415 protein-coding genes, 4 tRNA genes, 1 other RNA gene and 3 pseudogenes (2 of these 423 running past the window's edge) are annotated in these 461,373 nt (G+C 71.0%); 164 read left to right on the plus strand and 259 right to left on the minus strand.

Annotated elements, in window-relative coordinates; genetic code table 11:
- On the minus strand, positions 1-101 hold the 5' portion of the coding sequence (locus O7624_RS10480) for a PPOX class F420-dependent oxidoreductase (protein ID WP_282239854.1). Its footprint begins 364 nt before the window's first position; 101 of the gene's 465 nt are visible here — the first part of the coding sequence; its start codon is at positions 99-101; its stop codon lies off the left edge, out of view.
- Positions 102-120: 19 nt separating this feature from the next.
- Positions 121-750: a DUF6642 family protein gene (locus tag O7624_RS10485; RefSeq protein WP_093402058.1), complete on the minus strand. Its 630-nt coding sequence runs from the start codon at positions 748-750 to the stop codon at positions 121-123.
- Between the two features lie 302 nt (positions 751-1,052).
- Here O7624_RS10485 and O7624_RS10490 point away from each other — a divergent pair, with 302 nt between their 5' ends.
- On the plus strand, positions 1,053-1,841 hold the full coding sequence (locus O7624_RS10490; RefSeq protein WP_093401944.1) for a D-Ala-D-Ala carboxypeptidase family metallohydrolase: 789 nt from the start codon (positions 1,053-1,055) through the stop codon (positions 1,839-1,841).
- Positions 1,842-1,932: 91 nt separating this feature from the next.
- Here the strand turns inward: O7624_RS10490 and O7624_RS10495 are convergent, their stop codons facing one another.
- From O7624_RS10495 to O7624_RS10505, 3 genes are all read right to left on the minus strand, one after another.
- A complete protein-coding gene (locus O7624_RS10495) occupies positions 1,933-2,466 on the minus strand; it encodes a hypothetical protein (protein WP_093401945.1) in 534 nt (177 codons plus the stop codon).
- 92 nt (positions 2,467-2,558) lie between these two features.
- A complete protein-coding gene (locus tag O7624_RS10500; protein WP_282239855.1) occupies positions 2,559-3,260 on the minus strand; it encodes a response regulator transcription factor in 702 nt (233 codons plus the stop codon).
- Positions 3,236-4,480 (minus strand): histidine kinase, encoded by a 1,245-nt coding sequence (locus O7624_RS10505; protein ID WP_282239856.1) that lies wholly within the window; start codon positions 4,478-4,480, stop codon positions 3,236-3,238. Before O7624_RS10505 ends, O7624_RS10500 begins: the two co-directional genes overlap by 25 nt.
- Positions 4,481-4,612: 132 nt before the next feature.
- Between O7624_RS10505 and O7624_RS10510 the strand changes: the two genes are divergently transcribed.
- From O7624_RS10510 to O7624_RS10520, 3 genes are read left to right on the plus strand one after another with little or no spacing between them, the layout of a single operon-like run.
- Positions 4,613-5,542, plus strand: a complete 930-nt coding sequence (locus O7624_RS10510) for an ATP-binding cassette domain-containing protein (RefSeq protein ID WP_282239857.1) — start codon at positions 4,613-4,615, stop codon at positions 5,540-5,542.
- On the plus strand, positions 5,539-6,330 hold the full coding sequence (locus tag O7624_RS10515; protein ID WP_282239858.1) for an ABC transporter permease: 792 nt from the start codon (positions 5,539-5,541) through the stop codon (positions 6,328-6,330). The genes O7624_RS10510 and O7624_RS10515 overlap by 4 nt, the downstream gene beginning before the upstream one ends.
- Positions 6,327-7,028 (plus strand): hypothetical protein, encoded by a 702-nt coding sequence (locus O7624_RS10520; protein WP_282239859.1) that lies wholly within the window; start codon positions 6,327-6,329, stop codon positions 7,026-7,028. Before O7624_RS10515 ends, O7624_RS10520 begins: the two co-directional genes overlap by 4 nt.
- A 53-nt stretch (positions 7,029-7,081) precedes the next feature.
- Here the strand turns inward: O7624_RS10520 and O7624_RS10525 are convergent, their stop codons facing one another.
- Both O7624_RS10525 and O7624_RS10530 read right to left on the minus strand, forming a co-directional pair.
- Positions 7,082-8,554 carry a serine hydrolase domain-containing protein gene (locus tag O7624_RS10525; protein WP_282239860.1) on the minus strand — a complete coding sequence of 491 codons (1,473 nt, stop codon included), beginning with the start codon at positions 8,552-8,554 and terminating at the stop codon, positions 7,082-7,084.
- Between the two features lie 111 nt (positions 8,555-8,665).
- Positions 8,666-9,169, minus strand: a complete 504-nt coding sequence (locus O7624_RS10530; protein ID WP_282239861.1) for a helix-turn-helix domain-containing protein — start codon at positions 9,167-9,169, stop codon at positions 8,666-8,668.
- 100 nt (positions 9,170-9,269) lie between these two features.
- Between O7624_RS10530 and O7624_RS10535 the strand changes: the two genes are divergently transcribed.
- Both O7624_RS10535 and O7624_RS10540 read left to right on the plus strand, forming a co-directional pair.
- Positions 9,270-10,202 (plus strand): AAA family ATPase, encoded by a 933-nt coding sequence (locus O7624_RS10535; protein ID WP_203997659.1) that lies wholly within the window; start codon positions 9,270-9,272, stop codon positions 10,200-10,202.
- A gap of 76 nt (positions 10,203-10,278) precedes the next feature.
- On the plus strand, positions 10,279-10,506 hold the full coding sequence (locus O7624_RS10540) for a Rho termination factor N-terminal domain-containing protein (RefSeq protein WP_282239862.1): 228 nt from the start codon (positions 10,279-10,281) through the stop codon (positions 10,504-10,506).
- Between the two features lie 11 nt (positions 10,507-10,517).
- Here the strand turns inward: O7624_RS10540 and O7624_RS10545 are convergent, their stop codons facing one another.
- Positions 10,518-13,691 (minus strand): NACHT domain-containing protein, encoded by a 3,174-nt coding sequence (locus O7624_RS10545; protein WP_282239863.1) that lies wholly within the window; start codon positions 13,689-13,691, stop codon positions 10,518-10,520.
- Positions 13,692-13,886: 195 nt separating this feature from the next.
- On the opposite strand from O7624_RS10545, the gene O7624_RS10550 reads away from it, so the two are divergent.
- The 3 genes from O7624_RS10550 (at position 13,887) to O7624_RS10560 (ending at position 17,018) form a co-directional block, all read left to right on the plus strand.
- Entirely contained in the window at positions 13,887-14,873 is a 987-nt protein-coding gene (locus tag O7624_RS10550; RefSeq protein WP_282239864.1) for an aldo/keto reductase, read from the plus strand.
- A gap of 274 nt (positions 14,874-15,147) precedes the next feature.
- A complete protein-coding gene (locus O7624_RS10555) occupies positions 15,148-16,164 on the plus strand; it encodes an ATP-binding cassette domain-containing protein (RefSeq protein ID WP_093401955.1) in 1,017 nt (338 codons plus the stop codon).
- On the plus strand, positions 16,161-17,018 hold the full coding sequence (locus O7624_RS10560) for an ABC transporter permease (protein WP_282239865.1): 858 nt from the start codon (positions 16,161-16,163) through the stop codon (positions 17,016-17,018). Before O7624_RS10555 ends, O7624_RS10560 begins: the two co-directional genes overlap by 4 nt.
- Before the next feature lie 96 nt (positions 17,019-17,114).
- Here O7624_RS10560 and O7624_RS10565 read toward each other — a convergent pair whose 3' ends face one another.
- The 6 genes from O7624_RS10565 to O7624_RS10590 form a co-directional block, all read right to left on the minus strand.
- Positions 17,115-20,456, minus strand: coding sequence for an AAA family ATPase (locus O7624_RS10565; RefSeq protein ID WP_282239866.1), 3,342 nt, complete (start codon positions 20,454-20,456; stop codon positions 17,115-17,117).
- 214 nt (positions 20,457-20,670) lie between these two features.
- The gene (locus O7624_RS10570) at positions 20,671-21,078 is read right to left on the minus strand and encodes a hypothetical protein (RefSeq protein WP_282239867.1); all 408 of its coding nucleotides are present in this window, start codon (positions 21,076-21,078) and stop codon (positions 20,671-20,673) included.
- Entirely contained in the window at positions 21,075-21,335 is a 261-nt protein-coding gene (locus O7624_RS10575; RefSeq protein WP_093401959.1) for a hypothetical protein, read from the minus strand. The genes O7624_RS10570 and O7624_RS10575 overlap by 4 nt, the downstream gene beginning before the upstream one ends.
- 19 nt (positions 21,336-21,354) lie before the next feature.
- On the minus strand, positions 21,355-22,017 hold the full coding sequence (locus O7624_RS10580) for a hypothetical protein (RefSeq protein WP_282239868.1): 663 nt from the start codon (positions 22,015-22,017) through the stop codon (positions 21,355-21,357).
- A gap of 145 nt (positions 22,018-22,162) precedes the next feature.
- On the minus strand, positions 22,163-23,587 hold the full coding sequence (locus O7624_RS10585; RefSeq protein WP_282240601.1) for an AAA domain-containing protein: 1,425 nt from the start codon (positions 23,585-23,587) through the stop codon (positions 22,163-22,165).
- A 388-nt stretch (positions 23,588-23,975) separates the two neighbouring features.
- The gene (locus O7624_RS10590; protein ID WP_282239869.1) at positions 23,976-25,598 is read right to left on the minus strand and encodes a DHA2 family efflux MFS transporter permease subunit; all 1,623 of its coding nucleotides are present in this window, start codon (positions 25,596-25,598) and stop codon (positions 23,976-23,978) included.
- Positions 25,599-25,851: 253 nt separating this feature from the next.
- Between O7624_RS10590 and O7624_RS10595 the strand changes: the two genes are divergently transcribed.
- On the plus strand, positions 25,852-26,172 hold the full coding sequence (locus tag O7624_RS10595; RefSeq protein ID WP_282239870.1) for a GYD domain-containing protein: 321 nt from the start codon (positions 25,852-25,854) through the stop codon (positions 26,170-26,172).
- Positions 26,173-26,328: 156 nt separating this feature from the next.
- Here O7624_RS10595 and O7624_RS10600 read toward each other — a convergent pair whose 3' ends face one another.
- Together O7624_RS10600 and O7624_RS10605 are read right to left on the minus strand one after the other, a co-directional pair.
- A complete protein-coding gene (locus tag O7624_RS10600) occupies positions 26,329-28,665 on the minus strand; it encodes an acylase (protein WP_282239871.1) in 2,337 nt (778 codons plus the stop codon).
- A gap of 206 nt (positions 28,666-28,871) precedes the next feature.
- A complete protein-coding gene (locus tag O7624_RS10605; RefSeq protein ID WP_282239872.1) occupies positions 28,872-29,249 on the minus strand; it encodes a DUF4267 domain-containing protein in 378 nt (125 codons plus the stop codon).
- Between the two features lie 95 nt (positions 29,250-29,344).
- On the opposite strand from O7624_RS10605, the gene O7624_RS10610 reads away from it, so the two are divergent.
- Both O7624_RS10610 and O7624_RS10615 read left to right on the plus strand, forming a co-directional pair.
- On the plus strand, positions 29,345-29,932 hold the full coding sequence (locus tag O7624_RS10610; RefSeq protein WP_282239873.1) for a TetR/AcrR family transcriptional regulator: 588 nt from the start codon (positions 29,345-29,347) through the stop codon (positions 29,930-29,932).
- Between the two features lie 63 nt (positions 29,933-29,995).
- Positions 29,996-30,976 (plus strand): cellulose binding domain-containing protein, encoded by a 981-nt coding sequence (locus O7624_RS10615; protein WP_282239874.1) that lies wholly within the window; start codon positions 29,996-29,998, stop codon positions 30,974-30,976.
- Between the two features lie 57 nt (positions 30,977-31,033).
- Here the strand turns inward: O7624_RS10615 and O7624_RS10620 are convergent.
- The 9 genes and pseudogenes from O7624_RS10620 to O7624_RS10660 all read right to left on the minus strand — a co-directional run bounded on the left by O7624_RS10620 (position 31,034) and on the right by O7624_RS10660 (position 36,863).
- Positions 31,034-31,612, minus strand: a pseudogene (locus O7624_RS10620) (nitroreductase family deazaflavin-dependent oxidoreductase).
- A gap of 60 nt (positions 31,613-31,672) precedes the next feature.
- Positions 31,673-32,473 carry a DUF6082 family protein gene (locus tag O7624_RS10625; protein WP_282239875.1) on the minus strand — a complete coding sequence of 267 codons (801 nt, stop codon included), beginning with the start codon at positions 32,471-32,473 and terminating at the stop codon, positions 31,673-31,675.
- A 33-nt stretch (positions 32,474-32,506) separates the two neighbouring features.
- Positions 32,507-33,127 (minus strand): DUF6879 family protein, encoded by a 621-nt coding sequence (locus tag O7624_RS10630; RefSeq protein WP_282239876.1) that lies wholly within the window; start codon positions 33,125-33,127, stop codon positions 32,507-32,509.
- On the minus strand, positions 33,120-33,389 hold the full coding sequence (locus O7624_RS10635; protein ID WP_282239877.1) for a hypothetical protein: 270 nt from the start codon (positions 33,387-33,389) through the stop codon (positions 33,120-33,122). Before O7624_RS10635 ends, O7624_RS10630 begins: the two co-directional genes overlap by 8 nt.
- Before the next feature lie 126 nt (positions 33,390-33,515).
- The gene (locus O7624_RS10640; RefSeq protein ID WP_282239878.1) at positions 33,516-34,829 is read right to left on the minus strand and encodes an FAD-binding oxidoreductase; all 1,314 of its coding nucleotides are present in this window, start codon (positions 34,827-34,829) and stop codon (positions 33,516-33,518) included.
- On the minus strand, positions 34,826-35,110 hold the full coding sequence (locus O7624_RS10645) for a DivIVA domain-containing protein (RefSeq protein WP_282239879.1): 285 nt from the start codon (positions 35,108-35,110) through the stop codon (positions 34,826-34,828). Before O7624_RS10645 ends, O7624_RS10640 begins: the two co-directional genes overlap by 4 nt.
- Entirely contained in the window at positions 35,107-35,361 is a 255-nt protein-coding gene (locus O7624_RS10650; RefSeq protein ID WP_282239880.1) for a hypothetical protein, read from the minus strand. Before O7624_RS10650 ends, O7624_RS10645 begins: the two co-directional genes overlap by 4 nt.
- A gap of 176 nt (positions 35,362-35,537) precedes the next feature.
- Positions 35,538-36,341 carry a hypothetical protein gene (locus tag O7624_RS10655; RefSeq protein WP_282239881.1) on the minus strand — a complete coding sequence of 268 codons (804 nt, stop codon included), beginning with the start codon at positions 36,339-36,341 and terminating at the stop codon, positions 35,538-35,540.
- A 63-nt stretch (positions 36,342-36,404) separates the two neighbouring features.
- Positions 36,405-36,863 carry a hypothetical protein gene (locus O7624_RS10660; RefSeq protein WP_282239882.1) on the minus strand — a complete coding sequence of 153 codons (459 nt, stop codon included), beginning with the start codon at positions 36,861-36,863 and terminating at the stop codon, positions 36,405-36,407.
- 179 nt (positions 36,864-37,042) lie between these two features.
- Between O7624_RS10660 and O7624_RS10665 the strand changes: the two genes are divergently transcribed.
- Both O7624_RS10665 and O7624_RS10670 read left to right on the plus strand, forming a co-directional pair.
- Positions 37,043-38,491 (plus strand): XRE family transcriptional regulator, encoded by a 1,449-nt coding sequence (locus tag O7624_RS10665; RefSeq protein WP_282239883.1) that lies wholly within the window; start codon positions 37,043-37,045, stop codon positions 38,489-38,491.
- Between the two features lie 2 nt (positions 38,492-38,493).
- Positions 38,494-39,429 carry an aminoglycoside phosphotransferase family protein gene (locus O7624_RS10670; protein ID WP_282240602.1) on the plus strand — a complete coding sequence of 312 codons (936 nt, stop codon included), beginning with the start codon at positions 38,494-38,496 and terminating at the stop codon, positions 39,427-39,429.
- 67 nt (positions 39,430-39,496) lie between these two features.
- On the opposite strand, the gene O7624_RS10675 is transcribed toward O7624_RS10670, so the two are convergent.
- From O7624_RS10675 to O7624_RS10690, 4 genes are read right to left on the minus strand one after another with little or no spacing between them, the layout of a single operon-like run.
- Positions 39,497-42,877 carry a Swt1 family HEPN domain-containing protein gene (locus O7624_RS10675; protein ID WP_282239884.1) on the minus strand — a complete coding sequence of 1,127 codons (3,381 nt, stop codon included), beginning with the start codon at positions 42,875-42,877 and terminating at the stop codon, positions 39,497-39,499.
- 1 nt (position 42,878) lies between these two features.
- On the minus strand, positions 42,879-44,561 hold the full coding sequence (locus O7624_RS10680; protein WP_282239885.1) for a DUF262 domain-containing HNH endonuclease family protein: 1,683 nt from the start codon (positions 44,559-44,561) through the stop codon (positions 42,879-42,881).
- Complete coding sequence (locus O7624_RS10685; protein WP_282239886.1) at positions 44,561-47,362, minus strand: DUF1156 domain-containing protein; 2,802 nt, start codon at positions 47,360-47,362, stop codon at positions 44,561-44,563. Before O7624_RS10685 ends, O7624_RS10680 begins: the two co-directional genes overlap by 1 nt.
- Before the next feature lie 23 nt (positions 47,363-47,385).
- On the minus strand, positions 47,386-50,781 hold the full coding sequence (locus O7624_RS10690; protein WP_282239887.1) for a helicase-related protein: 3,396 nt from the start codon (positions 50,779-50,781) through the stop codon (positions 47,386-47,388).
- Positions 50,782-50,950: 169 nt separating this feature from the next.
- Between O7624_RS10690 and O7624_RS10695 the strand changes: the two genes are divergently transcribed.
- Positions 50,951-53,608 (plus strand): DEAD/DEAH box helicase, encoded by a 2,658-nt coding sequence (locus O7624_RS10695; protein ID WP_282239888.1) that lies wholly within the window; start codon positions 50,951-50,953, stop codon positions 53,606-53,608.
- 110 nt (positions 53,609-53,718) lie between these two features.
- Positions 53,719-56,787, plus strand: a complete 3,069-nt coding sequence (locus O7624_RS10700) for a DEAD/DEAH box helicase (protein WP_282239889.1) — start codon at positions 53,719-53,721, stop codon at positions 56,785-56,787.
- 10 nt (positions 56,788-56,797) lie between these two features.
- On the opposite strand, the gene O7624_RS10705 is transcribed toward O7624_RS10700, so the two are convergent.
- From O7624_RS10705 to O7624_RS10715, 3 genes are all read right to left on the minus strand, one after another.
- Positions 56,798-57,583 carry a hypothetical protein gene (locus O7624_RS10705; RefSeq protein ID WP_282239890.1) on the minus strand — a complete coding sequence of 262 codons (786 nt, stop codon included), beginning with the start codon at positions 57,581-57,583 and terminating at the stop codon, positions 56,798-56,800.
- Between the two features lie 14 nt (positions 57,584-57,597).
- Positions 57,598-58,545 (minus strand): hypothetical protein, encoded by a 948-nt coding sequence (locus tag O7624_RS10710; RefSeq protein ID WP_282239891.1) that lies wholly within the window; start codon positions 58,543-58,545, stop codon positions 57,598-57,600.
- A 182-nt stretch (positions 58,546-58,727) separates the two neighbouring features.
- On the minus strand, positions 58,728-59,768 hold the full coding sequence (locus O7624_RS10715; RefSeq protein ID WP_282239892.1) for a DUF5937 family protein: 1,041 nt from the start codon (positions 59,766-59,768) through the stop codon (positions 58,728-58,730).
- A gap of 200 nt (positions 59,769-59,968) precedes the next feature.
- Between O7624_RS10715 and O7624_RS10720 the strand changes: the two genes are divergently transcribed.
- The 6 genes from O7624_RS10720 (at position 59,969) to O7624_RS10745 (ending at position 65,843) form a co-directional block, all read left to right on the plus strand.
- Entirely contained in the window at positions 59,969-60,955 is a 987-nt protein-coding gene (locus O7624_RS10720) for an MBL fold metallo-hydrolase (protein WP_282239893.1), read from the plus strand.
- A 152-nt stretch (positions 60,956-61,107) separates the two neighbouring features.
- Positions 61,108-61,566: a hypothetical protein gene (locus tag O7624_RS10725; RefSeq protein WP_282239894.1), complete on the plus strand. Its 459-nt coding sequence runs from the start codon at positions 61,108-61,110 to the stop codon at positions 61,564-61,566.
- Positions 61,567-61,731: 165 nt separating this feature from the next.
- A complete protein-coding gene (locus tag O7624_RS10730) occupies positions 61,732-63,948 on the plus strand; it encodes a choice-of-anchor J domain-containing protein (RefSeq protein WP_282239895.1) in 2,217 nt (738 codons plus the stop codon).
- Between the two features lie 152 nt (positions 63,949-64,100).
- Positions 64,101-64,454 carry a nitroreductase/quinone reductase family protein gene (locus O7624_RS10735; RefSeq protein WP_282239896.1) on the plus strand — a complete coding sequence of 118 codons (354 nt, stop codon included), beginning with the start codon at positions 64,101-64,103 and terminating at the stop codon, positions 64,452-64,454.
- 29 nt (positions 64,455-64,483) lie between these two features.
- Complete coding sequence (locus O7624_RS10740) at positions 64,484-64,918, plus strand: VOC family protein (protein ID WP_282239897.1); 435 nt, start codon at positions 64,484-64,486, stop codon at positions 64,916-64,918.
- A 154-nt stretch (positions 64,919-65,072) separates the two neighbouring features.
- Positions 65,073-65,843, plus strand: coding sequence for a DivIVA domain-containing protein (locus O7624_RS10745; RefSeq protein WP_282239898.1), 771 nt, complete (start codon positions 65,073-65,075; stop codon positions 65,841-65,843).
- A gap of 19 nt (positions 65,844-65,862) precedes the next feature.
- Here the strand turns inward: O7624_RS10745 and O7624_RS10750 are convergent, their stop codons facing one another.
- On the minus strand, positions 65,863-67,095 hold the full coding sequence (locus tag O7624_RS10750) for a multidrug effflux MFS transporter (protein WP_348774979.1): 1,233 nt from the start codon (positions 67,093-67,095) through the stop codon (positions 65,863-65,865).
- Between the two features lie 106 nt (positions 67,096-67,201).
- On the opposite strand from O7624_RS10750, the gene O7624_RS10755 reads away from it, so the two are divergent.
- Positions 67,202-67,645 (plus strand): winged helix-turn-helix domain-containing protein, encoded by a 444-nt coding sequence (locus O7624_RS10755; protein ID WP_282239899.1) that lies wholly within the window; start codon positions 67,202-67,204, stop codon positions 67,643-67,645.
- On the opposite strand, the gene O7624_RS10760 is transcribed toward O7624_RS10755, so the two are convergent.
- Positions 67,642-68,538, minus strand: a complete 897-nt coding sequence (locus O7624_RS10760) for an NAD(P)-binding domain-containing protein (RefSeq protein WP_282239900.1) — start codon at positions 68,536-68,538, stop codon at positions 67,642-67,644. The two genes, O7624_RS10755 and O7624_RS10760, sit on opposite strands and share 4 nt — an antisense overlap.
- Positions 68,535-69,092, minus strand: coding sequence for an NAD(P)-binding domain-containing protein (locus O7624_RS10765; RefSeq protein ID WP_282239901.1), 558 nt, complete (start codon positions 69,090-69,092; stop codon positions 68,535-68,537). The genes O7624_RS10760 and O7624_RS10765 overlap by 4 nt, the downstream gene beginning before the upstream one ends.
- Before the next feature lie 147 nt (positions 69,093-69,239).
- Here O7624_RS10765 and O7624_RS10770 point away from each other — a divergent pair, with 147 nt between their 5' ends.
- The gene (locus O7624_RS10770) at positions 69,240-69,599 is read left to right on the plus strand and encodes a helix-turn-helix domain-containing protein (protein ID WP_282239902.1); all 360 of its coding nucleotides are present in this window, start codon (positions 69,240-69,242) and stop codon (positions 69,597-69,599) included.
- Positions 69,600-69,755: 156 nt separating this feature from the next.
- Here O7624_RS10770 and O7624_RS10775 read toward each other — a convergent pair whose 3' ends face one another.
- Positions 69,756-70,883: a hypothetical protein gene (locus tag O7624_RS10775; protein WP_282239903.1), complete on the minus strand. Its 1,128-nt coding sequence runs from the start codon at positions 70,881-70,883 to the stop codon at positions 69,756-69,758.
- A gap of 250 nt (positions 70,884-71,133) precedes the next feature.
- Between O7624_RS10775 and O7624_RS10780 the strand changes: the two genes are divergently transcribed.
- Entirely contained in the window at positions 71,134-71,862 is a 729-nt protein-coding gene (locus tag O7624_RS10780) for a sigma-70 family RNA polymerase sigma factor (RefSeq protein ID WP_348774980.1), read from the plus strand.
- A 253-nt stretch (positions 71,863-72,115) separates the two neighbouring features.
- On the plus strand, positions 72,116-72,691 hold the full coding sequence (locus O7624_RS10785) for a hypothetical protein (protein ID WP_282239904.1): 576 nt from the start codon (positions 72,116-72,118) through the stop codon (positions 72,689-72,691).
- 60 nt (positions 72,692-72,751) lie between these two features.
- On the opposite strand, the gene O7624_RS10790 is transcribed toward O7624_RS10785, so the two are convergent.
- The 9 genes from O7624_RS10790 to O7624_RS10830 all read right to left on the minus strand — a co-directional run bounded on the left by O7624_RS10790 (position 72,752) and on the right by O7624_RS10830 (position 83,847).
- Positions 72,752-73,036 carry an antibiotic biosynthesis monooxygenase family protein gene (locus tag O7624_RS10790; protein WP_093401992.1) on the minus strand — a complete coding sequence of 95 codons (285 nt, stop codon included), beginning with the start codon at positions 73,034-73,036 and terminating at the stop codon, positions 72,752-72,754.
- 71 nt (positions 73,037-73,107) lie between these two features.
- Positions 73,108-73,866: a MerR family transcriptional regulator gene (locus O7624_RS10795; protein WP_282239905.1), complete on the minus strand. Its 759-nt coding sequence runs from the start codon at positions 73,864-73,866 to the stop codon at positions 73,108-73,110.
- Between the two features lie 37 nt (positions 73,867-73,903).
- On the minus strand, positions 73,904-76,231 hold the full coding sequence (locus O7624_RS10800; protein ID WP_282239906.1) for an EAL domain-containing protein: 2,328 nt from the start codon (positions 76,229-76,231) through the stop codon (positions 73,904-73,906).
- Between the two features lie 617 nt (positions 76,232-76,848).
- Positions 76,849-78,339, minus strand: a complete 1,491-nt coding sequence (locus O7624_RS10805; protein ID WP_282239907.1) for a hypothetical protein — start codon at positions 78,337-78,339, stop codon at positions 76,849-76,851.
- Entirely contained in the window at positions 78,336-79,478 is a 1,143-nt protein-coding gene (locus tag O7624_RS10810) for a hypothetical protein (protein WP_282239908.1), read from the minus strand. Before O7624_RS10810 ends, O7624_RS10805 begins: the two co-directional genes overlap by 4 nt.
- A 114-nt stretch (positions 79,479-79,592) precedes the next feature.
- Entirely contained in the window at positions 79,593-80,450 is an 858-nt protein-coding gene (locus tag O7624_RS10815; protein ID WP_282239909.1) for an SRPBCC domain-containing protein, read from the minus strand.
- On the minus strand, positions 80,443-81,000 hold the full coding sequence (locus O7624_RS10820) for a helix-turn-helix domain-containing protein (protein ID WP_093401997.1): 558 nt from the start codon (positions 80,998-81,000) through the stop codon (positions 80,443-80,445). Before O7624_RS10820 ends, O7624_RS10815 begins: the two co-directional genes overlap by 8 nt.
- A 104-nt stretch (positions 81,001-81,104) precedes the next feature.
- Complete coding sequence (locus O7624_RS10825) at positions 81,105-82,445, minus strand: class I SAM-dependent methyltransferase (RefSeq protein WP_282239910.1); 1,341 nt, start codon at positions 82,443-82,445, stop codon at positions 81,105-81,107.
- A 22-nt stretch (positions 82,446-82,467) separates the two neighbouring features.
- Positions 82,468-83,847, minus strand: coding sequence for an FAD-binding oxidoreductase (locus O7624_RS10830; RefSeq protein WP_282239911.1), 1,380 nt, complete (start codon positions 83,845-83,847; stop codon positions 82,468-82,470).
- Between the two features lie 124 nt (positions 83,848-83,971).
- Here O7624_RS10830 and O7624_RS10835 point away from each other — a divergent pair, with 124 nt between their 5' ends.
- Positions 83,972-84,673, plus strand: a complete 702-nt coding sequence (locus tag O7624_RS10835; RefSeq protein ID WP_282239912.1) for an RICIN domain-containing protein — start codon at positions 83,972-83,974, stop codon at positions 84,671-84,673.
- A 24-nt stretch (positions 84,674-84,697) separates the two neighbouring features.
- Here the strand turns inward: O7624_RS10835 and O7624_RS10840 are convergent, their stop codons facing one another.
- From O7624_RS10840 to O7624_RS10850, 3 genes are read right to left on the minus strand one after another with little or no spacing between them, the layout of a single operon-like run.
- The gene (locus O7624_RS10840; protein WP_282239913.1) at positions 84,698-85,165 is read right to left on the minus strand and encodes a DinB family protein; all 468 of its coding nucleotides are present in this window, start codon (positions 85,163-85,165) and stop codon (positions 84,698-84,700) included.
- Between the two features lie 10 nt (positions 85,166-85,175).
- Positions 85,176-87,128, minus strand: coding sequence for a VWA domain-containing protein (locus O7624_RS10845; RefSeq protein ID WP_282239914.1), 1,953 nt, complete (start codon positions 87,126-87,128; stop codon positions 85,176-85,178).
- 1 nt (position 87,129) lies between these two features.
- On the minus strand, positions 87,130-88,581 hold the full coding sequence (locus O7624_RS10850; protein ID WP_282239915.1) for a sigma 54-interacting transcriptional regulator: 1,452 nt from the start codon (positions 88,579-88,581) through the stop codon (positions 87,130-87,132).
- A gap of 79 nt (positions 88,582-88,660) precedes the next feature.
- On the opposite strand from O7624_RS10850, the gene O7624_RS10855 reads away from it, so the two are divergent.
- Positions 88,661-89,116 carry a GNAT family N-acetyltransferase gene (locus tag O7624_RS10855; RefSeq protein WP_282239916.1) on the plus strand — a complete coding sequence of 152 codons (456 nt, stop codon included), beginning with the start codon at positions 88,661-88,663 and terminating at the stop codon, positions 89,114-89,116.
- Between the two features lie 51 nt (positions 89,117-89,167).
- On the opposite strand, the gene O7624_RS10860 is transcribed toward O7624_RS10855, so the two are convergent.
- The 3 genes from O7624_RS10860 to O7624_RS10870 all read right to left on the minus strand — a co-directional run bounded on the left by O7624_RS10860 (position 89,168) and on the right by O7624_RS10870 (position 92,428).
- Complete coding sequence (locus tag O7624_RS10860; RefSeq protein WP_282239917.1) at positions 89,168-90,235, minus strand: hypothetical protein; 1,068 nt, start codon at positions 90,233-90,235, stop codon at positions 89,168-89,170.
- 75 nt (positions 90,236-90,310) lie between these two features.
- Positions 90,311-90,973 carry a response regulator transcription factor gene (locus O7624_RS10865; RefSeq protein WP_282240604.1) on the minus strand — a complete coding sequence of 221 codons (663 nt, stop codon included), beginning with the start codon at positions 90,971-90,973 and terminating at the stop codon, positions 90,311-90,313.
- Between the two features lie 486 nt (positions 90,974-91,459).
- Positions 91,460-92,428, minus strand: a complete 969-nt coding sequence (locus O7624_RS10870) for an aldo/keto reductase (RefSeq protein ID WP_282239918.1) — start codon at positions 92,426-92,428, stop codon at positions 91,460-91,462.
- Between the two features lie 71 nt (positions 92,429-92,499).
- Between O7624_RS10870 and mgrA the strand changes: the two genes are divergently transcribed.
- Complete coding sequence (mgrA, locus tag O7624_RS10875) at positions 92,500-93,495, plus strand: L-glyceraldehyde 3-phosphate reductase (protein ID WP_282239919.1); 996 nt, start codon at positions 92,500-92,502, stop codon at positions 93,493-93,495.
- Positions 93,496-93,558: 63 nt separating this feature from the next.
- Positions 93,559-94,560: a 2-hydroxyacid dehydrogenase gene (locus O7624_RS10880; protein WP_282239920.1), complete on the plus strand. Its 1,002-nt coding sequence runs from the start codon at positions 93,559-93,561 to the stop codon at positions 94,558-94,560.
- Between the two features lie 9 nt (positions 94,561-94,569).
- Here O7624_RS10880 and O7624_RS10885 read toward each other — a convergent pair whose 3' ends face one another.
- Positions 94,570-95,484 (minus strand): AraC family transcriptional regulator, encoded by a 915-nt coding sequence (locus O7624_RS10885; RefSeq protein WP_282239921.1) that lies wholly within the window; start codon positions 95,482-95,484, stop codon positions 94,570-94,572.
- Positions 95,485-95,564: 80 nt separating this feature from the next.
- Here O7624_RS10885 and O7624_RS10890 point away from each other — a divergent pair, with 80 nt between their 5' ends.
- Positions 95,565-96,536 (plus strand): SDR family NAD(P)-dependent oxidoreductase, encoded by a 972-nt coding sequence (locus O7624_RS10890; RefSeq protein ID WP_282239922.1) that lies wholly within the window; start codon positions 95,565-95,567, stop codon positions 96,534-96,536.
- Between the two features lie 67 nt (positions 96,537-96,603).
- Here the strand turns inward: O7624_RS10890 and O7624_RS10895 are convergent, their stop codons facing one another.
- The gene (locus O7624_RS10895) at positions 96,604-98,031 is read right to left on the minus strand and encodes an aldehyde dehydrogenase family protein (protein WP_282239923.1); all 1,428 of its coding nucleotides are present in this window, start codon (positions 98,029-98,031) and stop codon (positions 96,604-96,606) included.
- Positions 98,032-98,238: 207 nt separating this feature from the next.
- Between O7624_RS10895 and O7624_RS10900 the strand changes: the two genes are divergently transcribed.
- The 6 genes from O7624_RS10900 (at position 98,239) to O7624_RS10925 (ending at position 109,038) form a co-directional block, all read left to right on the plus strand.
- Positions 98,239-99,075 (plus strand): helix-turn-helix transcriptional regulator, encoded by an 837-nt coding sequence (locus O7624_RS10900; protein WP_282239924.1) that lies wholly within the window; start codon positions 98,239-98,241, stop codon positions 99,073-99,075.
- A gap of 151 nt (positions 99,076-99,226) precedes the next feature.
- The gene (locus O7624_RS10905) at positions 99,227-100,282 is read left to right on the plus strand and encodes a trypsin-like serine protease (protein WP_282239925.1); all 1,056 of its coding nucleotides are present in this window, start codon (positions 99,227-99,229) and stop codon (positions 100,280-100,282) included.
- A 111-nt stretch (positions 100,283-100,393) separates the two neighbouring features.
- Complete coding sequence (locus O7624_RS10910; protein WP_282239926.1) at positions 100,394-100,792, plus strand: carboxypeptidase-like regulatory domain-containing protein; 399 nt, start codon at positions 100,394-100,396, stop codon at positions 100,790-100,792.
- Between the two features lie 230 nt (positions 100,793-101,022).
- Positions 101,023-104,952: a ThuA domain-containing protein gene (locus O7624_RS10915; protein WP_282239927.1), complete on the plus strand. Its 3,930-nt coding sequence runs from the start codon at positions 101,023-101,025 to the stop codon at positions 104,950-104,952.
- A 174-nt stretch (positions 104,953-105,126) separates the two neighbouring features.
- The gene (locus O7624_RS10920; protein WP_282239928.1) at positions 105,127-105,717 is read left to right on the plus strand and encodes a TetR/AcrR family transcriptional regulator; all 591 of its coding nucleotides are present in this window, start codon (positions 105,127-105,129) and stop codon (positions 105,715-105,717) included.
- 162 nt (positions 105,718-105,879) lie between these two features.
- Positions 105,880-109,038 (plus strand): AfsR/SARP family transcriptional regulator, encoded by a 3,159-nt coding sequence (locus O7624_RS10925; RefSeq protein WP_282239929.1) that lies wholly within the window; start codon positions 105,880-105,882, stop codon positions 109,036-109,038.
- A 126-nt stretch (positions 109,039-109,164) separates the two neighbouring features.
- On the opposite strand, the gene O7624_RS10930 is transcribed toward O7624_RS10925, so the two are convergent.
- The 3 genes from O7624_RS10930 to O7624_RS10940 form a co-directional block, all read right to left on the minus strand.
- Positions 109,165-110,397 carry a VCBS repeat-containing protein gene (locus O7624_RS10930; RefSeq protein WP_282239930.1) on the minus strand — a complete coding sequence of 411 codons (1,233 nt, stop codon included), beginning with the start codon at positions 110,395-110,397 and terminating at the stop codon, positions 109,165-109,167.
- A gap of 1,598 nt (positions 110,398-111,995) precedes the next feature.
- Positions 111,996-112,068, minus strand: a tRNA-Ala gene (locus O7624_RS10935).
- Positions 112,069-112,158: 90 nt separating this feature from the next.
- Positions 112,159-112,749: a YqgE/AlgH family protein gene (locus tag O7624_RS10940; RefSeq protein WP_093406609.1), complete on the minus strand. Its 591-nt coding sequence runs from the start codon at positions 112,747-112,749 to the stop codon at positions 112,159-112,161.
- Between the two features lie 280 nt (positions 112,750-113,029).
- On the opposite strand from O7624_RS10940, the gene mdlC reads away from it, so the two are divergent.
- Positions 113,030-114,625: a benzoylformate decarboxylase gene (gene mdlC / locus O7624_RS10945; RefSeq protein ID WP_282239931.1), complete on the plus strand. Its 1,596-nt coding sequence runs from the start codon at positions 113,030-113,032 to the stop codon at positions 114,623-114,625.
- A gap of 68 nt (positions 114,626-114,693) precedes the next feature.
- Here the strand turns inward: mdlC and O7624_RS10950 are convergent, their stop codons facing one another.
- From O7624_RS10950 to pruA, 8 genes are all read right to left on the minus strand, one after another.
- Positions 114,694-115,650 carry a hypothetical protein gene (locus O7624_RS10950; protein WP_282239932.1) on the minus strand — a complete coding sequence of 319 codons (957 nt, stop codon included), beginning with the start codon at positions 115,648-115,650 and terminating at the stop codon, positions 114,694-114,696.
- Between the two features lie 175 nt (positions 115,651-115,825).
- Positions 115,826-116,201, minus strand: a transfer-messenger RNA (tmRNA) gene (gene ssrA / locus O7624_RS10955).
- Positions 116,202-116,306: 105 nt separating this feature from the next.
- Positions 116,307-116,786 (minus strand): SsrA-binding protein SmpB, encoded by a 480-nt coding sequence (gene smpB, locus O7624_RS10960; RefSeq protein ID WP_093406601.1) that lies wholly within the window; start codon positions 116,784-116,786, stop codon positions 116,307-116,309.
- 131 nt (positions 116,787-116,917) lie between these two features.
- The gene (ftsX, locus tag O7624_RS10965; protein WP_093406598.1) at positions 116,918-117,793 is read right to left on the minus strand and encodes a permease-like cell division protein FtsX; all 876 of its coding nucleotides are present in this window, start codon (positions 117,791-117,793) and stop codon (positions 116,918-116,920) included.
- 68 nt (positions 117,794-117,861) lie between these two features.
- A complete protein-coding gene (gene ftsE, locus O7624_RS10970; protein ID WP_093406596.1) occupies positions 117,862-118,542 on the minus strand; it encodes a cell division ATP-binding protein FtsE in 681 nt (226 codons plus the stop codon).
- 118 nt (positions 118,543-118,660) lie between these two features.
- Entirely contained in the window at positions 118,661-119,782 is a 1,122-nt protein-coding gene (prfB, locus tag O7624_RS10975) for a peptide chain release factor 2 (RefSeq protein WP_093406593.1), read from the minus strand.
- Positions 119,783-119,923: 141 nt separating this feature from the next.
- Complete coding sequence (locus tag O7624_RS10980; protein ID WP_093406591.1) at positions 119,924-120,439, minus strand: PadR family transcriptional regulator; 516 nt, start codon at positions 120,437-120,439, stop codon at positions 119,924-119,926.
- Between the two features lie 212 nt (positions 120,440-120,651).
- Entirely contained in the window at positions 120,652-122,280 is a 1,629-nt protein-coding gene (gene pruA / locus O7624_RS10985) for an L-glutamate gamma-semialdehyde dehydrogenase (RefSeq protein WP_282239933.1), read from the minus strand.
- Positions 122,281-122,563: 283 nt separating this feature from the next.
- Between pruA and O7624_RS10990 the strand changes: the two genes are divergently transcribed.
- The gene (locus O7624_RS10990) at positions 122,564-123,601 is read left to right on the plus strand and encodes a hypothetical protein (protein ID WP_282239934.1); all 1,038 of its coding nucleotides are present in this window, start codon (positions 122,564-122,566) and stop codon (positions 123,599-123,601) included.
- A 26-nt stretch (positions 123,602-123,627) separates the two neighbouring features.
- Here O7624_RS10990 and O7624_RS10995 read toward each other — a convergent pair whose 3' ends face one another.
- Positions 123,628-124,146 carry a hypothetical protein gene (locus tag O7624_RS10995; RefSeq protein WP_282239935.1) on the minus strand — a complete coding sequence of 173 codons (519 nt, stop codon included), beginning with the start codon at positions 124,144-124,146 and terminating at the stop codon, positions 123,628-123,630.
- A gap of 212 nt (positions 124,147-124,358) precedes the next feature.
- On the opposite strand from O7624_RS10995, the gene O7624_RS11000 reads away from it, so the two are divergent.
- Both O7624_RS11000 and O7624_RS11005 read left to right on the plus strand, forming a co-directional pair.
- Positions 124,359-124,592 (plus strand): helix-turn-helix domain-containing protein, encoded by a 234-nt coding sequence (locus O7624_RS11000; RefSeq protein WP_210941021.1) that lies wholly within the window; start codon positions 124,359-124,361, stop codon positions 124,590-124,592.
- Between the two features lie 101 nt (positions 124,593-124,693).
- Entirely contained in the window at positions 124,694-125,374 is a 681-nt protein-coding gene (locus O7624_RS11005) for an Rv3235 family protein (RefSeq protein WP_282239936.1), read from the plus strand.
- Between the two features lie 139 nt (positions 125,375-125,513).
- Here the strand turns inward: O7624_RS11005 and secA are convergent, their stop codons facing one another.
- The gene (gene secA, locus O7624_RS11010) at positions 125,514-128,441 is read right to left on the minus strand and encodes a preprotein translocase subunit SecA (RefSeq protein ID WP_282239937.1); all 2,928 of its coding nucleotides are present in this window, start codon (positions 128,439-128,441) and stop codon (positions 125,514-125,516) included.
- 169 nt (positions 128,442-128,610) lie between these two features.
- Between secA and O7624_RS11015 the strand changes: the two genes are divergently transcribed.
- Positions 128,611-129,753: a GNAT family N-acetyltransferase gene (locus O7624_RS11015; RefSeq protein ID WP_282239938.1), complete on the plus strand. Its 1,143-nt coding sequence runs from the start codon at positions 128,611-128,613 to the stop codon at positions 129,751-129,753.
- Entirely contained in the window at positions 129,753-130,880 is a 1,128-nt protein-coding gene (locus O7624_RS11020) for a GNAT family N-acetyltransferase (protein WP_282239939.1), read from the plus strand. The genes O7624_RS11015 and O7624_RS11020 overlap by 1 nt, the downstream gene beginning before the upstream one ends.
- A gap of 73 nt (positions 130,881-130,953) precedes the next feature.
- Here the strand turns inward: O7624_RS11020 and raiA are convergent, their stop codons facing one another.
- The 5 genes from raiA to mtrA all read right to left on the minus strand — a co-directional run bounded on the left by raiA (position 130,954) and on the right by mtrA (position 136,827).
- Positions 130,954-131,604: a ribosome-associated translation inhibitor RaiA gene (gene raiA, locus O7624_RS11025; RefSeq protein ID WP_093406573.1), complete on the minus strand. Its 651-nt coding sequence runs from the start codon at positions 131,602-131,604 to the stop codon at positions 130,954-130,956.
- A 248-nt stretch (positions 131,605-131,852) separates the two neighbouring features.
- Complete coding sequence (locus O7624_RS11030) at positions 131,853-132,515, minus strand: phosphoribosyltransferase family protein (protein WP_282240605.1); 663 nt, start codon at positions 132,513-132,515, stop codon at positions 131,853-131,855.
- Positions 132,516-132,558: 43 nt separating this feature from the next.
- A complete protein-coding gene (locus tag O7624_RS11035; protein WP_282239940.1) occupies positions 132,559-134,358 on the minus strand; it encodes an LpqB family beta-propeller domain-containing protein in 1,800 nt (599 codons plus the stop codon).
- Positions 134,355-136,124, minus strand: coding sequence for an MtrAB system histidine kinase MtrB (mtrB, locus tag O7624_RS11040; RefSeq protein ID WP_282239941.1), 1,770 nt, complete (start codon positions 136,122-136,124; stop codon positions 134,355-134,357). The genes O7624_RS11035 and mtrB overlap by 4 nt, the downstream gene beginning before the upstream one ends.
- Before the next feature lie 13 nt (positions 136,125-136,137).
- Positions 136,138-136,827, minus strand: a complete 690-nt coding sequence (gene mtrA / locus O7624_RS11045; protein ID WP_093406568.1) for an MtrAB system response regulator MtrA — start codon at positions 136,825-136,827, stop codon at positions 136,138-136,140.
- 208 nt (positions 136,828-137,035) lie between these two features.
- Here mtrA and O7624_RS11050 point away from each other — a divergent pair, with 208 nt between their 5' ends.
- Genes O7624_RS11050 through O7624_RS11070 form a run of 5 tightly spaced genes read left to right on the plus strand, consistent with a single transcriptional unit; the run spans position 137,036 to position 142,113 of the window.
- Positions 137,036-137,878 (plus strand): hypothetical protein, encoded by an 843-nt coding sequence (locus tag O7624_RS11050; RefSeq protein WP_282239942.1) that lies wholly within the window; start codon positions 137,036-137,038, stop codon positions 137,876-137,878.
- Positions 137,875-138,447, plus strand: coding sequence for a DUF4129 domain-containing protein (locus O7624_RS11055; protein ID WP_282239943.1), 573 nt, complete (start codon positions 137,875-137,877; stop codon positions 138,445-138,447). Before O7624_RS11050 ends, O7624_RS11055 begins: the two co-directional genes overlap by 4 nt.
- Positions 138,444-139,823 carry a DUF4350 domain-containing protein gene (locus tag O7624_RS11060; RefSeq protein ID WP_282239944.1) on the plus strand — a complete coding sequence of 460 codons (1,380 nt, stop codon included), beginning with the start codon at positions 138,444-138,446 and terminating at the stop codon, positions 139,821-139,823. The genes O7624_RS11055 and O7624_RS11060 overlap by 4 nt, the downstream gene beginning before the upstream one ends.
- The gene (locus O7624_RS11065; RefSeq protein WP_282239945.1) at positions 139,820-140,806 is read left to right on the plus strand and encodes a MoxR family ATPase; all 987 of its coding nucleotides are present in this window, start codon (positions 139,820-139,822) and stop codon (positions 140,804-140,806) included. The genes O7624_RS11060 and O7624_RS11065 overlap by 4 nt, the downstream gene beginning before the upstream one ends.
- Positions 140,803-142,113: a DUF58 domain-containing protein gene (locus tag O7624_RS11070; protein WP_282239946.1), complete on the plus strand. Its 1,311-nt coding sequence runs from the start codon at positions 140,803-140,805 to the stop codon at positions 142,111-142,113. The genes O7624_RS11065 and O7624_RS11070 overlap by 4 nt, the downstream gene beginning before the upstream one ends.
- 37 nt (positions 142,114-142,150) lie before the next feature.
- Here O7624_RS11070 and O7624_RS11075 read toward each other — a convergent pair whose 3' ends face one another.
- The gene (locus O7624_RS11075; protein WP_282239947.1) at positions 142,151-143,134 is read right to left on the minus strand and encodes a stage II sporulation protein M; all 984 of its coding nucleotides are present in this window, start codon (positions 143,132-143,134) and stop codon (positions 142,151-142,153) included.
- A gap of 41 nt (positions 143,135-143,175) precedes the next feature.
- Here O7624_RS11075 and O7624_RS11080 point away from each other — a divergent pair, with 41 nt between their 5' ends.
- Both O7624_RS11080 and O7624_RS11085 read left to right on the plus strand, forming a co-directional pair.
- A complete protein-coding gene (locus O7624_RS11080; protein WP_232511307.1) occupies positions 143,176-144,069 on the plus strand; it encodes an RDD family protein in 894 nt (297 codons plus the stop codon).
- The gene (locus tag O7624_RS11085; protein WP_282239948.1) at positions 144,066-144,218 is read left to right on the plus strand and encodes a hypothetical protein; all 153 of its coding nucleotides are present in this window, start codon (positions 144,066-144,068) and stop codon (positions 144,216-144,218) included. The genes O7624_RS11080 and O7624_RS11085 overlap by 4 nt, the downstream gene beginning before the upstream one ends.
- A 120-nt stretch (positions 144,219-144,338) precedes the next feature.
- Here O7624_RS11085 and ahcY read toward each other — a convergent pair whose 3' ends face one another.
- The 8 genes from ahcY to O7624_RS11125 form a co-directional block, all read right to left on the minus strand.
- Positions 144,339-145,838, minus strand: a complete 1,500-nt coding sequence (gene ahcY, locus O7624_RS11090; RefSeq protein ID WP_282239949.1) for an adenosylhomocysteinase — start codon at positions 145,836-145,838, stop codon at positions 144,339-144,341.
- A gap of 292 nt (positions 145,839-146,130) precedes the next feature.
- Entirely contained in the window at positions 146,131-147,288 is a 1,158-nt protein-coding gene (manA, locus tag O7624_RS11095; RefSeq protein WP_282239950.1) for a mannose-6-phosphate isomerase, class I, read from the minus strand.
- A gap of 3 nt (positions 147,289-147,291) precedes the next feature.
- Positions 147,292-148,245: a cation diffusion facilitator family transporter gene (locus tag O7624_RS11100; RefSeq protein ID WP_282239951.1), complete on the minus strand. Its 954-nt coding sequence runs from the start codon at positions 148,243-148,245 to the stop codon at positions 147,292-147,294.
- Positions 148,242-149,438 carry an SIS domain-containing protein gene (locus O7624_RS11105; protein ID WP_093406547.1) on the minus strand — a complete coding sequence of 399 codons (1,197 nt, stop codon included), beginning with the start codon at positions 149,436-149,438 and terminating at the stop codon, positions 148,242-148,244. The genes O7624_RS11100 and O7624_RS11105 overlap by 4 nt, the downstream gene beginning before the upstream one ends.
- Positions 149,435-149,617, minus strand: a complete 183-nt coding sequence (locus O7624_RS11110) for a Trm112 family protein (protein WP_093406545.1) — start codon at positions 149,615-149,617, stop codon at positions 149,435-149,437. Before O7624_RS11110 ends, O7624_RS11105 begins: the two co-directional genes overlap by 4 nt.
- 62 nt (positions 149,618-149,679) lie before the next feature.
- Positions 149,680-151,059: a phosphomannomutase/phosphoglucomutase gene (locus O7624_RS11115; protein ID WP_282239952.1), complete on the minus strand. Its 1,380-nt coding sequence runs from the start codon at positions 151,057-151,059 to the stop codon at positions 149,680-149,682.
- 69 nt (positions 151,060-151,128) lie between these two features.
- Positions 151,129-152,496 (minus strand): hypothetical protein, encoded by a 1,368-nt coding sequence (locus O7624_RS11120; RefSeq protein ID WP_282239953.1) that lies wholly within the window; start codon positions 152,494-152,496, stop codon positions 151,129-151,131.
- 124 nt (positions 152,497-152,620) lie between these two features.
- Entirely contained in the window at positions 152,621-152,896 is a 276-nt protein-coding gene (locus O7624_RS11125; RefSeq protein ID WP_282239954.1) for a hypothetical protein, read from the minus strand.
- A gap of 145 nt (positions 152,897-153,041) precedes the next feature.
- On the opposite strand from O7624_RS11125, the gene O7624_RS11130 reads away from it, so the two are divergent.
- The gene (locus O7624_RS11130) at positions 153,042-154,241 is read left to right on the plus strand and encodes an SUKH-3 domain-containing protein (RefSeq protein ID WP_282239955.1); all 1,200 of its coding nucleotides are present in this window, start codon (positions 153,042-153,044) and stop codon (positions 154,239-154,241) included.
- A gap of 84 nt (positions 154,242-154,325) precedes the next feature.
- On the opposite strand, the gene O7624_RS11135 is transcribed toward O7624_RS11130, so the two are convergent.
- The 15 genes and pseudogenes from O7624_RS11135 to O7624_RS11205 form a co-directional block, all read right to left on the minus strand.
- Positions 154,326-155,003, minus strand: coding sequence for a hypothetical protein (locus O7624_RS11135; protein WP_282239956.1), 678 nt, complete (start codon positions 155,001-155,003; stop codon positions 154,326-154,328).
- Between the two features lie 120 nt (positions 155,004-155,123).
- Entirely contained in the window at positions 155,124-155,759 is a 636-nt protein-coding gene (locus O7624_RS11140) for a M15 family metallopeptidase (RefSeq protein WP_282239957.1), read from the minus strand.
- Positions 155,756-156,880, minus strand: a complete 1,125-nt coding sequence (locus tag O7624_RS11145; protein ID WP_282239958.1) for a D-alanine--D-alanine ligase family protein — start codon at positions 156,878-156,880, stop codon at positions 155,756-155,758. Before O7624_RS11145 ends, O7624_RS11140 begins: the two co-directional genes overlap by 4 nt.
- Positions 156,877-157,911, minus strand: coding sequence for a pyridoxal-phosphate dependent enzyme (locus tag O7624_RS11150; RefSeq protein WP_282239959.1), 1,035 nt, complete (start codon positions 157,909-157,911; stop codon positions 156,877-156,879). Before O7624_RS11150 ends, O7624_RS11145 begins: the two co-directional genes overlap by 4 nt.
- A gap of 19 nt (positions 157,912-157,930) precedes the next feature.
- Complete coding sequence (locus O7624_RS11155; RefSeq protein WP_282239960.1) at positions 157,931-159,109, minus strand: acyltransferase; 1,179 nt, start codon at positions 159,107-159,109, stop codon at positions 157,931-157,933.
- A 311-nt stretch (positions 159,110-159,420) separates the two neighbouring features.
- A complete protein-coding gene (locus tag O7624_RS11160; protein ID WP_093406531.1) occupies positions 159,421-160,479 on the minus strand; it encodes a HAMP domain-containing sensor histidine kinase in 1,059 nt (352 codons plus the stop codon).
- Positions 160,476-161,141 carry a response regulator transcription factor gene (locus tag O7624_RS11165; protein WP_093406528.1) on the minus strand — a complete coding sequence of 222 codons (666 nt, stop codon included), beginning with the start codon at positions 161,139-161,141 and terminating at the stop codon, positions 160,476-160,478. Before O7624_RS11165 ends, O7624_RS11160 begins: the two co-directional genes overlap by 4 nt.
- Before the next feature lie 221 nt (positions 161,142-161,362).
- Positions 161,363-162,208 carry a DUF559 domain-containing protein gene (locus O7624_RS11170; RefSeq protein WP_282239961.1) on the minus strand — a complete coding sequence of 282 codons (846 nt, stop codon included), beginning with the start codon at positions 162,206-162,208 and terminating at the stop codon, positions 161,363-161,365.
- A 215-nt stretch (positions 162,209-162,423) separates the two neighbouring features.
- On the minus strand, positions 162,424-163,206 hold the full coding sequence (locus tag O7624_RS11175) for an ABC transporter permease (RefSeq protein ID WP_282239962.1): 783 nt from the start codon (positions 163,204-163,206) through the stop codon (positions 162,424-162,426).
- Positions 163,203-164,102, minus strand: coding sequence for an ABC transporter permease (locus O7624_RS11180; protein ID WP_282239963.1), 900 nt, complete (start codon positions 164,100-164,102; stop codon positions 163,203-163,205). Before O7624_RS11180 ends, O7624_RS11175 begins: the two co-directional genes overlap by 4 nt.
- On the minus strand, positions 164,099-165,250 hold the full coding sequence (locus O7624_RS11185; RefSeq protein ID WP_282239964.1) for an ABC transporter ATP-binding protein: 1,152 nt from the start codon (positions 165,248-165,250) through the stop codon (positions 164,099-164,101). Before O7624_RS11185 ends, O7624_RS11180 begins: the two co-directional genes overlap by 4 nt.
- A 1-nt stretch (position 165,251) precedes the next feature.
- Complete coding sequence (locus tag O7624_RS11190) at positions 165,252-166,436, minus strand: spermidine/putrescine ABC transporter substrate-binding protein (RefSeq protein WP_282239965.1); 1,185 nt, start codon at positions 166,434-166,436, stop codon at positions 165,252-165,254.
- A 419-nt stretch (positions 166,437-166,855) separates the two neighbouring features.
- Entirely contained in the window at positions 166,856-167,050 is a 195-nt protein-coding gene (locus tag O7624_RS11195) for a DUF397 domain-containing protein (protein ID WP_282239966.1), read from the minus strand.
- Positions 167,041-167,828: pseudogene (locus O7624_RS11200) on the minus strand (helix-turn-helix transcriptional regulator). Before O7624_RS11200 ends, O7624_RS11195 begins: the two are co-directional and overlap by 10 nt.
- A gap of 319 nt (positions 167,829-168,147) precedes the next feature.
- Positions 168,148-168,525 carry a DUF3499 domain-containing protein gene (locus tag O7624_RS11205; RefSeq protein WP_093406506.1) on the minus strand — a complete coding sequence of 126 codons (378 nt, stop codon included), beginning with the start codon at positions 168,523-168,525 and terminating at the stop codon, positions 168,148-168,150.
- Between the two features lie 152 nt (positions 168,526-168,677).
- Here O7624_RS11205 and O7624_RS11210 point away from each other — a divergent pair, with 152 nt between their 5' ends.
- Positions 168,678-169,127 carry a metallopeptidase family protein gene (locus O7624_RS11210; RefSeq protein ID WP_093406503.1) on the plus strand — a complete coding sequence of 150 codons (450 nt, stop codon included), beginning with the start codon at positions 168,678-168,680 and terminating at the stop codon, positions 169,125-169,127.
- A 91-nt stretch (positions 169,128-169,218) separates the two neighbouring features.
- Here the strand turns inward: O7624_RS11210 and O7624_RS11215 are convergent, their stop codons facing one another.
- From O7624_RS11215 to O7624_RS11240, 6 genes are all read right to left on the minus strand, one after another.
- Positions 169,219-169,476 carry a WhiB family transcriptional regulator gene (locus tag O7624_RS11215; protein ID WP_013731688.1) on the minus strand — a complete coding sequence of 86 codons (258 nt, stop codon included), beginning with the start codon at positions 169,474-169,476 and terminating at the stop codon, positions 169,219-169,221.
- A 471-nt stretch (positions 169,477-169,947) separates the two neighbouring features.
- Positions 169,948-170,298: a phospholipase gene (locus O7624_RS11220; protein ID WP_282239968.1), complete on the minus strand. Its 351-nt coding sequence runs from the start codon at positions 170,296-170,298 to the stop codon at positions 169,948-169,950.
- A 16-nt stretch (positions 170,299-170,314) separates the two neighbouring features.
- Positions 170,315-171,709, minus strand: a complete 1,395-nt coding sequence (locus tag O7624_RS11225; RefSeq protein ID WP_093406501.1) for a DUF4331 domain-containing protein — start codon at positions 171,707-171,709, stop codon at positions 170,315-170,317.
- 206 nt (positions 171,710-171,915) lie between these two features.
- Positions 171,916-172,200, minus strand: coding sequence for a hypothetical protein (locus O7624_RS11230; RefSeq protein WP_282239969.1), 285 nt, complete (start codon positions 172,198-172,200; stop codon positions 171,916-171,918).
- A gap of 156 nt (positions 172,201-172,356) precedes the next feature.
- Entirely contained in the window at positions 172,357-174,936 is a 2,580-nt protein-coding gene (locus tag O7624_RS11235) for a bifunctional FO biosynthesis protein CofGH (RefSeq protein ID WP_282239970.1), read from the minus strand.
- A gap of 104 nt (positions 174,937-175,040) precedes the next feature.
- The gene (locus tag O7624_RS11240; RefSeq protein WP_282239971.1) at positions 175,041-176,114 is read right to left on the minus strand and encodes a hypothetical protein; all 1,074 of its coding nucleotides are present in this window, start codon (positions 176,112-176,114) and stop codon (positions 175,041-175,043) included.
- A 97-nt stretch (positions 176,115-176,211) separates the two neighbouring features.
- Between O7624_RS11240 and cofD the strand changes: the two genes are divergently transcribed.
- Both cofD and O7624_RS11250 read left to right on the plus strand, forming a co-directional pair.
- A complete protein-coding gene (gene cofD / locus O7624_RS11245; RefSeq protein WP_282239972.1) occupies positions 176,212-177,159 on the plus strand; it encodes a 2-phospho-L-lactate transferase in 948 nt (315 codons plus the stop codon).
- On the plus strand, positions 177,156-178,244 hold the full coding sequence (locus tag O7624_RS11250) for a coenzyme F420-0:L-glutamate ligase (protein ID WP_282239973.1): 1,089 nt from the start codon (positions 177,156-177,158) through the stop codon (positions 178,242-178,244). Before cofD ends, O7624_RS11250 begins: the two co-directional genes overlap by 4 nt.
- A gap of 25 nt (positions 178,245-178,269) precedes the next feature.
- On the opposite strand, the gene O7624_RS11255 is transcribed toward O7624_RS11250, so the two are convergent.
- Complete coding sequence (locus O7624_RS11255) at positions 178,270-179,262, minus strand: winged helix-turn-helix domain-containing protein (RefSeq protein WP_093406486.1); 993 nt, start codon at positions 179,260-179,262, stop codon at positions 178,270-178,272.
- Between the two features lie 354 nt (positions 179,263-179,616).
- Here O7624_RS11255 and O7624_RS11260 point away from each other — a divergent pair, with 354 nt between their 5' ends.
- Positions 179,617-180,216: an NUDIX domain-containing protein gene (locus O7624_RS11260; RefSeq protein ID WP_282240606.1), complete on the plus strand. Its 600-nt coding sequence runs from the start codon at positions 179,617-179,619 to the stop codon at positions 180,214-180,216.
- On the opposite strand, the gene O7624_RS11265 is transcribed toward O7624_RS11260, so the two are convergent.
- Both O7624_RS11265 and O7624_RS11270 read right to left on the minus strand, forming a co-directional pair.
- Positions 180,185-181,276 carry a sugar phosphate nucleotidyltransferase gene (locus O7624_RS11265; protein ID WP_093406481.1) on the minus strand — a complete coding sequence of 364 codons (1,092 nt, stop codon included), beginning with the start codon at positions 181,274-181,276 and terminating at the stop codon, positions 180,185-180,187. The two genes, O7624_RS11260 and O7624_RS11265, sit on opposite strands and share 32 nt — an antisense overlap.
- A 49-nt stretch (positions 181,277-181,325) precedes the next feature.
- Positions 181,326-182,471 carry a glycosyltransferase family 1 protein gene (locus tag O7624_RS11270; RefSeq protein ID WP_093406479.1) on the minus strand — a complete coding sequence of 382 codons (1,146 nt, stop codon included), beginning with the start codon at positions 182,469-182,471 and terminating at the stop codon, positions 181,326-181,328.
- Positions 182,472-182,621: 150 nt separating this feature from the next.
- Between O7624_RS11270 and O7624_RS11275 the strand changes: the two genes are divergently transcribed.
- Complete coding sequence (locus O7624_RS11275) at positions 182,622-183,332, plus strand: TIGR03089 family protein (RefSeq protein ID WP_282239974.1); 711 nt, start codon at positions 182,622-182,624, stop codon at positions 183,330-183,332.
- A 632-nt stretch (positions 183,333-183,964) separates the two neighbouring features.
- Here O7624_RS11275 and O7624_RS11280 read toward each other — a convergent pair.
- Positions 183,965-185,947 (minus strand): acetoacetate--CoA ligase, encoded by a 1,983-nt coding sequence (locus O7624_RS11280; protein ID WP_282239975.1) that lies wholly within the window; start codon positions 185,945-185,947, stop codon positions 183,965-183,967.
- A 188-nt stretch (positions 185,948-186,135) separates the two neighbouring features.
- Complete coding sequence (locus O7624_RS11285; RefSeq protein ID WP_282239976.1) at positions 186,136-186,657, minus strand: hotdog domain-containing protein; 522 nt, start codon at positions 186,655-186,657, stop codon at positions 186,136-186,138.
- Positions 186,658-186,680: 23 nt separating this feature from the next.
- Between O7624_RS11285 and O7624_RS11290 the strand changes: the two genes are divergently transcribed.
- The 4 genes from O7624_RS11290 (at position 186,681) to O7624_RS11305 (ending at position 191,515) form a co-directional block, all read left to right on the plus strand.
- Positions 186,681-187,334 (plus strand): hypothetical protein, encoded by a 654-nt coding sequence (locus O7624_RS11290; protein ID WP_282239977.1) that lies wholly within the window; start codon positions 186,681-186,683, stop codon positions 187,332-187,334.
- 116 nt (positions 187,335-187,450) lie between these two features.
- Entirely contained in the window at positions 187,451-188,314 is an 864-nt protein-coding gene (locus tag O7624_RS11295) for a hypothetical protein (RefSeq protein ID WP_139233161.1), read from the plus strand.
- 19 nt (positions 188,315-188,333) lie between these two features.
- Positions 188,334-189,245: a hypothetical protein gene (locus O7624_RS11300; protein ID WP_282239978.1), complete on the plus strand. Its 912-nt coding sequence runs from the start codon at positions 188,334-188,336 to the stop codon at positions 189,243-189,245.
- A complete protein-coding gene (locus O7624_RS11305; RefSeq protein ID WP_282239979.1) occupies positions 189,245-191,515 on the plus strand; it encodes a BREX system ATP-binding domain-containing protein in 2,271 nt (756 codons plus the stop codon). Before O7624_RS11300 ends, O7624_RS11305 begins: the two co-directional genes overlap by 1 nt.
- 30 nt (positions 191,516-191,545) lie before the next feature.
- Here O7624_RS11305 and O7624_RS11310 read toward each other — a convergent pair whose 3' ends face one another.
- From O7624_RS11310 to O7624_RS11320, 3 genes are read right to left on the minus strand one after another with little or no spacing between them, the layout of a single operon-like run.
- Positions 191,546-192,589 (minus strand): hypothetical protein, encoded by a 1,044-nt coding sequence (locus O7624_RS11310; RefSeq protein ID WP_093406456.1) that lies wholly within the window; start codon positions 192,587-192,589, stop codon positions 191,546-191,548.
- Entirely contained in the window at positions 192,586-196,359 is a 3,774-nt protein-coding gene (gene fxsT / locus O7624_RS11315; protein ID WP_282239980.1) for an FxSxx-COOH system tetratricopeptide repeat protein, read from the minus strand. Before fxsT ends, O7624_RS11310 begins: the two co-directional genes overlap by 4 nt.
- Complete coding sequence (locus O7624_RS11320) at positions 196,356-196,643, minus strand: hypothetical protein (RefSeq protein WP_282239981.1); 288 nt, start codon at positions 196,641-196,643, stop codon at positions 196,356-196,358. Before O7624_RS11320 ends, fxsT begins: the two co-directional genes overlap by 4 nt.
- 127 nt (positions 196,644-196,770) lie before the next feature.
- Between O7624_RS11320 and O7624_RS11325 the strand changes: the two genes are divergently transcribed.
- Positions 196,771-198,093: an HEXXH motif-containing putative peptide modification protein gene (locus O7624_RS11325; RefSeq protein WP_282239982.1), complete on the plus strand. Its 1,323-nt coding sequence runs from the start codon at positions 196,771-196,773 to the stop codon at positions 198,091-198,093.
- Here the strand turns inward: O7624_RS11325 and O7624_RS11330 are convergent.
- Positions 198,083-199,246, minus strand: coding sequence for an acyl-CoA dehydrogenase family protein (locus O7624_RS11330; RefSeq protein WP_282239983.1), 1,164 nt, complete (start codon positions 199,244-199,246; stop codon positions 198,083-198,085). The genes O7624_RS11325 and O7624_RS11330 overlap by 11 nt on opposite strands.
- A gap of 253 nt (positions 199,247-199,499) precedes the next feature.
- Here O7624_RS11330 and O7624_RS11335 point away from each other — a divergent pair, with 253 nt between their 5' ends.
- Complete coding sequence (locus O7624_RS11335) at positions 199,500-200,927, plus strand: UDP-glucose/GDP-mannose dehydrogenase family protein (RefSeq protein WP_210938049.1); 1,428 nt, start codon at positions 199,500-199,502, stop codon at positions 200,925-200,927.
- Between the two features lie 110 nt (positions 200,928-201,037).
- On the plus strand, positions 201,038-205,966 hold the full coding sequence (locus O7624_RS11340) for a zinc ribbon domain-containing protein (protein ID WP_282239984.1): 4,929 nt from the start codon (positions 201,038-201,040) through the stop codon (positions 205,964-205,966).
- Positions 205,967-205,974: 8 nt separating this feature from the next.
- Here the strand turns inward: O7624_RS11340 and purE are convergent, their stop codons facing one another.
- From purE to mca, 6 genes are all read right to left on the minus strand, one after another.
- Complete coding sequence (gene purE / locus O7624_RS11345) at positions 205,975-206,466, minus strand: 5-(carboxyamino)imidazole ribonucleotide mutase (protein ID WP_093406682.1); 492 nt, start codon at positions 206,464-206,466, stop codon at positions 205,975-205,977.
- Between the two features lie 5 nt (positions 206,467-206,471).
- Complete coding sequence (locus O7624_RS11350; RefSeq protein ID WP_282239985.1) at positions 206,472-207,659, minus strand: 5-(carboxyamino)imidazole ribonucleotide synthase; 1,188 nt, start codon at positions 207,657-207,659, stop codon at positions 206,472-206,474.
- A gap of 51 nt (positions 207,660-207,710) precedes the next feature.
- A complete protein-coding gene (locus O7624_RS11355) occupies positions 207,711-209,750 on the minus strand; it encodes a thioredoxin domain-containing protein (RefSeq protein WP_282239986.1) in 2,040 nt (679 codons plus the stop codon).
- A gap of 127 nt (positions 209,751-209,877) precedes the next feature.
- A complete protein-coding gene (locus tag O7624_RS11360) occupies positions 209,878-212,352 on the minus strand; it encodes a bifunctional diguanylate cyclase/phosphodiesterase (protein ID WP_282240607.1) in 2,475 nt (824 codons plus the stop codon).
- Positions 212,353-212,586: 234 nt separating this feature from the next.
- The gene (locus tag O7624_RS11365) at positions 212,587-212,883 is read right to left on the minus strand and encodes a hypothetical protein (RefSeq protein WP_282239987.1); all 297 of its coding nucleotides are present in this window, start codon (positions 212,881-212,883) and stop codon (positions 212,587-212,589) included.
- Positions 212,884-212,931: 48 nt separating this feature from the next.
- Positions 212,932-213,813 (minus strand): mycothiol conjugate amidase Mca, encoded by an 882-nt coding sequence (gene mca / locus O7624_RS11370; RefSeq protein WP_093406437.1) that lies wholly within the window; start codon positions 213,811-213,813, stop codon positions 212,932-212,934.
- Positions 213,814-214,033: 220 nt separating this feature from the next.
- Here mca and O7624_RS11375 point away from each other — a divergent pair, with 220 nt between their 5' ends.
- Both O7624_RS11375 and greA read left to right on the plus strand, forming a co-directional pair.
- Positions 214,034-214,468 carry a DUF4307 domain-containing protein gene (locus O7624_RS11375; protein WP_093406434.1) on the plus strand — a complete coding sequence of 145 codons (435 nt, stop codon included), beginning with the start codon at positions 214,034-214,036 and terminating at the stop codon, positions 214,466-214,468.
- A gap of 111 nt (positions 214,469-214,579) precedes the next feature.
- Positions 214,580-215,077: a transcription elongation factor GreA gene (gene greA / locus O7624_RS11380; RefSeq protein ID WP_164446063.1), complete on the plus strand. Its 498-nt coding sequence runs from the start codon at positions 214,580-214,582 to the stop codon at positions 215,075-215,077.
- 130 nt (positions 215,078-215,207) lie between these two features.
- On the opposite strand, the gene ilvA is transcribed toward greA, so the two are convergent.
- The 4 genes from ilvA to O7624_RS11400 form a co-directional block, all read right to left on the minus strand.
- On the minus strand, positions 215,208-216,428 hold the full coding sequence (ilvA, locus tag O7624_RS11385) for a threonine ammonia-lyase (protein ID WP_282239988.1): 1,221 nt from the start codon (positions 216,426-216,428) through the stop codon (positions 215,208-215,210).
- A gap of 2 nt (positions 216,429-216,430) precedes the next feature.
- Positions 216,431-217,231, minus strand: a complete 801-nt coding sequence (locus O7624_RS11390) for a DUF4328 domain-containing protein (protein ID WP_282239989.1) — start codon at positions 217,229-217,231, stop codon at positions 216,431-216,433.
- A gap of 154 nt (positions 217,232-217,385) precedes the next feature.
- Positions 217,386-218,795 carry an amidase family protein gene (locus tag O7624_RS11395; RefSeq protein WP_282239990.1) on the minus strand — a complete coding sequence of 470 codons (1,410 nt, stop codon included), beginning with the start codon at positions 218,793-218,795 and terminating at the stop codon, positions 217,386-217,388.
- A 16-nt stretch (positions 218,796-218,811) separates the two neighbouring features.
- Positions 218,812-219,954 (minus strand): cystathionine gamma-synthase, encoded by a 1,143-nt coding sequence (locus O7624_RS11400; RefSeq protein WP_282239991.1) that lies wholly within the window; start codon positions 219,952-219,954, stop codon positions 218,812-218,814.
- Between the two features lie 95 nt (positions 219,955-220,049).
- Here O7624_RS11400 and O7624_RS11405 point away from each other — a divergent pair, with 95 nt between their 5' ends.
- From O7624_RS11405 to O7624_RS11440, 8 genes are all read left to right on the plus strand, one after another.
- Entirely contained in the window at positions 220,050-220,379 is a 330-nt protein-coding gene (locus O7624_RS11405; protein WP_282239992.1) for a hypothetical protein, read from the plus strand.
- A gap of 558 nt (positions 220,380-220,937) precedes the next feature.
- Positions 220,938-221,354 (plus strand): HIT family protein, encoded by a 417-nt coding sequence (locus O7624_RS11410; protein WP_282239993.1) that lies wholly within the window; start codon positions 220,938-220,940, stop codon positions 221,352-221,354.
- Between the two features lie 74 nt (positions 221,355-221,428).
- On the plus strand, positions 221,429-222,091 hold the full coding sequence (gene msrA, locus O7624_RS11415; protein ID WP_282239994.1) for a peptide-methionine (S)-S-oxide reductase MsrA: 663 nt from the start codon (positions 221,429-221,431) through the stop codon (positions 222,089-222,091).
- Between the two features lie 301 nt (positions 222,092-222,392).
- Positions 222,393-224,177, plus strand: a complete 1,785-nt coding sequence (locus O7624_RS11420; protein WP_282239995.1) for an N-acetylglutaminylglutamine amidotransferase — start codon at positions 222,393-222,395, stop codon at positions 224,175-224,177.
- A gap of 2 nt (positions 224,178-224,179) precedes the next feature.
- Positions 224,180-226,072, plus strand: coding sequence for an N-acetylglutaminylglutamine synthetase (gene ngg / locus O7624_RS11425; RefSeq protein WP_282239996.1), 1,893 nt, complete (start codon positions 224,180-224,182; stop codon positions 226,070-226,072).
- Positions 226,069-227,262, plus strand: a complete 1,194-nt coding sequence (locus O7624_RS11430; RefSeq protein WP_282239997.1) for an osmoprotectant NAGGN system M42 family peptidase — start codon at positions 226,069-226,071, stop codon at positions 227,260-227,262. The genes ngg and O7624_RS11430 overlap by 4 nt, the downstream gene beginning before the upstream one ends.
- Positions 227,263-227,579: 317 nt before the next feature.
- Positions 227,580-228,509, plus strand: a complete 930-nt coding sequence (locus tag O7624_RS11435; protein ID WP_282239998.1) for a ribonuclease Z — start codon at positions 227,580-227,582, stop codon at positions 228,507-228,509.
- Entirely contained in the window at positions 228,506-229,015 is a 510-nt protein-coding gene (locus O7624_RS11440) for a GNAT family N-acetyltransferase (RefSeq protein WP_093406399.1), read from the plus strand. The genes O7624_RS11435 and O7624_RS11440 overlap by 4 nt, the downstream gene beginning before the upstream one ends.
- An 85-nt stretch (positions 229,016-229,100) precedes the next feature.
- On the opposite strand, the gene O7624_RS11445 is transcribed toward O7624_RS11440, so the two are convergent.
- Both O7624_RS11445 and O7624_RS11450 read right to left on the minus strand, forming a co-directional pair.
- A complete protein-coding gene (locus O7624_RS11445; RefSeq protein ID WP_093406397.1) occupies positions 229,101-230,471 on the minus strand; it encodes a cystathionine beta-synthase in 1,371 nt (456 codons plus the stop codon).
- Positions 230,472-230,553: 82 nt separating this feature from the next.
- The gene (locus tag O7624_RS11450; RefSeq protein WP_093406678.1) at positions 230,554-230,910 is read right to left on the minus strand and encodes a YkvA family protein; all 357 of its coding nucleotides are present in this window, start codon (positions 230,908-230,910) and stop codon (positions 230,554-230,556) included.
- Between the two features lie 139 nt (positions 230,911-231,049).
- Between O7624_RS11450 and O7624_RS11455 the strand changes: the two genes are divergently transcribed.
- The 3 genes from O7624_RS11455 (at position 231,050) to O7624_RS11465 (ending at position 234,300) form a co-directional block, all read left to right on the plus strand.
- Positions 231,050-232,102: an SGNH/GDSL hydrolase family protein gene (locus O7624_RS11455; protein ID WP_093406394.1), complete on the plus strand. Its 1,053-nt coding sequence runs from the start codon at positions 231,050-231,052 to the stop codon at positions 232,100-232,102.
- A gap of 46 nt (positions 232,103-232,148) precedes the next feature.
- Positions 232,149-232,952, plus strand: coding sequence for an SGNH/GDSL hydrolase family protein (locus O7624_RS11460; RefSeq protein ID WP_282239999.1), 804 nt, complete (start codon positions 232,149-232,151; stop codon positions 232,950-232,952).
- 85 nt (positions 232,953-233,037) lie between these two features.
- A complete protein-coding gene (locus O7624_RS11465; protein WP_093406389.1) occupies positions 233,038-234,300 on the plus strand; it encodes an acetyl-CoA C-acetyltransferase in 1,263 nt (420 codons plus the stop codon).
- 148 nt (positions 234,301-234,448) lie between these two features.
- Here O7624_RS11465 and O7624_RS11470 read toward each other — a convergent pair whose 3' ends face one another.
- From O7624_RS11470 to O7624_RS11480, 3 genes are all read right to left on the minus strand, one after another.
- On the minus strand, positions 234,449-234,778 hold the full coding sequence (locus O7624_RS11470; protein WP_282240608.1) for a hypothetical protein: 330 nt from the start codon (positions 234,776-234,778) through the stop codon (positions 234,449-234,451).
- Positions 234,779-234,984: 206 nt separating this feature from the next.
- On the minus strand, positions 234,985-235,818 hold the full coding sequence (locus O7624_RS11475; RefSeq protein ID WP_093406384.1) for a Bax inhibitor-1/YccA family protein: 834 nt from the start codon (positions 235,816-235,818) through the stop codon (positions 234,985-234,987).
- Between the two features lie 214 nt (positions 235,819-236,032).
- Positions 236,033-236,116, minus strand: a tRNA-Leu gene (locus O7624_RS11480).
- 101 nt (positions 236,117-236,217) lie between these two features.
- On the opposite strand from O7624_RS11480, the gene O7624_RS11485 reads away from it, so the two are divergent.
- Positions 236,218-238,062, plus strand: coding sequence for a hypothetical protein (locus O7624_RS11485; RefSeq protein WP_282240000.1), 1,845 nt, complete (start codon positions 236,218-236,220; stop codon positions 238,060-238,062).
- Between the two features lie 33 nt (positions 238,063-238,095).
- Here O7624_RS11485 and O7624_RS11490 read toward each other — a convergent pair whose 3' ends face one another.
- The 13 genes from O7624_RS11490 to eno form a co-directional block, all read right to left on the minus strand.
- Positions 238,096-239,421 (minus strand): NAD(P)/FAD-dependent oxidoreductase, encoded by a 1,326-nt coding sequence (locus O7624_RS11490; RefSeq protein ID WP_093406382.1) that lies wholly within the window; start codon positions 239,419-239,421, stop codon positions 238,096-238,098.
- A 155-nt stretch (positions 239,422-239,576) separates the two neighbouring features.
- Entirely contained in the window at positions 239,577-240,140 is a 564-nt protein-coding gene (locus O7624_RS11495; protein ID WP_282240001.1) for a hypothetical protein, read from the minus strand.
- Positions 240,140-241,531 (minus strand): DUF58 domain-containing protein, encoded by a 1,392-nt coding sequence (locus O7624_RS11500; protein WP_282240002.1) that lies wholly within the window; start codon positions 241,529-241,531, stop codon positions 240,140-240,142. Before O7624_RS11500 ends, O7624_RS11495 begins: the two co-directional genes overlap by 1 nt.
- Positions 241,532-241,537: 6 nt before the next feature.
- Positions 241,538-242,545: a MoxR family ATPase gene (locus tag O7624_RS11505; RefSeq protein WP_093406374.1), complete on the minus strand. Its 1,008-nt coding sequence runs from the start codon at positions 242,543-242,545 to the stop codon at positions 241,538-241,540.
- The gene (locus O7624_RS11510) at positions 242,545-243,132 is read right to left on the minus strand and encodes a hypothetical protein (protein WP_093406372.1); all 588 of its coding nucleotides are present in this window, start codon (positions 243,130-243,132) and stop codon (positions 242,545-242,547) included. Before O7624_RS11510 ends, O7624_RS11505 begins: the two co-directional genes overlap by 1 nt.
- Positions 243,129-243,857 (minus strand): DUF4129 domain-containing protein, encoded by a 729-nt coding sequence (locus tag O7624_RS11515; protein ID WP_282240003.1) that lies wholly within the window; start codon positions 243,855-243,857, stop codon positions 243,129-243,131. Before O7624_RS11515 ends, O7624_RS11510 begins: the two co-directional genes overlap by 4 nt.
- Before the next feature lie 75 nt (positions 243,858-243,932).
- Positions 243,933-244,673: a uracil-DNA glycosylase gene (locus O7624_RS11520; RefSeq protein WP_093406367.1), complete on the minus strand. Its 741-nt coding sequence runs from the start codon at positions 244,671-244,673 to the stop codon at positions 243,933-243,935.
- Positions 244,666-245,352: a dienelactone hydrolase family protein gene (locus tag O7624_RS11525; RefSeq protein ID WP_093406364.1), complete on the minus strand. Its 687-nt coding sequence runs from the start codon at positions 245,350-245,352 to the stop codon at positions 244,666-244,668. Before O7624_RS11525 ends, O7624_RS11520 begins: the two co-directional genes overlap by 8 nt.
- Positions 245,353-245,479: 127 nt before the next feature.
- Positions 245,480-246,433, minus strand: a complete 954-nt coding sequence (locus tag O7624_RS11530) for a Ppx/GppA phosphatase family protein (RefSeq protein ID WP_282240609.1) — start codon at positions 246,431-246,433, stop codon at positions 245,480-245,482.
- A gap of 339 nt (positions 246,434-246,772) precedes the next feature.
- Positions 246,773-247,285, minus strand: a complete 513-nt coding sequence (locus tag O7624_RS11535) for an amino-acid N-acetyltransferase (RefSeq protein WP_282240004.1) — start codon at positions 247,283-247,285, stop codon at positions 246,773-246,775.
- On the minus strand, positions 247,282-247,839 hold the full coding sequence (locus tag O7624_RS11540; protein WP_093406357.1) for a DUF501 domain-containing protein: 558 nt from the start codon (positions 247,837-247,839) through the stop codon (positions 247,282-247,284). Before O7624_RS11540 ends, O7624_RS11535 begins: the two co-directional genes overlap by 4 nt.
- Positions 247,840-247,861: 22 nt before the next feature.
- On the minus strand, positions 247,862-248,482 hold the full coding sequence (locus O7624_RS11545; RefSeq protein ID WP_282240005.1) for a septum formation initiator family protein: 621 nt from the start codon (positions 248,480-248,482) through the stop codon (positions 247,862-247,864).
- Between the two features lie 29 nt (positions 248,483-248,511).
- Positions 248,512-249,795, minus strand: a complete 1,284-nt coding sequence (eno, locus tag O7624_RS11550) for a phosphopyruvate hydratase (RefSeq protein WP_093406354.1) — start codon at positions 249,793-249,795, stop codon at positions 248,512-248,514.
- Between the two features lie 221 nt (positions 249,796-250,016).
- Between eno and O7624_RS11555 the strand changes: the two genes are divergently transcribed.
- The gene (locus O7624_RS11555; RefSeq protein ID WP_282240006.1) at positions 250,017-250,709 is read left to right on the plus strand and encodes a hypothetical protein; all 693 of its coding nucleotides are present in this window, start codon (positions 250,017-250,019) and stop codon (positions 250,707-250,709) included.
- Between the two features lie 31 nt (positions 250,710-250,740).
- Here O7624_RS11555 and O7624_RS11560 read toward each other — a convergent pair whose 3' ends face one another.
- The 4 genes from O7624_RS11560 to mfd all read right to left on the minus strand — a co-directional run bounded on the left by O7624_RS11560 (position 250,741) and on the right by mfd (position 257,955).
- A complete protein-coding gene (locus O7624_RS11560) occupies positions 250,741-252,360 on the minus strand; it encodes a DUF885 domain-containing protein (protein WP_282240007.1) in 1,620 nt (539 codons plus the stop codon).
- A 90-nt stretch (positions 252,361-252,450) separates the two neighbouring features.
- Positions 252,451-253,473 carry a nucleoside triphosphate pyrophosphohydrolase gene (locus O7624_RS11565; RefSeq protein ID WP_282240008.1) on the minus strand — a complete coding sequence of 341 codons (1,023 nt, stop codon included), beginning with the start codon at positions 253,471-253,473 and terminating at the stop codon, positions 252,451-252,453.
- Positions 253,474-253,475: 2 nt separating this feature from the next.
- Entirely contained in the window at positions 253,476-254,243 is a 768-nt protein-coding gene (locus O7624_RS11570; protein ID WP_093406344.1) for a hypothetical protein, read from the minus strand.
- A gap of 22 nt (positions 254,244-254,265) precedes the next feature.
- On the minus strand, positions 254,266-257,955 hold the full coding sequence (mfd, locus tag O7624_RS11575; protein WP_282240009.1) for a transcription-repair coupling factor: 3,690 nt from the start codon (positions 257,953-257,955) through the stop codon (positions 254,266-254,268).
- 264 nt (positions 257,956-258,219) lie between these two features.
- On the opposite strand from mfd, the gene O7624_RS11580 reads away from it, so the two are divergent.
- The 4 genes from O7624_RS11580 (at position 258,220) to O7624_RS11595 (ending at position 267,106) form a co-directional block, all read left to right on the plus strand.
- Positions 258,220-259,134, plus strand: coding sequence for a cyclase family protein (locus tag O7624_RS11580; RefSeq protein ID WP_282240010.1), 915 nt, complete (start codon positions 258,220-258,222; stop codon positions 259,132-259,134).
- A gap of 403 nt (positions 259,135-259,537) precedes the next feature.
- The gene (gene ppc, locus O7624_RS11585; RefSeq protein WP_093406668.1) at positions 259,538-262,324 is read left to right on the plus strand and encodes a phosphoenolpyruvate carboxylase; all 2,787 of its coding nucleotides are present in this window, start codon (positions 259,538-259,540) and stop codon (positions 262,322-262,324) included.
- A gap of 183 nt (positions 262,325-262,507) precedes the next feature.
- Entirely contained in the window at positions 262,508-263,677 is a 1,170-nt protein-coding gene (locus O7624_RS11590; RefSeq protein WP_093406339.1) for a DNA recombination protein RmuC, read from the plus strand.
- A 162-nt stretch (positions 263,678-263,839) separates the two neighbouring features.
- Entirely contained in the window at positions 263,840-267,106 is a 3,267-nt protein-coding gene (locus O7624_RS11595; protein ID WP_282240011.1) for a S8 family serine peptidase, read from the plus strand.
- Between the two features lie 76 nt (positions 267,107-267,182).
- On the opposite strand, the gene O7624_RS11600 is transcribed toward O7624_RS11595, so the two are convergent.
- The 3 genes from O7624_RS11600 to O7624_RS11610 form a co-directional block, all read right to left on the minus strand.
- Complete coding sequence (locus tag O7624_RS11600) at positions 267,183-268,127, minus strand: hypothetical protein (RefSeq protein ID WP_282240012.1); 945 nt, start codon at positions 268,125-268,127, stop codon at positions 267,183-267,185.
- 145 nt (positions 268,128-268,272) lie between these two features.
- Positions 268,273-268,725 carry a hypothetical protein gene (locus tag O7624_RS11605; protein WP_282240013.1) on the minus strand — a complete coding sequence of 151 codons (453 nt, stop codon included), beginning with the start codon at positions 268,723-268,725 and terminating at the stop codon, positions 268,273-268,275.
- Between the two features lie 76 nt (positions 268,726-268,801).
- Entirely contained in the window at positions 268,802-269,794 is a 993-nt protein-coding gene (locus O7624_RS11610; protein ID WP_093406329.1) for a 4-hydroxy-3-methylbut-2-enyl diphosphate reductase, read from the minus strand.
- A gap of 134 nt (positions 269,795-269,928) precedes the next feature.
- On the opposite strand from O7624_RS11610, the gene xseA reads away from it, so the two are divergent.
- Complete coding sequence (gene xseA / locus O7624_RS11615) at positions 269,929-271,149, plus strand: exodeoxyribonuclease VII large subunit (protein WP_282240610.1); 1,221 nt, start codon at positions 269,929-269,931, stop codon at positions 271,147-271,149.
- Between the two features lie 185 nt (positions 271,150-271,334).
- Entirely contained in the window at positions 271,335-271,556 is a 222-nt protein-coding gene (locus tag O7624_RS11620) for an exodeoxyribonuclease VII small subunit (protein WP_093406666.1), read from the plus strand.
- Between the two features lie 156 nt (positions 271,557-271,712).
- Here O7624_RS11620 and O7624_RS11625 read toward each other — a convergent pair whose 3' ends face one another.
- From O7624_RS11625 to O7624_RS11635, 3 genes are all read right to left on the minus strand, one after another.
- Positions 271,713-272,549, minus strand: a complete 837-nt coding sequence (locus tag O7624_RS11625) for a hypothetical protein (protein WP_282240014.1) — start codon at positions 272,547-272,549, stop codon at positions 271,713-271,715.
- A 226-nt stretch (positions 272,550-272,775) separates the two neighbouring features.
- Positions 272,776-273,579, minus strand: coding sequence for a hypothetical protein (locus tag O7624_RS11630; protein WP_282240015.1), 804 nt, complete (start codon positions 273,577-273,579; stop codon positions 272,776-272,778).
- A gap of 173 nt (positions 273,580-273,752) precedes the next feature.
- Entirely contained in the window at positions 273,753-274,328 is a 576-nt protein-coding gene (locus O7624_RS11635; RefSeq protein WP_093406319.1) for a DUF4245 domain-containing protein, read from the minus strand.
- 144 nt (positions 274,329-274,472) lie between these two features.
- Between O7624_RS11635 and glpX the strand changes: the two genes are divergently transcribed.
- Both glpX and O7624_RS11645 read left to right on the plus strand, forming a co-directional pair.
- Positions 274,473-275,504, plus strand: a complete 1,032-nt coding sequence (gene glpX, locus O7624_RS11640) for a class II fructose-bisphosphatase (protein WP_093406317.1) — start codon at positions 274,473-274,475, stop codon at positions 275,502-275,504.
- 11 nt (positions 275,505-275,515) lie between these two features.
- Positions 275,516-276,529 (plus strand): DMT family transporter, encoded by a 1,014-nt coding sequence (locus O7624_RS11645; protein ID WP_282240611.1) that lies wholly within the window; start codon positions 275,516-275,518, stop codon positions 276,527-276,529.
- Here the strand turns inward: O7624_RS11645 and O7624_RS11650 are convergent.
- From O7624_RS11650 to O7624_RS11670, 5 genes are all read right to left on the minus strand, one after another.
- Positions 276,459-277,112 carry a rhomboid family intramembrane serine protease gene (locus O7624_RS11650; RefSeq protein WP_093406314.1) on the minus strand — a complete coding sequence of 218 codons (654 nt, stop codon included), beginning with the start codon at positions 277,110-277,112 and terminating at the stop codon, positions 276,459-276,461. The genes O7624_RS11645 and O7624_RS11650 overlap by 71 nt on opposite strands.
- A 102-nt stretch (positions 277,113-277,214) precedes the next feature.
- On the minus strand, positions 277,215-277,889 hold the full coding sequence (locus O7624_RS11655; RefSeq protein WP_282240016.1) for a lytic transglycosylase domain-containing protein: 675 nt from the start codon (positions 277,887-277,889) through the stop codon (positions 277,215-277,217).
- Positions 277,890-278,175: 286 nt separating this feature from the next.
- Positions 278,176-279,591: a PhoH family protein gene (locus O7624_RS11660; RefSeq protein ID WP_210941461.1), complete on the minus strand. Its 1,416-nt coding sequence runs from the start codon at positions 279,589-279,591 to the stop codon at positions 278,176-278,178.
- 380 nt (positions 279,592-279,971) lie between these two features.
- On the minus strand, positions 279,972-280,400 hold the full coding sequence (locus O7624_RS11665) for a hypothetical protein (RefSeq protein WP_282240017.1): 429 nt from the start codon (positions 280,398-280,400) through the stop codon (positions 279,972-279,974).
- Between the two features lie 28 nt (positions 280,401-280,428).
- Positions 280,429-280,773, minus strand: coding sequence for a hypothetical protein (locus O7624_RS11670; protein ID WP_093406661.1), 345 nt, complete (start codon positions 280,771-280,773; stop codon positions 280,429-280,431).
- A gap of 264 nt (positions 280,774-281,037) precedes the next feature.
- On the opposite strand from O7624_RS11670, the gene O7624_RS11675 reads away from it, so the two are divergent.
- The 3 genes from O7624_RS11675 (at position 281,038) to otsB (ending at position 282,896) form a co-directional block, all read left to right on the plus strand.
- Entirely contained in the window at positions 281,038-281,478 is a 441-nt protein-coding gene (locus tag O7624_RS11675; RefSeq protein WP_210941464.1) for a helix-turn-helix transcriptional regulator, read from the plus strand.
- A gap of 160 nt (positions 281,479-281,638) precedes the next feature.
- Complete coding sequence (locus O7624_RS11680) at positions 281,639-281,992, plus strand: hypothetical protein (protein WP_093406304.1); 354 nt, start codon at positions 281,639-281,641, stop codon at positions 281,990-281,992.
- A 79-nt stretch (positions 281,993-282,071) separates the two neighbouring features.
- Entirely contained in the window at positions 282,072-282,896 is an 825-nt protein-coding gene (gene otsB, locus O7624_RS11685; RefSeq protein ID WP_093406302.1) for a trehalose-phosphatase, read from the plus strand.
- 21 nt (positions 282,897-282,917) lie between these two features.
- Here the strand turns inward: otsB and O7624_RS11690 are convergent, their stop codons facing one another.
- A complete protein-coding gene (locus O7624_RS11690; protein ID WP_093406300.1) occupies positions 282,918-283,688 on the minus strand; it encodes an isoprenyl transferase in 771 nt (256 codons plus the stop codon).
- A 31-nt stretch (positions 283,689-283,719) separates the two neighbouring features.
- The gene (locus tag O7624_RS11695; RefSeq protein WP_282240018.1) at positions 283,720-284,889 is read right to left on the minus strand and encodes a geranylgeranyl reductase family protein; all 1,170 of its coding nucleotides are present in this window, start codon (positions 284,887-284,889) and stop codon (positions 283,720-283,722) included.
- A 242-nt stretch (positions 284,890-285,131) separates the two neighbouring features.
- On the opposite strand from O7624_RS11695, the gene O7624_RS11700 reads away from it, so the two are divergent.
- On the plus strand, positions 285,132-286,418 hold the full coding sequence (locus tag O7624_RS11700; protein ID WP_282237173.1) for an IS256 family transposase: 1,287 nt from the start codon (positions 285,132-285,134) through the stop codon (positions 286,416-286,418).
- 239 nt (positions 286,419-286,657) lie between these two features.
- Here O7624_RS11700 and O7624_RS11705 read toward each other — a convergent pair whose 3' ends face one another.
- Positions 286,658-287,506, minus strand: coding sequence for a hypothetical protein (locus O7624_RS11705; RefSeq protein WP_282240019.1), 849 nt, complete (start codon positions 287,504-287,506; stop codon positions 286,658-286,660).
- 31 nt (positions 287,507-287,537) lie between these two features.
- Entirely contained in the window at positions 287,538-289,388 is a 1,851-nt protein-coding gene (locus tag O7624_RS11710) for a phosphoenolpyruvate carboxykinase (GTP) (protein ID WP_282240020.1), read from the minus strand.
- Between the two features lie 417 nt (positions 289,389-289,805).
- Between O7624_RS11710 and O7624_RS11715 the strand changes: the two genes are divergently transcribed.
- Positions 289,806-290,333, plus strand: a complete 528-nt coding sequence (locus O7624_RS11715; protein ID WP_093406654.1) for a GtrA family protein — start codon at positions 289,806-289,808, stop codon at positions 290,331-290,333.
- 63 nt (positions 290,334-290,396) lie between these two features.
- Complete coding sequence (locus O7624_RS11720; protein ID WP_093406292.1) at positions 290,397-291,113, plus strand: GtrA family protein; 717 nt, start codon at positions 290,397-290,399, stop codon at positions 291,111-291,113.
- Between the two features lie 38 nt (positions 291,114-291,151).
- Here the strand turns inward: O7624_RS11720 and O7624_RS11725 are convergent, their stop codons facing one another.
- Together O7624_RS11725 and O7624_RS11730 are read right to left on the minus strand one after the other, a co-directional pair.
- On the minus strand, positions 291,152-291,709 hold the full coding sequence (locus O7624_RS11725) for a PH domain-containing protein (RefSeq protein WP_093406289.1): 558 nt from the start codon (positions 291,707-291,709) through the stop codon (positions 291,152-291,154).
- 112 nt (positions 291,710-291,821) lie between these two features.
- On the minus strand, positions 291,822-292,697 hold the full coding sequence (locus O7624_RS11730) for a biotin--[acetyl-CoA-carboxylase] ligase (protein WP_282240022.1): 876 nt from the start codon (positions 292,695-292,697) through the stop codon (positions 291,822-291,824).
- Between the two features lie 75 nt (positions 292,698-292,772).
- On the opposite strand from O7624_RS11730, the gene O7624_RS11735 reads away from it, so the two are divergent.
- Positions 292,773-294,356: an acyl-CoA carboxylase subunit beta gene (locus tag O7624_RS11735; protein ID WP_282240023.1), complete on the plus strand. Its 1,584-nt coding sequence runs from the start codon at positions 292,773-292,775 to the stop codon at positions 294,354-294,356.
- A gap of 50 nt (positions 294,357-294,406) precedes the next feature.
- Here O7624_RS11735 and O7624_RS11740 read toward each other — a convergent pair whose 3' ends face one another.
- The 3 genes from O7624_RS11740 to O7624_RS11750 form a co-directional block, all read right to left on the minus strand.
- Positions 294,407-295,258: a hypothetical protein gene (locus O7624_RS11740; RefSeq protein ID WP_282240024.1), complete on the minus strand. Its 852-nt coding sequence runs from the start codon at positions 295,256-295,258 to the stop codon at positions 294,407-294,409.
- Positions 295,251-295,751: a SigE family RNA polymerase sigma factor gene (locus O7624_RS11745; RefSeq protein ID WP_093406651.1), complete on the minus strand. Its 501-nt coding sequence runs from the start codon at positions 295,749-295,751 to the stop codon at positions 295,251-295,253. The genes O7624_RS11740 and O7624_RS11745 overlap by 8 nt, the downstream gene beginning before the upstream one ends.
- Before the next feature lie 70 nt (positions 295,752-295,821).
- Positions 295,822-296,562, minus strand: a complete 741-nt coding sequence (locus O7624_RS11750) for a M50 family metallopeptidase (RefSeq protein WP_093406278.1) — start codon at positions 296,560-296,562, stop codon at positions 295,822-295,824.
- A gap of 132 nt (positions 296,563-296,694) precedes the next feature.
- On the opposite strand from O7624_RS11750, the gene O7624_RS11755 reads away from it, so the two are divergent.
- Both O7624_RS11755 and O7624_RS11760 read left to right on the plus strand, forming a co-directional pair.
- Entirely contained in the window at positions 296,695-297,246 is a 552-nt protein-coding gene (locus O7624_RS11755) for a Uma2 family endonuclease (RefSeq protein WP_282240025.1), read from the plus strand.
- A 118-nt stretch (positions 297,247-297,364) separates the two neighbouring features.
- Positions 297,365-298,114, plus strand: a complete 750-nt coding sequence (locus O7624_RS11760) for a GH25 family lysozyme (RefSeq protein WP_204004703.1) — start codon at positions 297,365-297,367, stop codon at positions 298,112-298,114.
- Between the two features lie 106 nt (positions 298,115-298,220).
- Here the strand turns inward: O7624_RS11760 and O7624_RS11765 are convergent, their stop codons facing one another.
- Together O7624_RS11765 and O7624_RS30665 are read right to left on the minus strand one after the other, a co-directional pair.
- On the minus strand, positions 298,221-298,457 hold the full coding sequence (locus O7624_RS11765; protein WP_282240026.1) for a hypothetical protein: 237 nt from the start codon (positions 298,455-298,457) through the stop codon (positions 298,221-298,223).
- Between the two features lie 64 nt (positions 298,458-298,521).
- On the minus strand, positions 298,522-300,906 hold the full coding sequence (locus O7624_RS30665; protein WP_348774981.1) for a serine/threonine-protein kinase: 2,385 nt from the start codon (positions 300,904-300,906) through the stop codon (positions 298,522-298,524).
- Positions 300,907-300,997: 91 nt separating this feature from the next.
- Here O7624_RS30665 and O7624_RS11775 point away from each other — a divergent pair, with 91 nt between their 5' ends.
- From O7624_RS11775 to O7624_RS11795, 5 genes are all read left to right on the plus strand, one after another.
- On the plus strand, positions 300,998-301,210 hold the full coding sequence (locus O7624_RS11775) for an acyl-CoA carboxylase subunit epsilon (RefSeq protein WP_093406267.1): 213 nt from the start codon (positions 300,998-301,000) through the stop codon (positions 301,208-301,210).
- 111 nt (positions 301,211-301,321) lie between these two features.
- The gene (locus O7624_RS11780) at positions 301,322-301,828 is read left to right on the plus strand and encodes a hypothetical protein (protein WP_282240027.1); all 507 of its coding nucleotides are present in this window, start codon (positions 301,322-301,324) and stop codon (positions 301,826-301,828) included.
- Between the two features lie 1,351 nt (positions 301,829-303,179).
- The gene (locus O7624_RS11785) at positions 303,180-304,358 is read left to right on the plus strand and encodes a S8 family serine peptidase (protein WP_282240028.1); all 1,179 of its coding nucleotides are present in this window, start codon (positions 303,180-303,182) and stop codon (positions 304,356-304,358) included.
- A gap of 106 nt (positions 304,359-304,464) precedes the next feature.
- Positions 304,465-305,121, plus strand: a complete 657-nt coding sequence (locus O7624_RS11790; RefSeq protein ID WP_282240029.1) for a nucleoside triphosphate pyrophosphatase — start codon at positions 304,465-304,467, stop codon at positions 305,119-305,121.
- Positions 305,122-305,130: 9 nt separating this feature from the next.
- Positions 305,131-305,784: an O-methyltransferase gene (locus tag O7624_RS11795; RefSeq protein WP_282240030.1), complete on the plus strand. Its 654-nt coding sequence runs from the start codon at positions 305,131-305,133 to the stop codon at positions 305,782-305,784.
- A gap of 182 nt (positions 305,785-305,966) precedes the next feature.
- Here the strand turns inward: O7624_RS11795 and O7624_RS11800 are convergent, their stop codons facing one another.
- The gene (locus O7624_RS11800) at positions 305,967-306,722 is read right to left on the minus strand and encodes an ABC transporter permease (protein WP_093406255.1); all 756 of its coding nucleotides are present in this window, start codon (positions 306,720-306,722) and stop codon (positions 305,967-305,969) included.
- 17 nt (positions 306,723-306,739) lie between these two features.
- Positions 306,740-307,699 carry an ATP-binding cassette domain-containing protein gene (locus tag O7624_RS11805; RefSeq protein ID WP_093406253.1) on the minus strand — a complete coding sequence of 320 codons (960 nt, stop codon included), beginning with the start codon at positions 307,697-307,699 and terminating at the stop codon, positions 306,740-306,742.
- A gap of 185 nt (positions 307,700-307,884) precedes the next feature.
- Between O7624_RS11805 and O7624_RS11810 the strand changes: the two genes are divergently transcribed.
- Positions 307,885-309,636 (plus strand): biotin carboxylase N-terminal domain-containing protein, encoded by a 1,752-nt coding sequence (locus tag O7624_RS11810; RefSeq protein ID WP_282240031.1) that lies wholly within the window; start codon positions 307,885-307,887, stop codon positions 309,634-309,636.
- Positions 309,637-309,653: 17 nt separating this feature from the next.
- On the opposite strand, the gene O7624_RS11815 is transcribed toward O7624_RS11810, so the two are convergent.
- Positions 309,654-310,550, minus strand: coding sequence for a LysR family transcriptional regulator ArgP (locus tag O7624_RS11815; protein WP_282240032.1), 897 nt, complete (start codon positions 310,548-310,550; stop codon positions 309,654-309,656).
- Positions 310,551-310,621: 71 nt separating this feature from the next.
- On the opposite strand from O7624_RS11815, the gene O7624_RS11820 reads away from it, so the two are divergent.
- Together O7624_RS11820 and O7624_RS11825 are read left to right on the plus strand one after the other, a co-directional pair.
- Positions 310,622-311,218, plus strand: a complete 597-nt coding sequence (locus tag O7624_RS11820; protein WP_282240033.1) for a LysE/ArgO family amino acid transporter — start codon at positions 310,622-310,624, stop codon at positions 311,216-311,218.
- 14 nt (positions 311,219-311,232) lie between these two features.
- Positions 311,233-312,672, plus strand: a complete 1,440-nt coding sequence (locus O7624_RS11825; protein WP_093406243.1) for a GuaB1 family IMP dehydrogenase-related protein — start codon at positions 311,233-311,235, stop codon at positions 312,670-312,672.
- Between the two features lie 29 nt (positions 312,673-312,701).
- On the opposite strand, the gene O7624_RS11830 is transcribed toward O7624_RS11825, so the two are convergent.
- Positions 312,702-313,286: a TetR/AcrR family transcriptional regulator gene (locus O7624_RS11830; RefSeq protein WP_282240034.1), complete on the minus strand. Its 585-nt coding sequence runs from the start codon at positions 313,284-313,286 to the stop codon at positions 312,702-312,704.
- An 85-nt stretch (positions 313,287-313,371) separates the two neighbouring features.
- On the opposite strand from O7624_RS11830, the gene O7624_RS11835 reads away from it, so the two are divergent.
- Positions 313,372-313,818, plus strand: a complete 447-nt coding sequence (locus tag O7624_RS11835; RefSeq protein ID WP_282240035.1) for a DoxX family protein — start codon at positions 313,372-313,374, stop codon at positions 313,816-313,818.
- Positions 313,819-313,891: 73 nt separating this feature from the next.
- Here the strand turns inward: O7624_RS11835 and thrS are convergent, their stop codons facing one another.
- Positions 313,892-315,112, minus strand: a complete 1,221-nt coding sequence (gene thrS / locus O7624_RS11840) for a threonine--tRNA ligase (protein ID WP_282240036.1) — start codon at positions 315,110-315,112, stop codon at positions 313,892-313,894.
- Between the two features lie 485 nt (positions 315,113-315,597).
- Between thrS and O7624_RS11845 the strand changes: the two genes are divergently transcribed.
- Together O7624_RS11845 and O7624_RS11850 are read left to right on the plus strand one after the other, a co-directional pair.
- Positions 315,598-316,212 carry a VTT domain-containing protein gene (locus O7624_RS11845; protein WP_282240037.1) on the plus strand — a complete coding sequence of 205 codons (615 nt, stop codon included), beginning with the start codon at positions 315,598-315,600 and terminating at the stop codon, positions 316,210-316,212.
- Between the two features lie 106 nt (positions 316,213-316,318).
- The gene (locus O7624_RS11850; protein ID WP_282240038.1) at positions 316,319-317,044 is read left to right on the plus strand and encodes a DUF998 domain-containing protein; all 726 of its coding nucleotides are present in this window, start codon (positions 316,319-316,321) and stop codon (positions 317,042-317,044) included.
- Here the strand turns inward: O7624_RS11850 and O7624_RS11855 are convergent.
- Positions 316,978-318,381: an NAD(P)H-quinone dehydrogenase gene (locus O7624_RS11855; RefSeq protein ID WP_282240612.1), complete on the minus strand. Its 1,404-nt coding sequence runs from the start codon at positions 318,379-318,381 to the stop codon at positions 316,978-316,980. The two genes, O7624_RS11850 and O7624_RS11855, sit on opposite strands and share 67 nt — an antisense overlap.
- Positions 318,382-318,487: 106 nt before the next feature.
- Here O7624_RS11855 and O7624_RS11860 point away from each other — a divergent pair, with 106 nt between their 5' ends.
- Positions 318,488-318,943, plus strand: a complete 456-nt coding sequence (locus tag O7624_RS11860) for a gamma-glutamylcyclotransferase (protein ID WP_093406228.1) — start codon at positions 318,488-318,490, stop codon at positions 318,941-318,943.
- A gap of 92 nt (positions 318,944-319,035) precedes the next feature.
- Here O7624_RS11860 and O7624_RS11865 read toward each other — a convergent pair whose 3' ends face one another.
- From O7624_RS11865 to O7624_RS11875, 3 genes are all read right to left on the minus strand, one after another.
- Positions 319,036-319,773: a hypothetical protein gene (locus O7624_RS11865; protein WP_282240039.1), complete on the minus strand. Its 738-nt coding sequence runs from the start codon at positions 319,771-319,773 to the stop codon at positions 319,036-319,038.
- Positions 319,774-319,859: 86 nt separating this feature from the next.
- Positions 319,860-320,783: a hypothetical protein gene (locus O7624_RS11870; protein WP_282240040.1), complete on the minus strand. Its 924-nt coding sequence runs from the start codon at positions 320,781-320,783 to the stop codon at positions 319,860-319,862.
- Between the two features lie 4 nt (positions 320,784-320,787).
- Positions 320,788-321,420, minus strand: coding sequence for an MBL fold metallo-hydrolase (locus O7624_RS11875; RefSeq protein ID WP_282240041.1), 633 nt, complete (start codon positions 321,418-321,420; stop codon positions 320,788-320,790).
- 114 nt (positions 321,421-321,534) lie between these two features.
- On the opposite strand from O7624_RS11875, the gene O7624_RS11880 reads away from it, so the two are divergent.
- Entirely contained in the window at positions 321,535-322,521 is a 987-nt protein-coding gene (locus tag O7624_RS11880; RefSeq protein WP_282240042.1) for a DUF4349 domain-containing protein, read from the plus strand.
- Here the strand turns inward: O7624_RS11880 and O7624_RS11885 are convergent.
- Together O7624_RS11885 and O7624_RS11890 are read right to left on the minus strand one after the other, a co-directional pair.
- Positions 322,478-323,737 carry an amidohydrolase gene (locus O7624_RS11885; RefSeq protein WP_282240043.1) on the minus strand — a complete coding sequence of 420 codons (1,260 nt, stop codon included), beginning with the start codon at positions 323,735-323,737 and terminating at the stop codon, positions 322,478-322,480. The two genes, O7624_RS11880 and O7624_RS11885, sit on opposite strands and share 44 nt — an antisense overlap.
- Before the next feature lie 520 nt (positions 323,738-324,257).
- The gene (locus O7624_RS11890) at positions 324,258-325,841 is read right to left on the minus strand and encodes a methylmalonyl-CoA mutase family protein (RefSeq protein WP_093406216.1); all 1,584 of its coding nucleotides are present in this window, start codon (positions 325,839-325,841) and stop codon (positions 324,258-324,260) included.
- A gap of 215 nt (positions 325,842-326,056) precedes the next feature.
- On the opposite strand from O7624_RS11890, the gene O7624_RS11895 reads away from it, so the two are divergent.
- Both O7624_RS11895 and O7624_RS11900 read left to right on the plus strand, forming a co-directional pair.
- Entirely contained in the window at positions 326,057-328,189 is a 2,133-nt protein-coding gene (locus O7624_RS11895) for a protein kinase (RefSeq protein WP_282240044.1), read from the plus strand.
- A gap of 48 nt (positions 328,190-328,237) precedes the next feature.
- Positions 328,238-329,929 (plus strand): phospho-sugar mutase, encoded by a 1,692-nt coding sequence (locus tag O7624_RS11900; protein ID WP_282240045.1) that lies wholly within the window; start codon positions 328,238-328,240, stop codon positions 329,927-329,929.
- 49 nt (positions 329,930-329,978) lie between these two features.
- Here the strand turns inward: O7624_RS11900 and O7624_RS11905 are convergent, their stop codons facing one another.
- On the minus strand, positions 329,979-330,668 hold the full coding sequence (locus O7624_RS11905; RefSeq protein WP_282240046.1) for a GPP34 family phosphoprotein: 690 nt from the start codon (positions 330,666-330,668) through the stop codon (positions 329,979-329,981).
- A gap of 75 nt (positions 330,669-330,743) precedes the next feature.
- A complete protein-coding gene (upp, locus tag O7624_RS11910; RefSeq protein ID WP_093406203.1) occupies positions 330,744-331,376 on the minus strand; it encodes a uracil phosphoribosyltransferase in 633 nt (210 codons plus the stop codon).
- A 133-nt stretch (positions 331,377-331,509) separates the two neighbouring features.
- Here upp and deoC point away from each other — a divergent pair, with 133 nt between their 5' ends.
- The 12 genes from deoC to O7624_RS11970 all read left to right on the plus strand — a co-directional run bounded on the left by deoC (position 331,510) and on the right by O7624_RS11970 (position 338,676).
- Positions 331,510-332,469, plus strand: coding sequence for a deoxyribose-phosphate aldolase (gene deoC / locus O7624_RS11915; protein WP_282240047.1), 960 nt, complete (start codon positions 331,510-331,512; stop codon positions 332,467-332,469).
- A gap of 252 nt (positions 332,470-332,721) precedes the next feature.
- Positions 332,722-333,438: a hypothetical protein gene (locus O7624_RS11920; RefSeq protein ID WP_282240048.1), complete on the plus strand. Its 717-nt coding sequence runs from the start codon at positions 332,722-332,724 to the stop codon at positions 333,436-333,438.
- A gap of 26 nt (positions 333,439-333,464) precedes the next feature.
- Positions 333,465-333,602 carry a hypothetical protein gene (locus tag O7624_RS11925; protein WP_282240049.1) on the plus strand — a complete coding sequence of 46 codons (138 nt, stop codon included), beginning with the start codon at positions 333,465-333,467 and terminating at the stop codon, positions 333,600-333,602.
- Complete coding sequence (locus O7624_RS11930; RefSeq protein ID WP_282236767.1) at positions 333,602-333,904, plus strand: hypothetical protein; 303 nt, start codon at positions 333,602-333,604, stop codon at positions 333,902-333,904. Before O7624_RS11925 ends, O7624_RS11930 begins: the two co-directional genes overlap by 1 nt.
- Positions 333,901-334,074 (plus strand): hypothetical protein, encoded by a 174-nt coding sequence (locus O7624_RS11935; RefSeq protein WP_282236766.1) that lies wholly within the window; start codon positions 333,901-333,903, stop codon positions 334,072-334,074. The genes O7624_RS11930 and O7624_RS11935 overlap by 4 nt, the downstream gene beginning before the upstream one ends.
- On the plus strand, positions 334,074-334,325 hold the full coding sequence (locus O7624_RS11940) for a hypothetical protein (protein WP_282236765.1): 252 nt from the start codon (positions 334,074-334,076) through the stop codon (positions 334,323-334,325). Before O7624_RS11935 ends, O7624_RS11940 begins: the two co-directional genes overlap by 1 nt.
- A gap of 2 nt (positions 334,326-334,327) precedes the next feature.
- Positions 334,328-334,570 carry a hypothetical protein gene (locus O7624_RS11945; protein ID WP_282236764.1) on the plus strand — a complete coding sequence of 81 codons (243 nt, stop codon included), beginning with the start codon at positions 334,328-334,330 and terminating at the stop codon, positions 334,568-334,570.
- Positions 334,567-335,367, plus strand: coding sequence for an ABC transporter permease (locus O7624_RS11950; RefSeq protein WP_282236763.1), 801 nt, complete (start codon positions 334,567-334,569; stop codon positions 335,365-335,367). The genes O7624_RS11945 and O7624_RS11950 overlap by 4 nt, the downstream gene beginning before the upstream one ends.
- Positions 335,368-335,369: 2 nt before the next feature.
- A complete protein-coding gene (locus O7624_RS11955) occupies positions 335,370-335,561 on the plus strand; it encodes a hypothetical protein (protein ID WP_282236762.1) in 192 nt (63 codons plus the stop codon).
- A 2-nt stretch (positions 335,562-335,563) separates the two neighbouring features.
- On the plus strand, positions 335,564-337,582 hold the full coding sequence (locus O7624_RS11960; protein WP_282236761.1) for a cell division protein FtsK: 2,019 nt from the start codon (positions 335,564-335,566) through the stop codon (positions 337,580-337,582).
- A gap of 142 nt (positions 337,583-337,724) precedes the next feature.
- Positions 337,725-337,964, plus strand: coding sequence for a hypothetical protein (locus O7624_RS11965; protein ID WP_282236760.1), 240 nt, complete (start codon positions 337,725-337,727; stop codon positions 337,962-337,964).
- Positions 337,965-338,310: 346 nt separating this feature from the next.
- Positions 338,311-338,676 (plus strand): hypothetical protein, encoded by a 366-nt coding sequence (locus tag O7624_RS11970; protein ID WP_282236759.1) that lies wholly within the window; start codon positions 338,311-338,313, stop codon positions 338,674-338,676.
- Positions 338,677-338,680: 4 nt separating this feature from the next.
- Here O7624_RS11970 and O7624_RS11975 read toward each other — a convergent pair whose 3' ends face one another.
- The 9 genes from O7624_RS11975 to O7624_RS12015 form a co-directional block, all read right to left on the minus strand.
- Positions 338,681-339,421 (minus strand): hypothetical protein, encoded by a 741-nt coding sequence (locus O7624_RS11975; protein ID WP_282236758.1) that lies wholly within the window; start codon positions 339,419-339,421, stop codon positions 338,681-338,683.
- 10 nt (positions 339,422-339,431) lie between these two features.
- Positions 339,432-342,176, minus strand: a complete 2,745-nt coding sequence (locus O7624_RS11980; RefSeq protein WP_282236757.1) for a phage tail tape measure protein — start codon at positions 342,174-342,176, stop codon at positions 339,432-339,434.
- A gap of 1 nt (position 342,177) precedes the next feature.
- Positions 342,178-342,768 (minus strand): hypothetical protein, encoded by a 591-nt coding sequence (locus tag O7624_RS11985; protein ID WP_282240050.1) that lies wholly within the window; start codon positions 342,766-342,768, stop codon positions 342,178-342,180.
- Between the two features lie 300 nt (positions 342,769-343,068).
- Positions 343,069-343,455: a hypothetical protein gene (locus O7624_RS11990; protein WP_282240051.1), complete on the minus strand. Its 387-nt coding sequence runs from the start codon at positions 343,453-343,455 to the stop codon at positions 343,069-343,071.
- The gene (locus tag O7624_RS11995) at positions 343,445-343,666 is read right to left on the minus strand and encodes a hypothetical protein (protein WP_282240052.1); all 222 of its coding nucleotides are present in this window, start codon (positions 343,664-343,666) and stop codon (positions 343,445-343,447) included. Before O7624_RS11995 ends, O7624_RS11990 begins: the two co-directional genes overlap by 11 nt.
- A complete protein-coding gene (locus O7624_RS12000; RefSeq protein ID WP_282240053.1) occupies positions 343,663-344,298 on the minus strand; it encodes a hypothetical protein in 636 nt (211 codons plus the stop codon). Before O7624_RS12000 ends, O7624_RS11995 begins: the two co-directional genes overlap by 4 nt.
- Positions 344,299-344,347: 49 nt before the next feature.
- The gene (locus tag O7624_RS12005; RefSeq protein WP_282240054.1) at positions 344,348-345,568 is read right to left on the minus strand and encodes an AAA family ATPase; all 1,221 of its coding nucleotides are present in this window, start codon (positions 345,566-345,568) and stop codon (positions 344,348-344,350) included.
- The gene (locus O7624_RS12010) at positions 345,565-345,975 is read right to left on the minus strand and encodes a hypothetical protein (RefSeq protein WP_282240055.1); all 411 of its coding nucleotides are present in this window, start codon (positions 345,973-345,975) and stop codon (positions 345,565-345,567) included. Before O7624_RS12010 ends, O7624_RS12005 begins: the two co-directional genes overlap by 4 nt.
- A 1-nt stretch (position 345,976) precedes the next feature.
- Positions 345,977-346,165 carry a helix-turn-helix domain-containing protein gene (locus O7624_RS12015; RefSeq protein WP_282240056.1) on the minus strand — a complete coding sequence of 63 codons (189 nt, stop codon included), beginning with the start codon at positions 346,163-346,165 and terminating at the stop codon, positions 345,977-345,979.
- Between the two features lie 92 nt (positions 346,166-346,257).
- Between O7624_RS12015 and O7624_RS12020 the strand changes: the two genes are divergently transcribed.
- From O7624_RS12020 to O7624_RS12070, 11 genes are all read left to right on the plus strand, one after another.
- Positions 346,258-346,812, plus strand: coding sequence for a helix-turn-helix domain-containing protein (locus O7624_RS12020; protein WP_282240057.1), 555 nt, complete (start codon positions 346,258-346,260; stop codon positions 346,810-346,812).
- Positions 346,799-347,947, plus strand: coding sequence for a site-specific integrase (locus O7624_RS12025; RefSeq protein WP_282240058.1), 1,149 nt, complete (start codon positions 346,799-346,801; stop codon positions 347,945-347,947). The genes O7624_RS12020 and O7624_RS12025 overlap by 14 nt, the downstream gene beginning before the upstream one ends.
- A gap of 67 nt (positions 347,948-348,014) precedes the next feature.
- A complete protein-coding gene (locus tag O7624_RS12030; protein WP_282240059.1) occupies positions 348,015-349,472 on the plus strand; it encodes an aldehyde dehydrogenase family protein in 1,458 nt (485 codons plus the stop codon).
- Positions 349,465-350,289 (plus strand): aldehyde dehydrogenase family protein, encoded by an 825-nt coding sequence (locus O7624_RS12035; protein ID WP_093406195.1) that lies wholly within the window; start codon positions 349,465-349,467, stop codon positions 350,287-350,289. Before O7624_RS12030 ends, O7624_RS12035 begins: the two co-directional genes overlap by 8 nt.
- Positions 350,290-350,941: 652 nt before the next feature.
- Entirely contained in the window at positions 350,942-351,427 is a 486-nt protein-coding gene (locus O7624_RS12040) for a BlaI/MecI/CopY family transcriptional regulator (protein WP_282240060.1), read from the plus strand.
- Between the two features lie 9 nt (positions 351,428-351,436).
- Positions 351,437-352,342 (plus strand): M56 family metallopeptidase, encoded by a 906-nt coding sequence (locus tag O7624_RS12045; protein WP_282240061.1) that lies wholly within the window; start codon positions 351,437-351,439, stop codon positions 352,340-352,342.
- A gap of 113 nt (positions 352,343-352,455) precedes the next feature.
- Complete coding sequence (locus tag O7624_RS12050) at positions 352,456-353,709, plus strand: cytochrome ubiquinol oxidase subunit I (protein ID WP_282240062.1); 1,254 nt, start codon at positions 352,456-352,458, stop codon at positions 353,707-353,709.
- Positions 353,710-353,719: 10 nt separating this feature from the next.
- Positions 353,720-354,727, plus strand: coding sequence for a cytochrome d ubiquinol oxidase subunit II (locus O7624_RS12055; protein ID WP_282240063.1), 1,008 nt, complete (start codon positions 353,720-353,722; stop codon positions 354,725-354,727).
- Positions 354,724-356,397 (plus strand): thiol reductant ABC exporter subunit CydD, encoded by a 1,674-nt coding sequence (cydD, locus tag O7624_RS12060; RefSeq protein WP_282240064.1) that lies wholly within the window; start codon positions 354,724-354,726, stop codon positions 356,395-356,397. The genes O7624_RS12055 and cydD overlap by 4 nt, the downstream gene beginning before the upstream one ends.
- Positions 356,394-358,163: a thiol reductant ABC exporter subunit CydC gene (cydC, locus tag O7624_RS12065; RefSeq protein ID WP_282240065.1), complete on the plus strand. Its 1,770-nt coding sequence runs from the start codon at positions 356,394-356,396 to the stop codon at positions 358,161-358,163. The genes cydD and cydC overlap by 4 nt, the downstream gene beginning before the upstream one ends.
- Positions 358,164-358,228: 65 nt before the next feature.
- Positions 358,229-358,900, plus strand: a complete 672-nt coding sequence (locus tag O7624_RS12070; RefSeq protein WP_282240066.1) for a permease prefix domain 1-containing protein — start codon at positions 358,229-358,231, stop codon at positions 358,898-358,900.
- A 3-nt stretch (positions 358,901-358,903) separates the two neighbouring features.
- Here the strand turns inward: O7624_RS12070 and O7624_RS12075 are convergent, their stop codons facing one another.
- Positions 358,904-359,245: a helix-turn-helix transcriptional regulator gene (locus O7624_RS12075; protein WP_282240067.1), complete on the minus strand. Its 342-nt coding sequence runs from the start codon at positions 359,243-359,245 to the stop codon at positions 358,904-358,906.
- 79 nt (positions 359,246-359,324) lie between these two features.
- On the opposite strand from O7624_RS12075, the gene O7624_RS12080 reads away from it, so the two are divergent.
- The 3 genes from O7624_RS12080 to O7624_RS12090 all read left to right on the plus strand — a co-directional run bounded on the left by O7624_RS12080 (position 359,325) and on the right by O7624_RS12090 (position 364,094).
- Positions 359,325-360,338: a DNA primase gene (locus O7624_RS12080; protein WP_093406176.1), complete on the plus strand. Its 1,014-nt coding sequence runs from the start codon at positions 359,325-359,327 to the stop codon at positions 360,336-360,338.
- 40 nt (positions 360,339-360,378) lie between these two features.
- Complete coding sequence (locus O7624_RS12085) at positions 360,379-362,727, plus strand: transposase (protein WP_282240068.1); 2,349 nt, start codon at positions 360,379-360,381, stop codon at positions 362,725-362,727.
- A gap of 176 nt (positions 362,728-362,903) precedes the next feature.
- A complete protein-coding gene (locus O7624_RS12090) occupies positions 362,904-364,094 on the plus strand; it encodes an ABC transporter substrate-binding protein (RefSeq protein WP_282240069.1) in 1,191 nt (396 codons plus the stop codon).
- Positions 364,095-364,190: 96 nt separating this feature from the next.
- Here the strand turns inward: O7624_RS12090 and O7624_RS12095 are convergent, their stop codons facing one another.
- From O7624_RS12095 to O7624_RS12110, 4 genes are all read right to left on the minus strand, one after another.
- Positions 364,191-364,784 carry an ATP/GTP-binding protein gene (locus O7624_RS12095; RefSeq protein ID WP_091260490.1) on the minus strand — a complete coding sequence of 198 codons (594 nt, stop codon included), beginning with the start codon at positions 364,782-364,784 and terminating at the stop codon, positions 364,191-364,193.
- A gap of 1 nt (position 364,785) precedes the next feature.
- The gene (locus O7624_RS12100; protein WP_091634396.1) at positions 364,786-365,163 is read right to left on the minus strand and encodes a DUF742 domain-containing protein; all 378 of its coding nucleotides are present in this window, start codon (positions 365,161-365,163) and stop codon (positions 364,786-364,788) included.
- Between the two features lie 100 nt (positions 365,164-365,263).
- Entirely contained in the window at positions 365,264-365,668 is a 405-nt protein-coding gene (locus O7624_RS12105; protein WP_013731521.1) for a roadblock/LC7 domain-containing protein, read from the minus strand.
- The gene (locus O7624_RS12110; protein ID WP_282240070.1) at positions 365,665-369,147 is read right to left on the minus strand and encodes a nitrate- and nitrite sensing domain-containing protein; all 3,483 of its coding nucleotides are present in this window, start codon (positions 369,145-369,147) and stop codon (positions 365,665-365,667) included. The genes O7624_RS12105 and O7624_RS12110 overlap by 4 nt, the downstream gene beginning before the upstream one ends.
- Positions 369,148-369,607: 460 nt before the next feature.
- Here O7624_RS12110 and O7624_RS12115 point away from each other — a divergent pair, with 460 nt between their 5' ends.
- Positions 369,608-369,952: a hypothetical protein gene (locus tag O7624_RS12115; RefSeq protein WP_282240071.1), complete on the plus strand. Its 345-nt coding sequence runs from the start codon at positions 369,608-369,610 to the stop codon at positions 369,950-369,952.
- 18 nt (positions 369,953-369,970) lie between these two features.
- Here O7624_RS12115 and O7624_RS12120 read toward each other — a convergent pair whose 3' ends face one another.
- On the minus strand, positions 369,971-371,050 hold the full coding sequence (locus O7624_RS12120; RefSeq protein WP_282240072.1) for an adenosine deaminase: 1,080 nt from the start codon (positions 371,048-371,050) through the stop codon (positions 369,971-369,973).
- Between the two features lie 143 nt (positions 371,051-371,193).
- Here O7624_RS12120 and O7624_RS12125 point away from each other — a divergent pair, with 143 nt between their 5' ends.
- On the plus strand, positions 371,194-372,102 hold the full coding sequence (locus tag O7624_RS12125; protein WP_282240073.1) for a putative RNA methyltransferase: 909 nt from the start codon (positions 371,194-371,196) through the stop codon (positions 372,100-372,102).
- On the opposite strand, the gene O7624_RS12130 is transcribed toward O7624_RS12125, so the two are convergent.
- From O7624_RS12130 to O7624_RS12170, 9 genes are all read right to left on the minus strand, one after another.
- Positions 372,099-372,779 (minus strand): DUF4272 domain-containing protein, encoded by a 681-nt coding sequence (locus tag O7624_RS12130; RefSeq protein ID WP_093408157.1) that lies wholly within the window; start codon positions 372,777-372,779, stop codon positions 372,099-372,101. The two genes, O7624_RS12125 and O7624_RS12130, sit on opposite strands and share 4 nt — an antisense overlap.
- Positions 372,780-372,885: 106 nt before the next feature.
- Positions 372,886-374,166 carry a thymidine phosphorylase gene (locus O7624_RS12135; protein ID WP_282240074.1) on the minus strand — a complete coding sequence of 427 codons (1,281 nt, stop codon included), beginning with the start codon at positions 374,164-374,166 and terminating at the stop codon, positions 372,886-372,888.
- A 230-nt stretch (positions 374,167-374,396) separates the two neighbouring features.
- Entirely contained in the window at positions 374,397-375,101 is a 705-nt protein-coding gene (locus O7624_RS12140) for a cytidine deaminase (protein WP_093408160.1), read from the minus strand.
- A 239-nt stretch (positions 375,102-375,340) separates the two neighbouring features.
- Entirely contained in the window at positions 375,341-376,621 is a 1,281-nt protein-coding gene (locus tag O7624_RS12145) for an ABC transporter permease (protein ID WP_093408163.1), read from the minus strand.
- A 3-nt stretch (positions 376,622-376,624) separates the two neighbouring features.
- Positions 376,625-377,950, minus strand: coding sequence for an ABC transporter permease (locus tag O7624_RS12150; protein ID WP_282240075.1), 1,326 nt, complete (start codon positions 377,948-377,950; stop codon positions 376,625-376,627).
- Positions 377,951-378,011: 61 nt separating this feature from the next.
- Entirely contained in the window at positions 378,012-379,742 is a 1,731-nt protein-coding gene (locus tag O7624_RS12155; protein ID WP_307818564.1) for an ABC transporter ATP-binding protein, read from the minus strand.
- Positions 379,743-379,903: 161 nt separating this feature from the next.
- On the minus strand, positions 379,904-380,968 hold the full coding sequence (locus tag O7624_RS12160) for a BMP family ABC transporter substrate-binding protein (RefSeq protein WP_282240613.1): 1,065 nt from the start codon (positions 380,966-380,968) through the stop codon (positions 379,904-379,906).
- 276 nt (positions 380,969-381,244) lie between these two features.
- Positions 381,245-381,586, minus strand: a complete 342-nt coding sequence (locus tag O7624_RS12165) for a hypothetical protein (RefSeq protein WP_093408563.1) — start codon at positions 381,584-381,586, stop codon at positions 381,245-381,247.
- An 18-nt stretch (positions 381,587-381,604) separates the two neighbouring features.
- Positions 381,605-382,576, minus strand: a complete 972-nt coding sequence (locus O7624_RS12170) for a hypothetical protein (protein WP_282240076.1) — start codon at positions 382,574-382,576, stop codon at positions 381,605-381,607.
- A 102-nt stretch (positions 382,577-382,678) separates the two neighbouring features.
- On the opposite strand from O7624_RS12170, the gene O7624_RS12175 reads away from it, so the two are divergent.
- Complete coding sequence (locus tag O7624_RS12175) at positions 382,679-383,275, plus strand: TetR/AcrR family transcriptional regulator (RefSeq protein ID WP_198413224.1); 597 nt, start codon at positions 382,679-382,681, stop codon at positions 383,273-383,275.
- Between the two features lie 56 nt (positions 383,276-383,331).
- Here O7624_RS12175 and O7624_RS12180 read toward each other — a convergent pair whose 3' ends face one another.
- From O7624_RS12180 to O7624_RS12190, 3 genes are all read right to left on the minus strand, one after another.
- On the minus strand, positions 383,332-384,246 hold the full coding sequence (locus tag O7624_RS12180; protein WP_282240077.1) for a sugar ABC transporter permease: 915 nt from the start codon (positions 384,244-384,246) through the stop codon (positions 383,332-383,334).
- Position 384,247: 1 nt separating this feature from the next.
- Entirely contained in the window at positions 384,248-385,264 is a 1,017-nt protein-coding gene (locus O7624_RS12185; RefSeq protein WP_093408179.1) for a sugar ABC transporter permease, read from the minus strand.
- A 106-nt stretch (positions 385,265-385,370) separates the two neighbouring features.
- Positions 385,371-386,675 carry an extracellular solute-binding protein gene (locus O7624_RS12190; protein WP_093408182.1) on the minus strand — a complete coding sequence of 435 codons (1,305 nt, stop codon included), beginning with the start codon at positions 386,673-386,675 and terminating at the stop codon, positions 385,371-385,373.
- A 329-nt stretch (positions 386,676-387,004) separates the two neighbouring features.
- On the opposite strand from O7624_RS12190, the gene O7624_RS12195 reads away from it, so the two are divergent.
- Positions 387,005-388,090, plus strand: coding sequence for a LacI family DNA-binding transcriptional regulator (locus O7624_RS12195; protein ID WP_170863543.1), 1,086 nt, complete (start codon positions 387,005-387,007; stop codon positions 388,088-388,090).
- A gap of 151 nt (positions 388,091-388,241) precedes the next feature.
- Entirely contained in the window at positions 388,242-389,873 is a 1,632-nt protein-coding gene (locus tag O7624_RS12200) for a glycoside hydrolase family 13 protein (protein ID WP_282240078.1), read from the plus strand.
- A gap of 156 nt (positions 389,874-390,029) precedes the next feature.
- Here the strand turns inward: O7624_RS12200 and O7624_RS12205 are convergent, their stop codons facing one another.
- The 5 genes from O7624_RS12205 to O7624_RS12225 form a co-directional block, all read right to left on the minus strand.
- Positions 390,030-390,467, minus strand: a complete 438-nt coding sequence (locus tag O7624_RS12205; RefSeq protein WP_093408568.1) for a hypothetical protein — start codon at positions 390,465-390,467, stop codon at positions 390,030-390,032.
- 74 nt (positions 390,468-390,541) lie between these two features.
- Complete coding sequence (locus O7624_RS12210; RefSeq protein WP_282240079.1) at positions 390,542-391,465, minus strand: YhjD/YihY/BrkB family envelope integrity protein; 924 nt, start codon at positions 391,463-391,465, stop codon at positions 390,542-390,544.
- Between the two features lie 63 nt (positions 391,466-391,528).
- The gene (locus O7624_RS12215) at positions 391,529-392,098 is read right to left on the minus strand and encodes a 2'-5' RNA ligase family protein (RefSeq protein ID WP_093408189.1); all 570 of its coding nucleotides are present in this window, start codon (positions 392,096-392,098) and stop codon (positions 391,529-391,531) included.
- Between the two features lie 36 nt (positions 392,099-392,134).
- A complete protein-coding gene (gene trpS, locus O7624_RS12220) occupies positions 392,135-393,160 on the minus strand; it encodes a tryptophan--tRNA ligase (protein WP_093408192.1) in 1,026 nt (341 codons plus the stop codon).
- Positions 393,161-393,192: 32 nt separating this feature from the next.
- Positions 393,193-394,191 carry a hemolysin family protein gene (locus O7624_RS12225; protein ID WP_282240080.1) on the minus strand — a complete coding sequence of 333 codons (999 nt, stop codon included), beginning with the start codon at positions 394,189-394,191 and terminating at the stop codon, positions 393,193-393,195.
- A 78-nt stretch (positions 394,192-394,269) separates the two neighbouring features.
- On the opposite strand from O7624_RS12225, the gene galE reads away from it, so the two are divergent.
- Positions 394,270-395,253, plus strand: coding sequence for a UDP-glucose 4-epimerase GalE (galE, locus tag O7624_RS12230; RefSeq protein WP_282240081.1), 984 nt, complete (start codon positions 394,270-394,272; stop codon positions 395,251-395,253).
- The gene (galK, locus tag O7624_RS12235) at positions 395,250-396,419 is read left to right on the plus strand and encodes a galactokinase (protein ID WP_282240082.1); all 1,170 of its coding nucleotides are present in this window, start codon (positions 395,250-395,252) and stop codon (positions 396,417-396,419) included. The genes galE and galK overlap by 4 nt, the downstream gene beginning before the upstream one ends.
- Positions 396,420-396,521: 102 nt before the next feature.
- Here the strand turns inward: galK and cysN are convergent, their stop codons facing one another.
- The 9 genes from cysN to O7624_RS12280 all read right to left on the minus strand — a co-directional run bounded on the left by cysN (position 396,522) and on the right by O7624_RS12280 (position 405,106).
- Positions 396,522-397,823: a sulfate adenylyltransferase subunit CysN gene (gene cysN / locus O7624_RS12240; protein ID WP_282240083.1), complete on the minus strand. Its 1,302-nt coding sequence runs from the start codon at positions 397,821-397,823 to the stop codon at positions 396,522-396,524.
- Entirely contained in the window at positions 397,823-398,731 is a 909-nt protein-coding gene (gene cysD, locus O7624_RS12245; protein WP_093408204.1) for a sulfate adenylyltransferase subunit CysD, read from the minus strand. Before cysD ends, cysN begins: the two co-directional genes overlap by 1 nt.
- A 74-nt stretch (positions 398,732-398,805) precedes the next feature.
- Complete coding sequence (locus O7624_RS12250; RefSeq protein ID WP_093408207.1) at positions 398,806-399,639, minus strand: inositol monophosphatase family protein; 834 nt, start codon at positions 399,637-399,639, stop codon at positions 398,806-398,808.
- A 178-nt stretch (positions 399,640-399,817) separates the two neighbouring features.
- A complete protein-coding gene (gene pth, locus O7624_RS12255; RefSeq protein ID WP_093408210.1) occupies positions 399,818-400,408 on the minus strand; it encodes an aminoacyl-tRNA hydrolase in 591 nt (196 codons plus the stop codon).
- A gap of 117 nt (positions 400,409-400,525) precedes the next feature.
- Complete coding sequence (locus tag O7624_RS12260) at positions 400,526-401,215, minus strand: 50S ribosomal protein L25/general stress protein Ctc (RefSeq protein WP_282240084.1); 690 nt, start codon at positions 401,213-401,215, stop codon at positions 400,526-400,528.
- Between the two features lie 258 nt (positions 401,216-401,473).
- The gene (locus tag O7624_RS12265; RefSeq protein ID WP_093408215.1) at positions 401,474-402,454 is read right to left on the minus strand and encodes a ribose-phosphate diphosphokinase; all 981 of its coding nucleotides are present in this window, start codon (positions 402,452-402,454) and stop codon (positions 401,474-401,476) included.
- A 62-nt stretch (positions 402,455-402,516) separates the two neighbouring features.
- Entirely contained in the window at positions 402,517-404,052 is a 1,536-nt protein-coding gene (gene glmU, locus O7624_RS12270; RefSeq protein WP_093408217.1) for a bifunctional UDP-N-acetylglucosamine diphosphorylase/glucosamine-1-phosphate N-acetyltransferase GlmU, read from the minus strand.
- Between the two features lie 101 nt (positions 404,053-404,153).
- Positions 404,154-404,225 (minus strand) — tRNA-Gln (locus O7624_RS12275).
- A 26-nt stretch (positions 404,226-404,251) separates the two neighbouring features.
- The gene (locus O7624_RS12280; protein WP_282240085.1) at positions 404,252-405,106 is read right to left on the minus strand and encodes a helix-turn-helix domain-containing protein; all 855 of its coding nucleotides are present in this window, start codon (positions 405,104-405,106) and stop codon (positions 404,252-404,254) included.
- A 132-nt stretch (positions 405,107-405,238) separates the two neighbouring features.
- On the opposite strand from O7624_RS12280, the gene O7624_RS12285 reads away from it, so the two are divergent.
- Positions 405,239-406,192 (plus strand): acyl-CoA desaturase, encoded by a 954-nt coding sequence (locus tag O7624_RS12285; RefSeq protein ID WP_282240086.1) that lies wholly within the window; start codon positions 405,239-405,241, stop codon positions 406,190-406,192.
- Between the two features lie 170 nt (positions 406,193-406,362).
- Positions 406,363-407,049, plus strand: a complete 687-nt coding sequence (locus O7624_RS12290) for a TetR/AcrR family transcriptional regulator (protein ID WP_282240087.1) — start codon at positions 406,363-406,365, stop codon at positions 407,047-407,049.
- Positions 407,050-407,064: 15 nt separating this feature from the next.
- On the opposite strand, the gene O7624_RS12295 is transcribed toward O7624_RS12290, so the two are convergent.
- The 4 genes from O7624_RS12295 to O7624_RS12310 form a co-directional block, all read right to left on the minus strand.
- Positions 407,065-407,541 (minus strand): DUF4383 domain-containing protein, encoded by a 477-nt coding sequence (locus tag O7624_RS12295; RefSeq protein ID WP_093408571.1) that lies wholly within the window; start codon positions 407,539-407,541, stop codon positions 407,065-407,067.
- A gap of 309 nt (positions 407,542-407,850) precedes the next feature.
- Complete coding sequence (locus O7624_RS12300; protein ID WP_093408227.1) at positions 407,851-408,306, minus strand: DUF4383 domain-containing protein; 456 nt, start codon at positions 408,304-408,306, stop codon at positions 407,851-407,853.
- A 124-nt stretch (positions 408,307-408,430) separates the two neighbouring features.
- Positions 408,431-410,233: an ABC-F family ATP-binding cassette domain-containing protein gene (locus O7624_RS12305; RefSeq protein WP_282240088.1), complete on the minus strand. Its 1,803-nt coding sequence runs from the start codon at positions 410,231-410,233 to the stop codon at positions 408,431-408,433.
- Positions 410,234-410,332: 99 nt separating this feature from the next.
- On the minus strand, positions 410,333-411,034 hold the full coding sequence (locus tag O7624_RS12310) for a TetR/AcrR family transcriptional regulator (RefSeq protein ID WP_282240089.1): 702 nt from the start codon (positions 411,032-411,034) through the stop codon (positions 410,333-410,335).
- A 108-nt stretch (positions 411,035-411,142) separates the two neighbouring features.
- Between O7624_RS12310 and O7624_RS12315 the strand changes: the two genes are divergently transcribed.
- Complete coding sequence (locus O7624_RS12315; RefSeq protein WP_282240090.1) at positions 411,143-412,102, plus strand: NAD-dependent epimerase/dehydratase family protein; 960 nt, start codon at positions 411,143-411,145, stop codon at positions 412,100-412,102.
- 25 nt (positions 412,103-412,127) lie between these two features.
- On the opposite strand, the gene O7624_RS12320 is transcribed toward O7624_RS12315, so the two are convergent.
- From O7624_RS12320 to O7624_RS12330, 3 genes are all read right to left on the minus strand, one after another.
- A complete protein-coding gene (locus O7624_RS12320; RefSeq protein ID WP_282240091.1) occupies positions 412,128-413,075 on the minus strand; it encodes a 4-(cytidine 5'-diphospho)-2-C-methyl-D-erythritol kinase in 948 nt (315 codons plus the stop codon).
- A 74-nt stretch (positions 413,076-413,149) separates the two neighbouring features.
- A complete protein-coding gene (gene rsmA / locus O7624_RS12325; RefSeq protein ID WP_282240092.1) occupies positions 413,150-414,022 on the minus strand; it encodes a 16S rRNA (adenine(1518)-N(6)/adenine(1519)-N(6))-dimethyltransferase RsmA in 873 nt (290 codons plus the stop codon).
- An 18-nt stretch (positions 414,023-414,040) separates the two neighbouring features.
- Positions 414,041-414,949, minus strand: coding sequence for a TatD family hydrolase (locus O7624_RS12330; RefSeq protein WP_210937700.1), 909 nt, complete (start codon positions 414,947-414,949; stop codon positions 414,041-414,043).
- 89 nt (positions 414,950-415,038) lie between these two features.
- On the opposite strand from O7624_RS12330, the gene O7624_RS12335 reads away from it, so the two are divergent.
- On the plus strand, positions 415,039-416,295 hold the full coding sequence (locus O7624_RS12335) for a hypothetical protein (RefSeq protein WP_093408249.1): 1,257 nt from the start codon (positions 415,039-415,041) through the stop codon (positions 416,293-416,295).
- An 84-nt stretch (positions 416,296-416,379) separates the two neighbouring features.
- Positions 416,380-417,231: an alpha/beta hydrolase gene (locus tag O7624_RS12340; RefSeq protein WP_093408251.1), complete on the plus strand. Its 852-nt coding sequence runs from the start codon at positions 416,380-416,382 to the stop codon at positions 417,229-417,231.
- Positions 417,232-417,340: 109 nt separating this feature from the next.
- On the opposite strand, the gene metG is transcribed toward O7624_RS12340, so the two are convergent.
- On the minus strand, positions 417,341-419,143 hold the full coding sequence (gene metG / locus O7624_RS12345; protein ID WP_282240093.1) for a methionine--tRNA ligase: 1,803 nt from the start codon (positions 419,141-419,143) through the stop codon (positions 417,341-417,343).
- Positions 419,144-419,293: 150 nt separating this feature from the next.
- Here metG and O7624_RS12350 point away from each other — a divergent pair, with 150 nt between their 5' ends.
- Positions 419,294-420,241, plus strand: coding sequence for a hypothetical protein (locus O7624_RS12350; RefSeq protein ID WP_282240094.1), 948 nt, complete (start codon positions 419,294-419,296; stop codon positions 420,239-420,241).
- Positions 420,242-420,250: 9 nt separating this feature from the next.
- Here the strand turns inward: O7624_RS12350 and rsmI are convergent, their stop codons facing one another.
- Entirely contained in the window at positions 420,251-421,099 is an 849-nt protein-coding gene (gene rsmI, locus O7624_RS12355; protein WP_282240095.1) for a 16S rRNA (cytidine(1402)-2'-O)-methyltransferase, read from the minus strand.
- Positions 421,100-421,288: 189 nt separating this feature from the next.
- On the opposite strand from rsmI, the gene O7624_RS12360 reads away from it, so the two are divergent.
- Positions 421,289-422,872: a phospholipid carrier-dependent glycosyltransferase gene (locus tag O7624_RS12360; protein ID WP_170863556.1), complete on the plus strand. Its 1,584-nt coding sequence runs from the start codon at positions 421,289-421,291 to the stop codon at positions 422,870-422,872.
- A gap of 346 nt (positions 422,873-423,218) precedes the next feature.
- Here O7624_RS12360 and O7624_RS12365 read toward each other — a convergent pair whose 3' ends face one another.
- A complete protein-coding gene (locus O7624_RS12365) occupies positions 423,219-423,524 on the minus strand; it encodes a hypothetical protein (RefSeq protein WP_282240096.1) in 306 nt (101 codons plus the stop codon).
- A 233-nt stretch (positions 423,525-423,757) separates the two neighbouring features.
- Between O7624_RS12365 and O7624_RS12370 the strand changes: the two genes are divergently transcribed.
- From O7624_RS12370 to O7624_RS12380, 3 genes are all read left to right on the plus strand, one after another.
- On the plus strand, positions 423,758-424,414 hold the full coding sequence (locus O7624_RS12370; protein ID WP_282240097.1) for a 4'-phosphopantetheinyl transferase superfamily protein: 657 nt from the start codon (positions 423,758-423,760) through the stop codon (positions 424,412-424,414).
- A gap of 145 nt (positions 424,415-424,559) precedes the next feature.
- Entirely contained in the window at positions 424,560-425,852 is a 1,293-nt protein-coding gene (locus O7624_RS12375) for a VWA domain-containing protein (RefSeq protein WP_093408262.1), read from the plus strand.
- 3 nt (positions 425,853-425,855) lie between these two features.
- Complete coding sequence (locus O7624_RS12380) at positions 425,856-426,647, plus strand: peptidase (RefSeq protein ID WP_282240098.1); 792 nt, start codon at positions 425,856-425,858, stop codon at positions 426,645-426,647.
- 158 nt (positions 426,648-426,805) lie between these two features.
- Here O7624_RS12380 and O7624_RS12385 read toward each other — a convergent pair whose 3' ends face one another.
- From O7624_RS12385 to O7624_RS12445, 13 genes are all read right to left on the minus strand, one after another.
- Positions 426,806-427,435, minus strand: a complete 630-nt coding sequence (locus O7624_RS12385) for a DUF305 domain-containing protein (protein WP_282240099.1) — start codon at positions 427,433-427,435, stop codon at positions 426,806-426,808.
- Positions 427,436-427,513: 78 nt separating this feature from the next.
- Entirely contained in the window at positions 427,514-427,939 is a 426-nt protein-coding gene (locus O7624_RS12390; RefSeq protein ID WP_282240100.1) for a DUF6153 family protein, read from the minus strand.
- 48 nt (positions 427,940-427,987) lie between these two features.
- A complete protein-coding gene (locus O7624_RS12395; protein WP_282240101.1) occupies positions 427,988-430,411 on the minus strand; it encodes a DUF4132 domain-containing protein in 2,424 nt (807 codons plus the stop codon).
- The gene (locus O7624_RS12400; protein ID WP_282240102.1) at positions 430,411-430,806 is read right to left on the minus strand and encodes a hypothetical protein; all 396 of its coding nucleotides are present in this window, start codon (positions 430,804-430,806) and stop codon (positions 430,411-430,413) included. The genes O7624_RS12395 and O7624_RS12400 overlap by 1 nt, the downstream gene beginning before the upstream one ends.
- Before the next feature lie 58 nt (positions 430,807-430,864).
- The gene (locus tag O7624_RS12405) at positions 430,865-432,313 is read right to left on the minus strand and encodes a family 43 glycosylhydrolase (RefSeq protein WP_282240103.1); all 1,449 of its coding nucleotides are present in this window, start codon (positions 432,311-432,313) and stop codon (positions 430,865-430,867) included.
- 281 nt (positions 432,314-432,594) lie between these two features.
- The gene (locus O7624_RS12410; RefSeq protein WP_282240104.1) at positions 432,595-433,338 is read right to left on the minus strand and encodes an SDR family oxidoreductase; all 744 of its coding nucleotides are present in this window, start codon (positions 433,336-433,338) and stop codon (positions 432,595-432,597) included.
- Positions 433,339-433,550: 212 nt separating this feature from the next.
- Positions 433,551-434,096, minus strand: coding sequence for a class I SAM-dependent methyltransferase (locus O7624_RS12415; protein WP_282240105.1), 546 nt, complete (start codon positions 434,094-434,096; stop codon positions 433,551-433,553).
- Positions 434,097-434,204: 108 nt separating this feature from the next.
- Positions 434,205-434,281: transfer RNA gene (locus O7624_RS12420), tRNA-Ala, on the minus strand.
- A gap of 263 nt (positions 434,282-434,544) precedes the next feature.
- Positions 434,545-435,483 (minus strand): hypothetical protein, encoded by a 939-nt coding sequence (locus O7624_RS12425; protein WP_282240106.1) that lies wholly within the window; start codon positions 435,481-435,483, stop codon positions 434,545-434,547.
- A gap of 178 nt (positions 435,484-435,661) precedes the next feature.
- The gene (locus O7624_RS12430) at positions 435,662-436,270 is read right to left on the minus strand and encodes a GNAT family protein (RefSeq protein ID WP_170863557.1); all 609 of its coding nucleotides are present in this window, start codon (positions 436,268-436,270) and stop codon (positions 435,662-435,664) included.
- Positions 436,271-436,320: 50 nt separating this feature from the next.
- Positions 436,321-437,634, minus strand: a complete 1,314-nt coding sequence (gene glp / locus O7624_RS12435; protein ID WP_093408287.1) for a gephyrin-like molybdotransferase Glp — start codon at positions 437,632-437,634, stop codon at positions 436,321-436,323.
- On the minus strand, positions 437,631-438,584 hold the full coding sequence (locus O7624_RS12440; RefSeq protein ID WP_282240107.1) for a UTP--glucose-1-phosphate uridylyltransferase: 954 nt from the start codon (positions 438,582-438,584) through the stop codon (positions 437,631-437,633). The genes glp and O7624_RS12440 overlap by 4 nt, the downstream gene beginning before the upstream one ends.
- Before the next feature lie 240 nt (positions 438,585-438,824).
- Positions 438,825-440,957 carry a diguanylate cyclase gene (locus O7624_RS12445; RefSeq protein ID WP_282240108.1) on the minus strand — a complete coding sequence of 711 codons (2,133 nt, stop codon included), beginning with the start codon at positions 440,955-440,957 and terminating at the stop codon, positions 438,825-438,827.
- 91 nt (positions 440,958-441,048) lie between these two features.
- Between O7624_RS12445 and O7624_RS12450 the strand changes: the two genes are divergently transcribed.
- Together O7624_RS12450 and O7624_RS12455 are read left to right on the plus strand one after the other, a co-directional pair.
- Entirely contained in the window at positions 441,049-441,705 is a 657-nt protein-coding gene (locus tag O7624_RS12450; protein WP_282240109.1) for a 5-formyltetrahydrofolate cyclo-ligase, read from the plus strand.
- 61 nt (positions 441,706-441,766) lie between these two features.
- A pseudogene (locus O7624_RS12455) lies at positions 441,767-441,907 on the plus strand (FmdB family zinc ribbon protein); the annotation flags it as partial.
- 14 nt (positions 441,908-441,921) lie between these two features.
- On the opposite strand, the gene O7624_RS12460 reads toward O7624_RS12455, so the two are convergent.
- Both O7624_RS12460 and O7624_RS12465 read right to left on the minus strand, forming a co-directional pair.
- Complete coding sequence (locus O7624_RS12460) at positions 441,922-442,158, minus strand: hypothetical protein (protein WP_282240796.1); 237 nt, start codon at positions 442,156-442,158, stop codon at positions 441,922-441,924.
- A 102-nt stretch (positions 442,159-442,260) separates the two neighbouring features.
- Positions 442,261-442,434: a hypothetical protein gene (locus tag O7624_RS12465; RefSeq protein ID WP_282240110.1), complete on the minus strand. Its 174-nt coding sequence runs from the start codon at positions 442,432-442,434 to the stop codon at positions 442,261-442,263.
- A 174-nt stretch (positions 442,435-442,608) separates the two neighbouring features.
- Here O7624_RS12465 and O7624_RS12470 point away from each other — a divergent pair, with 174 nt between their 5' ends.
- Positions 442,609-443,076: a hypothetical protein gene (locus O7624_RS12470; RefSeq protein WP_282240614.1), complete on the plus strand. Its 468-nt coding sequence runs from the start codon at positions 442,609-442,611 to the stop codon at positions 443,074-443,076.
- Between the two features lie 41 nt (positions 443,077-443,117).
- On the opposite strand, the gene O7624_RS12475 is transcribed toward O7624_RS12470, so the two are convergent.
- Positions 443,118-443,603 (minus strand): DUF2231 domain-containing protein, encoded by a 486-nt coding sequence (locus O7624_RS12475; protein ID WP_282240615.1) that lies wholly within the window; start codon positions 443,601-443,603, stop codon positions 443,118-443,120.
- Positions 443,604-443,730: 127 nt separating this feature from the next.
- Between O7624_RS12475 and O7624_RS12480 the strand changes: the two genes are divergently transcribed.
- Positions 443,731-444,594, plus strand: coding sequence for an oxygenase MpaB family protein (locus O7624_RS12480; protein WP_282240111.1), 864 nt, complete (start codon positions 443,731-443,733; stop codon positions 444,592-444,594).
- 46 nt (positions 444,595-444,640) lie between these two features.
- Here the strand turns inward: O7624_RS12480 and O7624_RS12485 are convergent, their stop codons facing one another.
- The 11 genes from O7624_RS12485 to O7624_RS12535 all read right to left on the minus strand — a co-directional run bounded on the left by O7624_RS12485 (position 444,641) and on the right by O7624_RS12535 (position 453,109).
- A complete protein-coding gene (locus O7624_RS12485; protein WP_282240112.1) occupies positions 444,641-445,576 on the minus strand; it encodes a PD-(D/E)XK nuclease family protein in 936 nt (311 codons plus the stop codon).
- Positions 445,577-445,619: 43 nt separating this feature from the next.
- Positions 445,620-446,234, minus strand: a complete 615-nt coding sequence (locus tag O7624_RS12490) for a MarC family protein (protein ID WP_093408305.1) — start codon at positions 446,232-446,234, stop codon at positions 445,620-445,622.
- 40 nt (positions 446,235-446,274) lie between these two features.
- Complete coding sequence (locus O7624_RS12495) at positions 446,275-447,135, minus strand: PHP domain-containing protein (RefSeq protein WP_282240113.1); 861 nt, start codon at positions 447,133-447,135, stop codon at positions 446,275-446,277.
- A gap of 24 nt (positions 447,136-447,159) precedes the next feature.
- Positions 447,160-448,362: a hypothetical protein gene (locus tag O7624_RS12500; RefSeq protein ID WP_282240114.1), complete on the minus strand. Its 1,203-nt coding sequence runs from the start codon at positions 448,360-448,362 to the stop codon at positions 447,160-447,162.
- A gap of 56 nt (positions 448,363-448,418) precedes the next feature.
- Entirely contained in the window at positions 448,419-449,159 is a 741-nt protein-coding gene (locus O7624_RS12505; RefSeq protein WP_282240115.1) for a SigE family RNA polymerase sigma factor, read from the minus strand.
- A 100-nt stretch (positions 449,160-449,259) separates the two neighbouring features.
- Positions 449,260-450,135 (minus strand): PH domain-containing protein, encoded by an 876-nt coding sequence (locus tag O7624_RS12510; protein WP_093408313.1) that lies wholly within the window; start codon positions 450,133-450,135, stop codon positions 449,260-449,262.
- 6 nt (positions 450,136-450,141) lie between these two features.
- Positions 450,142-450,300 (minus strand): hypothetical protein, encoded by a 159-nt coding sequence (locus O7624_RS12515; RefSeq protein ID WP_007455302.1) that lies wholly within the window; start codon positions 450,298-450,300, stop codon positions 450,142-450,144.
- A 116-nt stretch (positions 450,301-450,416) separates the two neighbouring features.
- The gene (locus O7624_RS12520) at positions 450,417-451,115 is read right to left on the minus strand and encodes a DUF6758 family protein (protein ID WP_348774982.1); all 699 of its coding nucleotides are present in this window, start codon (positions 451,113-451,115) and stop codon (positions 450,417-450,419) included.
- Between the two features lie 172 nt (positions 451,116-451,287).
- Positions 451,288-451,911 carry an RNA methyltransferase gene (locus O7624_RS12525; RefSeq protein ID WP_282240116.1) on the minus strand — a complete coding sequence of 208 codons (624 nt, stop codon included), beginning with the start codon at positions 451,909-451,911 and terminating at the stop codon, positions 451,288-451,290.
- Positions 451,912-451,978: 67 nt separating this feature from the next.
- Positions 451,979-452,443 (minus strand): hypothetical protein, encoded by a 465-nt coding sequence (locus tag O7624_RS12530; protein WP_282240117.1) that lies wholly within the window; start codon positions 452,441-452,443, stop codon positions 451,979-451,981.
- A gap of 150 nt (positions 452,444-452,593) precedes the next feature.
- Positions 452,594-453,109 carry a MaoC family dehydratase gene (locus tag O7624_RS12535; protein WP_093408321.1) on the minus strand — a complete coding sequence of 172 codons (516 nt, stop codon included), beginning with the start codon at positions 453,107-453,109 and terminating at the stop codon, positions 452,594-452,596.
- A gap of 599 nt (positions 453,110-453,708) precedes the next feature.
- Here O7624_RS12535 and trxA point away from each other — a divergent pair.
- The 3 genes from trxA to O7624_RS12550 all read left to right on the plus strand — a co-directional run bounded on the left by trxA (position 453,709) and on the right by O7624_RS12550 (position 455,559).
- A complete protein-coding gene (trxA, locus tag O7624_RS12540; protein WP_093408323.1) occupies positions 453,709-454,071 on the plus strand; it encodes a thioredoxin in 363 nt (120 codons plus the stop codon).
- 145 nt (positions 454,072-454,216) lie between these two features.
- On the plus strand, positions 454,217-454,657 hold the full coding sequence (locus O7624_RS12545; protein ID WP_093408326.1) for a hypothetical protein: 441 nt from the start codon (positions 454,217-454,219) through the stop codon (positions 454,655-454,657).
- Complete coding sequence (locus O7624_RS12550) at positions 454,654-455,559, plus strand: MFS transporter permease (protein ID WP_282240118.1); 906 nt, start codon at positions 454,654-454,656, stop codon at positions 455,557-455,559. The genes O7624_RS12545 and O7624_RS12550 overlap by 4 nt, the downstream gene beginning before the upstream one ends.
- A gap of 58 nt (positions 455,560-455,617) precedes the next feature.
- On the opposite strand, the gene O7624_RS12555 is transcribed toward O7624_RS12550, so the two are convergent.
- On the minus strand, positions 455,618-456,016 hold the full coding sequence (locus O7624_RS12555) for a DUF393 domain-containing protein (protein ID WP_282240119.1): 399 nt from the start codon (positions 456,014-456,016) through the stop codon (positions 455,618-455,620).
- A 91-nt stretch (positions 456,017-456,107) separates the two neighbouring features.
- Here O7624_RS12555 and O7624_RS12560 point away from each other — a divergent pair, with 91 nt between their 5' ends.
- Positions 456,108-457,148, plus strand: coding sequence for an Rv2578c family radical SAM protein (locus O7624_RS12560; protein ID WP_282240120.1), 1,041 nt, complete (start codon positions 456,108-456,110; stop codon positions 457,146-457,148).
- Positions 457,149-457,233: 85 nt separating this feature from the next.
- Complete coding sequence (locus tag O7624_RS12565) at positions 457,234-457,641, plus strand: CoA-binding protein (protein WP_282240121.1); 408 nt, start codon at positions 457,234-457,236, stop codon at positions 457,639-457,641.
- 4 nt (positions 457,642-457,645) lie between these two features.
- Here the strand turns inward: O7624_RS12565 and O7624_RS12570 are convergent, their stop codons facing one another.
- Positions 457,646-458,842 (minus strand): acyl-CoA dehydrogenase family protein, encoded by a 1,197-nt coding sequence (locus tag O7624_RS12570; RefSeq protein WP_282240122.1) that lies wholly within the window; start codon positions 458,840-458,842, stop codon positions 457,646-457,648.
- 207 nt (positions 458,843-459,049) lie between these two features.
- On the opposite strand from O7624_RS12570, the gene O7624_RS12575 reads away from it, so the two are divergent.
- Positions 459,050-459,523 carry a DUF4190 domain-containing protein gene (locus tag O7624_RS12575; protein ID WP_282240123.1) on the plus strand — a complete coding sequence of 158 codons (474 nt, stop codon included), beginning with the start codon at positions 459,050-459,052 and terminating at the stop codon, positions 459,521-459,523.
- A gap of 6 nt (positions 459,524-459,529) precedes the next feature.
- Here O7624_RS12575 and O7624_RS12580 read toward each other — a convergent pair whose 3' ends face one another.
- On the minus strand, positions 459,530-460,366 hold the full coding sequence (locus O7624_RS12580; protein ID WP_170863549.1) for an SDR family NAD(P)-dependent oxidoreductase: 837 nt from the start codon (positions 460,364-460,366) through the stop codon (positions 459,530-459,532).
- 190 nt (positions 460,367-460,556) lie between these two features.
- On the opposite strand from O7624_RS12580, the gene O7624_RS12585 reads away from it, so the two are divergent.
- Positions 460,557-461,102: a DUF4190 domain-containing protein gene (locus tag O7624_RS12585; protein WP_093408343.1), complete on the plus strand. Its 546-nt coding sequence runs from the start codon at positions 460,557-460,559 to the stop codon at positions 461,100-461,102.
- 54 nt (positions 461,103-461,156) lie between these two features.
- On the opposite strand, the gene O7624_RS12590 is transcribed toward O7624_RS12585, so the two are convergent.
- Positions 461,157-461,373, minus strand: partial view of a CoA ester lyase gene (locus O7624_RS12590; RefSeq protein ID WP_282240124.1) — the 3' portion only. The gene runs 740 nt beyond the window's last position; only the last 217 of its 957 coding nucleotides appear in the window; its start codon lies beyond the right edge, outside the window; it ends in the stop codon at positions 461,157-461,159.

Consider the following 461,373-nt stretch of genomic DNA (forward strand, 5'->3'; position numbering starts at 1 on the left):
TCAGCGCGGGTGGTCATCAGCACCACCCGGTGCCGGGGGCGGAGAAACTCGACAAGTTCGTCCCGGTCGACCCGGGTGTTACGAGCGATCATGCGTGCCATCGCTCGTTTCTACCAGCACTCAGGCGTGCTGACCGGCGGACGGCTGGCTGGGTACGCGGGGGCGCAGCGAGGGTCGCCAGGCCCGGCCGTTGGCGTAGATGATCCGGAAGCCCAGGTACGAGGCGAGCGGCGCCCAGTGCGCCGAGCCCATCCGCAGCTCGGCGGCGTTGTGCCGGCGGCCGTTGGCGAGCACGTCGAGCAGGACGGTCTCGAACGCCGCTGACTCGACCCAGTCCACCTCGCGGGTGAAGCCGCAGATCAATGCGGCGCCGGTGACGTCGAGAAAGTCCCGCAGCACCGGCTCGGGCGCGCGCAGCACCGAACAGCTGCCGAAGTAGAGACGGCGCCCCTCGCAGCGCCCGGCCATCAGGTCGGCCACCTCGGTGAGTTCGACCGAGTGCCAGTCGGTGAGGCACAACCGGTTCGGTTCGCCGTGCATGGCGAAGAAGCCGAGCCGATGGTCGGCGTACTGCTTCAGCAGCCAGCGGTCGATGAAGTAGAACAGCTCGTCCCGGGTGGCCGCGTCCTTGTGAATGAAGCGGACCTTGCCCAGCCGTTCGAGCAGTTCCAGGGTGGGCAGCACGGACCCGCGCTCGTTGAGATCCCGGTGCCACTGGCCCTCGACGCAGAAGATGCCACCACGCGCCACGCCCACCTCCCCGTCCTCGCCGGCGCTGACGTTACCGGGCCGGTCGACCGGGAGAACATCACCCTCCGTGTCACCGGTTGCGGCATTCCGCACTGAAGTGGCTTCTCTACCGCCCCTAGGTACCGATTGCCGGATTCATAAACGGGCCCAATTCCCAGCCAATGCTCAGGTACGGTGAATTGCGAGGACAATTCTCGTTTATCCCCTCCAATCGGCTGCCCCGGTGCGAGGGTGGATCCACGGGACAGCCCGGTCGAAGTCCCGGAGGCCATCCCATTCACTCTCCTATCGGGAGGACTTCTGTGCGCGTACACACCTTGAAACGGGCAGTCGTCGCCCTCGCCCTGGCCCTGCCGGGTGCCGCGATCGCCTCGGTGGTCGCCGCGCCAGCGGCCCATGCCGACGGCTGCTACACCTGGGACCGCAACCTCTACCAGGGTCGCTCCGGCAGCGACGTGCGGGAGCTGCAACTACGGATAGCCGGCTGGGCCGGCAACAACAACGTCGTGGAGCTGGACGGACGGTTCGGCCCGAAGACCGCCGCCGCGGTTCGCCGCTTCCAGTCCGCGTACGGCCTCCGGGTCGACGGGATCGCCGGCCCGCAGACCTTCCGGAAGCTGTACCAGCTCCAGGACAACAACTGCACGCCCCGGCACTTCGCCTACCGCGAGATGGACGACGGCTGCGGCGGCAGCGGATGGGACGGCGGCCCGCTAAGCACCACCCAGACGCGGCAGAACGCGCTGCGCACCATGTGGAAGCTGGAGGCGCTGCGCAAGAGCCTCGGCGACCAGCCGCTTATCGTCACCAGCGGGTTCCGCAGCCGCACCTGCAACAACCGGGTGGGCGGGGCGTCGGACAGCCAGCACCTCTACGGCAACGCCGCCGACCTCATCTCGAACGACAGGTCGCTGTGCCAGATCGCCCGCCAGGCCCGCAACCACGGCTTCAGCGGCATCATCGGGCCCGGCGTCTCCGGCCACAACACCCACGTCCACGTGGACTCGCGGCGGGAGAACAACCAGGACCGCAGCGCGAACAACACCTACTGGGCGGCACCCAACTGCGGAATCCCCGCCGGGAACCGCTGATCGCAGCATGCATCGCGACGCCGGCCCGGGCGCGGGCGGGGAATGACCCCGCGCTCCGGGCCGGCGTCGTACCGCCGACGGGCGAGCCCGCTCAGCTCGCCCGCGGCCAGCGCGGCGCGGTGGCGGGGGGTGCCACCGGCCGGCCGGAGCCGGGCGCCCGCACACCGGTACGCCCAACCGGGGCGGCCACCCGGGGCGCCGGGCCACGCGCCGGGTATCCGGCGGCGCGCTCGGGTCGCCCGGGATGCCCGGCGGCCCGCGGCGGGTAACCGGCGGCCCGGTCGGTGCCCGCCGGACGCGCGGCGGGGGTACGTCCCGCCGACGGGCCGTTGATCAGGAACGGGAACGGCACGTGCACGAACGGATTGCCGTGCCGAATGAGGGCGTCGAGCTGTCGCTCGTTGAGCCCGTGGTTCAGCAGTACCTTCCGACCCCAACGATGCAGCCGGCAGGGGAACCGGGCACCATCGTTGCGGCACAGCGCCCCGGACGGCCACTCCTCGGCCGCGTGCACGACCACCGCCCGGACGGCCAGCCGGACGTCCTCAGGGGTCAACGGCGTCGGGACCGGCAACTCGCCCAGAATCTGATCGATGGGATCCGTCGACTGCTCATCAACTCGCACGGCAGACCTCCCGCAGCTCCGGTAGCGGTGCGCTTGAGCACCGCACCTCGGGCAGTGGTACGGCCACCGGAGCGGGATGGTTCAAACCGGTTTCAGACCAGCCCGGCGTCGTGTACGAGCAGGGCCACCTGCACCCGGTTGTTGAGTCCGAGGCGGGTCAGCAGCCGGGAGACGTACGCCTTGACGGTGGCCACGCTCATGAACAGCTCGGCGGCGATCTCGGCGTTGGTGCGCCCCCGGCCGAGCGCCACGGCGACGGCGCGTTCCCGCTCGGTCAGGCCACCGATCAGCCGCGCGGCCCGGTCCCGCCGCGGGTCTGCCGCCGGTCCGGCCGTCACGTGCTCGATGAGGGTCCGGGTGACCGTCGGCGACAGGGTCGCCTCGCCGGCCGCCACCCGGCGCACCGCCCGCACGATCTCCACCGGTGGCGTGTCCTTCAGCAGGAACCCGCCGGCACCGGCCCGCAGCGCCCGCAGCACGTGCTCGTCGGCGTCGAACGTGGTAAGCACGAGCACCTCCGGCGGGTGGGGCAGCCCGCGCAGCGCCTCGGTGGCGGCCAGCCCGTCCAGCCTGGGCATCCGGATGTCCATCAGCACCACGTCCGGCCGGCACGCGGCGACGGCGCGGACGACCTCGCTTCCGTCGGCCGCCTCGCCGACCACCTTCAGGTCGGGCGTACCGCCGAGGATCATCGACAGACCGGCACGTACCAGCGCGTCATCGTCCACGATCAGGATTCGCACCGGGCGCTCCTCGCCCGCCGGGTCGGTCATGGCGCCGGCCACGGCAACCACGCGGCCAACCGGAAGTCACCCTGGTCGTCGCAGCCGTGCTCCAACCGCCCACCGGCGAGACTGACCCGCTCGGCGATGCCGACCAGGCCGGTGCCGGTGCCGGGGATGGCCGTCCCGGGCAACTCACCCACCGGCCTGCGGTTACGGATCTCCACGCGCAGCCCGTCACCGGGCGCTCCGTTGAGGTCGACTGTGACGGCGGCACCGTGGGCGTGCTTGCGGGCGTTGGTGAGCCCCTCCTGCACGATGCGGTAGACGCTGCGCCCCACGGCCACCGGCAGCCGGTCCGGCGCGGCGACCCGATTCCGCAGGTCGACACGGGTTCCGGCCGCCCGGGACTCGGCGATCAGGGCGGGTAGATCGTCGAGAGTCGGCTGGGGGCGTTCCGGGTCGTCGGGCAGCGAGGTCTCGGCCCGCAGCACGCCGATCACCTCGCGCAGGTCCTGAAGGGCGGCGTGCGCGCTGTCCCGGATCACCCCGGCCGCCCGGGCCACCTCCGGTGCGGGCGCGTCGGGGCGGAACTCCAACGCCCCGGCGTGCAGGCTGAGCAGGGAGATCCGGTGGGCGAGCACGTCGTGCATCTCCCGGGCGATGCGGGTGCGCTCCAACTGCCGCGCCTGGGTGACCCGCAGCTGCTGCTCGGCCTCGGCCCGCTCGGCACGCTCCCGCAACGACAGCACCAGTTGCCGGCGCGCCCGCACGAACATCCCCCAGGCCAGCACCAGCAGGGTGATCACCACGCCCCAGATGGTGTCTATCCAGTACGGGCTGCCGGCATTGGGGCGCAGCAGGGCGAAGAAGAAGTTGGTGAAGAGCCCGGCTCCGGTGACGGCCAGGGCGACCGCCGTCCGACGGTGCACCACCACCGTGAAGTAGATGATCAACAGGGCGATGCTGGAGGCGACGGAGAACATCGCCAACGGCAGCGTCGCCAGCACCAGCCCCACCGGCCAGCGACGCCGCAACCAGAGCGCCGCCGTGCAGAGCTGGCCGAAGAGGGCGTCGGCCGCGATCATCCAGTCGTAAGGCAGCCGGTCGGCGAAGGTCGGGTTCGGGGAGGCGGCGTCGAAGGTGGCCAGCACCACCCAGGCCAGGGAGACCAGGAACGCGAGGCTGTCGACAAGCCAGTCGCGGGGGGTCCGCCGCGGTCGGCGGCCCACCCCAGGGTCCAGCGCCCCGGGCAGCAGACCCGGGTGATCGAGTACGACGGCGCTGGTCACAGGCGCAATGGTAGGCAGCCGGTCGGGCACCGGACCAGCTACCAAAGTCGAGACCTCGGCATCGACCTTGGTCTGCGCGGGGCAGACCGATGGCCGCTGCGGACGGCCGGCCGGCTCGGGCAGGCTCACCGCATGATCGCCGTACACCAGCTCACCAAACGGTACGGGCGGCACACCGCCGTCGAGGACGTGTCGTTCCACTGCGAACCGGGCACCGTCACCGGTTTCCTGGGCCCCAACGGGGCCGGCAAGTCCACCACCATGCGCATGATCTGCGGGCTCACCCCGCCGACCGCCGGCACCGCCACCGTCGACGGTAGGCCGTACCGGCAGCTGCCCAACCCGGGCCGGACGGTCGGGGTGTTGCTGGACGCCTCCGCCCAGCACGCCGGGCGGACCGGCCGGGAGGCACTGGCCGTGGCGGCGGCGACGATGGGCGTCGACCGACGCCGGGTCGGCGAGCTGCTCGACCGGGTGGGTCTGGGCCCGACGGCCGCCCGACGGCGGGTGCGGGCGTACTCGCTGGGTATGCGTCAGCGGCTCGGCCTGGCGCACGCGCTGCTGGGTGACCCCCGGGTGCTGATCCTGGACGAGCCGGCCAACGGCCTGGACCCGGAAGGCATCTTCTGGATGCGCGGCCTGCTCCGGGACTTCGCCGACCGGGGCGGCACCGTGCTGCTCTCCTCTCACCTGCTGCGCGAGGTGGAGGCGGTCGCGGACCGGCTGGTGGTTATCGGGGGCGGCCGGATCGTGGCCCAGGGCGACAAGGACGAGTTGCTGGCCGGCGACGGCGCGGTCGTGCGGGCCCGCGACGGTGCGGCGTTGCGGGCCGCGATGGACCGGGCCGGCCTGACGGTCAGTGAGGGCTCCGACGGGCTGCTGGTAGGTGCCGACACCGAGGCCGTCGGGCAGGTCGCCCTGGCCGCCGGGGTGGCCCTCACCGAGCTGCGTCCGGCCGGCGGCGGTCTGGAGCAGTTGTTCCTCACCCTGACCGCCACCGCACCCGGCCCGGTCGTGCCCGCCACCACCATCGCCGAACCGACCGGGGAGGTCGTCCGATGACCACCGTCACCACCGCGCCCGAGACCGCCGCCGCGGACCACCGCCGGGTCGAGCACCGACCGTCGCTGGTCCGGCTGACCGTCGTGGAGCTGCGCAAACTCGTCGACACCCGGGCGGGTCGCTGGCTGCTGATCACCATCGGCCTGGTCAGCGCCGTCATCGTCACCCTCCAACTGGTGTACGCGCCGGACGACGAGCAGACCTTCGCCAACTTCTTCACCCCGTCGCTGGTGCCGGTGGGCTTCCTGCTGCCGGTGCTGGGCATCCTGTCGATCACCAGCGAGTGGTCCCAACGCACCGCGTTGACCACCTTCGCGCTGGTGCCCCGGCGGGAACGGGTGATCGCGGCGAAGCTCGTCGCGGTGGTGCTGGCCGCGCTGGCGTCGGTGCTGACCAGTCTCGCGGTGGCCGCCGTCGGCACGCTTGTCTCCTCGGCGACCGGCGGTGCGGGAAGCTGGCAGTTCGACCGGATGCTGCTCCTGCACGCCGCCGTGTTCCAGGTGGCCACCACGCTGATCGGGGCCGGCTTCGGTCTGCTGCTGCTGCACAGCCCGCTGGCCATCGTGGTCTACCTGGTGCTGCCGATCGTGTGGTCGGTCCTGGGCGGGCTGGTCCGGCCGCTGCACCGCGTCGCGGGTTGGCTGGACACCAACCTGACGATGGAGCCGCTGTTCACCGCCGAGGTGACCGCTGGACAATGGCAACGACTCGCGGTGTCGCTGTTGGTGTGGCTGGTCGTGCCGCTGGTCGCCGGGCTGGTCCGGACCATGCGGCGGGAGGTGACGTGAAGGCGTACGGGACGCCGACCGTGGTCAGCGGTGGCATCACCGAACTGGTCGTGCTCTGGGGCGGGATCCCGCTGGTCGGCGGCGTGCTCGGTGGGTTGCTGGTGGCCGGGGCGGGTTGGGTGGCCGACCTGCCCTGGGCTCCGGTGCAGGGCCTGTTCCGGGCGGTCGACGGCCTGCCCGACCGGTACGCACTACCCGGTGGGGTGGGTGTCGGCATCCTGGTCGGGCTGGTGATCGCCGCCGTCGGCACCGCCGAGCGGGTACGGGTGACCGTGTCCGGTGCCGAGGTGCGGCTGCGTCAGGGCAGCTCCGAACGGGAGATCGACCGGCGGGACACCCGGGTGGTCTACCTGGACGGCAAGAACCTGGTGCTGCTCGACGCCGACGACGCCGAGCTGGCCCGGCAGTCGAGTGACCTGCCGGGCAAGCAACTGGCCGAAGCCTTCCGGGAGCACGGCTGGCCATGGGCGGAGGCGGATCCGCACCGCGAGGCGTACCGGCTCTGGGTGCCCGACCTGCCCGGCTTGCCGGCGGGCGCGGAGGCGCTGCTGCGGGCCCGGCGGGAGGCGCTGGAACACGATCGGGGCGGCGAGGCCAAGGAGCTGCGCGCCGAGTTGTCCCGCTACGGCGTGGTGGTCCGCGACGACGGAAAACGGCAGCACTTCCGGCTGACCCGCTCGGCCCGCCCGCCCGCCTGACCCGACCCCGGGCCGTCGGCGGCGCGGTCGAGCGGCCGGGACCGGCCAGGCGGTCAGGCGAGCAGGGCGGCGGTAAGTGTCGTGGCGACGGCCAGTGAGCCGGCGGTCGCCGCCACCCGCAGCCAGGGCCGGGGTGCGCCGTTGACCGGCAGGTGTCGCCAGCGGTACGCGGCCAGGGCCAGCCCGGCGCCGGAGGCCGCCAGACCGAGTGGCCAGAGCCAGCCGGGCACCGCCGACCAGTCACCGAGCTGGTGGCCCAGAGCCGGGTAGACCAGCGCCCAGACGGCACCCGACAACACGGTCAGCCGGTCTGACGCGGTGCGTAGCGCGGTGCCGAGCAGCGACAGGCCACCGATGAAGGTGAACAGCACGGCGATTCCGATGCCGATCAGGGCGGGCCGCCCCGGTGAGGCGTCGCCGGCCTGCTCGCGGGGAACATCTAGCAGCCGCAGACCGATGGGCTCGACACCCCGGTCGGTGTTGCCGAGCACCACCACGCCCTGGCCGGTGGCCCGGTCGAAGCCGACGTACGAGTGGAAGCCGCTGGTGGCCCCGTTGTGCCAGGTGATCTCGCGGTCGCCGTACCGGGTGGTGAACCAGCCGTACCCGACGCGACGGCGCTCGGTGTCGTCGAAGCGCGGGTCGCGGGCGTCGGCGCCGGGCGCGGTGCCGACGGCGGTGGCCGCGACGAGCCGGGCGAGATCCTCCACCGTGGACCAATAGCCGATGCCGGCGGCGGCGTATCCGGTGCCGGTCCACGGGTCGGGGGTGCGACCACTGCCGGTCGCGCCCTCGGCCCGCTCGGCGGGCAGCGCGTCCGAGCCGGTGACCTGGGTAGTCGCGGTCATGCCCAGCGGGGTCAGCAGTTCCCGGTCGAGCAGTTCGGGATAGCCGAGGCCGGCGTCGGCCGCGAGAGCCTGGCCGAGCACCGCCATGCCGAGGTTCGAGTAGCTGACCTCGCCCCGGCCGTCGCCGGGTGTCTGGTCGTTCGCCGCGGCGCGGACCCGGTCGACGTCCTGGCCGGCGTACGGATTGCCGGCCGCGAAGTTCGCCCAGAACAGGCGCGCCCAGTCGGTGACCGAGCTGAGCACGACCCGGGGCAGCCCGGAACGGTGGCTGGCCAGTTCGGCCAGGGTCGCCTCCCGCGCGGCACCGGTGACCGTCGGCCAGGTCGCGCCGAGGGTGTCGTCGGGGCGTACGGCCCCGACGCCGGCCTGGTGGGCCAGCAGCATGCCGGTGAGCACCTTGGGCACCGATCCGATCTCGAACGGGGTGTCCGACTCGACCGGGTTGCCGGCGCGGTCGCGGTCGCCGAGGCCGGCGGTGCGGATCTGACCGTCGTCGATCAGGGCGACGGCGAGCCCACGGTAGCCGCCGGGGTCGTCCACGGCGGCCCGGGTGGCGGCGGCGAGGTCGGCGTCGCCGGTGGTCTGTTCGGTCAGCCGGGGCTCGCGGGGCATGACGCCGAGCCCGGCCAGGCCGGCGACCACCCCGGCGACGAGAGCGATGACTGTCTTCTTGCCCATGACGTGCTCCTTTCCGTACCTGACGGAACGGGGAGTGGGCCGTGCTGGTGCCCCGATCCGGCTGGGCGACGGCTCGCTGCGGTCGGCGGGCGGGTGGTGGCGGAGGTGCGGTCAACGACCGGCGGCGGTGAGGATCGCCAGCAACGGCACCACCCGCTCGGCGGGGACGGCGTACCGGCCCCGGCCGGCGCTGCGCAGCCAGCCGGCGGCGGTGAGCTGGCGCAGGTGGTGGTGCAGCTGGCCGGTTGTGCCGAGATCCTCGATCCCGGCCAGCTCGGCGGTGCCCTGCCGGCCGCCGAGGATCTCCCGCAACAGGCGCAGGCGTACCGGGTGGGCGAGGGCGGACAGTACGGCCGGCAGGTCGGCCCAGTCGTCGGCCAGCAGGTCCTCGACGCCGCGGCCGTACTGCCAGTCGTAGTGCTGCCCGCCGAGGCGGACGGCGCCGGTGTAGAGCACGGCGCCGGCGTTGTCGGCGGGCAGTCGCTGCTTGAGCCCGTCGAGCGCCCAGAAGACCCCCTCCGGGGGCGGCGTCGGCCGGTCCACGCCGCCGAACCGCTCCACCAGCCCGGCGACCTGCGCCTCCAGCGCCGCCAATCGCTCCTGCACACTCGCCATCATTCGATAGTACGAACTTACGTATTTACGTGCAAGCGGAGGATGATCGACTTTCCGCCGGACGGCCCGCTACCGTCAGTCGTCTTGGGGAGGTACGTCGATGTACGTCGTGTCCGTGATCAACTACAAGGGTGGGGTCGGCAAGACCACGGTGACCGCCAACCTCGGTGCCGAATTGGCCAACCGGGGGATGAAGGTGCTGCTCATCGACCTCGACCCACAGGCAAGTCTGACCTTCGGCTTCTACGACCCGGACGACTGGCGGGAGCGGCTGCGCGACAGCCGGACCGTGAAGCGGTGGTACGACGGCCTGCGCGAGGGCAGTCCGTCGGTCACGCTCGGTGAGCTTGTGGTGTCGCCCGGCGCGGCGAACGCCCGACTCACCGGCACCGGCCGGCTCGATCTGATCGCGTCGCATCTGCAACTCGTGGACATCGACCTGGCTCTGGCCCGCAGCGTCGCCGGTGGCGAGGAGTACGACGCCGAACTGTTCCGGGTCCGTGGTTCGCTCGCCGAAGGGCTGCTCGCCGACGGGCTCGACCCGTACGACATGGTGCTCATCGACTGCCCGCCGAACTTCAACGTGGTCACCCAGTCGGCCATCATCGCCAGCGACCACCTGGTCATTCCGGCCCGGGCCGACTACCTGTCCACCCTCGGCATCGACTACCTGTACGGCAACGTGCGGGAACTGGTCGAGCAGTACAACGCCGACGCCCGCCGGTTCGCGACCGTACGCCGGCACCAGAAGGTCGCCCCCGGCGTGGCCGGCGTGGTCTTCACGATGATCCAGTTGCTGTCGCAGCAGCCCATCGCCACCCACCAGAGCTACATGGACCAGGTCCGCAACCTGGGCCTGCCGGTCTTCCCCACCGCCCTGCGGGAGAACGTCACGCTCTACGCGACGAACACCCCACGCGGCGTGCCGGTGGTGCTGCGCGACCGCGTCACGGTCCCCGCCGTACGCGACGAACTGCGCCGCCTGGCCACCGAGTTCCTCGACCATCTCCAGCCGGACCGGCAACCGGCATGAGCGAGCGCCAGCGAGCGAATCATCAACTCTGCGCCTTGGTGCCTCATGGCGGTCCGCAGCGCAGCGGAGGGCCGGCATGACCAGCCGGGGCGTGACCGACGCCGTCGAGCGGTTGGCGACGATGACCAGCCGCGCCGACGGCACCGCGTACCTCTCCCCCTGGCCGCTCCGCCACCTGCGCGAACTGGCCACGGAGCTGGGATTGCGCGGCGTCGGCGGGCTACGCAAGGCGGACCTGGTCGAGCGGTTGGTCGAACACACCATCGGCTACCGCCTCACCTCCACCGCGCTGCGCCGCCGCTGACCCGGGACGGCTCAGCCGCCGGTCCTCACCGCCTGCCGCGCTCGACCGCTGCCACCGGTGGCCTGACGGCCGATCACGGTCTGTTCGGCGGTACGGGCTGTCGGTGCCCGGTCGAGCAGGGCCCGGTACGGGTTGCGCAACGCCCGCTCCCGGCGGCTGGTCCAACGCACCAGCACGACTATCGCGCCCACCAGCGCCCCCGTCAGCACAGCTGTGAACTCGGCGCCCAGCCAGCCGGCCACCGTGGCGAACGCGATTCGCGCGCCCCCGCCGACCAGCCCGACCAGCCCGCCCAGCACGGCGATGCCTGTTATCCAAAAGCGGTCATTGTCAGCAGACATGACAACTGCGGCCATTACGGCCACCACCACGACTGCTGCGGAGAGCACCACGATCACTGCCACAGCCGCCGGCCCCCAGGCCCACCATCCGATGAGCGTGCCTACCGACCGGGTGATCGCGATGCCGACCAGGGTCGCGCCGGCCAGCACCCCGAGCGTCACGGCGACGTTGCGCAGGAAGGTCAGGATCGTGGGTGCCTCCGGCCGCTCGTTGAGCGTCCGCCAGTCCCGTAGGTCGGCGTCGAGGTCGGAGCTGTTCCACAGTCGACCGGCCAGCTCCGTCAGCACCGGTGTGGGCAGGCTGGTCAGCAGCGCCGCCCGCCAGCCGGACATCCGATGCCCCAGCACCCGCACCGCGATGTCACGTGCCGCCTCGGGCTCCCGCCGGGCCACCAGGTCGAGCATGTCGCGGATCTCGTACGTGCCGAAGGCACCGGAGAGCAGCCGTTCGTAGCTGTGCGCTGTACGGCTCAGCTCCTCGGTCAGCTCCTTGGGCACCTTGCCGGCGTCGAACGCACCGCCCAGCGCGACGAGGCTGATCGCGAGTCGCACGTCCACGGTGCCGAGGTCGCTTGGTGGGTCGTCGGTCGAGTCGAGGATCAGCCAGCCGAGGCGGCCCATCGTCCGGGCCATCGGGGTTCCCGGCTCGAAGGGAGCCCACAGCCAGTCGTGCCACTCCGCCCCCGGCACCCGTCCCGATCGCCGGTCGGTCCGCCTAGTCGCCTCGGCGGCCACGGACGCGGCCTCCGCCGCTGTGGGGTCGAAGGTACGCAGTTCGTTCGCCACGTCCGGCGCGCCGACCAGGACGGCCAGCCGCCACGCCGCGCGTACGGCGACCTTCCGGTCTCTCGCCCACAACTGTTCCGCCAAAGCCACGGCGGCGGCGGGAGTGCCGACGGCGGCCAGGTCGTCGACGGCGGCCACCGAGCCGGCACCGGCCCGGGCCGCGAGGGTCGGGATGGCCAGCTCACCGGTGGCCCGCAACGCGGCACGGGCTGCCGGTACCCGTACCGCCATCTCGCTGAGCAACTCGATCGCCTCGCGGCGGCGGGACTCCGCGAGCACCACCACGGCGTCCTCGGCCACCTGGCCGCCGGAGCGCGCCTGCTGCGCCAGGCTGTCGAACAGCCGCTGACCGAACGGCCCCGGATTGCCGGCCACCGCGCCGAGCGCCGCCAGCACCAGATGCTTGTCGGCGACCGGGGTGCCGAGCAGCCGAACATGGCTGTCCACGATGGTCGAGGCGAGGCTCTCGTCGATCTGCCGGGCCTCGGCGACGCACTCCAGGGCGAGCAGCCTGTCCCGGTCGTCACCGGCGAAGATCTGCCGGACCACGCCGGAGGCGTCGCGGTTGGCCCCGGCGCACCAGAGCTTCACCGTCTCCCGCCACCGGCCCGGGTTCTCCCGGTAGAGCCCGAGCAGCCGCTCGGGATCGTCCGCGAGTTCCACCGCCGCCAGGTACTCCTGGAGAGTCAGGTGGGCGAACTCGTAGAGCAGGTTGTTGTCGTCGATGCGGATCAACAGCCCGCTGCGCTCCACGATCTCGTCGACCATGGGCGGCAGGTGCTCCTCGGCCAGGCGGAACCGGGGCAGGATGCGGGCGAGTTCGGCGTACACCTCCGCCTCGCCGATCACCCGGCGGTCGGTGCCCTGGGACCGGCCACCCTGCGCGGCCAGCGCGATCGCCCGTAACGCCATGAGCTTGTGGCCGGCCTGGTAGCGGGCCAGGTTGCGGTGCCGACCGAGATCCCGGTCCCGGCGGAGCAGGTGCTCGACGGCCTGTTGGTAGAACTCCGCCCGCGAGTTGGTCAACATCGGGCCGGCACCGGCGTCGGCCTCGTACAACGTGGTGATCATCGTGAGCATCAGCGGGCTGCGGGCCAGCCGCATCACCGTCGGGCTGGACCGCAGTTCCGCCATGAGTTGCTCCACGACGTGTCGGGAGTCGACCAACGCCTCATCCCGACGGCGCCCGGACGCGTGGGGCTCCTCACCCATGTCCCAGCCTCGATTGAACCAGAGTCGCAGGAAGCGCCGGATCCCGGCGTCGTCGAAGCCGGCCACCCGGATCTCCCGGTCGAAGACCGGCCGCAGGTCACCGTCGTACACCGCGTCGCGGCAGGTGACCACGACCTGTGTCGTCGGATGGCGCTCGGCGAACTCCTTGATGTCCTCGGCGACCGCGCCGCGCCGCTCGGTGACCACCTCGTCGAGCCCGTCGAGAAACACACAGAGCCGGCCACTGACCAACGCCACCTCGACGACCTGCTCCGCGTCGGCGACGAGCGGACGGGCGCGGCGATGCCGGCGGCGGCTCCCCGGTTCGTCATCGAGCCGGCCGAGGGCCTCCGCGATCAGTTGCCGGATCGTGCGTCCGTCCCGATTGGACCGGGCCAGCTCCACCAGCACCGGTACCCGCTCGAACCGTTCGGGCTCCGTGGCCCACCGCACCATCGAGTGTCGCAGCAGCATCGACTTGCCCGCCCCCGCCGCACCGAGGATCACGGTCCGTCGGCGGCCCTGGACGTCGCGGTAGACGTCAACCCGCCGGCCGTCCTGTTCGTACTCCAACGGTACGTACACCTCGTCCAGCGTGACCGAGACGTCGCGGAGGAAGCCGAGTTCCATCCGGTTGTAGGTGCGGGCGACCCAGGCCCGGTAGCGACGCCACTCGTCGGCCCGGATGCCGCGTCGTCGCCCGGCGACGAGGCCCCACAGCCGGGCCAGCAGGGCTTTGATCCAGTCGGCGAAGAACTGCTGCACCACCCCGACGAGCACGGCCACCAGGAAGAGGCCCAGTGCCGCGTACTCCAAACCGAAGGGCAGGTCCGGCAGCTGTGGCACGGGACGGCTCCTCTACTCAGCGACATCGGACAGAAACACACCGTATGGGTGGGGCTGGCGGTGCGCACCGGGCTCAGGTGCCACCGTCGATGGACCTTCGGCCAAGCGGACAGGGTCAAGGGGTTGACCTCGAGTGCGCTCGAAGACGCAGGCTGGTGCCGCGTCCACCGGTTCGGGCGCACGAGAGGAGTTTCCATGCGGTACCGCACCATCGGCAGCGACCCGCGTACCCGGCGCGAGGTCAGCGTGCTCAGCCTCGGGGCGATGCTGTTCGGCACAAAGACCGACGAGGCCACCGCCTACGCGATCCTCGACCGGTTCGTCGAGGCCGGCGGCACCTTCATCGACACGTCGGACAACTACGCGTTCTGGATGACCGGCGGGCAGGGCGGCGAGAGCGAGGAACTGCTCGGTCGGTGGCGGCGCAGCCGGGGCATCGGCGACGAGATCGTCATCGCCACGAAGCTCGGTGCCCGGCCGCTGGCCCCCGGCACCAGCTACCTGGACAACCCGGAAGGGTTGTCGGCCAAGGTGATCCGGGAGTCGGCCGAGCGCAGCCGGGAACGTCTCGGCATGGACCGGCTGGACCTGCTCTACGCCCACATCGAGGACCACAAGGTGCCGCTGCGGGAAACCGTGGAGGGCTTCGCCGAGCTGGTCGCCGAGGGCACCGTGGGGCTGCTCGGCGCGAGCAACCACCGCACCTGGCGGGTGGAGCGAGCCCGAGCACTTGCCGCCGCGGCCGGTCTGCCCGGGTACGAGGTGCTCCAGTACCACCGCAGCTACCTGCCGGCTCGGCTGGACGGGCCGACCGACCTCGACCCCGACGGCAACGTGGGCGCCGTCGGCGGCGAGCTGCTCAGCTACCTGCGGGCCGAGCCCGGCATGACCCTGGTGTCGTACGGGTCGCTGCTGTGGGGCGCCTACGTCCGCGACGACAAGCCGTTGGGGCCGGAGTACGACCTGCCGAGCGCGCCGGTGCGGCTGGCCGCGCTGCGCGAGGTGGCGGAGCAGACCGGCGCGACGGTCAACCAGGTGGTGCTGGCCTGGCTGATCGACGGTGAGATCCCGACCATCCCGCTGGTGGGAGTCTCCTCGGTGGCGCAGCTGGACGAGAGTCTCGCCGCCGTGGACCTGGAACTGACGCCCGAGCAACGGCACCGGCTCGACACCGCCTGGTAACGGGGGCTGGCAGCGCGACGGGTCGCACTGCTGGTGGGTGGTACGCGACCGGTGCCGTGGGCGTCGAGACGGCCGCCGCTAGATCTGATCTAGCGGCGGCCGTTCGCTGTCTCGCGCCTCTGGGGTGAGCCGACCACTCCCGGCGGCCGGCATCGTTGTAGCTGGCGGGCGGCCACGGAACGGAGCATTCTGTCGTACCCGTGGGGTGTGGTGGGTCGCCGGGTCGCGGCGGCCCGGCTCATCGGCGTGACGAATGGAAGGAAACTTCGCAATCATGAGTAGACGCACCACCGGTCTCGCCATCGAGGCCGAGGGTCTGACCCGGTCGTTCGGCGAGACCCGCGCGCTCGCCGGCATCGACCTCCAGGTTCCGGCCGGCGCCGTGTACGGACTGCTCGGCCCGAACGGGGCCGGCAAGACCACCGCAGTACGCGTGCTGGCCACCCTGTTGCGCCCGGACGGCGGGCAGGCCCGGGTGTTCGGTCACGACGTGGTCGCCGAGGCCGACGCGGTACGCGCCCGAGTCAGCCTGACCGGCCAGTACGCCTCGGTGGACGAGGACCTGACCGGCACGGAGAATCTCATCCTGCTGGGCCGGCTGCTCGGCCTGCCCAAGTCCGCCGCCCGGCAACGGGCGGAGCAGTTGCTCACCGCGTTCGGGTTGACCGAGGCGGCCGGACGGCAGGTGAAGAAGTACTCGGGCGGCATGCGGCGACGCATCGACATCGCGGCGAGCATCCTCAACACCCCCGATCTGCTCTTCCTCGACGAGCCGACGACCGGGTTGGATCCCCGCAGCCGCAACCAGGTGTGGGAGATCGTCCGGGCGGTGGTCGCGCACGGCACGACCGTGCTGCTGACCACGCAGTACCTCGACGAGGCCGACAAACTGGCCAGCCGGATCGCGGTGGTCGACCACGGCCGGGTGATCGCGGAGGGCACCCCGGGCGAGTTGAAGTCGTCGGTCGGTTCCGGCACGGTCCACCTGCGGCTGCGCAACGCCGACCAGCGCCCCGAGGCCGAACGGCTGTTGCAGGCGACGCTCAGCGTGCCGGTCCAGTTGGAGGCCGACCCGGTGGCCATCACCGCCCGCGTCGGCGGTGACGGCAGCGAGCTGGACGCCAGCTCGCAGGCCGCCCGGGCACTGAGCGAGTTGTCCCGGGCCGGGATCGTGGTCGATGACTTCTCCCTCGGCCAGCCGAGCCTGGACGAGGTCTTCCTGGCCCTGACCGACCACCCCGCCGTGCCGGCCACCGACGAGCGGGACGACGAACTGGAGGCAGCCCGATGAGCAGCGACACCGCCACCTCGACCGGCCGGGCGCCGACGGTCTTCGTACCGTCCTCCGAGGCGCTCGCGACGGTCCTCGCACCGGGCGCGCGACCGCCCCGACCGAGCCCGCTGTCGGCGTCGCTCACCTTCAGCTGGCGCGCCCTGCTGAAGATCAAGCACGTGCCGGAGCAACTGTTCGACGTGACCGCGTTCCCGATCATCATGGTGCTGATGTTCACGTACCTGTTCGGTGGCGCGCTCGCCGACAGTCCCCGTGACTACCTGCAGTTCTTCCTGCCGGGCATCATGGTGACAAGCGTCGTGATGATCACCATGTACACCGGGGTCGGGTTGAACACCGACATCGAGAAGGGCGTCTTCGACCGGTTCCGGACACTGCCGGTCTGGCGACCCGCCGCGCTGGTCGGCATGATCGTCGGCGACGTGCTGCGCTACGTCCTCGCCGCGCTGGTGATCCTCAGCGTCGGGTTGGTGCTCGGCTTCCGCCCCGACGGTGGCGTGCTCGGCGTCCTCGCCGGGATCGGCCTGCTGGTGGTCTTCTCCTTCGCGTTCTCCTGGGTGTGGACGTTCTTCGGGCTGATCCTGCGCAGCGAGAAGTCGGTGATGGGGGTCAGCATGATGGTGCTGTTCCCGCTGACGTTCCTGAGCAACGTCTTCGTCGACCCGTCCACCATGCCCGGCTGGCTCCAGGCGTTCGTCAAGGCCAACCCGATCACGCACCTGGTCTCGTCGGTACGCGCGGCCATGGCCGGCACCACCGACGCCTCGGCGATGATGTGGATCGTCCTCTGGAGCGCCGCCTTCATCGCGGTCTTCGGCACCCTGACCATGTACCGCTACAACCGCCGCTGACCCACCCACCCCTACCGACCTCATTGATCATGAGGTCAGCGGCGCTCATGGAGCGAATTCGCCGCTGACCTCATGATCAACCCCTTGGAAAGCGGGTTAGAGGTGCCAGGGGACAGGGTTGGGTGGGAGGTAGCGGCAGGCGGTGCCGGTGGAGACCGTGGCCCGCAGGTGGGTGGCGAGGGGTGGGTGCCGCTGGTCGAGCCGCCGCAGGGTGTCACGGATGCGGGCGGTGACCGTCTTGCGGGCACGTTCCGCCTCGTCACCGAGCCGACGGGTACGACCGGCCAGCCCGGCGGCGGCCCGCAACTGGTCGATCAACGCCTGCCGCTCAGTGTCCAGCGCCGCCACCCTGCGCTCGTCGCCACGCCCGGCCGCCAGATCGATCTCGTCGTCGAGCCGTGCCAGGTGCCGCCGGTAGCGGTTCTTCGCTTCGTCGTCGAGCACCTGATCGCCGCCCATCCGGCGGGCGACGACGAGCTCCGGCCCGGCGGCCGGGTCGAGCAGTTCGACCGCGGGCACGTCGACGCCCGGGCGGCCGAGCAGCAGTCGAAGATCGTGCAGCCCCTTGGCGTCGGGTAGATGAACCGTGCCGCCGTCGAAGGTGAGCCGCCAGACGGCGCCGTCGCGCCGGAACTCGTACGCCGGTCCCACCGCACCGTTGCAGGCCGCCCCAGCTGACACCGAACGGTCCGCCGCAGAGCCCGCCGCCGTCGAACCGGCCGCCGGGCTCGTCTCGGCGGACCGTTCGGGTTCCTCGGCGGCTGGCCGGACCGGCGCGGCGGCGAGTCGGGCCAGGATCTGTGGCATGTCGAGCTCGCGGGCCTCGCGCTCGGCCTCGGCGCGCAGAGCGGCGGCGCTCGTCGCGTCACCCGGGCCACCACGGGCGGCCAGGGCGTCAGCGAGCGCGACCCGGGCGATCAGCGACCAGGGGCGGGCGCCCATCCGGTCGGCGGCGGCGCGGGCGGCGGAGAAACCGGCGACGGCGTCGTCCCAGCGCTGCTCGGCGACGTCGACCACAGCGAGCCAGTGATCGACCGGCCCGCTGAGGTCGCAGCCGTACAACGAGACGAGCCATTGGCCCCGGTACGGCAGCAGGTCCGCACGGATCCCGGCACAGCGGCTCGGATCGGCGACCGTGGCCTGGGCGCGCAACCGCAACCACATCGGCGAGATCGACCCGGCGATCCGGGTGCCCGAGGCTTCGAGTTCCGCGGTGAGGTCGGCCGCCATCTGATGGTCACCGCGCTCGGCAGCCGTGATCGCCCTCAGCAGGCCGAGATGCGGATGATCGGTCGCGGCGAGCCCGTCGAGCAGTGCGTCGGCGTCGTCGAGCCGGCCCCGCAGCAGCAGCAAAGCCCAGCGCAGATGGTGGCCGAGGAAGGCATGGTCGGCGTGCTCCCAGTCGTCCAGCGCACCGAGCTCGGCGTAGCAGGTCTCCGCACCGGCGAAGTCGCCGCGGAAGGCGCCGATGATGCCGCCGTCGATGGCCGCCGCAATCTGATGGCGCGGCTTTCCGGTCTGTCGTCCACCGGTGACGAAGGCGGTGAGTTCGTCGAGATAGCGCGGGTCTCCGAGTTCCAGCAACGCCACCCAGCGCAGCGAGGTGGACCACAGCTCGGTTTCCCGGTCGCCGCTGCGACGCGCGACGTCGCGGATCTCGCCGGTGAGGGCGGCCCGGTCGGCGGCGGTGCCCAACCCCCAGGTGGAGTCGTGTCGCACCCACAGGCTGAAGGTGAGCGCCTCGTCGTCCCGCGTCGATCTGGCGAGCGTCTCGGTGGCGGTGATCAGGTCTGCTTCGAGGACGGCCGGCCCGGCGCTGTCGTCTGGCTCCCCGATCAGCCGCCGGTACGCCTCACGTAGCAGCGCCTCGCCGTCGGTGCCGGGTACCGGCTCGAGTTCCCAGTGGCGACGCACGTTGAGCGCGAATCGGGCCAGCACCGCCGGGTCGTCGACCGTGAGGGCCAGCGCGGCGGCCTCGCTGAGCAGGTGGCGTGCCTCCTCCCGCGCGCCGCAGTGGAAGAGCTGGTCGGTCAACGTCGTCACGATCTTGAACTTCTGGAGTTTGTCCCGCACCACCTCCAACGCCCGCCGCAGATGCACGGTGGACTCGTCGAGCGCCAGCCGGCACCTGGCGTCCCGCGCCGCGTCGAGCAGCAACTCGGTGACGCGGAACGCGTCCAGGTGCGCGCCGGCCAGCCATGCGTGGCGGGCGACATCCGCAGGGATCAGCAACCGGCCCAGCGTGTCGTGCTCGTCCACGGCCCGCACCACGGCGGCGTGCCGCGCTCTGCGGTCGTCCTCGGTCAGCGCGTCGTAGAGCGTCTCGCGGACCAGATCGTGCACGAAGGCGTAGCGGCCGTCGCCCAGGCCGAGCAGCAGTCGCGCGGTGACCGCGACCTCCAGCAACTCACCGACCCGGGTCGGCGGCAAACCGACACTTGCCGCGAGGACCTCGCCGTGGAAGTCCCGGCCCAGCACGGCGGCGACGGTGAGCGCGTCGGCCACCATGGCGGGCAGGTGGTCAAGCCGCCGCCGCACCACCTCCCGTACGCCGGGAGGGATGGTGGCCAGCCCGCCGTCGGCATGCCAGAGCCGGGCGGTCTGCTCCACGAAGAAAGGGTTGCCACCAGTGCGTCGGTGCACGTCGTCGACGCAGTTCGCGTCGGGCGCCCGGCCGGCGGTGCGGGTCATCAACTCGCCGACCTCGTCCCGGGTCAGGCCGGTGAGACTGATCGTGGTGGCCTTGGCCACCAGCGACATCAGCAGCGGTCGGAGCGGATGGTCGGCAGCCTCCACCTCGGCGTCACGGTAGGTGCCGACGAGCAGCAACCGCTCGAACCAGGTGTGCTGCGCGGCGAACCGCAGTAGCCGCATCGACGCCGGATCGGCCCAGTGCAGGTCGTCGAGGATCACCATGACCGGCCGGCGCTGTGAGACGGCGACCAGCGCGGTGGTGACCGCGTCGTAGAGGGCGAACGCCTCCTGCTCCGCCGCGTCGCCCTTGTCGGTGACGCGGACCGACGACGAATAGTTCGCCTCGTCGTGAGCGATGTCCGGCATCGGAGAGCCCGCCGCGCCGCGGGCGGCCCCCGGCAGGAGAGAGCTCGCCTCACCAAGCAGCAGGGCGAGCGCCGGCTCGGCGGATTCCCGAGCCAGCGCCCAGTCCTCCGGCGACCGGCGCAGCCGGCGCAACACCTGTGCCCAGGGCCAGTAGCCGGGAGCGCTCGCCGAATCCCAGCAGGCGCCGCCGAGCACCAGTGCACCCTGTCGACGGGCCTCGTCGGCGGCGGCGGTCACCAGGGTCGTCTTGCCGATGCCGGGCTCCCCGGCAACCAGCGCCAGCCCACCGTGGCTGGCGGTGGCCCGGTCGACCTCGGCCCGCAACAGACCGGCCGGATGATCCCGCCCGATCATGAATCCGCCCGCCTGCACGCCCATGGCAACCGACGGTAGCCGACCGGACCGACACCCCGGGGGCGTCGCGGCTCAGAGCGTGTTTGAGGAGGCTCGCCCGTAGCGAGCCGAGTCCCAGGCGGTGTCCGGCAAGGCGGAGGTTCGCCCGGATACCGGTGTTGTATCCGGGCGGACCGACAACGCGGCCGGTCGTCGGCTGGGGCCGGCGCAGCAGGGCATGGCCTTCTCAAACACGCTCTCAGCGGGCGTCGGTGACCACGTGAGCGCAGGCGGCGCAGGCGGCCGGCCCCTGTTCGGCGAACCAGCGGCAGGTCCGCCGGATAGCGCAGCGGGGCAGTTCCACCTCCGGTTCGCCGACCGTCTGCGCGTACGACGCGACGAGGCGTTCGCCGAGCCCACAGTGATCCCCGGTCCAGAAGCCGCACTGGCTGGTGACGCAGGGACCGGCGAGCCGGTAGCGGGCCTCCACCGGGGCGTCGGCCTCCGCCGCTGCGGCGACGGCCACCTCTGCCGGCAGGGCCGGGGTCACGTACGCGACCCGGCCCGCCGGAGTGATCATGCCGAGGAAGACCGTGGCGTTGCCCGCGGGCGTACTCGGGCACATCCGCTCCCCCGACGGGGCCGGTCCCTGCGGCGGTCGGGTCACTTCTGCAACCAGAAGCCGATGTCGTTGATCTTCTCGCCGAGGTCCTGCGCGAACGGACCGTCGATCACCCACAGGCCGTACCACTCGGGCCGCAGCCGCAGGTTGGCGTGGCCGAGGGCGAGCGGGTTGCTGAGCTTGGTACCGGCGACCGAGAGCGCGGCCAGGCCGGCCTTCTGGATCTCACCGGCGATCTGGCTCTGCTGCTCGGATGTGAGGTCGACGCCGTCGACCACGAAACGGAACTCGTGTCGTGCCATGGTGCTTCCTCCGGTTCGTTCAGTAGGTGTCGGTACGTAGCCCGCGCCGCAGTGCCGCCCGGGTGAAGGCCGCCCAGCCGGAACGGGAGGCGGCGTCGGGACGGCCCACCTGGTGACGCCAGGTGGCGGCACCGGCGGTACGCACGCCCCACAGCTCACGGCACGCCGCGACCGCGAAGGCGACCTGCTCGGGTGAGTTGGTGAACCCAGCCGTAGCGTCGACCACGCGCAGCCCACCGCCGGTGGCGACGGTCACCTGGCCGAAGTGGTGGTGCAGGCTGGCCAGGGTGCCCAGGTGCGCGCGGTCGGCTCGGCCGGCGAGGAACGCGTCGAGCGGCCGGTCCTCCACCACCACCCGGACGGCACGCAGGGTGAACGCCGCCCCGGCGGCGTCGGCCACGCCGACCACCTCGACGGGGACGCTCCAACGACGCGGTGAATTCGCCGACCAGAACGCCAGCCAGGCGCCCAGCCGCTCGTGCAGGTCCGGTTGCAGGGCCGCCGGTGCGGCCAGTCGTGCGGTGGCGATCCCGTCGCGGATGACCGCCGATGCTGCCGCGTTGACCGGGACGGCCGCCCCGGCGGGTGAGTTGACGACGGTTGCGGTGACGGCTGCGGCCGAGGCGACCGCGGTGCCGGCGAGCAGCCCGCGCCGGGACAACGAAACAGATGGGGATGACATGGTCCGCCTTTCTCCGACGGCCTAGGCATCCCACGCTATAGACGGCGACAGATCATCTGAATTGCCGTTGTATCGGGACACCGACACGAATCCCGGTGATCGACGACGGCGTGAATCCGTTCATCCTGCATGCCGTCGCCGCTGGTCAATCCGGCGGCTGCGGCACCGCGGCGAGGTGCGCGAGGATGGCCTGGTTGGCCTCCCATCCGTCGGGGAACCGGACCGGCACATCCAGTTGCGGCGCCTCGGTCGAGGGGTGGGCGTCCAGCAGTTCGCCGATTCCGGCGCGGGCCACCACCAGGCAGGCGTGCCGGTGCCGGGAGGTGAGCACGCAGAGCCGCCCCGATTCCAGGTGGAAGGCGGTCGCGTCGCGTCGGCCGGAGAGCGGGTGCAACACGATCGTCACGTCGTACTCCCGGCCCTGGAGGCGGTTGGCGGTGTCGACGGTGACGTCCGCACCGGCCTCGCCGAGCCGCGCCCGGATGGCCGCGACCTGGTCACGGTGGGCGGCGCCGACGGCGATCCGGTCCGCGGTGACCGGCGCGCCACCGGGCGCCTGCTCGGAGACCGCGACCGCCCCGCGCCGCAGCACCCGCAGCGCGAGCGCGGCGCACGCGGCGGCAGCTTCCCCGTCGGTACGCAGAGTGTGCCGGGCCGGCAGCTCGTGCAGCGCCCAGCCGGTGGCGGCGGCCGACTCCACCGCCCGGTCGACGGCGTCACCCGACCCGGGCTCGGTGAGGTGCAGGGTTCGGTCGTCAGGGCCGGTGCCGGAACGGAAGCCGGTGAAGGGGTAGAACGCGCGGGACACGACCGGTGCGGCCGAGGCGGGCAGCCGCCAGGAGACCGGCAGCCGGTGCACCGGCAGGTGCGGGTTGTGCCGCAGCAGCACCGCCACCGCCGACTGCATCGGATCCCAGGTCAACCCGGCCCACCGGCCACTCTCCACAGTGGAGAACGGGTCGAGCTGCCCCGGATCACCCACGAACAGGGCCCGCTCGAACCTGCCGGCCACGCGCAGCAGGGCGTCCGAGCGCATCTGGTACGCCTCGTCCACGATCGCCCATGGCCAGCAGCCCTCGGTGACAGTTGCCCACTTGGCCGCCGTACCGATCACCACGGCCGAGGCGGCCAGGTCGGTGACCTTCGCGGCAACCCGGACCTGCGCATGTGCCCGCACCCGGGGCGACGCCCGGTAGTCACCCGCCGAGAGCCGCCCGAGGCGCAGTTGCGGCGCCTTGCTGGCGAGCCGGTCGATCAGGTCATCGACCTGCTCGTTCGTCTGCGCAATGATCATCAGCGGTTCGCCACGGCGCGGCGCGTCACCGCTTGGAGCGGCGCTACCCGGCCCACCGCCGCCCCGATCGGTGTCGCCCGACCAGCTGGCGGCCAACTCGATGGCGGCCCGTACCACCAGAGTCGACTTGCCGGCCCCCGGCGGCGAGTCGACCACCACCCCCCGGTGCTCGCCCGACCGCAGGTCGGCCAGCACGGCGGTGATCACCCGCTCGGCCTCGATCGCCGGCGGCACCGCCAGCTCCCGCGGCACCGCCAGTTCCGGCGTCAACCCGATCTTCCCCACCGGCCGCACCCTACCGCCAGCTGCCCTGTCCCGCGCTCACCCTGCCACCCCGGCGACAGTCAGCCCAGCGCCCGGCGGCAGCCCACGGGTTGCGGCATCTCGGGGTCTCCGGCCGCCCGGAAGGCCCAACATGCCGCAAGCCGCGAGGGCCGACGCCGAGCGCCGTCCCACCCGGAGACCACGCGCCGTCCCGCCCGCACCGACGCCAAGCGCCGCGAGCCCGCCCGAACGCCAAGCGCCGCGAGCGATATGCGGCATGTCGGGGCTTCCCACGGCCCGGAAGACCCGACATGCCGCAAGCTGGCAGCCAAGCTGCGGGCCGGCAACGCCGAAGCGGAGCCAACCCGAGCGGGCTGGCTCCGCGAGACGGGCGGAGCGGTCAGTGGACGATGACCGGGATCTTCGGCTGATCGCCCGGCTGCTCCCCAGGCTGGTCCCCGGGCTGGTCGTCGAGCAGGTGGGACCGTTCCCGCCGCCTGGGCAGGAACGCGGCCGGGATGAACGTCGCCGCCACCAGGGCGAACGCTACCCAGAAGGTGGTGGCGAAGGAGTTGGCGGCGAAGTCCAGCCCACGCTCGACGAGTGACGGGTCAGGAAGCTGCTGTGCCAGCTCCGGCCGTTGCTGGGCGGCGATCGCCAGGCCGGCCTCGGTGACCGGGTTGCCGTTCTCGTCGGTGAGGCCGGGGATCTGCCGGGAGCCGTTCAGCTCGTTGGTGAGGATCACCGACATCACCGCGGCACCGACGGAACCGCCGATCTGCTGGAGGATGTTCACAAGCGTGGACCCTCGTGCCACCTCGTGCCCGGTAAGCGTCTTCAGCGCCGACGTCATCACCGGCATCATCGTGCCGCCCATACCCAGGCCCATCACGAACAGCGAGCCGCAGAGCAGCACGTAGGAGGTGTCCGCGTCGAGCTGGGTGAAGGTGAAGAAACCGGCGAGGATGAGCAGCAGCGCGAACGGCACCGTCCGGCCGACCGGCACCTTGTCGGCGAGCATGCCGGCGATCGGCATGGTGACCATGGCGCCGATGCCCTGCGGGGCCATCAGCAGGCCGGCGTGCAGGGTCGACTCACCGCGTACCTGGAGGAAATAGCTCGGGAACAGCAGGCCGGCGCCCATGAAGGCGATGATGAAGACGAACATGGTCAACGCCGCGACGGTCAGCCTGCGGTTACGGAACAGCCGCAGGTCGAGCAGCGGGTGCCGGGGCTTGAACGAGTAGACGACGAACGCCACCACCAGTGCGGCACCGACCAGCATCGGCCCCCACACCTCGGCGTCGGCGAAGGTCCCGGCCTCGGGCAACGTGGAGACGCCGTACAGGAAGAGGGCGAGACCCGGCGAGAGCATCAGCATGCCGAGGAAGTCGAACGACTCGGAGGGCTGCGGGCTGTCCTTCGGCAGGGCCAGTTGGGCGTACACCAGCGCGACGATGCCGATCGGCAGGTTGATCAGGAAGATCCAGTGCCAGCTCGCCACGTCGATCAGCCAGCCGCCCAGGATCGGGCCGCCGATCGGGCCGAGCAGCATCGGGATGCCGAGCACCGCCATCAGTCGGCCGATCCGGTTCGGGCCGGCCGCCCGCGTCATGATCGCCATGCCGATCGGCATGAGCATGCCGCCGCCGAGACCCTGCAACACCCGGTACGTGATCAACTCGCCGATCGTGTCGGCGGTGGCGCACAGGCCCGAGCCGATGGTGAACAGCGCCAGGGCCATCATGTAGAGGCGCTTGGTGCCGAACCGGTCCGCGGCCCATCCGCTGAGCGGGATGACAGTGGCCAGCGCGAGCGTGTAGCCGGTCATCGTCCAGGCGACGCGGGCGTACGAAGCGTCGAACTCGCTCTGGAACGTCGGCAGGGCGACGCTGACCACCGTCACGTCGAGGATCGACATGAGCGCACCGAGCACGACGACGCCGGCCACCTTGAGTACCGCAGCGTCGAGCTTGTCCGAGGTCGGGACAGGCTGCGGTGCCGCGACGGATTGCTGTGTCACGAAGTCTCCTGTTGTCGGAACTGTCCGAAGGGACGAGCGGTGGTGGCCGACGTGGCGCCACTGGCCAGCGCGACGGCGGTGGTGAAGCCCGCACGGCACAGTAGCCCCCGCCAACGACACTTCGCCGCCCGTTTAGCGACCAGCAGAGCGTTCTGTGAGCACGGCCACGCTGATCTTGTGCCGCGAGGCGTGACCGGGCGGAAAGCGGGTAGGCGCGACCGGGTCGGGCGGAGGCGGGGAAGGTGGTGCCAGCGTGGCGAAGTTCCTGGTCACAGCGATCTACACGGTTCCGGGAATGGCCGGGCTGGCCAAGGAAGGCGGTACGGCGCGGGCCGAGGTGATCGAGGCGCTGATCGAGAACGCCGGCGGGCAGGTGGAGGCGGTGTACTACGCGTTCGGCCAGTTCGACCTGTACGTGCTCTGCGAGGTGCCGGACAACGTCACCGCCGCCGCGCTCGGCATCGCCGTACGGGCGGCAGGCGGCGTCGACGCCCGGATCGTGCCGCTGCTCACCACGGCGGAGATCGACGCCGCCGTCCGGCTGCCCGTCACCTACCAGCCGCCGGCTGCGTGACAAGGGGGTCGGGCGGCAGGACGCGAGCTGCCACCCGACATGCGGCATCTCGCGGCTTCCCGCGAACCAGAAAGCCCAACATGCCGCAACTCGCGACCCCACAACCCAGCACGGCACGCCCAACATGCCGCAACTCGCGGCTCCCACTCCCGTCGGTCAGCGGCGGCGCTCTCCCACCCGGTACGTGACCAGGTTCGGGTCGGCCCGCAGCTGCTTCTGGGTGAACTTGATGGTGTCCCAGCCCTTGGCCGAGTACAGCCGGGTCTGGTCGGCGTACCACTGCGAGTTCGGGTTGGCCGACTGCGAGTAGGTCAGCAGCTGCCGACCCGACGGCCCGTCGCGGCCCAGCTCGACGGCCATCAGGTACGACGTGCCGTGCCGCACCTTCGGGTAGCCGACGCCGGGCTGCACCTGGTTGATGATCATGTTGAAGACACCGGCCTCCGGCCAGCCGCCGTGGATGGGGATGCGTTCGGCGCCGCGCGGTTCGGTCTGGATGTCGCCGAGGCGGGCGTCCAGCGGGATGCCGCCGAGCAGTTGGACGGCGTCGGCGAGCGCCGTACGCACCCTCGGGTCGTCGACGGCGAGCCGGTTCGGCGTGGTCAGCGGGGCGGCCGGGTCGAACGGGTCGGCGAAACGCAGGCCACCGGCGCGGGCGAACTCGGTGAACAAGTGCGAGCCCCGGCTGCCCAGGTCGACCCGGAGGTCCCAGCGACGGAGCGCGACGCAGGCGGCCGTCAGCTCGACGGTGGTGCCGTCCGAGGCGGTGGCCGTCGGCTGAGCTTCGCAGAGCCGGACCAGGTCGTCGCGGACCAGTTCGCCGCCGTACGCCCGGTTGCCGAGCGTCACGTCCCACAGCCTGCCGGCGGTGAACCCCCGGCCGGGCAGCCCGTCGGTGCCAGCGAGGCGCTGGCGCACCTGGTGGACGCCGAGCCGGGTCCGCAGGCTGCGGGCGGTCCGCTCGTCGCCGATGATGCGCGGGTACCCGACAAGCGGGCGAGCAGGATTGGCCAGCCAGTAGCTGTCGTTGGAGTTGGTCACGTAGTCGTCGCGGACCAGCGTGGGCAGGTTCGCCGGCCCGAGAATGCCGGGCACCGCCGCGTCCCGGTCCCGGCCCAGCTCACACGATGACCGGGAGCCGTCGAGGACGGCTTGGCCACTTGTCGCGTACAGACTCTGGAAGGACGCGGGGATGCACGCGGCCGCGAGGGCGTCGGTGACCCGGGGCACGACGGAGTGGTCGGCGTAGAGGGCCCGCCCGTGCCGGTCGGCGGCGATGACGTTGACCCAGGGAAGGAACTGTCGCCGGTCCAGCACCGACCGCAGCTCACCCACCGAGCGTGCCCGGCCCATGGCGAGCCAGCCGTCAAGCGCCCGGTTGTTCGTGGCGTTGACGTCGGTGATCGCGTACGCCGTGTCGGTGGTCCAGTCGAAGCGGCCCGGCACCACGACGACCGGGCCGAGGTGGGTGTCGTAGAGGGTACGGCTGACCGGGCCGTCGGGAGTCCGGACGGTGACCGTGCGGGCTGTCATCTTCCGGGTCCGGCCGTCATAGCGGTAGCTCGTCGGGTCGCCGGGCACCAGCGTGAGCCGGTGCCAGACGAAACGGCGGGCAGTGGAGACGGTGTGCGACCAGGCGACCTTGCCGTTGTGCCCGATCTCGATGAGCGGGTCACCGATCAGAGCGGCACCCTCCACGTCGTACCGGCCGGGCACCTTGAGCCGCATCCGGTAGAAACGGTCCGCGCCATCCCACGGGAAGTGCGGGTTCGCCAGCAGCATGCCGGCACCGCTGGTGGTGGCGGCACGTCCCAGACCGTACGCGTTGCTGCCCACCCCGGCCGGCGCGCCGTCCCGGGCGGCCACGACCGCCGCGGCCTGCGGGGCGCTCACCGGCGCGCTGGTGCCGTCCGCCCGGGGTGGCGCGGCGGCGACGATACCGTCGGCGAGTGCGGCGGAACCGGCCCGGACCATGGCCGTCCACTGGGTACGCCACAGGTCCAGCTCGGTGATCGGGCGCAGCCACGGCCGGCCGGCGCAGGCCGGGTCGTTTACCTTTCCCGTCCGCAGGTAGGCGTTGTAGCCGGCGGCGAAGCCGCGCATCTGGTCGCGTACCTCGTTTGAGGGTGCGCGCAGACCGTCGCGCCGGCCGACGAGCCAGCGCTCGGCGGCCCGGTCGTCGATCGCCTTCTGGTGGAACAGGTCGCTGGCGACGTTGTCGGTGTCGGCGCCGAAGAACCGGGACCGTTGCGCGCCGACGGTCACCACGCTCTCGGCGATCAGGCAGACGTTGTCCTCCGCCTGCGCGTACCCGACGCCGTAGCCGAGGCTGGCGAAGTCGCGGGCGGTGATGTGCGGTACGCCGTACGAGGCTCGCTGGATCAGGGCCGAGTAGCCGCTGCCGTGGGCGACGGCGGTCCCGCCGGTCACGGCGAGGCCGGTGGCGACCAGGACGGTGGCGGTGGCCGCGGCGATGAGTGAGCGTGGCTTCATCGGGCGGCTCGCTGGTGGTGGCACATGGAACGTCCTCCCCCGAGAGATATGTCTGTCCAGACCCGACCGACGCTAGTGGTGAAATTTGCTCAGGTCACTGCCTGGTCGCCCCGGGATCGCATCGGGGTTCACCCGCAGGGGCTCCGGCCGCCGCATCAATGGAAGCCGCCGCATCAATGGAAGCGGTCGGCTACGAGAGCGACCGGTTACGCGATGAGCAGGAGCACGCTGATCGCCAGCATCACTACTGCGGTAGCGCCGTGGATGCCGTAGACGGCCGCCTTGGGCCCACCGCTGCGCAGCACGATCAGCGCGTCGCCGATGGGGATGAGGGTGGCGGCCAGCATGAGCCCCCCCAGCAGGTGGGTTGTCCCGCCGACCACCACGATGAGGATGAAGAGCCCCGCGGCGATGTCCCGCACTGCCTTTACGGACAGCCAGGCGTGAAAGGTCCGGTCCTCAGTCGGGGTGTCGGGGATGCCGAAACCGACCGCGCCCTGCGGTGCCCAGAAGGCGAGGGCGCCCATGACGATGACGGCCACACCGACCAGTCCGGCGAGCACTGTGGCGATGTTGCTGAGCATGGTTTGTTCCCCTCGCTTGATCCCTAGCGGCGCTAGATGTTGTAGCGACGATACGTTGTCATCGACAGCATGTCTAGCGCTGCTAGGATGAGGTCATGTCCGCCATCTCCGAACGCCGCGAACGCGAGCGCGCCCAGCGCCACCAGCTGATCGTCACGGCCGCCCGCGAACTCGCCGAGGCCGAAGGGTGGGAGGCAGTGACAACGCGGCGACTGGCCGAGCGCGTCGAGTACAGCCAGCCGGTGCTCTACAGCCACTTCACCGGCAAGGAGGACATCATGCGGGCCGTCGCCCTCGAAGGCTTCGGCGAACTCGCGACCCGCCTGCGCCGCGCCCGGCTCACCGACCCAGCGCCGCCTGCGGCACTGCACGCTGTCTGCCGCGCCTACCTGGAGTTCGCAACCGAGCAGCCGGCTCTCTACCAGGCCATGTTCATGCTGCCGACCGACGTGAAGTTCGCGCACGCCGAGACGCCGCCGCCATTGCGCGCCGCTTTCGACGAGTTCGTCAGCTGCTTCCACCCGGACGATCAGCGACGCGAACTGTTTGCCGAAGTCACCTGGAGCGCGCTGCACGGCATAGCCGCCCTGACCGAGAGCGGGCGCATCCCCCCGAACGGCCAGGCCGAACGGCTCGACTTCCTCGTCACCCAGATCGCCGCCACGCCGAGGCCAGGGATCTGAGCCGAGCAGGACTGCACCCTTGGCCATTGATATTCATGCATGCAACTCTCTAGCATGCGCACTATGCGTGCTCGTCGGGTCACTGTCGTCGCCGTCCTCGGCATCGTGCTCGGGCTCTCCGGCACCGCCGTCGCCCACGCGGCCGACGATCCGGTGCTTACCACTCCCGGCGCACCGGTGGTGGTGGCCAACGAGCCGCACCTGCTCACCCTGACCTGGTCGCCGTCGACCTGGATCGGCGAGCCGGGCGGGACGCCCATCCGGCACGAGGTGCGGGCCTGGCTCGGCCCCAACGTGTACCGCAGCCTCGGCACCACCACCGGCACCGACCTCACCCTCACCGATCTCGCGCCGGGCACCGAATACCGGCTCACCGTCTGGGCGTACACCGACGCCGGGTACTCCCTCGACTCGCCGGTGACCCCGGTCCGCACCGCGTACGGGAAGGCACGGGTCAGCTACCGCAACCTCAGCTGGTCACCGACGGACAGCCAGATCCAGCACGTCCTCCAGGTCGTCAACACGGGCACCGCCCCGCTCGACCTGGCGGACGTGCGGGTGCGTTACCACCTGACGTTCGAGGGTGGGAACACCTCGCTGACCACCAACTGCGACTGGGCGGCGATCGGCTGCGCCAACGTGCAACGCCACATCCAGTTCTTCCCACCACCCCTGCCGCCGGGCCCGCCGACCGCGCCGGTGTCGACACCGCCGGCTGCGCCATCGCCGCCCGCCTCGGGATCGTCAGTGGCACCCGCGACGACCACGTCGCCGCTGCCGCCGACCCCGACGCCCACCCCGACGGTCTTCCCGCCGCCCGGCACCCCGATCCCCGGCTGGATCGAGCTGACCTTCATCGGCGGGGAACTCGCCCCCGGCGAGTCGACCGGCCCCATCTACCTACGCCACCATCGCCCGAACTGGTCCGCGATCGACGAACGCGACGACCCCAGCTGGCAGCAGGCCACCGGCGAGTGGGCCGACAACAGCCGGATCACCCTCGACGTCAACGACATCCGCGAGTACGGCGACACGTACGCCTGAGCCTGGCTTCCTGGCTGTCAGCCGACCCAGGCAGGATCGGCGCGTTGAGGGGCGGGCTCAGGATTTCGCTGAAATTGGTTCGAGGACGAAGACGGGGATCTGGCGGTCGGTCTTGCGCTGGTAGTCGGCATAGTCCGGGTACGCCTCGACCGCTCGGCGCCACTAGACGGCCTTCTCGTCGCCGGACACCTCACGGGCCCGGTACTCCCCGGTCTTGGTCCCGTCCTGAAGCTCGATCACCGGATCGGCGACCAGGGCGGCGTACCACTGCGGGTTCTTGGGTGCGCCGCCCATCGATGCGACGGCCGCATAGTGTCCGTCGTGCTCGACCCGCATCACCGGCGTCTTGCGGAGCTTGCCGGTTTTGGCGCCCCGGTAGGTCATCAGCACGATGGGCCGGCCGGCGATCGTGACGCCGTCGGTCGTGCCGTTACGCACGATCCGCTCGACCTGCTCGCGGACCCACTCCAACGCGCTCGGCTCGTAATCACCCGTCAATCCCATGCCCCAAACGTACGCGACCCCTATGGACACCGCCCCGCGCAACCGCCCACCGTCAAGGCTGATCACGTCGGCGAGGTCCCCCCGCGCCGATCTTGTAGTTTCTGTCGGGGCAAACACCCAGATCACGGTCATCTCGCCGACCAAAAGTGCAAGATCGACGCGGCACAGGCGATGTCGAGGCTGCGGCCGCCGTCACCGTGGCGTCCGCAACCGGCCGGCCACGTACCCGGCTGCGGCGATCGCACCGGCGGTGACGGCCACGCCGACAGCAAAAGGAGCGAACTGCCTCGCCGCCTTCCGCACAACGTTGGCCTGGTCGGGGGTGGTGACCGGAGCTGGCTCGCTGGTCGCTCGACTGGGCTGTGCGCTCTCTCCGGGCTGACCTGCCGCAAGCGCGGCGAGATACCTCTTATCAACGATGGCGGTGAAGCGGCGCGCCCGTCGGGAGGTTTCGGCTTTCATCCGTGGCCCCCGGGCCTCGGCCCAGAAGCGCCGCCCCGCCTCGCCCTTGAAGAACTGGTCGGCAAGGACTTGCAGGTGCGGCTCGCTGAGGACGTCGACCTCCCACATCAGTTGCCAGTGGGAAACGATCAGATTGGTGTAGACGTGCTTGCGGAACCACTCGATGTCGGACGGCTGTTCGATGGGACCCCAGCAATCAAGCAAGCCGGGGTCGTCGATGGCCATCTTCAGCAGGTCGGCGTGCAGGGCCCGCAGCGTCTGTTCGCGGGCCGCCTTCGCTTCCCTGGCCTGAATAATCAGCGAGGTGACCACGCCGGTGAGCGCAAGACCGGCGAGGATCGCCGATGCCGCGCCGTACGCCTCTCCAACATTGCCCAAAAGCGGCCAGTCGTAGCCGGGCCGTTCGCCGATCCAGAGCAGACCCAAGGGAGATAGCAGGACCGCCACCAGGATCGTCAGGATCACCAGCAGCAAAGCGGTCGGCATCGCCGATCTTCGTACCAGGCCGGCAACCGTCCGCAGTTGGGGCATCACGCCTCCACGCTCACAGGTGGAGGCAGGCTACTACAGGTGCCCGTCAGGCGGCCTGCGCCCATCGACCTCCCGGTCGTAGAAGGAGTCGAACGGCTCCGCCTCGGCAAGTAACGAAGCGACCCGCTCCCGGCAGCCGTCCACCACCGCCGGGTCGGTGAACTTGTCCGCTCCGATCGGTGTCCCGCTCGCGTCGTAGCGGACCTCATAGACCGCCCGGCGGCCGACCACCATCAACTCGGGGACGATGCCGTGCTCGCGCTCATGTTCGAGGATCGCCTCCGTGGTAGTGGCGAGCACCCGGATCAACTCTCCCACCTCGGCTCGAAAGCGGAGGAAGTGCAGCTCCCAGATCAGGTAGGGGCTGAGTGGCAGTGTCACGACGCGAAGACGATGCAGCCCCGAGCCCAACTCGGCGAGATGGTCGAAGAAGCGCTTCAGCTCCGGGTTGGGCTCGGCGGCGATACGCAGCGCCTCCTCCCACCGCCCGGCAGCGAACGCCTCCCAGCTCGGGCTGCCCGGCTCGCGGAAGGTCTGTAGCCGCTCGGTCTTGAGAATTGGTCCGTCCACCGACTCGGCCGTGCCATAAAAGTCAGCCTCGTAGTCGGGCAGCCTCAGTCGTTGGCCGGAGGCCGCCCGGAGCAGATCACGCATCCGGGATGTCCGGCTTCGCGGCGATGATCATGCTCCGGGGCACCACCACCAGCCGCTCGTCGTCCCCGACGGTGACGTCGGGAGGCAACTGACCCGCGTAATGCGCCGTCAGGTCTCGGCCGATGACCGCGACGTCCCCGTTGGACAGCTCCCAGAGGTCGGGGCAGGTGGTCGTGCCTCCGCTCTCCCCGAGTTCAGCCGCCGACCGTCCGAGACGCCGCGCGAACGTCGCCGCGCGATCAGCCTCCCACTGAGCCACCATCGCCACCTCCCAGAGTGATGGAGCGAGCACCCAGAATAGTTGCCAGCGGGTTGCAGCCCCGGCGAGAGCGTTTCCGATTTATCGCAATCAGAAGCCGATCTCAGCACATGACGGGGTACCGAACCGTCACCGAATCGTGGGCAGGTGAATCCGGTAGGCGGGTATCCCGGTGGCGGGAAGTCGGTGGCGGGCGAGGTCGAGCATGGTGGGTGGGCCGCAGACGTAGACGTGCTGGTTGGGGCGGTAGCGGTCGAGGGCGAGGGTCAGCGCGTCGCCCTGTTCGGCGGGGGTGACGAACGGGTCGTGGGAGAAGGTCGGGACGACGGTCAGCCAGGGGTGTGCCTGGTCGAGCTTGTCCAGGGTGATCGCGTCGTAGAGGTCGGCGATTGTGCGTACGCCGACGATCAGGGTCACCCGACGACCGGCCGGCGCGGTGGCGACCTGCTCGACCAGGGCGCGCAGCGGGGCCAGCCCGGTACCGCCGGCCACCAGCAGCAGGTCCCGGGCAGTGGCTCGTCCCGCCCTGGCCGGCTCAGCCCTGGCGGATGCCGGCTCGTCGGGGCAGTCGGAAGGGGACAGCTCCGGGGCGGCGGGCAGGCTGAGGCCGATGTCGACGGGTGGGCCGAGGTGGAGCAGGTCGTCGGGGCGTACCTCGTGGACGAGGCTGCGGGAGACGGTGCCGGCGGGGACGGCGCGGACGTGCAGCTCGACGGTGCCGTCGGGGCGCGGGGCGTTGGCCGGGCAGTACCAGCGCCACCGGCCGGGATGCTGCGGCACGCAGACCGGCACCGCCTGACCGGGGCGGAACGGCAGCCGCCGCCAGGGGCGTACCGTCAGGATGGCGATGCCCTCGGCGGCCAGGTCGCGGCCGACCACCTCGGCGGGCCAGAACGCCGGCCCGTCGCCCATCCACCCGGCGGCGCGCTCGACCAGCGCCCAGGCCCGCTGCCACCGTTGCTCCCAGCCGGCCTGTGCCGGGCACAGTCGTGGCGCCACAGTGGCCAACGCGGCACCGATAAGCGGGCCGTGCTCGGGGCGCAGCCGGTACCTGCGGTGCACCCGGCCGAGCACCGCCAGCAGCGCCAACCGCCCGGCCCGGTCACCACCACCGCCGACCAGCCGGGCCAACGCGGCGACGACGAGCGCCGTCGCCCGCTCCGGCAGCAGCCCCGGGCAGCGCAGCTCGGCCCGGAAACGGGCGGCGGCCTCGTCGATGACCGGGTGGTCGCGGGCGGCGAGAACCCCGGCCAGGTAGTCGGCGGCCCGCCGCCGCTGCGCCTCCGGCAGCCCCGGCCAGCCGTCCAAAACCGGTCCGCCGGCCGCGAGCTGCCGGGTCAGGTGCGCGGCGAGCCGGTCCCGATCAACCCCGATGAGGTACGCCGACAGCTCCGCGTCCGCCTCGACCAGCCGCAGCCAACGGGTCACCGCCTCGCGGCTCACTGCCGCTCCCCCGTTTGATGGTCGTGGGTTGCCGGCCGACAGTCGGCGTGCCGGGCCTGTCGGCCGTCGGCGTGCCGGGACTGCCACTGCCGCAGCGCCTGCCGGATCCGCTCGGCCTCGGTGTTCGCGGTCGTCAGCTCCCGATGCAGCCTGTCGATCTCGTCGGCTGCTCGGTTGAGGTAGTCGTACACCTGGCGCGGGTCGAGACCCCGCCAGCGCCTGTCGAATTCGGCGGCACGAACGTGGTGTGGGTGCAGGCGCTCCCCGGATAGATAGATCATCGCCGTGGTGCCTCCTGCTCGGCGATCAGCGCCTGCACCTGCCGGTCGCTGAGGCCGCGCCGGTCCAGCACCCGCCGCCCCCAACGATGCAGCCGGCACGGGTGCGGCGCACGATCGTTCCGGCAGCGCGGCCCCTCGGGCCACTGCTCGGCGGCGTGTACGGTCACCGCCTTCACGGCGAAGCCGACATCCTCTGCTGTCACGTACGGCGGCATCGGCAGCTCGCCGAGCACCTCGTCGATCGAATCCATGTCCCTCCCCTGCTGTGGTGTGGCACCGAGGCGGGCGGGGACGACGCACCGTCGGGGTCGGCACCACCGGAGCCCAGCACCCGCCCCGGGCCATGTCCTGCAGAGTTGTGGATCAGCAGGGCGGGCCGTATGACGTGGGCGAAGTAGGCGACATGCACATGCCGTATGGGGTCGTGCTACCGACCGTTGCGGCTCACTCGGTGGTCTCGCCATCGGCGGGCGGCATCGATCAACGGTCCGTGGTGCAGGCCGGGCGCGGAACGCTGCTTGCGTTCCCACAGGCGCACCAGCCCGTCGGCGAAGGCGTGCAGCGCTTCGTCGGAGGCGCGCGCCCATGTCGGCATCTGCGCGGCCCATGCCTCGGCTTCGGCGGGAGCATGGCCGGCGCGGGTGAGGCGGACCAGCATGAGGGCGGTGTCGATCCACGCCGCCCCGCGCGCCAGGCTGGACCAGTCGACAAGCCACAGCCGGTCACCGACGAGGAAGTTCCGCGGCGTCATGTCGGTGTGCAGCAGCGTGTCGCCGTCGACCAGATCGGGAGCGATCAGCCCTCGCCAACGGTCAGCGAAGCGCTGCACCTGGACAGGCGGGCTGGGAGTCAGCAGGCGGCTCTGGGTGGCGAGCAGGTCCGCGACCGCAGTCAGATCCGGCGAGCCCGGAGCAAGGTCGGGATGCCGGCCGGCAACATACTCGAAGCCGAGAATCAACCAGCCTTCCGCCTCGACCGTCCAGCGCAGACGGGGTGCCACATCGGGTAGCCAGGGGTTGACGCGGGCCTCGTTGCGATAGAGCCACGCGGTCGGGCCCTCAGTCTCGCCACCCTTGCAGAAGACCCGGCCGCTGTCGGTGTCGACAACGGCGGCCAGGTCGCAGGAGGCACCGGTCGGTACGGAGTAGGCGGCATGGACCGCACCGGTGCGTTGTTCGATCTGCCGGCGTACCTCCCCGGGAAGCTCGTGCCAGTCGCGGCGACGCGGCATCCGGTGGCCTCCCGAGGGCGAGCAGTCCCGGGCAGTCTATGCCCGGGACCGCTGATGGCCTGCCTATCGAGTCGGGCTGTCGGTGCAGCCGGCGTGGCACTGGGTGCATTCGGCCACACGGCCACCCCACAGTTCATGATCGACGGCGAAGCCAGCGGCGGTGATCGCGGCGACCGTCCGGGAGATCGGAGCACCGATCGGCTCAGGCCCCGACGGCGGCTCCTCCGACGTGGGCTCCGGCTGGTGGTGGATGAACCGCCCGGCAATGCGCTGGCAGAAGTCGGCGTACTCGCGGGTGTGCAGGATGAACGTGTGCCAGCCGATATCGACCAGGTCGCTCGGACCAAGCGGTCCGGTGGCGGTGGCACAGGTCCCGAGGAAGGCGAGCGCCTGATCCAGGATCCTGGCCGGCAGGTCGGGGGCCAGTTCGCGGTGATCGTGAGCGATGCGGGCGGTCAGCTGGGCGAACAGCTCGTCGGAGACGAGCGCCCGTCCGGTGCCGACTCGGTCGATGGTGAGCATCCTGCTCCTTCCGTCGGGTGGTCTCACCGCAGGCTGCGCCCCGATGCCCTCGATCCTCATAACGCTGTGGGCATTGCCGATATACGTGGCGCGTATACCGCGAGCCCACGAAGGCGTTTGAATGGTTAGGCTCGACGGAGCGCAATGGACACAGCCACCCGCGAACGGCGAGGTTGCCGGTGACACCTGCGAACTGCCCCCGCTGCGGCGCACGCCTGGCCCGCGACAACGACAGCGGACGCTGCGCGCCCTGCCAGGCCGCCGAGCGCGACAGGCTGAGCGCACCGCCGGAGGTTCCGGCGTCGTTCTGGTCGCACCCGCCGCTGCGGGCGGCCCTGATGGAACGACACCTCGGACGGGTGATCCGGGCGTACCGACACCACCCGTACCACGGGCGAGCAGCGTTGCCGCAGGCCGTGGTGGCGAGCTGGTTGGGCATCACCCAGGCCCAGCTCAGCCGCGTGGAGAACGGGCCTCCGCTGGTGCACCTAGACCGGCTTGCCCACTGGGCAGCGCTGCTGCGTATCCCCGCAGAGCACCTGTGGTTCGACGTTGTGGGTGGAGAACATCACCCCGTGAGCAAACTCGAACCCCGAACCGCCATTGCCGCCAAGGGCCCCGATGAGAGCCGGCGGATACTCCTGGCCGGTATCGCTGCTGTCGCTGCCGGCGCGGGATTCCTTTGCGGCAGCACCGGCTTACAGTCCCGACGTATCGGCGCCGCTGATGTCGCGCGCTTGAACGCCGTTCTGGAGCTTTACTGGTCGGTCGATGCCGAGTGTGGTGGCGGTGCGCTGTACGAGGAGGTGGCTCGGTTCGCCGAATCGGTCTACCGAATGCTCGACTGGTCGCACCCTGCCAGCCTGTCACCGCAGCTTGTCGCTTCTGTGGCAGCGGCTCGACAGCTGGCTGGCTGGACCGCCTTGGACACGGGCCGGTACTCGGAGGCTCAGCGGCATTTCGTCGCCGGTGAACGAGCCGCGCTTGCAGCCGACGACCGCCCCTTGACCGCCATGATCCGGTACTCGCAAGCCAAACAGCTGCAACACCTACGGCACAATCTCGACGCCTTGGCCGCATTACAGCTCGCACGCGGGCAGCTCGGATCTCAGGCTACGCCAGCAGTCAATTCACTGCTGCTGGGCGCGGAAGCGGCCTCACTCGCGGCTCTCGGCGATCATCGAGCCGCAGAACGGGCGCTCGCTGAGTCCAGCTCGCAGTTCGAGCGAATCTGCCCAGAGCGAGAGCCAAGCTGGATGGCGTTCTACGACCGTGGCGAGCTGCTCGCCCAGTACGGCCGCGTCTACCGCGACAAGGCCCGGCAGGACAAGAAACACGGGTCGGCAGCGGTGCGCTTTGTGACCGACGCGATCGATGCCTTCGGTCCGGGAAACGTGCGGAGCAGCCTGCTCAACGAGGTCGGGCTATGCAGCGCGCTCTTCCTCGCCGACGAGCCTGAGCAGGCGCTGACGGTCGGGCGCCGCGTGCTGTTCAATGCCGAGAGCGTCAGCTCGGCGCGGGTCATCGATCGGGTCAACAACTTGCGCCGCGACCTGACCCGGCACCACGGGCTTCCCGACGTTGCCGCATTCGCACAGGACCTCGCCACACTCAAAGTCAGGCGGTGAACATGCGAGCCTCGGGCCGGTTCACTGAGGAAGCGATGACGGAGGCGATGCGGCAGCTCGCCGCCCAGCTTGCGGTACCGACCGGCGATGCCCGGCTGCTGCAACTCACGAACAACGCCGTCTTCGCCCTTCCTGAGGCGCAACTGGTCATCCGGATTGCGCGGACCCATCGACTCCACGACCGCGTGGCGAAGGTAATCGATCTCGCGCGCTGGTTCGCATCGATCGACGCACCCACGATCCGGCTCGCCCCAGCAGCTCCCGAACCGATGGTCGTAGGTGATCTCCTCGCCTCCGTGTGGACCTACGTCCCGCCTGCATGCCCCGCTCCTACCGTCGACGATCTCGGCCAGGTTCTGCGGGAGTTTCATTCCCTCCCCACTCCCCCGATCGCTCTCCCCGAATGGGACCCGATCGGCGACGCGCGTCGCCGGTTGGCGGACGCGGAAGGGCTCGCCCAAGACGAGCACGACTTCCTCTCGGAGTGGTGTGACCGGCTGGAACCGCAGCTAACGACCCTGAAACACCGAATACCGCCGCTCCTAATCCATGGCGACGCCCACGTCGGCAACCTCCTCAGAGAGCCTTCCGGCCGCGTCGTCATGTGTGATTTCGATGCCACGTGCCTCGGCCCATGGCAGGTCGACCTAGCAGCTGTAGCCGTCGACGAAACCCGCTTCGATGGGAGCGGTCACCACGCCCGGCTGGCCGCCGCCTACGGCTTCGATGTCACCACCGATCCGTGCTGGCCGCTGCTACGCGAGGCCCGCGAGCTGAAAATGATCGCCGCCGCCGCGCCGCTCCTGGCAAGCTCAGCCGCTGTTACGACCGAATTCAGGCATCGTCTCCGATCGGTCCGCACCAACGCGCAAGCGATGCGGTGGACGCCGTTCGCCGCCCTCTCGTCCAGCAGCCAGAAAGTACCTGATTTGCGATGACGAGCGGTCCCGGACCGGGTGTGCCCGGGACCGCTGAAGGTTGCCGGTCAGCGCGGCTTGATGACTCTCAGTGCCCCTCTTCAAAGCCGGCTTGATCGAACCTCAGTGCGTTGCTGTTCTCGGAGACGGTGCGGACCTGGAACTCAGAGAACCCGTGGGCGGCGTCGGCCTCGATCTCGACGCGGACCTTCAAGTTGACTCCGGGTGAGGCGGTCAGGTGCTGAATCACCTCGTCCATCAGCTTCTTGAAGTCCATTGCATAGTGCGTCGCATCGAGGGTCTTACTTCCGAAGAAGTAGTCGAGCCTTGGTTTCTGCGCTGGTGCAGGGCCCGGGCCGGGACTAGGTCCGAACCCGGGACCGGGCGGGGAACCAGGATCAGCCGGTGGTCCCGGTTCGGGGCCGGGCTCGGAGCCGGGTTCACGTGCCGCGTCTCGCTCGCGCTGCGCAAGCGCCGCCTCGGGTTTGACCAGGAGCATGGAGTCGGTGACCTGGCCGAAATCGCCGTCTGAGGGCAACTTCAGTCCCTCATAGCGCTCCCCGTCGTAGGACAGGGCGAGGGCGAAGCCCTCCTGCTGCCACAACAGTGGCTGATCCGCGATGCCACGGGCCAGCACGGACCTGTCCCGCAGCCGTGGCATGTAGGGGTACGTCGTGTACTGGCGCCATAGATCGCCGACCCTGACGTGACCGTTCTCCCACAGCTTCGGCAACCGGTTGAGCCAAAGCGATACGGCGGCGGCCGCCTGCTGAGTTGCTAGCGCTCCATCGGCACCGAGTCGCTTCGAGACGCGCTCTGCGAGCGAGGTCGACTGTCCCTCTGCCTTCGTAGCGCCGACGACGAACGGAGAGCCCGGATCGGGTGCCTCCGGCACAAGCGCCCAGTGGTAGGCACCCAGTAGCCGGGAATCAACGGTCTGGTCGGCCTGCCGCTTCTTTTCCATCGCCTGGTTCTGCTGATTCTGAGTCAGATCGAGGTCGACGGTGTTGTCCAGCACGTGCGACCACCCGAGGTAGTCCCGTACCGCCGATTCCAACTCTTCCATGCGGTTCACGTCCGCCGCGAGGAAGACCAGCATGTTGCGGTGTACCCGGTGGGCGGTCCCACGATGATCGGTCGCGGACCGCGCGAACTTGATGGCGCTGGACTCCTGGTCCCCCTTCTTGTGGGTGACCTTGGGAGGCAGAATGACCAGTCGGGCCTCGTCCGTGTCAGGGATGTCCCCATGATCCTCGGGACAGATGTGCACGCCGGCGAAGTCGCCGCGCCGCTGGGCCTGGTCGGCGAGCCTGCGGCGCACCTCGGCCCAGACCTCTTCGACGTGCAGCCGCTCAGCCTGATCCTTGGCTCGGCGGGTGATGTTGGCCCGAAGGTCGTACCAGTACTTGCCCGACCCGGAGTAGAAGTAGGTCGCCCGGTCTCCGAGGGCGGAGAGCGCGGAGTGGAAGTTGCCCGGGATGTCACCGGGAATCGCGGTACCGAGGAAGACCCGCTGACGTTCCAGCCCCTTGTGTGCTGAGCCGATGGTCGGAGCGGCGCCGAAGAAGACGGCCCTGGCCAGCCGCTTGGTGACCCGGCGGGTTTGAAGCAGGGGCTTCTCGTTATCGATCTTTGTCGGCTCGGAGTTCGGACCGTCGACGTCAGCGTCGATGATTGCCTTCCACGAGTCCTGCAAGTACTGCGTGAGTTCGGAGTTCACGGCGGAGGTCGCGAGCGGGATCGACCCGGGCATGATCAGCGGACCGTTGTCTTCCCCCACCCAGAGGGCATGGATGACGGTGTTCATTAGGCGCAGTACACCGCGCGTCCGTTGGAAGCGCTCGAGGCTCGACCAGTCCTCGTAGAGCCGGTCGAACAACTCGGGGTGGATCGGGTAGGTCCGCTTGATCCGGTCCTCGTAGGTCCCGTCCCGGGCCTCACGGGGGAACTCGTCGCTGTGCTTGCGGTAGAACTCCACGAACGCTCGTGCCGTGGCGCCGATGGAGGCCAGTGCGTTCGCGTCCGGGGTGACGAAGAGCCGTTGCCGGACGATGTGGTAGGCCTCGTCCGAGGAGGCGGGCCGCCACTGGTCGGCGACCCGGCGGACGACGTTCTGCAGCCGCTGCAGCGCCTCAAGGCCCCGGCGACCGCCGACTTCTTCAGCGTTACCAGCGACGACCTCGTTGGGGTCCTTCCCCGTCTCGGACGCGGGGATCGAGATCGCCAGCAGCACTCCGCTGGTTGCCTTCGCGGCCTCGGTAAGGGACTGGGCGAAGGTGAACTGGGTGTCGAAAGTGCCGCCGGTGATACCGGCGGCAGTCGCCTCGTCGGGCTGGTCCGGCAACTGCCGGGCATAGGCCACCCACTCGTCGATCAGGATGACCGCCGGCGAGTACGCCGCCAGGAGGTCGTGCAGCGCGCGGCCTGGGTTGGTGCTGGCCCGGTCAGCATCAGCGACCATGGCGTACGCCTCAGCGCCACCGAGCTGCCAGGCGAGCTCGCCCCACACGGTTCTCACCTCGGTGCCATCCGGCTTGGTCTCACCGGTGGGCGCAAAGTGATTGCCCACGACGGCCACTCGGTGAGCGTCCTTGATCGTGTCGTAGCCCAGCGGTCCCAGCAGATCCTGCGTGTCCTGCGGGAAGGACCCGAGGGGCGTCCCGTCGGCCAGGTGCCAGAGCGCCAGCATCGAGTGGGTCTTGCCGCCACCGAAGTTGGTCTGCAGGTTGATCACCGGGGACGCGTTGTCATCCCCGGTCATCCTCCGGACTGCGCGATCGACCAGGTCGCGCAGGCCCTCCGTCAGGTAGGTGCGCGAGAAGAACTGCACCGGGTCGGCGTAGTCGTTGCCCGCCTGCCCCTGGGCGACCTTGAACAGGTCTGCGGCGAACTCGGAGGCCTGGAAGTTGCCGGTTGCCACGTCGTCGTGCGGTCGGAGTACCTCGCGCCATGGCCGGAGGCCTGTCGAGTCAGCCGTCTCGGCGGCGGCTTTGAGCGTACGGCGGTCGTCCTTCTCCGCCGTGACACGGCGCAGGTTCAGCCGAATCTTGGCGACCTCTGCGGCCGCCTCGGACGCACCGATCCCTGACAGCAGCCGTTCCGCAGTGTCGAGCGCCCGGTAGGCGTCGTCGTTGCTGAACGAGGCCCCGTGCGCCCAGCCGTTGCGCACGTCGCGCAACTCGCTGGCGTAGGACTGCTGAAGCTTCGACAGCTGACCGTCGAACGGGAACCAGCCGGGCTTGACCTGGTGAGGAATGTTCTCGGTCAGCATGCGCAGCTGAAGCTGCGGGTCCGTCGTCGAGTAGGCCTTCCCCGAAATCCCGTTCTTGGCGTCCTTAAGCGCGACCAACTGCGTCCAGTCGTGACCTTGCGGCAGCTGGGGAGACACGACTCTCGTGATGAACTCGTTCAGCGCCGGAGACAGCGCGTCGAACATCTGGCCGATACGGTCGCGGTTCGAGATCGCCATGTCAGTTGAGCTCCCACTCCTTGACCAGAATCCCCGTCAACTCGGCCTGCCGTCGCTGCAGCACGTCCGGCGTCCATTCTGGCTCCATGATCACCCGCATCGTCAAGGCGAACCCGGTGACCCCGGCCGCAGGCCCGAAATACTTCTCCTTCTTCGTGGCGAAGTCGTAGTTCTGCGCCTGGCTGTTCTTGTTCCGGTTAAGCAGCAGCAGGTTCCCGAGACGGTGGGTCCAGAGGGCTCGCTCATCCGCGGTGAAGTCCTCAACCCACTGGCTGTCGCTGCGCGGCCTCTGCGGAAGCACGTGCTCGACACTGATGATCTTGTGCTGGTAGGAGACACCGGGAGAGTTTGCCAGCAACTCGTCGAGCCGCAGCAGCACGTACTTCCGCACCGGCTGCACCTTGTAGAGCTCCCCGTCGAGGCGCTCGCGGGTCTCCTGCCGCTCGTCGGCGCTGAGGTCGAACGCCGCCGCGTCGATACCGGCGCCGGCGTCAAGCTGCTTGAGGAGCTCCGTGTACCGGGTCACCCGAGGAGTGGTGTAGACGCGTCGCAGCAGCATGCTTGCGGCGAGCCGCTCCAGCCGACGCAGGAAGGCGTCGAGAAAGGCCGGGTCATTGTCGTAGTTCTTCAGCGCCCACAACGCCGGCGGGCGCCAGTCACTGTTGTCGAGCTGAACCAGGCGCTGCAGCCAGTTGTTGACCTTGGACCAGTCCGTGTGGTGCTGGTCGTAGTCCTGATTCAGCAGGTGCGCGTAGGCGGTGGCGTAGGGGATGAGCATGTCGTCGACGAAACTCGTGGCATTACCGGTCTTGGTGTAGGCGTTGAGCACCTGCTGAGGAAACTCGATCAGCAGTTCGCGCTGGCCGCGAGCCTTTGCCACGATCATCCGCAGGTGCAGGAACAGGTCAGCGAAGGTTGCGCGCCCAAGGTTTTGCTCAGCGGTCTCCCATGCCTTCGCGTACTCCTGCTGCTGCGCCGCGTCGATCGAGCCGACAACTTCGGACTTGAAGATGTCGGAGGGCTCGAGGTCGAGACCACGGGCGTTCATCACGCTGAAGATCCGGTGGGCGCTGGCCAGATCCGGCGTGCTCACCACTACCAGAAAGGTTCGGTTGCGGGCGAGGGCCGCGAGCGCGCTACGCTTCTCGTCGGTCCAAGACGACAATCGTTCCCGCAGCGCCCCGGCGTTGTCCCGGATGGCCCGGTGGCTGTCGTTCGCCAGCGCATGACCGCTGAGCTTCAGTAGGTCGTCCAGTCGGCCCGGGGTTTGCACGTACGTCTTGAAGAATCCGGAGTCCTGATCGCGCAGCAGCAGGCGAGGCTTGGCCTTGATGCCATCAAGGGCTACCCCTGGCTCCAAGACCATGTCGCGCAGGACGACACCGACCTCATGGTTCTTGGCGAGATCCCGCAGCACGGCGAGCAGGATGCTAAGCGTCGTCAGACGCTGCTGACCGTCGATAACGTCCGCCCGCGGCGCGTTCTCATCCGGCTTCACCAGGACGAGAGAACCGAGAAAGTACGGCTCGACCCCGTCCCGGCCGAGGGCGTCTTCAAGATCGTCGAGGAGCTGTAGGGCCTGCTCGGTGCCCCATGCGTAGGGCCGCTGGTAGTGCGGGATGACGAAGTCAAAGTCAGCAGAGAAGATCTTCTTCAGCGGATGCTCGTGCGCCTTTAGTGGCATCAGTCATCCACCTCGGAAAAATCGAACTCGCCCTGCTGCTGAGACGCCGGGGCGGTCTTGGATGCGTCAACCACGTCACCCCAGGACTGGGCGACAGCGTTGAAGCTGATGGCGTCCTTGGTCCAGCCGTTCTTCTCTGCGACCGAGAACAGCAGGAACGCCAGCTCCTTGACCAAGTCAGAGTCAACGGCACCGTCCGGGCGGCTCTGCGCGGCCGCCAGGAACGCGCCTGCCGCCGGCACGCCCTCGTTTTCGAGGATGCGGATCGTATGGTGCAGCGCCTCCCACGTTGAGGTGTGCTCGTCCGCGATAACGTCGTAGTCCACCGGGGTGTCAGCAGGCTTGATCAGGGTCACCTTGCCGGCACGGCTGGTCAGAATGTCGTCCCGGTCCATCCGCTCCACTGATGTGTTCCGGGCACGGGCTAGGTTGTCGGCGTCACCGAACATGCCGGTGCTGTAGCCGTGCTGGCGATACCACGCGATCGCAAAGCGCGTCGTTGGGTCGAAGTCGCCTTCCTGCTCACTGAGCACCTGGTCCAGAATTTCGTTGATTCGTGCCAGGGCCGAGCGGACAGTCATCTGAGATCCATCCGGCTCCAACACCTTGGAATACCGGCTGAAGACGGCCATGCCCGGACCGATTGCTGCCTGGGGCAAGTCCACCGGGGCGATCGCGCCTTGCTGCAGCTTCCGCAGGGCGTCCGGCAACTCGGCCTGGAGTGCAGAGATCATTCCCCGGCGGTCGGTGGTGGGTGCGTCGTCGGGTCGCGGTCGTAGGGATAAGACGATGGACGAAGCGAGGGCATTCGTTCCTACACTTATCATTCGCCCGCTGCGCTCACTTCTACTCGGCCAGGTTGCCGTAATTGCCCAGCCACTCCGGATCATGCCATCTAGCAGCGTTTCCCAGCCGGAAGAGGCCGTGCCCGCGTCCGAGGTGTCGGATTGCTTGAACGCATACCACACCGTGATGGGGAAGTCTGGATTCGCGCTTCTCCGCGCGTTAGCGAAGACCGTGCGAAAGCCCTCCTCAAAGAACTTCTTGGCGCCCTCTTTGCCCTCGTGCCGGTATGGATTGGCCACAAGCTCCTCGGCCTTCGGCACCAACATCGTGCTGAGCAGTCGGGGATGCACCCCGTGCAACGACCTGCGGAGCCAGACGTAAAAGAAATCCGAGAGGTCTGAGTATCCGATGTTATCGTAATAGGGCGGGTCGGTGGCAATCAGGAATCCGTCACTGACTCGCCCAGCTGCGTCCGCCTGGCATGCGATTCCGGCCGGACCGACAATCGGGAGATTATCAATCGCCGCCACGATCCACTCGAAATGAGCTTTCGCGTTTCCCACAGAGTTGGAAAATGGATTAATCTCGATAAAATCCCAGACCATTGGGAGGGCTTGACGCGAGAAAGTGTCCCGGACCTTCTCGACGTGCGGGATCCATGAACACAAGGACGAGAGCCAATCGGCAAGCTTTGAACCCAGATATCCCAAATAGGTCGCGATGGCGTCAGCATAGGCAGCCGCGCCGTCGCCGCCGGCCTCCAGCCGTTCGCCCTCGGGGATGGCTGCCTTGAGGGCGTCCTGCAAGACTAGTTCCCTAGCGTCGGCAACGAGGTCGCTGAAGGTGGTCAACGCGGTCAGCTGCCGAGGGGTGAAGAGGTCCGAGAACCTCGTCAAGCCGTAAAGAGGCGTCCATAAAGCCCGAGGATCAAATCCCAGTTCTTGATCCGGAGATTCCTGCGGACGACCGACTTTTGCGGCGTTGCGGTGTTCCTCAGTCGGCGGGAGGTAGATGCGCTGCCGCTTACCCTCTGCGACGACAGCCAATAGGGCGGCACCCATCCGGCCAGCGACGCCCTCCGCCTTGATATGAGCTTTGCTAACGGCTGCATCGCACGCAACGCAGACGGCGCCCTGGCGGCCTGGCATGGTCCCATCAGTCGAGGGCCCCGCAGCACCTTGTCCAAGGTGAAACTCGACGCGTAGCCCCGAGGCATGGGTCGGGTCCGCGACAATCGACGGAACGACGTACGCCTCTCTGCCTTTCTTCTTGCTCAGCCACCAGGACCGTACGAGTGGCATCTCGATGCCACACCCCGGGTTGGGGCAGGCAACGGTCCGGGCCCAAATCCAACCGATCACGGTCCCCTCCACCCCTCCAGGAAGGATGGCCTTGGGGTACAGGTGACCGATTCGCTTTTCGGCTTCAGTGCACATCCAGGAGCCGTACGCGCGAACGTCCGCGGCTAAGCCCTCAGTGCCCTTCCAAGTCCGGATCTGGGAATCGGCAAGGCCAGGAAAGATCGGCGCCCAGTCCCGGAATTTTGGTGGGATCTCGATTAGCGCCTTGTTGATCAGAACTGCCACCGGGTTGAGGTCACTGGCGTGCGCTTTGAGGCCCAGGCGCTGTGCTTCCAGCGGGATGGTGCCCCCACCAGCGAATGGATCGAGGATTGGAGGGGGGTTGCCGCCGCAAGACTTCATGATCTCGGCGCGCGCCTCCGAGAGCAGATTCTCGTCACGAATGTTCTCCCACGCCGCCAATCGGCTCAACAGATCATGCAGGCGTTCGCGCTCGGCGCGCTGAGCCTCCTCCGTTGGGAACTCATCGGGACGCGACGACGGGTCGTCAACCAGCTGGGCGAAGAGCACTGCCCTGGCCGCAGCCAATGGTCGACGCGCCCACCAGAGGTGAAGCGTCGCGGGGTGTCCCCTCCTTGGAACAGACTTCTCATGCGCCGACTCGCGGTTGATCGCCTCCAACGGAAGAGCGACCTCGATCAGCTTGCGCTTCATTTATTTCCTTATGTCAATCTCGATCAGAAGGGCTTGATGCCGACGGTCCAGGTCTTCGCCCAGCTGGCCCGTATGCCGGTCGCAGCGAGGTCGCCAAAGTCAACGCCTGCGAAGGGGTCGGCGACGTACCGTACCTGGTCATGCTCGGGGCCGGCCCCGCTCACGGTGACCAGAGCAAGGCGGTAATGAGGGACGGCGTTCTTGCCGGTGACGACCTCGTTGTGGGTGACGTAGAAGTCCTGGGCGCCCTCGATGCGTGCCTTGACCTCAATGCGGATCGACGGACTGCCGTCGGTCGGGATGGACAGGACGTCGTAACCCGGGTTGTTGAAGGCCTGCTCCTGCGGCGCCCGGCCGAGAGCACGCTCGGTGGCGAGCACCAGTTCGACGCCGCGCCGCTCGACGGCCTTCGTCTCCTTGGCGTGGATCGGAGCGTCGGAGGGAATCTCGGCATCAACCATCGACAACGGCAGCACGAGCGCGGCGGTCATGATGCGCGGCGGCTTGGTAACCAACTGTGCCTGCTGGTCAAGTACCGCCAGGCGGGCCTCCCGGCGGACCTGGAGTTCCTGTGCCTTGCGCATGAGGCTGTCGGAGGTCTCCTTCGGCTTCGTGCCGACCTGCTCCTTCTCCTGGGCGGCCATCGCCTCACCGATCAGCCGATTCGACTCATGCGCCAACCGTTGGTCGACCCGCGCCCGTGTTCGCTCAATCTCGGTGAGCCGGCGAGGTGAGACTTCGGCGAGATAGTCCTTGAGCTGGTGGCCAATGATCCAGGTTCGGGCCTGGGCTTCGGCCTCACCGAGCCACGTCAGTTTCATCGCAGCTGCCACAGCCGGGGTCCGCGGGGCGGCCACGCAGTCGAGGTAGGGCGCCGGACCGGCAGGCCTGACCTGGCCGGTAACGTCGACGTAGGCGTAGCCGAAGCGGCGGGAGATCGACTCTCCGGTTCCGTCGACGACCTCCTCCACCACGCCGACCAGCAGGGCGGGCTCCTCGATCTCGGGCGACACCAGGACGGTGCCGCGATCGAGGACCGGTCGGAGCTGGGTAATGGTGAGCTCGGCTACAGCGTCATGGAGCGGATGCCCGGGAGCCAGGAGGTCGGCGCGCGGCTTGTCGGCCACATCGATGCACTCGAGCTCGAACGTCACCCGTTCATAGCGGGTGGCGACTGGGCCGTGCTTGGTGACGGCGCGCACAGCTGCGGGGACATGGGTAATCTCGTAGCGACCACGCTCGCGTCTGGCAAGCCGACCGCCGAGGCGCTGGAAGGCGACGCGGAAGGCCCACTCGATGTAGTGCGGCTGTAGCCTGCGTGCACGCGCCTCCTCCATGAGCCGCTGCATCTGAGCCAGGTCGGCGTCCGACATGGCGTCGTGGGTGAGTGCGCGCTCCTCCAGGAGCTCCTTCAGGCCGTGGGCGACCGATTCGTCGATAACCTGTTCCATCTTGGCCCGGGTCTCGGGGAGGTCGCCGTAACGGATGGCCTCGATTAGCAGCTCGCGTAACGGCGTTTCGTCGAAGGCCGCGCCCAGGACGTCGAAGACCTTGCCGCCGTAGGCCTTGCGCTGCTCCTCAACCTTCTGCAGCAGCCGAGTGAACACTTCGCCTTCGCGGGTATTGGCGGCCACAAGATTCCAGAGGCGGCACACCTCCGTCTGGCCGATGCGGTGGACGCGACCGAAGCGCTGCTCGATCCGGTTGGGATTCCATGGCAGGTCATAGTTGACCATCAGGTGGGCAGCTTGAAGGTTCAGACCTTCGCCGGCGGCGTCGGTGGCCAGGAGCACCTGGCAAGCCGGGTTCTTGGTGAACTCCTCGGTGATGGCACGCCGGTCAGCGCGTCGGACACCGCCGTGGATGGCCTGCACCGTGTCCGGCTTGCCGAAGAGCGAGCGGATCTTGCGAGCCAGGTAGTCGAGGGTGTCGCGGTGCTCGGTGAAGATGATCAGCTTGCGTGGCTTGTCGCCGCCAGGATGGATCAGCTCGTTGTCCTCGAGGATCCTGCGCAGCTCGACCCACTTGCGATCCGTGTCGAGATTGCGGATCCGCCGGGCGATGTGGATCAGCTTGTCGAGGTCGGCCAACTCGGCGTTGAGCTCCTCGATGGTGCGGGCGGCGGTGGCCGCGTCGAGCAGCTCCTCTTCGACTTGCTCGACCTCTTCGGCGCTGTACTCGTCGTTGTCCCAGTCGCGTGGGTTGATCGAGGCGGGTTCGTCACCAACACCGCGGCCGTGGATGAGGTCGTCACGGCGACGCTTGAGTCGCTCGGAGCGTCGGACCAGGGACTGGTAGATCGCCTCTGGGCTGGAGGCCAGGCGTCGCTGTAGCACCGTGAGCGCGAAGCCGACCGTGTTGCGGCGCTTGTCGTCCAGCCGTGCGGCCCGGTTCATCCCCTCACGTACGTATTCGGTAACCCGCTCGTAGAGGTCCTGCTCGTCTAGGGTGAGCTCGTAGGGCACGGTCTGGGCGATACGTTCCGGGAAAAGAGGTTTGCCCTCGAAGGTGAGCAGGTCTTCCTTGACCATGCGTCGCATGAGTCCGCTGGTGTCAGGATTATGTACGCCAGACTTGAACTTGCCCTCGAAGCCGTCGCGCTCGAGCAAGGTGAGGAAGAGCTGGAAGTCCTCCTCTTTGCCCGCGTGGGGTGTGGCGGTCATCAGCAGCAGATGTCGGGTGCGGTCCCGGAGCTTCTCGCCGAGCTGAAAGCGGCGGGTTTTGTTCAGCTTGCCGCCGAAGTAGTTGGCGCCCATGCGGTGGGCCTCGTCGACAACGACGAGGTCGAACTCGGCGTCGTCGATGTGGGCAGCTAGGCCCTCGTTGCGCGCAAGCTGATCCATCCGTGCGATGAGCAGCGGATACTGCTCGAAGACGCTCGACCCCAGTGCGGCGTCGACCATGGCCGTGGTGAGGATGTCGAAACGTAGGCCGAACTTGAAGAACAGCTCGTCCTGCCACTGGTCGACCAGTCCGCCGGGCGCCACGATGAGGCAGCGCTTCACGTCGTCGCGGAGCAGGAGTTCCTTGATGTACAGGCCGGCCATGATCGTCTTACCGGCGCCGGGGTCGTCGGCCAGGAGGAACCGCAGGGGCATTCGATCGAGCATCTCGCCGTAGACCGCCCGGATCTGGTGAGGCAGCGGCTGCACGTCGCTGGTCGCCACCGCCAGCATCGGGTCGAACAACCCGGCCAAGGAGATTCGCTGCGCCTCCGCGACCAGCCGGAACTCCTGTGCGTCGGCATCGAACGGCCGGCTGCCCGCGTCGGAGAGGCTGAGCCTGGCCTCGTCGGCCCGGAAGAGCACCTGCTGGCGCAGACCTCCGTCGAGGGTCTTGTAGGTCAGCTCGACGGCATTGGAACCATGCCATTGAGCAGCGAGTACCGAAACACTCTCGCCGGGTACCACCCCAGCCACCCGAACACCCGACGAGAGATCCTCAAGCCGCACGTACTACCCCCAATTTGACTGCCCGCAGAGCCTACTGACCGGCACCGGCCATCAACCATCAGCGACTTGGCGGATCCCGTCCGTCAAATGGGTGCCTTACGCTACCTCCGCTAATCCAGTAATCCGGCGGCGGGGCATGAACAAGACAGAACGCGAGCAGATTCGCCGCGTCGTGGCGGACCTCAAACAGTGGGGTCTGCAAGCCACGGACGTGCAGGCCTGGCACCTGGCTGTCCGGGACGCCGCCAGCAGCGGCGAGCGAGAACTGGGCTCCCGCGGTGTCCGAATCGACCGGGCTGGTCAGCCCTCCTGGCGCGCGGTGCCGCTCTGGGCGAGCGACACCGACATCGTGAGGCGCCTCCGGGAGCGCGCGAACCTCCCGGAGACGACGGCCGACGACCAGGCCTTGCTGCGGCTGCTCACCAATGACGTGCCGCGTGCCATCGCCGACGTCAGCCCGCTGCTCAACGTGCGTCGCTTTTTCCTCGGGTCGGCGCGAAAGCAGTCGGCGGAGGCCGCAGGTGACCACCTGCGTCGTCACCACGCAGCAATAACCGAGACCAACGGCCCCAGCCGCCTGAAGCAGCTCGCCGTCTTCACAGCGCCCGTCGACGCGGCACGACTCGGGTTCGATGCACTGCTCGAGTCGACACTTCGCTTCGACCTCATCTCCGGCCTGACGGGCGAGCCTGAGATCTTGAACCGGCCGGTCTTCGAGGGCCTGCCGGAGGCGCTGGCTGTCATCGACAAGGTCGTCGCTGGCGAGGCGTCGTACCGCTCGACTGTGCGCGATGCGGGTGAGAAGGTCAGACGCGCCGAGGTCCAACGAATTCTGCAGGAAATGCCGGTGGATGCGTTGAAGACCGCTACCCGCGATCGACTCCGGCTGGCGCCGCTCGTCGAGGCAGGCGTCAACACGGTGCAGGACGTGATGGACGTCGGCTCGTCCCTTCAGGCGCTCCAAGGCGTCGGGGAGACGTCAGCACGGCGCATAGTCGGAGCAGCGCAAGCGATCTGGCACACCACGTACGACGAGATGCCCGTCCGCATCGACATCAGCAGACGCCACCCGGAGACCACCCACCTCCTGCGTTGCCTCGCCGAATGGGACGCGTACCGGCAGACCCGAGGTGCGGCCGCCGACCTCGAACGCGCAGCCGAGCTCGCACCACTGGGCGAGGCCATCAACCGCAAGACGAGTCACCTCCTCGTGATCCCGACCCGGGCACTACCCGCCGCAGGAGTTCGCGAGAGCATCCAAATCGTCAAGCGACGGGCCGAGCTGCTCGGCATGTCATCTGCATCCGGCCCGAAGAGCGTCAGCGCGGACCCGTGGGACGACTTCCTCGCCCGACCCGCCGACTACTTCGCGATGCTCTCTGAGCTCGGGTTCGTTACCGAGGACGACGACGCGGCGCACGGGGATCTCCCAGAGGAGATTATCCAGGCGGTGCGTGACCAGACGCTCAGCGGCGAACACCTGACGGCGTCGCTCCGCGGTTATCAGAGTTTCGCAGCCCGCTTCGCCCTCGTGCAGCGCAAGGTCATCATCGGGGACGAGATGGGCCTCGGTAAAACGGTCGAGGCCCTCGCCGTCCTCGCCCACCTGCGCAGCCGCGGCGAGACCCACTTTCTGGTGGTGTGCCCGGCGGCGGTGGTGACCAACTGGGTCCGTGAGGTGACCAGCAAGTCGAAGCTGCGCCCGCACCGGGTCCACGGACCGGGGCGCGACCGCGCGGCTCGGACCTGGGTACGAGACGGCGGGGTCGCCATCACGACCTACGAGACCCTCGGCTGGTGGGAGCAGCGCCTGAAAAAGCTCCGCGACCTAGCCTGCGTCGTGGTGGACGAGGCCCACTACATCAAGAACCCATATGCCCGGCGGTCCATGAGGACGGAGGAACTCGTCGGGCGCGCGGACCGCGCGATCCTGCTCACCGGCACGCCACTGGAGAACAAGGTCGACGAGTTCCGTAATCTGGCGTCCTACGTGCGCCCGGACCTCACCGTCGACGCCACGGACCTCTCGCCGAGGATGTTCCGGCGGCAGGTCGCGCCCGCCTATCTCCGTCGGAACCAGGAAGACGTCCTGACCGAGCTCCCGGAGCTCATCGAGGTCGAGGAGTGGCTTCCGATGTCCGCGGCGGACACCTCCCGCTACCTGGCGGCCGTCGAACGCGGGAACTTCATGGAGATGCGCCAGGCGGCCATGCTCCAGGGGCCACAGTCCGCCAAACTGCAACGGCTCATCGAAATCGTCCGTGAGGCGGAGGAGAACGAGCGGAGGGTCATCGTCTTCTCCTACTTCAGGGAGGTGCTGGATCTGGTGGCCCGGTCCCTCCCGGGGCCGGTGTTCGGCCCCCTGACCGGATCGGTGCCAGCGAGCCACCGTCAGCAGATCGTGGACCGGTTCGCATCGGCCAATCACGGTGCCGTTCTCGTTGCGCAGATCGTGGCCGGCGGCGTCGGGTTGAACATCCAGTCCGCGTCCGTCGTTGTCATCTGCGAGCCGCAGCTCAAGCCCACCACCGAGGCCCAGGCCGTCGCCCGCGCGCACCGGATGGGGCAGGTGCAGTCGGTGCAGGTCCACCGGTTGCTGTCCGAAGACAGTGTCGATCAGCGGATCGTCGAACTGCTGGCCGGGAAGAAGCAACTCTTCGATGACTTTGCCCGGGTCAGTGACCTGGCCGGCGCCACTCCCGAGGCGGTGGACCTGTCCGAGGCTGAACTCGTCCGAGAGGTCGTGGCCGCCGAACGCCAACGCCTCTTCAACCGTGCCGCTGCCGAAGCTTGACCTTCCTCTGCGCTCAAACGAGGCGTGCGCCGCTGTCATGGACCCGACAGCAAAACGCGGACACGCCGTTTGGGCCAGCGCTCAAGAGTGTTGGCGGCTACGTTGCCCGGGTGACGGATCTTGAACGGGGCATCTACGAGCACCTGATCACTCGCGAGCTGGCTAGCCGTCTTCAACACGTCGACTCCGCTTTGGTTCAGCGCGCCAAGCTCGATCCCGCCGACGCTCCCGACGCCCTCGCCCGCCACATCGCCATCCTGGCCCACCGCGCTCTGCACGCCGTCCCCGCCGACGACGACAAGCTGTCCCGGCAGGTGGACTTGGCTAATCGCATCGCCGAGGCCATCGCCGCTCTCAGCCCGAAGGCAGCGACGGGGCAGGACCAGGTAATCGACGCCAGGAAACTTTTGCACGCCATCGCGGCCCCACCGACCCCACCCGCGCAACCAACTTTTCCGCCCCGCCCGACCACTCCGCTTTCGTCCGGTGCGCTCCTCGTCAACGGCCGTCACCAGCCGCGCATCGGCCACGAGGTCACCCACGAGATGGCCTCGGCGGACCAAGTCGACCTGCTCTGCGCGTTCATCAAGTGGCACGGCCTGCGCATCATCGAGCCGGCAATCCGCGACCTCATCGACCGAGGTGGCCGCCTCCGCGTCATCACCACGACCTACCTCGGCGCGACAGACCAACGCGCCCTCGACCGCCTCGCCGAACTCGGCGCTGACATCAAGATCTCCTACGAGACCAGGACCACCCGGCTGCACGCCAAAGCGTGGCTGTTCCGCCGCAACAACGGCATGACCACCGCGTACGTCGGGTCGTCGAACCTGTCGAAGGCGGCGCTTGTCGACGGGTTGGAGTGGAACGTCAGGATCTCCAACGTCGAGCAGCCGTACGTCATCGACACGTTCACGGCCACGTTCGAGGACTACTGGCACGATCCGGCGTTCGAGGACTACGAGCCGGGCAGGGACGCCGAGCGGCTCCGCACCGCGCTGCACGGGGAGCGACGCGACGAGGCACCTACCGAGATCGCCAACCTGGATGTGCGGCCGTACCCGTACCAGGCCGAAGTCCTGGCCGACCTGGACGCCGAGCGGAAGGTGCACGGGCGCTGGCGGAACCTGGTGGTGATGGCCACCGGCACGGGCAAGACGGTGGTGGCGGCGCTCGACTATCGCCGGCTGCACCGGGAGAAGGCCGTCGACTCGCTGCTGTTCGTGGCGCATCAGGAGCAGATCCTGCGGCAGAGCCTGGCGACGTTCCGGCAGGTCATGGGGGACGGTAGCTTCGGCGAGACGCTTGTCGGGGGCCGCGAGCCGCAGCACTGGCGGCACGTCTTTGCCTCGATCCAGTCGCTGCACCGACGGGAGATCGACCCCGAGGCGTACGACATGGTGATTGTCGACGAGTTCCATCACGCGGAAGCGCCGACGTACGCCCGATTGTTGGAGCGGCTGACGCCGCGCGTACTGCTGGGATTGACGGCGACGCCCGACCGCAGTGACGGCGGCGACGTGCGGCGGTGGTTCGATGGTCGCGCCGCCGTTGAGCTGCATCTGTGGGAGGCGTTGGAGCGGCAACTGCTCGCGCCGTTCCAGTATTTCGGGCTGCACGACGATGTGGACCTGTCGCAGCTTCGGTGGAAGCGCGGGCAGGGGTACGACCCGACCGAGCTGGACGGCGTCTACACCGGCAACGACGCGCGGGCGCGGATGGTGCTGCGGGCGGTACGGGACAGCGTCGATGTCGACCGGATGCGGGCACTCGGGTTCTGCGTGAGCATCGGGCACGCCGAGTTCATGGCGGCCTGGTTCAGCGGGCACGGTGTGCGGTCGGCGGCGATCACGTCGCGGGTCGACGCGGCCGGTCGGCAGGCGCTGCTCAAGGAGTTCAGGGACGGCACGGTCAAGGTGCTGTTCACAGTTGACCTGTTCAACGAGGGTGTCGACCTGCCGATGGTCGACACGATCCTGATGCTGCGGCCCACCGAGAGTGCCACGATCTTCCTTCAGCAGCTCGGCCGTGGCCTGCGCCTCGACGACGACAAACCGTGCCTGACCGTGCTCGACTTCATCGGCGGGCAGCACGCCAACTTCCGCTTCGACCTACGCTGGCGCGCTCTGACCGGGGTCAGCCGCCGCGCGATAACCGAAGCGGTACGCGACGACTTCCCGTCCCTGCCGAGCGGCTGCCACATCCAGCTCGACCGGGTGGCCAAGGACATCGTGCTGGCCAACCTGCGCTCAGCGATGCCGACCTCGAAGACCGGGCTGGTGAAGGAGCTGCGGTTGCTCGGAGACGTGAGCCTTGGCGAGTTCCTGCGCGAGGCGGGCGTGGAGATCGAGGACGTCTACCGGTCGGCGAGCTACGGCGGGTGGACCGGGCTGCGGCGGCTCGCCGGGCTGGAAGCCTCACCGGGCGGCCGGGACGACCGCGAGTTGGGTCGGGCCATCGGGCGGATGCTGCACCTGGACGACCCGGACCGGCTCGACCTGCTGGCCCGGGTGGCGGCCGGCGAGCGGCCAGAGACCGGGCGGCTCTGGGACATGCTGCACTTCGACCTGTGGGGGCCAAACGCGCCACTGAGCCAACGCGGGGAACGGCTGGCGCGGCTCCGGGCCGAGCCGGCACGCTGTGCCGAGCTGCGACAGGTCGCCGACGTGCTCCGCGAGCGGATCCACCGGGTGACGGTGCCGGTCGACGGGCTGCCGTTGAAGGTGCACGCCCGGTACAGCCGCAACGAGGCGTGCGCCGCCTTCGGCATGCCCAACCCGGGGTCGCTGCGGGAAGGGGTGAAGTGGCTGCCAGATGCCAAGGCCGACATCTTCTTCGTCACCCTGGTCAAGTCCGAGCAGCACTACTCCCCCACCACGATGTACGCCGACCGGGCCATCACCGACACCCTTTTCCAGTGGGAGTCGCAGAGCACCACCTCGTCGGCGTCAGCGACCGGGCAGCGCTACATCCACCACGCCACGCGCGGCTCCACCGTGCATCTCTTCGTGCGGGAGACGAGGATCCCAGACCGTGACCTGGGCGCACCGGCCTACCTGTACGCCGGCCCGATGACCTACCAGGAGCACACCGGCGACCGGCCGATGCGAATCATCTGGGGGCTGCACAACCCGCTGCCCGCCGACATGTACGCCGCCGCCCGCGCCATCGCCGCGTAAGCCTATGTTGCTACGGAACCGGCACGACTTCTCTCACCAACGCCTGCATCCGAATGCGGTCTGCCGTGCTGGTAGACATCTGCTTCAGGCCGGCAGCTTGGGGCGCACCGAAGAAGCGGTGCAGTACCTCAGCGCCCTGACGGCCGGTAACGCTGCCCGGCCAGTTCCCGACCCGCAGCCCGGCCGCATAGGCCGCGTTGATGAGTCGCCACAGATCAACCGCGTCCTTCGCCGCGAATCGTCCCCGATAAGCGAGGGCCTTCAGACAGAGCGCTGAGGCCACGTCCGGCAGCATGACGCGCAGGCCGAGCGGCTCACCGCTGGTGAGCTGGACGTGGACGTCGAGTAACTCGGCAGGTCGATGCAGCGCAAGGACGAGGCCGGGCACCTCGTCGACCACCAGCTCACCGTGTCGTTGGTTGGGCACCAACGCACCCCGGTAGGACGGCGCAAGGATGTCGACCACCAGCGTCAGCGGCCCATGAGAATCTTCAACCTCGCGCATGAAACGGTTGGCTGCCTCCCGAGATGTGTAGCCGCGCTCGACGAGTTCCGCTGGCAGGCGAGGGTCAGCGACGACGGTGGGCAGGGCGGCGAAGTCGGCGTCTGCCGTCTCGCGCAGTGGCACCTGTGCGGAGACGCCGTGCAGTGCGACAAGCAGGGTGACCATGTGACCGCCGACGATCCGGTGGTCGAGTTCGAGCGCGGTGGTGATCTCCGCGAGGTCGGCAAGGGTGAGAAATCCGGCGTCTGCGGCGCGGCTGGTCGAGACGAGCGAGACGGAACGCGGTGCCACTGGGGCTGGTCCGGTCACGCCGCGTGCCTCTGGTCATGGTGGCGTTGACGCAGCATGTTCCACACGCGCTGTGCCGCCTCTTCGTTGTCGGGGCCGGGCGAGCGCCGGACGTCCCAGAGGACCTGGAGCGGATCGACGAGTGGGAGGCCGGGTGCCGCCTTGCCGGGCGGCGGCCACAGGCCGGGATCCCTCGGCACCGTGAGTTCGAGCGTCGCCTCCTCGTCGCCAGCGGGAACGAAGCCCACATCGGCCAGGTTCACGCCATCGCGGACGTAGAGGATCGCGCGCGTCGGGGCACGCCATGGAGCCATTGTGTCCGCCGCGACGTCGCCGGACACGACGACGCCAGCAGCATCTGTTTCCGCGACCAGTTCGACGACCGTCCGGGCCTGCTCGACCGCTGACGCCAGGCCGTACCAGTAGGTGCTGATGCCCCCCGGCCCCGGATAGGTCGACAGCCACCACCGGATCGCCTCATCGAGGTCCCGCACGACCCAGCCGGTAGGCATGCGGCTGACCAGGTCGTAGTCAGCTAACGCGGCCAGCGCCTGGGAGACGCGTGGTTGGGAGACGCCGACAAGGGCGGCCAGTTCCTGCTGGGTTGCGTACGGCTGTTGAATCAGCCGGCGGACCAGGGTGAAGGTGCCCCACGGCACCCGGCCGCGCTTGGCCCATCGCCTTACCGCCTCCGTTGGGGGTCGCAGCGTGACCTGTTCTCCGCCGAGGCGCAGCACACCCGTGACCTGCCGCTCGCCGTCGATCAGCCAGGACCAGCCGGCGGCCTCGACTGCTTCCCGAACTGCGGCCGTCGCCGTCGGCATGATGAACAGGCACGGTCCGGGGTGGCGGTCGATCGTCGTGGCGATGTCGCGCGGGGTCAGCGGAACCGGGGAGGCGATGACGGTCACCGTGACTCGGGCATCGACGTAGCCCAGCTCAGCCCGGTCGGCTCCGCGTGGCACGAGCGTGACCCCTGCTTCAGCCAGAGCGCGCCAGACGGACGACGATATAAGCATTACCCAACCCCCTTGGTTAATACTTATACACCCTGCTCACCTGCGTCTCCACCAAGTTGCAGTGGCGAGTTCGCAAGTATCGGTGCGTGCTAGGTCAGGCTGACGGAGCGGGCGAGTTTCATCGGCCGTCAGCCGCGCCGGCCGTCACCGCGCAGCGCCCGCAGCAGCTTCACCGCCGACCGCGTGCGCTCGTACCGGACCTCATGCCCTTCCCGCCGCGACAGCACGAGCCCGGCCCGACGCAGCCGCCCCAGGTGGTACGACACGGTGGCCGGGCTGATCCCGTGCCGCGCCGCCAGTTCGGTGGTGGTCAGCGGCGTAGCCAGGTCGGTCAGCAGTGCGGCCCGACGTGCGCCGAGAATGTCGGTCTCCTCTCTGGCCGGGGCGGGCAGCGACCAGACCTGGCCCCGCCCCCGCGCCGGGTAGCCGACCATGATCAGGCCGGGTGCGCCCAGGTACACCGCTGGGCGGGGCAGGAACGCCGACGGGGACAGGATGAGCCCCTGCGCCGCGTCGAGGGACAGCTCGGCGGGCGAGTCGAGGGTGACCCGGCGGCCGTCCCAGGTCAGCCTCGGGTCGAGGGTACGGACGATGTCGGCGAGGCCGGTTCGGGTGGCCAGTGTGGCGCGGTGGCGGATGTCCTCGTCGAGCACCCGGTGCAGGTTCGGCCAAAGCTCGGCCTGGCTGTGCCGCCAGAAGCGGGCGAGCTGGTCGACGACGCGGTTGAGCAGCACCTTTTCGCCACGTCGGGCGAGGACCTCGGCGACCGCGGCCGGCAATGCTGGGCGGGGGTCGCGTCCGGTCGGGCTGCGTTCCAACAGGACCGGCGGGGGCGGGCCGATCCGGAACGCCGTCCGCAGCTGCCGGTGGACGTCCTCGGCGGTGGTCGCCGCCACGGCCGCGAGTTCCTCGTCGAGGGTGGGCTGGTAGCTGCCGGGCAGCGGAGAAAGGAAGTCGGGGATGTACGCGGTGGCGCCGTTGACCAGCGCGAACAGCACGTCGACCGAGCCCGGGTCGAGGGTCCGCCGGGTCTGGGTCACCCAGCTGCGGGCGTACGGTGCCCGCTCGGGGTGGGCGAGCACCTCCAGCGCGTTTGTGACCTCCGTCAGCCGCGACAGCGCAAACCGTGACCGGACGAGCCGCTCCGCGTCGACGTGCAGAGTCAACACCTCGCCAACATTAGAACCCCCTCGAATCCTTGGCACCCGCCCTCGCCCCGCTGATCTCCTCACAACAACTTCGGGGAAAGAGTCGCCTCCCGCCGCGGCGAGGGGACACCTTCCCCGAAGTTGCACACCCAGCCGGCCCTGCGACGGCGACCGGCGTGGACCGTGGGAAGGGGATCTCAGTGTCGTACTCCGAAGGATTGGTGAGGCGGCGGACGTTGCTGCTGGGGGCGGCGGCCGTGGGTGGCGGTGTCCTCGCCGCCCGGCCTGCGCAGGCGGAAGCGCCGCCCGCGCACGCAGCAGCCCGGCCGGCGCAGGGGAAGGCGAGGACCGACTGCTCAAAGATCCGCTCGGTGGGCTGCTTCGAGGTGCTGGCGCTTACCGACGCTGCCGGCCCGTTCTTCCTCAGCTACGACGACGCCTTCTCCGGGGCGTCGGGAAATGACTGGGCGGCGGCCCGGCGCATCGACCCGGCCGCGTTCGGGCCGGACCGGACGTGGCACCTGAGCTTCCGCTGCTACGCCATCCGCCGTCCCGGCGACCGGTACACACTTGTGGACACCGGTGTCGGGCCGGAGGGCAGCCCGGCCTCGGCGTGGGCGCCGGTGCCGGGCGCGCTGCCGCAGTTGCTGGCCGGCAACGGGATCGACGTGCGGCGGGTGGACACGGTGGTGCTGACGCACCTGCACGAGGACCACGCCGGCTGGGCAGTCACCGCCGAGGGCGTGCCGATGTTCCCCAACGCACGGTACGTGGTGCAGCAGCGTGAACTCGACGCGCTGGAGGCGGGCGGCAGCGAGATGCTCGGGTACGTGGTGCGGCCGTTGCGGGCGGCGGGGCAACTGCACCCGGTGGACGGTGCGGTGGTGCTCAGCGGCGACTTGGCAAAGGCTGGCCGGCGTACCCTCGCCGGCCGCCGCGGTGACCGCATCCGGGTGGTGCCAACGCCCGGCCACACTCCGGGGCACCAGTCGGTGCTGGTGGAGGGTGGCCGCCACGACCAGGTGGTGGTCACCGGCGACGTGCTCGTCCACGCCGTCCAGGTCGTCGACCCCGACGTGGCCTACCGGTACGAGGCGGATCAGGACGAGGCCCGGCTGACCCGCCGCAGCCTGCTCGACGCGGCCCGCCGCGAACGCGCGGTGCTCGCGACCGCGCACCTCAACCGCCCCTTCGTCGAACTCGACTGAAACCGCCTCCGGCCAGGTCGGCACCACCCGATCAGCCCGGACCGCGTTGCACAGACCCCCGGTCGGCGGCCCGTGGATCTTGGTGAGCCTCCAATGTGGCAGGATGCCAGCGCAGGTGCGCGATCTTCGCGCCGGAGCATCAGGAGGGCGTAATGCGGGGACTGGCACGACGACTGGCCATCTCGATTGTCTCGGCGACGGTGGCGGCGGTGACGCTCGCGTCGCCGGCACAGGCCGCGACGAATCCGTTCACCGCGGCACAGGCGTGCAACAACGATTTCGGTGGTTCCTGGGCCCACACCACTGACGGCCACCGGTCGATTTCCGCACCGGATGGCACCAAGGTGGGCGATGTCTACCTGATGTACAACAGCGCCAGCGGGTACAACTGTGTCGTCACCCTCAAGCGGGTGGCGGTGGGCTCGACGACCGGGGTTTCCGCCGGGATCCGGGTGCAGGGCGGTTCCTGGGCCTACGACCCGGGCAGCTACAAGTACTACGCGGCGATTCAGCGCTCCGCCCGGGACAAGTGCGTCATGTACAACGGCGAGGTCCTGTATTTCACGAGCTGGCAGAGCGCCGGCCGGTACAGCTGGGGTAACTGCGGCTGATCGGGCGCTTGGCGCGAAAGCCTCACCACCTCGATTGATTCCGGTGAAGGGTTGCCTGATCGGGGGCGACGTGCACAGGATACGGGGACGCTCGATCAGCGTGCGTAGATCCACCGGTGCCCGGGCCACCCCGGGTCGGTGGTCTTCCACCTATGAGGAGGTTTCGTGGCACGACGCCGCTTCGCGGGGATAGCAGCCAGCGCCATCGTCCTACCGTTACTCGTCATCGCTCAGCCGACCGCCGCCTCGGCCACCCCGGAGGCCACGACCGTCAAGCCGGTGCCGGCCCCGGCAACCGGGCTCGCCAGTGACGTCCGGGAGCTGACCCGCAAGGACTTCACCTTCAACGGGCAGCGTCTGGAGGCACCGACCCAGTACCAGCCGCGTACCCAGGCCCGGTCGAAGGCCGCGGCGGCCGAGACGCCGCCGGTCGGCACGGTGCGGCAGTGGCTCGCGCTTGACGACTACCTGGGCGAGATCTACCTGAAGGACTACACGCTGCGCGGCGTGGGCGACAACATCGAGGTGTGGGTCGCCAACGACACGGAGTTCCCGGAGGGTGACTGCCGCCGGCAGATCCCGAACTCCACGGTGGTCACCGACGAGCAGGTCGCGGGCCTGGTCCACGAGTTCGACACCAACATGTACCCGAAGTCGACGGCCGCGTTCAGCACCCCGCCCGAGCGGGACGGCAGCAACGCGCAGATCGGCGGGGACTTCACCGGTGCCGGTAACCGGACGGTCACGCTCGTCGACAACGTACGCGACGACAACTTCTACGACTTCCCGGCCGCCCCCAGCTACATCGCCGGGTTCCACTTCTCGCTCTTCAACGAGCTGCTCGACCGCAACATCATGACTGTCGACGCGTTCGACTGGGCGCACCGCACCGGCGCGAACCCGCCGAACGAGCCGACCGACGACCTGTGCACCAGCCGGCCGGCCCGCCCGCAGCTGTACGAGGGCACGTTCATCCACGAGTGGCAGCACCTGGCGCACTACTACACCGACCCGTTCGAGACGACCTGGCTGAACGAGGGTCTTTCCGACTTCGTGCAGACGCTCGCCGGGTACGTCGACGCCACCGCCCGGGTCGACGAGCCCGGCACCGACAGCCACATCTACTGCTTCCAGGGCTTCGGCATCGTCCAGACGGACTACAACACGAATCCACGGGACTGTGGTGGCCCGGAGAACTCGATAAACCTGTGGAACGAGGGCAGCACGTCGAGTGGCGTGCTGGCTGACTACGGCAACGTCTACTCGTTCGTGCTGTTCCTGTACGACCGCTACGGCCTGGACTTCATCTCGCGGCTGCACCGCGACGGTGAGCTTCAGGGCTTCGCCAGCCTTGAGGCTGCGCTGAAGGCCGAAGGCGTCAAGGACATGTACAAGGTGATCCACGACTACCAGACGATGAACCTGGTGGACCGGATCGTCGGGAACTCCAAGCGGGGCATCATGCTCGGGGTGGACAAGCGCCGGGTCACCACGGCCAGCCTCGACGCCACCGTGAACCTGGCCAACCCCGCCTCGTACGCGGCTGGCGGCGCAGCACCCAACGGCGCCGACTACGTCACCTTGCAGAAGGCCAACGGTAAGCCGCTTGGCCTCGGCGATCTGCGCTCGATCAAGTTCCAGGGCGCGAAGACGTTGCCGCCGGTCCCGCTGGCCTGGCAGGTCGTCAGCGACGACCCGGATCGCAGCGGCAACCCGGTGCTGTGGTCCGGCAACGGCAACAGCCTGGACGTCGCCGCGGTCACCCCGGTGACCGTGCCGGCCGCCGACCCGACGCTTACCTTCCTGGCGAAGTACGGTGCCGAGGCCGGCTACGACTACGGCTACGTCAGCGTCTCCACCGACGGCGGCGAGAGCTACACCGTCATCCCCGGTGAGGAGACCGTCGCCGGTCCGCTCGGCCCGGCGCTGAACGGCACCACCGACGGCTTCCAGCCGCACTCGTTCGACCTGTCCGCGTACGCCGGGCAGGACGTGCTGGTCAGCTTCCGGTACGTCAGCGACGGCGGTGTCAACGAGGGCGGTCTGCTGATCGACGACATCGCGGTCGGCGGCACGCTGGTCAGCGACGGTTCGAGCCTGGAGCCGTTCGACTCGCCGTCGGAGATCAACCCGACGCCGGTGGCGAACTGGAACGTCCGCTTCGTCGGCATCAACGAGAAGCTCAAGCTGGCCTACCAGGTGGAGGCCGACGGCAAGTCCAACTTCACCCTCGGTCTGATCCAGACGGCGCTGCTGTCCGCCTTCCCGAAGGTGGTCGCCATCGTCGCCTACGACGAGCCGACCGAGCAGGTCACGCAGTACGCCCCGTACACCCTGACGGTCAACAACGTGGCGCAGCCCGGCGGCGCTCCGCTGAGCTGACCCTGAGCAGAGACTCCCGGTGCCGCGCCACGCGGCACCGGGAGTTCTCTGTTTCCGCCGGGCGAAGCTGCCGGATCCGGCGACGCGGCCCGGCGTCGGTCCCTAGCCTGGCCAGCAGAGGCATCGTCGGGGGCAAGCAGCCGGGGGAAACCATGACCAACGCGATAGGTGACGCACTTGATGGCGTACGGGAAGTCGAGCTGACGGTGACCGGCCGCAGGACCGGGCGGCAGATCACCCATCCGGTCTGGTTCGTGCAGGAGGACGACAACGTCTTCCTGGTGCCGGTGACCGGCTCGGACAGCCAGTGGTACAAGAACGTCCAGCAGACTCCGATGGTCCAGTTGGCCGTCGACGGCACCGCGCTGAGTTCCAGCGCCACCCCGATCACCGAGGCCGACCGGGTCGACCACGTCGTGGCGATGTTCCGCGACAAGTACGGTGCTGACCAGTTCGCCTCGCTGTACCCGAAACACGACGTCGCCGTCCAGGTCCCCCTCGGGTAGCCGTCGCAGATCCGGGTTACCTTGCTGCGATGGAACAGCGACTCAGTCTGATCACGCTCGGCGTCGCCGACCTGGTCCGGTCCCGCGACTTCTACCGGCAGCTCGGCTGGCAGGGCCAAGAGGTCGAGCAGACCGTGTTCTTCCAGGCCGGCGGGCTCGCCGTGGTGCTGTGGGCGCGGCAGTCGCTGGCCGAGGACGCCGGTGTCGAGGACCGGGGCGCGGGCGGGTTCGCCGGGGTCGCGCTGGCCCACAACGTACGCGAGCGCGCCGAGGTGGATCAGCTGATGGCCGCCGCCGCCCGGGCCGGTGCCAAGGTCACCCAACCGGCCCGCGACACCTCCTACGGCGGGTACGCCGGCTACTTCACCGACCCGGACGGGCACCTCTGGGAGATCGCCTGGAATCCCGGCTTCCCGATCGCCGCGGACGGCACGATCACCGTCCCCGACTTCGACGCGCCCTGACCCGACCTGGTTTCACGGGTCTCGTCATCACCTCACGCAGGTCACTACCCGGCGGTCCGGGGACCACCTGCGCCGGTACCCGCCGCCGGGGCAACCGACGAGGCGCCCGCCGTGGCATGCTCTGCACGGCCACTCAGCTGATCGAGGTGTCGTCATGGAGCTGCGCAGGAATCGACGTTCGCTGGCGCCCGGGGTGCTGCTGCTCGCGTTCGGGGTGTCCCTCCTGCTTGGCTCTCCCGGGATGGGCGCATCGGTCTTCGCCGGAGCCGCACTGCTGACGGGTGGTTGGATCACCGCTCGGTCGCTGCGACCGTTCCGGTTCCGGATCGGCCCCGACGGGCTGGACCTGAGGGTCGCCGGGCTCAACCGGTTGGTGCCGTGGGCCGAGATCGACACGATCGTGCTGGGCCAACCCGCACGGGCAGCGGCTGCGGGACCGGCTACCCCGTCGTTGCTGCTGGTCCCGGGCGTCGGGTCGACAATCGACCGTCCGCTCGTTGGTCGGAGCCCGGTCGACGACCGGCCCGCCCTGGTGCTGCTCAGCCTCGCCGACGTGCGGGAGTCTGCGGACGAGGTGGCCGCCGAGTTGAACCGGATCAGCGGTGGTCGCTTCACCGACGCCCGGCAGGATCGAGCCGAGCTCCGGGAGGGCCAGCCGGGAGTTGTCTCCGAGCCGGTCTTCGACACGGCGCTGCGCGGCTATGAGAAGCGCATGGTGGACGACCTGGTCCGGCGGGGCCTGGACGCGCTCGCCTCGGGGACGGCAGCGCAGCGTCAGGCGGTCAGGGCGGAGCTGGACGGCAGGACGCTGGAGGTCGCGCTGCGCGGCTACGACATGGGGCAGGTCGACGCCTACCTGGAGCGGCTCTCCGCCGCGCTCGCCAACGAGCCGGGAGAGCCAGCACAGCCGGAACAGCCCGAGTAACCGGCAGCAGCCGGAGCTACTACCGCACGCGGGCGGGGCGGGCGAGGGTCAGCAGCATCAGGAGCGAGGCGGCTGCGGCGGCGCTGAGCACCACGGCCATCGGGAGCGCGCTGCCCTCGCCGCCGAGCCCGACAAGTGGAGCGGCGCTGGCGGCGACCACGGCCTGGATGCCGCCGAGCAGTGCTGCGGCGGTGCCGGCGCGGGCGGCGTGCCGGTCCAGGGCGAGGGCGGTCCCGTTGGGCATCACCAGGCCGAGCGAGCCGAGGAAGACGAAGAGCGCGGCGATGACCACGGGCAGGTTGTTCAGCAGTGCCCCGGCGAGCACACCGAGGGCGGCGAGCAGGCCGATACCGAGACCGCCGACCAGCAGCGGTCGGGGATCGTAGCGGTCGAGCAGGCGGGCGTTGAGCTGGCCGACGGCGACGAAGGCGAGCGCGTTGGCACCGAAGACCAGGCTGAACGTGCTGGCGGAGAGACCGAAGACGTCCTGGAGGACGAACGAGGAACCGGACAGGTAGGCGAAGAGGCCGGCGAAGGCGAGGCCCTGGGTCAGCGCGTACCCGAGATAGACGCGGTCGGTGAGCAGCGTGCGCCCGGCGGCGGCGGTCGCGGCCAGGCCACCGGTGCTGCGCCGCGCGGCGGGCAGGGTCTCCGGTAGCCGCAGCGCGACGGCGGTGGCGAGCAGGGCACCGACCAGGGCGAGGGCGACGAAGATCGTGCGCCAGTCGCCGACGTTGAGCACCAGGCTGCCGAGGGCCGGGGCGACCATCGGCGCGATGCCGAAGATCAGGACGAGGCGGGAGAAGTACTTGGCGGCGGCCCGGCCGGAGTACAGGTCACGGACGACGGCGCGGGCGACGACCGTGCCCATGCCACCGGCGAAGCCCTGTGCGAAGCGGGCCACCGCGAGCGTCTCCGCCGACGGTGCGAGGGCGCAGACCAGCGACAACAGGGTGTACGCGGCGACGCCGACAAGCACCGGAAGGCGTCGCCCCCAGCGGTCGCTGAGCGGGCCGGTGACGAGTTGGCCCAGGGCCATGCCGATCAGGCAGGTGGTCAGGGAGAGCTGGATCTGTGCCTGGCTGGCGGCCAGGTCGCGGGTCATCCCGGGAAACGCCGGCAGGTAGGTGTCCAGCGAGAGCGGACCGATCGCGGTGAGCGAACCGAGCAGCACCAGCAGCCCGAGGGCGGCGCGGCCGGTGGGTGGGGTGATGCGCTCCGGCGGGCGTACGGGCACGTCGGTCTGCGGCATCGATTCCCCTCGGCAGTCGGCGCCACCACGGCGTGGCCGGCTGCCGGGGGCGTTCGGCTACGGTAGCTCTGCCTACAGAGGTGTTGCAGCGTGAAGGGGCGGCACTGTGACCGACGAGACGCTCGACCAGCTCGGCGCGGCCCTCAGTGACCTGCACCGGGTACTCCGCCGTCGGGCCATCCAGCGGACCGGACGTGCCGCCCTGCCGGACGCGCAGGTCGAGGTGCTGCGGCTGGTGCAGCGTCAGCCCGGAATCAGCGTCCGGGAGGCCGCCGAGCGTCTGGGTACCGCCGCGAACACGGTGAGCACCCTGGTCGGCGAACTGACCACCGCCGGTCTGCTGCGCCGGGACCGGGATCCGGCCGACCGGCGTACCGTCCGGCTGGAATTGACCGAGGTGGCGTACGAGCGCATCGCCGCCTACGGGCAGTACCGCCGCGAGCTGATCGCCGCCGCCCTGGCCGACCTCGACGCGACCGACCGGGAGCGGCTGGCCGCCGCCGTGCCCGCCCTGTCCCGCCTGGCCGACCGCACCGCCGAGCTGCCCTAACCGGCCCGGATCACCTCGTACAGTGCGGTCCAGTCCTGGTCGCCGTGGCCGGCGGCGACCGCCCGCTGGTAGTGCGACCTGACCGCCTTCGGCAGCTCGACGTCGACGCCGACTGTCTCGCTGGTCCGCAGGATGTGCTCGGCCGTGGCGCCCATCATCCGCGCCGTGCTCAAATCGCCCGGGTGCTCGCCGGCCTCCAGTGCGCGCGCCAGTCCCAACCCGTCGCCGATCATCGCCGGGATGTCGGTGAGCGTGGTCAGCGCGCCGGGCAGGAACTCGGCCGCTGGTACGCCCGCCGCTGTGACGAGCGCGGTGGCGTGCAGCAGGCTCGACAGGCAGGTGAGGAAGACGTCGAGGTGTGCCTGGTAGAACAGCTGCGCCAGCCCCGGATCGGCGCCCAGGTACCTCGGCTCGCCGATGATCCGCAGCACCGGTTCGCTGCGTTCGTACGCCTCGCGGGCTCCGCTGTAGAAGACGTACGAATCGCTGGTGCCGATCATGGGGGCGGGCACCATCACCCCGCCGGTCACGAACCGCGCACCGTGGCTCGCGGCCCACGTCGCCGCCTGTCGCGAGGCGTCGGGGGTGTCGGAGCTGAGGTTGACCAGGGTGCGGTCGGTCAGGGCCCCGGCCGCGCTGGCCACCGGGCCGAGGATGTCGTACATCGCCGGGTAGTCGGTGAGGCTGAGGATCGTCAGTTTGCTTGCGGCGACGGCGGCTGCCGGCGACGGCGCGAGGGTGGCTCCCCCGGCGACCAGGGTGTCGGCCCGGCTCGGGGTGCGGTTCCACAACGTGACCGGATGTCCGACGCGCATCAGGGCGGCGGCCATCGCCTGCCCCATCGGCCCGAGGCCGATGACGGTGACCGGTCGGAGATCGCTCGTCCCGCTCATCGGACACTCCTCAGTTCCTCGAACATACGGGCGGTGCCGTGCTCCCCGAACCCGGCGGCGAGCTGCCGACGGACCATGTCGTGCGCCGGCTTGAGCACCTCATCGGTGACGCCCTGCCCGGTGCTGGCCTGCATCACCGTGTTGAGGGCCGTCTCGGTGAACCGCAGGCTCTGCTGGCCCGGCCCGAGGTAGTCCTGCTCGTCGATGGTCGCGGCGAAGCCGGCCAGTTGCTCCGTCATCGCGGCCAGGAACGGCGCCTGCCGCCGGACGAACTCGCCGGCCGGCACCCCCTCGGAGCCGACCATCGCCGCGCCGTGCAGGAAGCCGGCGAACATCGCGTACATGCCGGCGAGCATCGCCGTGTCGTAGAGCGCCGCCATGCCCGCGTCCGGCCCGAGATAGCTGTCGGCGATGACGGCGCCCCGCTCGCCGAGGCTCTGGGCCCGGTGACCTGTGCGGTTCCAACAGGCGACCCGGTGGCCGGCGTCCAACGCCGCTGTCGCGAGCGCGCTGCCCATCGCGCCCAGTCCCAGGAAGGTGGTGCTGACTGTCATTCGGTGGCCCCCTGCTCTGTCCGGTGATCTGACGGGCGCGCCGATCACCATGGTTGGCGACCACAATCGAGCGGGCAAGTACCCACTATTCTGTTCGATACTTACCTACAGGTAAGTGATCAAGATCGGCTACCGGGGAGGCGGTCCATGGCGTCGGGTGACAGGTGCGGCCCCTACATCTGCGGGATCGACGCCGCGATGGACGTGGTGTCGGGGAAGTGGAAGTCGTTGATCCTGTGGGAGCTGGACAACTACGGCACCCGGCGGTTCGGTGAGCTGAGGCGGGGCCTGCCCGGGGTCAGCGAGAAGATGCTCATCCAGCACCTGCGGGAGATGGAGCAGGACGGTCTGGTCCACCGCGAGGTCTACCGCGAGGTCCCGCCCAAGGTGGAGTACTCCCTGACCGAGCACGGCCGGTCGCTCAACGAGGCGCTTGGCCCGCTGGGCGAGTGGGGGCAGCGCCGCGCCGAGCGTCTCGCCGCCGAGGCGGCGGCAACCAACCCCTGACCGTGCCCCGTCGTCCGTCGACGGACGTCGGCCGCGCACACCACCCAGCGGTTTCGGGGATAGTGCGGCCTCGCACCCGGCGCCACCCAGCAACTTCGGGGATAGTGCGGCCTCACCTGGCGTTCCCAACGTCGTGCGGAGGCGGCGCCGGGTGGGTCAGGCCGTGACGGTGCGGCGTACGCCGCCGTGCAGGCCGCAGGCCCGGGGGCTGCCGCCGGCCAGGCTGACCTTGCCGTTCTCGCACTGCACCAGGTAGCCGCGCCCCTCCCAGAAGCCGGGCACGCAGTCGAAGTGGTCGCACACCTCGCGGGCCGGTTCACGGACCCGTTTCCCGCCGCAGAAGTCGTACCCCATCGGGTTCTTGGGGGCGCCGCAGCGCCGTTCGGGTTTCGGGCTGGCGGTGCTGGTGCCGGTGCTGCGCGGCGCCGCCGTGGCGCCGGTGCCGCGCGCTGCGGTCGAGGTGCTGGTCGCGGCCGGCGCTCCGGTCGCGGCCACCGCGGTCTCGGTGCTGGTCGGGTCGGACGGGCCGGAGTTGGCCAGGGCCACCGGCACCATCACGGCCAACGCGGCAGCGACCACGGCGGTCCGTCGGCCACCGGGAATGAGTGCCAACAGCCGGGCCTGCCCGGGGGTGGCGATGCCGGGACGGGACGGACGCAGCCGGGCGTGCTCGTCGATCAACTCGTCGAGCTGGTCGATGACCGCCTGGCGCTGTTCGATGGCGTCGGCGAAGGCCAGGGTGAGCACGAACCGGAACTCGGCCGCCACGTCCGGGCGCAGCAGCACCCCCGAGGTCCGCCGCCGGTCCAGCACCTGGATCAGGGTCACCGACGCGTGCGGGTCGTGGTTCAGACCGGTCATCCTGCCGTACGCCCAGTCACGTCGGCCCCGCCCGCCGAGCAGCACCAGCCGGCGGTTGGTGACCACCGCCATGCCGGCGTCGGTGACCCGTACCCCGTCGGGCAGACGCCGACGCAGCCGACCCGTCTGCGCGCCCACGGTCAGATCGGGGGCGGGCAGTACGGCGTTGTGCCGCATCTCCACCAGTTGCGCCGCCGGCACCACCCGGAGCACCACCTCGCCGGGGGCCAGTTCCAGCGGAAGGCCGTCGCCGGCCGTGGCCGAGCCCTGGCACTGCTCGGCGAGCGTACGCAGGCGGCGCAGTTCGTCGTCGCGTCGCCGCCAGGTTCCCTCGGCGCTGCGGAACAGCCGCAGCCTGCGCTCGTTCTGCCGGCGCGCCCACCGGTACCGCCATGTCGAACCCGTCGAATCAGTCCTCGCCACGCCGAACTCCTTCGCCGTGCATGCCACCAACCGCAGGCCACCAGATGGGGTGTCACAGTGTTAACGACTGCGAGCACCGGCATGGACACGGCCAGAAGTGGTCGAATTACCCGATCGGTGGAGCAATAAGGACGAGATGGTGGTTTTGCCCTGCACCATTCACCTTTCCTCCCGCGGGCTGTGACGCGACAGGTCACCCGTACGCCAATCAGTCGTACGGGTAGACGAGAGGGCTGCCGCCCTGGTGGCGGTGGCACGTGACGGCGAATCTGGTGACGAGGTGCTGGCGATACCGGATGGCGGTCATGTCGGTGGATTCCAGCCGGCGGTGGCGGTGACCAGCGGCACCGGCGGCCACACCGACTCGGACCTCGCCGCGTTGGTACGAGCCGCTCAGGATGGTGACGAGGATGCGTTCCGGCTGCTGTACCGGCAGGTGCAGCCCGGCCTGCTGCGCTATCTGCGGGGCATGGTCGGCGCCGACGCCGAGGACGTTGCCTCGGAGGCGTGGTTACAGATCACCCGCGACCTGCGCCGATTCCGGGACGAAGGGGCCGGATTCCGGGCCTGGACCGCCGGGATCGCTCGACACCGGGCGCTGGATCACCTACGCCGCCAGGGACGGCGGCCCGCGGCGACGGTGTCCGTCGACGCGCTGGTCGACCTGCCTGCCGGTCAGGACACCGCCGATCAGGCCGTCCAGGCCGCCGCGACCCGCGCGGCCATTGAGTTGATCGCCACGCTGCCAAGCGACCAGGCCGAGGCGATCCTGCTCCGGGTGGTGGTCGGACTCGACGCCCGGGCCACCGCCAAGGTACTGGGCAAGCGTCCGGGCGCGGTGCGTACCGCCGCGTGGCGGGGTCTGCGCCGGCTGGCCGCGCGCCTCGACCCGCAGACCGTTCGGGACGGCGCCATCGCGCCCGAACCGGGATTACGCCCGCCCACGCCCACGATGCGCCGACTCGCGGCGGGTGAGTGACGCAATGATCCGGGACGACGCCAGGGAAAACGAGATGAGCAAACCATCACCTCGCCGCATGGACAGAAAGACCGCTGATCGGCTACTGGACGCCGACCCGGTCGCCCTGAGCCAGGCCGGTCCGCTCGCTGCCCCGTTACGCGCGGCATGCGGGCCGGCACGACACGACGAGATGGCTGGGGAGCATCTGGCGGTGGCTGCATTTCGGGCTGCCGCTGATCTCGCCCCCGAACCTCGACCACGGAGAGAATCAATGCTCAAAATCACGCTGGCGAAGCTGCTCACCGTCAAGGCCGCGACCGTCATCGCCGCCACTGGGCTCGGTGGCGTGGCGCTGGCCGCCGGTACCGGCGCGCTACCCAACCCGCTGGCCGACCCGACGACACGCCCGACGACCCAGGCCCCGGCAGCACCTACCGTCACCCCGTCGCTCCCGGTCGGACCGGCTGACCGGGCCGGCGCGAGCGACGGTCCGTCGCCCTCGCTGACAGGCATGTGCCAGGCGTACGCGGCCGGCGCCGCCACCAACCCGGGCAAGGCGTCGGAGAACCCGGCCTTCGCCGAACTGTTCGAGGCGGCCGGCGGTGCCGGACAGGTCGACGAGTACTGCGCCGCCGCCGCGTCGGAGGACCGCGATCACCCCACGGGCGCGCCGAGTGGTGCCGGGCGGCCGACCACCCACCCCACCCCGAACCCGCGTGGTGCCACACCGACCGGCCGTCCCGACACGGCCACCACCAAGCGGCCCGGTGGCGTCCCGACCGTGACCGTGCCCGGTGTGCCTAACGGGAGCGTTCCGGCCGCGACGCCCCGCACCCCCGGCCGCTGACCGCGGGGCCGGGCGCGTTCTCCCCGACCCGTCCGGCCCCGCGCCCACCTCGACAGGCGGTCAGGGTGATTCGACCGTGCTGATCAGGAACTTCTGGACTTCGGCCTCGACGATCGCCACCTGCTGCTCAGGTTCGGGGCCGGCGCCGCGGAAGTCCAGCAGTTGCTCCTCGGACTCCCACCGCTCGTAGACGTTGATCCGACCCGGCTCGATCAGGTCCGGACTGATGGCGAAGTCGAGGCAACCGGGTGCCTCGCGGGCCTGGCGGACGATCTCGGCGCAGGTGGCCAGGTAGTCGTCCCGCCCGGCGGGGTCGACCTGTAGCGTGCCGGCGACGATCAGCAAGGCAACCTCCGAAGATCGGGAGAGCGGACGCCAGTCATACTCTCCCGATCCGCGGTCGTCCGCACGCCCGATCAGGCGCGGCTGATCGCGTTCGCGTGAATCGCCTCGGACAGGTACTCGGTCAGGCCGGGAGCCTTCGCCTCGTAGTGCGCGGTGAACCGTTCGTCGGCGAGGTACAGGTCGGCCAGCCCGGTGTGGATCTCGTACGAGCACTCGTAGAACCAGCGGCTGATCTGCTGCCGGTGCTCCTCAGCCAGCTCCATGGCCTCCGGCCCGTCGGCCGGCGCGCCCGAGGTCAGCAGCGCCACGATCCGCCGCCCCCAGTCCTCCGTCTCGGCCTTGAACCGCTCCCAGTCCTGCTTGCTGTAGCTCGACGTCCGCCGGGTCGACTCCCGGTACGCCTCGGTGCCGCCCCACCGCCGCTCCGCCTCCTCGGCGTGCGCGTCCGGGTCGAAGTCCCCGAAGACCTCGAACCGCTCCTGCGGGGTCAGTTGGATGTTCATCTTGCTCGCCTCCATCGCGAATTCGATCGCCGCGACCATCTCCTGAAGGCGCTTGATCCGCACCGTCAGCAGCTCGTGCTGGCGGCGCAGGTGCGCTCCCGGGCCGCTCGCCGGGTCGTCGAGGATCACGGCGATCTCGTCCAACGGGAACCCCAGCTCGCGGTAGTACCGGATCAGCTGCAGCCGTTCCAGGTCCGCCTCGGAATAGCGGCGGTAGCCCGAGCTGCTACGTCCGCTCGGCGTGAGCAGACCGATCTCGTCGTAGTGGTGCAGCGTCCGGACCGTCACGCCGGCGAGCTTCGCCACCTGACCAACCGTGTAGGCCATGGTTCCCCCTTTCCGGGAACCACGGTCCCGCCTGCCGTTACGTGAGGGTCAAGCCAGATTCTGCGACGCCGGACACCTCCGGCGGGTCGGCCTTCACCAGGACGGTACGCAGCTCGGCCAGGCCGGTCGGGCGGCCGTAGCGGTAACCCTGCCCCTGCATGCAGCCGATCGCGACCACGGCCTCGTGCTGCCGCTCGGTCTCCACCCCCTCGGCCACCACGCTCAGGTCGAACGCGCCGGCCAGCCGGGTCACCATCTCCACCGTCGCGTACGCCCTGGTGTCCTCGGGGATCCGGGCCACGAACGACCGATCGATCTTCAGCTCGGTCGCCGGGATCCGGTGCAGGTAGCTCAGCGACGAGTATCCGGTGCCGAAATCGTCGATGGCGATCCGGATGCCCAACTCGCGCAGCTGCCGCAGCCGGTCCAGCACCGCGTCGCTGCCCTCGATCAACGCCGACTCGGTCAGTTCCAGGGTCAGTGCCCGTGGTGCCAGCCCGGCGCCCGCGGTGGCCTCGGTGACGGTGGCGATCAGGTCGGGGCGGCGCAGGTGCGACGCGGCGATGTTCACCGCGACCGTCGCCGACGGAACGTGGTCCTGCCAGGTGGCCGCCGCCCGGCACGCCTCGTGGATGACCCACCTGTCGATCGGCAGGATCAGCCCGGTCTCCTCGGCCAGCGGCAGGAACCGGGCCGGGCTGAGCACGCCCAGCCGGGGATGCCTCCACCGCACCAACGCCTCCGCGCTGCGCACCGCCCCGGTGGCCAGGTCCACGATCGGTTGGAACTCCAGGTGCAACTGCTCCTCGTCGACGGCCCGCCGTAGGTCGGCGATCAGCTCGGCCCGGCTCACCGCCGACTCCCGCAGCCCCTGCGTGCACCGTCGGTACGCGGACTTGCCGGCCGCCTTCGCCGCGTACATCGCGATGTCCGCGTCGCGCAGCAGATCCGTGTGCGAAATGTGCTGCGGCCCGTACTCGGCGATACCGATGCTGGCCGAGGGGTGCACCCCGACCAGTTCCTCCCCGGGCGATGGTTGCAGCGCCGCCAACAACCGCTCGGCCAGTCGTTCCGGTGCCAACGGCCGCCCGTCGGTGACCAGCACCGCGAACTCGTCACCACCGATCCGGGCGATCATGCCGTCGTCACCGACCGCCCGACGCATCCGCCGGGACAGGCCGGACAGCAGCGTGTCGCCGGTGGTGTGCCCGAACCGATCGTTCACCTGCTTGAACCCGTCCAGGTCCAACAGCAGCACGGCGACCCGGTCGGTGCCGCGCAACGCACCACGCAGCCGGCGGGTGAACGCCAGCCGGTTGGGCAGCCCGGTGAGCTGGTCGACGTAGGCGAGCTTGCGTAGCTGCACCACCAGACGCAAATTCTCGTTGGCCGCCAGGCCCTGCCGAAGCGCCAGCATGGCCAACAACGCCATCATCGCCAGGAAGATCGGCGTCGGGGTGTGACCGCTGGCGTCGCGGGCCAGCATGGTCGCCACGATCGCCCCGCCCACCGGCAGGTAGGGCAGCACCACCCGCCACCACGGCGGCAACGGCGCCTCCCCGGCCTCCTCGACAGCGCCGTGGTCCCGAGGTGGGGGCATTCCGGTCGCCATCACGATCAGCAGGTAGCTCACCGGCCAGAGCACGTCGACCGGGGTGCCGGGCTGGTAGGTGCCGGCGGCCACCAGCGCCACGTAGACCGTGTCGGCCACCGCCCGTACCGTCAGGCCCACGCCGAGCAGCGCCATCGGCCGCCACACCGGTCGGCCCGGGCCGACCACCGCGACCAGGATGGTCAGCTGCATCAGGTCGAACATCGGGTACAGCAGGCCGGCGGTGCGTAGCGGCTCGTCCAGGTCGGCCAGACTGACGTTGCGGAAGATCAACAGCCAGCCGATCGGAATCAGCGCCAGCCCGACGATCACCCCGTCGAGCAGGGTCCGGGCCCGACCCACCGTGGTACGCGGCGCGGTGACCGAGCAGAACAGCGCGGCGGTACCGGTCAGCAGGCTGGCCGCGAAGATCAACCCGATTGGCAGGGTGTGTGGCAGGCTCTCCCCGAGCAGCCGCTGGGAGGTCCACAGTGCTCGGCCGGCCAGCGACAACGCCATGGTGGCGGCCAGCAGCAGCCAGAACCGGCGCAACGTCGCCGGGTGCCGGCGGGCCGCCGCGACGCAGGCCACCGCGGCCCAGCCTGCCACGGTGAGCGCACCCAGATCGCTGACCAGCGCGCTGGCGGGCAGCCCCAGCACCAACCAGAGCGCCTCGATCGCGACGACGACACCGGCACCGACCAGCCCCACCCGGCCTACCCGGTGCGTTCCGGGCGAGCGCGCGGCAGCCCGCTCGATGTCCTTTCGCGACACAGCGATCGCTCCGGCTCTCTCTCGTGCGTACACCCTCGACGGCGAGGTCCTGCCCTGGCAAACCCCGAAAGCCTAGCCACGCCCGCAGCCGCCCCGCCAGATCCACCGGTAGGCAAGTCCACAACCTTTGACTCGCCGGGCACCACCTGGTCTCCCGCCGACCACCTCGCGACTCGCCCGGCTGCGGCGATGCGGGCAGCGCCCCGCTCGCGGTCGCTTCGCTGTATGCCCTGTCGCGCCCGCCGCTCCCCGGGGCCGCGCCTTCCGCTCCACCCCACCGGCCACGCCCCACCCCAACACGGAGCGTGACGCGCTGCGGCCATGACAGCGCATCACTAAGCGTGACCGTCCAGCCTGCCACCGACAACGATGCCTGCCGCCTTTGCTCTGCTTCACTATACGCAACCCCACTTTGAGCTGGCCTTACCGGTGAGGTGCCGGGTTGACGCCAGTTACTCAGTGCAACCGGTGCGTATAGTGAAGCAGAGCAAAGGGGCCGAAGGTGAGGTTGTCACCCCTGGCGGGAGACGATTACCGTCCGCGATCGACGGTCGGAGATCCGGCTGGGCACTGGGTGAGTTGTCGGGGCGGGTGGTCCGTCGGGGCGGGTCTTCCGCTCAGGCCCATTCCTCGTCGGGTGCCGCCGCTGCGGTCGCGGGTGGGCCGCCGTGCGTCCACGGGGTCTCCTCGACGGCCGGAAACGCCGCAGCCGGCACGTAGGCATCGCTCAACGTGGTGTAGCAGAGCCGCTCTCCCACCTCCGGCACGCTGCCCGGGCTGGCCGTCAGGCCGCGTCCCATCCCGCCGGACAACTCCAACACCACCTCGGTCTTGCCGTCGGCCGTCGGGGTGACGAACACCGTCCGCGCCTTCTGCCCGGGACGGGACGGGCTGGACAGCGTCGCGCCGACCGGCACCAGCACCGGATCGGTGGTCATCAACTGGATGCGCGGGCGCAACACCGGCCGGCGGCCGGAGTCATCGACCCGGGCCGGGTCGGCCAGCAGCACCTCGCCGACGAACGCCTCGCCGGTCAGCCGGTACTCCGCCATCACCAGCGGGTCGTCGTAGGCCCGCTGCACCGCGTAGGTAGCGGCGGCCCGCTCCAGGCGGTGCAGCCGGGCCGCGGCGGCCACCGCACCGTCCCGGCGCGGCTGCGGCGCGCCGTCGGAGTCGAGGTGGTCGGCGTGGGCGGTGAAGGCGTCCCGGTCGCCGTCCCATCGCCCGGCCACCCGGGCGCCGGGCGGCAGGGCACGCAGCAACCCCAGGCCGCGCCACATCAGCTCCCAGGTGGGCGTCAGCTGGTCCCGGAGCAGCCGCTCCAGCTCCGCGTACGCCTCGACGCGCGTCGCCTCGTCGTCGGCGGCGGAGTACGCCTCGATGGCCGGCGCCAGCAGCCGGTTGTCGAACTCGGGATCGGTGGCTGGGCCGGCCGGCGGACAGAGCGACGGGTCCTCGGCCCGGGCGGCGGCGTCGGCACCGGAGAGCCCGGCCGACGGGGCGATCCAGCCCAGCAGTGCCGGCAGGTGCAGATCCTCCACCGCGCTCTGCCCGGTCGCCCAGTGCAGCGTCAACGCCTGCGTCATCGCCACCAGCGCCGACGAGCCGGGATGCTCGGCCCGTTCGGCGAAGAAGGTCAGCCAGCGGCCCAGCAGTGGCACCTGCGGCGGCACCGGATACTCGCCGTCGACCCGGCGGAACCGGGTGGACCGACCGAGCAGCCGCAGGAACGTCACCCCCGCCGGGTTCGGCACCAGCAGCTGCGGGGCGTCCAGGTACCGGTACCGGACGTCCCGGCCCCGGTCCACGGCGACCGCCTCGTTCGCCGTGCGGTGGGCGTCCACATACGGCAGTACGACCGCGGCCAGCTCGGCGGCGAACGCGAACCGTTGATCCCGGTTACGTGGCTGCGGCACGATCAACAGGCGTCCCTCACCAGGAGCCGAGCCGACCATCGCGGCGAGCGGAGCGTTGGCTTCCCCTGCCATCGCCAGCGGCACCAGCACCAGAGGTCGCCTCGACAGGTGCAGATGCCGCACGGTGGCCACCGGTTGGGCGACCCCCGTGGCCACCGCCTGTGCCGCCGCCAGCGCCCGCAGCGTACTCATGCGCTGGCGAGGGCGTCGGCGCGCAGGCGGGCCGCGGTCCGCAGCAGCGCGGCAGCCTCCGCCCGTTCAGGGTCCGTGGCGGTTTCCCCACCGGCGAGCGCCAGCACCTCGGCGACGTCGGCGATCCCGCCGAGCGCCTCGCGGACCGGGCGGCCGAGCGCCCCGGTCTGCCCCTGCGCCTCGTGCCGGCAGAGGTACGCCAGCTCGCAGCTGGCCAGGCAGTCGGGGGCGTACCGGGCCGGCACCCGGGCCAGCGAATCGGCCAGGGCCGCCGGATCGGCCGCGGGATCGGCGGTGAACTCCGCCGGCACGTCGGCCAGCAGCGTGTCGAGCCGGTCCATCCGGTCAAGTTGCCGGCGCACCACAAGGAGTTGCCGGCGGACGTCGAGCAGGTGCGCGACCGGCTCGTTGCTGAAATCCCGGGGGCAGACGAGCACCACCTCGTGCGACACGAGCTGCGGGTCGTGGCCCCGGGCGGTGAGCAGCTCCCGCAGGGCCAGCACGTAGACGGCGGACTGCACCGCCGCGCCGGCCAGCTTCGCCGGGTCGGCCTGACCGTCGATCACCGGGAACGACTTGATCTCGACCACGTGGAACCGGCCGCCCAGCCGGGCGGCCACCAGGTCCGGCTCCAGGTGTACCCGCTGTCCAGCGACCGTCAGGCCGAGCATCGGGTGATCGAACAGCGCCGCCGGTTCATCGACACGCGGCGGCTCGTCGGCACCGGGTGGGTCGGCGGTGTCGGATTCGACAGACGACAGCGCCTCGGTGAGCAGGGCCGCCGAGCGTCTGGCCCGGGTGGCCGGGTCGTCGCCGGCGTCGAGGTCCGTCCAGTGGACCGCCGCCGGCACCGGTACGCCCAGCCGCTCCGCGACCAGTCGCAGCAGCTCGGCCCCACCGTCGGCCTTCACCTGAGCCTCGAACATGTTGCCCCGGGTGATGGCGAAGCGGGACTGCCCGAACCGGGCGGGAAAGCCGACCCGCTCGGCCAGCGCCGGCTTGTCCACCCCCGCACCGTCGAGGACCGCCCGGCGGGTGCAACCCGGGTTGCCGGTCAGCGCGGCGATCGTACGGGCGTTGTGTCGTTTCGGCGGTGCGTCGCCCCGGATCGCGGCCAGTCGCTGCTCGGTGTCCGTCACGACAGGCCACGATAGCCGTGCCGGCGGGTCCCGGCCCGTCGCCGACGCGCCGGGGCGGCCCGGGCACGGACGGTCACCGTGACTGTCGCCGGTGATCGTCCGTGCCGCCGCGGGTCAGCCGGCCGTGGCGCTGGTCTCCTCGGGCAGCCAGATCGGCTGCCAGTCGGGCACCTCGTGGAAGCGACGCAGCTCGGCCCACCCGGACACGATGCCGGACCAGGCCGCGTACGGGGGGTTCTGCTCGTCGAAGCCGCTCTGCACGAAGGTCAGCTTTGTCTTCCCCTCGGACTCGGCCAGCTCCCAGCTGGTGACGCCGTTCGGTCCCCAGTCGACGGACATCTTCCGGCCCGGCTCCAGGTCGACCACCTTCGCGGCGAAGCCGCTGTCGAAGCCGCCCATCGCGTACCGGCCGCCGACCCAGGGCTCGATCCCGATCGGGTAGCCGAACCAGGCGCTGGCCTGCTCGGAGTCGGTCAGGGATTCCCACACCTTGGCGGCCGGCGCGGCGATCTCGATCTCGCCACGGAAGTCGGCGCTGGTGAAGTCCGTCCTGGGCAGCAGCGGCTGGCCAGCCAGGTGGGCCTCCAGGTTGGCGATGGTGAGCGCCCAGTAGGTCTGGAGGACGCCCCGGATGCTGGTGCCGTTGACCACGTCGCTGAAGTCGAAGTGGGTCTGCGACAGCCGCAGCACGGTGGCGTCCGGCCCGTCCGCGCTCAGCGTGATCTCGGTGGTGGTCTCCACCCCGTCGAGCAGCCAGGCGAAGCGCAGCCGATCGTCGTCGGCGTGCAGCACCCGCTGATGTGGAGCATCGCCCTCGGGCGTGTAGCGGCCCCAGAACTCGTACCGCTCGGGCAGCTCGACCTCGGCGTGCTCGGCCAGCCAGACGCGCAGCTCGGCGGGGTCGGTCAGGGCCTGGCGCACCCGCGCGATCGGCACGGCGAGGCGGGCGGCGATGGTCATCGGTTCAGTCACGGTCGGTCCCCTTCGGGTAGCAGGCCACGGCGAGCTTGAAGGCGTCTCCCTCGGCGCCGCCGTAGCGGGTGAACAACTCCTGTAGCGCGGACTGCAGGTCGTGCAGAAACTCCTGCCGGCGTTCGGCTGGCACGCGGATCTCGCCGGAAACGCCGATCGACGGCAGTTCCGGGGCGGAGCGGTCCAGGGCGGCGACGTCGGCCTGGACCTCCTCCATCAGGTCCAGCAGGTAGCCCAGGCTCAGCTCGTCGCGGGCGCGGCGCAGCCCGATCCGGCCGACCAGGCGCGGTGAGAGCCAGTACGACCGGGCGGCTGCCTGGTAGATGCCTTCGGTGATGCCGCGGACCTTGCGCTTGTCGACCTGCTCGACCAGCCCGGCCGCGACGAGTTGCTTGACGTGGTAGTAGACGCGCTGTGGCGTCTGCTCCAGCCGGGCGGCCACCTCGGTGCAGGTGCGTGGCTCGGCCAGCTGCCGCAGGATCTCGACGCGCTGCGGTTTCAGCAGCACCTCGGCCTGCTCAAGCTGCTCCAGGTACAGGACATCTCTCATAGCAAAATCAGTTTGTACGTAAAAAACTTCCTTGTCAATGGGTTCGAGAAAGGCCGCGCCGGCAACTGCCGGCGCGGCCCGCACTCAGTCGCGAGGGAACCCGGTCAGGGCAGCCAGTCCGGGCGCAGCGGGTAGCCGTTCACCGCGTCCGGGCCGTTACGCGTCGCCACCACCTGATGCAGCTGGATGCCGTTGCGCTCGAACGCCAGCCGGGAACCGGCCATGTAGAGCCCCCACACCCTGGCCGTGCCCGCACCCACCTCGGCGACGCAGAAGTCCCAGTGCTCCACCAGGTTGCGGCACCAGGCAGCGAGGGTCAGCGCGTAGTGCTGGCGCAGGTTCTCCTCGTGGTGCACCTCCAGCCCCGCATCGTGGATCTCACTGATCACCCGCCCCGGGCCGGCCAGCTCACCGTCCGGAAAGACGTACCTGTCGATGAACGCCCCGGAACGGTGCGGGGCGCGATTGTCCGCCCGGGTGATGCAGTGGTTGAGCAGCCGGGCCCCCGGGCGCAGCCGGTCCCGCAGGAACCCGAAGTAGGCCGGATAGTTGCGGACCCCGATGTGCTCGGTCAGGCCGATCGAGGAGACCGCGTCGAACTGTTCGCGTGGAGCGTCGCGGTAGTCCAGGTGCCGCACCTGCGCCAACCCGGACAGCCCCTCCCGCTCGATCGCCGCCTGCGCCCACTGCGCCTGCGCCCGCGACAGCGTCACCCCGAGCGCCTTGACGCCGTACTCCCGGGCCGCGTGCCGGACCATGCCGCCCCAGCCGCAGCCCACATCCAGCAGCCGCATCCCCGGCCGCAGCGCCAGCTTGCCGGCGACCAGGTCGTACTTGTTCGCCTGCGCCTGCTCCAGGGTGTCGTCCGGGCTGCGGTACACCGCGCAGGTGTACGTCATCGACGGGCCGAGCACCCGCTCGTAGAAGGCGTTCGACACGTCGTAGTGGTGCGAGATGGCGCTGCTGTCCCGGGTCCGCGAGTGCCGCAGGCCAGCCACGATCCGCTTCCAGCGGGGCCGGGCCTCCTGCGGCGGTGCCGGCGGCGGCAGCAGCCGCTCCCAGCCCAGCTCGCGCACCAGCGCCAACCCGTCGGCAAGTGCCGGTGCCCGCATCCGCACCCCGGCGAGCACCCGCAACGCCTCGTACGGGTCGCCCGGGTGCACTCCCTCGATGGCGAGGTCACCGCTGACGTAGGCACGCGCCATGCCCAGGTCGCCCGGCGCGGTGAGCAGGTACGACAGCCCCCGCTCGGTGCGGATCGACAGGGTGACCCCGGCGTCGGCCGGGCCGATGGAACTGCCGTCGTACGCGGTGACGCGTACCGGCAGGGGGCCCGAGGTCACCGCCCGGACGATGTCCGCCACGGTCGACCCACGCCGCCGGCCCCCAGGGGGCGGCGGGGCGGGAGCGCCTGCCGCTCCCTGGCTACGGTCGGTGAGACTCATGCCGGCACTCCGCTTCCCTCGCTCATGCTCGTGCAACCGCCTTCTCGTACAGTCCGGTCAGCCGATGCTCCGGGTCGTACCGGTCCCGCACGGCGCGCCACGTCCCGCCGCCGTAGAGCCGGTCGAACGCATCCCGGTCGTAGTACGCGTCGGAATAGAGCGACTTGTGCCCGCCCGCCTCCGACACCGCGCGCTCGATCTCCCGGTTGACGTCGCCGTCGGCGGCGCCCTCGGCGATCGGCACGCTCCCCCAGAACCCGATGTTGACGTAGTCCTGCCCCGGCCGTAGCGGATACAGCGGCCAGGACCGGGCCGATCCCGGGCCGCCCGGCTCGCGCAGCCGCAGCGGACACAACCACACGGGCGTCATCCCGACGTTCGCGGCGAACCAGTGCAGGAACTCGGCGGTGCGCTCCAGTGGGATCTCCACGTCCTGCACGACCCGCTCCCGAGCCGGCTGGCCGCGCCACCTGTCGATCCGGGCGGCGACCTGGTGCCGGTGCTCCAGGCGCACGATGCGGTGGTAGACGTCGCTGCGTCGCCACCTCGCCGGCCACAACCGTCGCACCACCGGATGCTGCGCGCCGAACGCCGCCGAGCACCAGAACCAGTCGGTGTCCCAGCGCCACAGGTAGTCGTGGACGGTCAGCGCGTCGTGCGGGCGCTGGCGCAGCGAGCGGTAGTAGATCTCCTGGCCGGTGTAGTCGGAGACCGTCGGCACGTCGTCGCTGAAACTGCCCAGCACCAGGTACGCCTCATCGGGGCTGAACATCACCCCGTCCATCGCGTCGACGCTCGCACCGGCCCACCGGCGGGTCGCGGTGATCTCGCCGATCGCCTCGGTCAACGCGGTCAGGTTGGTGAACCTCAGGTTGCGCAGGGCCACGTACCGGCGGACTGGTTGCAGCTCGATCCGCAGCCGGGTGGCGTACCCGAGGCTGCCCAGCGAGTTGGGGAAGGCCGCGTACAGGTCGGCGTGCGGGCCGTCGGGCCGGGCGGTGACCACCTCACCGGCGCCGGTGAGCACGTCCAGCTCGGTCACCGACTCGTGCGGCAGTCCGTTGCGGAACGAGGTCGACTCGATGCCCAACCCGGTCACCGCCCCACCGAGGGTGATGGTGCGCAGCTGCGGCACCACCAGCGGCATCAGGCCGTGCGGCAGGGTCGCGGCGACCAGCCGTTCGTAGGTGCACATGCCCTGCACGTCCGCGGTGCGGGCGGTCGGATCGACGCCCAGCACCCCGCCGAGCCCGCTGACGTCCAGGCCGGAGGCGGGGGCACTGCGCGGACGGAACAGGTTGGAGGTGCGCTTGGCCAACCGCACCGGCTGGCCGGGTGGCACCGCGGCGTACGACCGTCGCAGCTGGGCCACCGCCAGGTCATGATCACGCACGGCGTGCATGGGATCACTTTACGCGGACTGAGAGCGCCCGGTGGGATGTCCACTGGAGGCGTTTCGCACCCGGATCAGGTTGGACGCCGGGGGTGACTGGTCGCCGCCGCGCACCGTGGGACAGGATGCCGGGATGTCGGAAACCGATGGATCGGGCACCGTCTACGGCAACCGCCGCCCCGCCGGGCTGCCCCGCGATCCGCTACTGGTCACGGCGCTGGCGGTCGGACTGGTCGGCGTACTGCTGGGGGTGCTGTTCGCCACCGGCGTGCTCGGCGGCGAACAGCCGCAGCCGACGCCGACGGTGGCTGCCCCCGCCCCGAGCACGGTGCAGGCCAGCCCGACCGAGAGCACACCGGAACCCAGCCCCACCCGGTCCGACCCGTCCCCCACACCGAGCCGCAGCGAGGATCCGGACGCGATCACCGGGCCGAAGGTGTTCCGTGGGGTCGGTTCCGGTCGCTGCCTCGGCCTCGACGGTGATGGTGAGAAGGCCGTCGCCAAGCTGGCCGACTGCAGCGGCGGGCCGGAGCAGCAGTGGGTGGTCAACGCCTTCGGCCCGGACACGGTGACGCTTACCAACGCCGCCCACAACCAGTGCCTCGACGTCGAGGGCCGCAGCGGTGACGACGGTGCCCGGTTGCAGCAGTTCGGCTGCCACGGCGAAGACAACCAGCAGTGGCGGCTGCGACCTGTCGACGGCGGCGCGGCCGTGCTGGTGGCCGCGCACAGCGGCAAGTGCGCCCAGGCCCGCGACGGTGGCACCGGGGCCGGCACCGACATCGTCCAGGCGCCCTGCGACGGCAACCCGGCCCAGCGCTGGACGCTCCAGTAGCGCCCCACCCATCAGGCGACGGCGTCAGGGCCGGCGGCGCAGGGCGCGTAGCTCGTTCAGGTGTCGAGGCAGGTGCACGCGGGTGTGCAGGTCGATCGTGCGGCCCCACGGCAGCGGCTCGTCGATGACGAGTTCGAACCCCTCGCGGAGGTGCGTCTCGACCGGGGTGTCCGCCGCCGCACCGAGCTGCGCCACCAGCGCCACCAGTTGGTCGCTGGTGGCGCGCAGCCGGGCGGCGAGCCCGTCGAGGCCGCCGCACTCGGCGGCCAGTTCGTCCAGTTCCGGCCGGTGGACCTCGTCCAGGTCGTAGAAGGCGTACGGCGAGCCGGCCAGCACCGCCTCGGTGGCCTCGCGCATCAGCTCGTCGCTGGCGACCAGGTGCGCCACGACCTGCTCGGCGCTGTACCGTTCGGGCGGAGGCGGCCCGAACCCGCCCGCGTCGACCTCGGCCAGCACCGCGTCGTACGCCCGCCGCAGCCCGTCGACCTCCACCCGGCCGAGCTTAGCGGCGGCCCCGGCGGGCCCGCAGGTAGTCGCTGACCACGTACTCGCCGAGGTCGTCGGCGTCCGGGGTGAAGACCCGTCCACCGCTGCGTCGGGCCACCGCGTCGACGAACCGGCGCAAACCGGGATCGTCGCCGAGCATGAAGAGGTTGAGGGTGGCCCCGTAGCGGCCGAGCCGGTCCACCTCCCGGACCGTCGCCTCGATCGTCTCCGGTGACGACGGCCAGGCGAACAGCGCCTCACCGTCGTCCGGGTCCAGGTGGGCGGTCGGTTCCCCGTCGGTGACCACCAGCACCACCGGCTCCGCGTCCGGATGACGCCGCAGGTGCCGGCCGGCCAGCCGCAACGCGTGTTGCAGGTTGGTCCCCTGCATCATGTCCGGCTCGACGGCGGCCAGTTCCTGCTGGGTCAGCGTCTCCGCCCGCCGGCCGAACCCGATGATCTGCAACGCGTCCTGCGGGAACCGGGTGGCCATCAGGTGCGCCAGGGCCAGCCCGGTCTGCTTCATCGGCCCCCACCGACCCTGCGAGATCATCGAGTACGACAGGTCGACGCAGAGCGCCACCGCCGCCGACGCCCGCCGTTCGGTCTCGACCACCTCGAAGTCCTCGACGGCCAGTTGCACCGGCACCCCGGGACCGGTTCGGCGGACCGCCCGGGTCAGGGTCCGCACCACGTCCAGCGGCTGCTCGTCGCCGTACTCCCAGGGCCGCGACGCCCCGGTCACCTCGCCGGCCGCCCCGGCCGAGCGCAGGTCGTGCTGACCACGCGGACCGGCGGTCAGCTCGGCGAAGACCTGGCGCAGCGCGGTACCGCCGAGGCGACGCAGCGCCTTCGGGCTCAACGTCAGACCTTCGGCGTCCCGGGTCACCCAACCCTGTCGGCGCAGCTCCCGCTCCAGCTCCCGCAGGCGGCGTACGTCGTCGGCCGCGTCGCGGCCCAGCGTCCGGGCCACCGCGTCGACGTCGATGTCGTCCAGGGTCGCCCCGGGATGCGCCTGGCCCAACTGGTCGAGCAGGTCGTCCAGTTCGGCGATCTCGTCGAGCGCACCGGTCGCCTCGCCGTAGCCCAGCGGGTGGCCACCCTGCGTCCGCTCACCCCGCCCCCAGCGCAGGTCGGGCCGGAGCGCCCGCAGGTTCCCCTCCAACGCGGCCAGCTCACCGGCGAGTCGGTCACCGAGGGACTCGCGCATCAGCCCGGCCAGTTCCTCGCGCTGCCGCTCCGACAGCGAGTTCATCAACCGCTGGCCGGCCGCCGATCGGCGGGCCAGAATGTCGATCAGTTCGTCCACGTCGCGCGGGTGTTCCGGGAAGAAGTCGCCGTGCCGGCGCATGAACTCGGCGAACGCGTCGGTGGTGTCCTCGGCGCGGGCGTGCCGGGCCAGCAGGGCGTTGAGGTCCCGCATCATCTCGGCGACCTGTTCCTGCACCGCCGGGTCACCGGCCAGCCGCGCCGAGTCGCGCAGCCCGGCGAAGCGTTGGCCGAGCACGTCGTCGCGCAGCCCGTCGAGGATCCGCTGGTAGGTCTGCCGGGCCTCGTCGCTCGCCCACCGGTAGTCGGACAGGTCCCGCACCGCCTGCGCGGTCGAGCGGGGCAGGTCGTCAAGCACCGTCTCGGCGAACCGGGCCGCCTCGTCGTCGCGGCGGGCCAACTCGTCCCGCTCGGCGGCCAGCGCCTGATCGAGCAGCGCCCGCGCCCGGGTCACCGCTCCGTCGAGTTCACCCCGGCGCAACGCCTCGCGGCGCAGCCGGCGGGCGCGGGCGGTCAGCCCGTCCAGCCCACCGCGGCCCTGCGGGCCCCGGCGCAGCAGATCCCGCAGCGCGTCCCGGAGGCTGCCGCCGGCCAGCACCTCCGCGCCGACCTGGTCCACCGCGGCCTGCACGTCGTACGGGGGCGCGAGCGGATCGGGGCCGCCGCGCCACTGCCCGTACCGGAACCGGTTGCCGGCCATCTCAGTCCCGGCCGCCGTAGCGGGTCCGCCCGCCGTCGGTGATGTCCTTGCCCAGCCGGCGGCTCAGATACAGCCCTTCGAGCACGAACTCGACTGCCGCCGCGGCCTGCCCGGTGGTCGGCGCGTCGCCGATCCCGAGCCGGTCGAGCACCTTGGCCAGCCCCGGCACCGTGCCCACCTGACGCAGCAGGTCAGCCGCCGACACCAACTCCCCGGTCTCGACCGCCTGCCCTTCCTCGACCAGCGCGGTGAAGCCGGACAGGTCCAGCCCGGCCAGTCGGGCCCGGAACGTCTCGGCGGTGGCGGTACGCAGCAGGTGACCGAGAAGTTCGACCTCCCGGCCCTCCTCGCCGCTCTCGAACTCCACCTTGCCGCGCAGCGTCGACGTCACCGACACCGCGTCGCCCACCCGCGCCACCGCCTCGGCCGACGGCAGTTCCGAGTCGGTGCCCAGCAGGCACGCCCGGCGCAGCGCGGCGGCGGCGACGGTCTCCGCGGCGGCGATGGCGAACCGGGCGGAGACACCGGAACGTGGGTCCACCGACGGCGACTCGCGTACCGCCCGGGCGAACCGGGCCAGCACCTCCAGCACGTGCTCCGGCACCTCGGCGACCAGGTCGGCCTCCTGCCGGATCAGGGCCAGCTCCAACTCCAGGTCGGTCGGGTAGTGGGTGCGGATCTCCGCGCCGAAGCGGTCCTTGAGCGGCGTGATGATCCGACCCCGGTTGGTGTAGTCCTCCGGGTTGGCGCTGGCCACCAGCAGCAGGTCCAGCGGCAGCCGCAGTTGGTAGCCGCGTACCTGGATGTCCCGCTCCTCCAGCACGTTGAGCAGCGCCACCTGGATCCGCTCGGCCAGGTCGGGCAGCTCGTTGACCGCGAAGATGCCCCGGTTGGTACGCGGCACCAGCCCGAAGTGGATCGTCTCGGGGTCGCCGAGCGTACGCCCCTGAGCCAGCCGGACCGGGTCCACGTCGCCGATCAGGTCGCCCACGCTGGTGTCCGGGGTGGCCAGCTTCTCCCCGTAACGCATCGAGCGGTGCAGCCAGCCCACCGGCAGGTCGTCGCCGGCCTCGGCGACCAGCGCCCGCGACGCCGGGGTGACCGGGTGCAGCGGGTGCTCGTTGAGCACCGAGCCGGCGATCACCGGCGTCCACTCGTCCAACAGCGTCACCAGCGACCGGATCAGCCGGGTCTTGCCCTGGCCCCGCTCGCCGAGCAGCACCATGTCGTGCCCGGCGAGCAGCGCCCGCTCCACCTCCGGCAACACGGTGTCGTCGTACCCGACGATGCCGGCGAACCGCGGCGCGCCATCCCGCATCCGGGCCCGCAGGTTGTCGCGCAGCTCCTGCTTGACGGTGCGGTAGCGGTGCCCGGCGCGCAGCGCACCGAGCGTGGCGGGCAGGTCGGCCGGCGGGAGCGGCGAAACAGACGAAGACTCACTCACCCCGCCCACGCTAGCGCGCACCTGCCGCCGTCGACCCCTGTCGACCTGGCATGATCATGAACTCTGCCTGGATGAGGAGGAGGCGGTGGTGCTCTCCATCGATCGCGAACCCTGGGAGTCGACCGACGCCGTCCGGCTCCGCGCCGCCCAGCGGACCGAACTCGACGCCCGCTACGGCTGTGACGACCACGAGCCGGGCGAGGAGCCCACGGCCGAGACGGTGAGCGTCTTCCTGATCGCCCGAGACCCCGGCGGCACCGCCGTGGGCTGCGGCGGCCTGCGCTTCCTCGCTGCCGGTTCCGCCGAGATCAAACGGATGTACGTCAGCCCGCCGGCCCGGGGCACCGGCGTCGCGACCGCCATCCTGCGCGCCCTGGAACAGGCCGCCCGCGACGCCGGGGTACGTACCCTGCTGCTGGAGACCGGCACCGCCCAGCCCGACGCGATGCGCTTCTACGAGCGGGAGGGCTACCGGCGCATCGACAACTTCGGGCCGTACCAGGGCGAACCGCTATCCGTCTGCTACGCCCGCGACCTGCCGTGACAGCCCGGTCCGCCGCCCACCCCCGTGTCGGACGACGGACCGGGCCACCGGTCACCCCAGGTTGCAGCGACCGCAGACGCCCCGACGACGCAGGTGGTACGCGTACGTCGCGGCGCCGAGCGCGAGCCCCCAGAGCGGGAAGAACATCAGCGGGAGACCGGCCGCGCTGAGCCCGCGACCGGCCTGCCAGAACTCGGGGACGCTGAGCGCGTTCAGGCCGGCGGCGGTGGCCAGCACCGCGACCACCGTCGCCGGGATCACGGCCAGCCGCACCGGCACCGGCCGACCGGCCAGCCCCACCATCCAGCGCGGGAACCGCTCACCCCAGCGCTGTACCAGCCCCAGAGTCAGCACCGAGCCGACGGTGGCGAAAGCGCCCAGCCCGACCCCCGCCCAGACCGCGCCGCTCTCCCGCAACTCGGCGAGATCCTCCGGCGAGAGGCCGAGCGGGATGCCGGCCAGCCAGGCGAACCGGGTCAGCGCATACCCGACGGGAATCACCGCCGCGACCCAGACGGCCCACCGGCCCCAGCGGGCCGCGGCCGCCGGGGTGGTCCAGCCCCGGTCGGTGCCGTCGCGGCCACACCCCACACAGCAACCGGCGGTACGCCGCTGCCACCTCAGCAGCACCCCGCTCAACAGCACCCCGCCGCACATCGCGGCGACGCGAGCGGTAAGCGCCCAGGTGAACACGTCTGCGTAATCCACAGGTGGCCAACCGAAGGGTGCACCGACCAGCAGCATCGGCGCGTAGCCGAGCAGGGCCAGCACCTGCAAGCCGGGCACCACCACGGCCAGCACGAACGCCACGGTCCAGCCGTAAGCGAGCAGCAGCATCCGCAGCGGGCCGGTGGGCGTGGTTCGGCGACTGGCCAGGACCAGCGCCACGGCGGTGAGCAGCATCCCGGCGAAGAACGACGGCCCGGCGTCCGTCGGGAGCAGCCGGAGCAGTGTCGAGTCGAGGTGCGGATCGTTGGCACCGAACGGGTAGCCGGTGCCGGTGATGGCCGCCACCAGGGCGAGCAGGCCCCACAGCCCGAGCCAACCGGCGGCAAGTGGGGCGAGCAGGCCGGGACGATGGGTCGTCCCACGGTGCTCGGGTAGGGCTACGTTTGTCATGAACCCAGCCTCGGCCGGGTCACCCGCCCTGCCCTCCCGTACGGCGGTGAACCGTCTCCCCCGCGTGGGGGAAGCTCAGCCGGCGGGTGTGACGAACCCCGACTCGTACGCGGCGATCACCGCCTGGGTGCGGTCACGCACCCCGAGCTTCGTCAGCACGTTGCCGACGTGGGTCTTCACCGTCTCGACACCCACCACGAGGCGGGCGGCGATCTCCGGATTGGACAGTCCGGCGGCCATCAGCCGCAGCACCTCGCCCTCCCGTTCGGTGAGCCGGGCCGCCCGCAGCCCGTCGGCGTTCCGCCGCCCGTACGCCCCGACCAGCCGCCGGATCGCGGTCGGGAAGAGCAGCGACTCACCGCGCGCCACCACCCGTACCGCCGCCACCACCTCGGCCGGCCGGGCCCGCTTGAGCAGGAAACCACTCGCCCCGGCGCGCAGCGCGTCGTAGACGTACTCGTCGTTGGCGAAGGTGGTGATGACCAGCACCCGGGGCGGCTCGGCGGAGGTGGCCAGCAGACGCCGGGTGGCCTGGATGCCGTCGATCCTGGGCATTCGCACGTCCATCAGCACCACCTGTGGGCGGTGCCGGGCGACCAGCGGCGGTACCTCCGCACCGTCTGCGGCCTCGGCGACGACCCGCAGGTCCGGCTGGGCGTCGAGCACAAGCACTCCGACGAGGCTCAACCAGCCGCCGTCCCGGCCGTCGAGCGGCCCGAACCGCTCGGCACCGGTCATCCCGACGTCCACACCCGCCTGAGCGGCGATGAACGCCAGCGCCATCGGCACCGCGCTGAACAGCGCGGCCACCACCAGCGCGCCGCTGATCAGGTGCAGTCCGATCCAGAGCGCGGCGCGCAACCGGGTCTCCCGGTCGAGTCGGTGGCCGGGCAGCGGCTCGGGCAACTCGACCCCGAGCAGCCCACGGACCGCCGCGATCTCCAGCGCGCGGCTACCGCCGAGGAAGATCGGTACGACGGCGATGGTGGCCGCCGGCACGAGCAGCACCAGGACCAGTGGCCGGGGCACCCCGGAGGTGGCGAACATCTGCGCGAAAGCCACCAGCAGCAATGCGTACGGCAGCGCGAGCACGCCACCGAGCAACAGGAACACGCCGCGCCGCCAGGTGGAGCCGGCGACCAACGGACGCAGCGGCGCGGGAGCTTCCATCGCCTCATGATGCCGATGCCCCGCCCGCCGGTCACCGCCACATCGGCCGCACGGTCAGCCGCGTACCCGGGACCTGACGAACTTCGGTATCGCGGCCAGTCCGGTGACCGGTCGGAACGCACGGGCCGCGTTGACAAGTGCGGCGTACTCGTCCTCGGTCAGATCGATCTCCGCGGCGGCGGCGTTCCGCTCCATCTGCTCCACGCTGGACGCACCGGGAATCGCCACCACGTTAGGGTGACGCAGCACGTACGCCAGGGCGATCTGACTCGGCGTCGCGTCGTGCGCGGCGGCCACCTGGCGCAGCGTCTCGATCAGCGCGCTGCCGCGTTCCAGGTTCTCCGGCAGGAAGTACGGGTTGGCCCGCCGGATCGCGCCGACCGGCGGATGGTTCGCGTCGTACCGCCCGGAGAGAAAGCCCTGTGCCAGCGGGCTGTACGCGATGACCAACCGACCGGCCTGCTCGGCGTACCGGAGAAGATCCTCCTCCGGTTTGCGGTCCAGCATGCTGTAGCGGACCTGGTTGCTGAGCACCCGCCGGCCCAGCGCCGTCTCCGCCACCTGCCAGCGCCGCAGGCTGTAGTTGCTCACCCCGACCTCGGCGACGAGACCGACGTCCTGCAACGCGCGCATCCCGCGCATGGTCCGCTGGTCGCTGACCACCGGGTTGGGTTGGTGCACCTGGTAGAGGTCGATGCTGGTGACGCCGAGCCGAGCAGCCGAGGCGACCGCCCGCTGCTGCACCACCGACGCGACCGGCAGCACCGGCAGGATCTTGGTGGCGACAGCGACCTTGTCCCGGTCGGCGGCCAGCGCCGCACCGAGGAGCCGTTCGCTGCGACCGAAGCCGTAGACCTCGGCGGTGTCGAAGAGAGTCACGCCCAGCTCGACGGCGCGCCGGACGATGGTCGCCGCCAGCCGTTCGTAGTCCGGGCCGTACCCCCACTCCCGGGAACCGAACTGCCACGTACCGAGGCCGATCCTGGACAGGGGCTTCGGGGTGTCGAGCCGCACGTAACGCATGGGTCGACGCTACCCGTCGCGGCGCACCACGGCCGCAGCTCGACTCAACGACCGGACCTCGGGCTATGGTCATGATCGTGACCTACCTCGCCGCCGACACGCGCTATGACCAGATGCCCTACCGACGCAGCGGAGCCAGCGGGCTCCGGCTGCCCGCGATCTCGCTCGGCCTGTGGCACAACTTCGGGCCGGACCGCCCCGTCGAGCGCCAGCGCGACATCGTCCGGCGCGCCTTCGACCTTGGCGTCACCCATTTCGACCTGGCCAACAACTACGGACCGCCGCCCGGTTCCGCCGAGGAGAACTTCGGCCGGATGCTCGCCGGTGACCTCAAGCCGTACCGCGACGAGCTGGTCATCTCCAGCAAGGCCGGCTACCTGATGTGGCCCGGTCCGTACGGCGAGTGGGGTTCCCGTAAGAATCTGATCGCCTCGCTCGACCAGTCGCTGCGCCGGCTCGGCCTGGACTACGTCGACATCTTCTACAGCCACCGGTACGACCCGGACACCCCGCTGGAGGAGACGATGGGGGCCCTCGACGCCGCCGTCCGCTCCGGCAAGGCCCTCTACGTCGGCATCTCCAACTACACCTCGGAGCAGACCGAGCGGGCCGCGGCGGTTCTGCGCGACCTGGGCACCCCGTTGCTGATCAATCAGCCCGCGTACTCGATGTTCAACCGGTGGACCGAGCAGGACGGGCTGCTCGACACGCTGGAGCGGGTCGGTGCCGGCTGCATCGCCTACAGCCCGCTGGCCCAGGGTCTGCTCACCGACCGCTACCTCGACGGCATCCCGGCCGACTCCCGGGTCCGCACCAGCGTCTTCCTGAACGAGAGCGATGTGAACGAGCAGCGACTGGCCACCATCCGGGGGCTGGCCGCCATCGCCCAGCGCCGGGGCCAGTCCCTCGCGCAGCTCGCGCTCGCCTGGGCACTGCGCGACCCTCGGATGACCAGCCTCATCATCGGTGCCAGCAGCGTGCCGCAGCTGGAGGCCAACATCGCCGCGGTGGAGAACCTCGACCTGACCGCCGAGGAGCTCACCGAGATCGACGCCCAGTTGACCTGACGGGTCGTCGGACCCTGTCCCTGGGCCGGTGTCCGGCCTTAGCGTGGACGGTGGAGGTGGCCCATGCGAGTGGCAGTGTTCAGCACCAAGCCGTACGACCGGACGTTCCTCACCGAGGCGAACGCCGCAGCCGGTCATGAGCTGACCTTCCTGGAGCCGAGGCTCACCGCACAGACCGCCCGGCTCGCCGAGGGGTCGGACGCGGTCTGCGCCTTCGTCAACGACGACCTCTGCGCCGAGGTGCTCGACCAGCTCGCCGAGGTCGGCGTCCGGGTGGTGGCGCTGCGCTCGGCCGGTTTCAACAACGTCGACGTGGTCACCGCCCGCAAACTGGGCCTGACCGTGGTGCGGGTGCCGGAGTACTCGCCGCACGCGGTGGCCGAGCACACCGCCGGCCTGATCCTCGCCCTGAACCGCAAGATCCACCGGGCCTACAACCGGGTACGCGAACACAACTTCGCCCTCGCCGGCCTGCTCGGCTTCGACCTGCACGGCCGTACGGTGGGCATCGTCGGCACCGGGCGGATCGGTGTCTGCGTCGCCCAGATCATGGCGGGTTTCGGTTGCCGGGTGCTGGCCAGCGACCCGTACCCGAACGACGCGGCCCGCGCCGCCGGCGTGGAGTACGTGCCGCTGGAGCAGTTGCTCGCCGAGTCCCACATCGTCACCCTGCACTGCCCGCTCACTCCGGACACCCAGCACCTGATCGACGCCGAACGCATCGCCCTGCTCCGCGAGGGCGTCATGTTGATCAACACGGGTCGAGGTGCGCTGGTCGACACCCGGGCCGTGATCAATGGCCTCAAGAGCGGCCGGATCGGCTACCTCGGCCTCGACGTGTACGAGGAGGAGAGCGACCTGTTCTTCGAGGACCGCTCCGAACGGGTCCTCGGTGACGACGACTTCGCCCGTCTCACCACCTTCCCCAACGTGCTCATCACCGGGCACCAGGCGTTCTTCACCGAGGACGGCCTGCACAACATCGCCGAGACCACCCTCACCAACCTCTGCGCCGTCGAACAGGACGGCCCGGACGCCGTCCCCACCGCAGCTCGGGTCTGCTGACTCCCGGCGTCAGCGGGGCCGAGCGAGGCGGCGGTAGGCACGCGGCGAGTGGCCGGTGACGCGCTTGAAGGCGACGCTGAGGGCGCTCTCGGAGCCGTAGCCCACGAGTTGCGCGATGCGGGCCAGGGTGTCGTCGGTCCGGCGGAGCCGGTCGGCGGCGAGTTCCACCCGCCAATCGGTGAGGTACTCCAGCGGGGCTCGGCCGACCACCGCCCTGAACCGTGCCGCCAGGGTCGAGCGGGAGACCGAAGCGGCCCGGGCCAGCTCCGCCACCGTCCACTGGTGTGCCGGCCGCTGGTGCAGCTCCCGCAGCGCCACGGCGACCACCGGGTCACCGAGGCCGGCCAGCCAGCCGGTGGCCGATCCGGCGGCACCGGCGAGATGGTGGCGGAGCATCTGGATCAGCATGACGAGAGCGAGGTGCTCGGCGACGAGGCCGGCGGCGACCCGCTGCTGTCGTAGTTCCCGGTCGACCTGGTCGATGGCCCAGTGCAGGGTGGCGGCCTCGGCGGCCGTCCCGGGCACGTGGACCACCGGGGGCAGGGCGTCGAGCAGCAGCGGGCGGGCCCGTTCGCCGAAGTGGAACGCACCGCCGACGGCTGCGAAGTCGTCGCCCGTCCCGGCCCGGGCCACCCCGCCCGTCGCCGCCAGGAAGATCGGTCCCGCCGGCACCGGGACCGCCTCCGGGTCACTGAACAGGGTGTACGGCCGGGCACGGGTCAGCAGGTAGCAGTCGCCGGCCACGAGGGGCAGCGAGTCGGCGGACCCGTCGAGGCGAAGCCAGCAACGCCCCCGGCGGACCGCGTTGAACTTGATTCCCGCAGGTGCCTCGAACTCGACCGCCCAGCTGCCGCCCGCCTCCATACTGGCGGAGAGGTGGCCGGTGGCGCCGACAAGAGTCAGCACGTCGTGCAGCGGGTCCACCCTACCCCCTGGACTTACACTAAAGATAACTGGACGTAAAACCATAGTACGTCCGACCTGGGGAACCTAACGTTGCCGTCATGGACGACAACACGAAGACCCGCTCCCGGGTCGTCACCCCGTTCGGGCCCCGGACGACAGCTGCGGAGGTACTGGACGGCGTCGACCTCACCGACCGCCGGATCATCGTCACCGGCGGCGCCTCCGGCCTCGGCACCGAGACCGTACGCGCCCTGGTCGGCGCCGGGGCGGAGGTGACCATCGCCATCCGTCGCCCCGCCGCCGCAGCCGACCTGGTCGAGGAGATCTCAGCCCGCTCGGGCTCGGCCCACGCCGCCCCGCTGGACCTGTCCGACCTGACCTCGGTCGCCGCCTTCGTGGCGGACTGGCAGGGACCCGTGGATGCCGTCATCGCCAACGCCGGGATCATGGCCGTGCCGAACCGTGAACTCACCGCTCAGGGCTGGGAGGCGCAACTCGCCACCAACCACCTCGGGCACTTCGCGCTCGTCACCGGCCTGCACGACAACCTCCGCGCCGCCGGTTCGGCCCGTGTCGTCCTGGTCAGTTCGGGTGCGCACCTGCGGGCACCCTTCGACTTCGCCGATCCGCACTTCGAGCAGCGCGCGTACGACCGTTGGTCGGCGTACGGCCAGTCGAAGACCGCGACGGTGCTGTTCGCCGTCGGCATCGCCAACCGTTGGGCGGACGACGGAATCGTCGCCAACGCCGCCAATCCCGGCTACATCCTGACCAACCTCCAGCGGCATCTCGACGACGAGACGATGCGAGCCTTCGGGGTGCTCGACGAGGCCGGCAACCGCGTGCCGTTGGACTACTACAAGACGCCCGAGCAGGGCGCCTCGACCTCGGTCCTGCTGGCCGCCTCGCCCCTCGTCGAGGGCGTCACCGGGCGGTACTTCGAGGACAACCAGGAGGCCGAGGTGACGCCGGTGCCGGAGGAGGCCGAGGCGGGGGTCGCCCCGCACGCCCTCGACCCGGCGGCGGCGGAGCGCCTGTGGAGGTACTCGGAGCAGGCCGTCGCCGCCTGAACCACCGTTGTCACCCTGTCGTGGCCGGGAGAAACACGACGTTCCTCCCGGCCACGGCGGCCCCCGGTCAGCGCTGGATGGACTTGGTCTCCAGGAACTCCTCCAGACCGGCCCGGCCGAACTCACGGCCGTTGCCGGACTGCTTGTAGCCACCGAACGGGGCGTACGGGTTCCAGTGGCCACCGTTGACGTCGACCTGACCGGCCCGCAGTCGACGGGCGACGGCGAGCGCGTGCCCGGGCTCGCCGAAGACGCCGGCAGTGAGGCCGTACATCGTGCCGTTGGCGATCTCCACGGCCTCGTCCTCGTCGGCGTACCCGATGATGGTCAGGACCGGGCCGAAGATCTCCTCCTGGGCGACGGTGGAGTTCGGGTCGACCTCGGCGAAGATGGTCGGCCGCACGTAGGCCCCCTGCTCCAGCCCGTCGGGCCGGCCGGGACCACCGAACACGAGTTTCGCCCCGTCGGCGACACCCCGCTCGATGTAGCTGTTGACCTTGCGCCGGTGGGCCTCGTACGCCATCGGGCCGATCCGGGTGGTCTCGTCGCGCGGATCCCCGACCGGATACTGGGCCGCGGCAGCCACCGCCAGGCGCACGACCTCGTCCTGGCGCGACGCCGGCACCAGCATCCGTGGCCACGCGCCGCAGACCTGGCCGCCGTTGGCGAACGCCATCATCACCCCGGTCTCCACCGCCCGGGGCAGGTCGGCGTCGCCGAGGATCACGAGAGCACCCTTGCCACCGAGTTCGAGCGCGACCCGCTTGACGGTCTCGGCGGCGACGGCCGAGATGCGCCGCCCGGCCCTGGTGGAGCCGGTGAAGGAGATCATGTCGATGTCCGGATGCGCCGAGATCGCCTCACCGACGACGTCGCCCGTGCCGTAGACCACGTTGAACACGCCGGCCGGCAGACCCGCCTCGGCGGTCACCTCGGCGAGGATCCGCGCGGTCAGCGGCGCCACCTCCGACGGCTTGAACACCACCGTGTCGCCCGCGATCAGGGCGGGCGCCAGCTTCGACACGATCTGCTGCAACGGGAAGTTCCAGGGAGTGATCGCCCCCACCACACCGATCGGCTCGCGGACGATCAGCGAGTTGCCGACCTCCTCGGTCCACTCGAAGTCTCCGGCCAACGTGGCGAACGAATCGGCGACCGCGATCGGGAAGCCGACCTGGGCGGTCCGGGACATGCTCAGCGGCGAACCCATCTCGGCGGTGATCGCCGCGGCGATCTCCTCGCTCCGCTCGCGCAGGCCCGCGCTGATGCGTCGCAGCACGGCGGCGCGCTCGACGGGTGGGGTGGCCGACCAGCCGGGGAAGGCGGCCCGCGCTGCGGCGACCGCCCGGTCCACGTCTGCGGCGGTGCCGGCGGGCACCTCGGCGACGATCTCCCCGGTGGCGGGGTTGCTGACGGTGATGGTCTGGACGGATCCGGCGGAGGCCACCCCACCGTTGATCCAGTGTCCGGTGGGCGTGTGGGTGTTGGTCGTCATGGATCCGAGTCTTGGCTGGTCACCCGGGGCCAACCAGGCACAGCCGATCCGTGGCTGGCAGGTCGCCGGTCGGCTGCCCCGATCCCCGGACAACCAGCACCTGGCTGCCCCGTGCCAGCTCGTGCCAGCCTGGGAAACAGCCCCGGACCTGCGGTTGTTGGGCAGTTGGAGACCGCGCACCGGCGGTGGGAAGCAGGAGGAGCCGTCATGGACCGCGCTCGACTCGCCGAGTTCCTGCGGAGCCGACGCGAGGCACTACAGCCCGAGGACGTCGGGTTGCCCCGTGGGCACCGCCGACGGCGTACCGGCGGGCTTCGCCGCGAGGAGGTCGCCGCCCTCAGCGACATGTCGGCCGACTACTACAGCCGGATCGAGCAGCAGCGCGGCCCGCGCCCGTCGGAGCAGATGCTCGCCTCGATCGCCCGAGGACTGCGGCTGTCCGTGGCGGAACGGGATCACCTGTTCCGGCTCGGTGGATACCCCGCGCCGCAGCGGATCCGGCGCAACGACCACGTCAACCCCGGCATGATGCGCGTCTTCGACGGCCTCGGCGACGTCGCCGCCCAGGTGGTGAGCGACCTCGGTGAGACCCTGACACAGACCCGGCTGGCCAGCGCGCTGCTCGGCGACGAGACCCGGCACACCGGGCTGGCCCGCAGCCTGCACTACCGCTGGTTCACCGATCCGGACACCCGACGCCTCCACCCCGAACAGGATCATCCCGCGCAGAGCCGCACCATCGCCGCTGACCTGCATCGCGCGTACACCCGTGACGGTCGCGACTCGCGAGCCGGTGAGATCGTGCACGCCCTGCTCACCCGGAGCCCCGAGTTCGCCGAGCTGTGGCGCGCGCATCCCGTCGCCGGGGCGTACTGCGCGCCCAAGCGCATCCAGCACCCGGAGGTCGGGCTGCTCGAACTGCACTGCCAGGTCCTCGTCGACCCCGACCAGTCGCAGCTGTTGCAGGTCTTCACCGCCGTCCCGGGCAGCGAGAGCCACCACAAGCTCCGGCTCCTGTCGGTCGTCGCCGGCCAGTCGATCTGACTCGCCCGGCGGTGCGCCACGCCGGTACGTTGCGCAATCTGTCCGAAACTGAACGTAGCGGTGTCGACGGACAGACACACACGAGTGTGGATCAACCTGGTCGATATAGCTTGCCCATCGGAAGCGTCCAGCTTCGATGAGGAGGGCTCTCGTGACGTCCACACCGCCCAGCAGAACCCGACCGAGGAGCATCCTCGCGATCGGGATCACCGCCGTCCTGGCGTCGGCGCTCGCCGCCGCACCGGCCACCGCCGCGCCGACCGGCCAAGCCCCGACCGCAACCGCCCGCGCCGACGTGCACGGCGCGGTCGCCGACTCGGGCGCCGTACCCGCCGCCGTCGCGCTGCCCACCGTGCAGCGCGGCATCGATGGGGTACGGGGTTCCGGCGCCTCCGGATCGATCGGCACCGGCAAGGCCGGGCCGGGCGGCAGCCGGTTCGATGCCGGCGGCCGTCCCGCCGCGCCCGACGGGGACTCGATCGGCATCCAGAGCGTCATCGGCACCGACAACCGGGGCAGGGTCGACCCGACCACCGTCTTCCCGTCCAGCGCCATCGTGCAGATCGTCCGCACCACCAACGGCAGCACCTGGGGCTGCACCGGCTGGCTCTACGGCCCGAGCATCATCGCCACCGCCGGGCACTGCGTGCACCCGGGCGGCGGCCAGAACGGCGGCGGAGGCAACAACTTCTACCCACGCGGGGACTTCCAGATCATCCCGGGACGCAACGGGGCGTCGACGCCGTACGGCACGTGCACCGCCACCCAGCTCCTCTCGGTCACCGGCTGGACCCAGAGCGGCGACGAGACGTACGACTACGGGGCCATCCGGCTGAGCTGCGCCGCCGGCAACAGCACCGGCTGGTTCGGCATGTGGTGGCAGAGCGCCTCGCTCACCGGCACCGCGACCACCGTCAGCGGCTACCCGTGCGACAAGACCTTCGGCCAGCAGTGGCGGCACGCCGGGCAGACCGTCGCGGTCACCCACGCTCGGCAGGTGTTCTACCAGAACGACACGTTCGGCTGCCAGAGCGGCAGTCCGGTCTACCAGACCCGGGCCGCCGGCAGTTCGTGGTGCGTCGGGCAGTGTGTGATGGCGATCCACGCGTACGGCCTGCACGGCTCCTCGCCACACTCCACAAACAACCACGGCACCCGCATCACGGAGAGCGTGTTCAACAATCTGATCACCTGGCGCAACAGCTGACCCGAATTGCCCGTGCGGGTGGGCCGGCGAGCAGCCGCCCACCCGCACGGAACCGTCACCACCTGGGGTGCGTCCCAGTTACTGTCCGTCATCGCCAATGAGGAGGCAGTCATGAGCCGTAAGCGCCTCGGGGTGCTCGCACTGCTGATCGCCGCCCCGTTGCTGATCGGGGCGAGCCTGCTGGCGTTCGGCGGAGACGACCCGGTCTCCGACGACGGGCCACCGCCCCCGCCGGGTCGCACCAACCCGGCCGGCACCGTGACCGGCACCGTCACCACCCCGGCGGGTGACCCGGTGCGTCAAGCGTCCGTGCAGGTCACTCCCCTTGACGAGCCGGCACCGGCGATCCCCGAGATCGGCGTCCTGACCGGGGACGCCGGCCGCTACGAGTGGCGACTTCCGCCGGGCCGGTACGAGATCGTGGTCAGCAGCGGCGAGCAGCACAGCGCGCCACAGACCGCGACCGTGACCGCCGACCAGGTCACCCGCCTGGACTTCACCCTTCCCTGAACGGGCCCCGCGACGGGATTCGCCAGTCAGCCCTGACCTGCCGAGATAACGCTCTCACGAAGTTGGCTGGAGAGCTTGACGCGCCCGTGACGCAGCCGCAACGATGTATGCACATGCCTCACGCTCGCACCGGCGACGGCGCGTTGAGCGGGCCGCGAGCATGCTCGGCTCCACCACCTCCACCCCACCAGGCGTGATCGGCGCACGCCGTCCTCGAAAGGACGACCACCGTGCGCAGATCTCTGAGATCGTGGCTCGGCGCCGTACTGAGCGCGGTCCTCGTGGCCGGCGGCGTCGTCGCGGTGCCACCCGCGGCCAGCGCCGCACCGTTCACCGTGCTGGTATTCAGCAAGACCGCCGGATTCCGGCACGGATCCATCGTCCCCGGCATCGCCGCCATCCAGCAGCTCGGCGCGGCCAACGGGTTCACCGTCGAGACCACCGAGGACGCGGCCCAGTTCACCGACGCCAACCTGGACCGGTTCGCCGCGGTGATCTGGCTGTCCACCACCGGTGACGTGCTCAACGCCAGCCAGCAGGCCGCGTTCGAGCGGTACATCCAGGGCGGCGGCGGGTACGTGGGCGTGCACGCGGCCGCCGACACCGAGTACGAGTGGCCCTGGTACGGCGGGCTGGTCGGGGCGTACTTCGCCTCGCATCCGGCCAACCAGACCGCGACCATCAAGGTCGCCGACCAGGTCCACCCGTCCACCGCCACGCTGCCGCAGCGCTGGACCCGGTTGGACGAGTGGTACAACTACCGCACCAACCCCCGCGGCAGCGTGCACGTGCTCGCCACCCTGGACGAGAGCACCTACACCGGCGGCGGCAACGGGTACGACCACCCGATCTCCTGGTGCCACAACTACTCCGGCGGCCGGGCCTGGTACACCGGCCTCGGGCACACCGACGAGTCGTACGCCGAACCGAACTTCCGTACCCACCTGCTCGGCGGCATCATGAGCGCGGCCGGCGCGGCCGAGGCCGACTGTGGCGGCACCGTGACCAGCAACTTCCAGCAGGTCGAGCTGGCAAAGGGCGCAGCCGAGACGGGCGAGCCGATGAGCCTCACCGTGCTGCCGGACCGGGGCGTGTTCCACACCTCCCGTAACGGCGTCATCCGGCACACCGACGCGGCCGGCAACACAAAGGTCGCCGCCACGCTGCCGGTCTACACCGGCGACGAGGAGGGTCTACAGGGCATCAAGGTCGACCCGAACTTCGCCACCAACCGCTGGGTGTACGTCTTCTACGCGCCACCGCTGGACACCCCAGGTGGCGGGGCGCCGACCACCGGTACGCCGGCGGACTTCGCCCGGTGGGACGGCGTGAACCGGCTGTCCCGGTTCACCGCCAACGCGGACAACACCATCAACCTGGCCAGCGAGACCCTGATCCTGGACGTGCCGACCAGCCGGGGCATGTGCTGCCACGTCGGCGGCGACATGGACTTCGACGCGGCCGGCAACCTGTACCTGTCCACCGGCGACGACACCAACCCGTTCGAGTCGAGCGGCTTCACCCCGATCGACGAGCGGGCCGGCCGCAACCCGGCCTTCGACGCCCAACGCACCGCGGGCAACACCAACGACCTGCGCGGCAAGGTGCTGCGGATCAGGCCGAGTGCGGCCGGCGGGTACACCATCCCGGCCGGGAACATGTTCGCGCCGGGCACCGCGCGGACCCGCCCGGAGATCTACGCGATGGGCTTCCGGAACCCGTTCCGGATGAGCGTGGACAAGGAGACAGGCGTCGTCTACCTGGGCGACTACGGTCCGGACGCGGGCACCGCCGACCCGAACCGGGGCCCGGCGGGCAACGTGGAGTTCGCCCGGATCGACAAGCCGGGCTTCTACGGCTGGCCGTACTGCACTGCCCGCAACGACGCCTACAACGACTACACCTTCCCGTCCGGCCCGTCTGGTCCGAAGTTCGACTGCGCCAACGGGCCGGTGAACAACTCGCCGAACAACACAGGTCTGACCCAGCTGCCGCCGGCCGTCCCGGCCTGGCTGCCGTACGGCGGTTCCGGCTCCCCGCCGGAGTTCACCGGTGGCGGTCTGTCCCCCATGGGCGGCCCGGTGTACCGGTTCGATCCGGACAACACCTCCGACGTGGCGTTCCCGGAGTACTACGACGGGACGTACTTCGCCGGTGAGTTCGGCCGCCGCTGGATCAAGAACATCAAGCTCGACTCGGCCGGCCAGCCGTTGAAGATCAACCCGTTCCCGTGGACCGGCACCCAGGTCATGGACCTGGAGTTCGGCCCGGACGGCGCGCTCTACGTGCTCGACTACGGCACCGGCTGGTTCAACGGCGACGCCAACTCGGCCCTCTACCGGATCGAGTACGCCCGCGAGGGCAGAGCCCCACGGGCGATCGTCTCGGCCACCCCGACCAGCGGCGTCGCACCGCTGACCGTGCGGTTCTCGTCGGCCGGCACGCTCGACCCGGACGGCGACCCGTTCACCTACGCCTGGGACTTCGACAACAACGGCACCACCGACTCGACCACGGCGAACCCCACGTTCACCTACACCGCGAACGGCACCTTCCGACCGACCCTGACGGTTCGGGACAGCACCGGCAAGGTCGGTACCGCGAGCACCGTCATCACTGTCGGCAACAGCGCCCCGGTGGTCACCGTGAACACGCCGCTGAACGGGTCCACGTTCTCCTTCGGGGACGCCATACCGTTCTCCGTCACGGTCACCGACGCGCAGGACGGTCCGATCGACTGCGCCCGGGTGAAGGTGAACTACGTTCTCGGCCACGACTCACACGGCCACCAGATCAGCAGCGTGCAGGGCTGTTCCGGGGTCATCCAGACCTCGGTCGACGGCGAGCACGACACCGCGGCGAACATCTTCGGCATCATCGACGCCGAGTACACCGACCTCGGTGGCGCCGGTCAGCCACCGCTCACCACACACACCCAGGCCGTCCTCCAGCCCCGGGTGCGCCAGGCCGAGCACTTCGGCGACTCGTCCGGCATCCAGGTCGTCACCCCGGGCAGCGCCCACGGCGGCGCGGCGATCGGGTACATCGACAACAACGACTGGATCTCGTTCCACCCGTACAACCTGACCGGCATCCAGTCGTTCAGCGCCCGGGTCGGCGCCCCGGCGGACGGCGGCGGCACCCTCGAACTGCGGGTCGACTCCCCCACCGGACCGCTTGTCGGCCAAGCGACGGTGGTGCCGACCGGCGGGTACGCCACGTTCGCCACGATCACCGGCGGGATCACCGCCCCGACCGGTACCCGCACCCTCTTCCTGGTCTTCAAGGGCACCGGACCGTACTTCGACATCGACGAGTTCACCCTCTCGACCAGCCCCGGCGGCGGGCCCGGACCCGACCCGGAACCGGGCGCCAACCTGGCTCAGGGCAAGCCGGCCCGCGCCTCCAGCGTGCAGGACGCCTTCGTCGCCGCCAACGCGTTCGACGGCGCGCTCGGCACCCGGTGGTCAAGCGCGTTCAGCGACCCGCAGTGGATCGACGTGGACCTCGGTGCCACGTACGACATCAACCGGGTCAAGCTGACCTGGGAGGCGGCGTACGGCAGCGGGTACCAGATCCAGACCTCGCCGGACGGGGTCAACTTCACCACCATCCGCACCGTGACCGGCGGCGACGGTGGCGTGGACGACCTCACCGGGCTGACCGGTTCCGGCCGGTACGTCCGGCTCACCGGCACCACCCGGGGCACCGGCTGGGGCTACTCACTGTTCGAGTTCGAGGTGTACGGCGGCACCAGCGGGCCGCAGCCGGGCACCAACCTGCTGCTGAACAAACCGACGCTGACGTCCAGCAGCGAGGGGGCCGGCATGTCCGGCGCCCAGGCGGTGGACGGCAGCCTCACCACCCGCTGGTCGTCGGCGTTCTCCGACCCGCAGTGGATCCGGGTCGACCTCGGCAGCCCGACCGCGATCGGTCGGGTCAAGCTGAGCTGGGAGGCGGCGTACAGCAGTTCGTACCGCATCCAGACCTCGAACGACGGCACCACCTGGGTCGACGTGAAGACGGTGACCGGGGCCGACGGCGGCGTGGACGAGCACACCGCACTCGGCGCCAATGGCCGCTACCTACGGATCTACGGCACCGCCCGGGGCACCGCCTGGGGTCACTCGCTCTGGGAACTGGAGGCGTACGCCAGCTGAACCGAACCACCACCGACGTGGCCGGCACGGGGAAACCCGTGCCGGCCACGGCAGGTCCGGCCCCTGGGGCACAGCAGCTCGTCGTCACGATCGAGCAATCCACGCCGACCAAAATGCGACATCGGTGTCGCAAAAAGCAGTAGCATTGTCGCAGAAGCATGCTAGTGTCCGGATGTGCAGTCAGACCCCGATGTGCCATCACCGGCACGTCGCCGCACGCGTCAGACGATCATCGAGGCGGCAATCGCCGTGTGGATCCGCGACCGCGACGCCACCCTGAGCGAGATCGCCGACCGCGCGGAGACCCATCGGGCCACGCTGCACCGTCATTTCCCAGGCCGGGCCGATCTACTGGTTGCCGCGATCCGGCACAGCATCGGCGAGATCGTCAGTGCGACAGAGGCCGCCGCCATCACCCAGGGACCGCCGCTCGACGCCCTGAACCGACTCGTGGCCGCCTACCTGGCGGTCGGCGACCGCGTCAGGTTCCTGTTCGAGGACCACGCCGTCGCCAACCACCCCGCCGTCGCAGAGTTCGCCGCAGCCGACGGCCCGGTCATCGGGCTCATCCGTCGGGGCCAGGCGGACGGCACCATCGACCCTACCGCCCCATCGGCCTGGATCGAGCGATCGATTTGGGCGTTGGTCTACGCGGCCTCCGAGGCCGTCGATGACGGGACACTGGCGGCCCACGAAGCCTTGCCCGTGCTCCTGCGAACTGTCAGTGATGGTGTCGTCCGTCATCCTCGGCGCGATTCATCCTAGATCTTTGTATTGCCGGTCCTGGCGGCGCGGCCAATCGAAATGCGGCCATGACGGCTCTTTTGCTCGTGGCCGTCCGTGCACTGCTCCTCGCGGCGTAGACGCCAATGCAGGTCCTCCGGGGGAGTGTGCCTCAATGGAGTGGGTGTTCCCTTGCATGAATCTGTGGACGTCGGGGTGGACGGTGCGGCCGTACGGGCTCCCGCACACGAATTCCGCCTTCTGGGGCCGGTCGAGGTGGTCAAAGGCCACGAGCACGTCAAGGTTGGTGGCCCCCGCGAGCGGGGCATACTTGCGATGCTGCTGTTGAATGCCGGCCGCGTGGTCCAGATTGACCAGCTCGTGGAGGCAGTGTGGTTCGATCAGTCACCGCCGTCGACGGTACGTAAACAGGTACAGAACCGAGTGAGTTCGCTGCGGCGGATTCTTTGCTCCGCCGAGGCGGATGCCGGACGTATCGTGGCGAACGGCAGCGGATACGTCTTGCACGTTGATACTGCGCAGCTCGACCTGGCTCGATTTCGTGAGGGGCTTCGGCAGGCGGATTCACTCACCCGTCGGGGCGAGTATCGCACGGCAGCCGACAATCTACGGCAGGCGCTAGGGCTGTGGCGAGGGCGGGCGTTGGACGGCCTACGCGGCCCCTCGTTCCAGTTTCAGGCACGTCGGCTGGAGGAGATGCAGGCCCAGGCGCTTGAGCGACGACTCATCCTCGACATGACGCTCGGCCGGCACCGAGAGCTGATCCCGGAACTTGTCTCCGCGACCGCGACGGCACCATTCAACGAAAATCTGTATCAACTGCTGATTGTCGCCCTGTACCTCGCGGACCGAAAGGGCGAGGCGCTAGAGGTCTACCGGCGGGCACGGACGACGTTATCTCACGAGTTGGGGATCGAACCGGGCAAAGCCCTCCAGGAACTCCATCGCTGCGTCTTGGACGGTGCCGATGTGCTGGGCTGGTTCACCACCAGCCATGTTGTCTCCGGTACGGTTCCTCAACCTCGACACGGATCGACGAGCGCGGCCACAACCCAGTCTCCGGCACCCCGACAGTTGCCGCCGCCCGCTCCCGGATTCGTTGGCCGTGCGCACGAGATCCGCATTCTCGACGACATGCTCAACGCGGCCACCGACCCGCCGGTCGTCGTGATTTGCGGAACGGCGGGTATCGGCAAGACTGCCCTGGCGCTGCACTGGTCCCACCATGTCGCCGACCGGTTTCCCGACGGCCACCTCTACCTCAACCTCCGCGGGCACCGCCCCTCGACGACAATGACCACAGTCGAGGCGCTAGGCCAGATGTTACGCTCGCTCGGCCTTTCACCGACCTCCGTGCCGGAAGATCTCGACGAGGCGGCTGCCCTCCTGCGGTCGATCCTCGCCGACCGACGGGCTCTGGTCGTCCTGGACGACGCCGCCTCGGTCGAGCAGGTACGGCCGCTGCTGCCCGGTGGCCCCGGCGCCTTCACGATCGTCACCAGCCGCATTCGGCTGGCCGGCCTCGTCGCGCGAGACGGCGCCAACCTCATGTCGATCGACATCCTCGCCGAGGACGAAGCGCAGTCACTCCTGGCGTCCACAATCGGCACGCAGGCTACCTACGAGCCCTCCGAGATGGCCCATCTGGCACGGCTGTGCGCCTATCTCCCGCTGGCCCTTCGCATCGCCGCCGCGAACATCGCCACCCGCCACGGCACCGTCGGCAGCTTCCTCGCCGCCCTGACCGATGGCAGCCCGCTGAGCGCGCTGGTCGTTGAGGGCGATCCGGACACCGCCGCACGTACCGCTTTCTCGTCCTCCTACCGGCTCGTGCCGGTCGCTGCCCAACGCATGTTCCGCCTGCTCGGAACCATGCCCGGCGACGACTACACCGTCGGCGCGGCTGCCGCCATCGCCGACGTCTCCGACGAGGAGTCCGCGCGCCTGCTCAACGTCCTGCACACCGCCAGCTTGGTCAACAAAGGCAGCCCGTCCCGGTACCGCCTCCATGACCTGTTACGACACTTCGCGACAGAGCTGGCGGCAGCCGACGAGAGCGACGCAGCCTTCGAGCGCCTCGCCACGTGGTACCTGTCCCGAGCCAGGGCAGCAGCCAGGGCACGCTATCCCCAACACACGCGCCTGCCACCATCCGCCGACGAGGTCGCTGACCAGAGCTTCACCTTCGCTGGCAACGCAGCCGCCCTGGCGTGGTTCCACATGGAGTGGGCGAACATCACCTCGGCGATATCGACCGCCGCGCAGCGCGGTCATCCCATCGCGTGGTACCTCGCCGACCCACTGCGGGGATACCTCGCCCGGCAACTCCATATCCCCCAGTGGCGGGCGATGTGCGAGACGGTCAGGCAAGCCGCCGCCCAGGCGGGTGACGTCGCGGCCCAGGCAATGGCTCACCTCGGGCTCTCTCACCTGCACCACTGCCTCGGGCGACCACGGCACGCTGTTCGTGAGCTGGAAGAGGCGGCGGCACTGGCAACTCGGGCCGGCTGGCGCGACGGGCTGGAAACCGCGCTGAACAACCTCGGCATCGTCCACGCCGAGTGGGGCAAGCTCGTCAAGTCCATCGAGTATCAGGTTGAGGCCGTCCGCCTGAGCGGGACCCGTCCCAACCGACCTCAGCACGCACGCGTTCTCAACAACCTCGGCGTCTCCCAGCGACTCCGAGGGCGGCCCGACCTTGCGATCCGGTATCTGCGACAGGCGGAAACCATCTACGGCCGCTTCGACGCCGAAGACGGGTTGGCGAACACGTTGGAAAGCCTGGGACGGTCCTTCCTGGACCTCGGCGACACCCATACAGCCGAGCAGGCGCTGCGCCGCGGGCTAACCAGCAGCCGGGCGTGCGGAAACCGACATCTCGACACCGACTGCCTCGTCGGCCTGGCGCTCGTACGACTGCAAACCGGCGACCTCGATCGTGCGGAGTCGCATGCATCGGAGGCGCTAGGGATCGCGACCGAGTTGGCAGAACCAAAGCGGATCGCCGACACCTGCAACACTCTCGCCGCAGTGCTCCTGGCGCGGTCCGACCGGCACGGCGCACTGGCCCTGCACCAACGCGCGCTAAACATCGCTGTTCAGGCAGACGCCCGGTACCAGACGGTCGTCGCGATGGCCGGAATCGCGGCGACCCGACACGCGCTCGGCGAGATGGACGACGCCCGCGAGGAAGCGCTGAAAGCCCTCGCCGCAGCCACCGAGACGGGCTATGACGTCTTGCTCGGCCAGATCCGGGCTCAACTCGCCGCGTTCGACCACGTCCAAGCGCCTGCTCATCGCCGACCGTCCGCCGGCGACGCGACGAAATCGAGTGTCAGGTAGCCGTTGGGTGGCATCAATCTGCGGTGGTGCAGGCTGCGAGGTTCGATGCCGGAACAAACGGCGGCTCCTCGGACCGGACGGCCCCGGGAGGCGTGGATCATCCCACGCCCCCCGGGGCTGGTGTGGTTAGAGGTAGATGCCGGTGAGGACCAGCCGGTTGTTCGACCAGGAGAAGTTGGGGTTCCCGCCCGAGTTCCAGAAGACGACGACGTTGCCGTTGTCGCGGACTTGGCTCACGTCGCCGAGGCCGTCGTTGTTGAAGTCACCGACGCCGATCTGTCGAGGACTGGGGATGCCAGTGAGGACCAGCCGGTTGTTCGACCAGGAGAAGTTCGGGTTCCCACCCGAGTTCCAGAACACCACCACGTCACCGTTGTCCCGGACCTGAAGCAGATCAGCAAGGCCATCGCCGTTGAAATCACCAACCCGAACCTGGCCGGCGTTTGTGATACCGGTGAGGACCAACCGGTTGTTCGACCAGGAGAAGTTCGGGTTCCCACCCGAGTTCCAGAACACCACCACGTCACCGTTGTCCCGGACCTGAAGCAGATCAGCAAGGCCATCGCCGTTGAAATCACCAACCCGAACCTGGCCGGCGTTTGTGATACCGGTGAGGACCAACCGGTTGTTCGACCAGGAGAAGTTCGGGTTCCCACCCGAGTTCCAGAACACCACCACGTCACCGTTGTCCCGGACCTGAAGCAGATCAGCAAGGCCATCGCCGTTGAAATCACCAACCCGAACCTGGTCGACGTTTGTGATACCGGTGAGGACCAACCGGTTGTTCGACCAGGAGAAGTTCGGGTTCCCACCCGAGTTCCAGAACACCACCACGTCACCGTTGTCCCGGACCTGAAGCAGATCAGCAAGGCCATCGCCGTTGAAGTCGCCGTACTGAATGCGATCCGCACCGATGCTGTGGCCGCCGCTCCACCAGGAGGTTTCCTTACGGGCACCCGGCCAGCTGAAGCTGAAGTGGATGTGATCGGTGTGGCAATCGCTTGCATCACCGGGCGTGCAATCGTATGGCCGCCAGCCCTCAGATGCGCGACTGGCACTCCAGATCCGCTTGTTCCAGATCAGGTACATGATGCCGAAGCGCCGGGCGAGAGCGTGAGCGTTTCCGTGCCGGTCGGTAGCGAGTAGCCAGTTGAGGATCTCATTGGCGCGTGCGTTCTGGGTCGAGTTGTTCGCGTTCAGCGCGAAGTCGAGTGCCCGACCTTCCTTGTGCTCGCTGGTACCTCCCCAACTACACGGCCTGTCAATGTTCCAGTTGTGGTGGCCATAGTGTCCGACAAGCAGATCCTTGAAGCCCACCACACCTGGCTTCGCGGTCGGATCGCAGGTGGACTGGCTCACCAGTGGCGCTAATGGCTCGATGGCAGGTCCGAAGTCCGGGGTGGGCGGCGGTGCCGCCCACGCGGGCCCGCTGACACCGAGCAACGAACCCGTCGCGACAAGCACGGCTGCCAAACCGGTCAGCAGTACCTTGCGAGCCCCGCGACTACGAGTGCGAGATAACACGCTAGCTTTCTCCTTCTCTTCGGTGGCACGAGCGAATGACGGCAGACGTTGAGGACCCCGCCCGATTTCCGGACGACATCACCTGTTGTCACGGACTTGGCCGCCGTAGTTGAAGGAATTGCATACGGTCTGTCGCACGTCCACTTCGAAGCCTGGTCACGTGACGCCCTCGTCTGCTCGTTCGCCATGAAGGCGGTGCCGGTAGAGACACTCGCAGCCGCGATCCCTGGACCGTCACCGATCCGTCACCACTCCCATCACGAGAACGTCCCACGCCCGTCCGACGATCATGGGCCACTGGGCTTGGACCGAGGCCCTACATCCGTGACTCGCTCTGGCCGACCGGCAGCCCACGTCGCTCACGGATTGCCTGCATCTCGTCCTTGAACCCACGGCGCTTCTCCTGCTCACGCGCGCCGTCCCCGCTCAGCTATGTCGGCGTGGCTGGGGAGCGCCGGGGCAAGGGCATCGAGGACCGTCTCACGGTCTACCACCGGGCAAGGCCGCCGTCAGCGGACTCGGCGAGGCAGCCCTCGACTGGGCCCTCGCTGACGTCGAGTGGCTACGTGAGCGAGTGGCTGAGGTAGAGGCGGGACACCCCCGGAGGGCGACCTCCTGGGCTCAAGAGGCCATCCATCACGCCGACCTTCACATCAGCTGGGCAACAACGCCTGACAGAGAAACCGCCGTCGCTGATCGTCGTCGACATCGAAGCCTTTACGTCCTCTACCCAGGCATGATTTGATGCTCGTGCCGAGCTGGTTACATCTTGAGTGAGCCCTTCACCGCACGACGCACTGGCGAGGACTGGCTGTTTCATCTGCTACCGCTCGGCCACACATCGGTTACTAGACCCTGGCGGAGTGGAAATGCGTCGCGCTGCAACGACACTGAGTGCTGCCCTGCTGATGTCATTCGCTCTACTTGTTCCTTCATCCGCAGCACAAGCCGACCCCTGTGGGGCCAGCAGCTGGACTGTCGGAGAAACCCAGTACCTCACCTACCGGAACTGCGGCTCAAGTTATACGTGGCGCAAGGGCCACATCGCCGGCTCGTGGGGCAGCTGCTTTTACATTGCCCCTGGCACAACCGACTACCTCAAGATTAAATACGCGCCCGACGGAAAGCTCCAATCCTGGGGCGTCGCTTGGTGCTGACCGGCCAGCACGGACAACGATGCAGAACATCGCCTCACCGCCGACGCGAACTCCGTCAGTACGCTCGACAGGACCAAGTCGGTCCCGGCGAAACTGAGACCACAAGCGGAACGCCCGGCCGGCCCTGACGGACCGACCGGGCGTTCTCGCTGTCAGGAGCGGTGGCGGCGGGATTTGAACCCGCGGAGATAGCTGTGGCTACTGCTTGGCTACTCTCCTCTACCGGAACGACGAAGGGCGCCCGCCATGTCCGACGAACGCCCTGATCGTGAAGGGTGGAGCCGAGGGGACTCGAACCCCTGACCCCCACACTGCCAGTGTGGTGCGCTACCAGCTGCGCCACGGCCCCTTGCTGTCGCACCCGGCTGCCCGGGCACTGGGAGAACTATACACACGCCCGCCGGCATGGTCATCTCGCGGGGGTGCCCGCAACGGCCGGTCAGTTCAGCGCCACGTCCGGCGGGAAGTGCGCGACCGCGGCCATCATGCCGCCCTGTCGGCGCAGCACCATCGGCCACAGATCATCAGGTCTGTCGACGAACGCGTCACCGGGCAGCGCGTCCAGCACGAACCAGGACCCGTCCTCGATCTCCTGTTCCAGCTGCCCGGTGCCCCAGCCCGCGTACCCGGCGAAGACCCGGATGCTCTGCACGTTCTCCCGTAGCCGCTGCGGGTCGACCGACAGGTCGAGCGTGCCCACCGCGCCGGAGACCTGGTGGAAGCCCTTGAGGCGGCGCACCGGCGGCCGCATGCGGGCCAGGCAGATCGCGGAGTCGGGCTGCACGGGGCCGCCCTCGAACAGCACCGCCGGGTGGCGCGCCAGGTCACCCCAGTCGCGCAGCACGTCGGCCACCGGCACCTCGGTGGCCCGGTTGAGCACCACACCGAGCGCGCCGCCGGGCTCGTGCGCGACCAGCAGCACGACGGTACGGTCGAAGTTCGGGTCTTTCAGCGCCGGTGTCGCCACCAGCAGCTTCCCGGTCATCGACTCCGTCGCCCGCCCGCCGATCGCCTGCCCCTCTCCCTGCATCACACGCACCCGTCAGTCGTGCACGGAAAGGCGGAACCGGTGACACTCGTCGACGGTGGGACCAACCGGTGACATCTGCGCTGTCATCGCCATGCCTGGCACCATAGCTTGCGCCCCCGATCCAGGCGAAGGTCTGACAGTCGGGTGATCGACAGACGGTCGGCTGGGCCGGGCGACGCGTCACCACCGAGGCGACCACGGCCAGTGCCGCCACGAAGCTGAGTCGCAGCAGCGGCGAAAAGCTCTTTACTCCCGAGTTGCCCCGATACATTCAGAAGTGATGGCAACGGTCCGCGACACCACCTACGACCTGCTCCGGGCCCTGGGCATGACCACCGTCTTCGGCAACCCCGGCTCCACCGAGGAGCCGTTCCTGCACGCCTTTCCCGACGACTTCCACTACGTGCTCGCGCTGCACGAGGCGTCGGCGGTGGGCATGGCCGATGGGTACGCGCAGGTCACCGGGGCGCCGGCGCACGTCAACCTGCACACGGCACCGGGTACCGGCAATGCCATGGGCAACATCGTCACCGCCTGGCACAACCGGACCCCACTGATCGTCACCGCCGGCCAGCAGACCCGGGAGATGCTGCTGCTCGAACCCCGACTCACCGCCCGCCATCCCACCGAGCTTCCCCAGCCCTACGTCAAGTGGGCCCACGAGCCGGTCCGGGCCCAGGACGTCCCGGCGGCGCTCATGCGGGCGTACGCGACCGCGATCCAGCCGCCGACCGGGCCCGTCTTCCTCTCGCTTCCGCTGGACGACTGGGCACAGCCCGCCGATCCGCCTCCGCAGGCCCGCACGGTGGCCACCCGGTTCGCTCCCGACCCGGAGCGGCTGCGCGAATTTGCCGCGGCACTGGCGACGAGCCGATCACCGGCCCTGGTGTTCGGGGCCGCCGTGGACCGGGCCGGCGCCTGGGCGGCCGGGGTAGCGCTCGCGGAGCGGCTGGTCGCCCCGGTCTGGTCGGCGCCCGCGCCCGAGCGGACCGCCTTTCCCGAGAATCACCCGCATTTCCAGGGGGTGCTGCCCTTCGCGATCGGCCCGTTGGCCGAGCAGCTCCGGGGGCACGACACCGTACTGGTGGTCGGTGCCCCGGTGTTCCGGTACTACCCGCACGTGCCCGGTGAGACCTTGCCGGACGGTGCCCGGCTGCTGCACGTCACCGACGATCCCGAGGAGGCGGCCCGGGCACCGATCGGCGACAGCCTCCTCGGCGATGCCGGCCTCACCCTGGCCGCGCTTACCGAACTCATGCCACCGGCGGACCGGCCGCCACCGCCCGCCCGGCCCGCACCGTCGCCGGTGGAGGATTCGGTTCCGCTCAGCGCCGACGCACTCTTCGCCGCACTGGCCCGGCACTGGCCTACGGACGGCGTGCTGGTGCAGGAGTCTCCGTCCAACCTGTCGGCGTTGCGTCGCCGGCTGCGGTTCGACACTCCCGGGTCGTACTTCACGATGGCCAGCGGAGGTCTCGGCTACGGCCTGCCGGCGGCCGTCGGCATCGCCTTGGCGCAGCGGGACACCGGCCGGCACCGGCCGGTGATCGCGGTGATCGGCGACGGCTCGTTCCACTACTCGGTCCAGGCGCTCTGGACCGCCAGCCAGTTGCGGTTGCCGCTGGTGGTAGTCGTACCGGTCAACCAGCAGTACGCGATCCTCAAGGCGTTCGCCGAACTCAAGCAGACGCCGGGGGTACCCGGGCTGGATCTGCCCGGCATCGACGTCACGGCGATAGCCCGCGGTTACGGGTGCGCCACCACGGTGGTCGACGGTCCCGATCAGCTCGGCGAGGCGCTGGCCATCGCGCTCCGGGCCGACGGGCCGACGGTGCTGCCGGTGCCGATCCGCACCGACGTGCCGCCGATCCTCTGAACCCGGGTGAGAGACGAGACAGCGTAGGCCGACGCCGTCCCGGGACCGGACGGCGTCGGCCGGCACGGTCAGCCAGCGGCGAAGCGCAGCGGCGTCGCGTTGACCACGTCGAGGACCGGACGGGCACCCAGTGGCGCTCGCAGTGTCACCGCGACCGGTTCCAGCCTGAGCATGTCGTCGCAGACGCCGGTGCTCCGCACCACCGTGCCGCCGACCACGACCACGTGGTCGTGTTCCTGTACCAGCGGGGTGATCCCGGTGTCGCAGCTACCGACACCGAGCCGGAAGTTCAGCGTCGTACCGTCGACCGATTCGATGTCCTGCGCGCTGACCAGGTCCTGCGGCGCGGGCGCGGACGGCGCGACCGGCTCGGGCAGTGCGCCGACGGCCTCGGGTGCGACCGCGACCCGGGCCACCACGGCGTCGATCTCCTCGATGGTGAACAGCCACGCTGGCACCTGCGCCTCACCCCGGCTGGTGTGCACCGGCGCGGAACCCAGTTCGACGTTGGTGACGGTGAGTGGGATGCAGGCGGCCTGTGGCTCGCTGCTCACCGGGGCGTCCGGGGCGTCCGGCCCGTCCGGCGGGTTGGCCGGAGGCGGCGTACCCGGGTCCTTCGGCCGCCCGGCGCAGGGCGGCGGGTCGCCCTGGTCGAGCTGCCGGTACGCCTCGGCCGCGGTGATCAGTGGTACCCGCAGTTCGTCATCGGGGAAGCGGATGCTGCCGTCGTCTGGCCGCCGAGGTGGCAACGGCACCTGCTCCCGGTACCAGCCGGCATTGAAGGCGAGCTTGGTCTCGTCGGTGAACTCGGGGTCGCCGACGAGCACCGTGGGCTCCTGAAGCGGCACGTAGCCGGTGCTCCACGCCGCGCCCGGGCGCCATGCCTGCGCGACCGCCGTGGCGCGCTGCTCGAACACCTCGTGATGGTCGGTCGGTAGACCCGGGCCGGTCGGCTCGGTGCCCGCCTCGGCACAACCGGCCATCATCAGCAGTGGCAGACCCAACAGGGCGAGAACGCGACGCATACCGATTTGACGGCGTTGTCCCCCGGCTGGTTCCCGTGCCCCGCGATGCCGGCGGTCAACCTCGCCGGCCTCCGCGTCGCCCGGCGGGCCGTCCCGGGCACCGCCGACGCCGACCGACCGGGGTCGGGCACAACGACTGCGCGCCCCGGTCGAGTGACCGGGGCGCGCAGTCAGGTGGTGGAGGTGCCGGGAATCGAACCCGGGTCCTTCGCCGCCTTGTCAGGGCTTCTCCGAGCGCAGCTCGCTGTGCCTCTACTCGGCCCCTCCGATCACGCGAGCGAGTCGGTGTGACGGGCCCAGTCGCTGATTGATCTCGCCGCACGGACCCCGCGACCGGGTCCGGTTGGCCAGCCTTCTAGCTGATGCCGGCTAACTGGGTCGAAGGCGCTCCCAGGCCGACAGACTTGCTACTCGCCTCAGGCGGCGAGAGCGAAGTCAGCGCGATTGTTCTTGGCGCTTATTGGTTTCCGACGAACGATTCTCGAGACGACGTCGGCTTCCTCGGCTCGCTTCCCCTGCCGCAACGTACGAAGTCGAAACCAGTCACCCCCTCGGCAGGCCACCGATGTCCGGTGGCTCTGACAAGACTAACGCCTGCCGCAATCGGATTCATCCCGAGCCCGGAGCGGCGCGCCGGATGGGACGAACCGGATAAATCAGTCGTTCATCCCCTTACCTCGCCGGCCCACCGCCCGTTGGATCTCCCGGTCGGCGTCCCGCTTGGCGAGGTCCTGGCGCTTGTCGTACGCCTTCTTGCCCTTGGCGAGGCCGATCTCCACCTTGGCCCAGCCGTCGGAGAAGTAGACCTGGAGCGGCACCAGGGTCAGCCCGCTCTCCCGGAGCTTGCCGATCAGCCGGTCGATCTCCAGCCGCTTGAGCAGCAGTTTCCGGGTACGCCGGGGCTCATGGTTGGTCCAGGTGCCCTGCACGTACTCGGGGATGTGCATGCTGTGCAGGTAAAGCTCGCCGTCCCGCTCCTGAGCGAACGCGTCGACCAGCGAGGCCCGCCCGGCCCGCAGCGACTTCACTTCGGTGCCGGTCAGCGCCATGCCCGCCTCGTACGTGTCGAGGATGGCGTAGTCGTGACGCGCCTTCTTGTTGGAGGCGACGACCTTGCGCCCCTTTTCCCGTGGCATCGCCGCGCCACCTCCTTTCCTTGCCGCCCGTGACCGACCTGGCCGGCCGCCGAGCGGAGATCATGCTACCCGAACGACAAGGGCCCTTCCGCGCCGTTTATTCCGGCGTGGAAGGGCCCTTGGTCGACGAACTAGACCCGCAGGTAGAAGCGGAGCGTGACCCAGGCGGTGACCGCGCTGATCAGACCGCCGACGCCGGCCATCACCGGGAAGGTCAGGAACACCTCGCCCCAGCTCACCGGCGCGAAGAGACCCTGTAGGGCGCTGAGCGCACCGTCGAAGAGGAATATCTTGAGCGCGATCAGCGCGCCGAGGCCCAGGATCGAGCCGATCAGGCCGGCGACCACCGCCTCCAGCACGAACGGCGCCTGGATGAACCAGTTCGACGCGCCGACCAGCTTCATGACCGCGACCTCACGCCGCTTGCTGTACGCGGCGACCTGGATGGTGTTGGCAACCAGCAGCAGCGCGGCGATCGCCATCGCGACCGCGGCGACCAGCGCGATGTTCTGCCCGGCGGTGAAGAGGTTGAAAATCTTGTCGAGCACCTGACTCTGGTCGACGACCTGGTCGACCCCCTCGACCGAGGTGTACTGGTCGGAGATGGTCTTGTACTCCTCCGGGTTCACCAGCTTGAGCCGGTACGACTCCGGCAGCTGGTCCGCCTTGACCGCGCTGAGCAGGTCCGGCGAGTCCCGGAACATCTCCTGGAAGCGCTGGAAGGCCTCGTCCTTGTTGACGTACGTGACCTGCGAGACCAGCGGATCGGACTCCAACTGCGTGGCGAGCGCGCTGCGCTGCTCGTCCGTCACCTCGGCGTCCAGGAAGATCGAGACCTCGATGTTCTCGAAGTACAGCTGCTTCATGTCGGCGACCTTGGTGTAGATCAGGCCGCTGGCACCGAGCATGGTCAGCGAGACCGCCATCGTGATGATCATCGCGATGGTCATGGTCACGTTGCGCCACAGTCCGACCAGTACCTCGGACATGACGTATTTCATCCGCATCGGGATTTCCTCCGGCTCTCCGGCGTGAGGTGTTCGTCGTCAGATCGGGGTGCGATGGGTAGGTACCGTCACCCGTAGACGCCGCGGGCCTGGTCGCGAACGATACGGCCGCTCTCGATCTCGATGACGCGGCGGCGCATCTGGTTCACGATGTTGGAGTCGTGCGTGACCATCACGACGGTGGTGCCGGTGCGGTTGATCCGGTCCAGCAGGCGCATGATCTCGATGGAGGTGTCCGGGTCCAGGTTTCCGGTCGGCTCGTCCGCCAGCAGGATCAACGGACGGTTCACGAACGCCCGGGCCACCGCGACGCGCTGCTGCTCACCACCGGAGAGCTCGTGCGGGTAGCGGTGCTCCTTGCCACCGAGGCCGACCAGTTCCAGCACCTCCGGCACGACCCGGCGGGCCACCGCCTTGGTCTTGCCGATCACCTCCAGCGCGAAGGCCACGTTCTCGTACGCGGTGCGGTTGGGCAGCAGCCGGAAGTCCTGGAAGACACAGCCGATCGAGCGGCGGAAGTGCGGGCGCTTCCAGGACCGCATCGACGTGACGTCCTTGCCGTTGACGACGACGCGTCCCTTGTTGGGGACCACCTCGTGCAGCAGCATCTTGACGATGGTCGACTTGCCGGAGCCGGATGGGCCGATGAAGAAGACGAACTCGCCCTTGTCGATCGACACGGACACGTTGTCGAGCGAAGGCCGCGACGCCTTCGGGTACGTCTTCGTCACTTGCTCAAGCTGAATCACGGGTGGTGAGTCTACGCCGTGTAACTGTCGTGCCAAGTCCCACGCCCCGCCGTTGCGCGGCAAGTCATCAAATCAGCACGTCAGGTGGAGATCGACGGCGCGCTCCGCCCACGATCGATCACGCACGGTCGCCGGCCAGTTGCTGCTGCTTGCGCCACCGGATCCCCGCCTCGATGAAGGAGTCCAGGTCACCGTCGAAGACCGACGACGGGTTGCCGGTCTCCTGCTCGGTCCGCAGATCCTTCACCATCTGATACGGGTGCAGCACGTACGAACGCATCTGGTCGCCCCACGACCCGGCCGCGTCGGTCTTGAGCCCCTGGAGCTTCGCCTGCTCCTCCTGGCGCTTGCGCTCCAGCAGCCGGGCCTGGAGCACCCGCAGCGCGGAGGCCTTGTTCTGCAACTGGGACTTCTCGTTCTGGCAGGTCACCACGATGCCGGTCGGGATGTGGGTGATCCGTACCGCCGAGTCGGTGGTGTTGACGCTCTGCCCGCCCGGGCCCGAGGAGCGGTAGACGTCGACCCGCATCTCGTTCTCGGGGATGTCGATGTGGTCGGTCTGCTCCACCACCGGCAGCACCTCGACCCCGGCGAAGCTGGTCTGCCGCCGCCCCTGGTTGTCGAACGGGCTGATCCGCACCAGCCGGTGGGTGCCGGACTCCACGCTGAGCGTGCCGTACGCGTACGGGACCTTGACCGTGAAGGTGGCCGACTTCAGACCGGCCTCCTCGGCGTACGAGGTCTCGTAGACCTCGGTCGGGTAGCCGTGCCGCTCGGCCCAGCGCAGGTACATCCGCAGCAGCATCTCGGCGAAGTCGGCCGCGTCCACACCACCGGCGCCGGCCCGGATGGCCACCAGCGCCTCCCGGGAGTCGTACTCGCCGGACAGCAGCGTGCGGACCTCCATCTCCTGGATGGCCTTGGTCAGCCCGGCGATCTCGGTCTCGACCTCGGTGAGCACCCCCGAGTCGGACTCCGCCTCGGCCAGTTCCAGCAGCACGTGCGCGTCGTCCAGCCGCGAGCGCAGGCTGCCGAGCTTGTCGATCTCGCCGTTGACGTACGACAGCTGCGAGGTCACCTGTTGGGCGCGGGCCTGGTCGTCCCAGAGATCCGGGGCGGATGCCTCCTGCTCCAGGCGGGCCTTGTCCGCGCGGAGACGGTCGAGGTCGAGCACCGCCTCGATGTTGCGCAGGGTGGCGTCGAGTTCCTTGAGCTGTTCGGCGAAGTCGGCAGCGGTCACGACAGACAAGGGTACTGCTCGGACGAGGAGTGAGCTTGCGAGCCCCGCAGTCCGATGCCAAACAAACCCAGCTCGGACGAGGAGTGAGCTTGCGAGCCCCGCAGTCAGAGCCAAACAAAACCAGCTCGGACCGGCCCAGGGTCAGCCGGTGGCGGCGCTCTTGAGCCAGGACAGGGCGGCCCGGTGGTACGCCACGGCGAATTCCAGCGCGCTCGCGTCGTACGTGTCGCCTTCCTTCTTGGCGTTCTTGACCTGCTCGCGGACCCGGGCCAACGCGTCGGTGTGGTACTCGTTGGCAGCGGCCTGGAGGTTCTTCAGCTGGCTCGGGGAGTGCAGGTTCCCGAAGGCGATGCGCAGGGCGATCGGGTTGCGGATGGTGTCCCGCCCCGGATCCTCGGCCAGCCAGCGGGAAAAAGTCCGTTTCCCGGCTGCCGTGATCGCGTACGGCTGACTCATCCGCGGCCCGGGCTTACCCAACCGGACGAAACCTCGCTCGGCCAGCACCGGCAACTCCCGGTAGACCTGGCTTCGGGTCATCGACCAGTACGGCGCCAGTCGGCGCTCGGCGGCGGCCATCAACTGGCCACCTGTCATGGGACCCTCGTGGAGCAGCCCGAGCAGGGCCGCCGCCGTGGGGTTCACTCCGGATTCCGCCATGCCCATTACGCTGCCACTTTGCCGGGCCGGCGTCCAGGATTTCCCCTTTTCGCCACCGATCGGGGTTTCCTATGTGCACTGTCGGCGCGCGACGGTCCACCCAAGCCACCCGCGTGCCGGAGGCAGGGCAGGATCCCCCTCCCCACGAGCGAGGCGTGCGGAGGGGCCCCCTCCTGCACACGAGGCGTCAGGAGGGGCCCCTTCGTTACATCTCAGCCCATGTGCGGGTAGCTGTGGTCGGTCGGGGGGACGAACGTTTCCTTGATCGTCCGGGGGGACATCCAGCGGACCAGGTTGTGCCAGGAGCCGGCCTTGTCGTTGGTGCCGCTGGCCCGGGCGCCGCCGAACGGCTGCTGACCGACGACAGCGCCGGTCGGCTTGTCGTTGATGTAGAAGTTGCCGGCCGCGTACCGCATCTTCTCGGCCACCGCGTCGACCACCCGCCGATCGGTGGCGAAGATCGACCCGGTGAGTGCGTACGGAGCGATGGCCTCGGCCTGTGTGACCACCTCGTCGAAGCGGGCGTCGTCGAAGACGTGCACGCCGAGGATCGGGCCGAAGTACTCGGTGGTGAACGTCTCGTGTGCCGGGTCGCCGCACTCGAAGATGGTCGGGCGGACGAACCAGCCGACCGAGTCGTCGGAGGTGCCACCGGCGATGATCCGGCAGCTGTCGTCGGAGGAGATCAGCTCCAGTGCAGCGGTGTGCCGGGCGTACGCCTTGTCGTCGATGACCGCGCCGCCGAAGTTGCGGAAGTCGGTCACGTCGCCGTAGGCCAGCCCGTCGGCGGTCGCGGCGAGCCGGTCACGCAGGCCCCCCTCCCAGAGCGAGCGCGGAACGTACGCGCGGGAGGCCGCCGAGCACTTCTGCCCCTGGTACTCGAAGGCACCCCGGATCAGCGCCGTGTGCAGCGCGTCGACGTCGGCGCTGGTGTGCGCGACCACGAAGTCCTTGCCGCCGGTCTCGCCGACCAGCCTGGGGTAGCCCCGGTAGCCGGCGATGTTCTCCCCGACCGTGCGCCAGAGGTGCTGGAAGACCTTGGTGGACCCGGTGAAGTGGATGCCGGCCAGGTCGGGGTCGGCCAGCACCACATCGGAGACCTCTTCGCCCCGGCCGGTCACCATGTTGATCACGCCGGGCGGTAGGCCGGCCGCCTCGAACAGGCGCATTGTGAAGTGTGCGGCGAACTGCTGGGTCGGGCCCGGCTTCCAGACCACCGTGTTGCCGAGCAGGGCCGGCGCCGAGGGCAGGTTTCCGGCGATGGCGGTGAAGTTGAACGGGGTGACCGCGTAGACGAAACCCTCAAGCGGCCGGTGGTCGAAGCGGTTCCACACGCCGGGCGACGACATCGGCTGCTCGGCCAGCAGCTTGCGGGCGAAGTGCACGTTGAAGCGCAGGAAGTCGATGAACTCGCAGGCCGAGTCGATCTCGGCCTGCACGGCGGTCTTCGACTGGCCGAGCATGGTGGCCGCATTCAGGGTGTCCCGCCACGGTCCGGAGAGCAGTTCGGCGGCGCGAAGGAAGATCGCGGCACGCTCTTCGAAGGGCAGCGTGCGCCAGCCCGGCGCGGCGTCCTTGGCGGCCTTGACGGCCGCCCGCGCGTCGTCGTGGGTGGCGTGCCCGGTCATCCCGAGCACGTGCGCGTGCCGATGCGGCTGCACCACCTGGATCGGGTCACCACCGGCCATCCGCTGCTCGCCCGCGATGGTCATCGGCAGGTCGATGCGCTCGGCGGCCAGTTCGGTGAGCCTGCGCTGAAGACGTTCACGATCGGTGCTGCCCGGCTCGTAGCTGCGCACCGGTTCGTTACGTGGCTCGGGTACGGAGAACACGGCGTCCATCAGGGCTCCTGGCGATCTCGACGGCGGTGGCGAAACCGGCCCCGGGGTGGCGGGACCTGCGCCAATCCTCCCACGCCCAGCATCGGTCGAGCACACCCCGGCCACTCCCCGACCATTGATCACGAGGCGGTTCACGTTCCCCGGGATGGATTCGTACCCGAACGAGATATCTGACCGAAGAAATGCAGGCCGTGCAGGCTTCGGGCGCACGCCTGTTCCGGCCGCGTACGCTGGGTTGCCGTGACGTTCCGGCCCGGTCGGGCCCGGCGGCGAGAGGGAGACCATGAGCAACGAGCCCGGTGGGCCGACCGCTGCGCAGCCCGACCAGTCCGACGCCGTCGACCCGGGCGCGGACGACCGGTCCGAGGCCACCGGCCCCGACGCGGACGACCAGTCCGGAGCTGCCGGCAACCATCTCGATGCAGGCCGCCCGGCACCCGCACCGGCGACGACGGCGCTGGCGCTGTTGGCGACCGGTTGGCTGGCCGCGATGCTCTGGTCGACCCGGGAGGCGATCAGTTCGGCGACGGCCGGGGTCACCGCGGTCAGTCTCTCCGCCTTCGCGCTGCCCGGCGTGATCTCGGCCGCGTTGGTGGCCGGCGCCGCCGTCGGGTTGGCGGCCGGGGAGCCGGTTGCCCGCCGGACCGAACGGGTGACGCTGCGCTTCGCGGTGGCGATCGGCGCCGGCCTGCTCGTCGGCCTGCTCGCCGCGCTCGCGATCGATCTCAGCTACGCGGGTGACGTCACCACCCGCACGATCGCCGGCACCACGGCCGCCGCGGCCGTCATCGGCGGCGCGCTCGCCGGGGCCCGCAACGGTGCCGTGGTGGGTGCCGTGGCCGCCGCCGCGCTGGGCACCCTTATCTTCGTGGTGGCCTTCAGCGTGGCCCGGGATCCGCTGTTCAACCTCTTCGGCGCCGGCGACAGCCAGCAGTCGCTGGTCAACGCGGCCAGCTGGGTCTCCCGGACCGAGTCCCTGCTGGCCGGTCTCATCGCCGGTGGACTGGCCTTCGGCTACCTCACCTGGGCCCGGCGACGAGCCGTACGCGACGGCGGTGCGGCGGAACCGCGCTGGCCGGCGTACCTGGTGGCGGGTGCGGGACCGGGTCTCCTGCTCCTGCTCAGCGAAGTGATCATCCGGATCGGTGGACGGTCGCTGATCGACCTGGCCGCCGCGCTCAGCGAGGCGGACGCGGTCGCGCAGACCTCACTCGGCACCTCACGGGTGGACAACGCCATCTGGGTGCTGTTCGTCGGCGCGCTGACCGCCGTGGTCAGTTTCGGCCGTACGCTCGGCGCGCCGGCCGACGACGAGGCGTAGCCGGGGCCGGGTGCCCCGGACAGCGGTCAGCCTTCCGTGGCCGTGGCGCGCAGCAGCGACTCCAGTTCGCTGGGGTCGTACCACTCCAGTTCATGGTCCTCGGCACCGTCGACGGTGAACTGGGCGTCGGGGTCGCCGGCCAACGCCTCCAGCACCATCTGGACGGCGGCGGCGACGTCGGTGGCGGCGTCCACCCCGTCCACGTGCACGGCCGCGACGGCCGCGACCGGCACCGGGGCCCGCAGCTCGACCACGCTGGAGCCAAGTTCTCCGTCGCCCCGGCCGATCGCCGTCGCGGGCAGGTCCGCCGAGACGACCACCCGTCGACGGGGTGCGGCCGGGTCGTGCCGGATCAGTTGCAGGGCGTCCTGGGCGGCGCGGGTGAAGGCGACGTACTCCAACTCCTCCTCGTCGCCTTCCGCATACCACTCGCGTAGCGTCGGGGTCACCGCGTGCGCCTGCGTCGCGGCGAGGCCGTGCTCCGGCAGCCTGGCCAGCATCGGCACGGTCGCCGGCACGTAGACCCGGACAAGCTCGTCGGTCACCGTGGTCTCCCCCGCTCTGCTCCGCCCGGCGACGACACGCCGGGCCCGGCGTCCGGCCCTGCCCGTCCGCCCTGACCGTCATACACCCCGCATCGCCTTCGTGGAAGTTCCGTCGACCGGCCGGTGTGTCCCGCCGGGTCGCCGGGCGGATTGGTCGGGAGGCGGCTGCCGGTGGCAAACTGAGGCGAACGACGTCAACCCGGGGAGTTTCGGTGGAACCGAGGTTCCTGCTCCTGTCCGACGTGGCCACCGAGCTGAACGTGTCGGACTCGCAGGTCTACCACATGGTACGCAGCGGCGAGCTGCCCGCGATCAAGATCGGCGGCCGGGGGCAGTGGCGCGTGGAGCGGGCCCGCCTGGAGGAGTACATCCAGCGCAAGTACGCCGAGACCGCCGAGTGGGTACGCGGCAACCCGTTGGCGGAACGCGACCCCGACGAACGGTAGGACAGGGCACGCCATTGACCGCCGGCTCTGCCATGCCCGACAATCGAAGCTGTCGAAGGCAAACGAAGGCAAACGCAAGCTTCATGGCAGGGGGCAGCGCGATGACCGACCTCCGGCGACCCGGGCCGGCGCGCCCACCCGTGCGGCTGCGGCCGGCGCCCGCCTTCGAGCCGCCCTCCGTCGACGAGGACACCACCGGTTGGCCCCGACCGACCGACGGCCAACTGGCCCTCGACCTCTTCGCCGCCGCCCGGCACTGGCCCGGAGGCCGTGGCCCGGACCGGCCACCGCCGCCGTGGGCGGCCTCGCGCTCCGGCAGCCGGCCGGTCGCGCCGGGGGTGCCGTGGTCGGCTGAGCCCGCCCTGCCCACCGGATCCGGGCCGGCCGGGCCCGGCCACGCGTCGGTCCGGCACCTGCCGGCCGGGGCCCTGACCACAGCCACCCCGGCAGCCACCCGGGTCGCCCACCGCTTCGTCGCCACCTGCCTGGAGGTGTTCAACGGCTTCCGGCCGCCGGTGCAGCTACGGCGTCAGCTTGACCCGGCTCGGGTCACCGTGCTGCTGCCCGAGCTGGCCCGGGCCACCGCTCACGGGGCACCGGCCCGACGGCGTTCCGCGCGACCCGGGATACGGCTGCGTCGACTGCGCGTCTGCGAGCCCCGCTCCAGCGCCATCGAGGCCGCCGCCGTGCTCACCGGTGCCGGTGGTCGCAGTTGGGCGATGGCGCTGCGCCTGGAGCAGCGGCGCGGCAACTGGCTCTGCACCGACCTGCGGGTTCTCTGAACGACCCGCCCCACGACCTGACCGTCGCGGACGGGAGGCCGGACGAGAACGCGCCCGATTCCCGAGCGAGTGGCCGTGTCCGCGGTGCGAGGCCACTCGATCAAGGATCGGGCGCGATCTTTCGGAGTCGGGTGGATTCCTAGCCGGCCGAGGTGCCGCCGGGCGCGCCGTGGCAGCGCTTGTACTTACGACCCGAGCCGCAGGGGCACGGCGCGTTGCGGGACGGTCCGTTGCTGGCGGTCGCCTGCCCCGGTGCGGGCTGGCGGGAGTTGCCGACCGGTACCGCCGGACCGCGCAGACCACCGGCAGGACGCTGCGGCGCGGTCGGTGCCGTGCGCCCCGGTGCCGCCGGGGCGGCCTGGTCCGGACGGCCGATGCCGAGCGCGGGAGCCCGCTGCTCCTCACGCTGCACGGCGACGCCACCGGCACCGGCCTCACCGTCGATGGTGGGCGCGGAGTACTGAAGCCCCTGCTGCTGCGGCGCACGACCCAGGCCCTTGGCCCGGATCTCCACCGGCTTCTCCAGCAGCTGGACCTCCTCGGCCTCCGGCTCCGGCTCATTGACCTGCACCTCAAGGTTGTAGAGGAAACCGACAGTCTCCTCCTTGATGCCGTCCATCATGGTGGCGAACATGTCGAAGCCCTCGCGCTGGTACTCCACCACGGGGTCGCGCTGGGCGTACGCCCGCAGCGAGATGCCCTCCTGGAGGTAGTCCATCTCGTAGAGGTGCTCACGCCACTTGCGGTCGATGACCTGGAGCAGCACCATCCGTTCCAGCTGCCGGGTGCCCTCGGCGCCGAGTTGCTCCTCACGCCTGTCGTACGCGGCGTTCGCATCATCCTTGAGCCGGGCGAGCAGGAAGTCGGCGTCGATGCTGGCCCGGGACCCGCCAGCCTCTTCCTCCAACTCCTCGATGGTGATGCCCACCGGGTAGAGCTGCTTGAGGCTGGACCACAACTGCTCGAGATCCCAGTCCTCGGCGTAGCCGTCCGAGGTGGCCCCCCGGACATACGCCTCGATGGTGTCGTTGATCATGTTGCGTACCTGGTCGGAGAGATCCTCGCCGTTGAGTACACGCAGCCGCTCGGCGTAGATCACCTGGCGCTGCTTGTTCATGACCTCGTCGTACTTGAGGACGTTCTTGCGGATCTCGGCGTTCTGCCCCTCGATCTGAGCCTGGGCGCTCTTGATCTGGCGGGTGACCATCTTCGACTCGATGGGCACGTCCTCCGGGATGTTGAAGCGGTCCATGACCGCCTCCACCGCACCGGAGCGGAACCGCTTCATCAGCTCGTCCTGCAGGGACAGGTAGAACCGCGACTCGCCCGGGTCGCCCTGCCGGCCGGACCGGCCACGCAGCTGGTTGTCGATCCGCCGGGACTCGTGCCGCTCGGTGCCGAGCACGTAGAGCCCACCGGCGGAGGCGACCTCCTCGGCCTCCGCGTCGCAGGCCTGCTTCCACTTCGGCAGGACCTCTTCGAGGGCCTTGTCGTACTCCTCGGCGTTCTCCAGTGGGTCCAGCCCGCGCTGGCGTAGCTCGTTGGCCGCGAGGAACTCGGGGTTGCCGCCGAGCAGGATGTCGGTGCCCCGGCCGGCCATGTTGGTGGCCACCGTGACCGCGCCCTTGCGACCGGCCTGGGCGACGATCTCCGCCTCCCGGGCGTGGAACTTCGCGTTCAGCACCGAGTGCGGGATGCCCCGGCGGCGCAGCAGCTGGGACAGGATCTCGGAATTCTCCACCGAGACCGTGCCGACCAGCACCGGCTGACCTGCCTGGTGCCGCTCGGCGATGTCCTCGATCACCGCGTTGAACTTGGCCTGCTCGGTCTTGTAGATGACGTCGGCCCGGTCCTCGCGGATCATCGGCCGGTGGGTCGGGATGGTCACCACGCCGACCTTGTAGACCTTGTTGAACTCGCCCGCCTCGGTCTGGGCGGTACCGGTCATGCCGGCGAGCTTGTCGTAGAGGCGGAAGTAGTTCTGCAGGGTGATGGTGGCCAGGGTCTGGTTCTCCTGCTTGATCTCCACCCCCTCCTTGGCCTCGATCGCCTGGTGCATGCCCTCGTTGTAGCGGCGACCGTGCAGGATCCGGCCGGTGAACTCGTCGACGATCAGGACCTCGCCGTCGCTGACGATGTAGTCCTTGTCGCGCTTGTACAGCTCCTTGGCCTTGATCGCGTTGTTCAGGTAGCCGACCAGCGGAGTGTTCACCGATTCGTAGAGGTTGTCGATGCCGAGCCGGTCCTCGACCTTCGCCACGCCCCGCTCGGTGACCGCGATGGTGCGCTTGGCGTAGTCGACCTCGTAGTCGCCCTCGCCGTCCTTGCCCGACTGGAGACGCGCCACCACGGCGGCGAACTCGCCGTACCAGCGGGCGGAGTGCTCGGCCGGGCCGGAGATGATCAACGGGGTCCGGGCCTCGTCGATCAGGATGGAGTCGACCTCGTCGACCACGGCGAAGTTGTGGCCGCGCTGGACCAGCTCGTCCTTCGACCAGGCCATGTTGTCGCGCAGGTAGTCGAAACCGAACTCGTTGTTCGTGCCGTAGGTGATGTCGCACTCGTACGCCGCGCGGTGCTCGGTCGCCGGCCGGTTGGGCAGCACCACACCGACGGTCAGACCGAGGAACTCGTGCACCCGCCCCATCCAGGCGGCGTCCCGCTGGGCCAGGTAGTCGTTGACCGTGACCACGTGCACGCCCTTGCCGGAGAGCGCGTTGAGATAGACCGGCATCACCGAGGTCAGGGTCTTGCCCTCACCGGTCTTCATCTCGGCGATGTTGCCGAAGTGCAACGCCGCGCCGCCCATCACCTGCACGTCGTACGGCCGCTGGCCGAGCACCCGGGCCGCCGCCTCCCGGCAGACCGCGAACGCCTCGGGCAGCAGGTCGTCCAGGGTCTCACCCTCGGCGAGACGTTCCCTGAACTGCTCGGTCATGTCGCGCAGCTCATCATCGGTGAGGTTGACGTAGTCGTCCTCGATCGAGTTGACGGCGGCGGCGATCGCCTTGAGGCGGCGCACCATGCGCCCCTCGCCCGCACGGAGGACCTTTTCCAGAATCGACACGGATCAACGCTCCCCTAGACAGTCTCGAACCATCGTAGGCGTTCCATCGGGCCGATGGTCACTGGTGGCGTTGGTCGGCCGCCGCGAAACCGACATAACACTCCCCGCTCCCGTCCGCGTCCCGGTTATCCGGTTACGCCGTGCGCGAACGATCCGGCACGATGGCCCGGTGGAGCCCGTGGAGATCACCGAGGACGGCCTGCTGCTGCGGCCATGGCAGGCGACCGACGCCGACGCCGTCTACCGCGCCTGCCAGGATCCGGACATCCAGCGCTGGACCACCGTACCTCGCCCGTACCGGTACGAACACGCGCAGAGCTTCGTCGCGGACCGGGCCCGCCAGTGGGAACTCGGCACCGGCGCGGCCTTCGCGGTCTGTGACGCCGCCAGCGGCGAGGTGCTCGGTGCCTGCGGGCTCAACACCATCGACCGCAACCACGAACTCAGCGAGATCGGGTACTGGACCGCGCCGTGGGCGCGGGGCCGGCGGGTCGCCGTCCGCGCCGTCCGGGCCGTCGCCCGGTGGTCCTTCGACGAGCTGAAACTGCGCCGACTGCTCTGGGGAGCCGAGGTGGGCAACCACGCCTCCCGGCTGGTCGCCCTGCGGTCCGGCATCCGGATCGAGGGACGGCTACGGGCCGCCGACCCGGCCGGCGGCGCCCACGAGTGGTTCGGCACGTTGCTGCCCGGTGACGTACCGGCACCCGGCGAGGTCGGCCCGGCCGGTCCGGGCACCCTGGACGCCCGACGCGCGGCCGTCTTCGGTCGGCCCCAACCGACCCTGTTCGCCACCACCGGCACACACGAGCTGAGCCTGCGTCCCATGGACGAGCGCGACCTCGACGCGATCGTCACCACCTGCCAGGACCCGGATACGCTGCGCTGGACGACCGTGCCGGAGGGTTACACGCGGACGGACGCCGAGGATTTCCTACGGTTCGTGCGAGCCACCTGGGCCGCCGGCACCAGCGTCAACTTCGTCTTCACCGACCCTGCGGACCGGTACGCCGGCTCCATCGACCTGCGGCTGTCGGCCACCGACCCGCTGCTGGCCGACGTCGGCTTCATGACCGCGCCGCACGCCCGGGGGCGGGGCTACCAGCCGGCTGCGTTGGCGGCCCTGTGCACCTGGGGCTTCACCACCCTGGGGCTGGCCCGGATCGAATGGCGGGCCAACGTGGGCAACGTCGCCTCCCGCCGAGCCGCCGAGAAAGCCGGTTTCGCGATGGAGGGCACCGCGCGCGGAGCCCTCCACCACCGTGGCACCCGGGTCGACGCCTGGGTCGGTGCACTGCTCGCCGAGGACCTGTGATGACCGCGCCGCACCGCAGCACGCAGCGGATCGAGGCGTACGGGGTGCGGCTTCGGCCGTTCCGCCTCGACGACGTCGAGGACGTCACGGCCGGTTGCGCCGATCCGCTCACCCAGCGCTTCCTCGACGGCCTGCCCGACCCGTACACCGAGGCCGATGCGCGCCTGTGGATCACGGAGAGCGCGCCCGCCGCCTTCGCCGGTGGCGGCGCCGCTTACGCCGTCGCCGACCCGACGACCGACCGGCTGCTCGGCACCGTGGGTCTGAGCCATGTGGTGCCGCAGCGGGGCCAGGCCGAGATCGGCTACTGGGTGGCACCGTGGGCGCGCGGCCGAGGGGTGGCCACCGCCGCCACCCGCGCCCTCTCCGAGCACGCGTTCGCCACCGGCACCGCACGGTTGGAGTTGCTCACCCGGGTGGAGAACACGGCCAGCCAACGGGTCGCGCTGGCCGCCGGCTTCCGTCCCGAGGGGGTACGCCGAGCCGCGTTGGCAGTTCGAGGCGGCGGCCGGCGGGACCGGATGGTGTGGGTACGGCTCGCCGACGACCCGCCCGGACCGGCGGAGCGCCCGCTGCCGGACCTGCCCGACGGTCGACTCACCGACGGGCTGGTCGTGCTGCGTCGGCTCGGACCGGACGACAACGAGCAGATGTACCGCCTGCACAGCGACCCGGAGGTGGTGGCCAGTCGGGTGCCCCCGGAGGCGCCGACCCGGGATGAGATCGAGCGACGCTGCCACGGTGCGGAGAGCCAGTGGCTGGTCGGCACCGCCGCGGCGATGACCATCCTCGACGCCGCCTCCGGGGAGTTCGCCGGCAGCTGCATGCTCCTGCCCGACCAGCCCGCCAGCGGCCAGGCGATGCTCGGTTACAGCCTGCTGCCGGAATGGCGCGGACGCGGCTACGCCACCCGCGCGGTACGGCTACTCGCCCGGTGGGGGTTCGACCACGTCGGACTGTCCCGGCTGTGGGCCGGCACTCTGCCGGAGAACGCCGCCTCCCAGCGGGTGCTGCAGAAGGCCGGATTCCGGCGAGAGGGGCTGTTGCGCGGTCGGCTACCCGGCGCGGCGGGTAGCCGGGCCGACTCGACGGTCTACGGCCTGCTGACGACGGATCCGTTGGGCTGATCCGGGGACCCGACGGCCCAGGTCCGCGACGGCGCCCGGGTCGGGTGGCTACCGACCCGGGCCGCCGTCACGGTCAGATGTCCAGCGAGATGATGCCGTAGTCGTAGGCGTGCCGCCGGTAGACCACGCTCGGGCGGCCGGATTCCTTGTCCTGGAAGAGATAGAAGTCGTGGCCCACCAGTTCCATCTGGAACAGGGCGTCGTCGATGGTCATCGGCTCGGCGGGGTGCACCTTCTCCCGGGCGATGTGCCACGGCTGGTCGTCGGCGTACTCCTCCTCGGGCCGCTCGGCCAGCGCGGTGGCGGTGCTGGTCTCCGCGGCGGCGCTGCTGGTCTCCGCGGGGGCGGACAGCGCGGGAAGGTCGGTCACCGGCAGGCCCGCGGTCGCGGCCGCGACCGACAGCGGCGCGTGCCGGCCCCGGTGTACCCGACGCCGGTCGGCCGCGCGACGCAGCCGGGAGTCGAGCTTGGCGATCGCCGAGTCCAGCGCGCTGTAGAAGTCGCTGGTGCAGGCCTCGGCCCGAATCACCGGGCCACGTGAATAGCAGGTGATCTCCACCCGCTGGCAGTGATCGGCCTGGCGCGGATTGCGCTCGTGGAACAGTTCGACATCGACACGAATGAGCTTGTGGTCGTAGCGTTCGATCTTCGCAAGCTTGTCTGCTACGTGCACCCGGTAATGGTCCGGCACTTCGACGTTACGGCCCTTGACCACGATGTCCACGTGACCTCCCTCGTTCGGACGGTCTTCGATCCGGAACTCCGGTCGCGCCCGGGGGACGGCCCCATTCGGCGTCGACCGGTCAATACGGCTACGCCTCCTCTCACCGCCGGGAGCGGGTGGGATGGCCTTCCTACCCCCGACAGCCAAACGCTAACTCCTGTTAGCCCGACAGTCACCCCCGGTCGCCAAGACCGCCCGGAGAATTTCCACACCTCATACACGAAGGGGTGAAACGGAAACACGATCGGTCACTGTTGGTGCCTTTTCCGTGTCGCGGCCAGCACCGCCGCCCCGTACGGCGACAACCCGCGCACGGTCAGTACCCGGCTGACCGCCGCGAGGGTCGCCCCGGTGGTGACGATGTCGTCCAGCAGGACCACCCTCGCCCCCGCGATGGCCGGATCGCGGCTCGAACGGGCCCGGAAGGCAGCCGTGGCCGCCGCCGCCCGCCCGGCGCTGTCCAGCGTCACCGAGTCCGGTCGGGGTGCGGCACGTACCGCGTTGTGCACCCGGACCGGCCAGCCTGCCACCCGCAGCCGGCGGGCGCAGTGCCGGGTCAACCGGCTCAGGTGATCGCCGTAGCGGGCCCGGGCCGCCGCCGGGGTGTCCGGCACCGGCACCAGCAGCACCGGCCCCACCGAACCGACCGCCGCAGCGACGACCTCGGCGAGCAGCGCACCCAGTGGCCGGGCAAGACCGTGCCGGCCGTGTTCCTTGTACGCCAGCAGCGTCTCCCGCAGCGGCCCGCCGTACGCACCCAGGGCGTGACAGGGCGGCAGACCCGGCGGGGCCGGGACGGGTCGCACCGGCCCCGGGCGCAGCGCCCGCAGGGCGGTGACGCAGTCGGGGCAGACCCCGTGCCGCAGGCCGGGGCGGCGTTCCCGACAGCCGGCGCACTCGGTGGGCAGCACCAGGTCGGCCAGGTCCGCCCAGAGCCCGCCCGTCACGGCCTGCTCAGTAGAGGAAGACGGGGGCGGTGGGGTTGCCCGGACGCACCCCCGCCGGCGGCGGTGTCACATCCTGGACCTGGTCGCGGTTGATCCGGTCGAACGGGTTGCTGCGGTACGCCACCCCGTTCGCCTCGTACATGAACGAGCCGGCCAGCGGGGACCGCTCGGCGGTGGCCGGGTACGCGGCGAGGTGGTCGACCTGGCTGCCGGTGTCCTCCCGCAGCGGGGTCTCCAGGGCACCGTCGACGGTCACGTCGTAGATCGCCGGGCGACCCGCCGAGCCCGCCACCAGCAGGCGGTTCGCCGCCGACCAGTCCACTGCGGTGGCGTCGGTCAGCGAGCTGACCAGCCGTCGGGCCGGGCCCACTGTGGGTACGCCGCCCTCCCAGTTGATCGCGGCGACGTGCAACGTGCCGTCGACGATCAGCGCCAGCCGGTGCCCGTCCAGGGCTGGGGCCACCGCGGTGACCCGGCCCGGCAGGCTGAGCTGCACCTGCCGCGTCGCCGCCTGGTCATCGAAGCGGTAGAGCCGGCCGTCGGCGACCACCAGGCCGGTCGGGCGGGCGCCGTCGCTGCGAATCCAGACCGGGCGGCTCATCTCGGCGTACCTGCTGGGACCGGTGGTGAGGGTTTCCACCACGCCGCCGCTCCGCCCGACGGCCAGCCGCTGCCGCCCGTCCTCACCGGCCATCACGACGGCGACCAGGACGTCAGCGTCGACGCGACGCAGTCCGGCCGAGACGATGTCGTGGTTGACCTCGGGCGCCACCGGTACCGAGCCGGCGGCCTCGCCGGCCACCGTCAGCGAGTGGATCGCCCCCTCGTAGACGCAGTATCGCCGTGCGTTGACCTCGATCAGGTCCAGCGGGTTCAGCCGGCGCTGCTCCGCAAGGTCGATCACCTTACGGGACTGGTTGAGGATCTTCACCTCAACGGTGCCGTGCAGCTCCCGCAGGGACCACGCCAACTGGGTACCGAGCTGCTCCAGCCGCCGCTCGTCAGCGCCCGGCATGTCCAGGTTTACCTCCCACCGGCCGTCTGAACCGGTGGCATTGTTGATCATCTCGGTGCGGTCGGGCAGACCGGAGACACCGATCCGCAGCCAGTCCGACGGGCCGGCGGTCAACCACCGGACGACCTCGCTCACCCGCCGCTGCGGTGGTACGGCCGAGGAGAGGTACCGCTGGTCCGGCACGAGCTGGGTGCGGTCGGAGTTCCAGAAGTAGATCGCTTCCGCCTGGTAGTACCGGCGCAGCGCGTCGTCGCTGAGCAGCAGCACGTTCGGCGGGTCGCTGACGTAGTAGCCGGCGTCGTCCTCACCCACCGGGCCGGCACTGATCAGCCGGAACTCGTACGTCGACTCGGTGGCCACCGGCGGCACCAGGATCCCGTTGGCCCGCAGCAGCCCGACCTGCTGCACGCTGATGGTGACCTTCATGCTGTCCACGTCCGGTTCGATCACCGGATCGTCGGTGAGCCGCACCACCGACAGCGCCACCTCGCTGCCCTGCTTGTCCGGCAGCCCGTTGCGGTCCGCGGTCGCGATGAACCGCTTCACCCGCTCGTACGCCCGGTCGGGCTCGCCGGCCGCCGCGGCCAGGAAGTTGCGCACGAACGCCTCGGCGTCGCTGCCGCTGGCCTCCCGCGTCGGTGGCTCGGTACCGCGTCCCAACGACCAGTTCGTCTCCGCGGCCGGCCCACGCTGCTCGATCTGCACCTCGCTGCGGTCGGGGATCCCGCAGCCGGCGGCGACACCCAGCACCAGCACGCCGGTGAGGACCCCGGTCAGCAACCGTCGCCTCACGAGCCCACCTCCGCGCGCGGCTGTTCGGCCGGCGGCACCGCGTCCGGAGCCGGGCCGACGGCGAGCGCGCCGGCCGGGCCGGGCCCGATGGCCAGCAGCCCACCGGCAGGCGCGCCACCGAACGGCAGCGTGGCGTCGGCCGGCACCAGCCGCAGCGGCGAGGTGGTGAGCCGATCGCCGGCGCGTGCCGGCAGGGTGAGCCGGAACTGCGCGCCCTGCCCCGGTGCACCCCACGCTTCCAGCCAGCCGCCGTGCAGTCGGGCGTCCTCCAGGCTGATCGACAGGCCCAGGCCGGTCCCGCCGGTCTGCCGGGCCCGCGACGGATCAGCCCGCCAGAACCGGTTGAAAACCAGCTTCTCCTCGCCCGGCTTGAGCCCGACGCCGTGGTCGCGGACGGTAAGCGCGACGGCGGTCTCGTCCATGCCCAGGGTGATCCGCACCGGCCGGCCCTCGCCGTGCTCGACAGCGTTGCCGACCAGGTTGCGCAGCACCCGTTCGACCCGTCGTGGGTCGATCTCGGCGATCACCGGGGCGGTCGGGACGTCAAGCTCGATGGCCACCCCGACCCGCTCGGCCAGCCCGGCCAGCCGGTCGGCCACCCGGTGGACCACCGGCACCAGATCGGTCGGCTCGGCGTCGAGCACCGCGAAGCCCGCGTCGAACCGGCTGATCTCCAGCAGGTCGGTCAGCAGTTCCTCGAAGCGGTCCAGCTCGGCCTGGAGCAGCTCGGCGCTGCGTGCCACCGCCGGATCGAACTCGTCGCGTTCGGCGAAGATCAGATCAGCGGCCATCCGTACCGTGGTCAGCGGGGTCCGCAGTTCGTGCGACACGTCGGAGGTGAACCGACGTTGCAGTCGGGACATTTCCTCCAGTCGCAGGATCTGCCGTTGCAGGTTGGTGGCCATCTGATTGAACGAAGCCGCGAGCAGCGCCAGGTCGTCCTCGCCGTTGACGGCCATCCGCTGGTCGAGCAGGCCGGCCGAGAGTCGCTGGGCGGTCCGGGCGGCGACCCGTACCGGAATCACCACCAGCCGGGTCACCAGGGCGGCGAGCAGCCCGAGCAGCAGCACCAGGGCGACTCCGGTGGCCACCACGGTGGCCCGCGCCTGCGCCGCCGTGGTGTCCTGCAGGGTCAGCGGCACGAAGTAGTAGAGCTCCACCTGGCCGAAGCGGGTCGGCACCGGCGAGCCGTAGACGAGGTACTTCGCCTCGGCGTCTCCGGTGAGCCGGCCGGTGCGGATCTGGTTGGCCACGTTCCCGTCGGCCACCGCGGCGCGCAGCTCGGGGCTGATCAGGGGCCGGACGTTCGCCGACGGTGAGGTGCGCGCCTCGATCACTCCGGGCCAGTTGTCCGCGGTGAGGGCCACCACCACGCCGCTGTTCTGCTGGGGGTCGCCACCGGCGAGGTAGTTGACCGTGCCGTCGATCGTCTCCTGGAGCTGCGCCTCCTGAGGCTGGCTGTAGAGGCTGAACTGCTTGGCCGCGTACTCCGCGCCGTTGAGCAGCCGCAACTGGACGTCGGTCTTGGCATTGTCCAGCAGAATGCTCGTGATCTTGTCGGCGATCAGGTAGGCGAATCCGCCGACCAGCAGGCTGGAGGTCACCAACGTGATGGTCACCACCCGCACCTGCAACGACCGGCGCCAGGTCTGGTGCAGCCTCGCCAGTGATCGGGCCAGTCGCCCGCTCACCCCACGCCACAACTCCCACGCGGCACCGCGCCGGCGGGAGGTCGGGTCGAGATCGGGGATCGGGGAGGTGGTCACAGTGCGACCAAGGCTATCCGGTGCCCGCCTTGTAGCCCACGCCGCGAACGGTGAGGATGATTTCGGGGCGCTCCGGATCCGGCTCGATCTTGGCTCGTAGCCGCTGCACGTGCACGTTGACCAGCCGGGTGTCCGCCGCGTGCCGGTAACCCCAGACCTGCTCGAGCAGCACCTCCCGGGTGAAGACCTGACGCGGTTTGCGGGCGAGTGCGACCAGCAGGTCGAACTCCAGCGGCGTCAGCTTCACCTCCTCGCCGTTGCGACTGACGGTGTGTGCCGGTACGTCTATGGCGATCTGGTTGCCGGGCGGGCCGATGGTGAGCAGCTCCGGCGCGGCGTCCTCGCCGCGGCGCAACCGCGCCCGCATCCGGGCCACCAGTTCCTTCGGCTTGAACGGCTTGACCACGTAGTCGTCGGCACCCGACTCCAGACCGAGCACGACGTCGACCGTGTCGCTCTTGGCGGTCAGCATCACGATCGGCACTCCGGACTCGCCCCGGATCGCCCGTGCCACGTCGATACCGCTCATTCCGGGCAGCATCAGGTCAAGCAGGACGATGTCGGGCCGATTGTCGCGGAACGCGGCCAACGCCCGTTCCCCGTCCGCCACGAACGAGGGCATGAAGCCTTCGCTGCGCAGCACGATGCCGAGCATCTCGGCGAGCGCGGGGTCGTCGTCGACCACCAGTACCCGGGCTCTCATGGGGTTAATGGTTCCATCCCGTCAGTTCGGTGGGCTCGGCGTCACCCGCACGCTACTGCCGTCAGGTGGGCCGTGCCCAGCACCGCTCGGTTCTACCGCCCGCACGTGCCACCCCGGGGGCGGGTCTGCACCCCGGGTGACCGCGCGTGTCAACATGATCCCCGGGTGCGCCGCAGCGCGCCACCATCACCGCCTCCCAGGAGTACGCGTGCCCGAAACAGGCCCGACCGTCGTACTCCCCGGTCGCCCGCTCACCAGCGGGGAACTGCTCGACTCCGCGGTGCTGCTGCTACGCGGCCAGGCAGCGGTCCTGCTGCCCCTCGCCGCCGTGCTGGCCGCCGGTGAACAACTCCTGCTGCTGCCCCTACGGACCGCCATGGGTGCCACCGGGCCGCTGTGGTGGCCGTCCGGCCTGAGCGAGTTCGGCATCTTCTGGTTCCTGCTCGCCCTCGGCGCGGCAACCGAAGCAATGATCATTCTGCTGCTCGGCAACCCCGCCGCCCACGCCGCCGCCGGCGCGCTGGTCGGCGGGCGCTCCGCCGCCACGGACGCATGGGGGTCCGGCGGCCGCTGGGGCGCCACCGTCCTGCTCTGTCCCGCCGTCGGCGCGGTCATGCTGCTCGCGTCCCTGCTCGGCCCCGTCTGGTTCATCGGATTCGCCCTGTTGGGTGCGGTGGCACCGGCGCTGGTGGTCGACCGGGTCGCACCGGTACGCGCGATCAACCGCTCCGTCGCGCTGGCGCTGCGCCTGACCGGGCGGGCCGCCGCGCTGCGGGTACTCGGCTACCTCGTCTGGTGGATCATCCGGGTCGGGCTCGGCTGGGGGTTGTTCACCGGGGTGACCGCACTCGACCTGGTCACCGAGGGCTGGACCGATGCCGTGGCGATGCTGGTCTGGGCGGCCGTGAACACGGTCGCCTATGCCGCCTTGGCCTGCCTGGACGCGGTCGTGCATCTGGAGACCCGGATCCGCACCGAGGGCCTGGACATCCGGCTCGCCCGGGCGCCCGCCGCACCGCGTACCAAGGACCTGCTGGCGGTCGGCGGATGAGCATCAGCCGCTGGTGGACCGAAACCACCGCAGCCCTCGGCGACCACCTGCCGCTGCCGCTGGCCACGCTGCTGCTGGTGCTGGCCACGGCGCTTACCGCGACGGCCTGGTACACCTTCCCCGCCTGGCTGCCCCGCCGGCTGCCCCGGCCGCGCCGACGCCGCCGCACCGAGGGCACGGCGCGGAAGCCCGAGACCCCGCCGGTGACCGTCGCCCCACCGCCTTCGGCCGGCCCGGTCGGCACCGAAGTGATGGCCGACCGGCTGGCCGCCGAGGGCCGCTACGACGAGGCGGTCCGCGAGCGGTTGCGCGGCATGCTCCACCAGCTCACCGATCGGCGCGTGGTGCAGGTCCGGCCCGGTATGACCGTCGCCGAGGTGGTCACCGAGGCCAGCGCCCACCATCCACCGGCCGAACCGCCGCTGAGCGCCGCCGCCGCCATCTTCTCGGAGGTGTGGTACGCACAGCGCCCGGCCACCGCCGAGCACGATCACCGGATGCGCGACCACGCCGGTCGGCTGGGAGACCTGCTCGCCGCGGCCCCGCCAGCGAAGGACGACGACCGGTGAGCGCACCCGGGCGCCGTCACCGGATCATCGTTCCGGTGCTGGTGGGGGTACTACTGATCGCGGTCACACTCGTCACCCGCGAGATCGACCAGCCGGACCAGACCGACCGGGGCTTCCTCTCCCCGGTGGTGACCGAGGACCACGGTGGCAGCCGGCTCGCCGCGATCCTGGGCGAGCGCGGGGTGACGGTGCACCGGGAGACCGACACCCTCCGGGCGTTGCTGGCCACCCGACCCGCCCCGACCACCCTGTTCGTTCCGGCGCCCGAGCTGCTGCACCCGCGCACCGTCGGCTACCTGGGTCTGTTGCCCGGAGGCACCCGGCTGGTACTGGTCGACCCGCCCCGGCGGGTGCTGGCCGCCGCCGGGCTGCCGCTGCGCCCGGCAGGCCGACGGTGGGCGACCCGGGCCGTGTCGCCGCACGGCGTCGACGGCTCCTGCCCACTGGCCGAGGTCACACCCGCCGCCACCGCCGCCGTCGCCCGCCAGCGGTACGCATCGACCGGCGCTCCCGGCGGCGTCGATCTCTGCTACGCCGGCGGGCTGGCCCGCCTGCCCGGCGCCGCCGAGAGCGTGGTGGTGGGCGCCAGTGACCCGTTCCGCAACGGCCGGATCGACGAATGGGACAACCTCGTCTTCGCCACCGGGCTGCTCGGCACCTCCGGCCGGGTGGTCTGGCTCGACCTGGACGGCCCGGCGCCGCCGCCACCCGAACCCAGCCCGGCACCCACCCGGCCGCTGCCGGAGCGCGACGACGACATCGACGACCCCGGCGAACCGGAGGACTCGGACAGCGGGGAGAGCGGCGAGACGGCACCGGGTGGCCGTCCGGGCGGTGAGGCGTCCGGCCCCGGCTCACGGGGCTCCTCCGGGGAGCCCAACCCGCTCTGGTCGGCCTTCCCGCCGTGGTTCTGGGCGCTGCTGCTGCAACTCGGCCTGGCGGCGCTGCTGATCGCCATCGGCCGGGCCCGCCGGCTCGGCCCGCCCACGCCGGAACCGCTGCCGGTCTCCGTGCCCGCCGCCGAGACGGTCCTCGGCCGGGGCCGGCTCTACCAACGGGCGCGAGCCCGCGAGAGCACCGCCCGACTGCTCCGGACCGCGACGCTCGCCCGGCTGGCACGACGGGTGCACCTGCCCGCCGAGGCGCCGCCCGCCACGGTCGCCGCCACCGTCGCCGCCCGCACCGGCGACCGGCCCGACACCATCCACGAGCTGCTCTACGGCGACGCGCCCCCAACCGACCGGGACCTGCTGGAGCTGGCCGGTGAGCTGGACCGCGTGACGCGTGCCGGCGGGCCGAGCCCCGCGCAGCCCGTCGCCGACCCGCCGGCCCCGCCCCGGCTGCCGAAGCCCCGATCCGAAGGAGACCACCGGTGACCCGACCCGCGACGACCGTGGACCAGCTCGCCTCCGATCCCACCCGGGCCGCGCTGCACCGGCTCCGCGCCGAGGTGGCCAAGGCGGTCGTGGGCCAGGGGGGCGTGGTCACGGGGCTGATCGTCGCCCTGCTCTGCCGTGGTCACGTACTGCTGGAGGGCGTGCCGGGGGTAGCAAAGACGCTGCTGGTGCGTACCGTGGCCGCCGCACTGGACCTGACCTCACGGCGGGTGCAGTTCACCCCTGACCTGATGCCCGGCGACGTCACCGGCTCGATGGTCTTCGACGCGCGGACCGCGGCGTTCACCTTCCGGGAGGGGCCGGTCTTCACCAACCTGCTGCTCGCCGACGAGATCAACCGCACGCCACCGAAGACCCAGTCCGCGCTGCTGGAGGTGATGGAGGAACGGCAGGTCACCGTCGAGGGCGAGCAACGCGTGCTGCCCGATACGTTCATCGTCGCCGCCACCCAGAACCCGGTGGAGTACGAGGGCACCTATCCGCTGCCGGAGGCCCAGCTCGACCGGTTCCTGCTCAAACTCACCGTGCCGCTGCCCAGCCGGGACGAGGAACTGGGTGTGCTCCGGGCCCACCACGCCGGTTTCGATCCCCGGGATCTGACCGCAGCCGGCGTACGCCCGGTGGCGGACGCGGCCGACCTCGCCGCCGCACGTGCGGCGGTGGGCCGCGTGCACGTCGCCGAACCGCTGCTCGGCTACGTCGTCGACCTGTGCCGGGCCACCCGCGCCACCCCGGCCCTGGAGTTGGGCGCCTCGCCGCGCGGTGCGACGGCCCTGCTCGGCACCGCGAAGGCGTGGGCGTGGCTGAACGGACGCGATCACGTGGTGCCGGACGACGTCAAGGCGATGGCCCGACCGACCCTGCGGCACCGGCTGCGCCTGCGGCCGGAGGCCGAACTTGAGGGTGTCGGGGTGGATCCGATCCTGGACACGGTGCTGGCCACCGTGCCGACTCCGCGATGACCTGGCGGGTGGCGGCGCTGCTGGCGGCAGGGGCGCTGACCCTGCCGGCGTGGCCGGCACCCTTCGTCGGGGTGGCGGTGATGGTCGGCGTGGTGCTGCTGCTGGTCGGGCTCGACCTCGCGCTCGCCGCGCCGCTGCGGGCGTTGACCGCCGAACGCACCGGTGAACGAGCCGTACGGCTCGGTGGCACCGCCACGGTCACCCTGTACCTGCGCAACGCCTCCGGTCGGCCGCTGCGGGCCCGGGTCCGCGACGCCTGGGTGCCCTCGGCCGGGGCCCGGCCGGAGGTGCCGCCGACCCGGGTGGTGCGGGCCGCACCCGGTGAGGTGCTGACACTGCCCAGCCACCTCACCCCCACCCGTCGGGGCGACCGACCCGCCGTGGCCCTGACCGTCCGCTCAGTCGGGCCGCTCGGGCTGGCGTTCCGCCAGTGGGGTGGCCGGCCGGGTACGCCGCCGTGGACCCTACGGGTGCTGCCCCGCTTCGACTCGCGCCGACACCTGCCGGAGCGGCTGTCGCGGCTGCGCGTCATCGACGGGACACAGGTCGGTCGGGGACGCGGACCGGGCACCGAGTTCGACGCGCTGCGGGAGTACGTGTCCGGCGACGACGTACGGTCCATCGACTGGCGAGCCAGCGCCCGGCGGGCCGAGGTGCTGGTCCGCACCTGGCGGCCGGAGCGGGACCGGCGGCTGGTCTGCGTGCTGGACACCGGGCGCACCTCGGCGGTGCGGGTGGGCGACGAGCCGCGCTTGGACGCCTCGATCGAGGCGGCGCTGCTGCTCAGCGCGTTGGCGGCGCGGGCCGGTGACCGGGTGGACGTGCTCGCGGCGGACGCCGTACCCCGGGCCTCGGTCGGTGGTGCCGAACGGCCCGGACAGTGGAACCGGCTGGCCCACGCGCTTGCTCCGTTGCAACCCACGCTTGTCGAGACCGACTTCCGGCTGATCGCCGGCGAGTTGCTCCGGCGGCACCGCCCGCGCAGCCTGGTGGTGCTGCTCACCGCCCTGGAACCCGGCGCGCTCGGCGACGGTCTGCTGCCGGTGCTGCCTCGGCTGGCCGCCCGGCACCGGGTGTTGGTGGCGGCGGCCCAGGATCCGGTGCTGACCCGACTCACCGCCGCGCCCCCGCGACGTCCGGCGGACGCGTACGCCGCAGCTGCCGCCTGGCGCACGCTCGCCGAACGCGACCGCCTCACCCAGGCACTCGCCCGCCACAACGTCACAGTGGTGGACGCCCCCGCCACCCACCTGGCCCCCGCCCTGGCCGACACCTACCTGGCCCTGAAATCCCAAGCCCAACTCTGATCCACCCACCCCGCTCCGCCCCGCGTTGATCACGAGGTTAGCGGCGAAGTTGATCTCCATGAGTGCCGTCAACTTCATGATCAACGGGGTGGGTGCGGGGGCCGAGGAGGAGGACGTAGGTGAGGAAGGCGAGCCAGATGGTGGCGCCTGTGGCGATGCGTAGGGGGGTCGGCAGGGGGGCGGGGGTGATGAAGGCCTCGATCAGCGCTGCGACGGCGAAGAGGGCGACCAGACCGACGGCGACCAGCACGCCGTCGCGTCCCGCCCGGGCCACCGCCTGCCCCCGGGTCAACTGCTCCGGCGGCGCGATCCACGCCCACCCGATGCGCAGGCCCACCCCGGCGGCGACGAACACGCCGGTCAGCTCCAGCAGGCCGTGCGGGGTGATCAGGCCGAAGAAGACGTCCGCCCGGCCGTAGGAGACCATCACCCCGCCGACCACGCCGATGTTTATCGCGTTCTGCCAGAGCAGGTAGCCGACGGGCACGATCAGCACCCCCGCCGCCAGACACTTCGCCGCCAACCAGGCGTTGTGCGTCCACAGGTGGAAGGCGAACGTCGGCGCGGAGAACTCCGTGTAGTAGCCGGCGAAGCCGGACTCGACCAGGTTGGCGGCCTCGTCGTCGCCGATGAATGCCGCCGCCGTCTCCGGGTTGTCCGCCACGAACCACATCAGGGTGAAGGTGAGCAGGGTGAAGGCGGTCGCCACCGCGCACCACCACGGCGCCGCCCGCCAGATCGCGCACGGCAGGCCGACCAGCAGGAATCGCCGTACGGCCGACCAGGAGGGTCGGGGCCGACCGGTGAGCCGCGCCCGCGCCCGCAGCACCACCTGGGACAGCTCGCTGACCAGAGCCGGGTCCGGCGAGCGGCTACGCAGTACCGACAGTTGAGTGGTGGCCCGCTGGTAGAGCGCGACCAGTTCGTCGACCTCGGCCGGGTCGAGCCGCCGCTGACCACAGAGCTGATTCAGCCGACGCCACTGCCCGCCGTGCTCCGCGACGTACGCGTCGACATCCACCGGCCACCTCCGACCGCGCGATCATAGTGTTCACTGTCGGGGTGAGCACAGCGGCGCGAGCGTGGACCGCCCCGGGTTGGGGCGACGCCGGGCTGGTCAGCGGCGAGGCCGTCGAGTTGGACGTGCGGGCCGCGCGGGTCGGCTCCCGGGTGCTCGCACTCCTGCTCGACGTGCTGGTGCAACTGGTGGCCGGGCTGTTGCTCGCCGCGCTGGCCGGGCTGGCCCTGGCCGCCCTGCCGTACGGGATGCTCGACGCGGCGATGGAACGCGCCCTGCTCACCGTCGGGCTCGTCCTGCTCCTGGTCGGCTATCCGGTGCTCTGTGAACGGTTCAACGACGGCCGGACGCCGGGCAAGGCGGTGGTCGGGCTGCGGGTGGTGAGCCTCGACGGCGCTCCCGTCGGGTTCCGGCAGTCGCTGACCCGGGCGCTGGTCGGGGTCGCCGTGGAATGGCCGGGTCTGGTGCTGCCGCTGCTCTCCTGGGCGGTCGGGCTGACCGTGATGCTCAGCGACACTCGCGGCCGACGTCTCGGCGACCTGGCGGCGGGCACCCTGGTGGTGCACACCCGGCCCGCGACGAGGTGGCGGCCGGTGCCGGCGACGGTGCCGGAGCTGGCCGGTTGGGCGTACTCGCTGGATCTGAGCCGGCTGGACGCGGGGCTGGCGCTGGCCGTCCGGCAGTACCTGGCCCGGGCCCACGGGTTCAGCGAGCCGGCGCGCGGCGAGTTGGCCCGGCTGCTGTGGGGGCAGGTCGCCGCGGTTACCAGCCCGCCGCCACCGGCCGGGCGATCGGAGGTGGCCTGTCTGGCCGCCGTCATCGCCGAGCGGCACCGGCGGGCCCGTCGCCTCCTCGCCGGTGAACGCACGCTCACCGAGGCGCTGTGGCAGCAGTTCCGGGCCACTCCCACCGATGATCCACCTGGGCGGTCGGCATGAAGGGTTTCGGGCCTTGGCTCGCGGTGCTCGCGGTGGTGGTGCTACTCAGCGCACTGCGGCTGCGCACCCTGGCGGCACTGGTGTCGGTGGCCTGGCTGCTCTGGTGTGTATGGACGTGGATCCGCCCCACCCGCCGCCGTACCCGCTGACCACCGCTCACCGGCCCGGATGATCAGGCGGCAGGCCCTGACGTCGGCCGCCGCGCCGCGACCCGGACGGCCACCTCCGGGGTCGGCCGGTGCGGTCGGCCCCGGAGGTGACGTCGATGCTCAGTAGCGGTAGTGGTCCGGCTTGAACGGGCCCTCCACGGCGACGCCGAGGTAGGCGGCCTGCTCCTTGGAGAGCGTGGTCAGCTTGGCGCCGAGCGCGTCCAGGTGCAGCCGGGCGACCTTCTCGTCGAGGTGCTTGGGCAGCACGTACACGCCGATCGGGTACTCGTCGGTCTTGGTGTACAGCTCGATCTGGGCGATCGTCTGGTTGGCGAACGAGTTCGACATGACGAAGCTGGGGTGGCCGGTGGCGTTGCCCAGGTTCAGCAGGCGCCCCTCGGAGAGCACGATGATCGCGTGGCCGTCGTCGAACTTCCAGAGGTCGACCTGCGGCTTGATGTTCTCCCGGGTGACATCCGAGCGCTTCGCCAGGCCGGCCATGTCGATCTCGTTGTCGAAGTGGCCGATGTTGCCGACGATGGCCTGGTGCTTCATCCGGGCCATGTGCTCGTTGGTGATGACGTCATAGCAGCCGGTGGCGGTGATGAAGATGTCAGCCTGCTCGACCACGTCTTCCATGGTGGCCACCTGGTAGCCGTCCATCGCCGCCTGGAGCGCACAGATCGGGTCGACCTCGGTCACCACGACCCGGGCACCCTGGCCGCGCAGCGACTCAGCGCAGCCCTTGCCCACGTCGCCGTAGCCGAACACGACGGCCATCTTGCCGCCGATGAGCGTGTCGGTGGCCCGGTTGATGCCGTCGATGAGCGAGTGGCGGCAGCCGTACTTGTTGTCGAACTTGCTCTTGGTCACCGAGTCGTTGACGTTGATGGCCGGGAAGAGCAGCGTGCCGGCGCGGTGCATCTCGTAGAGCCGGTGCACGCCGGTGGTGGTCTCCTCGGTGACGCCCTTGATGCCGGCGGCGATCCGCGTCCACCGCTGGCCGCCCGCAGCCAGCGAGCGGTGCAGCAGGCCGAGGATGACCGCGTACTCCTCGGAGTCGGCGGACTCGACCGGTGGCACGGCGCCGGCCTTCTCGAACTCGGCACCCTTGTGGACGAGCAGCGTGGCGTCGCCACCGTCGTCCAGGATCATGTTCGGGCCGTCCCCGTCGGGCCAGTCGAGCACCTGCTCGGTGCACCACCAGTACTCCTCAAGGGTCTCGCCCTTCCAGGCGTACACCGGGACACCTGACGGCGCGTCGACGGTGCCCTCGGGGCCGACGACGATCGCGGCGGCGGCGTGGTCCTGGGTGGAGAAGATGTTGCAGGACGCCCAGCGGACCTGCGCGCCGAGCGCGACCAGGGTCTCGATCAGGACGGCGGTCTGGATCGTCATGTGCAGCGACCCTGTGATCCTCGCTCCTGCGAGCGGCTGCGCGTCGGCGAACTCACGCCGGATCGCCATCAGGCCGGGCATCTCGTGCTCGGCGAGGCGGATCTCCTTGCGCCCGAACTCGGCGAGCGACAGATCCGCCACCTTGTAGTCGCCCTCGGCGACAGTACGCGGCCGGACCTCGGACGACGTGCCAGTGGCGGACGCCGGGAGGGTGCTGGTCATGAAAGCTCCTGTCGGACGATGGTGCTGCGCAACCTCCCACCTTACGCGGGTTGACGGCGCGCGGTCGGGGTGGTTACGGACAGCGCACGGGGCGGCCGGTGTGGACGTGTGCCGCCCATCTCCGTCCGCCCCGTGCATCCCCCCGGTTTGGTTCCCCCGCGCGTTCTCGGACCATCGTCGCGATAACGCTACGCACCTATAGAGTCACACTGAGCAAGTGCCGAGTCAAGCTATTCCGGGAAAGTCGGACTTGTCGGTCGCCAGCTGACCTCACCCAAGAACCGCAGCCGACTCAGACCTGACCGGTGGAGGCGACGTACGTCTCACCCTCACCGGTGACCGTGAGTGAACCGCCAGCGGCCGGTCCCACCGCCGCCCGGCCGGAGCCGAGAGTCACTGGCGCCACCCCGTCGGTCACGGTGATCCGGCCGGCGGTGCAGAGCACCACCCGGGGGCCCGGCACCGCCAACGTCACCTCGGACCGACCGTCGCCGACGGTCACCCGGTGCAGCGCGAAGTCGTCCACCGGCACCGGCCAGGTGACCACCCCGTCGGCGACCTCCCGGGGCGCGACCACCGGCCGGTCGAGCACCTCGAAACGGAGCACCCGCAGCAGTTCGGCCACGTCAACGTGCTTCGGGGTCAACCCGCCCCGCAGCACGTTGTCGCTGGCGGCCATCACCTCCACCCCGGTGCCGCGCAGGTAGGCGTGCAGGTTGCCGGCCGGCATCCAGATCGCCTCACCGGCGGCCAGCCGCACCCGGTTGAGCAGCAGGGCCACCAGCACTCCGGGGTCGGCCGGGTACGCCTCGGCCAGCAGGGCCACCAGGTCCGCGTCCGGGCCGTCCGCCGCCCGGGCCGCCGCCACCAGGTCGGCCCGCTCCGCCGTCGGCCACTCCAGGAGCCGGCGTACGGCCTCGGCCAGTCCCGCCGGCCCGGCGGCCAACGCGTCGAGCACCGGCCGCAGCTGTGGTACGCCCAGCGCGGCGAGCGCCCGCGCCGAGGCGGCGGGATCCCGGAACCCGCACAGCGCCTCCATCGGCCCGAGCGCCACCAGCAGCTCCGGCTTGTGGAACGGGTCGACGTAGTTGCGGTGCCCACCGGAGCGGACCTGCTCGGCGGCGTGACCGGCCCGCGCCTGTTCGGCGTCCGGATGGGCCTGAAGGCTCAGCGGGGCCGCCGCGGCCAGCACCTTGAGCAGAAACGGCAGCCGGGGCCCGAACCGGTCGAGCACCGGGCGGCCGAGCCACTGGACGGGCTCGGCGGCGAGTACCTCGGTGAGCGCGATCCGCCCGCCGTCACGCTCGACGGCGGCCGGCGCGCCCGGATGCGCACCGAGCCACAGCTCCGCCTCGGGTACCGCGCTCGGCGCCGGCCGCCCCTGAAGTTCGGCGATCGCCGAGCGGGAACCCCAGGCGTAGTCCTTGATCGGCCCGTACAGCGGTTCCACCGGTCAGCTCCCAACCTGCCCGGAGGTGGTGGATGACCCGGCCGGGAGCCGGTAGATGTCCGGTTCGAGGTAGATGACCCGAGCGACCGGCACGGCGGCCCGGATCCGCTCCTCCACCGCGTCGATGCCCTGGGCCACCTCCTCGGCGCTCTCGCACCGCGACACCGCGACCTTCGCGGCCACCATCAACTCCTCCGGACCGAGGTACAGCGTCTTCATGTGGATGATCCGCTCCACCTCGGGGCCGGCGGTGACCGCCTGCTCGATGGCCGAGACGTCCGCCGGCTCGGCCCCCTCCCCCAGCAGCAGACTCTTGGTCTCCACGGCAAGCACGATCGCGATGGTCACCAGCAGCAGGCCGATCATCGCGGTGCCGGCCGCGTCCCAGCGGCCGTTGCCCGTGGCCAGGGTCATGCCCACCCCGAGCAGGGCGAAGACCAGACCGACAAGCGCGCCGAAATCCTCCAGCAGCACCACCGGCAGCTCCGGCGCCTTCGACCGGCGAATGAACCTGGTCCACGACTCACGGCCCCGGACCAGGTTCGACTCCCTGATCGCGGTGCGGAAGGAGAACGACTCCATCACGATCGCCGCGAGCAGCACGGTCACCGGCACCCACTGCCAACTGGTGATGCCGTGCGGATCGGACCACTTGTGCCACGCCTCGTAGAGCGCGAACAGACCGCCCAGGCTGAACAGCACGATCGCGACGATGAAGGCGTAGACGTAGCGCTCCCGCCCGTAGCCGAACGGGTGTTGCGGGGTGGCGGCCCGCCGGGCCCGCTTGCCGCCGAGCAGCAGCAAGGCCTGGTTGCCCGAGTCGGCGACCGAGTGGATGGACTCGGCGAGCATCGACGACGAGCTGGTCAACAGGAAGGCCACGAACTTCGTCACGGCGATGCCGACGTTGGCCAGCAGCGCCGCGATGATCGCCTTGCTGCCACCCTGGGTGCTCACTGGTTGGCCAGTTCCTTCATCTCGGTGATCGCCGGGACCGCCATCGGGTCCAGGCCGTGCGCCAACGCCAAATAGATCGACGCGAAGTCCGGCACCGCCACCAGGGAGGCGAGCCGCTCCAGCGCCGAACCGCCCTCGGCGGTGACCACGTCGCACCGTACGCCCCGCCGCTCGGCGAGGGTCTGCACCGCGTCCGCGCGCCTTTCCTCGACAGCGAGGGGCTCGTCGGCGTCGTCCTCGGCGTTCAGGCCACCGTCGCGCAACAGCACCAACCGCAGTCGAGTGCCCGCGCCGTCCGACTCGTCCGGATCGGCGAAGATGTCCCGCTCTCCCTCGGCCAGACCCCCGAAAACGCCATCGAGCAGTCCGACCCGGCCGCGCCCCGCCTCGCCGAGCGCGCCGGTGACCACCGGGTACCGGGCGTTGGCCGACAGGGTGTCGCCGAAGCGGCGTGCGGCGACCGCCGCCAGCGGAGACGAGCCCCACACGATCGGGATCGACCCGGCCAGCCCGAGGGCGAGGGATTTCGCCGGATTGACGAAGGATTCGGCGGTGGGGCGACTGCGGTCCGCGTCGGCGTCCAGCCGGGCCGCCGTCTCCGCCAGGTCCGCCTCGTTGACCTTGACCAGGCCCAGGGCCCGGGCGGCGAGCAGTACCGGCACGGTGAGGCCCCAGAGGCTGGCCCGGGCCGGTGCCCGCCGGGGTACCGGGATGAACGGGGCGCGGGCCCGCTCGGCGACCGAGTGCAGTTGCGAGTCCGCCGGACCCACCGCGACCAGCCGGGCACCCCGCCGGTGAGCGGCCTCGGCGGCACCCAGCGCCTCCGGGCTGCGACCGGAGGCGCTTACCGCGATCACGACGTCGGCCGCGCCGACCCAGCCGGGCACGCCGGCGAGGCGGTGCGCGATCACCGGTACCGGGCACCGCGGTCCGGCGACCGTGGCCAGCACGTCACCGGTGCGTCCGGCGGTGCCGATACCGGCGATCACCACCGCCCGGGGACGTCCGTCGTCGGCGAGTACGGAGAGGTTCGCCTCGGCGGCCAGGGCGGCCGACTCGCGTACCTGTGCCCCCGCCGAGGCGGTGTGCCGCAGCATGCCCCCCGGATCGCGCTCGGCGAGCGCCTGCGGGTCGTCGAGCAGTCGTTCGTCGGCGTTGCGGTGCCCGCTGACGCCGGCGGTTCCGTCGATCACGATCCCTCCGCAGGGCCGCGCGCCTCGTCCAGCAGCAGCACCGGCACATCGTCGCGGACCTCGAAGATCCGGCCGCACTCGGTGCACGTCAGCGTCTGGACCTGCGCGTCGTAGGTCAGCGGGGCATGGTGTGTGTCCGGGCAGGCAAGGATTTCCAGCAACTGCGGGTCGAGGGCCACTGCGCGGCTCCTTCCACGTGTGCGGCTTCACCGGCCGGAGGTGCCGACCGGCGCGAGCGATCTTATCGGCGAACCAGGTCGAGCACCTCGTCGCGCAGTGCGGTCATCCGCCCGGCGGTCGGTGCCTCGACATTGAGCCGCAGCAGCGGCTCGGTGTTCGAGGCGCGCAGGTTGAACCACGCCCCATCGGCAAAGCGCAGGGTGAGACCGTCCATCTCGTCGGCTTCGGCCTCCGGGTACGCGGCACGCACCTCGGTGACCTTGGCCGCCTGGTCCGCCACCGTGGAGTTGATCTCACCCGAGGCGACGTACCGCTCGTACTCGGCGGCCAGCGTGGACAGCGGCAGCGGCTGCTCGCCGAGCGCCGCCAGGGTGTGCATCGCCGCCAGCATGCCGGTGTCGGCGAACCAGAAGTCCCGGAAGTAGTAGTGCGCCGAGTGCTCCCCACCGAAGACCGCGTTGGTACGCGCCATCTCGGCCTTGATGAACGAGTGACCCACCCGGGCCACCACCGGCTCACCGCCGTGCTCCCGAATGATCTCGGGCACCGCGCTGGAGGTGATCAGGTTGTGGATCACCGTCGAGCCAGGGTGCTTGGCCAACTCCCGAGCGGCCACCAACGCCGTGATAGCCGACGGGGAGACCGGCTCGCCGCGCTCGTCCACCACGAAGCAGCGGTCGGCGTCTCCGTCGAACGCCAGGCCGATGTCCGCGCCGTGCGCCACCACCGCGCGTTGCAGGTCGACCAGGTTGGCCGGATCCAACGGGTTGGCCTCATGGTTGGGGAACGTCCCGTCCAGTTCGAAGTACAGCGGCACGATCCGCAACGGCAGGGCCGCCAGAGCGGCGTCGCCGAGCACGCTCGGCACCGTGTGCCCGCCCATCCCGTTGCCGGCGTCGACCACCACGGTCAGCGGCCGGATGCCGGAGAGGTCCACAAGCGTGCGCAGGTGTGCCGCGTAGTCGGGCAGCAGGTCGCGCCGCTGCGTCGGCGCGGTCGGCTCACCGATCGGCTCGTCCTTGTCGAGCAGGGCCTGCGCCCGGTCGCGGACCTCGGCCAACCCGCTGTCCTGCCCGACCGGGCGGGCACCGGCGTGACAGAGCTTGATGCCGTTGTACTGCGCCGGATTGTGGCTGGCGGTGAACATCGCGCCGGGCAGTCCGAGTGAACCGGAGGCGTAGTAGACCATGTCGGTCGAGGCGAGCCCGATCTCGATGACCGGGCGGCCCTCGGCGCGTACCCCGGTGGCGAAGGCGGCGGCCAGCCCGGGCCCGGAGGCCCGCATGTCGTGCCCGATGAGCACCGCCTGCCCCGGCTCACCGGCGGCGTCGAGCATCTGGGCGAAGGCGACGCCGAGGGCACCGGCGACACGCTCGTCCCACTGGTCCGGCACCGTCCCACGGACGTCGTACGCCTTCACGATCCGGGACAGATCAGACACCGGTTCCACTCCTCGCCTGCGGGACGTCAACGAACCTGAGCGTATCGGAGCGGCGGCACCCGCCCCGGCTCAGCCGCCGAGCCCGCGTCCGTACTCCGGCTCGTCACCCGTCCCGGCACCCGGCGACCGGTCCGGGTGCCCCGACACCCCGCCCTGACCGGGCTCCACCGGCGGCACCGAGGTCGGCGCGGCCGGCAGGCCCGAGGTCGGCGCGGCCGGGCCCGGAGGCGGTACGGCCAGGCCGGGCGTCGACGGGGCCGGCGGGGCGGAGGTGGGCGGTACGATCCGCGCCGGTGACACCGCTGCACGGGCGGACGTGACGGGTGGGACCGGGCCGGTCGGCGCCACCGGTCCACCCGGCCGGGTCGCCTCGGTCGGGTCGGCCGGCCGGGCACCGTACACCCCGCCGGTCGGCCGGGGCGCTGCGGTGCCGCCGGTCGGCCTGGGCTCTGCCGTGCCGCCGTAGACCCGGGGCGTGCCGGGCCGACTCGCCCCGTACGCCTGACCGGGCGTTGCCGGCGGCACGTTGCCCAGGCCGGGCGGCGATGCCGGTGCGGCATTCGGGCCCGGTGGGACCGGCAGGGCGCCCGGGGCGGATGCGACCGGCGCGGCGCCTTGGCCGCCGGACCGGTACGTGGTGCCACCCGGGTTGCGCGACGGTGGAATCACGAACCCGTCGGCCGGTTGTCCGCGATCCTTGCGGTCCTTGCGGGAGCGGTGGATCAGCAGCCCGATGAGCAGTGCGCCAGCGGCGACCATGGCGATACCGAAGTACATCACCGGCGACCCGCCGGAGGACTCACCGGCCGTCTGGGCGAGATCGTCCGTCGTCTCGGCGGCAAGCGCCACGGTGGGTGTGGCCTCGACGGTCGGTTCCTCGGCCACCTCCTCGCTGGGCGACGGCGACGGGGAGGGCGACGGGGAGGGCGACGCCGAGGCACGCCCGCCAACCACCCGCGACGACGCGGCGGCCCGGCCCAGCACGGCACCGCGTGCCGTGGTCGCCTCACCGGTCACCACCAGTCGGCCGCCGGGGGCATCCGCGGCGAAGGCGACGCGGTACCGCATCGCCAGGCCCTTGCCCTTGCAGAGCTCGTCCCGGGCCGGGGCGACCGGCGCGGTGGTGACCAGCCCCGCCGCACCGGAGATCCCGACCGGCACCCAACGGCCTCCCACGTTGGCCTGCACCGCCACCTGGTCGGCTCGTACGTCGGGCAGGCTCAGACCCAGCGCGGTGCGCACCCGCACGCATCCGTCGGTGCGCTTGCGCACCTCGACGGTCACGCCCTGGGCGGAACGGCCCGCGGTGAAGCTGCCTGCCGAACGCACCCGCACCCGGTCCTCGTCGGCGTGCGCGGGAGCGCCACCGAGCGCCACCAGGGCACCCAGGAACACGCAGACCGTCGCGAGTCGCGCCGTGTGCCGACGTACCGACATGATCAACCACCGTTCCTCCCCCGACGGGGGAACGCCGGTCAGGCTACTACCGGGGGCTGACCTCGGCTGGCCATCGAGCACCCCGCATGTGCGCCGCACCACGTCGCAACGGGCCGCTCGGCGGTCATGCCGGACGGTTCGGACCCGCCCCGGAGCCGGACCCGCCAGCGCCGTCCGCGCCGCCAGCGCCGTCCGCGCCGCCAGCGCCGCTCTCGCCGTCCGCGTCGTCCTCGCCACCCGTCGCGCCAAGTGCCAGCGCGAAGGCCACACCGAGGGCCACCCCGACGCCGATGCCGGCAGCACCATCCAGGGCCGCCACCCCGATCACCATGCCGAGCAGGATGCCCGCCGGCCAGGCCCAGAGCCGTCGGTCACCGTCCTTCTTCTCCGGAGCTGCCATTCCGCGAGCGTATTGCCCCCCGTCGAGGCCCGCAGCGGGTGCCGCGCGGGCCGCTCGGCGCGGCAGAACGACCGCTCACCTCACGATGGGTAGGCTCCACCGCACACAAAGCCACGCAACGACGTAGTCCGATAGGTTACCGGTTGTGATCGACCGCGAACAGGCAGAACAGCTCGCCGCGGTGTGGGCCCGCCGCGACTCGCTGCGCCTGGGGCACGAGTGCCGACCGACGGTCGTCGAGTTCGACCTCGGGTACGTCATCACCTCCACGGCAGCCACACAGGTCAGGCCACTTGCCGGCGATCTGCCCACGACCGTGGTCGACAAGCGGACCGGTGAGGTGAGCACCTGGCCGCGGGTCTCGCCCGACGTGGTGGCGCGGCTCTACCGTCGCAGCCGGGCCACCCGCCCATCGGCCCCGAGTACCGTGGATCCGGCCGGTCAGCTGCTACGCGAGATCCGCCGGCTGCCCGCACCGACCACGACCGCACGTCTCACCGTCGAGGGGCGGATCTTCACCGCCCAGGGCGCCAAGGGTGACGTGGAACTCAACCACCACCCGCTGATCCGCGCATACCTCGACCGGCAGCCCGCCGGCCACCTGGTACGCGGCGGTTCCCGGCACGCGGAGTTCGTCGTAATCTCCGACGTCCTGCACGAGTACGACCACGTCCGCACTGCCGAAGGCATCACCGCCATGAGCATGGGCGACGCGAAGGAGCTGCTGACGTCCGCCCGCATCGAGGTGTTCCAGGTCCGGGTGCCGGGCGATCCGCACGGCGGGCCAGCCGAACGACCCTGCGATTCCTGTCTGAACATGCTTGTCGAGTTCAGCGTTCTGCCCCCTGCTGAACGAGCCCACACCGAACCCTGGCTCCCGCAACCGGCTGCCGACCCGGCGCCCGGCCGGTTTCCTGCAGAGGTGGCGCGGGCGCTGGTCGCCGCCGGTTGGCGGCCCGACGCCGACGCAGCGACCTCGGCAGGTCACCCGGTCGTCAGCAGCGGCAGGGCGCACGGGCACGCTGCCCTCAACACCCTTCCCCGACTGTCCAGCCGGCGGCGCGGCCCCGGTGAGCAGGTGTGGATCTCCCGCTTCGACATCCACCCCCGTGAGGTCGCCCGATCCGCCGAATCGCTGCATGACTTCGCGGCGGTGATCGGCACCCGGCTGATCCCGATCGGCACCGAGAGCCGGCACAGCATGATCGCAGCCGACGAACGGGGTCGGATATTCGCGCTGGACCAGGCCGGTGAGTGGTTCCTCGGGGCCGACATCGACGCCGCGCTCATCACCCTGCTGCTCGGCCGCGCCCCGGCCCGGGTACGCGACGACGGCGGTTGGTGACACCGCCGATCGTCGCGCCGTCGCGCCGAGGTGGAGGGCGGCGTGCGCGACGGCCGCGACGTCTGGCGACAGTGGACCTGCGGCTCAGCCCAGAACCTCGACGATGTTGTTGCGTACCAGGTTCTTGCCTGGCTCCCGGACCTGCTCCATCGCGGCGGAGTTCAGCAGCACACAGCTGCCGGAAGGGCCGGTGACGGTGACCGTGGTCGCCCTGTTGTTGTCCAGGTTGGTCACCCGCAGCCGGGTACCGACCGGGAAGCGGTCACTCGTCGCGGCCGGTCCTGCGTCCTCCTCGAAGAAGGTGATCGCGCCCTGGCAGGCCGATCCCGCGACCGGGCGGGCCGCTGGCGGTGAGGCCGACCCCGGCCGGTCGCCGATCACGCCCGGCTGTCCCGCGCCCGGCTGCGCGGCAGCACCGATGCGCTCGACCACGTTGTTCCGGATCACGTTCTTGCCGGGCTCTCGGACGAGTTCCATCGCGGTGGCGTTGAGCAGCACGCAACTGCCCGACGGACCGACCACGGTCACCTCCGCCGATTTGTCGTTGTCGAGGTTCGTCACCCGCAGCCGGGTACCGACCGGGAACTGGTTGCTGGTGGCGGCCGGTGCGCCCGCCTCGGCCGAGAACGTGATCGATCCCGCGCAGACGCTCTGCCGGGTCGGTGCGCTGTCAGCGAACCCCAGTCCGGTACCCACCGCCACCGTCGCCGCGGCGACCACCGCCACCCCCGCCGCCAGCATGTGCTTCCGCTGCAGCTTCACCTGTTTCTCCCGTCCTCACATCCTTGTGTTCGCGGGCTGGTACGGCGTGGGAGCGCTTTCCAGTTCATCGCCGTGACACTTATCGAAACAATGCTTCGAGTTAGCCGGTGAAGGCATCGGTCATACCGGCCCGTAACGGGTGTGTGGCGCACCGGTCAGCAACGCCCAGTAGCGATCTCCGTACGACCAGTGCCACCACTCGGTGGGGTAGTTCACCAGGCCGGCCCCACGCAGGGCGGCAACCATGATCTGCCGGTGCCGGCGGGCCTCGGGGCCTATCGACGACGCGGCGGTGAAGCAGGCGTTGTCGCTCGCCTCCGGGGTGGCGTCCACCGGGGTCCCCATGTCCAGCTCGACGCCGTCCGCTGTGCACAACGTCAGGTCCACCGCGCCACCTGTGCTGTGCGGCGCCACCTCCACCGGGGAGACGAACTTGGTGGTCTCCCGGTACAGCCGCTCCGGCGACCAGTCCGGGTGGGCCCGCCGCAGTTCCTCCTGGTAGCCGGTGAAGATGTCAAGCTGTGCCTGGTAGGGCCGGTACCCCTCGACGATCAGCAGGCGCAACCCGTCGGGCAGCGCGCGCTGCGCCGTCAGCAACCGGTCCACCACCGGCTGACGCAACCGGGCGTACGCGCCGGCCGGATCGGCCGCCCGAGAATCCAGCCGCAGCTCGGGGAGATCGCGCAGGTCGACGAGCGGCTCACCGTCGTCGACGCCGGGTACCGCCGCGACCCGCGGATCGCAGAGCAGGATCATCGCTCGTCTCCCCCGCGGGGCCGCTCCGCGTGCCGGGCGAAGGCCAGCGCGACGAGACGGTCCAGGATCTCCCGGTAGCCGACGCCGGCCGCCGCCCACGCCTTCGGGTACATCGAGTGGGCGGTGAAGCCCGGCATCGTGTTCAACTCGTTGACGTACAACTCGCCGGCGGCCTCGTCGTAGAGGAAGTCGACCCGGGCCAGGCCCCAGCCGCCGATCGCGGCGAACGCGCGCACCGACAGCTCCCTGATCCGCTCGGTCACCTCCCGCGACAGCGGGGCCGGGACGACCATCGGATCGGTGTCGCCGAAGTACTTCTGGCGGTAGTCGAACCAGCCACCGCTGACCCGTACCTCGCCGACCGCGGATGCGTCCGGACGGGCACCGCCGAGCACCCCACACTCCAGTTCCCGGCCGCTGACTCCCTGCTCCACCACGACCACCGTGTCGTGTCGCAGCGCCTCCTCGATCGCCGCCGCCAGATCATCGCCCTCGGCCACCCGGGAGATGCCGATCGAGGAGCCCATCCGGGCCGGCTTGACGAACAGCGGGCGACGCAGCCCCAGGACCAGCTTCTCCGGGTCCTCAGTGGTCCGGTACGTGGTCGCGTCGAAGGAGACGTGCGGGGTGATCGGCACCCCCTCGGCCCGCAACGCCCGCTTCATCGCCACCTTGTCCATCCCGACGGCGGAGGCGAGGATGCCGCACCCGACGTACGGCACGCCCAGGGATTCGAGCAGCCCCTGCACCACCCCGTCCTCACCGAACGGGCCGTGCAGCACCGGGAAGACCACGTCCAACTCGGCGTGCACCGCGCCGGGCGCGTCCATCGCGGTCACCACCGCCGTACCGGCACGCGGCCCGGCACGCAGCTCCACGGCCGGCCCGATCACCGTCAGCCGGTCGTCGATGGCCCGCTCCGATGTGGTGCCGGCCAGAAATCCGGACAGCGCCGCGTCCGGGACGAGCCGCAGCCCACCGGCGCGAGTGACCCCGATGGCGACGATGCGGTAGCCGCCGCCGGCCAGCGCCCGGGCCACACCGAGCGCGGAGGCGCAGGACACGTCGTGTTCCGCCGACGGACCACCGAACAGAATTCCAATGCGTACGGGCGCACTCATGCCGCTGCCACCTCTTCCTCGATTCGGGCGGCTGCCGCCAGTCGGGCGACCAGTTCCGCCTCCACGTTTCCGCCGGTCAGCACCACGCCGACCGTGCGCCGCCGCGCCCCGTCGTTGCCCAGCGCGCCGGCGGCGGCGAGCCGTAGCGCACCGGCCAGACCGGCCGCCCCCGACGGCTCGGCCAGCATCTTCAGCTCCAGCAGGAGCAGCCGGAACGCCTCGGCGATCTCGTCGTCGTCCACCCGGACCACGCCGCGCAGCCGGGTGCGCAGGATGGCGAAGGGCAGCTCACCGACACAGGTCGGGCGCAGTCCGTCGGCGATCGTCGGTGCCGGTGTGACCGGAACGGGCCGACCGGCCGCCAGGCTGCGAGCCAGCGAGTCACAGCCATGCGGCTCCACCCCGTACACCTCGATCGGCCGACCGGCCGCGGCCAGGCAGGCACCGGCGGCACCGCCACCGCCACCGACCGGCACCACGAGGGCGTCGAGCGGGGTGCCGGCCCGTTCGGCCTCCTCGATCAGTTCGAGGCTGGCACTGCCCTGGCCGGCGATGACGTCCGGATGGTCGTACGCGTCGACGATCGGGGGGCCGGTCTCGTCACGCACCCGGCGGGCCACGGCCAGCCGCTCCTCGACCGTCGTACCGGCGAGCACCACCCGCGCTCCTGCCGCGCGGGCCCGGGCCACCTTCGTCGCTGCCGCGTCGACCGGAAGCACCACCGTGGCGGCCAGTTCGAACCGCCGAGCCGCGAGCGCCACCGCCACCGCGTGGTTACCGGTGCTCTGGGCGACCACCCCACCGTGCCCGGCCGCTGCCAGCCGGCTCACCGCGTAAAGCCCGCCGCGCATCTTGTACGAGCCACCGGCCTGAAGGTTCTCCGCCTTGAGCAGCACCCGGGCACCGGCCAACCGGTCGATGGCCGGTGCCCGCAGCACCGGGGTACGCAACACCCGGCCGGCCAACCACCGGGCTGCCTCCGGCACGTCGATCGGAGCCGGACCGGCTCCGGACGGATCAGTGTGGGACATGTCCTCTCCTTCGAATTGATCAATGGGATGCCGTTTGTGGTGCCAGCGGTTCTGCCGCCGGCGGCGCGGACGGTCGGGAGGCCGGCCGCCGGGTGGCGTTGCCCCCGACCGGCAGGTCGAACAGCCACGACGCCCGGGCCGCCAGCAACAGCCGGTGCAGGCCGAGGCTGATCGCCAGCAGGGCGACGGTGAGCGAGAACGGGAAGCCGAGGGCCAACGCGAACCGGACAGGTTCGTCCAGACCAGCGATCGGCTCGGCGATCAGTCGATGCAGCAGCGCGAGCACCGGCATGTGGAGCACATAGATCGGCAGCGTCTGTCGGCCGAGGGCGGCGAGTGGCTCGCCCACCACCGGCCGTCGGGCCAGCCGGACCGCCACGGCGATGCCGAACAGCACCGCGAGGACGGAGACCAGCGGCGCCACGCCCGGCAGCCGAGCGGTGCCGGTCGCCGCCACGGCAGCCAGCGCGACGGCGTACGCCGCTCCGGCCAGCAGCAATCGTCGGCCGGTGACGGCGTCGGCGAACCGAAGGACGTACCCGCGCAGGTGCAGCCCGGCCAGGAAGAACACCAGGTTCTGGTACAGACCGCCCCGGTTACCGGGGGTGTCGACCAGCCCCGCCGCAGCGACGGCGCTCAGCGTGCCGGCGGCGACCAGCAGCACCGCCGGATGGCACCGTCGCAGTGCCTTCGCCAGTACGAAGTACAGCGCCAGCGCGTACAGGTACCAGAGGTTGGACGGGGTGACCGTCAGCTGTGCCAACAGGCCACCGAGGTCACTCGCCCGGTCGGTCGGGAAGTCCGGGGCGAGAGCCAGCACGGCAGTGTGGATCACCAGCCAGACGCCGTACAGGTAGAGGAAGCGGGCGGCCCGAGGCCGGGCGACCGACCGCCAGGGCCGCTGCACGGCGGTCGCCGCGAGCATGCCGGAGATGGTGAAGAACAGCGGCATCCGCATGGGTAGCAGCAGTTCGCCGAAGGTCCCCCAGGCACCCAGGACCGGCACGTCCAGCCGCCAGTCGATCTGGAGGTAGTCCTTGACGATCACGTGCCAGAGCAGGACCAGCAGGATGCAGCCGCCCTTGGCGACATCCACCCAGGTCAACCTGGTGCCGGCTGAGACCGGCGCGGTGCCGGCACCGCCGGGGACGGGCCGGCCGACGGCCGACTCGACCACGGCGTGTTCGCGGGTGGTCATGGGTCTCTCCTCTCCGTCTCTGTCAGGCCGCCAGGCGACTGGCACGCCGCTGCTGTCCGCTGGCCCGCGGCTCAGGTGAAGCTGCCGCCGACCCGTCGCTGGCTGCTCGGCCGGTCTCCGGCCCACCCAGCCAGGTCGCGCGCACGCCGGTCAGGTCACCGGCACGCGGGCCGGGTCGGTTCCCGGGCACGGCGGAAGCGCACGTCTTCCGGGCCTGCCGACGTCGTTTCGCGGGCACGCTGAGGATCGGGGTGCCGCGGATGCGGCCCCGTACGTCGGGTGGTGGCTCGGCTGCCGGCGGGGCGGCCGGGTCAGGGTGCGGTGGGTAGTTGGACGTCCACCCGCAGCCCGCCGTACTCGGCCGGGCGGGCGGCGATCAGGCCGTCGTGGGCCTGCGTGATCGAGCGAGCGATGGCCAGGCCGAGGCCGGCGCCACCGCTGTGATTCGTCCGGTCCCGGGCCAGGCGCCGGAACGGTTCGAAGAGACCGGCGACCGCCTCGGCCGGCACCACCTGGCCCGTGTTGACCACCGTCAGGGCCGGGTTGCGACCGACCGCGACGGTGAGGGTGCCGCCCGGCCGGTTGTACTTGATCGCGTTTTCCACGAGGTTCGTCACCAGGCGCTCCAGCAGCACCCGCTCGCCCATCACCCTCCGGGGTTCCAGATGGCTCTGCACCGTCAACCCGGCCTCGGTGATCCGGTCCTGGTGCGCGGCCAGGACCCCGGTGACGATCTCGTCGAGCCGCTGGGGGGTACGGGATCGCAGTCCCTGGTCGCTCTCACTGAGCGCGAGCAGCCCCTCGATCAGCCGCTCGTTGCGTTCGTTGGTCTCCAGCAACTGCCCGGTCAGCAGTTCCAGCTGTTCACCGGTCAGCGAGCGGGCCATGCCGACCTCGATCAACGTCCGCTGCACCGCCAACGGCGTACGCAGCTCGTGGGAGGCGTTCGCGGCGAACCGCCGCTGCCCCTCGTAGCCGGCGGCGATGCGCTCCATCATCTCGTCGATGGACCGGGCCAGCCGGGCAAGTTCGTCGCTGCCGCGCGGCCGGAGCCGGTGACCGAGATTCTGCGGTCCGACCTGCGCGATCGGCCCGGCCAGATCCCGCACCGGGCGCAGGCACCACAGCGCGGCAGCCCAGATCCCGGCGACCGAGAGCACGAGGAGCACCAGCCCGGTGAGCGGGACGGCCAGGCCGGCGAGGTCCCGCGCCGGCTGGCACACCAGACCCACGCCGGGCAGCCCGGTGTGGCAGAGCCTGCTGACACTCACCCACAACTCGCCGAGCACCGACGTCGTCAGGCCGGGCAGGGCGTACCCGACGAGCAGAGCGAGCACGCCGACCAGCACGACCCGCCAGCGCGGCGTCACTCGGCACCACCGATCCGGTACCCGGCCCGGGGCACCGTGTGAATGACCTGGGGCTCACCGAGCTTCTTCCGCAACGTCATCACGGTGACCCGGACCACGTTTGTGAACGGGTCGGCGAACTCGTCCCAAGCCTGTTCCAGCAGTTCCTCGGCGCTGACCACCCGACCCTCAGCGCGGAGCAGCACGTGCAGCACCGCGAACTCCTTCGGGCTCAGGCTGACCGGCCGACCGCTGCGGGTGACGGTGTGCCGGGCCACGTCCAGGACGACGTCATGCGCCTCCAGCACCGGCGGGACGGCCGGGGCGGAGCGCCGACCCAACGCCTGCACCCGGGCGACCAGTTCGGCGAAGGCGAACGGCTTGGTCAGGTAGTCGTCGGCGCCCAGCCCCAGGCCCTCCACCCGGTCCCTGATGCCGGCGGCAGCGGTGAGCAGCAGCACCCGCGTACCGGAGCCGGACGCCGCCAGGCTGCGGCACACCTCGTCGCCGGTATGTCCCGGCATGTCCCGGTCCAGCACCGCGACGTCGTACCGGTTCACCCCGACCCGCTCCAACGCTCCGTCACCGTCGTAGCAGACGTCCACCGCCATCGAGAGGCGACGCAGCCCCTCCGCGACGGTGTCCGCCAACAACCGCTCGTCGTCCGCCACCAGCACCCGCACGCTTCCGCTCCCCGTGGTCCTCGCTGTCGGGCCTACGTTCTCAGGCAGGAGTTAAGGGTTCTGTAAGTGCCCGCCGCAGCAATACTCCACGTAACCGCGCCAACTCCGCCCCCACCCCCGCCCGTCCACTCCCGCGATCTTGCGCTTTTGGTCGCCGAAATGTCCCTTAAAGCGCTTATGCACCGATAGGAATTGCAAGATCGCGGGAGCGGGTGCGGGCGTCAGGAGAGGGCGGTTCGGATGGTGGCGATGATGTGGTTGGGGCGACGGTAGAGGTCACGATCGGTGAAGTACCGCATCCGCCAGCCCTGGGCGTCGAGCCAGTTGACACGTTCCCGGTCGTACCTGAGGCTCTCGCGACTGAGATGAGAGACACCGTCGTACTCGATGCCGACCCTGCGTTCGCGGTAGCCGAGGTCTAGGCGATAACGCTGGAAGCCGTCGGCGTCATGCACCCAGAGTTGCGGCTCAGGTGGCGGTAGCCGCCCGTCGACCAGCACCAACCGCAACTGACTCTCCTGGCGGCATTCCGCCCGGCCGTCGGCCAGTGACACCAACTCGCGCGCCTGCCGCACCCCGCGCAATGCCCGATGCCTGCACACCTCAGCGATCAGATCGTCGGGGGTCACGACACCGGACCTGAGAGCGCAATCCAACACGGGAAGTGCGTCAAGCCGCCGCACCGTACGCGCCAGGTCGATCGCGCAGCGCGCCGCCGGCACACAGGGCAGCCCACCGACGAGGACCGGCTCCACTGGCAGCACGGACCGATGCACGACCAGCCCGGGTAGCCGGGGTTTCGGCGCGATGGCCGGTAGTTGGACGTGCACGAGGTCGTCACGCAGGACGCCGAAGCCATAGCGTCGCGCTGCCGTCTGTCGGGTCAGCATGGCGCCCTCCGGCAGACACAGCAGCAGTGCCCGCAGCTCGTCATCATCGTCGAGGGGTTGATCGGCATAGACACCCCTCCGCACGCGGCGCAGTTCCTCCCGGCCCAGCCGGGTACGAAGTCGTCGGGCGCTGAGCGTCCGCAGCAGAGTTTCCACTCGCCACAGTTGAGCAGTCATGCGGACACCCTCCCCGCCCGACGCCCACCGTTCCGTCCCACCAACTCTCCCTGTGGACAGCCTCCCCTCCTGTGGAAAACCACCCCCCCACCCCCACCCTCGTGCTACCCCACCCCACCTTCTCCGCGATCTTGCACTTTTCGACGCCACATTTCGGATTCAAATCCTCATAACGGCGACCGAAACTGCAAGATCGCGGGTGACAGCGCGTGAGGTCACGCGCGGGCGCGCCGGGAGGTGGCCAGCGCCAGCAGCAGCGCGACTCCGAACATGGCCGTGCCGATGACGTTGACCTGCGGTGGGATGCCCCGCTGGGCGGCACCCCAGACATACATCGGGAACGTGACGGTGGTGCCCGAGTTGAAGTTCGTGACGATGAAGTCGTCGAAGCTGAGCGAGAACGCCAGGAGGGCGGCGGCCCCGATGCCGGGCAGCACCAGCGGCAGGGTGATCCGCCGGAACGTCTGCCACTCACCGGCGTACAGATCCATCGCGGCCTCCTCCAGCCGCCGGTCCATCCCGGTCAGCCGCGCCTTGACCGTCACCACCACGAACGACACGCAGAACATGACGTGAGCGACGACGATGGTCCAGAAGCCGAGCGGCACCCCGCCGGAGACGAAGAGGGCGAGCAGCGAGGTGCCCATCACCAGCTCCGGCGTCGCCATCGGCAGGAAGATCAGCACGTTGAGCCCGGACCGACCCCGGAACCGGTGCCGGGCCAGGGCGAAGGCCATCAGCGTCCCGAGCACGGTCGCCGCCACGGTGGCGAGGAACCCGATCTGTACGCTGCGCAGCACCGCGTCGCACATCTCCGAACTGGCGCACGGGTCACGCCAGTTGTCGAGGGTGAACTCGTTGAAGTCGTACGACAGCCGGTTGGACGGGCGGTTGAACGACAGCGCGGCGACCACGGCGATCGGCAGGAACAGGTAGCCGAGCACCAGCAGCGCCACGCCCGTCACCCAGTGCTCGGCGAACCAACGGGAGATCCTCACAGGATTTCCTCCGTGCCGGTGCGGCGCAGGTAGCCGAAGACCACTGCGAGGATCGCCGACATCAGCAGGAACGACAGCGCCGCACCCTGCGGGTAGTCGAGACGGACCAGGAAAGCGGAGTCGATGACATTGCCGATCATGTACTCGTTCGGGGTGCCGAGCAGTTCGGCGTTGATGTAGTCGCCGGTCGCCGGGATGAAGAAGAGCAGGGTGCCGGCGATCAGCCCGGGCATCGACAGCGGCAGGGTGACCCGGCGGAACGTCGTCAGCGGGCTCGCGTACAGGTCGCTGGACGCCTCCAGCAGCCGGCGGTCGAGCCGTTCCAGGCTCGCGTACAGCGGCAGCACCAGGAACGGCAGGAAGTTGTACGTCAGGCCGAGCACCACCGCGACCGGGGTGGCCAGCAGTCGACCGTCCGGACCGAGCAGGTGCACGTCGCGCAGCAGCCCGACCAGCGCGCCGTTGTCCGAAAGGATCGTCTTCCAGGCCAACGTACGCACCAGGAAGCTGGTGAACATCGGCGCGATCACGCAGACCAGCAGCAGGTTCTTCCACCGGCCGGCCTTCTGCGCGATCGCGTACGCCAGGGGGTAGCCCATCAGCAGCGCCAGCACCAACGCGATGCCGGCGTACAGGAAGGACCGTCCGAACTGCGGCCAGTACGCCTGCAACGCCGTCGGATAGTTGCCGAAAGCCCAGGTCAGCGCGTACCCGGTGGAGAGCGAGCCGGTGGGGTCGTAGAGGCTGGCCGCGGCAAGCTGCACCAACGGCACGACGAAGAAGAGGAACAGCCAGGCGGCACCCGGCAGCAACAGCAGGTACGGCAGGAGCCGGTACCGACCCGATCGGGCAGCCGGGGGCGATGCCGGCCGCCCGGCCTCGCCTCGCGGGCTCACGGGGACGCGCCGACCGGCTCGTTCCGGACCGGCATGGTGCCGTCCGCCTCGTCGGCGCGGCGGCCGAGCAGAAAGGCGTGCTGCGGATGCCAGTACGCCATTGCCCGCTCGCCGACCGCGAAGCGCTGCTGCGCGCCACTGTTGGCGACGAAGACGCTCAGCTCGGTGCCCCAGCCGGTACGCAGCAGGTACTGCGTGCTCACCCCGAGGTAGGAGGCGTCGATGATCGTTCCTTCGAGGTACTGGTTGCCGGCGGGCACCTGCACGGCCGCCCCGGCCAGGTGCAGCTTCTCGGGACGTACGCCCAGAAAGACCGGACCCTGGTCGGTGCGGGACCGCGCCGACGGCACGGAGAACCGCGTGCCGTGCGCGGTGACCAGCAGGTCGTTCCCGCTGCCGCCGGATACGTCACCGGCGATCAGGTTGGACTGGCCGAGGAAGTCGGCCACGAAGGCGGTCGCCGGGAACTCGTAGATCTCGGCCGGCGCGCCGAGTTGCTCGATCCGGCCGGCATTCATCACCGCGACCGTGTCCGCCATGGTCATGGCTTCCTCCTGGTCGTGAGTGACGTGCACGAAGGTGATGCCCACCTCGGTCTGGATCCGCTTGAGTTCGATCTGCATCTGGCGACGCAGCTTGACGTCGAGCGCACCGAGCGGCTCGTCGAGCAGCAGCACCTGCGGGTGGTTGATCAGTGCCCGGGCCAACGCGACGCGCTGCTGCTGGCCGCCGGAGAGTTGGGCGGGGCGGTGCCGTTCGTACCCGTCGAGCTGCACCAGGGTCAGCATCTGCCGCACCGGGCCGGCGACCGAGCGGATGCCGCGCCGCCGCAGCCCGAAGGCGACGTTCTCGAAGACGTCCAGGTGCGGGAAAAGCGCATAGCTCTGGAACACCGTGTTGACAGGTCGTTTGTACGGCCGCAACCGGGAGACGTCGCGGTCATTGAGCAGGACCTGCCCGCTGGTCGGCTCCTCCAGGCCGGCGACCATCCGCAGCGTGGTGGTCTTGCCGCAGCCCGACGCGCCGAGCAGAGCGAAGAACGAGCCCTGCGGAACGGTCAGACTGAGGTCGTCGACCGCGGTGAAGGTGCCGAAGGTCTTGGTGAGGTTGGCCAGCGTCAGGTCGCCGGCCGGAGTCTCCCGCGCCATCTCACGCCCCGATAACCTGCTGGAACTTGCTCTCGTACTCGCGCTCCTGCTGCTCGTCGAGCGCCATGAAGACCCGGGACCTGGCGAGCATGGTCTCGTCCGGGAAGATCAGCGGGTTCGCGGCCAGCTCCGGATCGATCTTCTCCATCTCTGCCTGCGCCCCCTGCACCGGGCAGATGTAGTTGACGTACGCGGCGAGCTGAGCGGCGACCGCCGGGTCGTAGTAGTAGTTGATCAGCTCTTCGGCGTTGGTCTTGTGGCTGGCCTGGTTCGGCACCAGCATGTTGTCCGACCAGAGCAGCACCCCGGAATCCGGCACCACGAACCTGATCCGTTCGTCTTCGAAGCCGAGTTGGATGATGTCGCCGGACCAGCCGACGCACGCCGCGATGTCGCCCTTGGCCAGGTCCGGGGCGTAGTCGTTGCCGGTGAACCGGCGGATCTGCCCGGAGTCCACGGCCCGCTTGAGCTTGTTTAGCGCGTCGTCGAACTGGGCGGCGGTGAAATCCGCCGGATCGTGGCCGTTGGACATCAGCAGCAGACCCATGGTGTCCCGCATCTCGCTGAGCGCGGTCACCTTGCCCTTGAGGTCGGGACGGGTGAGCAGTTCATCGACGGTACGGATCTCCCCGGTGACCCGGCCGTTGTAGGCCAGTCCGGCGAGGCCGGACTGCCACGGGACGGCGAACTGGTTCTCGGCGTCGAAGGGGCGGTTCCGCAGCGACGGCAGCAGGTTGGCCTCGACGTTCGGCAGCTTCGACCGGTCGAGCTTCTGGATCCAGCCGAGCCGGATCATCCGGGCGGCCATCCAGTCGGTGAGCACCATGATGTCCCGCCCGGTGCTCTGGCAGGCGGCGAGCTGGTTCTGCACCTTGCCGAAGAACTCGTTGTTGTCGTTGATGTCCTCGGTATAGGTCACCTGGATGCCGGTCCTGCTGACGAACCCGTCCAGGCTGGGACGCTTCGACTCGTCGTCCTCGTCGACGTCCATGTACTGCGGCCAGTTGGAGAAAGCCAGCGTCTTCTCCGTGCCGGACAGATCCTCGCTGACGCATCCCTCCTCGGTCTGCTGCGCGGCGCGGGTGCCGCAGCCGGTCAGAGTGCCGCCGGCCGTGAGCAGCGCAGCCGAGCCGAGGGTGCCGGTGAGCAGGCCACGCCGGGTGAAGGGCCGGTGGGCACTACGCATGTGACCGTTCCTATCGATGATCGTCGGCGAGGCCGGGGGGGGGTGGGCGTGCCGGCTGAGGTGTGAAAGTCAGCGGCGATGGACGAATGATCCTGACATGAGGCGCGGGTGCCAGCCACGCCCCGGGGCATCGCCTGACTCGCCCCTGGCCCGCCACCGGCTGCCTGCTCCCCCAGGCCGCTTGCTCCACCCAGGCCGCTTCACCCACCAGGCCGCTCGACCACCAGGCCGCTTGATCACCCAGGCCGCCTGATCCACTCAGGCCGCTTGATCCACTCGACATGCCGCATCCCGCGCCAACCAGGTCGCCTAAGACCGCAAGATGCCGCAACTCGGGACGACCGAGCCGGACGACCGAGCAGGGCGAGGCACAGGGCGACCGAGCAGGGGGCTGCCGGTAGGCCGAGCAGGCTGGTTGGTCAGACCGTACTGCGTACGGTGGTGTCGACGAAGGCGCGCCAGGCGGTCGGGGTGAAGGCCAGGGTGCCGCCGTTCCGATCCTTGCTGTCGCGCACCAGGACCCGGCCGGGCAGATTGTCGGCCACCTCGACACAGTCGCCGCCGTTGTTGCTGCTGCGGGTGGCGGTGCGCCAGCGGGCGTCGGTCAGCTCCATGTCGTCGCCACTTCCCTGATCAGCTCGATGGACCGTCGGCGGGGCAGCGCCTCACCGGTGACGCTCTCCCACCTCGCGCCCAGGCTAGCAAGATCAGCACTGTCGGTCACCACCTGACCGCGCAGTTGATGTCGAGATAGGCCGCCTCGGCGCCGTCCGGCATCCGGGCCAGCACGAACGGCCCGGCCAGGCCGGTGTGCCACGGGTTCTCCGCCGGAATCACCCGGACCTGCACGTGCTCCCGCTCACCCAGCGCGGCCAGCTGGGCCAACTGTCCCGCCATCACGCTCGGATCGTGGCCGACCGGTCGCCGCAGCACCACCTCGTCGATCACCGCGACGAACTGGAGCGGGGATTCCCGCTCCAGCACCCGCTGCCGCGCCAGCCGCGCCGCCACGATCTCGTCGACCTCCGTCGGCGACAGCAGGCCGCCGGTGGCCAGCACCGCCCGGGCGTACGCCTCGGTCTGGAGCAGCCCCGGCACGAGCAGTGGCTGGTACGACCGGATGGACCCGGCGTCCTGTTCCAGTTCCGCCCACGCCCGGAACCAGGGCAGGTCCCGTCGGCGGAACGGTTCCGGCCAGAGTTCGGCGGCCTTGCGCCCGAGGAGGTTGGCGACGGCGATCCGGGTCCGCGGATGCGGGATCCGCCCGTCCGCCAGCCAGCGAGCCGCCGTCTTCGGGTCGACGCCCACCTTCCCGGCCAGCGACTCGGTCGTCTCGCCCTTGTCCGCCATCGCCACCCGCAACGCCTCGTTGCCCACTGCCTCGTTGCCCATCGCAGCCTCCCGACTCGCGTCACACTCCGGCGCACGCTAGTCACCGCAAGTGGCGATGTCCGCCGGCTGTCGGCGTGTTGCGGCCAGGACTGTTTCGCGCATCCGAAATGCGCCCCGAATGCCCCCGAGATGCCCTGCCGACCCCACCCCCACGGCCCGCCTCCGGCGGCCACCCCCACCCCCACACCCGTCCCCGCGCCCGTCCCCGCCACCGTCCCCGCGATCAAGAGGTTTTGGTCGCCTCAGGGCTCGGAATGCGACCAAAACTTCTTGATCAACGCCAGCCTGCCAGCCCGGCCGGGCCGGGTGGGTGGGTGGGTTAGTGGGTGGGGGGGATTACGCGGAGGTGGCCGCGGCGGGAGGTGGGGGAGCCAGCGGAGGGTGCGGGCGGGTGGTTCTGGTCGTCCTGGGGCGGGCGGGGGGCAGGGCGGGCGGCCTCGCGGACCGCCTCGGCCAACGCCACCAGGTCGTCTGTGGTGGGCGGCGGCGGCTCGAACTCGCCCTCGTGCCGGACCACCTCCCATCCGCGCGGAGCGGTCAGGCTGCGGGCGTGCGGCTCACAGAGGTCGTATGTGTGCGGCTCGGCGAAGGCGGCCAGCGGGCCCACCACGGCGGTCGACTCGTTGTAGACATAGGTCAGCGTGGCGACCGCTTGCCGGGGGCAGCCGTTGCGGGAGCAGCGCCGTGGTGACCTCACCGGCGCAGGGTATCTCCATTACCGGCTCCGGCGCACCGCTTCGCGTTACGACACGCCCGTCTTGGTGATCACATTTCTCGTCCGTGGCCGCAACGCGCCACGTGTTCGGCGCTGACGCGGCCAGCAGCGGGCTGGAAGCTACTCTTTGGCTCATGACGAGCCCGGAGAACCGCCGCCCCGGTACCGGCCGGCGGGCGCACCGCGACCGGCACGGCCGCGGTCTGCGTGGGCGGCTGGTGCCGGCCACCGTGCCGCTGGCACGGACCAAGGCGGAGATCTTCGATGATCTGGTGCTGGACACCGTCGAGACGCTGGAGCGTCGGTTCGCCAAGGAACTGGCCGGGGTGGAGTTCGCCGTCGAGGACGTCCCGCCCGACCTGAACGTCTACGACTCCGACGTGCTGGAGGATGGCGAGGTGCCGCTGGCCCGGCTGTTGCCCGGGCGACCCGGCCGCCAGGAGGTGCCGCCGCGGATCGTGCTGTACCGGCGACCGCTGGAATTCCGGGCGATGGACCGGGAGGATCTCGCCGACCTGGTCCACGACGTCATCATCGAACAGGTGGCGAACCTGCTCGGCGTCGACCCGGACGAGTTGGCCTGACCGCGTCCGGAGCCCCCGCCGACCTTATCCAGCGCCGGCAGGGCAGCCGCGCCGGGTGGGACGGCCCCCAACCGTCCCGCCCCACGTCGACCTAGGCCGCCCGGCGCTTGAGCTTGCGCCGCTCCCTTTCGGAGAGCCCACCCCAGATCCCGAACCGCTCGTCGTGGCCGAGAGCGTATTCGAGGCACTCCGTCTTGACCTCGCACCGCGAGCAGATGCGCTTCGCCTCGCGGGTCGAGCCGCCCTTCTCGGGGAAGAACGCCTCCGGGTCGGTCTGCGAGCACAGGGCCCGCTCCTGCCACTCCGGCGCGTTTCCGAGCAGGTCGGCCGCCTCGAGCTGGCCGTCCATTCAGTTGCCTCCTTGTCGCGCACCGGCGTCGTCGCCGCTGCAACCCCCCACGCGAAAGGCGTGCTTTTGTCCGTCCGGTCCGGTTATCGTGCGTTCCGTGCGAACAACCCCATTCAAATTACACGCGTGTAATGCGTGCGCCGTCAAGCCAAACTTGATAATGGAGTCACCCTCCCGACACGCGTCCCGGACGGCCGTCCGTACCACCCGGTCTCGCCCTGCCCTATCGATTCAGACCCCGGCCGAGTAACGCCCTCCCCGGCGAGTTGCCCGAGTTTTCTCCCGTGGCGCACCGAGCGCCGCCGAAGCGATAGGCCTTCGCGTCCACGCCGAGGAGGCCGCCATCAAGATCCGTTGATCTTGACGCGCAAGGTTATCCCGACTTCGCCAACCCTGCCCGCCGAGCGGGTGAACGACGACCGCGCCCCGCCCACAATGTGGACGGGACGCGGTGGGCGGAGGCGCCGGCGGTCAGTCGCTAGACGCGTCCAAGCTGGTCGGTAAGGCGAATTCGGCGACCACGCCGCCGGTCACGGTGACCGATCCGACGGGCGTTTCGCTGTCCCACCAAACGGTATAGACACCCGCCGGGAGGTCCGGGTAGACGGCGCTGTGGAAGGTGCCGTCCCGGACCCGCCGCTCCCGTACGGCGGAGTGCGTACGCGGGTCACCGTCCCGATCCGCACGGCTCACCTCGATCTCCCGACCAAGCAGTTGCCGTCCGGTGTAGATGATCAGGGCACCGGTGTCCCCGCCCAGGTCGAGGACAACCGTCCCGGTACCCGAGGGGCCGTACGTGTGGGCGTGCTCGTGTCCGCTCATCTGCCTCACCTTCGACTCAGGACTCCGTCGACGGGTTGTTGAACCCGTCGTAGGGCGTACCGAGGAACGGGAACTTGCGCAGGAACGGCGCGGTCACGTCCGCCGCGCTGAGCCCCGGCGTCACCGCTCCCGCCGCCTCGTCCGGCTGGAACTTCCGGTCCACCAACGGCACCGTCAGCCCCGCGATTGCGCGCAGCGCGATGGTCACCACGTCGTCGGTCACCCGCCGGCCGTTCGGGAAGCCCGCGAGATCGCCGCCGAGCACACCGAAACGGTTGGGCCGACGGGCCGGCGGGATCGCCGTGTTAAGCCGGAGCATGTCCGCCTGGACGTCCCCGGTGGTGTTGGTGAAGCCGTCGATCAGGCCCTCCGGGATGCCGGTGAGCAGAATGGCGACCAGGTCCGCGCGGGCCTTCTTCGACCTGTTCAGCTTGTCCAGGTTGGGGAAGACATCGGGGTAGAGCACCGGCAGCAGGGCGGCCAGTTCGGGCCGCTCGACGAACTCGGCGAACCGCTTGTCCTCCGACGGGGGCAGGGTGTTCCACAGGTCCTTCTGCGCCATCGGCACGATGACCTCGTTGAACAACGGGTTGCCCAACCTGGACACCTGTGTGAACGGCCCGGCGTTGGTGTCGGCCGCCACCCGGTCGCCGAGCACTCGCACCTGCCGACGGGAGGCCGAGGTCCATACTCCGATGACCGAGGCGGGCTCCTGCCAGTGGTACCGGTCGGCGCGGCGGCGCAGCCGCTCCACCGGCACCTGCAACGCCAGGCTGTGCACGTTCAACCGGTCGGTGGCGTTGACCGGCTCACCGGCCTCCTTGAAGATCTTCTTCCCGGCGACGTGCAACTGCTGGAACGGCCGAAGCGTACCGAGGTCGAAGATCGCGCCCAGGTCGACGAAGAAGCCGTCGGCCCGCTGACCGGCGAAGACCCTCTCGCCGGTGGAGAGCTTGAAGGTCGCCTGGCGGACCAGATCCCCGTAGTCCGGTGTGGACAGCGGGCCCACGTTGCACGGTGGGCAGGGCAGCTTGCGGGCCAGCCGCTGCTCCCGGCCGCCGACGATCCGGGTCAGGCTGTAGAACTGCCTGCGGTTCCAGTTCTCGCTGTCAAGCGCGTCGATCGGCCCGGTGTTGTAAAGAAAGCTGTTCGGATTGGTGATCTCGGTGGTGAATTCGAAGCGGTAGGTGACGTCCGGCTGTCCGTCACCGTCATTGTCGATGTGGATCTCGTACCGCACGTCGTCGCCGAACTCGAAGAAGTTGGGGCCGCCCGAGGGCAACTGCAACGGCACGTAGTTGGCGATCAGCGTCACCGTGTCCGGGCGGTCCGGGGTGACGAACGCGTACAGGTCGGATGAGTCAGCGACCGGATCCTTGGCGATCTCCGGTGCCTCGCGGTGTGAAGACATGACGGACCCACCTCACTGGGCGAAAGAGTCAATCGGAATGGTCGGCCGGCACCGGGCCGGCCGGGAGCACCGCACCCGCGGCGGGCGGCAGGAACGCTCAGCGTCGGCGGCGAGACACGACGCGCGGGTCGCCACGCCCGGCGCGGGCGTGCGGGTCGGTGGCGGGCGAAGCGGCCGGCACGGCGCGCGGCCGGGTCGACCCGGGCTCAGCGCCGGGCGGCGGCGCGACGCAGCCGATCCGCCAGGCCACGGTCCCGAACCTCGATGCGGGACTGGCCGACGAAGACGTCCATGGTGCCGGACCGGGCGTCCCGCAGGTGTACGACGATCGTCTCGTCGGGGCCGGCCGCCGTCTTGTCGTCGCCGTCACCGGCCAGGGAAAGCCCAGGTACCGCGAGCGCGGCGGCACCGAGGGTGGCACTGGCCGCGGCGGTGATTGTCTGCCGGCGGGTCAGTTTCGGCAAACGCCGCCTTCGCTTCTCAGTGATCATGACCAACCTTTCCGGCGGCGGCGCGCAGGCGCCCGCGGTGACGGACGGGGGTCACGACAGACCGCGCCGGGCCCCCGGGAGGGGTGCCGGCGGCGGTCCTCGCCGTGCCGCCGCCGGCATCGACAGGTACGTCCGGCGGCGGGCGAAGGTTCGACGCTAGGCCGCGATGTGACCGTACGCAGTCGTACGCCTACGCGCCGGCCGGCCGGCGGCCGCCGCGATGGCCCGCAACTGCTCCTCGGTACGCGCCGACCCGTTGCCGGACCCGGCCATGCGCGAGATGGTCTCCTCCATCAGCGTGCCGCCCAGGTCGTTGCAGCCGCTGCGCAGCAGTTCCGCGGTGCCGGCGTCGCCCAGCTTCACCCAGGAGCACTGGATGTTGTCGATCCGGCCGTGCAACAGCACCCGCGCCATCGCGTGCACCACCCGGTTCTCCCGCCACGTCGGACCGGGTCGGGCGATGCCGGCGAGGTAGATCGGGGCATTTGTGTGCACGAACGGCAGCGCCACGAACTCGGTGAACCCGCCGGTGCGGTCCTGCACCCCGGCAAGCACCCGGAAGTGCGCCAGCCAGTGCGCGGGATGGTCGACGTGGCCGTACATCATCGTGGAGCTGGACCGGATGCCCAGCTCGTGGGCCGTGCTGACCACCTCCACCCAGGTGGCGGTCGGCAACTTGCCCTTGGTGAGCACCCAGCGCACCTCGTCGTCGAGGATCTCCGCCGCGGTGCCCGGGATGGTGTCAAGTCCCGCCTCGCGCAGCCCGGCCAGCCACTCCCGCACCGACACACCGGCCTTGGCGGCGGCGGTGACGATCTCCATCGGCGAGAAGGCGTGCACGTGCATCTGCGGCACCCGGGCCTTGATCGCCCGGACCAGGTCGGCGTAGATCGTCACCGGCAGCTTCGGGTCGATGCCGCCCTGTAGGCAGACTTCGCCGGCTCCGGCCGCCCACGCCTCCTGCGCCCGGTCCGCGACCTGCTCCACCGAGAGCCGGTACGCGTCGGCGTCCCGTTCCCGCTGCGCGAAGGCACAGAACCGGCAGCCCACATAGCAGACGTTGGAGAAGTTGATGTTGCGGTTGACCACGTAGGTCACGTCGTCACCCACGGCGGAGCGGCGCAGTTCGTCGGCGGTGCGGCACAACTCGTCCAGGGCCGGACCGTCCGCGCCGAACAGCGCCAGCGCGGCCTCGGCGTGCCGGGGCTCCAGCAGCGCCGCCGGATCCTCGGCGGCCAACCGCAACCCGGTCCGCAGGTCGGCGTCGCCCGAGCCGGCGGTGGCCTGCCGGCCGGCCCCGGCACGGTGCACCGCCTCGGGTGCCGGGCCAGCGTCGACTCCGGCTCGTGCCGGTGGTACGGCCGCCTTCGCGGCGACCTCCGCCCAGTCGCCGTAGACGTGGTCGAAGTCGCCCCGGCGGTCGTCCGTACGCCCCGCGGTGTCGATCGTGGCGTGCAGGTCGGTCCGTCCGCCGAAGGTCTCGTCGGGCTCCTGCCACGGCCGGCCCACCGGGCGGGCCGCCTCGACCGCCAGCCCGGTCGTCGGGTCGGCAAGCGCGGTCACGTGCGGCAGCAGCCGGGCGTCCAGCCACGGCTCGCCGGCCCGGACGTACTCCGGGTAGACGGTCAACCGCTCCCGGAGCGTGAAGCCGGCCGCTGCGGTGCGGGCCGCCAGTACGTCGAGTTGCGGCCAGGGACGCTCCGGGTTGACGTGGTCCGGGGTCACCGGCGAGACGCCGCCCCAGTCGTCGATACCCGCCCGCAGCAGCAGGTCGTACTCGCCGGCGATGAGGTTCGGTGGGGCCTGAATGCGGGCCTTCGGGCCCAACAGCACCCGGGCCACCGCCACGGTGGCCGCGAGATCGTGCAGTTCGGCGTCGGGCATGCCCCGCATCGCCGTGTCCGGCTTCGCCCGGAAATTCTGCACGATCACCTCCTGGAGGTGGCCGTACTCACGCTGGGTACGCCGGATCGCGAAGATCGCGTCGACCCGTTCGGCGAGGGTCTCGCCGATGCCGATCAGGATGCCGGTGGTGAACGGAACGCCGACCCGACCGGCGTCGTCGAGCACCCGCAACCGCACCGCCGGTTCCTTGTCCGGTGAGCCGTAGTGCGGACCGCCGGGCTCGGACCACAGCCGGGTGGCCGTGGTCTCCAGCATCATCCCCATGCTCGGCGCCACCGGCTTGAGCCGCTGCAGTTCCGCCCAGGAGAGCACGCCCGGGTTCAGGTGCGGCAGCAGGCCGGTCTCCTCCAGCACCGCGACGGCGCAGGCCCGTAGGTAATCCAGAGTGGACCCGTAGCCGCGTTCGTCCAGCCACTGTCGGGCGGCCGGCCACCGCTCCTCCGGTCGGTCACCGAGGGTGAACAGGGCCTCCTTGCAGCCCTGTGCCGCACCGGCCCTTGCGATGGCCAGCACCTCGTCGCGGTCGAGGAAGGCCGCCGGCAGCCGGTGCGGCACCGTGGCGAACGTGCAGTAGTGGCAACGGTCCCGGCAGAGCCGGGTCAGCGGAATGAAGACCTTCTTCGAGTACGTCACCACGCCGGGCCGGCCGGCGTCCCGCAGACCCGCGTCACGGATCGCACCGGCGATGCCGAGCAGTTCCTCCAGGGCCGTGCCCCGGGCGGTCAGCAGGGTCGACGCCTCGTCGACGTCGAGCGCCCGCCCGGTGGCGGCGCGACGTAGTGCCCGCCGTACGCCCCCGTCACCCGACCCGGGCTCGCTCTGATCAACCATCCGCTCAGCCTATGCGCTGCGGCCCGGTCCGGCCCCGGCCCGTGGGCAACCGCACGTGGCCCCGAGGGCAGCGGGGCCTGGCGCGGCCCGATCCCTGCGGTCGCTCAGCCGGGCTGGTCGCCCGGGTCGATCCGCTGGGTGCGGTCGGCCTCTCCGTCGCCCGGCCGAGGAACCGCCGGACCGGCGTCACCGTCGCCCGGTCGCGGAATCGCCTGAGTCGGCTCGGCGCTCTGGTGCGGGATCGCCTGGGTCGGCTCGGCGCCCTCGCGCGGGGAGTTTCCGGCCGGGTCGCCCTGGCGCGGCGCTCCCCCGGCCGGATCGCCCTGGCGCGGGATGCTCTGCGTCGGGTCGGCCGAGGCCGGCTGCCCGAACGGCGGTGCGGCCGGCGAGGACGGCGCGGCCGACTGCGGTGGCACCGCCGGCTGACCGTGCGGCGGCCAGGTGTGCGGGGACTCCGGCGGCCCTCCGGCGGAGGGTGCCTGGCCAGCCATTGGCCAGCCCGGGTGGCCGGAGCCGGGGTAGCCGGCCGGATAGCCGGCGGGCCGTTCGGCGCCCGGCCAACCACCCGACTGGCCGGGCGGCGTCCAGCCACCGCCCTGGTGACCCGGCTGGCCACCGAACTGGCCCGGGCCGCCGGGCTGCGGCCAGCCCTGCTGCGGCGTGCCGTACAGGCCGGGCTCGGGCTTGGGCCGGGGCACGTGGTAGAGCCGCTGCCACACACTCCACACCACGTATGCGGCCGCCGCGAACAAGGCCACCCACGCGACCCGGGTGAGCAGGCCGGTCATCGCGTCGAAGAGCTGCGCTTCGGCCAGCCGACCGACCACCCAGATCAGCAGGGTCAGACCGCCGAGCACGGCACTTACCGCGTACTCGATCAGCGCCACCTGCGTGATCAGTTTCGCCCGGCCGACGGTCGGGGCGAGATGCGTGGCCAGCAGTACCGCCAGCACCGGGAGGACGACGGCCTCGACGCCGATGAAGGCGAAGAACGAGCTGGCGGCCCGGCCGGTCACCGTGCTGTAGGCGCCCTGCGGGGTGAGCAGCCGGATCAGCCCCACGAAGAGGAAGACGGCGTTCGCCCCCAGAAGCACGAGGGCGACGAGTTCACGCAGCGGCCCGGTCACCTGGCGGGCCGGGGTCGGGTCGGTGGGCGGGGGCTCGGCGGGGCTGGTCACGAACTCTCCCTGGGGCGAAAGCGGACAGATGCCGACGTGAGCCTAGTCTCCCGGGGCAGTCGCCTGCCGGAGGCGTCACGTAGGCGAGGATGGGCGGATGCGCATCGTGGTTCTGACCGGCGGAATCGGCGGTGCCCGGTTCCTGCTGGGGGTGCGGGCGTACGCCCGCGAGGTGGGCGCCGAGGTGACCGCGGTGGTCAACGTCGGCGACGACCTGCGGCTGCACGGGCTCCGGATCTGCCCGGACCTGGACAGCGTGCTTTACACGCTCGGCGGCGGCGCCGACCCGCAGCGAGGCTGGGGGCGCGTCGACGAGAGCTGGACGGTCAAGGACGAGCTGGCGGCGTACGGTGCCGAGCCGAGCTGGTTCGGGCTGGGGGACCGGGACATCGCGACCCACCTGGTGCGCACCACCATGCTCGACGCCGGCTATCCGCTGCATCAGGTCACCGAGGCGCTGGCGGCACGCTGGCAGCCCGGCGTACGGCTGCTGCCGGCGACCGACGACCGCCTGGAGACGCACGCGGTCGTCGACGTCGACGGTGCCCAGCGGGCGATCCACTTCCAGGAGTGGTGGGTACGGTACCGGGCGCAGATCCCGACTCACCGGTTCGTCTTCGTGGGAGCGGAGTCGGCGAAGCCGGCACCCGGCGTGACCGAGGCGATCGCCGGGGCCGACGTGGTGCTCGTGGCGCCGAGCAACCCGGTGGTCAGTATCGCGCCGATCCTGGCCGTACCGGGTCTGCGCGAGGCGGTGGCGGGCACTTCCGCCCCGGTGGTGGGTGTTTCGCCGATCATCGGTGGCGCGCCGGTACGCGGCATGGCCGACCGCTGCCTGGCGGTGGTCGGCGTGGAGTGCACCGCCGGCGGTGTCGGCGGGCTGTACGGCGGCCGGGCCGGCGGCGGGCTGCTCGACGGTTGGTTGGTGGCCGAGGAGGATGCCGCAACGGTGGTGCCGGACGTGACGGTACGCGCGGTGCCGCTGCGGATGACCGACGAGGCGGCGACGGCGGCGATGGTCCGCGCTGCGGTGGAGTTGACGTGAGACTGGAGATCCTGCCGGTGCCCGGCATCGGGCACGTGACCGAGGGTGACGACCTGGCGGTCCTGATCGGAAGCGCGGCGCCCTGGCTACGCGACGGGGACGTGCTGGTGGTGACCAGCAAGATCATCTCGAAGGCCGAGGGTCGGCTGGTGGACGTACCCGCCGACGGCCCCGATCGGCAGGCCGTCCGCGACGAGGTGCTGGCGGCGGAGACGGTACGGGTGGTGGCGTCGCGCGGCTCTACCCGAATCGTGCAGACCCGCCACGGCTTCGTGATGGCCGCCGCCGGGATCGACGCGTCCAACGTCGACAAGACCCGGCTGGTGCTGCTGCCCGAGGACCCGGACGCCTCGGCCCGCGCACTCCGCGCCGGCCTGCGCGACCGGTACGGCGTGGACGTCGCGGTCGTGGTCAGCGACACCATGGGTCGCCCCTGGCGCAACGGGCTGACCGATGTTGCCCTCGGCGTCGCCGGAATGGAGGCCATCCGCGACCACCGGGGCGAGGTCGACCCGTACGGCAACGAGCTTGTGCTGACGCAGATGGCGGTGATCGACGAGCTGGCCGCGGCGGGCGAACTGATCAAGGGCAAGTGCGATCAGATGCCGGTCGCGGTCATCCGCGGTTATCTGACGTCGCCGCTGTCAGGTGACGGCGAGGGCGCCCGGGTCCTGGTCCGGGACGCCTCGATGGACCTTTTCTCGCTCGGCACGGCCGAGGCGAGGGCGGCCGGGTTGACGACCGCCGCCACCCTGCCGGACCAGCCGGGCGAAGCCGCACCCGACCCGGCCGCTGTCGAGCGGGCGATCGCCTCGGTCGCCGATGTGATCGCGCCCGGCACGGTCTTCACCCAGGTCACCGACGATGAGGTACGCGCTGCGCTGGTCCCCATCGTGCCGGGTTGGCCGGCCCATGCGACCGGCCTGGTGCTCTGTTCCCCACCCACCCCCGTGGGCCCGTTCCAGCTGGTCCGCTTCGGCACCGACGTGCAACGCCTGCGCACCGCCCTCGCGGCGGCAGACGTCCCCACCCGACTCCTCCCCCCACCCAACGGCACCACCGCCGCCGCCACCCTCGCCCTCTGACAGCCCGCCTCGCGGGTGGGCGAGGTCAGGGGTTGAGGACGGCGCGGCCGAGGGGGGTGAGGGTGTGCAGGACGGTGTTGCGGTCGCGGTGGCTGACCAGGAGGCCCGCGTTCCGCAGCACGGTGGTGTGCTGGCTGGCGGCAGCCGCCGAGATGTGCAGCCGACGGGCCAGCTCGCCGGTGGTGCAGCCGTCGTCACTGGCGGCGAGGACCGCCGCGCGGGTACGACCGAGCAACGCGGCAAGCGCCTCCCGGCCGGTGTCGCCCGCCCCGACCGCGTCCGCAGTCAACCCGCCCAGCTTGTCGACCGGATAGACCAGCACCGGCGGTAGTTCCGGGTCGAGCAGCGCGACAGGCGTGTTCGCACAGAAGAACGACGGCACCAGCAGCAGCCCTCGCCCCTCCAGGTGCAGTTCCCGGCTCCGCGGATAGGCGGGGATCTCCAGTACCCCCGACTCCCAGCGCAGGCCCGGCCGCAGCGTGGTCAGCAACCCTTCGACACCGCCGTCGAGCATGGCCCGCGCCCGGCGGGCGCGGTCGGCCTCCACCGCCCCCTGGACCCGCGTCCAGTACGGGCCGAGGGCAAGCTCGCGGTAGCGGCCCATCGTCTCCGTCAGGTGGGTCAGGGCCTCCGGCTCGCCCCGGGCGATGGCGGCGACACCGACGGGCAGGTTCCGGTTGCTGTTGGCGAGCAGCGTCAGGTCGCGTTGCAACAACGCCACGGGGGTACGCCGCAACGCCTCCATTCCCGCCTCGAAACCGTGCACGCTCTCGTACGGGGTGAGGAAATCCGGAAAGTAGCCGCGCGGCGGGCTCAACGTGGACAGCAACCGCAGCGCCTCGGCATCCACCTGTCGACGCAACCCCCGGGAGACCTCGCGGCGCCAGCCGGCGAGCAACGGGTCACGGCTGCGCCCAGGCAGCAGGTGCAGGCTCAGCACCACTTCCCAGACCGGATCGGCCGCCGGAGCCACCCGGGTCCGGAGGATGTCCTCGCCGGAGAAATGGATCTTCAGCATGGGTACTCCCATCGCCCGGCGAAGGGGGCACCCGGCGACCTTCGAACTCTACCCGGCCACGTCAGCCTCGGGCAGTTAAGCCTGAGCTAAAAGACCTCGACGCCCGTCACATGAATCCGCCATGCTTCCCGTGCCACAGAGGGCGACGCACGTTCAACGTGTCGACCCCGCTGGGTGCCCGAGATCGGGCGGCCCCCTACGAGGGTCTGCGGCTCAGTTTCCGCAGGGGGTGCCGCCCGATCTCCCTGGCCCAGCTACGGCACACCCCCCGGCTCCCACGCACCGCACCGGCTCGTCCACCAGCACCCCGTACGCTGGCACGGACGAGAGGAGCGGCCGTTGTCGACGCCCCGAATGGTGGCCGAATCCCCGCGCGGCGACGCGGACGACTGGACGGCGCTGCATGCCGACGCGGTGGCGGTGCTCAGCGGCTGGGCACCGACCAGCCCGGACGCGGCGGTGGCCCGGTCCCGCATCCTCGGCCTGCTCGACGCCGGGCCGATCGCGATGGCCCGCGAGCACCGGGCCGGTCACGTCACCGCGAGTGCGTTGGTGTTCGACGCGACCGGCACCCAGGTGCTGCTCTGCCTGCACGGGAAGTTCCACAAGTGGGTGCAGTTGGGCGGGCACTGCGAGCCCGGCGACCGGACGCTCGCCGGCGCGGCGTTGCGGGAGGCCACCGAGGAGTCGGGCGTCACCGGTCTGCGGATCGATCCGACGCCGATCGACGTGGACGTGCATCCGGTGGCCTGTCAGGGCGGTTCGCTGCACCACGACGTGCGCTTCGCCGTGTTCGCCCCGGCGGGGGCCACGGAACGGGTCAGCGCGGAGTCCGAGGCGCTCGGCTGGTTCCCACCGGATCGCCTGCCGCATCCGCTGGCCGGCGGCACGGCCCGGCTCGTCACACCGGGCCTGGCAGCCTTCAGACGAGTTTGTCCTCACCCCGCCTCTTGAGCTCGTCCACGATCGACTTCACGTCCTGAGCGCGGTCGCGCGGGCAGACCAGCAACGCGTCCTCGGTGTCGACCACGATCAGGTCCCGTACGCCGACGGCGGCCACCAGCCGGCCGGCCTGCGGCGCCACCACCATGCCGCTGCTGTCGTGCAGCAGCACCTCGGGCTTGGCGTCGCCGGTGAGCACCACGTTGCCGTCGGTGTCCGCCGGCAGCACCTCGCCGAGGGTGTGGAAGTCGCCCACGTCGTTCCACCGGAAGTCACCGGGTACGGTCGCCACCCGACCGGCCGCGGCAGCGCCCTCCATCACCGCGTAGTCCACGGAGATCTTCGTCAGCGTGGGCCAGACCGCCCCGAGCACGTCGTCCTGCTCGTCAGTGCCCCACGCCGCCGCGATCGCGGTGACTCCGCCGTGCAGGTCGGGCTGCTGACGTGCCAGCTCGGCGAGGAACGCCGACACCCGCCAGACGAACATGCCGGCGTTCCAGAGGTAGTGGCCGGAACGCACGTACGTCTCGGCCACCTCCGCGCTCGGCTTCTCCTTGAACTCGACCACGGGGCGCATCGGGCCACCCTCGACGGGCTCGCCGGTCCGCAGGTATCCGTAGCCGGTCTCCGGCCGGGTCGGGGTGATCCCGACCGTCATCAGCAGCCCCTGCTCCGCACCTCGAACCGCCTCCCGGACGGTGTCCACCCAACGCTGCGGGTCGCCGATCAGGTGGTCGGCGGCGAACGATCCCATGACGGCGTCCGGATCGCGTACGGCGATCACCGCCGCAGCCAGCGCGATGGCGGCGCAGGAGTCCCGTGGCGACGGTTCGACCAGAATGTTCTCCTCTGGCAGACCGGTCAGTTGGCGAGCCACGGCCGCAGCGTGCGCGGCCCCGGTGACCACCATTGTGCGTTCGGGGGTGGTCAGCGGCCCCAGCCGATCGACCGTCGCCTGGAGCAGCGACGCGGACGTACCCGTGAACGGGTGGAGAAACTTGGGATGGCCGGCGCGGGACAGCGGCCACAACCTTGTGCCGCTGCCACCGGCCGGAATGACGACATAGATCACCAGGACATCATGCCCGAACCACCCGGACCGGGCGCCTCGGTTGCCGGGCTCAGGCCCGCGCCCTGGTCCACGCCGCGATGTGCACCTCGGCGCTGGACCCCCAGGTGAACTCCTTCGCCCGGTCGAAGCCGGCCTTGGCCAGCGACAACCGGCGCGGCTCGTCGTCGAGCAGCGCGGCCAGGTCGGTGGCGATCTGGTCCGGATCCTCGCTGGTGTACGCGACCGCGTCGCCGCCGACCTCGGGCAGCGACAGCCGGGGGGTGGTGAGCACCGGAGCTGCGCACGCCATCGCCTCCAGGATGGGCAACCCGAACCCCTCGCCGTAGGAGGGGTACGCGGCGACCAGGGCCCCGCCGAGGAAGCCCGGCAGGTCGCCGTAGCGCAGGTAGCCGGGACGCAGCAGCCGCAGATGTGAGGGCACCTCGGCCACCGCGCGGTCGATGTCGTCGTCGTGTCCCTGCCCGCCGGCTACCACCAGCGCCGGCGGATCCTGCCGGTCGGCGACCGCCCGGACCCAGCCCCGGATGAGGTTCGGCACGTTCTTGCGGGGCTCCTTGGCGCCGAGGAATGCCACGTAACTTCCGGCACCGAGCCCCAGGCGAGCACGGACCCTGGCCTTCTCCTCGTCGCCGGGCGCATGGAAGGCGTCATGGTCCACGCCGTGGTAGGCCACGTCGATCCGGGTCGGGTCGGCGTCCAGCAGCCGGATCAACTCGTCGCGGGTGGCCTTGCTCGGCACGATCACCCGGTCCGCCCGCCGCAGTGAGGTCTTGATGGCGCTGCGGAAGAACGTCCGGCGGGACTTGTCGTAGTGCTCAGGCTCGGTGAAGAACGTCGCATCGTGCACCGTCACGGTCACCGGACAGCCGGCCCGCAGCGGGCAGGTGTAGAAGGGCGAGTGCAGCACCTCGGCACCGACCTGTTGGGCGAGCAGCGGCAGACCGGTCTGCTCCCAGGCGAGCCGGGCCGGTCGGTGCGCCACCGCGGCCGGCGCCGGGATGATCTCCGCGCCGGGCAGCTTCCGGCGGTAACGATCCAGATCGGTGCGGAGGCTGACCACCACCAGGTCCACCGCCGATCCGCACACCTTGCCGAGGGCGCCGAGCAGGCCATCGACGTATCTACCGACGCCGCCGCGATCGGCGGGAACACTCGTGGCGTCGATGAGCACGCGGGGCGGGCGACCGGCGGTCACGGGGCGACTCCTTGCGGTGGCGGGACTGTGGGGAACGACACTCCGGCAAGCCTACGCCGGAGCCGGGCACGGACGCTGACTGCGACCCGACGGTACGCCGACTTGTCGCTGCCATCGAGTACGGCCGCCGGGCGCGTATCGTTCGCGCCGATGGCCGACAACATTGCCCGGGTCTTCGCCGACGCGATCGCGACCGACCCGAACCGCCCATTGCTGACCTGGTACGACGACGCGTCCGGCGAGCGCACCGAGCTTTCCGGAGCAACACTTGCGAACTGGGTGGCCAAGACCGCCAACCTGCTCGTCGACGAACTGGCGCTCGGGCCGGGCGGCACCGCTGCGGTGCTGCTGCCGCCGCACTGGCAGAGCGCTGCCGTGCTGCTCGGCTGCTGGTCGGCCGGGTTGACGGTGCGGCCGGCCGGATCGCCGGACACCGAGCCGCCGGGCGAGGTGGACGTGCTTTTCGCCGCCATCGACCGCGTCGCCGAGGCCGACGCCTGGTCGGCAACCGACCGGTACGCGCTGGCGTTGCACCCGTTCGCGCTGCCGCTACGCGAGGTGCCGGCCGGGTTCGCCGACTACGTCACCGAGGTACGCGCGCACGGCGACCACTTCACGGCGTACCCCCCGGGCGGCCCGGACCACACCACGCTGCGTGCCCGGGCCGCGACCCGCGCCGCAGAACTCGGCATCTCCCCGGGCGACCGGCTCCTCGTGGACGTCGACCGGTACCCGGACCCGCTCGACTGGCTGCTGGCCCCGCTCAGCGCGGGTGCCACCCTGGTGCTCTGCGCCCACCCGGACCAGGCCCGCCTGACCGACCGCCAATCGACGGAACGCATCACCCACACGCTGCCCTGACCTGCCCACCCGGCTCTCGCCGGGCCCGGCCCGGCTCGCCCCGCCCGGCCCGGCCCGGCTCGCCCCGCCCGGCCCGGCCCGGCTCGCCCCGCCCGGCCCGGCCCGGCTCGCCCCGCCCGGCCCGGCCCGGCTCGCCCCGCCCGGCCCGGCTCGCCCGGCCCGGCCCGGCTCGCCCGAACCTTGCGAGGACGCTCCGCGAGGCGAGCGATCAATCCATCGAGCCGGTCCTCACCCTCTGCGTTGTTACCCTCCGTGGCTGCACCGGCGCCGGGAGATGTGACCCCCTCCCGCCCTTTGCTCTGCTTCAACCGACGCACAACCGCCTGACCTGCGACGACGCGGTAATGGTCCGGGGTCACTCAGGCTTCAGGCGCTACGGAAAGCAACTGTTGCGTGGGTTGAAGCAGAGCAAAGGATGGTGAAGGTATTGGTTGGTCGAGCTGCGAAAGCACGCTGAGTGAGGAAAGGTGCCAGCTCGTGTATGGCCCTTGACCGCTGAAGCGCGGCTGTGGCTACCAGCGCCCAGCCCGTACGCCCCAGCCCGAGCCCCCAGCCCGAGTCACAGCCGGAGCCGGCTGGGCGGTGCTGGGGGCTCGGGGTCGAGGGGTCGAGGGCCGGCGTCCGGGGTCGGGTCAGGCGGTGGGGCGGTCCGGGGTGCGATGTTGGGCCAGGGTGGCGAAGGCGGCCAGGGAGTCGGGGTTGGCCAGAGCGCCCTTGGCGGCGGCCTGGTCGACCGGGGTACCGGTGAGGATCTTCTTGACCGGCACCTCGAGCTTCTTCGCCGACAGGGTGCGCGGCACCGCGTGGACCTGGTGGATCTCGTCGGGCACATGCCGGGGGGACAACGCGGTGCGCAACTCGCGGCAGATCGTCCGACGCAACTCGTCGTCCAGCGTCACCCCATCGGCGAGCACCACGAACAACAGCAGCTCACCGGCGCCGCCCTCGTCGTCCTCCAGATGCACCACCACCGAGTCGACGACCTCGTCAAGCCCCTCCACGACGGAGTAGAACTCGGCGGTGCCGAGCCGTACGCCGCCCCGGTTCAGGGTGGCATCGGAGCGGCCGGTGATGACGCACCCACCCCGGGAGTTGATGGTGATCCAGTCCCCGTGCCGCCACACTCCGGGATAGACGTCGAAGTACGCCTCCCGGTAGCGGACCCCGTCCGGGTCGTTCCAGAAACCTACCGGCATGCTCGGCATCGGCTCGGTGATCACCAACTCGCCCAGTTCCCCGATTACCGGGGTGCCATCCGGAGAACGGGCCTCCACCTTGGCGCCCAAGGCCCGGCAGGCGATCTCACCGGCGTGCACCGGCAGCAGCGGTACGCCGCCGACGAAACCGGTGCAGACGTCGGTGCCGCCGGACAGCGACTGGAGCTGAAGATCGCTGCCGACCGCGTCGTACACCCAGGTGAAGCCCTCGGCGGGCAGTGGCGCGCCGGTGGAGCCGAGGCCGCGCAGCGCGGAGAGGTCGGCGATCTCGCGCGGGACCAGCCCGGCCTTGCGGCAGGCCAGCAGGAAGGGCGCGGAGGTGCCGAAGTACGTGGTGCCGGTCTGCTCGGCCAGCCGCCACATCGCGCCCAGGTCGGGGTGGCCGGGGTTGCCGTCGAACAGCACGATCGCCGCGCCCACCGCCGGCCCGGAGACCAGGAAGTTCCACATCATCCAGCCGGTGGTGGTGAACCAGAAGAACCGATCCGCCGGACCGAGGTCGTGATGCAGGGCGAGCATCTTCAGGTGTTCCAGCAGGATGCCGCCGTGTCCGTGGACGATCGGCTTGGGCAGTCCGGTGGTGCCGGAGGAGTAGAGCACGTACAGCGGATGGTCGAACGGCACCGGGGTGAATGCCAACGGTTCGTCGGTCTCAGCCGCCAGCTCCGCCCAGGCCAGTGCCCCGTCCGCCGGCGAACCGTCGGGGTCGAGGTAGGGGATCGAGACGGTGTGCCGCAGCGACGGCAACGCGGCCCGGATCGCGGCCACCTCGGCGCGCCGGTCCACCGGTTTGTCGCCGTAGCGGTAGCCGTCCACGGCGACCAGGATCTTCGGCTCGATCTGCTGCCACCTGTCGGTGACGCTGCGGGTGCCGAACTCCGGCGCGCAGGAGGAGAAGACGGCACCGAGACTGGCGGTGGCCAGCATCAGCACGTACGTCTCGGGGATGTTCGGTGCGTACGCGGCCACCCGGTCGCCGGTGGTGACGCCGAGCCGGCGCAGCCCGGCGGCGACCCGGCGGACCTGCTCGCGCAGTTGCCCGGCGGTGAGGGTGACCGGCGCCCGGGTCTGCCCGTGTGCCACGACCACCGGCTCGTCCTCGGCCCGGCCCGGCATCCGCAGCACGTTCTCGGCGTAGTTGAGGGTGGCGTCGGGAAACCACCGGGTGCCTGGCATGTCCCGGTCGGTCAGGGTGGCCGTCGGCTGGGTGTGCGCGACGACGCCGAAGTGGTCCCAGATCGACCGCCAGAACGCGTCAAGGTCGGTGACCGACCACCGCCACAGCGCCTCGTAGTCGGCGAACGTCAGCCCCCGGTGCTCGGCGAGCCAACGCAGGTAAGCCCCGATCCGTGACCGCTGGAGCACGTCCGCCGGTGGCGTCCACAGCACGTCCGTCACTGGTCCACTCCTCCCCTGGCCCGGCACGACGCTGTGCGGTGGGCCGTGGCGCCATCTTGCCCTACCTCGAAGCGCCATTCTCCGCACCCGCACCCTGCGGGCGCATGTACCCGCCCCACATCCCCCGGGCACGACAAGTGTGGCTACGGCGCACGTAGGGATGCCGCAGCGTGAGCCTGCCGAGGGCCTCAGGGCTCGCTGCGGGCCGCCTGGATGGCCTGGCGGCGGGCCAGTCGGTGGGCGCGGCGGATCTCCGCCTCCCGCCAGCGACGCTCGTCCTCCGGCGTCTCCGGCAACACCTGACGTACCGGCCGGGGCGCGCCACCAACCTCGACCCCGACAAAGACGAGGTACGCGGTAGCCACCCGCACCGGCACCTCGTCGGCCGAGTCCCAGCGCTCGGCCATCACCCGTACGCCGACCTCCATCGAGGTCTGCCCGGTCCAGTTCACCTGGGCGTACGCGTGCACCAGGTCGCCCACCCGGACCGCCTCCGAGAAGACGATCTCGTCGATCGCGGCGGTCACCGCCGTACCGCCGCTGTGCCGCGCCGCCGCCGCGCCGGCCACGTCGTCGACGAACTTCATCAGCACCCCGCCGTGCACCGTTCCGTACAGGTTCACATCCACTGCGGTCATGATCCGACTCAGGGTTACCCGGGAGTACGAGGTCGGCTTGCCCGGCAGGGCGGTGGCGGGGTGCTCGGTCATGTCGGAAACGGTACGGTGCGCGGATGCGACATCTGTGGAGCTTCCTCGCAGGGCTGGTGGTGGTGCCGGTCACCTGGGTGCTGATCACCCTCGGTCAGGACGGGTCGGCCGGCACCGTCGACCGGTGGGTGGAAATCGGCACTTCCAACACGGCCAACCTCATCGAACCGGCCGTGTACCTCGCTGTCGGCGGCATCGTGCTGGGCCTGCTCGGCACGCTGCGCATCTCACCGCTCGGCCCGCTGGTGGCCGGGCTGCTGCTGGTGACCCCGTACATCGGGTTGTTCATCGCGCCCTTCCAGGTGCGCGAACGCATCCCGTCCGGCTGGGAGTTTCTCGGCGACCCGCTGCCGCTGGGGCTGCCGGTGGAGAACGGCACCCTCTTCCTGATCGGCATGCTGCTGCTGGTCGCGACGTTCAGTGGGCAACGCTGGCGGCGTTGGCCAGCCCCGGTGCCGCAGCCGGTGTCGGCGACACCGGACGCGCCGGCAACGGACCCGACGTTGACCGACTGGTCACCGAACCCGTCGGCGGACCGGGACACCGCGCCGCTGAGCCTGGGTTATCCGGATCCGGATACGACGCCGACCGAGCCGCTGCCCCGGCGTACCGGAGGTGGGTCGCCCTGGTCGGCGCCGCCGGGCAACCTGCCCCGACGCGACGACGCCACCAGCTGACCGGAGCCCGGACGGCCACAAAGTCGTCAGCTGTGGCGCTCGATGGCCGTCCGGGCGGACATCCGCCCCATTCGTCCCTACCACCACCTCGACACCGGTCACTACAGTCAGCGGCTATGCGAGTGCGTCTCGTCACGCTTGCCCGCCTCGCGGTCGTGGCGGCGGTCGTCTTCCTGGTCGTCCTGCTCGTCACCGGCTGGCTGTGGCGCCGCTCCGGGGCCCGGCCCACCGTGGACGACGGGGCCGTGGTCCACTGTCTGGCCGCGGCACGTCGGCCCGCCCTGGTGGACGCGGCCCGCAGCCTCGGCCTGGTCTCGCCCGAATCGACTGTGGACACGCTACGTTGGCCCGGAGGCGAGGGTGACCTGGTGGCGTGGCGGTCGGCCCAACCGGCGGACTTCGACCGGACCTGCCTGGCCCTCATCGCCGCCGGCAAGCAGGGTGGCGCCGGGTCCGGTGGAACGTCGCCGTGGTCCACGCTCGCCCCCTCTCTGGTGGTAACGCTCGTCAGCGGCACCCTCGCCGTCGTCACCGGCGTGCTCGCGGCGTACTTCACCCGCCGGCTGGCCACCGCCGGCGCCCGGCGGATGGAGGCCGAACGGCTCCGCGACGCCATGCGGGCGTACCGTCTGGCGGTCGAGCAATTGCTGCGCGAGCTGGCGCAGCCCGGCCCTGGGCTGGCACCCGACGACGAGGCCGTCGTCGACCGGCGGTTGGAGCTGGCCGCCCGGCTGAACGCCGTAGCGGCGGCGCATCCCGCCTGGGACCTGCCGGTGCAGATCAGCACGGCACTGGACGCCGCGCCGCACGGCGAGTCGCTGGCCGCCGGCTGGCACGCCCAGCGCCCGCCGGACCGGCGGGGCTGGACGTCCGACGTCCGCGCAGCGCTACTGCGGTTGGAGTCCGACGTCGAACGGGTCGCCCAGGCGATCCAAGAACCGGGGCTGTTCCGGGACCGGCCGCCGGTGACCGCGCGATGACGACGGGGGGTCTTCACCGGTGACCACGGTGCCGGAAAATCCGTTCGCCTTACCGGGCGAGGTACGCGACAACGCTCCGCTGAATCCGCTGCGGCACGAGACCCACCTCGGGCTGTACGTGCCGGTGGACAACACCCAGGGGGCCTTCGAGGAGTTCTGCGATCGGTTCACCGATCCCGGGTACCTGCGCCTCGACGGGCGGCTGGTGGTGACCGCTGGTGGTCGAGGGTGTGGGAAGTCGTCGCTGATCAACCGTTGTGCGCACTGGTTGCAGGATCAGATGCGCACCGAGGCGCAACTGACCGCAGTGGTCGTCGACGTCACCCGGGGCAGTTCCATCGCCGAGTCGATGGCTGCGCGCCGGGCCAGGGTCTACGCCGCGCTGCTCGACAAGCTGTACGCGAACAAGACGCTCATCCACGATCTCGCCTACCAGCAGCGGCACAGCCCGGACGAGGCGCTGCGGACGTTGCCGAACTGCCTCGACGAGCACTGCGCGCTTATCGTTCTGTTGCCGTCGACCGAACTGGTCGACGAACTCGTCCAGTACACCCAGGACGTCGGCCAGCGGATGGTCTTCTTCGCCGAGACGACCGCCGAGTTGTCCAACGACCACCGGTTGCGGATGGACCAGGCCGGCGCGATCCCGCCGGTACACCTACAGGTGGGCCGCCTCGATTCGGCCGATGCCGGAGTCTTCGCCAGCGAGCGCCTGCACCCGTTGCGGGACGTGCTGCCGCCGGTGGCGAAGACCGCGTTGGAGGAACTGATCAGTCGTCGGCTTGTCTCCATCGGCGAGGTGCAGCGGCTACTGTACGGCGTGTACGCGCAACTCCGCGTACAAAGTGTCCTTCCGAAGGAAGTCACCTATCAACACATCTCTGATCATTATGTGAAGCACGCCGCCGACCTGCTGGAGACGCGACCCTGATGGACGCCGAAGACCTGGATCTGACCGGTGAGGTGAACCCCTTCCCCTCAAGCGCGGTCGCGCAGATCGCCGACGGCGCTTCCACAGTGTTCACCATCGAGACACCGGCGATCCGCAGGGCCCTGCGGGCGATGGACACCTACCTCGCCGGCCGCGCCGACGACCCGCGGGTGCCCTCCGGGCAGGTGGTGGCAGTGGTCGGTGACTACGGCACCGGCAAGACCCACCTCGCGGCGCACCTGATCCGGTACGCCACCGAGCAACGCTCCGGCGGGGTGCAGTCGATGCACCTCAACGCGCCGCCGGACACCTTCATCTCGTTGTACCGGGCGTTCGCCGACCGGCTGGCCCAACGGCGGGAGTTGGTGCACGACCGGGTCCGCCGCTACTACGCCGAGATCGTCGCCGACGAGTTGCGGGCCTCCGAGGCGACCCTGCCGCTGGCGGAGAAGCTGGCCGCGGGTCACATCGACCCGGTCCGGGCCGTCGACCGGCTCAGCCTGTTCGAGAGCGAGTTCCTGCTTCAGCTGCGGGAACGACTGCGGCAGGTGACCGGGAACGCCGAGTTCTCTCAGGCACTCACCCTGCTGTTGCGAGGCGGTTTCGAGGACGCGGTGTGGGAGTGGTTCAGCGGCCGTCCCCCCGCCGACGTACTGCGCGAACGCGGCATCACCGGCACGATCACCAGCAGCGAGACGACCGCCCTTCAGGCGATGGGGGTGTTCGCCCTGTTGATCGGGCACGGCTCACATCCCTTCGTCGTGGTCATCGACGAGCTGGACCAGTTGCTCACCGCCGCCGGTCGGCACGAGGACGAGGCGCTCGACGCGTTCAAGGAGATGCTGCGGGTCTTCGCCGCGTCCAACACCTTTCTGCTCCTGGCCGGCCTGCCGGATCTGCTCAGCAACATGCGGCGTGACGTGCGGGACCGCATTGACGAGCAGATCGTCATGTCACCGCTCACCGCCGTCGAGGTGCAGGCGTACGTACGCAATCGGCAGCGCGGACGGCTGGCACCGTTCACCGAGCAGACCCTGGCGTACGTGGCTGAGCTGGCCAACGGGGTGCCGCGCGGCATCATCTCGCTCTGCCATCGGCTGTGGCGTCGTGCCCGTGACCAGCGTTCCACCGTCACCCATCCCATGGTGCGGCAGGAGGCTCGGGAGCTGTACGACTCGGACGGCACCGTCAACGTCCGGGACGAGATCCGCCAGGTCCTGGTGGCCTCGGGATACGACAACTACGTGCCCGGATACTTCGTGGGCGGTACGGAGGACACCCGGGTCGACTACTGGGTGCCGGTCGGGAGCCAGGGCGCTGGCTGCGGCGTCCTGCTCGCCGAGCCGATGCTCGACGAGTTCGACCTGGCGACGGTGCAGCAGCGGGGCCGGGCCGTCAGGTCCCAAACCGACTGCGAACTCCTGCTGGTCGTCCTCGGCCCGTTTCCAGACCGGTTCCGTGAGCAGTTGCTCGACGCCATCGGCCGGGAACCTTTGGCCTACCGGCAGCGGTCCTTTCCCGATCATTTCGCTGTCGAGTTCAAGGCGATGGCGGCCCGGCTGGAGGAGCGCTACACGGCGGAGGGCCCGCTCGCGACGCTGTCCCCGCAGTTGGCCCGGCTGGATCGCCGCCAGTCCGCGACTCAGCACATGATCACCCTGCTGACCGGTTCGCTCGACGACCTACGCGGACACTACGACCAGCAGCTCACCGCGATCCAGCGGGAGCTACACGAGATCCAGCGTGGTGGGATCGGAGACCGGCAGGGGCACGCCAGCGTGGTCACCACGCTGCCGCAGCCAGTGGTGCAACTCTTCGACGACGCGTTCGGCTCGGTGGACCTGATGACGTCCACACGGGAACTGCTGCGCCGTACGTTCCACGAGGGCGAGAGTGGCCGGACGGCCCGCCAATCGGTACGCGCTCGGATCGGCACCTCACAGGTGCAGGCCGCCACCGGCGTGACCGCCCTGCTGAACGCGCTGATCGAGGCGTTCGGCCACGCCCTGGTCGACTGGTATCGGACCGCGACGTCCACCACCGACGGCCGGCTGGCGATGTCTCATCGCGAGCGCCTCGATGACCTGTGCAAGGTCTTCGACGTCGTCTACGGCTACCTTCCGCTCTACGAGCTGCGCGCCTTGCGCGAGATGGTCGGCTATCCGGGCGTCGGCAGTCAGCAGCAGCAGGAGGCCGAGGAGGTCCTGAGCGACTTCAGCGCCCGGGTCCATCACGAGCTCCTGGCACCGTTCGGCACAGCCGAGCACTGACCGTCGTCGCCCGCTCTGCCGTGCGGCAGATCAGGGCAGCGCCCGCCGAAGCGCCAGGGCCTGCTTCTCGGCGGTCTGTACCCGATGCTGATCGAGGGTGACCGCGAGCAGGTACCGATCGACCGACAGCGGCAGACAGTAGATCTCGCCCTGCTCGACGTCGAGCACCAGCCGGTGCACCCGCGCGCCGAGCGCCGGGTGCGCGGCCCGGATCAGTGCCCGCAGCTGCACGTCGAGCCGCTGGCCGAACAGGGTGTAGAAGTCCCGGCGGGCCTCCGCCGAGGTGCCGTCGAAGAACCGCTCCAGCCGGGGGCTGTCAAGCACGTCCGCCGTGGCGAGCACCTCCCCTGGTCGGCAGACCGCGACGAAATGCAGACCGTCCACGCTCAGATGGCGGCGGCAGATGGTGGCCAGCGACTCCGCTGCGGCGGTACGCGCCCACACCCGGGCCGGCATTCCGTCCGCGTCGACCGAGGTGGCCTCGGACACGGCAGCGGCCCGAACGATCGAGGCCCGTTCCTCGTCGCTGAGTTCGAGCCAGCCGCCGTAGTCGGCGGGTCGCTGGCTGACGGCTCGGCGCAACTGGTTGGCCAGGCCCGACAGCTCCGCATCGACCTGGCGGACCGCTTCGGCGGCCTCCCCGGACACGCCGAGCGTCTCGTCCGGCCAGGTGAGCGCGACCAGGTACTGCTCCCGCAGGACGGCGAGACCGATCAGCGCACCGCGGTCCGTGTGCAGCAGCAGGCGCACCAGGTCACCGCTGCGGGCACCGCGCAACTGCGCGTCGAGACCGACCATCGCGTACACCACGTCGCGCCCGATCAGCTGACGCTGGGCCGGTGACGGACTCGCGCCGGCCAGGTCCACCGCGAAGTCCCCGGTGCCGGCGGTGTAGCGGGCCAGGTGCGCCAGCGCCGGCAACCGGGCGACCAGTTCCTCGCACAGCCGCATCGCTGGCGGTGGGCGGTCGCCGAGATGGGCACCCACCGTGACGGTTACCTGCGTCGTCGGGCTACCCTTCGGTACCGCTGGGGTCGGCGATTGCGCCGCGTCGGCCGGGGTGTCCGCGCTCATGTCTCCGGCACCTCCACATCGATGAAGCCGAACGAGACCATGCCGGAGTCGGACGCGCCGCCGACCTCGCCTTGGCTGATCACCTCGGCCAACGTCCGGCGTGCGGCCCGCAGATAGGGGTGGTGGTGCCCCAGGAACGTGCGGCCCTGTTCCAGCGCGTCGCGCAGCAGTTGCTCCGCCGAGTCGGGCTCGCCTGCGACGGACAGGTTGCCGGCCTGGTTGATCAGCCCGGCGACCACCCACGGGTGGCCGGATCCCAGCGTGCTGTCCAGACCGGCCACTGCCTTGTTGCCTTCCACCACTGCCTCACCGGCCTGCGTCGGCCGCAGCAGCACCGACCGCAGGCTGCGGCAGACGTGGGTGAACGGGTGCGCCGCCCCCAGGTCACGCTCGTAGCCGGTGAGGCTCTGCTCGACGAGCCGCACCGCGTCGCCGATCTCACCGGTGAGGTGGTAGTCGACGGCGAGGCTCGCCCGGCAGCTGCGGGTCAGCGGGCCGTCCGCGCCCTGCATCCGGCGTAGCGCCACGTATGCCTGACCGTTGATCTCTTTTGCCCGGGTGAACCGGCGCTGCCGGCGCGCGGTCACCGCCAGGTTACGGATGATGCGCAGCAGCAACTCGTCGTCGTCCCGGTGACCCAGGTCGTGCTGACGGCGCTGTTGTGCGTCCTGAAGCAACCGCCGGGCCTGGTCGACCTCACCCAACTCGCAAAGGTACCGGCCGATATCGTTGATCAGTCGGAGGGTGCTCGGATGGTGATTGCCGAGCAGCCGCTGCCGCCGCACGAGCGTGCGACGCGCTTCCGCCAGCGCTTCGTCGGCCCGACCGGCAAGGTAGAACGACAGGGTCAGGTTGTGTGCCGCGACCAGCGTCTCGGGATGGTCGTTGCCCAACTGGTCCCGGAAGCCGCGCCAGGTGGTCTGGTCCTCCACCAGCGCGGCCCGGAATTCGCCCAACCCGCGCAGGTCCCCGGCGAGGCCGCGCCGGGTCACCAGGACCCGGGGATGCTCCGGTCCGAACAGCGCCAGCCCCTCCCGCAGCGTATCGACGCTGATCCGGTGCGCCTCGGCGTACCGACCGAGGATGCGGTGTCCGTCGGCCAGCCGGGTGGCGAGCCGCAGCGTCAACCGGTCACTCCAGCCGTAGGTGTCCAACCACCGCTGCAGCACCGGCTGCCAACTCCGCAGCGCCTCGGGCGTCTCGTGGCTGCCGCGCACCAGCAGGTGTTCGAGCTGTTCGACGATGAGCCGGCGGACCTCGTCCGGACCGTCCGCGTCGAGCCCTCCGGAGCTGTGCAGGTGCCGGTGCAACTCACGGCGCTCGGCCGATTCGGCGGCCACGGACGGCTGGGCGCTGTCGGCCAGGCCGCGCAGGAACTGGTCCCGCCGCTCCTCGCGCTCGGCCTCGGACATCTCGGCAAGCAGCACCCCCTGAACCACCGGGTGCATCCGCAGCCGGCCGCCCCGGCCCCAGTCGACGTCCAGCAGCCGGTACCGGGCGGCGGTCGCCAGCGCCCGGTCCATCTCCCAGCCGTCGAGTCGGAGCATCTCCGCGTCCGCGTCCGGCAACGCGGCGGCGAGTTGCACCCGCATCTCCCGCGACCGGGCCAGCCGCAGCGACATGCCCAAGGGGGAGGTGAAGGCGCAGGCCTGGGCCAGCACCACCGCCATCCGGCCGCTCAGCTCCTCACCCATCAGGGCCAGTGCGACCTGGACGATCCGGGTGGACGAACTGGCCGCTGGATCACGCTCGGCGAACGCCGCGCAGAACGCCGGTACGACGCTGTCGGCGGCCCGCGACTCCGCCGCGCCCTGCCGCTGATTGAGCAGGATGCCGGCCTGCCCGAGCAGGCCCGAGGTCAGTCGCAGATCCAGCGGAAGGCCACCGACGGTCTGCACCACGGTCGCCGCCGAGGCGGGGGACAGCCCCGGCACCCGACTGGTCAGCAGTTGCGCAGCCTCATCGTCGGTAAGCTGGCCGAGCTGGACCACTGCGGCGGCCTGCTCGTCGTCGGCTCCGTTGCGGCGGGTGACCACCACGTGGCCGGTGCCCTCGGGCAGCAGCCCGGTGAGATCCTCCTCGTCGGCGCCGTCGTAGATCAGCAACCACTGCCCCGGGCGTCGACCAAGCTCCCGCAGTACCTCCTGAACCGGGTTGCCTTTCGGCTCCACCCCCAGATCGGCGGCGAGGTCGGTCAGCGAGCTGCGCACGTCGTAGCGGCTGTCGGCGGCGATCCAGGCGATCAGCTGATAGTCGTGGCGGAAGCGGTGGGCGTACTCACACAGGAGGCTGGTCTTGCCGACCGCAGCCGGCCCGCGCAGTTCCAGGACGTGCCCGGCCGGACCGGACAGCAGCAGATCGCGCAACTCCTCCAGGCTCCGGTCACGGCCGACGAACCGGCGTCGACGCCGGGGCAGCCGGAACATGGTCGCTGGCTCCCGAGTGCCGGGCAGAGCAGGGCTCCAGTCCCGGCCGTCGTCGTCCACCGGCGGCAGCCCGGCCAGCCCCAGCGCGCCAGCCAGGCGCCGCCGGGCCGTCTCCGGCGAACAGCCGGCGAGGTCGATCTGACCGGTCCGCCCGGCTGGTGGGCCACCCGTCGGCGGTTCGCCGGTACGCACCACCAGGATCTCCGCGCAGCCCGCCGCGCGAGCCTGATCGTCCTGCTCGGACAGCCAGTCGTCGGCGGAACCGTCCCACGGCACCACGGCCAGTAGCGTGGCCGGTGCCGGACCGGGCCCCTCCGGCCCGGGAGCCGGCCAGGGCCGCATCGTCACCCCCAGGCCGGCCAGTGCCGTCCGCAGCCAGTCAACCCAGGGCCGCTGCGCCACTGGATAGCTGACCGCGACCGGCCCGGGACCGTCGGGCAGCAGGTGGTTCAGCGCGTACTGGTAGCGCAGGCGGGCCGGCTCCGCTTCCTCCGGCACCGATCCCAGCCGGCCGTCGGTAACCGCCGACAGCAAGCCGCCGTACGCGTCGAGCAGCCTGGTCTGATGGGCGGAGCGGTCCAGCAACGGCACCAGGGCCGGCCCGCTGGCCACCGCCGGCAGCTCGACCGTGACCAGCTCATCGCTGCCGGCCGGCAGGGCGAGGGCCTCGGCGAAGCGGCTAGCCGCCGACCGGCGGTGCCGGGCCACTCCGTCCGGATCCCCCTCGGGCAGCCCGGTGGCCACCGAGACGACGCGCACCCCGGCCGGGGCCGCCCCGTGCACCTGGCGGCCCAGCTCCACCGCCTCGGTCAGCCCTGCCCGGTCGTACGGGAAACACACCGCCACCGTGTCGCAGAGCACCGCGACCCACTGGGCCACCCAGCCGGCGGCCACCCGGGGCACCAGCAAGACCGTGTCGTACTCGGTGAAGCGCAGTTGCCGGCGCAGCTCGCTGCGGGAGGCCTCCCCCGCCCCGTTCGGGTCGGAGGGAGTCGGGTCGGCGATCCAGACGACGTCCAGCCGGCCGGGCGTCGCCGCGTACCGCCGCAGGGCCGGCTCCGTACCGCTGGCCGCGGCCGGTGCGGCGAACAGCAACCGGGTGAGATCTGGCGGCAACTGCTCGGCGACCGGCCACTGCTCGACGTGGAACATCCGCAGGTGTTCGTGCACCCGGCCGGCACCGCGCCCGGCGTCGACCACCAGCACCCGCTGCCCGGCACGGGCCAGCATCCAACCCAGGTTGCTGACGATGCGCGTCCGTCCCACCTGGCCGGCGGGCGCCAGGAACGCCACTACCTGCGTGCCTGCGATGGTGGAATCCACCACCCGAACCGGCCCGGTCACCGGCGCTCCGGTCGGCCGTCGTCGTCCATGCCGCCTTCCCCCATCTCCGCCGTCTCAGCCTCCTCGGCCGGACGGCGGTCGCGCCGATCGAACCCCGGGTTGCCGGTGTTGACGTTGTCGAACCACAGGAAGTCGCCGGCCCACTCGTCGCGCTCGGACAGCAGCCGCCGCAGAGAGCGGTGGAGCAGACTTCGGGGCAGGGCTTCCAGCTCATTCTGCGTGAGACCGTCCACATCGATCAGCTCGGAGATCAGTGGTCGGGGCTCGCCTTCCATCCCCGGCATGGTCCGCCTCACCTTCGACCCCCGCCCAGGTAGCCCGACGAGCACAGCCAGCGCTTCGACAGTAACCTATCGTAGCCTTCACAGTTATTCATCGTCCCCGCCGTCGACCGACGTCAACGGAGGCACCATGCGCACCCCGCGGCATCGGATGCCGGCCGAGTCCTTCCTGGCGGTGGCGCGCGGTGGCGGCGGGTCGACCACCATCGACCGGTTGCTCGCCGCCCGACACAGCCGGAACCTGCTGAGCCTGCGCGCAGTGGTGGACCTGGCCGTCCGGCAGCGCCACCCGGACGCAGCCCCGGCCCTGCATGCCTGGCAGCAGCTGGGGGTTCTGCGGGCGGCTCACCCGGCGGCGGCGCGGCGAATCCTGCTCTATCCCACGGTCGGGGTCTGGCTCGCCGACACCTTCGCCGCGCTGCGTTCGACGGACCCGGCGCGCGCCCGGCCGGCGGCCCTGGCGCAAGTCGCGGCTGCCGTCGCCATGGCAGCCGGGGCATCGGTGCGTGTCGAGTTCCCGACACGGTCCAGCATGCCGGGACGCCTCGCGCTGCCCGCACTGGGGCACGTCCTGCTGCCGCCGGCAACCAGCGCGATCCGGCTGGAGGTCGCCGCGGGGGCGGTGACTGTCGACGACGGGCCGGCGGACGGCACGTCCTGGTCGTCGTTGCCCCGGCTGCACGCTGGCGGCGGGCTCGACGTCCGCCTCGACCAGCTGTGGTCGCTGGTCGATCCGGCGCTCGCCGGGCCGGTCTCCCGCGCCGAGACCACGGCGCTGCACACGTCCCTCGCCGCCGCGTGGCGGGTACTCACCACCAACCACCGGCGACACGCCCGAGCGTTGGCCGCCGCGATCACCATGATCATGCCGGTGCCGGCTCGATCACCCACAACCGACGACACGGACGGTTTGGTCAGCGGAACCCATCCGGACGGGGCAGGCTGTGTCGCGCTCTCCGCCGGTGGCGATCCACCCTCGGTGGCGGCGGCGCTGGTGCATGAACTTCAGCACAGCAAGCTCGCCGCCCTGGCCGATCTGTTCCCGCTCGTCCGGAGCGGGCACGACCTGCGCCTGCACGCCCCGTGGCGGCCGGATCCGCGTCCGTTGCCCGCCCTGGTGCAGGGCCTGTACGCGCACGCGGGCGTACTGGGCTTCTGGTACCGGCAGTGGCACCGCGAGCCGCACTCGCCGGGGGTCCTGCACGCTCAGGTCGAATTCGGTCGCCTGCGCTCGGCCTGCCGCCGGACGGCCGAAGCGCTGCTGGCCACCGACGGGCTCACCGTCCACGGACGGCTGCTGGTGACCGAGATCCGGCGGGCCGTCGCCCACTGGCAGCGGGTGCCGGTGCCACGGACCGCGCTGGCGATCGCACGGCGGGCGGGCGAACGGCCGGGCCCAGGCGGTCGCCCACCCGAGAGCCGGACGGGCGACCCGGTTCCGGTCAGTCCTTGAGCAGTTGGCGGGCCATCACGATGCGCTGCACCTGGTTGGTGCCCTCGTAGATCTGCGTGATCTTGGCGTCCCGCATCATCCGCTCGACCGGGTAGTCACGGGTGTAGCCGTAGCCGCCGAGCAGTTGCACCGCGTCGGTGGTGATCTCCATGGCCGCGTCCGAGGCGAAGCACTTGGCTGCCGCGCCGAAGTAGGTCAGGTCGGCGTCGCCGCGCTCGGAGCGGCCGGCCGCCGCGTACGTCAGCTGCCGGGCCGCCTCCAGCTTCATGCCCATGTCGGCGAGCATGAACTGCACGCCCTGGAACTCGGCGACCGCCTTGCCGAACTGCTTGCGCTCGGCGACGTACCCCTTGGCGTAGTCGAGCGCGCCCTGCGCGATGCCGACGGCCTGCGCGGCGATGGTGACCCGGGTGTGGTCCAGGGTCTTCATCGCGGTGGCGAAGCCGGTGCCCTCGGCGCCGATCATCCGGTCCGCCGGGATCCGGACGTTGTCCAGGTAGACCTCGCGGGTCGGGGAGCCCTTGATGCCCAGCTTCTTCTCGGGCGCGCCGAAGCTGACCCCCGGATCGGACTTCTCGACCACGAAGGCGGAAATGCCCCGGGAGCGGGCGGTGGGGTCGGTCGTCGCGAAGACGGTGTAGAACTCCGAGACACCGGCGTTTGTGATCCAGCGCTTCACACCGTTGAGCACCCAGTGATCGCCGTCACGTACCGCCCGGGTGGTCATCGCGGCCGCGTCGCTGCCCGCCTCCGGCTCGGAGAGGCAGTACGAGAACATCGCCTCGCCGCTGGCGACCGGCGTCAGGTAGCGGCGCTTGATCTCGTCGGAGCCGGCCAGCAGCAGTGGCATCGTGCCCAGCTTGTTCACCGCCGGGATCAGCGAGGACGAGGCGCAGGCCCGCGCGACCTCCTCGATCACGATCGCCGTGGCCAGCGCGTCCGCTCCGGCCCCGCCGTACTCGACCGGGATGTGCGGTGCGTGGAAGTCGGCGGCACGTAGCGCGTCGTACGACGCCTTCGGGAACTCACCTGTCTCATCGGCCTCGGCCGCGTGCGGAGCCACCTTGGCCGCACAGACCTCACGGACCGCTTCCCGGATCGCCTCGTGCTCCTCCGGCAGGCGGTACGCGTCGAACGACTGCTCTGCGGCCATGTCAGCCCCTCCCCTTCACCGCTATCATGCGCAGTCTGTAGCGTCACCTGGACACCCACCGCGCAGACTGAAGGATAACGACCACAGTTCAGGCGATGTTACCGGCGCGTAGGCTGGGGCAAGACGAAACCCTGAAGCCGCTCGGCGATGATGGAACCCAGCAGACGACCACCACCTCTCCGGCGCCCCGCCGTGGCGCCGCAAAGGAATGCGACGCAGCCACGCGGCGCCAGTGTGAGCGGAGAAGACAGGCGTGACCATCCCGTACCCGAACACCCAGCCGGTGCCCGCCATCGCGGCGGTCACGCCCCCCTCGGGTGCCTCCCGCCCTCGGGTGACCTTCCTGGGCACCGGCTACCTCGGCGCGACCTACGCCATCTGCTACGCCGAGCTCGGCTACGAGGTGCTCGGGTTCGACGTCGACGCGGACAAGATCGCCAAGCTGAACGCGGGTGAGGTGCCGATCCACGAGCCCGGCCTGGACGAGCTGCTGCGGCGTAACCTGGCCGCCGGTCGGCTGCGGTTCAGCACCGACATCGCCGAGACCGCCGAGTTCGGTGACGTGCACTTCATCTGCGTGGGCACCCCCCAGCGGGCCGACGGCATGGGCGCCGACCTGTCCTACGTCGAGGCGTCGGTCACCGGCCTCGCCCAGCACCTGACCCGCAAGGCGCTGATCGTCGGCAAGTCCACCGTCCCGGTCGGCACCGCCGAATGGGTGGAGCAACTCGTCGGCAAACACACCCCCGCCGACCTCGGCGTCGAGGTCGCCTGGAGCCCCGAGTTCCTTCAGGAGGGCTTCGCCGTCGACGACGTGCTCCGACCCAACCGCATCGTCGTCGGCGTCAAGAGCGAATGGGCCAACGGCATGCTCTACGCCGCCCACAAGGGCGTGTTCGACCTCGCCGCCACCGAGGACCGCGAAGTACCCCTGGTCGTCACCGACTTCGCCACCGCCGAACTGGTCAAGGTCGCCGCCAACGCCTTCCTCGCCACCAAGATCTCCTTCATCAACGCCATGGCCGAGGTCTGCGAAGCCTCCGGCGGCGACGTCACCCAACTCGCCAAGGCCATCGGCTACGACCCCCGCATCGGCAACCGCTTCCTCCAGGCCGGCCTCGGCTTCGGCGGCGCCTGCCTCCCCAAGGACATCCGCGCCTTCCAGGCCCGCGCCCAGGAACTCGGCGCCGGCGAAGCCCTACGCTTCCTGCACGAAGTCGACCTGATCAACCTGCGCCGCCGTACCCGCGTCCTGCAACTCGCCGCCGACCTGCTCGGCCGCCGCTCCGGCCCCGCCGGCCCCGACCTGTCCGGCACCCGCATCGCCGTGCTCGGCGCCACCTTCAAACCCAACACCGACGACGTACGCGACGCACCCGCCCTCGCCGTCGCCGCCCTGCTCCACAAGGCCGGCGCCAACGTCCACGTCTACGACCCCCAAGGCATGGAGAACGCCCGCCGGGCCGTACCGGAACTGACCTACGAGCCCGACATGGCCGAGGCGGTCACCGGCGCCGACCTGGTCTGCGTCCTCACCGAATGGGCCGACTTCCGCAACGCCGACCCCAGCCACCTCGGCGACCTCGTCGCCGGCCGCCGAATCGTCGACGCCCGCAACTGCCTCGACCCCGCACTGTGGACCCAGGCCGGCTGGGAGTACCGCGGCATGGGGCGACCGTGATCGCGCCTTTCGGTGATGTTGGCGCTTGACCCGCCGACAACTGTCGAATTCCCGGCCCGCTTTGGGCATGCTGCGACAGTGGGAATCCACAGTGCGGGTGGAGGGGTGTCGTGGCGAACTTTCAGTGCCCTTCGTGCGGCCGGGAGATCAAGCCGGCGGTTCGCTGCCCGCACTGCGGCGCGCACCAGCCACAATGGGCCGATCACCTGGCGGAGATCGAACGATCCATCGCGGAGCTGAAGGCCCGCGAGGCCGCCATCGCCCGCGAGCAACGGCAGCTCGCCGCGAAGATGCAGGCCGCGCTCTTTCAGCGGGACATCCTCTCGCACGCCGGCAGTCAGGGTGACGAGCGGCTCCGGCAGGCCACCCGCCCCCGCCGCGTACTCCGTCGTCGGCCGCCGCGGCGCCCCACGTCCGAGGATGCCTCGCCACCCCGCGACGGCGCGACTCCGCCGCCCCGGGTCCCCCGGCAGGGCGCCGGTACCCAGGGTCCACCGCCACCGACCGAACCCGTCTGGCTGGACGCCGACGACCCTGAGCATCCACCGGAAGCCTCCTCACGGGAGGTCCAGAACATCCCCCTCGGCCTCGGCGCGCTGCTGCTCGGCGTCGCCGCCGTGGTCTTCGCCGTGGTCGCCACCAGCTCGATGGACGCGTTGGCCCGACTCGGCATCCTGCTGCTCGCGACGGTACTGATGCTGCTCGCCCCGCCGGTGCTGGTCCGGCGCGGGTTGACCTCCACGGCCGAGACCATCGCCGCGGTGGGTCTGCTCCTGGTGCCGCTCGCGGGGTACGCGTTGTGGGCCGTGGACCGGATCGGCAACGGCGGTGCCTCCGGTGCCGTCTTCGCTGGAGTGATCTTCGCGGTCACCGCTGCCGTCTCGGTCGGCTACGCCGGGTGGACCAGGCTGCGCGCACCCCGGTTCGCCACCGTGCTGGCCGCGCAGCCGGTGGTGCCGCTGCTGGCGTACGACCGGATCACCGGCCCGGCGGGCTGGGCGCTGGTGCTGACCGTGGTCGCGCTGCTCGACCTGTGGCTGGCCCGTTCACCGGTCACCGTGGAGCAGCCGCTCACCGATGGCGTGGCCGACTCCGGCGGGTCGGCAGCGCCCCGGCAGCGGTCGGCCGAGGAGAGCCAGGCCGACCGCAGGCCGGAGGCGGCGCCGGAGGAGGGCGGCGAACTGCTGGACCTCACCGTCGGCGGCACCGCGACCGGAGCGACCCGACCGGTGCCCGGGCTGCGCGGACTGACCTGGGTGCTGCACGGGGTGGCGGTCGCCGTCGCCCTGGCGTACGCGGTGACCGCCCTGCTGCGGACGACCACCGTGCCGGGCGCGACCGGCGCCGGCCTGGTGCTTCTCCTCGCCGCCGCGGTCTGCCTGGCCGGGACGCTGGTGCTCCGCCGACCGCCCCTGCCCGACCTGGGCGCGGGCGTGTTCACCCTCGCTGTCATCGGCGCACTGGGGCGGATCGCCTCGGTGGCGCTGCCCGGCCGGGCCCTGCTGCTGATCGCGGCGGTCATCACGGTCACCGGTCTGGCGGTCCGGGCGGTACCCGAGTCCGCCCGCCGGGGACCGCAGCTGGCCTCCGCGGTGGCGCTCACGGTCAGCGGGGTGGTGGTCGCCGGCAGTGCGCTGCGGGCCGGAATCGCCCCCGTCCAGGCGGCGCTGCCGGCCTGGGCCGCGGACCTCGACCGGTACCCGGTCGAACTGGCCGCCGCCGTGGGACCGGCCGCCTGGCAGCTCGCGGCCAGCGCCTTCCTGCTGACCGTGGCCGCTGTGCTGGCGCTGCCGCCGGAGATCCGCCGCGAGTTCGCGGTGACCGGTGCGGCGCTCACCGCGCTTGCCGTACCGGCCTCCTTCGGGCTGGCCTGGACGTTGGCGCCGTGGCCGATGGTGCTGGCCGCGATCGGCATCGGGGCAGCTGGCCTCTCCGCGCGTACGCCCCGCGCTGCGCTGGCGCACGCGGTGGCCGCCGCCGTGGTCGGGCTGGTCGGCGCGGGCGCGGCCCTCACCCGGCCGGCGTTGACCGCCGCCGTGCTGACCACCCTCGTCGTGGCCGGTGCGCTGATCGCCGCCGCTCCGCGGATCCGGCTCGCCCCGGCAGCCGCGGACACCGTCTCCGCCTGGGCCGCCGGAGGTGCCGCCTTCGCCCTGCCCGGAGCGGTGGCCGCCTTCGTGTCGGCCACCCTGCCGGTGGACACCACGCCGACCCCGGCGAGCCTGCGTGAAGCGACCGTACCGGTGCTCGCGGCCAGCTTCCTCGCCTGCTGCGTCACGCTCGGCTACGCCGCCGTCGTGCAGGTGTCGCAACGCCAGATCCCGGTGCCGCTGTCGGTGGGCACCGGTCTGGGCGCGTTGGTGGTCGCTGCGGCCGGTTTCGGCTCGCCAGGCGCCACCGTCGCGGACGCCTGGGTCGGCGCACTGCTGCTGGTCTCCGCGGTGCTGCTCTTCCTGGCTCCCTCGATCGACACCGGTCGCCGCTCCGATCTCACCCTGGACGGCTCCGACCTTGCGGCCGCTGCGGTGACCGCCACGCTTGTCGCCACCCTGCTACGGATCGGCACCGTGCTCGCGCCCAGCGGGCAGCTCGCCGTCGCCGCCGCGCTGGTCCTGGTGGTCGCCGTGGCGGCCCGGGCGATGCCCGAGGAGTGGCGACGCGGGCCGGTGCTCGGCCTCACGGTCGGTGGGTTGCTGATCGGGCTGCTGGCCGGCTGGATGGCGCTGCGCGGCGGCGTCGGCGTGCTGGCCACACCCGGCCCGATCTGGAACGGTGACCTGAGTGGTTGGCCGGCCGCGCCGACCGGCGGTACGACCTGGCAGGGACCGATCGCCCTGGTGCTGCTCGCGGTCGCGGCCGGCATCCTGCTGCCCCCGCCCTGGCGCTGGGACGTGGCCGGCGTGGCGGTGGTGCTCGCCACCATCGGCGCTCCCGCCGCGTTCGAGCTTCCCTGGTGGTCGCCGGTCCTGATCGGCGGCATGGTCGCCACCATCTTCGGGATGGCCGCGGTCGCCACGGTCGATCCCCGGGCGGCGCTGTCCCGGATCACCGTGGCCGGGGTGGTCGCGCTGCACGCGGCCGGCGCCGGGCTGGTGCGGCCGTGGACGACCGCGCTGGCCCTGGGCAGCATCGTCCTGATCGGCGCGGTGGTGGCCGCGCTGGCCCGGAACATGGCCGAGCCACTCGTCGAGGACATCGAGGCGGAGGGCATGCCGCCGCACCTGGCGCAGATCGGTGGCGCGGGTCTGTGCGCGGCACTGTTGGCGCTGCCGGGTGCCACCGCCGCCCTCGCCGTCGAGTTCGGTCACACCCCGCAGGTGGTGCTCACCGCTGGCCTGGCCGCATCCAGTCTCGGCCTGGCCGCGGTGGCCGCAGCCCGTCGGCAGGTTCCCCAGTACCTGCCCTGGGCCAGCGCCGGCGTGGTCGGCGGGGCGAGCGTGACCGCGCTCGCCGCCGTACCGATCGCCCTGCCCGTCGGGGTCTACGCCGCAGCGGCGGCGCTGCTCGGTGTGCTCGCCGAGCTCGTCCGAGGGGCGACGGAGCCGCCGGTCGGCGCGGCCCAACCGGTACGCCGCTGGACCGTGCTGCTCGACGGGGCGCTGCGCCGGCTGCCCGACGACAACCGGCGCCGGTGGCGGGTGAACCCGGCCGCTGGCGCGCTGGCCGCCGCCGCCCTGCCGACCGTACTGGCCCTGGTCTCCATCGCCCCGGCGCTGATCGCGGCCCTCGTCGATCCGCATCGCACCGTCGGCCGAATCTGGCAGGGGCCACCGGCGGCCCTGCTCGACCCGCCGCCGGCAGCGGTCAACCCGACCCATGTGCTCACCGCGCTGCTGCTCACCGCTACGGCGGCCCTGGCCGCCACCGGGTTCAGCGGTGGCCGTCGGTCCCGGGCCGTGCCGGTGGTGCTGCCCGGCGCCGCAGTCACCCTGCTCATCGCCCCGATCGCGCTGGGCGGCGGCTGGCCGGCGAGCACCCTGTCGGCGCTGGCGGTGTTCACCATCTCGATGCTGGGGCTGGCGCTGACGCCGCCGCCGGCCCTGGTGGAACGGGCCCGCTCGTTGCGACTGGCCCGGGTCCTGGTCTTCGTGATCGGGCTGGCGGCCGGCGGGGCCGGCCTCGCCGGCAGTCTCGCCACCCGGGAGCTGACCCTGTTCACCCTCGGCGGTGCGGTCGGGGTCGGGCTGGTGGCCGCCCTCTACGGCCTCACTTCCCGGGCCCGTCTGCTCGGCTGGTTGTTCGCCTCGCTGATGGCGCAACTGTTCGTGCTCACCGCCGGCCTGGTGGCCGGGCTCGCCCCGGTCTGGTCGGCGTTCGGAGTGCTGGCGGTCGGCGCGGCGTTGCAGGTCTTCTCCGCCACTCTCCCCCGGCTCCGCCGTCCAGAGGCGCGTCGCGAGGCGGCGACCGTGGAGTGGAGCGGCCACGCCGCCGCGCTGATCGCGCTGGCGCTGGCCTTCGACTCACCTCGGCACATCGCCGCGCTGCTCGCCGCCTGGGGTGCGGTCCTCGGCCTCGCGGCGACCCGGCCCGGCCGCCGGCCGACGGAGCGACGGGTGCTGTTCTGGGCGGTGGTGCTCTGCGAGATCACCGCCTGGTGGATCCTGATGCGGGTCGCCGACGTGGCCCTGCCCGAGGCGTACACCCTGCCGTTCGCCGCGCTGGCCCTGCTGGTGGGGGTGCTGGAGCTACGCCAGCGCAGCGACCTGAGCAGCTGGGTGGCGTACGGACCGGCGCTGCTCGCCGCCTTCGTGCCGACCCTGGCGATCGTGCTGGCCACCGATTCGAGCACGATGCGTCAGGTGCTGCTGCTGCTCGGCGCGGTCGCGGTGCTGGTCTTCGGCTCGATGACCCAGCAGCAGGCACCGGTCATCGTCGGTGCGGTGGTCACCGCCATCGCGGCCGTGCACGCGCTGTTCAGCCTCGGTCCGTGGCTGGCACTGATCCCGGTCGGCTTCCTGCTGCTCATCCTCGGTGCCAGCAACGAACGCCGACGCCGCGCCCAGGAACGCCTGCAGACCGCGCTACGCGGCATGCGGTGAGTGCGGCATTAGGCCAGGGAGGCGCGGAGCGCGGCGTCCTTCTCGGCGACCAGCTGCTCCAGGTCGGCCTGGTACGCCGACATCCGGTCGAGCAGGGCGCGGTCGGCGGTGGCGAGGATGCGGACGGCGAGCAGCCCGGCATTGCGGGCGTTGCCGATGGACACGGTCGCCACCGGCACGCCGGCCGGCATCTGCACGATGGACAACAGCGAGTCGATGCCGTCGAGGTGCTTCAGCGGCACCGGTACGCCGATCACCGGCAACGGGGTCACCGACGCGACCATGCCGGGCAGCGCCGCCGCGCCACCGGCCCCGGCGATGATCACTTTGAGCCCACGGTCGGCGGCAGCCCGACCATAGTCGATCATCTTGACCGGGGTGCGGTGCGCCGAGACCACCTCGACCTCGTACGGCACCTCGAACTCGGTGAGCACCTCGGCGGCCGCCTTCATCGTCGGCCAGTCCGAGTCGCTTCCCATGATCACACCGACCGTGCTCACGCTGCTCACTCCTCCGGTGTTCCGTCCCGCAGCCAGCGGGCGGCCCGGGCGGCCCGGGCGCGTACCTCGTCCAGATCGTCGCCGAGCACCGTGACATGACCGATCTTGCGACCCGGTCGCACCTGCTTGCCGTACAGGTGGACCCGGGCGGTCGGCTCGGCGGAGAAGAGGTGGTGCAACCGCTCGTCGACCGACATGCCGCCGGACTGACCACCGAGCACGTTCGCCATCACCACCACCGGAGCGGTCAACGAGGTGTCGCCCATCGGGTAGTCCAGCACGGCACGCAGGTGCTGCTCGAACTGCGACGTCCGGGCACCCTCGATGGTCCAGTGCCCCGAGTTGTGCGGGCGCATGGCCAGTTCGTTGACCACGAGCCGACCACCGCCCGGTGCCGCAGGGTCGGCCACCTCGAACAGTTCCACCGCCAGCAGGCCCACCACGCCAAGCGCGGTGGCCAGGTCGATGGCGAGCTGCTGCGCGGCGACCGCCAGTTCCTCGGCCAGGCCGGGCGCCGGCGCCAGCACCTCGACGCAGATCCCGTCACGCTGGACCGTCTCGACGACCGGGTAGACCGCTACCTGGCCGAACGGCGAGCGCGCCACCTGCACGGCCAGTTCCCGGCGCAGCGTCACCCGCTCCTCGACGATCAGCTTCGTGCCGCCGGCGAGCAGCGTCTGCGCCAGGTCGGTCGCGGACGCCGGGTCGGTGGCCGGCCACACGCCCCGTCCGTCGTACCCACCACGGGCGGCCTTGAGCACGACCGGCCAGCCGACCTCGTCGCCGAAGGTGACCAGATCGGTGGGGGACGCGACCTGTCGCCAGCGCGGGTTCGGCGCGCCTAGGGTGCCGAGCCGTTCCCGCATCACCTGCTTGTCCTGGGCGTGCACCAGGGCGTCGGCGGGCGGGAACAGCTTCACCCCCTCGCCGGCCAGGGTGCGGATGTGTTCGGTCGGGACGTGCTCGTGGTCGAAGGTGACCACCCCACAACCCTTGGCGAAGGTGCGCAGCGCGGCGAGGTCGGTGTGGTCGCCGTACTGGACGTCGGCGGCGACCAGGGCCGCCCCGTCATCCGGGGTGAGCGCGAGCACACGCAGTGACTGGCCGAGGGAGATGGCAGCCTGGTGGGTCATCCGGGCCAGCTGGCCGCCGCCCACCATGCCGACAACGGGCAGACCGGTACGGGAATCCATAGCGGCGTCAGCCTAACCGGGCCGGTCGCGGCACCGAGCGGCGGATCCGGCTCAACGCAGCTGCCCCACCAGCTCCTCGACCCCGGTCACCGGCCGCTGGCAGACGAAACCCCGACAGACGTACGCGGCGGCCCGCCCGTCGACCAGCGGACGGCCGGCCAGCAGCGGAACCCCCGGCTGGTCCGGGGCGCCCGCCACGATCACCGCACCGGGTGGAGCGTGCCGGTACGCCGCGGCCACCAGCGGGTCACCCGCCACGTCTCCGGTCGCCACCGCGATCTCGTACGGCCCGGAGAGGAGCGCCTCGCCGACGGTCGCCGCGTACCCGGTGAAGCGGGCGTGCCGCCCCACGATCGGCGCGACGGTGGACAGGGCCGCCTCGGCGGCCTCGCGGTAGCGGCTCTCCCCGGTCAGCGCCGCGTACGCGACCAGGCCGGCGACGATCGCGGACCGGCCGGAAGGGGTGGCATTGTCCGTCGGGTCGGCGGGCCGGGCGACAAGCTGCTCCGCGTCGTCTGCGGTGTCGTGGAACGCCCCACCCGGCGCGGCGAAATGTGCCAGCGCGACGTCGACCAGCTGACCGGCCAGTTCCAGCCAACGACCTTCACCGGAGACCTGGTGCATGGCGCAGAACGCCTCGGCCACGCAGCCGTAGTCCTCAAGCACTCCGGCCGGATCGCCGACCCGGCCGTCGCGGGAGGCACGGCGCAGCCGCCCGTCGACGACGTGCACCCGGGCGAGGTACTCGGCGGCGTCCCGCATCGCCCCGTCGGCGACGATGGTGACCCCCTCCAGCAGGTTCGCCTCACCCTCGGTGCCGATCCGGCCGGTGGTCTCGACCAGCCGGACGAACTCGGCCAGCGCGGTGATCGCCAGCCCGTTCCAGGCGGCCACCACCTTGTCGTCACGCGCGGGCTGGGGACGGGCGTCCCGGGCGGCCAGCAGTCGTCGGACCACCACCTGCCAGCGCTCCCGCACCGCCGGATCCGCGTCGTCGACGTCCCGAGCCAGCCGGAGCACGCTCGTGCCCTTTTCGAAGCTGCCGGCGTCGGTCACCGCGAACAGGTCGGCGGCCCAGCGGCCGTCCTCCTCGCCCAGCACCTCGACCAGCTGGGCCGGCGTCCAGACGTAGGTCAGGCCCTCGACGCCCTCGGTGTCCGCGTCCAGTGCGGAGGCGAAGCCCTGCCCGGGCCGGTGCAGTTCGTCGGCGAGGAACCGGGCGGTGTCCCGGGCCACCCGCAGCGCCAACGCGTCACCGGTGAGCCGCCACAGCTGGGTGTAGACCCGCAGCAGCAGGGCGTTGTCGTACAGCATCTTCTCGAAGTGCGGCACGGTCCAGTGACCGTCCACCGAGTACCGGGCGAAGCCGCCGGCCAACTGGTCGTGGATGCCGCCGCGGGCCATCGCCTCGCAGGTGTGCCGGACGATCTCCAGGCTGCGCGCCGAGCCGGTGCGCTGGTGGTGCCGCAGCAGGAAGAGCAGGTTCATGTGCGGCGGGAACTTCGGTGCGCCGCCGAAACCACCGTTCACCTCGTCGTACTCGCTGGCAAGTTGGTCTGCGGCGGCGTCGAGCAGCTCGGCGGTGAGCGGGGCGGTGGGGCCGCCGACGGCCTGGGCCCCGCCGATCGCCTCCACCACCGCGGCGCCCTGGCGTAGCACGGCGTCGCGCTGCTCCCGCCAGGCGGTCCCGACCGACTCCAGCAGCCGGACGAAGTTCGGCCGGGGGAAGTACGTGCCGCAGAAGAACGGGGTGCCGTCCGGGGTGGCGAAGACCGTCATCGGCCAGCCGCCCTGACCGGTCATGGCCTGGGTGGCGGTCATGTAGACCGCGTCGACGTCGGGCCGCTCCTCGCGGTCCACCTTGATCGAGACGAAGCCCTCGTTCAGCAGCTTGCCGACGCCGTCGTCCTCGAACGACTCGTGCGCCATCACGTGACACCAGTGGCAGGCCGAGTATCCGACCGAGATGAGCACCGGCACGTCCCGCCGTTTCGCCTCGGCGAACGCTTCCTCGCACCAGGGCCACCAGTCGACCGGGTTGTCGGCGTGCTGGAGCAGGTACGGGCTGGTCGCCTCCGCAAGTCGATTCACCCGACGACCATATCCAGCCGGGCCCACCCCGCCTGTGTTGACCAAGAGGTTTGCGTCGGCGGGAGCGCCCTCCTCCGACGCAAACCTCTTGATCAACCGGGTGGGGCCGGGGGTGGGGGGTGGGGTGTCAGGAGGCGCCGTCGGCGCGGAGGGGGAGGACGTTGTTGGGGGCGGTGTCGCGTAGTGAGCCGAGGACGGCGGCGATCTTGTCGGCGGGCATCGGCTTGAAGAAGTGGTAGCCCTGGGCGGCGGTGCAACCCAGCTCGGCCAGGGCGGAACGCTGCGCGGCCGTCTCCACCCCCTCGGCCACCACCCGCAGGCCCAACTGGTGGGCCAGCCCCACGGTGCTGCGTACGATGGCCGCCGCCTGCGGCGAATCCGCCATCTGGAGCACGAAGGAGCGGTCCACCTTCAGCTCGTCCACGGCGACCCGGGTGAGGAACGCAAGTGACGAGAAGCCGGTACCGAAGTCGTCCACGGCCAGCTGCACGCCCATCGACCGCAACGAGGTGAGCACCTGGTCGATGACTTCCAGCTCGCTCATCACCACCGTCTCGGTGATCTCCAGGACCAGCCGGTCGGCGGGCACCTGGTGCCGGCGCAGCGCGTCGGCGATCTCCGCCGGCAGTCTCGGATTCAGCAGGCTACGCGCGGACAGGTTGACCGAGATGGGTACGTCCAGGCCCTCCCGGGCCCAGTCGGCGGCCACGGCGAGCGCCTTGTCGAGCACGTAGCGGGTGAAGGCGCCGAGCTGCTCGCTGTTCTCCACCGGCCGGATGAAGTCGGACGGCCCCAACCAGCCGCGCCTCGGGTGCCGCCACCGGATCAACGCCTCCACACCGGTCGGCGCCCCGGTCACCAGGTCCACGGCCGGCTGCAACACGAGCACCAACTGGTCGTCGGCCTGCAACGCCTCCCGCAACTCTGCGAGCAGGGCCAGCTGGTCGGTGCTGGCCGCGTCACGTGAGGTGTCGTACGCGGCCACGCTGACGCCACCCGACTTGGCCTGGTACATCGCGATGTCGGCGCGGCGCAGCAGCTCGGTCAGGTCGGCGGTGCCGGCCGGGGCCACCACCACCCCGACGGAGACCTCGACGGACATCCGCACCCCGGCCACCTCGGTGGGCGCGGCCAGCCGCTCGGCGATGTCCCGGGCCTGACGCAGCGCGTACGCCATGGGCGCGGCGCGGTCACCGACCACCGGGACCGAACTCAGCAGCAGGGCGAACTCGTCACCACCGAGCCGGGCCAGCAGGTCGCCCGAGCGGGCCAGGGCACCCAGCCGGTTCGCGGTCAACCGCAGCAGCTGATCACCGGCGGCGTGCCCGAGCGTGTCGTTGACCTCCTTGAACTGGTCGATGTCCAGCAGCAGCAGGGCGACCGGATGGTCATGGGCCAACTGCCGCAACGCCTGGTCGCCCTTGCCGAGCATGGCCGCCCGGTTGGCCAGGCCGGTCAGCGGATCGTGCACCGCCTCGTACGACGAGCGAGCCGTGACCAGGCGCAGTTCCCGGTGGGCGGCGGCATCGTGCAGCGCCGCGGCGAGGGCGTCGGCGAAGGCCGCGTGAGCGTCGCGTTCCCGGCCGGTGGCCGGCGCCGTACGGGGGAACCGCACCCGCAAGCGGCCCACGCGGGTCTCGCCGACCGACAGGTCGCGGACCAGTTCCCCCGGTCCGGGTTCGTCGTCGCCTGGCGGGGCGATCTCCCGGTCGAGCACCTGACCGCCCGGGTCACCACGGTAGCGACGCCACCGTCCGTCGCCCCGGACCACCTCCACGTCGACCAGTTCCGCCTCGAACAGCGCCAGCGCCCCGGTGACACCCGCCGTCGCCACGCCCCGCTCGTCGAGTTGGTTGAGCGCCTTCGTGGCCTCGGCGAATGATCGCCAGGTGCGTCGATCGCGGTCCTGGAGCAGCCGTTGCCGGTAGGTCTGCTGTAGCAGCCACAGCGGAGCGGGAAGCAACAGCAGCCAGCGTGGATCGATCTCGATCAGCACCACCACCAGCAGGCCGACCACCACGTTGCCGACGATCATCAGCAGCTTGCCGCGTAGCGCGGCGAGCAACGGACGCCCGATGGGCATGCCGTGCCGCAGCGCCAGCATCACCCCGCCCAGCCAGGCACTGGCCAGGAGGTAGGCGACGGCACCGGCGGCCACCGCAAGGGTGAGTGCGGGGGTCGGAACGGCAAGCGTCGGCTGTCCCAGGGCGGTGGTGACCGCCACCGCCAGCGCGGTGGCGGCGGTGTGCGCGCCCGCGACGCGGATCACGTCCCAGGTGGTGCGGCCGTCATCCACCACCGAGAGTGCCGTCCAGGCGAGTGTGACGCCGAGCAGCGCGGCCGCCGGCAGCCAACCGGGGGGTACGAGGTAGAGGCAGACGATCAAGGCGGCTTCGGCCCAGGTGACACTGACCACGCCGGCCGCAGCGCGGAACCGGAGCCGGGCCAACTGGGATAGGGCGAATAGGGCGACCGCGAAGCCGAAGCGGGCGGGCCCGCCAAGCCGGTCGTCGGCCGGCAGCCCCGCCGGCAGGCTCAGCCCCACCACTGCGGCAACCAGCGCGGTGGCCACGACGGCGGCGGTGAGCAGGTGCAGCCCCATCGGCGTACCACGGCCCGTGGGCCGGTCGAGCGGTTGACCGGCCCGGCCGGAGGTCACCGACCCCCTCCCGCCGACCTGAAAGAGGCCACGCGGCGGGCGGACATGACTGCGGTGGTCATCGGCGCCCCCTCCCGCGCAGCTTGAGGACTTTCGGTCCCCCCGGCGGAAGGCTAAGCCAAACCCGATGGTCGCAACAGGGGTCGACCATCCGGTTCGACGTGAATCATGCTCCGATCAGCCCTCGCGGCGCTGCTGGTGCCCGTTGGGAGCATCCGTGGATGAATCCTCCGTCACGATCCCACCTGTCGGATCACCGACCGAACGCTCCATCGACTCCGTGCCTGGTGCCGCCGGCCCCTCACCGGGGAACCGGTCCGGAAGCCGGCGCAGCCGGGCGTTCATGTTCCGGATCAGCAGCACGGTGGCGGCACCGAGGACGAGGATGAGGAACAGGCCCATCGGCCCGGCCAGCCCACCCGTGCGGGTGTCACCGAAGTTGTTCTGGGCGAGCACCTGAGCAGCGGTCAGCATGGGATTCCTCCGGTTCGCGGTGTGCGACCAGGGTAGCCCGGTGCCCGCTCAGCGGGCATGGCCCGTGCCCCGCACCCCGGCGAACAGGTCGGACTCCGGCATGGGACTGTCGACCGACGACCGGACCAACTCGAAATCCTCCGTCGGCCAGGCACGCTGTTGCAGCTCCATCGGCACCTGGAACCAGAAGCCGTCCGGATCCACCTGGGTGGCGTGCGCCCGCAGCGCGTCGTCGCGGACCGGGAAGTAGTCGGCGCACGGCACCCGGGTGGTGATCCGAGGCCCCTTGTCCGGCCGGTCCTCCCAGCGGGTCAGCCACTCCGCGTACGGCGACTCGGCACCTGTCGCGAGGACGGCCTCGTGCAGCGCCAGGATCTTGCCCTTGGAGAAGCCGATGTCGTAGTAGAGCTTGAGCGGCTGCCACGGCTCGCCCAGTTCCGGGTAGCGCTCGGCGTCGCCGGCCGCGTCGAAGGCCGCCACGCTGATCTTGTGGCACATGATGTGGTCCGGGTGCGGGTAGCCACCCTCCTCGTCGTACGTGGTGACCACGTGCGGACGGAACTCGCGCATCAGTCGCACCAGCGGACCGGCGGCCACGTCCACGTCCTGAAGGGCGAAGCAGCCCTCGGGCAGCGGCGGCAGCGGGTCGCCCTCGGGCAGGCCGGAGTCGACGAAACCCAACCACGCCTGCTCGATGCCGAGGATGGCCCGCGCCGCGTCCATCTCGGCGCGACGGATCTCGCCGATGTTCGCCCAGACGTCGGGCCGGTCGAGCTTGGGGTTGAGCACGCTGCCCCGCTCGCCGCCCGTACACGTCACGACCAGTACGTCCACCCCCTCGGCGACGTACTTCGCCATCGTCGCGGCGCCCTTGCTCGACTCGTCGTCGGGGTGCGCGTGAACGGCCATGAGTCGAAGTTGCTCTGCCAAGGTCGGCGCTCCTCGTCTCTGCCCACCGGCGACCCACCCCGGGCCCCCGTTGACCTGCCGAATTCCTCCCCGTAGCGGCACCGGACCGCGCCGGCCTGTCATATTTGACCCCAGCCGTACGCGACGCTGAGCCAGATCTGGCGACCGAGTCGAACAGGAATGGCGGACTCTGCCATTCTTGCCGATACCGCTGACAACAACGCCAGGGAGATACCCGACGGTGACCGAGACGCACGCCACACTTGGACCGAACGCGCCGGTCTTCCCGCCCGGCCGGTACGGCCACCGTCGCGCGCCCAGGCGCCGCCGGCCGGTGCTGGCCGCGCTGCTGGCCGTCGTCGTGGTCGCGACGCTCACCGTCGTCTCGGTCCGGCTCTACCGGCAGTACGGCGATCCGGCGTACGACGCCCAGGTGATCAGCTACGGCGACATCACCGACAACCAGGTGGTGGTCGACTTCCGGGTCAACCTGCCGGACGGCGGCGCGGCGGTGTGCGTGCTGCGCGCCCGGGACCACGCCGGCGCCGAGGTGGCCCGCGAGGAGGTGCCGGTGACCGCCGCCGCCGGGCAGCGTCACGTCACCGTCCGGCACCGACTCGTCACCACCGCACGGCCGTTCATCGGTGAGGTCGTCCGCTGCCGGCCACCCGCCTGAGGCTCGGCGAGGTCGTCCGCGCGGCGTGATCGCCGACACTCCTTGTCGTAGGGCACTGGTAACTTGGAGGTTCACCTGTCAGCCAGCACGCACAACCGAGGAGGACCGCCTGTGTCCAATGGCAACGAGGCGCCCGCCACCTGGCTGTCCCAGGACGCGTACGACCGCCTGAAGGGCGAGCTCGACGAGTTGATCGCGAACCGGCCGGTCATCGCCGCCGAGATCAACGCCCGGCGTGAGGAAGGCGACCTGCGCGAGAACGGCGGCTACCACGCCGCCCGCGAGGAGCAGGGCAAGGCCGAGGGACGCATCCTCTATCTGAAGGAGCTGCTCCGCACGGCCCAGGTCGGCGAGGCGCCGACCGTCGACGCCGTGGCACCCGGGATGGTCGTGACGATCTACTTCGACGACGACGCCGACGACACAGAGACGTTCCTGCTCGGCTCGCGTGAGATCGCCTCGACCACGGACCTGACGGTCTACAGCCCCGAGTCGGCCCTCGGCCAAGCGATCCTGGGCGGCAAGGCAGGCCAGGCCTGCACCTACACCGCACCGAGCGGCGCCGACATCAAGGTGACAGTGGTCAGCTTCGAGCCGTTCTCCGGCTGACCGTCGTCCGCCGGCCGGGCCGGCGATCCGATCGACAACCGTGCCACCACCCCGAGCCGGCGATCCGATCGAGTTTCATTCCGCCACCCGGGCCATTAGTCAGTTCGTCCAGAGGCGTGACGCCACCGCGTCACGCCTCTGGTGCGATCGTCACCTGATAGCCGCTGGCCCGCAGGGCGCTGATCAGCATGTCGGAGTGTTCGACACCACGGGTTTCCACCGACAGCGCCACCTCCACCTCACCGAGGCGCAGGTGCGGGTTGGCCCGCTGGTGCACCACGTCCACCACGTTCGCCCGGTGCTCGGCGATCTCACTCAACAACGAGGCCAGCTGTCCGGGCCGGTCCGAGCAGCGCACCGTGACCCGCAGGTAGCGCCCCGCCGCTGCCAGTCCGTGCTCGATCACGCGCAGCATCAGCAGCGGGTCGATGTTGCCACCGGAGAGCACCACCACCGCTGGCGTTGTCACCTCGACAGCGCCGGCCAGCAGGGCGGCCACGCCGACCGCCCCGGCCGGCTCCACCACCTGCTTGCCGCGTTCGAGCAGCATGAGCAGCGCCCGGGAGATGTCCTCCTCGGAGACGGTGACCATGTCGTCGACCAGCTTGCGGACGTGGCTGAAGGTGACGTCGCCCGGCCGACCGACAGCGATGCCGTCCGCGATGGTGGTGAAGGCCGGCAGCCGGACCGGCTCGCCCGCCACCAGTGACGGCGGGAAGGCCGCCGCGCCGGCCGCCTGCACCCCGATCACCCGAACGTCCGGCCGGAGCGCCTTGGCTGCCACCGCCAGCCCGGAGATCAGTCCTCCCCCGCCGACGCCGGTGACGATCGTGGTGACCTCCGGGCACTGCTCCAGGATCTCCAGCGCCACCGTGCCCTGCCCGGCGATCACGTCCCGGTGGTCGAATGGATGGATCAGCACCGCGCCGGTGCGCTCCGCGAACGTCTGTGCCGCGACCAGCGACTCGTCGACCGTGGCGCCGACCAGCTCGACCTGGGCGCCGTACCCCTTCGTGGCCGCCACCTTCGGCAGTGGCGCGTTCACCGGCATGAAGACTGTGGCGTGGGTGCCGACCAGGCCGGCGGCGAGCGCCACGCCCTGCGCGTGGTTGCCGGCGCTGGCCGCGACCACGCCCCGGGCCCGCTCCGGCGCCGACAACCGCGAGATCCGCACGTACGCCCCGCGCACCTTGTACGACCCCGCTCGCTGAAGGTTCTCGCACTTGAGCCAGACCGGCCCACCGAGCGCGGCGCTGAGCGGACGGGACGGCTCCATCGGGGTGGTCCGGATGACCCCGTCGAGCAGGTCCCGTGCCGCGCGCACCTCGTCCAGGCTGACCAGTTCCGTCATGCCTAGATCGTGCCACCCGGCCCGTCCGGCACCGCCGACGCCCGGGCCGGTCCGACCGACGGCGGGCTGCCCGGCGCAGCCGCCGCAGCCTGGTCCGGCGCGGCCGGGTCCGCCGTTGCCGCGATCGTCATGCCGGGCAGGATCGGACCGGTGGGCATCGACCGGGCGATCCGGGCGGTCTGCGCCGCCGAGATGCTCTGGATCAGCACGATCAACGAGCCGCCCGCCACCGCACAGAACACCGCCGGCACCAGGTACTCACCGGTCGCCGTCAGGTAATGATCCACGTACGCCTGAAAGTCCGTCGAGGTCTGCGGGTACGGCAGCGCCTCGTACTCGTCGGCGGAGGAGCGAGCGCTGAACCGCTCCGCGAAGAGGAACACCAGCCAGGATCCCCACCAGATGTGCACCAGCACCGGGGTGCTCAACCGCCAGAGACTCTCCCGGGCGATGCTGGCCACCACCCGGTGCGGCATCACGAAGTTGACGAACGGCACCAGCCACCCGGCGATCGCCCACCCGTCGGAGTTGGTGGGCCCGGCCCCCGGGAAGGCGTCCAGGTTCGTCCGGGCCCGCCACGTCCAGATGATGACGAGCACGATCGCGACCAGGAACGCGACCTGGTAGAGCAGCGCCGCCGACAGTTCCAGCACCCCTGCGGTTAGCAGGAACGTCTCGGTGTCACGGGAGTCGGCCGCCCGCTCGGCGAGCAGCGCGTTGACCGGCTGCACCGCCACCGTCAGCAGCAGGAACGCGGCGGTCGCGGCCACGGCGGCCGAGGCGGCCCGACCGACACCTCGCACCGGGCGAACCCGGGCACCCGGGTACAGCGTCGGCGAACCGACCGGCGTACGGCAGGTCGGACATTCCCTGGTGCGTGCGTCGGTCTCGGTGTCGCAGGTGTGGCAACGCATGCTCGACGGACCTCCCGTGTGATGGCACGGGGAGCGTAGATGATCAAGCGTTGGCTGGCCAGCCCGTTCCGACGCGCGGGTAACCAGGGGCGTGCCGAGGCCACGGGCTCGCCATCTCGAACTGACCGGCAACACCGAGCAGCAGCAGTTCCGATCCGGGCGGTCCAACCAGTTGCACGGCGAGCGGCAGTCCGTCCGGGCGGCGGCCCACCGGCACCACCAGTGCGGGCAGCCCGGCAATGTTCCAGGGTGCGGCGTACGGGGCGTACCGGATGCTGGCCAGCATGTTGGCCTGCCAGGAGCGGGTCGACCAACTTGTCGCCCGTGGCGGCGCGCTGGCCAGCGCCGGGGTGAGCAGCAGATCCACCGAGTGGTCGGTGAAGAAGCCGATCGACCGTTCGCGCCAGGACAGCCGGTCGGCCTCCCGGACGTACCCGCGCCGCCACGCCCACTCGCCGAGCGCGACGTGCCGGCGACTACGGCGTTGCAGGGCGCGCCGGTCGACCCCGGCGGCGCGCACGTCCGCCGCCGCGGCGGCGAACCAGGTGGCGATGCCCTTCAGGCCCAGCGCGGTCGGGTAGACCGGATCGGCCGGCACGGTGTCGTGCCCGGCACCGGCGAGCAGCCGACCGGCGGCGGCGACCGCGTCCCGGTTCGGCGCGTCGGGCGAGACGCCTCGCACGGGCGACCGTAGCGACACGCCGACCCGCAGGCGCTCCGGCGGAACGAGCTTGCCCTGGGCCCGGCCGGCGAGCACCTGGAAGCCGACCGCCGCGTCGGCGACGGTGGTGCTGAGCATGCCGTGCTCGACCAGACCGAACCAGTCCTCCGCGCCGAGTTGGCAGGGCACCACGCCACGACCGGGTTTCAGCCCGACCAACCCGCAGCAGGCGGCGGGGATGCGGATCGAGCCGAGACCATCGTTGCCGTGGGCGATCGGGACCAGCCCGGCGGCCACCGCAGCGGCCGCGCCGCCGGAGGAACCACCGGGGGTGCGGGACAGGTCCCACGGATTGCGGGTGACCGCCGTCTCGTCGTCGGTGATGCCCCACAACCCCAGCTCGGGCATCCGGGTGACGCCGAGGATCACCGCACCGGCCCCGCGCAGCCGGCGGACCACCTCGTGATCGGCCTCCGCCACGCCGGTACGGACGGCGGCGGAGCCGTTCCAGGTGGGTACGCCGGCCACCGGGGTGTTCTCCTTGACCGCGATCGGCACCCCGGCCAGCGGCAGGTTCGCCAGGTCCTCCTGCTCGTCCACCTTCTCCGCCTCGGTGACCGCCTCCCCGCCGCGTACCGCGCGGAACGCGGCGAGGTCGACGTCGGCCTTGGCGACGTGGTCAAGGTGGTCGGCGAGCACCTGGGTGGCGGAGACGTCGCCCCGGCGTACGCCCCGGGCGATCTGTTTGGCGGTCGCCCCGACCCAGGTCGGCATGATGTCCTGCACGGCCACCCTCCCAAGCCAGCGGTCAGCCCAGCGCCTGCTCCAGATCGGCGAGCAGGTCTTCGACCGTCTCGATGCCGACAGACAGTCGCACGAGATCGGAGGGAACTTCAAGCGGCGAGCCGGCAGCACTCGCGTGTGTCATCCGACCCGGGTGCTCGATCAGGGATTCCACCCCGCCGAGGGACTCGGCGAGCACGAAGAGCCGGGCCCGGTTGCAGATCTCGACGGCGTGCTCCTCGCCCCCGGCGGCGCGGAAGGAGATCATGCCGCCGAACCGCCGCATCTGCTTGGCCGCCACCTCGTGCCCGGGGTGTGTCGGCAGGCCCGGGTAGAGCACCTGACCGACCTTGGCGTGCCCGTCGAGGTACGCGACGATCCGCTCGGCGTTGTCGCAGTGCCGGTCCATGCGTACCCCGAGGGTCTTGATGCCGCGCAGGGTCAGCCAGGCGTCGAACGGGCCGTTGACCGCGCCCATCGCGTTCTGGTGGTAGCGCAACCGCTCGCCGAGGTCGGCGTCGGCCGTCACCAGCGCGCCACCGACCACGTCGGAGTGCCCACCGACGTACTTGGTGGTCGAGTGCACGACCACGTCCGCGCCGAGGGTGATCGGCTGTTGCAGGTACGGCGAGGCGAAGGTGTTGTCGACCACCAGCAGCGCCCCGGCGTCGTGCGCCACGGCGGCGAGGGTGGCGATGTCGGCGATGCCGAGCAGCGGGTTGGTCGGGGTCTCCACCCAGACCACCTTCGTGACACCGGGCCGGATCGCGGCCCGCACGGCGTCGGTGTCGGAGACCTTGGCCGGGGTGTACGCCAGCCCCCACCGCTCGGCGACCTTGGCGAAGAGCCGGTACGTGCCGCCGTAGGCGTCGTCGGGGATGACCACGTGGTCACCCGGTCCGCAGACGGTACGCAGCAGCGTGTCCTCGGCGGCCAGGCCGCTGGCGAAGGCCAGGCCGACCTGGCCGGCCTCCAACGCGGCCAGGCATTCCTGGAGCGCGTCCCGGGTGGGGTTGCCCGAGCGGCTGTACTCGTAGCCCAGCCGTGGCGCGCCGACGGCATCCTGGGCGTACGTGCTGGTCTGGTAGATCGGGGGGATCACCGCGCCGGTACGGGCCTCGGGGTCCTGGCCGGCGTGGATGGCGAGCGTCTCGAAGCCGTGCGTCATTCCGCAGACGTTAGTCCTCCCGCCCGTCCCACCGATTCCAACCCGGCCCGGCTCGCCTCCGATGTTCCGTCGGAACACTGAGCGATACTTGCCGAGTGAGCCCGACCAAGAGCCTTCCTTCCCGTCTGATCGGAGCAGCCGACCGCATCCCGGCTTCGCTTGATGTGCTCGCCGGTCCCGATCACGGACGCGTCGTCCTGCCACTACGGCTGGCCTGGTCCGGTCTAACCGAGTTCGACGTCGAAGACGCTCGTGAGCGGTTGACACTGTATTGCCTACTTTTGGATTGCGGGCAGCATGACGACGTCGTGCGCTACGTCAACGCGGAGTTGCTGCGGCACGACTGGTCACGGATTCGAAGACTGACAGCACGCCGAATGATCGCTCTGTGGGAAAGCCGCGTGCCCGAGCTGGCCGCTGCCTGATGCAGCCCTTGCACCGGCAACTGCTCGAAGTTGGCTTCAGTGCCGGCGACGACCTTGGTCTGGTACTGGCGGGCGGGTACGCGATGGCAGCCCACGAACTAGTGGATCGTCCATCCCAGGACATCGACTTCGCGACCGCTACCGCGCTGCCCTTGGCGACAGTGGTCGACCGCCTGGTTGGCACCTATCGAGCTGCCGGTTATCAGACGGAGATCATCGAAGTCACGCCACGGATGGCCCGGATGCTGGTCTCGGACGCGACCATGTCGTGCGAAGTCGACCTACTCAAGGAGGGACTCGGGCCGCCGGCCCTCGCCTCGGCTCGGTCAACGAACGCGACCCCCGCACCTTTCGGTCCTACGGCCTCAGTGAAGACGACATTGCGACGCTCTGCCGATGGGCCCTTGCCTGGGAGGCGGATATCCGGTCCCGCCTGGCGAACGGAGAGAGCGGTCCGGTCCCGGTAGCCGGCGACGAGTGGGACGCGTACCTCGAACGGCTGTGACCGGCGGTGCGGCGCGGGCGGCGGTGGCACCTGCCCCGGCTTAATCTGACCGGATGGCGGGGTGCGTGTTCTGCGGGATCGTGGCCGGTGAGGTGCCCGCGTTCCAGGTGACCGACGAGCCGGACGGGGTGGCGTTCCTGGACACCCGGCCGGTGTTCAAGGGGCACGTGCTGGTGGTGCCGCGCACCCATCTGGTCACCCTCGCCGACCTGCCGCCGGAGTCGCTGCCCGGCTACTTCGGGTTGGTGCAGCGGATCGCCGTGGCGGTCGAGTCCGGTCTCGGCGCGGGCGGCACGTTCGTGGCGATGAACAACCGGGTGTCCCAGTCGGTGCCGCACCTGCACACCCATGTGGTGCCACGGACGAAGGGCGACGGGCTGCGTGGCTTCTTCTGGCCGCGTACCCGCTACGCCGACGACGCCGAGGCCGCCTCCTACGCGGCCCGGGTCCGGGCGACGCTGGCGGCCTGACGGAGCGCGACGCGGGTAAGGAAGCGGGGTCCACCGGTGTTGCACGCGGGGAAGGGTACGAAAGGAGTCCCACCGTGTTCCTCCGCCGCATGAAGGCCGAGATGATCTCACCCGACCGGGCCCTGCCCGGCCGTCCCATCGCGATGCCGGTGGCCGACCGGCACGAGGTGCTCGGGACCCCGCTGAAGGGCCCGTTCCCCGAGGGCTACCAGGTCGCCGTCTTCGGTATGGGCTGTTTCTGGGGGGCCGAGCGCCTGTTCTGGACCCTGCCCGGGGTCTTCACCACCTCTGCGGGTTACGCGGGTGGTTACAGCCCCAACCCGACCTACGAGGAGGTCTGCTCCGGGATGACCGGGCACACCGAGGTGGTCGAGGTGGTGTACGACCCCACGAAGATCAGCTACGAGGATCTGCTGAAGGTCTTCTGGGAGAACCACGACCCGACCCAGGGCATGCGCCAGGGCAACGACGTGGGCACCCAGTACCGGTCCGCGATCTACGCCAGCACGGACGAGCAGCTGGCGATCGCCGAGGCGTCGCGGGAGGCGTTCGCGCCGATCGTGGCCCGCGCCGGAAAGGGCGAGATCACCACGGAGATCGCCCGGCTCGGCGACTACTACCTGGCCGAGGACTACCACCAGCAGTACCTCGCCCCGACCAAGAACCCGAACGGCTACTGCAACCACGGCCCGAACGGGCTGAGCTGCCCGGTCGGCGTGGCACGTACCGCCGGCTGAGCAGCGCAACACACCCAAGCGCCCCTTGACGGCCGGCCCGCCGATTTCGGCGGGCCGGCCGCGCGTGTGCGTGGGACGGCCGGCCTGTGACCGAGTCGATGCGACACGTATTGCGGCATTCGTCACACTCAACAGTGCTACCCAAACGCCACAAGTGCTACGAGGCGGGCACGAAACAGCACGCCGCTCGACCCCGAATGACAATGTCTTGATCGCGGGGCGCGGATTCTAGCAATGCTGTTACACGACCGTCATGGTCTCAACAGGCTAATCGCAACATCCTCTGGCAGCATGGGCTCACATGTGCGGACTGGCTGGGGAGTTCCGACGGGACGCGACGCGTGCCGACGTCGCAGCGGTGGAACGGATGGCCGCCACCATGTGCGATCGGGGGCCTGACGGCAGCGGGGTGTGGTCACAGGGGCCGGTCGCCCTCGGCCACCGTCGACTGAAAATCATCGACCTGTCGGCGGCCAGCGGCCAGCCGATCGTCGACTCCGCCGCCGGCCTCACCGGCGTCTTCAACGGCTGCATCTACAACTACCGCGAGCTGCGCGCCGAGTTGCAGGCCAAGGGCCACCACTTCTTCTCCAGCGGGGACAGCGAGGTCGTCGTCAAGGCGTACGCCGAGTGGGGGCTGGACTTCGTCGACCACCTGGTCGGCATGTTCGCGGTGGCGATCAGCGAGCGGGACACCGGCCGCCTGGTGCTGGCCCGGGACCGGCTCGGCATCAAGCCGCTCTACCTCGCCGAGTCCGCCGGCGTGGTGCGCTTCGCCAGTACCCTGCCGGCGCTGGTGGCCGGCGGCGGGGTGGACACCAGCATCGACCCGGTCGCGCTGGGTCACTACCTCAGCTTCCACAGCATCGTGCCGCCGCCGCGCACCATCCTGCGCGGGGTGGCCAAGCTCCCGCCGGCCACCGTCCGGGTGTACGAGGCCGACGGCCGCAGCCACGAGCGGGTCTACTGGGACCCGCCGTTCCTCCGCCGCGACGAGCACGCCGGCTGGTCCGAACGGGACTGGCAGGACGCGCTGCACGAGTCGCTCACCACCGCCGTACGCCGGCGGATGGTCGCCGACGTGCCGGTCGGCGTACTGCTCTCCGGTGGCCTTGACTCCAGCCTGGTGGTGGCCCTGTTGGCCGGGGAGGGGCAGCGCGGGCTGTCCACCTTCTCGATCGGCTTCGACGCCGTCGGTGGCCGGGAGGGCGACGAGTTCCGCTACTCCGACGTGGTCGCCAAGACCTTCGACACCGACCACCACCAGATCCGGGTCGCCGCACAGGATCTGGTTCCGCCGCTGGAGGCGGCCGTCGCGGCCATGAGCGAGCCCATGGTCAGCCACGACTGCGTCGCCTTCTACCTGCTCAGTCAGGAGGTGTCCCGGCACGTCAAGGTGGTGCAGTCCGGCCAGGGCGCCGACGAGATCCTGGGTGGCTACCACTGGTACCCGCCGCTGGCTCAGGTCGGCCGGGAACAGGCCCTCGACACGTACGCCCGGGCCTTCTTCGACCGGGACGGCGCCGGCCTGGCCCGGGTGCTCAACCCCGCCTGGCTCGCCGACGGCGACCCGGCGCGGGAGTTCGTCGCCGCGCACCTGGCGCGGCCGGGCGCGCAGACCGCGGTCGACGCCGGTCTGCGCATCGACACACAGATCATGCTCACCGACGACCCGGTCAAGCGGGTCGACAACATGACCATGGCGCACGGGCTGGAGGCCCGGGTGCCTTTCCTGGATCACGAGTTCGTGGAACTGGCCGCCGCCTGCCCGCCGGAGCTGAAGCTGGCGCAGGGCGGTAAGGGTGTGCTGAAGGAGATCGGCCGTCGTGTGCTGCCACACGAGGTCATCGACCGGCCCAAGGGTTACTTCCCGGTGCCGGGCCTGACTCACCTGGAGGGCAAGCTCCTCGACCGGGTGCGCGACGCGCTGTCCGCTCCCGAGGCCCGCCGCCGCGACCTGTTCCGCACCGATTACGTCAACGCCCTGCTCGACGCGCCCAACGCCGAACTGACCCCGTTGAACGGAAACAAGCTGTGGCAACTCGGACTCCTGGAAATGTGGCTCCAGAGCCACGGAATCGACTGACCGTGACGGACACCCTGGCCACCGGCGTCGCCCGGACAGACCGGGGCCGCGGCACGGGCAGACGGTACGAGCGGGTCGGGCCGGGCGGTGATCCGATCGCGACCGGCGGCGCCGACCCGACCGCCGACGAACGCCCGAGCACCGGTGCGGATGTCATTCTCGACTGCGGTTGGGGGCGGCTGGTCTTCGGCCAGACCTTCGCCGACCAGTCCGCGGTCGCCGACGTCCTGCGTTCCGAGGCGGCCGGCGCCCGGGACATCTGCATCTACCTGCGGGATCCGCACGTGCTGGTCTCCCGGTTGCCCGACGAGCTGTTCATCGACCCGTCGCTGACGTTCCGGTTGCCGCTCGGCGGGGACCGTCGCGGGCCCCGTCCCGGTGCCGGCACCACCGAGGAGGCCGGCAACGCCGAGACGCCGGCACCGCTCGACGGTCGCAACGAGCTGCCCGGGGTACGCATCCGTCGGTTGCGCGACGCCGCCGACGCCGACGCGGTCAACCGGATCTACGCGGCCAACGGCATGGTCACCGCCCCGGTCGACGTGCTTGTCGACAACGCCGCCACCGACCGGTTCCTGCACCTGGTGGCCGAGGCGGTCACCGGCGAGATCGTCGGCACCATCACCGGCATCGACCATGTGGCGGTCTTCGACGACCCGGACAACGGCGCCAGCCTGTGGTGCCTGACCGTCGACTTCAACCAGGCACCGCCCGGCACCGGGCAGGCCCTCATCACCGAGCTGGCCAGCCGGTTGGTCGCCCGGGGTCGCGCGTACGTCGACCTGTCCGTGCTCGCCGAGAACGCCGGTGCGATCCGGCTGTACGAACGGCTCGGTTTCTACCGCACCGCCACGCTCTGCGTGAAGCGGAAGAACCCGATCAACGAACGGTTGTTCCTGCCGGCGATGCCGGTCGGCTACGACGGGCTCAACCCGTACGCGCGGATCGTCGCCGACGAGGCGATGCGGCGGGGCATCCGGGTGGAGGTGACCGACCCGGAGTGGGGCGAGCTGCGGCTGACCAGTGGCGGCCGGACCATCCTCACCCGGGAGTCGCTTTCCGAGCTGACCTCGGCGGTGGCGATGAGCCGCTGCGACGACAAGCGGGTCACCCGCCGGATCCTGACCGAAGCCGGTCTGTCGGTACCGCGCGGGCGCACCGCCACCGGCGACGCCGCCGACGCGGAGTTCCTGGCCGAGGTGGGCCAGCTGGTGGTCAAGCCGGCGCGGGGCGAGCAGGGCAACGGCATCACCGTCGGCGTACGCACCCCGGAGGCGCTGACCGCCGCCGTCGAACTGGCCGCCCGGTTCTGCCCGGAGGTGCTGCTGGAGGAGCTGTGCTCCGGCGAGGACCTGCGAGTCGTCATGATCGATCACGAGGTGGTGGCCGCCGCCGTACGCCGGCCCGCCTCGATCACCGGCGACGGCGTGCACGACATCGCCGAGCTGATCGAGCGGCAGAGTCGTCGTCGGGCCGCCGCCACCGGCGGCGAGTCCCGCATCCCGCTGGACGACATGACCCGGGACGTGGTCACCGAGGCCGGGTACGAGCTGCACGACGTACTGCCGGAGGGGCAGGTGCTGGCTGTGCGACGCACCGCGAACCTGCACACCGGCGGCACCATCCACGACGTGACCGGAGAACTGCACCCGGCTATCGCCGAGGCGTGCGTCGCCGCCAGCCGCGCCATCGACATCCCGGTCACCGGGCTCGACCTGCTGGTGCCGGCGCCGGACCAGCCCGAGCACGTCTTCATCGAGGCCAACGAGCGGCCCGGGCTGGCCAACCACGAGCCACAGCCCACCGCCGAACGCTTCGTGGATCTGCTCTTTCCCGGGACTCGGGCACCGCAGAAGCTCTGGACGCCGGCGGGTGCGGCACCATCTGGGGCATGACCGTACGCAAGACCACTCCGCTCCCCATCGACCTGGACTATCTCCGTCAGGTGCTGGTCGAGCTGCTCGACATACCGAGCCCGTCGGGGCGCACCGACCATGTGCAGCAGTACGTGGGCGAGCGCCTCTCGGCGCTCGGCATTCCCTCGACGCTGACCCGCCGGGGCGCGCTGAGCGCCTGCCTGCCCGGCCCCCGGGAGACCGGCGCGGACCGGGCCATCGTGGTACACACCGACACCATCGGCGGGATGGTCAAGCGGCTGAAGGAGAACGGCCGGCTGGAACTGAAGCCGATCGGCACGCACAGCGCCCGGTTCGCCGAGGGCGCCCACGTACGGATCTTCACCGACGACCTGGATCGGGTGGTCACCGGTCAGGTGCTGCCGCTCAAGGCCAGTGGTCACCGTTACAACGAGGGCGTCGACCTGCAGGGCTTCGGCTGGGAGCAGGTGGAGGTACGCGTCGACGAGCCGGTGGAGGACATCGCCGGGCTGCGGGCCCTCGGCATCGACGCGGGCGACTTCGTGGCGTTCCTGCCCAACCCGACGGTCACCCCCAGCGGGTACGTCAAGTCCCGCCACCTGGACGACAAGGCCGGCGTGGCCGCGGTGCTCGCCGCCCTGAAGGCGATGGTCGACGCCGGGGTGAAGCCGGCCGTGACCGCGCACCTGCTGGTCACCGTGACCGAGGAGATCGGCCACGGCGCGTCCCACGGCCTCGACCCCGACGTGGCCGAGATCGTCTCGGTGGACGCGGCGGTGGTCGCCCCCGGGCAGCAGTCCCGGGAGCACTCGGCCACCCTGGCGATGGGCGACGGCGTGGGGCCGTTCGACTACCACCTCACCCGCAACCTGGCGTCGATCGCCCGGGAACACGACGTGGATCTCGTCCGGGACGTCTTCGACTACTACCGCTCGGACGTGGCGGCGGCGGTGGAGGCGGGGGCGCACGCCCGGGTGGCGCTGCTCGGCTTCGGCGTCGACGCCACCCATGGTCACGAGCGCACCCACCTGGAAGGGCTGCGCCACCTGGCCCAGTTGATCTGCCTCTACCTCCAGAGTGACCTGGTGTTCCCCGAATGGGACGCCGAGCCGGAGGGCGACCTGGCCGACTTCCCGTCACTGGCGGTGCAGCCGGCCAGCGCGGACGGCCCCCGGGAAGGCCCGATAGGCATCGCCCAGACCGCCTGAGAACCGGGGCCGACGGCAGTGTGATCGAAATCCGTTGCCGGTCGGCCGGCGGCTGGATAGCGTGGCGGTACACGGGAAAGGAGGTGGTCCAGACTTGTATAGCAATCGGACTCGTGAGGTGGCTGTCCGCTAGCCGCTGTCCTCGACAGTGACAGTCCGTCCCTCGGGACGGGCACGGTAAGAATCGTCGAGACCGTGTGGCAGCGGTGCGGCGAAACCACGACAGCCACCCGACCCCCGGGGTGCCGGCCCAGTCCAGTCGGCCCGCGCGTCAGCGCGGAAGCCCCGGGGGTCGCTTCATTTCACCGGAGGCGGCCGTGTCCATGCGCGAGCTGGTGGTGCTCGGCACGGCAAGTCAGGCACCCACCCGGGACCGCAACCACAACGGGTACGTGCTGCGGTGGGACGACGAGGTGATCCTCTTCGACCCCGGCGAGGGCAGCCAGCGGCAACTGCTGCACACCGGCGTCACCGCCACCGACCTGACCCGGATCTGTGTCACCCATTTCCACGGCGATCACTGTCTCGGCCTGCCCGGCACCATTCAGCGCCTGTCCCTGGACCGGGTGCCGCATCCGGTGGCGGTGCACTTCCCGGCCGAGGGGGCCGACTACTTCGCCCGGCTGCGGCACGCCAGTTCCTTCCACGAGACCGCCGAGCTGGCCGTCACCCCGATCGAGGCGGACGGACAACGGATAGTGCTGCGGAACGGGACGTTGGAGGCACGCCGGCTGCGGCACCCCATCCAGACGTACGGCTATCGGCTGGTGGAGCCCGACGGGTGCCGGATGCTGCCGGAGCGGCTGGCCGCGTACGGCATCGCCGGGCCGGCGGTGGGTGAGCTGCAACGCGTCGGCCACCTCGATCTGGACGGGCGTCGCGTCACCCGCGACCAGGTGAGCACGCCACGACCGGGGCAGCGGTTCGCCTTCGTGATGGACACCGGCCTCTGCGACGGGGTGTACGCGCTGGCCGAGCAGGCCGACCTGCTGGTCATCGAGTCGACGTTCCTGGAGTCGGAGGCCGCGCTCGCGGCCGAGGTCGGGCACCTGACGGCCGGCCAGGCCGCGCGGGTGGCGGCCGAGTCAGGGGTACGCCGACTCGTGCTCACCCACTTCTCCCAGCGCTACGCCGACCCGACCCGCTTCGCCGAAGAGGCCCGCCGACACTTCGACGGCGATCTGGTGATCGCCGAGGATCTGGCCACGATTCAGGTGCCGCCCCGACGGGTACCCTCGGTCGAGTGACCGTCACGCTGCGTCCGGCCGGGTCCGCTGATCTCCTGCCGGTGGGCGCCCTGCACCAACGTTCCCGGGTCGCCGCGTACTCCTCGTTCCTGCCGGCGGAGGCGCTGGCCGACCCGACCCCGGAGGCGATGGGCGAATACTGGGTGCAGCGATGGACCTGGGAGCGCGCCGACCACGTGATGACGGTGGCCGAGCGGAACGGCACCTTGGCCGGCTTCAGCTACCTGGGCCCCGACGACGAGGGCGACCCGGCGACCGGCCTGCTCAACGCCATCCACCTGGAGCCGACCGAGCGTGGTCGCGGAGTCGGCCGGGCGCTGATGGTCGACGCCCTGAACAACATGCGGACCCGCGGCTGGCGCCGCGCGGTCCTCTGGGTACTGCGCGACAACACCCCCGCCCGCCACTTCTACGAACGCGGCGGCTGGCACCCCACCGGCCAGCAGCGCGACGAGATGATCGGCCGGACGCACACCCCCCAACTCCGCTACACCCGCCCCCTCTGACTCCCCCCATCAACCCCGTTGATCATGAGGTAGCGGCATCGTGGAGATCGAAGACTGCCGCTACCCCCTGATCGACCCAGTTGGGCTAGCGGGCGCCCAGGTGGGCTAGGAGGTCCTGACGGGTGAGGACACCCTTGGGTTTACCGTCGATCAGGACCAGGGCGGCGTCGGACTTCTCCAGCAGGTTCACCGCCTCGCTGACCGGCTGACCACCGCCGACCATCGGCAGCGGCGGCCCCATGTGCCGCTCGATGGTGTCGTGCAGGTGCGCCTGGCCGGTGAAGAGCGCGTCGAGCAGATCCTTCTCGGCGATCGAGCCCGCCACCTCGCCGGTCACCACCGGCGGCTCGGCCTTGAGCACCGGCAACTGCGAGACGCCGTACTCGCGCATGTAGTCGATGGCGTCGCGGACCGTCTCGGTCGGGTGCACGTGGACCAGTTCGGGCAGGCCGCCCGGCTTACCAGCGATGGCCTCGGACACGGTGGGTTCCGAACCGGAGGCGTCGAGGAATCCGTAGCGCGCCATCCAGGCGTCGTTGAAGATCTTGGAAAGGTAGCCCCGACCGCCGTCCGGCAACAGCACCACGATCACGTCGTCCGGGCCGGCGGCGCGCGCCACCTCCAACGCCGCGACCGCCGCCATCCCGCAGGAGCCGCCGACCAGCAGCCCCTCCTCGCGGGCCAACCGCCGGGTCATCTCGAAGGACTGCTTGTCCGAGACCTCGATGATCTGGTCGGCCACGTTCCGGTCGTACGTCTCCGGCCAGAAGTCCTCGCCGACCCCCTCGACCAGGTACGGCCGACCGGTGCCACCGGAGTAGACCGAACCCTCCGGGTCGGCACCGATGATCTTCACGGTGCCGTTGGAGGCTTCCTTCAGGTAACGCCCGATGCCGGAGATGGTGCCGCCGGTGCCCACTCCGGCCACGAAGTGGGTGATCCGTCCCTCGGTCTGCTTCCACAGCTCCGGGCCGGTGGTCTCGTAGTGCGAGCGCGGGTTCGCCGAGTTGGCGTACTGGTTGGGCTTCCACGCTCCGGGGATCTCCCGGGCCAGCCGGTCGGAGACGTTGTAGTACGAGCGCGGGTCCTCCGGCGCGACGGCGGTCGGGCAGACCACCACCTCGGCGCCGTACGCCCGCAGCACGTCCTGCTTGTCCTGGCTGACCTTGTCGGGGCAGACGAACACACAGCGGTAGCCCCTGAGCTGGGCCACCAGGGCCAGCCCGACGCCGGTGTTGCCGCTGGTCGGCTCGACGATGGTGCCGCCCGGGCGGAGGATCCCCGCCGCCTCGGCGTCCTCCACCATGCGCAGCGCGATCCGGTCCTTCACCGACCCGCCGGGGTTGAGGTACTCCACCTTCGCCAGCACCGTCGCCTGAATGCCCTCGGCGACGTTGCGTAGCCGTACCAGCGGCGTGTTGCCGATCATTTCGACGACGTTGTCGTAGTACTGCACCTCGTTGTGCCCTTTCGCTCCGGCACCGGCACGCCAGGCCGGGCGGGTGAACCAGGTGGAATTCCCGCCCAGAGTACGTCGGTCAGGGCACCACGTGGCCGGGGACCACGGTGCTGCGACGTGCCTCCCACTCCAGGAAGCGCTCGGTCTCGGCAAGCACCGAACCGGCCAGCCAGGTGACCATCACCGCGTCGTCGATCAGCCCGAACACGGCGAGGAACATTTCCGGTACCGCGTCGATCGGCGAGACGATGTACGCCGTGGCGGCGGTCATCATGGCCAGCCGCAGCCCGCCGTCGTACTGGCCACGGGCGGTGGCCGCGATCATCCTGGGCAGCGCACCGATCCGGGCGCCGAGCGACGGCCCGCCCCGGGCACCTGCGGTCATCGCCCGTGCCAGGGCCACGAACGCGGCACCTCGTTTCAACGTCTTAGCCATCGTCGTGCTCCTCTCCACGTGCAGCGTGACGCCCCGCCGCAACACTGTCCATCCAAGTACCCAGCGCGGTCGTTTTCCAGGCACCGGAGCGCCGCGACGATGACAGCGGGGCGTCAGACAGGCGCGCTAGTGTCACGGTATGGGGGTCGCTGGTTCCGTCGTACCGGATCGTCCGCGCTGGCAGCGTGCCCTGCGGGTGGCCCGTCTGGCGGCCATCGGCACGGGCGCCACGGTGGCCGCCGCCGCGGCGACGACAGGTGTGCTCTTCGGTCAGGCCCGGCAGGCCCGGCGCACCATCCCGATGGCCGAGGCGCCGCCACCACGCTGCGACGGCGTCTATGGCGCGAAGTTTCCCGGGCCCGCGATCACCATGGTCGTTCTGGGTGACTCGTCGGCCGCCGGTTACGGGGTGCACCGACGCCGTGAGACGCCTGGCGCGTTGTTGGCCACCGGCCTGTCCCGGCGTCTCCAGCGTCCCGTCCGGTTGCACCGCTTCGCGGTGGTGGGCGCCATATCGGCCGGCTTGAAGTTCCAGGTGGAGGCGGCCCTGGAGTGCGACCCCGAGGTCGCGGTCATCCTGATCGGCGGCAACGACGTCACCAACCGCACCCCGCCGGCCCTGGCCGTGCGCTACCTCGTCGAGGGGGTTCGGGCACTGCGCGCGGCCGGCGCCGAGGTGGTCGTCGGGACCTGCCCGGACCTGGGCGCGATCCGCCCCATTCAGCCACCGCTGCGCTGGTTGGCCCGCCGGTGGAGCCGGCAGCTCGCCGCGGCGCAGACGGTCGCGGTGGTGTCGGCCGGTGGTTGGACGGTCTCCCTCGGCGACCTGCTCGGTCCCCGGTTCACCGCCGAGCCGGGGCGGATGTTCGCCTGGGACCGGTTCCACCCCTCCGCCGAGGGCTACGCGGCGGCTGCCGCCGCCCTGTTGCCGACGGTGCTCTCCGCTCTGGGCCAGGGTGCCGAACGCAGGCCTTCGCCAACCCGGCTCGAAGGCGTACGGTCGTTGCCTAAGGCCGCACAGGAGGCGGCTCGGCACCCGGGGACGGAGGTCAGCGGTACGCAGGTCCGGGGCAGCGAGAGCGGTCCGGCCGGCCGTTGGGCGCAGTTGCGCCGGCGGGGATTCTTCGGTGTCGGTCCGACGCCGCAGCCAGCCCGCACCGTCGACACACCCGCAGTGGAAGGATTCTCATGACCGAGCGGATCAGGGGCCGGTCCGGTTCCGGCGCGAGGGCAGCGTCATGACCAACCTCTCTGCCGGCACCCAGGTCGCCGCGCGGGTCGCCCGTACTGCCGCATTTTCCCTGCTCGCGGGCGCGCTCGGCGGAGCCGCGGTGCTCGCCGGCGAGGCCGTGGTCGCGCGCAACCGTCGCTACGCCCAGCCAGAGCTCGGCCTGGCACTGCGGGCGACCGTCGGTCGGGCCGGTGCCCCACCGCTGCGCCTGGTGCTGCTCGGTGACTCCGCCGCCCTCGGCGTCGGCGTGGACCGGCTCGGCGACACCATCGGCGGGCAGTTGGCGGAGTTGCTCGCCGAAGGGCCGGGCGGGCGTCAGGTCCACCTGTCCAGCGTCGGTGTCTCCGGCTCGCGCTCAACCGACCTGGCCACCCAGGTGGCGCGAGCGCTGCTCGGCGAGCGGCCGGACGTGGCGGTAGTGCTGGTCGGCGCCAACGACGTCACCAGCATGCGCCGGCCGACCGAGGCCGCCGCCTATCTCGGCGCGGCCGTGCACCGGCTGCGCCAGGCCGGCGTCGAAGTCGTGGTCGGCACCTGCCCGGATCTCGGCGCCGTACGCGCGATCGCGTCGCCGCTGCGGCAGGTCGTCGGTTGGATGGGGCGTCGGGTCGCCCGGGCACAGACCGGTGCGGTGCTCGACGCCGGAGGGACGGTGGTCGACCTGGCCATCGAGACGGGCCCGGTGTTCCGGGCCGACGCCGGCACCTTCTGCCACGACGGCTACCACCCCTCCGCCGACGGTTACCGGGTCTGGGCCCACGCCCTCCTGCCCGCGGTGGCCGCCGCCGCGGCCGTCACCCCACACCACTGAACGGGTCTGCTCATCCGACGTGGGGTGACATTTCCCGGCGGACGGAAACTTCCGCCGCAAGTTACCGGCGAGTTAACGTGTCGGTATGCCGATTGAGTCGTCCCGCGACGCCGTCATCGTCGCCACCGCCCGCTCCCCCATCGGCCGGGCCCACAAGGGCTCCCTACGTGATCTCCGCCCGGACGATCTGGCCGCCACCATCGTGCAGGCGGCCTTGGCCAAGGTGCCGCAGCTCGACCCGCGACAGATAGACGACCTCTATCTCGGGTGCGGGCTGCCCGGCGGCGAGCAGGGTTTCAACATGGCTCGCGTGGTCGCCGTGCTGATGGGCCTCGACGGCCTGCCCGGCGCGACCCTCACCCGCTACTGCGCATCCTCCTTGCAGACGACGCGAATGGCCATGCATGCGATCCGGGCCGGTGAGGGCGACGTCTTCATCTCCGCCGGCGTCGAAATGGTCTCCCGTTACGCACGCGGCAGCTCCGACGGCCTGCCGCCCGAAGCTCAGGCCCTGGTCGGCGGCGGCTGGGAGAATCCACGCTTCGCGTCGGCACGCGAACGGTCCCAGGCTCGCGCCGAGGCCGGCGCGCCAGTCTGGACGGACCCGCGTGAGAAGGACGCGCTACCCGACGTCTATCTGGCCATGGGACAGACCGCCGAAAATCTCGCCCAGGTGTACGACGTGAGCCGCGCGGACATGGACGCTTTCGGCGTACGCAGCCAGAACCTGGCCGAGAAGGCGATCGCCGACGGCTTCTGGTCCCGTGAGATCACCCCGGTCACCACGCCCGACGGCACAGTGGTCGCCACCGACGACGGCCCCCGCGCCGGGGTCACCTTGGCGGCGGTCTCCGAGCTGAAGCCGGTCTTCCGCCCGGACGGCCGGATCACCGCCGGCAACTGCTGCCCGCTCAACGACGGGGCCGCCGCCGTGGTCGTGATGAGTGCTCAGCGGGCCGATGAACTGGGCATCACTCCACTGGCGCGGATCGTTTCCACAGGTGTCACCGCGCTGTCACCCGAGATCATGGGCCTCGGCCCGGTGGAGGCGAGCCGGCAGGCACTCGAACGCGCCGGTATGACCATCGACGACGTCGACCTGGTCGAGATCAACGAGGCGTTCGCCGCCCAGGTGATCCCGTCGTACCGCCAACTGGGCATCCCGGAGGAGAAGCTGAACGTGATGGGCGGCGCGATCGCCGTCGGTCACCCGTTCGGGATGACCGGCGCCCGGATCACCGGCACACTGCTCAACGCCCTGCAATGGCATGACGCGACCATCGGCCTGGAGACCATGTGCGTCGGTGGCGGCCAGGGCATGGCAATGGTCGTCGAGCGCCTGAGCTGACTGAGCGCCGGTGTCCGGCCGGCAGCCACCTCGGCCGGACGCCAACGCCGCCGGCGATCAGCGCAGTCGCGACATGCGGCAACTCGGGCCATCAGCTCGGCGGAAGGCCCCGGCTTGCCGCATGTCGGGCCGCTTGAGAACCCGGTGGTCAGAGCGCGGTCCGGGTCGCGGTGACCTCGGTGGCGGCCCGGGCCAGGGCCTCCTCGCTCGGGTCCGCGGCGAGCAGGTCCGCGGTGACCACCCGAAGCTGGTCGGGCAGAGCCAGGTCGTTGTCGAGCCGGGGTACGACTCGTCGTGGCTGCCCCTCCGCGTCCGCAGCGAGGTTGGCGATCTCCTGCACCAGCCGGTGCACCAGATCCGCCCGGGACACGTTGCCGACCGACGCGGCGGCTGACCACCGTGGCTGCTGCCAGTGGCTGACCTGCCGCACCAGCAGCTCCACCCCCCGCGCGACCTCCAGCACCGCCGCTGCCTCCATCCCCACCCCCCGCACTCTACGCACCCACCCCCCACCGTCTCGTCGACCATGGAGTCGTGGTTGTCGATCCACCCCTTCCGCCCGTTATGGCGCGACCACAAGTGCATGATCGACGAGACGGGGGCGGGAGGGGGTGGGCTGGGGAGAGAGACGACGGCGCCCGCCCCGGGTGGGGGCGGGCGCCGGTCGGTCGTTGGGCGGCGAGGTCAGTCGTCGCCCTGGAAGTAGCTCAGCAGGCGCAGCATCTCGATGTAGAGCCAGATCAGGCTGACCAGGATGCCGAACGCGGCCACCCAGGAGTAGCGCTGCGGCAGGCCCATCCGGACGCCGTCCTCGACCTCCTTGAAGCTCAGCACAAAGCTCAGCGAGGCGACCACGATGCAGACGATGCTGAAGCCGATGGCCAGCGGGCTGCCGTCACGCAGGCCGGTGTTGACGCCGAAGAGCGCCAGCACCAGGTTGATCAGCATGACGGCGAACAGACCCGCCATCACCGCGATCATGCCCTTGACGAACTTCGGCGTCGCCCGGATGACCCGCGCCTTGTAGAGCATGGCCATCACGAAGAAGACACCGAAGGTCGCGGTCACCGCTTGGAGCACGATGCCGTCGTAAAGCGATTCGAAGAACTTGCTCACGGCGCCGACGAGGACACCCTCGACGACGGCGTACGCGACGACGAGCGCCGGGTTCGCCATCCGGGAGAACGAGATGATCAGGCCGAGCACCAGGCCGACGATTGCCGCACCGATCCAGGCGACGCCGAGCAGCGCGTCGGGTACCAGCGCCCACGCCGCCGCAGCGGCGACGCCGACGATGGCCAGGAGGGTGACCGTCTTGACCACCACGTCGTCGATCGACATGGGGGTGACCGCCGGTGGGGCCGACGGAAAGCCGGGCGCGCCCGGATAGCCGGCCTGCGGCGGAACCTGCTGGGGGTAACCGGGCTGTCCGTACGGCCCGGACGGGGCGTACCCGGCGGCCCGCTCCCGCTCGGCCGCCTGACCGAGCCGGGCGAGCACCGGGTTCGAAGTCTTCACTGTCTCTGGCCTCCCTCAGGGGGTCTCATTGCACGTCAACGTGCAATACAAGAGTAAACGTCCCGACCAGCCCTTGGAGATCGCCAAGCTGAGGGAAAGCTGAGAGCTGGGCCGGACGCCACCTGAGCACAGGCTCACCGGCAAGCACGGCGGCGCCCGGTGCGGTCGAGATCGGCGCAGCGCGATTCCCCGTCCTGAACGGATCTTCGCGGGGTGGTGCCCGGGGCGGGGGTCGAACCCGCACGCCTTGCGGCAGCCGCTTTTAAGGCGGCCGTGTCTGCCTTTCCACCACCCGGGCGGGTGACACCGGCGTGCCGGCACGTACGGTGCAGTGCCACGGTAGCGGGTTCGTCGCCACTGCGGCGTCCCCCGCCGAGCACCGCCAGTAGGGTCGAGGCCGTGAGCAGCCGCGCACCCCTCGCCCCCACCGACGACGTGGCAACACAGGCGGGTCGCCACCTCGCCCGGGTACGCCGGCAGCGGCTCACCCGGTTGGCCCGGACGGCGGCTCAGTATCGGATCGACCTGCTGGTAGGGCTCTTCTTCGCGGCGCTCGCCGGTGCGCTCACCCACCGACTCTGGGCCGACCCGACCGGTCTGGTGCTCGCCCTCAATCCCGAGGACCAGGTGCTCTACGAGTGGTTCCTGGCCATCGACGCCCGGGCCCTGCTGGGCGACTTCGGCCTGTCCACCGACCGGCTCAACGCTCCGGTCGGGGTCAACCTGATGGCCAACACGTCGGTCATCGCCCTCGGTGTGCTGTGCGCCCCGGTAACCCTGCTGTTCGGCGCTCCGGTCACCTTCGCCCTGCTGGTCACGGTCAACCTCGCCGGCACCGCAACCGCCTGGTACCTGCTGTTCAGCCGTACGCTGAGGGCCCGCCGGGCCGCCGCGACGCTGGGCGGTGCGCTGTGCGGCTTCGCCCCCGGCATGGTGTCCCAGAGCAACAGCCACCTGCACATGACGGCGCAGTGGCTGTTGCCGGTCATCGTCTGGCTGGTCGTACGCCTGCTGCGGGCGGCCGACCCCGCCGCTGGATCCGGGCCGGCTGCCGGCGCGCCGGACCGACGCCGGTTGGCCACCTCCGCGATGGGACTCGCCGCCGCTGTCGCCGCTCAGGTGTTCATCGGCGAGGAGGTGCTGTTTCTCGCCGCGCTCACCCTGCTGGTGATGGCGGTGACGATGATCGTCACAGACCGCGATCTCGCCCGGCGGGCGCTGCCCGCCTTCGCCGGCGCAATGGTCCTCGCCACCGGTACGGCCCTGCTGGTGCTCGCCCGCCCGTTGTGGTTCCAGTTCGCCGGGCCCCTCGGCGTCGCCGACGGCATGTTCAGCCCGCACTACTTCTCGGCCGACCTGCGCAGTTGGTGGGCGATCTCACCGCTTTCGCTGCTCGGGGACGACCGCTCCGCCCAGTTGAGCACCGGCCCGGCCGAGTACAACACCTTCCTGGGCTGGCCGCTGCTGGTCGTCACCGCCGGCTGCGCCGTCTGGCTGGGCCGCCGCCCGCTGGTGCTGGCCTGCACCGCCGGGATTCTCGTGATGGCTGCGCTGTCGCTCGGCCCCGAGCTGGTCTTCGACCGCGAAGGCTCCGGACTGCCCGGGCCGTACGCACTGCTCGGCGGAGTGCCGGTGGTCGACGGCGCGCTACCGATGCGGTTCGCCCTGGCCGTACCGCCGCTGATCGCGACACTGCTGGTGCTGGCGGTCGACCGGGCGCTGCGCAGCACGGGCCGTGCCCGCCGGCTCACGCTGGTCGCGGTCGCCGTGGCGGTCGTACCACTGCTCCCCGCGCCGCTGCCCACCGCACAACGCCCGCCGGTTCCGGAGTTCATCACCGCCGGCCACTGGCGGACCTGTGTCGAGCCGGGCGGCGTCCTGGTACCGGTGCCGCTGGCCACGCCCAAGGAGCCCTGGCCGATGCGGTGGGCGACCGCGGCCGACGCCGAGTTCAGCATGCCGCAGGGCTTCTTCATCGGGCCGCACGGCCGTGGCGGCAGCGCCGCGATGGGCGTCGCCCCGCGACCCACCTCCGCCCTCCTGGCCGACGTGGCCCGCAGCGGCCTCCGGCCCGTCGTCGGGGACGAGCAGCGCCGCCGCGCCGCGGCGGACGTCGCGTACTGGGGTGCCTCGTGCGTGGTGCTGGCCGCCGACACCGCGCACGCCGACAGTCTGCGGCTGACGTTGGAGGCGCTCTACGGACCGTCGACCCGACTCACCGACGCCTGGTACTGGCAGGTCTGAGCACGTGGGGCGCCAACGGCACCCCACGTGCACTCACACCTTCGACGGTGGCTGGGACGCCTCGGCGAACTCCTCGCGCGGGTCGTGCAGCTGGCCGAGGGCCACCACCTCACGCTTGAGCACGAACGCCAGCGTCCAGTCGACCACGACCCGGACCTTCCGGTTCAGCGACGGGATCCGGCTCATGTGGTACGTCCGGTGCATGAACCACGCCGGCCAGCCGGTCATCTTGATGCCGTAGACCTGGGCCACTCCCTTGTGCAGACCGAGGCTGGCCACACTGCCGGCGTGCTTGTGCTTGTAGGGCACCGGCGCGCGGCCCCTGATCACGGCGACGATGTTGTCGGCCATCCGCTGCGCCTGGCGTACCGCGTGCTGGGCGCTCGGCGAGCAGTAGTTGCCCGGCGGCTTGGTCAGGTCAGGTACGGCGGCGCAGTCACCGGCGCTCCAGGCACCCTCGACCACGCGGTCACCGTCGACCACCTGCAACGTCGGCAGGCAGGTGACCCGGCGCCGCTCCTCGCGGGGGAAGTCGGTCGCGTCCAGCATCGGTGACGGCTTCACCCCGGCGGTCCAGACGATGGTGTCCGCGCTGAAGCTGTCCCCGTCGGAGAGCTTGACCACCCCGTCGACGCAGGACTCAAGCCGGGTGTCGAGCCGGATGTCCATGTCCCGCTTCAGCAGCTGCTGCACCGTGTAGGCGCCCATGTCCCGGTCGACCTCCGGCAGCACCCGCTGGGTGGCCTCGACCAGTACCCACCGCATGTCCGACGTGTTCAGCTCCGGGTAGTACTTCAACGCGTGGCGGGCCATGTCCTCCATCTCCGCCAGCGCCTCGATGCCGGCGTACCCGCCGCCGACGAAGACGAAGGTCAGCGCCCGACGGCGTACCTCCGGGTCGGTGGTGGCGGCGGCCACGTCGAGCTGTTCGAGCACGTGGTTGCGCAGGTAGATGGCCTCACCGATGGTCTTGAAGCCGATGCCGTGCTCGTGCAGTCCGGGGATCGGCAGGGTTCGGGAGACCGAGCCGGGGGCGACCACCACGTGGTCGTAGGTGATCTCGCGGGGCGGGCCGATGATCGGCTGCACCGTGGCGGTCTTACTCGCGTGGTCGATCCGGGTGACGGCACCCGCCACCACCTTGCACCGGCGCAACTCCCGACGCAGCGGCACCACGGAGTGCCGTGGGGAGATGTTTCCCGCCGAAGCCTCGGGCAGGAAAGGCTGGTACGTCATGTGCGGCTGAGGATCGACGACGACGACCTCAGCCTCACGGGGACTCAGCTTCTTCGACAGGCGCAGCGCCGCGTAGAGACCGACGTGCCCGGCGCCCACCACAAGGATCCGCTTCGGATTCACGCCTACCATCTTTCCCCCACCGCCAGCGGTAATCCCGCCTGCGGCCCCCTTCTGTGACCGAGCACAAGGCGACTGTGACGGCGGTAACGACGGCCATCGTCAGCACCTCGACGCCCCGACATCAGCTGTCGCGGCAGACCCCGAGAACCCCGGAATCACCTGCGTCGCAGCAGCCCAGCCAGCAACGCGGTCACCCCGACAGCCAGCAGCAGACCGGCCAGCGTGACCGCCTGCCAGCCGCCACCTCCGGGCCGGGCACCGGAGAGTTCGAGCAGCAGCACGCCGAGCACCGACGTGGCGAGCAACACTCCGGCGGCCCGGGTGAGCCAACGCACTATCACGTCCGGGTCCACCACGGCGTCGTACGGCAGCACCGCCACCAGCGCGCAGAGCGTGTGGGTCAGGTAGAGCGCCACGGCCACCGCCATCAGCCGCCACAACGCGATAGGTCGGTGGTACCCGTCGGTGGCGAGCAACCACCCGCCGACCGTGACCAGGGCGGCGAAGGTCGGCCAGAGCCGACGCGGCAGCACCGCCGGCAGCACCGCGACCGCCACCAGCGGACCCAGCGCCTCCCCCGCCACGACCTCGGCGGGATACGCCAGCAGCAACCCCACCAGTGCGCTGAGGAAGATCCCCAGCCGGACCAGCACGGGGGTCAGGGAGATCCGTGCCGCGGCGGTCCGCAACGCCCGAACCCGCCCGATGACCGCCCCCATCACCGGCCACCCACCCGGGGTGCGGCGGCCAGCCTCGCCACGTCGCGTAGCACCTGGTCGAGGCTGCCGGCGCCGGCCCACGGCACCACCGGCACCCCGTGCTCACGCAACTGCGCGATCATCGTGTCCCGGTCCAGTCGCCACAGCCGGTACGCCACCTCGGCCCAGCCCCGGTCCTTCGGTGGTGACAGGTCCACCGGGAGCGTGTCGACGGCCACCACGAACCGCCCCGAACGGGCCAACCGGGCCAACATCTGCGCCGACCGCTCCTCCAGCAACGGGGTGAGCACCACCACCAGCGCGTCCGCGGAGAGCAGTTGCGGGCCGAACACGTGGTCGTACGGCTCGTGTGGCGAGGACTGGGCCTTGACGTCCAGCAGCCACTCCAGCACGGTCAGGTACTGCCTTCGTCCGGTCGCCGGGCGCAGCCGCCGGGCACTCGGGCCGTACTCCAGCAGCGCCACCCGGTCACCCCGGTGCAGGTAGTGCTCGGCGATGGCGGCGGCCGCCCGAACCGTGGTGTCCAGCACCGACGCCGTACCGGTGACCCCACCGGAGCGACCCGCCTCGGCCAGCACGTCGAGCAGCACGACCACTTCGGCGTCCCGGTCGGAGAGGGTGGCCGCCACGTGCAGTTGCCGGGCCCGCAGCGACACCCGCCAGTCGATGCGACGCAACCGGTCACCGGGGGCGAAGACCCGCACCCCGGCGAGTTCGCCTCCCTCACCGGGACGACGCGAGTGGTGGGCACCGACCAGGCCAGCGGCCCGGGGCATCACCTCGACCGCCTCGAACGGCTCGGTCTTCGGGTACACCTTCGACCGGACCGGTTCGACGACCACCGCGCGCGAGACGAGCAGGCCCTGCGCGGCGGCGACCCGGGCGCCCGCCGGGCCCAGCGGATGCCGGCCCCAGCGCAGCGCGGTACCGGCCAACTCCAGGTCGACGGCGGTGTCCGGCGCGACCGACGTGACGAAGGGGCGGTCCGCCACGGTCGGTTGACCGGCACCGGCGGATCGGCCGGTGCCGACCACCGCGCTGCCGGCGAGACCCGCGCGTTCGACGCGCAGCCACGGTGAGACCCGGGTACGCAGCACCGCCACGTCGTAGGGGACCGCCCCCGGGTTGCCGACGGTGACCGTCCCGGCCATCGCACCGCCCTCCACCAGGGGGTCCTCGTCGGCGCTGAGCCACACCCGGGGCAGTTCGACGGGTCGGCGTCGCAACGCGTACGCGGTGCCGAGCGCGAACGGGACGGCCAGCACGATCAGATCCACCCGTCCCAGCAGCACCGCGGCGACCAGAAGCAGGCCGGTGAGCAGCACCGCCCGACCGAACGCCCAGGTGGGCGTCCAGTTGGTGGGTGCCGTTCGATCGCTCCGCTCACTCACGCCGGGTCAGTCTCCCGGCCGGCCGGCGGCGTAGCTGGGCAGCGCGCCACTGGCCGGCGCCGGGGTGCCGTCGAGAACCTCACCGACCACGAAGGACGGGTCGACCCGACGCAGCCACATCTCCGGCCGCAACGTGATCCGGTGGGCCAGCGCCGGGGCCGCGACGTCCTTGACGTCCTCGGGCACCACGTAGTCCCGCCCGGAGAGCACCGCCCGTACCCGGGACAGCAGCATCAGCGCCAGCGAACCCCGCGGCGACGCGCCTACCAGCACCGACGGGTGCTCACGGGTGGCCGCGGTCAGTGCCACGATGTACCGGCCCACCGAGTCCTCCACCACGACGTCCTCCAACGCCGCCTGCATGGCGCGCAGGGTGCCGGCGTCGACCACCGGCTTGATCTCGGCCTCCTCGCGGCGGCGCGCCATCCGCCGACGCAGCACCTCCCACTCCTCGTCCTGCGCCGGGTAGCCGAACGACACCCGCAGCAGGAACCGGTCCAGTTGCGCCTCCGGCAACGGATAGGTGCCCTCGTACTCGATGGGGTTGGCGGTGGCGAGCACGTGGAACGGCTCGTCCAGCCGGTACGTCACGCCCTCCACCGAGACCTGCTTCTCCTGCATCGCCTCCAGCAGGGCCGACTGGGTCTTCGGCGGAGTCCGGTTGATCTCGTCGGCGAGCAACAGGTTGGTGAAGACCGGCCCGGCCCGGAAGGTGAAGTCACCGCTGCGCTGGTCGTAGAGGAACGAGCCGGTGACGTCGGCGGGCAGCAGGTCGGGGGTGAACTGTAGGCGCCGGAAGTCCAGGCCCAGTGCCTGGGCGAAGGACCGCGCGGTGAGCGTCTTGCCCAGCCCCGGCAGGTCTTCGAGCAGCACGTGGCCGCCGGCGAGGATGCCGGCGAGCACCAGCTCCAGGGCGTCCCGTTTGCCGACCACGACCTGGCCCACCGCGTCCAGTACGGCCCGGGCGAGGCGACCTACCTCGGTGGGGGGCATCGTCCGGCCGACGTCGTTCATCAGATCTTCTCCAGTTCGGCGACGATCGCCGCGAGGTCGCGCGGCGAGGGGGTGCGGCGGGGTGGGGTTTCCAGAAACGTCGACAGGTCATCGCCCAGGAGGGCGCGGGCCCGGGCCGGATCCGACTCACGGGTGACGCCGTGCTTCAGGCGCATCCGCTCGTCCGCCAGCTCGGCCAGGCGGGGCAGGATCACGGTGGTGAACCGTTCGGGACGGGTCTTGGACCACTCCAGGGGAGTCGCCCAGCCGTTGATCGCGCCTCGCAGCGCGTCCCGGGCGTCCCAGTTGTAGGTGCCGGGCTCCTCGCCGCCCCGCGACGACGAACCGCCCTGGCCGGACTTCGGTGGTGGGGCGAGGGTGGCGACGATCCGGCGTACCACCAGCAGCGCTACCACGGCGGCGACCAGCACCAGCAACGACACCCGCAGCCCGACCGCGCGCAGCCCGGCGACGGCCACCACGGTCACCACCGCGGTGATACCCAGCACGCCGGCGACGGTACGCAGCCGCCCGCCCCGGCGCGGCTCGGACTGGACCGGCCGCTCCTCGGAGAAGCTGAGCAGGTCGTCGATACTCGTACTGCTCACGCCGGCTCCCGCTCGGCCAGTTCGGTCAGTTCGCCGCGCAACCGGCGCAGCGCCGCCCGGGCCTGGTCCCTGGTCCGTTCGTCCACCGGGCGGGTGGCGTACCTGGCCTCGCGGTAGACGTGCGCGAACTCGGCCAGCACGTCGGCACTCACGATCGCCGGCACGCCGGTGGACGGATCACCGCGAAGCAGCCGGGTGACCAGGTCGGTGGGGGTGTCGCCGGTCAGCCGGGGCACCCCGGCGACGGCTGCGGCCTCTTCGAGGCGTACCCAGCAGGCGATCACCGCGGTCCGCGGGTCGGTGGCGCGGTCGTCCAGGTCGACCAGGCCGGCGTCGACGGCCGCCACCACCTCCGCGGCGGTACCTTCGGCGCTGCGCCGGGTCGGCTGCGCGGGCAGCGCCCGGGTGACCCGCCGCGCCACCCCCCGCGCCACGGTCCAGATCAGATAGCTGAGGGCGGCCAGCAGCGCCAGCCCGAGCACCGCCACCGCCACAGTGCCGAGCCAGGACGGGATCCGGGTCCGGGTCTCCTCGGCGGCCTCGCGGGGCTCGGCCGGGATCGACGGACGCGGCTCCCCGCTCGGGTACTCCAACACGAAGGGCGCATCCTTGACGGCGGGCGGTATCCGGCTCGCGCCGATCGACGAGTGCGCGGTGGCAAGGGTAACGGCTGCGAGCAGGGCAATCACCGCCGTCACCGGCCACCAGCTGCGAAGCACGTCCATCGGTTACCTCCGGGCCATCGGGGCGTACGGCGGGACGGCACCCGTACCGTCCGCCATCGTCATCGCCCCGCCGCCTCAGTCCACCCCGGCCAGCAGTTTCGCCCGGGCGAACACATCGTCCAGCATCTCTGGTGTCAGCCGACCGGTGAAGGTGTTCTGCTGGCTGACGTGGTAGCAACCGAGCAGTTCCGGTCCGGCCGTGCCGGACCAGTGTGCCCCATGCCCGAACGACGGTCGCGGGCTGGGCGGAGGGACGCCGTACCCGGCACGTAACGCCGGCCACCACGCGGCCCAGGCGAAGGCACCCAGCGCCACCACCACCCGCAGTGTCGGCCGGATCAGCTCGACCTCACGATGCAGCCAGGGCGCGCAGGTGTCCCGCTCGCCCGGGGTGGGCTTGTTGTCCGGTGGGGCGCAGCGTACGGCGGCGAAGATCCTCGTCTCCCGCAGCGCCAGTCCGTCGTCGGCGGCCACACTCGTCGGCTGGTTGGCCAGGCCGGCCCGGTGCAGGGCGGCGAAGAGCACGTCACCGGACCGGTCGCCGGTGAAGATCCGGCCGGTGCGGTTGCCGCCGTGCGCGGCCGGGGCCAGCCCGAGGATGGCGATCCGGGCCGCCGGATCGCCGAAGCCGGGCACCGGCCGTCCCCAGTACTCCTGATCGCGGAAGGCCGCCCGCTTCGTGCGGGCCACCTCCTCCCGCCAGTCGACCAGCCGGGGGCAGGCAAAACAGTCGGCAACGTACGCGTCCAGGTCGGCCAGATCCGTCGCCCGCGCGGCGCGGGCGACGACCTCGACGGGGGTACGCGACTCAGCCAAGCTTGGCCCGGAAGAGTTCCAGGGTGCGCGCCCAGGCGCTGGTGGCGGCCCGCTGGTCGAACTTCTCCGGCCGATCCTCATTGAAGAAGGCGTGCGCGGTGCCCGGGTAGTCGTGCAGTTGGCAGCTGCCGCCGGAGTTCTCGATAGCCCGGCGTACCGCCTGGACACCCGGGTCGGCAGAGGTGCCGTCCGCCTCGGAGCAGTGCACCAGCGCCTCCTTGCCCGCGTAGTCGGTCCACTCGGTACGCATGCCTTCCCAGGGCAACTGGGGGTAGAAGGCGGCGGTGGCGACGATCCGATCGGAGAAGTTCGCGGCCCACAGCGCCAGGCTGGCCCCGGCGCAGAACCCGGCGCACCCCACCTTGCCGGTGACCTCGACCCGGCCGGCGAGGTAGTCGGCGGCGGCGGCGATCTCCCGTGCCGTCTCGTCCATCTGCGGTCCGTTGAGTAGCCGCCGCGGCTCACTCGGCTTCCCGGCCGGCTCGCCGTGCCGGAAATCGGGGGCGAGGGCGACGAAGCCCGCCTCGGCGAAACGGTCAACCACCGACCTGATGTGCGGCACGAGGCCCCACCAGTCCTGAATCACGATCACTGCCGGGCTTGCCGCGCCGGTGGCAGGTATCGCGAGATATCCCTCACCCGTGCCGCCATCACCACGGTAGGTCACCATCTCGCCCATCGGCCCGTCCTCCTAGCGGTCAGTCATCGTTGGCTGGTCGCCCAGTGGTCCTACGTGCGGGTAGCCTGCCACGCGGTGACCGCCGCCGGGAAGATGCCGGAACAGTGGCATTCACCTCCTGTTCGCGCTAGCGCCGATACCTCCCGTTCGCGTTTGCCAGACTCCAGGCGATGCCGTCGAGGATGTCGTGCTCGGAGGCGACCACGGCGGCCATGCCCGCCCGCTCCATGGCGACGCGGAGCACCAGTGCGCCGGCACCGATCACGTCGGCGCGGCCGGGATGCATCACCGGGATGGCCAGCCGCTGCTCGCGCGTCATGGCCAGCAGCTCGGCGGTCACCTCCGCCACCCGGTCGTACGACACTCGGGCGTGGTGGATGCGGGCTGGGTCGTACCCGGTGAGGCCCTCGGCGATCGCGACGACGGTGGTGACCGACCCGGCGAGCCCGACCAGCGTGGCCGCCTGCCGTCCCGGCACGGCCGTCAGCGCCCGATCCACCGCGACCGCGATGTCGGCCTGGGCGGCGGCGATCTCGTCCAGCGCTGGCGGGTCACCGTGCAGGTGTCGCTCGGTCATCCGGACGCAGCCGATGTCCATGGAGATCGCGGCGTCGACCCCACCGTCCCGGGTGCCGACGACGAACTCGGTCGAGCCGCCACCGATGTCCAGCACCAGGTACGGCGACGGCGCGTCGGCGGGCAGGCCGCGCACCGCTCCGGTGAACGACAGCCGCGCCTCCTCGTCCCCGCTGACCACCTCCGGCGCGACGCCGAGCGTCTGCTCGACCATGGCGCGGAAGTCGGCCGCGTTCTCCGCGTCCCGGCTGGCCGACGTGGCGCACATCCGCACCCGCTCGACACCCAGTTTCTCGATCTCGGCGGCGTAGTCGGCGAGCGCGACCCGGGTCCGCTCGATCGCCTCCGGAGCGAGCCGGCCGGTGGCGTCCACACCCTGACCGAGCCGGACGATCTCCATCCGCCGGCTCCGGTCGACTAGCGGTGCGGCCGGTCCCGCCGACGGGTCGGGCAGGTCGGCAACCAGCAACCGGATGGAGTTGGTGCCACAGTCGATGGCGGCCACACGCGTCGTCACGACGAAACCCTACCGCCACCGCCGACCCACTCCTCCGGGCACCGCATTCACGGAATGTAGCCACACCGATGGTGACTCTCCGGAGTCGAACAGCCGCACCCCCGTCCTACCCATCGCCCCCTTTGCTCTGCTTACCTATACGCAACCCCCTCATGAACAGGGGTTCCTTGAAAGCCCAGACCGAGCCATGCCCAGCCAACCATCACCGAAAGTAAACCTGTGCGTATGGGTAAGCAGAGCAAAGGGGCCAAGGTGGTAAGTGGACCAGCGGGGAGTCGGACACAGCGAGTGACAGCGCAACCCGGGTGACGGGGCCGAGCGAGGCGGTCAGAGGCGTAGCAGCATGCGGGTGTTGCCGAGGGTGTTCGGCTTGACCCGTTCCAGGTCGAGGAACTCGGCGACACCCTCGTCGTACGAACGCAGCAGCTGCTCGTAGACCGGGTGCGGCACCGGGGCGCCGTCGATCTCATTGAAACCGAACGAACCGAAGAAACGGGTCTCGAAGGTCAGCACGAAGATGCGGGCCACCCCCAGCTCCCGTGCCGCGTCGATCAGCTCCGTAACGATCCGGTGGCCGATCCGCTGGCCCCGACAGCGGGGATCGACCGCCACCGTACGGATCTCGGCCAGGTCCTCCCACATGACGTGCAGCGCGCCGCAGCCCACCACCGCACCGTCGGAGACCCGGCTGGCGACCCGGAACTCCTGCACGTCCTCGTACAGGGTGACCGTGGCCTTGCTGAGCAGACGACGGTCGTCGGTGTAGGTGTCGACCAGTCGTCGGATCGCCCGCACATCGGCGGTGCGGGCCCGCCGAACCACGACGTCGCCCTCGCTCACCCGGCCTCCGGGACATCGACACAGCGTCCGGTCGTCCACCACGGTTCGACCAGGTCGAGCGTTTCGTCACCGAACGGGTTCACCCCCGGCCCGGCGGCGAGCGCGTGACCAAGCTGAACGTGCAGGCACTTGACCCGTCCGGGCATCCCGCCGGCGGAGATGCCGGCGATCTCGGGCACCTCGGCGATGGCGTCCCGGCGGGCCAGATAGTCCTCGTGCGCCGCGCGGTACCGGGCGGCCAACTCCGGGTCGGTGGCCAGCCGCTCCGCCATCTCCTTCATCAGCCCGGCCGACTCCAGCCGGCTGCACGCCGCGGTCGCCCGGGGGCAGGTCAGGTAGAACAGCGTCGGGAAGGGAGTGCCGTCGGCCAGCCGGGGAGTCGTCTCCACCACGTCGGGCAGGCCGCACGGGCACCGGTGGGCCACCGCCCGGGTGCCGCGGGGCGGGCGTCCGAGCTGCGCGGCCACCGCGGCCAGGTCGGCCTCCGTGGCCGGCTCCCGCTTCGGCGGGGGTACGGAGGCCGCCGCCGGCTCCTGCGGTGGTACGACAGTCACGATGCCATCTCTCGTCGGGTGCTCAGTCTTCGGTCTGGTGGGCGTCGGCGGCCCGCACACTGGACCAGAGAGTGTCGTACCAGGGGTCGGGGGTGACCGGCGTTGCCGGGGCCTCGGCGGTGCCCGCCTCGCGGGCCGCACCGGCCGGGTCGTCGAGCAGGATCAGCATCTTCTCACCGGGCCGCCGCATGAAGAACCGCTCCCGGGCCTGGGTCTCGATGTACGCCTCGTCCTGCCACTTCTCCGCCTGGGTGGTCAGCTCGGCGATCAGCTTCCGCTGGGCCGCCTGCGCAGCCTCCATCCGCTCGATGTCGGCCTGCTGATCCAAATAGACCCGGACCGGATAGGTGTAGGCGAGCGCGAGCGCGATCAGCACCGCGAAGAGCACTGTGGCCCGGCCGGTGAGACCTCGGGATCGGGGTGCGGACAGCCGCGTCACCGCACCGCCGGCAGCCGTGCGCCGGGCGGCGGCGGGGCGCTTGGCGGAGCGTACGCCCTCGGCACCGCGGGCGGCCGACGGCGCCCGGCCGGCGGCGGACCGCGACTCGGCACGGACACCGCCGTCGCGGGCCGTGCCGGGCCGGCCGGCGCGGGCCGGTCGACGGACCGGACGTTGACCACCCGGCGTGCGGCGCTGCTGCATCACACCCCTCCCCCGAGGTACGGCATCCGTCAGGCGGAACGGTAGCGCGGGAAGGCGCCCGCCCCGGCGTACCGCGCCGCGTCGGCCAGCTCCTCCTCGATCCGCAGCAGCTGGTTGTACTTCGCGACCCGGTCCGACCGCGCCGGCGCACCGGTCTTGATCTGACCGCAGCCGGTGGCCACCGCGAGGTCGGCGATGGTGGTGTCCTCGGTCTCGCCGGAGCGGTGGCTCATCATGCACTTGAAGCCGGCCCGGTGGGCCAGGTCCACCGCGTCCAGCGTCTCCGTGAGCGAACCGATCTGGTTGACCTTGACCAGCACCGCGTTCGCCGCCTTCTCGGCGATGCCCCGGGCGATGCGCTGCGGGTTGGTGACGAACAGGTCGTCGCCGACGATCTGGACCCGGTCACCGATCGCCGCGGTCAGCGTCTGCCAGCCGGTCCAGTCGTCCTCGGCCAGCGGGTCCTCGATGGAGACGATCGGGTACGCGTCGGCAAGCTTGGTGTAGTACTCGCTCATCTCCGCGGCGCTCTTGGCCGCGCCCTCGAAGGTGTAGCTGCCGTCGGCGAAGAACTCGGTGGCGGCGACGTCGAGGGCGAAGACGATGTCGGTGCCGAGCCGGTAGCCGGCCTTTTCCACCGCCTCTGCGATCAGGTCCAGCGCGGCGGCGTTGGTGGGCAGGTTCGGCGCGAAGCCGCCCTCGTCACCGAGCCCGGTGGACAGATCCTTCTTCTTCAGCACCGACTTGAGCGCGTGGTACACCTCGGCGCCGGAACGCAGCGCCTCCCGGAAGCTCGGCGCGCCGATCGGCGCGATCATGAACTCCTGGATGTCGACGTTGCTGTCGGCGTGTGCCCCACCGTTGAGGATGTTCATCATCGGCACCGGCAGCAGGTGCGCGTTCGGCCCACCCAGGTAGCGGAAGAGGCTCAGGTCGGCGCTGCCGGCCGCGGCCTTCGCCACCGCCAGGGAGACTCCGAGGATCGCGTTGGCGCCCAGCTCGGCCTTGTTGTCGGTGCCGTCGATGTCGAGCATCTTCTGGTCGATCGCCCGCTGCTCGCTGGCTTCGTAGCCGATGAGCTGGTCGACGATCCGGTCCTCGATGTTGGCGACCGCCTTCTCCACTCCCTTGCCCAGGTAGCGGCCCTTGTCACCGTCGCGCAGCTCGATCGCCTCGAAGGCGCCGGTCGAGGCGCCGGAGGGCACCGCCGCCCGGGAGATCGTGCCGTCGTCGAGCCCGACCTCGACCTCGACCGTCGGGTTGCCCCGCGAGTCCAGGATCTCCCGAGCCTCGATTACCTCGATGGTTGCCACTGAGTCGCTCCTCGTTCGTGTGGTCTCGTCCGGTTTGGGCCGCGACGGTGCGGCAGCGGCAGGTGTTGAACGCAGCGTATCGGTCCCCGCTCCCCGGCACGGCGACCGGGCGGGTCAACGACCACGCTCCGGTACCCGACGGGTCGGACATTCCCGGATTCTCGTGCCTCAACCGGCAACCGGTTTGCACGAGTGGGACCCGATCGACAAGGCTGGTCGCCATGCCCGCCGCCTCGACCACTCTCCGTACGCTCGCTGTGTCGGTCATCGCGTTGCTCACCGTCACCGGCTGTCAGGCGCTGGACGACGCCGGACGAGCCATGGGTCGATCCGACATCGTCAACGATCTCGCCGCGCGGATGGACCGGGCGCTGGAGCTGACCTACTCGGCGGAGTACCAGCTTCCCGGCGGGCGGAGCGCCTCCTTCGTCCAGTCGCAGGACCCGGCCCGGTCCAGCTACACCTGGCCCGGCGGAAAGGTGACAGTCACCGACGAGGCGACCACCCGATGCGACACCGACGGCGACCGGACCGTCTGCACGCTTGAGGAACCGCCCGCGCCCAACAGCAAGCCCTCGGTCGTGGTCTTCGCCGAGGCCGAGCTACAGGGGCTGGTCACCCCTCCGATGGTGATGGGTCGGCTGACCGCCGCAGCGCTGGATCCGGATGCGGTCATCAACGAGCGCAGCAGCACGGTCGTCGGCCACCACTCGACCTGTGTCGACGTACGCCAGGACGCGGAGAGCTTCACCGCCTGCGTGACCGGCGAGGGCGCGCTGGGCAGCTTCACCGGCCAGGTCGACGGGCAACCTGTCGAGTTGGCGCTGAGCCGCTTCCGCGATCAGGTCGACGGCGGCGCCTTCGACCTGCCGGCGGGCGCCGACGTGGTGGACCGGCGCACCGAGGGCCCCTGAGCCGACGCCCGGCAGCCGGGCGAGGCGCGGCCTACAGGTCGAGCAGGGTACGCAGGTGGCGCGGGGGTGGACTGCCGTGGGCGAGCATCCGGTCGTGCCAGTCCCGCAGCGACACGTGCGGTGGCCGAGCGGCGGCGATCTCGGCCACCTCGCTGTAGCCGACGAAGTACGTCGACAGCTGAGCCGAGGTCAGCAGCGCGCGGCGCCATTTGCCCGCCGCCTCGCCCTCCTCCTGGAAGCCGCGTCCGGTCAGCAGCGCCATCGCCTCGGCCTCGGGCAGGTCCTCGGCGTGCGTCAGCTGGTCGAGCAGCGCGTTGAGGGTCATCCGTAGCTGCATCTTCAGCTGCTGCAACCGCACCGGCAGACCACCGAAGTCACAGCCGACCATCAGCTCCTCGGCGTAGACCGCCCACCCCTCGACGAACGGGCCGGAGCGGGTCAACGACCGTACCCGGGTGGAGCCGGCGTAACGCCGGGCGTGGGCGAGTTGAAGGAAGTGACCCGGCATCGCCTCGTGCACGGTGAGGTTGCGGATCATGTGGTCGTTGTACTCGCGGTAGAACGACTCCACTCGGTGGGCGGGCCAGTCCACCGGCGTCGGTGCGATGCAGTAGAACGTCGGCACGGCGGCTGTCTCCAGGCCGCCGGGTGCGTCGCAGTAGGCCACCGCCACGCCCCGGGCGAACTCCGGCATCACCTGGATGGCGCACGGGTCCTCCGGCACGGTCACCAGGTCGTTGGCCCGGACGAAGTCACTCGTCTCGTCCAGGGTGATCGAGGCCAGGTCCACGATGGTGTGGTCGTCGGGATGTTCGGCGGCGAGCAGGTCGAGGGCTCGGCGTACTGTCTCGTCGTCGGCCGGACCACCGACCAGCTCGACCGCCGCCGCGCGGATCTCGTCGGTGACCCGGTCGAGGTTCGCCCAGGCCCGGCGCTGGATCTCGGCGGCACCCAACTCGGTGTCGAGTTCGTGCCACAGGCGTGCCTCCCAGCGCCGCCGGCCCAGCCGGGGATCGCACCCCGGGCCGGCGTCGGCCGCCAGGCCGGTGCGTAGCCAGGCGACGAACTCGTCGAGCGCGGCCAGCGCCGCGGTGGCGGCCGGCTCGATCCGGTCGATGCCGGCAGGCGCCTGCGCGAGCAGCGCGGGTACCTCGTCGCGGATCAGCGCCGCCACACCGGTGAACTGCCCGACCGCCGTCTCGGCGTGCACCCGGGGCATGTCACGCAAGGTCGCGCGCGCGGTCGCCAACGAATCCGGTACGGCGGCGAGGCGGCCGGCGAGGGCGGTCAACCGCACCTCCACCGGCGCATACGGGCGGGACAGCAGGGCGTGCAGCAGTGGACCGGGGTTGTGCACGAGCGGATCCCACTCGTGCCCTCGGATCTCGGTCAGCTCGAACAGTTCCCGGTCGACCAGGGCGGAGAGCAGGGCGTGGTCGACCCGCTCCTCGATGTCGAGGTCGTCGGGGTCGATCTCGACAAGCGCGCTGGCCGCGTCGACGAGCATCGCCCGGTCCGCCGCGACCGCGTCGGCCGAGAAGTCCGGCAGCCGGTCGTCGACCCGATGATCCCCCGCCGTCCCGGCGAGCCCTGGCCGACTCCCCAGCAACGCCTCGACAACCCGCTCCCCCACCACCTGAAACCGCTCCACCCCCCGACCCTAACCACCCGCCCCCGACACGCCAGTTGATCAAGAAGTTCTGGTCGGCCCAAGGCCGGTCAGCAGACGCAAACTTCTTGATCAACCGGTGGTGTGGGGGGCGGTGGGGGTGGGGGTGGGGGGTGGGGGTGGGGGTGGGGTTGATTCGGTGGTGCGGATGGTTCGGGCGTGCGCCAGGGTGGTGCGGCGGAGGGCGGCTTCGGGGTCGAGGTCGGCGGCGTGGGCCTGGGCGACGGCGGCGAGCAGGTGGGCGCCGAGGGCGGTTTCCGGATCGGGTTGTGCCTCCGGTGCCGGCAGCGGCGCGGTGATGCCGACGCGGGCGGCACGCTCCAGGATCTTCGCTGCCAGGGCGAGCGCCGGCTGGCTCAACGCGATGCCGTCGAGGACGGAGCCGCGGGCCTTCTCCGCCTGCTTGATCCGCTCCCAGTTGGCGGTGATCTCCTCCAGGGTGCCCGCCTCGGCACCCGCGAAGACGTGCGGGTTACGCCGGATCATCTTGTCCACCAGCCCACCGGCCACGTCGTCGATGCTCCAGCGTTCGTCCTCGGGCAGCTCCTCGGCCAGCCGGGCGTGCAGCACCACCTGAAGCAGCACGTCGCCCAGCTCCTCGCGCAACGCGTCGGTGTCCCCGGCGCTTATCGCGTCGTACGCCTCGTAGCTCTCCTCCAGCAGGAACCCGGCCAGGCTACGGTGGGTCTGCGCCCGCTTCCACGGATCCCCGCCGGGCGAGAGCAGCCGGTCGAGCACGGCCACCGCGTCCAGCAGCCGCGCACCCGGCGGATCCCACGAGCCGTACATCAGCTCCAGCTCCGCCAGCCCCGGCTCGCGGGCCAGGCGCAGCCCCAGCTCCCGGGCCAGCGACTCGTCCCCGGCCGGGCCGGCCAGCCAGACCACCGTGTCCTGCGCCGCCGCCGCGTCCAGCAGCGACGGCACCGGCGGCCCGTCGAGAACCCGCACCTCGGCGCCCGCCGACCGCAGCGCCGTGGTCAGCTCGCTCTCCTCGGCGGCCAGCACCGGAGCCGCGCGTACGACATCCCAGGCGGCTGCCGTCAACAGCCCGGCCGGCAACCGGGGCGAGGTCACCAGCAGGACGATCCGGGGCATGCTCAGCCGTCGGTCGGCACGGCCGGCTCGGGCCGCGGCCTCGGGGTGGAGATGTCGTTTACCGCGTCGGAGGCCGGCTCACCCAGCGGCACGCCCACCGCGACGGCCTGCCCGGTGAAGCTCAGCACCGGGAACACCAACGGCCGGTACCGGGGGTTGACCGTCACGTCGTACGTCTCGACCGCCTCCCGCAGCGAGTTGCGGTTGGCCAGGGCCTGGCGCAGCTGCTCCCCGTCGAGCTGGGAGGCGGCCTGCTCGACGGTCACCTCGGGCGGCACCGCGCCGGCCCGCTTGCCCGCCTCGACCAGGTCGGTCAGCTCCTGCTCGGTGGGGGCCACCGGAGCGCCGATCGGAATGCCGGACAGGCAGGTGTACAGCTCGGCGACCTGCCGCACGTACCCGGTCTCCGGGCTCAGACCGATGCCCTGTGCCACCTGCGCGGGGTCGACCTGGCTCTGCGGCCGGTAACCCTCGTCGGCGGAGATCCGCTCGCAGACCTCGCTGAGCACCAGGGTGCTCACCACCTGGCTGCGCCCGGGCAACTGGGGCTCCTGGCCGGGCAGCTGTGGCTCCTCGCCGAGCGGCGCCTCAGCCCCCTCGGTCGGGGTCGGGTTCTTCGCCTGAGCGTCGTCGATGACCTCGGTGACCGCGTCCTCGGTGATCCGGTGGTCACCGACGTACGCGGCGACACCAGGCTCGGAACGGCAACCGGCGAGGGCGACGAGGCCGACCGCCACGCTGGCGACGGCGACAAGACGGCGAGCACGCATGCCCGTCACTCTCTCATGCCCCTTACCCACCGCTGACACCGGCGGGTACGCCGAGGACGTCGGAGAGCAACTGGGCGCACCACTCCAGCAGGGCCTGGTCGCGCAGCGGCTCGCCACCTACCCGGCGGGTGGTCGGGCGGGGGACGCTGACCTGGTCGAGTGCGGCCTTGTAGACCGAGTCGGGGTGGTAGCGCTTGAGCCGCAACTGCTTGGAGTCCGGCAGCGGCAGCGGGCCGAGCCGGATGTGCTTGCCCTGCATGCTGACGTCGGTGAGGCCGTAGGACCGGGCCAGCAGCCGGAACCGGGCCACCGCGATCAGGTTCTGCACCGGCGCGGGTGGCTCGCCGTACCGGTCGGTCATCTCAGCCGCCACCTCCCGCAGCCGCTCCTCGTCGCGCGCCTCGGCGAGCTTGCGGTACATCTCCAGGCGCAGCCGCTCCACCCCCACGTAGTCGTGCGGCAGGTGCGCGTCCACCGGGAGATCGATCTTGATGTCGGTCTCCTCCTCCGGACGCTCGCCCTTGAACGCCTGCACCGCCTCGCCGACCATCCGCACGTACAGGTCGAACCCGACGCCCTCGATGTGCCCGGACTGCTCGCCGCCGAGCAGGTTGCCGGCCCCCCGGATCTCCAGGTCCTTCATGGCCACGTACATGCCGGCGCCCAGCTCGGTGTGCTGGGCGATGGTGGCCAGCCGCTCGTGGGCGTGCTCGGTGAGCGGCTTGTCCCCCGGATAGAGGAAGTACGCGTACGCCCGCTCCCGACCGCGGCCCACCCGGCCCCGGATCTGGTGCAGCTGGGCCAGGCCGAGCAGGTCGGCCCGCTCCACGATCAGCGTGTTGGCGTTCGGGATGTCGATGCCGGACTCCACGATCGTGGTGCAGACCAGGACGTCGTACTCCTTCTCCCAGAAGCCGACCATCACCTTCTCCAAGGCGTCCTCGCCCAGCTGCCCGTGCGCCACCGCCACCCGGGCCTCGGGCACCAGCTCGCGCAGGCGTCGGGCCGCCCGTTCGATCGACTCCACCCGGTTGTGCAGGTAGAAGACCTGCCCGTCGCGGAGCAGCTCGCGGTGGATCGCGGCGGCCACCTGCCGGTCGTCCTGCGCACCGACGGCGGTGAGCACCGGGTGCCGCTCTTCCGGTGGGGTGGCGATTGTGGACATCTCCCGGATGCCGGTGATCGCCATCTCCAGGGTGCGCGGGATCGGGGTGGCCGACATGCTCAGCACGTCGACCGCCGCCCGCATCGACTTGAGGTGCTCCTTGTGCTCGACGCCGAAGCGCTGCTCCTCGTCGACGATGACCAACCCGAGCGACTTGAACCGGGTGGCCGACGCCAGCAGCCGGTGGGTGCCGATGACGATGTCGGCGGTGCCGTCGGCGACCATGGCGAGGGTCTGCTCGGCCTCCTTCGGCGTCTGGAAGCGGGACAGCTGCCGGATGGTCACCGGGAACTGACTCATCCGCTCGGCGAAGGTGTTGTAGTGCTGCTGCACCAGCAGGGTGGTCGGCACCAGCACGGCGACCTGCTTGCCGTCCTGCACCGCCTTGAACGCCGCCCGTACCGCGATCTCGGTCTTGCCGTAGCCGACGTCGCCGCAGATCAGCCGGTCCATCGGGATGCTCTGCTCCATGTCCCGCTTGACCTCTTCGATGGCGGCGAGCTGGTCGGGCGTCTCCTGCCAGGGGAAGGCATCCTCCAATTCCCGCTGCCACGGGGTGTCCGGGCCGAAGTTGTGCCCCTTGGACGCCTTGCGGGCGGCGTAGAGCTGGATCAGCTGGGCGGCGATCTCGCGGACCGCCTTGCGGGCCCGGGCCTTGGACTTCTGCCAGTCCGAGCCGCCCATCTTGTGCAGGGTCGGCTGCTCGCCGCCGACGTAGCGGCTCAGCTGGTCGAGCTGGTCGGTGGGGACGAAGAGCCGGTCACCGGGCTGACCGCGCTTGCTCGGGGCGTACTCGATGACGAGGTATTCCCGGGAGGCGCCGTTCACGGTCCGCTGCACCAGCTCGACGTACCGGCCGATGCCGTGCTGCTCGTGCACCACGTGGTCACCGGCGCGCAGCTCCAGCGGGTCGATGGTGTTGCGCCGCCGGCTCGGCATCTTCCGCATGTCACGGGTGGACACCCCCCGACCACCGGTCACGTCGCTGCCGGTGAGCAGCACGAACCGGGCCGCCTCGTCGACGAAGCCACCGGTCAGGCTGCCGCAGGTGACAAGCAGCTCACCCGGGGCGGGCGCTGCCGGCACCTCCTCGGTCAGCCGGGCACCGAGACCGCCGTCGCGGAGCACCTCGACGGCCCGCTGGGCGGGGCCGTGGCCCTCGAAGACCAGCGCGATCGACCAGCCCTCGCCGGCCCACCGCTTCAGGTCGTCGACCACCCGGGCGGTCTCCCCGTGGTAGAGCGGTGCGGGCTGGGCGGTCAGCGCCACCGCGATGGCGTCATCGGGAGTGACGTCGACCGCCTCCGGCTCGTCCTCCCACGGCTGCCGGGTCGCGGCCGGGCCGACCGGCTCGGCCAGGCCGAACGGGGACAGTGTCCACCAGGGCTGGCGCAGGGTCGCGGCGTGCGCGCGTACGTCGGCGAGGGTGTGGAAGGCGGCGGCGCCGAGGTCGACCGGGGCCTGGCCACCGACGGCGGCCGCGGCCCAGCTGGCCTGAAGGAACTCCTCCGAGGTACGCACCAGGTCATGCGCCCGGGTGCGGATCCGCTCCGGGTCGCAGAGGAGTACGTGGGTGCCGGCTGGCATACAGTCGAGCAGCAACTCCATCGAGTCGTTGCCGATCAGCGCCGGGGCCAGGGACTCCATGCCCTCCACCGGCACCCCGCCGGCCAGCTTGTCCAGGATCTCGGCCAGCTCCGGGTGCTGCTGCGCGAGCGTGGCGGCCCGGTCCCGGATCTCGGGGGTGAGCAGCAGTTCCCGGCAGGGCGGGGCCCAGAGCTGGGCGACCTGCTCGATGGTGCGCTGGTCGGCGACGGCGAAGGTGCGGATCTCCTCCACCTCGTCGCCCCAGAACTCGACCCGGGACGGGTGCTCGTCGGTGGGCGGGAAGACGTCGAGGATACCGCCGCGTACGGCGAACTCGCCCCGCTTGGTGACCAGGTCGACCCGGGCGTACGCCATGTCGGTCAGCCGGCGGGCGATCTGCTCCAGGTCGGCCTCGTCACCGGCGGCCAGCCGGACAGGTTCCAGATCGCCGAGCCCCTTGAGCTGGGGTTGCAGCACCGAGCGGACGGGGGCCACCACCACCCGCAGCGGGCCGGTGCGCCCGTGCGCGTCCGTCGAGTCCGGATGCGCGAGCCGACGCAGCACGGCCAACCGCCGGCCGACGGTGTCGGAGCGCGGTGAGAGCCGCTCGTGCGGCAGCGTCTCCCAGCTCGGGAAGATCGCCACCTGCTCGGGCTGCAGCAGGCTGCCCAGCGCGGCGACGAGGTCCTCGGCCTCGCGGCTGGTGGCGGTGACCGCCAGCACCGGCCGACCCGCTCCGCCAGCGATCGCGTCGCCACCCGGGCTTCCGCCGCTAACCGGGCCGCCGGCCCGGTGGTCGGGATCCGCCGCCACCGCGGCGACCGCGAACGGGCGCAGCGCCGGCGGGGCGGTCAGGTCGAGCCCGTCGACCTGGGCCGCACCGGAGCGCGCCAGGTCACGGACGCGGGCCAGGCCCGGGTCGGCCAGGGCGGCGGCGAACAGTCCGGTGAGCGCAGTCATGATCACTTCCGAGGTGGGGACACGACGATCACCCCGCGTCCGGCCGGACGGGGGGTGTACGGATGCCAGCCTAGCTCCGCCCCCCGACCGCCTCCCCGTTTACCACCCCACCCACCCCCACCCCGCGAGCGTGCGCAACTTCGGGGAAGGTGCAGGCTGCGGTGCGAGGGAGGCTGCGCTTTCCCCGAAGTTGTCGCCTCGCCCGGGGGCGGCGTGGCGGGAGTGAATCTTGACTGGTCGGGCGGGGGGTGATCGGGTGTAGGCGTGAGTGGGCAGTGGCGGGCACAGTTCGACGCGGAGGTCGCGTTCGCCAACGGCGGCGGCCTGAGCACCGAGGGATTCCGGCTGGACATCCCGGGCGACACGATCGACGACGCCGACCTGGCGGCGCTGTTCGTCCGGCATCTCGGCCTGCTGATGGTCTCCGAGGTACGGATCACCAACAAAACGGTCATCGAGGAACCGCACAAGGGCGGTCGCGCCGTCCGAGGTGCCCGGGGCGGCGTCCACGGGCGGCGGCTGATCGAGCTGAGTCACCTGGTCACCGACGGGATGACCACCCTGCCCGGCTGGCCGGCCCCGAAGATCACCGAGTGGCTGACCCGCGAGGCGTCCCGGAAGCACTACGCCCCGGGCACCGAGTTCCACGTGGCCCGGATCGACATGATCGCCAACACCGGCACCTACCTGGACACCCCCGCCCACCGGTACGCGGACGGTGCCGACCTGTCCGGTTTCCCGCTGGACCGGCTCGCCGACCTGCCCGGGCTCGTCGTCCGGCTGCCCGCCGACGCCCGCGCGGTGGACCGGCTGCTGCTGGCGCCGTACGACGTAGCCGGCAAGGCGGTGCTGCTGCACACCGGCTGGGACGCGCACTTCGGCACCCCCGGGTACGGCGCCCCGGAAGCGCCCCACCTGACCGGTGACGGCGCGCAGGCGCTGGTCGACGCGGGCGCCGCCCTGGTCGGCATCGACTCGATCAACATTGACGACATGGGTCCGGCGGCCGGTGGAGAGCGGCCCGCGCACAGCCTCCTGCTGGCCGCCGGCATCCCGATCGTGGAGCACCTGACCGGGCTGGACGCCCTGCCGCCGGAGGGCTTCCGATTCACCGCCGCCCCGCCGAGGGTGGCCGGTATGGGCACCTTCCCCGTCCGCGCCTTCGCCGTCGTCGGCTGAGGGGCGTCGTCAACCGAGCGTCGTGGACTCAGGGGCAAGGTCAACTCCGGATACGGGATGTCGCGGCTTCCGTCGGCGCGCATACCGCGACATCCCGCATGTCGAGTGGATGTCGCGCACCGGGCAGGCCAGCGGAGGGTGAGACGATCGCCACTCGATCTTCACGTCGGGGCTTCGGCGGCTGAGCCAACGACCTCGTGTCCCGACGCTACCGGCGGTGACCAGCGGTTTTTGACTGCCGGAAGCCCTCGGCCGGCGCACCTCGGCAGCGTCGAAGTCTGGCCGGGGTCCCCCTGAAACGAAGGGCGTTATCAAGGGGCCCTTCCTTCCGGGCGGGTTCGCGTGGATACGATCGGGGGAGTCGGACAGCGCTGTCCTTCGTACTTGACGTGAGGAGCGCATGGTGACCGACCAGCACGATCACGACGGCCCCGACGCCGCCCTGCGCGCCGACATCCGCAGGTTGGGCACGTTGCTCGGGCAGACCCTGGCCCGCCAGGAGGGACGCCCGCTACTCGACCTCGTGGAGGAGATCCGGGCCCAGGTCCGCACCGACGCCCCGGCCGCCGCCCGGCGGCTCGGCGGGCTGGATGTGACCACCGGCACCAAGCTGGCCCGCGCCTTCTCCACCTACTTCCACCTGGCCAACATCACGGAGCAGGTGCACCGGGCCCGCGACCTGCGCCGCCGGCGCGCCGTCCAGGGCGGCTGGCTGGATCAGGCGGCCAAGATGATCGCCGAGCGCGGGGTGCCGGCCGAGGAGATCGCCTCGGTGGCCCGCCGGTTGGCGGTACGTCCGGTCTTCACCGCCCACCCGACCGAGGCGGCCCGCCGCTCGATCCTGTCGAAGCTGCGCGCGATCGCCGACGAGTTGGACGCCGAGACGGCCAACGCGATCCTCTACGGCGCCAGCGACGAGGGCCCGGCGAACCGGCGGCTGGCCGAGCTGCTGGACCTGATGTGGCAGACCGACGAGCTGCGGTTGGACCGGCCGGACCCGACCGACGAGGCGCGAAACGCCATCTACTACCTGCGTGACCTGTACGCCGAGGCGGCTCCGCAGGTGCTCGACGACCTCGCCGAGACGCTCCGTACGCTCGGCGTGGAGACCTCGCCGACGGCCCGGCCGCTGACCTTCGGCACCTGGATCGGCGGTGACCGGGACGGCAACCCGTTCGTCACCCCCACGGTGACCCGCGAGGTGCTGGCCATTCAGCACGAGCATGGCCTGACCGCCACCGAGGCGGCGATGGAAGAACTGATCAACGAGGTGTCGGTGTCCCGCCGGCTGCGCGGGGTGTCGCTCGACCTGTCCGCCAGCCTCGCCGCCGACCTCGACGCGCTGCCCGAGGTGGCGCCCCGGTTCCGCCGGGTCAACGCCGAGGAGCCGTACCGGCTCAAGGCCCGTTGTGTTCGGGCCAAGCTCGCCAACACCCGGGCCCGGCTGCGCCAGGGCACCCCGCACGTGCCGGGGCGCGACTACCGTGGATCGGCCGAGCTGATCGCCGACCTGGATCTGCTGCGCGCCTCGCTGGCCCGCAACTCCGGCCAGCTCACCGCCGTCGGACGGCTCGCCTCGACCATCCGTACCGTCTCCGCGTTCGGCCTGCACCTGGCGACCATGGACGTACGTGAGCACGCCGAGAAGCACCACGAGGTGCTGACCCAGCTGTACGCGGCGGTGGGTGAGGTCGACGACTACCCGTCGCTGAGCCGGTTGGAGCGCACCAAGCTGCTCGCTGACGAGCTGACCGGCCGCCGGCCGCTGTCGACGGCGGACACCCCGCTGAGCGAGTCGGCCCGTAAGACCTTCGATGTGTTCAGCACCATCCGTGAGGCGCAGGACCGGTTCGGCTCCGAGGTGATCGAGTCGTACATCATCTCGATGACCCTCGGCGTGGACGACGTGCTCGCCGCGGTGGTGCTCGCCCGCGAGGCCGGCCTGGTCGACGTGCACAGCGGCCGGGCCCGGATCGGCATCGTGCCGCTGCTGGAGACGCCGGCCGAGCTGAACTCCGGCGGGGAACTGCTCGACGAGCTGCTGTCGCTGCCGGCGTACCGGGCGCTGGTGGCGGCCCGGGGCGACGTGCAGGAGGTGATGCTCGGTTACTCCGACTCCAACAAGGAGGCCGGCATCACCACCAGCCAGTGGTCCATCCACCGGGCCCAGCGCGCGCTGCGCGACGTGGCTGCCCGGCACGGGGTGCACCTGCGCCTCTTCCACGGTCGCGGCGGCACGGTCGGGCGCGGTGGTGGCCCCACCCACGACGCGATCCTGGCCCAGCCGTACGGCACCCTGGACGGGGCGATCAAGGTGACCGAGCAGGGCGAGGTCATCTCCGACAAGTACACCCTGCCCGCCCTGGCCCGGGAGAACCTGGAGCTGAGCGTGGCCGCGGTGCTCCAGGCGACGCTGCTGCACACCGGGCCTCGGCAACCCGCCGAGATGTTGGAACGCTGGGACGCGGCGATGGACGTGGTGTCCGAGTCGGCGTTCCGGTCGTACCGCTCGCTGGTGGAGGATCCGGACCTGCCCGCGTACTTCTGGGCTTCGACCCCGACCGAGCTGCTCGGTGCGCTGAACATCGGCTCCCGGCCGGCGAAGCGGCCGAACACCGGTGCCGGGCTGTCCGGGCTGCGGGCCATCCCGTGGGTGTTCGGCTGGACCCAGACCCGGCAGATCGTGCCCGGCTGGTTCGGCGTCGGCTCCGGCCTGGCCGCCGCCCGGGAGGCCGGGCTCTCCGACGTGCTGGCCGAGATGCACCGCAACTGGCACTTCTTCCGCACGTTCCTGTCCAATGTGGAGATGATGCTGACCAAGACCGACCTCGGCATCGCCCGGCGGTACGTGGAGACCCTGGTCCCGAAGAAGCTGCACCCGATCTTCGACAAGATCGAGCAGGAGTACGAGCTGACCCGACGTGAGGTGCTCGCGGTCACCGACTCACCGGACCTGCTGGAGAACTCCCCGGTGCTGCAACGCACCCTCGCCGTACGCGACACCTACCTGGAGCCGTTGCACCACCTTCAGGTGGCGCTGCTGCGGCAGTACCGCGACTCGGGTGCGGCCGGACGGGCAGTGGCCACCGCTCCGGGTGGCCGACGCGCCCCCAGCGACGGCACGGCCCTGGAACGGGCCCTGCTCACCACGGTCAACGGCATCGCGGCCGGCATGCGCAACACCGGCTGAGCCACCGGATCTTGCCCCAAGATCCGCACAGTTTCAGGGATGTTGCTGCCTCAACTCTGGGGCGTCGTCGAGGCAGCAGTATCAGGCGAGTTGCGTGGAGCCCGCTGCGACGAGCCTGGTGCTGCGGAAATCGCTGCGCGCCCGGACGGGTGCGCAGCGCCCGTCTTTGGCAAGCTGCTGAGGATGGAGTTCTCGACCCTTGCGGTTGTCGTCGTCTGCCTCGGTGCCGGCGGCGCGGTCGGCTGGTTCGCCGCCCGGGCCCGCTCGGCTACCGACATCGCCCGGCTGGACGCCACGCTGCGCGCCACCCGCGAGGGTGAGGGTCGGCTGGAGCAGTCGATGCGGGCGCTGAGCTACGAGGCGACGGCCCAGTCGCAGGAGGCGGTCGCCCGGGCGGTGGCCCCGCTGCACGAGACGCTGCGGCGTTACGAGCAGCGGGTCGCCGACCTCGAACGCGAGCGGGTCGACGCGTACGCCGAGCTGCGCGAGCAGGTCCGCGCCATGAGCACGGTCTCGGGTGAGCTGCGCACGGAGACGAAACAGCTGGTCGCGGCCTTGCGCGCGCCCCAGGTACGCGGCCGGTGGGGCGAGCATCAGTTGCGCCGCATCGTCGAGGCCGCCGGCATGTTGGAGCACTGCGACTTCGCCGAGCAGGTGACCGCCGCCACCGACCAGCAGACGGTACGCCCCGACCTGGTGGTTCGGCTGCACGGCGGCCGGAGCGTGGTGGTGGACGCCAAGGCGCCGTTCGACGCGTACCTCACCGCGATGGAGGCGCGCGACGAGCGGGGCCGGGACACCCACCTGGACGCCCACGCCAGACACCTTCGGGCGCACGTTGACGCGTTGGCCGCCAAGTCGTACTGGGCCGCGTTCGAGTCCACTCCGGAATTCGTGGTGCTGTTCGTGCCGGCCGACCCTTTCCTGGACGTCGCCCTGCAACGCGATCCGACGCTGTTGGAGCACGCATTCGCCCGCAACGTGGTGCTGGCCACCCCGGCCACCCTGGTCGCGCTGCTGCGTACCGTGGCCTGGTCGTGGCGGCAGGAGCAGCTGACCCGCAACGCGATGGCCGTGCACACGGTGGCGCGGGAGCTGTACGGACGGTTGTCGACCCTCGGTGACCACGTCGGCAAGCTCGGCGCCTCGCTCGGTGGTGCGGTCACCGCGTACAACCGGGCGGTGGGCTCGCTGGAGGCGCGGGTGCTGGTGAGTGCCCGGAAACTGGCCGAGCTGGGCGTGTCGGATCAGGAACTGCCCACCCCGGGGCAGGTGGAGCTGGCTCCCCGGCAGCCTCAAGCGCCGGAGCTGCTCACTGATTCCACTTCAGATGATCGAACTCGGTCTAACTGAAATTAGCCCTTACCATCTTCGATGTGACAATGAGCGTCTCGCATATCACGAGATGGTCACAACGTACCCAACGGTAGTGACATCGACGGTCGGCACCACGAAGGATTTCGCTCACGCGTGCCCTGCATCTGAGGGCGCCCTGTTCTCTGGAGGAAAGAGAACGTGAGTAAACCCCGAAACCTGAGCCGGCGTACCTCGGCCGCGCTCTTCGCCTCGGTGATGGCCGCCAGCGCCGTGACCGTGGCGGGCGGTGCCGCCACCGCGAGCGCCGCTCCTGCCGGACCGGACGCCGCGCAGGCCACCCCCGCCGAGGCGATGGACCAGCACGACGCCAAGCTGCTCGCTGAAGCGGAGGCGAAGAAGGCCCCCACCGTCACGATGATCGTCGCCACCGACAAGGGCAAGGCGAGGGACGTCGCCGACGACCTCAAGGACCTCGGCGCGGCCGTCACCGAGCGCTTCGACACCATCGGTTACGTGCTCGCCAAGGTGCCGACCGGCAAGGCGGTCAAGGCCGCCAAGCTGCCGGGCGTGGCCGCCATCGACCTGGACGAGAAGATCCAGCTCCCGGACCCGAAGCCCGAGGTCGCCCCTGGCGGCAAGAAGGGCAGCAAGCAGGGCGGCACGCTCAGCGGACCTGGCGCCAAGACCAAGGCCGACAACCCCTACATGCCGACGAACGAGACCGGTGCGGTCAAGTTCGTCAAGCAGCACAAGAAGTGGGACGGCCGCGGCGTCACCATCGGCATCATGGACTCCGGTGTGGACCTGGAGCACCCGGCACTGCAGGAGACCACCACCGGCGAGCGCAAGATCGTCGACTGGGTGACCGCGACCGACCCGTTCGAGGACCCCACCTGGCGGCCGATGATCAACCAGGTGACCGGCCCTACGTTCGCCCTGGCCGGCCGCACCTGGACCGCGCCGGCCGGCAGCTACCGGTTCAACCTGTTCAGCGAGAACATCACAAACAACAGCGACCCGGCCGGTGACGTCAACCGCGACGGCGACAACACCGACCAGTTCGGCATCCTGTTCGACCCGACGACCAACAACATCTGGGTCGACTCCGACCAGGACGGCGACTTCACCGACGAGGCCGTGATGCGGCCGTACAAGGAGAAGTTCGACGTCGGCCACTTCGGCACCGACAACCCGGCGACCCCGGTCACCGAGCGGATGTCGTTCGTCGTCGAGTACCGCAAGAACGTCGACACCACCCCGGTCGGCGGTCCCGGCCTGGTGGACTACGTAAACATCGGCATCATCGAGAGCGCCCACGGTACGCACGTCGCCGGCATCACCGCCGCGAACGACATGCTCGGCAACGGCGCCTTCGACGGTGCCGCCCCCGGCGCCAAGATCGTTTCCTCCCGTGCCTGCTCCTGGGGCGGTGGCTGCACTGCCGCCGCGCTCACCACCGGCATGGCCGATCTGGTGATCAACCGCGGGGTCGACGTGATCAACATGTCGATCGGTGGCCTGCCCGCGCTCAACGACGGCAACAACGCCCGCGCCACCCTCTACAACAACCTGATCACCACGTACGGGGTGCAGATGTTCATCTCGGCCGGCAACTCCGGCCCGGGTGTGAACACCATCGGCGACCCGTCGGCGTCGACAAACGTGGTGAGCGTCGCCGCCAGCGTCAGCAAGGACACCTGGCTGGCCAACTACGGCTCGGTGGTCAAGAAGAAGAACGCCCTGTTCAACTTCTCCTCGCGCGGCCCGCGTGAGGACGGTGGCGCCAAGCCGAACATCGCCGCGCCGGGTTCGGCCATCTCCACCACCCCGGTGTGGCAGCCCGGCAGCCCCGTCGCCGAGGCCGGCTACTCGCTGCCGCCGGGCTACGGCATGTTCAACGGCACGTCGATGGCCTCCCCGCAGGCCGCCGGTGCCGCCGCACTGCTGCTCTCGGCCGCTCGGGCGACCGACAAGGGCATCACCCCGGAGATGCTGCGCCGGGCGATCTACACCTCGGCCAAGCCGATCGCCGACACCCCGACCTACGGCCAGGGTTACGGCATGTTCAACGTGCCGGGTGCCTGGAAGCTGCTGAAGAAGGGTGTGCAGACCCGCTCGTACACCTCCGACGCCCCGGTCTGCACGGTGCTCTCCGGCCTGCTGGCCACTCCACACCAGGGCACCGGCGTCTACAACCGCTGCGGCTCCGCCGACGGCGGCCACAAGGTCAACCAGTCGAAGTCGTACCAGGTCACGCTGACCCGGACCAGCGGCCCGGCCGGCAACGTCAAGCACAACGTGGGTCTGCGCGGCAACGACGGCACCTTCTCGGCGCCGAAGAACGTCAGGCTGCCGCTGAACACGCCCGTCACCATCACGATCATCGCCAAGCCGAAGACCGTCGGCGCGCACAGCACGATCGTGACCGTCGACGACCCGGCCACCAACACGATCGACTTCGAGGTCTCCGCCGTCGTGGTGGCCTCGAACGACGTCAGCAAGCCCAACTTCGCCTACTCGGCGCAAGGTTCGGTGGACCGGAACAACACCACGTCGTACTTCGTGACGGTGCCCCCGGGCGCCGGTGCGCTGCAGGTGAACCTCTCCGGCATCGCCACCGGGTCGCAGACGCGCTTCATCGCGTTCAACCCGTGGGGTGTGCCGGTGGAGAGCACCTCCAGCCTGGCCTGCTTCACCAACCACGTCAGCACGGTCGTCTGCAACGCCTTCGAGCGCGACTACCAGAACCCGATGCCGGGTGTCTGGGAGATCGAGGTCGAGTCCCGGCGTACCTCGCCGTCGCTGAACAACCCGTACCAGATCCAGGCACGGGTGCAGGGCGTCGCGGTCGAGCCGGCCGTGGTCGAGCTGCCGTCGGTCACCGCCGGCGCCCCGACCCCGGTCACCTGGTCGCTGAAGAACACCTTCGGCCCGGTCACGGTGACCGGCCAGGGCGGCGCGCTGGCCAGCTCGCACGCGGAGCGGCCGACCATCGTCGAGTACGCGACGCAGGAGTTCACCGTGGATGTGCCGGCGGGCGCCACCAGCTTCACCGCCCGCATCGGCAACACGTCGGACGCCGGTGCCGACCTCGACCTGTTCGTCTACCGGGGCGGCAGCCTGATCGCGTACAACGCGGACGGGGACTCGGAGGAGTTCGTGACCCTCAACAACCCGGCTGCGGGCACCTACACCGTCGTCGTCGAGGCGTACTCGGTCGACGGTGCCGGTGGCAGCACCGAGTACGACTACCGGGACTCGTTCTCCTCTCCGGCGCTCGGCACCCTCTCGGCGTCGAGCACGCCGCTCAACCTGGCCCACGGTGCCACCGGCACCATCTCGGGCACGGTGACGGCCCAGTCCGCCCCGTCCGCGGGCCGGAGCCTCTACGGTGAGCTGACCGTGGTGACCACCGAAGGCGCGGTCGTCGGCCGTGGCGCGGTCTCCATCGGCGCGGTGAACTGACACCACCCGCACCACCAAGGAAGCCCGTCTCCGGTTCTCCGGAGACGGGCTTCCGTCTGTCCAGGGGCCGGGCCGGTCAGCTGACCGGCCCGGCCCGTTGCGGCCGACGGGCACCTAGACCTACCACGAGCAGCAGGTACGCGGCCAACTCCAGGGCGACGACCACGGCCGGTCCGGGTGCGGCGAGACCGGGCACGGCCTGGGAGGCGGCCGTGAACAGGCTGCCCCGACCCAGCAGATGCAGTGGCAGCGGCAACGAATCGCAGACCACGTCGATCCGGGTCAGAGCGATCAGCACCAGCAGTACGGCGCCGCTCGTCGCGAGTCGTCGCCGCTGCGCGTGAAGCAGGACCACCAGGACGATCGCCCCGAGCGCCAGCGCAAGGGGCACCAACGCCGCCACCCCGGTGGCGACGATCCGTTCGCCGGAGTCGTCGCCGAGCCCGGGCCGCTGTCGCCGAGCCTCCGCCAGTTCCAGGTGGACTCCGATCAGGCGGGCGGCCGCGTACCCGGTCACCAGCACTCCGGCCAGCACCGCCGCCACGCGCACCGGCCGACCGAGGCGGACAGGCCGATTCGGTCCGAGCCGCACCGTCAACACCAACACCATGACGAAGGCCAGGGCCGCCCAGTTCGCCACGAGTGCGGCGATTACCTCCTGGAACGGGTCAGGCCGGCCCGCTTCCATGAACGCCCAGTGCCCGGGGCCGGCGGTGGGCATGGTGATCCACGCGTCGACCACCAACGCGGCGAGCGCCACCGCCACCCCAAAGTGCGAGACCGGCATCCCGAAGGCAGCGCTCGGCATGGGCGACTCGCCCGGCAGGGCCGGGTTGTCCGGCGCGCCGGCTGACATCTCCGGACCCAGCCCGGCCCGGAGGCCGGTCAACGCGTACGCCGCCAGCAGCAGCAGCGCGAGCACCTCGGCCTGGCGCAGCAGGGCGACACCGGTGAGAGTGCCGAGGACGTGGACGGTGGCGAGGATGCCGGCCGCCGTAGGAAGGATCGCTCGGTACCGCACCCGGGCATCCTGCCATCGATTGATCCACATCGTCGGCCCGTGCTGTCGCCGAGGCCGACCCGGAGCCGCGCGTCGGCACGCCCGGCGGCCGGTCTGTTTACACGCCTGGCGGCTGGGGCTGCTTGGCGCGCCTGGCGGCCGGGTCTCAGCCGCGCTTGGCGGAGGCCACGACGAACGGGGTGCCCTGCTGGCAGGTGGACATCATGGTCGGGTCGGGACGGCCGGTCACCGTCACCGACGCACCCGCGGTGAGCACGTCACGGGGACCACCGAGCAGCAGGTAACCGTCGAGCAGCAGACAGCCGGGCTCGACGCCGGACTCGATCCGGCCGGTCACCGTGATCTCACCGGTCACGGGTGGCTTCGACGGGGCGGTCGGCCTGACCGTCGGCCGGGTGGTGGGTACGGTCGGGTCCACCGGATCGGAGGGCGAGGGCACCGGTGCGGACCTGGTCGGGTCGGGGGTGGGCAGCTCGGTCACCGGTGACGCTCCCGTCGGGGTCGGGGTGGCGGTGCCGTCCCCCGCGTCCTGGCCCGCACAGGCGGCGAGCGCCGTGCAGACGATCAGCGCGGTCGCGGCGATCCGAATGGTCCTCATACCAAGCTTTGACGCACCGGGCCGGTGAACAGTTCCACCGCGCCTGCCTGGCATGCTCACGGGCCTGCTCGGCGGCTCAGTCGCGGGCCGCCGCCGCAGCGGCCTTCATGTCGCGCTTGAGTTCCTGCGGCAGTGAGAAGGTGAGCCGTTCGTTCGCGGTCACCACCTCCTCCACGTCGGTGAAGCCGCGCTCGGCGAGGTGAGCCAGCACCTCCTGCACCAGTTCCTCCGGCACGCTGGCACCCGAGGTCAGACCCACCGTCCGCGCGTCGGCCAGCCAGGCGTCCTCGATCTCGTGGGCGAAGTCGACCAGGTGGCCGCCACGGGCACCACCGTCCAGGGCCACCTCGACCAGGCGTACGGAGTTGGACGAGTTGCGTGAGCCGACGACGATCACCACGTCGCACTCCGACGCGATCTCCTTGATCACGTGCTGCCGGTTGCTTGTGGCGTAGCAGATGTCGTCGCTGGGCGGTGACTGGAGCATCGGCAGCCGCTTCTTGAGCCGGGCGACGGTCTCCATCGTCTCGTCCACCGACAGCGTGGTCTGCGACAGCCAGACCACCTTGTTCGGATCCCGCACGGTGATCCGGTCGGCGTCCTCCGGGCCATCCACCAGCTGGATGTGCTCCGGCGCCTCGCCGGAGGTGCCGATGACCTCCTCGTGCCCCTCGTGACCGATGAGCAGGATGTCGTAGTCCTCGGCGGCGAACCGCTTCGCCTCGTGGTGCACCTTAGTCACCAGCGGGCAGGTGGCGTCGATCGCCTTCAGCGACCGCTGCTTCGCCTGCTCGTAGACCTCGGGAGCCACGCCGTGCGCGGAGAAGATCACAGTGGCGCCCTCGGGCACCTCCTCGTTCTCCTCCACGAAGATCGCACCCTGGGCCTCAAGCGTCCGCACCACGTGCTTGTTGTGCACGATCTGCTTTCGGACGTAGATGGGGGCACCGTAGAGCTTGAGCGCCTCCTCGACGGTCTGCACCGCCCGGTCCACGCCCGCGCAGTAGCCGCGGGGCTTGGCCAGGAGCACGCGCTTGCCGGTCCGGGGAGTCGCCTCAACCTCAGTCACCCCTGCATCCTACGTGCCATCCCCACACCCGGCAGCGGGCCGCAGCGACGCCCCGCCGCCAACGACACGCCGCCGGCACAACCTTCATGATCAACCTTCAGCGGGGCGAAGGGTCGTAGGGTGGGCGGGTGGGTGTGGGTGAAGGGGCTGAGGGGAAAAGCAGCTCGGAGGAACCGTGGCCGGTACGCGTGGTCAGTCAGAAGATCGGCGCCTGGGTCGCCCGGCTCGGATGGGTGTGGGTCGACGGGCAGGTGGCGCAGATCAGCCGACGACCCGGCGCCAGCACCGTGTTCCTGACACTGCGTGACCCGTCCGCCGACCTGAGTCTCACGGTCACCACCAACCGCGACGTGCTCGACCTCGGCGCGCCGGAACTGCGCGAGGGTGCCCGGGTGGTGCTGCACGCCAAGCCCGAGTTCTACGCCGCCCGGGGCACGCTCAGCCTGCGCGCCGACGAGATCCGCCAGGTCGGCCTCGGCGAGCTCCTCGCCCGGCTGGAAAAGCTCAAGAAGCTGCTGGCCGCCGAAGGGCTGTTCGACCGGGCGCGGAAGCGCCGCCCACCGTTCCTGCCCCAGCGGATCGGGCTGATCACCGGTCGGGCCAGCGCAGCCGAGCGGGACGTCCTGACAAACGCCCGCCGACGCTGGCCGGCGGTGGAGTTCCGGACGGTGAACGTGGCCGTGCAGGGCCCGGCGGCCGTCCCGCAGATCGTGGACGCGCTCAAGGCGCTGGACGCGGACCCGAGCATCGACGTGATCATCCTGGCCCGTGGCGGGGGCGGCATCGAGGATCTGCTGCCCTTCTCCGACGAGGCGCTGTGCCGGGCCGTCTTCGCCTGTCGTACGCCGGTGGTCAGCGCCATCGGCCACGAGACGGACGCACCGCTTGTCGACTACGTGGCCGACGTCCGGGCGTCGACCCCCACCGACGCGGCCAAACGGGTGGTGCCCGACCTGGCCGAGGAGGTACGCCTGATCAAGCAGGCCCGGCACCGGCTGCACCGGGCCGTGCACAATCTCGTCGACCGGGAGTCCCACCGCATCGACGCGCTCCGCTCCCGACCGGTGCTGGCCCGGCCCCAGGTGATGCTGGAGCAGCGGGCCGCCGAGGTGGTCGCCCTCCGCCAGCGCGCCGGCCGCTGTCTGGACCACCGCCTCGCCGCCGCTGGCGAGGACCTTCGGCACACCGTGGCCCGGCTGCGCGCTCTCTCCCCGGCCGCCACCCTTGACCGCGGGTACGCCATCGTGCAACGCGCCGACGGCCATGTCGTACGCGCGGCCACCGAGGTGGCTCCCGGCGACCCGCTGCGGGTACGCCTCGCCGAAGGCGAACTGTCCGCCACGGTCGACACCTGACCCGCGCGGGACCGCCCCGGCGCACGATGGCACTCGATCCCGGGCCGGGTGCGGCCCGGGAGGCCACCGATCCCGGATCCGGCAGCCGGGCTGCGTGGCCGGCGACAGCACGGCCTTGACGCCCGGCGTGCCGAACGGTGGTGCGGTCGACGGCGGCGTCGGACGGTTGTGCTGAGATGGGTGCGATGACTGACGAGAAGACCAACGGGTCGGACGAGCGGCTCAGCTACGAACAGGCCCGCGCCGAGCTCGCGTCGGTGGTGGAGCGGCTGGAGGCCGGCGGCACGTCGCTGGAGGAGTCGTTGGCGCTGTGGGAGCGCGGCGAGGCGCTGGCGGTCATCTGCCAGCGATGGCTCGACGGCGCCCGCGCCCGGATCGACGCCGCCCGACCTGATCCGGCCACCTGACCGTTCCGAGAGCATGCCGATCCGGCCGGGACAGGCGGCACGGTCAGCTCGCGGGCGAGCGGCACGCCAGCACGGCGCGGCGGGAGCCGGTGGGCTCCCGCCGCGGTGCGTACGGTTTCTGACGGGCGAGGCGTACGGTCCGACCGCGCCCCGCGCTCAGTCGAACAGGTTGTACAGCTCCGGCGGCGCCTCGACGACCTGGTCAGCTGAGGGCTTGGTCGCCGCGGTCGCGTTGCCGTAGTCGGAGTAGGTCACCTTGATCTCCTGCCCGGCGGGCCGGCTGCCCTCGGGCAGTTGAATGACCATCTCGGTGAGTCGCCCCTGGGCGTCGGTCTTAGCGGTGAACGGCACCGACTTCGCCTCCGGGCCGAGCGCGGTGATCACGCTCGGGTCGAGGGATCCGGCGTCGGCCGCCTTCGACAGGTCGAGGGTGCCGGCGTACGCCCCGTCGCCGGTACGGCGGACCTCGGTGACGGCCTGAGTCAACGCCTCACTGCCGGCGGGGTCGACCTTGTCGAAGTCGAAGCCAAGGCTGCGGTTGCCCTTGATCCGGCTCTGATCGAGGTGGTGGTACTTGCCGAGGTTGAGTCGGTCCGCCCCGGGCACGCTGGTGGCCGCCTGGCCCTGAAGGTCCAGCTTCACCCAGCTGTCCGGTTTGGCGTGGATGAGGTCGAGGCTGATCGCCAGGTCATCGGTCGACTCGCCGAGGCGTACCTTGATCTCAGCGCTCTGGCTCGGCTGGTGCACCTGGCCCTCCGCCACCGAGCCGGCACCGGTCATGCTGAACCTGAAGTTGCCGTTGCTGATCTCCCGGGTCGAGTCCAGTAGCGCCTGCTTCGCGTCGGTGTCGACCTCGGGTGCGGCACCGGTGGCGCTGGCGGTGGCGGACGGTGTGGCGCTCGGCCCGGCGTCGCCGGTGGTGGTGCAGGCGGCGACTCCGGGCGTGAAGAGGGCGACGGCCACGAGGCCGGCGCTCAGTCGTCGAACGGTCATCGGTGTCTCCCAGCAGGGTCATCCGGTGCGTTCTCGCGCCGGAGGCTCCCCTTCTCTGTTCCCTGCCGGCCGCTCGCGCAATCACCCGAAACCGACCAGATCCCCCGGACCATCGTCGCCGGTCCGACCGGCCGTCCGGCGCGGGCCACCCGCAGCCTGGTGGAACGGCCCGCCGGAACGTGAACGGGGGCGGGCTCAGCCCACCCCCGCAGCAGTGCCGCTCGACCTACTTGAACATCTCGTAGGTCTGCTCGCTCGCCTCGATGACCTGGTCCGCCGGCGGCTTCTGCACGGCGGTCGCCGCACCATAGTCGGCGTAGGTGACCTTGATGTCCTGGGCCTTGGTCTCGCCCGCCGCCGGGACGGACATGACCAGCTCGCTCAGCCGGCCCTCGGCGTCCAGCTTCGCGGTGAACGGGATCGCCTTGGCCTGGTCACCAAGCGCCTTGAGCATGTCCTCGTCGGCGGCCACCGAGTCCTTGACCGAGGTGAGGTCGAAGGTGCCGCTGTAGGTGCCCTCGCCGGTCTTCTGCACCTCGGCGAGACCCTCGAACATGCCGGCGGCGTCGGCCGGGTCGGTGCCCTCCTTGAAGATGTCGAGGTTCTTCGCGTCCTTGGCCTTGGCGGCGTCGAGGTGCTGGTACTTGTCCTTGATCGCCTCCATCCCCGGGACGCCGGCGAAGAGGTCACCCAGGTCGACCTTCACCCAGGTGTCCGGCTGGATCTGGATCAGGTCGAAATCCATGGTGAAGTCTTCGTCGCCCATGGTCATCGTCATCTGAGCGCTGTTGCTGGGCTTGTGGAACGTGCCCTTGCCGGTCATCGAGTCAGCCGCGATGGTGAAGGTGAAGTTGCCCTCGGCCAGCCCCTTGGTGGAGGCGACAAGCGCCGCCTTCGGGTCGGCCGGGATGCCCGACTCGGTCGAGGAGCCCGCGGCAGGCGAGTCACTGCTGGAGTTGTTGCAGGCAGCGAGCCCGGGAACGAGCAGCGTGGCGGCGATGAGGCCCACGCTCCACCGTCGAATGTTCACAGATCGTCTCTCTTCAAGCAGGAAACCCGACCGACAGCAGCCGGTCAGGCATCGAACCCGGGGAGCGTAACGGATCGCACCGACATGCAGGGGGCACTTGATGCGACGCCACGCCTGCGCCGTCGGCCGGCACGCACCGGCGTCGCCGGCACCCCCGACCGGATCGAGGGCGTTCAGTCCACGGCGGTGGCGAGCGCCCGCAGTTCGTTGTCCCGGGCGTCGCCGACGACGATCACCGTGCGCTCCGGCTGGAGCAGCACCAACGCCTGCTCGTTACCGCGTGCCGTGTACCGCTGCCAGGTGCCGGACCCGAGATCGGTCCGCCCCTGTGGCCGACCCGCGTCGGTCAGCTCGGCCGGCAGCAGCCGGTCCGGCGGCACGTTGCTCTGCACCAGTTGCAGGCCCCGCCCCTCCGGGGTGACATATCCCACCCGGAGGATCGCCCCGTCCTCGGCCGTGCGGTAGGTGGCGCGCACGGCCCGCCACCCGTCACCCAGCTCGGCCGGTTCGCTCACCGGAAACGCGCCGGCCGATTTCGCCTGTTCGAAGGCGGGTGCCGGATCGACAGTGTTCGGCTCGTCCCCGCCGAGGAAGCCCCGGTAGAAGGCGAGTAGCAGGGCGATCGGGATCAGCAGCACCAGCAGCGAGATGGCCATGTCCCGGGGCGACCGCTCGGACCTTGCGGCGGCGGCGGGCGGCGGCACGGGCTCGTCGGCGGGTGCGCGGTCATCAGGCTGTGCAGGCTCCACCTCGCCATTGTCTCAGCAGCCCGACCGGCGGTATCCGTGCCATCACCGCCCCGCCCCGGCTGCGCGTCCGCCATCGTGTGAGGATCAGGAACGAAGCCGGCAGCGCCGGCCCGCCCCGCACCGCCGCGAGGAGGAGCCGTTTTCATGACGACCATCAGGACGCGAATTCCACAGAATCTCGACCGCAACCTCGCCCTCGATCTGGTCAGGGTCACCGAGGCGGCGGCGATGGCCGCCGGCCGGTGGGTCGGCCGGGGCGACAAGGAGGGTGGCGACGGCGCCGCCGTCGACGCGATGCGCAAGTTGATCAACTCGATCCCGATGAAGGGGATCGTGGTGATCGGCGAGGGCGAGAAGGACAACGCCCCGATGCTGTTCAACGGCGAGGAGGTCGGCGACGGCGACGGCCCCGAGGTGGACGTCGCGGTGGACCCGATCGACGGCACCACCCTGATGAGCAAGGGGATGCCGAACGCGCTCGCGGTGCTGGCGGTGGCCGAACGGGGCGCGATGTTCGACCCGAGCGCGGTCTTCTACATGGAGAAGCTCGCCGTCGGCCCCGCCTACGCCGACGTGGTGGACATCGAGGCCGGCACGGTCGAAAATCTGCGTCGCATCGCGAAGGCCAAGGGCACAAGCGTCTCCGAGGTCACGGTCTGTGTGCTCGACCGTTCCCGGCACGACGGCCTGGTCGACGAGATCCGCCGCGCCGGGGCCGGCATCCGCTTCATCTCCGACGGCGACATCGCCGGTGCGATCGCCGCCGCACGCGGCGAGTCGGACGTCGACGTGCTGATGGGCATCGGCGGCACCCCGGAGGGCATCACCGCCGCCTGCGCCCTGAAGTGCATGGGCGGGATGATGCAGGCCAAGCTCTGGCCACGGGACGACGCCGAGCGTGAGAAGGCGGTCGCGGCCGGCCACGACCTGGACCGGGTGCTCACCACCGACGACCTGGTGACCGGCGACAACTGCTTCTTCGTGGCGACCGGCATCACCTCCGGGGACCTGCTGCGCGGCGTGCGGTACCGGGCCGGCGGTGCGTACACCCAGTCGATCGTGATGCGCTCCAAGAGCGGCACCATTCGAGTGATCGACTCGTACCACCGGTTGGAGAAGCTGGCGCTGTACTCGGCGGTGGACTTCGACGGCCGGCCACTGGACGAACAGGCTTGAGTGCCCCGACGGTGACCCGGCCGGCGGTGTCGGCGGGTCGCCGATTCGGCGCGGTGGCGCTGGCCACCCTGGCCGGGGTCGCCGTGGCGACGCAGTCGCGAATCAACGGCGAGTTGGGCGTACGCCTCGGCGACGGGGTGACCGCCGCGGTCATCTCGTTCGGTTCGGGCCTGCTACTGCTGTTGGTGTTGGTTCCGGCCACGGGTGCCGGGCGACGCGGGTTGACGACACTGCGTACCGCCCTCGGTCGGGGGACGCTTCGGCCGTGGCAGTGCCTCGGCGGTGCCTGCGGCGCATTCCTGGTGTTCACCCAGGGCGCCACCGTCGGCACCCTGGGAGTCGCGGTGTTCACGGTGGCGGTCGTGGCCGGCCAGTCCGCCAGCAGCCTGCTCGTCGACCGGGCGGGGATCGGCCCGAGCGGCCGGCGACCGGTGACCGGCGCCCGGCTGGCCGGCGCGGCGCTGACCGTGGTCGCGGTGCTGCTGGCGGTCAGCGACCGGTTCCGCGAGCCGGCAACTCTCGGGCTGGCCGTGCTGCCGCTGCTGGCCGGGGTGGCGGTGGCCTGGCAGCAGGCGGTGAACGGATGGGTCCGGGTGGTCAGCGAGAGCACGCTTACCGCCACGCTCGTCAACTTCGCCGCCGGTACGGCGGTGCTGCTGGTCGCGTTCGTCGTCAGCCTCGCGCTGCGGGGTCTGCCTCCGGGCGGGCTGCCCGCCGATCCCTGGCTCTACCTCGGTGGGCCGATCGGTGTCACGTTCATCGCGGTGGCCGCTGCGGTGGTCCGCCTCACCGGTGTGTTGCTGCTCGGCCTGGCCACCGTCGCCGGTCAGGTGGTCGGTGCGGTGCTGCTGGACGTGCTGATGCCCTCCGCCGCCTCGCATCCCGACCCGACCACCCTGCTCGGTGCCGTGCTGACCCTGGTCGCCGTGGCGGTAGCCGCGCTCGGTGGACGGGTCAGGGCATGGTCATCGGCGACTCGGAGCGGTACGGCCCGTCGAGGTCGGACCGACGACGACGGAAGATGATCGCCGCCACGATGCCGCCGAGCAGCCCGAACAGGTGCCCCTGCCAGGAGATCCGCTCGTCGGTGGGCAGCACGCCGACCAGTTGGCCGCCGTAGAGCAGCCCGACCAGCAGGAACACGGCGAAGTTCCACCAGCTCCGCTCGAAGATGCCCCGGGTGAGCAGGATGCCGAGGTACCCGAAGATCACCCCGCTGGCACCGACCACGATCGTGCTGGACGAGCCGGTGAACCACACGCCGAGCCCGCTTACCAGGACGATCACCAGGGTGGACCAGAGGAAGCGCCGAGCACCCGCCGCCAGCACGAACGTGCCGAGGAGGATCAACGGGATGCTGTTGCTGTAGAGGTGGTCGAAGCCGTGGTGCAGGAACGGCGAGAAGAAGATGCCGTCCAGCCCGTCGATGCGCTGCGGGATGATCCCGGCGGCGGCGTCGAACCCGGCACCGAGCCAGACGTCGAGGCCCTCGATCAGGAAGAGCACCGGAACCACCGCGCACATGGCGACGAACGCCCGGCCGATGGACGCGTAGAAGGCCACGGTGCCGAAGCGGTGGGCATCGCCGTTTCCTGGGAGCAGGGTCACCTGTCAACAGCTATCAGCAAACGTCGGTGGCCGCCACTTTTCCCGACCCGAGACACACGGCGGCGGGGTGCGGTCACCCGCCCCCGCCGCCCGTGGTGCAGCTCAGTAGTAACCCTTGGCCTGCGAGTGGTTCCAGGCTGCGCAGGGCGTGCTGTAGCGGCCCTTGATGTAACCGAGCCCCCACTTGATCTGGGTGACCGGGTTGGTCTCCCAGTCGTCGCCGACCGAGGACATCTTGTTCCCCGGGTACGCCTGCGGGATGCCGTACGCCCCGGAGGAGCTGTTACGGGCCTTGTGGTTCCAGCCGCTCTCCTTGTTCCAGAGCTTGTCCAGACAGGGGAACTGGTCGATCTTGAAACCCGCATCCATCATGAGCGCGCAGCCGACCTTCCGGTTGCCGCTGTATTCCTCGCAGGACTCGGGGATCGGGCCGTCGTACGGCTTCGCGGCGCGGGCCGCGGCCTCCTTGGCGGCCTTCTCCGCGGCCTTCCGGCGGGCCGCCTCCTCCGCCTTGCGCGCCTTCTCGGCGGCGGCCTTGGCCTGCTTCCGCACCTCGCTGGCCTGCTGTCGGGCGGTGCGGACCTGACGGGAGACCGTCTCTTTCTGCCGGTACTCGACGTTGACGTCGATTTCGCTGACGCTGCCGGCCACCTGAGCGCCGGGGCCTGAGCGCTGGGACTGGCGGTCCTCACTGAGGTAGAAACCGCCGGCCACGCCCACCGAGAGCAGCGCGACGGCTGCGGTGCGGGCGGCGAACCGGCTCCACGGCCGACTCACGAAGTGATCCCTTCGTCGGGTTCAGAGACGCGGCGTGCCGCGACCGCGAGCGGTCTTGGCGCGCCACGGGCGCCCGCGGCCGGCGTGCCGGCCACCGTGGACGCACCGCGTCGCCTCCCGGCGTCGCCCGCTCCGGTGTCGGAGTGACGAACGATCACCAACGATGCGTCGGGTGCGTGGGCGCCCGTGGGAAACCATCGCGCACAGTGAGGCCGATGGGAAACCACGAACCCCAATTGTGACGTGCGTCACGCAAAAAATCAACGCGAAGCACTTAAAACGGTCGTCAGGTCGGGACATCCTCCAACAGGTCCGTCACCATCGCGGCGATCGGCGACCGCTCCGAGCGGCTGAGCGTCACGTGTGCGAAAAGCTGATGGCCCTTCAACGCCTCGATCACCGCGGTGACCCCGTCGTGCCGCCCAACCCGCAGATTGTCCCGCTGAGCGACGTCGTGGGTGAGTACCACCCGGGAGCCCTGGCCGATCCGGGAGAGCACCGTCAGCAGCACGCCGCGCTCCAACGACTGCGCCTCGTCGACGATGACGAAGGCATCATGCAGGCTGCGGCCCCGGATGTGGGTCAGCGGCAGCACCTCGAGCAGACCACGCGAGGTGACCTCCTCCAGCACGTTCTCGTGCACCACCGCGCCGAGGGTGTCGAAGACCGCCTGCGCCCAGGGCGACATCTTCTCCGACTCCGAACCGGGTAGATAGCCCAGTTCCTGCCCGCCGACGGCGTACAGCGGGCGGAAGACGATCACCTTCTTGTGCCGGCGACGCTCCATCACCGCCTCCAGCCCCGCACACAGCGCCAGGGCGGACTTGCCGGTGCCGGCCCGACCGCCGAGCGAGACGATGCCGATCGACTCGTCGAGCAGGAGATCCAGCGCGACCCGCTGCTCGGCCGAGCGCCCGTGCACGCCGAACGCCTCCCGGTCGCCCCGGACCAGCCGCACGGTCTTGTCCGGCAGCACCCGGCCAAGCGCCGAGCCACGGGACGAGTGCAGCACCAGTCCGGTGTGGCAGGGCAGGCCGGCCGCCGCGTCCACGTCGATGACCTCTCCCGCGTAGAGCCGGGCGATCTCGTCCTCGGCGAGATCCAGCTCGGCCATCCCGGTCCAGGTCGGGTCGCTGGCCTGGCCGTGCCGGTACTCGTCGGCGCGCAGCCCCACGGAGGCGGCCTTGACCCGCAACGGCATGTCCTTGCTGACCAGGGTCACCTCCCGCCCTTCGGCGGCGAGGTTCAGCGCGACGGAGAGGATCCGAGCGTCGTTGGACTCGTTGCGGAAGCCCGGCGGCAGCACCCCGTCATCGGTGTGGTTCAGCTCCACGCGCAGCGTGCCGCCGACATCGTTGGCGGGTACCGGCCGGTCGAGCCGGCCGTGGCGCACCCGCAGCTCGTCCAGCATGCGCAGCGACTGGCGGGCGAACCAGCCCAGTTCCGGGTGTTGCCGCTTGCCCTCCAGCTCGGAGATCACCACCAGCGGAAGCACCACCTCGTGCTCGGCGAAGCGGTGGAACGCCGCCGGGTCGCTGAGCAGTACCGAGGTGTCCAGAACGAAGGACTGGCCCGCTGGTCGGGGCTCCCTGGGGTCGGCCGAACCGGCGGCCGCCGTACGGCGGCTCCGGGTGCTGCGGCGGGTCGTGGTAGTCGCGGCCGGGCCCTGGTCGGCACCGGCGGTCGTACGGCGAGTCGTCACAGGCCTGCTCCGGCGGATGGGCACCCGGCCACCCGCGGTCCGCCTCCTCCGGATGCCCGGCTGACACGGGGTCGGATGCGGGCCCCGTGCGCGAGGTCGCAGGCCGGGCGGGCCGGCTGGCTCGGGACAACCCCGCGCCATGCCTAGACGCTAGCTCCCCGCACCCGTCCCGGCTAGAGGTCGTTCATGAACGGCCGCTGGCAGGGGGCACGAGGTCAGCTAGCCGCCAGGGCCCAGAACATGAACCGGCCGGGATGCATGCCCCCTGCGCGCATCCCGGCCGGTGGGACCACCGCCACCGGTCTGACGTGGCCCCGGCGGCGCCACCCACGAGGGGTACGCGCCGCGCCTGTGGACGGGCCCGGAGCCCGTCGACCGGTTCAGCCGGTCCGTCGGACGAGGGTGCCGGTCGGGTGCCGCCCGGTGACCGAGGCGGCCGGCTCCGCGAAGGACGACCCGGTGTACGTGGTGCCCGGGCGAGCCGTGGCAGCCTTCTCGATCTCCCCCGGTGGCCCTTCGGCGCGCAGTGCCGGAGGGGGTGCGCACGCGCCCCGTGGCGGCAGTGGGTTCACGGTTGCCGAGACCCGAGCGGGAGACGACGAGGGTGACGTGACGGCGAGGGCGGAGGCGATGGCCGCCTGAGCCTCCCGACGACGTCGGTTCCACGCCCCACGGTCCCCGTCGAAGTAGCCCTGCCGGTAGCCGAAGCGGTAACCGATCCGGTAACTGAGCTGCCCGTGCAGCCGCCCAGCGGCGTAGCTCGTGGCGGCAAGTACGAGCACCAGAAAGATCGCCAGGAATGGGCTCATCCGGCGGCTCCGGTGTGCCGCGCGGCCCTCATCGTTCCTCCGGTTCGACAGTGGTGGGGTCGGCGACCAGCAGCCGGTCGAGGTCGTCGGTGCCGATCTCCTCCACCAGTTCCACACTGATCCGGCAGCCGTCCATGACCACCTCGGCCATGGAGGAGCGGCGGATCTCGCCGCCGGCGTCGTAGACCCGGACACTCAGTTCCGGGCAGCCGAGATGGGTCCGCCAGGCGTTCCACTCGGCCCGGTCGCCGACGCTGAGCGACAGGTAGCGGCAGCCGCGGGCGAGGTAGAGGCGCCACGGCGCGCTCAGCCCGGCGGCGACCCCCTCGGCCACCAGGCTGAACGCCTGAGCACGGGTTGCGAGTTCGGTCACCGCGTCCACCTCGCACCGGGCGCGTGACGCAGGTGAGCACTGATCGTCTCATGCACGTGACACACCGTAGGTTGTCCCATGAACGTGACAGTATCAGCTTTTCGTTCGTTTGCCTCCACACCTACGTACATCTATCCTGCCCAGGTGACACCCCTCAGAAAGAGTGCCGGACCCCCTTCCGGCCGCACGCCAAAGTCGTCACGCAAGCGTGACAGACGCGTGGCAGGCACCGTCACCCAGACTCAACGGTCGTACGGTCACGAGGTGACCGAGACGGCCAACGCGCGGAAGATCGCCTTCGCCACCTTCGTCCGGCGCGCCCTCGACGAGGCCCGGGCGACCCGTGCGTGGAGCGGCACCGAGGTCTCCCGGCGTACCGGCGTCTCCCGGCAGACCATCAACCGATGGGTACGTGGCGACTGGGCCAGCGACCCGGAAGCCGAGCGGGTGGTGGCCTTCTGCGAGGGCCTCGGGCTGGACCCGGCGGTGGCCTTCGCGGCGCTGGGCTGGGACCGGACCGCCTCCCGCCGAACCGCACCGGCACCACCACCGATGGACCCCGACGTCGAGGCACTGCTGCGCCGCCTGGTCGACCCCGACGTCTCGGACGCGGAGAAGTTCCACATCCGAGAAACCATTCGTTACCTCGCATATCGCCCGACGTTGCCGCTCGATGTCCGAAAACGAGGCGACGCCGCCAGCTAGTTCCTCAGATGGCGAAAGAACGCCAGGTCAGCCTCATTCGTTTCGCTACGGGGCGGGATCGGGCGCGCTAGCGTCCGTGTTTGTACTGCTTGGGCTCGTCGTCGGCGGGGGGACGGGACAAGGCCGAACCCAGCCCTGCGGGACAGAAAGGGGTCTCTCCATGACCCTGAAATGGTTGGCTGTCGTGGTCGCGACGGTCTCGGTGACGCTGTGCATCACCGGCAACGCAGTGACCCTGACCCTGAACGGCGGGCAGCTTCCGCTGCTCGTCAACCTCTTCGCGCTCGCCACCGCGGGCACCGCGATCGTCCTGGCCGTCGTCGCCGAACTGCACGACCGGCTCAACGACCGGCTCACCGCGCTCACCGAGTTCCTGGTGGAGCGGCTGCGGGAGATCGAGGCGAACACCGGCGACCGGAACTCCGGCTTCGTGGAGGGCTACCTGCTGAGCCACGGTCAGGAGGCGGCGGTGGTGCCGTTCGGACGCCGGGGACGTGGGGCCGCCGAACGCTGAATCACGCTGAATCACACCTGTCGCCCACACCGGATTCACGTCAGGATTGACCGGTCGAACCCGGGGTACGCTGTCGCGCGTGCCGCCGTTGAATCTGGGCAACCAGCAGCCGAAGACCCCGCTGAACGCCGACCAGGCCTGGCGGGCAACCGCCGACCGGGCGGCCGAGACCGTCCTCTTCTTCGACTTCGACGGCACCCTCGCGCCGGTCGCCGACGATCCGACACAGGTACAGCCCGCGCCGAAGGTGCTGGCCGCCATCGAGACACTGGCCCCGATCGTGCGGCGCATCGCGATCGTCTCGGCCCGGCCGGTGGAGTTCCTGCGCGAACATTTCGGCGGGCTCACCGGGGTCGACCTGTACGGCCTCTACGGCCTGGAACACAGCCACTCCGGCGGTGCCACGGTCACCGAGCCGGCCGCGCTGCCGTGGGTGCCCACCATGGCCGAACTCGCCGAACGTGGCCGCGCCGAACTGCCACCCGGCACCCTTGTGGAGTACAAGCGGCTGTCGGTGGCCCTGCACTGGCGTACCGCACCGCAACTCGCCGCCACCGTCGAGCAGTGGGGCCGGGATCAGGCCGAGCACCTCGGCCTGCGGGTACAGGTCGGGCGGATGGTCCTGGAGATCAAGCCGCCGGTCGACCGGGACAAGGGCATGGTGATCGACGAACTGGTGCAGGGGGTACGCGGGGCCTGGTACTTCGGCGACGACGTCTCCGACATCAAGGCCTTCGCCGCGCTCCGGGCCCGGGCCGCCGGCGACCCGGATTTCCTCGGTGTCTGCGTCGCCGTCGCCAACCCGGAGACCGGCGACGAGGTCGCCGAGGCCGCCGACCTCACCATCGACTCCCCCGCCGCCCTGGGCGACTTCCTCACCGAGGCCACCCACCGTCTCGCCTGAGCGGTCGGTTCGCTCCGGCTTTCAAACCCCGTAGCGACGCTGACGGGTGGCGTACGAGCGCAGTGCGCGGAGGAAGTCGACGCGGCGGAAATCGGGCCAGTTCAACTCGCAGAAGTAGAACTCCGAGTGCGCCGACTGCCAGAGCATGAAGCCGGAGAGGCGCTGCTCGCCACTGGTCCGGATGATCAGATCCGGATCCGGCAGGCCCCGGGTGTAAAGGTGCTCGGAGATGTCGTCCACGTCGAGCGACCCGGCGAGTTCCTCAAGCGTGCCGCCGTTCGCCGCGTGCTCCAACAGCAGGGAGCGCACCGCGTCGGCGATCTCCCGCCGCCCGCCGTACCCGACAGCGATGTTGACCTGGGCGCTGCCGGCGCGTTCCCGGGTCCGCTCCTCGGCGGCCTTGAGCGCCGTGGCCAGGCGCGTCGGCAGCACGTCGAGCGCGCCGACCATCCGCAGCCGCCAGGGATTACCCTCCTCGGCCAGCTCGGTGGTGAGGTCCTCGATGATCTGGAGCAGTGGATCCAGCTCCGCCGCCGGGCGTGAGAGATTGTCGGTGGAGAGCAGCCACAGGGTCACGTGCCCCACGCCTGCGGCGTCACACCAACGCAGCAGCTCCTTTATCCGCTCGGCACCCATCCGGTGCCCGTCGTTCGGATCGACGAAGCCCATCTCCCGGGCCCATCTGCGGTTGCCGTCACACATCACGCCCACGTGGCGGGGCACCGGCCGACCCGCGAGCTTGGCCGTGAGCCGCCGCTCGTAAACGGAGTAGAGAAGTTTCCGCAGACTCATCACCTAGCAGGGTAGCGAGCCGCCGTACGGATCAGTGTGCCGGTGGCCGATGCCGCACCGACAGGCCGAGGGCGATCAGGCCGAGCGTCCGCCCGTCCAGCAGGCCATCGCCCAGTCCCAGCTCGGTCACCCTGCCGAAAACGCGTCCGTCACGACCGGCCGCCCGCACCGCCGCGTCCACCACCCACCGACGCCGGGCCAGCCAGGCCGCCGTCGAGCTGTGCCGCAGGTGCGTGCCGAGCCGGCGACGCAGCGCGGTCGCGTACCGTCGCGCCGCGTGCTCCGGTGGCCCGACCGCGGCGTACCCGGCCAGCGCGCCGGAGCGCAACGCGTAGAAGATCCCTTCGCCGGTGAGCGGGTTGATCAGCGAGAACGCGTCACCGGCGAGCATCACCCGGCCCCGCCCCGGCACCGGCCGGAAGGTGGAGAGCGGCAGGTGATGGGCGCGCAGCGAGCTGACCGCCGCCGGATCCGTGCCCGGCAGCAGCGCGGCCAGCCGGTCGAGCAGGTGCGCGCGGGTCAGCGACTCGCCCCGCAGCACCTCGCCGTACCCGACGTTCGCGCGGCCGTCCCCGATCGGGAACGACCAGGCGTACGCCGGCCAACGGGCCGCCGAGGTGACGATGAGCTGCGCGGGTGGGCCGGGCGGCGCGGGCGCGTACCCCCGGATGGCCAACGCCAGGTGACGGTCCGGATTGCTCGGCTCACCGAGCGCACGACGGACGATGGACCCGGCGCCGTCGGCGCCCACCACCACCCCGGCGGAGATCTCCCCGTCCAGCACCACCCGGTCGGCACGCACCTCGACCCGGCGCACCGCCCGCCGGCCCAGCGGCACGCCGTCCCGGACCGCCGCCGCCACCAGCCGCGCGTCGAACACCTGCCGCGGCACCGTGTACGCGGGCCTGGGCAACGCCCGCGCCACGGCACCGCCGTCCGGCGCCACCAGCCGCAGCGCCGGCACCGGCGCAAAGTCGGCCACCGCGTCACGCACGCCCAGTTCGGCGAGTACGTCCAACGCGTGCGCGGCGATCCCGTCACCGCAGGCCTTGTCCCGGGGAAACTCGGCCCGGTCCAACAGCAACACCTCGGCACCCGCCCGTCGGGCCGCCAACGCGGCAGCCGCCCCCGCCGGCCCCGCCCCGACCACCACCACGTCGAACTCGTCCCGCACGGCCCCTCCTTCCGCATCACCCACCACCCGCACCCCCCCCACCGCCCTGGTGGGACTACCTCACCCGTCCGCCCCCGCACCCGGAGACACGGCGAGGCCGCAGTGGCCACCACGTACCCGCCCCGCCGCACACCGGCCACGCTTGCTCTGCTTCACCCAACGCACTGCGATCGTCGCGGATCCTGTGCGCCAGGTGAAGGGGTCTGTGGATCTAAAGGTGTTTCCGGCCTGACCTGCCGGGCGTTGTGCCTGGTGAGGAGGGTGCCGTGATGACCGCGACACTGAACGACCAGACCGGACGGAAGAAGCGGGCTGAGCCGTCGGCGGAGGCGAAAGCCGCCGCTGAGCTGGTTCGGGCCGCGAAGGAGCAGGGCTTGTCGTTGACGGGTCCGGACGGGCTGTTGAAGCAGTTGACCAAGACGGTCCTGGAGACCGCGTTGAACGAGGAGATGACGGAGCATCTCGGTTATGCCAAACACGAACCCGACGGTGCCGGCTCGGGCAACATCCGCAACGGCACTCGGTCGAAGACGGTGTTGACCGACGCGTCGGGACGGGTGCAGATCGACGTGCCGCGGGACCGGGCGGGCACGTTCGAGCCGCAGATCGTGCGCAAGCGGCAGCGTCGCCTGTCGGGCGTCGATGAGGTGGTGTTGTCGTTGTATGCCAAGGGTTTGACCACCGGGGAAATCTCGGCGCACTTCGCCGAGATTTACGGGGCTTCGGTGTCCAAGGAGACGATCTCGCGGATCACCGACAAGGTGATCGAGGAGATGACCGACTGGTCCCACCGGCCCCTGGACGAGATCTACGCGGCGGTGTTCATCGACGCCATCGTGGTGAAGGTGCGGGATGGGCAGGTGGCGAACCGGCCGTTCTATGCCGCGATCGGAGTCACCCTCGACGGGGACAAGGACATCCTCGGGTTGTGGGCCGGCGCGGGTGGTGAGGGCGCGAAGTTCTGGATGAGCGTGCTCACCGACCTGCGCAACCGGGGCGTGAAGGACGTGTTCTTCCTGGTCTGCGACGGGTTGAAGGGCCTGCCCGATGTCGTCACGAACGTGTGGCCGCAGACGGTGGTGCAGACGTGCGTGATCCATCTGATCCGCAACACCTTCCGGCTCACCTCGCGGCGTTACTGGGATGAGCTGAAGCGCGATATCAAGCCGATCTACACCGCCGTCAACGCCACCGCCGCAAGGGCCGCGTTCGACGACCTGGCCGAGAAATGGGGCGGCCGGTACCCGGCGGTGATCCGGCTGTGGGACAACGCGTGGGCGGAGTTCATCCCGTTCCTCGACTACGACCTGGAGATCCGCACAGTCATCTGCTCGACCAACGCGATCGAATCGTTGAACGCCCGCTACCGGCGGGCGGTCAAGGCCCGCGGCCACTTCCCCAACGAGCAGGCCGCGTTGAAGTGCCTGTACCTGGTGACCCGATCCCTGGACCCCACCGGAGCAGGCAGAACCCGATGGACGACGCGCTGGAAACCCGCCCTGAACGCCTTCGCCATCACCTTCAGCGACCGCTTCCCAGCCGCTGAAACCTACTAACCAAGATCGCCGGAAACACCCTTAGCGAGACAGGCCCAGGTGAAGCAGAGCAAGCGGGTGGGCCGGGCCGGCAGGGCCTGACGCGCCTGACGCGCCTGACGCGTTCAAGATCCGGGCAACTTCCCTGTTGCTGCCGCTTCGGGCCCGGCTGAGGCAGCAGTAACCCTGAAGTTGCCCGGATCTTGGCGCGGGGGCGCGGGGGGTGCGGGGGTGCGGGGTGCGGAGGGGGCGGGGAGGGATCAGGTGGGGGTGGGGTGGGTGGCGCGGCGGATGCCGTAGACGGTGAGCACGGCGGCGACGATCAGGGGTGCACCGTCGCGGATCAGGCCGTCGAGGCCGAGCAGCCACCAGCACAACGGAAGGTCCACGGCGAGCACAGCGACGGTGACCACGATGAGCAGGGTGCCCGCCCAACTCCGGCCGCGGAGGAGGAACGCCGTGCAGAACAGCACCAGATAGCTGGTCGCGATGCCGGCTCCCAGCCAGAGCAGCACGGCGGGCACGGCGAGCAGTTGGCCGTCCAGGATCGCGGCGGTGGCGACCAGGGCCGGCACCAGCATCAGCGGGCTGTAGGTGAAGGCCGCTACCCGGGCGGTCAGCAGCCAGGCGCTCGCCTCCGGTTGGCGCGGTGGCGTTTCCCGCCAGGAGATGCCGGAGCGGTCGATCACCAGCCGGGAGCGGTGCCGCACCAGGTGCCCGGCGAGCGCCGGCGACCGGTACAGCAGCCAGACAACTGTCGCGCAGAGCGCGGTGAGCAGGGCGAAGCCGAGCAGGCCGGGCAGCGGCGGTACGCCCTGGCGGGGCACGATCAGCCGACCGAGCGCGAAGACCGTGGTGACGGCGAGGATCAGGCCGAACGGGCGGGCCACCGTCCGGCCGCGCCGGACGTGCCCGATGAGCAGCAGGAAGCCGAACGAGCGCAGCATCGCCCAGCCGGTGCGTACGGCGAGCCCGAAGCCCTGCTCCGGGGCGTACCACCAGTTGAGCACCTCGACCACGACGGTGGCCGCGGCCGTCACCGCCAACAGTGCGGTCAGCGCCCGGACGGCGGACGGCCGCCGGACCTCGGTCTCGGCGGCCGTCCTCATGGGATCCGATGATGCCCGGATCCGTCGTCGATCACACTCCCTGCTGCGGCTGCTCCGCATCGAGTCGAGCCCGCAGGGCGTCCAGCTCGGCCCAGAGGACACCGGGCAGCTTGTCGCCGAACTTCTCGAACCACTCGGTGACCAGCGGCAGCTCGTTGCGCCACTCGTCCGGGTCCACCTTCAGCGCGATCCGGACGTCCTCCGGCGTCATGTCCAGCCCATCGACGTCCAGGGAGTCCAGGGTCGGCACCATGCCGATCGGGGTCTCCACGGCGTCCGCCCGGCCCTCGATCCGCTCGACGATCCACTTGAGCACCCGCGAGTTCTCGCCGAAGCCCGGCCAGAGGAAACCGCCCTCCGGATCCTTGCGGAACCAGTTGACGTAGTAGACCTTGGGCAGCTTCGACTCGTCGCCGTCGGCACCCTTACCCATCTCGATCCAGTGCCGGAAGTAGTCGCCACCGTGGTAGCCGATGAAGGGCAGCATCGCCATCGGGTCGCGACGGACCACACCGACCGCACCGGAGGCGGCGGCCGTGGTCTCCGAGGAGAGTGTGGCGCCCATGTAGACGCCGTGCACCCAGTCGCGGGCCTCGGTGACCAGCGGTACGGTGTCGCGCCGCCGGCCACCGAACAGGATCGCGTCGATCGGTACGCCGTTGGGGTCGTAGTAGTCCTCGGCCAGGATCGGGCACTGGGTGATCGGGGTGCAGAAGCGGCTGTTCGCGTGCGAGGAGAGGTTCTCGCTCTCCGGCGTCCAGTCGTTGCCCTTCCAGTCGATCAGGTGGGCCGGCGGTTCGCCCATGCCCTCCCACCAGATGTCACCGTCGTCGGTAAGGGCAACGTTTGTGAAGATGGAATTGCCCCGGTCCAACGTACGCATGGCGTTGGCGTTGGTCTTCCAGTCGGTGCCCGGGGCGACGCCGAACAGGCCGTACTCCGGGTTGACCGCGTAGAGCCGCCCGTCCGGGCCGAACCGCATCCAGGCGATGTCGTCGCCGATCGTCTCGACCTTCCAGCCGGGGATGGTCGGCTCCAGCATGGCCAGGTTGGTCTTGCCGCAGGCCGACGGGAAGGCGCCGGCGATGTGGTAGACCTTCCCCTCCGGCGAGGTGATCTTCAGGATCAGCATGTGCTCGGCGAGCCAGCCCTCGTCGCGTCCCATCACGCTGGCGATCCGCAGCGAGTAGCACTTCTTGCCGAGCAGCGAGTTTCCGCCGTACCCGGAGCCGTAGGACCAGATCTCGCGGGTCTCCGGGAAGTGGGAGATGTACTTGGTGTCGTTGCACGGCCAGGCCACGTCCTGCTGCCCGGGGGCCAGCGGCGCGCCGATCGAGTGCAGGGCGTGCACGAAGTCGGCGTCGTCACCCATGGCCTGAAGGACGGAGGCGCCCATCCGAGTCATGATCCGCATCGAGGCGACCACGTACGGGCTGTCGGTGATCTCGACGCCGAACATCGGGTTCTCGGCCTCGACCGGGCCCATGCAGAACGGGATGACGTACATCGTCCGGCCGCGCATCGAGCCGCGGTAGAGCTCCGTCATGGTCCGCTTCATCTCGGCCGGCGCCATCCAGTTGTTGGTGGGCCCGGCGTCCGCTTCGTCCACGGAACAGATGAAGGTGCGCTCCTCGACCCGGGCGACGTCCGTCGGGTCGGTACGCGCGTAGAAGGAGTTGGGCTTCTTCTCGGGGTTCAGTCGGATGAGCGTGCCGGCTTCGACAAGTTCGTCGGTGAGGCGACGCCATTCCTGGTCGGACCCGTCCACCCAGACGACCTGGTCAGGGGTGGTCAGTTCAGCGACCTCACGGACCCAGGCGAGAAGTTTCGGGTGGGACGTAGGGGCCTGATCGATACCCCGAACGGTAGCCGGAGCAACCATGACACATCTCCTTGTGGTCGACGCTGACCGGTCTATGGAGTGCACGAGTCTCGGCGGCGCGATGCGCGTCGCCTTCGTGGAAACCTGGGATTGGCCTCAGCGTAAACCGAGGGACCTCTCCAGTCAGTGGGACTGGTTGTGAAGAACTGCACAAGGTGCGGTCACGCTGCGGCATCACGAGCCTTTACCCGCTTTCACGCGCAGTTTCACGCAAATCCTTCGGTGGACCTCCTGCTGGCGGCACCCACACCGGCGATTTCCAACCGGGAGCACCGAAGCGATTAACAACACCCGATTGCACCGATCCGGTTACGCTCCGTTCGTGCCCGTCCGTGCCGCAGCGCCGGTGCACCCTGACGCCCGTTGCTACCCGCTCCCGAGGCCGCCAACCGGTAGGCTCGCACGGTGGCCGCCACGATGACCGGGGAGCCAGGCTCCCGGCAGACCCGTCCGGGTCTGGTTCACTCCCTGATCGACCGTTTTGGTCACCTCGTTCGGGAGATGAGCAAGTTCGCGACCGTCGGCGGGGTCGCCTTCCTCATCGACTTCGCCCTGTTCAACTACCTGATCGGCCCACAGGGCGTGGAGCAGATCACCGCCAAGACGATCGCGACGGTCATCGCCGCGACCTTCGCCTTCCTGGGGAACCGGTTCTGGACCTGGCGGCACCGCAAGCGCTCCCACCCGGCCCGGGAGTACGCCCTGTTCTTCTTCTTCAACGCGGTGGGGCTGGGCATCGCGGTGGCCTGCCTCGCCATCAGCCACTACGGGCTCGGCAGCATCTGGCCGTCGGTCTTCCAGACCCGGCTGGCCGACAACATCGCCAGCTTCATCGTTGGCACCGGGTTCGGCACGCTGTTCCGATTCTGGTCGTACCGACGGTTCGTCTTCGTCGAAGCGGGAACGCCACCCGTCGCGGAAGCGAACCAGGACCGCCGGGCGTGACCTGCCGCCCACTCGTTCGGTCGGAGCCAGCCGACCCCGACCCACTGTCTTAAGGTGTTGCGCATGCCTCTCGTCCGTCTGCTGCCTGAGCGCTGGCAGAAGTTCATCCACGAGGCACTCAAATTCGGCCTGGTCGGTGGCATCAACACGGTCATCAACTACGCCGTGTTCAACGCACTCGCACTGACGGTTTTCGTCGACGGTCAACTGAAGGCGACAGTCGTCGCCACGATCGTTGCCACGATCACGTCGTATCTGATGAATCGGCACTGGACGTACCGTGATCGTCCGAAATCTGCCATGCAGCGGGAATACGCCCTGTTTTTCCTTTTCAACGGCGCTGGCCTGCTGATCGAACTCGGCGTGCTCGCCGCCGCCAAGTACGGGCTGGGCGTCACCGGGTTGCTCGCGCTGAACATCGCGAAGACCGGTGGCGTGGTGCTGGCGACGCTGTTCCGCTTCTGGTCGTACCGGACGTTCGTCTTCCAGCCCGCCGCCCCGGTCGAGGCCACGCAACGGTGGCACGGCCTGCCCCGCGACGAGTGGGACACGATGGCCGGAATGGACCCGGTGGCCGAACTTGCCGAGTCGGTGACGGAACTGGAGGAGGAGCAGCCGCCCGCAGCCCGGCCCGGCGTGACCCCTCGTCCGCTCCAGCCGAGGCCCGCGTCGCTGCCGGAGGAGACCCGACTGACCGCGGAGTTGGACGCCGAGCTGGAGGCCGAGTTGGCTGCCCAGTTGCAGCCCGCCCCGGCCCCCCGCCGTCCTCGCCGCCGCTGACCGGTCGCCCGTACGGGCAGGCCGATCGGGCCCGGCGGTTACGCTCCGGCGCTCTTGTCCCGCTCGCCGAGAATCTCGCGTAGTTCACCGTCGCCGAGCGAGTGCCGGTCGTGGAACGCTTCCACCAGTTCGTAGAGCTTCGTCTGGACCCGGTCGACCTTGGGCACGTCGTGCAGCACGGACTGCCCGCGCTCGCCGGCCGACTCGATGGTGAGGGTGCCGTAGCCCAGCACCCGCCCGGCGAACTGCTGGCTCATCGAGTGGTCGTTGACCCGGCTCAGCGGGATGTCCCGCCGCTCCCGGGAGAACACGCCGTGCTGAAGCACGACCCGCTCGTTCGTGAAGAGGTAGTGCGTGGTGCGCCAGGAGACGTACGGCCACACCGCCAGCACCAGCACGGCCAGCAGGGCCAGCCCGCCGATCACCGCGAGCGTCACGGAACCGCCCCCGCCCGAGGGGAGGAACAGCACGCCGACCACCACTGCGGCGACGGCGAGCACCAGCACCGCCACCGGCCGGAGAAGCGCCTTCCAGTGCGGGTGCAGGTGCAGCACGACGTGCTCATCCTCGCTGAGCACGTCTTCGGGGAACGCCACGGAAACCTCCTCGCAGGAACGGACGCGCAGACCGTAACCCCCCACCCCCACCGCCCCACATCCGCCACGCGGCTCGATACCCCCAACCCCCGCGCGGGGTGTGGGGCTGTGGTCAGCGGAGGTGGTGGAGGTCGGCGGCGGCCAGGGGGCGCTGGCCGGTGGGGGTGGTGAGGAGGAGTTGGCCGTCGGGGTCGACGCCGCTGGCGGTGCCGGTGAGGGTGGTGCCGTCGGGGAGCAGGGCGCGGACCTCGCGGCCGATGGTGCCGCATGCCGCCAGGTACGCCTCCCGCAGACCGCTGGCGACCGCGTCCCCGCCGGCGTCACGCCATCGGGCGTACCAATCGGCGACCGAGCGCAGCAGGGCCCGCAGCAGCGGATCCCGGTCGGTGGCGGCCGCGCCGGCCAGTTGCAGCGACGTGGCCGGCAGACCACTCGGAAGCTCCGGCAGTTCGTCGGCACGCAACGTCACGTTCAGCCCGATACCGACAACGACCGCAGGGGGGTCGCTCAGCCCCGGCCCGGGCACCCCCTCGGCGAGGATCCCGGCGCACTTGGCACCCCCGACGAGCAGGTCGTTCGGCCACTTCAGAGTGGCATCCAGCTCGGCCAGCAGCGCCACCGCCTCGACCAGCGCCACCCCGGCCAGCAAGGGCAGCCAGCCGTACCCTGCCGGTGGTGCCGGCGACCAGCCACGGGCCGGCACAGCCTCGCCGGGCCGCAGCAGCACGCTTGTGGCGATGCCGGCGCGCGGCGGCGACTGCCAGACCCGCCCGCGTCTGCCCCGTCCGGCGGTCTGCCGCTCGGCCACCACGACCAGGCCCTCCGGTTCCCCGGCTCGCGCCGCCTCGGCGACGTCGGCGTTTGTGGAGCCGGTCTCCGTCCGCAGCTCCAGCCGGGACCACGGACCGTACGGCGCGACAAGCGCCCGACGCAGCCGGGCCGCCGACAGCGGCGGGCGGTCCAGATCGGTGTACGGAGAACCCGGCACGCCACCAGCCTACGGGTAGCCCGGTGAGGCGAAGTGCACAGCAGCGGTGACCTGAGCCATCGTTATATTCCCAGGGTGACTACCGAGACCGGGACCAACATCCACAGCACCGCGGGCAAGCTGGCGGACCTGGCACGACGGGTCGACGAGGCGGTGCACGCCGGGTCGACCCGCGCCGTGGAGAAGCAGCACGCGCGGGGCAAGAAGACCGCCCGGGAGCGCATCGAGATGCTGCTCGACGAGGGGTCGTTCGTCGAGCTGGACGAGTTCGCCCGGCACCGGTCCACAAACTTCGGGCTGGATCGGACCCGCCCGTACGGCGACGGCGTGATCACCGGGTACGGCACCGTCGACGGCCGGCAGGTCTGCGTCTTCGCCCAGGACTTCACGGTCTTCGGCGGCTCCCTCGGCGAGGTCTTCGGCGAGAAGATGGTCAAGGTGATGGACCTGGCCATGAAGATCGGCTGCCCGGTCATCGGCATCAACGACTCCGGCGGCGCCCGGATCCAGGAGGGCGTGGCCTCACTCGGCCTCTACGGCGAGATCTTCTTCCGCAACGTCCGGGCCAGCGGCGTCATCCCGCAGATCTCGCTCATCATGGGCCCGTGCGCCGGTGGCGCGGTCTACTCCCCCGCGGTCACCGACTTCACCGTGATGGTCGACCAGACCTCGCACATGTTCATCACCGGGCCGGACGTCATCAAGACCGTCACCGGCGAGGACGTCGGCATGGAGGAGCTGGGTGGCGCCCGCACCCACAACAGCCGCAGCGGCAACGCGCACTACCTCGCCACCGACGAGGCCGACGCGATCGACTACGTCAAGGCGCTGCTGTCCCACCTGCCCTCGAACAACCTGGACGAGCCACCGGTCTTCGACGCACCGGCCGACCTGGAGATCAGCGACGCGGACCGGGAACTGGACACGGTCATCCCCGACTCGGCCAACCAGCCGTACGACATGCACCGGGTGATCGAGCACGTGCTCGACGACGGGGAGTTCCTGGAGGTCCAGCCGCTCTACGCGCAGAACATGGTGGTCGGCTTCGGTCGGGTCGAGGGCCGGCCGGTGGGCGTGGTGGCCAACCAGCCGATGCACTTCGCCGGCACCCTGGACATCGCGGCCAGCGAGAAGGCGGCCCGATTCGTCCGCACCTGCGACGCCTTCAACATTCCGGTGCTCACCTTCGTGGACGTGCCCGGGTTCCTACCCGGCACCGGCCAGGAGTGGGACGGCATCATCCGCCGGGGCGCCAAGCTCATCTACGCGTACGCCGAGGCCACCGTCCCGAAGGTCACCGTCATCACCCGCAAGGCGTACGGCGGGGCGTACGACGTGATGGGCTCCAAGCACCTGGGGGCCGATCTCAACTTCGCCTGGCCGACCGCCCAGATCGCGGTGATGGGCGCGCAGGGCGCGGTGAACATCCTCTACCGGCAGGAGTTGGCCGCCGCCGAGGATCCGGCCGCGGTCCGCGCCGAGCGGATCGCCGAGTACGAGGACACCCTCGCCAACCCGTACGTGGCCGCCGAGCGCGGCTACGTCGACGCGGTGATCCCGCCGCACGAGACCCGTGCCCAGATAGTCCGGGCGCTGCGGGTGCTGCGGACCAAGCGGGAGACCCTCCCGCCCAAGAAGCACGGCAACATTCCGCTGTAGTCGCCGCTGATCGGCCCCTCCCCGCCTGCCAGCGCGTCGGGAGGGGCCGGTCAGCACGGCGGGTTGGCGGCGACGCAGAGACGGTCGGCTGCCACGGCGGCCAGCCGGCGCAGCTCTCGCTCCGTACCGTCCCGGCCCAGGCCCAGCACCGTGACCAGGTCGCCGACCCGCACCACCGCGGTCCGTTCAAGCTGGCCCGGATCCCGGCTCTCGCCGGTCTCCAGATTCCGTACCTCCGTGATGCTGTGCTGGATCACCATCGCCTGATCGCCGACGAAGTCGCGGGCGGTCACCTCCCACCGATGGTCGGCCTCGGCCGCAACGACCTGATCGTCCCAGAGCACGTCTCCTATGGACCGCCAACTCGCGCACGGGGCGAGCAACGCGTCGATCCGGGCGAAGATGCGGTCGGCTACCTGCGGAGCGAGCCGGTAGACGGCCTGACTGAACACCTCGTCGGCCGGGAGATGCCCGGTAGGTGCCCGCAGCAGTGTCTGTGAGCGCGAGTAGCGCGACGGTTCCCAGTCGGCGCTCAAACCCTGCTGCTGGTGACACGCGAGCAGCACATAATCGATCTGCACCGGTTCGTCCAGGCCGGACTGGCCGAGCGGAGGGCCAGTCTCGACGGGGAGGTCGCCCGGTTGCACCATGGCCTGCCGGGGGATCTCGGCGGACGGGACCGAGGTGGTCGGCGCGGCCAGCGGGGCCACCGGTGGTGGTCCGGCGAGATTCTTCGTGACGACGACGGAGACGGCGGCCACCATCAGCACGGCGACGGCCGATCCCACCGCCGCACGCCTGCGGCGACGGGTGCCCTGCTCACGCAGCTCCGCCGGCTCAGCCCAGCGGACCTCCCGCAGGTCCTGATGCATCCGCTCAAGGAACCGCATCTCGTCAGGCACCGGGAGCCTCCTCAAGATCAGAGACGGCGAGCAGCCCGGCGAGCGCGGCACGCCCGCGGGACAGTCGGGCCTTGACCGTGCCGACGGGGGCCGCGGTCTGCCGCGCCACCTCCGCGACCGGCAGTCCGGCGAGGTAGTACAGCGCGATCGCGACGCGCTGTTCCTCGGGGAGCTGGCGCAGGGCGGCGACCACCTCGACGGTGTCGGTGGTCGGTTCCGGCACGCTGTCGACCGCGCCGTGTCGCAGGTAGGCCCGGGCCCGGCTGCGCAGACTGCGCCAGCGGCTGACCGCGATCCGGGCCGCCACCACGCGTACCCACGCCTCCGGGTCGTCGTAGCTGCCCACGCTGGACCAGCGCTGCCAGGCCCGGATGAACGCCTCCTGCACGGCGTCCTGCGCCTCGGTGAGGTCACCGGTCAGCACGTAGACGTACCCGAGCAGCCGCTGCCGGCTGCCCCGGTAGAACTCGTCGAAGCCCTCGACGTCCGCCACCCGCACCTCCCCGTACCTGACAGAGCACACGCACCGGAGGGTGGGGCAGGTTGCCGCCCGGCCGACGAAATCAGGTGAGGCCGGCCTCGGCGAGCAGCGGGCCGGCCAGCATCAGGCCGCCGGCCGCCAGCACGGCGAGGTTGACCAGACCGAAGAGGACCACCCAGAAGAACGCCGGCAGCGGGGTGATCCCGGCCAACTGGTCGGCGTCGGAGGCCGGCATGCCGCGCCGCGCGCGCAACCGCTGCAACTCCACCACCGGGCGTACGCCGCCGAGCAGCAGGAACCACACCCCGGTCCACGCGAAGGCGGCCTGCACCTGCGGGCTGGCGTACCAGGAGACGGCGAGGACCGCGCCCCCGACGATCACCAGAGTCAGCGCGCCGTAGAGGTTGCGGATCATCACCAGCATGGCCAGCAGCAGGACCACCGCGATCCACAGCAGCAGGGTGATCCGGTTGCCGGCGAGCAGCCATGCCCCACCAAGGCCCACCAGGGGCGGGGCCAGGTATCCGGCGAGCAGGGTGAGCACCATGCCGGGGCCGGTGGGCCGACCGGCGGAGAGGGTCAGGCCGGAGGTGTCCGAGTGCAGCCGGATGCCCTGCAGCTTGCGTCCGGTGAGTACGGCGACAAGCGCGTGACCACCCTCGTGGGCGATGGTGATCGCGTTGCGGGCGATCCGCCACGGCAACCGGGTGACCACGACGAGCAGCGCGACCAGCCCGGTGAGCACCACCAGCAGCGGAGGCGGATCGGGCTGCGCGCCGAGCAGGCGGTCCCAGAACTCGGTCATGCCCTCGATCGACACCATGAGGCGGGAGCCTACCGCCCACGTTCCGCCGTCGGCGCCGAGCCGGGTGAGCGTTCCGGTGTCGGTCCCGGGCCGACCGGTCGTATCGTGTGAGACTGACCGGGTGGCGATCGGAGCGGGAGGTGAACGCCGGTGAGCGCGGCCCCCCTGGAACCCCACGTCGGCCTCTGGACGGAGGCCGAATACCTCGCCATGGGCGAAACCCGTGACCGGATCGAATTGCTCGACGGGAGCCTGATCGTGAGCCCTGCCCCGAGCCTGAGGCATCAGAGAGTGGCCCGGAGGCTGGCGAACAGTATCGAGGCCGCCGCAGAAAGCAGCGGCCTCCTGGTATACGACGCGATCAACGTTCGGCTGGGCGACGACCGCATCGTCATCCCCGACCTCGTGGTGACCGATGCCGATGATGAGGGAACCGTGCTTGACGCGAACCGGATCTTCCTCGTCGGAGAGATCGTGTCGCCGGGTAACGCCGCCACTGACCGGGTGCTCAAGATGCAGCTCTACGCGATCGCCCGGATTCCCTGGTACCTGCTGGTCGAGCAGGACGGCGACACCCAGTCGCTGCGGCTGTACCGGCTCGACGACGGGCACTACGTCGAGGAACGGGTGGCCAAGGCCGGCGAGACGCTCACCCTCACCGACCCGTTCCGCTGGCAGGTGGATCCGGCCACCCTGCGCTGATGACCAGGTGGGTCGCCACCACAACCCGTACATCGAATGTTGTCTTGATCCCTCTTGCCCTGACCGACGATCGCCTTCAAAGATGTCTGTCTATCGACAGTCGTCTCAGGAGGACGCCATGGGTCGGACCAGATCGCTGCGTCGGCTGACCGCCGCCGCACTCGCCGTACTCGCCACCGCCGCCGCCGGGCTCGTCGCCACCGCGACCCCGGCCGCCGCCGCCACCGTGCCGGGCATCGACGTCTCGCGCTACCAGGGCACCATCAACTGGACGAGCGTCCGCAACTCCGGCATCCAGTTCGCCTTCATCAAGGCCACCGAGGGTACGAGCTACCGGGACCCGAACTTCAACACCAACTACGTGAACGCGTACTACGCGGGAGTGATCCGCGGCGCGTACCACTTCGCCCGGCCCAACATCTCCTCCGGCGCGGTCCAGGCGAACTTCCTGGCCTCCAACGGCGGCGCCTGGTCCGCCGACAGCCGCACCCTGCCGGCCGCGCTGGACCTGGAGGCGAACCCGTACAGCGGCGGCTACTGCTACGGCCTGAGCACCACCGGCATGCGCAACTGGGTGCAGGACTTCCTCAACACCTACCGATCCCGCACCGGCCGGTACGCGGTCATCTACACCACCACCAGCTTCTGGAACCAGTGCACCGGTTCCTGGAGCGGGCCGTGGAACAACCACCCGCTGTGGGTGGCCCGCTGGTCGTCCTCCGTCGGCGCGCTGCCGGCCGGCGCGCCGTTCTGGAGCTTCTGGCAGTACACCGACTCCGGCAGCGTCCCCGGCATCAGCGGCGGCGTCGACCGCAACTACTGGAACGGCGACCGCAGCCGGCTGATCGCCCTGGCCAACAACACCTGACGTACGCCGCGACGGCGGGCCGACGTCCTTCGCTCGGAGCGGACGTCAGCCTGCCGTCGCGCCGCACCCGGACCGCTGTCGTCGCGCCGGGTGTCACCGGGAAATCTCAGGCCCGCCGCCGCGCGGTCATCGCGACCGGCACGCTCATTCCCGCACTACGGGACACACTGCCCCGGCGGGTGAGGTGCCAGCCGGCGAACGCGGCCCCGGCGAGCGTCACCAAACTCAACATGGTCGCCAGCACCGCGACCCCGACAGTGGCGACAAGCAGTACGACGTTGCCCAGCACCACGGCCGTCCACAGTGCCAGCCGGGGCCGGGCGTCCCTTCCTCGGTAACCCATCTCGGGCCTCCCTTCCGTCGTCGGAGATCAGATACCCCGGACGGCGGAGGGCCATGCCTGTCGATCAGTCCTGACGGTCCGGCACGAACTCGCGGAAGATCATCTCGAAGTTCTCCAACTGCTCGTCCCAATCGCGGTCCGCGACCTCCCAGCGCAGCGCGAAGCCCCGGTTGCTGGCGGGGACAAAGGCCCGGTTACGGACCCGGATCCGGGTGCCGTCGCGGGTTTCCCGCCAGTCCCAGTCGGCGCAGGTCCGCCACTTGCAGTCGAACGAGGAGATGTCGATGTACTCGTAGTTGCGGACCAGGTTCTTCCGGTTCGGCTCCTGCGATCGCCAGTCGGCTTCGGCGTCCCGCTTCGGCGTGTCGGTGCGGTCGATGAGCAGTTCCCGTACCCCGTCCGGCTCCCGGTAGATAACCGAAGTGCCGCTGGTGCTGCGTCGCCAGCCGTCGGGTACCGGCACCTTGAAGCCCACCGGGTCGGTCCGCAGCGTCCACCCCTCCGGCAGGCCACCGGCCGATTCCGAGGCGCTGGGCGAGGCCGACGGGCTGGACGACGCCGACGGGCTGGCCGGCGGGTCGCTCGGCGCCGGGGCGGCCGGTTCCGAGCTGGCTGGCGGCGGTGCGCTGCTGGTGCCGCCCGCGGCCGGCGGAGTCCCGCCGTCCTCGTCGCCACCGTTGAGCAGCGGAATCGCCACCACCACGCCGAGTAGCAGCAGCGCGACCACGGCACCGACGAGCACCGCACGCCGGGTCCGCTCCGAACGGAACTGCCCGGCCTTGAAGACGTTTCCCCGGGTCGGCGCCGGGCTGACCGGTGCCGCCGGCATGACCGAGGTCGGCTGCGACGGACGCCGCGTACCCTCGACCGCCGGCCGCTCCGCCCGCACGGCCCCGCCACCGGCCGTGCCGGCCTCCGTCGCGGTAGGCGTCGCTGCGGCGGGCTCGCCCGCCGTGCCGGTGCCCTCCGTGGCGTCGGTGTTCGTCGCGGCCGGGCCTGCCGACGCGGCGTCCCCAGGTTGAGCCTCGCCAGCCGTTACGCCGGTCTCCGTCGCGTCGACGCCCGGGCCCGTCGGGCTCGGGTCGGTCCGGTCGCCGACTGTGGCGTCCGATCCGGTGTGGTCGTTCGGGGGCACGGCCTGCCCGTCGGCGGTGCCTTCCCCCGGCCCTCCGGCTGCTGCACCAGCGGTCGAGGCGGTACCCGCAGCGGCGGCCAGGGCGGTGTCCCGTTCGCCGGCCGGGTTCGACGTGGCGGTACCGGACCGGCCGCTGTCCAGGTCGTCCGGAGCGGTGTCCACCGGGCTGGTCGGCGAGACCTTCGCTGTCGGGTCGGCATCGTCGCCGGCGGCCTTGGCCGTCGGCGCGGCATCGGCACCGGCGACCTTCGTCGTCGGGTCGGCGTCCGAGCCGGGCTGGGTACCTGTCGAACTGTCGGCTGCGGCGCCGGTTGCCGCCGCACCACCGGCCAGTAGCCCTGACGTGGGTGGCGTGCGAGGCGCGGGTGGGGTTACCGGGGTCGACGGCCGCTCACCGGAGGGGCGCGGTGCCGGCACCAGCGGCGGGCGCGGTTCGCGCGGTCCGTTCGGCCCCGGCCGGCGTACGCCGTCGAGAAGTGAGATGCCCCGGGCCCGGCGGCCGCTGGCCCGGCGCAGCATGCGCTCGGCGGACTCGGCGGTGATCCGCTCCTGTGGGTCCTTGCGCAGCAGCCCGGCGAGCACCTGCTTGAGCGGGCCGGCGTTACGGGCCGGCGGCACCGGCTCGGTGGCCAGCGCGGCCAGGGTGCTGATCGCCGAGGGTCGCGCGAAGGGGGATTTGCCCTCCACGGCGGCGTACAGGGTGGCACCGAGCGACCAGAGGTCGGCCTCCGGGCCGAAGGTGCCGTCGCGGGCGCGCTCCGGCGCGATGTACGCGGGCGAGCCGAGCACCATGCCGGTACGGGTGACGTTCGGGTCGCCCGGAATCGTGGCCAGGCCGAAGTCGGTCAGCACCACCCGACCGTCGGTGCCGAGCAACACGTTGCCGGGTTTGACGTCGCGGTGCATGATGCCGGCCTTGTGCGCGGCCTTCAACGCGTTCAGCACGCCCAGACCGATCTCCACGGCACGCGCCGGTGACACCGGACCGTCCTCGGCGATGGTGTCCTGCAACGACCGGGACGCCACGTACTCCATGACGATCCACGGGTCACCGTCGGTGCGGAGCACGTCGAAGATGCGTACCACGTTGATGTTGTTGAGCCGGGCGATGGCGCGTGCCTCGCGCAGTGAACGTTCGCGCATCTCGCGGCGCTCGTCGCTGGTCAGGCCCGGCGGCGGAACCAGCTCCTTGATCGCGACGTCGCGGTGCAGCACCTCGTCGCGTGCCTTCCATACCCGACCCATGCCGCCCTGACCGAGCGGCGCGAGCAGCCGGTACCGGTCGGCGACGAGTTGGGGGGCAGCTTCTGACATCGCTGAGACGGTACCCGGCAGCGCAGACGGTCACACCGCCGGCACGCCACTGTGCGACGAAGGTCGGCTTCTCCCCGCGTACCCTGAGGTCATGTCTGTCGAAGAGCCGCTGTTCCGGGTCGTGCGTGGCGTGCCGACCGCCGAGGAACTGGCCGCGTTGGTCGGCGTGATCGCCGTGCGGTCGCGCCCGACGGTCCGGCGCGCGCCGACCCCGGCGTCCGCCTGGACGCGCAGCGGCCGTCCGGCGGTTGCGGCGCTGACGCCCGGTGCCGGCGCGTGGCGCAACTCCGGCCTGCCTCGCTGAACCCACCTCTGGTCAGCGGCAGCGCTGCTGGACGCGGCAGGGCTGCCGGAGGGGGCGTTCACCGTCTAACCTCACTCAGGGGAGCGAGCCCGTGACAGATTGGGAGGGCCGATGATCCCTGAGGAGGATCGACAAGCGTCCTGGCTACGCGGTTCCGCAGGCGTCGAGGCCGACATCCGTCAGCTACGAGACTTCGCCGAGCAACTCCGCGCCGAGGTGGAAGGCAGTTACGCACCGTACCTGCGGTACATCGCAGACGACATGCTCACCACCGTGCCCAACCCGGCCGACGCGTTCGTCGAGCTGGTGCACTTCATGCGTACCCATTGGGAAACCCAACAGGCGACGACCAACGCGGTCTGGGGCGTCGGTGACGCCACCGGCCACCTCGCGGAAGCCGCCAAGCTCGTGGCCGAGCAGTACGCCGACACCGACGCCTTCTCCGCCGCCCGGGTCGCCGACGTCCACCGAGCACTCGAGCAGCACGGTTTGCCGCTTGCACCGAACATCGACGAGACGCACAGGCAGACCGACGCGCCGCCACCGGCAGCCGTGGCGTCGCCATCGCTCGCCGACCCGACCGGCACCGACAACACTGGCCCGGTGGTGGTGCCGTGAGGGAACCGGGCGTCGGCCGCAGCGGCGGCCTGACGGAGTGGCAGCTGATGAACGTGGCAGACATGTGGGCCTGCCTCCAGGGCCACCACACCGACAACCACTGGCGACACGTCGCCGGCTGGCGCAAAATCGCCGAGCTGGCCGGCCAGCATCTCGGCCGGCTGAGAACGTACCGCGAACGCCTGGCCCAGGCATGGCCGCCCGAGACCAACGCCGCCTCCCACGCCTACCTCGTCAAACTCGACGAGCTGATCAGTCAGGTCCAACGCACCCACGACGCCGCCACCGCCAACCAGACCGCACTGTCCGCCGCCACCCAGGCCCTCACCAGCAGCCGAAGCAAACTACAAAAGATCCACGAAGAGTACGCCGACAAGCTGCAACAGAAGCGATCCTGGGAACAAACCGCCGCCGACCCAAAAGCCGCCGCCGCCGGCCGAGCCATCCACCCCCCGGTGAGTGAATCCGACCTGGAGCGGCTGAACGCACAAGCCCGCACCATAATGTACGGCCTCAGCACCGAACTCCAACAAGCCCAAACCCAACTCCGCCACCCACCCCCCACCCCCCGGGCCAGCGTCCAGACGAGCGATCCTGATGTGTATGCGACAGGCGCCCAGCCCCCCGCCATTCCTCCAATTGTTCCGATGTCGCCCCCAAAGGCAGCGTCGCCTGCCATAAGCCAATTTCGTTCACCCCCTTTGAAAGCTAGAGCAACCCATACAACGGGTCCCATCCTGGGTTCGGCAGTCTTAGCTTCGACATCCTCAAATTACTCCCCGCCTACCAACCTAACTGCTGAACCGCCGCCGAACCTCACAGCCGGCACCGATCCGCGGCCGACGCCCTTCTGGGGTGTCAACGGCCGCCCCTTAGAGAATGGCCAACCTACTCAGATAACTTCGGATAGACAGCCACCAAGAACTGGTGGATCAAACTCGACACGTGGGACACCAACCGGCGGCCTAATCGGCGGTTCACCTGCCGCGGGTATTGGTCATCCGACGTCACCCAATGCACCCGCTAGGCCAACTCCCCCATTCGGTGGATTGATCGGCGGTGGAGCAGCAGGAACGGCCCCCACCGGGGGAGCCGGTTCCAGACCAGGCGGAGGCAGAAGCTTAGGGGGAGTGCCTTTGCTTCCGCCCATCGGTAGCCCACCCGGCACCCTCCAGGTAACAGGCATGAGTGAACGACAGGGAAGATCGGCACGACCAACCCCTGGCGACACCGGTGCCCGATCGTGGGATCCGGACAATCCGTGGGCAACTGCAAGTGGAGTTGAACCAATAGTAACGCCGCCAAAAGACGATGGACCGATCGATCCCGGCCCGGCCATCGGCCTGAACCGGTGAAAAGCTACTCTTCCTTCACCAAGGCACTATCGATCTTCACGACAGTTTGCACTCTACAGGCACCGATCGCACCCTCGTTCGGTTTAAAAGAGGTGCCGACACTAGATGGCGCCGATCGTATCCGAAATGACCAGTGGCACCTTCGGTATCTGGAGGTCCAAAAGGCGCACAAAATCAACCAGGGTGCAGGTGCCGTCGTCGCCGTACCCGACACGGGAGTATTTCCTCATCCCGATCTACGGAACAATCTGCTTATAGGCGCAGATGTCATCCCCGGGGGAAAGGGCGACGGCAGGCAGGATCGAGACAGCCATGGAACAGCAATGGCTGGGCTGATTGCAGCTCACGGCAAGGGCACCAAAACCGGCGCCCTTGGCGTTGCCCCGAAAGCCAAGATTTTCCCTATATTCTGCATGCCAGCACACGGAGCGGGCCAGCCAGACGCACTTGCCGAGGCGATCAATGTTGCAGTCGACGAAGGAGTCGACATTATCAGCATCTCCAGCGTAGGCGGCACCAGCGCGAAGCTAATTCGGGCAATCGAGGCCGCCATTGCGGCAGATATAGTAGTCATAGCAAGTGTCGGAAATAAGCCTGGCGACTCAAGAGTGGGCTATCCGGCCTCGCATCCCGCCGTCATTGCGGTCGCCGGAATCGATCAGGACGGTAATCACCACTCTAACTCAGCCGCAGGCCCGGAGATAACCTTGGCGGCACCAGGTGCCAACTTATACAGCACGAGCTATGACGGCCATTACTCGAGAGGCACAGGGACTTCTGGGGCGGCGGCGATTGTGGCGGGGGCGGCAGCTTTGATTCGGGCTAAGTATCCGTATCTGCCGGCTGACGAGGTGGCTCATCGGCTGACTGCGACTGCGATCGACAAGGGGCCGCCGGGGCGGGATGACCAGTACGGCTACGGAGTCATCGATCTGGTGGCGGCGCTGACGGCAGACGTACCGCCGAGGGGTTTCGGGTCGGTGCGGACGGCCGCGCCGGACGCAGCTGGCTCGACCACGGCGGCCGCTGATGGGCCGCCGGCTGACGAGGGACGGGCGGCGACTGTCCGCGGCCTGGTCACGCTGGGGGTGCTGATCGCGGCGGGCGGCGCTTGGGCGCTGGTGACTCGTCATCGGCGCCGCTCCGATGATCCGCCGCCTCGGATCACCCGCTGACACGACGCCGTGGGCTGCTAGGAAGGACCCCACGCGAGCGGACTCCGGGGGTGGGCGGGGGTGGTGCGTGGGGTGGCGTACGCGGGCAGGCGGTAACGTCGACGGGGTGCTTGATGCCCTGCCGCTTCGCCTTGTGCTCGCGTCGGCGAGCCCTGCCCGCCGCAAGTCTCTCCAGTCTGCCGGAATCGAACCGGACGTGCTGGTCAGCGGAGTCGACGAATCGCTCGTGGTGACCGAACGAGCGGAGGATCTCTGCCTCGAATTGGCTCGGCTCAAGGCGCAGGCCGTACTGGGTCGGCTGCGTCCGACCGACGATGAGCGCACCCTTGTGCTCGGCTGCGACTCGGTGCTCGCCTTCGACGGAGAGATTCTCGGCAAGCCCGACAACGAGGCTGACGCTACCCGGCGGTGGGAGCGGATGCGCAGGCGTAGCGGGGTGTTACACAGCGGGCACTGTCTCGTCGACATCGTGGCCGGGCGACGCGCGGAGGCAGTGGCCTCCACTGTGGTGCATTTTGCCGACATCAGCGACCACGAGATTGCCACCTATGTCGCCACCGGTGAACCGCTGGCGGTGGCCGGCGCGTTCACGATCGACGGATTGGGCGGGCCGTTCGTGGAGCGGATCGAGGGCGATCCAGGGACCGTCGTCGGACTCTCCCTGCCTCTGCTGCGGAATCTGCTGGCCGAATTGGATCTGCGGATCACCGATCTGTGGACCAAGGTCGCGCCTGGTAACCAGATCGTCGAACCTCTCGGTTAGGTTCCGAGCATGACGCTGAAGTCGATTCCGCTCACCGACGACCTGCACCAATACCTCGTGGCGCACGGCGCCCCGCCGGACGAGGTCATCAGCGACCTGGCTCGGGAAACGCTGGCGCTGCTTCCCGAGCACGCGTCGATGCAGGTCGCGCCGGAACAGGCTGCCTTTCTGACGTTTCTGACCCGGCTGCTCGGTGCCCGGCAGGCGGTGGAGGTAGGCACCTTCACGGGGCTGTCGTCGCTGGCGATCGCCCGGGGGCTGGCCGAGGGCGGGCGGTTGACCTGCTTCGACATCTCGGAGGAGTACACGAGCGTTGCCCGCCGGTACTGGGCGCGGGCCGGTGTCGACGACCGGATCGACCTGCGGATCGGTCCAGCCGGTGACACGCTGCGTGAGTTGCCGCACGAACGGTACCTGGACTTCGCATTCATCGACGCCGACAAGACCGGGTACCCGGTCTACTGGGCCGAGTTGGTGCCTCGGATGCGGCCTGGTGGGGTGATCGCCGTGGACAACGTGCTGCGTAATGGTCGGGTGGTGGCACCGCAGAGTGCCGACGACCGGGCGATCGCAGCGTTCAACGAGGACGTGCTGGCCGATGTACGGGTGGATGCCGTGATGCTGCCGATCGCCGACGGGCTGACCCTCGCCCACGTGCACTGACAACCGACGACGGAGGGCGTCAGTGCGCTCCGGTTGCGGCATGTTGGGGTCTCCCGCCGGCGGGAGACCCCAACATGCCGCAACCCGCCCGCGGAGCCGGCCGAGCGAGGCCGCCTCCGCCCGCGGAGCCGGCCGAGCGAGGCCGCCTGCCCGCCAGGGCGGGCGGGGCAGGGCGGGCGGGGTCAGCGGACGCTGCGGGCGAACTGGCGGGCGGCCCAGTAGACGCCGGCGGCGGCGAGGATCGCGATGATGGTCAGCCCCTGCCAGACCCGGTCGTCGCCGATGTCGCCGTTGAACAGGGCGCGGGTGCCGTCGACCGCCCAGGAGAACGGGTTCCACTTGGCGACGCCCTGCAACCAGCCCGGCGCGAACGCGAGCGGCAGCAGGATGCCGGAGAGCAGCAGCACCGGCTGCGCCACCGTGTTCATCAGCGGAGCCAGGGCGTCCTCGCTCTTCACCTTCAACGCGACGCCGTAGGAGACCGCCGAGGTCATCAGCGCGATCAGGGCGAGCATCAGGTACGCCAGCAGCAGGTCACCGATGAACACGCGCAGGTCGAACAGGAGCGCGAGCAGCGTGATGATGACGGCCTGGGTCATCAGCGACACCACGTCGCGCAGCGACCGGCCGAGCAGCAGGGCGAGCCGGCTGACCGGGGTGACCCGGGAGCGTTCGATGACCCCGGCTCGTAGTTCGGCGATGAGGCCGAAGCCCTGGAACAGGCCACCGAAGATGGCCAGCAGAACCAGCAGACCAGGCACGAAGATCTTGTACGCCTCGGCCTGGGTGGGCGCGCCCAGCGCGGGCTTGAGCAGCGGGGCGAAGAGCAGCAGGTACATCACCGGCTGGAAGACGCCGACGAAGACCCACACGGGGTTGCGCAGCAGCAGATTCAGCTGCCGTTGGAAGATCAGCCAGGTGTCGCGAGCGAGCTTCATGAGATCTCCGGATGGGGTCAGGACTCGCGCAGCGAGCGGCCGGTCTTGGTGAGGAAGACGTCGTCGAGGCTCGGGCGGTGCAGTTCGATCGACCTGAGGTCGAGCCCGGCCGCGTCGACCCGTCGCAGGATCCGCGGAATGGCGGTGGCGCCCTCGTCGACGAAGAGCCGCAGCCCGCCCTCGTCGAGCAGCTCCAACCGGTTCACGTACTCCTCGCCGTCGAGCAGCTTCTCAGCCTCGCCGGTGGCGGTGACGTCCAGGCCGACCTGGACCACGTCGCCGGAGATCTCCCGCTTGAGGTCGGCTGGCGTACCCTCGGCGACCACCTCGCCGTGATCCATGATCGCGATGCGGTCGCAGAGCGCGTCGGCCTCGTCGAGGTAGTGCGTGGTGATGAAGACGGTCATCCCGTCGGCGCGCAACCGGCGGATCTCGTCCCACATGTGTGCCCGGCTCTGCGGGTCGAGACCGGTGGTGGGCTCGTCCAGGAAGACGATCTTCGGCTCGTGGATGATGCCGAGCGCGATCTCGACCCGGCGCCGCTGGCCGCCGGAGTACGTCTTGCACTTACGGTCGGCGAACTCGACAAGTTGGAACGCCTCCAGCGCCCGGGCGGCCCGCCGCTGCGCCTCGGTCTTGCGGATGCCGTACATCCTGGCCTGGAGCACCAGTTCCTCGCGGCCGGTGGATTCGTCCCAGGTGCTCCCGCCCTGGGCCACGTAGCCGATCCGGCGACGCACCTCGCCCGGGTCCTTGAGCAGGTCGGCACCGGCGATGGTGGCCTGGCCCCCGTCCGGCTCGATAAGTGTCGCCAGCATCCGCAGCGTGGTGGTCTTGCCGGCACCGTTCGGGCCCAGGAACCCGAAGATCTCACCGGCCGGGACGTCCAGGTCGACACCGCGTACCGCCTCGACGGTCTTCGTCTCCCGACCGGCCCGGCTGCGGAACGACTTCCGCAGCCCTCTGGTCTCGATCATGTCCTGCTCCCCGCTCGTGGCCTTTGTCGGCCATCATCGTCACCGGCACTCGACCACATCGGTACGACACCACGCCGCTCAATTACCGCGCCCGCACAGTGCGCCATCCCACACTGAGCGATCGTTAGGGCCATCGGGGTGCCCGATAAACTCCCGGTCAGTAACCCGCCGGGAGGAGCCACCAGGTGCGCAAGGTACTCATCGCCAACCGAGGCGAGATCGCCGTCCGGGTCATCCGCGCCTGCCGGGACGCGGGCCTGGGCAGCGTCGCGGTGTACGCCGACTCGGACCGGGACGCCCTGCACGCCACGCTCGCCGACGAAGCGTACGCGCTGGGTGGTGACACCGCCGCGGATTCCTACCTGCGCATCGACAAGCTGATCGACATCGCCGGCCGCTCCGGCGCGGACGCGGTGCATCCCGGGTACGGCTTCCTCTCCGAGAACGCCGACTTCGCCCAGGCGGTCATCGATGCCGGCCTGACCTGGATCGGTCCGACTCCGCAGGCGATCCGCGACCTGGGTGACAAGGTGACCGCTCGGCACATCGCCCAGCGGGCCGGTGCCCCGCTGGTCCCCGGCACCGCCGACCCGGTCGGCAGCCCCGACGAGGTGATGGCCTTCGCCGTCGACCACGGCCTGCCGGTGGCGATCAAGGCGGCCTTCGGCGGCGGTGGGCGCGGGCTGAAGGTGGCCCGCACGATGGAGGAGATTCCGCAGCTGTTCGAGTCGGCCACCCGGGAGGCGGTCGCCGCGTTCGGGCGGGGCGAGTGCTTCGTCGAGCGGTACCTCGACCAGCCCCGCCACGTGGAGGCGCAGGTCCTCGCCGACCAGCACGGCAACGTGATCGTGGTGGGCACCCGGGACTGCTCGTTGCAGCGCCGCCACCAGAAGCTGGTCGAGGAGGCTCCGGCACCGTTCCTCACCGCCGCGCAGCGGGCCCAGATCCACGACAGTGCCAGGGCGATCTGCCGGGAGGCCGGCTATCACGGTGCCGGCACGGTCGAGTACCTGGTCGGCAACGACGGCACCATCTCCTTCCTGGAGGTCAACACCCGACTTCAGGTGGAACACCCGGTCACCGAGGAAACCGCCGGCATCGACCTGGTCCGCGAGCAGTTCCGCATCGCCGACGGCGAGAAGCTGCGGTTCACCGAGGACCCGACCCCGCGCGGGCACTCCATCGAGTTCCGGATCAACGGCGAGGATCCCGGCCGCAACTTCCTGCCCGCCCCCGGTACGGTCACCGCGCTGCGGCTGCCCACCGGTCCCGGGGTACGGGTGGACGCCGGCATCTCGGCCGGCGACGTGATCGGCGGCAACTTCGACTCCCTGCTCGCCAAGGTCATCATCACCGGTGAAACCCGGACCGAGGCGTTGGAGCGGGCCCGCCGGGCGCTTGACGAGATGGTGGTCGAGGGGATGGCCACGGCGCTGCCCTTCCACCGTCTGGTGGTGCGCGATCCGGCGTTCACCGCCGAACCGTTCAGCGTGCACACCCGATGGATCGAGACGGAGTTCGACAACACCGTGCCGCCGTTCACCGCCGCAGCCGGGGCTCTTGCGGGCCCGGCGGAGCGCGAGACCGTCGTGGTCGAGGTGGGCGGCAAGCGGTTGGAGGTGAGCCTTCCCGCCGGTCTCGGCGCCGGTACGGTCGCTGCCGCGCCAGCCGCGCGCAAGCCCACCCGCCGGGGTGGCGGGACCACGGCCGGCGCGGCGGCGAGCGGTGATTCGCTCACCTCACCGATGCAGGGCACGATCGTCAAGATCGCCGTCGCCGACGGCGACACGGTCGCCGAGGGTGACCTGGTGGTGGTGCTGGAGGCGATGAAGATGGAGCAGCCGCTGCACGCCCACAAGGCCGGTACGGTGAGCGGACTGTCGGCTGAGGTCGGCGCGGTGATCACCGCCGGTGCGGCGATCTGCACCATCGCCTGAGGTGTGACCGGCGGCGGTCAGCGGAGGGTTTCCGCGGCAACGGCGCAGACGGCGGCGGTCAGCGCGGTCAGCACCGGCGAGTCGAGCCGCCAGTGCTGCCAGTACAGCGGGACGTCCAGCACCCGGCCGGGGGCGATGTCCACGCAGCGCCCGGCGGCCACGTCGGCGTCGGCTAGCTGTTCCGCCATCAGCCCCCAGCCGAGTCCCAGCCGGATCGATTCGTTGAAGGCCGGAACCGACGGCACGTAGTGCACGGGCGGGTCGAGGGCGCGCCCGGTCACCGTACGCAGGAAGCGGTGTTGGATGCGGTCCTTGCGGTCGAAGACCACCACCGGCGCGGCGGCGGCCGACGCCCGGGTCAACCCGTCGGCGAACCAGCGGTCCGCCAGCGCGGGTGCGGCCAGGGCGCGGTAGCGCATCGCGCCGAGCCGGCGTACCCGGCAGCCCTGCACCGCTTCGCGCTGGGCGGTCACCGCGGCGGTGACCGTGCCGGCGCGCAGCAGTTCGGCGGTGTGGTCCTGGTCGTCCTGCCGGATGTCGAAGGACAACTCCGGCTGGTCGGGCAGCCGGGCGAGCGCGGCGGGGAACCAGGTGGCGAGCGAGTCGGCGTTGACCACGATGGCGACCCGGGTGCGTCCCCGGTCGCCGCCGAGCGGCCCCCGGGCGTCGGCCAGCGCCTCCCGTTCCAGCAGCGCGAGCTGGCCGGCCAGGCGCAGCAGTGGGCGACCGGCCTCGGTGGCGTCACAGGGCCGGTGGCGGCGGACGAGCACCTGCCCGACGGTCTCCTCCAGCGCCTTGATCCGTTGACTGACCGCCGAAGGCGTGACGTGCAGCAGCCGGGCCGCCGCCTCGAAGCTGCCCTCCGAGACGATGGTCGCGAGCGTACGGAGCTGGGTGGAGTCGAGACCGTCCATGTAGCTGACCTTAATAAGATGAAGAACCTTTAGCTGGACTCAGGAAACGAGGCGCTTCTACCGTCGGTCACATGCTCACCTCCGTCGTTGCCGGTTTCTCCCTGTCCATCGCCCTCATCGTCGCCATCGGCGCGCAGAACGCCTTCGTGCTGCGTCAGGGCCTGCGCCGGGAGCACGTGGTGCCGGTGGTGTTGACCTGCGCGCTCTCCGACGCGCTGCTGATCGGCGTGGGCATCGCCGGGGTGGGCTCGATCGTGGCCGGACGTCCGGTCCTGCTCACCGCGATCCGTTGGGGTGGGGCGGCCTTCCTCCTCGGGTACGCGGCACTCGCCGCCCGCCGGGCGTTGCGTCCCGCCGCGCTGACGCCGGCCGACCGGCCACCGGCCCGGCTCGGCCCGACGCTGCTGGCCTGTCTCGCCTTCACGTACCTCAACCCGCACGTCTACCTCGACACGGTGCTGCTGCTCGGCGGGATCGCCCAGCAGCACCCGCACCGGTGGCTGTTCGGTGTGGGCGCGACAACGGCCAGCGTGCTCTGGTTCGCGGCACTCGGTGCGGGCGCGTACCGGCTCGCGCCACTGCTCGCACGCAGGCGGGTCTGGCAGGTGCTCGACGGCGTGATCGCGGTGGTGATGATCGCAGTGGCGGTGGCACTGGTGCTCGGTTGAGCAATGATGGCCGGGTGCGGTTCCTCAACGGTGTGAATCCCGGCTACGACCTGACCTACAACGACGTCTTCATGGCTCCGGCCCGCTCGGAGGTGGGTTCGCGGCTCGACGTGGATCTGGCCACCGGCGACGGCACGGGTACCACCATCCCGCTGGTGGTGGCGAACATGACGGCGGTCGCCGGCCGGCGGATGGCCGAGACGGTGGCCCGACGCGGCGGCATCGCGGTGATCCCGCAGGACATCCCGATCGACGTGGTGGCGGAGGTGGTCGCCTGGGTCAAGCAGCGACACCTGGTGCACGACACGGCGATCGCGCTGGGCCCGAACGACACCGTCGGTGACGCCATCCACCTGCTCCCCAAGCGGGCGTACGGCGCGGTGATCGTGGTGGACGACGACGGCCGCCCGATGGGGGTGGTGACCGAGGCCGACACCGTCAGCGTGGACCGGTTCACCCAGCTGCGGCACGTGATGTCGACCGAGTTGCACACCGTGCCCGTCGACGCGGATCCGCGTACCGGCTTCGACCGGCTCTCGGCGGGCCGGCGGCGGCTGGCGCCGGTGGTGGACGACGCGGGCCGGCTGGTCGGCGTACTCACCCGCCCCGGTGCGCTGCGGGCGACGCTCTACAGGCCGGCGGTGGACGCCCACGGTCGACTCCGGATCGCGGCGGCGGTGGGCATCAACGGCGACGTGGCGGGCAAGGCGAAGGCCCTGCTGGAGGCGGGGGTGGACACCCTGGTCGTGGACACCGCCCACGGCCACCAGGAGCGGATGATCTCGGCCCTGCGGACGGTACGCGGTCTCGACCCGGCCGTGCCGGTGGCGGCCGGCAACGTGGTCACCGCCGACGGGGTACGCGATCTGGTCGACGCGGGTGCCGACATCATCAAGGTCGGGGTCGGTCCGGGCGCGATGTGCACCACCCGGATGATGACCGGGGTCGGTAGGCCGCAGTTCTCGGCGGTACTGGACTGCGCGGCGGCCGCCCGGGCCCTGGGCCGCCACGTCTGGGCTGACGGCGGGGTGCGGCATCCGCGGGACGTGGCCCTGGCGCTGGCCGCCGGGGCGTCCAACGTGATGATCGGCTCGTGGTTCGCCGGCACCTACGAGTCCCCCGGTGACCTTTTCACCGACGAGGAGGGCCGGCGCTACAAGGAGAGTTTCGGCATGGCCTCGGCACGGGCGGTCAGCGCGCGGACCGGCGACGACAGCCCCTACGACCGCGCCCGCAAGGCGATCTTCGAGGAGGGCATCTCGTCGGCCCGGATGTATCTCGATCCGGTCCGTCCCGGCGTGGAGGACCTGATCGACGAGATCATCTCGGGAGTGCGGAGCGCCTTCACCTACGCCGGTGCGCGCACCCTCGACGAGTTCCACGAGCGGGTGCTGATCGGCGTCCAGAGCACCGCCGGCTACACCGAGGGAATGCCGCTGCCGACCAGTTGGTGAGGTCAAGGCCGGGCACCGACTGAACGTCGTCAGTCGGTGCCCGGGGCCGGTGTGAAGAGATGCCGGATCACCGACCGGGCGGCGTCACCCGGGTCCTCACCCAACCCGGCGGGGAGTGCACCGGCCAGCCAGAGGGTGGCGAAGCCGTGCACGATCGACCAGGCCGCCAGCACGTCTTCCTGCGGCCCGTCGGCGGCCGGCGTGGGACGGCCGGACCGGTGCGCCAGTCCAGCGCGCAGGACGGCGCCGGAGCGTTCCCGGGCGGCCCGCAGTTCGGCGTCGTCGGTCCGGTAGAGATCGGGGTGGAACATCACCTCGAAGTGAGCGCGATGCCCGACGGCGAACTTCACGTACGCCACCCCGAGATCCAGCAGCTCGTCGCCGGCCCCGGCGAGCGCGTCGGCGAGGGTGTCGAAACCCTGCACCGCGATCGCGGTGAACAGGCCGGCACGCTCACCGAAGTGGTGTGCCGGTGCGGCGTGCGAGACGCCGGCCCGGCGGGCCAGATCGCGCAGGCTCAGCGCCGCCGGACCTGACTCCTCGATCGCCTGCACGGCCGCGGTGAGCAGGGTGCGGCGCAGGTCGCCGTGGTGGTAGCCGCGGGTGTCGCTCATCACCCAAGCTTATCTTGTCATTGACAAGATGCGCCCGCCGGGGGCAATCTTGACACCGACAAGATTTGCAGTTGAGGAGGTATCGATGGCTCCGCTGATCGCTCTGGTCGCCGGCACCGCGCTCGCCCGGCTGGCCGGCCTGGCCGGGATCGCCGCGCTCGACGGATGGCATCCGGCGCTGCGGATCGGGCTGGCGCTCATGTTCGTCATGACCGGGATGGTGCATTTCGTCGGCCCTCGGCGGCAGGACCTGATCGCCATGGTGCCGCCCCGGCTGCCACGCCCGGAGCTGCTGGTCACGGTGACCGGGGTGCTGGAACTCGCGGGGGCGGTCGGGTTGCTCGTGCCGGCCACCGCCCGCTGGGCCGCCGCCGGGCTGACCCTGCTGCTGCTGGCCATGTTCCCGGCGAACGTCTCCGCCGCCCGCCGCCGGCTCACCCTGGCCGGACGCCCGGTCACTCCGCTCGGCGTCCGTACCGCGCTGCAACTGGTGTTCCTCGCCGCCACGGTCGCGGTCGCGGTCGGACCGTGAGCCGGCGTCCACCGCCACCCGCCACCGCGGTCGCGGTCGGTCCGTCAACTGGATCCGACCGCGACCGTCGGCCTCAACGGGCCGGCAGCAGGTCTCCGGAGCGAGCGGCCACCACCGCGCTGATCAGTCCGATCGCCTCGGCCGCCGGCTGCGGCGGCAAGGAGCGGCCGTCCCGCAACCGCAACGCCACCCGGCCGTCGGCCGCCTCCCGGGCGCCCAGCACGCCGACATACGGGATCCGGCGGCGCACCGCGTCGCGGACCCGGGCACCGAGCGACCCGCTGTGGTCGACCTCGGCCCGCAGTCCCGCCTCGGTGGCCCGCCGGGCCAGGTCGGTCGCGGCGTCGGCCTGACCGTCGCCGACCGGCAGGACGACCAGTTGCACGGGGGCGTACCAGGGCGGGAAGGCACCCCCGTGCACCTCGATCAGGTACGCGAAGAGTCGCTCCATGCTGCCGGCGAGGCTGCGGTGCACCATCACCGGACGCCGTCGTTCACCATCGGCGTCGGTGTACGACAGGTCGAAACGCTCCGGCTTGTCGAAGTCGAGCTGGACGGTGGAGAGGGTGTACTCGCGCTCGGCCGCGTCCCGCACCTGAATGTCGATCTTCGGGCCGTAGAAGGCGGCCTCGCCCGGTGCCTCGGCGTACGGCACGCCGTCGAGGGCGGCGCGGAGCAGGTCCTCGGCCCGCGCCCACTGCGCGTCGTCGCCGACGTACTTCTCCCCCGACCCGCGCAGCGACAGCCGTACGCCCGCCGGCCGCACGCCCAGCGCCGCGTGCGCGGCCCGGATCAGCCGCAGGATCTCCGACACCTCCTGGCCGACCTGCTCAAGGGCGCAGAAGTTGTGCGCGTCGTTGAGGGTGATGGCGCGTACCCGGGAGAGTCCGCCGAGTACTCCCGAGCGTTCCGCCCGGTACATGCCCCCGATCTCCGAGACGCGCAGCGGCAGTTCCCGGTAGGAACGCCCACGGGACCGGTAGACCAGGGCGTGGTGCGGGCAGAGCGCCGGACGGAGCATCACCTCGTCGTCGCCCTCCCCCAGTCGCATCGCCGGGAACATCTCGGCGGCGAAGTAACCGAGATGCCCGGAGACCTCGAACAGCTCCCGTCGTCCCAGCGGCGGGGTGTACACCTGTTGGTAGCCGGCCCGGCGCTCCAGATCACGCAGGTACTCCTCGACGGCATGCCGGGCGGCGGCACCGGCCGGCAGCCAGATCGGCAGGCCGGCCCCGGAGAGCGGGTCGGTGGCGAACAGGTCCAGGTCCCGGCCCAGCCGGCGGTGGTCGATCATGTCAAGGCTCCTTGGTCGTACGCCCCGACACGACCCCTGCCCCACGACGCACGAGTGCCCCGGGCGGATCGCCCGGGGCACTCGGTAGACGAAGACGTCAGTGCGGCGCGCCAGGCTTCCCCGGCGTCGTCGTCAGCAGCGCACTGCACATGCGCGGAGCGTACGCCCGCCCCGCGCGCCGCCGCACCTCATTTGACCGGGCCGCTGGCACGGGACCTGCCAGCGGCCCGGCGGCGGCCCGGGCGTCAGGAACGGGGGACCCGACGCTCGCCGGGCCGCGCGCCGACAACGGTACGCCGCTGGAGGAGATTTCGGCGACCGCGCCTCGCCGTCAACCTTCATCGATATGCTGCGGTGGGATCGGTGGCCCGCCGCCGCCCGGGCGAGGTGTCAGTGGTCACGGCCGGCCAGGGCCGGTTGCGGGTGACCCCGGACACCGCGTCAGGCTCGGTACGTCCATTCGGAGAATTCCGCGAGGTGGCCCGGTGCCCGAACTGCTCACCCAGGTGGCATCGCCCCAACTGGCGTACCTCGCGCTCTTCACCCTGCTGGCCGTGGACGCCTTCGTGCCGGTGGTACCCACCCAGCTGCTGATGCTCACCGGCGGCGCACTCACCGTGTACGGCGGGCTGAACCTGCCGACGACCGTCGCCGTCGGCGCGCTCGGCGTACTCGCCGGGGATCTGGCCTGCTACCTGCTCGGTCGGTACGCGTCGGGACGCCGGCCGCTGCGGCCGGTGGGGGCTGGTCGAGCCCGCGGCATCGCCGGGCGCCTGACCCGGGGTCTGCGCCGTCCCGGGCCGATGATGATTCTGCTCTGCCGTTTCGTGCCGGGTGGCCGGATGGCCGCCTGCTTCGCCGCCGGCCGCAGCCGGTACCCGGTCCGGCACTTTCTGCCCGCTGCCGGCGTCGCGGCCGGAGGCTGGGCGTCCTACGGCGGGCTGGTGGGGCACCTGGGCGGGGCGGCGTTGACCGGTTCCGGCTGGCGGATGGTGGTCGTCGCGGCGGTGGCCGCCGCCGGCTTCGCGTTGGCCGGCTGGGCGTTGGCGTCCGTCACCGCACGGCTGAACTCGACCCCGGCCGAGACGCCCGTCGACTAGTGCGGACACCCGGGGAAATCCGGATGGGCGGTCGGGGTGGTCCCGGGGTCGGATTTCGGTGCTCGTCCCGGATCCGCCTGAGGTGCCCACGACGACAGGCTGAAGCATGCCTGCAATCCGGAACAGCGGTGCACTGGCCCTCGGTGGAATCGTCCTCGCGGCGGTGCTCACCGTCATCGGTCATGCCGGGGTCAGCGACCTCGACCCGGTCAGCCTGACCGTCAGCGACTACGCCGTCTCCGACTCGGGCGAGATCATCCACATCGCCATGCTGCTGCTCGCCGCCGCCTCCGCCGTGCTCATCCCGACGCTCGGTCGGCTCAGCCCGCCGGACGGTCCGCGATCCGTCACCGCCACGCGGCGGGCCGTCGGGCCGAAGGCAGGCAGGGCGTTCGGCACCGCGACGAGCGACGGTGGCCGGGGTCGGGCCGCCGAGTGGCTGTTGGCGGTCTGGGCGGGTGGGCTGCTGGTCTCGGGCCTGGTGCCGACCAACCCGCCGGGCACCGAGATGGACACAGCCGCCTACGTGCACCGGTACGCCTCGGTGGTCGCGTTCCTGGCGCTGCCGATCGCCGGCTGGTTGCTCGCCGCCCGGCTGCCCGCCGGCACCCGTGCCGGGCGCTGGCTGCGCGCCCTGACCGTGACCAGCCTGCTGCTGGCCGTCGTGATGGCCTGGTCCGCCTACCCGGGCGACCGCGCCTACTACGGCCTGATCGAACGGGCCCTCATCCTCGCCGAGGTGGCCCTGCTCACCGTGGTCGCCGCCTACTCCAGCTCGTGGAGCATCAGTTGGCGACCCGCTTCGGTGACGGAGCCGGAGAGGCTGGGGTAGATGGTGATGGTCTGCGCCAGCTCGTTGACGGTGAGGTTGTTCTCCACCGCCAACGTGATCGGCATGATCAGTTCGCTGGCCTTCGGTGCGACCACCACTCCGCCGATCACCTGGCCGCTGGCCGGTCGGCAGAACAGCTTCACGAAACCGTCCGGGATCTCGTCCATCTTCGCCCGGGCGTTGCCACCCAGCGGCAGCATCACCTGACGCGCCGGCACCTTGCCGGCGTCCACCTCGTCCTGCGAGACCCCGACCGTGGCCAACTCCGGGTCGGTGAAGACGTTCGCGGAGACGGTACGCAGCCGCAGCGGCCGGACCGCCTCACCGAGCGCGTGCCACATCGCGATCCGGCCCTGCATCGCGGCGACGCTGGCCAACGGCAGCACCCCGGTGCAGTCGCCGGCCGCGTAGATGCCGGGCACGTTGGTCCGGGAGACCCGGTCCACCGTCACGTAGCCGCCCCGGGCCAGCTCGACGCCGTACTCGGCCAGACCCAGCTCGGCGGTGTTGGGGATCGAACCGACCGCGATCAACGCGTGGGACCCGGAGACCGTCCGGCCGTCGGAGAGCTCGACCTCGACACCGTCGCCGGTGCGCCGGACGCTCTCGGCTCGGGAGTTGTTCAGGATGCTCATGCCCCGGGTCCGGAAGACCCGCTCGATCGCCTGCGCGGCGTCGGCGTCCTCGTGCGGCATCACCCGGTCGCGGCTGGAGACCAGGGTCACCTCGACCCCCATCGCGAGGTACGCGCTGGCGAACTCGGCACCGGTGACACCGGAACCGACCACGATCAGATGCTCGGGCAGCTCGGGCAGGTCGTAGACCTGTCGCCAGGTCAGGATGCGCTCGCCGTCGGGCAGCGCGGTGGGCAGTTGGCGCGGGGTGGCACCGGTGGCGATCAGCACGGTGGAGGCGTCGATGGCGTACGCGGCCTCCGCACCGTCCGGCGTGACGATCACCCGGTGGGTGTGCCCGAGCGTGTCCTCGCCGAGGCGGGCGCGCCCGGACACGAAGGTGACTCCGGCCTTGACCAGCTTCGCGTGGATGTCGGCGGACTGTGCCAGAGCGAGCCGCTTGACCCGGTCGTTGACCGCCTGGGCGTCGACGGTGACCGCCTCCAGGCCGTCGGAGTGCACCCCGAACACCTCGGTGTCGCGGTAGCCGGTCACCACCTCGGAGCTGGCGATGAAGGTCTTCGACGGCACGCAGTCCGACAGCACGCAGGCGCCACCGGCGCCCTCGGCCTCCACGACCGTCACGTCGGCGTCCAACTGGGCCGCCACCAGTGCCGCCTCGTAGCCCGCCGGCCCCCCGCCGATGATCACGATCCGGCTCACCACGACCGCCCTTCCTCCATGCTCACAGTGACTTTCTTCTCCCCGACGCGTCCGACACGCACCGTCGTATTCTCCCCCACGCGCCGACCGGGCTATCGTCATCGCCGTGCGTCATTACGCCGCCTACGGCTCGAACCTGGACCCCGCTCGAATGCGCGCCTACTGCCCGCATTCCCCGATGGTGGGCATCGGCTGGCTGGAAGGCTGGCGGCTCACCTTCGCCGGCGAAGACGTCATCGGCTGGGAGGGCGCGGTCAGCACTGTCGTCGAGTCGCCCGGCGACCGGGTGTTCGTGGCGCTCTACGACATCCACCCGTACGACGCGGCTCAGCTGGACGAGATCGAGGGCGTCACCTCCGGCACGTACCGGAAGCTGACCGTCCGCGTCTCGACCCTCGACGGCGACGTGACCGCCTGGGTCTACGTCTTCGACGGCTACGAGGGCGGCCTGCCCACGTCCTGGTATCTCTCCGAGATCGCCAACGCCGCCGAGAAGGCGGGCGCGCCGGACGACTACGTCATCGAGCTGCGGTCCCGACCCACCGGTACCGCCTCGGCGTAGCTCGTCTCCCACCTCCCCAGTCTGCTACCGGGCGTGGTGGCCGCGGGCGGCGACCCCGGGTTGCGGGGAGATCGTCCCAGGATGGGCGGGTCTCACCCCTGCGTGTGGGTCCGCGCCAGGGTCAACAACTCGACCAGTTCCGCACCGTCGGCCGGGCCGAGCGCCGTGAACGCGGGCGCGACGAGCCGGTCGGTCATCGCCTCGGCCCACAGCCGCCGCCGCACCAACGGTCCGACCGGCGGGTACGGCGGCGGCCAGCCACAGGCCATCGCGCCGCTGGCCCCCTCAGGCCCGGCCAGCACCGCCTCCAGCGGGGTCATCCCGCTGGCGCGTACGGCCACCAGGTGCGCACCGGTGAAATGTTCGCGCAGCAGGCGTAGGCCGGCGGCGGCCCGGGCACCGGTGGTCGCCGCGTCCGACGGCATGGCCCGCCACGCCGCGAACAGTGGCATCGCGCTGGCATCGGCCGCCGCGACGGCCCGTTCCACAAGCACCGCGAGTCGGTCGACGCGGGGCAGGTCACCCAGGACCTCCTCGCCCCACCGGCAACATTCGGCAAGGCTGGCGGCGGCCACCTCGGACGGGCGGACCGCACGGGCGGCGGCGTCCCAGCCGTCGGCCACGGCGTCGGGGGCGATGAAGCCGAGGGCAGCCGCGACTGTCTCGGCCCGCACGTCACCCAGCGCGCCGGCCCGCCCGGTGACGTAGAAGGCCCACCCGGAGATGCCGAGCAGGCGGGCCCGACGCAGCGTGGTGGGGCACCGGGTGTACGCCTCGCCGAGGGCGAGCACCGCGGGTTTGCTCGCCGCCGCGACCTGCTCCGGCGTCATCCCGACCCGCCCGGGAGGGGTCCACCCGAAGGTCCGTACGTGAAGGATCCGCCCGAAGGTCCGTCCATGGGGGACCAGTCTGCCGGTCAACCGTCGGAGTCGGCATCCCCCTCCTCGGCGTCCAACGCCTCCATTGCGGCCTCCACCTCGCCGGCCCGTCGCCGGGCGGTGCTGACCGACCGTTCGGCGGCCCGACGGGCCAGCCGGGACCGGCTGAGTTCCTGCTCGGCGACGGCCCGGCGACGTTCCAGTTCGGCCAGTTCCGCCTCGACGGCGTCCAGCGCGGCCACCCCGTCGCGTTCGGCCGCGACCGCGCCGGCCAGGTCCGTCTCGGCCCGTTCCTGGTCGGAACGCGCCCGGTCCAGCTCCTTCTCCAACGCCTTGCGGCGACGGGAGCGTTCGGCGCGGGCGGCCCGCTGTGCCTGTTCGGCCCGTAACGCTCCCCGGTCCGGCGGACGCTGCCGGACCGGGGCGGCGGGCGGCGGTTCCTCGCCGCCGGTCACCAGACGCAACTGTGGCCGGGGCACCTCGCCGAACCCGGCGTAGTGGGCCGGGCGCAGCAGTCTCCCGGAACGCACCTGCTCGGCCACCTCGACGTCGGAGAGCGCGGCGTTGAGTGTCGCTTCGACCTCGGCCAGCGGCAGCTTCCCGCCCGACGGGGCACCCTCGACGCCGGCGGCGAGCCGGCGTACCTCGGCGACCAGCGCGCCGACCACCGCCCGCCGCTGCGCGGACAGCTCGCGCAGGCGCGGGCCGCGCAGCTCGCGCTGGGCCTCCCGCAGCGCTTCGGCCAGCTCCGCCAGCTCGGCCACCAGCTCCGGTCGCTCCAGCGCCAGCAGGTTGACCAACCAGGCGGCGACGGTGGGCCGGCGCAGCCGGGCGATCTCCCGGGCGGTACGCGGGTCACCGGCCCGGCGGGCCTGCGCGGCGGCGTCGTCCCGGGCAGCGACGAACCGGTCCGGCGGCGTGCGGTACAGCTGCTCGACGAGGTCGGATGGGGGGCCGGGCATCGGCTCAGCCGTCGATCCGGCTGCCCGGCTCCAGCCGCTGGTACTCGCTGCCGGACAGCGCCGTGTACTGCCGGTCGAGCACCGCGTAACCGTTGTCGTTGAGCAGGGCGTCGTGCAGCGCGAAGACCCGGCGCGGGGCCACCGCCCGGATGAAGTCGACCACCTCGGAGAACTTCGACCAGGGGGCGTGGATCGGGGCGAAAAGGGTGTCGACCTGGACGTCGTCCGGGACGAACAGCGCGTCGCCCGGGTGGTAGACGACGTCGTTGAGCAGATAACCGAGGTTGTCGATCACGGGGATGTCGGGATGGATCACCGCGTGCCGGCCACCCTGGGCGCGTACCGGGATCCCGGCGGCGGTGAAGGACTCCCCCGGGGTCACCGGGCGCAGCACATCGGCCGCGTCGCCGAGCGCGCCGGCCAGCGACGCCGGACCGTGGATGACGAAGGGACGCCGCGCCAACTGCCGGTTCACCGCCGCCACGTCGAGGTGATCCGGGTGCTCGTGGGTGATCAGCACCGCGTCGGCTCCGTCCAACGCCACCGCCGGCTCACTGAACATTCCTGGATCGATGACCAGCACTCCCCCGTCGTGCTCGACCCGCAGGCACGAGTGGGCGTACTTGGTGAGCCGCATCGTGATCCCTCCCATATCGATTCGTGACGTCCTGAGCGCAGTCTGCCGGAACCCGTGCGGTGGTGTGTGGCGTCCGAGCCATTGCCTGTTCGGGCAGCAGAGAGGGGAACGGGGATGGGAATGCGAAGAGCCCGCCGGCACGGGACCACGGCGGTGGCGACACTTGCTGCGCTGCTGATGCTCGCCGCCTGCGGGAGTGGCGGCGGAGACGACTCAGGGGCGGCCGGCACCGCGGCCGACGCCGAGGCACCGGCCCGGGAGGGTGCCGCCGTTGCGCCCGGCGAGGCCGCCGCGCCCGGTAACGCCCAGGGCGGTGCCGGCGCGGCGACGGACACCCGGGTCGACAAGCGGTCCATCATCTACACGGGATCGATGCGGGTGCAGGTGAACGATGTGGACGTCGCCGCCCGGGACGCCGTCGCGGCGGCCACCCGGGCCGGCGGCTTCGTCGGCGGGGACCAACGCCGCAGCTCCGACGCCGACGCGGTGGCCGACCTCGAACTGCGGGTGCCAGCGGAGCGGTTCTACGCGGTCGTGGAGGAGCTGGCGGGTCTCGGCACCCCGGAGCGCCGGGAGATCGGTACGCAGGACGTCACCGAGGAGACCATCGACCTCGACGCCCGGATCGCCAGCCAGCGGGCCCGGGTGGAGAGTGCGCGACGACTGCTCGCCCAGGCCAACTCGATAAGCGATCTGGTGAGCATCGAGAACGAACTGGCCCGGCGGGAGGCCGACCTCGCCTCGCTGGAGGCGAAGAAGCGGCGGCTGAGCGACCTCACCGCGCTGTCCACCATCACGGTCACCCTGGTCGGGCCCGGCGTCACGACCCCCGAGGAGGAGACCGAGATCGGTTTCCTGGTGGGGCTCAAGGGCGGCTGGCAGGTCTTCCTGTCCTCGATGACCGTCCTGCTCACCGTGCTGGGTGCGATCCTGCCGTGGCTGCTGGTCTTCGGCGTACCGCTGGGGGCGCTGTGGTGGCTGGCCCGCCGTCGCCGCCGGAACCGACCCGGGGTGCCGGCCCTGGTCGCACCGAGCGGCACCCCGCCACCGCCGGGTGTCAGCGCGCCGCCGCCAGTGCCTGGAGCGCGGTCTGCACCATGAGCCGTACGCCCACCGGGATGGCCCGTTCGTCCACGTCGAACGACGCCCGGTGCAGATCGACGTTCGGCCCGGAGCGGCCGACCCCGAGTCGGGCCAGGGCACCGGGGACGTACTCCAGATACCAGGAGAAATCCTCGCCGCCCATGCTCTGCGGGGTCTCCGCGATGCCCTCCGGGCCGAGCGCGGCTGCGGTGGCCGCGTTCAGCACCCCGATGGCCCGTGCGTCGTTGCAGACCGGTGGACGACCGCGCAGGTACTCCAGGTCGACGGTGGCCCCGGTGGGTGCGATGACGTCCCGGACCACCTGAGAAACGATCTTCGGTGCCAGCTCCCAGGTGTCGCGGTCCATCACCCGCAGGGTGCCGGAGGCGGACGCCTCGGACGGGATGACGTTGTACCGGGTGCCCGCGGAGGCGTGACCGAAGACGAGCAGCAGTCCACTGTTCGCCGGCACCCGGCGGCTGACCAGTGCCGGAACCTCGGTGATCAGCCGACCGAGCGCGTCCACCAGGTCCACGGTCAGGTGCGGGCGGGCGGTGTGGCCACCCGGGCCGGTGAGCCGGACGGTGACGTTGTCGGCGGCGGCGGTGATCGGGCCGACCCGCAGACCCACCTGACCGACGGGCAGGTTCGGGTCGCAGTGCAACGCGAAGATCTGCACCACGTCGTCGAGGCCGCCGGCCTCGATCACCTCCAGCGAGCCGCAGGGCAGGATCTCCTCGGCGGGCTGGAAGATCAGCCGCACCCGGCCGGGCAGTTCGCCCAGGTCGGCCAGCTGCGCGAGCAGCATGCCGACGCCCAACATGACCGTGGTGTGCACGTCGTGGCCGCAGGCGTGGCAGACCCCGTCGACCGTGGAGCGGTACGGCACGTCCTTGACGTCGGTCAGCGGCAACGCGTCGATGTCGGCGCGCAGCGCGATCACCGGCCCGTCCGGACGGCCGTCGATGTCGCAGATCACCCCGTTGCCCTTGGGCAGCATTCGCGGCTGCAACCCGGCCAGGGAGAGTTCCCGGGCGATGAGGGCCGCGGTCTCGAATTCCGCGCCGGACAGCTCCGGGTGCGAGTGGATGTGACGGCGCGTGGCGATCAGGCCCGGTACCCGGAGGGCGAGCAGGTGGTCCAACTCGAAGGGCAGGGGCTGGGAACCGGTCGGCGCATCCGGCCAGGACGGCGCCAGTTGGTGACCGGTCGGCATCGTCAACGCACTCGTCACGTCGAATTCTCTTCGATCACTAGAAATGGATGGATCATCGGGAACAGCAGACAGCGTAGACCCCCGACGGTAACTCTGCGCAACCTCGTTCCGGTGATGATCGGACCGCGCAGCGTCACGTATGCCCTGCTGAGAGCGTCCGTAGGTGAGCGGGACAGCAGGTAGATCGTGGTCATGAGCCCTCATCCGCCCCTCACCTCCTACAACGCGTAATCGTTCGCCGGACACTGAGAATCTTCCCGAAACCATCGTCGCCGTTCCGAATTGTCGCATTAGTCGCGCCGATGAACTGACCGTACGACAATTACCCGACCACCATCGGCAACGATCACCCGTGGACGTTCACACGCAGGGCAGCCGTCCGACCGCACACCGTGTGCGTCCACGTGATCACCGCGAGCGGAGTACCCGGGCAACGCCGGTTCGACACGCTGCGCGACGACTGGGCCGTGACGTCCCCGCGACAACTGCCGCGCCCGGCGGCGGCGGACCGTGCGTTGCCGTGACGAACCGACCGGGGTCAGAACCGGTCGGTGGGCTGGTAGCGGCCCCAGACCTCGCGGAGCGCCCCGCACACCTCACCGACGGTGGCCCGCTCGCGCAGCGCCGCCTTCATCGGGTGGAGCACGTTGCCGGTGCCCGAGGCGGTCTCCCGCAACTCGACAAGCGCCCGCTCCACGGCGGCGGAGTCCCGCTCGGCCCGCAGCTTCGCCAGCCGCTCGGCCTGGGCCGCCTCGATCGCCGGATCGACCCGCAGCGGCTCGTACGGCTCCTCGGCGTCGATCGCGAAGCGGTTGAGCCCGACCACCACCCGCTCGCCCGAGTCGATCTCCTGCGCGATCCGGTACGCGGACTGCTCGATCTCCCGCTTCTGGAAGCCGACCTCGATCGCGTCCACCGCCGACCCGTGCTCGAAGACCCGGGCCATCAGCGCGTCGGCCGCCGTCTCGATCTCGGCGGTCATCGCCTCGACCACGTACGAGCCGGCGAACGGGTCGACAGTGGCGGTGAGATCCGTCTCGTACGCCAGCACCTGCTGGGTACGCAGCGCCAACCGGGCCGCCTTCTCGGTGGGCAGCGCGATCGCCTCGTCGAAGCTGTTGGTGTGCAGCGACTGGGTGCCGCCGAGCACCGCGCCGAGCCCCTGCACCGCCACCCGGACCAGGTTCACCTCGGGCTGCTGGGCGGTCAACTGCACGCCCGCGGTCTGGGTGTGGAAGCGCAGCATCATCGACTTCGGGTTCTTCGCCCCGAACTCGTCGCGCATCAGGCGGGCCCAGATCCGCCGGGCCGCCCGGAACTTCGCCACCTCTTCGAGCAGGGTGGTACGCGCGACGAAGAAGAACGACAGCCGGGGGGCGAAGTCGTCCACGGCCAGCCCGGCGGCGATCGCGGCCCGGACGTACTCCACGCCGTTGGCCAGCGTGAACGCGATCTCCTGCACGGGCGACGCGCCGGCCTCGGCCATGTGGTAGCCGGAGATCGAGATGGTGTTCCACTTCGGCACCTCGCTGCGGCAGTAGCCGAAGGTGTCGGCGACCAGCCGCAACGAGGGCTTCGGCGGGAAGATGTACGTCCCCCGGGCGATGTACTCCTTGAGGATGTCGTTCTGGATGGTGCCGTTGAGCGCCGAACCCGGCACGCCGTTCTCTTCGGCGACGAGTTGGTAGAGCAGCAGCAGCACCGAGCCGGGCGCGTTGATCGTCATCGAGGTGGAGACCTTGTCCAGCGGGATGCCGTCGAACAGCAGTCGCATGTCCTCGATGGAGTCGATGGCCACGCCCACCTTGCCCACCTCGCCGTGCGCGATCGGGTCGTCGGAGTCGTACCCCATCTGGGTGGGCAGGTCGAAGGCGACCGACAGGCCCATCGTCCCGGCCCGCAACAACTGGTGGTAACGCGCGTTGGACTCGGTGGCGGTACCGAAGCCGGCGTACTGACGCATGGTCCACGGGCGGGAGGTGTACATGGTGGGGTAGACCCCACGGGTGTACGGGAACTCGCCCGGCCCGCCGAGGCGGGAGTCCAGGTCGCCGGGAAGGTCGTCGGCCGTGTAGACGCCCTTGATCGGGAAACCGGACTCGCTTGACCGCCGTTCGCTCATCACCGGATGGTAGGACGGGTGGAACGGGTGGCGGGTGAGGGATACCGCACACCGCGTCGCCCGGCCGCGACAAGGCACGACAAGAGGTGAGTGGCTGCACACGTACCGTCGAGTACTGGAAACGTCCGCCGCGCCGGCTTTCGCATCGGGCGTCTGAACCAGCAAGATAGGGGGGTTGTGTCCCAGCCCTCTCGACTTCCCCCGGTGGCTTTTCTGTGACTCAGATCCCGACGTGGAGCGGCGGACCAGTCAGCACTCCCACCAACGGACGCGCGACACCCGGCACCGTCATCGGTGACCGGTACTCGCTGCGCTCGGCGGTGGGCAACGGTGGCATGGGTACGGTCTGGCGGGCCACGGACACCCTGCTGCGCCGTGACGTGGCGGTCAAGGAGGTCGTCCTCCCGCCCGGCCTGGCGCCGAGCGACCGCGACGCGATGTACGAACGCACCCTGCGCGAGGCCCGCGCCGCCGCCGCCATCGCCCATCCGGCGGTGGTCCAGGTGTACGACGTGGTCACCGAGGCCGGCCGCCCCTGGATCGTGATGGAGCTGCTGGACGCCCGCAGCCTCGCCGACATGGTGATCGAGGACGGGCCGATCGCCCAGCGCGTGGTTGCCAAGATCGGCATTGCGCTGCTCGGCGCGCTCGAGGTGGCGCACGCGATCGGCGTGCTGCACCGCGACGTCAAGCCCGCCAACGTGTTGATCTGCTCCGACGGCCGCTGCGTGCTTACCGACTTCGGTGTCGCCCGGATGCCCACCGACGTGCAGCTCACCACCCCGGGGATGGTGCTGGGCTCACCGCACTTCATCTCGCCAGAGCGGGCCATGGGGCAGGAGTTCGGCCCGCCCAGCGACCTGTTCTCCCTCGGGGTGACGCTCTACACGGCCGTGGAGGGCCGCCCGCCCTTCGACCGGGGCGACCCGATCGAGACCATGCACGCCGTGGTCGAGGATCCGCCCGCCCCGCCACAGCGCAGTGGTCCGCTGACCCGGGTGCTGATGGGTCTGCTGGAGAAGGATCCTGCCCGCCGGCTGGACGTGCACACCGCCCGCGCCATGCTGCGCGAGCTGCTGGCCGGCCCGCTGAGCAGCAGCGCCGCCGGGGTCAACTCGATGACCGACCAGTATTCCGTGATGCCGGTGCCGCTGCCCGCACCGATCAGCGCGCCGGCCGCGCCGGCGAAGCCGGTCCCGTCCGGGCAGATCGGCGGCCGGGCGATGCTGGGCCCCGGCGAGTCGCTGACCGACCGGCTGGCCGCGCTGCGCCGGGGCGAACGTCCCGGCCAGGCTGCCGCGGCCGGCGCCGCCGCGATGGAGGACACCAGCGCCGACGCCCTGGCCCGTCCCGGGCAGCGGGGCGCCGCGATGTCCCCGCCCGGCCGCACCTACGGTGGCGCCGAGGCGACCCAGCGGGTCGGCGGGGACACCACCCAGCGGGTCGGGCCGGAGATCTTCGGTTACGGCGGGCAGCCCGACGCGACCCAGCGGATCGGCGGCTACGGCGCCGGGCCGGACGCCACCCAGCAGCTCGGCGGCTACGGCGCCCAGCCCGAGGCGACCCAGCGGGTCGGCGGCTACGGCGGTGCCCAGCCCGACGCGACGCAGCAGGTCGGCGCCTACGGTGCCGCGCAGTGGCCGGCCGCGCCGAACCAGCCGTACGGCACGCCGGCCCCGGCTCCAGGTGGCGGCAGCAGCCCGGTCGACCGGGCGAAGGCCGCCGGCACCCGGGTGGTCGACACCGTGAAGGGCTGGCCACGCAAGATGCAGCTGGCGGCGGCCGGTGGCCTCGCGGTGCTGCTGCTGATCGGCATCGTGGCCTTCTCCAGCGGCGGCGATGAGACGCCCACCACCCCGGTCGCCGAGCCGTCCGCCTCGGCGGACGAAGGCCCCGGCATCGAGATGCAGGAGCACTCGGCACGCGGGGTGCAAGTGCTGGTGCCCAAGGGCTGGAAGCGGGCCGCGCCGGCCGGTGGGGTCTACATCGACTACACCGACCCGGAGGACAGCGGCCGTCGGGTACGCATCCTCAACGAGAAGTGGAGCGGCACCTCGGCCCGTTGGGCAGAGGTGGCCGAGAACGGGCTGAAGACCCGCTCGGCCTCCTGCGCCAAGCCGTACACCCAGGTCGCCATGGCGGAGAAGGAGCTGGCCGGGAAGCCCTCGGCCGAGTTCGAGTACACCTGCGGCGAGGGCGACGAGATGCGGCACGGCATCTGGCACGGGGTCGCCCACGACGGCCGGCTCTACTCGTTCTACCTGACCTCGACCGACGCCCGCTTCGAGGAGAGCAAGCCGATCTACGCGGAGATGCTCAAGTCGTTCCAGCTCACGTCGGCCGGCTGAGCCGGGGCAGACGCCCGTGGAGATCCGTCGCCGTGCTATCAAGAGGCCATGGCGGCGGAGACCAGCGACATCGACACCATCCGCGAGCGGGCCGAACGCTGGCTCGCCGACGATCCCGACCCGGCCGGTCGGGCGGAGCTGCGGGCGGTGCTCGACCAACTGCCGGGCAGCGCGCCGGAGCTGGCGGACAGGTTCGCCGGGCCGCTGACCTTCGGCACGGCCGGCCTGCGCGGGCCGCTGCGTGCCGGCCCCAACGGGATGAACCTCGCGGTGGTCACCCAGGCCGCCGCCGGGCTGGTCGCCTGGCTCGCCGCCCAGGGCGGCACCGGCCCGCTGGTGATCGGGTACGACGCCCGGCGCGGCTCCCGCGAGTTCGCCGAACGCACCGCCCAGGTGGCCACCGGGGCGGGCCGCCCCGCGCTGCTGCTCTCCCGCCCCCTGCCCACCCCGGTGCTCGCGTACGCGGTGCGTCACCTGTCGGCGGTGGCCGGGGTGATGGTGACCGCCAGCCACAACCCGCCGCAGGACAACGGCTACAAGGTGTACCTCGGTGCCGAGTTGGGTGGAGAACTGGGCGCCGGGGCGCAGATCGTGCCGCCGGCCGACGCCGGCATCGAGGCCGCCATCCGCGCGGTCGGCCCGCTGGCTCAGGTGCCGCTCGGCCCCGCCGGGCAAGTGCTCGGCGACGACCTGGTCGCCGCGTACGTGGCGCGGGCGGTCGGTGTCGTCTCCCCGGGCGGTCCCCGGGAGCTGACCGTGGCGTACACCCCGCTGCACGGTGTCGGTGCGGCGGTGCTCACCGCCGCGTTCGCCGCCGCCGGTTTTCCGACGCCCGGCGTGGTGCCCGACCAGGCCGAGCCGGACCCTGACTTCCCCACCGTCAGTTTCCCGAACCCGGAGGAGCCGGGCGCGGTGGACCGACTGGTCGCGCTCGCCGAGCGCACCGACGCCGACCTGGCCATCGCCAACGACCCCGACGCCGACCGCTGCGCCGTCGCGGTCCGCGACGCTGCCGGCGGGTCCGACGGTTCGGGTTGGCGGATGCTGCGCGGGGACGAGGTGGGTGTGCTGCTCGCCGATCACCTGATGCGACGCGGGGTCACCGGCCTGTACGCCACCACCATCGTCTCGTCGTCGCTGCTGCGGACGATGTGCGCCGCGCGCGGGCTGCCGTACGGGGAGACGCTCACCGGATTCAAGTGGATCGTCCGGGCCGGTGACGGCAGCGAACCACTGGTGTTCGGTTACGAGGAGGCGCTCGGCTACTGCGTCGCCCCGGAGCACGTACGCGACAAGGACGGCATCACCGCCGCGCTGACCGTGGCCGAGCTGGCCGCCGGCCTCAAGGCGCAGGGGCGCACGCTCGCCGACCGGCTCGACGAGTTGGCCGCCGAGTTCGGCGTGCACCAGACCGACCAGCTCTCGGTACGCGTCGACGACCTGCGCCTGATCGCCGACGCGATGGCCCGGATCCGCGCCGCCACCCCGACCACCCTGCTCGGTCAGCCGGTCACCGAGACGCAGGACCTGCTTCCCGACGCCGACGTGGTGATCCTACGTACCGCAGCGGCCCGGGTGGTGATCCGCCCCTCCGGCACCGAACCAAAGCTCAAGGCGTACCTGGAAGTGGTGGAACCCCCCACCAACGGCGACATAGCCGCGGCCCGCACCCGCGCGACCGCCGCCATCACCACCCTCCGCACCGAAATCGCCCACGCCCTCGGCATCCCACCCGGTTGATCATGAGGTTAGCGGCAAAGTTGATCCGGGAGTGCCGCCAACCTCATGATCAACGCGATTCGGGCGGGCGGCGGGGGCCGAGGGCGTGCTCGACGGCGCGGCCGAGGGCAGCCACCACCAGGGCCACCGACGGGCGGATCACGCTGTCCTCCAGGTTGACCTCGCCGGAGAAGCCGACGCCGCTGGCGATCTCCTCCAGCCGGCGTCGGGCGGCGTCGGCGTCCTCGCCGGTGACCCCGAGTGCGGATTCCATCCGCAGCACGGCGACCAGGGTCGCGAGCGCGGCGGTCCGCTCGTCCGGAGCAGCGCCGGTGAGCACCACGGCGAGCCGCTGCCGGGTCTCCTCCTCCACCGACGGGTCCACCACCGGGTAGCGGTGGACGTGGATGAAGCCCAACTCGGTCTCGTCGACGTCCCGGACGACGCCCTGCTCGCAGAGGTCGCCGAGGATCCGGTCGCGCAGGCCGTGCCGGAGCCGCTGCACCCAGGAGGAGGGGCTGTGCGGCGTGTCGGCCACGATCTTGGCCAGCACCGCGTCGGTGACCGGTTCGCCGGTCGGCGTCGGGTCCACCGCGGTCAAGGCGCCGTCGGTGTACGCGATCCGCCCGGCCAGGGCCAGTTCGATGAGAACGGCGGCGGCCATGCCCAGGTCGAGGCTGATCCGCGGCAGGGTCGCCTTACCCGTTTCGTCGTCGTAGGCGAGCAGGAGCAGTTCCTCGGCGAGTGGCACACCAGTCATGGCCCGAGACGCTAGCCGCTGAACGCCATCATCCGCAGCACAAACCGCCGCCGGGGTCAGCGGCCGTCGCCATGCTCAGAAGCGGGGCATGCCGCCGAACTGCCGGTCACCGGCGTCGCCGAGGCCCGGCACGATGAACATGCTGTCGTTGAGGCCGTCGTCGATGGCGGCGGTGACCAGGCGCAGCGGCAGTCCGGAGCGCTCCAACCGCTGAATGCCGGCCGGCGCGGCGAGCACACAGAGCACGGTGATGTCGGTGCAGCCCCGCTCGGCCAGCAGTCGACAGCAGTGCTCCAGGGAGCCGCCGGTGGCCAGCATCGGGTCGAGGACCAGCACGGGCAGGCCGGCGAGGTCCCGGGGCAGCGACTCCATGTAGGCGCGCGGCTCGAAGGTCTCCTCGTCGCGGGCCAGGCCGACGAAGCCCATCGAGGACTCGGGCAGCAGCCCCAGCGCGGCGTCCGCCATGCCGAGACCCGCCCGCAGCACCGGCACCAGCAGCGGCGGGTTGGCCAGCCGGGTGCCCTGGGTGGCGGTCACCGGCGTCTGCACCGGGTACGTCTCCACCGGGAAGGAGCGGGCGGCCTCGTACACCAGCATTGTGGTGAGTTCGTGTAGCGCCGCCCGGAATGTCGATGAATCGGTGCGCTCGTCCCGCATGGCGGTCAGCCGGGACTGGGCGAGCGGGTGGTCAATGACGAGTACGTCCACGATCGCTCAACCTACCCGCCCGGAATGTCGGCGCGCGGGTCCCGGCCGCGACCAGCGACCTCGCTCACCCGTGCGCGCTCGTCGACCGCGGTGACCAAGATCACTCGGTGTCAACCTGCGTAGACTTCGAGACATGACGGCGACAGCGACGTCGGCCCGCTCGGACCTCTCCGAGCTGGGACGATCCGAGACCGCTCTGCGGACCTTCCTGCACGGCCTACCGGGCGTGGACCAGGTCGGCGCGGAGCAGCGGGCAGCCCAACTCGGCACCCGATCCATCAAGACCACCGCCAAGGCCGAGGCGATCGACCTCGCCATCCGGATGGTCGACCTGACCACGCTGGAGGGCGCGGACACCCCGGGCAAGGTACGGGCGCTCGCCGCGAAGGCGCTGCGGCCCGATCCGGCCGACCCGTCCTGCCCGCACGTCGGCGCGGTCTGCGTCTACCCCTCGATGGTCCCGTACGTGGCCGAGGTGCTGCGCGGATCCGGGGTGCACCTGGCCAGCGTGGCCACGTCCTTCCCGTCGGGTCAGGCGCCGCTGGAGATCAAGCTCGCCGACACCCGCGCCGCCGTCGAGGCGGGCGCCGGCGAGATCGACATGGTGATCAACCGGGGCGCCTTCCTGGCCGGCCGCTACGCCGAGGTGTACGACGAGATCGTCGCCACCAAGCAGGCCAGCGGGGACGCCCACCTCAAGGTGATCCTGGAGACCGGCGAGCTGGCCACCTACGACAACGTGCGCCGCGCCTCCTGGCTGGCGATGCTCGCGGGCGGCGACTTCATCAAGACCTCCACCGGCAAGGTTCCGGTCGCCGCCACCCTGCCGGTGACCCTGGTGATGCTGGAGGCGGTACGCGACTTCCGGGCCGCCACCGGGCGGCAGGTAGGCGTGAAGCCGGCCGGCGGCATCAAGACCACCAAGGACGCGATCAAGTACCTGGTCATGGTCAATGAGACCGTCGGCCCGGACTGGCTGCACCCGGACTGGTTCCGCTTCGGCGCGTCCAGCCTCCTCAACGACCTGCTGATGCAGCGCACCAAGCTGACGACCGGCGTGTACGCCGGCCCCGACTACTTCACCCTGGACTGAGCACCGGAACGATCTACCCTGCGAGAACGTCTCTCAGACGTACTCTGAGCTGCTAAAACACCCCTCAAAGGCACGCGCCAGCACGCATCACTACTCGCTGGCGCGTGCCTTTTTTGTGCCCCAAACTGCGCTCAGTAGTTGTGCTGACCCCATCGCGCAGCTAGTGTGTGTTCATCGCACAAGTAAAGACGGGCCCGGCAGGAGCGCCAACTCCTGTGATCCGGGCCCTTGATCGCCCCCAGGAGGCGACCCGTGAGCATCATTGCATCCGTCCCCACCCCGCCGGAGCGTCGTCTGATCGACGCGCCCACCGTCGACCTGGCCCGCCCGATCGTCCGGGCCGAGTCCTGCCCGACCTGCTCGGAGACGTTCTACCCGACCAACTACGGCACGGGTGAGCAGTGCCGCCGCTGCGTGTACGACGCCGAGCGGCGTGCCGCGCAGCCCCGGCCGGCCGACAACCGGTTCCCGGTGCTGAACTCGGGTGCCCACCGTGGCGACGAGCGCACCGCGCAGCTGGCCGCCGCCGGATCGTTCGACGACGGTTACGCCCAGGGCTACGCCGACGCCGTCCGGCACGCGGTGGCCACCTTCCGCGCTCGCCAGGACAACCCGGGGCGGGTCGCCGAGTGCCCGCCGTGGTGCTCGGAGGATCACCGGGGCGTCGCCACGGAGGTCGACGGGTTCTCGGTCGGGCTCGGCCACGAGCGGATGCTCGTTGAGCTGACCGGGCAGGATCCGGCGTACTTCGACGCCGCGGCCACCGCTTCGGTGTACGTGGAGTCGACCAGCGAGCGGGGCGAGGTCACCACCGCTCCCCGGGTGGTGGTGTCCGTCGCCGAGGGCGCCGAGGGTCACTACCCGGGCAGTGAGGGCGTTCAGGGCTGGACGGGCACGCCCGCTCAGGCTCGCGCCTTCGCCGCCGCGCTGCTGGCCGGCGCTGACGTGCTCGACGGCGGCAACCGCTGATGGCCGCCGCCATCAACCGCCTGGTCGTGCGCACCGTTCTGGTGTGCACGGCCCTGGCCGGGCTCGCCGCGTTCCACAACCACACCACGCAGCCGTGCACCGCCAACGAGGCCGGCGCGGTGGGCATGTGCGTGTCGACCAGCTGGGCGGGGGGTGCCCGCTGATGGCCCGCTACTGCCCGCCGTGGTGCGTACCCACCCACCACGACCACCAGCTGAACTCGCACCGGTCCGCCCCGGTGGAGATCGTCACCCCCGCCGATCGGTTCTTCGTGCACCTGGAGGCGGGCGACGGACGCCTGCCGTACGTGCTGCTCACGCACTTCGCCGAGCCGATGGACGCCGAGGACGTGCCCACGTTCGACCCGGACAACCTGCTGCTGCTGCCGCTGCCGGTGGCCGCCGAGCTGGTTGCCGCCATCGTCTCCCTGATCGCCCGTGACCTGCCCGGAGGTGACCACTCATGACCGCCACGCAGTACGTGCTCCTGATCGTCGCCGGTGGCACCGGTACGCCGCTGGCCGTGTTCCTGGTCGCCCGCCGCCTGGTCGAGGGCCACGCCGACTCCACCGCCGCGGCGATCCGCCGCCAGCACACCCGGCAGACCCCGACCCGCACGAAGGCGGTGGCCCGCTGATGGCCGCGCAGTGGTGGTCCTGGGCGCTGACCCTCATCGGCCTCACCGGCTGGTGGCTCACCGGACGCCGCCTCTGGCACGGGTGGGCCGTCAGCCTCGCCGTACAGGCCCTCTGGCTGGCGTACGCGCTGGCCACCGGCCAGTACGGGTTCATCGTCGCCGCCTTGTCCTACGGGGCGATGGCGGCACTCAACCTCCGCCGGTGGCGCCGCGACGCGCTCGCCACCAGCCCGAGCGACAAGGACCGCTGACCATGGCTATCTCGTCCTGCTCCACCTGCGGCACCAGCGAGTTCCGCAGCCTGTCGATCGACTCCACCGGCGCGCTGGCCATCTGCGCCAAGGGCCACCACACGTTCGACCCGTCCAGCACCGACGACGGCGGTATCCAGACCGGCCGGATCAAGGTCAAGGGCCAGTCGGCCATCGGCAACGGTGCCGTGGCCATCGGCAGCACCGGCGAGCGCAAGAAGGACAAGAAGCGGTGGAACCGATGACCGCCCCGACCGTGAACGGTGTGAAGTACCCGCAGCCGGTCGACGCGCTGCTGCCCGCCGCCCGCGCCCTGGCCGAGCAGCTGGGCGAGGTGCCGTCGCGCAACCGGCTGATGAAGGAGTTCGCCATCGGCGCGCCGAAGGCGACCGAGCTGCGCGAGCGGCTCGTCGACGAGCCGCCGGCCGACCCGTGGCTGTACGCCGAACCGGTCGGCCCGGACCCGGTGCCGGCACCGCCCGTACCCGAGTCTGCGCCGCCGATCCTGGCGGACCCGCAGCCCGCCGAGGTGGCCGACACCGTCGAGCCGGACGTGCAGCCCACGACGGACGGACACCCGGGTACGCCGACCGCTGAGAAGTCGGTCAAGCCGCTGCCGGTGTGGCCGGTGTGGCTGCTCATGCTGCCCGCGTTCGTCGCCGTGTGGGCCGGCTGGGTGGAGCTGGGCAAGCTCACCGGGTTCGGCCCGGTGGACCTGCTGCCCGGGTTCACCCGCGACAACGGCGAGCCGCTGCTGACCCTGAACACGGCGATCACCCTCCCGATCGGCATGGAGGTCTACGCCGGGTACGCCCTGTTCGCCTGGCTGTCCGGGCGCACCACCCGCCGGGCGCGGACCTTCGCCATGGCGTCGGCGCTGATCGCGCTGACCCTCGGTGCCGGTGCGCAGATCACCTACCACCTGCTTGCGGCGCCGGAGACCGGCACGCCGTGGCAGATCACCACCGTTGTCGCCTGTCTGCCCGTCGCCGTGCTCGGCATGGGCGCCGCACTCGCCCACCTCGTACGAGAGGACCACTGACCGTGGCTGAGACGGACTGCACCGTGTGCCCCGAGCTGCTGACGCGGCTCGGGGCCGCAGCCGGGGGCATGCGCGCCCTGGCCGACCTCATCGACCGCGAGATCGCCGAGCCGACCCAGGCGTGGCGTGACCTGCTACCCGCCCTCGCCATGAGGGCACGCAACCTCGCCGCACAGGCCGAAGGGAGGCACTGACCATGACCACGCTGCCCATGGAATACGACGACGAACGGCACACCATCACCGCCGAGCAGCTCGGCGGGCCGGTCGACCCACCCGACCGCAAGGCCACGTTCGCCGACGTGGTCGCCCGAGACGAGCCCACCCGGCCGATCATCCCCGCCGTGCTGCGGTCGCCGGAGGGACGTCGGGCGCTGGTCGGCTGGTCGGCCCGCTACGGCCGCAACCGTGCCCTCTACCACCTGACCCGCTCCCCGAAGTACGCCGTCAAGGTGGCCGTCTACGCGCCGCGTGGTGTGTGGCGGGCCGGTGCCGCGGTGACGTGGTGGGCGGTCGGTGGTCGGGAGAACTTCCACCTTCGGCAAGAGGCCGCGAACAAGAACGACCCGCACACCTGGCAGTCGCTGAACCGCACCCGGGCCCGGGAGTCGTCCGCCCGCTGGTGGGTCGTCGGCATCGGCCTGGTGCTGCTCCTGGCGGCGTTGGTCGGCGTCGAGCTGGCCGGGATGCCGCCGGTCGGCTGGTACTGCGCGGTGGCCGGTCTGGTGCTGCTCGCCGCCCGGTACGGCCGGCCGGCGGACAAGCCGATCGTCGACCGGACCAGCACCGGGCAGAAGTTCACCAAGCTCACCGCCGAGATGGTCCGCAACGCCGTCGTCGCCCTGTCGATCGGCGTGAAAGAGCCTGGTCAGCTCACGTTCCCGCCGCCCGGCATCCACAAGGATGGGCCCGGTTGGCTGGCCCGGTTCAACCTGCCCGGCGCGATCGTGGCCACGCAGCTGCTGGAGAAGCGCGACAACCTCGCCGCCGCCCTCCGCCTGCCCGTCGACCAGGTGTGGCCGGAGGTCGGCCCCGACCACCCCGGCCAGGTAGACCTGTGGGTCGGCTACCAGCCGTCGTCCAAGATGGGGCAACCCCGCTGGGCCCTCGCGGCGGACACCGCGCGGACCAGCATCTTTGAGCCGCAGCCGTTCGCCACCGACGCCCGCCAGCGACCCCTGACCACCGTGCTGTTCGCCCGGAACTTCCTGATCGGCGGCCAGCCCGGATCCGGCAAGTCGTACGCCGCCCGCACGCTGCTCACGATCGCCATGCTCGACCCGACCGTCGAGCTGAAGGTCGCCGAGTTCAAGGGTGTCGGTGACTTCCTCGACGTCGGCCCACTGTGCTCCGACTACGTCGTCGGTGTCGACGACGAGGCGTTCGAGGCGGGAAGCGACATCATCGCCTGGGCGCTCGCCGAATGCGAACGGCGCGGCAAGCGGATCCTCGAGGCCAAGAAGCGCGGCGAGGCACCCGAGGGCAAGGTCACCCCGGAACTGGCCGCGAAACCGGGGTCGGGCCTGCATCCGGTGTTCATCCTGCTCGACGAGGTCCACGAGCTGTTCGCGGCGGTGCCCGGCTCGGCGGCGGCCTGTGAGCGGGCCATCAAGCGGGGCCGGGCGCTGGGCATCATGTTCTGCCTGGCCACGCAGATCCCCGACAAGGACAGCCTGCCGCCGAACATCACCCGCTGCATCACCACCCGCTGGTGCCTGTCGGTGCTCGGCCAGGTCGAGAACGACATGATCCTCGGCACGGGGGCGTACAAGCGCGGGTTCACCGGCACCGTCTACCGGCCCGGCGTCGATGCCGGGTGGGGCGTCATGGTCGGCGTCGACAAGCCCGGCAGCGCCCGCTCGTTCTTCCCCACCCCCGAGGTCACCGCGGGCATCGTGGCCCGCGCCGCGCAGCTGCGCGGCCAGGTCGTCATCGGCGACGGCGCCGAGCGGGTGGAAGCACGCGACATGCTCGCCGACGCCCGCGCGGTCCTCCGGCCGGGTGAGTCCGGTCTGCCGTGGGCGGTGCTCGCCGAGCGCCTGGCGGAGCAGTGGCCGGAGATGTACGCCGGGATCACCGCCGAGATGGTCCGCGAGTCCCTGTCCCGGTACGGCGTCGACAGCCAGGACGTGAAGGTATCCGGGAAGAACCTCAAGGGTGCCCGCCGCACCGCCCTGGACGCCGCGCAGCAGCGTCGGGAGATCGACGCCGGATAGGTCGCACGGCCGGTCGCGGCACGCAACCCGGTCGCACTTCCGCGACCGCCCCCGCGACCGGCCTTCACCTGCGGAAACCCCCGATAGTCGCGGGTCGCGGCACCCCCGCCAGCAGCCCGAAAACCGCCCCAGGAGGCACCTCGTGAGAGGCACCATCGTCGCGACCGGCCTGATCCTCGCCGCCCTGCTCGTCTACGCCCTGTCGTGTGCCGTCCGCCCGTTCCGGGACTGCTGGGTGTGCGACGGGAAGGCCCACCACCGCAGCAAGCGCAACCCGAAACTGTCCCGGCCGTGCCGGTGGTGCAAGGGCACCGGGAAGCGACTCAGGTTCGGCCGCCGGCTGTGGAACCGCGCCCGCCGGCTACACCGCGCCGCCAGTTGACCCGAGACGCCGTACGGCCCGCCAGGATCGCGCCTGGCGGGCCGTTACGCGTAACGGCGTTACGTGACATGTCACGGCCGTGACAATGCCCCGTTGCCCCAGCTCAACAGGCACGTAACGGCATGTCACGCGCGTGACCGCCGAGTGGCCGAAGATCGATTGCGGGGGGAGATTTCCCTGAGGCGGGGGCGGGTCAGGGGCCGGACGCTGCCCGGTCGGACCCGGCCCCCCTGGTGTCCCCGTTGCTCGCGTCTGTTCGCCGCTGCTGTCGCTGCTGGTTGGTCGATGCTTCGGTGTGCGCGCTGGGCCTACAGTCGGTCGCTGTGAGCTGTCGAGAGGGGACACGGTGAGGGTGCGTAGTGCTGCCCTGTTGGTGGGTGCGTTCGTGTTCGCCACCGCTGCCGGTGCGGCGATCGGTGTGCAGTTCGTTGACCGGGACACGGGCGGTGAGGTGAGGCTGCGCCTGGAGGACCCGCAGGGCACGCCGTCTGCCGAGCCGACGCCTACGGTGGTGACGTCGACTGCGGCCAGTCCTTCGGCCGTGGTGACACCGAAGCGTGAGGGGAAGACTGTGACGGAGCAGCGCACGCCCGAGCAGAAGCCCACCGGACGGCAGTCCACCAGCCCGCAGGCCACGACCGGTACGGGCACGGTGGACGTCATCAAGCCGGATCCGCTGCCGGAGCCGCTGCCGACGAGGTCGGGCGACTGACCGGTCATTCGGCGAGGTAGGCGGATTCCAGGCCGAGGATCGTCAGGACCCGCACCCCGATGTTGCCGCTTCCCGCGGTGCGGCGCGCCTGCACCGCCACCGTACGCAGCGCACCGTACGGGTACACGCCCGGCAGCGCGGCCGGACCGAGCGTGGCGAACGCGTACTGAGAGGCCGCCACCTCCAACACCTCGCCGACCTGCTCGCCATCCAGCGTCATCCGCACCTCGCCGGTGGTGGACCCGTCGTCGGAGCGGATCAGCAGGTGCGCGTGCAGGACTGGGTGCTGCACGGGCATGGTGCCGGCCGCCATGTCCACGAACGTCGCCGAGGCGGTGGTGGCGGTGGGCACAGTGACCTCGCCCGTCTGGATCGGGATGTACGGGCGGGCCAGGCCACGTTCGGATGCGGCGTCGTCGGACACGATGTACTGGCCTGCCCGGTCGTAGATGCCCACGAAACCCTCGTCGGCGCCCTCGCCGCCCACGAAGAACGCGACGCCGCCGCCGGCACGGCCGATCCACGTGCCACGCCACCCTTCGGCTAGTTGCCCCTGCCGGGATAGGACGTTGCCGTCGGTGTCGCGGGTGGTGATGGTGCCGCCGGTGACGGTGAGGCCGCCGCGGCCGATGGATGCCGCTTCGAGGCGGCGGCCAGCGGTCAGCATCTGCACCTGCCGCTCTAGTTCACGGACCCGGCGGGCGAGGTTGCCGGGCGAGATCGCTTGGTCGCCGATGACTCCCACAGGTGGCCTCCTAGATGCTGTTGTGCATGGCGATTTCCTGCTCGACCTGCCGCAGGCTGAATCGGTCGGTCCACGCCTGGACGTTGACGTTGATGTTGTCGGCGTGGACGCCTCGTCCGGCGCCGCCGTAGTCGCCACGGCTGGCCGATGATCCGACCACCGCCAGCCGGGCGCCGGCATTGGCTGCGGCGAGGGCTGCGGCGTTGCGGCGGGTGGCTTCGACCGTGGACACCCATTCACCGCGGGTCAGCCACGCGGGGACGGCGTCGTAGCCGTATGGGCCGTCTACCTCGCCACCTCCGGCGTACCTGCTGCCGGCCGGCCCGCCCAATGCGTTGAACTCGCGGTGCCCGCCTCTCGCGGTGCGCTGCTCGACGACCAGGCGGGTACGCACCTCCGGTGGGATGCGGTCCAGCCATTCGAGGTGGTTGCGGATCTGTCGCTGCGCCGCGTCCAGGCCGAGGGTCTTGAGCAGGGTGGCCACCTCGTCGGGGACCCGGTCGTACGCCTTCGCGTACTCGCGGATGTCCGCTTCGGTGATGCCGGCCTGCCGGGCCTGCTCCACGAACTTCTTCCGCAGCTCCTCGGTTTTCGCGGTGACGTCGTCGGCGCTGTCGGCGGTTTTGGCGTACTCGACGACCAGGTCCATGTGGGTGCGGATCAGGTTGCGGATGTTGTCCCGGTTGGTCAACGCCGACTCGGAGTTTCCGTCGAGGGCGCCGCCGTTGGCTTTCGCTTCTTCGGTCATCCGCTTCATGGCCCTGGTGGCGGCGTCTTCGGCCTCTTCGAGGGCGAACATCTGGTCGTAGAGAGCCCTCAGGGCCTTGTCCAACTCGTCGACCTCGGCGGCCAGGTCGGTGGCCGCGGCGGCGGTCAGGCCGAGTCCGGTGGCCAGCTGCCGGGTGGCGGGGTCAAGGTCGGCGACGGAGCGGGTTTGCCCGTCGGTGGCTTCGGTGACCTGCCGGTGCAGTTCGCGGGCGTTGGCGAGGTCACCGCCCATGTCTTGCAGGGAGCCGCGGACTTTCTGGGCGGCGACGTTGAGGTCGTCGGAGCGTTGCGCGTAGGCGGGTGCGATGGCCCCGTTATGCCGGTCGAGTTCGGCGTTGACGCGGGCGATGGCGTCGGCTTCGCCCATCATGGCGGCGGTCAGGTCACCGGCGGAGATGCCGAGGAGTTCGGCCTGGTCGATGACGCCGTTCTGGGCGAGTTGGTGGGCGATCCACAGCCCGGTGTCGCGGGTGACGGCCCCGGATTGGTCGTCGAGGGTGTCGGCGAGTTCGCGGGCGCGGCCTCGTGCTTCGGCGTTGGCCAGGGCGAACGCGGACAGGGCGGCGACCGCGCCGGCGATGGCGATTCCCCACGGCCCGGCGAGGAAACTGCCGACGCGGCTCATGGCGGTGTTCGCGGCCACGGCGGTGGCGGCCATCCGTCCTTGCGCCATGGACAGTTCCAGGATGGCTTGCTTGTACTGGGCGATGCGGGGCACGACGAGCAGGGCGGTGCCACCGACGAGCAGCAGCGCGGCGGCGGACAGGCCGAGGACGGCCAGGACGGCTTTGACCGGTCCGGGTAGGTCGGTGAGTACCCCGGCCAGGTCACCGATCAGGTCAGCGGCCGCGCCGACGGCCGGTAGGAACGTGTTCCCGATGTCGATCGCGAAGTCGTTCAGCTGGTTGCGGGCGATGGCGACGCGGGACTCGACGGTGGCGTACCGCCGTTCGGCCTCTTCGAGTAGGGCGGTGTTGTCTTCCCATCCGCGATTCGCCGTGTCGAGTGACCGGGTGACCAGGTCACCCGCGCCAGCGAGGCGGAGCAGGGCGTCGCGGAGCAGGATCTCGCTCATGCCGAGGTCTTGGAGGGTGGCGAAGACGTCGCCACCGGACTGCTGCATGCGGCCGAGGCCCTGGATGAAGGCGGCGGTGGCCTTCGCGGCGTCCTGCTGGAACGCCTGGGCGTACTGGTCGGCGGTCATGCCGGCCAGTTGGGCGAACGTGTCGAGACGCTCCCCGCCGGAGCGGACGGCCTGCTCGATGATGATGAACGCCCGGGAGATCGCCGAACCGCCCGCTTCGGCTTGGACACCCACGGATGAGAGGGCACCAGCGAATCCGATCACGTCGGCTTCGCTCATGCGGACGGTCTGGCCAGCACCGGCGATCCGGAGCGCCATGTCGACGATCTCTTGCTCGGTGGTGGCCGAGTTGTTGCCCAGCTCGACGATGCTCGCGCCCAGGCGGCCAACGTCGTCGGGGGCGGACTGCATGATGTTCATCAGCCGCGACAGGGCGAACGCCGCCTCTTCGCTGGTCAGGTTCGTGGCGGTGCCCAGGTCGACCATGGTGCGGGTGAACTGGACGATGTCCTGCCGGGCGATACCGAGCTGGCCAGCAGCCGCCGCCACTCCGGCGATCTCCTCGTGGGTCTGCGGCAGCGTGCGGGCCAGCTGCCGCAGTTCACCTTCGAGTTCGGCGAGCTGCTCGGGTGACCCGTCGATGACCTTCGCCACGCCGGTCCAGGCAGATTCCCAGCTGATCGCGGCACGGACCGCCATCGCCAGGCCGGCACCGATAGCGGCACCGGCCGCGAGGAACGTCGCCCCGACCTGGTCCATGGCCGCGTCAACCCGCGCCTGTTCGGCTTCGAGCTTGGCGAGTTCCCGCTCCAGGGCCCGCGCGGACGACTCCGCGCTTTTGAAGCCGCGTTCGAACTGGCGGGGGTCCGCGCTGAGGCGGTAGGAGAGGTCTTTCTCGGCCATGTCAGATCATCCATCCGGGGGTGACGGCCTGCTCGTCGGCCTGCTCGCCGGGCTCGCCGAGGGTGATGTGGTGCAGTCGCCACGACCGCACCCATCCGCCGATCTGGGAGGGCGGTTCGTCGGCGGTGTACGTGATCGACGCGGCGAGCGGTTTACCGGCCTGGTGCCGTTCCCACTGCCGCCGGCCCTGCTCGGTGCGCAGGTCCAGGCGGATGCGGGCGTGCAGCGATAGGTCGTACAGGTTGCGGCCCCACCGGGATTCGAACAGCTGCTCTACCCGGCCGATGGCTTCACGGTCGCGGCTGGTCAGTCCGTCGCGGTGGTTCCAGTAGAGGGCCGCCTCGCACTGGCGGGCGTCCATGCCGGCCAGGTCGAGGCGGCATCCGTCGACGGCCAGGTTCTGGGTGGCGGCGCGGATGTTGAACGCCGGACTCCAGTCCGGCTGGTGACGTCGGGCCGCCGGCCGTGCCGCACCGCGGCGGGTCGGCTGGCCGTACCGGGGCGACGATATCGACGGCATCGGGGCACGGCCGGCGGCCACGGACCGCATGTAGCTCGGCGACCCGAGCAGCGGATCAAGCCGCGCGGCCACCATCTCGTTGATAGCCCGACATCCGACGCACATCCCACACCGCCTGCCTGTTGATCCGTACCGTGGCCGGCCCGGGCGGGGAGGGAAGCACCGGGCCGGCCACGGAGTGACGGATGGCGCCGCTTCACCTGCGTTGGCGCGCTTCCCGTCGCCTGCGAGCACGACGGTTGGCGCTGCCTGCGCCGGGTGCCTTCCACGGGGGCGGGTCGAGTGGCTGGGTTCGCCGGCTCGCGTGCCTCACGCGCACCCCTGGTGGCCACCAGGGAGGGGTCGCGCCGTGGCCTGGCCGGTCGTCACCGGTCAGGCGGCCGGAACCTCGCACGGCACCTCGACGACCAGCCGACGCCCGACCCCCCGAACAAGGCCTTGCGCCCGCCAGCGCCGCAGTGTCCGGGTAGAGACACCGTGGTGCCGTGCGGCTTCCGCGTACGTCATCACGACCTGACGATGACCGGCCAGCGGGGCGGCGGCACGCTGGCGGCCAGCGGCGCGGACATTCGGGCCGGTGGGGGCCATCGCGGCGGCCAGTTCCAGCAGGTCCGGCGGCGGGACGATGCCGGAGCGGTGGCAGCGTTGCAGGTGGTCCCGCAGCGCGTGGGCCAGGTGCAGCATGGCCCGGTCGCCGAGCGCGACGGCGTTGCCGTGGGCGTCGACAGCCACCACCCGGGGTGGTCCGTCAACCGGCATCGGGTTGTCCCGGTGCGGCCAGGGCGGTGCGCAGCTGCTCGCGGAGCGCGTCGTCGAGGCCGTGTACCTCGATGAGTTGGCAGGCGACCCACACGGTTTGCATCAGCAGGTCGGGCGGGCCCTGTCGCACGATGGCCTCAACGGTGGGCCAGTCGGCGTCTGCGGCGGCGAACACGAGTTCGGCACCGTTGGCGAGCGGTGGGATGCTCACCGGCGTCCCCTTCCCCGGCCGTGGCCACGCCTGCCACGTGGGCGGACCCTTCCCGTACCCCTCGGGTGGTCGTGTTCGGCGCTCTCCGTGGCTCTGGGCGGGCCGCCGCTGGTGGTGACCGGTGGCCGGCAGTCGCCGCACACCCCGTACTGGTAGATGAGTGGTCCGAACTGCACCATGCCCGGGTAGATGCCGTCTCCGTGTTCCGGTCCGGCGCAGCGGTGCCCGCAGGCGTCGCAGGTGCGGTCGGCGGCACTGCCACGCGGCAACGCCACCAGGTGCACGCAGGCCGAGCAGGTGACGACACCGGGTCGCCAGGCGGCGGCGATGACGGGCTGCGGGCGGGCGGGATCGGGGGCGTGGAAGCACGTCGACGCACGTCCGGTCAGCCACGCGGTGAACGCGTCGAGCAGGCCGAGCCGCAGCCACCCGGGCGTCTGCTCGACGGTGGCCGGGTGAGCGTCGCTGCCGAGCACATCGCGGCCGGCCGTGGTGGTGATTCGTAGCGCGTCGACGGTGGCGGCGTCGGCCTGGTCGAGAGCGTGCACCGGAGTGTGGGCACGCAGCTGCTCGACCAGTTCGCCGTAGCGCGGGTGCGTCATCAACTGCTCCAGCAGCAGGGCGGTGGTCATCGGTCTGCCTTCCGGTACGGGGCGAGTTCGTCGTCTGCGTCCCACGCCTTCACCAGTCACCGTCCGCCGGCGGCTCGGTGGGCGTGGTCGACCAGAAGTCGTCCTGCGGGATCTCGGGCATCCCTGGATGCGCGTCAGAAGTGTCAGAAGTGTCAGAACGCTTTCTGACACCCTGCGTTTCTGACACTTCTGACGGTTCTGACACGGGGGTGGGGTGGGACACGGCGTACCGACCACGGGCGAGCTTCACGAGGCGGCCGGCGGTCTCCTGCCGACGCAGGTACTGGTACACGTCCTTACCGAACTTCTCGGCGCACACCTTCGCGGTCACACCTTCAGCACCAGCAGCCCGGACGAATGCGATTACGTCGCTCGACGTCTCGGACAGGCCGTCTTGCTCTTCCCGCTGGCGGGCCCGCTCGGCGGCCTGGGCGAGGTCATCGCCGTCGAGCACCCACGCCCGGCCGTCGACCATCTCGATGGCGTACTCCGCTTCGGCCACGTCCCGGCCGGTGATCTTCAGCAGGCCATCCGTGGACTGCCGCTTGCGGGCTAACACCACGATGGTGTCGGCGGCCCCAGCGAGCCCGTGCGTGCCGCTGACCGAGTCCACGAAGTCGTCGGCGGTGGCCTTGCGGTCGTGGTGCAGCACGACAACGGCTAGCCCGGGGAACCGGTCGGCAACATCCTTCAGCGCACCGCCGATGCGGTAGTCGCGTTGGTAGGACGACTCTCCCGGGGCGGCCTGAGGCATGACCTTCCCGAGCGTGTCGATGACGATCAGAGCGGTGTCGGGATGAAGCTCCAGGTATGCGCGGATGACCGCGCTGGCCTTCCCCGGCTGCACCTTCGTGACATAGGTGAATAGGCCAGGGATTGGGTCGTCACCGAGAAGCTGCCGGCACCGGTCCTGCATCCGCCGGTCGCCGTCCTCCAGGGCGAGGTACAGCACGCGCTGCTTCCGGTCGATGGAGAGCTTGCCCAGCGCCCGGCCGCCGGAGGACAGGGCCAGCAGGATCGACAGGATCAGCCAAGACTTCCCGGCCTTCGGCGGGCCGATCAGGATCGTGAAGCCCTCCGGGATCAGCCCGGGTACCGCCCACCGGACGGGTGCGAACACCTGGGCGTCGAGCCATGCGCCGTCGCGTACGCCACCGAGCAGCTGGGCGACCTCCTGGGCGCGTTTCTCGGCGGCCTCAAGTTCGGCGAGCTGTTGCTCCGGGGCAATGAAGCCACCCCGGGCGGTCACCTCGGCGGTCAGGTCGGTCATGCCGCCACCCCCAGTCCGCGGACCGGCCGGCCGGTTTCCCATTCGACGGGTCCGCCCGGGTGGAGGCGGTACGGGCGCCCGTCGTGGGCGGCACGATCGCGGGCGGCTCGGTCCATCTCGGCCATGCGCTCGGCGACCTTCTGCTCGTAGGTACTGCGGGCGAGCGGCCTCCAGGTGGATTCCATCTCGGCCAGCTCGGCGCGTTCGTAGGCTCGGCCGTGCTCGAAGGCCAGGACGACGGCCTGCTCCAGCCGGTCGGCGTTACGGGCGGCGCATCCGCCGGGTGGGCACCAGCCGGCAACCGGTCGCAGCACGCCGCTCGTGGGCGGTACGCTGCTGGTGGTCGCCGCCGTGACCTCTGATGCCGCCCCGGATGCCACCCCGGGGCGGTTTCGCGTCTGCGGCATCTCAGGCCGCCGCCTTCGCCTGCTCGTCGAGCCACTTCTCAACGTCCGACCAGCGGTAGCGGACGCCGCGGCCGACACGCGAGTAGCGCGGCCCGATGCCGTGCTGCCGCCACCGTTCGAGAGTCCTGACCGGCTTCTGGAGGTACGCGGCGATCTCTTCAGGGGTGGCGAGCGTTCGCCTGTCGCTCATAGTTGCTGCTCCGATCGCGCAGTTTTTGTGTGGCGATGGCAGCATGGCGCGTGCCGTTGCGTGTGTCAAGGCGACACCGGTACTGTGCGTTCATGACTCAACCGAAGGTGTTGGAGCCTCACCGCGTGATCGCCGATCGGGTGCGTGACCTACGCAAGAAGCGGCGTTGGTCAGCGGCGCAGCTGGCGGCGGAGCTGCAAGAGGTGGGGCTCCGCTGGGATCGATCGATCGTGGCGAGCTTCGAGCTGGGCCGCCGCGCCAGCGTGTCGGTCGAGGAATTGCTCGCGCTGGCCTACGTGCTCGATGTGGCCCCGGTGCACCTACTCGTCCCGCCGGACAAGGCGTCAGACAGCGGCCCGTTCTACCTCGTCATACCCAGCTTCGGCGCCCGCCTCGATGAAGCTCGGGACTGGATCCGTGGCCGTGAACCGATCGTGGGTCAGGATCCACGATCGTTCTTCGCTGAGGCACCAGAAGTTGAGTCGAAGATGACCCCCGCAGACGTGGCGGCAGAAAGCGCGCGGATCCAGTACCACCGCAAGTACGGGCACCAGCTGCGCACAGGTGCGATCGCTGCGGACGACTACTGGCAGGCCGTGACCGAGGTGGAGCAGGCCGCCAGGGCGGGCGCCGATGGCGAGCGTTGAGAAGCGCGACGACGGTCGGCCGAAGCCGTGGCTGGTCCGGTGGCGGGACGAAGGCGGCCGGCAGCGCAAGAAGTCGTTCGCCCGGAAGGTCGACGCCGACCGGTTCCGCGCCGAGGTCGAGCACACCCTGAACACGGGCTCCTACATCGACCCGGCCGCCGGGAAGATCACCTTCCGGCAGTACGCGGAGCGGTGGCGGGAAGGCCAGCCGCACCGGGCGAACACGGCAGCGCGGAAGAAGTCCCTGCTCACGAAGCATGTCTATCCGGTGCTGGGTGACCGGCGGATGGCGTCGATTCGGACCAGCATGGTTCAGTCGTTCGTGACGGCGCTGCCGTTGGCGCCCAGCTCGGCGCGGACGGTCTACCGGACGGTGCGAGCCGTGTTCCGGGCGGCGGCAGCTGATCGGGTGATCCCGTTCGATCCGTGCGTGAAGATCAAGCTCCCTGAGTTGCCGCATGAGGAAGTCGTACCGCTGACCATCGCCCAGGTCGACGCGCTCGCCGAGGCGGTCCCCTGCCGGTATCGGGCGCTGGTCGAGTTCGATGCCGGCACGGGGCTACGGCAGGGTGAGGTGTTCGGCGTCGAGGTGTCGATGATCGATCGGGCGCGGAAGGTGGTGAAGGTCTACCAGCAGGTGCAGCCGGCCGCGGGCGGCGGGACGGTGGTCTGCCCGCTCAAGGCGAAGGCGTCCTACCGGTCGGTGCCGCTCGGCGATGCCATGTTGGCGGTGCTGGACGCCCACATGAAGGAGTTTCCGCCGGTGGAGGTCGACGTACTGGACATCACCGGCGCGAAGCCGGTCACGAGGAAAGCCTCGTTCGTCTTCGCTGACGAAGCCGGCCGGGCGCTCAACCGGAACGCGTTCAATGAGACGGTGTGGCGGCGGGCACGAGCTGCCGCCGGCTTGCACGCCGCCACCCAGCACGATCTACGTCACTTCTTCGCCAGCGCACTGATCCGCGAGGGACTGAGCCCGAAGGCGGTAGCGGCTCTCCTGGGGCATGCTGACGTGGCGATGACCCTCAACACGTACAGTCACCTGTGGCCGGGAGATGACGACCGGTCCCGGCTGGCGATCGACAAGGCATTCCGGCGCGATGTGCCCCACATGCGCCCCACGCCGGACAATTGATCAATGGAGACGCAGGTAGCCTACCGGCCGAACGGCGTCACCCCTACTTCACCCTGGACTGACCGCGATGTTCGAATACGCACCCGCCCCCGAGTCACGCTCGGTGGTAGACCTCAAGCCCTCGTACGGGCTCTTCATCGACGGTAAGTTCGTCGACCCGGCCGACGGCGGCAGCTTCAAGTCGATCAACCCGGCCTCCGAGGAGGTGCTGGCCGAGATCGCCGAGGGCGGCGCACAGGACGTGGACCGGGCGGTCCGGGCGGCCCGCAAGGCGTACGACAAGGTCTGGGGTCCGATGCCGGGCCGGGACCGGGCCAAGTACCTGTTCCGGATCGCCCGCATCATCCAGGAACGCTCGCGTGAGCTGGCCGTGCTGGAGTCACTTGACAACGGCAAGCCGATCAAGGAGTCCCGCGACGTCGACCTCCCGCTGGTCGCCGCCCACTTCTTCTACTACGCCGGCTGGGCCGACAAGCTGGAGTACGCCGGGTTCGGCCGGAGGCCGACGAGCGAGCACAGCGGCGCGAACCCGCGGCCGCTCGGTGTGGCGGCGCAGGTCATCCCGTGGAACTTCCCGCTGCTGATGCTGGCCTGGAAGATCGCCCCGGCGCTCGCGGCGGGCAACACGGTGGTGCTGAAGCCGGCCGAGACCACTCCGCTCACCGCGCTGCTCTTCGCCGAGATCTGCCAGCAGGCCGACCTGCCGGCCGGCGTGGTCAACATCGTCACCGGCGCCGGCGAGACCGGCCGGGCACTTGTCGAGCACGACGGTGTGGACAAGGTGGCTTTCACCGGCTCCACCGACGTCGGCCGGGCCATCGCCCGCGCGGTCGCCGGCAGCCGCAAGAAGCTCACCCTGGAACTCGGCGGCAAGGCCGCCAACATCGTCTTTGACGACGCCCCGGTCGACCAGGCGGTCGAGGGCATCGTCAACGGCATCTTCTTCAACCAGGGGCACGTCTGCTGCGCCGGCTCCCGGCTGCTGGTTCAGGAATCCGTCGCCGAGCAGGTGCTGGAGTCACTCAAGCGGCGGATGGCCCAACTGCGCCTCGGTGACCCGCTGGACAAGAACACCGACATCGGTGCCATCAACTCCGCCGCCCAGCTCTCCCGCATCCGGGAGCTGACCGAAGCCGGCGCCGCCGAGGGCGCGCAGCAGTGGTCGCCACCCTGCGAACTGCCCGAGCGGGGCTTCTGGTTCGCGCCGACCATCTTCACCGGGGTCACCCAGGCACACCGGATCGCCCGCGAGGAGATCTTCGGCCCGGTGCTGTCCGTACTCACCTTCCGCACCCCGGCCGAGGCCGTGGAGAAGGCAAACAACACGCCGTACGGGTTGTCGGCCGGGATCTGGACCGAGAAGGGTTCCCGGATCCTGTGGACGGCCGACCGGCTGCGCGCCGGCGTGGTGTGGGCCAACACGTTCAACAAGTTCGACCCGACCTCGCCGTTCGGCGGCTACAAGGAGTCGGGCTACGGTCGCGAGGGCGGCCGGCACGGGCTGGAGGCGTACCTCAATGTCTGAGCGGGTCGCGGTACGCAAGACGTACAAGCTCTTCATCGGCGGGAAGTTCCCGCGTAGCGAGTCGGGACGGTCGTATCTCGTGCAGGACTCCAACGTGTCGCTGGCCTCCCGCAAGGACGCGCGGGACGCCGTGGTGGCCGCCCGCGCCGCCGGAAAGGGGTGGGCCGGGGCGACCGCGTACAACCGGGGTCAGATCCTCTACCGGGTCGCCGAGATGCTGGAGGGCCGACGCGAGCAGTTCGTCGCGCTCGGCGTACCCGCCGACGAGGTGGACGCGGCGACCGACCGCTGGGTCTGGTACGCCGGCTGGTCCGACAAGCTCCCGCAGGTGTACGGGGGCGCGAACCCGGTCGCCGGGCCGTACTTCAACCTGTCGGCGCCCGAGCCGACGGGGGTGGTGGCGGTGGTCGCCCCCGAGACACCGGCCCTGCTCGGGCTGGTCAGCGTGATCGCCCCGGCGATCGTCACCGGCAACACGGTGGTGGTGGCCGCCTCACCGACGGCGCCACTGGCCGCGGTGACCCTTGCCGAGGTGCTGGCCACCTCCGACCTGCCGGGCGGCGTGGTCAACATCCTCACCGGCCGGCTGTCGGAGACCGTACCCACGCTGGCCGCGCACATGGACGTCAACGCCATCGACCTGACCGGGGTGACCGACCCGGAACTGGCCGCCGACCTGGAGGTCAAGGCCGCGGAGAACCTCAAGCGGGTGCTGCGGCCGGTAGCGGCAGGTCACGACTGGTCGGCGGATCCCGGGCTCGGCCGGATGACGGCCCTGCTGGAAACGAAGACCGTCTGGCACCCCAAGGGGGTCTGACTCTCCCTGCTTCCGGGATTTCCGGGGAGCCTTGGCTTGAGTGGGTTCCGGGGAGCCTTCGCTTGAGTGGGTTCCGGGGAGCCCCGCTTGGGTGGGGTTTCCTTCCGGGGAGCCTCCGCTCCTGGGGTTTCCGGGGAGCCCCGCCCGCTCCGGGCGGTCAGGCTTGATCCCTGCGCGGGCGGGGCTCCCCGGAAAACCGGACCTGGGCGCGGCAGTCCGTGGGTCACGGCTTACGGGGGCTGCCCAGCGTCGGTTGCCCGGCCTGCCATCTCTCCTGCCTGCCGTCTCTCCTGCTCGATCGTCTCCCCGCTCGGTCGTCCTCGTCCTCCCGCTCGGTCGTCCTCCCGCTCGGTCGTCTCGCCGCTCGGTCGTCTCACCGGCCTGCCGTCTCCCCTCTCGCCCCTTCCCCTTCCCCTTACGGCCTCTGTTGCCTGGCGCCCCGGGTGCTCGCTCAAGATCCGGACAACTTCGCGGAAACTGCTGGGTCGAGGGGTGACGAAGCAGCAGTTTCCCCGAAGTTGCTGGGATGGCCGGAGGTGGGCGTGGGTGGGGTGGGGGTGGGTGGGGTGGCGGGGGTGGGGTGGGCGGGGTGCGGGGTGGGGTGGAACGTCCGGGGTGGGGGTGGGTCTACTACGGGGGGTAGGATTGCGGGGTGACTCGGCTGGGGGATCTTGAGCGTGCGGTGATGGACGTGCTGTGGGACACGGTTCCCGCCACGTCCGATGGGGTCACCGTGCGCGAGGTGGCCGAGGCGCTGGACGGACGCGAGTTGGCGTACACCACGGTGATGACCGTGCTGGACCGGCTGGCCGGCAAGGGCATGGTGCAGCGCGAGCGGGAAGGGCGGGCGTGGCGTTACCGCGCCGCGGCCAGCCGTGAGGCGTACATCGCCCAGCTCATGCTCGATGCGCTCGACCTGGGCGGCAGCCGGGACGCGGCGCTGGTCCGATTCGCCCGTTCGGTGACCGGCACCGAGGCCGACGTGCTGCGCGCCGCGCTCTCGGCGCAGGCCGGGTTGGCATCCGACACACCTGGGCAGGCGGCGGACAGCCCGGACCGTGGGCTGACCGACCGGGTCGGGTCGCCAGCAGACCGGGCGTCGCGCGCCGGCCTGGCCGACGAGGCCGCGGAGCGGTAGGGCGAGGCCGTGGCGCACACCCTGCACTTCGCCGCCTCGATGGTGGCGTGCTGGCTGCTCGCCCAGGTGCTGGCCCGCTCCACCTGGACGTGGCGCAGCCCTCGGGTGGCGATCCTGTGCTGGCAGGCGATCGGTCTGGGGGTCGGTCTCTCCGCGATGGGGCTGCCGATCGCGCTGGGTCTCGCCCCGTACCAGCGGGGCACCGGCAGTGCACTGCTGGCGCTCGCTGACGATCTTTGGCGCGGTACCCTGCCGGCCGGTCTCGGTGCCGTGCACCTGGGGCTGGTCGGCGTCGGTCTCGGCATCGGGGCGGTGCTGCTGACCACCACGGTACGCAGCGTCCACGGCGCGGTACGCGCTCAGCGTCGGCACCGGGATCTGCTCACCCTGGTCGCCCGACGGGATCCGACCGTGCCGGGCGCGCTGGTGCTCGACCATCCGGGTGCGGCGGCGTACTGCCTTCCGGGGGTGAAGCCCCGGGTGGTGGTCAGCGCCGGCACCCTCAGCCTGCTCGACCGGGCCGAGTTGGCGGCGGTGCTGACCCACGAGCGGGCGCACGCGCAGGAGCGGCACGATCTGGTGCTGCTGCCGTTCACCGCGCTCTGTCGGGCGCTGCCCTGGTTCCGCTGGGTCCGGCAGGCACACGAGCGGGTTTCGCTGCTGGTCGAGATGCGCGCCGACGACAAGGCCCGTGAGCTGCACGCCGAGGCCCCGCTGGCCGGTGCGCTGCGCCGGTTCGCCGCCGCCGGGAATCGGATCACGCCGGCCGGCGCGCTCGGCATGGGCGACCGGGATCTGGACGTACGGGTGCAGCGGCTGCTGGTCACCGCACGCCCGCCTCGGCTTCTCGGTGCCATTGCGCTGTCCGTGACCACGACCGTGGCCGCCCTGCCCGTCTCGCTCTTCCTCAGCTGACGGACCCTGAACTAACCCTGATGATGTCGGCCCGACTCGCACTGCGGACCTATATGTAGCGTTGCTACGTGTAGGCTCCCTATCCGCAACGACCCCGCCCCGGGAGAGCCGACATGGACACCCTGCTCCTCGCCCGCCTGCAGTTCGCCACGACCGCCTCGATCCACTTCCTCTTCGTGGCTGTCACGCTCGGGCTGGTCACCCTGCTGGTCGGGATGCAGACCGCCTGGGTGCTGACCGGCAATCATCCCTGGGAACGACTGACCCGGTTCTGGGGCCAGCTCTACGTGATCAACTACGTGCTCGGCATCGCCACCGGCATCGTGATGGAGTTCCAGTTCGGGCTGAACTGGAGCGGGCTGTCGCGCTACGCAGGCAACGTCTTCGGCGCTCCGCTGGCGATCGAGACCCTGGTCGCCTTCTTCCTGGAGTCGACCTTCCTCGGCATGTGGATCTTCGGCTGGCACCGGCTACGCCGCGGCGCGCACCTCGCACTGCTCTACGGGGTCGCGATCACCGCGTACGCCTCGGCTTTCTGGATCATGGTGGCCAACTCCTGGTTGCAGAACCCGGTCGGCTACGAGGTACGCGACGGTGTCGCCCACCTGACCGACTTCGCGGCGCTGCTGACCAATCCGGCCCTGTGGATGGCGCTCGGGCACGTGGTGTCGGCGGCGCTGCTCACCGGCGGCCTGCTGATGGCGGCGGTCAGCGCCTGGCACCTCAATCGGCGCACCACCGACCATGCGCTGTTCCGCACCTCGCTGCGGATCGGGCTGGTCACCGCCGCGCTGGCGATCACCCTCGTGCAGGGGTTCGGCTTCGCCCAGTTCGGGCCGGTGGGCGGCGTTCAACCCACCAAGTTCGGGGGCAATCCCGAAGCCGACGCGCTGATCGCCGACTGGACCGCCAGATTCGGCCCCGGCGACTACCTGCCTCCCGCGCTGTCCAACGTCGGGCTCGGCTTCATGATCCTCATTGGTTTCGCCCTCGGCCTGCTCTGGCTGCTCGTCCCGCTGCTCTGGCGGGACTGGATCATCCGCCTCCGGTTCCCGCTCTGGCTGATCATGCTCACCCTGCCCCTGCCGTTCGTGGCGCTGATCCTCGGCTGGATCGCCCGCGAGGTCGGCCGCCACCCCTGGGTGGCGTACGGGCTGTTGCCGGTGGACCAGGCGGTCTCGCCGATCAGTCCGTGGTTGATGGCGACCTCGCTGATCGGCTTCACCCTGCTGCTTGGCACGCTCGCCGTCACCAACTGGACGCTGCTCGCCCGGCACGCCGCTCGGGGTGCCGCCGACCCCGCTCTCGGCCGCCCGCCGGCCCAACCTTCGGCCGACGACCCCCGCCCCGAACCCGCGTTCGTCTGAGGAGCCGGAGATGGAACTCGCCTGGTACGCCCTGCTCGGCCTCTTCTTCGCCGGCTATCTGGTGCTCGGCGGCTACGACTACGGCGTCGGTCTGCTGCTCGCCCGCGGGGCCGACGCGCCACGCCGACGTGCCGCCCTCAACGCGGTCGGGCCCTTCTTCCTCGGCAACGAGGTGTGGCTGGTCGCCGCCGTCGGCATCCTGTTCGGCGCGTTCCCCGTACTGGAGGGCGAACTGCTCGCCGGCAGCTACCCGGCGGTGGCCGCCGCGCTCGCCGGGGTGATCCTGGTGACCGCCGGGGTGCAGCTGCGCAGCCGGCCGGGCGGCAGATCGGCCCGAACCGCGTGGGAGCGGGTGATCGTGGTCGGCAGCCTGCTCGCCACGCTCGGTTGGGGCGTGGTGCTCGCCGGACTGCTCCAGGGGGTACCGCTGCGGGCCGACGGACACGTGGCCGGGGTGACGCACCTGTTCACTCCGTTCGCCGCCGCCACCGGGCTGGGCGTGCTGGCACTGGCCGTGGCACACGGTGCGACCTTCCTCACCCTCCGGCTACCCACCGTAGAAAGCGACCGGCTCCGTCCGCTGGCGCGCCGGCTGCTCCTCACCGCGACCGTCGCGGTCGGCGCAGCCGCCGTCGTCGCACTGTTCTCCGACCGGGTACGCACCGCCGCGCAGCGCCCCGTGGCCGGCGTACTGCTGGCGATGTTGCTGGTGGCGGCCCTGCTGGCGGCGCGGGTGGCGCTCGGGCGGCGACGGCCCGGCGTGGCCTTCGCCGCCACCGCGACGGCGCTCGCGCTGCCGGTGCTGCTGGTCGGGGTGACGCTCTGGCCGTACGTGCTGGTGTCGACCGTGGAACCGGGCGCGTCACTGACGGTGACCGACGCCGCCGCCAGCGGGCCGACCCTGCGGCTGCTGGGCTGGCTGGCGGTGCCGCTGCTGCCGGCCCTACTAGGCTTCCAGGCGATGTGCTTGTGGATTTTTCGAGGACGAACTGACGGCAGGGCACCGGTGTACTGGTGAACCGCCGCCCCTTCGACCCGCGGCTGCTGCGCCGGGTTCCTGCTGCCCGACGCGACCTCGCCCTGCTCGCGCTGCTCGGCGTACTCGCCGCCGGGCTGGTCGTGGCGCAGGCGACCGCCCTGGCCGTGCTGCTGGCCACGGCCTTCACCGGGCAACTGGACCGCGCCGCGCTGGTCGGGCTGCTGGCCACGGTCGCGGCCCGCTCGCTGGTGGTCTGGGCGCAGGGCGCGGTGTCCGCGCGGGTGGCCGCCACGGTCAAGGCGGCGCTGCGAGCCGACCTGCTGGGTGCCGTCGCCCAACACGGACCCGGCTGGGTGGCCGGACAGCGCGCCGGCCAACTGGCCACGCTCGCCGGTCGGGGTCTGGACGCACTCGACGCCTACTTCACCGGCTACCTGCCACAACTCGTGCTGAGCGTGACAGTGCCGGTCGCGGTGCTGGGCCGAGTCCTCTTCGCCGACTGGAGTTCGGCGGTGATCATCGCGCTGACGCTGCCGCTCATTCCGATCTTCGGGGCGCTGCTCGGCTGGCAGGCCCAGGCCGCCACCGAGCGCCAGTGGCGACGGCTTTCCCTGCTCGGCGGGCACTTCCTGGACATGGTGGCCGGGCTACCCACACTGCGCGCGTTCGGTCGGGCCCGAGCGCAGACCGACGCGGTACGGCGGATGGCCGACGGGCACCGGGTCGCCACCATGAAGACGCTGCGGATCGCCTTCCTCTCCGCGCTGGTGCTCGAACTCGTCGCCACCCTGTCGGTGGCGCTGGTCGCCGTACCGGTCGGCATCCGGCTGCTCGGCGGCGGGCTGGCCCTCCAGACCGCGCTGCTGGTGCTGCTGCTGACCCCGGAGGCGTACCTGCCGCTGCGGGCGGCCGGTAGCCGCTTCCACGCCAGCATGGAAGGGCTCACCGCGCTGGACGAGGCGCTCACGCTCTCCGGCTCGGCGCCGCCGGCACCGGCGGGTAGAACGAGCGCGCGACCGGACGGACCCGCCGAGATCCGCTTCGAATCGGTGACGGTGGCGTACGAGCGCACCACGGCGCTGCGCGACGTGACGCTTACCATCCGGCCCGGCGAGCGCATCGCGATCATCGGGCCGAGCGGCGCCGGCAAGAGCACCCTGCTCAACCTGCTGCTCGGCTTCGTGCGCCCGACCGACGGCCGGGTCACCGTCGGCGGGATCGACCTGACCGAGATCGACCTCGACGGCTGGCGGCGACAGGTGGCGTGGGTGCCGCAAAGGGCCCACCTGTTCGCGGCGTCGCTGGCCGACAACATCCGGCTCGGCACCACCGATGCCACGCCCGCCGCCCTCTCCGCCGCGGTCCACGCCGCCGCGCTGGACGAGGTGGTCGCCACCCTGCCCGACGGGCTGGACACCCTGCTCGGCGAGCGGGGGTACGGCCTCTCCAGCGGCCAGCGGCAACGGGTGGCGCTGGCCCGGGCCTTCCTGCGGGACGCGCCGGTGGTGCTGCTCGACGAGCCCACCGCCCGCCTCGACGCCGCCGCCGAGGCGGTGGTGCTGTCGGCCACCCGCAGTCTGGTCGCCGGCCGTACCGCCCTCCTGGTGGCCCACCGGCCAGCGCTGCTCACCGACGTCGACCGCATCCTGCGGGTCGAGGACGGGCGGGTCACCGAACTGACTCCGGTACCGGCCGGTGAGCGCCCATGAGCGAGCGGATCGTTTGGCGCCGCGCGACGAGCGAGCGGATCGTGCTGCGGCTGGCCCGGCCGTACCTGAGACGCCTGATCGGTGCCGGGCTGCTCGCCGCGGCCACCGAGTTCGCCGGGCTGGCCCTGATGGCGACCGCGACCTGGCTGCTGATGACCGCCGCCGGCCAGCCCCCGCTGGATCGGCTCACGGTGGCGATCGTGGCGGTACGGGCGCTGGCGGTGAGCCGGGGCGTGCTGCGTTACACCGAACGCCTGGCCGGGCACGACGCGGTGCTGCGTCTGGTCACCGACGTCCGGGCCCGGGTCTTCGACACGCTGGCGACGCGGCGCGGTGCCCCGCCCCGCAGTGGGGACGCGCTGAGCCGACTGGTTTCCGACGTGGACGCGGTACAGGACCTGCTGCTGCGGGTGCTCGTGCCGGCTGCGGCGGCCGGGCTGGTGAGCGTACTGGCCGTCGGGCTGACCGCGCTGGTTTCGCTGCCGGCCGCGCTCGCGCTCGCCGTCGGGCTGCTGGTGGCCGCCGTTGCCCTGCCGGCGTTGGCGACCGCGTTGACCCGACGGGCCGGCGCGGAGGTGGCGCCTCTGCGCGGAGCGCTCGCCACCGACGCGGTCGATCTCACCCACGGTGCCGCCGACCTGGCCGCCTTCGGGGCGACCTCGGACGCGCTGGCGGCTGCCGAGCGGCGGGCCCGCCGACTGGCGCGGCTGGAGCGGCGACTCGCGGCGCTCGGCTTCGCCGTCGACGCGGCCGGGGTGCTGGTGGCCGGTCTGACCGCCGGAGCGGTGGTGTACGTGGCCCTCGGCGCCGATGTGGACGGGGTGCTGGTCGGCGTCCTGGCCGTCGGCACCCTGGCCGCCGTGGAGATCGCCCTCGCGTTGGTCGGCGCGGCCCGTCAATGGACCGGACTGCGGTCCGGCCTGGCCCGGGTCGCCCAGCTCCTGGCACCCGGCGACGCCAGCTCCGAGACCCCCCGGGACTCCGTCAGCGCTCCTGCGGTCGCCCCGGCACCGTCGGTCCGGTTCGAAGCGGTGACGGTTCGATACCGGGTCGGTGCTGCCGCCGCACTCGACGGCGTCGACCTGGAGCTGCCACCCGGACGTCGGGTCGCGGTCGTCGGTCCGAGTGGCGCGGGCAAGAGCACCCTGGCCGCCGTGCTGACCGGCGCGGTTTCCCCCACCGCCGGCCGGGTCACCCTGAACGGGCGGGACGTGTCTGCGTACCCGTCCCAGGAGCTGCCCTACGTGGTCGGGGGGTTGCTCGCCGAGGCGTACGTCTTCCACGCCACCGTCCGGGACAACATGCTGCTCGGTAGTCCGAATGCGGACGAGGACGCGCTGCTCACCGCCGCCACCGCCGCCGGGCTGGCGGACTGGGTCCGGGCCCAGCCGGACGGCTGGGACACGGTCGTCGGCGAGGAGGGCGGGCAGCTCTCCGGTGGTCAACGGCAGCGTCTCGCGCTGGCCCGCGCCCTGCTCGCCGCGCCGGGCGTCCTGGTGCTCGACGAACCCACGGAGGGCCTCGACCCGACCGCCGCCGACCAGGTGCTGGCCAGCGCGTTGGCCGCCACCGTCGGGCACTCGGTGCTGCTGATCACCCACCGGCTCAGCGGCCTCGCCGAACTCGACGAGATCGTGGTGCTGGACGCCGGCCGGGTCGTGCAGCGGGGCCGACACGCGGCGCTCGTGGCGACGCCCGGCTGGTATCGGGAGCAGTGGGTGTTGCAGCAGGCCGCCGAGCACGGCTACCTCGCGCTGTCGGGCTGATCCGTCGGGGCCGCCTCCGGGATGTCCCCGAGGCCGGGACGCCAGCGACATGGCAGGGTTGGGCCATGCCGGTCGGGGATGACGTGTTGGTCGAGGAGCACCTGCGGCAGCTCGCCGGTCGGCTCCGTGGGCCACGCCGGCTGCGGGCCGATCTGATCACCGAGGCGCGGCACGGGCTGCTCGACGCCGCCGAGGCGTACCGGGACAGCGGCCTGCCGGCCGGTGAGGCGTCGCGCCAAGCGGTCGCCGATTTCGGTACGCCGGATCAGCTCGCCCCGGCCTACCAGGCCGAACTCGCGGTGGCCGCGCTGCGCGGGTTGTCTCTGCGAGTGGTCGCCATCGCCGCGATCGGCTCGATCGCCGGTGACCTGACCTGGCACGGATCAAGCTGGAGCAACGGACCACGACCACCCTCCGGTTACCTGCTGTTGTCGCAGTCGGTGGAGTGGATCTGGGCGGGTGCCTTCCTGCTCGGTCTGGCCGGGCTCGTGCTGGTCGCGGCCGCCGCCCGCTCGGCGCGTCCCGCACTGACCGCGCTGGCACGCAGCGCCGGTGTCGCGCTGACCGGGACCGCTCTGCTGGGCGCGGTGGCCGGAGCCGGGCTGTTCTCCTGGTCGATAGTGCTGTGGGATGCGGCCCTCACCTGGCCACCGATGATCATCGGAATGGCCGTCGGCGGCGCCGCCCACCTGTGGCTGGGCAGCGCCGCTCGCACCTGGCTGCTGGCCGCCCGCTGACGGTCAGCCCGCCGGGGTGGGTGTGGTGCCCGGGCCCAGAAAGCGGCCGACCGTCGAACTGAACTCACGCCACCCCGACCGCTGGTCGGCCAGCGCCCGCCGGCCGGTGTCGGTCAGCTCGTAGGTCCGCCGTTCCCGCCCGTTGACGGTGCTCCACGCGCTGACCACGTGTCCGGCCCGCTCCAGCCGTCGCAGCGCCGGGTAGACGGTGCCGGTAGGCAGGTCGAGTCGACCGTCACTGCGCGCCCGCAGGGCCTCTATGATCGCGTAGCCGTGCAGGGCCCCCCGCTCCAGCACGGCCAGGAGCAGGGCGTCGAGGTGTCCGTGCAGCGCCTGGGCGTTCATGCGTAGACACGCTACTTGTTATCCGCCTGGCGAGCCATCGGGGTGCGGCCAGCGGTTACCGAGCGCAGCCAACTAGGGTATGTGCCCAGAGTCACTCACCGGCATCAGCGCCGGGGGTGGTAGCCCGACGCACACGGAGGTCACCGTGGCACGCCAGTCGCCCCAACGGCCGGACGCCGACGAGCCCGAGCTCGATGACACGACCGGCACCAGCGAGCCGGACGTCGCCGAGCCGGCCGACGCCGCGCCCGACGTCGCCGCGGCGGAGACCGCGAACCGCGCGCTCTGGGACGAGCTGCGGATCGATCCGGTGGAGATCGCCCTGCCGGCCGGCACCGGCTTCACCCTGCGCGCGTACCGGTCGGCCCGTGAGCTGACCCCGACCGACGTTGCCGAGCGCGATGCCGACGACCCTTTCCTTGCCCGTCGGCAGGTCAGCCCGACCGAGAGCGACGACGAGGAGGAGGGTGACGTCGTCATCCTCGACGAGGACGTCGCCCGCGAGTTCGCCGAGAGCGAGGACGAGGAGAAGCAGGCGCAGCGCGGCGACGCCGCCGAAGACGGGAAGGAAGACGCCGACGAGGTCACCGCCGACGAGGCCGGTGACGAGGAAGTCCCGGTCTTCCTGACCCACAAGGGTCGGCTGCTGCTGTTCAAGACGCCCGAGTCGCTTGTCAGTTTCGTCCGTTCCGGCGCACCCAACGATCTGTCTCAGCTGGACAGTTGGGATGAACTGTCCGAACGGGTGGAACCGGCCGACATCGCGCCGCTGGACGATGACGTCTACGAACTCGACCTCGTCGTGGAGAACCTCCGCGGCGGGCACGACACCTGGGACCCGACGCTGCTCATCGAGGCCGGCGAGGTAGCCCGCGACCTGGCGTACGCCCTGCGACTGCCGGCGGTGCTGGACATGCTCTCCACCGGCTCCAGTCTCGACGACCTGGACGAGGCGCTACGGGCATCGGTCGGCGGCGGCATCGGCGGCTTCATGGGACGGCGTAGGCTGAAGAAAATCGGGGCACAAACCGCAAGTCTGGGTTGGCGGACCATTGTCGGAAAGATCTCTGCGGTCGTGGACTGGCGCGACTGACCCACACCAGGGAGCATCAGTCTCTGGCAGAGAAAGCCCTGTGTCCCGGGAGGAGGACGACGCCGTGGCGCTCGTGCGCGTGTACTGCGGTCTGACCTCGGCGGACCCGGCCGACCGACCGGTCTCGACCGGATCGGCGCTGACGTCCGCTGTGGTCGACGACGCAGGCCGTCTGCTGCATGTCTGCGAGATCGGCGACGACCCGACGGGCTACGCCCGGCTGGTCACGCTGCTCGTGGAACGCTCGGGCGGGCCGAGCGGAGCGGCGATAGCCGCCGACAGCGACGACCACACCATCACCTCTCTGCTCAGCGCCGCCGGTCGCCCGCTGGCGATCGCCGACGACGACTCGGTCGACGACTTCGCCGAACGGTTCGCCGACGACGACTCGCTTGAGGAGATGCAATCGCCGCCGGCCGTCCGGCGCGCCGTCGGTCTCGCCCGGGCGTTGCAGGCCGGCGCACTGTCGGCGGTGACCCTGCCGGCTCCCCGTGAACTCGCCGGGTACAAGCAGGTCCTCGCCGCACACGCCGCGCTGGCCAGCGGTCGGCACTCCGCCGCGGTCGCGCTGCGCGAGGTGCTCCGCGAGCTCTACCCGGCGGCGTTGCGCGCCTACCCCGACCCGGCCGAGTCGATCCCGCTTGCCGTACTGGACGCGCTGCCCGAGCCGGGCATGCTTACCGACGCGGCCGGCCGGGGCCGCGACGCCGCGGTCACCGCGGACGCCGTCACCGCTCAACTCACCGCCGACGGGGCAGGCGACGCGGAGGCGATCGACGAGGCGGTCACCGCGCTACGCGTCGCCATTTCCGAGACCCCACGGCGGGCCACCGTCAACCGGGCCCTCACCTCAGCCGCCGCGGAGACCATCCGACAGGCGGTCGCCTCGGTCCGCGCCTGCGACGCCGGCTGCGAGGCGCTCGTCGGTGCGCTGCGCGCCCGTACCGCCGGACCAACGGCGGCGTCCGGCCGGCGAGCCGCCGCGCGACGCGGCGAACAGGTCGGCGAACTGTCGGCGAGCACTCCCGGCAGCCAGACCGGCCTGCGGTCGGTGCGCCCCGGCGGCCCCGAGCCGGCCGGTGGCCGTCGCAGTCGGCCGGAGCCGGTGCCGGGCAATGCCCAGCCGGCCGCTCCGCGTCCACTCGGCCCCCCGCCGGTGGCACCCGCGCCGATGACTCCCCCACCGGTCGCGCCCGCGCCGGTGACGCCGGCCGCTGTGGCCGGGCCGCCCGCCTCGCCGTCGCGGGCCGAGTCGCACCCGTCCCGGGTGGACGGCCCGACCAACCGGCCGATCTCCGCGCCGCCACCGCCGCCGCCCGGCATCACGCCGATCGCACCGACGCAGCGCGGCTCGATCCCGCCCGCCGAAGCGGGCGAGCCGTTCCGGCCGACCCTCACCACGGCGGCGATCAACAGCGCCCGCGCCGAGCGCCAGCGCACCGTCATCCCGCCCCGACCGAAAACGAACGGCGAGCCACCGACACCGACCGGCGGATTCAGCGCCACCGACCTCAGTGTCCCGGTGCCCGCACCCCGCCCCGAGCAGGAGAAGACCGCTCCCCCGGGATCCCGCTCGAACTGGCCCCTGGTCAACAATCCGGAGAACCCGGCCGACACCTCGCCCCGCAATCCGGTCGTCGGTTCGTACGACGACCGTGGCCGGCGCGGTGCTCCCGAGCCTCCCACCGACCAGGGTGCAGACCGCCGGGTCACTCCGCCGTGGCTCGCCGACGACCTGCCGCCGGAACCGCCCGTGCTGCGGCTGGTCGAGCCGCCGCCGCTGGCCGACCGGGCGTTGCGCAACGGCACCCAGCCGTCACCGGAGACGCCGGTGCCGCTACGGCTCGTCGACCGCAGCGGCACCGAACGCGGCAACCGGGGGGACGAGCGACTGGAGCTACCGGCCCGCCGTGCGGCGGAACCGCCGGTCGAGCACCGGCCGCCGCCGGTCTCCGACGAGGGCGACGGCGATCTGCTGATCTTCGCGCAGGCCCGTTCCGCCTGGTTCGTGGGGCACGGCGAAGAGGCCGACCTGGACTGGTCGACCACGGCCGACACCGGATGGCAGGCCGCCGAGCAGGCGGCCCGTCCCGCAGTGGGTGCCGAGACGAACGCGGGGCTGCCCAAGCGCGTACCGCAGGCCAACCTGGTGCCCGGTTCGCCGCTACGGGAGGAGCGCCCGCTGCGGATAGTGCGTGACGCCGCCAGCCTGGCCGAGAACACCACCGGATACTTCCGCGGCTGGCGTCGGGGGCAGGAGATCGGCGGGTTCGCGGTCGGCGGGCGCCCCGGGCGGGAATCGGCCGGCGGCTGGGACTTCAGCCGCGACACAGGTGACCGCGACGACGATCGGGAGTACGAGTACCGCTCCGCCGGCTACCGCTCCTGACCCGCGCCGCAGTGCTGCCGATTGACCTCTTCAAGGCCGTTCACCTGCGTGTTTCTGCCCACACCCGGATAATTTGACGCCGGGTCGGCAGGGCCGGGAGCATACCCGCGGAACATCCGGCGGCAGTTCGCCGGGCGGGAAGGCGACTCATGGCGACACCGGTAACCGGCCCATCCGTGGTCACTCGACGTGGCGTACTGGCTGCGGCGGCGAGCACCCTGCTGCTGAGCGCCTGCGGGCGCGACGGCGGACGGGAGGATGCCGTCGCCCGGCCCACCCCCGGTCATGAGTTGGTCATCGGCGCCACGCTGGAGCTGAGCGGCCCCGGTGCGGCGCTGGGCGTGCTCCAACAACGGGCGCTGGCAATCAGTGCGGCGGCTCTCAACGAGAAGGGCGTGGCGGTCGGCAACCTCCGCCGACGGGTACGCGTCGAGGTGCTGGACAACCGCAGCGATCCCCGACTGGCTGCCCGGCAGGCGACCGAGCTGGGCCGCCGGAACGACGTGCACGCCCTGCTCGGTGCCACCCTGGCGGAGACCTCCATGTCGGTCATCGGGGTGGCGCAGAAGCTCCGGCTGCCGTTCGTGTCGTTGGCGTTCGGCGACTCCATCGCCGTGCCGCTGGCCCAGCGGGCCTACGTCTACAAGGTCACCCCGGACGCGGGCGACGTGGCACGGCGGCTCGCCCAGCTGATCAGCTCCGAAGGGCTACGCCGGGTCGTGGTGCTGGCCGAGGACGGGCTGCACGGCGACTCGGGTGTCCGGGCCATGCGGGGCGCGCTGCGCACCGCAGAGGTCGGTCTGGCCAGCACCGTGCGGCTGCCGGCCGGCAGGGCCGGCATGGCCCGCGCCGCCGAGCAGGCCGTCGCGGCCGGCGCGGACGGTGTGGTGGTCTGGGCCACCGCACCCCATTCCGGTGCCGCCGCACGGGCACTACGCGCGGCCGGACATGACGGCGAGTTGTTCTTCGACGCCGGGGCGGTGGCCGAGGAGACCCTTGACCGTCCCAATCTGCCCGCCGTCGAGGGTTCCTACGCGGTCCATCCGTCCTCGCTGGGCGGCTCCACCATCGCCAACAGCAGCGCCGCCGGGCGCGCCTACCGCGACCTCGTCTCGGCGTACATCCGCGCGCACGGCGCCTACCGTGGCTTCGCCCCGTACGCCTCCGACGCGCTGCTGCTCATCAGCACGGCGGCCCGGTTGGCCGACAGCGTGGACCGTGGTCGACTACGGGCGTACCTGCAGAACCAGGTCACCGATGGCCTGGCCGGGATGTACTCGTTCACGCCGATCCGGCACAGTGGCATGGACCGCCACTCCCTCGGGGTGTACCGCGTCGACGGCGGTGCCTGGAACCGGCTCAGCTGACGACGGTGGGTGCCCTGGGGCACCCACCCACGTCACCGGGGCAGCACCCAGCGCCCGGTGTCGGCGGTGGCCGTCACCGGACGCTGGTGCCGAACATCAGGCGGGCGCGACGGCCCGGGAGCGACGCATCGTGAGCACGTACTCGACCAGCGAGATCAGTACGTGCTTCGTCGACTCCCGGTTCCGGGCGTCGCAGGCCACCACCGGCACGTCGCTGGAGATGGCGAGCGCATCCCGGACGTCCTGCGGATCGTGGTACTGCATCCCGTCGAAGCAGTTGATGGCCACCAGGTACGGCAGCCGCCGGTGCTCGAAGAAATCGATCGCCGCGAAGCAGTCGGCCAGCCGGCGGGTGTCCACCAGCACGACCGCGCCGATCGCTCCCCGCACCAGCTCATCCCACATGAACCAGAAACGGGTCTGACCCGGCGTACCGAACAGGTACAGGATCAGGTCACGATCGATCGAGATGCGGCCGAAGTCCATGGCCACCGTGGTCGTCGTCTTGCCCGGCACCTGCCGGGTGTCGTCGACGCCGACTCCGGCGGAGGTCATGATGGCCTCGGTGGTCAGCGGCGTGATCTCCGAGACCGAGCCGACCAGCGTCGTCTTGCCGACGCCGAATCCACCGGCGATAACGATCTTCGCCGACGTCACGCGCCCGCTCGGGGCCGGCGGCCGGTGCGACATGTCAGAGCCTGCGAAGTCCACTCAGCACCCTCTCCAGCAATTCAGTGCCCACCGCGTCGTCCGAGTCGTCCAGGATGGTCGGCTCGTGGACCGCGACCAGGCCGTCCGTCGCCATGTCGGCGATGAGCACCCGGGCCACGCCGAGCGGAAGCTGCATCCGCGCCGCGATCTCCGCGAGCGACTGCACGCGTCCGTCACACAGCGCGGCGATGTACTGGTGCTCACGGCCTTGGCCACCATTGCCAGTGGCAGCGGCCCGACCGCGCACCGTCGTCTCGACAAGCGCCTCCAGGGCGATGTCGAGGCGGGGACGGGTACGACCGCGGGTTACGGCGTATGGACGGACCAGCGCGCCGGTCGGCTCGTCACGATCAGCCATGTTGCCGCTCACCTCCTTCGTACCCGGCACCGGTTGGACCGGTGCTACCCGTCGTATGCAATGTTGTCGCCCCGCCTGCCCCCACCGGCCGGCGCGACGATCAGCCCATCATCCCCACAGCCGTACGCGGCTGCGGGGTCAGGGCGTCGCCCACCCGGTCAACGAGCAGGGCCATTTCGTAACCGACCTGTCCCACGTCGCAACTACGCGCGGCGAGCACCGCGAACGACGAGCCGTCGGAAATCGACATCAGGAACAGGAAGCCATTGTCCATCTCGACCACCGTCTGCAGCACGGCGCCTCCCTCGAAGCAACGGGCCGCGCCCTGGGTCAGGCTGACCAGGCCGGAGGCGATCGCCGCCAGCTGGTCCGCCCGGTCCCGGGGGAGGTCTCGGGACGACGCCAGGAGCAGGCCGTCCGCGGAGACGGCGACCGCATGCGCGACACCGGGTACCCGATCGGCGAAGTTGGCCAGCAGCCAACCGAGATCCTGCGTACTAGTCATCCTTCTTGCTCCTTCTGCCCGCTCCCGGCCACCGGGCCAGAGCCAGACTGCGAGGATTGCTGCCCGCCCGGAGTTCCGTCCGGGCCGGTCGGGTTGCTGTCCGAGGGGTGACTACGTCCCCGTTGGACACCCCGGTGGTAGGCGGACAGCAGACCGCGTACCGATTCCGGGTTACGACGCTGCACCGAGGTGGTGGGCTTCTCCACCGCCCCCGGCACGAGCTGTGCCATCGGCGTACGCTTCGGCAGCCCGGTCTCGGTGGTGCCGGCCGCCGGCGCCTGGCTGGCGGCACTTGCCGCGCGCCAACCGTCGTCGGCCGCGGTCCGCCACATGTTCTCCTGAGGTGTCGGGCGGTGCGAGGGCGCGCTGTCGGCAGCGCCGGGCCGGGGCCCGCCACTCGCTGCCGCGCCGCTCCCGCCGGAAGCGCCCGCCCCCGTCGGAGTCTTTGGTGCCATCGGTGCGTTACCTGTCGTCCCGGTCTGGGTCTGCTGCTGGGCCGGCCGATTGACGACGTCGACCGTGGAGAGCTGCTGGGTCGTCGCGGCGGCCGTGGCGGACTGACGCGCGCCGGCCGACTCCTCCGGACCCGGCCGGCGGGTGCGGAACCACGCCGACTCCAGCTCCCGGAAGATCGGCAGTTCCATCGTCTCGTCGGCGTACCGCTGCCGGTTCTGGGCCTGCGGCGGCGTGGGTGCGGTCGGCTGGTGCTGCGCGGGAGCGGGCCGGGCTGCCGGGGTCTGACGCTGCACCCGGGGCAGTTCGGTGGTCATGTCCAGGGCGGCGGCCAGCCGCTCGGGCACGGGCGGTGCGGCCGACTCCCCGGCGACCGGCGGCCAGGCCGGGGGTGCCGAGGGCGCACCCGCGCTGGGCGCCGCCGAGACGGGCCGCTGCGGCAGCGGACCACCGGGCGGAGTCGAGACGGGTGAGCCGGAGACGGGCGAGGCCGACACGGGGTGACCGGAGACCGGGGCCGCCGAGACCGGCGGGGCCGAGTAGGGCGTGCCGGAGACGGGGGGCGACGACACCGGGGGCACCGGCGGCGCCGACACCGCCGGCGGAGCGTAGGAACCGGTCTCCGGGCTGCTCGGCAGCTGACGCGGGATGGCCGGTGGCTGACCGCTTGGCTCGTCGGTGGACCGGCGCTGCGGCAGCGGATCGATCGGGTGACCGTTCGAGGTGAGCGGCGCGAAGCCGTTGCCGTTGCCGTTGCCGTTGCTGGCCCCGGTCAGATCCGACCAGGCGGGCAGGTTGCCGCCGCTACCCACGGTGGTCGGCGTACCGGAGCCGTTACGGCTGGCCGGGTCGAAGGGCCGACCGCCGAGGGTCACCTGGTTGCCCGAGCTGCCCGGGGTACGCGCGGCGGGCGGGGCCGGCGGGTGAGCGCCGTTGCCGAGCGCGGCCAGCGCGCCGAACGCCGGAGTCGGCCCGGACGACGGGCCGGCCGCGGCCGGCAGTGCGGGAGGCTGCTGCCCCCGGCCGGACAGTGCCCGAGGCACCAGCACGGTGGGCGGCAGCGTGACCTCGGCGACGGTGCCCCGGTCGCCGCCGGGCCGCAGCTCGACCTTCACGCCGTGCCGGGAGGCCAGGCGGGCGACCACGACCAGGCCCATCATCCGGGAGACGGCGACGTCCACCTGCGGCGGCGTGGCCAGTCGCTCGTTCAGCTCGGCCAGCTGCTCGCCGCTGATGCCGATACCCCGGTCCTCGACGTACAGCGAGGCACGGTCGCCGACCCGGCGAGCCTCCACCAGCACCTGAGAGTCCGGTGGCGAGAAGGCTGTCGCGTTGTCGAACAGCTCGGCGACGAGGTGGACGAGATCGTTGACCGCGTGCGCGGCGACCTCGATGTCCCGGTCGATCACCCCGAACTCGATCCGGGTGTAGTGCTCGACCTCGGACTGGGCGGCCCGCAGCACGTCGATCAGTGCGGCCGGCTCGCGCTGCACGCGGGTCGAGTCGGCACCGGCGAGGACCAGCAGGTTCTCGTCGTTGCGGCGCATCCGGGTGGCGAGGTGGTCCAGCTGGAACAGCTCCGCCAGCCGGTCCGGGTCCTCCTCACCGCGTTCCAGCCGGTCGAGGTGGCCGATCAGCCGGTCGACCAGGATCTGCGACCGGCGAGCCAGGTTGACGAACATCGTCGCGACCGACGACCGCAGCGCGGCCTGCTCGGCCGCGGTACGGACCGCCTCCAGGTGGACCGCGTTGAACGCCTCGGTCACCTGGCCGAACTCGTCCTTGCTGCGTACCGGCAGCGGCTCGGCGATCTGGTTGGCCAGCTGCACCGGCGAGAGCTGTCCGGTGACCTGCGGGTCGCGCAGTCGGGCCACCGCCTGGGGCAGCCCGTACTGGGCGATGGAGAGCGCACCCTGACGCAGCTCACGCAGCGAGCGGGCCATCGAGCGGGCCACCAGGAACGCCAGGAAGATGGCCAGCAGCAGCATCGTGAGCAGCAGGCCGGTCTCCAGGAACACCGTGCGCTGCACCTCGGAGCGCAGCTCGCCGGCCTGCTCCACCACGTCGGAGTCGAACTTCGACTCGACCGAGCGGATCAGTTGGCCGTTGGCGACAAGCGCGGCGTCCCACTGCTCAGGGGTGAACGAGATGCCGGCGAGGTTCTGCGAGTTGTCGGCGTTGACCTGGCTGATGTAGATCGTTGCCTGCCGGCGGTCACCGCCGCCGATGGTCTGGGCGTGGAACTCGGCCTCCGCCTCGGTGGCCACCGCGTCGAAGCTCTGCTGCGCCTGCTGCTGACCGGTCTCGCTGGAGATGTAGTCGGTCCGCAGGGTCGAGCTCATGCCGCCCAGGATCAGCGCCCGGTGCACGACCACCCGGCGGACGGAGAGCCACTCCTTCTCCCGGGCCACCGCGGCGGCGGCCCGCATCCGGTCGCTCAGGTCGTTGTCACCGGCCAGCTGGCTGGCCGAGTCGCGAACGGTGAGCAGCTGATTGATCAGCTCGTCGTAGGACTGGATCGCGTCGGTGATCCGGAACTTGCCGTTCAACACCTGGCTGCGGGCGCCGGGCAGGTCACCGAGACCCTCGTCGATCTGTTCGAGCAGCCCGTTCAGGCTGACGGGCAGATCGCTGAGGTCGGACCGCTGCTGCGAGTAGGGGGCCTTCTCCTGGTCGACCCGCGACGAGACGTCGTTGTAGCGGGTGGCCGCCGCCTCCTTCTGCGCCGCGGTGGCCTTCTCCGGGTCCAGGCCCAGCAGCAGCACCGCCGCGGTCCGCTCGTCCTGCAAGCCGTCCACCAGGTCACCGGAGTGGCTGATGAGTTCGGCGAGGTCGCCGGCCCGGTTGGCGTCGTTGAGCGCGTCCAGGTGGTCGACCAGACCGCTGGTACCCACGACGACCGTGGCGATGGTCGGCACGATCATGATGAGACCGAGCTTGGACCAGATCGGCATGTCGCGGAGCCGACCTGCCGGCCGGCGTAGACGCGACAGGAGAGAACCTGCCGTCTTCGGCCGTTTGCTCACGTCACCGCCCTCGTGATTGCAGCGTCCGCGTTGCCCCCGGACAACGCCCAGCAGCCGACCCGGCGGGTCGGACCATCCGAGATTCCATCACGCCGCCACGGAAAGAGAAAGCCCAGGTTGGCCGCAGCCGGAGGTGTGATGAGATGTTGATGCAATTTGATCGCGGTCCGTCTGTTCGGAGTTACTTGAAGTAATGAGCAACCCGCACCGAGTCGTCCTTCTCGCCGGCCCCTCCGGCTCCGGAAAGTCGTATATAGCGCAACAAACCGGGCTGCCAGTGCTCTGTTTGGACGATTTCTACAAGGACGGCGATGACCCAACGTTACCGATACGGAACGGTCAGATCGATTGGGAGTCGCCCGATTCGTGGGACGCCGAGGCAGCGGTGGAGGTTATTGACCAATTGGTCCGACACGGCCGGGCGGACGTGCCGGTGTACGCCATCAATGAGGATCGCCGGGTGGCCACTCGGCGCTTCGAGCTGGCCAGTTCGCCACTTTTCGTAGCCGAAGGGATCTTCGCCGCCGAGATCGTCGGGGAGTGCCGGCGACGCGGGCTCCTCGCCGGGGCGTACGCCCTGCGCCGGCCGCGCAGCGCGACCTTCCTCCGTCGGCTCGCCCGGGATCTCGCCGAGCAGCGCAAGGGCCCACGGGTCCTGCTGCTGCGCGGCCTGGCGCTGCTGCGCGCGGAACCGGCCGTGCTGCGTCGGCAGACCGGTCTCGGTGCGGAGGCCGCCCGTGGCCGGGACGTGCTGCGCCGGGTGGCCGGTCTGCTCGCCGCCGGCCACCCGCCGCAGATCGGCTGACCGCCGACCGGACGTCGGTCAGCCGAGCAGCTTCGCGTACGCCGGTTTGATCACCTCGTCGATGATCCGCAGCCGCTCGTCGAAGGGGATGAAGGCGGACTTCATCGCATTGATCGTGAACCACTGAAGCTCGCGCCAGCCGTAGCCGAACGCGTCGACCAGCAACGCCATCTCCCGGGACATCGAGGTGCCGCTCATCAACCGGTTGTCGGTGTTGACGGTCACCCGGAAACGCAGATCCCGCAGCAGCCCGATCGGATGCTCCGCGATGGACGCGGCGGCACCGGTCTGCACGTTCGACGACGGGCACAGCTCCAGCGGGATCCGCTTGTCCCGCACGTACGCGGCCAACCGGCCGAGCTGGGCCTGCGGGCCGGGGGTGATGTCGTCGACGATGCGGACTCCGTGGCCGAGACGGTCGGCGCCGCACCACTGGATCGCCTGCCAGATGGAGGGCAGCCCGAACGCCTCGCCGGCGTGAATGGTGAAGTGGAAGTTCTCCCGCTGGAGGTATTCGAAGGCGTCCAGGTGCCGGGTGGGTGGAAAACCCGCCTCCGCACCGGCGATGTCGAAGCCCACCACGCCGTGGTCGCGGTGCCGAACGGCCAACTCAGCGATCTCCTGCGAACGAGCCGCGTGCCGCATCGCGGTGAGCAGCGTGCCCACCCGGATCGGCGTGCCGGCCTCGGCCGCGAGCGTGCTGCCCTCCACAAAACCGGTCAGCACCGCCTCGACCACCTCGTCGAGGGTCAGGTCCTGCTCCAGGTGCTGCTCCGGAGCGAACCGGACCTCGGCGTAGACCACCCCGTCGGCGGCCAGGTCCAGGGCACACTCCCGGGCCACCCGGCGCAGCGCGGAGGCGGTCTGCATCACGGCGACGGTGTGCGCGAAGGTCTCCAGGTAGCGCTCCAGGGAGCCGGAGTCGGCCGCCGCCACGAACCAGCGCCCCAGCTCCGCCGGGTCGGTGGTGGGCAGTTCATGACCGATCTCCGCGGCCAGGTCGACGATCGTCGCGGGGCGCAGGCCGCCGTCCAGGTGATCGTGCAACAACGCCTTCGGCGCCCTGACGATGTCCTCGTACCCGATATCCGTGCTCATCGCCCCTCGCCCCGCTCACAGCCCATGCTCCCGACCCTAGTCCGCGCTTCCTGTCGAGTGCCCGCGCAGGGCGTGTGTCGAGGCCCTCCGTAGGCAGGATGGCTCCGATGCCCGCCCTAGACTCGACGCGTGAGACAGCCGTGATGCCTTCCCGCGTCGTGGCGTGGCTGCGTTGCCCCGTCTGCCAGGACCCGCTCGCCGAGGTCGTCACCGGTGGATCCCGGGCGTTGCGGTGCCCGCGCCGACACAGCTTCGACATCGCCCGCCAGGGCTACGTCAACCTGCTCACCGGCCGCGCTCCGCACAGCGGTGACACCGCCGAGATGGTCAGCGCCCGGGCGGACTTCCTGTCCGCCGGTCACTACGACGTGATCTCCGCCGCCCTGGCAAACGCCGCCGACACCGCCCTCGCCGCCGACACCGCCCTCGCCGCCGACCCGACTGCCCCCGGCGCGCACCCGCTGGTGGTGGACGCGGGCGCGGGTACCGGCCGGCACCTCGCCGCGGTGCTGGCGGCCGTGCCCGCGGCCGTCGGTCTCGCGCTGGACATCTCCAAACCGGCGCTCCGTCGGGCCGCCCGCGCCCACCCGCGGGTCACCGCCGCGCTGGCCGACACCTGGCAGCGACTACCGCTGGCGGACGCCTCGACGGCGCTGCTGCTGAACGTCTTCGCACCCCGCAACGGCGCCGAGTTCCGCCGGGTACTCGCCCCGGGCGGGCGGCTGCTGGTGGTGACCCCGGCCGCCGACCACCTCACCGAACTGGTCGCCGCACTCGGCCTGCTGCGGGTCGACCCGGCCAAGGCGGACCGGGTGGCGGCCAGTCTGGCCGGGCACTTCACCGAGGAGTCGACGACCGTGCACCGGCAGGAGTTGACGCTCTCCCGCCCGGAGGTCGCCACCCTGGTCGGCATGGGCCCGAGCGCCTGGCACACCGATCCGGCGGGGCTGGCCGCCCGGGTCGAAACCCTCGGCGAGCCGGTCCGGGTGACCGTCGCGGTGCGGCTCGGGACGTACCGGCTCCAGGGCGCGTCTCCCGGAGACCCGCCCTAGGTGGAGAGGTCGACCTCTTCCCAGCCCGGGGGCTCGTCGTGGTACGGCCCGCGCAGGATCACCGCCCACTCCAGCGCCCACCGCCGCTGACCTATCGCGTTGGCGTCCACCAGCCCCGGCAGGCTCCGGCCGGCGCGGCTCACCTCCAGGTACGACCAGTCCAGGCAGTAGTGCAGGTCGAGCAGGGCAGCCGCGTCCGCCGGATGCTGCGGCGCGGCCAGGATCCGGGACCGCCACTGCCGGAAGGTCTCCCCCTCGGCGATGTGCGGCAGCCGCTCCACCAGCCGGTCGTCGGCCGGCATTGTGGGATCCAGCTGCTTGGTCAGGCCGAGCACCCAGGCCAGCGAGAACAGCGCGTCATGGTGCAGCACGAAGGAGCGGTGGTCGCCCTTGGCCCCGGTGACGAAGTGGAACTCCGGCGGAGTGACCATCTCCACCAGGTGCGAGGCGAGCAGCCAGCTCATCGCGGCCTGGGGCGGCATGCCGAAACAGCGGGCCAGGATCAGGTGCAGCACCGCGATCCGCGCCTCGATCTCCGCCGTCGGCCGCAGCTCGATGTCATCGCCCGGCTCCCAGACCAGCGGAAACTGCGGCGGGGGCAACGGCAGCCGCAACCGGGACAGCTCGTCCAGGCTCGCCTCACGCACCTCACGGGGGTCGGGGGCAGGCACGATCACGGCAACATCCCTGTCTGATCACGATGTCTCGGCGCCGACGGTCCCCCCTGGCCTGCGAGAATAGCGGCCCTCACGCTCCGACACCATGGCCGGGACCAGGGTTTCGTCACTCGACGCGCTCGATGACGAGCGGCACCGCGACCGGTGGCCGGGCGGCGACGGTCACCGCCGGGGCGGCCTCCGCCAACGCCGCCGGGATCAGCTCCGCCCGTTCGGCCCGCAGCTCGTAGAGGGGTTCCCCGGCGCGTACCGGGTCGCCGGGACGCTTGTGCAGCAGCACGCCGGCCGGCACGCTGACCGGGTCTTCCTTGCGCGCCCGACCCGCGCCGAGCCGCCACGCGGCCACCCCCATGGCGTACGCGTCGACCGCCGCGACGTGACCGTCCGTGTCGGCGCGGACCACCTCGACCTCGGGTGCCCGGGGCATCGGAGCGTCCGGGTCCCCGCCCTGTGCCTGGATCATCGACCGCCAGACGTCCATCGCCCGCCCGTCGCGCAGCGCGGCGGCGGGGTCGGCATCGGGCAGCCCGGCCGCGTCGAGCATCTCCCGGGCCAGCGCCAGGGTCAGCTCCACCACGTCGGCCGGCCCGCCGCCGGCGAGCACCTCCACCGACTCGGTCACCTCGATGCCGTTGCCGATCGCCCGACCGAGCGGGGTCGACATGTCGGTGAGCAGGGCGACGGTCTTCACCCCGTGCGCGCCACCCAGCTCCACCATGGTGCGGGCCAGCTCCCGGGCGTCGTCGACCGACTTCATGAACGCGCCGGAGCCCACCTTCACGTCCAGCACCAGCGCGCCGGTTCCCTCAGCGATCTTCTTGCTCATGATGGAGCTGGCGATCAGCGGAATGGCCTCGACGGTGCCGGTGACGTCACGCAGCGCGTAGAGCTTGCGGTCGGCCGGGGCGAGCCCGGAGCCGGCAGCGCAGATCACCGCGCCGACGTCCCGCAGTTGGGCGGTGAACTCCTCGTTGCTCAGCGCCGCCCGCCAACCCGGGATCGACTCCAGTTTGTCAAGCGTGCCGCCGGTGTGGCCGAGACCGCGCCCGGACAGCTGCGGAACCGCCGCCCCGCAGGCCGCCACCAGCGGGGTCAGCGGCAGAGTGATCTTGTCACCGACCCCACCGGTCGAGTGCTTGTCGACGGTCGGCCGGGTCACCGAGGACAGGTCGAGCCGTTCGCCACTGGCGATCATCGCAGCCGTCCAGCGGGCGATCTCCGGGCCGGTCATCCCGTTCAACAGGATCGCCATGGCCAGCGCCGACATCTGCTCGTCGGCGACCACCCCCCGGGTGTACGCGTCCACCACCCAGTCGATCTGCCCGTCCGACAACACCCCCCCGTCCCGCTTGACCCGAATCACATCAACCGCCGCAAAACCACTCATCAAAGGATCTTCCTAGTCGTCTGCAATGCAAGATTCGCGCACCGTGCCCACCGCCGGGCAAGCGCGCCGTGACCGTCGCACGGCCGCTGACCACGACGGGCCGGGGGCCTGCCGTGCCCGGCGGAGGGATCAAGCCTGACCGCCCGGAGCCGGGTACGGCAGGCCCCCGGCCCCAACCGCAACCGCGGTCGCACGGTCGACCCCGGCCCCAAGCGCAACCAACGACAAGCTCAACCCCAGCGAACCGGGATCTCCGACGGTGGCTCGCCCTCACCGGCCCAGAAGATCGTGCCGGACGCGTCGACCACCACCACCCGGGGCGTACGCGCCAGCCCCCAGCCGATCGCCTCCGCCGGGTCGTCCCAGCTCGGCCCCTCCTCAAGCACCCCGGTCTCGGCACCCGCGTCGTCACCGGCCGAGCGCTCCCAGTAGGCCGTCCAGACCTGCTGGCCGTCCGACAGGTCCGGGTGCACGAAGACGGTGCCCCGGCCACGCCAGGCGGCCAACCGGTCGGGCACCACCGGCACCGGCCGCTCCCCGGTGACAGCCTCGATGTCGGCCACGTCGAAGGCGTGCGGCAGCAGTTCGGCCATCCGCAGCGGGCCGCCCTTGGCCTCGACGAGACATTCCGGCCCGCCCTGCTCCCAGAGCAACTGCCGGCAGCGCCCGCACGGCATCAGCGGTTCGCCGGTGGCGTCGACGCAGGACAGCGCGACGATCCGACCGCCGCCGGTAGCGTGCAGTGAGGAGACCACCCCGCACTCGGCGCAGAGCACAACGCCGTACGCCGCGTTCTCGACGTTGCAGCCGACCACGACCCGGCCGTCGTCGACGAGCGCCGCGGCACCGACCGGAAATTTCGAGTACGGCACGTACGCGTGCCGCATCACCTCGGTGGCGGCGGCCCGCAGCCGCTCCCAGTCGATCTCACTCATCCCGACATTCTGCCGCATGGCTGCTGACCAGCTTTAACGCGGCGTCACCCACGGCAGTGGCACCGACCCTCCTGACCGCGACGCCCGGGAGGCAAAGGCCCAGCCCGATCACGCTCCCAAGATCCGCACAGATTCAGGGATGCTGCTGCCTCAACTCCGGCCGAGGCAGCAGTATCGGGGAAGTTGCGTGGAGACTGGACGGCGGCACCTGACGACCTCGTCGAGGGGTAAGAGCACGGTCAGCCCTTGATGTACGGCTTGCCGTCGGCGGCCGGTGCCCGTACCCGACCGACCAGCCCGGCCACGGCCAGAATCGTCGCCAGGTAGGGCAGCATGGCCAGGAACTGTCCCGGGATCACACTGTTGATCGCGCCGAGGTAGGTGGCCAACTGGTCGGCGAAGCCGAAGAAGAGCGCGGCGAGCAGCGCACCGGTCGGGCTCCACCGGCCGAAGATCAGTGCCGCCAGGGCGATGAAGCCCTTGCCACCGATCATGTTCTTGGTGAACGAGAAGAGCGCCAGCGTGTAGGAGGCGCCACCGATGCCGGCGACGGCACCAGCCATGATCACGTTGCGGTAGCGCAGCCCGAGCACCCGCACACCCAGGGTGTCCGCCGCCGTCGGGTGCTCACCGACCGACCGGGTCCGCAGGCCCCACCGGGTCCGGAACAGCGCGATGTGGATCACGAGCACCAGGAGCAGGGCGAGGTAGAGGAAGATGTTGCCCCGGAACAGCGCCGGCCCGAGCAGTGGGATGTCCGACAGCAGCGGGATCTCCCAGTTGCTGAACCGCGGCGCGCTGTTGTACCGGGCGGCGTCGGTCTGCATCAGCCGCTCGTAGAGGAAGCCGGTGATGCCGAGCGCCAGCAGGTTCAGCACGATGCCCATGACCACCTGGTCGACCAGGTAACGAATGCTGAACACGGCCAACAGCAGCGAGATGAGCGAGCCGCCGATGGCGGCGGCGACGAGTCCCACCCAGACGCTGCCGGAGATGCTGCCGAACAGCGCGCCGCTGAAGGCACCCATCAGCAGCTGCCCTTCGATGGCGACGTTCACCACGCCGGAGCGCTCGCAGAGCACGCCGGCCAGCGAGCCGAAGATCAGCGGCAGGGCGAGCAGGAAGGTGCCCCGCACGATGTTGACAAGCGGCATGAAGTTCTGGCCGGTCGGTGCGGCGGAGACCTGCCAACACAGGAACGACAGCACGAAGGCGACCAGGCCGACGGCGAGCACCGGTACGAACCAGCGCTTCGGCAGCCCGGCGAGCATCGAGCCGCCGGCCGCGAGCGCGATCAGGCCGAAGACGATCGCACCGACGGTGCCGTTGATCTCCAACGCGGCGCCGGCGGCATCCTCGCTGAGCGTGAAGCGGGCCTGCTCGCCGGTGGCGAGCGCGCCGAACAGCACGGTGGCCAGCAGGCCCAGTGCCACCAGCACCAGGCCGACCTTGCGGGTACGGGTCCAGAAGCCCTCGTTTACCGACGCGACAGCGACGTCGGGAACAGCCGTGGTGGACATGCCTCACCAGCCCTTCGCGAGGCTCGTCTGCAACCGGGCGGCCCGCGCGGCCCGGAGCTGGAAGATCGCCTTCACCAGTGCCGGCGCGGCGATGAAGATGACGATCAGGGCCTGGAGCACGGTGACCAACTCCAGCGAGATCCCCGAGTACGACTGCATCCGGTTGCCGCCGGCCTGCAACGCGCCGAAGAGCAGCGCGGCCAGCGCCACCCCCCACGGTTTCACCCGGCCGAGTAGGGCGACCAGGATGCCGTCGAAGCCGATCTGGGCGACCACCAGGGGAGTCAGGGCCGCGGCGGTCGTGCCGAGCACCATCTGCGAGCCGCCGAGTCCGGCCAGCGCCCCGGCGAAGACCATGATCAACACGTACGTCCGGGTGACGCTGATGCCGGCGGTGCGGGCGGCGTCCGGGTTGGCGCCCACCGCCCGCAGCTCGAAGCCGAGCGTGGAGCGGTTGAGCAGCCAGGCGACCGCCCAGGTGGCCAGCACGGCCAGGATGATGCCGGCGTGGGCCCGCAGCCCGTCACCGAAGAGTCGCGGCAGTTGCGCGGAGGCGTCCACCGGCCGGCTGATCGCATCGGTACGGTTCGGGTCCTGCACCCCGTTCTGGACGATGAGCCAGGTGAGGAAGTAGACCGCGATGTAGTTGAGCATGATCGTGTTGATCACCTCGTGGGCGCCGGTCCGTGCCTTGAGGATGCCCGGGATGAAGCCCCAGATGGCCCCGCCGAGCGCGCCGGCCAGGACGGCGACCAGCAGGTGCAGGCCCGGCGGCAGCGGCAGCAGGAAGCCGGCCAGCGCGGCCAGGATGACGCCCATCGTCGCCTGCCCCTGAGCGCCGATGTTGAACAGGCCGCCGCGGAAGGCCAGCGCCACCGAGAGACCGGTGAAGACCAGCGGCGCGGTGTAGGTGAGCGTCTCCGAGATGGGGCTCAACGCCGCGTTGAAGCTGCTCGCGGCCGGGTCGAAGACCGAGCCCTTGAACAGGTTCGCGTACGCCTCACTGACAAGCGTCCAACTGGCGTTTATCGCGTCCGACGGACGGGCGGTGATGTAGCTGTAGGTGGCCAGCACCTCCGGGTCGGAGATGATCATCAGGACGGCGCCGACGACCATCGCCAGCACCAGCGAGAGCAGGGTCACCGTGAAGGTGTTGGCGGCCCACAGGTTCTCCAGGAAGAGCCGCCCCAGTGTGGGGCGGGGTCCCGGCTTACCGGTGGTGGTGGCCGCCTCCGCGCGTTCGGTGTTGCCGACCGCGGTCCGGGCGGCCTGGTCCTCACTCGCCGGTTCCTTGTCCGGGGAGCCCGGCTGGGCGTTGGGGTCACTCATGCCGGCAACTCCGCTCCGCTCCGTGCCGCCGCAGGGCCGCCGTGCCTGATGGTTCGCTCGCTCATCGGTCCTTCTCGTCTTCGCTGCCTGGCCCCTCGGCCGACACCACGCCGTCGGTGGTGGCCGGGACGTCCCGGTCGGTGGTTGCCGGGGTACCCGCGTCGGACACGACGTCCGCGTCGGTGGTGGCCACCACGTCCGGGTCGGTGGTCGCGGTCGGCGCGGACCCGTCCTGCGGGGAACCACCCGTCGCGTCCGGGGTGATGCCGGCCATCAGCAGGCCGATCTCCTCGCGGGGGGTGTCCGGGCCGACCACGCCGATGATCCGCCCGCGGTACATCACCGCGATCCGGTCGGCCAGCCCGATCACCTCGTCGAGTTCGCTGGAGACCACCAGCACGGCGGTGCCGGCGTCGCGCTCGTGGACGACCCGGCTGTGGATGAACTCGATCGAGCCGACGTCCACCCCCCGGGTCGGCTGGGCGGCGATGAACAGCTTCAGCGGCCGGGACAGTTCCCGAGCCACGATCACCTTCTGCTGGTTGCCGCCGGAGAGGGTGCCGACCGGCGCATCGGCCGACGAGGTACGCACGTCGAACTGCTCGATCCGTTCCCGCGCCGACCTGTTGATCTCGTCCGGCCGAAGGGACAGGCCCCGGCCGAAGGGCGGCCGGTCGTACATGTCCAGCACCAGGTTCTCGGCGACGGTGAACTCCTTGACCAGGCCGTCGACGCTGCGGTCCTCCGGCACGTAGCCGACGCCCGCCCGGAGCACCTTCTTGGTGGACCAGCCGTCGATGCGCTGCCCGTTCAGGGTGATGGTGCCGGCGAGCACCGGGCGCAGCCCCATGATCGCTTCGATCAGCTCGGTCTGTCCGTTGCCCTGCACACCCGCGACACCGAGCACCTCGCCCGCGCGTACGGTCAGATCGACGCCGTCCACCGCCCGCACCTGACGGTCGTCGTCGACCACCAGGCCGGAGAGTTCCAGGACCGGCTCGCCCGGGGTGGCCGGGGCCTTGTCCACGGTGAGCCGGACCGTGCGGCCGACCATCAGCGCAGCCAGCTCGTCCCGGCTGGCCTCGGGCGAGGCCGTACCCACGGTCTTCCCGCGTCGGATCACCGTGATCCGGTCGGCGATCGCCTTGACCTCGCCGAGCTTGTGGGTGATGAAGACGATCGACTTGCCGGCGGCCTTGAGCGACCGCATCACGGTGAGCAGTTCCTCGGTCTCCTGCGGGGTGAGCACGGCGGTGGGCTCGTCCAGGATGAGCAGGTCGACGTCCCGGGTGAGCGCCTTGACGATCTCCACCCGCTGCTGGATGCCGACCGGCAGGTCCTCGATCACCGCGTCCGGGTCGACCCGCAGGTTGTACCGCTCGGACACCTCGGCGACCTCGCGCCGGGCGCGACGCCGGTCCAGGAAGCCGGCGATGCCGCCGCGTACCTGCTCGGCGCCGAGCATGATGTTCTCGGTGACGGTGAAGACGGGCACCAGCATGAAGTGCTGGTGCACCATGCCGATGCCGGCCGCGATCGCGTCGGAGGGGCCGCGCAGCCGCAGCGGCTTGCCGTCGACCAGGATCTCGCCCTCGTCGGGCTGGTAGAGCCCGTACAGCACGTTCATCAGGGTGGACTTGCCCGCGCCGTTCTCGCCGAGCAGGGCGTGGATCTCTCCAGGCTCCACCGTCAGGTCGATGTGGTCGTTGGCGACCAGATCACCGAACCGCTTGGTGATGCCGCGCAGTTCGAGTCTCAGCGCAACCTCCTGGAGTGCGAAGCGATGGTGCAGCGTAGCTGCTGGCGGGCGGGCCTGGCGTCGGCCGGACCGGTGGCGCGGATCGGCCGCTGCGGCACGGCGGGTCTCCCCCGTGCCGCAGCGGCCGGATCAGGTGTGGCTCTGCGCGCCGGCCGCCCTCGGTGATCGTCTCACCGGGGACGGCCGGCGACGGGTCACTTCGGCTGGGCGGCCGACTCGACCTTGACGGTGCCGGCGGCGATGTCCGCCTTCAGCTTGTCGACCTCGGCCTTCAGCTCGGCCGGAACCTTGCTGTCGAAATCGTGGTACGGGGCGATCGAGACGCCGTCGTTGGCCAGGGTGCCGATGAAGCCCGGGTCCGCCTGGAGCTGCTCGCCACCGGCGGCCTTGAGCACGGCCTCCTTGACCGCGCCCGGGATGTTCTTCACCACGGTGGTGATGATCGCCGGGCAGTTCGGGGTGCTCTCGCAACCGTCGACGTCCACCCAGATGGTGTTGTACTTGCCGTTGGAGGCCTGGGCCGCACCGGTGGTGCCGAGGCCGGCGCCGCCGGCCACCGGCATGATGATGTCCGCGCCCTGGGCGACCAACGCGTCGCTGACCTTCTTGCCCTCGTCCTGCTTGACGAAGTCGTTGGTGAAGGAGCCGTTCTGGGTGTCCTTGTTCCACCCGAGGACCTGGACGTCCTTGCCCTTGGCCTCGTTGTAGTAGGCGACCCCGTCGGCGTAGCCGTCCATGAAGATGGTCACCGGCGGGATCTTCAGACCGCCGTAGGTGCCCACCTTGCCGCTCTCGCTCATGCCGGCGGCGACGTAGCCGGCCAGGAAGGCAGCCTGGGCGGTGTCGAACTGCATCGGGTAGACGTTGGCCACCCCCGGGTCGGCGTCGACGATGCCGAACTGCTGGTCCGGGTTCGCCTCGGCGATCGCCTTGGTCGCGTCGCCCATCAGGCCACCAACCGCCAGGATGAAGTCGCAGTCCTGGTTGACGTACTGGGTGAGGTTCGGCTCGTAGTCCGCCTCGGCCTTGGAAGCGACGTACTTGATGTCGATGTTGTCGTTCTCCGCCTTGGCGTCCTCCAGGCCCTTCCAGGCGGAGGCGTTGAACGACTTGTCGTCGATGCCGCCGACGTCGGTGACCATACAGGCGGTGTACGCCTCGCCGCCGGAGCCGGCGTTGTTGTCCTCATCCGGGGCCTCGCCACAGGCGGCGGCGCTCAGCACGAGCCCACCCGCCGCGATGATCGAGGCGATCCGCATCCCACGCACCGAGCGCAAGACGTCTCCTTCCCATTGCACACCGCGGGGTACGCGGTGGCAGCCCTTGAGCCGGCCTGCGCCTTGCCGCCGGCGTCCCACGTTACGGGAGCAGAGCGTACGCCCGCGCCCACCTGCCGACCGACAATCGTGCAGGACTGTTGGAGCCCTGTTACCCCTACGTAATGCTTGGGTGGGGCACATCACTCAGGGTGCCGGCAGGCGGGCGCACTCGCGCCGGAAAAGCCCTTTTTACCCGGCGGCCCGATGGTTCGCCGGCTATCGCCAGAAGACCGCAACGGCCGCGTTGGCCAGGGTCAATCCCACGATGGCGAGGAAGTGCCCCCGGTTGACCTCGGCCCGCTTACGGGAGAAGAACACCATTACAAAGATCAACAGGGCGAGCACCAGCTTTGTCACAAGCTTCGCCGGTGCCGGCTCGTCACCGTCGCGCAGTGGCGCGCTCAGGCCGATGCCGGTCAGCAACTGGATCACCGAACCCCACAGCATGGCGGCGTTGATCCGGATCTTGCCAGTGAGATATTGGGCGATCGCGCCGCCGAGCAGCAACGCGAACCCGATCAGATGGACGTAGAGGAGGATGAGTCGAAGTGCTTCCACCCGACCCATCCTGCCCTATCAACGACGGTTCGTAGTAGAGGCATCTCGGCGAATCCGGGATGCCACCAGCACCAGCGCCAGTCCGACCACCGCGTAGCCCGCCAGTACGGCGATCGGACGACCGGCGCCGGCACCGTCGAAGAACGCGACCGAGCGCAGCAGCGTGCCGCCGGCGCCCACCGGCAGCCACTGGCCGAGCGCGCCCCACGGCTGGGGCAGCAGTTCCGGCGCGGCGCCGACCGCGGAGAGCGGGTTGCCGATCAGGAAGACCAGCAGCGCGCCCAGTCCGATGCCGGGTCGCCCGAGGAGTGCACCGAGACCGGCCACCACCGCCGACGCGGCCAGGGCGAACAGGCCGATGGCGGCAGCCTCGGCGAGCCAGTCGCCGGCGATGACGCCCAGCCAGCCATCCAGGACCACCACGCCCACCAGACCCGCCAGTACGCCGGTCGCCGCCAACCCGACCAGGCGCGCCAGGCCACCGGCGACCAACAGGACGAGCAATGCACCGGCGAGCAGGCTCGTCATCGCCAGGGGCAGGAAACCGGCGGCGAAGCCGGCTCCCCGAGGATCGTCGGCGATGGTGGGCACCACCTCGACCACGGGCACCGGCCGCCCTCCGCCCAACTGGCCGGCCGCCTCGGTGAGCAGTGCGGCAACCGTGGGGCTGGCGGCCGACGCGGTGTGCAGGGTGACGCCGTCGGCTCCGATCACGAATGCGCCATAGACCTCCCGGTCGCGCAGCGCCCGGTCCGCCGCCTCCGCGTCGGGCAGCGTGGTCACCAAGAAGGCGCCGGGACGCGCGGCGGCGAGCCGCCCGGCCGCCTCGGCCACGGCGGGCGCCGGGCCGGCGACGGCGACCGGCAGGTCGCGTGGGGCCAGGTTCGCCGCCGGAGCCGCGAACAGGGGTACGAGCAGTGCCTGCCCGGCGACCGCGAGGGCGGCGACGAGGACGGCTAGTAGCAGGGGTGACCGGTTCCTGGTCGACATCGTTGCACTCTCCAAAACGAATGCTCGTTCTTTTATGCGTCCCAGACTCCTCCCGCCCATCGATTCCTGTCAAGAACGAACGCTCGTCTTACGATGTAACCCGTGCCACGTGTCTCGGAGGAACATCTCGCCGCCCGTCGCCGTCAGATCGTCGAGGCGGCACGCCGTTGCTTCCTGCGTGAGGGTTTCCACCGCACGACGATGCAGGACGTGATCGCCGAGGCAGGGCTCTCGGTAGGCGCGGTCTACCGCTACTTCCCGAGCAAGGCGTCCCTGATCAGCGCCATCGCCGAGGAGACCATCGGCGGCGCCGAAGAGGTTCTCGACGAGTTGGCCCGGCAGGATCCGCCGCTACCGCTGGACAAGGCGCTGGAGTACGCGCTCGCGTACATGGAGAACCAGGCCGGCGACGAGGGGATGCTGCGGATCGCGATCCAGGTGTGGGGCGAGGCCCAACGGGATCCGGCACTTGGCGAGTTCGCGGCAAGCAGATACACCAAGCTTCGCGGTCACTTCGAGGTGCTGGTCAGAAGGGCTCAGGAAGCCGGCGAGTTACCCGCCGACGCCGACCCGGCGGCCGTGGCCGCGGCCCTGTTCGGCCTCTTGCCAGGCTGGTTCCTGCAGCGCATCATCACCGGCGGTCCAGATGTGGCGACCTATCTGTCCGGCGTCCGCGTCCTGTTCGGCCGGCAGCGCTGACGACCACCGTCGGCGTGGGTGGGCGCTGTCAACTGCGCCCACCCGCGCCCGGCCGGTCAGCCCTTCGTGCCGCCGGCGGTCAGCCCGGAGACCAGGTGCCGCTGGGCGATCATGAACACCACGCCCGCCGGCACGGTCACCAGGACCGCCGCCGCCGTCAGGTACTCCCACTGCGGGTTGAACTGCGGCACGAACTGCTGGAGCCCGTACGCCAGGGTGAACTTGTTGTCGGTCTGGATGAACGCCGACGCGTACATCACCTCGCCCCACGCGGTGAGGAAGGTGTAGAAGGCGGTGACCGCGATGGCCGGCCGGGCCAGCGGCAGCACCACCCGCCAGAAGATCGCGAAAGGGCCGCAGCCGTCCAGCGCCGCCGCCTCGTCGAGCGAGGTGGGGATGGAGTCGAAGTAGCCCTTGAGCATCCAGGCGCAGAACGGCACCGCGATGGTCAGGTACGCGATGATCAGCGCCGGCAGCGTGTTGATCAGGCCGAACCGCGCCATGATCGTGTAGATCGGCACGATCAGGATGGCCGCCGGGAACATCTGGGTGATCAGGAAGGTCATCATCAACGGGCGGCGCCCGGGGAAGTTGAATCGGGAGACCGCGTACCCGGTGGTGGCCGACAGGAAGATGCCGATGAGCATCGTGAACGCCGCGACGATCACCGAGTTCAGCAGCCACTTCGGGAAGTTCGTGTCGAACAGCACGTAGCTGTAGTTGGCCAGGGTCGGGTCCTTGACCAGCGTCAGGTCGCTGCTCTGCACCGCGTACCCGGGCTTGAACGAGGACAGCAGCACCCAGGCGATCGGGCCGAGCGCGATAAGCGAGGCGACGATCAGCGTGCCGTGCAGCAGCAGCGACTTCGCCGGGCTGCGCCGGCTGCGGCCGGGCCGCTTCGCGGTCTTCGCCGGGGCGGCCGGGACGGCGGCAGCCGGCGTCGCGGCTGCGGGAGTGGTCAGTTGGCTCATGTCACCACACCTCGCCTTGCTTGCGCAGCGCCCGCCGGTAGAACATCGAGAACACCAGCAGGATCGACAGGATCAGCACGCCGTACGTGGACGCGAGCGAGTAGTTGCGGATGCCCTCGAACGCCGCCCGGAAGGCACCGGTCACCAGGATCTCGGTTCCGCCCGCCGGCTGGCCCTCGGTCACCAGGAAGATGATCGGGAACATGTTGAACGTCCAGATCGTGCCGAGCAGGATCACCGTCATGCTGACCGGGCGCAGGCCCGGCAGGGTGATGTTGCGGAACCGCTGCCAGGCGGACGCGCCGTCGATCTCGGCGGCCTCGTACAGCTCGCCGGGAATCGTCTGCATCCCGCCCAGCAGGGCGACCATCATGAACGGCACGCCGAGCCAGATGTTGGTGATGATCGCGGTGAACAGCGACGTCCACTGGTTGGCGAACCAGTCGACCGGGTCGATGCCGAGCGAGGTGAGCAGCGAGTTGGCCAGGCCGAAGCGCTCGTTGAAGATGAACTTCCAGGCGAAGGCACTGACGAAGGCCGGCACCGCCCAGGGCAGCACCAGCAGCACCCGGTAGAGGCCGCGGCCCCACATCGGGCGGTTGAGCATCACGGCCAGGCCGAGGCCCAGGCCGTAGTGGAACACGACGCATCCGAGGGTCCAGATCAGCGTGATGCCGGTCCACTGCCAGAAGTCGCCGACGTTGCCGCTGAGCACGTTCAGGTAGTTGTCGAGGCCGACGAACTCCCACCTGTTCGGGTTCTCGGCACAGACCTCACCACCGGTGATCGACCTGGTGCAGATCTCCGCGGCCTGGTTGGCCTCGGTGAGGTTGGTGAGGGAGAGCCAGATCCCGCGGAACAGCGGGTAGAAGATCAGAATCGCCAGGACGATGACGACGGGCAGCACCATCGCCCAGGCGTACCAGTGCTTCTCCCAGCTGCGGCGCAGCCGGGAGGGACGAGCGGATCGGCCGGACGGCGTCGAGGGAGGCGCCGGATCGGCTGTCACGGTGGTCATCAGCTGCGCTCCATGAGGGGAGGTCCGGCAGGGCCGCGCGATCGGGTACGGTCACGCGACCCTGCCGGGTGCCGAGAGGTCACCGGCGGGAGAGCCGGCGGTGAGATCAGTTCTCGTAGGTGGGGACGACCTCGGCCTTGTACTTCTTGGCGACGGTGTCCAACGCGGCCTTCGGGTCCTTGTCCTGGATCAGGACCTCGGTGGCCATCTGGTCGAGCGGGCCGAAGAACTGACCGGCCTCGGGGATCCACGGCCGACCCACCCCGGCCTCCACGACCGGCTGGAACGCGGCCACGGTCGCGTTGTTCTTGACCGCGTCGAGGTCGTACGCCGAGGTGCGGGTCGGCAGCAGGCCCAGCTTCTCCGAGAGGAACGCCTGCGACTCGGCGGAGCTCATGAACTTGACGAACGCGACGGCGGCGTCGACCTTCTCCTGCGGCATGCCGGACCAGATCACGTAGTTGTGGCCGCCGACCGGGCCACCGGCCTTCACCGAGCCACCCGGCACCGGCGCGATACCCAGGTTCTCCAGGCCACCGAAGCCCGGCGCCTGCTGGACGTTGTTGACCTCCCACGGCCCGTTGATGATCATGGCGACCTTCTTCTCCTTGAAGAGGGTCATCATGGTGCCGTAGGCGTCGTTGGCGGACGGCTTGGCGGCCGCACCGCTGTCGATCAGGTCCTTGGCGATCGCCAGTCCGGCCGCGTTCTGCTCCGAGTTGATGACGATCTTTTTGCTCGCGGTGTCGACCAGGTCGCCACCCTCGCCGTACATGAACGGCAGCAGGAAGTAGCCGGCCGGGTTGATGTAGACACCCTCGGCGTCAGTCTTCTCCTTGATGGTCTGCGCCGCGGTCTTCAGCTCGGCCCAGGTCTTCGGGGGCGCACTGATGCCGGCCTGGCTCAGCAGTTCCTTGTTGTACATCAGCGCCAGGCTGTCGGTGACCTGGGGAACGCCGTAGGTCTTGCCGTCGAACTTGTTGGAGGCGAGCGGGGTCTCCAGGAAGTCGGACTCGTCGGCGAGCAGCTCGGAGCCGTCCAGCGCGTACAGGTAGCCCAGCGAAGCGAACTCAGGCACCCAGGCGACCTCGGCCCGCAGGATGTCCGGGGCACCGTTGTTGGCCTGGGCGGCGGTCTTGAACTTGTTCTGCGCCTCACCGAACGGGACCGACTGGTAGTTGATCTTCACGTTCGGGTAGGTCTGGTTGAACTTGGCGATCAGCTCCTGGAACGCCGGGCCCTCGTTCTTCGGGTCCGAGGTGTCCCACCAGGTCAGTTCTGCGGTGAGGGAAGCGGGGTCTACCGCCGGCTGCTCCTCGGCCGCCTTGTCGTCCCCTCCGCCGCACGCGGCGACGGAAAGGGCGAGAGTGGCAGCGGCGAGTACGGCGGTCCCCCTGGCTGTGCGGCGCATGTTCGCTCCTAAATTGCCTGCCGGGTAACGGCGGGGACAGTAGCAAGAACTTTCGTAACTAGAAACCCCTTGCGAACACCCCTGCAACAACCGTGCCCCATCCGCAACTTCAGCAGTTGACAACTGCCGCCATCTGGGCATTTTGCCCCCGACTGGGGTGACCGAACTCCCAACCAGCATCACCTTGCGCATACCTTGCGACCACCCATCGTCCCGTCAGGGCTCGATCCGGGCCGACGCTATGGGAACGCTCCCGACGGACGCTGCTCGATTCTGCAAGTTCTTGCCGACTAATGCGCAAGAACTTGGCGGTGAGCTACAGTGCCGCCATGCGCGCTCGCCTGTCCGACATCGCCCAGCAGGCCGACGTCAGCGAGGCCACGGTGTCGCGGGTGCTCAACGACCGCCCCGGCGTGGCACCCGAGACTCGGCAGGCCGTCCTGACCGCCCTCGACGTGCTCGGGTACGAGCGGCCCGCCCGGCTGCGCAAGCGCAGCGCCGGACTGGTCGGTCTGGTGGTCCCGGAGCTGGACAATCCGATCTTCCCGGCGTTCGCCCAGATCATCGAGTCGGCCCTGGCCCCCACCGGCTACACCCCGGTGCTGTGCACCCAGACCCCCGGCGGCGTACGTGAGGACGAGTACGTGGAGATGCTGCTGGACCGGCAGGTCTCCGGGATCGTCTTCGTCTCCGGCCTGCACGCCGACACCGCCGCCGACCACGACCGGTACCGGACCCTGCTCGCCCGCCCGCTGCCGATCGTAATGATCAACGGGTACGCGCCGGGCATCCCGGCGCCCTTCGTCTCCTGTGACGACCGGGAGGCCGCCGAGCTGGCCGTGGCCCACCTGGTGGCCCTGGGCCACCGGCGGATCGGCCTGATCACCGGCCCCGACCGCTTCGTGCCGGTCCAGCGCAAGGTCAGCGGCTACAAGGCGGCGATGGAGCGCCTCGCCGGTGTCGACGACGACGAGTTGGCCGAGCTGACCGAGCTGTCGTTGTTCGGCGTCGAGGGCGGCGAGGCGGCGGCCGGCCGGTTGATCGAGCGCGGCGCCACCGGCATCGTCTGCGGCTCCGATCTGATGGCACTCGGCGCCATCCGGGCCGCCCGGCAGCGGGGCATGTCCGTACCGGAAGACCTCTCGGTGGTCGGCTACGACGACTCGCCGCTGATGGCCTTCACCGACCCGCCGCTGACCACGATGCGGCAGCCGGTGGCCGCGATGGCGGTCGCCGCGGTGCGGGCCCTGGTCGACGAGATCAACGGACACGGCGCCCCGCACTCGGAGTACCTGTTCCGCCCGGAGCTGGTGGTGCGGGGGTCGACGGCGGTGGCCCGGCAGGACGCCGCGTCCACGCAGAGCGGCCCGGGCCGGCAGCGGCCGACACCGTCCGCACTTGCCGTCCCGGCGTGACGTAGCCCGCAGCAACAGCATCACCAACCTTTCTTGCGCAAGAAATGCTTGACTCTTGCAGAGCTGGCGCGGCATTCTGCTCAGACACCCGTGCGTCCCCACCTCGCCAACGGGTGACCGCCGTCCCGCGCCACAGAACGGGGAACACCCGATGACCGTCAGCACCCCCTCGCCGCTGACCTCCGACGCCGACTGGTGGCGATCCGCCGTCGTCTACCAGGTCTACGTCCGCAGCTTCGCCGACTCCGACGGCGACGGCATCGGTGACCTCCAGGGCATCCGGGAACGCCTGCCCTACCTGCGCGAGCTGGGCGTCGACGCGCTCTGGCTGACCCCCTTCTACACCTCGCCCATGGTCGACGGCGGCTACGACGTAGCCGACTACCGCGACGTGGACCCGATGTTCGGCAACCTCGCCGACTTCGAGGCGATGATCACCGACGCCCACGCGCTCGGCCTGCGGATCATCGTCGACATCGTGCCGAACCACACCTCCGACCAGCACCCCTGGTTCGCCGCGGCGCTGGCCGCCGCCCCCGGGTCGCCGGAACGGGCGCGCTACCTCTTCGCCGACGGCAAGGGCGACGACGGCGAGCAGCCCCCCAACGACTGGGAGAGCATCTTCGGCGGCCCGGCCTGGACCCGCGTCCCCGACGGCCAGTGGTACCTGCACCTGTTCGACCCCGCCCAGCCCGACCTGAACTGGCGGCACCCCGAGGTACGCACCGAGTTCGAGGACATCCTCCGCTTCTGGCTGGACCGGGGCGTCGACGGATTCCGGATCGACGTGGCCCACGGCATGATCAAGGCCGAGGGCCTGCCGGACGTCGGGTTCAACTCGATGACCACCGGCCAGCGCCAGTCCGAACTGCTCGGCAAGGGTCGGCTGCCCTACTTCGACCAGGACGAGGTGCACGACATCTACCGCGCCTGGCGACCCATCCTGGACAGCTACCCTGGCGGCCGGATGGCCGTCGCCGAGGCGTGGGCCGAGACGCCGCAGCGGCTGGCGCGCTACATCGGCCCCGACGAACTGCACCAGGCTTTCAGCTTCGACTTCCTCGACGCCACCTGGTCGGCCGACTCGTTCCGCAAGGTGATCGACACGGCGCTGGCCGAGTCGACGATCGTCGGCGCCCCGACCACCTGGGTGCTGTCCAACCACGACCGGCAGCGGCACGTCACCCGCTACGGCGACGGCGAGATCGGGCTGCGCCGCGCCCGGGCCGCCGCGCTGCTAATGCTCGCCCTGCCCGGCTGCGCCTACCTCTACCAGGGTGAGGAACTGGGCCTGCCCGAGGTGCTCGACCTGCCCGACGAGCTGCGCCAGGATCCGGCCTTCCTGCGCACCGGCGAGAGCCGGGACGGCTGCCGGGTTCCGATTCCGTGGAGCGGCGACCTGGCGCCGTACGGCTTCGGGCCGGCCGGCAGCGAGCTGAGCTGGCTGCCCGCCCCGACGACCTGGCAGGCCCTCTCGGTGGCCGCACAGACCGGCACGCCCGGTTCCACGCTGGAGCTGTACCGCGCGGCGCTGCGGATCCGCCACACCCACCCGGCGCTGGCCGGCGTCGGCGGCATCACCTGGCTGGAGACCGGCCCGGGGGTGCTCGCCTTCCAGCGTCAGGCCGGTGACACCGTGCTGAGCTGCGTGGTGAACATCAGCGACGCACCGGTGGTGATCGACGGGTACGGCACGCCGCTCGTCGCCAGCGCGACGCTCACCGAACGCGACGGCGGCCACCTGCTGCCGGTCGACGCGGCGGTCTGGTTCGAGCGGAACTGACCGGGTAAGCCCGCCATCGACTCGGCCGTCCGGCGTGCTCCGCGCCGCCGGGCGGCTGGGCACGACCCCTTGTGGTGGGGGGTGCGACGGTGCCGGTGTCCTCGGGGCAATCCCCCGGGGCACCGGCACCTGTGTTTCGGCCCCCTATCGACCGGTTCAGCCGCTGGTGAGCTGGGCCGCGATCCGGGCGAGCCCGGCACGCAGTTCGGCCGCGTCCGGCACCGCCAGCGGGCCGGCGGCCCGGTCGTGCTCGGCCGCCTCCAACTCCTCCTCGTCGATGGTGTCCTCGTAGTCGCCGTAGAGGTCGGCCTGGTCCACCCGCGCCACCTCGTCCTGCGCGGCGAGTTGCGCGGCGGCGATCTCGCCCCGGATCTGCTCCAGCGACACCGCCGGCACCAGCGGTTCCACCACCGCCATCAGCTGTTCGTCGGCGACCACCGCCTCGGCCAACGCCAACGCGTGCGGTCGCTCGTACGGGCCGCACACCACCGGCTCCCACTCGTCGGCGTCACTGAGCGGACCGAACGTGATGATCCACGGCAGCTCCAGCATCGGCGAGTCGGCCGGCAGGTCCAACGTCACGAGTGCCCCCACGATCCCCATCATCGTCGGTGTCCGGGCAGGTGGGGGTGGGTTCGGCGGAACGTTCAGCCGGCCGGATCAGCGGCTCAGCCCGCCCCGCCGGGTGTGCCGGGATCGGTGTCCACGTCAAGGTCGACCGGCGGACGTCGACCGGCCAGGTCCACCGTCCGCCCGCGCCGGCTCGTCGCCGCCAGCGCGGCGCCGAAGAGCACCAGCTGATTGAGCAGGTAGAGATAGACCAGCAACCCGACGGCGGTGGCCACCACCGTGTACGCGGGGTTGTGTTCTACCCGGCCCACCCAGAACCGGCCGACGGTGTTGAGCAGGGTGATGCCGACCGCGACGATCAGCACCACCGGCCGCAGCCGGGACCGACTCATCCGCACCCGAGGCACGGCGACCAGCAGCAGCGTGGCCAGTACCGCGTTGACCAGCACGCTGAGCAGCGCACTGACCGTGGTGAGCGCGAACGAGCCGGTGCTGCGCAGCAGGAACCGCAGCAGCGTCTCCAACGCGTCCACGGCCGCCACCGAGAGGCCGAGCAGCACGAAGACGACCAACAGCACACCAAGGTCGACCAGGCGGCGCACGACCAGGTTGCCCGGGTGCTGGTTGAGCCCGTGGATCAGCCGCTGCGAGGAACGGATCGCCTCCACCCAGCCGATCCCGGTCAACACCAGGATCAACAGACCGACCACCCCGGCGGTGCCGCTGCTGTCGGCGACCTGGGCCGGATCGAGGAACGGCAGGTTCTCGCCGAGGAACTCCTCCGCCGCCGCGCTCACCTCGTAGTTGTCCTCCAGTATCGCGCCGAAGATCGCGTACGCGACCAGGGCCAGCGCGAAGACCGCGAAGAAGCCGTAGTAGGCGATCGCGGCGGCCAGCCGGCCGCCCTGGAGATCGGTGTAGAGCACCCCGGCACGCCACAGGTGACCGAAGGCCGGGGAGCGGCGGCGCGCGGCGGTCAGCCGGCGGTCGACGGCCGCCTCGACCCGCCCCAGAACGTTCACGTCGTCATCCTCACCGATCCGTCGTCGCCGTGTCAGAGGTACCCGACGTGCCGGCCGGGGCGGTCAGCCGCCCAGTCGGAAGTCCCGGCGTGGCTGCCAGCGCGCCTGCCCGCTGTGCGAGAAGAGGGTGAAGTGGTCCACCTCGAACATCGCGGAGAAGTCCGCCAAGTCCTCGTACGCCTTGTCCAGGGCCTCCGGCGCGACGTCCTGAGCGACCGTCACATGCGGATGGTAGGGAAACCGAAGCTCCCGGCGTAGCTGCGGGGCGGCGTTGATCGCGGCGGCGAGCAGTTCGCATTCGCTGATGCCGGCGGCGACCGCGACGAACACCACCTGGGTCACCGGCCGGAAGGTACCGGTGCCGCGCAGATGCAGGCTGAACGGTAGATGAGCGGCGGCAACCCGGGCGAGGTGCCGCTCCACGGCCGGCAACCCGCTCACCGGGATCTCGGTCGGCCCGAGCAGGGTGACGTGGGCCGGCACCGCGTTCGGGTCACCGGCCTCCAGCCGACGCCGGGTCAGCAGACTGCCCCACGGCTCCGGAATGTCGACCGCGATGCCGATCTGGACGCTGTCACCGACCGCAGGCGCTTCGGTCCCCTGCTCCACGCTGCACGCCACCCCTCCGGCCATCGGCCCCTGCCCGCACCGCCGCCCCCGCTCGGACGCTCACTCGCCGCGTACGGGTGGAAAGAAACCGACCCGCTCGTACGCGGTCCGCAATGTCGGTGCCGCCACCGCGCGGGCCTTCTCCGCGCCGGCGGCGAGGAGCTTGTCCAACTGGGCGGGGTCGTCGAGATACGAACGGGTGCGCTGCTGGATCGGGCTGACGAATTCCCGGACCACCTCGGCGAGGTCCTTCTTCAGGTCGCCGTAGCCCTTACCGTCGTACGCCGCGACCAGGTCGTCGATGCCCCGACCGCTCAACGCCGAGAAGATGGTGAGCAGGTTTGAGATACCCGGCTTGGTGGCCTCGTCGAAGACGATCTCCCGGCCGGTGTCGGTGACCGCCGACCGGATCTTCTTCGCCGAACGCGCCGGGTCCTCAAGCAGGTCGACGATGCCGCCCGGCGAGGAGGAGGACTTCGACATCTTGGCGGTCGGGTCCTGCAAGTCGGTGATCTTCGCCGTGGCCTTGACGATGTGCGGTGCCGGGACCGTGAAGGTCCGGCCGAACAGCGAGTTGAACCGCTGCGCCAGATCCCGGGAAAGCTCCAGGTGCTGGCGCTGGTCCTCGCCGACCGGTACGGCGTTGGCCTGGTAGAGCAGGATGTCGGCGGCCTGCAGGATCGGGTAGGTGAACAGGCCGACGCTGGCCCGCTCGTTGCCCTGCTTCTGCGACTTGTCCTTGAACTGGGTCATCCGGCTGGCCTCGCCGAACCCGGTGATGCAGCCCAGCACCCACGCCAGCTGGGCGTGCTCGGGCACCTGGGACTGCACGAACAGGGTGCAGCGTTCCGGATCCAGGCCGACCGCGAGCAGCTGCGCGGCGGCCACCCGGGAACGCTGGTGCAGCACCTTCGGATCGTGCCCGGCGGTGATGGCGTGCAGGTCGACCACGCAGTAGAAAGCGTCGTGCGACTCCTGCAACGCCACCCAGTGCCGCACCGCGCCGAGGTAGTTGCCGAGATGGAACGAGTCGGCCGTCGGCTGGATGCCGGAAAAGACGCGGGGGCGGACGGGAACGTCGGACATGCCGGCAATTCTGTCAGCTGGCCCGGCGTACGTCATGACGGGCCGGCGGGTCGGGCCCGGTCGGCCGCCGGGACCACCTCGCGCCGCTGCTCGGGCAGGCGCGCGACGGTGACCGCCAGCCGGGCCACCCGTCGACCCTCCAGGGTCAACACCCGGAGCAGCCAGCCGCCGGCCGACGTCTGCGCCGACTCGGCGGGGACCGGTATCTCGTCACCCGGCGCCGGCAGCCGTCCCAGCGCGGCCATCACGAACCCGCCCACCGTCTCGTACGGGCCCGTCGGCAGGGCAACGCCCGTGCGTTCGGCGAAGTCGGCGAGATTGAGCCGACCGTCCACCACCGCCGGCAGCCCGGTGTACGCGGGCTCGGGGACGTCCGCGTACTCGTCATGGATCTCACCGACCAGTTCCTCGATCAGGTCCTCGCAGGTGACGATGCCGGCGGTGCCGCCATACTCGTCGACCACCACCGCCAGGTGATGCCCCTCCCGTCGCATCTCGGTCAACGCGGCGAGCACCCGTTTACTGGCCGGCAGCCGCTTGACCTCGCGAGCCAGTTGACCGACCGTGGTGCCCGGCGCCCGGTCCGGGCCGAGCAGCAGGTCTCGCAGATGCACCACACCGACCACGTCGTCGTGGGTGCCGTCGACCACCGGATAGCGGGTGTGCGGACCGGCCCGCACCAGCGGCTCCGCCTCGCCGATCGTCAGCGCCGCGGATAGGAACACCACCTCGGTGCGGGGCATCATCACCTCGCGTACCAGGCTCGCACCGGCCACCAGCACGTCGTCGATGATGCGCTGCTCCACCGGATCCAGGACCGTGTTGGCGGCGACCAGGTCCCGCAGTTCCGCCATACTGATCCGTTCCCGGCCGGCGGTAGGGCCGGCACCGAGCAGGTCGGTGACGAGCCGCAGGGCACCGTCGGCGGCCCGGACCACGACCCGGGCGACCGCTCTGGCCACAGGTCCCGGCTGACGGCGGTGCGGGTCGTGGCCACGCCGTCGGGGTATGCGCCGACGCGAGGCCCGCATGGGAGTGATGGTAGCCAGCCCCGGGCCGTAGGGTGACCACCAAGGCCGCGACCGTGTTGGCCAGGCGGGAGGAACGACGTGAAACTGCTCGTCACCGGCGGGGCCGGTTTCATCGGCAGCGTGGTGACCCGGATGCTGCTCGACGCCGGGCACGAGGTGGTCGTGTTGGACGACCTGCGCACCGGTCACCGGGCCGCGCTCGCCCCCGACGCCACCCACGTCGAGGCCGGCATCCACGACGCGGCCAGGGTGCTCACCCCGCAGGCCGGCTTCGACGGGGTCCTGCACTTCGCCGCGCTGATCGCCGCCGGCGAGTCGATGGTCGCCCCCGAGCGGTACTGGCACAACAACACCGTCGGCACCCTGGCGCTTATCGACGCGGTGCGGGCCGCCGGCGTGCCGCGGCTGGTGTTCTCGTCCACCGCCGCCGTCTACGGCAATCCCACCGAGCTGCCCATCCCGGAGACCGCCGTCAAAGCCCCCACCAACACGTACGGGGCGACGAAGCTCGCCGCCGACATGATGCTCACCGCCGAGGCGATCGGACACGGCCTGGCCGCCGTCTCGCTGCGCTACTTCAACGTCGCCGGTGCTCACCTCGACGGTGACGTGGTACTGGGCGAACGACACGACCCCGAGACCCACCTCATCCCGATCGCGCTGGAGGTGGCCGCCGACCGGCGGGACAAGCTGCAACTCTTCGGCGACGACTACCCCACCGTCGACGGCACCTGCGTCCGCGACTACATCCACGTCTCCGACCTGGCCCGGGCCCACCTGCTCGCCCTGGACGCGGCGACCGGCGGACAACACCGCATCTACAACCTCGGCAACGGCAACGGTTTCACCAACCGGCAGGTGGTCGAGGTCGTCCGCGAGGTCACCGGGCACCCGGTACCGGTCGAGGTGGCGCCCCGCCGTGAGGGCGACCCCGCCGAGCTGGTCGCCTCCTCCGCCCTGGCCCGCGCCGAACTGGGCTGGGAACCCCGCAAACCCACCCTGCACGACATGGTCACCGACGCCTGGGCCTTCTACCGCGCGCAGGTTCTGGACCGCCCGTGACCATCCACCCCGACGAGGTGGCCGACCGCGCCACCGCCTGCTTTCAGCACGCGTACGGCCAGGCGCCCGCCGGCCGCTGGGCGGCTCCCGGCCGGGTCAACCTGATCGGCGAGCACACCGACTACAACGACGGGTTCGTGCTGCCGTTCGCACTCCCGATGCGTACCGTCGTCGCGGCTTCGCCGCAGCCGACCGGCAGCTGGACGGTCTGCTCCGAGCTGACCGGCGAGACGGTCAGCTTCGGCACCGACGAGGTGACCCGCCCCGGCCGGGTGACCGGCTGGGCGGCGTACGTGGCCGGCGTGGTGTGGGCGCTGCGGGAGGCGGGGCACCCCGTGCCCAACGCCCGGCTGGCCATCGCCTCCGACGTGCCGCTCGGCGCCGGGCTCTCCTCCTCGGCCGCACTTGAGGCTGCTGTGCTCGCGGCGCTTGTCGACCTGGGCGGGTTGACGCTGCCGGCCGAACAGCAGCCCCGGCTGGCTCAGCGCGCCGAGAACCAGTACGTCGGCGCGCCCACCGGCATCATGGACCAGTCGGCGGTGATCCGCTGCCGGACCGGACACGCCCTCTTCCTCGACTGCCGCACCGAGCAGGTCGAACACATCCCGTTCGACCTCGACGGCGCCGACCTCGCGATCCTGGTGATCGACAGTCGAGCCCCGCACCGGCACGCCGACGGCGAGTACGCGGCCCGCCGCGCCAGCTGTGAGAAGGCAGCCGCGCTGCTCGACGTACCCGCCCTGCGTGACGTGCCGCCCGCCAACCTCGACGCCGCGCTCGCCCGGCTCCCCGACGACGAGACCCGCCGCCGGGTTCGCCATGTGGTCACCGAAAACCAGCGGGTACTCGACACCGTGGCGCTGCTGCGCGACGGGCAGGTCCGGCAGATCGGGCCGCTGCTCACCGCCTCGCACGCCTCCATGCGGGACGACTTCGCCATCACCGTCCCCGAGGTGGACGTCGCGGTCGAGGCCGCGCTGGCCGCCGGGGCGCTCGGCGCGCGGATGACCGGTGGTGGCTTCGGCGGCTGCGTGCTGGCCCTGGTCGAGGCCGACCAGTCCGACCGGGTTGCCGCCGCCATCACCGCCGCCTACGCCAACCGCGCCTTCGCCACCCCCACCGTCACCCCCGCCACCCCCGCCCCCGGCGCCACCCGCCTGCACTGACCCCCACTACGCGTTGATCAAGAAGTTTTGGTCGGGATCGCGCGCGATCCCGACCAAAACTTCTTGATCAACCAGGGTTCCCGGGGGCTCCGGGTAAGTGGGTCAGGGGGTTTCGACGATCATGCCGGCGCCGACGGTGCGGTTGGTGGCCTCGTCGATGATGATGAACCCGCCGGTGGTGCGGTTACGGCGGTACTCGTCGGCCAACAGCGGGATGGTGGTCCGCAGGCGGACCCGACCGATCTCGTTGAGCCGCAACTCGTTGGCCGACTCGTCGCGGTGCAGCGAGTTGATGTCGAGACGGTAGTGCAAGCCCCGCACGATGGCCCGCGCCGCACGGGTCGTGTGCTTGATCGAGTACTTGCCGCCGACCTGCAACGGGCGGGTCTCGTCCATCCAGCAGACCATCGCCTCGATGTCCTGCGCCACCGCCGGCGCGTTGTTCGGACGGCAGATCATGTCACCACGCGAGATGTCGATCTCGTTCTCCAGGCGTACCGTCACCGACATCGGCGGGAACGCCTCCGCGACCGGCCCGTCGGCGGTCTCCACCGCGGCGATCCGGCTGGTGAAGCCCGAGGGCAGCACCATCACCTCGTCACCCGGCTTCAGCACCCCGGAGGCCACCTGACCGGCGTAACCCCGGTAATCGGTGACCGTGGTCGACTGCGGGCGGATGACGTACTGCACCGGAAAGCGGACGTCGACCAGGTTGCGGTCGCTGGCAATGTGCACCCGCTCCAGGTGATGCAGCAATGCCGGGCCTTCGTACCAGGGCATGTTCTCCGAGCGGCTGACGATGTTGTCGCCCCGCAACGCGGAGATCGGCACCACCGTCAGATCCGGCACGTCCAGCTTCGCGGCGAACGCGGTGAACTCGTCGGCGATCCGCTCGAAGACCTCCTGCGAGTAGTCGACCAGATCCATCTTGTTGACGCAGAGCACCAGGTGCGGCACCCGCAACAGCGAGCAGAGGAAGGCATGCCGGCGGGACTGCTCGACCAGTCCCTTGCGGGCATCCACCAGGATCAGCGCCAGGTCGGCGGTGGAGGCCCCGGTGACCATGTTCCGGGTGTACTGGATGTGCCCGGGGGTGTCGGCGATGATGAACTTGCGCCGAGGCGTGGCGAAGTAGCGGTACGCCACGTCGATGGTGATGCCCTGCTCCCGCTCGGCCCGCAGGCCGTCGGTGAGCAACGCCAGGTTGGTGTACTCGTCACCGCGAGCCGCGCTGACCGCCTCGACCGCCGCCAACTGGTCGGTGAACAGCGACTTCGTGTCGTAGAGCAGCCGACCGATCAGGGTCGACTTGCCGTCGTCCACACTCCCGGCCGTGGCGAAACGCAACAGATCCATCGGCCGGCCCTCGGCAACGGGAGCGGCGTCCAGGGTCTCGGTGCTCATCAGAAGTAGCCCTCCCGCTTGCGGTCCTCCATCGCGGCCTCGCTGACCCGGTCGTCACCCCGGGTCGCGCCACGCTCGGTGATCCTGGTCGCGGCGACCTCCTCGATGACCTTCTCGACCGTGTCCGCGTCCGAGCGCACCGCCGCCGTGCAGGAGGCGTCGCCCACCGTGCGGTACCGCACCCGGGCCTTGAACCGCTCCTCACCGGCCCGCGCCGGCAGGAACTCGTTCACCGCGTAGAGCATCCCGTCACGCTCGACCACCTCACGCTCGTGCGCGTAGTAGATCGACGGCAACTCGATCCGCTCGCGGGCGATGTAGTGCCACACGTCCAACTCCGTCCAGTTGGACAGCGGGAACACCCGGATCGACTCGCCCGGATGATGCCGGCCGTTGTAGAGCGCCCACAGCTCCGGCCGCTGGTTCTTCGGATCCCACTGGCCGAACTCGTCCCGGAAGCTGAACATCCGCTCCTTCGCCCGGGCCTTCTCCTCATCCCGCCGGGCCCCGCCGAAGAGGGCGTTGAACCGGTGCTTCTCCACCGCCTCCAGCAACACCGGCGTCTGGATCCGGTTACGCGTCCCGTCCGCGGACTCCCGGACCAGACCACTGGCCAGGGCCTCCGGCACGCTGGCCACCACCAGTTGCAGGCCCAGCTCGGCCACCCGCCGATCGCGGTAGTCGAGCACCTCCGGGAAGTTGTGACCCGTGTCGACGTGCATCACCGGGAACGGAATGTGACCCGGCGCGAACGCCTTCTGCGCCAGCCGGAGCATGACGATCGAGTCCTTGCCACCGGAGAAGAGCAGCACCGGCCGCTCCAACTCGGCGACCACCTCGCGCATCACGAAGATGCTCTCCGCCTCCAGCGCGTCGAGATGGGTGACCTGGTACGCAGCGCTGGTCATGACACCGGCTCGATTCGCTCGGTCATCCGCTTTCCAGACCTTTCCGGTCGGGGATGTCAGGAAGTAGCGACAGGCTACCCGCAATGCCGATGCAACGCCGCAAGTAACCGGCTGGCGAGATCCTTACGGCACACCAACAGGTCCGGCAGGCGCGGATCCGCCTCGTTGTATTTCAGCGCAGAACCATCGATCCGGGAAGCGTGCAGTCCGGTGGCCGTCGCCACAGCGACCGGCGCCGCCGAATCCCACTCGTACTGCCCGCCGGCATGGATGTACGCATCCACCTCACCTGTCACAACCGCCGCGATCTTCGCCCCGGCCGAGCCCATCGGCACCAACTGCGCCCCGACCTCCTCCGCGAGATCGGTCAGGAACACCGGCGGCCGACTGCGGCTGGCCGCCAACCGCAACCGCCCCGCACCGCCCGCCGTCGCCGCCTCCGGCGTCATCGGTGGATAGGCCGGGGGCAGATCCGTACCCAGCACCCGATGCTGCGCCGGCAGCCCGACCGCACCGGCGACCAGACCATGCGAGGTGGTGGCGTTACGCGCCCAGAGCGCCACGTGCACCGCCCAGTCCGCGCGCCCCTCCTCGCTGAACTCCCGCGTACCGTCCAACGGGTCGATGATCCAGACCCGGTCGGCGGTCAGCCGCGAAACCGCGCCGGTGTTCACCTCGGCCGCCCACGCCAGCCGGGAACCCTCGTCCTCCTCGGAGAGCACCGCGTCACCCGGGCGCCACTTCGCCAATTCGGTACGGATCAGGTCATGCGAGACCTTGTCTCCCGCCGACTTCAACGCACCGGCATCGGCGAACCCCATCTCCGCCCGCAGGCCCAGCAGCGCCTGCCCGGCACGATCCGCCAGCCACCGCGCGAACGCCCCGTCGATCATCGGTGGACCGCTCATGCTTCCGCTCCCGTCGCCACGATCCGCGTACGCCGAGCGGCCGGCCCCCGCCCCGACCGCCGAACCCGCAGACTACCGGGCCACCGGCAGACCCGACCGCCGCAGTTCGCCCCCGAAACGTGTGTCGGAACCTCCGTGACGCCGAGGCCGACGTCGAGCGGGCGCCCCGGCACCTGCGCTAGACCCCGTGATAGAGGTTCTGAGTCGGCTCCACACCCCGGCTGACCACGGATTCCACCACGTCCGCGGCGCGGTCCACCAGAAAGTCCAACTCCTTGCGTTCCGCCGTGCCGAAATCCGACAGCACATAGTCCGCCGGATCCTGCCGCCCCGGCGGTCGACCGATCCCGAACCGCACCCGCACGTAATCCTTCGTGCCCAACGACTTCGACATCGACCGCAGGCCGTTGTGCCCGCCCTCACCACCGCCGCACTTGACCCGCACCTGGCCGTAGCCGATGTCCAGCTCGTCGTGCACCGCGATCACCCGACCCGGCGGCACCTTGTAGAACTGCGCCAGGCTGGCCACCGGCCCGCCGGACAGATTCATGTAGGTCAGCGGCTTGGCCAGCACCAGCTTCGGCCCGCCCAACCCCAGCCGCCCCTCCGCGACCTCCGCCACCGCCCGCCGATGCCGGCCGAACTTCCCAGCCAGCCGACCAGCCAGCAGGTCGGCGACCATGAACCCGACGTTGTGCCGGTTGCCCGCGTACTCCCGACCCGGGTTACCCAGGCCGACCACCAGCCACGGCCCGGTCTCGTCCGTCACCGCCCGCCCCTCCCGCTCGCACCGACGGCCAACCACCGCCCACGCCGCCGATCATCCGATACGCCGACAGGCGCCCCCGAAGAACCCGGGGACGCCTGCCGCAGAACTGAGAGGCTGTCAGGCCTCGGTACGAGCCTCGGCGCCCGCCTCGCCCTCGGCGGACGGTGCCTCGGCAGCGCCCTCGGTGACCTCGCCGACCTCGGCCTCGGCCTCCTCGGTGGCCTCCTCGACCTCGGGCAGCGTCGACTCCAGCTGCTCGGCGGTCGGCGCGGCGGTGATCGAAGCGATCAACATCTGCGGGTCACCGGCCAGCTCCACACCCGCCGGCAGCGTCACGTCAGCGGCGGTGACCTGGGAACCCGGCTCGGCGCCCTCGATCGAAGCCTCCAGGTGATCCGGCACCTTGGTCGCGTCGGCGCTCACCGAGAGGGTGTCGTGGTCGTGCACGATCAGCGTGTCGCGCGCGGCCTCACCCGTGAGCTGGACCGGGACATCCACGGTGACCTTCTCGCCGCGACGCACCAGCAGCAGGTCGACGTGCTCGAAGGTGTCCTTGATCGGGTCCCGCTGGATCGCCTTCGGCAGCGCCAGCGCCTGCGTGCCGTCGCTGATGTCCAGCGCGAGGAGCTGGTTGGCACCACCGTTACGAATGGCCGCCGCGAACTCGCGGGCCGGCAACGCGATGTGCTTGGGCTTCTCGCCATGGCCGTACAGCACGGCGGGCACCATGCCGGCCCGGCGGGTACGGCGGGCACCACCCTTGCCGAACTCGGTGCGGGGCTCGGCGCTGATCTTTACCTCGGACACGGGGAAACTCCTGATGCTTCGCTGCGGCAGCTTTGTCGTCTGGCGGTGCTGGGCGGGGGGCTCGCAGGGGCTCATGCGTCAGCAGACTGCCCGGAGCACCGCGTCGATCACGGTGCCTCCGTGCGGCGCTTCTCAGCAGCCCGCAGGGCACCCTCGCCGTGGCAACCGCACCAGTCTACCCGAGCGGTTTCCCAGGTTTCCGGCAGTCCCCGTACTCGCCCGGACACCCCGCCCAGCCGACTCAGTCGTGAATCGCGCTCAGCTCAGCCCACCGAAAAGCGTGGTCACCGAGCCGTCGTCGAAGACCTCGCGGATCGCCCGGGCCAGCAGCGGTGCGATCGACAGCACGGTGAGCTTGTCGAGCTGCTTCTCCGGCGGCAGCGGGAGCGTGTTGGTCACCACGACCTCGCTGATCGGGCTGTTCTTCAACCGCTCCGTCGCCGGGTCGGACAGCAACGCGTGGGTGGACGCCACGATCACGTCCGCCGCCCCCGACTCCTTCAGGATGTCCGCCGCCCGGCAGATCGTGCCGCCCGTGTCGATCATGTCGTCGACGATCAGGCAGACCCGATCCTCGACCTCACCGACCACCCGGTTCGCCACCACCTGGTTCGGCTTCATCGGGTCCCGGGTCTTGTGGATGAACGCCAGCGGGCAACCACCCAGCCGGTCCGTCCACCGCTCGGCCACCCGTACCCGGCCCGAGTCCGGCGCGACCACCGTCATCGGCCGGCCCGCGTACTTGCGCTCCACGTACTCGGCCAGGATGTCCATCGCGAAGAGGTGGTCCACCGGGCCGTCGAAGAAACCCTGGATCTGCGCGGTGTGCAGGTCCACGGTGAGGATGCGGTTCGCCCCGGCCGTCTTCAACAGGTCGGCGACCAGCCGCGCCGAGATCGGCTCCCGGCCGCGGTGCTTCTTGTCCTGGCGGGAGTACGGATAGAACGGCAGGACGACCGTGATCCGCTTGGCCGAACCACGCTTCAGCGCGTCCACCATGATCAAGGTCTCCATGACCCAGGTGTTCACCCCGTGCGTGACCGACTGCACCACGAAGGCGTCCGAACCACGTACCGAGTCCTTGAACCGTACGAAGATCTCGCCGTTGGCGAACTCGTACGCGTCGGCCGGCGTCGGCGCGACGCCGAGCACCTCACCGATCTCCTTGGCCAACTCCGGAAAACCACGTCCGGAGAAGAGCATCAGGCTTTTGCGGTTTTCGGCGACGATGCTGCCCATGGGCCCGTCTGCTCCCGTATTCGGTCGGCGGTACCCGGCCTGCGGTGGTGGTCGGCCGGGGACTATTCGGTTGCAGTATCTCCCGGCCCGGGCGTACCGCCCACCGACTCGGCGGTGCCGTGGATTGCCTCACCTTCGCTTGCGGAGGGCGTCGCGGCCGGAGCACCCTGCCCACCCCGAAGGGCACGCTCGGCCGCCTCGGCGGAAGCAGTGCCCGCGCGCTTGCGCGCCACCCAACCCTCGACGCTGCGCTGCGGTGCCCGGGTCAGCCCCAGCGCCCCCGGCGGCACGTCCTTGCTGATCGCGCTACCCGCCGCCACGTACGCCCCGGCACCCACCTCGACCGGTGCGATCAGGCTCGTGTCGCAGCCCACGAACGCCGCCTCGCCGACCACGGTGCGGTGCTTGTTCACCCCGTCGTAGTTCACGAAGATCGTCGCCGCGCCGATGTTCGCCCGCGCTCCGATCGTGGCGTCACCCACGTACGACAGGTGCGGCACCTTTGCGCCGGCGCCCAGCTCGGAGTTCTTCACCTCGACGAAGGTGCCGACCTTCGACCGCTCCGCCAGCCGTGCGTCCGGCCGCAGGTACGCGTACGGCCCGACGCTGGCGCCCGGTCCCACCTCGGCACCGACCGCGTGGCTGCGCAGCACCGTCGCGCCGGGCCCGACCACCGTGTCGATCAACGTCACGTCCGGCCCGACCACCGCGCCGCTACCGACCACCGAACCGCCACGTAGCTGGGTGTTCTGATCCACCACCGCGTCACGGTCCAGGGCCACCGTCACGTCGATCCAGGTGGTGTCGGGGTCGAGCAGACTGACGCCGGCCCGCATCCACCGCTCGTTGACCCGGTCACGCAGCAGCCGGCGCAGCGCCGCCAGCTCCACCCGGTCGTTGCAGCCGAGCGTCTCGGTGTGGTCGACCGCCAGGTGCACCCCCACCGGCTCGCCGGCGGAGACCAGCATCTTGAAGACGTCGGTGAGGTACTCCTCGCCCTGGTCGTTGTCGGTCGACAGCTTGCCGAGCACGTCCCGCAGCCGGGTTGCGTCGAACGCGTAGATCCCGGCGTTGATCTCCCGGACAGCCAGCTGCGCGGGAGTGGCGTCACGCTGCTCGACGATCTGCTCCAACCGGCCCGCCGCGTCCCGCACGATGCGTCCGAGCCCGGTCGGATCGGGCACCTCCGCCGCGAGCACGGTCGCCGCTGCGCCCTCGCTCTCGTGGGCCGCCACCAGCGCACCGACCGTCTCGGGTCGCAGCAACGGCACATCGCCGTTGAGCACCACCACCGTGCCGGTGACCTCCGGGGCGGCCTCCAGCGCGATCCGCACCGCGTGCCCGGTGCCGAGCTGTTCCGCCTGGTGCACCGCGGTGGCCTCGGGGGCGATCCCGGCGAGGTGGGCGCGGACCTGGTCGGCGCCGTGCCCGACCACCACCAGGGTGCGCGCCGCAGCCAGCGGATCGGCGGCGTTGAGCACGTGGCCCACCAGCGTCCGACCGAGCAGCGGATGCAGAACCTTGGGCAACGAGGACTTCATCCGCTTGCCCTCACCGGCGGCGAGTACGACGACGGTACGGGTGTGGGGCTCGGGCACGACGTGGCTCCCGTCGGAACGCGGACAGTCTCGCGGCCATGCTAACCAGACAATCCGGCCTGTTCGGCGGGGGCACGAGGATCGGCAGTTGAGGGTGCTTGCTGGGGTGCCTGGATTCGAACCAGGAGCTCAAGGCTCCAAAGGCCTGCGGGTTGCCGTTACCCCACACCCCATAGAAATGTCAAGCCGACAGGCCGCATCAAACCGCCGAAGTGTGCTCAGCCGCGGACCGGAACAGCTCGGCGATCATACCCTCTATTCGCCAGTAGAGCTCGCGGCTACGCGGCACATTGATCACCAGACAGCCCTTGTACTCGTCACCGGCGTTTCGCCGGACGGTGGAGGACCTGTGCTTCTTCAGGGTCGCCCGGCGAAAGCGCTCGCGTGGCACTCCGAGCTCGGCGGCCCACCACTCGGCCGCCACCTCCGGATCGGCAGTCTCGTGGATGCTCACCCGGTAGGTCGGCACGGTGCGGTCAACTCCGCAGACTTCAAGAAAACGCAGGAAGAGAGCGTGCAGGCCCGGATCGCTGTTGACGAACTGAAGATGGTCATCGCGACGCCACGGCTTCGACTTGGTGCCCTCGCACCAGTAGATCGCCGCACCGAGGATGAGCAGATCACGCTCGTCGAGTTGACCAACCAGCCGCCCGGCCACCGCACGCGCCTGCCGCTGGGCTTCGTCCCGCGCCCGACGGTGATCCGCCCACCGCGCCTCGGCCATCGCCTTCGAGTGGGCACGCCGGCGCTGGCGCTCCTCCTCGGGATCGCGTTCGAGCGGGAGGTGCCGGACCCAGAGGTAAGCCGTCGACCGGCTCACCCCGAGCTGCCGCGCGATCTCCGGCACGGGACGGCCCGACGAGCGCAGCGCCACCGCCTCCGCGCGCAGGTCGTCCTTTGCCCTGGGTCGTCGGACCCGGTCCGGCACGAGGGTGCCCCGCAGCAGCTCGTAGATCCGGTTACGGCCGAGGCCGGTGCGAGCCCGGATCTCCCGGACCGACAGCTGCTCCTCGGTACGCAATCGGCGCACTTCGGTGGCGTCGAAACCAGTCATGTGGTGCAGGTTAGGACGAGCGTACGACACACCAGGCATCCATTCGTGTCCCTGTCTGATGTGATCTACCGGGCCCTTAAGTTACGGTGACGTAGGCGTAGATTGCGAACCGATCGTCCCCTGCGAGGTGCCATGTCCGCCGCCGTTCTCGGCCCGCAGCCGACCAGCCCGAAGCCCCTCACCCAGGGCACCCAGTCACGCGGCATCCTGATCGCGCTGTGGTCCTTCGTGGTGATCCCGTTCGCGGCACTGATCGCCGCCGTGCCGGTGGCCTGGGGTGGCTGGCTCAGCTGGGTCGACGTGGGCATCGCGGCCTTCTGGTACGTGCTGTCCGGCCTGGGCATCACGGTCGGCTACCACCGCTACTTCACCCATGGCTCGTTCAAGGCGAAGCGGTGGCTGCGCATCGCCATGGCCGCCTCGGGCTCGCTCGCCGTGCAGGGCGAGATCATTCAGTGGGTGGCCGATCACCGACGTCACCACGCCTTCTCCGACCTGGAGGGGGATCCGCACTCGCCGTGGCGGTTCGGCACCACCATGCGGGGTCTGATCAAGGGATTGTTCCACGCGCACATGGGCTGGCTGTTCGGCCGGGAGCTGTCCAACCGGGAGCGTTTCGCCCCGGACCTGCTGGCCGACCGGGACATCCGGCGGATGGACCGGTTCTTCCCGGTGCTGGTGATCGTGTCGGTGCTCGGGCCGGCGTTGATGGGCGGGTTGTTGACGTGGTCCTGGCAGGGCGCGTTGAGTGCGCTGTTCTGGGCCGGTCTGGTCCGCATCTCGTTGCTGCACCACGTCACCTGGTCGATCAACTCGGTGTGTCACGTGTACGGGGAGCGGCCGTTCATGATGCGCCACGGCGACCGGGCCGCGAACTTCTGGCCCCTCGCGCTGCTCTCCTTCGGGGAGAGCTGGCACAACCTGCACCACGCCGATCCGACGAGCGCCCGGCACGGTGTCCTGCGGGGGCAGATCGACATCTCGGCCCGGGTGATCTGGCTGTTCGAGAAGTTCGGGGCGGCGTGGGACGTGCGCTGGCCGAAGCCGGAACGGATCGCGGCGAAGCTGGCCAAGCCGGCGGCCTGAGACGCTCGCTTGGCGTTTGTGGTGGGCGGCGATCGTGACGTTCCCGCCACCGCCCGGACGGTAACCGGGCGGCCAACCCGCAAGTTACCTGGCAGTATGTTCGGGTGACCGGGCGGAAAACAGGCAGCATCCCACGACAGGGCGTCACTGAGCGCCAGCGAGGTGACGAGATGGCCGAGACTTCCCACGTGGAGGGCGGCAAACGGCGGCGGTCGGTGCCCGCCGCAGCGGCCAAGCCGACGTCCCGGGTACGCATGTCCGCCGCTCAGCGTCGCGAGCAGTTGATCTCGATTGGTCGGCAGATCTTCGCCGAGCGTGGCTTCGACGCCACCTCCATCGAGGAGGTGGCGTCGCGTGCGAAGGTTTCCAAGCCGGTGGTCTACGAGCACTTCGGCGGCAAGGAGGGGCTCTACGCGGTGGTGGTGGACCGGGAGGTCCGGTCCCTGCTGGACCGGATCACCACGGCACTTACCGCAGGTCATCCGCGGGAGTTGCTGGAGCAGGCCGCGCTGGCCCTGCTCGGCTACATCGAGGAAGAGACCAGCGGGTTCCGGGTGCTGGTACGGGAGTCGCCGGTGCTCTCGGCGACCGGCAACTTCAGCAGCGTGATGAACGACGTGGCGCACCAGGTGGAGCACATTCTCGGCGCGGAGTTCTCCAGTCGCGGTTACGACCCGAAGCTGGCCGAGTTGTACGCGCAGGCGTTGGTGGGGATGGTCGCGTTGACCGGCCGATGGTGGCTGGAGGTGCGTAAGCCGCGCAAGGAGACGGTCGCCGCGCACCTGGTGAATCTTTCCTGGAACGGGCTGTCGCATCTGGAGGCCAAGCCGGGCCTGATCACCGCGTCCGGACGCTGACCGCCGGCTCACCTGTCAGCGGCGGTGGATCTCCGCGACGGGGTGGTTTCGGCGGTTCCGCTCGGCCTCGGCGTCCTCGTGCGGGCCGATCTTGTCGTAGAGGCCGGTGCCGAGCAGGATCAGCCCGAAGAGCATCGAGACGATCACCGTCGACATGGAGAAGTTCAGGAAGTTGGCGTCGGTCTGGAGCACCGACATCATCAGGATGCTGGTGACCAGGAAGACGGCTCCGGCGGTGAGATTCATGTAGTGACCGAGGTTGGTTCGCCGGGACGCGCCGATGATGAGCACGATCCCGAAGGCGATGGAGGCCAGTGAGAAGGCCAGGTTGGTGCGCAGGCCCAGAGCCCAGTTGCCGTTCCGACCGAACAGCGGGTCGCCCCAGGTGAGCGCGGTCCCCCAGACACCGAAGATCAGGATGTAGAGCCCGACCAGACCGGACAGCGCCCGGTAGAACGGCCGCGCCGGATGGTTGACCGGAAAGTGCGGCATCGGCTCCTCCACGCCAAGGGGGACAACAAGGACAATTGTCCCCCGATCGCGGAGCCCGCGTCCCCTGAACGCCAATCCAGCAGCAACCCGCCGCGAGGCTGGCCGAGGCGCAACCAGCCTCAAGACCCCCCGCCCCGGCCGGGCGCTCCGTACGGATGCCCAACCCCACAGGTTTTCGCCGGAGCCCGACCCGCGCAGGGATCAAGCCTGACCGCCCGGAGCGGGTCGGGCTCCGGCGAAAACCCACAGCCAAAACCGGGACAGGTCGGGCTCCGGCGAAGACCCCAACCGGAACCAAAAAGCGATACCTCAGAGCACGAGCCGAGCCTTCTGCCACGCCTCGTGCTCCTCGTCGCTACCGACCTTGCCGTACATGCCGGCCATCAGCAGCACCAGGCTGAGCACCATCTGGACGATCACCGTGGCGACGCTGAGGTTGAAGATGTTGGCCTCGGTCCGGATGAAGGCGAGGCCCGCCAGGCTCACCACCATGATCAGGTACGCCGACCACTGGTTGACCAGCACGTCGAGGTTGCGCCCGATCGCGGTGCCGGCCAGCACGATCGCGCCGACCACGATGTTGAACAGGGAGAAGCCGAGGTTCGTGCCCTGCCCCAGGATCTGGGTGTCGCCCTGGCTGAAGAAGGGCTCGCCGGTGCTGGTCAGGAGGCCGATCACACCGAAGGCCACCAGGTACAGACCGATCAGCCCGCCGATCGCCCGGTAGATCGGCCGCGCGGGGTGGTTGACGGGGGTGTGGGCCATGTCTGTGTCTCCAACGCCGTTGGGTGAGGGTCGACGGCGATTCTCCCGCATCCGGCCCTGTGACGCCGCACACGGGGTACCACGAACGCCACGTCGGAGCAGCGTCGGCGGCGGGTGGGACGGTCTAGCTCGCGGGGATCTCGTCGGCCAGAGCGAGCCAGGCCTGCTCGGCCTCCTCCCGCTCGCCGCGTATCTGGGTGAGCTGGGCGTCCAGCTCGGCCACCCGGGTGTAGTCGGTGGCGTTGGCGGCGAGCTGGTCCAGCAGGGCGGCCTCCTTCTGTTCCAACTTGCCGACCTGCCGTTCGAGACGGGCCAGTTCCTTGCGGGCCTGCCTGGCCTCGGCGGCACTCATTCCGCCGTCGACGGGTGCGGTGGCTGGTGCCGAAGCTGCCGGCGTACGCCCGAGCCCCGGCCGGTCGTTGGCGCGGGAGAGGTACTCGTCGACACCACCGGGCAGGTGCACCAGCCGGCCGTCGCCGAACATGCCGTACGCCGAGTCGGTGACCCGCTCGATGAGGTAGCGGTCGTGGCTGGCCACCACGATCGTGCCGGGCCAGGAGTCGAGCAGGTCCTCCAGCGCGGCCAGGGTGTCGGTGTCGAGGTCGTTCGTGGGTTCGTCGAACAGCAGCACGTTCGGTTCGCCGGCCAGCAGGCGCAGCATCTGGAGCCGACGCCGCTCGCCGCCGGAGAGGTCACCGACCGGAGTCCAGAGGCGCCGGTCGTCGAAGCCGAACACCTCGGCGAGCTGGGCAGCGGAGATCTCCCGATCGCCGAGGCGGACCCGCCGGGCGACCTCCTCGACTGCTTCGAGAACGCGCAGGTCGCTGGGGAGCTCGGCGAGTTCCTGGGAGAGGAACGCGGGCCGTACGGTGCTGCCGGTGGCCATTCGTCCGCTGTCGGGGCGGGTGACGCCGGCCAGCATCCGTAGCAGGGTGGTCTTGCCGGCGCCGTTGGCACCGAGGATGGCGACCCGGTCGCCGGGGCCGACCTGCCAGGTGACGTCGTCGAGGATGGTCTTGGGGCCGGCGTGCAGCCGGACGTTTTCCAGGTCGTAGACCTGCTTGCCGAGCCGGGCGGTGGCCAGTCGTTGCAGCGACATGGTGTCGCGCGGCGGCGGCACGTCGGCGATGAGGGCGTTGGCCGCGTCGATGCGGAACTTCGGCTTCGAGGTGCGGGCCGGGGGGCCACGACGCAGCCAGGCGATCTCCTTGCGGAGCAGGTTCTGCCGGCGGGCCTCGGTGGCGGCGGCGATTCGTTCCCGCTCGGCGCGGGCGAGGATCCAGGCGGCGTAGCCACCCTCGTAGGCCCGCACGGTCTGGTCGGCGACCTCCCACGTGGTGGTGCAGACGGCGTCGAGGAACCAGCGGTCGTGGGTGACCACGACCAGAGCGCCTTTGCGGCTGAGCAGGTGCCGGGCCAGCCAGTCGACGCCACTGACGTCGAGGTGGTTGGTGGGCTCGTCGAGGATGAGCAGGTCGGCGTCGCGGACCAGCAGGGCGGCGAGCGCCACCCGGCGGCGCTCACCACCGGACATCGGCCCGACCGGGGCGTCGAGACCCAGGTGCGGCATGCCGAGCCCGTCGAGGATGGCGCGTACGCCGGCGTCGCCGGCCCATTCGTGCTCCGCGCCCATGCTCTCGGCGAGCCACTCGGTGCCGAGGACGACGTCTCGGACGGTGGCCTCGGGGCTGAGTGTGAGGTTCTGTGGCAGCCAGGCGACGCGCAGGTCGCGGCGGTGGGTGACCCGGCCGTCATCGGGCTGCTCGGTACGGGTCAGCAGTCGTAGCAGGGTGGACTTGCCGGCGCCGTTGAGCCCGACGACGCCGATCCGGTCGGCGTCCTCCAGGCCGAGCGAGACCTCGGTGAGCAGCGGCCCGGCCGCGCCGTAGCCCTTGGACACCCGGTCCAGGTTGACGATGTTGGCCACGTACCCACCTTTCATGATCAAGGCGTCCCGGTGCCGGGGGCACCTGGGGACGCCTGTCGTTCCAGGGTACGCGGGCGGGTCGGCGGTGCTGCGGGTCGGCTATCCCGCGGCGGGCAGGCCGATCAGGTCGGCCATCTGCCGGGTCTGGTGGTCGAAGTACTCCTCCCGGGCCTCGATCACGCCGTTGAGCTGGCCGAAGAGTTCGAAGCTGACAGCTCCGAAGCAGTGGATCCAGGCGGTGGCACCTCGGGCCAGTAGCGCTTCGGGTAGGCCGGGGAAGAGCCGGTCGCGGACGGTGGCGAGGTCGGATCGGACGGGACCGGGCAGTTCTCCCGGGTCGGGACGGGCCAGCGCGCCGGTGGCGAGCCCGTCGGCGAGGATGCCGATCAGGACGGCCGGGGTCCGGGCCGCCGCGGTGGTGGTTTCCTGCGGGGCCGCGTACCCGGGCACCGGGCTGCCGAAGAGCAGGGCGTACTCGGCGGGGTTGGACAGCGCCCAGCGGCGGATCGCCTGGCAGACGGCGAGCCACCGGCCCCGCAGGTCGGCCCGGTCGGCCACCTCGGTGTCGGCGGCTTCGGCGGCGTCGCCGAGGGCGTGGTAGCCGTCGACGATCAGCGCGGTGAGCAGTTCGTCCCGGCTGGGGAAGTACCTGTAGATCGCCGAGGAGACCATTCCCATCTCCCGGGCGACTGCGCGCAGGGACAGGTTTGCCCCCTCCGCCGCGAGGTGTCGGCGGGCGATCGTCTTGATCTCGTTGATCATTTCGGCCCGGGCCCGGGCCCGGATGGCGGCGGCGGGCATGCCAGCGATTGTCGCACACATTCGAGAGCACTGCTCTTGACGGCGGGCACCCAAGTGAGTGAGCATTGGTCTCAACAGAGAGCGCCGCTCTCATTCAGGGGGATTGTCATGGCCGCACATCTGATCGTCGGTGCCGGGATGGTCGGTTCGACCACCGCGCGACAGCTGGCCGAGCGCGGTGAGCAGGTGGTGATCGTCAGCCGCTCCGGGCGTGGCCCGGCCCACCCTCGGGTCGAGCGGATCGCCGCCGACGCGAGCGACGCCGACCGGCTGGGTGAACTCGCCGAGGGTGTGACCGCCATCTACAACTGCCTCAACCCGGCTTATCACCGGTGGCTCACCGACTGGCCGCCGATGGCCGCCGCGCTGCTCACCGCCGCCGAACGCTCCGGCGCACCGCTGGTGATCGCCGGCTGCCTCTACGGCTACGGCGAGATCACCGGCCCGATGACCGAGGAGAACCCGCTCGCCGCCACCCACCCGAAGCTGAAGATGCGCGCCGACATCTGGCGTGCCGCCCTCGCCGCCCAGCGTGCCGGTCGGATCCGCGCCGTGACGGAGGTACGCGGCAGCGACTACCTCCAGGCGCAGTCGATCTTCAGCTTCTTCATCGGGAAGCCGCTGCTCGCCGGCCGTCGCACCTTCGTCCCGGCTCCGCTCGACGTGCCGCACACCTGGACGTCGGTAAACGACATGGCGGCGATGCTGGTCACCGCCGCAACCGACGAGCGGGCCTGGAACCGGCCCTGGCATGTGCCGAGCGCGTCACCGCTGACGGTTCGGGAACTCGCCACCCGCTTCACCGAGGTGGCCGGCGTGCCCGCTCCGAAGCTCACCACAATTCCCGGCGCACTCTTCCGCGCCGGTGGGGTGCTCTCCCCGATGCTTCGTGAGTTCCAGACCACGGCGTACCAGTTCGCCCGACCGTTCGTCATGGACTCCACCGCCGCCACCGCCACCTTCGGTCTTCGTCCGCAGCCGCTGGACGAGGCGCTACGCGAGACGGCCGCGCTGCTCGGCGGCGTCCCGGGCAGCGGGCACCGGCGGACGCAACCGAGCACCACCTGACCCGCCCCCGGGTCGGCGGGTGCCGTCAGGTGATCCGGGCGCCGTGTACCGGGCCGTGGGCGACGCGCGCCTGCCGGCACACGCCAGCCGCCGCCAACTCGGCGGCGACGCGTTCCGCGTCGGCGGCGTCGGCGGCGAGGAACACGCAGGTGGGCCCCGAGCCGGAGACGATGCCGGCCAGCGCCCCGGCGGCCTCGCCGGCCTTCAGGGTGTTCGCCAGCGACGGCCGCATGGCCAGGGCGGCGTCCTGGAGGTCGTTGCCGAGGGTCGGGGCGAGCGCCCGGGGGTCGCGCTGCCGCAGCGCGGCGAGCAGCCCGTCGGTGCTGCCCAGGGGCGGGCCGGCGGTGCCGGTCTCGCGGAGCCGGTCGAGTTCCCGGTACGCCTGTGGGGTGGACAGGCCGCCGTCGGCGATGGCGACCACCCAGTGCCAGGAGGTGGGCCGGGCCAGCACCGGACTCACCGCCTCGCCCCGGCCGGTGCCCAACGCGGTGCCGCCGTGGATCAGGAAGGGCACGTCCGAGCCGAGGTCGGCGGCGATGCTCGCCAACTCGTCACGGGCCAGGCCGGTGCCCCACAGCGCGTCGCAGGCGACCAGGGCGGCCGCCGCGTCGGCGCTGCCGCCAGCGAGCCCACCGGCCAGCGGGATCTGCTTGCGCAGGTGCAGCCGGGCGTGCGGCATCACCCCGGCGTACCCGGCGAGGGCGTGCGCCGCCCGGATGATCAGGTTGGAGTCGTCGAGGGCGAGTTCCCCGGTGCCCTCGCCCTCCATGGTGAGGGTCAACGTGTCGCCGCGCCGCGCGGTCAGCTCGTCGTAGATCGAGATCGCGTGGTACACGGTGTTCAGCTCGTGGTAGCCGTCCCGGCGCAGCGGACCGACCCCCAGGTGCAGGTTGACTTTGGCGGGCACCCGTACCCGGACCGGACCGGTCGCCCCGCGCGGCTCGTCGTCGTCCGGTCGCCAGGCCTCGGTCACGGGGTGATGTCCCGGACGGGCAGCCGCACGTCGAACGGCTTGGTCACGATCAGCTCCTCGGGCACGGGCTCAGCCTACTGGGCCGCCGGCGTACGGCTCGGGGCCGACGCGGCCACGGCGGCGAACTGCTCGACGGTGAGTGACTCGCCGCGTGCGCCGGGGTCGACGCCGGCGGCGGTGAGCACGGCGGCGGCCCGGTCGGCACCGCCGGCCCAGCCGGCCAAGGCCGCGCGCAGGGTCTTGCGCCGCTGCGCGAAAGCGGCGTCCACCACCGCGAAGACCTGGTCGCGGGCTACATCGGCGCGGGGCGGCTCGCGGCGGGTGAAGGCGACCAGACCGGAGTCGACGTTTGGCACCGGCCAGAACACGTTCGGCGGCACCTTCCCGGCGGCCCGGGCGTGGGCGTACCAGGCCAGCTTGACCGACGGTATGCCGTACACCTTGGAGCCGGGACCGGCGACGAGCCGGTCGGCAACCTCCTTCTGCACCATCACCAGTCCGTGCCGGAGGCTGGGCAACGCGGCGAGCAGGTGCAGCACCACTGGTACGGCGACGTTGTAGGGCAGGTTCGCCACCAGCGCGGTGGGCGCCGGGTCGGCCAGGTCGGCGGCGGTGATCCGCAGGGCGTCCGCGTGGTGCACGGTGAGTCGGTCGGCGGCCGGGCCGGCATGCCGGGCGGCGGTGCCGGTGAGCGCGGCGGCCAGCGTGGCGTCGATCTCGACGGCGTGCACGTGGGTGGCGGCGGGCAGCAGGGCGAGGGTGAGCGAACCCAGTCCGGGGCCCACCTCCAACGCCACGTCATCGGGAGCGAGACCGGCGGTGGCGACGATCCGGCGGACCGTGTTGGGGTCGTGCACGAAGTTCTGGCCGAGCTTCTTGGTGGGCGCGACGCCGAGCCGGGCGGCGAGGTCCCGGATCTCCGCCGGGCCGAGCAGGTCTGCGGCCATAACCCGACAGCGTACGGGTCAGCCGCCGACGCCGGCCGGGTGCCAGGGACCGAAGGCCCGTTCCCCGGTGGCCGAGATGGCGGCGCAGAGTTCGTCGAGGTCGGCGCCGGTGGCGGCGGCCAGCGCCCGGACGGTCAGCGGAATCAGGTAGGAGGCGTTGGGCCGACCTCGGTGCGGGACGGGAGTGAGGTACGGCGCGTCGGTCTCCACCAGGATCTGATCCAGCGGGGTCAGCGCGGCGGCCTCCCGCAGCGCCCCGGCGCTGGCGAAGGTGACCGTACCGGCGAAGCTGAGCAGGTAGCCCCGGCGGACGCACTCGGCGGCGAACTCGGCGTCGCCGGAGAAGCAGTGCATCACCACCGTGTCCGGTGCGCCCTCGTCGTCGAGGATGCGCAGCACGTCGGCGTGCGCGTCCCGATCGTGAATCACAAGCGTCCGGCCGTACCGCTTGGCGATGGCGATGTGCGCCCGGAAGCTCTCCTCCTGCGCGGCGCGGCCCTCGTCGCCGGTGCGGTAGCGGTCCATTCCGGTCTCACCGACACCACGGACCCGCTCCTGACCGGCCAGTGCCTCGATCTCGCGCAGAGCGCCGTCGAGGTCGGCCAGCCGGGGCGCCTCGTTGGGGTGCAGCGCGACCGTGGCCAGCACCGCCGGGTAGCTGCCGGCCACCTCGGCGCCCCAGCGGGAGGAGGCGACGTCCACACCGACCTGCACCAGCCGGTCCACCCCCACGGCGGCGGCGACGTCGATGGCGGCGGCGACCGGGTCGGCGGGATCGCCGCCACCGGGTACCCCGGCCTCGCTGACGGTGATGTCGAGGTGGGTGTGGCTGTCCAGCACCGGTCGGGGCAGCGGCTCGGGTACGGGTGGGAACTCTCCGGCGCGGCGGGCCGCACGCTGGCTACGGGACTCGGTCGATTCGCTCATCTCCTCGACAGGATCACACACCTGACGAGTCCATCCGGAGGCCACCCGGAGTTCACCTCGGCTACGCCCCGCGCACCTACCGTCGCGACGTGGACGCGCGAAGCGAGCTTTTCCGGGCCGGAGGTGCGGTGCCGGAGCGGACCGGTCTGCGGGTGGCGTTCGGCGGCGCGGTGTACCCGGCGGAGGAGATCGCCCGGGGCGCGGCGTACGAGTTGTTCAGCGCCGACGAGGTGGCCGGTTTCGAGTGGGCGCCCCGGGTGAACTCGGCGCTGCCGTGGCGACGGTTCGTGCACGTCACCGAGGTCGGCACCGTGTACGGGGCGACCGAACAGGCCGAGGACCCGGAGACTCCCCTGCTGGTGCCGCTGCACCGCGAGCGGGGCTGGGCGGAGGTGCACCGGCTCGCCCAGCAGCCGGCCGCCGCGGACGATCCGCTGATCACGGCGGTACGCGCCTCGGCCGGCGTACGGCGTGGCACCCGGATGATGAAGATCCTCTCCGCTCGGCAGCTCGCCGGATACGTACGCGGCTGGCTGCCGCACGGTTTCTGCTACCGGGAACACGACGTGGCGCACCTGCGCACCCCGATGACGACGAGTGTGCTGCGTACCGACGGCGAGGACAGCCGGGACGGTGCGGACGTGACGTACGCGTTGCGCTGGCGTGCGGCCGACCCGGGCGACTACGACGTGCCGGCGGGCGCGGCGTACCGCGGGCTGACGGCGTTGGGCGCCCGGGACCGGTTGGGCCCGGCGGTGCTGGGTACCGGCTTCACGCCGAGCAGTCACCACCTGCTCCCCGAGTTCGTCACCCGGGACTTCGCCGACCTGCCGATGCCCGCGAACGCCACCCTGCTGGCCTACCCGGCGGAGGGCCTGGAGGTGGTGCTCTACGCCTACCAGGCGGAGCAGCGGGGCTGGCTGCGGATGGTCGGGCCGCAGTGGCGACACCTGCTCGCCGCGGTGCCGGGTCTGTCCCCGGATCAGGAGTACGTGCCGACCGGGGAGGCGCCACGGTCGACCCGCCTGGTGGGCACGTACGCGGGCGGGGAGTACGAGGCGGTCGCCGACCTGCCCGGTGATTTCCGGGTGCTGGCGCTGACCCGGGCCGCCCGGTACCCGGTCGACGGGGTGAGCCGACGGTTGCGCCTGGCCGCCTGGCGCGGGGTGCCGTGTCTGGTGCTGCGGGAGGAGGCGGGCTGGCTGCGGTTGCGGTTGCGACGCCCGGATCCGGACGCGGTCGCCGTGACCGGCGCACAGTGTCACGAACGGGGCGTCTACGAGACGTGGGCCCCGGGCGGTGAGGTCACCGACGACCAGGTGGTGGACCACCCGTATCTCCTCTGACCTGGTCCTGTCGGGCGGGGTGGCGCAGGAATATCGGATGCCCGCCGGGGAAGCCTCGGTTTCCCACCCTGACAGGAGGACGAGATGCCCTTCATCACCGTCGGCACGGAGAACTCCGCGCCCATCGACCTGTACTACGAGGACCATGGGTCGGGTCAGCCGATCGTGCTGATCCACGGCTTCCCCTTCAACGGGGCGACCTGGGAGAAGGTCTCCGGACCGCTGCTGGACGCCGGCTACCGGGTGATCACCTACGACCGGCGCGGCTACGGCAACTCGGCGCAACCGGCGTTCGGCTACGACTACGACACCTTCGCCGCCGACCTCGACGTGCTGATGACCGAGCTGGATCTGCGCAACACGATCCTGGTCGGCCACTCGATGGGTACCGGCGAGGTGACCCGCTACCTGGGCGCGTACGGCTCGGATCGGGTGGACCGGGCGGTGCTGCTGGCGCCGCTGGCGCCGTATCTGCGGCAGGCGCCGGACAACCCCGAAGGTGTCGAGGCGAGCCTCTTCGAGGGGTTCAAGCAGGCGATCACGCAGGACCGCTTCGCCTACCTCACGCAGTTCTGCAACAACTTCTTCAACTACGACGAGAACAAGGGCAAGTTGGTCAGCGAGGAGGCGTACCGGGCGCACTGGAACATCGGGGCGATGGCCTCCGCCAAGGCCACGCACGACAGCGTGGACGCCTGGGGCACCGACTTCCGGGCCGACGTGTCCCGGATCGACGTGCCGGTGCTGATCGTGCAGGGCGACAAGGACAACGTGCTGCCGTACCCGAAGACGGGCCAGCGGTTGCAGCCGATGCTCGCCGACAGCCGGTTGGTCACCCTCAAGGGCGCGCCGCACGGCACCCCGTGGACCAACGCCGACGAGGTGAACAAGGCGATCATGGAGTTCATCGGCTCGCCGGCCATGGCCCGCGCCTGATGCGGGCCGGGCCGACGTCCGGCGCACGCCGCGCCGGACGGGCGGCCGGACACGTCACGCCACGGGCGCGACCCCGAACGGGTCGCGCCCGTCGCGGACGGCCGGAGCGTCAGCCTTCGAGCCGGGCCAGCTCCTCCTCGACGATCGAGGGATCGAGCTTGCGGAAGACCGGCTTGGGCGCGGCGAGCGCCCGGCCCACCACGAGTGGCACGGACTCCCATCGCGCGCCCTGGGTGTAGTCCCCGGTCAGCACCGGGTACGCGGGCCCGGCGTCGAGGTCGGCGACCTCCTCGATCACCGGCATCGGCGCGTGCACCCCGGTGCCGCCGAGCAGCTCGTGGATCTTCTGCGCGGAGTGCGGCAGGAACGGGGTGAGCAGCGTGTTGGCGTCGCTGACCACCTGGAGGGCGACGTGCAGGATGGTGCCCATCCGGGGCTTGGCGGCCTCGTCCTTGAGCTTCCACGGCGCCTGCTCGGAGAGGTACTTGTTGGCCTCGGCGACCACCTTCATCGCTTCGCCGATGGCCTGCTTCTGCCGGTGCCGGGCGATCAGGTCGCCGACGGTGCCGAAGCCGGCGCGCGCCACGGCCAGCAGCGCCTCGTCGGCCTCGGTGAGCCCGTCCGGGCCGATCGGTGGGATCTCGCCGAAGTTCTTCGCCGCCATCGAGATGGACCGGTTGACCAGGTTGCCCCAGCCGGCGACCAGCTCGTCGTTGTTGCGGCGCAGGAACTCGGCCCAGGTGAAGTCGGTGTCGTTGTTCTCCGGCCCGGCGACCGCGATGAAGTAGCGCAACGCGTCGGCGTCGTAGCGCTGGAGAAAGTCGCGCACGTAGATGACCACCCGACGCGAGGAGGAGAACTTGCGTCCCTCCATGGTCAGGAACTCGCTGGAGACCACCTCGGTGGGCAGGTTGAGCCGTCCGAGCCGACCCGGCTCACCGTCGCGATCGCCCTCACCCGAGTAGCCGGCGAGCAGCGCGGGCCAGATCACCGAGTGGAAGACGATGTTGTCCTTGCCCATGAAGTAGTAGGCCTGCGAGTCCTTCCCCTCCCCGTCGGTGGACCACCACTTCCGCCAGGCCTCGGGGTCGCCGGTGCGGCGGGCCCACTCGATGGAGGCGGACAGGTAGCCGATGACGGCGTCGAACCACACGTAGATCCGCTTGTCGGTGCGCTCCCGCCAGCCGTCGAGCGGGATCGGTACCCCCCACTCCAGGTCCCGGGTGATGGCCCGGGGGTGCAGGTCGTCCAGCAGGTTCTTGGAGAAGCGCAGGACGTTCGGGCGCCAGCCCTCCCGGGTGTCCAGCCACTGCCGCAGCACGTCGGCCAGCGCGGGCAGGTCGAGGAAGAAGTGCTCGGTCTCGACGAACTCCGGCGTCTCCCCGTTGATCTTCGACCGTGGGTTGATGAGGTCGATCGGGTCGAGCTGGTTGCCGCAGTTGTCGCACTGGTCGCCTCGGGCGCTGTCGTAGCCACAGATCGGGCAGGTGCCCTCGATGTACCGGTCGGGCAGGGTCCGCCCGGTGGACGGCGAGATGGCCCCCATGGTGGTCTTCGGCACGATGTACCCGTTGCGGTACATCCCCTCGAACAACTCCTGCACGACGGCGTAGTGGTTGCCGGTGGTGGTGCGGGTGAACAGGTCGTAGGAGAGGCCGAGGCCGTGCAGATCCTCGACGATCACCCGGTTGTACCGGTCGGCCAGTTCCCGTGGCTTCAGTCCTTCGGCGTCGGCCTGCACCTGGATCGGGGTGCCGTGCTCGTCGGTGCCGGAGACCATGAGCACGTCGTGGCCGGCCATCCGCATGTACCGGGCGAAGACGTCGGAGGGAACGCCGAAACCGGAGACGTGGCCGATGTGGCGCGGGCCGTTGGCGTACGGCCAGGCCACTGCCGCGAGAACGTGACTCATGGACAGAAAGCCTAGTGACCCCCGGAAGGTGACCGCGAACCAATAGGGGTCCCTGGTCGGCACGATGGGCCAACGGCCCTCGGCAAATAGTCCGAATTGTCATCGACACGCTGCCTGAGCTGCCCGATCAACCCCGCTCGCCGGTGTCAAATGAAACGCGTGACTGGCAGCCGAGCCGCCCGAGACCACTCCGACGGCCCTTTTTCCGAGCCGGGGGTGGATTCCACCGCGTCGCCGCGTACCCAGACGGTGGCACCTCAGCCCCGCGCGGTGCCCTCGGCGGCACCGGAGCTTGAGACCGGCGCGGCCGGGCCGGAGCGGGCCGACCCCGCCACGGTCGAGTCACCCACCGGAGTCGAGGTGGAGCCGACGACCGGCGCGCCGGTGGACACGCTGCCGCGACGGGTTCCGGTCCGGCCGCCCGGACGTCGGGGCCGTCGGGGCCGATCACCTGACGACGGTACGCCGGACGAGGACACCTTCTGGGCACCGATCGAGCAGGTGCACTGGGACGGCACGCCGGTGCGGCAGGAGGAGCCCGGCGACGTCGAGCCGTGGTGGCGGCGGTTCTGGCCGGTGCACCGGCGTCGGGAACGCAGCAGCCACCCGCCGGATCCCCTGGCGGGGTTGTCCGTGTTGATCGGGTTGAGCCTCGCGGCGGCCTTCTTCGCCTGGGTCAGCGCCGGTCCGCTCTGGCTCGCCGTCGGGCACGCCACCTCCGGCACGGTGGTTGTCACCAGGTGCACCGGCGACGGCCTGACCCAGCGGTGCCGAGGCATCTTCACGGCGGTGGAGGAGGAGTTCCGGATCCACGGCGTACGGGTCAGCGGGGTGTCCCGGGACCGCGCGGTGCCCGGCTCGGCCCTACCCGCCCGGGTGACCGGCCCGGACGGTCACGTCGCGTACGCCGACGGTGGGGTGGGTGCTCACCTGCGCTGGCTGCTCGGCGTGCTCGGGGTGCTCGGCTGCGCGGTGGGCATCGCCCGCTGGACCGGTGCGACCCGGCTGCCCGATCCGACCGAGCGGCGTTGGGCGATCGCCGCCTCGCTGGGCGGCCCGCTGCTGACCGCCCTCGGTTTCCTGATCGCCGCCTGGTAGCACCCGCCCTCACTTGTGCACCAGCGCGTAGACGTCGCGCCGGCGCAACCCGTACTCGGCCGCCACGTCCGTGATCGCGTCCCGGCGGCTCCGGCCCGCCGCCTCCCGCTCGGCCACCGCGGCGCGCAGCGCGTCGTCGTCGGGGCGGACGCCGGGCACAGCGGGCGCCCCGGCCACCACGAGAGTGATCTCGCCACGCGGGTCGCCGTCGGCGGCCCACCGGGCCAACTCGCCGAGCGGACGACGCAGCACCTCCTCGTACGTCTTGGTCAGTTCGCGGCAGACAGCGGCGGGCCGGTCGGCGCCGAACGTGTCAGCCAGGTCGGACAGTGCGGCGGCGATCCGGTGCGGCGCTTCGAAGAGAACCAACGTCCGTTCCTCGGCGGCCAGGGCCCGCAGCCGGGCGCGCCGGGCGCCGGGGGCACGCGGCAGGAACCCTTCGAAGCAGAACCGGTCGCTGGGCAGCCCGGACAGCGCCAGGGCTGTGGTGACGGCGCTGGGACCGGGCGCGGCGGTTACCGGCACCCCGGCGTCCAGGGCGGCGCGGACCAACCGGTAGCCGGGGTCGGAGACGCTTGGCATGCCGCCGTCGGTGACCAGCGCTACCACGTATCCCTCAGTGAGCACCTCGACCAGTTCCGGGGTGCGCCGCTCCTCGTTGCCCTCGAAGTACGAGACGATCCGGCCGGGGATGGTCACGTCGAGGTCGCGGGCGAGCCGGTTCAGCCGGCGGGTGTCCTCGGCGGCGACCACGTCCACGGCGGCGAGAGTGTCCCGCAGCCGGGCGGAGGCGTCGGCGGGGTTGCCGAGCGGCGCGCCGAGCAGAATCAGGCGACCGGTTTCGGACATTCCACCCACAGCAGCGCGCTCCTTCATCGATGGGCGTACCGGATATGGGGACGACAGGCACCACCGACCCCCTTGGCAGCCTACGATCGCCGGGTGACGAGTGCGTCGACAGCACAGAGCGCGAGTTCCGACCAGCCCTCGGAGCCGGGAGCCACCACAGCCACCGCCCCCGGCCCGGCGGGGGGTGGCGTACCGGCGATGATCCGCCGCCGGCTGGCCACCGTCGAGGCCGGGCTGGACGACCGTTCGTGGCTGGCCACGGCGGTTGTCGTGGTCATCGCGGCGGTTCTCCGGTTCGCGAACCTCAGCCATCCGCCCGGCAAGATCTTCGACGAGGTCTACTACGCCCGGGACGGCTGGGGGCTGATCGACAAGGGCGTGGAGTGGAACTACACGAACAACGCCCCGTCGTACGTGGTCCACCCGCCGCTGGGCAAGTGGTTGATCGGCTTCGGCGAGTGGGCCTTCGGCTACAGCGACGCCGAGCACGGCATCTCGGTGCCCGGCCACCTGTTCACCACCGCGCCGGAGTTCGGCTGGCGCTTCTCGGCGGCGCTGCTGGGCACCCTGTCGGTGCTGCTGCTGGTCCGTATCGGCCGCCGGATGTTCCGCTCCACTGTGCTGGGCTGCGCCGCCGGCCTGCTGCTCGCGGTCGACGGATTCCACCTGGTGCTCTCCCGCACCGCGCTGCTCGACATCTTCCTGCTCTTCTTCATCCTGGCCGCCTTCGGCGCGCTGGTGCTGGACCGGGACGCGACTCGCCGCCGATGGGCCCGGGCGCTGGAGTCCGGGCTGGATCCGGCCGCCCGGGGGCGGGCCGGTCGCCCGCCCGGCGGCTGGCGGAACTGGCCCTGGTGGCGGCTGGCGACCGGGGTGCTGCTCGGTTGTGCCTTCGCGGTCAAGTGGAGCGCACTGTTCTTCGTACCCGTCTTCGCCCTGCTGATGTTCCTCTGGGACGTCGGTGCCCGACGGTCGGCCGGGGTACCCCGGCCGTGGCGGGACACCCTGCTCGACGGCGTGCCGTGGATGGTGCTCGCCGGTCTGCTGATGGCGGTGACCTACGTCGGGACGTGGTCCGGTTGGTTGTTCAGCCAGGAGGGCTACTACCGGCTCGCCGAGCGGTACCCGGACGCCGGGCTCAGCGATGCGCCCGTCGTCGGCCCGCTGTGGAACCTGATCCAGTACCACCAGGCGGCGCTGGGCTTCCACAGCCAGCTCGACGATCCGCACAAGTACCAGTCGTGGCCGTGGCAGTGGCTGCTGCTGGGTCGGCCGGTGGCGTTCCACTGGACCGGCGAGGGCCCCTGTGGCGCGGCGAGCTGCGCCGAGGAGGTCCTGCTGCTGGGTACCCCGCTGCTGTGGTGGTCGTTCCTGCCAGCGCTGGTGGCGCTGGTCTGGCTCGGCCTGGCCCGGCGGGACTGGCGGGCCGGAGCGATCCTGCTCGCCGTGGCGGCGGGGCTGCTGCCCTGGTTCTGGTTCGCCCTCGACGGCCGGACGATGTTCTCCTTCTACGCCGCGCCCACGCTGCCGTTCCTGGTGCTCGCCGTGGTCTACGTGCTGGGCGCCATCGCCTCGCCGGCCGGGCCGAGTGGCACCCTGGCCGTGACCGGTGCCGACGAGGAGGCCAGCCGGGACCGCCGGCTGGTCGGCGGGGTGATCGCCGGTGCCTACGTGGCGCTTGTCGTCCTCTGCTTCGCGTACTTCTATCCGATCTTCGTGGGCTTGGTGCTGCCGTACGAGGACTGGTCCGCGCGGATGTGGTTGGACGGCCGCTGGATCTGACCCGAAGGAGGGCCCGTACGCCTCGGCGTACGGGCCCTCCTTGGGAAATAGGACGCGCCCCGATCGCCTGCCACGGGGGAAGCGGGCGATTGGGGCGCGCACCAGCAGCTTAACCACCCGCGACCGAGGGCACAACGGGGCGGCGTGGGTCAGATTTCCGACGAATGCTGAATGCGACAAGAAGTTGCGGCCACTGTTGCCACAGCGTGACTCGTCGCGGACTCTGCGCCGCCCGGAGCCACCGTCCGGCGGATGGCTGAACCGTTACGTCCAGCCACGCAGCTTCACGTGGCATAGCCCGACATCGAAGCCGGGTCCGGTCTGGACGATCGTCCGGACGAGCGAGTCAGTGTCGTCTCGGGCGTCGCGGCAACCAGCCGAAGAACCTGTCCTGCAACGACGTCGACCCGGCGAGATGCAGGTCCTCGGCGGCGGCGGCGAGACAGGCCCCCAGGTAGACACTGAGCATCGGTCGATCCACGCCGTACTCGGTCAGCAACTGCTCCCGTTTCCGGGCGCAGGGCCACTCGGCGCCACAGGTGCCACACGTCCATTCGGGGGTCACCGGGGCGTGCTCGCCCACCCGCCCGGACGACGCGGCTCCGCCCGCCTCCGCCACGGTGACACCCGAGCGATCCGTAACACCCGTCATCGCGCTCCTCTCCGCCTCCACCGGTGACGGCGGGCCTGCCACCCGCCGTCACTTCAAACGTGCCCGTGCTCAATTACAGCGTCCGGGAACGCTGCGGCGTTACGCCGTTGCGGTACGTTGACCAACCATGGCCGCCGCGACCCGCCCCAGGAACTGCATCAACCGTAGGTATTCATCGTCGCCGGTCGCTGGTACCGGCAACACTGGCCGAAAGCACTACCCCGGAGCCGCAGGTGCGTGATCTGCTCCCGCCCGCCGTCGCGGTGGCCGTGGCGGGTCCGGACGACTGGTCCGGACGGTTGCACGCGGCCGAGGCGGCCTGTCTCGGGGACCGCGCGGTGGAGAGCCGCCGCCGCGACTTCACCGCTGGCCGGATGTGCGCCCGCCGCGCCATGGCCGCACTCGGTCTGCCACCGGCCGCCGTACCGTCTGCCGCCGACCGCTCACCCGTGTGGCCGGCCGGGCTGGTCGGCACCATCACGCACACCCGGGGCTACTGCGCCGCGGCCGTCGCCCGCAGCGACGAGATCCGGGCGGTCGGCATGGATGCCGAGCAACACCGCGAGCTCAGTGCGGGGGTACGCCGACTGATCTGCCTGCCCGAGGAGGACGAGCAGGTCGCACAACTACCACCGGGCATCCACTGGCCGGCGGTGATCTTCAGTGCGAAGGAAACCGTCTACAAGGTGTGGCACCCGGTCGTCGGCAACTGGCTCGACTTCCACGACGCCCTGGTACGTCTCGATCCCGACGCCGGGACGTTCACCGCGCGAATCTCCCCCGCGCGGGTCGCCGAGGCTCCGGTCGACCACCCGCCCACGCTGATCAGCGGCCGTTTCGCTGTCGACACCGACCTCGTACGCACGGCCGCCACGCTCACCCCCCGGTAGCGAACGGCACGGCAGCACCGCTCGCACCGGCGACCGGCGACCGGCGACGGGCGACGGGCGACGGGCGACGGGCGACGGGCGACGGGCGACGGGCGACGGGCGACCGGATGATCTGTCCTGAGTGGACTTGTCTACACTCCGCTCGGTGATCAACAAGAGATGGTCGTCAGCCGCCCTCCTCGGGCTGCTGACGGCGACGACGCTGGCCGGCCCGGTGCCGGCACTCGCCGACGACCGAGCGGAACCGCCAAGCGAGCCACCCCGGGTCCAGCTCGTCCTGGATGTGAGTGGTTCGATGCGGGCCACCGACATCGACGGACGGAGCCGGATCTCGGTGGCCCAGCAGGCGTTCGGCGAGGTGGTGGACGCCCTACCCGACGAGACCCAGCTGGGCATCCGGGTGCTGGGCGCCACGTATCAGGGCAAGAACAAGCAGCAGGGCTGCCTGGACACCCAGCAGATCGTGCCGGTCGGCCCGGTCGACCGGACGCAGGCCAAGGCCGCCGTGGCGACCCTGCGCCCGACCGGCTTCACTCCGGTCGGGCTCGCCCTGCGCGAGGCCGCCAAGGATCTCGGTGCCGGCACCACCGCACGCCGGATCGTGCTGATCACCGACGGCGAGGACACCTGCGCCCCACCGGATCCCTGCCAGGTGGCCCGGGAACTGGCCGCCAAGGGCACCACGCTGGTGGTGGACACCCTCGGTCTCGCACCGGACGAGAAGGTGCGCCGGCAGTTGCTCTGCATCGCCGCCGCGACCGGCGGTACCTACACGGCCGCGCAGAGCGCCGAGGATCTGACCGACCGGCTGAAGCAACTGGTGGACCGGGCCCGCGACACGTACGCCACCACCCCGGCGAAGGTCGACGGGACGAACGCCTGCCCGGGTGCGCCCCTGCTCTCGCCCGGCGTCTACACCGACCGGGAGAGCTTCTCCGAGCATCGCTGGTACCGGGTGCCGGTACGGCCGGGACAGGAGCTGAGGGCCTCGGTCAGCATCGCGCTCGACCGCCCCGTCAACCCCGATCACGGCGTGCTGCTGCGGGCCACCACGGCGGACGGCCGGGAACTGGTCCGCGGGGTGGACGCCGGCAGCGGACGTACCGACGTGGTCTCCACCGGCCTGCGTTGGTCGGCCGGGGACGACGTCGAGCGGCCCGAGGCCAGCGACCCGACGCCGGAAGCCAGCGCGTCCTCGGCCGTCACCACCGTCTGCCTGGTGGTCAGCAACATGTTCTCACCCCGAGCGGATACCGCCGCGGACCCGGGCATGCCCGTCGAGTTGACCATCGACGTGGTCGCCGCCTCGTCCGCTCCGGACGGGCCGGACCTGGGCCGCGGCTGGGTGCTGCTGCTCCTGCTGACCCTGGCCGGCCTGCTCACCGGGCTCGTCACCGGCCTGCTCACCCGTTGGTGGGTAGCCACCTGGAGGAACTGACAGATGCGTATCCGTTGGGCAACCGCCGCCGCCCTGATCGCCGCCGGTGTCGCCCTGACCCCCGGCACGGCGCTCGCCGCGCCCACCCCCACCCCTTCCCCCGGTGCCGTCACCGTCACCAGGGCCGGCACCTCGTACCTCACCGCCACCCCGGTCGCCGCCGGCCAACCCATCCGGGTCGCCGCCTCGACGGGTGAACACCTCTACTGGTCGTTCCCAGCCGCCGCGGGTGAGGTCCACGAGATCACCGCGGCGGTCACCCTCGCGCAGAACCGCAACGGCCGATCCACCTGGACCGTGGAGGTCTTCGACGGGCTGCGCCGCCGGCAGGCGTGCACGGCCGGCGCGCAGACGCCGACCGCCGACGCCGCGGCGCGTACCGTCGGCATCAGCTGCACGATGCGGCGGGTGCGCCCCTGGGCCGAACCATGGTCCGGCGACCCACTGCCCGGCACCTACTACGTGCGCCTGGCCGTGGTCGACGTGCCCGAGCCCGACCTCGGCCTGCCGATCGACGTGGACCTGCTGGTCTCGACCACCGACGACGCCGGCAGCTCCGCCGACGACGGCAGGCTGGAGGCGGCACTGGTGCCACCGACAAACGCCGGCACCGTTCTGGACGCCGAACCGACGGTCGCACCGGAGGGCGACGGGGACGACGGCTGGGACCTGAGTCTCACCGGCTGGTTGCCCGAGGCCGGCTCCCGCTGGATCTGGACCACCGCCGGCGGAATGCTGGCCGCGGTCGCGGGCGTGGTCGGATTCGCCCTCACCCGGCGTCCCGCCACCAGATGAGCCCCGCCGGCAGGTCGTGCTGAGGTGCCCACCCGACCTGCCGGCGGTCCCCGCGCATGCGGCCGTTGGCGGCAGCCGATCAGCACCACCGGATCCGGAGGCGTTCGGCGCTGCGGACCGGTGCCCGGGCGGCGGGAGCGCCCGGGCACCGGTCGGTGTCACAGCCGGGCGAGGATCTTCCTCATGGTGTCGATCTCGGCCTGCTGCGTGGTGACGATCCGCTGCGCCAACGCTCTGGCGTCCGGGTTGGCGCCCTGGGCTGTCTCCTCCTCGGCCATCGTGACGGCCCCCTCGTGATGGGCGATCATCATGGTGAGGAACTGCCGATCGAACTCGGTCCCGGAGGCAGCCGCGAGGCGGGTCATGTCGGCCTCGGACATCATGCCCGGCATCTCGTGGTCCATCTCGGGCATGCCATGGCCGTCGCCGTTGGCCATCGGCATCGGTGCCCCCCAGGACGTGAGCCAGGCCCGCAGTTGGGCTATCTCGGGCGCCTGAGCGTCCTTGATCTGCGTGGCGAGCTGCTTCACCTCCGGGTCGGACGCACGGGTGGTGGCCAGGTCGGACATCTCGACCGCCTGCTCGTGGTGCGGAATCATCATCTGCGCGAACATCACGTCGGCCGCGTTGCTGGTGGCGGATTCGCCGCTGATCGCGCTGGCGGACGGGTTACCCGGCATGTCGTGGCCAGCGCCGGCCGGATGGTCGGAGCCGCAGCCGGCAAGACCGATCGCCACGCTGAGGCTCACGCCGGCCCAGACGGCACGGCGTGTACGGGTGCGATTCATGGTTTACAGGGCCTTTCGGAGTCGGTGGACAGAAGCGGGTCGGCGCGGCCACCCACCAGGGGTGACCGCTGGTCGCTCCTATATCCGCAGTACCGACACAGCGACCGTGGTCAGGCCCATCAGGCGAAAGGCGGGCGGGGCACGGCCGCCCAGGGCTCGGGTGAGCCGACGATCCCGTGGCAGCACACTGCGCGTACGCCGAAGGTGGCGGACAGCGAGCGCGACGGCGAGCGCGAAGCCGGCGACGATCGCCACGCAGACCGCCCAGCCTGAGGGGTGGCCGTGCCCCGGCTCCTCGATGGGGTGAGCGGCCGGTGCCACGCACTGCTCGGTGTGGCAGCCATCGACGTGACTTGGCAAGGTCGGTGCGGCATGGCTGCCGTGGCCGGGCGCGCCGAGGGCGGGATCGTGGCCCAGGCTGTGCATCACGGCCAGCCCGAACAGGGTGCACGCCAGCAGCACGAACCGGAGCCATCGCCCGTTGGTTGCCGCCTCGCCGCGCACTCGATCACGATATCGCGCGGCAAACCACCAGCACCGCTTTCCCGGCGGCTACCCGGCCGGTCTGATCTGGCGCGTGATCGACACGTCGGTGATCTCGGCGTCCCTGGCCAGCAGCATCGCCTTGCTGAGGATGACCGCGAGCAGGCCGTCCCCCTCGAACGGCAGGAACTGCTGCTCCCCGGTCCGGCCCGCGCCCCGGTCCGGCACGATGCAGAGGTACTCGTCGTTCGGGCTCATCAGGATGTTGCCCGACCCCAGGTGGATCCGGTACGTGCGCAGGTCACCGTCGACCACCAGGAAGCGGCCGTCGATGCGGGCCCGCTGGCCCACCGCCAGTCGGGGCAGCAGCCGGGCCAGCAACTCGCGCCGGGTCTCGGCGGTGGCGGACAACTCCCCGAAGCTGTACGACGACCAGTAGTCCCGGAAACGGCCCTGCGGGCCGCCATCCGACCAGGTCGGGTCGTTGCCGACACTGGCCACCCCGACGAAGAGATCGACGTCTCGCATGATCTCGCTGAACACCAGTGGCGGAATCCGGTCGAGCGGCAGCGGGTCCCCGGGTCGCGCGTCCGTCCACCGCTGCGCCGAGTAGCCGCCGCCGGAGGCGTGCGACCAGTTCTGCGCGGCGGCGATCGGGTAGAAGCGCACCTGGTCGGTGACGAGCCGCAGGTACGACCCGCTGTCGGTGGTGTCGGCCGTCCAGTCGTCGCCGATCCCCTCCACCCAGTACTCGGCCCGCAGCCCCCACCCGGGCAACTCCCGCGAGGTCGGCGGGTAGGAGTCGTCGACCATCAACCGCAGCCGGTCCGTCCAGCCCCGGACCGCGGCCAGGGCGTGGAACTGGTGCTGACGCAGGATGTGCCCGGCGAACCGGTTCGAGTACGTCCCGGTGGTCTCCTCGGCCGGCGTCAGCAGGTAGACCTCCCGATGTGCCTGCTTGAACGGCTGGACGATCCGGTGCCGTTCCAACCACTCCCGCCAACCGACCACCTCCGGCACCGGCCGACCGATCGGGTGCCAGATCCGCACCTCGGCGTCGTCGCCAGCGGACACCGGAGTGTCGTCCACGGTGCGCAGCGCACCGTCAGCCCAACCGCAGGGCACTCCGTCGACCTGCCAGAGCAACCGACGGGCCAGTGCGCCGACCAACGGATGATCGAGGTAGCGCTGCCGCCATACGGCCAGCGTCCAGCTGCGCTGGGCCAGGAAGAGCCGGTCCAGCCGGGCCACCTGGGCGGTCAGCATGCCGGTGATCTCCTTGGCCAGGCCCTTCAGGTCGGCCAACTCCGCCGCGTGGTCCCGGCGTACCGCCGCCGGTGGGCTCTTCACCTGCCGGCCGGCCTCCGTGTACCAGACCAGGGCTACGCCGGTGGAGACGATCGACAGATCCGCCCGACAACCGCCCAGGGGCACCTCGTGCCGCCCCACCCCGGTCAGGCCGTAGTCCGGAACGGCCAGCTCCTCGATCTCGTCCCGGCTGATGCCGAGGGCTGCGGCACGAGCGTCGAGCGCCTTGTCGATCTCCTTGCGGGTGCCCTTGTAGGTGACCCGGGCCGACAGCCGGGCGAGCTGCGCCAGCGCTGGCTCGCCGTCGAGCCGCCCGAGCACCCCGACCGCCGCGTTTGCCACCTTCGGGCAGGCCGGCCCGACGCCGGGCAGGCGACGCAGCATCGCCTCGACCAGACCGCCGACGCGGCGTACCTGTTCCGGTGTCGGTCCGGTCCGCTCGACCAGCCAGAGCAGGCCACGCAGCAGGTCGGCGTTGACCGAGGTCGGCTGTTGGTGCGGGGCGCGGGCGGCGGTGGCCAGCCATCGGTCGAGGAGCTGACCGGCCTCCCCCAGGTCGACCTCGGCGAGCAGTCGGGTCGCCTCGGCCGACCAGCCGGCGCTCGGTCGGGGCATGGTGGCGGTGCTGGCGTGGGCGACCAACTGCCGCCACGGCGGGTCGAGGGTGGGTAGTTCGGTGAGGATCTGCCGGGCCCAGGGGTCGTCCGGGTCGAGACGTGGCCCGGCCACCTCGGCGATGAACTGCCGCAGGCGCTGGCTCTCGTCGGACCGGTCGACAAGCGCCTCCATCAGGTCGGCGGGGATCGGGCCGGTGGCGGCCAGGCCCCGGGCCACCGTCTCCAGTGCGGTCGGTGACAACGCGTACGGCTCCTCGACGGCGAACGCGGCGAGCTCCTGGAGCTGCTCCGGTGCCAGCTCGGTGGGCAACCGGCGGGACAGCTGGCCGATCAGGTCGCGCGGCGGCCAGAAGTGCTTACCGTCCTGCCGCAGGCGGGCGGCCATGGCCAGCACCAGACGCGCCACGTCCGGACGGGGCAGTGCGCGCAGTGCGGCGCGTACCTCGGGGTTGTCGCGGCAGAGTCGGGCATGCGCGTGCAGGTGCCCCGCCAGTTTGTCCAGGTCGTTCGCGGCAACCAGCTCGCGGGCCCGGTCGGCGTACCAGACGGGTTCGGTGGTGGTGGTCATCAGCCGCCCACCAGCGGGACGAGCTTGAGGAAGGTGACCTCGGTGTCGCGACGCAGATCGACCTCGTCGTCCAGTTCCTCGACCTGCCGGTCGCCGACCAGCACCACGAAACCGTTGCCGCGGAACGCCTGCTCGGCGAGGGCGATCTGCCGCTGCGGGTCGACGCGGCGTCGAGGCTGCTCGCCCCGGTCGCCGTTGAGGGCCCGTTCGGTCGAGGTTGGCCGCACCAGCAGCCGGCGCGGCTCCGGACTGGCCGCGTTGTGCTCGGCCACCTCCTGGTGGATCCGCCGGCGGATCAGCTCACGAAGCGTCAACCGCTCCTCGAAGATCTGCAAGGCCCACGCGGAAGTCCGAGCACCCGCGGTGCTCTCGTCCACAAAGGTCACCGTCGCCATGTCGCGAGAGTTTAGGTACGCCCTCCGACAGGAAGACTTCGGCACGGGCCGCGACTGGCTACTCCAGGGCGAAGGTGGCCGACGCGCGTCCGGCCGCGTCCGGTACCGCCTCCAGGTAGAGCAGGCCGTCGCGGTGACGGACGTACTGGCCGGGGAAGTTCACCGACTCCAGGGACAGCTTCGTGGCGTCGGCGAGCCCGGCCCTCCGGGTGAAGGTGGCGTCCTGACGGAAGAGATTCGAGCCGTCGTTGCGTTCCACCCAGATCTGGTGGTTCCGGTGCCGTAGGAAGTAGCCGGGATAGTTGGTCGACTCCAACGAGATCGCCGTGGAGTTCGACAGTCCGGCGACGATCCGGAACTGCGAGTCGGCCAGGTTTGTCACGTCCGGCTCCAGCCGGACCCGGAACTCCCAGTGCCGCAGGTAGCGATCGGGCAGGTCGTGGGCGCGCAGCCGGACCGGGCTCAGTCCGTCCGGCACCGGCACTCCGAAGTTCGGGGTGCCGTCGGCGTTCCAGTAGACCCGCTGGATCCGGGTCCGCCGGTTCGGGTCATTGAGCGGGTCGTAGCCGTTGCCGAGGTACCGCTCGTAGTTGCGGGAGTGGTAGACGATCACGTCGCTGCCGTCCTCGGCGACGGTGAACGAGTTGTGCCCCGGACCGTACTGGCCGGTCCGGCTGTCGCTGGCCAGCAGCGGTGCGGCGCGCTTGGTCCAGGACGCCGGGTTCAGCAGATCACTGTTCGCCGAGGCGGTGAGCAGCCCGACGGCGTAGCTGGCGTCGGTGGCGCTCGCCGAGTAGGTCATGAAGACCCGGCCGTTGCGGATCAGCACCGCCGGTCCCTCGTTCACCCGGTAACCCCGGGTCTCCCAGGCGTACGTCGGGCTGGCGATCAGAGTCGGGGTGCCCGCGTACGTCCAGGGGTTGACGGCTCGGGCGAGGTAGATGTTCGAGTTGTTGCCGGCGTACTCCGCCCAGGCCAGGTAGCGCTGGCCGTGGTGCACGAAGGTGGTGGCATCGAGGGAAAAGCTGCTGCGCGCCGGCTGGAGTTGGCCACGCTCTGTCCACGGGCCGTCGAGCGGGTTCGCGGCGCTGCTCTCCAAGACGTACGGCCGGATGGCCCAGATGTCGTCGGTGCGGCCGGCGGCGAAGTAGACGTACCACCGGCCGTCGATGAAGTGGATCTCCGGTGCCCAGATGTGCGCGCCCATTTCGCCGCTGGCGTGCCGACGCCAGATCACCCGCTCGGTCGCGGTGGCGAGCCCCTGAAGGGTGGTGGCGCGGCGCAGCACGATCCGGTCGTACTCAGGCACCGTGGCCGTGAAGTAGTAGTAGCCGTCGGTGTGCCGGTAGATGTGCGGATCGGCACGCTGCTCGGCCAACGGGTTGGTGAATGTGACGGCGGCGGCCCGCGCCGGGACGGCCGGCCCCGCCAAGGAGCTGATCGCCGCCATCACCAGGGCGGCGGTCACCGCTAACCAGCTGCGGTACGTGAGCTTCCGACGCGCCATCGCCATCGCCCTCCCGCCGACCGCGGGCCGGTCATCCGGGACGGGCACGGTCCCCGTCCGACCGTGCCCGCCGTGCCCGCTACCTCATTGATAGCGTTAACATTTATCAACGTCAAGGCAATGACATGTATCTGAATCCTGGCCGTAACGCATTGACGGCGGCAAACACCGTCGCCCGCCCGACCGCACCGAAGGGTTCGGGCCTGCGCGCGGGGCAGGATGGCCGAGCGGCACCGCCGACGCCGTGGCGGGTCGCCACCCAGCCCGTGACGGCAGGCCGCTCAAGCGGTCGCGCCGCCGTCGATGGCGATCGAAGCGCCGGTGATGTGCCGTCCGCCGTCGCCGACCAGGTGACTGACCGTGGCCGCCACGTCGGCCGGCGCCGCGTACCGACCGAGAGCGATGTGCGACCGCTGGGCGTGCGCGCCGACACTGTCCGCCGGGTTCATGTCGGTGTCGGTCGAGCCGGGCAGGATCAGGTTGACCGTGATCCCGCGCGGCCCGAGTTCCCGGGCCAGCGCCCGGGTCAGCCCGTTTACCGCGCTCTTGGTCATCGCGTACGCGCTGACCCCGGGCGCCGGGACGCGGCTGGCGAAGCTGCTGCCGATGTTGACGATCCGGCCCCCGTCGCCCAGGTGGCGCACCGCCGCCTGGGTGGCCAGGTAGACCCCGCGTACATTGACCGCGACAGCTCGATCGAGGGCGTCGAAGCTGACCGACTCGATCGGGCCGCCCGCGAACACCCCGGCGTTGTTGACCAGGATGTCGAGCCGTCCCAACTCGGCGACGGTCTGCTCCACGGCACCGACGACCGCCATCGGATCCGCGCTGTCCGCACGGATCGGCAGGCCCGTACGCCCGTACGCCTCGATGTCGGCCAGCACGGATTTCGCGCTGTCCCCCGCGGTGCGGTAGGTGAATGCGACATCGATGCCGTCAGCGGCGAGCCGCCGCGCGACGGCGGCACCGATACCCCGGCTGCCACCCGTGACCAGCGCGACCCTGTTGCCACATTGGACCGTCATGCCGGCAATCCTGACAGTTCACTCAGGACAGCGGCGAGGTGGGGCCGTGCTCAGAACGGGTGAAACCGCTCGAAGGGCGGCTCCACCAGCGCCTCGGGCAGCCGGATGGCCCGGCAACGGGGCACCAGTTCCGCCGTCGGGTCGTCGCCGATGTGGCGCAGCGTTCCGTCGGCGAAAGCGTCGGGAATCGCGGTCCAGCCCAGGTTCTTCTCCTAGTACCGCACGGCGGTGCGCACCGACGGCGTCCAGTCGTCATCCAGCACGATCAGACCGCCCGGCCGGACGATCTTGCGCAGGAAGTAGAGATCCACGAAGACCTCGTGAAAACGGTGGCTGCCGTCCACGAACGCCGCGTCGACGACCAGACCGTCGGTGACGAGTTCCGGAAGCGCGATCGAGGACCATTCGCGCATCAATTGCACGGTGGAGTCCAGACCGGCGGCACACAGCAGATCCCAGCCGACGTTCGCGTACGCCGGCTCCTGAAAGGGATCGACAACGACGTGCCGGGGATGCGGCGGGTCGATCGTGACCAGCGCCTCCCCGATCGCGAGAGCGGAGCTGGCGTACGCGAGCCCGACCTCGACGAGAGCCTCGACCCGATCAGAGATCAACAGGTCACGGAGCAGGTCACAGTCCCGTTCCGGCAGGGTGACCGTCTCGAAGTCCCGCTCATGATCTCGCGTCCACGGCGGACCGTACTGCGCGAGCTGGCGGCGCACCCTGCGAACCCGTGCTGCCCGGTCGTCATCCTGCATCCCGCCAGTCTGAACCAGCTTGGGCTCCCCAGCCGTGATCAGCTGCCGGACAAAGACGAAGGGCAGGTGCTCGATTTCCGAGGACCCGCCCTTTGTCTACTGCTTCGGTGGTGGAGCTGAGGGGATTTGAACCCCTGACCCCCTCGATGCGAACGAGGTGCGCTACCGGTCTGCGCCACAGCCCCTCCGCCGGCCAACCGGCGTCGGTCCCACCCGGCTGTCACCGGGCGGGCCGGCGACAAGGCTAACAGGTCGAGCGCTTCCGCCGCGAACCACCCCACCCACCCGGCCTCGCAAGATCCGCCACTGCCGTCCACGCTATCGCCGTCGGCGATCCGTCCATGCCATCAGCAGTTTCCCCGATAGTGCAGCCTTCGGCCCGGTTGAGGCAGCGTCTTCCCCGAACTTGTCGCCTCGCCCGATCGAGGGGTTCGCGCGTGGGGCGGGGTCAGGCGCTGTGGGAGCCGGGGCCGGCCTCGTAGGGGCGGCCCCGCAGGCCACCGGCACGACGGTAGGACACCGAGCCGCCGCCGTTGGCTGCCTGGGGGAGGTCGGCTGGGCGGTCCAGGCCCATCGCGCTGCGCCGGACGGACTCCCGCTGGGCCGCCAGGCGGCGCTGCGTCTCCCGGCGGGCAGCCGACCGGCGCGCCTGCTCCCGGCGTACCTCGGCCTGGCGGGCGGCCAGCCAGGCGGCCTCGCGGGCCAGGGCCCGGCGTCGGCGGCGGTCAGCCACCGCGCGGGCGCGCAGGTGGACGACGTACACGATCAGCAGGGTGGCGGTGACCGCGAAGCTGATCCAGAAGCCGGGGCCCACGACCAGCACGCCGACCAACTCGACGGCGTTGAGCAGCACCAGCGCGGCCAGCACCCGGCGGCGGCGGTAGATGGCCGAGGTGTGGTGGTGCCGCCGGTCGGGGCGGCGGCGGGACCGGCCCCCACCCGCCGGTACGGCACGCAACCGGCTCGGCCGACCGGAACGTCGGGGCAGCGCCCGCCCGGCCGCCCCACCCCGCACTGCCTCACCGGTGCGGCCATCACCTGCGTCATCAGCGGGACGTGAGCGCGGTACCCGGCCGGGTGCCTCACCCGAACGAGGCGGGGTGGGAACCGCGCGCCGCAGGGCGGGCGGGCCGGAGACCGGGGTGGCCAGCTCTCCCGAGTCGGGATCCTCGCTGAGCGTGATCACCAGGGCACGGGACGGGTTGACCGGTCGCCGGCCGGGGACAGTGCGACGGCGTCGGCGGCGCTGGAGCACCCGCGCCGTCGACTGCGCCCGCTCCGCCACCAGCCGCTCGGCGGCGTCGTACCGGCGGACCAACGCCGGCGCGAGGGCGAGCAGCCCGGCGGCGGCGAGGACGGCGAGGAGCACCGAGGTCGGCACCCTCACCCCTCCCGTCACCAGATTCGGAGCAAGCGCCGACCGGCCGCAGGATCTTTCACCGATCGGCATCGGCGACGTGAATCGTGCGGGGCGGGCAGCGCCTGCCGCAGCTTGCAGTTACCTGAGGTTACGGGTCACCGTCGCCGGAACCGCCGCGCCGCGCCGATCCCGCACGTGGGACGGCTCACGGGGTACGGGCGCGCAGCCGGTGCCACCGGGCCAGCAGGCCGCCCTCGGCGGCGATCTCCTCGCTGGTCATCGCGTAGCCGATGTGATCGCGCCAGGCACCGTCGATGTGCATGTAGCGCGCATGGTACGCCTCCTCGCGGAAGCCCAGCTTCTCCACCACCCGACGGGACGGGCGGTTCTCCGGGCGGATGTTGACCTCGATCCGGTGCAGACCGCCGGAGCCAAACGCGTGGTCGACGGCGAGCGCCAGCGCGGTGGGGATGACCCCTCGCCCGGCGACCCGCCGGTCCACCCAGTAGCCGACGTACCCGGAGCAGAAGGCCCGACGCACGATGTTGCCCACGTTGATGTGACCGACCAGCCGCTCCACGCCGTCCTCTTGAAGGCAGACTGCGAACGGCATCCCCTCGCCGGTACGCCCCGAGCGTCGCAGGTCGCGATAGACCCAGCGGAACGTCGCCGGGGAGTTCAGGTCGTCCCAGTCACCGGGTACCGACGACTCCCAGGGGGCCAGCCACTCCCGGTTGGCCCGGCGCACCTGCGACCAGGCCGCCGCGTCCGACCGCCGGTACGGCCGCAGCAGCACCGGGCCGTCGGAGAGCACGGCCGGCCAGCCAGGCGCCCGTCGGAACACCGAACCTCCACTCCCGAGCGTCACCGGCGGCGGTCCAGCAGCAACACGTCGACGGTGGAGCCGGCGGCGGCGGCGGTCACCCGCTCGCCGAGAACGAGAAGTCCGTTCGCCTCTGCCAGGCCGGAGAGCGTGAACGGGCCGCCATTGAGCGGCTGAACAGTGTAACCCCCACCACGCCGCTCAGCGACGTGCGCGGGCCGGAACTCGCGTAGCCCGGCCGGCGAGGAGACGGTCTCCAGCAGGTGCGCCCGTACGCTGGGACGGAAGACCGGCTCGGCGCCGGCCAGCAGGTTGATCGCGGGCCGGGCCAGCACCTCGAAGCCGATCATCGCGGCCCCCGGGTCGCCGGGCAGACACACCACCGGCACCTCCTCGGCACCGACAGTGCCGAACCCGAGGGCGGTACCGGGATAGAGCGCCACGTCGGTGAAGGTGACCGGACCGGCGCGGCTGCCCTCCCGGCGCGACAGGATCCGACGGACCATGTCGCCCGGCCCGGTGCCGGTGCCGCCGGTCGTGATGATCAGGTCGGCCCGCAGGGTCTGGTCCTCCAGCAGCCCACGCAGCCCCTCCGGGTCGTCGTCACAGATGCCCACCCGGTAGGCCAGCGCCCCCACCTCCGCCGCCGCGGCGGTCAGGGCGTGTGAGTTGGCGTCCACGACCTGGCCGGGCTGGCTGGCCCGACCCACGTCGACAAGCTCGTCGCCGGTGGCCACGATCACCACCCGCGGGCTCGGACGCACCACCACATGGCCGATGCCGGTCGCGGCGAGCACCGCCACCAGGGCCGGCGAGACGTAGGTCCCGGAGCGGGCGAGCAGCGCGCCGGCGGCCACCTCCTCGCCCGTCCGACGGACCCCGTACCCCCGCTTCGGAACCCGGAAGATCTCCACCGCCGCCATGCCCTGGTCGGTCCACTCCACCGGGACGACCACGTCAGCGCCGATCGGCAACGGCGCCCCGGCCGCCACCGAGAAACACGAACCCGGGGTGAGTCGGACCGGCCGCCAGCTCGCCGCGCCGAGATCACCTACGACATTGAGCCGTACGGTGCGACCGCCCGGCCGACTCGACTGGGCCGGGACGTACCCCACGCCCCGGCCCCCGCCCGAGATGTCCTCCCAGCGCGCGGCGTACCCGTCGACGGCCGCCTGGTCGAAGGCCGGGAACGAGTGCGGGGCAACGACGTCCTCGGCGAGGACGTTGCCGTACGCCTGGGTGAGGTCGAGGTCGAGCGGAGGCAGCGCGCGCAACCTGCGCAGCACGCTGCCCAGGTAGTCGGCGAGCGGCGTCAACCCGTTTTCGGCCGCCTCGGCGTCGGCCGTCGCGGTCATGTATTCGGACCGCCCGACGCGTCGGAGTTGACGAACTCGGCCAGCCACTTGCGGAACTCGCTACCCAGGTCCTCGCGGTCGGCGGCGATCTGGACCACGGTCTGCAGGTAGCCCAGCGGCATGCCGGTGTCGTAACGGATGCCGCGGTAGACGATCGCGTGCACCGGTGTGCCCTCGGTACGCAGGATCTCCATTGCATCGGTCAGTTGGATCTCACCGCCGCTGCCGGGCTGCGTCCGCCGGATGGCGTCGAAGATCTTGCCGGGCAGCACGTACCGGCCGAGCACGGCGAGGTTGCTCGGCGCGTCCTCCGGCTTCGGCTTCTCCACCATGCCGGTCACCTTCACGACCTCACCGATGTCGGTCAGCTCGGCCTCGGCCGGCTCGACGGAGGCGATCCCGTACCGCTTCGTCTCCGCCGGGTCGACCTCGAAGAAGGCGAGCACCACCCCGCCCGTACGCGCCTGGAGTTCCAGCATCGCGGGCAGCAGCGGCTCGCTGAGGTTTACGAACTCGTCGCCGAGCAGCACCGCGAAGGGCTCGTCGCCGACGTGCGACTCGGCGTACCCGACGGCGTGCCCGAGACCCAACTGCTCCGGCTGGCGGCAGGTGTAGATGGACGCCAGTTCCTCGGTGCGCTTGACGGCGGCGAGCAGGTCGGGCTTTTCCGCGAGCCGTTCCTCCAGGTCGGGGCGACGGTCGAAATGGTCCACCATCGACGTCTTGCCTCGGCCGGTGATCAGCAGCACGTCACCGATGCCGGCCTGGGCGGCTTCTTCGACGATGTACTGCAACACCGGACGGTCGACCACCGGCAGCAGTTCCTTGGGCACGGCCTTGGTGGCCGGCAGGAACCGGGTGGCCAGGCCGGCGGCCGGGATTACGGCCTTGACGGCACGGGGACGGCCGGTGGCGGTGGCCGCTGAGGGGTTCGCTGAGTGCTCCGACATGTCGCGAGACTATCGGCCATGGCCCTGCCTCGGCGGGTGAGGACCAGAAGACGCGCCGCCCGCCGGACCGGTTCTGCCGGTGCCGATGACCCCCCGGTCCGGCCGGCGGAGCGCCGGTGACCGGCCCCGCCCCGACCGATCTCAGGCCCAGCCGACGGATCGTCGCCGACAGGTGCGGGCCCGGCCCGAGTAACCGACGCCGACAGGTCCGGGCCCAGCCCGACGATCGTCGCCGGCAGGTCAGGACCCGGTCGACGGGTCGCTGGCGGCGACCGGCATGTCGGGCCCCGCCCGGGGCAGTCCGTCGACGGGGCTGCGGGCCGCCGCCGGCACCGGTACCTCACGGGTCGGCGACGGCTCCCGGGCCGGTGCCAGTCGCCAGGTGTCCCGGCTGGCGGTCTTCGCGGCGTACAGCGCCTCGTCCGCCGCCGCCAACACCTGCGGGCCGGTGTCGGCGTGATCGGGGAAGACGCCGATGCCGATGGAGACGGTCACCGGGATCAATTCGCGGACACCGGCGTGCCCCACCGCCGTCACCGGGGTGTCCCGCACGGCCGCGCCGAGCCGTTCGGCGACGATTGTCGCGCCCCGGGCGTCGGTCTCCGGCAGCAGCACCACGAACTCCTCGCCGCCCCGGCGGAAGGCCAGGTCCACCTCGCGGATCTCACCGCGTACCCGCCGGGCGAACTCGGCAAGCACGGTGTCCCCGGCCGCGTGCCCGTACGTGTCGTTGACCCTCTTGAACCGGTCCAGGTCGAGGGCGAGCACGCTGACCATTCGGCCGAACCGGCTGGCCCGTTCCACTTCCCGGCGCAGCGACTCCCGCAGGTACCGGTAGTTCCACAACCCGGTCAACGGATCGGTGAGCGACAGTCGTTGCGCCTCCTCGTGTACGCGTACGTTGTCCACGGCGACCGCCGCGTGCCGGGCGAAGGTGCGCAGGGTGGTCAGGTCGTCGTCGTCGAACTCCTCCCCGCCCAGGCGGTCGTAGAGGGCCAGCACACCCAGCACCACCTCCGCCGGTCGATCCGGCGCGTCGGCCACCGGGGCCACACCCGGTGCGTCGCCGGTCGCGTCGGGGGCGGCGAACGGCACCGCGATGTACGTCCGGCAGCGCGGCTCGTCCGGTGCGACGCCTGTCGATTCCAGCCGACCCCGCCGGGGCTGACCGGTCGCGGCGACCGCGCCGACCACCCCGCTGCCCAGCGGCACCCGCATCGGCGCGGCACCGGGCCCACTGTCGTCGAGTCCGGCGCTGCACCGGGCGACGAGTTGCTCACCCTGCTCGGTGAGCAGGACGGCACCGGCCCGGGCCCCGGTCGCGGCGAGCGCGCTGTGCAGGATCACCCGCAGGATCCGGGGCAGGTCATGGGTGCTGGCCAGGGTGTCGCCGAGTACGGCAAGGTGGCCGCGCAGCTGGTCCCGACTGCTGGCCAACGCCGCCAGGTAGCCACCCGTCTCGCGGGTCATCCGATTGAAGGCGACGGCCAGCCGACCGATCTCGTCGCCGCTGCGTACCGGCACCCGGGCGGTGAGATCGCCGGTGGCGACCCGGTCCGCCGCACCGGCCAGTTCCACAAGCGGCCGGGTGGTGACCCGGGCCAGCCGCCAGGCCACGGCCACCCCCAGCAGGGCAGCCATCAGCACCACGGTGACCAGCACCGCGTGCAGGCCGGGCGGCTGGTCACTGGGCACCGAGAGCACCAGGGGCAGCGGCTGCCCCACGGTCGGGCCAGCACGGCGCACGTACCGACCGTCGGTGGTGCCGGTGACCTGCTCGTCGCGCAGGGAGGCCGCAGCGGCGAGCACCGCGTCCCGACCGGTGCCGGACTCGGTGGTGTGGGCCACCTGGATGGGGGCGAGCCCGTCGAGCAGGGTCACCGCCACCCCGGTCGCCGCAGCGAGCCGCGCGACGAAGGCTGGATCGATCGGGAGGGCGGCGGCGACCGTACCCAGTGCCGAGCCGGCGGCGTCACGCAGCTGCACCCGCGCCACGAGGGCGCTCACCGGGCCGCCGGGCGCGGCGCGCGCCGTGCAGTCCCGCCAGGGGGCCGGGGGCGGGTCGGGGGTGGCGTAGCTGACCCGGCCGGTCACGTCGGTGACGAGCACCGCGGCGGCCAGGCCACGACTCACCACCTGAGCAGCGGTTCCGGCGTGGTCGGCGGTGACGGCGACCGCGTCGGCGGCGGCGCGTAGCTGCTGGCAGAGGGCGTCGATCGAGGTACGGACGGCCGTTGCGGCCACCGCCAGCCGCTCGGTGGCACGGCTGCGGTCGACCGCCGCTACGGTGGAGGCGACGAAGACGGCACCGAGCAGGACCGGGCCGAGCGCCACCGCCAGGAAGGCTGCGGTCAACCGCCCGCGTAGCGTCAACGCTTCCCCTTCCCCCCGGAAGTTGCGCGACCGATACCTGCGATGCTGACACAGAGCGACGACGGGACGAGCGTTGCGTGAGGAGTGTTGCGTGCCGGAATTTGCTGAAGGAGCGGAAGTGGCGCATGACGCGAAGCGCGTCGCGCGAGTCGGGCTGCTCGCGCAACGTCGTGCCCGCACCGAAGACGAGCGCGCCGCCGCTGCGGCGCGCGTCCAGGCCGAGCTGACCTTCCTGGTACGCCGGCTGCGGCCGGGCCGGGTGGCCGCGTACGCCCCGGTCGGTGCGGAACCGGGTGGGCCGGACCTGCCGACGCTGCTCGCCGACGCGTTGCCCGCCGGGGCGGATCTGCTGCTGCCGGTGCTCCGCGACGATCTCGACCTGGACTGGGCCGCCTGGGACGGGCCACAGGCGATGGTCGCCGCCGGGCGGGGCATCCGCGAGCCGGTCGGGCGCCGGCTGGGCGTCGCGGCCGTCGCCACCGCCGACCTGGTGGTGGTGCCGGCGCTGGCGGTGGACCGACGGGGGGTCCGCCTGGGTCGCGGCGGCGGGTCGTACGACCGCGCCCTGGCGCGGGTGCCGGCGACCGCCCTCACGGTGACGCCGCTGTACGACGGCGAGCTGCTTGCCGAGGTGCCGGCCGAGCCGCACGACCTGCCGGTACGGGCGGTGGTCACGCCGACCCACGGCCTGCTGACCCTCTCGGGTGTCGTGCCCCACACTTCCGCTGGACGAATCGGGGGGCGATGACGCACCATTGGCACTCGAATACGTCGAGTGCCAATCGGCCGTGCCAGATCCGGAGGAGAACGTGCCCACGTACCAGTACGCCTGCACCGCGTGCGGTCACCAGCTCGAGGCGGTGCAGTCCTTCTCTGACGAGCCGCTGACCGACTGCCCGGCGTGCGAGGGACGACTGCGCAAGCTGTTCAACTCGGTCGGCATCGTCTTCAAGGGCTCGGGTTTCTACCGCACCGACTCCCGCTCCTCGGCCTCGGAGACCACGTCGAACGGGTCCAGCGGCAAGTCGGAGTCGTCGTCCTCCGGCTCGGATTCGTCGAACGGTTCCGGCTCGTCCGGTTCCACCACGTCCAACGGCGGCTCGTCCGGTGCCGGCAGCGGGTCGTCCGGGGGTTCGTCGGGAGGATCCTCCGGCGGCGCGAGCAAGCCGACCGCCACGGCCAGTTCCTCCTGACCGGTCACCGGTGCCAGGCCGGCCGGGACGGGCGCTCACGGCCTCTTCGCCGCCCTGCACCGGGCCGGCCTGCGGCGTCAGCCTTCCCGGTGCGAGCGGCTGGCCCGGGCTCAGTCCCAGTGTGGCGGGCGCTCGGCGAGCAGCCAGTCGTCGTGGCCGCCGGCCCGCTCGCCCCACCCGTGGTCGGTGTCGTCCGCCGTCTGCTCCGGTAGCACCACGAAGTCGTCGGTCAACTCGACCGCACGATCGTCATCGCCCCGCCTATCGGGTTCGCGAGTGCTCACGAGCGGCAAGACTAACGCAGCTGCGGCGCTGGAGAATCCCGAGCAACTTCGGCGATGGTGCTGGGTCTCGCTCGCGGGAGGCAGCACCATCGCCGAAGTTGTCCGAGCCAACCGCTACGGGCGCGGCCTGACGGTGCGGCGATGAGGTGGTTGGTAGCGTCGGACGGCGTGACGATGCCCCGACCCGGTCCGGATCCGGACGATCCGTGGCGCCGACCCGACTCCGGCGACGGGCCGGTCTCCGACCCCAGGACCGCCCTGAGCCCGACCAGCGGCACTGACTCCGATGGCGGCGGTGACCTGACCGGTGCCACCAACCCACCTCACACCTCGGCCCCGGGCACCCCAGGCCCGAGTGGCGGACCGAGCCGCAGCGACACCCCAGGCCCGCGCCCTGGGCAGGTTGCCTCGGGCGGAGCGGGCGGCTACACCGGGCCGCCACCCACCACCGCGCCGCCGCCCGGTTGGCGGCCCCCGGTGCACCTGCAAGCGGCACCGCCCCGCCAACTACCGGCCCAGGACATGGTCAGCCTGGACGCGCAGGAGCAGCGGGCGCAGCGGGTCACCTGGGCCGTCGGCGCGGTCGCCGGAGCCGTCCTGGTGGTGCTGACCTGTCTGCTCTGCACTCGGCTGCTGTTCTGACCAGTCACCGGGGCCACGTGCTCGTAACGGCCGTGGACGGCCTACTCGTAGGTGTTGCCCCAGACCATCTCGGAACCGGAGTGACCGGTGAGCCAGACGTAGACGAGCGCGGCGACGCCCAGGCCCAGCACCACGACCGACAGCACCGCAGTCACCCAGCCGGGCAGCTTCGGCACCCGGGGGTGGTTGCTGGTGGCGACCAGCAGCAGGATGACCGCCAGGCCGAGCCCCAACGTCACGCGGAACAGCACTTCGCCGTGCGCCGCGTGCTCGTTGATCTTGTCGAGGATCTCGCCGGAGAACCCCCGCTCGATCTGCCGGGCCTGTAGCGCCTCACCGGATCTCGTGGCGACCCACGCGGTGATCGGGGCGACCACCGCCAGGGCCGCCACCGCCCAGTCCAGCCGGGCGCGGAACCGGGGCAGCACGATGTACGCGAGGGCGAGCAGCACCAGCAGCGGCACGAACACGACGACCGCGTGCACCACCAGTACGTGTAGGGGCAGGCCCAGCGCCTTCTCGAACATCGGCACCTCCGAAGGTGATCGTGGGTGTCAGCGTACGGGCCCATGCTTGATCCGCCCAACGCCCTGTTGCTCCACACGCAGGCCCGACCCGACGGGTTCAGGTCGGTCGGCGTGGCACCCTTGACTGGTGGATACCGTCGACGTCGGCCTGTTCGGTCCCGGTTCGGTCACCTGGAAGCTGCACCAGGAGCCCATCCTGTTCGTCGCCGGTCTGCGTTCCCTCTACCTTCAGGCGTTGCATCCACGGGCGATGGCCGGAGTGGCGCAGAACAGCAACTACCGTCAGGACGCCTGGGGACGTCTGATCCGCACCGCCGACTACGTGGGCACCATCGTCTACGGCACCACCGACGAGGCGGAGCGGGCCGGACGGCGGCTACGTCGACTGCACGCCCGGATGACCGCGGTCGATCCAGCCACCGGCGAGCGGTTCCGGATCGACGAGCCGGAGCTGCTCCGCTGGGTGCACGTCACCGAGGTGGAGTCGTTCCTCGACACCGCGCGGCGGGCCGGCGTACCGCTGGACGCCGACGAGGTGGACCGCTACTACACCGAGCAGCGACGGGCCGCCGCGCTCGTCGGGCTGGCGCCCGAGACCGTGCCCGGCACCGCCGCCGAAGTGGCTGACTACTACCAGCGGATCCGACCCGAGCTGCGGATGACCCGCGAGGCCGCCGAGACCGCCCTGTTCCTGACCGCTCCACCCCTGCCGTGGAAGCTCAGCCTGCCGGCCCGGATCGGATTGAATTTCGGCCCGCCCCGGTGGGCGTACCTGGGCATCGCCGGCACGGCGCTCGCCCTGCTGCCGCCGTGGGCCCGGCGGCTGTACGGCGGACTGGGCCTGCCGACCACCGCGCTGTCGGCCGACGTGACCGTACGCGCGCTGCGGCTCGCTCTCACCGCCCTGCCCCGCGACTGGCGGGAGGGGCCCATGCAGCGCGCGGCAAAGGAACGCGCGGCGCGACTCATCGCCGCCTCCAGCACCACCTGAGCCACCGCCACGTTGCCTTCATCCGATCGTCCACCGCCGCTACGGGTCAGTCTTCCTCGGTTGCCGGCCCGGCGAAGCGTTCCACGGCGGCCCACGGCTCCTTGCCGGGTAGGGCGGCACCCGTCGGGCACGTGCGCCGATAGTCGCACCAGGCGCAGCGCGGGCCGGGGGCGGTCGGAAAGGCGTCGTCCGGATCAGCGCCGTCGGCGACGGACCGTTCGGCGGCCATGATGTCGCGGGCGGTCTCCTCAGCGCGGGTCACCTGCCGCGCCAGCGACTCGACACTGTGCTCGTGTGCGGCGACGGTGCCGCTCGGCAGGTGGTGCAACTCGACCCGACGGCAGGGTCGACGGAACACCCGCTCGGCCGCGTACGCGTACAGCGCGAGCGCCTGCGAGCCGCGCGCGTCGTCGCCGTCCAGCCCGGCGCGGCCGGTCTTGTAGTCGACGATGACCAGCTCGGGCCCGTGCGGGCCGGGCCGCGAGTCGATCCGGTCGGCGCGGCCGTTGAAGGCGAGCACCCCGGTCTTCACCGCCACCACCCGTTCCACCCCGATCGGCTCGTCGGCCGGATCGAGCCCACCAACGTACGCCTCCAGCCAGCCGAGCGCCCGCCGGTAGGCCGCACGCTCCTGCTCGTCGTCGCGGTAGCCCTCGCGTACCCAGGTGCCCTTGAGCAGGGTCGGCAGCGCCTCCGGACGGCGTCGGTCAGCGGGCAGCGCATACCAGTTCTTCAGGGCGGTGTGCACGCTGGCGCCGAGCGAGTTGTGCGCCCAGGGCGGCCCCTTCGGCGGTGCCGGACGATCAACGTAGGAGTAGCGGTATCGCCGTGGACAGTCGGCGTACGCACCGAGGCGGCTCGGCGTGCAGACGAACAGTCGCTCCGGCATGCCCTCGAAGCCGAGTTGCTCGGGCTGCGCGTCACGGGGCCGGGGCGCGCGGCCACCGGCGGCGGGTCGTCCGGCTGGAGAGGCTCGTCGCACGACCTGATCCTGCCATCCACCCCCGACAGACCGGGTGGGCCGGTCAGCCGCCGCCGTTGTACTGGGCCACGAACGCCGCGATCGCGTCCGCGATGAGCTGTACGGCGATCGCCGCCAGCAGCAGGCCGGCGATCCGGGTGAGCACCTCGATCCCGCCCGGACGCAGCACCTTCACGATGCCGCCGGAGAATCGCAGCACGATCCAGACCGTGAGCATCACCGCGACGATGGCGGCGGCGATCGCGGCGAAGTCGCCCGCCCCGTCGGCCCGCTGCACGAAGAGCATCGTCGCCACGATCGCGCCGGGCCCGGCCAGCAGCGGCGTACCCAGCGGCACCAGGGCGATATTGGCGGTGGCCTGTTTGGTCGGGTCGTCGGTCTTGCCGGTCAGCAGTTCCAGCGCCACCAGGATCAGCAGCAGCCCACCGGCCGCCTGCAACGCCGGCAGGTCGACGTGCAGGTAGGCGAGCAGGGTCTGACCCGCCACCGCGAAGATCACAATCACGCCCAGCGCCAGCGCGACCGCCTGCCAGGCGGCCCGGTTGCGCTCCCGCGCGGACAGCGGGCCGGTCAACGCCAGGAATATCGGCATCATGCCGGGCGGGTCGACGATCACCAGCAGGGTCACGAAGACCTCGCCGAAGAGCTTGAGATCCACCCGGTCACCGTAGCCGTGCCGGTCGGCGTCGAAACCCAGGTCAGCCCGAAGCGACCTCAGTCACCCCGGAGGCGGCGGCAACGATCCGTTCGTACGCGTCGACGCCGGTGGTGAAGGCGCCGAGCCGGACCGTCTTGTGACTGCCGTGGAAGTCCGATGAACCGGTCACCAGCAGGCCCAGTTCGGCGGCGAGACCGCGTACGTGGGCCCGCTCGGCGGGTGATTGGTCCTCGTGGTCGGCCTCCAGGCCGACCAGCCCCGCCGCCGCCAGCTCGGCGATCAGCTCGTCCGGCACGAGCCGGCCGCGTCGACTGGCCCGGGGGTGGGCGAACACCGCCACGCCGCCGGCCGCCCGGATCAGCCGTACGGCCCGAAAAACGTCGATGTCCTCCTTGGGCAGCCGGTACCGTTCCCCCAGCCACTCCGGCCCGAACGCCTCAGTGGTGGTGGCGACCAGACCGGCCCGGATGAGCGCCTGGGCGATGTGCGGCCGACCCACCGTCCCGCCGCCGGCCAGGGCCAGGATCTCCGGCCAGTCCACATCGATGCCGTCAGCACGCAGCAGGTCCACCATCCGCTCTCCCCGGGCCAGCCGCGCTGCCCGCACCCGGGTCAGCTCGGCGACCAGTTCCGGGTGCTCCGGATCGAAGAGGTACGCCAGCAGGTGCAGCGGCACCGGGGGCTGCTCGCCGTCCCATCGGCAGGAAAGCTCCGCGCCACGGACCAGCCGCAGCCCGGGTGGCAGGGCACGCAGCGCCGGCTCCCAGCCGTCGGTGGTGTCATGGTCCGTGATCGCCACCACGTCCAGTCCCGCCGCGGCGGCGGCACGCATCAACTCGGCCGGGTCGAGCGTGCCGTCGCTGGCCGTGGAGTGCGTGTGCAGGTCGATCCGCGAGGTCATCGCCCGCCGTCACCGGATGCCCGGTCAGCCACCGCTCACCACCACCGGTAGCTCACCGGCGGGGAGGCCGGGCAGGGCGGTCGGCACGGCGGGACGGCCTTCGGTGACCCGGTCGACGGCCACCCGCACCAGGCCACCGGCGGCGTCGGCGTAGTAGGCCGTGTCGGGCGTACTCCAGACCACGGTGCCGGTCATCGGCGGCCCGGCGGGCCGTACCCCGGTGGACGTGTCGAGCCTGGTCAGGTCCACCAGCAGCGCCGAGTCCTCACCTGCCGACCGACCGTTGACCAGCAGCCAGCGCCCGTCCGGCGACACCGCACCCCGGCCGTCGCCGGCCGACTCCGGCCCACAGTCCGGCTGGCCGGTCCCGAGATCCCGGGCCGGGTCGAGCAGGATCAGGCAGGCGGTTGGCCCGGCGCCCGGGGTGATCTCGCCGACCAGGCGGCCGTCGGGCAGCGCACCGAAGATGTGGGTGCTGGCCCGGTCAGCGCCCTGGACCAGTGGGCCGGGCCGCAGTGGCCACAGCACGTGGCCGGGGCGGTCGGGCGCCAGCCTGACCAGCACGGCGCCGTTGACGAACCGCAGCGGCACCGCCTCGGCCGGCGCCTCGGCCCGTACGGTGGTGGCGAGTTCACCGTTGACGATCCCGGCGGCCGCCAGCACCGTGCCCTGTTTCCAGGCGACCTGCCGGCCGTCTGCGTCCAGGACGATCTCGTCGGCACCGGCCAGCAGCACCTGCGCGCTGCCGTCCGCAGCCACCGCCCACAGGAACCGCCCGGCCAAGGTCGGTGCCCCGACGGCCAACCAGCCACGGCCGTCGGTGAGTCGATGTGCCCGTTCCACCTCGCCGGTGCCGAGCAGCGCCACCCGCCGGCCCTGCGCGGTGGCGATCGATCCGTCAATCAGCAGGTCGACCTCGGCGAGCGGGGGCGCGGTGTCCGGCCCGGGCGGCGGGATGGTGCGATCGACGAGCGGCCGTTGATCCGGGTCTCCGATCACCACCGTGCCGCCGGTCGGCGGCCGGTTGTCGCGCAGCTGCAGGCTGCCCGCGCTGACCGCAACGATCGCCAGCACGGCCAGGCCCACGCCGGCCATGGTCCGGCGGCGCTGAATCCGGTTGGCCCGTCGGATCGCCGCACCGGCTGGATCGGCGGCGACCGCACGCGTTACGGCTGCCCGCCGGGACATCATCTCCCGGAGGGCACCTTCCAGGTCATTGGGCGGCACGTCCAATGAACGATCCGGGAACCGGCTCTGGTTGTCATGAGCTGGTGGTTTGCGCTTCACCGTCGCTCTCCGACAAGCGCCGTTCCGGGCCGGCCGGCACCCTCCGGTTGCGGATTTCCGGCGCCGGTCCGGTTGCCCGGCTGCTCGACCCGCCCCACCGTTCCGGTCGGCTGCGCAGCCTGCGCCGACCTGCCGGTCGGCTGCGCGGTTGTCTCCGACCTACCGGTCGGCCGCGCCGTCGACTCCGAACTGCCGATCGGCTGCTCGGCTCGCTCCGGCCTGCCCGCGCGGAAGCCGAAGGTTTCCTCAGCGCCGATCCGTCGACGCAGGGTGGCCAGTGCCCGGGAGGTCTGACTCTTCACGGTGCCCGGCGAGATCTCCAGCATGGCGGCGGTTTGCGCCTCCGACATGTCCTCGTAGAAACGCAGCACCAGCACCGCACGCTGCCGGGCGGGCAGCGCCCGCAGGTGCCGCCAGAGCACGTCCCGGTCCAGTTGGCGTTCGATCTCGTCGGTGGCGGCCTGTTCGGGCAGCACCTCGGTCGGACGCTCACCGTGCCAGCGACGCCGCCACCAACTCGTCGAGGTGTTGACCATGACACGTCGGGCATAGGGCTCGATTGCCTCGATCCCGCCCAGCCGCTTCCACGCCAGGTACGTCTTGGTCAGTGCGGTCTGGAGAAGATCCTCCGCCGTGCCCCAGTCCCCGGTGAGCAGGTACGCGGTACGCAGCAGGGCGCCGGAACGGGCCGCGACGAAGTCGCGAAACTCCTCCTCCAGCGGGTTGCTGCTGGCCACACGCCACCTCCGTGCCTGATCCTGCCGCAGCCTGCCACAGCGTGACCAGCGGGTCGAGGACGGAAGGTGCGCAATATCTCCGATGTTCGGTCAGGAAGTTTCAGGCGCCGTCGTCGGCCTTCGCCTCGTCCTGCTCCTTGCCCAACCGGGCCTCGACTGCCTGCGGCTCGTACATCTCCTCGACGACGCGCAGATAGAGCTCGTTGGGGTTGGGCAGGTTCTTGACCTCGCGTAGCGCCTGCTCCTGACCGGCGGACTCCAGCACGAAGGTGCCGTAGTTGAGTGCCCGACCCGCTGGCGTCTGCTCGTACTTCATGTCGGTCACCCGGACCAGCGGCATCATCGCCACTCGCCGGGTGATGATCCCGTTGACCACCATGACCCGTTTGTTGGTCAGGATGAAGCGGTCGTACCACCAGTCGGCGACCCGCCACGCCACCCAGCCCATCACCGCGAACCAGAGCAGCACCGCGATCGTGGTGAGCGCGCCGACGTCCTGACCGGCGAGGAAGCCGGAGAGGTAGCCGAGCACGAAGGTGGCGGCGATGCCGACGATGATCGGGGTGACGAGGTGGACCCAGTGCCGCTTCCACTCGCCCCGGTACCGCTCGGTCGGGAACAGGTATCGCGCGACAAGCGAGCTGGGCTCGTCCTCCAGCGGCAACACCCGGCGGGGGGTGGCACCGCTGGCGTCGGCGCGCAGTCCGGCCAGCTCCTCCTCGGAGATCTCCGGAGGCAGATAACCGGCCTCCGGATCGCGCACCCAGGCCCGACCCGACCGCCCCTCGCCGGCGTACCCCGGACCGTCGCCATAGCCGGCGTCGTCGGAGAAGGACGGACCGTCGGAGAGGCGAGGGCCGGAGCCGTAGCCCGGCCCCTCGTCCGGATCGATTCGGGGGATCGGCTCTGTGTCGCGTTCCCGGCGGGCCCGGTCGGGGTCGTCGGGATCGAAGGGTGGGCCGGAGGGGCTTCCCATCGGAGGCTAAGCGACCAGTGAGGTGAAGAAGTCGCCGAAGCCTTGGGCGATGTCCATGATGCCGCCACCCAGCGACTTGAACACGTCCGCGGCGGAATTTGGCCGGTAGGCGACGAAGAAGATCAAGAATGCGATTCCGGCCCAGGTGAGGACCTTCTTGACCATGGCGGGCCATCCTCTCGCGCGGCGCCGGGTCCCATTACCGCAGCGGCACCCAGAGTATCAGCGTGGTGTCTTACCGTGAATATCTACGTCCGTTCTCCGACATTCCGGGAGACTTGTCAAGCCTTCCCGTGCAGGTACGGAGATGGGGCGCCGTACACGAGCTCGGGCGGCGTCCACTCGACCAGGTCGTGCAGCAGCACGTCCTCCGCGAGCAGATGCCCCGCACTCGCCGGCCAGGCTATCGCATAGAGCCACATTCCCCGAGCCTCGCCGGCGTACGCGCTTCGATCCGGCAGTGAGTTCACCAACCACAGTGGAGTCGGGTGGCCGGCCACCCTGATCCCGGCGCGTCCGACATGGCCGGGGTGCCCCGGGCCCGGGTCGGTAAGCGCCTCGGCCAGTTCCGGTCCGGCATCCGGGCCAGGCACCCCGGCGTATCGCGTGCCCAGTCCCACACCGGGCTCCTCGGCCACGAAGACCAGGTCCGCCGGCCCACCGCCCAACGGGGCGGGCCCGGCGCAGGCGACCGCCGTGGCGCGCACTCCGAGCCGGTCGTCGCCGGCCCACGCCACGCCCGTGGTGGTCCAACCCGGAGGCAGCGGCCACGGACACCACAGCGGAACCGAAGGCTGCTGCGGCTGGGCGGCGGCCTGGATGTGTTCCACCACGCTGGCCACGATCTCGGCACCGATGTGCTCGGGCACGTGCAGGGGAGCCACCGGTCCGCAGTCGGGGCAGCGGGATTCCGGATGCATGAGATCCGGCGCCCGGACCGACCCGCCGCATCTGGGACAACTCACCGCAACCGTCACCACTCCACCGTCACCCGCTGGCCGCCACCCGTCAAGCCGAGCGCCCGCATTGCCCCCACCCCACCGGCCCCCACCTCACGCATCGCCGCTCGATCATGAGGTTGTTTCCCTCCCCTCGGCGTGTCGCGCCAACAACTTCATGATCGACCGCAGTTGAGGTGGGGTGGGTGGGCTGCTAGGTGGGAGGTGGGGTGGCGTGGGTGCGGATCCAGGTGTGCATGGCGATTCCGCTCGCCACCCCGGCGTTGATCGAGCGGGTCGAGCCGTACTGGGCGATGGAGAAGATCTCGTCGCACGCGGAGTGCGCGGCCGCGGAGAGCCCCGGACCCTCCTGACCGAACAGGAGGACGCACCGCCGCGGCAGCGTGGCGGTTTCCAGTGGACGACAGCCGGGCAGGTTGTCGATGCCGACCAGCGGCAGGCCGCGCTCCGCCGCCCAGACGATCAACTGATCGATCGTCTCGTGGTGGCGTACGTGCTGGTAGCGGTCGGTGACCATGGCGCCGCGGCGGTTCCAGCGCCGCCGGCCCACGATGTGCACCTCGGCCGCGAGAAACGCGTTGGCGTTGCGGACCACCGTCCCGATGTTCAGGTCGTGCTGCCAGTTCTCGATCGCCACGTGGAAGTCGTGCCGCCGCCGATCCAGGTCCGCGACGATCGCCTCGCGGCGCCAGTAGCGGTACTGGTCGACCACGTTGCGCCGATCCCCCGCGGCGAGCAGCTCCGGGTCGTAGCGGGGATCCTCCGGCAGGTCACCTGGCCAGGGACCCACGCCGACGTCGAGCTGCTCACCGGTCACGGTCACGCAGGTTACGCCCAGCAGCGCGGACACCACCCCGCCGCCCGGCCACCGAGCGACACATCGGTCAGCGCAGGGCCAGGGCGCCGCCGAGCCGGTCGAGGAAACGGCGGTCGGCGGGAGCCAGCGGGCCGCCGGGCAACGCCCGGGAGGCGGTACGACAGACGCGTGCGGCCACTGACTGCACCCATTGCCGGTAGGCCGCCGAATCGGCGGGATCGGCATGACGGTCCAGTACCCGCACGACGGCCCGGCAGGCGGCGAGCACGTCCAGCTCGGCGAGCTGGGCCGCCGGCGGGGATGGGCCGTCGTGCCGAGCGTAGATCGCGGCCACCACCGCCCGGACCAGATCACTGTCGAAGGCCCGCCCGGCCGCCACCGCGTCCAGTCCGGCCAGGCCAGCCGCCACGCCCCGGTGCGGACGCCCCGGGCCGGGCTGGGCAGCGGCCACGATCACCCGCCCGGGCAGACTGGTGAGCAGATCCCACTCGGTGGCGGAGTAGGCGGTGGCGGTGGTGATTCGCTCGCTCATGGCGGGACCTCCGGCGCCAGCATATGCGCCCGGACCGGGGGCCGAACGCCTACGCCGGGAACCCGCTGCGCCGCGCCGCCGTGCCCCCACCGGCCGCGAGTGACCGGGCGCGGCGAGCCCGGCCCTCTGCCGAAACCACCCGCGTACGGGTCAGCGGGGCTCGGGAAAGCTCGGCCGCTCGGGGTCGACACCGTCGGGTACGGCTGCCGCCGCGTACTCCCGTTTGGGGACCATCACCTTGCGCCGGAAGACGCAGACCAGCGTGCCGTCCTGGTTGTAGCCGCGAGTCTCCACCGCCACCACGCCACGATCCGGCTTGGAGGCGGACTCCCGCTTGTCCAGCACCGTGGTCTCGCCGTAGATCGTGTCGCCGTGAAAGGTGGGTGCGACGTGCCGCAGCGATTCGATCTCCAGGTTGGCGATGGCCTTGCCGCTGACGTCGGGCACCGACATGCCGAGCAGGAGGGAGTAGATGTAGTTGCCGACCACGACGTTGCGCTTGAACTGACTTGCCGTCTCGGCGTAGTGCGCGTCCATGTGCAGCGGATGGTGGTTCATGGTGAGCAGGCAGAACAGGTGGTCGTCGTACTCGGTGACCGTCTTGCCCGGCCAGTGCCGGTAGACCGCGCCGACCTCGAACTCCTCGTAGTAGCGGCCGAACTGCATCCTGGTCTCCTTCGACGGAGGCGGCGGAGTTCGGCACAGCATGCCTTATCGAGGGTTAAGGCGGGCCGCGGGGCGGGACAGGCATCGGAATGTCACACCAGCCGGCACCGGAAAGCTGTCTGATCAGCACGTGCGGGCGGGACTGGCGCGCGTCGACCGGGGCCGGACGCAATGAGCGGCGGGGCCCTCCCCGGCACCCGCCGCCCACGCTCTGATGCTTCAAGATTCTGCCGTACGTCCGTCCGGCCGCACAGAGACCGAGGTCACATTTATCTTTTTGTTACATTACTCTGAGTGACTGATCATCGGTCAAAAAGCGATCTCCGCAGGTCGAATCCCCGCTCGTCAGCGCCGAAGTTACCGCTTCGTACCCGGTCAGAGCGTTGATCTCATTGGAAACGCTCCCATTACGGGCGGTCACGCAAATGCGACATGCATGTGCGATCTGCGGACACCTTCCGAAGACCGACACCCATCGATGTGGACAAAGGCCCCACCCGGACTGCGACCAGGGTTACGGTGGCACCACGGCGGGAATGCGATGGGGTACGCCCGAGTTCCACCAGACGTAGCTGTTCCGCGTGATCGGAGAGACTCACATGGCAACCGTCGAGCTGACCACGGCTAATTTCGACCAGGTGACCGAGGGCAACGGCATCGTGCTGGTTGACTTCTGGGCCGACTGGTGCGGCCCCTGCAAGCGGTTCGCTCCGGTCTACGAGCGATCGTCCGACAAGCATGCGGACATCACCTTCGGCAAGGTCGACACCGAGGCGCAGCAGGAACTCGCCGCCAAGTTCGACATCCGGTCCATCCCGACCATCATGGCGATCCGCGACGGCGTGATCGTCTTCGCCCAGCCGGGCGCGCTGCCGGAGTCGGCCCTGGAGAACCTCATCGAGCAGGTTCAGGCGCTCGACATGGACGACGTGCGCAAGAAGCTCGCCGAGCACAAGCACTGATCTCACAGACACGATGGCCGGGCCCGTAGCGGGCCCGGCCATCGGCGTCCGAACGCCCACGTGACTCCGGGCCTCGTCACAGCTGGGACACGGCCCGTCGATAGGGCCGCTTGAACGCGCGCCGGTGCCGTAAGTTCAGCGGACGATGGATGCGTTGACGAGCCGCGGCCGTACGGCGCGGGTGGCGGTGACGGCACTCGGCCTCGCCGTCCTGCTCGCCGGCACGATCTGGGGGGTGGACGACCACTTCCCGTTCGGCCCCTTCCGGATGTACTCCACCTCCGATCCGGCCGACGCGGACGCCCCGGACACCCGGGTGGAGGGGGTCGACCTGAGCGGCAACCTCGTCGACCTGGGCGAGCGAGCGACAGGCATCCGCCGAGCCGAGATCGAAGGCCAGCAGAGCCGGTACGTCGCCGACCCCAGCCGGTTGCGCGAGGTCGCCGAGGCGTACGACCGGCGCCATCCCGACGCACCGGAACTGACCGAGGTCCGGATCGTCATCCGGTGGCACGACATCACCGACCGTCGGCCCACCGGTCGATGGGTCGACGAGACCGTCGTCAGCTGGCAGGTCACCCGATGAGTCGCTGGCTCACCGAAGCGGTGCCGCGCGGTCGGGTTGCCGCGTTCCGCACGCTCGTCTACCTCTTCGTCGCCGCCGACCTGGTCGTCTTCACCCCCTGGGTACGCGACCGCGTCGACGTGCCCGGCAACCTCTACCAACCGCTCTTCGTCGGGCGGGTACTGCCGCTGCCCACCCCCACCGCGACGCTGGTGAGCGTGATCTTCTGGGCCCTGCTGCTGCTGGCCCTGCTCGCCGCGACCGGACGGGCCCCCCGACTGCTCGGCTGGACGGTCTTCGCGCTCTACCTGGAGTGGATGATCATCGCGATGAGCTACGGCAAGGTGGACCACGACCGGTTCGCCCTGCTCGTCGCGCTGGCCGTGCTACCCACTGCGGGCTGGGCCCGGCACGGCGACCCGACCAGGACGGAGGCCGGCGGCTGGGCGCTGCGGGTCACCCAGATCTCGGTGGTCTGCACCTACTTCCTGGCCGCCTGGGCGAAGTTCCGCTTCGGCGGCCTGGACTGGGCGACCGGCTCGGTGCTCGCCAAAGCGATCATCCGACGCGGCACCGACCTGGCGGACCTGATCGCGCAGGTGCCCCACCTGCTGCTCGTCGCCCAGTTCGGCATCCTCGCCTTCGAACTGCTCAGCCCCCTGGTCTTCGTGCTGCCCGAACGCTGGCGGCTCGCCACGGTCGGCTTCTTCTACTCGTTCCACCTGGTGACCATCGCGACCATCACCATCTCGTTCGCACCACACCTGGTCGCCATGACCAGCTTCCTGCCGCTGGAGAAGGTCCGCCCGCTCGTCGCAGTGCGACGGCTCCTGGCCCGCAGGTTCACGCCCGACCGGCGACGGCTCGGCTCGGATCCGCTGTCGGCCGACACCCAGCCGGTACCGGATCCGGCAACGCCCTGACCGGCCCACGATCCCGTGCGCCGTACGACCCGGAGCGGGCAGGCATTCGTGCGAGGTGTCAGCCGGCGGATGGGCCGTAGAGGCGGTCCCGGGTCTCCTGGGGCAGCGAGCAGGCGGCCGTACCGCCCGGCATCCGGTGCCGGTTGCGGGCCACCCAGCGGTACGCGGGCCAGGCGGCGGCGCGTACCGGCGGAATCCGTAGCCCGGCTCCGGCGATCCGCCACCCACGGCCGCTGCTGGCGAGCAGCGCGGCGATGGCGTCCGGACCCGCGGCCCGGCTGCCGTCGGCACCGACCCACTGCACCGCCTCCTCGCATTCCGCCTCGGTCAGGCCGAGCAGGTCGAGGTCGGCGAACTGCCACGGCACCACCCGGGCACCGGTCGGGATCCGGCGCTCGATGAACTCCGCGCAGCTTGTGCAGAAGGCGCAGTCCCCGTCGTAGACGAAGGTCGACATGCCCTCATCCTCCCCCCACGCCGGCCGACACACACGCGGGTGTCCGGTGAGTCACTTGCACGCCACTAGGACATGTGTTCGAATACTGGCCATGCGCTGGGACAACCTGACCGCTCCCCCGGTCGAGGGAGATCCCGGACGGGCAGCGCCAGCGACGCCACCCCTGCCGCTGGCGCTGCCCGAGGCGGTCGTCCGCACCTTCGACACCCCCGATTTCGCCGGCATGACCTTCTACGAGGTGCGCGCCAAGTCGATCCTCAACAAGGTTCCGGGCACCTCCCGCGTCCCGTTCGAGTGGACCGTCAACCCGTACCGGGGATGCAGTCATGCATGTTTATACTGCTTTGCCCGAAATACTCACACCTACCTTGACTTCGACGCCGGGGCGGACTTCGACAGCCGGGTGGTCGTCAAGGTCAACGCGGGTGAGCTGCTGCGCCGTGAGCTGGCCGCACCGCGCTGGCGCGGCGCGCACGTGGCGATGGGCACGAACGTCGACTGCTACCAGCGGGCCGAAGGGCGCTACCGGCTCATGCCGCCGATCATCGAGGCGCTGCGCGATTTCGCCAATCCGTTCTCCATCCTGACCAAGGGCACCCTGATCCAACGTGATCTTCCGCTGCTGCGGCAGGCAGCCGAGGTCGCTCGGGTGGGCGTCTCCTTCTCGGTCGGGTTCGTCGACGAGCGACTGTGGCGCTCGGTCGAGCCCGGCACGCCGAGCCCACGCCGCCGGCTCGACGCGGTACGCCGGTTCGCCGACGCCGGCTTCGAGGTGGGCGTACTGATGGCGCCGATCCTGCCCGGTCTCTCCGACTCGGACGAGTCCATCGAGGCCACCGTGGCGGCGATCGCCGCCGCGGGCGCGGCCAGCGTGACGCCGCTTGCGCTGCACCTGCGTCCCGGCGCCCGCGAGTGGTACGCGCGGTGGCTCGGGCGGGAGCACCCCCAGCTGGTTCCGCGCTACCGGGAGCTGTTCCGGGCGGGCGCGTACGCGCCGCAGTCCTATCAGCGGGAGCTGACCGCCCGGGTCCGCATCGCCGCCCGCCGTCATGGGCTGATCCGGGCCGAGGCCGGCGAACACCGTGCCGCGCCGCCGCCAGCACCAGCACCAGAGCAGCTGAGCCTGCTCTGAACGGGGCGCGGCGGGGCGGGGGAGGCTGAGTGTTGCCGAATGGTCGATCGGGGCAGCCTGGCGGCGACGCGGCTACAGTCGTCGGATGCGTTCCGCCAAGCAGATCCTCGCCGACGCCGCTGTGATCGCCGTAGTCGGTGCGTCCCGCGATCCGTTCAAGGCTGCTCACCGCGTACCGCTGGAGATGCAGCGGCACGGCTGGCGCATCATTCCGGTCAACCCGACCGCCGACGAACTCTTCGGCGAGGCGGTGTACCGGTCCCTGGCCGACATCCCGCACCCGGTCGATCTGGTCGACGTGTTCCGGCCGGCCGACGACGCCGTGGAGGTGGTGCGGCAGGCGGTGGCGATCGGCGCCCCGGCGGTGTGGTTGCAGCTCGGCATCGTCTCGCCGCAGGCCCGGCGGATCGCCGAGGAGGCCGGGATCGACTACGTGGAGGACCGCTGCCTGATCGTGGAGCGGGCCAAGGCCGGGCTGACCCGCCGGAGCTGAGCGCTCAGAGCTTGTACTCGCGGAGCAGGCCGCGGGAGATGATCGTTTTCTGGATCTCCGAGGTCCCCTCGCCGATGAGCAGGAACGGGGCTTCCCGCATCAGCCGCTCGATCTCGTACTCCTTGGAGTAGCCGTAGCCGCCGTGGATGCGGAACGCCTCCTGGACGACCTCGGCGCAGTACTCCGAGGCGAGCAGCTTCGCCATCCCGGCCTCGACGTCGTTGCGCTGGCCGGCGTCCTTGAGCCTGGCCGCGTTGACCATCAGGGCGTGCGCGGCCTCGATCTTCGTACCCATCTCGGCCAGCTTGAAGGCGATGGCCTGGTGCTTCGCGAGCGGCTCACCGAAGGTCCGGCGCTGCTGGGCGTACCCGACGGCCAGTTCGAAGGCCCGGATGGAGATGCCGCAGGCCCGGGCGGCGACGTTGACCCGGCCTACCTCGATGCCGTCCATCATCTGGTAGAAACCCCGGCCCACCTGGTCGGCACCGCCGAGGACGGCGCTGTCGGGGACGGTGACCCCGTCGAGCACCATCTCGGTGGTCTCGACGCCCTTGTAACCCATCTTCTCGATCTTGCCGGGGATGGTCAGGCCCGGGGCTGTCTCGCCGAAGCCGGGCTCCTTCTCCAACAGGAAGGTGCTCATGTTGCCGTAGACCGAATCGGCGCCGGTCTCGGTCCGGACCAGGGTGGCCACCACCGACGAGTACGCGCCGTTGGTCAGCCACATCTTCTGGCCGTCGATGACGAAGCGGTCGCCGTCGCGGACCGCCTTCGACTTGATCGCCGAGACGTCGGAGCCGCACTCCGGTTCCGACATGGAAAAGGCGCCGCGCACCTCGCCGGTGGCCATCCTCGGCAGCAGCCGGGCCCGCTGTTCGGCGGAGCCGTGCTGAGAGATCAGGTACGCCACGATGAAGTGTGTGTTGACGATGCCGGAGATCGACATCCAGCCCCGGGAGAGTTCCTCCACCACCAGGGCGTAGGTCAGCAGGGACTCGCCGAGACCGCCGTACTCCTCGGCGATGGTGAGCCCGAACAGGCCCATCTCCTTCATGCCGTCGAGAATGTCGGTCGGGTACTCGTCGGCGTGCTCCAGGCGTTGCGCGTGCGGAATGATCTCCTTGTTCGCGAACTCCCGGACGGTCTCCAGGATCGACTGCTGCTCGTCGGTCAGGCCGGGCGTCTGCGCGAGTCGAGCCATCTCAGCCTCCGGAAAGTCAGCGCGCCTACTCACTGGTAACTAAACGCTCGATCAGTATCGTCGCCCGAGCCGGGACGGCCAAGGTGAGCAGTCCACACAACCGCTGTGAAAAGCTTCACCGCTGCGGGTAGCGTCCCGCACAGAGGGCCTTCCCACCAGGGCGGACGGGCCGCGCGGGACCCGTAGGGCGGAACGGAGGAGGAGAGCGTGGGCCAACCACCGGAGCCGGACCAGCCACCGTCGCCCTACGAGCCACCGCCCGGCGGGCAGCAGCCGCAGTACGGCCAACCGTACGGGCAGCAGGGCGAACAACCGGCGTACGGACAGCCGGCGTACGAGCATCCGGGGCAGCCGCCGCACGGCCAACAATGGGGTCAGCAACCCCCGTACGCACCACAGGTGCCCTACGGGCAGTACGGACCGCCGACCGGCCAGGGCGGCGGACGCGGCACCAACGTGCTGGCCGTCCTGTCGCTGGTCTTCGCCTTCGTCTTCGCCCCCGCCGGCATCGCCCTCGGTCACCTGGCCAGGCGGCAACTGCGTACCAGTGGCGAGGACGGCGCGCAGCTGGCCACCTGGGGCCTGATCCTCAGCTACATCTTCACCGGCCTCTTCCTGCTGGCCTGCTGCGGCTGGCTGGCACTGGCGATCTGGGCCGGCTCCGACGGCACCAGCACCTGAGCCCGTTCAGCGGAACTGGGCCTCCCGGACGCTGTTGCCGCCGTCGACCACAAGCATCTGCCCGGTGATGTACGACGCGGCCGGCGAGCAGAGGAACGTGATCGCCGCAGCCACCTCGTCGGGGGTGCCGGGGCGTCCGACCGGCGTACCCAGGCCCTGTTTGATCTCGGCCATGGTCGAGGCCGCGGTGTAGATGGTGCCCGGGGCCACCGCGTTGACCGTCACCCCGTCGGCGATCATCTCCATGGCCAGCGCCCGGGTCAGGCCCACCACACCCGCCTTGGCCGCCGCGTACGCAGCCTCGGTGGGCAGCGCGTTTACCGGACCGGCGGTGGCGGCCAGGTTCACGATCCGGCCCCAACCGCGCTCGGCCATACCGACGATGAAGGCCCGGCTGCACAGGAAGGCGGTGGTCAGGTTCCGGTCGATCTCACCCTGCCACTCGTCGTAGCTGAGCTGCGCGACCGGGCGCAGCACCTCCGGGCTGGCCCGGCTCGCCAGGCCGGCGTTGTTGACCAGCACCTCGACATCACCGAGCTGCTCGGCCACCGCATCGGCCAGCGCGCCCACCTCCGACTCGTCGGTGAGGTCGGCGACGAAACCGGTGACCCCGAGTTCGCCGGCCCGCTCATGGATGCGCCGGGTGGTCGACACGATCGCCACCCGGGCGCCGAGGTCGGACAGTCGGCGAGCGGTGGCGTACCCGATGCCGTCCGGGCTGCCCGCTCCCGTCACCAGCGCGACCTTGCCGTCAAGCCGCATGGTCACCGGTTCCGGCAGCGGCGCCGGAGCATCCTGGTCGCCGGGCTCCGGTGCCGCGGCCGGGCGTGGTCGCCGGCTCATGCCCGGTCGGCTGACGTCCCGTCTCGGTCTGTTGCCGGAACGGTCCGCCGCACGCGCGTCAATCACCATGCCGAGATCCTGCCCTTCCCGCCGCTGTCGGGCAACGCGCCCACGGTGCCGGGCGCGTCGCGGGGTGCGCGGCGGTGACTACCCTGACTGCGCCACATCATCGCGACGGAAGAGAAGCCCGATGACGCAACCCCCGCCGGCCGGCGGCTGGCCCGACCCCGCATCGACCGGCCAGCCGTCCGGCCCACCCGCCGACCCGACCCTGCCGGTCAGCCCGCAGCCACCGATTCCACCCCAGCCTTCCGGATACGAGCCGTATCAGCCGCCGACCGACCCGTACGCCGGGATGAAGTCGGACCCGGCCGCCGCGCCGTACCCCCCGGCCGGCTACCCGCCGGCTCAGCCCGCCGGTTACCCGCCGGCCCCGCCCGGCTACGGCTATCCCCCGCCGGGCTACGGCTACCCGCAGCAGAAGACGAACACCATGGCGATCGTCGCCCTGGTCCTTTCCCTGATCGGGATCGGCTCATGTATCACCGCCCCGGTCGGCGCCATCATGGGGCATGTGGCCATGCGCCAGATCCGGGAGACCGGTGAGAGCGGCGAGGGGATGGCCAAGGCCGCCATCATCGTCGGCTGGATCCTCACCGGCCTGCTCGCGCTGGTGATCATCGGCTACGCCATCGCGATCGCCTTCGCCATCGCGAACTCGTCCTCCACCACCTAACCAGCGACGCCCGCCCCGACCGAGGTCGGGGCGGGCGCGGGGTGGATGGTACGGCTACTCGGCCGGCGGCTCGAACGTCGTGGTGCGGATCATGCCGGCGGCCCGGCCCTTGGCAGCGATCACCAGCGCCATCTTGCGGGAAGCCTCGTCAATCATCTCGTCGCCGAGCATCACCGCGCCCAGTCGGCCACCCGCCTCCGAGGTGTAGTGCTGGTACGCGTCGAGGATCAGTTCGGCGTGGTCGTAGTCGGCCTGAGCCGGCGAGTAGACC

The sequence above is a fragment of the Verrucosispora sp. WMMD1129 genome (assembly GCF_029581255.1).
Classification (GTDB): Bacteria; Actinomycetota; Actinomycetes; order Mycobacteriales; family Micromonosporaceae; genus Micromonospora; species Micromonospora sediminimaris.

What these genes read in the sequence shown, in the direction of transcription:
- O7624_RS10510 (WP_282239857.1), top strand. Translation starts at nt 4,613, where the DNA reads ATGATCGCCGTACACCAGCTCACCAAACGGTACGGGCGGCACACCGCC.
- O7624_RS10515 (WP_282239858.1), top strand. Translation starts at nt 5,539, where the DNA reads ATGACCACCGTCACCACCGCGCCCGAGACCGCCGCCGCGGACCACCGC.
- O7624_RS10525 (WP_282239860.1), bottom strand. Translation starts at nt 8,554, where the DNA reads ATGGGCAAGAAGACAGTCATCGCTCTCGTCGCCGGGGTGGTCGCCGGC.
- O7624_RS10530 (WP_282239861.1), bottom strand. Translation starts at nt 9,169, where the DNA reads ATGGCGAGTGTGCAGGAGCGATTGGCGGCGCTGGAGGCGCAGGTCGCC.
- O7624_RS10535 (WP_203997659.1), top strand. Translation starts at nt 9,270, where the DNA reads ATGTACGTCGTGTCCGTGATCAACTACAAGGGTGGGGTCGGCAAGACC.
- O7624_RS10540 (WP_282239862.1), top strand. Translation starts at nt 10,279, where the DNA reads ATGACCAGCCGGGGCGTGACCGACGCCGTCGAGCGGTTGGCGACGATG.
- O7624_RS10550 (WP_282239864.1), top strand. Translation starts at nt 13,887, where the DNA reads ATGCGGTACCGCACCATCGGCAGCGACCCGCGTACCCGGCGCGAGGTC.
- O7624_RS10555 (WP_093401955.1), top strand. Translation starts at nt 15,148, where the DNA reads ATGAGTAGACGCACCACCGGTCTCGCCATCGAGGCCGAGGGTCTGACC.
- O7624_RS10560 (WP_282239865.1), top strand. Translation starts at nt 16,161, where the DNA reads ATGAGCAGCGACACCGCCACCTCGACCGGCCGGGCGCCGACGGTCTTC.
- O7624_RS10565 (WP_282239866.1), bottom strand. Translation starts at nt 20,456, where the DNA reads ATGGGCGTGCAGGCGGGCGGATTCATGATCGGGCGGGATCATCCGGCC.
- O7624_RS10575 (WP_093401959.1), bottom strand. Translation starts at nt 21,335, where the DNA reads ATGGCACGACACGAGTTCCGTTTCGTGGTCGACGGCGTCGACCTCACA.
- O7624_RS10580 (WP_282239868.1), bottom strand. Translation starts at nt 22,017, where the DNA reads ATGTCATCCCCATCTGTTTCGTTGTCCCGGCGCGGGCTGCTCGCCGGC.
- O7624_RS10600 (WP_282239871.1), bottom strand. Translation starts at nt 28,665, where the DNA reads ATGAAGCCACGCTCACTCATCGCCGCGGCCACCGCCACCGTCCTGGTC.
- O7624_RS10605 (WP_282239872.1), bottom strand. Translation starts at nt 29,249, where the DNA reads ATGCTCAGCAACATCGCCACAGTGCTCGCCGGACTGGTCGGTGTGGCC.
- O7624_RS10610 (WP_282239873.1), top strand. Translation starts at nt 29,345, where the DNA reads ATGTCCGCCATCTCCGAACGCCGCGAACGCGAGCGCGCCCAGCGCCAC.
- O7624_RS10615 (WP_282239874.1), top strand. Translation starts at nt 29,996, where the DNA reads ATGCGTGCTCGTCGGGTCACTGTCGTCGCCGTCCTCGGCATCGTGCTC.
- O7624_RS10625 (WP_282239875.1), bottom strand. Translation starts at nt 32,473, where the DNA reads ATGCCCCAACTGCGGACGGTTGCCGGCCTGGTACGAAGATCGGCGATG.
- O7624_RS10630 (WP_282239876.1), bottom strand. Translation starts at nt 33,127, where the DNA reads ATGCGTGATCTGCTCCGGGCGGCCTCCGGCCAACGACTGAGGCTGCCC.
- O7624_RS10635 (WP_282239877.1), bottom strand. Translation starts at nt 33,389, where the DNA reads ATGGTGGCTCAGTGGGAGGCTGATCGCGCGGCGACGTTCGCGCGGCGT.
- O7624_RS10645 (WP_282239879.1), bottom strand. Translation starts at nt 35,110, where the DNA reads ATGATCTATCTATCCGGGGAGCGCCTGCACCCACACCACGTTCGTGCC.
- O7624_RS10650 (WP_282239880.1), bottom strand. Translation starts at nt 35,361, where the DNA reads ATGGATTCGATCGACGAGGTGCTCGGCGAGCTGCCGATGCCGCCGTAC.
- O7624_RS10655 (WP_282239881.1), bottom strand. Translation starts at nt 36,341, where the DNA reads ATGCCGCGTCGCCGCGACTGGCACGAGCTTCCCGGGGAGGTACGCCGG.
- O7624_RS10660 (WP_282239882.1), bottom strand. Translation starts at nt 36,863, where the DNA reads ATGCTCACCATCGACCGAGTCGGCACCGGACGGGCGCTCGTCTCCGAC.
- O7624_RS10670 (WP_282240602.1), top strand. Translation starts at nt 38,494, where the DNA reads ATGCGAGCCTCGGGCCGGTTCACTGAGGAAGCGATGACGGAGGCGATG.
- O7624_RS10675 (WP_282239884.1), bottom strand. Translation starts at nt 42,877, where the DNA reads ATGGCGATCTCGAACCGCGACCGTATCGGCCAGATGTTCGACGCGCTG.
- O7624_RS10680 (WP_282239885.1), bottom strand. Translation starts at nt 44,561, where the DNA reads ATGCCACTAAAGGCGCACGAGCATCCGCTGAAGAAGATCTTCTCTGCT.
- O7624_RS10685 (WP_282239886.1), bottom strand. Translation starts at nt 47,362, where the DNA reads ATGAAGCGCAAGCTGATCGAGGTCGCTCTTCCGTTGGAGGCGATCAAC.
- O7624_RS10695 (WP_282239888.1), top strand. Translation starts at nt 50,951, where the DNA reads ATGAACAAGACAGAACGCGAGCAGATTCGCCGCGTCGTGGCGGACCTC.
- O7624_RS10725 (WP_282239894.1), top strand. Translation starts at nt 61,108, where the DNA reads ATGCGGGGACTGGCACGACGACTGGCCATCTCGATTGTCTCGGCGACG.
- O7624_RS10735 (WP_282239896.1), top strand. Translation starts at nt 64,101, where the DNA reads ATGACCAACGCGATAGGTGACGCACTTGATGGCGTACGGGAAGTCGAG.
- O7624_RS10740 (WP_282239897.1), top strand. Translation starts at nt 64,484, where the DNA reads ATGGAACAGCGACTCAGTCTGATCACGCTCGGCGTCGCCGACCTGGTC.
- O7624_RS10745 (WP_282239898.1), top strand. Translation starts at nt 65,073, where the DNA reads ATGGAGCTGCGCAGGAATCGACGTTCGCTGGCGCCCGGGGTGCTGCTG.
- O7624_RS10750 (WP_348774979.1), bottom strand. Translation starts at nt 67,095, where the DNA reads ATGCCGCAGACCGACGTGCCCGTACGCCCGCCGGAGCGCATCACCCCA.
- O7624_RS10760 (WP_282239900.1), bottom strand. Translation starts at nt 68,538, where the DNA reads ATGAGCGGGACGAGCGATCTCCGACCGGTCACCGTCATCGGCCTCGGG.
- O7624_RS10765 (WP_282239901.1), bottom strand. Translation starts at nt 69,092, where the DNA reads ATGACAGTCAGCACCACCTTCCTGGGACTGGGCGCGATGGGCAGCGCG.
- O7624_RS10770 (WP_282239902.1), top strand. Translation starts at nt 69,240, where the DNA reads ATGGCGTCGGGTGACAGGTGCGGCCCCTACATCTGCGGGATCGACGCC.
- O7624_RS10785 (WP_282239904.1), top strand. Translation starts at nt 72,116, where the DNA reads ATGCTCAAAATCACGCTGGCGAAGCTGCTCACCGTCAAGGCCGCGACC.
- O7624_RS10795 (WP_282239905.1), bottom strand. Translation starts at nt 73,866, where the DNA reads ATGGCCTACACGGTTGGTCAGGTGGCGAAGCTCGCCGGCGTGACGGTC.
- O7624_RS10805 (WP_282239907.1), bottom strand. Translation starts at nt 78,339, where the DNA reads ATGAGTACGCTGCGGGCGCTGGCGGCGGCACAGGCGGTGGCCACGGGG.
- O7624_RS10820 (WP_093401997.1), bottom strand. Translation starts at nt 81,000, where the DNA reads ATGAGAGATGTCCTGTACCTGGAGCAGCTTGAGCAGGCCGAGGTGCTG.
- O7624_RS10825 (WP_282239910.1), bottom strand. Translation starts at nt 82,445, where the DNA reads ATGAGTCTCACCGACCGTAGCCAGGGAGCGGCAGGCGCTCCCGCCCCG.
- O7624_RS10830 (WP_282239911.1), bottom strand. Translation starts at nt 83,847, where the DNA reads ATGCACGCCGTGCGTGATCATGACCTGGCGGTGGCCCAGCTGCGACGG.
- O7624_RS10835 (WP_282239912.1), top strand. Translation starts at nt 83,972, where the DNA reads ATGTCGGAAACCGATGGATCGGGCACCGTCTACGGCAACCGCCGCCCC.
- O7624_RS10845 (WP_282239914.1), bottom strand. Translation starts at nt 87,128, where the DNA reads ATGGCCGGCAACCGGTTCCGGTACGGGCAGTGGCGCGGCGGCCCCGAT.
- O7624_RS10860 (WP_282239917.1), bottom strand. Translation starts at nt 90,235, where the DNA reads ATGACAAACGTAGCCCTACCCGAGCACCGTGGGACGACCCATCGTCCC.
- O7624_RS10865 (WP_282240604.1), bottom strand. Translation starts at nt 90,973, where the DNA reads ATGACCGGTGCCGAGCGGTTCGGGCCGCTCGACGGCCGGGACGGCGGC.
- O7624_RS10870 (WP_282239918.1), bottom strand. Translation starts at nt 92,428, where the DNA reads ATGCGTTACGTGCGGCTCGACACCCCGAAGCCCCTGTCCAGGATCGGC.
- mgrA (WP_282239919.1), top strand. Translation starts at nt 92,500, where the DNA reads ATGATCGTGACCTACCTCGCCGCCGACACGCGCTATGACCAGATGCCC.
- O7624_RS10880 (WP_282239920.1), top strand. Translation starts at nt 93,559, where the DNA reads ATGCGAGTGGCAGTGTTCAGCACCAAGCCGTACGACCGGACGTTCCTC.
- O7624_RS10890 (WP_282239922.1), top strand. Translation starts at nt 95,565, where the DNA reads ATGGACGACAACACGAAGACCCGCTCCCGGGTCGTCACCCCGTTCGGG.
- O7624_RS10895 (WP_282239923.1), bottom strand. Translation starts at nt 98,031, where the DNA reads ATGACGACCAACACCCACACGCCCACCGGACACTGGATCAACGGTGGG.
- O7624_RS10900 (WP_282239924.1), top strand. Translation starts at nt 98,239, where the DNA reads ATGGACCGCGCTCGACTCGCCGAGTTCCTGCGGAGCCGACGCGAGGCA.
- O7624_RS10910 (WP_282239926.1), top strand. Translation starts at nt 100,394, where the DNA reads ATGAGCCGTAAGCGCCTCGGGGTGCTCGCACTGCTGATCGCCGCCCCG.
- O7624_RS10940 (WP_093406609.1), bottom strand. Translation starts at nt 112,749, where the DNA reads ATGCAGGGAGAGGGGCAGGCGATCGGCGGGCGGGCGACGGAGTCGATG.
- mdlC (WP_282239931.1), top strand. Translation starts at nt 113,030, where the DNA reads ATGGCAACGGTCCGCGACACCACCTACGACCTGCTCCGGGCCCTGGGC.
- O7624_RS10950 (WP_282239932.1), bottom strand. Translation starts at nt 115,650, where the DNA reads ATGCGTCGCGTTCTCGCCCTGTTGGGTCTGCCACTGCTGATGATGGCC.
- smpB (WP_093406601.1), bottom strand. Translation starts at nt 116,786, where the DNA reads ATGCCACGGGAAAAGGGGCGCAAGGTCGTCGCCTCCAACAAGAAGGCG.
- ftsX (WP_093406598.1), bottom strand. Translation starts at nt 117,793, where the DNA reads ATGCGGATGAAATACGTCATGTCCGAGGTACTGGTCGGACTGTGGCGC.
- O7624_RS10980 (WP_093406591.1), bottom strand. Translation starts at nt 120,439, where the DNA reads ATGGCGGAATCCGGAGTGAACCCCACGGCGGCGGCCCTGCTCGGGCTG.
- pruA (WP_282239933.1), bottom strand. Translation starts at nt 122,280, where the DNA reads ATGGACGCCGTGTTCTCCGTACCCGAGCCACGTAACGAACCGGTGCGC.
- O7624_RS10990 (WP_282239934.1), top strand. Translation starts at nt 122,564, where the DNA reads ATGAGCAACGAGCCCGGTGGGCCGACCGCTGCGCAGCCCGACCAGTCC.
- O7624_RS11005 (WP_282239936.1), top strand. Translation starts at nt 124,694, where the DNA reads ATGACCGACCTCCGGCGACCCGGGCCGGCGCGCCCACCCGTGCGGCTG.
- O7624_RS11020 (WP_282239939.1), top strand. Translation starts at nt 129,753, where the DNA reads ATGACCGCGCCGCACCGCAGCACGCAGCGGATCGAGGCGTACGGGGTG.
- mtrA (WP_093406568.1), bottom strand. Translation starts at nt 136,827, where the DNA reads ATGAGAGCCCGGGTACTGGTGGTCGACGACGACCCCGCGCTCGCCGAG.
- O7624_RS11055 (WP_282239943.1), top strand. Translation starts at nt 137,875, where the DNA reads ATGAGCATCAGCCGCTGGTGGACCGAAACCACCGCAGCCCTCGGCGAC.
- O7624_RS11070 (WP_282239946.1), top strand. Translation starts at nt 140,803, where the DNA reads ATGACCTGGCGGGTGGCGGCGCTGCTGGCGGCAGGGGCGCTGACCCTG.
- O7624_RS11085 (WP_282239948.1), top strand. Translation starts at nt 144,066, where the DNA reads ATGAAGGGTTTCGGGCCTTGGCTCGCGGTGCTCGCGGTGGTGGTGCTA.
- ahcY (WP_282239949.1), bottom strand. Translation starts at nt 145,838, where the DNA reads ATGACCAGCACCCTCCCGGCGTCCGCCACTGGCACGTCGTCCGAGGTC.
- O7624_RS11120 (WP_282239953.1), bottom strand. Translation starts at nt 152,496, where the DNA reads ATGTCGGTACGTCGGCACACGGCGCGACTCGCGACGGTCTGCGTGTTC.
- O7624_RS11125 (WP_282239954.1), bottom strand. Translation starts at nt 152,896, where the DNA reads ATGGCAGCTCCGGAGAAGAAGGACGGTGACCGACGGCTCTGGGCCTGG.
- O7624_RS11140 (WP_282239957.1), bottom strand. Translation starts at nt 155,759, where the DNA reads ATGATCCTGCTCTGCGATCCGCGGGTCGCGGCGGTACCCGGCGTCGAC.
- O7624_RS11145 (WP_282239958.1), bottom strand. Translation starts at nt 156,880, where the DNA reads ATGAGTGCGCCCGTACGCATTGGAATTCTGTTCGGTGGTCCGTCGGCG.
- O7624_RS11150 (WP_282239959.1), bottom strand. Translation starts at nt 157,911, where the DNA reads ATGTCCCACACTGATCCGTCCGGAGCCGGTCCGGCTCCGATCGACGTG.
- O7624_RS11155 (WP_282239960.1), bottom strand. Translation starts at nt 159,109, where the DNA reads ATGACCACCCGCGAACACGCCGTGGTCGAGTCGGCCGTCGGCCGGCCC.
- O7624_RS11170 (WP_282239961.1), bottom strand. Translation starts at nt 162,208, where the DNA reads ATGACTGCTCAACTGTGGCGAGTGGAAACTCTGCTGCGGACGCTCAGC.
- O7624_RS11185 (WP_282239964.1), bottom strand. Translation starts at nt 165,250, where the DNA reads ATGGCGCGGGAGACTCCGGCCGGCGACCTGACGCTGGCCAACCTCACC.
- O7624_RS11190 (WP_282239965.1), bottom strand. Translation starts at nt 166,436, where the DNA reads ATGCGTAGTGCCCACCGGCCCTTCACCCGGCGTGGCCTGCTCACCGGC.
- O7624_RS11195 (WP_282239966.1), bottom strand. Translation starts at nt 167,050, where the DNA reads ATGGAGCTGACCGACGCCCGCTGGCGCACCGCCACCCGCAGCAGCAAC.
- O7624_RS11210 (WP_093406503.1), top strand. Translation starts at nt 168,678, where the DNA reads ATGACGAGCCCGGAGAACCGCCGCCCCGGTACCGGCCGGCGGGCGCAC.
- O7624_RS11215 (WP_013731688.1), bottom strand. Translation starts at nt 169,476, where the DNA reads ATGGACGGCCAGCTCGAGGCGGCCGACCTGCTCGGAAACGCGCCGGAG.
- O7624_RS11220 (WP_282239968.1), bottom strand. Translation starts at nt 170,298, where the DNA reads ATGAGCGGACACGAGCACGCCCACACGTACGGCCCCTCGGGTACCGGG.
- O7624_RS11225 (WP_093406501.1), bottom strand. Translation starts at nt 171,709, where the DNA reads ATGTCTTCACACCGCGAGGCACCGGAGATCGCCAAGGATCCGGTCGCT.
- O7624_RS11230 (WP_282239969.1), bottom strand. Translation starts at nt 172,200, where the DNA reads ATGATCACTGAGAAGCGAAGGCGGCGTTTGCCGAAACTGACCCGCCGG.
- O7624_RS11235 (WP_282239970.1), bottom strand. Translation starts at nt 174,936, where the DNA reads ATGGTTGATCAGAGCGAGCCCGGGTCGGGTGACGGGGGCGTACGGCGG.
- cofD (WP_282239972.1), top strand. Translation starts at nt 176,212, where the DNA reads ATGCGCATCGTGGTTCTGACCGGCGGAATCGGCGGTGCCCGGTTCCTG.
- O7624_RS11255 (WP_093406486.1), bottom strand. Translation starts at nt 179,262, where the DNA reads ATGCTGAAGATCCATTTCTCCGGCGAGGACATCCTCCGGACCCGGGTG.
- O7624_RS11260 (WP_282240606.1), top strand. Translation starts at nt 179,617, where the DNA reads ATGGTGGCCGAATCCCCGCGCGGCGACGCGGACGACTGGACGGCGCTG.
- O7624_RS11275 (WP_282239974.1), top strand. Translation starts at nt 182,622, where the DNA reads ATGGCCGACAACATTGCCCGGGTCTTCGCCGACGCGATCGCGACCGAC.
- O7624_RS11285 (WP_282239976.1), bottom strand. Translation starts at nt 186,657, where the DNA reads ATGACCGAGCACCCCGCCACCGCCCTGCCGGGCAAGCCGACCTCGTAC.
- O7624_RS11290 (WP_282239977.1), top strand. Translation starts at nt 186,681, where the DNA reads ATGCGACATCTGTGGAGCTTCCTCGCAGGGCTGGTGGTGGTGCCGGTC.
- O7624_RS11295 (WP_139233161.1), top strand. Translation starts at nt 187,451, where the DNA reads ATGCGAGTGCGTCTCGTCACGCTTGCCCGCCTCGCGGTCGTGGCGGCG.
- O7624_RS11305 (WP_282239979.1), top strand. Translation starts at nt 189,245, where the DNA reads ATGGACGCCGAAGACCTGGATCTGACCGGTGAGGTGAACCCCTTCCCC.
- O7624_RS11310 (WP_093406456.1), bottom strand. Translation starts at nt 192,589, where the DNA reads ATGAGCGCGGACACCCCGGCCGACGCGGCGCAATCGCCGACCCCAGCG.
- O7624_RS11320 (WP_282239981.1), bottom strand. Translation starts at nt 196,643, where the DNA reads ATGCCGGGGATGGAAGGCGAGCCCCGACCACTGATCTCCGAGCTGATC.
- O7624_RS11325 (WP_282239982.1), top strand. Translation starts at nt 196,771, where the DNA reads ATGCGCACCCCGCGGCATCGGATGCCGGCCGAGTCCTTCCTGGCGGTG.
- O7624_RS11330 (WP_282239983.1), bottom strand. Translation starts at nt 199,246, where the DNA reads ATGGCCGCAGAGCAGTCGTTCGACGCGTACCGCCTGCCGGAGGAGCAC.
- O7624_RS11350 (WP_282239985.1), bottom strand. Translation starts at nt 207,659, where the DNA reads ATGGATTCCCGTACCGGTCTGCCCGTTGTCGGCATGGTGGGCGGCGGC.
- O7624_RS11360 (WP_282240607.1), bottom strand. Translation starts at nt 212,352, where the DNA reads ATGGGGCTGCACCTGCTCACCGCCGCCGTCGTGGCCACCGCGCTGGTT.
- O7624_RS11365 (WP_282239987.1), bottom strand. Translation starts at nt 212,883, where the DNA reads ATGCTGACCGCTGCTCAGGTGCTCGCCCAGAACAACTTCGGTGACACC.
- ilvA (WP_282239988.1), bottom strand. Translation starts at nt 216,428, where the DNA reads ATGACGGAACTGGTCAGCCTGGACGAGGTGCGCGCGGCACGGGACCTG.
- O7624_RS11400 (WP_282239991.1), bottom strand. Translation starts at nt 219,954, where the DNA reads ATGACGCACGGCTTCGAGACGCTCGCCATCCACGCCGGCCAGGACCCC.
- O7624_RS11410 (WP_282239993.1), top strand. Translation starts at nt 220,938, where the DNA reads ATGGCGGGGTGCGTGTTCTGCGGGATCGTGGCCGGTGAGGTGCCCGCG.
- O7624_RS11420 (WP_282239995.1), top strand. Translation starts at nt 222,393, where the DNA reads ATGTGCGGACTGGCTGGGGAGTTCCGACGGGACGCGACGCGTGCCGAC.
- O7624_RS11430 (WP_282239997.1), top strand. Translation starts at nt 226,069, where the DNA reads ATGACCGTACGCAAGACCACTCCGCTCCCCATCGACCTGGACTATCTC.
- O7624_RS11450 (WP_093406678.1), bottom strand. Translation starts at nt 230,910, where the DNA reads ATGGCTAAGACGTTGAAACGAGGTGCCGCGTTCGTGGCCCTGGCACGG.
- O7624_RS11455 (WP_093406394.1), top strand. Translation starts at nt 231,050, where the DNA reads ATGGGGGTCGCTGGTTCCGTCGTACCGGATCGTCCGCGCTGGCAGCGT.
- O7624_RS11460 (WP_282239999.1), top strand. Translation starts at nt 232,149, where the DNA reads ATGACCAACCTCTCTGCCGGCACCCAGGTCGCCGCGCGGGTCGCCCGT.
- O7624_RS11465 (WP_093406389.1), top strand. Translation starts at nt 233,038, where the DNA reads ATGCCGATTGAGTCGTCCCGCGACGCCGTCATCGTCGCCACCGCCCGC.
- O7624_RS11470 (WP_282240608.1), bottom strand. Translation starts at nt 234,778, where the DNA reads ATGGAGGCAGCGGCGGTGCTGGAGGTCGCGCGGGGGGTGGAGCTGCTG.
- O7624_RS11495 (WP_282240001.1), bottom strand. Translation starts at nt 240,140, where the DNA reads ATGGGGGCGGTCATCGGGCGGGTTCGGGCGTTGCGGACCGCCGCGGCA.
- O7624_RS11505 (WP_093406374.1), bottom strand. Translation starts at nt 242,545, where the DNA reads ATGAACGACGTCGGCCGGACGATGCCCCCCACCGAGGTAGGTCGCCTC.
- O7624_RS11515 (WP_282240003.1), bottom strand. Translation starts at nt 243,857, where the DNA reads ATGGACGTGCTTCGCAGCTGGTGGCCGGTGACGGCGGTGATTGCCCTG.
- O7624_RS11525 (WP_093406364.1), bottom strand. Translation starts at nt 245,352, where the DNA reads ATGGGCGAGATGGTGACCTACCGTGGTGATGGCGGCACGGGTGAGGGA.
- O7624_RS11545 (WP_282240005.1), bottom strand. Translation starts at nt 248,482, where the DNA reads ATGCAGCAGCGCCGCACGCCGGGTGGTCAACGTCCGGTCCGTCGACCG.
- O7624_RS11555 (WP_282240006.1), top strand. Translation starts at nt 250,017, where the DNA reads ATGCCCGCCGCCTCGACCACTCTCCGTACGCTCGCTGTGTCGGTCATC.
- O7624_RS11565 (WP_282240008.1), bottom strand. Translation starts at nt 253,473, where the DNA reads ATGCCCCGGATCGTCCTGCTGGTGACCTCGCCCCGGTTGCCGGCCGGG.
- O7624_RS11570 (WP_093406344.1), bottom strand. Translation starts at nt 254,243, where the DNA reads ATGCGTGCTCGCCGTCTTGTCGCCGTCGCCAGCGTGGCGGTCGGCCTC.
- mfd (WP_282240009.1), bottom strand. Translation starts at nt 257,955, where the DNA reads ATGACTGCGCTCACCGGACTGTTCGCCGCCGCCCTGGCCGACCCGGGC.
- O7624_RS11590 (WP_093406339.1), top strand. Translation starts at nt 262,508, where the DNA reads ATGGAGTTCTCGACCCTTGCGGTTGTCGTCGTCTGCCTCGGTGCCGGC.
- O7624_RS11605 (WP_282240013.1), bottom strand. Translation starts at nt 268,725, where the DNA reads ATGAGGACCATTCGGATCGCCGCGACCGCGCTGATCGTCTGCACGGCG.
- O7624_RS11620 (WP_093406666.1), top strand. Translation starts at nt 271,335, where the DNA reads ATGACTGACGAGAAGACCAACGGGTCGGACGAGCGGCTCAGCTACGAA.
- O7624_RS11625 (WP_282240014.1), bottom strand. Translation starts at nt 272,549, where the DNA reads ATGACCGTTCGACGACTGAGCGCCGGCCTCGTGGCCGTCGCCCTCTTC.
- glpX (WP_093406317.1), top strand. Translation starts at nt 274,473, where the DNA reads ATGACGACCATCAGGACGCGAATTCCACAGAATCTCGACCGCAACCTC.
- O7624_RS11665 (WP_282240017.1), bottom strand. Translation starts at nt 280,400, where the DNA reads ATGAGCCCATTCCTGGCGATCTTTCTGGTGCTCGTACTTGCCGCCACG.
- O7624_RS11680 (WP_093406304.1), top strand. Translation starts at nt 281,639, where the DNA reads ATGACCCTGAAATGGTTGGCTGTCGTGGTCGCGACGGTCTCGGTGACG.
- O7624_RS11690 (WP_093406300.1), bottom strand. Translation starts at nt 283,688, where the DNA reads ATGAGTCTGCGGAAACTTCTCTACTCCGTTTACGAGCGGCGGCTCACG.
- O7624_RS11700 (WP_282237173.1), top strand. Translation starts at nt 285,132, where the DNA reads ATGACCGCGACACTGAACGACCAGACCGGACGGAAGAAGCGGGCTGAG.
- O7624_RS11705 (WP_282240019.1), bottom strand. Translation starts at nt 287,506, where the DNA reads ATGAGGACGGCCGCCGAGACCGAGGTCCGGCGGCCGTCCGCCGTCCGG.
- O7624_RS11710 (WP_282240020.1), bottom strand. Translation starts at nt 289,388, where the DNA reads ATGGTTGCTCCGGCTACCGTTCGGGGTATCGATCAGGCCCCTACGTCC.
- O7624_RS11715 (WP_093406654.1), top strand. Translation starts at nt 289,806, where the DNA reads ATGACCGGGGAGCCAGGCTCCCGGCAGACCCGTCCGGGTCTGGTTCAC.
- O7624_RS11720 (WP_093406292.1), top strand. Translation starts at nt 290,397, where the DNA reads ATGCCTCTCGTCCGTCTGCTGCCTGAGCGCTGGCAGAAGTTCATCCAC.
- O7624_RS11750 (WP_093406278.1), bottom strand. Translation starts at nt 296,562, where the DNA reads ATGGTGTCGATCGAGGGCATGACCGAGTTCTGGGACCGCCTGCTCGGC.
- O7624_RS11760 (WP_204004703.1), top strand. Translation starts at nt 297,365, where the DNA reads ATGGGTCGGACCAGATCGCTGCGTCGGCTGACCGCCGCCGCACTCGCC.
- O7624_RS11765 (WP_282240026.1), bottom strand. Translation starts at nt 298,457, where the DNA reads ATGGGTTACCGAGGAAGGGACGCCCGGCCCCGGCTGGCACTGTGGACG.
- O7624_RS30665 (WP_348774981.1), bottom strand. Translation starts at nt 300,906, where the DNA reads ATGTCAGAAGCTGCCCCCCAACTCGTCGCCGACCGGTACCGGCTGCTC.
- O7624_RS11775 (WP_093406267.1), top strand. Translation starts at nt 300,998, where the DNA reads ATGTCTGTCGAAGAGCCGCTGTTCCGGGTCGTGCGTGGCGTGCCGACC.
- O7624_RS11780 (WP_282240027.1), top strand. Translation starts at nt 301,322, where the DNA reads ATGATCCCTGAGGAGGATCGACAAGCGTCCTGGCTACGCGGTTCCGCA.
- O7624_RS11795 (WP_282240030.1), top strand. Translation starts at nt 305,131, where the DNA reads ATGACGCTGAAGTCGATTCCGCTCACCGACGACCTGCACCAATACCTC.
- O7624_RS11800 (WP_093406255.1), bottom strand. Translation starts at nt 306,722, where the DNA reads ATGAAGCTCGCTCGCGACACCTGGCTGATCTTCCAACGGCAGCTGAAT.
- O7624_RS11805 (WP_093406253.1), bottom strand. Translation starts at nt 307,699, where the DNA reads ATGATCGAGACCAGAGGGCTGCGGAAGTCGTTCCGCAGCCGGGCCGGT.
- O7624_RS11815 (WP_282240032.1), bottom strand. Translation starts at nt 310,550, where the DNA reads ATGGACGGTCTCGACTCCACCCAGCTCCGTACGCTCGCGACCATCGTC.
- O7624_RS11820 (WP_282240033.1), top strand. Translation starts at nt 310,622, where the DNA reads ATGCTCACCTCCGTCGTTGCCGGTTTCTCCCTGTCCATCGCCCTCATC.
- O7624_RS11830 (WP_282240034.1), bottom strand. Translation starts at nt 313,286, where the DNA reads ATGAGCGACACCCGCGGCTACCACCACGGCGACCTGCGCCGCACCCTG.
- O7624_RS11835 (WP_282240035.1), top strand. Translation starts at nt 313,372, where the DNA reads ATGGCTCCGCTGATCGCTCTGGTCGCCGGCACCGCGCTCGCCCGGCTG.
- thrS (WP_282240036.1), bottom strand. Translation starts at nt 315,112, where the DNA reads ATGATCGACCACCGCCGGCTGGGCCGGGACCTGGACCTGTTCGCCACC.
- O7624_RS11850 (WP_282240038.1), top strand. Translation starts at nt 316,319, where the DNA reads ATGCCTGCAATCCGGAACAGCGGTGCACTGGCCCTCGGTGGAATCGTC.
- O7624_RS11865 (WP_282240039.1), bottom strand. Translation starts at nt 319,773, where the DNA reads ATGACGCCGGAGCAGGTCGCGGCGGCGAGCAAACCCGCGGTGCTCGCC.
- O7624_RS11870 (WP_282240040.1), bottom strand. Translation starts at nt 320,783, where the DNA reads ATGCCCGGCCCCCCATCCGACCTCGTCGAGCAGCTGTACCGCACGCCG.
- O7624_RS11875 (WP_282240041.1), bottom strand. Translation starts at nt 321,420, where the DNA reads ATGCGGCTCACCAAGTACGCCCACTCGTGCCTGCGGGTCGAGCACGAC.
- O7624_RS11880 (WP_282240042.1), top strand. Translation starts at nt 321,535, where the DNA reads ATGGGAATGCGAAGAGCCCGCCGGCACGGGACCACGGCGGTGGCGACA.
- O7624_RS11890 (WP_093406216.1), bottom strand. Translation starts at nt 325,841, where the DNA reads ATGAGCGAACGGCGGTCAAGCGAGTCCGGTTTCCCGATCAAGGGCGTC.
- O7624_RS11900 (WP_282240045.1), top strand. Translation starts at nt 328,238, where the DNA reads ATGGCGGCGGAGACCAGCGACATCGACACCATCCGCGAGCGGGCCGAA.
- O7624_RS11905 (WP_282240046.1), bottom strand. Translation starts at nt 330,668, where the DNA reads ATGACTGGTGTGCCACTCGCCGAGGAACTGCTCCTGCTCGCCTACGAC.
- deoC (WP_282240047.1), top strand. Translation starts at nt 331,510, where the DNA reads ATGACGGCGACAGCGACGTCGGCCCGCTCGGACCTCTCCGAGCTGGGA.
- O7624_RS11930 (WP_282236767.1), top strand. Translation starts at nt 333,602, where the DNA reads ATGGCCCGCTACTGCCCGCCGTGGTGCGTACCCACCCACCACGACCAC.
- O7624_RS11935 (WP_282236766.1), top strand. Translation starts at nt 333,901, where the DNA reads ATGACCGCCACGCAGTACGTGCTCCTGATCGTCGCCGGTGGCACCGGT.
- O7624_RS11940 (WP_282236765.1), top strand. Translation starts at nt 334,074, where the DNA reads ATGGCCGCGCAGTGGTGGTCCTGGGCGCTGACCCTCATCGGCCTCACC.
- O7624_RS11945 (WP_282236764.1), top strand. Translation starts at nt 334,328, where the DNA reads ATGGCTATCTCGTCCTGCTCCACCTGCGGCACCAGCGAGTTCCGCAGC.
- O7624_RS11950 (WP_282236763.1), top strand. Translation starts at nt 334,567, where the DNA reads ATGACCGCCCCGACCGTGAACGGTGTGAAGTACCCGCAGCCGGTCGAC.
- O7624_RS11960 (WP_282236761.1), top strand. Translation starts at nt 335,564, where the DNA reads ATGACCACGCTGCCCATGGAATACGACGACGAACGGCACACCATCACC.
- O7624_RS11980 (WP_282236757.1), bottom strand. Translation starts at nt 342,176, where the DNA reads ATGGCCGAGAAAGACCTCTCCTACCGCCTCAGCGCGGACCCCCGCCAG.
- O7624_RS11990 (WP_282240051.1), bottom strand. Translation starts at nt 343,455, where the DNA reads ATGCCGGTTGACGGACCACCCCGGGTGGTGGCTGTCGACGCCCACGGC.
- O7624_RS12000 (WP_282240053.1), bottom strand. Translation starts at nt 344,298, where the DNA reads ATGACCACCGCCCTGCTGCTGGAGCAGTTGATGACGCACCCGCGCTAC.
- O7624_RS12005 (WP_282240054.1), bottom strand. Translation starts at nt 345,568, where the DNA reads ATGACCGACCTGACCGCCGAGGTGACCGCCCGGGGTGGCTTCATTGCC.
- O7624_RS12010 (WP_282240055.1), bottom strand. Translation starts at nt 345,975, where the DNA reads ATGCCGCAGACGCGAAACCGCCCCGGGGTGGCATCCGGGGCGGCATCA.
- O7624_RS12015 (WP_282240056.1), bottom strand. Translation starts at nt 346,165, where the DNA reads ATGAGCGACAGGCGAACGCTCGCCACCCCTGAAGAGATCGCCGCGTAC.
- O7624_RS12020 (WP_282240057.1), top strand. Translation starts at nt 346,258, where the DNA reads ATGACTCAACCGAAGGTGTTGGAGCCTCACCGCGTGATCGCCGATCGG.
- O7624_RS12025 (WP_282240058.1), top strand. Translation starts at nt 346,799, where the DNA reads ATGGCGAGCGTTGAGAAGCGCGACGACGGTCGGCCGAAGCCGTGGCTG.
- O7624_RS12030 (WP_282240059.1), top strand. Translation starts at nt 348,015, where the DNA reads ATGTTCGAATACGCACCCGCCCCCGAGTCACGCTCGGTGGTAGACCTC.
- O7624_RS12035 (WP_093406195.1), top strand. Translation starts at nt 349,465, where the DNA reads ATGTCTGAGCGGGTCGCGGTACGCAAGACGTACAAGCTCTTCATCGGC.
- O7624_RS12050 (WP_282240062.1), top strand. Translation starts at nt 352,456, where the DNA reads ATGGACACCCTGCTCCTCGCCCGCCTGCAGTTCGCCACGACCGCCTCG.
- O7624_RS12055 (WP_282240063.1), top strand. Translation starts at nt 353,720, where the DNA reads ATGGAACTCGCCTGGTACGCCCTGCTCGGCCTCTTCTTCGCCGGCTAT.
- cydC (WP_282240065.1), top strand. Translation starts at nt 356,394, where the DNA reads ATGAGCGAGCGGATCGTTTGGCGCCGCGCGACGAGCGAGCGGATCGTG.
- O7624_RS12070 (WP_282240066.1), top strand. Translation starts at nt 358,229, where the DNA reads ATGCCGGTCGGGGATGACGTGTTGGTCGAGGAGCACCTGCGGCAGCTC.
- O7624_RS12075 (WP_282240067.1), bottom strand. Translation starts at nt 359,245, where the DNA reads ATGAACGCCCAGGCGCTGCACGGACACCTCGACGCCCTGCTCCTGGCC.
- O7624_RS12080 (WP_093406176.1), top strand. Translation starts at nt 359,325, where the DNA reads ATGTGCCCAGAGTCACTCACCGGCATCAGCGCCGGGGGTGGTAGCCCG.
- O7624_RS12095 (WP_091260490.1), bottom strand. Translation starts at nt 364,784, where the DNA reads ATGTCGCACCGGCCGCCGGCCCCGAGCGGGCGCGTGACGTCGGCGAAG.
- O7624_RS12100 (WP_091634396.1), bottom strand. Translation starts at nt 365,163, where the DNA reads ATGGCTGATCGTGACGAGCCGACCGGCGCGCTGGTCCGTCCATACGCC.
- O7624_RS12105 (WP_013731521.1), bottom strand. Translation starts at nt 365,668, where the DNA reads ATGACTAGTACGCAGGATCTCGGTTGGCTGCTGGCCAACTTCGCCGAT.
- O7624_RS12120 (WP_282240072.1), bottom strand. Translation starts at nt 371,050, where the DNA reads ATGAGCACGGATATCGGGTACGAGGACATCGTCAGGGCGCCGAAGGCG.
- O7624_RS12125 (WP_282240073.1), top strand. Translation starts at nt 371,194, where the DNA reads ATGCCTTCCCGCGTCGTGGCGTGGCTGCGTTGCCCCGTCTGCCAGGAC.
- O7624_RS12135 (WP_282240074.1), bottom strand. Translation starts at nt 374,166, where the DNA reads ATGAGTGGTTTTGCGGCGGTTGATGTGATTCGGGTCAAGCGGGACGGG.
- O7624_RS12140 (WP_093408160.1), bottom strand. Translation starts at nt 375,101, where the DNA reads ATGAGTGAGATCGACTGGGAGCGGCTGCGGGCCGCCGCCACCGAGGTG.
- O7624_RS12145 (WP_093408163.1), bottom strand. Translation starts at nt 376,621, where the DNA reads ATGTCCACCACGGCTGTTCCCGACGTCGCTGTCGCGTCGGTAAACGAG.
- O7624_RS12150 (WP_282240075.1), bottom strand. Translation starts at nt 377,950, where the DNA reads ATGAGTGACCCCAACGCCCAGCCGGGCTCCCCGGACAAGGAACCGGCG.
- O7624_RS12160 (WP_282240613.1), bottom strand. Translation starts at nt 380,968, where the DNA reads ATGCGGATCGCCTCGATCATCGCGGCGGGTGGGCTCGTGCTGAGCGCC.
- O7624_RS12170 (WP_282240076.1), bottom strand. Translation starts at nt 382,576, where the DNA reads ATGTCGACCAGGAACCGGTCACCCCTGCTACTAGCCGTCCTCGTCGCC.
- O7624_RS12180 (WP_282240077.1), bottom strand. Translation starts at nt 384,246, where the DNA reads ATGAGCCAACTGACCACTCCCGCAGCCGCGACGCCGGCTGCCGCCGTC.
- O7624_RS12185 (WP_093408179.1), bottom strand. Translation starts at nt 385,264, where the DNA reads ATGACCACCGTGACAGCCGATCCGGCGCCTCCCTCGACGCCGTCCGGC.
- O7624_RS12190 (WP_093408182.1), bottom strand. Translation starts at nt 386,675, where the DNA reads ATGCGCCGCACAGCCAGGGGGACCGCCGTACTCGCCGCTGCCACTCTC.
- O7624_RS12195 (WP_170863543.1), top strand. Translation starts at nt 387,005, where the DNA reads ATGCGCGCTCGCCTGTCCGACATCGCCCAGCAGGCCGACGTCAGCGAG.
- O7624_RS12200 (WP_282240078.1), top strand. Translation starts at nt 388,242, where the DNA reads ATGACCGTCAGCACCCCCTCGCCGCTGACCTCCGACGCCGACTGGTGG.
- O7624_RS12215 (WP_093408189.1), bottom strand. Translation starts at nt 392,098, where the DNA reads ATGGCCGGAGGGGTGGCGTGCAGCGTGGAGCAGGGGACCGAAGCGCCT.
- trpS (WP_093408192.1), bottom strand. Translation starts at nt 393,160, where the DNA reads ATGTCCGACGTTCCCGTCCGCCCCCGCGTCTTTTCCGGCATCCAGCCG.
- O7624_RS12225 (WP_282240080.1), bottom strand. Translation starts at nt 394,191, where the DNA reads ATGCGGGCCTCGCGTCGGCGCATACCCCGACGGCGTGGCCACGACCCG.
- cysN (WP_282240083.1), bottom strand. Translation starts at nt 397,823, where the DNA reads ATGAGCACCGAGACCCTGGACGCCGCTCCCGTTGCCGAGGGCCGGCCG.
- cysD (WP_093408204.1), bottom strand. Translation starts at nt 398,731, where the DNA reads ATGACCAGCGCTGCGTACCAGGTCACCCATCTCGACGCGCTGGAGGCG.
- O7624_RS12250 (WP_093408207.1), bottom strand. Translation starts at nt 399,639, where the DNA reads ATGAGCGGTCCACCGATGATCGACGGGGCGTTCGCGCGGTGGCTGGCG.
- O7624_RS12265 (WP_093408215.1), bottom strand. Translation starts at nt 402,454, where the DNA reads ATGGGCAGCATCGTCGCCGAAAACCGCAAAAGCCTGATGCTCTTCTCC.
- O7624_RS12280 (WP_282240085.1), bottom strand. Translation starts at nt 405,106, where the DNA reads ATGACTGGTTTCGACGCCACCGAAGTGCGCCGATTGCGTACCGAGGAG.
- O7624_RS12285 (WP_282240086.1), top strand. Translation starts at nt 405,239, where the DNA reads ATGTCCGCCGCCGTTCTCGGCCCGCAGCCGACCAGCCCGAAGCCCCTC.
- O7624_RS12290 (WP_282240087.1), top strand. Translation starts at nt 406,363, where the DNA reads ATGGCCGAGACTTCCCACGTGGAGGGCGGCAAACGGCGGCGGTCGGTG.
- O7624_RS12295 (WP_093408571.1), bottom strand. Translation starts at nt 407,541, where the DNA reads ATGCCGCACTTTCCGGTCAACCATCCGGCGCGGCCGTTCTACCGGGCG.
- O7624_RS12300 (WP_093408227.1), bottom strand. Translation starts at nt 408,306, where the DNA reads ATGGCCCACACCCCCGTCAACCACCCCGCGCGGCCGATCTACCGGGCG.
- O7624_RS12310 (WP_282240089.1), bottom strand. Translation starts at nt 411,034, where the DNA reads ATGCCCGCCGCCGCCATCCGGGCCCGGGCCCGGGCCGAAATGATCAAC.
- O7624_RS12315 (WP_282240090.1), top strand. Translation starts at nt 411,143, where the DNA reads ATGGCCGCACATCTGATCGTCGGTGCCGGGATGGTCGGTTCGACCACC.
- rsmA (WP_282240092.1), bottom strand. Translation starts at nt 414,022, where the DNA reads ATGGCCGCAGACCTGCTCGGCCCGGCGGAGATCCGGGACCTCGCCGCC.
- O7624_RS12330 (WP_210937700.1), bottom strand. Translation starts at nt 414,949, where the DNA reads ATGAGCGAATCGACCGAGTCCCGTAGCCAGCGTGCGGCCCGCCGCGCC.
- O7624_RS12340 (WP_093408251.1), top strand. Translation starts at nt 416,380, where the DNA reads ATGCCCTTCATCACCGTCGGCACGGAGAACTCCGCGCCCATCGACCTG.
- metG (WP_282240093.1), bottom strand. Translation starts at nt 419,143, where the DNA reads ATGAGTCACGTTCTCGCGGCAGTGGCCTGGCCGTACGCCAACGGCCCG.
- O7624_RS12350 (WP_282240094.1), top strand. Translation starts at nt 419,294, where the DNA reads ATGAAACGCGTGACTGGCAGCCGAGCCGCCCGAGACCACTCCGACGGC.
- O7624_RS12360 (WP_170863556.1), top strand. Translation starts at nt 421,289, where the DNA reads ATGATCCGCCGCCGGCTGGCCACCGTCGAGGCCGGGCTGGACGACCGT.
- O7624_RS12365 (WP_282240096.1), bottom strand. Translation starts at nt 423,524, where the DNA reads ATGACGGGTGTTACGGATCGCTCGGGTGTCACCGTGGCGGAGGCGGGC.
- O7624_RS12380 (WP_282240098.1), top strand. Translation starts at nt 425,856, where the DNA reads ATGCGTATCCGTTGGGCAACCGCCGCCGCCCTGATCGCCGCCGGTGTC.
- O7624_RS12385 (WP_282240099.1), bottom strand. Translation starts at nt 427,435, where the DNA reads ATGAATCGCACCCGTACACGCCGTGCCGTCTGGGCCGGCGTGAGCCTC.
- O7624_RS12395 (WP_282240101.1), bottom strand. Translation starts at nt 430,411, where the DNA reads ATGACCACCACCACCGAACCCGTCTGGTACGCCGACCGGGCCCGCGAG.
- O7624_RS12400 (WP_282240102.1), bottom strand. Translation starts at nt 430,806, where the DNA reads ATGGCGACGGTGACCTTTGTGGACGAGAGCACCGCGGGTGCTCGGACT.
- O7624_RS12405 (WP_282240103.1), bottom strand. Translation starts at nt 432,313, where the DNA reads ATGGCGCGTCGGAAGCTCACGTACCGCAGCTGGTTAGCGGTGACCGCC.
- O7624_RS12410 (WP_282240104.1), bottom strand. Translation starts at nt 433,338, where the DNA reads ATGACGGTCCAATGTGGCAACAGGGTCGCGCTGGTCACGGGTGGCAGC.
- O7624_RS12415 (WP_282240105.1), bottom strand. Translation starts at nt 434,096, where the DNA reads ATGCAGGATGACGACCGGGCAGCACGGGTTCGCAGGGTGCGCCGCCAG.
- glp (WP_093408287.1), bottom strand. Translation starts at nt 437,634, where the DNA reads ATGACCGCGACGGCCGACGCCGAGGCGGCCGAAAACGGGTTGACGCCG.
- O7624_RS12440 (WP_282240107.1), bottom strand. Translation starts at nt 438,584, where the DNA reads ATGTCGGAGCACTCAGCGAACCCCTCAGCGGCCACCGCCACCGGCCGT.
- O7624_RS12470 (WP_282240614.1), top strand. Translation starts at nt 442,609, where the DNA reads ATGCCCCGACCCGGTCCGGATCCGGACGATCCGTGGCGCCGACCCGAC.
- O7624_RS12475 (WP_282240615.1), bottom strand. Translation starts at nt 443,603, where the DNA reads ATGTTCGAGAAGGCGCTGGGCCTGCCCCTACACGTACTGGTGGTGCAC.
- O7624_RS12495 (WP_282240113.1), bottom strand. Translation starts at nt 447,135, where the DNA reads ATGACCTCGCGGATCGACCTGCACACGCACTCCACGGCCAGCGACGGC.
- O7624_RS12510 (WP_093408313.1), bottom strand. Translation starts at nt 450,135, where the DNA reads ATGGGAAGCCCCTCCGGCCCACCCTTCGATCCCGACGACCCCGACCGG.
- O7624_RS12515 (WP_007455302.1), bottom strand. Translation starts at nt 450,300, where the DNA reads ATGGTCAAGAAGGTCCTCACCTGGGCCGGAATCGCATTCTTGATCTTC.
- O7624_RS12530 (WP_282240117.1), bottom strand. Translation starts at nt 452,443, where the DNA reads ATGAGCGAGCGAATCACCACCGCCACCGCCTACTCCGCCACCGAGTGG.
- O7624_RS12535 (WP_093408321.1), bottom strand. Translation starts at nt 453,109, where the DNA reads ATGCAGTTCGGCCGCTACTACGAGGAGTTCGAGGTCGGCGCGGTCTAC.
- trxA (WP_093408323.1), top strand. Translation starts at nt 453,709, where the DNA reads ATGGCAACCGTCGAGCTGACCACGGCTAATTTCGACCAGGTGACCGAG.
- O7624_RS12545 (WP_093408326.1), top strand. Translation starts at nt 454,217, where the DNA reads ATGGATGCGTTGACGAGCCGCGGCCGTACGGCGCGGGTGGCGGTGACG.
- O7624_RS12550 (WP_282240118.1), top strand. Translation starts at nt 454,654, where the DNA reads ATGAGTCGCTGGCTCACCGAAGCGGTGCCGCGCGGTCGGGTTGCCGCG.
- O7624_RS12555 (WP_282240119.1), bottom strand. Translation starts at nt 456,016, where the DNA reads ATGTCGACCTTCGTCTACGACGGGGACTGCGCCTTCTGCACAAGCTGC.
- O7624_RS12560 (WP_282240120.1), top strand. Translation starts at nt 456,108, where the DNA reads ATGCGCTGGGACAACCTGACCGCTCCCCCGGTCGAGGGAGATCCCGGA.
- O7624_RS12565 (WP_282240121.1), top strand. Translation starts at nt 457,234, where the DNA reads ATGCGTTCCGCCAAGCAGATCCTCGCCGACGCCGCTGTGATCGCCGTA.
- O7624_RS12570 (WP_282240122.1), bottom strand. Translation starts at nt 458,842, where the DNA reads ATGGCTCGACTCGCGCAGACGCCCGGCCTGACCGACGAGCAGCAGTCG.
- O7624_RS12580 (WP_170863549.1), bottom strand. Translation starts at nt 460,366, where the DNA reads ATGAGCCGGCGACCACGCCCGGCCGCGGCACCGGAGCCCGGCGACCAG.
- O7624_RS12585 (WP_093408343.1), top strand. Translation starts at nt 460,557, where the DNA reads ATGACGCAACCCCCGCCGGCCGGCGGCTGGCCCGACCCCGCATCGACC.